Genomic DNA, 461,373 nt, shown 5'->3' with positions numbered 1-461,373 from the left:
TCTGTCCAAGAGATGCATAAAATGATCCAGCATTAACTATTACTGACTATTTGAAATGGCCTGTTTAACCGGGCCATTTTCTTATTCTGGGCGAATAAAATCCATAATATTTAACTGCTTTTTTTATGTTTCCAATATACGACAAGTGAGCCAATAAATCCGCTAATGAGTAGCAGTATCGGTAAAAATATTAAAATATTCATAACGATATTCTCATGGCGTTTTATAAAAGGAATTTGATTTATTGCGTAACCCAGAGAAACAATGATCCCAATCCATAATAGGCCGCTAAGCCAATTGAATAATTGAAAGCGCCGGTGGCTTAAAGTCGAAAGTCCTGCTAAAACTGGCAATAGTGTTCGCACAAAAGCTAAAAAACGACCGATCAAAAGCGCATACAAGCCTTGGTTGTTAAATAATCGGTTTGCACGATCGTGATACTCTTGTGGGATCTGTTTTAACCATTGTTTTACTAAATGGGTATCACTAAGCCAGCGTCCTTGTAAAAAACCTAACCAGCAACCTAAGCTAGCAGCAATAGTTAAAATAATAATTGTGGGAATAAAAGAAAGAACACCTTTTGCAATCAAAGCACCGGAAAGAATAAGCAACGTATCTCCTGGTAGAAATGCGGCAGGAAGAATACCGTTTTCTAATATAATAATGGTAAAAAGTACAGCATAAATAATCCATAAAATATTGGGATTATTTAGTTTAGCAAAATCATGATGCCAAATTGCCATCACGATCTCATTGAGAACTTGCATAGCTTACCCTGTTAGGAACAACCAAATGAAAAATCGATATAGTTGCCAGTTTACCTTAAAAAACTGAATTATGTTGGATTTATTCAAGCGTTAAGTATAAAAGCCAGTTAGATAAAAAATGTTTATTTGAGATAAGGAAGTATTAAAAATGGCAAATATCTGTTGCGATTATCAGTTATTAGAACAAGTCAAATTGCAGTAAAACTTATTGATAGCAGTTAAATAAATAAAAAATTCATCAAATAGTAATGATAATTACTATCAAATGATTTAATGTCTGGTATGATCACTCAGTTTTTCATAATGTAAGCGTGGTAAATCAAAATTTACTACCAATAGACTAGCTGGCATAAGTTATGATCAGCTAAAAGGATCACATTAAATAACCGAAGAGTGATAGCCAACTGATGCGTAAATTGATAGCTTCTATTTTATTGGCAATGAGTTTGATAAATATAACATTCGCCGAGACAAATCCGGCAGGTCTGTCTGAGCAGTTTCAGCCTGTTAATACACCTAACCAGCAAGATATATCCACTACAAATCAAATCCAAACGACTTCAGTTAATGAAGAGCAATCGAGCGAGAAACAGCTTGCTGCGGAAAAAAATTTAGTGAGTCTACAGCAGGAGCCTAATTTATTAACCGCACAAGGAGGATTTGATCAAGATCTTTCGATTTGGAGTATGTATCAGCATGCTGACATGGTTGTAAAGGTAGTAATGCTAGGATTAATTGTTGCTTCAATCATTACTTGGGCACTGTTTTTCTCAAAAAGCATCGAATTGATTGGAGCATACCGACAGCTACGAAAAGAACAGCAAAAACTATCTAAAGTAAAATCACTCGATGATGCGGTAGAAATTGCTGCAACATTTAAAAAAACTAGTGTTACTAGAAAATTATATGATGAAGTCGTGGCAGAAAAAACATTATCAGCTGGTAGTCATGATTTAAATGGAACCAAAGATCGCGCCAGTTTTCGCCTTGAAAGAGTGGTTGCTTCAATTAGTCGTTACATGGGACGAGGTAATGGTTATTTAGCAACTATAGGGGCAATTTCTCCCTTTATCGGTTTATTCGGTACGGTTTGGGGAATTATGAATAGCTTTATTGGTATAGCCCATTCTCAGACGACAAATTTAGCAGTTGTTGCGCCTGGTATAGCAGAAGCTTTGTTAGCCACAGCAATAGGGCTGGTAGCTGCGATACCGGCGGTGGTTATTTATAATTTATTCGCACGCATGATTAATACTTACCGTGGTCAACTGGGTGATGTAGCTGCTCAAGCGACGGTATTATTAGGTAGAGATTTGGATTTAGCTGATAGTAAAAAAGAAAGGTAAGTGCTTATGGCGATTCGTTTAAACGATGATTTAAATGATAGTGGTGAAATGCATGAAATTAATGTTACACCATTTATTGATGTAATGTTGGTTTTACTGATTATCTTCATGGTTGCTGCACCTTTAGCGACAGTAGATATTAAAGTTGATTTACCGGCTTCTGCAGCTAAACCCCAACCTAGACCGGAAAAACCGTTATTTTTGACAGTGAAAGCGAATGGTCAAATGTATGTTGGAGAGCAAAATGTCTCTCAAGAACAATTGGCATCAGCATTGGATCTAATAACCGGTACAAATAAAGAAACCACTATTTTTTTTCAAGCAGATAAAACAGTAGATTATGAAAGGATAATGGATGTAATGAACTTATTACGTAAATCTGGCTATCTTAAAGTGGGATTAGTTGGCATGGAAATGTCACAGAGTACGAAATAGAGTATTGCTAATAATGTCAAAACTGGGTAATTAAATACCCAGTATTTATTCAATTATGTTATTAATAAATCAATAGAGTTATATATTTTTATATTTAATATCCATTTTAGTTATATGGTTAATAAGTAATATAATTAATAATTCCAAATTTATTAATATAGCAAAATAATAAACTATTAATTGAAGTTAAAATATCACAACAAAAAATTTATATTCATATTTTATATTATTTAAGGTTATTAATTTCATTTTTCTTAAGCTAATAAATGAGAAGTAAATATTAGCAATTTTTTATTCATATACTAGTTAAATTCTATTTATAATATATATAATTCTAATGAATTAACTAAGCAAGATCAGTTTAATGTACAGTATAATTACCTATAAAAAATAAGGTAATTTAATTGCGTTATAAATTGACAAAATAATTTAACAAAAAACACTTGCATCAAAATAGATTTTAATTATAGAATAATTATTATAAATATTAGATAATATATTATTAATACTGCTGATAATCACTATTGATAGTAGAATCTTTGTATTTATAAATCATTTGTGTAAATAATATAGTTATGTTTACAATAGAACTTATATCTAATTGTATTTATTAGCTAATTAACATAAGCATTTACTAAGCTAGCTATGATTTACAGCTATTTTTTAGAAATTTTAATGGGCTGACTGTTTAATCACTACATACAGCAAAGTATATCAATAATGTTTAACTATATTAGTATTAACGTTATCTAGCCAAGATAACGTTTTTTTTAATCTATTTAATATTTTCAATATAAAAATTGATATATTCAATTCTCTGTTAAGTAAATAAGAAAAATTCTTATTTGCTTTTTAATATATTTATATTATTAATTTTAATAAAATTGCCGGTCTTATATAACTAAAACAGTTATTGCTATTATTTTTAGCGATAAAATCCTAATCTGAGAATCATAAATAATAATCTATATAGTTGGCAATTTTGTAATAAAAAATATATAAGTTATTACAAATAATTATATTTATTCATTTAAACAAGTAAAGGTATAGTGATATGAGTTTATTTATCATTCAGCCCAGAAGGGGGAATTTACCTAGTCGATAAAATTAAATTGGCGATTAAAAATCGCCATTCCCAGTGATTTTAGTGCATTAATAAGCCAATCACATTAAGTATTCATTTCTGCACCTAAAGCATCAATTAGGCATTTTATCAATGCACTTATTTCGTTTGTCATCAAGATATAATCAGCATCAAAACGTTGGGCAAAATCTGTTTTATCAATATCATCATTTTGTTCTTTTATTAGATCACTAAATTTTAGTCTTTTAACAGTTCCATCGTCCGAAAGAATGAATTGAATACGCTCTTCCCACTCTAATGCTAATTTTGTTACCCGTTTTTTAGCTTCAATATGGGCAATAATTTCATCGCTACATAAATCTTGTTTTTTACAACGGATCACGCCCTCTTCTTCAACAGGTGCTTTTAATTCAGCTTCATCCAATAAACTAAAACCATTGGCTGGTTGGCCCGAGCGTAGCCACTTAGTTAATGTCAGTTCGATCGGATTTTGATAACTTAAAGGAACAACTGGCAGCGAACCTAATGTTTTACGTAAAAAAGCTAGGTTATCTTCAGCACGCTTAGTACTGGCTGCATCTACGATAATCAGGTTATTGATTATATCTAACCAGATATAAGTATGACTGATTTTACTAAAAGCTCTGGGCAAAAGCGCATGAATTACTTCGTCTTTCAATGGATCTTTTTCGCTTTTTTTCAGTTTTCGCGCCTGAGCTGTTTCTAGTTTTTTAATTTTTGCTTGTAACTCTTGTTTGATAACTTGTGCTGGCAGCAGTTTTTCTTCTTTCTGTGCACAAAGTAGAATTTGATTATTAACCGAGTGTATTAGCGCTTCACTGTGAGGTCCCATCGGTGATGTCCAACCTATTTTCATCATATCTTGGCTTCCGCATGGGCTATAAGCCAGTGTGGCAAGTTGTTTTTCAAGCTTATCGACGGATAATGTAAATTCCCGATTTAAGCGGTAGATCATTAAATTTTTAAACCACATCTCAAGGCTTCCTCGTTATTCCATTTCAAAAAATCGTGGATATAATAACGGATCACACCCTTCTACCCTAGTTTTCAATTGCAATTTTTATTGCTTAAGTCAATTTTAATGGGTTTTAACCATCTGGATATGTCACTCTTATCTTAAATAATAATGTATTTATAGTGATAAATTGATTTTAAAATTAAACTTTTGCAATATAAGGTAATATTTTGTTATCCATTATGATTAAAATAAACTTCTAACAATAAAAGGATAATTTTAATAATAAGAAAAAGAATAAAAACAATATCTTGTTTTACTGATTAAATTTAATAAATAGATTGATTAATTATAATATAATATTTTATGCCAATAAATATAATGTTATTTTAAACATAAAAATAATTTTTTTATTGTATTATCACATTTGCTTTATTAGTAACTTGCTGATTTTATTTGTTAGTTTCTCATTTCACTAGTGGTGAGATTTTAATAAACCCTTATTCTTTGTTTATTTTTCAAAATATTTTCTATTTATTATTTCAGTGTAAATTTTTAAATTACCTTAAAGCAAATTGATTAACTTTATTATTTGAAGTGAGATTTTTAAATTATTTTATTAGCTTAAATTAATGGGTGTTCTTATGGTAAGAAAATTAAAACCCATCATAACATTTATTGTTACTTTATCTTTAGCACAGATTACACAGGCAACAAGTATTTATGATGATCAATATACACGTTTTGATATTTATGGGCAGATTAGATTAATAAATAGTTGGGATACTGAAAAGAATAAAACCATTATTGGTGATGATGGAAGCCGTATTGGTTTTTATGCCGAGCATAAATTGCCTCATGAGGTTAAAGTATTTGGCAATATTGAATTAGGTTTAGATACGCAAAAATCGAATAGTAATAATCCCAACAGTCGGTTTGAACTCTATAATCGCGTTGGATATATTGGTGTTTCCCATGCAGAATATGGTAAAGCACAATTTGGCCGTACTTATATGCCTATCGATTCCGTTGCAAAATCTAATTTAGGTTATAACAATACTGGAGTGCTTTATTTTGCTGATGTACTAGGTCGTAATACCGGTATATCTTCCGGTTTTGTAGCGCAACAAAATGGTAATACCATCTATCGTGGTACTGGACAGGATAATTTTACCCTACGTTTACCTAATACAATTTTTTTAGAAACACCTGCATTTAAAGGCGTTACGCTAGCAGGCAGTTATTCTAGACCCGCAGAAGGCAGTGTTGAACGTGATTTCGGTGATATTATTCATGCATATTCATTGGGATTTTTTTATCAGAACGCTTTAGGTTTCGAACTGGCGACTGGTTGGGCAGAAGCGGTAGGCGAAAAAAACCAGACAGGAAAAAAACCGCAAGACAATATGTTTGCATTGGGTGTCAAATATGTTTTTCCTGATAAAACCGCTTCAATCGGGGTTGATTATGGTCGATTACAATCAACTAATGTTGTGGTTGCAGGACAAAAACTATCGCCAACTGCAGTTACCGGGGATTGGGTAGCTCACCTTTATGGCATTACTGCAAAGTGGTACTGGCCTCAATCCGAGACAGGCTTATATGCTGGTTATGAACTAAGATCGGGCGATAAAAAAACCTTTGACTATACAAAGCAGACTTATACGTTAGGGGTAGATAAAGACTTTGCAGTAATAAAAAGTTCGCAATTACTTTTATATATAGAGATGGCCTATAACCATGTTCATAGTAAAAATCACGCTTACGAAAAAGATAATTGGCTTTTGGTTGAGACCGGTCTACGTTTCTTTTTCTAATCAAATCGGTAAATATTTACCTTATTGGTCAAAGTGATTTAGTTTATTACATAAAAGTAAAAATTAATAACAACAGCCATTTTGGCTGTTATTTTTTATTTTCGATTCAATGACCAGAGTTAATATATTTGGCAAACTTTATCTTATTAATTGATATCTTATTGCTATAAGAATGACACTAAAAAACATTTAGTTTTGTTACCCTAATGCCGTTTTGCTAATAGTTGTGACTATGGGCAAAATAAATTTTGCCGCAAATTGAGTTAATTTTTTCCAAAGACTTTGAAACGCACGTCATCGTCAATATATGTTTTTTCATTGGCTGGTTGTTTAATTGCACCAAAAACTAATTGAGCGCGTAATTTCCAAGAGTTTGGGATATGCCAACTGGCATGCACTTTTTCATCAATTAATGGATTGTAGTGTTGTAGTGATGCGCCCACTTTTTCTTGCGCCAGGCTAGTCCAAACCGCATATTGTGCCATACCACTACTCCGTTCTGACCAAACTGGAAAATTATCGGCATAAAGTGGAAATTTTTGCTGTAATTGTTCGATAACATTTTGTTCTTCAAAAAATAATACCGTACCTGCGCCGGCAGCAAAGCTATCGATTTTTTTCTCTGTCGTGGTAAATATCTCTTTAGCCACAATTTCTTTTAGTGTTTCTTTGGTAATGTTATGCCACAGTTTTTTATGTTCATCACCAAATAGAATAACTACACGCGATGTTTGCGAATTAAATGAAGAGGGCGTTTCTTTAACCGCTTCTTTAACCAATGTAATAAGTCTTTCTTCAGAGATAGGTAATAAATTATCTATATTATAAATGGTTCTTCGTTTTTTCATCATTTCAATAAATTTGTTTGGCATTATATTTTCCTTATATTAATAAGGTCATAAATTAATTATGGGTAGATAGGTTATTGATAACTATAATCTGGTCGATAAAAAATCATAGATAAAAATTTTAACCATATCGTTCAAAAATTCAGTTATTAATTAATTTTGTGAATTAGATATCAAATCTCATATCTCATATTCAGCCTGAAAATTTGCAACTTGACGAAATTCGCCACAATATTTCATAAAATGGTCATAAATATGAAATAATGGCGCCTACTAATTTGATAATGAAATAATGATAGGATCAATCATGGTAAGACGTATTCTGGTCGTCGAAGATGAAACCGCGATCCGTGAGATAGTTTGCTTTGTATTAGAACAGAATGGATTCCAAACCATTGAGGCTGATGATTATGATTCAGCTATTGTGCAGCTTATCCGGCACTCATCTTGCTAGATTGGATGATCCCGGGTGGTTCGGGTATCCAGCTTATTGCCCATATAAAGCGTGATCAACTGATCCGAAATATCCCGATTATGATGTTAACTGCAAGGGGAGAAGAAGAAGATCGGGTGCGAGGTTTAGAAATTGGGGCAGATGATTATCTGACAAAACCTTTTTCACCTAAAGAGCTGATTGCTAGAGTAAATGCAATTTTGCGTCGCGTTTCAGCTATGGTTAGCGACAATGTTATTGAAATGAAGGGGTTGAAGCTAGATCCTACCTCTCATCGGGTAACGAGTGATACAACGTCGATAGAAATGGGGCCGACAGAATACAAATTACTGCATTTTTTTATGACCCATCCAGAACGAGTTTATAATCGTGAGCAATTATTAAATTATGTTTGGGGTGTGAATATTTATGTTGAGGATCGGACAGTAGATGTGCATATTCGTCGTTTACGTAAAGCACTTGCTGTGGGTGGTCATGATAAAATGATCCAGACAGTTCGAGGTACAGGCTATCGTTTCTCTGTCCGTTATTGATTGTTGGTTATAAGGAAAAGTCGGCGTGCTTGAACGTTTGTCGTGGAAAAAATTAGTGGTTGTTCTGATTTTATTCTGTTTACCGGCATGTGGATTATCACTTTTTATTGGTCATCTATCTTGGTTGCTCGTGATTTCATTATTAGCCGCTTTGTGTTGGCATAGTTATCATTTACTGAAATTATCTGATTGGCTTTGGCTTGAACGTCGTTTATTGCCACCAACTGGACAAGGTGTTTGGGAGCCGATTTTTTATGGTATTTATCAATTACAGCAACGCAATCGTAAACGTCGGCGTGAATTGGTACAGATTATTAGGCGATTTCGGAGTGGTGCAGAATCTTTGCCTGATGCAGTTATTATCATGACAGCAGAAGGTAATATTGTTTGGTGTAATCGTTTAGCTGAATATTTATTAGGGTTTCGTTGGCCAGAGGATAGTGGGCAATCTATTTTCAATTTACTCCGCTATCCTGATTTCAACCGTTATTTTATGTTAGCCGACTATTCTGTGCCGTTTACGATAGCGTTAAATAACGGTGCGATGGTTGAATTTCAAATTATGTCTTATATTGACGACCAATTATTGATGGTTGCAAAAGACATAACGGAAAAGGTGAAATTGGAAAAATTACGCGGCGAATTTTTTGCTAATGCTAATCATGAATTACGTACACCATTAACTGTTTTACAAGGTTATTTGGAAATCATGGATGAGCAAATCGATAGTCATTCGGCTAACAAAAAAGCTTTACACTCAATGCGTGAACAATTGGCACGCATGGATAGTTTAATTAAACAATTACTTCAGCTTTCCCGCATTGAAATAGCACCACATATTAATTTGAATGAGCAGATAAATATTCCGGCAATGCTAAATACAATAAAACAAGATGTAATAAATTTAAGCTTGGGAAAGCATGAAATTATTTTTGATGTGGATAAAAAATTACAAGTTTATGGTAATGAAGAGCAACTGAGAAGTGCCATTTCAAATCTTATCTATAATGCGATTAACCATACACCGATTGGAACATCTATTCATATTGGTTGGCAACAAATTAAACAGGGAGCACTTTTTTCTATTCGCGATAATGGTCCGGGAATTGCTTCAGTGCATTTGACTCGGTTAACCGAACGTTTTTATCGAGCAGATAAATCGCGTTCACGTCAAATGGGGGGGGGTAGCGGATTGGGATTGGCAATTGTCAAACATGCATTAATACACCACCATTCCCAATTAGATATTGAAAGTCAATTAGGTAAGGGGTCGGTGTTTAGTTTTATTTTACCGTCTAGTTTAATTGTAACAACAAAAAATGGCCAAAATTAAATTTCATTTGCTGAATTTTAGTTAAACAGATTTAGCTAAATAATGCATTTGCATGAATAGATGTTAGTGTTGATTGAATTTTATACAAATCATATAACGTATATTGAGTAAACACTAAAACCAATCACTAAATAAAAAATTTATTTAAGATGTTTATTCTGCTTTTTCGATTTACTATTGCCTTTTATCATTATAAAAGTTTTACTTGTAGTCTGTTATTGGCGGATTTTTCTGTTTTTACTAAATTTATCAGGTTAATTAAATATTCTTATTGATTAAAAATCAGCAGAGATCAGCGTCAATAAATAATAAGTGGTTTAGGTTTTGGTTCTACTTAAGCTGAATTATAAATAACAACAAATTAACAAATAATTATGGCATATCGTTTAACATCTCGAGATATTTTAGCATTAGGGTTTATGACCTTTGCGTTATTTGTAGGGGCAGGAAATATTATTTTTCCTCCTATGGTTGGATTGCAAGCTGGTGAACAAGTATGGACAGCGGCAGCTGGATTTCTGCTAACAGGTGTCGGTTTGCCTGTTATTGCAGTTATTGCGCTAGCAAAAGTAGGTGGTGGCATCGAACAGCTTAGTGCTCCAATTGGTAAATGTGCGGGGTTATTGTTAGCCATTGTCGCCTATTTATCTGTTGGGCCATTATTTGCCACACCTCGTACGGCAACAGTTTCTTATGAAGTCGGAATTGCCCCACTAGTAGGCGGTGTTTCATCAATTTCATTGTTTATCTATAGCCTAGTTTATTTTGCTGTGGTGATAGTTATTTCACTCTATCCAGGACGACTACTCGATAGCGTAGGGCATATCTTAGCGCCAATAAAAATGCTTGCATTGGCTATTTTGGGCATTGCTGCGGTACTTTGGCCGGCAGGTGAACCCATTATATCAACGCCATCATATACTGAAATGGCATTTTCTAATGGTTTTATTAATGGTTATCTGACAATGGATACCTTGGGTGCGATGGTGTTTGGCATTGTTATTGTTAATGCTGCCCGTTCACGTGGTGTCGAAAATTCTGCTCTTTTAACCCGTTATACCATGTGGGCTGGATTAATTGCCGGCGTGTTATTAACATTGGTTTATGTTTCACTGTTTAAACTGGGTGAGAATAGTGGCACCTTATTACCTAATGCCAGCAATGGTGCTGATATTTTGCATGCCTATGTGCAACATACTTTTGGTAATTTTGGTAGCTTTTTCTTAGCGATACTCATTTTTGTTGCTTGTCTGGTAACTGCGGTTGGGCTCACTTGTGCTTGCGCGGAATTTTTTGCGCTTTATGTGCCGATTTCTTATCGTAAATTAGTCTGGATACTTGGCATCTTTTCTATGGTGATCTCGAATTTAGGATTGAGTAAACTGATTGAATTTTCTATTCCTGTATTAATCGCGATTTATCCACCATGTATTATATTGATTTTAATGAGTTTTACCTTGAAATGGTGGAAGTGCCCATCCAGGGTGGTTGCGCCAACTATGTTGACCAGCCTAATCTTTGGCTTATTAGGTGCGATGAAATCTTCTGAGCTTTTGCAAGCATTTATTCCTGATGTTGCGAAGAAATTACCATTTTATGTTCATGATTTAGCCTGGTTGGTACCTTCATTAATCGTTTTAGTGATTTTTGCACTCTATGATCGTATTAGCACTAAATAACACTGATATAAAGCGAGCTACCTAAAGAGTGTTATTTAATCGGTAATAAACCCTAGCCTCTAATCAGCTAGGGTTTATTTGTTTTCATTAATGGCGCTCTTTTTTCTGATAGAGTTTCGGCAAAAGCGATCATTGCTGGATAAAGTTGCCAAAAAAAAGCAGAAAAATCACGGTAATGCAGAATAAAATCATCAAAGGAGCCGATTAAATTAGCCAGTTTAGGACGCCTGCGCGCCATGCTGTTTAATACATTATTAATATATTCAGGTTTTGCATAATGGATCAGCCAGTTTTGTGACCATAAATACTCATTTAACTCTTGAAATTTTTCTGGGGTATAATATAGGTTTGGTTCAATTTGCTGGCGAGCATAATGAACAAATTGGGGTAGAGTCTGTTTTGCTTCGATTTGATCCCAATATAAAGCGAGAAAATGATCCCAAACTAAATCGAGAGTGATCGCTGCGACTCGGCGGTATGGCGGTCGAAAAAGTTGCTTGGCATTAATCACAATGGGGTGCTGGTCGGTGAATTTATCTACCTGACGATGCATTCTGATCCCGGCCACAACATCTGGTGAATATAAGCCTTCAGGATCACCGCGAACGAAATCCGCCATTAAATTTCCTAATAAGGAACTTTGTGCTCGTTGAGCTAAATGTAAGTGTGCAAGAAAATTCATAGTGTCATTATAAGTGAATTTTTAATTTTCGTGATGCTTATTTGTTGCACTGTTTTTATCGCCGCACTAGACTAGTGCGCTTGTTTTGATCAAATAGTGTAAAGAAATGCGTGTCTCTGATTTTGCTTTTAAATTACCTGATGAGTTAATAGCCCATTATCCCTTAGCCAAACGTAGTCGTTGCCGGCTACTTTCTTTGAACGGTTCAACAGGTGAACTGGCACATGGTATATTTACTGATATTGTTGATAAATTAGAATCAGGTGATTTGCTGGTTTTCAATAATACTCAGGTTATACCGGCTCGTCTTTATGGTCGTAAAATGTCTGGCGGCAAAATTGAAGTATTGATTGAACGCATATTGGGAAGTCATCGGGTGTTGGCGCATATTCGTGCTTCTAAAGCGCCCAAGGTAGGAACCGAATTATTATTAGGTGATGATGAAAGTGTCAAAGCCATTATGTTGGCAAGACACGATACGCTATTTGAAATTGATTTTCAGGATAAGCGAGATGTGTTAGCTATTTTAAATGATATTGGTCATATGCCATTACCACCTTACATTGACCGCCCTGATGAAGAGGTTGATAGAACACTTTATCAAACAGTTTATGGCCAAAGGCCTGGTGCCGTTGCTGCGCCGACAGCAGGATTACATTTTGATGAATCATTACTAGCGGCGCTGCAGCAAAAAGGGGTAGCAATGGCGTTTGTGACGCTACATGTTGGTGCCGGCACATTTCAACCTGTGCGGGTGGAGAATGTTGCTGAACATACCATGCATGCAGAATATGTTGAAGTATCGCAACAGGCTGTTGATGCAATATTGGCGTGTAAAGCGAGAGGTAAACGGGTTATTGCAGTTGGCACAACTTCGATTCGATCATTAGAAAGTGCGGCTTGTGCATGTAAAGAAGGTATTATTGGCCCCTTTTTTGATGATACTCGAATTTTTATTTACCCAGGCTTTCATTTTAAAATTGTTGATGCATTAATTACTAATTTCCATTTACCTGAGTCTACTTTGATTATGTTGGTATCTGCTTTTGCTGGCTATCAAAATACGATGAATGCCTATCAACAAGCAATCGCAGAAAAGTACCGTTTTTTTAGTTATGGTGATGCCATGTTTATCACGCACAATCCTAAAGCAGAAAGTGAAAAAGTGGCTAACTAGTTGTTAACTATTAAATTGATATCAGCAATTTATTTAACTGAATATGTAACTAACCCATCAGACTGTTTTTCTGATGCTAGAGAGGCAAAGTGAAATATGAATTACAAAGCCAAGACGGCCAAGCTCGTCGTGGTCGCTTGATTTTTGAGCGTGGAATTGTAGAAACGCCTGCTTTTATGCCGGTTGGCACTTATGGTACAGTCAAAGGGATGACGCCAGAAGAAGTTAAACAAACCGGAGCCCAAATCCTGTTAGGCAATACTTTTCATTTATGGTTACGTCCTGGCCAGGAAATAATGAAATTACATGGCGATCTGCATGATTTTATGCAATGGCAAGGACCAATTTTGACTGATTCTGGTGGATTTCAGGTTTTTAGCCTTGGTGCCATGCGTAAAATTAAAGAAGAGGGTGTTTATTTTCGCAATCCAATCAATGGCGAAAGGGTTTTCCTGAGCCCTGAAAAGTCGATGGAAATTCAGTACGATCTTGGTTCGGATATTGTCATGATTTTTGATGAATGCACACTCTATCCGGCAGAGTGGGATTATGCCAAAAAATCGATGGAAATGTCTCTTCGATGGGCAAAACGTAGTCGCCAACGATTTGATGAGTTAGCTAATAAAAATGCGTTGTTTGGCATTATTCAGGGCAGCGTTTATCCGGATTTACGTGATATATCCGTAAAAGGCCTGGTTGAGATTGGTTTTGATGGTTACGCTGTTGGTGGTTTAGCTGTCGGTGAACCTAAAGCGGATATGCACCGTATTTTAGAGCATATTTGCCCACAAATCCCGCACAATAAACCACGCTATTTAATGGGGGTCGGTAAACCGGAGGATCTGGTTGAAGGGGTTCGGCGCGGTATTGATATGTTTGATTGTGTAATGCCAACCAGGAATGCTCGAAATGGCCATCTATTTGTCACTGAAGGTGTAATTAAAATCCGTAACGCTAAATACAAATCGGATACTTCGCCGTTAGATGCCCATTGTGACTGCTATACTTGCTCTCACTATAGCCGTGCTTATTTACATCATCTTGATCGATGTAATGAAATTCTTGGTGCTAGGCTTAATACCTTACACAATTTGCGTTATTATCAACGGCTAATGGCTGAAATTCGACAAGCGATTGAAAAAGGTGAGTTTGAGGCTTTTGCAGTAGATTTTTATCGACGGATCAATAAATCGATTTCATCAAACTAGAGTATAATTTCAGTCGTGCTAATTGAATCAAATCAGTGTAGGATTTATAGGCTTGGATTAATTTTTTGAGCTAGAAATATTGTTTTAATCACAATGAGGAAATTTTGATGAGTTTGTTTATTTCTGAAGCAGTCGCTTCAGCTGGTGGTCAAGCGCAAGGAAACCCATATTCTTTGATCATCATGCTGGTTGTTTTCGGATTGATTTTTTATTTTATGATCTTACGCCCACAGCAGAAGCGAGCTAAAGAGCACAAAAAATTAATGGATTCTATTGCTAAAGGTGATGAGGTACTAACAACCGGTGGATTAATTGGCCGCGTCACTAAAGTATCTGAAACGGGTTACATTGTTGTTGCATTAAATGACACCAATGAAGTAACCATTAAACGTGATTTCGTTGCTGCTGTACTTCCAAAAGGTACAATGAAATCTATCTAATTTCTGATTTTCCCGAAGGGAATTGCCGTGCTAAATCGTTATCCTTTGTGGAAGTATTTGATGCTGATCGCTGCGTTGCTCATCGGTCTGCTGTATGCGCTTCCCAATCTTTATGGAGAGGATCCGGCTGTTCAGATTACTGGCGTGCGGGGAACCGCAGCCAATGAACAGACTTTGGATCAAGTTCGCAATATTTTAAAGAAAGAGAAAATCGAAAGTAAATCAATTGCACTGGAAAGTGGTGTAATTCTTGCTCGTTTTAATAATCCAGATGTCCAGCTACATGCACGCGAAACTTTAGTTGCCGGTTTAGGAGAGCAGTATATCGTAGCGTTAAATCTGGCACCTGCAACCCCTCATTGGTTAAGAGCATTGGGCGGTGAACCAATGAAATTAGGGTTAGATTTGCGTGGTGGCGTTCACTTCTTAATGGAAGTGGATATGGAAACAGCCTTAGGTAAATTGCAAGAACAGAATATGGATGGCCTGCGTAGTGATTTACGTGAAAAAGGGATCCCATATTCAACTATACGTAAAATAGATAATTACGGTGTTGAAATTCGTTTTCGTGATAATAGTGGGCGTTCGCAAGCGGAATCTTATTTGACACCACGTTATCGCGATTTGGTTTTTGCTGCTGGCAACAACAATCTATTAACGGCAGTAATGACAGATGAGCGGATTCGTGAAGCACGTAATTATGCAGTATCACAAAATATTAATATTATCCGTAATCGTGTTAACCAATTAGGCGTTGCTGAACCATTGGTACAGCGTCAGGGCGCTGATCGTATTGTCGTTGAATTACCGGGTATCCAAGATACGGCGCGGGCAAAAGAGATCCTTGGTGCTACTGCAACGCTGGAATTTCGCTTAGTTAATGTCGGCATAGACAGTTCGGCTGTTCAACGTGGCCATATTCCGGGTGATTCTGAGATAAAATATACTCGCGATGGTGAGCCTGTTGTTCTTTATAAACGCGTTATTTTGACAGGCGATCATATTACTGATTCGACATCGGATTTGGATGAAATGGGCAGCCCGCAGGTAAGCATTGGTCTGGATAGCGCTGGTGGCTCAATTATGTCTGATTTTACCCGTGATAATCAGGATAAATTGATGGCAACCCTATTTGTTGAATATAAAGATAGCGGGCGAAAGGATGCCAATGGTCGTGCTATTTTGGTAAAAGATGAGAAAGTCATTAATGTCGCCAGAATTTCTGCCCGCTTTGGTAGCAAATTTCGTATTACTGGTATCAGTAATCCAACTGAAGCTCGTCAATTATCTTTATTATTACGTGCTGGCGCATTAATTGCACCTATTCAAATTGTTGAAGAACGCACAATTGGGCCAACATTAGGATTGCAAAATATTGAGCAAGGAATGAAAGCATCATTAGCCGGTTTGCTAGCTTCAGTTCTATTTATGGTCATTTATTATCGCAAGTTTGGTCTGATTGCCAGTTCTGCATTATTAGCAAACTTGATCCTCATTATGGGGATTATGTCGCTATTACCGGGGGCTACTTTAACCATGCCGGGAATTGCTGGTATTGTTTTAACGCTTGCTGTTGCCGTTGATGCGAATGTGTTGATTAATGAACGTATTAAAGAAGAATTAAAGAATGGTCGTTCAATACAGCAAGCGATACATGAAGGTTACAAGGGGGCATTTTCCAGTATCTTAGATGCGAATTTGACAACTGTGATCACGGCAACCATTTTGTATGCGGTAGGCACCGGCTCAATTAAGGGTTTTGCCATTACTACGGCGATTGGTATTGCCACCTCCATGTTTACTGCAATTGTAGGAACACGTGCTATCGTGAACTTATTGTATGGTGGTAAACGTATTAAAAAGCTGTCTATTTAAGGAGCGTGGTTGTGGCGCAAGATTACACAGTAGAACAGTTAAATCATGGCCGTAAAGTTATCGATTTTATGCGTTGGGATTATTTAGCTTTTGGTATCTCAATTGCTTTATTTATTCTTTCGGTTACGGTTATTTCATTGAAAGGATTTAACTGGGGATTGGATTTCACCGGCGGGACTGTTATTGAAATTAATCTCAGTCAACCTGCGGATCTTGATAAAATTAGAGAGAGTTCAGCGAATAATGGCCATCAAGAGCCGTTGATTCAAAATTTTGGTAGTAGCCGAGATATTATGATCCGATTGCCTCCTACTGAAGGCGTGGCAGGTCAAGAAATCGGTAAGTCCATTATTTCAGTCATTAACAAAAATGTTGATGATCAAGCAACGGTTAAGCGCATCGAATTTGTCGGACCGAGTGTAGGCAGTGAATTAGCTCAAACCGGTGCAATGGCACTGTTAGCTGCTTTGATCTGTATTTTGATTTATGTAGGTTTCCGCTTTGAATGGCGTCTGGCTGCTGGTGCAGTAATATCATTAGCGCATGATGTGATTATTACATTAGGCATTGTATCGCTTTTTCAGATTGAAGTTGATATGACTATCGTTGCTTCATTAATGTCGGTCATCGGTTATTCATTAAATGATAGCATTGTTGTCTCTGATCGTATTCGTGAAAATTTCCGCAAGATCCGCCGCGGTACTTCTTACGAAATAGTTAACGTTTCATTGACCCAAACATTGAGCCGAACACTTATTACATCAGGAACTTCTTTATTAGTGGTATTGATGCTCTATCTTTTTGGTGGGTCAATACTGAAAGGATTTTCTCTAGTTATGTTAATTGGCGTGACGATTGGAACCGTTTCTTCTATTTATGTTGCTTCTGCTCTAGCATTAAAGATGGGAATGAAACGAGAGCATTTGCTTCCTCCTAAAGTAGAAAAAGAGGGAGCGGATCAACATTCTCTGCTGCCGTAAAGGCGAATTTTGTTAACTCACACCCTGTTAGATTGCGCTAGCAGGGTGTTTTTCATTGATAGCTGAGTTAAACTGAAAAACCGGACCCTAAAATCAGGAAATTTTATGCATTGCCCATTTTGCACCGCTGTAGATACCAAAGTGATTGATTCACGTCTGGTTGGCGATGGTTCGCAGGTTCGTCGTCGTCGACAATGTCTTGAATGTCATGAACGTTTTACTACTTTTGAAGTGGCTGAATTAGTCATGCCGCGTGTGGTAAAAAGTGATGATGTACGTGAGTCATTTGATGAACACAAACTTAGACGAGGTATGCAAAAAGCATTAGAAAAACGCCCGGTAAGTTCCGATGATGTGGAAACAGCTATTAATAATATAAAATCGCAACTTCGCGCAACCGGAGAGCGAGAAATTCCGGCGAAAATGATTGGAAAAATTGTCATGGATGAGTTGAAAAAGCTGGATAAAGTTGCTTATATACGTTTTGCTTCGGTATATCGTAGTTTTGAAGATATTCGTGAATTTGGCGAAGAAATTGCTAAGTTACAGGATTAATAGTAAAAATGACCACGTTTGATAAGCAGTTTATGAGCCGTGCGTTGTCATTGGCCAAGCAAGGACGATTTACTACCTCACCAAACCCGAATGTAGGCTGTGTCATTGTACGCAACGGTGAAATTGTGGGTGAAGGTTTTCATTGCAAAGCAGGCGAGGCGCATGCTGAGATTCATGCTTTACAAATGGCGAGTGAAAAAGCGAACGGAGCAACTGCTTATGTCACATTAGAACCCTGCAGTCATTATGGTAAAACGCCCCCTTGTGCAGATGCGTTAATTAGAGCAGGTATTCGGCGAGTTGTTGTGGCGATGCAAGATCCAAATCCACAGGTTGCAGGACGTGGTTTACTTAAATTACAGCAGGCTGGCATCGAAGTATTACATGGTTTACTGATGGATGAAGCTGAACAATTAAATCAAGGTTTTCTAAAAAGAATGCGAACAGGGTTCCCCTATGTTCAACTTAAGTTAGCCGCATCACTTGATGGGCGGACGGCTCTTGCATCAGGTGAAAGTAAATGGATCACTTCGCCAGTAGCTCGCCAAGATGTACAAAGCTTCAGGGCTCAGGCGAGCGCAATTTTGACTACCAGTGCTACTGTTTTATCTGATAATCCAGCTTTGAATGTTCGTTGGACAGATTTTGCGCCTGAGCTACAAAATATTTACCCTAAAGAGCGTCTTAGACAACCAATAAGAATTGTTTTGGATAGTGAGAATCAAGTAAAACCAGAACATATTATAACAAAATCAGATGGTGAATGTTGGCTTATTCGCCCTAATCCCATATCGCAAAATTGGTGTGGTGATGTAGAGCAAATCGCCATCCCAACCTACGAAAAAGGCATTGATTTAGTTTTGCTGATGATGCAGCTGGCTAAACGTAATATTAATTCAGTTTGGGTCGAAAGCGGTCCAACACTTGCCGGTGCTTTGTTAACACTAGGATTAGTTGATGAATTGATTGTTTATATTGCGCCTAAAATTTTAGGTGGAACCGCAAAAGAATTAATTAATATTCCAGCATTACAAAAATTGAAAGATGCACCTGCATTTGAATTTATTAATATTGAACTTATTGGACCTGATTTACGTTTAACACTTCGACCATTGTAATGTCATATTCATTAACTGGTTAGCTTAATATAGTAAAGTAGTATAGTTAAAGTAATGTAACATTTAATTGATTAAATTTAGCGTTCCTAATGACTGTTTTAAAGTTAGCTAAATTCAGCAGCGCAGTATAGAAAAGAATATGATAAAATTGTCGTTTCTGTAAAGAATAATTAGTATTTAAGGAAGGCTATGAAGGTAATAAAAGGTACGGTAGCAGCACCCAAAGCTCGTATAGCAATCGTTGTTGCACGTTTTAATCATTTCATCAACAATAGCTTGCTGGAAGGCGCTATTGATACCTTGGAACGTGTTGGCCAAGTTGCAAAGGAAAATATTACGGTAGTTTGGGTACCAGGTGCTTATGAACTGCCTTTGACGATTAAAACATTAGCAGAAACCAAAAAATATGATGCAGTTGTTGCACTTGCTAGCGTTATACGTGGTGCAACCTCGCATTTTGAATATGTAGCCGGTGAGTGTAGTGCTGGACTTTCTAATGTTGCAATGACAAGTAATATTCCGGTTGCCTTTGGTGTATTAACCACCGAGGATATTGAGCAGGCAATTGAGCGCGCAGGTACAAAAGCGGGAAATAAAGGTGCAGATGCTGCATTAGCTGCACTAGAAATGGTTAATGTAATTCAAGCCATTAAAGGCTAACTATTTTACTTAAGGGGAATTTTGTGAAACCTGCTGCTCGTCATCGCGCGCGTGAGTGTGCTGTTCAGGCGATTTATTCTTGGCAATTATCGGGTAATAGTATTGCTGATGTTGAAGTGGAATTTTTATCTGAACAGGATATGTCAGATGTTGATGTAACTTATTTCCGTGAACTACTTAATGGCGTCTCAACTCATGTGTTAGAACTGGATAAAAAAATGGCTCCTTATCTTTCTCGTCAGCTTGGGGAGCTTGGTCAGGTAGAGAAAGCGGTTTTACGTTTAGCGATGTTTGAACTCTGTTATCGTGATGATGTACCTTATAAAGTTGCTATTAATGAAGCGATTGAATTAGCAAAAGTTTTTGGTGCCGAGGAGAGTCACAAATTTATCAATGGTGCGCTCGATAAAGTTGTTCCTACTGTGCGTAAAAAATAATGGTGTTCAGGCTTTTCGAATAATCTGATGTTCATTTTGATTATAAGGTGCAGTAATATCCTTATAGCAATCGGAGCATGGTATAGTGGAATATTATTATGGTTTGTGGCGAATTTGATATCATCGCGCGTTATTTTAATCGTCAACAGCAAAATCGGCATGACGTTAATATCGGTATTGGTGATGATTGTGCATTGATAACAATACCGGAAAGACAGCAATTAGCGATTACTACCGATACACTAGTTGCAGGTATCCATTTTCTTGATAGTATTTCACCTGAAGATTTAGCCTATAAATCTTTGGCGGTTAATTTAAGTGATTTAGCCGCTATGGGAGCGGATCCTGCCTGGGTTTCTCTGGCGTTGACATTGCCACAAATCAATGAAGATTGGCTGGCAAGATTTAGCTCTAGCTTATTTGAACAGCTTAATTACTATGAAATGCAACTTATTGGTGGCGATACAACACGAGGGCCAATGAGTTTAACCTATACAGCCCATGGTTTGATTCCGACAGGAAAATCACTAACCCGGTCTGGAGCCTGTAATGGTGATTGTATTTATGTTACCGGAACATTGGGTGATAGTGCTGCAGGTCTTGCGATTTTACAATCACAGCTGGTTGTCGATGATGTAAAAGATCGTCATTGGTTGATCCAACGTCATTTAAGGCCACAGCCTCGTATTTTGCAAGGGCAGGCTTTACGTCATCTTGCTTCTTCTGCGATTGATATTTCTGATGGCTTGATTTCTGATCTTGGACATATTCTCAAAATCAGTGGCCGTGGCGCTAAAATTAAATTAGATTCTTTGCCACTATCAGAGGTATTGCGCAGACAAGTTACCTCAGAACAGGCGTTAACCTGGGCGTTAAGTGGTGGAGAAGATTATGAACTGTGCTTTACAGTGCCTGAGATAAATCGTGGTGCATTAGAGTCAGCACTAGCGCATACTGGGGCAAATTTTCATTGTATCGGCCAGATAACACCAGAATCAGAAGGGATCCGCTATTTTTATGGGAATAAAGAGGTTTCACCTAATTTAACTGGTTTTGATCATTTTATTGTGGAAGCTTGCTATGACTGATGCAAAATCTCGTTTAAAGCTATCAAATCCCTGGCATCTATTGGCAACTGGATTCGGTAGTGGTTTATCACCCATCATTCCTGGAACAATGGGATCGTTAGCTGCTATTCCATTCTGGCTACTGATGTATTGGTTATTACCCGTTTGGTTATGTTGGTTTATTATTTTATTTGGTTTTGTTGTTGGTATTGTTATTTGTCAACGGACATCCGATGATATGCAAGTTCACGACCACGGTAGTATTGTGTGGGATGAATTTATTGGCATGTGGATGACCCTGATGGTGATACCGTTAGTTAGTTGGCAATGGGTATTGATAGCGTTTGTGCTTTTCCGCTTTTTTGACATGCTAAAACCTTGGCCTATAGGTTGGTTTGATCGGCAAGTAGGTGGCGGGCTAGGTATTATGTTAGATGATATTATCGCGGCTATTTTTGCTATGGTTATCGTGGCTGCGCTTGCACACTGGTTACCCGTTTTATAATGTAAGTGAATTACTAAAAATCAAAAGCGTTTGGTAAACCGCTGCTTTTGATTTTCAACATATTTATTAATTTATTTGGTGTAATAGTTGTTAATTGATTTTACAATTCCTTCAGCATTAAGTCCTAATTCAGCCTGAATTTCTGTTTGATTTCCTTGTGCGATATAGTGATCAGGCAAGCCGAGGTTAATGATAGGCATAATGTGATGGGTTTTTAATAAAAATTCATTAACGCCGCTACCGGCTCCCCCCATAATTGCATTTTCTTCTAATGTTACTAATAGCTTATGGTTGTGAGCTATTTCCAATATCAATGTTTCGTCCAACGGTTTTACAAACCGCATATCGACCACGGTGGCATCGAGTAATTCTGCGGCTTTCATCGCTTCATTAAGTAATGTGCCAAAATTTAGGATGGCAACATTTTTTCCTTGGCGGCGAATTATTCCTTTACCGATTGGAATTTTTGCTAAAGGTTGTAGAGTGGCGCCAGAGCCTGTACCCCTTGGGTAACGAACCGCAACAGGGCCATCCTGATAGTGATAACCCGTATGTAGCATTTGCCGGCATTCGTTTTCATCACTCGGCGACATAATGATCATATCCGGTAGACAACGTAAAAACGATAGATCGAAAGCACCTTGATGGGTTTGTCCGTCGGCACCAACAATGCCTGCTCTATCTATAGCAAACAGGATAGGCAATTTTTGAATGGCGACATCATGGATTACTTGATCATAAGCGCGTTGTAAAAAAGTAGAATAAATAGCAACGACAGGTTTATAGCCTCCAATGGCAAGGCCAGCAGCAAAAGTCACAGCGTGTTGTTCTGCAATAGCAACATCAAAATATTGTTTGGGATAGGTTTTGGAAAATTCAACCATTCCCGATCCTTCTCGCATGGCTGGTGTGATAGCCATCAGTTTAGGATCATCGGCTGCTTCTTGGCATAACCAATCGCCAAAAACTTGTGAAAATGTTAATTGACTATTATTGTTTTTTGGAAGGCTAAAAGTTGCTGGATCAAATTTAGGCACCGCATGCCAGCTGATAGGATCTTTTTCGGCGGGCTCATACCCCTTGCCTTTTTTGGTCATGATATGTAAAAACTGTGGGCCTTTTAACTCACGCATATTTTTTAATGTTTGTACTAATGTGAGTACATCATGGCCGTCAATGGGACCAATGTAGTTAAAGCCTAGTTCTTCGAACATAGTACTAGGGATCACCATACCTTTAAGGTGCTCTTCGGTTTTCTTTAACAATTCTTTGATTGAGGGAATATTGGAAAATACCTTTTTGCCCCCTTCACGTAAACTAGTATATAGATTGCCCGATAACAGTTGTGCTAAATGATTATTTAACGCCCCGACGTTTTCTGAAATTGACATTTCATTATCATTGAGGATCACTAACATATCTTTATGAATGTCACCCGCATGGTTCATTGCTTCAAAAGCCATACCTGCGGTAATGGCGCCATCACCAATAACACAAACCGTTTTGCGATCTTTATTTTCATATTCAGCAGCTACCGCCATGCCAAGTCCAGCACTGATAGAAGTCGAGGAATGACCGACACTGAGAATGTCATATTCACTTTCTGCTCGCCAGGGGAAAGGATGTAAGCCATTTTTTTGTCGTATGGTATCAATCCGGTCGCGGCGGCCAGTTAATATCTTATGTGGATATGCCTGGTGACCGACATCCCAGATAAGATTATCAAATGGGGTTTTATAGACATAGTGTAAAGCGACAGTAAGTTCAATGGTTCCTAATCCAGAAGCAAAATGTCCACTGGAACGGCTAACACTATTTAATAAAAATTGTCGCAACTCTTCACATAATTTGACCAGACTTTCTTTTGGTAAAAGTCGCAATTCTTCCGGCGTATCTATTAATGCTAAAGTTGGATAGGAAGTGATATCAATGCTCATGTCTGCCCATTAAATAATTGTTTTTTGTTTATACCCATGACGCTGTAGTAAGCCGCCAAAAGAATATTTTGAATTTTTATTACTGGTAAAATATTCTGTTTTTTAATCAAGAAAATTAGCTTTTTCGTTCGATAATAAAGTGCGTTAAATTTTGTAGTGTTTCCGTATTTAATCCATACTGTTGTTCTAACCTATAAAGCGCATCCAGTGCTTGTTCAAATAAATTGTTGGCTTTTTTTTGTGCTTGTTCAACACCGATTAATGATGGATAGGTGCTTTTTTTATGTTTTTCATCAGATCCCTGATTTTTACCTAAAGTGTCTGTATCACCAGTAACATCAAGAATGTCATCGTGGACTTGGAATAGCAGTCCAATCGCATTGGCATAATTATCTAATAATGGTAATAATTTGTAGCTTTGGCTGCCAGCCGCAAGTGCACTCATTCTGATGGCGGCACGAATTAAAGCGCCGGTTTTATGATGGTGAATAGATTCTAAGGTTGCTATATCAATTTGTTGACCTTCTGATTCCATATCGAGTGCTTGACCGCCACACATGCCGGCTGCTCCACTAGCAGTAGCCAGCTCAGCTATCATTGCCAGCCGATTAGTATCACTAACATCAGGCATAGCAGAACGAGACAAGATGTCAAAGGCAAGTGTTTGCAGGGCATCACCAGCTAAAATGGCATGAGCTTCACCGAAGGAAATGTGGCAGGTAGGCTGGCCACGACGTAGATTATCGTTATCCATTGCGGGTAAATCATCGTGGATTAATGAATAAGCATGAATACATTCAACGGCCACAGCAGGTACATCCAGGTTTTCCACGGCAACATTTAACATATCACCTATAGCATAAACTAAAAAAGGCCTTAGTCGCTTTCCACCAAGTAATGTGCCATATTTCATCGCTGTGACCAGTTGACTTTGATTAAACGGTAGGCGCTGGAATTGCTTTAGTAGTGTTTTATTGACGCGATCTTGTACCCATTGGCGTTGATCCGCAAAAGAAAGTGTCACTATTTCAGACATGATTTATTTATCTTCCGGCGTAAAGTTGTCTAGTGGTGCATGGTCATCGGCTTGTAACAAAATTTGGACGCGTTGTTCTGCCTGTTGCAACGCTTTCTGGCCTTGTCTGGCTAATTGGATCCCTTGTTCAAATTCACTTAATGCTTTTTCCAGCGGAAGTTCGCCTGATTCTAAGCGTGTGACTATCTGCTCTAACTCTGTCAGAGAAGTTTCAAAAGATAGCGGATCTTGTCTATCAGATATTTTCTTTTTAGCCATAATCGTTTTACTTGCCTTAATATCAAGTGAATATGCGCGTCAGGCGATTTATTTTACTACATTTATGCAGACAATTTATTCTTTTTGTGATTTTTAGCGACGAACAGCAATATAGTGATATACTTCCCGTCTTAAAATCAAATGCTCTGCTAATAAATATGCATAATATGCGTTTATTCGCAAAAATAAAAACCGACTTTTATACAAAATTATGAAGTTTATTATTAAACTATTTCCTGAAATTACCATTAAAAGCCAATCAGTGCGCTTGCGCTTTATTAAGATCTTGGCTAGCAATATTCTTAATATATTGAAGGTGTTAGATGCGGAAATAACCGTTATTCGCCATTGGGATAATATCGAAGTTCGCACCAAAAAAAACACATATCATGATGAAATTTGCGATGCCTTAACCAGAATTCCTGGCATCCATCATATTCTGTTAGTTGAAGAATATCAATTCCGCGATCTCCATCATATTTTTGAGTTAGCTTATGCGACTTATGCTGAATGGCTAACCAATAAAACTTTTTGTATACGCGTTAAGCGTCGTGGTCAGCACGACTTTACTTCAATTGAAGTAGAACGTTATGTTGGTGGGGGATTAAATCAACATATTTCATCAGCTAAGGTAAAACTCAATCAGCCTGATATCACTATCAATCTTGAAATTGAAAAGGATAAAGTCATGCTTGTTAAATCCCGTATTCAAGGGATTGGTGGCTTTCCTATTGGTACTCAAGAAGATGTTTTGTCGTTGATATCGGGTGGCTTTGATTCAGGTGTGTCTAGCTACATGTTAATGCGGCGTGGTTGCCGAGTTCATTATTGCTTTTTTAATCTGGGTGGCGCCAGTCATGAAATTGGCGTCAAGCAGGTTGCTTACCATCTTTGGCATCGTTTTGGTCGTTCACATAAAGTGCGTTTTGTCGCGATAGATTTTGCTCCGATTGTAAGCGAAATTCTTGAAAAGATTGATGATGGCCAGATGGGCGTGGTATTGAAAAGGATGATGGTTCGCGCCGCATCTATTATAGCAGAACGTTATGGGGTTCAGGCTTTAGTAACCGGAGAAGCGTTAGGACAGGTTTCTAGCCAGACATTAACCAATCTACGTGTAATTGATAATGTTACCGATACATTAATTTTGCGGCCATTAATTTCACATGATAAAGAAAATATTATTAACCTTGCTCGCGAGATAGGAACGGCAGATTTTTCCCGTACTATGCCTGAGTTTTGTGGCGTGATTTCGAAGAAGCCAACTGTGAAAGCAGTAAAAGCTAAAATTGAAGTGCAGGAAACTAATTTTAATTTTTCTCTGCTTGATCATGTTGTTAGTACAGCACAAAATATTGATATTCGTCAGATAATGAATGATAGCGAAGATAAAACGCCAGAAGTGGAAATTGTCACTACATTTTCAGGCGATGATATTGTGCTGGATATTCGTTCCCCTGATGAACAGGAAGCGCGTCCACTCAAGCTTGAAGGTGTTAAAGTAAGGTTATTGCCATTTTATAAGCTAAATAACCAATTTGGTGAGTTACCACAAGAAAAACCCTATTTGCTTTATTGTGAGCGCGGTGTTATGAGCCGCTTACAGGCACTTTATTTACATGAACAAGGTTTTAAAAATGTAAAAGTGTATCGTCCTTAGTGGTAATCTATTGGCTTTTTCGTCTCAAGGATAGGCGAGTTTTAAGTGAATATACACAATTTGCCATATCACCGTTAGTTGGCATAGTTGTAAATACCAGGCGGCAGGACAAGCTGCGAAGCAACTTCCGCTGCCTTTTTTTGCCAACTAATAGCTCGATAAGTTTAAGTGAAAAGTCAATAGCTGTGGCAGGCCCTTGGCTAGTAAGTAGTTTTACCCGTTCATCATAATAGACACGACAATCAACGCGTTTGTGGCTGGCAATTTTACTTTGTAAAGCCGGATAACCGGTCATATTGCCGATTGGAAATAAATTATGGTGTTCTAGTACGATTGCCGGCACGGCACAAAGAGCGGCAATGATTTTACCCTGATGATGAGATTGGCGAATTTTTTCAATGATCAGCGGATTATCACGAAACGCCTCCGCGCCTTTCAATCCACCAGGTAATACAATAGCAGCAAAATCCTGTTCAATGATATTGACTAACTGAGTGTCAGCAACAATTTTTACTCCACGTGAGCAAGTTAACACCAATTCGCCATTATCTGCGGTACTTGCAGTTGTTACTGGGATCTCGGCTCTAGTTAACAGATCAATTACTGTAACGGCTTCTATTTCTTCGCTACCATGCGCCAGGCAGACGAGAACGGTTGGTGACATTAGAGTTTCTCTCGGTCTAATTAATGGATAAATGATCGGATTTAGCATGTTGTCAGCCATAACTTGCTAACAGCGCCAGCACTAAAGATCGCTATTGTTTTTTATCTGACTGAATCAATTATGCTTTTTGGGGAATTTATTTAACATTAAGTATAGAGCTTTTGCTGATAATAAAAAGTAGTATTATGCTATTTTATGAGTAATAAGGAGGTCATGAAATATGCCATCATTTGATATAGTTTCTGAAATTGACATGCATGAAGTGAGTAATGCCGTTGAAAATGCGCAACGTGAATTGGCTAGTCGTTGGGATTTTCGCAATGTTGAAGCCAGTTTTGAACTCAATGAAAAGAATGAGTCGATTAAAGTAACGAGCGTGTCCGACTTTCAAGTAAACCAATTGGTAGATATTTTACGCGAGAAATTAGCTAAGCGTGGAATAGATGGTGCTGTCTTGAATATACCTGACGATATTGTTCATAGTGGCAGAACTTATAGCCTTGATGCTTCATTACTGCAAGGCATTGATTCGGTAATGGCAAAAAAGATCATTAAACTAATTAAAGAAAGTAAATTGAAGGTTCAGGCGCAAATTCAGGGAGAACAAGTGCGAGTAACCGGTAAGTCACGCAATGATTTACAATCTGTGATAGCGCTAGTGCGAGAGGCTGAACTTGGGCAACCTTTTCAATTTACTAATTTTCGTGACTAAATTTATCATTCCTGCTGTGTCCTACAGCAGGTAGTATGTTATTGGTTATTAATAATAGTTTCCAACTGTTGCCGACTGATAATTTTTTTATCTATTTTAATGTAGGCACTAAGCGCTTTAAGATCGAACATTACTTCGCGCACACCGGGCTCATTCATTAATTGGCTTTGTAGTAAGTTAACATCTTTGATCTGTTGGGGTAAAAGTAAACGAATGCTACTGGTATAAGCAGGTTGATGCATATTTAAGCTAATAAAAAACCAACATGTACAAAGTATCAGTCCGGCTATAAAGACCAAGGAAGCACCATTTAATTGAAAAAGCCATCCCCCTAAGATCCCGCCTAAAGCAACGCCTAGAAACTGACTGGTTGAGTAGAGACCCATCGCGGTTCCTTTATATCCAGCAGGCGCTTCTTTACTGATAAGTGAAGGCAATAATGCCTCCATAACATTAAAGGCAATAAAAAATAACTGAAGACCTAATACGATTAACCAAAATTGTTGTTTGGAAAAACAAAATGTTAATTCAGAGATAAATAAGATGCCAATGCATAATAGAAAAACTTGTTTCATTCGACGCTGCTTTTCAGCATAGATAACAAAAGGTAGCACCGTAATGAAAGCAAGAAGTAAAGTTAGTAAATATATTTTCCAATGTTGATTAGCTGCCAGACCTGAATCGATCATCACTAACGGTAAAGCAACAAAATTTGCCATCAACAACGTATGTAAACAAAAAATGCCAAAATTAAGTTTAACTAGTTGGCGATTATTAATCACTGTTTGTACACTATTTTTTATAAAATGGGTTTCGCGATTAACGCTATGATATCGGCTATCTGGTACGGCAAAGCGAGTTATTAATATCCCGCCAAAGGCAAGTAAGCTTATTCCCCAAAAAAGGCCATGTAAACCGATAGCATGGGTGATAATTGGGCCGAGAACGAGTGCAATAGCAAAAGTAATGCCAAAGCTTATTCCCATAAAAGCCATCGCTTTAGTTCTATTTTGTTCGCTAGTCAGATCGGACAGCAACGCCATAATTGCAGCAGAAATAGCTCCTGCGCCTTGTAACGCGCGACCGATAATGATACCCCAGATAGAATCTGTCATCGCGGCAATCACACTACCGGCAATAAAAATGAGTAAGCCGGCGATAATTAATTGCTTACGACCAAATCGGTCGGACATTAAACCAAATGGGATTTGGCAGATAGCCTGACTGATACCATAAATGCCAATAGCCAGACCAAGTAGCAATTCATTGGCATCTTTCAGTTCGCGTCCATAGCTGGCTAAAATGGGTAATACCATGAACATGCCTAACATACGTAATGTGAATACCGCCCCTAACCCCCAAGTTGCCTTTAATTCAGTAGGCGTCATTTTACTATCATTCATGGTTTATCTCAGAAATTTTACAAGTGAACATTGTAAAATGGTTTAATCGATTAGTTAATCTATTTGTCGAGTAAGCATTAGCAAGATATAGATAAAAAAGTGGGGAATTCATTCGCATATTGGATGTTTTAACCGTGAAGGTAGTGGCAATTATCTGCCACTATTTAAGATAAATTATTATTTGAGATAGACAAAAATCTGTTCAGCGGTAACAGTTGGATCAATCGACATCATGACACTGAGAGAAGTAATTGCCACGATAGAGAATATAAACAGTTTCCGTGCCCAAAGGCGATCATCATTCTGATTTTTAAAGCCAGAAATTGCCATACCAAGCCACCATAAACTCACCGCGGCGGCAACAATAAGATATTTGTAGCCGGCATAGCCACTAATGGTGAGCATAATGGTTGCTACCATAAAAGCAAGGATATATAAAAAGATATGAGTTTTGGCGACCGAAATTCCTTTAATCACTGGTAATACGGGAATATTGGCGGTTTGATAATCTTTGAAGCGAAAAATAGCAATTGCATAAGAGTGTGGCATTTGCCATAAGCTAAAGATCAATAGCAGAATCAATGCTCCCATATCAAATTGATCAGCAACAGCGCAGTAACCAATAACTGGCGGCGCAGCGCCGGACAAGCTACCTACCAGGGTGCCATAAACCGATTTACGTTTCATATAGAGACTATAAATACCGACATATATGATAAAACCGATAACGGCCAGTAGTGCCGCTAAGGCATTGGTGGCAATATAAAGTAAAGCTATGCCAGCAATACCCAGTAGGGTGGCATAAATTAGGCAAAATTTCGGCGCAATAAGTCCTTTAACTAAAGGTCGATTTTTGGTTCTCTCCATCATTCGGTCGATATCTCGGTCAATATAGTTGTTAAAAACACAACCAGAAGCGATAACCAGAGATACGCCGAGTAATGTGGCAATAAATAGTGGGTAATCTATTATACCTTTAGCTGCGAGCAGAAAGCCGCCAATAACAGAAATTAGATTACCGAAAATAATGCCTGGTTTGGTCACTTGTAGATATTGCTTCATTAGAACCACAACTCTTTAGTCGAGCATCATATTGATGTTCAGGTTATACATTATCCACAGCGAGCCAATAACGACAATGCCTATAATTAGCATTGTGAACAGGAAGGCAACCAGATTCCAACGGTCATCTGAAGAGGTATTCATATGTAAGAAACAGACAAGATGTACCAAAATCTGGCTAATTGCCGTACCAACAACGATCCATAAGATAGTGTCATGGGATGCAGTACTATTCATTACCATCCAAAAGGGGATGACCGTTAAAATGACCGAGAGTATGAAGCCAATTAAATAAGTCTTCATACTGCCGTGGCTAGCACCAGAGTGCGGTGTATTTGTGTAACTCATGCAAGTGCCCCCAGCAGATAAACAACGGTGAATACACAGATCCAAACAACATCTAAGAAATGCCAAAAAAGACTTAAACAACTTAAACGGGTTTGATTGACGGCAGTGAGGCCATGACGTGAGATATGGATTATCATGATGATGATCCAGGCTAAACCAAAGCTTACATGAATACCGTGAGTACTAACTAGCGTAAAGAAAGCGGAAAGAAAAGCGCTGCGATCAGGCCCATAACCTTCAGAAATGAGCTCATGAAATTCGTAAATTTCCATGATAAAAAAGCCGAATCCGAATAAAAAAGTAATCAGTAGCCATAATTTCACCAGATTTATTTTCTGCTTATGCATCGCAAGCATGGCAAATCCATAAGTGATGCTACTAAACAATAACAGGAAGGTTTCGACCAAGACAAAATTGAGGTTGAAAATCTCTTTTCCTGTCGGGCCTCCGGCAGTACCATGAACTAGAACAACGTAGGTAGCAAAAAGGCAAGCAAACAGGATCAGATCGCTCATTAAATAGATCCAAAAACCAAATATTTTTGTTGCGCCTATGTCATGATGCCCATGATTTTCATGGGCAATATGTTGATTAGCTATTGAATTAGTTGACATGATGGATACCTGCTTTTTTCAGTTCATCGTAATGCTGTTTTTCAATACGTTTAATTTCTTCTACAGGGACATAATAATCAACATTGTCATCAAAACTTTTGCCAATCCAGGTGGCGATAATACCAGCAAAACCAATAATCGCTAGCCACCAAATATGCCAGACCATAGCAAAACCGAAGATTAAACAAAACGCTGAAATAATTATTCCGGCAGCAGTATTTTGTGGCATATGAATGGGTTCATATTTGGTTGGTTGTTGATATGCAATCCCTTTTTCTTTCATATCCCACCAAGCATCACGCGTATCAATTTGTGGTTCTTTCGCGAAGTTATAAAAAGGTGCAGGGGACGATGTTGACCATTCTAATGTACGACCATCCCATGGATCGCCGCTGAAATCACGATTTTTGTGGCGATCGCGAATACTGACAATTATTTGAATGACTTGGCAGAGAATTCCGATAGCGATAAGCGCAGCACCGAGTGAAGCGACCATCAGCATTGGATGATATTGTGGATCAATATTTTGACTTAAACGACGAGTCATTCCCATAAAGCCCAGTATATAAAGTGGCATAAAGGCAATAAAGAAACCACTGATCCAAAACCAAAAAGCACGAACGCCCCATTTTTCATTTAATGTAAAGCCAAATGCTTTCGGGAACCAGTAGGTCATACCAGCAAAGCAACCAAAAACCACTCCGCCGATAATGACATTATGGAAATGGGCAATCAGAAATAAACTATTGTGCAGCACAAAATTTGCACCGGGAACGGCCAATAGTACGCCAGTCATCCCACCAATCGAAAAGGTAACAATAAAACCAATCGTCCAGAGCATTGGTGTTTTAAATTCGATACGGCCATGGTACATGGTAAATAACCAATTGAATATTTTTACTCCAGTTGGAATAGCAATAATCATGGTAGCTATACCGAAGAAGGCATTGACATTTGCCCCACCTCCCATGGTAAAGAAGTGATGTAACCAGACGACAAACGACATTACAGTAATAACAATGGTCGCCCAGACCAGAGACGTATAACCAAATAAACGTTTTTTACAGAATGTCGCTGTGACTTCCGAAAATACGCCAAAAACAGGTAACACTAATATATAAACTTCAGGATGTCCCCAAGCCCAGACCAAATTGATATACATCATCATATTGCCGCCCATATCATTAGTGAAGAAATGGGTGCCTAAATATCGGTCAAGTGTGAGTAGTGCGATAGTAACGGTTAGGATAGGAAATGCTGCAATAATTAGTACATTAGTACAAAGCGCTGTCCAAGTAAAAACAGGCATTTTCATCATTGACATACCAGGCGCCCGCATCCGTAGAATGGTGGCAAAAAAGTTTATTCCGGTTAGGGTGGTGCCAATGCCTGATATTTGTAAACTCCATATCCAATAATCTACCCCGACACCAGGATTGTATTCCTTACCTGACAATGGGGGATAAGCTAACCAACCAGTCTGCGCAAATTCCCCGACACCTAATGATAGGTTAATCAAGATAACACCAACGACAAATAACCAAAGACTGAGAGAATTTAAAAACGGAAAGGCTACATCGCGAGCACCAATTTGCAATGGCACAACTAAATTCATTAAGCCAACCACGAAAGGTGTTGCCATGAAAAAAATCATGATCACACCGTGAGCGGTAAAGATTTGATCATAATGATGAGGAGGTAAAAAACCGGCCTCGCCGGCTGACGCTAATGCTTGTTGACCTCGCATCATTATGGCATCAGCAAAACCGCGTAGTAGCATTACCATGGCAACGATAATATACATAATGCCAATTTTTTTATGATCTACACTAGTTAGCCATTCGCTCCACAGCCACTTCCATTTACCAAAATAGGTGATAACGCCTAAAATAGCTATGCCAGCTAATAAAATACAGATCACAGTGATGACAATAATTGGCTCGTGAATAGGGATTGCATCGAGCGTTAATTTACCCAACATACTATTTATTCCTTAGCATCGACATGAGCAGAGTGGTTCATATGCATTATTTGATTGCCAGACATTTCATGTTCGGTTTTGTCAGCATGATTGATATGATGTTCATGGCCGAATTTTAATATCAGTTCTTCATAGAGATTTGGTTTCACGCTTGAAAAATAGGTAACAGGGACATTGTGGCTAGGTTTAGCTAATTGATTAAATGTAGCCATGCTATCTAGCGTTTTGGTAGATGTTTTTACTTTTTGCACCCATTTATCAAAGCTTGCCGTATCAGGTGTTGCAATTACATTAAATTTCATATCTGAAAATCCGTGACCGCTATAACTTGATGAGAAGCCTTTATAGGTACCAGGTTCATTAGCGATTAAGTGAAGCTTCGTTTGCATACTAGCCATCGCATAAATTTGACCACCAAGTGCAGGGATAAAGAAAGAATTCATCACTGACTCGGCTGTCACTTTAAAGTTAATTGGCACACCGACAGGAATGGCGATTTCATTAACGGTAGCGATATTTTCTTCTGGATAGACAAACACCCATTTCCAATCGGTAGAAATGACCTGAATGGTAATCGGTTTTTTATCGCTTTCTAATGGTTTATAAGGATCCAGTTGATGCGTTGTTTTCCAGGTTATTACGGCAAGAATGATGATGATGATGATAGGAACTGTCCAGCAAACTAACTCAATTTTATTTGAATGTGCCCAATCTGGCCGGTAGGTTGCTTGTTTATTGCTTGCTCGATATTTTCTGGCGAAGATAATTGCCATAAAAATGACTGGAATGACAACAATTAACATTAAACCAAGCGCAGTCAGTATCAGTCTTTTTTGTTCAACACCAATGGCGCCCTTGGGATCCATTAATACCATATCGCAACCAGTTAGCAGGAAAACAATAGCAAGCAGTGAGATGACTCCAATACTTCCTTTATATTTTATAAGTCTCATTTAGCGACCCCAAATGACAAAGATGGTTATTGTCGTTTTGTTCAGTGTGGGTATTTTACGGTAAGGTTATATTAGTGTAAACAATTGTAAGGCGCACAAATATAATTGTTATTACTTTCTGTTAAAGTGATCACAAGTAAAATTGAATTCATTATAGAACTGTTTAAATGATTATTTTTTGGTTCACAATTATTTACATTAAATAATTTTATTATTAATAAAAAGAAGCAGATAAAAGGAAATCAAAATGTGATTTTATAGATCGAAAATTAATTATTATGCTAAATAATAGTTAGTTTTAAATATTTATTATTTAGCATTAGTTAAAAAATGGTATTCATTTTCAAATAAGCTGGCTTTACGTTAGCTTACATGATTAAAAATTATATTTGATGGTATAAATGATTCCGTCGTGATAAAAATCATCACCAAGTTTGTTATCAGCATAGCGATATTGAATACCTGCAGATAAGGTTTCAAAAGGCGTCCACCATAAGGCTATCGCACCGTTAATACCTTCTTTTCCGCCATTGCCATAGCCTTTTGCGCGATTAAATTCCATCTCATGCCAATTAGTGATAGAAAAGTTTTGTGACCATAATTGAAAACTATAGCCCGCAACCCAACCAATGACATAGCCATTGTTGCCAGAATAGAAAGTTTGATCAACATAATGTAAGGCTAAGAAGGGTTTTAGCCAAAAATCTCCTAGTGAGAAGTTGTAGCCAAAACCATAAAGTGTATTAATTTCGTGGAAATTACCACCGTATTTATAACCGGGTAAAGACCAAATACCATAAAGATGCCCATAGAGATTAAAGCCACTGTCACCTAAGTAGAAACGACCGGTTGTTTTAACGGCGTAGCGTTGGTTTTTGCTGGGCTCTGTTTTACGTTGATGAAATGGATTTTCAACATCAAAGAAACCGTAGAGTTCACCCCAATTAAAGTTAGCGCCTCCTTCCAGCTCAAGGTAGGCAAAATCTTTTTTACCGGTAGTGTGAGCCGATTTATTTTCTGTTCGTTGTGACCAGTTAAAATAATTTAGACTGATATTAGCGAAACCATTTTGATAACCAACGGAATTTTCTGTTGTAGTACTAGCCATGGTAAATGGAGTTAGCGACGTCAATATTGCAATAGGTAAAAACTTTTTACTCATAAAATTTGTTAACTTAATTTTAAATAAATTTAAACGCATTTTAATATAATGAAATGCGAAAGTGAAAGCTGCGAGATGATAGAGTTTGTTTTTGTAAATAGAAATCTGATCTTTTGCATACAGTGATAAAGATCACTCTGTATCAATGATTATTTTATAGCAGTCAATAATAAATCATTAATATAAATATTTTTTAATATAACTATTTGTATTTTATATATATTCTAATGGCTATTGTGGCATTGTTTTGGTATGCCTGTTTTACGTATTGCCAGATAATCCAGGGTTCCGCCTAAAATAAAACCAACAGTCCCAATTATGATACTTAAATTAATCAATTGATCTTTATAAAATAACATTTTAAACCATAGTTCAATCGGTTGTGTAAATAAATTGATCTTGCCTGCCGAAAAATAACTTAAAATTGTTATTATTAACCAAAATATAAATATACTTGCTGAGACGGCAAGACACACAATAGCTAATTTATAGGATTGCTTAAAATAAGTCCGACGCATAAATTTGCCGGTTTGTTGGATATAAGATAACGATTGTTTGCATATCAATATTAAAAAAATACTCGGTAATGAAATAACGACAGAAATAAGATAAAAAGCGGGCCAATCATATTTGCTCACTAGCGCGCTTGCCATGGGCCCAACATAGACCCGCCCAATAGCCGATAAGGCCGATAGTAAAGCAAATTGAGTTGCAGAAAGCGAATGATTGCAAAGCGTCATTAGTAGTGCGACAAAAGCGGCAGTGCCCATGCCAGAAAAGATATTTTCAATAAAGATAACGCTGCTGGTGGTATAAATATTGGCGGGAGTTACTGCCAGAAACCAATAACCAAAATTAGAAATAGTCTGTAAAATACCGAAAATAAGTAAGGCTTTAAATAAAGACATTTTTTGCATAATATAGCCGCCATATAAAGCGCCAAGAATAGTTGCAAATAGTCCAAAAGTTTTATTAATGGTGCCAACTTCAGCCAACGAAAAGCCAAGTTTATTTAATAGGAAATTGGTACTCAGTGCCATAACAAATGCATCACCCATTTTATAAAAAATGATCAATAACAAGGTGATCCAGGCATTATTACGACTAAAAAATTCGACAAAGGGTTCATAGATAGCTTCATACAGTGTTTTGGGTGGTGGCGATTTTATTAGTGGTTCTTTAGCGGACAGTGTTGCATAGACACCAATTAGCATTAGGCTGGCCATCAGTAGATAGAGTTGCTGCCAAGTAACAAAATGGTCGACCAACCATAAAGCTAATCCGCCTGAAACCAACATACTAATACGATAACCCATAACGGATATTGCCGCGCCGGCGCCGCGCTCTTCTGTTGACAATAAATCGGTTTTATAAGCATCAAAAACAATATCTTGTGAGGCGGAACAGAAAGCGACCAGCACCGCAGCAGCTGCCAACCACCAAAGATGCTCTTTGGGATCGATAAATCCCATCGCCGCAATGCTGATAATCAGTAAAATCTGAGTGGTTAATAACCAACCACGCCGGCGACCTAGCCAGGGCAGGGTGTAGCGATCCATTAATGGTGACCAAAGAAACTTTAATACATAAGCCTGGCCGACTAATGAAAAAAAACCGATCGTTTTAATATCAATATTTTCGACGGTTAACCAGGCTTGCAAAGTACTTGCGGTAAGTGCCAGCGGTAATCCTGACACAAAACCTAGCAAAAGCAGCACTCGGGAACGATGTTGGGTAAAAACGGTCAGGTAGTTTTTTTTCATAGTCGTCCTGTTGCTCTGTTATTGTCAGACAGAGCTATTGCTGGCAGCACTCTCACTTAACACGCTGAAAAATTCATTGTGCGTTTTGTTTTATAAACTGGCTTGTTTCAGGATCATTAGCCATATCAGCAATAATGTCGGTTAACGCTTTATTGATAGCTGAAGCAATTTTTTCGTTACTAGCATCAAGAGGCCCTTGTTCATTATAACTACGCGTATAGGTACGTGTACTGGTTGACCCATTAGATGCCATAGCTATGACACTAATCGCAATATCGACAGTGATATTATGACGTAAGCTGCCTTCTTGTACATCGGCATACAGCTTATTTAGCGCAATTTGTAAATTAATATTAGCCGGTGCACTAACCGTATAACCTCTGGCGATCATCTGTTTTTCTAATGCTTCTTGTAAAAGATAGCGTAAATCGCGAGAGGGTTTTAGTACCGCTAGTGCTGCATTACGATTAACTTCGGCAAGTGCCGTTGAGCTTCTTTTATCAATGCTAGTAATATTTATTGAAACTGCTCTTATGGTTGGATCTTGAGTTGGCAGGCTAATATTTGGCTCGATAGACAGGGTATTACTTGGGGCAACACATCCTATTAAGCTCAATGAGATTAACAGAGCAATGATTAGATGAAAGGTATTTTTTAACATGTTTTCTCAACCTATTTTGGTATTACTTGATTTAATCGTTACCATACTTTGGTATTTTACTGTTAGTATGCCAGAAAGTTATCGGCATTTGGTGAAGAAACCTACTAAAAAATTGGTCTGGATTATGCTTTAATCGTAATTTAGTAATATCTAATCCTATTTCTAACCGATATTGGATAAATAGTAGTGAGTCATAATAAAAAACAGATTAATCATTTTTGCTGGCATATATATTTACTTAGTAAATTAAGTCGAAAGAGTCTATTAATATGGTAATTAAACCTATGCAAACCATGTGTAAGCAAATTGAAGAAAAACTGGAATACGCTTTTTCGCCGGTATATTTGATGGTATTAGATGAAAGCGATCAACATAATGTTCTGCCAGGTACGGAAAGTCACTTTAAAGTTATTTTAGTGACAGAAAAATTTGCAGCACAAAGGATGGTTGCTCGTCACCGAGCTGTTTATCAATTATTAGCAGATGAATTATCTAATAGTGTTCATGCATTGGCATTACATAATTATACCCCAACTGAGTGGCAACAGCGCCAACAGCAGGCTTTTTCTTCACCAGCTTGCCGTGGTGGAGAGTAGGTCAATCGAGGTTAAGAAATAGATAATTATGCTGACTTAACCAGATATTATTTAGCAGTAATTGCTGGTATAAAATATTTTTATCGTTATATCTTACCGTGTTAGTCATATCAATTTTGCTACAAAAGCCAGTATTTAGAACGTTTACTATTTATTATTCACCTTTGCTCGACTCACCCCATATGCATCTGTATAATGTCGCGTCTAATTTTCTATAAGGTTTCGGAACGCTTCTACTTAACAGGGAGCCTCAAAAATAAAGGGTAAACCCGGGTTTGGGGAACAGTATGTTATCAGGAAATGTCTGATAACATTCACTCTGGAGTTGTCCGAGTACTAAGATTCTTTTGAGGTAACAAGATGCAAGTTTCTGTTGAAACAACTCAAGGCCTGGGGCGTCGTGTAACAATTACCGTTCCTAATGCTGATATTGAAAAAGCGGTGAATAGTGAATTAATTAATGTGTCAAAAAAAGTGCGCATTGATGGTTTTCGTAAAGGCAAAGTGCCAATGAATATCGTTAAACAACGTTATGGTACTTCTGTATTGCAGGACGTGCTGGGCGATATAATGCAGCGTAATTTTGTCAGTGCAATCATAGAACAAAAAATTAATCCAGCTGGGGCACCAAAATATCAACCTGAACAATTTAAAGCGGGTGAAGATTTTATCTATACCGTTGAATTCGAAGTCTATCCAGAAATTGAGTTAAAGGGTTTAGAAAATATCAAGGTTGAAAAACCTATTGTTGCGGTAAAAGATGAAGATGTTGACACCATGCTGGAAACATTACGCAAGCAACAAGCTACTTGGCAAGAGATAAAAGAAAAAGTTGCTGCAGATTCGCGAGTGACTATCGATTTTAAAGGCACAATTGATGGTGAAGTGTTCGAAGGTGGTAATGCGAACGATTTTGTGCTGGTAATGGGTGAAGGTCGTATGATACCTGGTTTTGAAGATGGTATTATGGGTCATCAGGAAGGTGAAGAATTTACTATCGATGTCAATTTTCCAGCCGATTATCACGCAGAAAATTTAAAAGGTAAAGCGGCTAACTTTGCTATCACTTTGAAGAAAGTGGAACAACGTGTATTACCAGAACTGACTGAAGAATTTATCAAACAATTTGGTGTTCCTGACGGTTCGATGGAGAGTTTACGTGCAGAAGTACGTAAAAATATGGAGCGTGAACTAAAAACAGCTGTTCATAATCGAATTAAGACGCAAGTACTTGATGGTTTAGTTAAGGAAAACGAAATTGAGGTGCCTATTGCTGTTGTTGACAGTGAAATAAATGTACTACGTCGACAAGCTGCACAACGTTTTGGTGGCAACGAAAAACAAGCGTTAGAATTACCACGTGAAATATTTGAAGAGCAAGCTAAACATCGCGTTATTGTTGGTTTATTATTAGGTGAAGTTATCAATAAAAACTCGCTAACTGCAGATGATGTTCGTGTAAAGTCACTGATTGAAGAGATGGCTTCAGCTTATGAAGATCCCATTGAAGTGATCGAATACTATAGCAAAAATAAAGAGTTAATGGATAGTGTCCGTAATTTGGCGCTAGAAGAACAAGCCATTGAAATATTATTAGAAAAAGCGGAAGTAACAGATAAAGAAACTCAATTCCAAGAGTTAATGAATCAGGCTCAGATGAGGTAATTGCTGAGTAGTGAAATGCTATTATCTGGTTTTGTGAAAACCCGTGGTTTTATGCTACGGGTTTTTTATCGTTAAAAAACTTTTCTTTTTTCTTGAAAAAAGAAAAGAATAACCCCAAATAATTTTCTATATTGTTGTATGACTTTCTTCATAAGGGCGAATATCCCTTTATGAATAATGGTTAAGTTTGTAATTATAGTCATTCTTATTTATCTCGAGTAGAATTAGATAGATTGGGCACCATAAAGCGTTTAATTAGGAGATGGAAATGTCATATCATAACAATCAAGATCAACTTGTGCCGCATATGGCATTGGTGCCAATGGTAATCGAGCAGACTTCACGCGGTGAACGTTCTTATGATATTTATTCGCGCCTACTAAAAGAAAGAATTATTTTTTTAACAGGTCAGGTCGAAGATCACATGGCAAATTTAGTGGTTGCTCAAATGCTGTTTTTAGAAGCTGAAAACCCTGATAAAGACATTCATCTTTATATTAATTCACCGGGTGGCGTCATTACGGCAGGTATGTCAATTTATGACACGATGCAATTTATTAAACCTGACGTTAGTACAATTTGTATGGGGCAAGCGTGTTCGATGGGCGCTTTTTTGCTTACCGCTGGTACTAAAGGAAAACGTTATTGTTTGCCCAATTCTCGTGTCATGATCCACCAACCTTTAGGCGGATTTCAAGGACAAGCGTCGGATATCGAAATTCACGCCAAAGAAATTTTAAAAATTAAATCGCGTATGAATGAATTAATGGCTAAACATACGGGTAAAAAAATAAAAGAGATTGAGAACGATACCGAACGGGATCGTTTTTTATCTGCAGAGGAAGCAGTTAGTTATGGTTTGGTAGATAAAATTTATACTAATCGTAATTAATTTACATAAATGTATGGCATGCCTGATATAGTTATATACATGATTAATTAGTAACAGTTTTCTGTTACCCTCTTTGTTGAAATTAGGGTGATGGTTAAAAAAGTGAGGTTATCTGAATGACAGATAAACGCAAAGAGAGTTCAGGAAAGTTGCTGTACTGCTCCTTCTGCGGAAAAAGCCAGCATGAAGTTCGTAAGTTAATTGCTGGTCCGTCAGTTTATATCTGTGATGAGTGTGTTGAGCTCTGTAACGATATTATTCGAGAAGAAGTTAAAGAGATTGCACCACATCGTGAGCGCAGCGCATTACCGACACCCCATGAAATTCGTTATCATCTTGATGATTATGTTATTGGTCAGGAAAATGCCAAGAAAGTATTGGCGGTAGCCGTTTATAACCATTATAAACGCCTACGTAATATTTCTAACGAAGGGATGAATGGTGAAGGGGTAGAGCTAGGTAAAAGTAATATTTTGCTTATTGGGCCGACGGGCAGTGGTAAGACACTATTAGCTGAAACTTTGGCTCGTTACCTGGATGTACCATTTACCATGGCTGATGCGACAACATTAACGGAAGCGGGTTATGTTGGAGAAGATGTAGAAAATATTATTCAGAAACTTCTACAAAAATGCGACTATGATGTAGAGAAAGCACAGCGTGGTATCGTCTATATTGACGAAATTGATAAAATATCCCGTAAATCTGACAACCCGTCAATTACACGCGATGTTTCAGGTGAAGGCGTTCAGCAAGCTTTACTTAAACTTATTGAAGGTACAATTGCAGCAGTGCCCCCCCAAGGAGGCCGTAAACATCCACAACAGGAATTTTTGCAAGTCGATACTTCTAAAATTCTATTTATTTGTGGTGGTGCATTCGCAGGTCTTGATAAAGTGATTGGCCAACGGTTAAATACACGTTCAGGTATTGGTTTTTCTGCTGAGGTCAAAAGCGAATCCGAGCGAGCGACTGAAGGTGAGTTACTTTCTCAAGTGGAACCAGAAGATTTAATTAAGTTTGGTTTGATTCCTGAATTTATTGGTCGTTTACCTGTCGTAGCTACTTTAGGTGAATTAAGTGAAGAAGCATTAATTCAGATTCTGAAAGAGCCTAAAAATGCGTTGACTAAACAATATCAAGCACTTTTTGAACTTGAAGGCGTTAATCTTGAGTTTCGTGAAGAAGCATTGAAAGCAATTGCGAAAAAAGCCATGTCGAGGAAAACCGGAGCACGTGGTTTACGTTCTATTGTGGAAGGCGCTTTGCTAGAAACTATGTATGATTTGCCATCAATGGAGCATGTTGAGAAGGTTGTGATTGATGAAATGGTGGTTGCCGGTCAATCAGAACCTTTAGTGATTTATAGTCAACCTGATATACAAGTATCAGGTGAAAAATAAATCTTAATGCTTTTCTTAGTTGAATTGTGTAATGCAAAATGAGGGTTTTCCCCTCATTTTGTGTTTAATACCGAATCAGACTATTGAATATCAAAATTTTGTCCCCATGTAACTCTATATTTAAACTGAGGTTTCTCAAAACTTTTAAGGAAACCCTAAAATTGGCATAAGCTAAACGAAGAGAGAACCTTATGAATCTTGAGCGTTCCGAACGCATTGAAATTCCTGTACTGCCTCTGCGAGATGTCGTGGTTTATCCACATATGGTGATCCCATTGTTTGTTGGCCGCGAGAAATCGATTCACTGTCTTGAAGCTGCAATGGATCAGAATAAACAGGTCATGTTGGTGGCTCAAAAAGAAGCATCGACTGATGAGCCAGGAGTAAATGATCTTTTCTCTGTAGGGACAGTTGCTTCTGTTTTGCAGATGCTAAAACTACCAGATGGTACGGTTAAAGTCTTAGTTGAAGGTCTGCGTCGTGCAAAAATCACTATGCTAACAGATAATGGAGAATATTTCATTGCCCAGGCTGAGTATTTTAGTTCTCCGACTGTTGATGAAAAAGAGCAAGAAGTCTTAAATCGGACAACCATTAATCAGTTTGAAGGCTATATTAAACTGAATAAAAAGATCCCACCTGAAGTATTAACATCATTGCATTCTATTGAACAATCGGACAAATTGGCTGATACAATCGCTTCTCATATGCCGTTAAAACTAGCGGATAAACAGCGTGTATTAGAAATGGTTGATGTAGTTGAGCGCCTTGAATATTTGATGGCAATGATGGAGTCTGAAATTGATTTACTGCAGGTTGAAAAACGTATTCGTAATCGCGTTAAAAAGCAGATGGAGAAAAGTCAGCGCGAATACTATTTGAATGAGCAGATGAAAGCAATTCAGAAAGAATTAGGTGAGATGGAGGACGCGCCTGATGAATATGAAATGTTCAAGCGCAAAATCGAAGAAGTTAAAATGCCTAAGGAAGCTCGGCAAAAAGCGGAGGCAGAATTACAAAAATTGAAAATGATGTCACCTATGTCTGCTGAAGCGACAGTTTTACGGAGCTATATTGATTGGATGGTGCAGGTCCCGTGGAATGCTCGTAGTAAAGTTAAAAAAGATTTACTGAAAGCTCAGGAGACACTGGATAGAGATCATTATGGTTTAGAACGTGTTAAGGAACGTATTCTTGAATACTTAGCTGTGCAAAGTCGCGTGAGTAAAATTAAAGGGCCAATTTTATGTTTGGTGGGACCGCCAGGTGTTGGTAAAACATCATTGGGTCAATCAATTGCTAAAGCGACAGGGCGTAAATATATTCGTATGGCACTTGGTGGTGTCCGTGATGAAGCAGAAATTCGTGGACATAGACGAACATACATTGGCTCTATGCCCGGGAAACTTATTCAAAAAATGGCAAAAGTGGGTGTTAAGAACCCCTTATTTTTGTTAGATGAAATTGACAAAATGTCTTCGGATATGCGTGGTGATCCGGCATCTGCTTTACTTGAAGTACTTGATCCAGAACAGAATGTTGCGTTTAATGATCACTATTTAGAAGTTGATTATGACCTTTCTGATGTGATGTTCGTTGCGACTTCAAATTCGATGAACATTCCAGCACCGTTATTAGATCGTATGGAAGTGATTCGTCTTTCAGGTTACACCGAAGATGAAAAACTTAATATTGCCAAAAAACATTTGTTACCTAAACAGATTCAGCGAAATGCATTGAAAAAAGGCGAGCTTACGATCGACGATAGCGCAATTATTGGTATTATTCGTTATTATACCCGCGAGGCTGGTGTTCGTGGTTTAGAACGTGAAATTTCCAAATTATGCCGTAAAGCAGTAAAAGCACTACTGATGGATAAATCATTGAAACACCTTGTCATCAATGAAGATAATCTAAAAGACTATCTTGGTGTGCGTAAAGTTGATTACGGTCGTGCAGATACCGAAAATCGTATCGGTCAAGTGACGGGTTTAGCTTGGACAGAAGTTGGTGGCGATTTATTAACTATTGAAACCGCTTGTGTACCTGGCAAAGGTAAACTCACTTATACCGGATCGTTAGGTGAGGTTATGCAAGAATCTATTCAAACGGCGTTAACTGCAGTTCGGGCGCGAGCAGAAAAGCTAGGTATTAATGCTGATTTCTACGAAAAACGGGATATTCATGTGCATGTACCTGAGGGAGCAACACCAAAAGATGGTCCCAGTGCAGGAATTGCAATGTGCACAGCGTTAGTTTCTTGTTTGACCGGTAATCCTGTACGAGCAGACGTAGCGATGACTGGTGAGATAACATTACGAGGATTAGTGTTACCAATTGGTGGTTTAAAAGAAAAATTGTTAGCCGCTCACCGTGGTGGTATAAAAATCGTGTTAATTCCCGATGAAAATCGTCGAGATTTGGAAGAAATACCCCAAAATGTTATCGCAGATCTAAAAATTTACCCGGTAAAGACCATTGAAGAGGTTTTTTCTATTGCACTACAAAATCCCCCCTTTGGGATGGAGATAGTGACTAAAAAATGCTCTTAATGCATTGATTTAAATTAAAAATTTCACATAAATTTAAAACTGATAAATCTTAAATGATTTATCAGTTTTTTTTATCTACTAAATAAATTAAGTAAACAAATCTATAATTATTTGGCTGTAATATGTTTTCTTGCCATACTTTTGTAGTATTGATACGACGGTGTCATCTTTTTGTGAACCGTTAGCAATATGTTTGTTTAATCCATAATTAATAAAATGGGGATGATAAGCGTGAAAAAGAAAGAGCTAATAGAAAAAATTGCTAAAGAGTCAAAGGCTGCTAAATCAGTCTCTGAGAGCGTGTTAAATGCATTTCTCAAAATTGTATCTCAAACTCTCAAAAAAGGAGATAAAATTCAGTTAATAGGCTTTGGCGCTTTTGAAAGTAAAGAGCGCCCAGCACGTACTGGACGTAATCCTCAAACAGGTAAGGCTATTAAGATAGCTGCGGCAAAGGTACCGACATTTAAAGCCGGCCAAGGATTAAAAGATGCTGTTAACGGCCACAAGAAAAAATAAGGATTGCGGCATACTGTTAACGGATAAACTAAAACCGAATCAATTGTTTTAGTAAGTTAGGATAGAGCGCATCATAAAGGTGATGCGCTTTTTTCTTTTACGCTAAAATAGCGTATTATGCGTCTATTTACTTTGACTAAAACGGAGAGTAGCCTCTTTATGATGGACAACCTACGCACGGCGGCGAATAGTCCTGTGCTAAAAATAGTATTTGTGATTATTATCCTATCTTTTGTGCTTACCGGCGTTGGTGGTTACCTGATTGGCGGTTCAAGTAATCACGCGGCGAAAGTGAATGGCACAGCAATTAGTCAAGTTCAATTACAGCAAGCTTTTCAGCAAGAAAAGCAAGCATTACAAGAACGACTAGGTGATCAATTTGCTGAAATTGCCAGCAGCGAGCAAGGGATCCAGATGCTGCGTCGTCAAGCTTTAGAACGTTTGATTGGTGTGACATTGCTTAATCAATATTCAAATCAATTGGGTTTAACGGCGAGTGATGAGCAAATTAAGCAAGATATCTACAACATGCCGATATTTCATACTGACGGGCATTTTGATAGTGAAAAATATCGGGCTATTTTATCTCAACATAATGTTAATGCCGATGATCTTGCCCAAGAAATACGACAAAATTTGATTAACCGTCAACTCAGTAAAATGTATGTGACAGATGAATTTGTCTTACCTGAAGAAATTAAGTCCTATGCTGAGTTACTTTTACAGCAACGTGAAGTAAAAACAGCAACTATATCGCTTGCTAACTATCAATCTAAACAAACGGTGACAGATAAAGAATTACAAGATTACTATAATACACATCAGAACAGTTTTATTTCACCCGAACAGGTACAGGTTAGTTATATTAAGTTAGATGCCGCTTCTCAACGTGAAAATGTGGCAGTCAAAGATGAAGAGCTGAAAAGCTATTATGAGCAAAATATAGCTAATTTTACGCAGCCTGCGCAAAAACATTACAGCATGATCCAATTGGCAACAGAAAAAGAAGCCGATTCCGTTGCTAAAGAATTGGCTGATGGGGCTGATTTTAAGCAATTAGTTACCGAAAAATCGACAGATAAATTTAGTGCAGCAAATCATGGTGCTCTTGGTTGGATGGAGGTGACTTCAATGCCAAGTGAAATTATTGCTGCGAATCTAACTAAAAAAGGACAGGTTTCTGGCGTAATAAAATCGGCTAGCAATTATATTATATTTCGTCTTGATGATATTAAACCTGAAGTAATAAAATCTTTTCAGTCAGTAAAAACTGAGATTGCCGATAGCCTAAAAAATGAAAAAGCGATTAATGCATTTTATTCATTACAACAAACTGCAAGTCGCGTGGCGATGGATGATAACGAATCGTTAGCAGCAGCTGAAAAAGTTACTGGTATTAAAGCGGTAACAACAGATTGGTTTAGTCGTAATAATCTTCCTGAAGAAATAAGATTTGATAAAGTGGCTGATTCTATTTTTAACGGCAACTTATTAGATAAAAATGGGCCAACAGGTATTAACTCAGATGTCATTAATGTCGATGGTGATCGTGCATTTGTTATTCGAGTTGAAAAATATAAACCAGAGGTAACACAACCATTCGATGAGGTGAAAAAATCAGTAGCTGAATTAGTCAAGCTTAATAAAGCTACAAAAGAGATGGAAGCAGAGGGCAATAAATTGCTGAGCGCATTAAAACAAGGGACAGGTGCAGCGGCTTTGGCAAAACAGGGTATTACCTTTGGTGAGGCAAAGATTATCAAACGTTTTGATCAAAATGACTCATTGGCTGAGCAAATTTTTCAGATGCCAATTCCTAAAGAAAATACACCAACTTATCTCAGTAGCAAAGATAGCAAAAATAATTTAGTTATTATTCAATTGGTCAAAGTTACTCAGGGGCAACCGACGGAAGATGAATTAAAAGTCTTTTCGCAACGCTATAAAATGATACTTGGCGATGTGATGATGGAATCACTAATGTTGAATTTACGTGATAAGGCTAAAGTCGATTTAGGCCGAATTGAGTAATTTGCGATCGACTTCCACATAATTTTATACAATTACATAAATTAGAGGCTGCGCTTGTGCAGCCTCTTGCTGTTATATCATTTTATTGTCGTAATGTTTTTTTATTCTTGTATCTTATTCATTGCTTAGAAAGTCTGTTTTTTCATAGAAAATTATCACAGAATTGCTTAGCAAACTGCCATAAAGCGTATACATCAGGGAAATATAATATCAATTTTGGTAAATAAATATTGATTTTTACTAATTAACAAGGAGGTTATAAGATGTTTCTAATAATAAAAAAGAAACTAATATATACAACTAGGATCTTAATTTTTGCGATAGGATTTTTTCATACCGCATTTGCCCAATCTGATCAGCTAAAAGTAGTTAATGATCAAACGCAAACTGGAACGAAATCAGTTATAAATAAAACAGTCAAGCGACAGTTGATGGATGATAAAGTTAATATCAATACTGCATCTGAAGAGGAGTTGGCGGAGAAATTAAATGGGATCGGATTGAAAAAAGCACAGTTAATCGTGTTACATCGTAAGAAATTTGGAGAATTTAAGTCAATTGAACATCTTCAAGATGTGCCAGGTATTGGTTTGGGTTTTATTGAAAAGAATCGTGAGAAATTAACCTATTAACACATAATAGGAGCTGAGAGGGAATTATTAATCTCAGTTCCTTATTCATTACACCAGTATACGCTAGAAGTGTAAGATTATATTTAAGCCAAAAGTACTAAAAATAATTTATTGTATCTTGTATTAATTAATATAGTGGCATTGATTGTAAGTTAAATTGGCTTATTGTTTGAATATCGTTAAATAGTATCTATTTAAAATCATTTAAGGTGCATTTTTTGTTTTAAAGAGGACATGATTGCTTGTCGATGATTAAGATAATATTTTAATCCTTCTGCACGCAGATGGCAGGCAGCACATTGTTGACAACCATTGCCTATGATACCATTGTAACAAGTAAGGGTTTTATTTTGTACTAATTTTAATGAGTGGTAATAATCGGCTAGTGCCCAAGTCTCGGCTTTATTTAGCCACATAAGAGGGGTTTCAAAGCGAATTTGTTTAGCTATACCCAGACAAATAGCTTGATTAAGCGTTTTAACGAATTCATCCCTACAATCAGGGTAACCAGAAAAGTCTGTTTCACAGACACCGGTTATAACCACCTCAGCTTGAACTTGGTAAGCATAAATAGCAGCAAGTGTTAGAAATAAAATATTACGTCCTGGAACGAAAGTATTGGGTAATTCACTTTCAATACTTTTTTCATAGGAAGGTATTGGAATGTTGTCGCGAGTTAGGCTACTGATAGCAAGTTCATTTAATAATCCGACATCCAGTATTTTATGTGCTGCGATGTTAAAATGCTGGCATATTTTTTGAGCAGCAACAATTTCAGCACTATGACGTTGAGCATAATTGAAAGTGATACAATGAACTTCGTTATATTGTTTTATTGCTTGTATAAGACAAGTGGTCGAATCTTGTCCGCCACTAAATACAATAACTGCTCGTTTCGTCATGCTTAATGCTATCCATCGATAAAGTACAAGTAAAAAATTTTGCTAGTAAAGATGATACGTTATGTTACCGAGTTTAATCTAGTTTAGATAGCCTTAATTGGGAAGATATATTCATAGTATTATATTATTTGTTTAAATTATAAAATATGAATTATTTTATTCTGACTATTTATTATCGGTAGCATATTAATTTTATGTAATTATGCGATAAAAATGCCATGATTTGTTGAATACATCCTGATATTACATTGCTTATAAAGCTGATAAAATCAGGTTGTTAAAAATATTTTATATAACATTATGAAATTTGGTGGGTTACGATAGTTTTTATAAACATATAGTCAACAATATAGTTAATTGAATTGATCATTTTTATTTTTGATTGAGAAAATAAAATATATCACAATTTTGTTTGTATCTGATTAATTTATTGAGCTGTATTTTATTATATTTTTTGATGCAATTTTCAATATCAGGATAAAAAAATGTGAGATTATTTTCTCAATTACGTTGGTATTTTTTAACTGAGTGGCGCCGGTATTTTGGTGCTGTCATGTTATTAATTTTTATTGCAGGGTTACAACTTATTCCACCACGGCTTGTTGGCTTTATTATTGATGGTATTAGTAAGCAAACCATGAGTATTAAACAACTTTTGGGCTGGATAAGTGTGATGGTGCTTATTGCATTTATTATTTATGGATTGCGTTATATTTGGCGGTTATGGTTATTTGGCGCTTCTTATAAATTAGCTGTACAGTTAAGACAAAAATTTTATCAACAATTTAGTCGCCAAACTCGCGAGTTTTATTTACGACATCGAGTAGGCGATCTTATTGCACGTACAACAAATGATGTTGATCGAGTTGTCTTTGCGGCGGGAGAAGGTGTCCTGACACTAGTCGATTCTTTGGTGATGGGTTGTGCTGTGTTAATTGTCATGAGCATAGAGATTAGTTGGCAACTGACCCTGCTTTCATTGCTACCAATGCCAATCATGGCAGTCATTATTAAGCGATATGGTGAGCAACTGCATACACGCTTTAAATCTGCTCAAGCTACATTTTCTTCTCTCAATAATCATGCCCAGGAAAATTTAACTAGTATCCGTATGATTAAAGCGTTTGGTATCGAAGAACACCAATCCCATCAGTTTGAGATTGCCGCATTAGAGGCTGGACGTAAAAATATGCATGTTGCTAAAGTTGATGCGAAATTTGACCCTACAATCTATATTGCGATAGGTACTGCAAATTTTTTGGCGTTAGCTGGTGGTAGCTGGATGGTTTTGCATAATAAAATGACATTAGGTGATTTGACCAGTTTTGTTATGTATTTAGGACTTATGATATGGCCAATGTTAGCACTTGCTTGGATGTTTAATATTGTTGAGCGTGGAAGCGCTGCGTATAGTAGGATTTGTGTTTTATTTGAACAATGCCCATCAATTATTGATGGAAAACAGTGTTTACAGCAAAGAGCTGGTCAATTGAAGGTGAATATTCGGCAATTTAATTATCCAGGTGCGGCAATATCTTCCTTACATAATATTGTATTTCATATACAGCCAGGGCAATTAGTTGGAATTTGTGGTCCAACCGGAGCAGGAAAAACAACATTATTATCATTATTACAGCGCCATTTTGATGTTATTGATGGTGAAATTTTGTTCCAATCTATTTCTCTGACTGATATCCAGCAGGGAGAATGGCATGCCAGACTGGCAGTGGTGAACCAGATACCATTTCTATTTTCCGATACCATAGCGGGTAACATTGCTTTAGGTAAACCGACTGCTAGCCAAACAGAAATAGAGGAAGCGGCGAGACTAGCTGATGTACATGAAGATATTTTGCGTTTACCTAATGGGTATAACACACAAGTTGGTGAGCGTGGCATTATGTTGTCTGGTGGACAAAAACAGCGTATTTCTATTGCAAGAGCACTATTATTAAATACTGAAATTTTGATATTAGACGATGCTTTGTCTGCGGTAGATGGAAAGACTGAAAATAGAATTTTAAAAAATTTACGTCAGTGGCAAGGGTGTCATACTATCATCATTAGTGCCCACAGATTGTCTGCATTAGTGGATTCAGATCAGATACTTGTATTGCAGCAAGGTACTATCTTATCTCAAGGTACTCATCAGCAATTAATTGCAAAACCTGGTTGGTATCGAGATATGCATAGCTATCAGCAAATTGAAGCCTCATTGGAAAATGAGCATGAATAATCGTCGTCGCTTATGGCCATCTTTAAAACGCTTACTAATTTATGGAAATTCATTTCGTAAACCGATAATTATTGCCGTTTTGATATCCTGGATAGCAGCTGGGGCAGAAATTTGTGGGCCCCTTTTGGTGAGTTACTTTATTGATGATATGTTAGCAACAGGTTACATGCCGTTGAAAAGCACGGTCATATTAATAATAATTTTTTTTGCATCACAAATTATTGCTGCCATTTCACACTATTATCAAACAATCTTATTTAATCAAGCCGCTATCGGAGTTGTTCAAACATTACGTACAGATGTGATGAGTGCCGCTATCAGGCAGCCATTGAGTATTTTTGATAATCAACCAGTAGGGCAACTGATTTCTCGAGTGACAAATGATACTGAAGTGGTTAAGGATCTATTTGTAACCGTTATTCCGACTATATTTCGTAGTGTAGCGCTAATTATTGCCATGTTAGTAGCGATGTTTTTTTTAGAGAGGGGAATGGCAATAGTTGCTAGCTTAATTTTCCCCGCAGTATTTTTGGTCATGGTAATTTATCAGCGTTTAAGTACACCAATTGTTCGTCGAGTACGTACTTACCTAGCTGATATTAACGATGGTTTTAATGAGATAATTAACGGCATGACTATTATTCAACAGTTTAGGCAACGAGCCCGATTTGGTGAGAAAATGTTAGCAGTGAATCGCCAGCATTATATAGCCCGGATGCAAGCATTAAAGTTAGATAGTATTCTTTTACGCCCACTATTGAATTTATTTTCTGCACTAACTCTTTGTGGATTAATTCTATTATTTGGATTTAAGGGAATAGATGTTATTGGTGTTGGAGTATTGTATGCGTTTATTAATTATCTTGGGCGTTTAAATGAGCCATTAATTAAATTAACCTCACAACAATCTGTATTACAACAAGCGGTAGTTTCAGGAGAAAGAATTTTTGAATTGATAGATAGCCCTCGACAATGTTATGGCTGTGATCAATTACCTTTATTGTCAGGGCGCGTGGATATAAAAAAGCTTTCTTTTGCTTATCGTGATGATAAATATGTATTGTACGATATTGATCTGCAGATAGAGGATAACGAATTTGTCGCATTAGTTGGGCATACAGGTAGTGGAAAAAGCACGATTACTAACTTATTAATGGGATACTATCCATGGCAAAAAGGACAAATATTACTCGATGGACGCCCATTATCCTCACTTTCTCACCATGTGTTGCGTAATTCTATTACTATAGTGCAGCAAGATCCGGTTATTTTAGCAACGACTTTGTTTGACAATATCGCTCTGGGAAGAAAAATTTCAGAACAGAAGGTTTGGCATATTTTGGCAACTGTGCAGCTTGTTGATTGGGTATATAAATTGCCTGATGGCTTAAATACGCTGTTAGGTGAGCAAGGTAACATGCTATCTGCGGGGCAGAAGCAATTATTGGCATTAGCGCGTGCTTTAGTACGAACGACGAAAATTTTAATATTGGATGAAGCAACGGCCAATGTCGATTCGGGAACTGAGAGAGCGATCCAAAAAGCTTTACAGTTAATTCGTCGGCAGACAACATTAATCGTTATTGCTCATCGACTTTCTACCGTTATAGACGCGGATAAAATTTTTGTTTTACATCGTGGAAAAATCGTTGAGCAAGGCAAACATAATCAATTATTACGACACTCGGGGCTTTATGCTCAGATGTACCAATTGCAACAAATTGGTAATTTATTACATGCTGATAGCGTAGAACGTCTAGATGTGGTTAATTAATCTTTTTTCTATTTTATTCTTACTTATTTGTGGATTTTTTATTAATATATTTTTACATTTCATATTGAAAATTGTTTTTTCATCACTTCGAAGATTGGTAAATTAAGATTATACTAGATTAGATACTTATTTTGTTGTAAATAAGGTCAACTTTAATCTTTTTTGTTATTATTTATATACTGTTAAACTATTTGTATGTTTAATATTATCTATTTGAATAAGAAAACAACACTTGATTTCTGTTTTCTTGCTATTTGAATATGAATAGCGCATAATACGTGCCTCTATTGTTCTTATAGAGCCATTCAATGGGGTCCTGTTAGTTCTCCCGCAATGCTAACTTGTTAACTTGGTCAGGTCTGGAAAGAAGCAGCCATAGCAAGGGGTGTATGTGCCGGGATGTCGCTGACAGGACTCCGCCAGTTTAACACTTCTAAGATATTTATATTTTTTCAGATAAAATTAACCCAGTTAACAAAAATTGTTTTTATGTTGAAAATTGCTAAATTAATTCAATATGGTTGGTTTTTTACGTAGAAAAAAATTTCAATTAATTTGATGAATTTTGATTTTAATCTAAATGTCAGTTTTTGGTTTAGTTTTTATAGAAAAATAAGATTATGTGAAATTAAAAATTTTGATTACTGATGCAATTGAATTATTAATTAAAAAATAAATAGCATTGAATTGATTGTTTTCATAAATAGTTATTGTTTGGGTATGGTTTTTATTAATGAAAAAGAGTTATGGTTGAGTGAGGATAATTATAGGGTTATTTTTTGATTAAGTGAAAATATAAATATGATTCATTGTTTAATCTAATAACGTAAGCAACACCACGATATAATTATCCGTGCAATAAATGAATATTTTAAGTTATATAGTTATTAATAAAAGCCGATAACGGCTATCGGCTAAAATTATAACCATATCCTATCTGATAAAGGAAAGACTTACTTATTAACGAACATATTTCCAAACTGACGAAGGAATTTTGTCATAAAGTTTATTCATTGTGAGCTCTGCTAACCTATGGTCTGCGGCAGAATAAAATAATTCAAGTTCGTCTTCAGATAATTCATATTTGTTTTTTTCGATTACGCGCTCCAATGTTTCGATAGTCGTACATCTTCTTAAGCGCCTCAGATAGTCAATTTTAGTCATAATTTCCTTTCTTTAAATTATAGATGTATAAAATATGAATGTTATTGGCTGTTGCGTCAAGTGTTACTTAATGAATATTTTATATCATTTGTTAATATTTCAGCCAAATGCTCATTCATTTTTTGCCAATCAGAAATATCTGTTAGGCTCATTACAGGTTTACCAAATAGGTTATAAGTTTCATCCAAATATTCGTCAATAAAAATAAAAAGGTTTACGTTATTCGGATATTTTAATTTAAATTGACCAATAAAATCTGTGATATGGTCAATTAATACATTAAGTTTAACGCTTTGATCGGAACCAAGATCATTTTTCCAATGGGTTTTTGTCCTATGCAAAGTTAACATCGCTTCACGATATAGAGCATCACATAAATACTTTAGCACTAAGATATCATAACTCCTTGGTGAGTACTCATCCATAATCACCTCCATTTAAACCACAGATTACGGGTTATTACTCATTTTTATTGCATATTACTGCTAAAGATGAAGAAATTACCATTGAATTAATATATTGTTTTATTTTTTGTAAAATCAAAACACTATTAATTATGATTGTCACCAAAATTATAAATGGGTGTCGATAAACAATCAGAAGAATGTAGATAATTTATAAAATTTATACTTGTGAGAGTATAGCAAAAGTAAAGCAAACAACCTACTGGATATTAATATAGCACTATTATCGCATAAGTCACTATCTCTGTATAAAGTTTTTTGTTATATGATGTTAATCAAGGAACTAATCTAGAGCAAAATATCAAATATATACAAAAAGTTACAGTATTACTGTGTTATTTTATTATTATTTATTTTTTTATTAAAAAATAAGTTCTAGTCATATATTTAGAGTTATTTTTCATTTATTAAAAAACATGTTTACTTAAAAGGCCAGAATATCTGGCCTTTTAATGGAAATATTACTAATAATCTAACTAAGCTAATATTTATTTGTAAAACGTCTACGTATAACGACAAAAAATACTGGAACGAAATAGATTGCTAATGTGGTTGCTGCAATCATTCCTCCAAGTACACCGGTACCTACAGAGTTTTGCGCGCCTGAACCTGCACCGTTACTAATAACGAGCGGTAAAACGCCAAGCATGAATGCTAATGATGTCATTAAAATAGGCCGTAAACGCATTCTGACAGCATCTAGCGTCGCTTCAATCAATCCTTTTCCTTCTTTTTCCATTAAGTCTTTAGCAAACTCAACAATTAAAATGGCATTTTTGGCGGATAGACCAATAGTTGTTAATAAACCTACCTTAAAGTAAACGTCATTTTCTAATCCCCGAATTGAAGTGAAGAGTAATGCCCCAATAACTCCTAATGGTACAACTAGCATAACAGAAAAAGGAATTGACCAACTTTCATATAAAGCGGCTAAACAGAGAAAGACGACAATAAGAGAAATTACATATAAAGCAGGTGCTTGATTGCCAGAAAGACGTTCTTGGTAAGACATACCGGTCCATTCATAACCAATACCTTCAGGTAATTTTTCAGTAAGTTGCTCCATTAATAGCATGGCATCACCGGTACTTTTCCCTGGTGCCGCAGAACCTTGGATTTCCATTGCAGGTAAACCATTATGGCGTTCCAGACGTGGTGAACCATATAGCCATGGATCTTTGCTATGATCAATCAATGCAGAAAAAGGTACCATTTTTCCTTGATTATTGCGGACATAAAGTTTTTCAATATCAGCAGGCAACATCCGGAATGGGGCATAGGCTTGTACATAAACTTTTTTAACGCGTTCACGATCAATAAAGTCATTTACATAGATGCCGCCAAACATGGTACTTAACGTTGCGTTAATATTATTGATAGAAACACCTAATGCTTCCGCTTTCTGTTGATCAATATAAAAACGATATTGAGAAGTATCATCTTGCCCGTTAGGACGGACATTTTGCAATATATCAGGATGTTGAGCGATAAGCCCTAGTAGTTGATTACGAGCAGCCATTAATTTGTCATGGCCTAAATTACCCTGATCAACAAGTTCATAATCAAAACCACTGGCAGTACCTAGTTCAGGTATAGCAGGGATATTGAAAGAGAAGATGATAGCTTCTTGTATTTTTGAAAAGGCAAGATTGGCACGATTAATAATTTGAGAAACATGGCTTTCAGCACTATGACGTTCTTTCCAATCTTGTAGTACGACGAAAGCAAGCCCCATGTTTTGTCCCTGTCCCGCGAAGCCAAAGCCACTGACGGTAAAGACAGATTTAACATTCGCTTTTTCTTTGGTGCGATAATATTGGTCAATATCATGAAGCACTGCGACTGTTTGTTCCTGGGTTGAACCAGGTGGTAGCTGAACCATAGTCAAAAGTACCCCTTGATCTTCCTCGGGAAGAAATGAAGAGGGCAACTTTAGGAACAAAAATGCCATACCGGCAACTAATATAACATAAATAACCAGGTAACGGCCCGTGCCTCTAAGCATATGGCCAATACTATTGGTATAGTGATGCGCGCTTTTTTCAAATGTACGGTTAAACCAACCGAAAAAGCCAGTCTGTTTACCATGAGTACCTTTAGGGATAGGTTTTAATATTGTGGCGCACAGGGCGGGAGTTAGGATCAACGCGACCAGAACGGAGAGCACCATTGAGGCGACAATAGTAATCGAGAATTGACGATAGATTGCGCCCGTTGAGCCACCAAAAAAAGCCATAGGGATAAATACCGCCGATAATACTAAGGCTATACCGACAAGTGCCCCTTGAATTTGCCCCATCGACTTTTTGGTAGCTTCTTTAGGTGATAATCCTTCTTCTTGCATTACACGTTCGACGTTTTCTACTACCACAATCGCATCATCGACTAAGAGTCCGATAGCGAGCACCATTGCGAACATGGTAAGCGTGTTAATTGAATAACCCATCGCAGACAAAATAGCGAATGTACCAAGCAAAACAACAGGAACTGCGATCGTTGGGATCAAGGTTGCACGGAAGTTTTGCAGGAATAAGTACATAACAACGACGACTAGCATGATAGCTTCGATCAGCGTTTTCACTACTTCATTAATTGAAATTTTTACAAACGGCGTGGTGTCATAAGGGTAAACAATCTCTAATCCGTTAGGGAAAAACGGCTCCATTTCAGCGAGCGTAGCACGTACGGCTTTTGCGGTATCTAAGGCATTGGCACCGGTAGCCAATTTGATACCAATACCGGCTGACGGCGTGCCATTATATTTTGCTTTGATGCTATAGTTTTCCGCACCTAACTCAACGACGGCAACGTCTTTTAAACGAACCTGAGAACCATCCGGATTAACTCGTAACAGGATATTGGCAAATTGTTCGGCATTATTTAGCCGCGTTTGAGCAATAATCGAAACATCCAGTCGCTGGCCTGCGATCGGTGGTGTGCCACCTAGCTGACCGGCAGCAACTTGGTTATTTTGAATTTTTATGGCATTGATAACATCCTGAGTAGCCATATTGTATTTAACAAGTTTATCTGGATCTAACCAGATCCGCATAGCGTACTGAGTGCCAAACAGCTGGGTTTCAACGACCCCTTTTACTCGACTGATAGGATCTTTAATGTGAGAGTTAACATAATCCGCGATATCCTCTTGATTCATAGAGCCATCTTTAGAAATAAAAGCGACTACCATCAAGAAAGAACCGGTAGATTTATTAACATGGATGCCTTGCTGCTGTACTTCTTGGGGCAGTAATGGCATGGCCAATTGTAATTTATTTTGTACCTGTACTTGTGCAATATCGGGATCTGTTCCAGCTTCAAAGGTAAGTGTCAGAGACATGTTACCCATTGCATCACTGGTTGACGACATATAAACCAGATTATCAATCCCATTCATATTCTGTTCGATAACCTGAGTAACGGTATTTTGTACAGTGGTGGCGTCAGCTCCAGGATAGGTTGCTGAAACCGATATAGCAGGTGGTGCAATGGTTGGATATTGCGCCACTGGTAATTTGATAATTGCCAATAGACCAGCAAGCATGGTAATAATGGCTATTACCCACGCGAATATTGGCCGTTCTATAAAAAACTGAGGCATTAATTATCGACTCCCTTAATTTAAGACTTTTGCGGAGAAAATTTATTTTTCTGTTGTATTTGGAGTTAATGATGTCTCTTTAGCTACCACTTTCATGCCAGGCCTGACTTTTTGTAGCCCAATAACAATGACACGCTCTCCAGCTTTTAGTCCTTTAGCTATTAGCCATTGATTACCAATTGCTTGCGCAGTAATTACCGTACGGGTTTCGACTTCATCATTGGTATTAACAATCATCACTTGGGCTTCACCACGAGGTGTCCGACTTACACCTTGTTGTGGCACTAAGATCGCATTTTTTTTCACGCCTTCTTCTAAAACAGCACGAACAAACATACCAGGCAGTAATTGTTTTTCTGGATTTGGGAAAATAGCCCGCATTGTGATAGAACCCGTACTTTCATCAACAGTTACATCGGAAAATTGAAGAACACCTTTTTGTGCATAAACTTCACCATTATTCATTTTTAAACTAACAGGTGCTTGCTGTGATTCTTTAGATAAATTGCCGCTAGCAATCTCATTTTTTAAACGCAGATAATCGTCACTGGATTGGGTAACATCAACATAGATAGGGTCTAACTGTTGAATGGTTGTTAGCGCAGTAGCCTGCCCGGTTGTGACTAATGCACCCTCTGTGACGCTGGATTTACCGGAACGGCCTGAAATAGGCGCTGCTACTTTGGTATAATCAAGATTGATACGCGCGGTTTCAACTGCCGCCTCAGCAGCTTTAAGAGAAGCTAATGCCTGAGCATAATTAGCGTTTGCAGTATCATACTCTTGTTTACTGATGTAATTTGTTCCTAATAGAGGCTTATAACGGCTTACAGTTAAACGAGTAATTTCTGCATTGGCTTTTGCTTTTGCTAAATTAGCTTTTGCACTGTCATAATTTGCTTTATAGGTTGCAGGATCTATTTGATATAAAGAAGCTCCAGCTTCAACATCACTACCTTCTTTATAATTTCTTTTTAATATAATACCCTCTACTTGAGGTCTTACCTCGGCAATACGAAAAGCATTAGTACGGCCAGGCAGTTCAGTTGTAACTGTCAATGGCTTTACTTCCAATGTTACGACACCAACTTCAGGTGTTGGAGGTGCAATATTACCTTGCTGGGAATTATCGCCACATGCTGTCAAGATCAAACAGCTTGAGAGTAGTAATATTACCAGAGGTAAGACCCCTCTGTTTTTTTGCATAAATAAACCTCAATATTCAAATATCAATTTCAAATCTGAAACCTAGTGAATTATTATGTTATAAGTCTCCTATTCTATTGCACAAACATACATGAATGTATGTAAATTTACTTCAATAAGAAGAAAGTAAGTTAAAATGGCACGAAAAACTAAGCAACAAGCGAAAATAACTCGCCAAGAAATAATTGATGCAGCAATTAGAACATTTTCTAAGTATGGTGTTTCATCTACCTCATTGTCTAATATAGCAAAGGTTGCAGGTGTAACTCGTGGTGCTATTTATTGGCATTTTAAAAATAAAGTCGATCTTTTCTCCGAAGCTTGTAAATTTACTGATGAACAAATAGCTGAAACTCAGAAAAAGTATCAGTTAAAATACCCCAATGATCCACTTTTTGTATTGAGAAAATTATTACATTATATTTTATTTACTTTTTTTGACGATACTAAAAACAGGGAGCTAACTGAGATTTTTTTTCATAAATGTGAATTGATAGGTGAAATGGCACAGTTTGCTGAATTACGGCGTGAAATTTATATGATTAACCATCAACGACTAGTCACTCTGTTAAGTGCCTGTGTGGAAAAAAAACAGTTGCCTGTCAATATCGATGCCCAGTGCGCAGCAATTATGATACGTGCAGCGATTACTGGCCTATTTGAAAATTGGTTATGTGTACCAGATAGTTTTAGTATCAAAGAAAATGCGATTCGTTATGTGGATACAATGATTGATATGATGAAATACAGTCCATCAATAAGAAACAATTGAAATGTTTTATTACATAATTACGGAGAATTTGATGCCAGAAAAAAACCTATTTTTGATTATTGCTAATGGTGCCGCTTATGGTGATGAAAATCTTTTTAATGCGCTACGTTTGGCGATTGCAGTTAAGGAACAGGCAGCGACAACTGAAATGAAAATTTTTTTAATGTCTGATGCGGTTGTTGCAGGTCTTGATAATCAAAAGCCAATTGATGGTTATAATTTAAAACAGATGTTAGAAATTTTGCTTGCGCAGCAAGTGGAAATAAAATTATGTAAGACTTGTACTGATGCACGAGGTATTAGTGAATTACCGTTAATTAAAGGGGTCAGCATCGGCACTTTGGTAGAGTTAGCTCAGTGGACATTAGTAGCCAATAAAGTTTTAACTTTTTAGATATAATAATATTTGAGGCAAGGAAAGAAATCCTAAGGAGAGATTTTTAACTGTTTTTTTATTTTTAATCTAACTTAGTGGATACTACTATGTTTTCATTTAGTCGAAGGTTGCAAAGCAGAACATGTTGCCAGTGGTTAGTTTCTTTCTTGTCCTAATCTTGTGGTTTATTCTTTCTTTTTAATGCTACGTTAATTGAGAGTGCTACCTTAACCAATATAACCTCAAGGCAAACTATTCAAAACCAATTAAATGCCTTAAGTAATCGTAGCAATTTAACTGCGTATGAAACGCTAGCTTTATCTGACTACAAAAAAGCCATCCAATTTTATGATGAATTAGCTGGATTAGAAAAACAAGCTGAATTAATGCAAAAAAGAGTGATGCAAGCGCCAAGAGAAGCGCGATATGCACTTGATAATTTAGCTAGAATTAAACGTGAGCAACAACAAAGTGAGCAGACTAAAACTGAATATCAGCATTTATCGTTATCGCAACTAGAGAGCCAGTTAAAAAATAAATTAGAAATATTACAAAACCAGCAGGAAAATCTAGCCAATATTAATAACAACTTAGTTGCATTACAAACCCAGCCAGAGCGAGCAATGAATATAATGCTAGAAAATGCTCGGCGGCTACAAGATATTCGTTACCAACTAAATAATGATTTTTCTTCCAATGACGATATTCGGCCTTCTTTGCAAGTATTATTACAAGTGGAACAATTATATCTGCAGCAGCAAAATAAATTTCAACAACACGCATTACAAGCTAATACTCAATTACAGGATGTGCTACAGAAGCAACGTGATTATACAGCAATTTATCTTGAGTTAATTCAAAGTGATATACAATATATTCAGGCTACTATTAATAATAAACGCTTAAATTATTCTGAGGAAACTGCTAAAGAAGCGCAACGCTCAACGATAAATAGTCAGGAAGTGGAAGAATATCCGGTAATTAAACATGAAAAAGCGATTAATAAAGCACTGAGTGAACGTTTGATCTCAGTAACTCAAAATAGTAACCAATTAGTACAAAAAGGAATAAGGATTAAATCTTGGCTAGAAAGAGCCATACAAGTAGAGAGTAATCTAAAAGAGCAAATTACTGTTTTACGAGGAAGTCTATTACTTTCACGCATCCTTTTTCAAAAACAGATTAATTTGCCACCGAATATACTAACAAAAAATCTGCCCACCTTAATTGCTGATTTACGACTGGAACAGTTTGATATTAACCAAGAGCGTGATCAGTTATATCAGTCTTCTAATTATATTAATAAGTTGGCCGATACAATAAATGATTCAATGATAGATAAGACTAAGACCATGCCACTTTCGAAGGAAGTCTGGCGGGCTTTGGAGTCACTGATTGATATACGCCGTGACCTTTTAGATCAGTTAAATATTCAACTGGGTAATCAGATTTCTCAGGCGATTAATTTACAGTTAGATCAACAACAATTACTGGGTGTCATTGATTCTTTAGAACAGACATTAGCTCAGCAAATTTTTTGGGTGAATAGTAATAAACCGATTGATCTGACATGGCTAACTTCTTTTCCTGATGCGGCGAAAGCTGAAATTACTACTTTTAATTTTAAATTACCATTAGTTAGCATAGTCAAAGGCTTAATTAACTCTTCTGTTGTCACAATTCCTCTTTTGTTGGCTTGTCTGTTCTTTTTTTGGATGAATTGCAAGTTTAAACAGCGTTTAAAAGAAATCAATGAGGAAGTTAGAGTCTTCAAAAAAGATAGTCAATTACATACCCCTGTAGCGTTAATTTTAACCCTAATGATGACGTTTTCTGGTGCTTTTATTGTACTCGTTGTCGGTTACTGGTTTTTAAAAACAGGTAATCCTCATGGTGATTTTGTTTGGAGTTTTGCCCTACAATTGGCTTTATTTTGGGTTTTATTTAGCTGGTGTATTAATATTCTGAAGCCTGATGGTATTGCAGAAAATCATTTTTTAATTGCTAAAAAAGAGAATACCTGGTTACGCCAACATTTGATAAATTTGATGCTGCCGTTGATTGTGTTGATTTATTGGTCAAGTTATGGCGTCATGTATCCTTTGCGGTTGGCGGATGATGTCATTGGACAATTGATTGTTCTAATATTCCTGTTTTTAGTTTTTCTATTTACTTTGCCGTTTTGCCGTCGGAACTGGCAACTAAAAGGTGGGCATTTAACTCGCACGATTGTTATTACCATACTGGCTTTTTCTCCATTAGTGCTAATTGGTTTAATGATGGTTGGTTATTATTACACTACTCTTCGGCTTTCAAGTCGTTGGATTGATAGTCTCTATTTATTACTCCTTTGGTATATTATTTACCATAGTTGTATTCGTGGATTATCGATTGCAGCGCGCAAGCTTGCTTATAAAAGGGCGTTAGAGCGTCGTCATAATATGACGCGAGAAGAACAAGAAAATGAACCGATCACCGAACCACCAATGTCAATTGAATTGATTAGTCAACAATCTTTACGTTTAACCAGTATGGTACTGTTTTTGATCTTTATCGTCGCTTTTTATTGGATTTGGTCAGATTTCATTACTATTTTCTCATTTTTAGATGGTATTCAACTTTGGCATACGAATGTACAAAATGAGGCTGGTCATACTTTACAAGCAGTTACCCTCGCGCTGATTTAATTTTGGCGATTATTATTTTTATTGTCGCTTTAGTGATGACACGAAATCTACCAGGTTTGTTAGAGGTTTTAGTATTGTCCCGGCTTAAGCTGCGGCAGGGATCAAGCTATGCGATCACCACAATGCTGACCTATATTATCATCGGTATTGGTACAATTATTGTATTAGCAATGTTAGGTGTTACCTGGAATAAGTTACAGTGGCTAGCGGCAGCATTAACATTTGGTTTAGGTTTTGGTCTACAAGAAATTTTTGCCAACTTTGTTTCGGGTATTATTATTCTGTTTGAACGGCCGGTCAGAATTGGTGATACCGTTACGATTGGTAATTTTTCAGGCACAGTGAGTAAAATTCGTATTCGAGCAACCACCATAACTGATTTTGATCGCAAAGAAGTCATTATTCCCAACAAAGCATTTGTGACTGAACGTTTAATAAATTGGTCGTTAACAGATACTATTACCCGTATTATTATCAAGCTAGGCGTTGCTTATGGTTCCGATCTTGATAAAGTGAAGGCGATTTTATTACAGGCAGCGCAAAGTAATAATAAGATCATGTCAGATCCAGCGCCATTAGTATTTTTTACTGATTTTGGCGACAGTACTCTTAATCATGAATTACGTTTTTATGTTCGCCAGATAGCGGATAGAAGCACAACCTTGGACGAAGTTAATCGACTGATTGATCGCTTATGTCGAGAACAAAATATCAATATTGCTTTTAATCAGTTAGAAGTTCACCTTCATAATAGCAAAGGTGATTCTGTGCAAGAAGTTGAGCGTACGCTAGGTGGCGAAAAGCGATCGAAACAGCAGGATAAAAATAATCGAGATAATGTTGCGGAATAATCATTGAATTATTTTTATCAACGCTTTTTAGTTGCATTGGCAAGTAATAAAATGGCTTCTTTATTCTCATAATCTTTTTTTACAATATCAAGTGCTTTGAGTGCGGTAGTGGGTTCTATTTGATTAATTTCTAGAATATAAATTAAATCAATGGCAACTTGGATTTCTATTGAAGCATTCTCTAGATTCATTAAATATCACCTATATTATTTTTTATTCAATACTTTGATTTTCATAGCGTTCAATTGCCTTTTCTATGCGTGAAAGAGCCTGACGGCATCTCACTAATCTTCCAGTTAATGCAGCTATTTCTTGTTGCAGCTTCTGGCAAGCAACGTATGACTGCTGTTTATCTAATTTTTGCTCTCGATCATTTATCATTGCGATTAGGCGGCGTTCATAATCTTGATGTTGAACTAAACGTTCGTAAAGATCTATGGTTTTTTCTTTTTGGCTATGTTGACTTTCTTGTTCTCTTAAAGTTTGGGTTGCAGATTCTCGCGTTATAGCACCAATTTGGGCAATGATTTTTTCTGTCAAAAAAGTAACTTGTTCTGAACGTGACGTAATAACCGCATGTTTTAATTGATTAAAATGTTGCTTAATTTCAAATAAACATTCGCTTAATTGATGGCTTTTTCGATGAAATAATTTTTGATCAAAACGTAATGTTATAAAAGAAGAGTGTGCAATTGGTTGTATTTTTTCTGCCAATGCTTCAATTTGCTCTTCAAGCGCGTTTAGCAACTTTTGTGTTTTCATATATTAAGCCATAATAATAAAATATGTAATTGCGATTTGACTTCTTACAGTAAAAACGCGCATATTGGTAAGCTAGTTATTGCATTTTTATAATAGTTTTCATAGATTGTAGCGTTTGATTATTTTATCTATGATGATAATTATGATGGTTAATGAAAAAAAAATACAATTTATAAAAGATAGTATTGAAACAATTCCTGATTATCCAATACCAGGTGTATTGTTTCGTGATATTACAACCTTATTGGATAATCCGGACGCTTATCAGGCCACAATTGATCTACTCGTTGAGCATTATAAAAATAAAGGTATAACTAAAATTGTTGGCACTGAAGCGAGAGGATTTTTATTTGGGGCGCCGCTTGCTTTGCGTTTAGGTGTAGGATTTGTACCAGTACGTAAAGAAGGAAAATTACCGCGCGCCATATTACGACAAAATTATGAGCTAGAATATGGTACCGATGCACTAGAGATCCATAAAGATAGTATTTCAGTCAAAGACAATGTTTTAGTTGTTGATGATTTACTCGCTACAGGTGGAACGATTGAAGCGACAGTAAGCTTGATCCGGCAGCTTGGTGGTAAAGTTAATGAAGCGGCATTTATTATCTGTTTGCCTGATTTGGGTGGTATCGAACGTTTAAAAAAGCAAGGGGTCAATTGTTTTAATTTGGTTGAATTCCCAGGCAGTTAATGCGCAAAATTTTCTAGCAAAATGTGCTGACTAGCGAACAGCGATAGGTTGGCGAATCTATATACTTAATGTCTAATAGGAATCATGAGCTACCAGGTACTTGCCCGTAAATGGCGCCCACAAACATTTACCGATGTTGTTGGGCAACAACATGTTTTGACCGCGCTGGCAAATGGTTTGCATCAGCAGCGGCTCCATCATGCCTACTTATTTTCTGGTACACGTGGAGTTGGTAAAACGACCATTGCGCGGCTGTTTGCGAAAGGGCTTAACTGTGAGGTAGGGATAAGCCAAAACCCTTGTGGTAAATGTGCTAACTGCCTAGAGATAGCGGATGGGCGATTTGTTGATTTGATTGAAATTGATGCCGCTTCGCGCACGAAAGTTGAGGATACCCGCGAGCTACTAGATAATGTCCAGTATGCACCGGCACGCGGTCGATTTAAAGTGTACTTAATCGACGAAGTTCATATGCTATCTCGTCATAGCTTTAATGCTTTACTCAAGACACTGGAAGAACCACCAGAACATGTGAAATTTCTATTAGCAACGACAGATCCACAGAAATTACCGATAACAGTTTTATCACGTTGTCTGCAATTTCATTTAAGATCACTTGATATTGACCAAATAAGCAGTCAACTTGAACGTATTTTAGTGGCTGAGCAAATATCGAGTGATAAACGTGCCCGCCAATTAATCGCTAGAGCTGCCGAAGGTAGTTTACGTGATGCATTAAGTTTAACCGATCAAGCTATTGCTATGGGGCAAGGGCAAGTATCGGCAGATTCAGTTAGCCAAATGCTAGGCATATTAGATGATGAACAGCCGCTAGCGATCATTGAAGCGATTGTGCATGCTGATGGTCCAAAAATGATGGCTTTAGTAGAAGATATTGCTTTGCGAGGCGGTGACTGGGAAAGCGTATTGATTGAAATGTTATCATTAATTCATCGTATTGCGATGATCCAGCTTTTACCTGTGGAGATGCAAGATACTGCATCACCCATAGACGAGCGTCTACGTTTACTTGCGCGCTTGATTACGCCAACGGATTTACAGCTCTATTATCAAACCTTGTTAGTCGGACGTAAAGAGCTTCCCTATGCGCCAGAAAGGCGGATGGGAGTTGAGATGACATTGTTACGTGCATTAGCATTTCATCCTAAGTCTGTTAATGATATTGAAATTCCATTGGTGTCATCACCAAGTCTCTCTGAAACAACTACAATAGCCAATGATATTGATAATCATGTCGATATTTCTGTTAACTTAAAAGATAAAAAAAAAATCATCAATAAAGCCACAAGCTCATCGGATGAAAAATTAATTAGTACACCTACATTGCAATTATTGCAAGCAAAAGCATCGCTAAATAAAGCGCAAGAGAAAACGCCGTTAAAAAAGTCTGAAACAGCATCACCAAAGACAAAAACGCCACTAGCGATGTCGGCGTTAGAAAGGTTAGCTACCGTTTCGGCACAGCATCAGCTCTCTGTTTTAAATCAGCCTAAAACAGCTAATAAAAATGAAAAAAATCAAAAGGGTAAATCTTATCAATGGCGCCCGCAAAATGTTTCTGAACAAAAAGTAGAGCGAGTAACCACGACTGGCAATATTAAACAAGCTTTAGAATATGAAAGGACGCCGGAACTTGCCAATAAAATTGCGCTTGAAGCTCGAGAACGTGACCACTGGTCGGCAGAAATTTGTCAGTTAAAAATGCCAAAATTGATAGAACAACTTGCGTTAAATGCTTATAAGGAAGCGTTAAGTGAAACGGAAATGTGTTTACATTTACGCTCAACGCAACGGCATTTGAATACTGAACCGGCGCATAAAACATTAACAAAAGCCTTGAGTGAGTTATATGGTAAGCCGATAAAACTGGTTATCATTGAAGATGATAATTCAGCCGTCAAGACACCTTTGGAATGGCGGCAGGTAATTTATGAAGAGAAGCTAGCACAGGCCCGTCAATCTATTATAGTGGATAAAACGATTCAGACTTTGCGCACGTTATTTGATGCGCAGTTAGATGAAGAAAGTATTCGGCCGGTGTAGCCGAATGCATACCTTTAAGTATAATGTTGCAATGTTAAAATCTATTTTTGTAACAGATCAGAAAGAGAGAATATTATGTTTGGTAAAGGTGGGCTGGGTAACCTGATGAAACAGGCTCAGCAAATGCAAGAAAAGATGCAAAAAGTTCAAGAAGAGATTGCTAACATGGAGGTTACCGGCGAATCGGGTGCAGGTCTTGTTAAAGTAACCATTAATGGCGCGCATAATTGTCGTCGGATTGAAATTGATCCTAGTTTAATGGCAGATGACAAAGATATGTTAGAGGATCTTATTGCTGCTGCATTTAATGATGCTGCGCGTCGTATAGAAGAAGCCCAAAAAGAAAAAATGGCCAATGTATCTAATGGCATGCAATTACCTCCAGGTTTTAAGATGCCATTTTGATGCAAACGAGCCCTCTTCTTGAATCTTTAATGGAAGCGCTACGCTGTTTACCTGGTGTAGGACCAAAATCAGCGCAACGTATGGCTTTCCATCTTCTGCAACGCAATCGTAGTGGTGGCATGCAATTGGCTCAGGCATTAACACGTGCAATGTCGGAAATTGGCCATTGTCAGGGTTGTCGAACATTTACTGAAAAAGATCACTGTTCTATTTGTACTAATCCGAGGCGTCAACAAACTGGCCAAATATGTGTAGTTGAAAGTCCGGCTGATATTTATGCAATTGAACAAACAGGGCAGTTTGCCGGGCGTTATTTTGTTTTAATGGGGCATTTGTCGCCATTAGATGGTGTTGGACCTAAGGATATCGGCCTGGAAAGCTTAGCCGATAAACTCGCGACTGAGACGGTATCAGAAGTGATCCTGGCGACCAATCCAACAATTGAAGGGGAAGCAACCGCTAATTATATTGCTGGTATATGTGCTCAATATGGGGTGATGGCCAGTCGTATTGCTCATGGCATTCCTGTTGGCGGTGAGCTTGAAATGGTTGACGGAACCACGCTATCACATTCAATTATTGGCCGTCAGAAAATTAATTATTGATAGTATAAGCGTAATATAAAATAAACATATGCAGAGGTTAAATACTCTGCTTATTTTTTTGTGAAAAAGTTAATCATATCGGCTATCAAGCACGCTTTTCACGACCGTGAACTTGAAATTTTCAAGTTATATCCCCATCTGAGTTTCATAACCATTCAACCTAATAAAATTATTCTAAAATTGAGGCTATTTAATGAGTATGAAAGGACAAGAAACTCTTGGATTTCAATCAGAAGTAAAACAGTTATTGCAATTGATGATCCATTCTCTTTATTCCAATAAAGAAATCTTTCTACGCGAGCTGATTTCAAACGCATCTGATGCAGCGGATAAATTACGTTTTAAAGCACTATCACAATCTGATCTTTATGAAAATGACGGTGATTTAAGAGTTAGAATTGATATTGATAAAGACAAAAAAACTTTAACAATTAGTGATAACGGCATTGGCATGACGCGCGAAGAGGTTATTGATAATTTAGGGACGATTGCTAAATCTGGCACCAAGGCTTTTTTACAGTCTTTAGGTAACGAACAAGCGAAAGATAGCCCATTAATCGGTCAGTTTGGTGTTGGTTTCTATTCAGCTTTTATTGTTGCAGATAAAGTGACAGTGCGTACTCGGGCAGCGGGCGTAGCCGCCGATAAAGGGGTTTTCTGGCAATCTCAGGGTGAGGGTGAATATACTGTTGCTGATATTGAAAAAGCAGAGCGTGGGACTGAAATTACCTTACATTTACGTCAAGACCAAATGGAATTCTTAGATAACTGGCGTTTGCGTTCAGTGATCAGCAAATATTCAGATCATATTGCCCTGCCAGTGGAAATTGAAGCTAAGAACGAAGAAGATGATACTGTTATTTGGGAAAAAATTAATAAAGCCCAGGCGCTATGGACACGTAACAAAAACGATATTACGGCTGAAGAATATAAAGAGTTTTATAAGCATGTTTCCCATGATTATGCAGATCCTTTAATATGGAGTCATAATCGGGTAGAGGGTAAACAAGAATATACCAGTCTACTTTATATACCGACTAAAGCGCCTTTTGATTTATGGAATCGTGATAATAAACATGGTTTAAAGCTTTATGTTCATCGTGTTTTTATCATGGATGAAGCAGAGCAATTTATGCCAAATTACTTACGTTTTGTCCGTGGGTTAGTTGACTCCAATGACTTACCATTAAATGTTTCGCGCGAAATTTTACAAGATAGTGATATCACCCGCAGTTTGCGCAGTGCATTAACCAAACGCGCATTGCAAATGTTGGAAAAATTAGCCAAAAGTGAACCTGAACAGTATCAACAATTCTGGCAGGAATTTGGACTAGTGCTGAAAGAGGGGCCTGCGGAAGATACAACTAATAAAGAAGCGATTACTAAATTATTACGCTTTGCATCAACGCATAATGAGAGTAATTTACAGAATGTTTCTTTAGAAGATTATGTTAGTCGTATGATTGAAGGGCAGGAAAAGATCTATTACATTACTGCAGATAGTTATGCCGCTGCGAAAAATAGCCCGCATTTAGAATTATTCCGTAAAAAAGGAATTGAAGTTTTATTATTATCTGATCGGATTGATGAGTGGATGATGAACTATTTGCCAGAGTTTGAAGGCAAATCCTTTCAATCTGTTAGTAAGACAGATGAGTCACTAGAAAAACTCGCTGATGAAAATAAGAAAGAGCAAGAAGAGACAGATAAAAAACTGGAGCCTTTCGTTGAGCGGGTAAAAAAATTATTAGGCGAGCGGGTGAAGGAAGTGAAGTTAACACACCGTTTAACAGACACGCCGGCAATCGTGACGACCGATGCGAATGATATGAGTACTCAGATGGCAAAACTTTTTGCTGCGGTGGGTCAATCAGCGCCGGAAGTAAAATATAATTTTGAACTTAATCCTGAACATCCATTAGTTAAAAAAGCGACAGAGCTAACTGATGATGGCTTATTTTCTGAGTGGATAGAGGTATTATTAGATCAGGCGTTGTTTGTTGAACAAGGTAGCCTAGAAGATCCTAATCAATTTATTCGCCGTATGAATAAGTTACTTTTGGGCTAAAATTTATTTAATTAACCAAGTTGTTCATAAAACCACGTTTTAGTTATTTTAAGACGTGGTTTGTTTTTTTAACGAAAATAATTTGATTATTCAATGGTTATCTGTTTTCTTGAGTTATAGGTATGCCTAATGATAAGGTAACTTTTCTTTCAAATTATAAAAATGAAATAGCAAGGGGTTTACGCAATGCGTATTATTTTGCTCGGCGCGCCAGGCGCAGGTAAGGGGACTCAGGCACAATTCATCATGGAAAAGTATGGTATTCCACAAATTTCTACCGGTGATATGCTACGTGCTGCCGTAAAGGCGGGTTCAGAGTTGGGTCTACAAGCGAAAGAATTAATGGATAATGGTAAGCTTGTTACTGATGAATTAGTTATTGCTTTAGTTAAACAGCGTATAGCCCAGGATGATTGCCGAAACGGTTTCTTACTAGATGGATTTCCTCGCACTATCCCACAAGCAGACGCAATGAAAAATGCGGGTATTGCGGTGGATTATGTGTTGGAGTTTGATGTACCCGATGAAATTATTGTTGAACGCATTGTTGGTCGTCGAGTTCATACGCCTTCGGGGCGTGTTTATCATATTAAATTTAACCCACCGAAAATAGCAAACAGAGATGATATTACCGGTGAAGAGTTAAGCATTCGCAAAGATGATCAAGAAGAAACGGTCCGCAAGCGATTAGTGGAATATCATCAGTTAACTGAGCCTTTAATTGCTTATTATCGTCAAGAAGCTGCTGCTGGTCATACTAAGTACTTTAAATTGGATGGTACCCGTAAGGTTACTGAAGTCAGTGAAGAGCTGGCTAACATTTTAGGTTAGTTGTTAGTTGATAAAATAGGCATCCAATTTGGGTGCCTATTTTTTATTTATGGCTAATTAGTGGAAATAAAAATATTTAATAAGTTATGATAAAGTTATAAATAATTAGCGATAAATAAAATGGAGCCAAGTGGCATGAGCATTAAGAAGTATGGTGTTTTATTAGTTAATTTAGGGACGCCTGATGCACCAACGCCTACAGCAGTGAAACATTTTTTGGCAGAATTTCTTAGTGATGTAAGAGTTATTGATATTTCGAGGATAATTTGGAAGCCGCTATTACATTTGGTTATTTTACCAATCCGCTCGCCAAGAGTAGCTAAATTATATCGGTCAATTTGGACCGAAGCTGGTTCCCCATTGCTAAATTATAGTTTGCAACAGCGGGCTGCGCTGGCAAAAAAACTGCCCGATATTCCTGTGGAATTAGGTATGAGTTATGGTTCGCCTGCTATTGCCGAAGCAATTGATAAACTATTAATTCAGCAGGTTGAAAATATTATTGTGTTACCGCTTTATCCACAATATTCTTGTTCAACCACAGCGGCAGTTTTTGATGCGATTAGCCGAGCGTTAAAAAAATATCGAACGATACCCGGTCTTAACTTTATTCGTAGTTATGCTGCTCACCCTTCTTATATTAATGCATTAAAAAGGTCGGTGGAGTTAAGTTTTGAACGCTATGGTACACCAGAGAGATTATTGTTTTCTTATCATGGTATTCCTAAACGGTACGCAGAAACAGGTGATATTTATCCGCAGGAATGCGAACTGACAACCCGTTTACTCAGTGAATTAATTAATTTCCCTGCTGATAAAATCATCATGACTTATCAGTCACGCTTTGGCCGTGAGCCTTGGCTTACACCTTATACAGACATTACCTTAAAAAGGTTGGCAAAGCATGGAATAAAACATGTTCAGCTGTTGTGTCCAGGTTTCTCGGTGGACTGTTTGGAAACTCTAGAAGAGATTGCTGAGCAGAATAAGAAATTATTTTATGCTGCTGGTGGCGAAAAATATCATTATATACCTGCGCTTAATGCCTCTGAGAGTCATATTATATTAATGGCTGAATTAGTTACAGATTTAGCCATTATTTAAATGGAAGTCTAGCTAAAACTAAAAGTTATTTTAATGATTGTAATGCTATTACATATTTAAATTTATCGATATAACTAGTTGTTTTAAATGATTAATTTTAATTAATGCTTATAAAAACCCATATTGAATCCAGTAATATTAATTATTTATTGTATAAAATATTAAATAATTTTTATGACATTTAGTCGGTTTTAAGAAATTTTTTATTATTTACTTTTATATTTTAGAATAATTAGTATTTGGTTAAATTTTATTTGATTATTTTAGTATGCTAATTAGTTGAAATATAGTGATTGCAAAAATAAAAACATTATTGATAAATATGAGTTATGTGTTTTATTAATGTTGGCAATATAGAGTATTATAACTAAACTTTTCTAGATTGAAGATAATTATTTGATTATTTAGTTATTCAACTCTGTATAAGATAGAAATAGATGAAAATTTATAATTAATCATTAACAATATAACTGTTAGAAGCTATAAACTATGACAAATAGACCATTATTAGATGCAACTACAGAACTCGACCCCTCTTTTTATTCTGCCAATACGAAACAAGATGATGAAATTGATTTATTTGAACTTTTTTCTATTCTTTATCAATCTAAATTGTTGATTGCGATTTTTGTTGCCGCATTGTCCGCAGCCGCTTTTTGTTGGTCGTTATTTTTACCACAAAAATGGGCAAGCAAAGCCATGATTGTTCAACCTACCGCTCAAGAAACGTTTAAGCTGAATGAGTTCCTTAGTCAATTAAGAGTAATGGATGTTGAAACAAATATCAATGCTGAGCAAGTTTATGCAAAATTTCTTGATGCTTATCGTTCTCAGTTGTTACAGGAAAATTTTCTGAAAAGTAGTGACTATTTTCAGCAGTTAGTTAAATCAACAGAGTCACAATCCTTAGAGAGAGAACAACAGCTTTTACGTGATATGATAAATAATATTATTGTTGGCAACGTCATTTTTAGTAAAAATGCAAATAATAATGCAAATGATATTAAGCAGCCGATAGAAGCAAGCGTAGAATTTTCTGCAGCAACTGCTCAAGATGCCCAGAATTTATTGTCTGGTTATCTGCGTTATGTTGGCTCGAATGTACGGCAGGAAATTAGAGCCGAGTTAAATGAAAAAATAGCACAACAAATTGTTTATGCTAAAGGTAAATATGCTATTAAGTTGACGGCTTTAAAAAATGCTAATCGGGTTGCGGTTCAGCGGTTGAAGAATTCGTTAACAATAGCTCAATCTGTTGGAGTTAAAAAACCGGTTTCAACTACTCATAACTTTATTCAAGATGATTTAGATTACCCTATTGCATTAGGTTCAGAAGCTTTAGCTAAAAAGTTAGCTATTATTGAACAGGATAATGATCAGCTACCATTAGATCCTGAACTTTTAAATAGCCAACAATATATCCAGCAATTACAGGCGTTAGACACTAAAAATATTTGGTTTCAGCCAGTGAAATATATACAAAAGCCAACTTTACCGCTTGCTAAACAGGCACCCAAGCAAATGTATATAGTTGTATTAGCTGGACTAGCTGGTTTAATTTTGGGTTGTGTTTATGTTTTATTACGTCATATGATAAATAGTCGCAAGCAACAAGTCTGATGAAATAATTTTATATAAGCGGCAGGTAATTTTCCTGCTGCTCAATGATGTTAGTTATGTTAGACTCGCTCCTTTCGTTATTACTAATCTACCTATTATGAAATTCCCTGGTCAACGTAAGTCCAAGCACTATTTTCCTGTTAGTCTTCGAGATCCCTTATTATCCAATCAAGAGTTAATCAATAGTGACAGTGATCATGCATATATAGTTGGTATAGATCAAACTTTGGTTGATATTGAAGCAAAAGTTGATGATGATTTTATTCAGCGTTATCAACTTAGTCAGGGGCACTCACTCGTTATTGAAGAGACTACTGCTGAAGAGCTTTATCGTGAGTTAACGGAGCGAAATCTTATTAGTCATGAATTTGCTGGTGGCACGATAGGGAATACTTTACATAATTACTCGTTATTAGCTGATGATAGATCTGTGTTATTGGGTACGATGTGTAATAACATTCAAATTGGTAGCTATGCCTATCGTTATTTATGCCATACTTCGAGCCGGATGGATTTAAATTATTTACAGGGTGTTGATGGTCCGATTGGTCGCTGTTTTACCTTAATTACGGAAAATGGTGAACGAACATTTGCAATTAGCCCAGGGTTAATGAACCAATTGCGTCCTGATAGTATTCCAGAGCAAATTATTGCAGAAGCATCAGCACTGGTTATTACTGCTTATCTTGTCCGCAGCCAACCTGGTGAACCGATGCCTGCCGCAACAATGCAAGCAATAGAATATGCTAAAAAACATGATGTGCCGGTGGTACTGACATTGGGCACTAAATTTGTTATTGCCGATGATCCCTCCTTTTGGCAAGATTTTCTCGCTAAATATGTTTCTGTTGTGGCAATGAACGAAGATGAAGCGTTAGAGTTGACGGGGATCAAAGATCCCTTATTAGCTGCCGATAAAGTGCTTGATTGGGTTGATCTGGTGCTTTGTACCGCCGGTGCTGATGGACTCTACATGGCTGGTTATACCGAATCAACCTATAAAAGAGAAACTCAGCATCCTCTATTGTCTGGTGCGATTGAGCAATTTAATCGTTATGAATTTAGCCGGGCGATGAGGAAAAAAGAGTGTCAGCATCCTTTTAGGATCTATTCACATATTGAGCCTTATATGGGTGGGCCAGAAAAAATCATGAATACCAATGGAGCTGGTGATGGTGCACTGTCTGCTTTATTACACGATATTACCGCCAATCGTTTTCATCGTTTAAATATACCTAATTCAACAAAACATTTTTTGCCCTACCTGACATATTCTTCCTTAGCACAGGTGTGTAAATATGCTAATAGAGTAAGTTATCAGGTACTTATTCAACATTCACCACGTTTAACGCGAAGTTTGCCTGAAAAAGAAGATAGTTTAGAGGAATCTTACTGGGAAAGGTAATTAAATAAAATCAGGAGAAAGCCAATATTTCCCCTGATTTATTTTTATCGGCTAGTTAGAAGTATCAGGTTTTAAGTATTTATCTAAATCTTTAGTGCCTGATAATAAATTATCGTCATTATTATTAATGGTACAGCCTACTGTTTTCTTTTTAGACAGGAAATGTGCCATGGTTTTGGCTATTTCATGTTCACCAACAACGATGTGATTTGCGCCACGTTCACGAATATATCTAACTTCATCATCATAGTGGGCACGAACAATAATAGTGATATCAGGGTTTAATGACCTAGCCTTCTCAATAATTTGCCCAGCTTCATAACCATTTGGAACGGTGACTAAAAGTGTTTGGGCACAATCTATGCGAGCCAGCTTCATTAGTGCTTTATTTACGGCATTGCCAATTAGTGAACGGAAACCATTTTTAGCTAATTCTTCAAATCGGGCGCGTGTATTTTCGATAACGACAATCGGGATATCTTTTTGGCGTAATTTTTCAGCCAGAATAGTACCAACACGACCATAACCAACAATAATTGCATGACCGCAAATATCGACAGGAATTTGTGCAACTTCTTCCTGCGTTTCATCTAATAATTCTTCCTCTGTTGTTTCGGTTTTTTTCAGATAACGGTCAAGTAAGCTAAATAGTAATGGATTAATCATAATAGAGACGATAGCACCAGCTAAAACCAGGTTTGGCGCTTGACTATCAAATACATTGAGAGTTATTCCCATTCCGGCCAGGATGAAAGAGAATTCACCGATTTGTGCCAGACTTATTGCGATAGTTAAGGCGGTTCGGCGGCTATGACCAAATAGTCTCACTAACAGTAATGCGGCGAGTGATTTACCAATAGTAATAATTGCTAAAACCGCCAATACCGCGAGTGGATGTTCTATTAATATAATAGGGTCTAGAAGCATACCGACCGATACAAAAAATAGAACTGCAAATGCATCTCGCAAAGGTAGTGTATCTTGTGCAGCTCGATGACTTAATTCAGATTCATTTAGGATCATACCAGCGAAAAATGCGCCAAGGGCAAAAGAAGCATTAAATAGAGTTACCGCGGCATAGGCAATACCGAGTGCTAGTACTAAAACCGCTAGTGTGAATAATTCACGAGAACCGGTTGCCGCAGTACGGGCTAGCATCCATGGAATAAGTTGGCGACCGATGAAAAGGGTAATGATGATAAAAATAGCCACTTTACCAACGGTAATGGTTAATTTAATGGCGAGCTCACTAAAACTGGCATTATTACTATCGAGAATACCGGCAATTGCTGGCAGCAATACCAGGGTCAAGACCATGACTAAATCTTCGACAATCAGCCAGCCAATGGCAATTCGGCCTCGTTTACTATCGATCAGTTGACGTTCTTCTAATGCTCTTAATAGCACTACAGTACTGGCTGTTGAGAGACAAAGACCAAAAACGATACCAGCAAATATACCCCAACCAAATAGCATGGCTAAACCAAGACCTAATAAGGTGGCTGTAATTATTTGAGCGATAGCACCAGGAATAGCAATCGATTTTACGGCTAAAAGATCTTTTAAGGAAAAATGTAAGCCAACACCAAACATCAATAATATAACACCAATTTCGGCGAGTTCACTGGCTAAATTTGTATTTGCAACAAAACCTGGCGTAAATGGACCAATAAGAACACCGGCCAATAAATAGCCGACTAACGGTGATATCCTTAGCCGTTGTGCAATCATACCAAATAGATAGGCAAGAGCTAAACCACCAACAATTGTTGTGATGAGGGATGATGCTGAATGATCCATTAAATCTCCTCTTTTTGGGATGACAAAATACGTTATATAGAATTCAAACTTATTTTATCTGCTATAGACTAAAAAAGCGCTAAAAAATTACGTTATAAATAATAAAAAAGCAGTTAACGATAAAAAGAAAACAAATAGCTTGTTTTTTTTATAAAAATGCCAAGTAAATAACCATATTAACTATTATAACTATAATTTATTATTTTATAATATATTATAATATAAACTATTATTCTTTTTTTTATTCTTATTTGATAATGATGTGGTCAAAAAAAATGATAATGATAAAAAATCCAGGTTGAATTAATTAATTCAATACACTTTCTGTGTAATATAATTTTAACTGCTGAAACGATGTCAATTGTCTCCAAAGGTTAATGCAAAGGGTATTTATCAATCATCTCAACAATAGAATCATTAGGTTGATACTTTTACATTTTGGATATAATTAGCAAAATGATGTATCAAATAACAAGTATAGTAGTTATTTATGCTAATAAAATAAAAAAATTTGCAAAAATCAAAATGAATTGATTGATTATTTTTTGACTGAGCATTTTTATTGCCATTTAGGCTAACAATAACAACAATTATCTAATGTTTTCCATATGGTTTTATTAAGTTTTTCAGTGAATTAACTGAATTAAAATAATCATTGTCCACTATTCCTTTAGCAATAGCGATTCAGTCTCTATTTTGTTATTTAATTGAGATTATGACTAGCAATACTTTTATCTTGCGTAATGGCCAAAACGATTTATGTTGTAATAATCAAATAAAATATTTAGTAAATAACAAAATAGAGACTTATTTTTATAGGATATAAAATAAATTATTTGATGAAATACAGAGGTATAAATTTTTAATGGTGTGGAGACAGATATGCGATTGTCACTTAAGACTTCCCTGGGTGGGATAATGTTATTTTTATGGTTGTTATTAAGTCCAACCGCAATTGCATGGCAAAAAGATAAAATTTACTCTATCACAATATTACATACCAATGATCATCATGGTCATTTTTGGCATAACAAAAACGGAGAATATGGGTTAGCAGCGCAAAAAACATTAGTTGCAGAAATTCGCCATGAAGTTGCAAAAAAAGGGGGAATTGTTTTACTGCTTTCCGGTGGAGATATTAACACAGGTGTGCCTGAATCCGATTTGCAAGATGCTAAACCAGATATTAAAGGCATGAATATGATTGGTTATGACGCAATGGCAATTGGTAATCATGAGTTTGATAAACCTTTGGCGATCTTACGCAAACAACAACAATGGGCAACTTTTCCTTTTTTGTCAGCCAATATTTATCAAACCAGTACTGGCCAGAGATTATTCAAACCCTATCTTATTTTTAATAAACAGGGCATTAAAATTGCCGTTATTGGTTTAACTACCGACGATACTGTTAAGTTAGGTAACCCAGGGATATTTTCCGATATAGAATTCCGTTCACCTATCAATGAAGCAAAAACGGTGATCCAATCTTTACGTGTTAATGAAAAGCCCGATATCGTTATTGCAGCGACGCATATGGGACATTATAACAATGGTGAACATGGTTCTAATGCTCCTGGTGATGTTGAAATGGCGCGTAGTTTACCGACTGGATATTTGGATATGATAGTGGGCGGTCATTCTCAAGATCCCGTTTGCATGTCCGTCAGCAGGACAAATTACAAACAAGTTGATTATGTGCCTGGTACATTATGTATCCCAGATCGTCAAAATGGAACTTGGATTGTGCAGGCTCATGAATGGGGAAAATATGTTGGGCGGGCTGATTTTGAATTTAAAAATGGCAAATTTATTTTAACCCGTTATCGACTTATTCCTATTAATTTAAAAAAGAAACGGCTTAATGAAGATGGTTCGACAGAGCTAACTCTTTATACACGAGAAATTCCGCCCGATGTTGATATGGTAAAATTACTTTCTCCGTTTCAGACAAAAGGCCGTCAACAATTAGATATGAAATTAGGTTTCGTTGATGGTCGATTACAAGGTTCCCGCAACAAAATACGTTTTGAGCAAACTAATTTGGCACGGCTGATTTTAGCGTCGCAAGTGGAACGTGTAAATGCCGACTTTGCCATTATGAGCAGTGGCATGATCCGTAATTCTATTGAACGAGGTGAGATCAGTTATCGACAAGTATTTAAGGTTTTACCTTTTGCTAATCATGTAGCCTATGTTGATTTTAATGGTCAGGAAGTGAAAAATTATTTGGCAGCCGTTGCTAGTATGACGCCCGGTTCGGGGGCTTATGCCCAATTCTATAATATCAGTTTAATTCGTCATAAAGATGGCACGATTACAGATATTAAAATAGCCGGTCAGCCACTAGATATTAAAAAGCATTATCGGATGGCAACACTAGATTTTATTGCTTTTGGTGGTGATGGTTACCCGAAAATTAGCCATCATCCAAATTATGTCAATTCGGGATTGGTGGACACTGAGGTATTAAAGCATTTTATTGAAAAACATGCGCCGTTAAAAGTTAATGATTATGCGCCCGGTAAAGAAATTATTAATCATTGATTAATTCGGTATTATTTATCACTTTTTATATTGGCAAAAATTGCATTTAATAAATAAGCTAAATCGTTGGGATCAAGTTCAATCTCAAGTCCTCTTTTTCCACCTGAAATATAAATAGTGGCAAATTGCTTGGCTTGTTCATCAATAATAGTGGGCAGACATTTTTTTTGTCCTAATGGGCTAATTCCGCCTAATAAATAGCCTGTTATTTTTTGGGCGATTTGAGGATCAACCATTTCTGCTTTTTTGGCGTTAAATGTGCTGGCAACGCGTTTCAAATTAAGTTGTCCAGATACCGGTGTGATAGCAACGATGAGATGTTTGCTATTTCCATTTAACGCTACCAGTAGCGTTTTAAATACTTGCCTGGCATCAAGCGCCAATTTTTCCACCGCCTCTTGACCGAAATGATGTAGATGAGCATCATGTTTATAGCTATGTAGCACATATTTGATTCTGTTTTTTTGCAATAAGTTAATAGCGGGGGTCATATAAAAACCTTATTTTAGGTAATGTTATAGCGGGTGGTTAAATTGCCATTTTATTATTTTGATTGGCAATATCGCTTAAATAAAAACTGGAATTGAATTAATCGATTTGTCGTTTAAATAAGTTAGCAAGGTTGTTGTCGCCATATAAATGTAAAGCGCCAACGGCCACTACATAATGACCCGCTGACAATTTTTTTAACTTTTGACACCATAATAAATTACGTTCTTGCATTAATAACTGATAAACATCATCGCGAAAGGTTCTCGGTAATTTTAAATTCAGCTCAGGTTTGAAGTTTATCCACCAACTCAACATTATCTGTAGCGAACGAGCATTAGAGCGCCAATATGTCAAGGTATCTTCCAATAAAGATTGTCCATTATTGGGTAAATTCATGAGGAGCTCGATTTGGGAGGCGGCACCTTCTAGTTCAATGATCGGTTTCTGCTGTTGCTGTGCAACTTGCAGCAGTTGATAATCTATCCCGTATTGAGGAAATAATCCTAGGCTCTGCGCTTGATTGGCTTGTAAGAACAACGCAATTTGCCAGGCAGCAAGAGTATCTAATTGTTCGTAGTGCAGTTTGATTTCTTGGCAATAATGTTTAAATTTCAGATATAGTGAAGGTGAAAGCCGTTGTTTGACCGGTGGGCAAGGGATATCAGAATTGTTAGTTAAGGGAGGCACTGTATCAGTAATGTCGGCTTCAACAATCAAAGCATCGCATTGATTGAGTTTGTTTATTAGAGTTTGAGGTAGCGGGAACATATTTTTGCTGGCCATATGAATACTACCAACGAGATGCAGATGAATATTTCCGGCCAGGCTAACATCATAAGCAGGATAAGGATAATGTTTAGTCTTATTGGCAATCAAATATTTTTTTAGCCTAGATAATACAGGCTCTACCATTCTTCATTTCCCCTTAACACAAAAATTGCTCATTGCCAGTTTAATAGGTTAGCTGTTTTTAATCATTGAGTACAAGATTTTCTATGCTTTATAAAAAACGGTAACTGAACTTTAGTCACCGTTTTGTTAACTGGTGGATGATAATTTATTACTTAGGTTTAAATCGCAATAAACGATTTGCATTACTAACGACAGTAATTGATGACAATGCCATAGCGACACTAGCAATAACCGGATTAAGTAAGGTTCCAGTAAATGGATAAAATAGACCTGCTGCGATGGGGATGCCCAGTGTGTTGTAAATAAACGCACCAAACAGATTTTGTTTCATATTACGCAAAGTCCCTTGGGCAATTTGCACCACATCAGCAACACTATGTAAGTTATGATTAATTAATGTGATAGCGGCTGTTTCAATTGCAATATCACTACCGCTCCCCATGGCAATACCAACATCAGCACGAGCTAGAGCAGGGGCGTCATTAATGCCATCACCAATCATGGCAACTTTATGACCACTCTTTTGTAGTTGTGCGATGACGGCTGCTTTTTTATCGGGCAATACACCGGCAAACACTTGATCGATTCCCAATTCTTTAGCAATGGCATTGGCAGTGATTGGATTATCACCGGTTAACATGATCAATTGATATTTTTGCTTATGTAGCCGCTGTAAAGCACTAATGGCGGTTTCTCGTAGTGGATCTCGAATTGAAAATAATGCAGCTAATTGATTATCAATGGCCAGTAAGACCGGAGTGATCCCATTACTGGCTTGTTTAGCAATTAATTGATCAACTTGTTGGCTGCTAATCGAGTATTGTGACATCAGGGCCTGGGTGCCTAACAAAATTGTTTTATTGTCGATTTCACCTTTCACTCCGGCGCCAGCTAAAGTGCGAAACTGATTTACCTCTGGTAACGATAACCCAACGCTTTTCGCTAAAATCGCATTCGCTAATGGATGATTAGCACCTTGCTCAAGGGCGCCAGCAATGGCTAGTACTTGGGATTGTTCAAATTGATTAAAAGTATGAATTTCTGTGACTTCAGGTTTACCTAGCGTTAATGTTCCGGTTTTATCGAAAACTAAGGTGTCTAGGTTGCTAGCTTGTTGTAAGGCTTCGGCATCGCGTATTAGAGCGCCATATTCTGCTGCGCGAGCAACACCCGCAATAATTGACATTGGCGTTGCTAGACCAAGTGCACATGGGCAGGCGATGATGAGTACGCTGGTGGTAACTATTAATGCATAGCTGATTTGAGGTGATGGTCCAAAAAAATACCAGATAGTTCCGGCAATTAAGGCAATTATGATCACAGTAGGGACGAAAATAGCGGCGATTTTATCAGCCAGTAGTCCTATTGCTGGTTTACTGCTTTGTGCTTGGCGCACTAATTTAATAATGCGTGCTAAGGTGGTATATTGGCCGACTGCCGAAACCCGCAATAATGCAGTACCATCTTGTACCACCGTTCCTGCATGTACTTTTTCACCTACGGTCCTATATTGTGCAATAGCCTCCCCAGTTAACATGGATTCATCTAGCCAAATTTCACCGCTAGTCAGTTCACCGTCAACGGGAATGCGATCACCGGTAGTTAGACGTAATACCATACCTTGTTCAACTTGTGACAGTGGCACTCTATTTTCGCCCTTTTCACTAATAACCAGTGCAGTGGGTGGAGTGAGATCAAGTAATCGCTTTAGCGCATTTGATGAACGTTGACGGGCACCTTGTTCTAATGCATGGCCAAGATTAATTAAACCAATGATCATTAGACTGGCTTCATAATAAAGATGACGAGCCTGGAAAGGAAATTTATCTGGCCACAAATTAACGCTAATTGAATATAGCCAGGCGGCACCGGTTCCAAGTGCGACCAGGGTGTCCATTGTTGCACTGCCATTTTTTAGACTTCTCCAGGCGTTATAATAAAAATGGCCACCAGTTAAAACCATGATAATCAGAGTGAGCATACCAATAAGCAGCCAGCTAAATTGATTTTCTTCACTTAACATCATATGGTTGCCAATCATGCCCCAAATCATAACAGCGATACCAATTAGTAGTGCTAAAGCGGCTTGCCAACGAAATTTGCGTATAATGTCCTTGGTTAGCTGCTGTTGTTTTTCTCGATGTTCTATTTCATTATCAATGACTTCGGCGTCATAACCTGCTTTTTGCGCCGCTTGAATTAATGCGTGATGTTTAGCTTGTCCGGTGATTAGAGCACTGCGTTCGGCTAAATTAACCTGAGCGTTTTGTACGCCTGGAATACTAAGTAACGCTTTTTGTACTTTATTAACGCAGCTGGCACATGTCATACCATTGATGAGTAATTGTATTGTCTCACTATCAATATTTACTTTCTCAAGTTTATCTGATGCAGTTTGTTTGCTAACTGTTTGGGTTGTCTCGGGTGATAGTGTGGCTGATTGTTGGCGAATGGAAGGATTGCTTGCTGTTTCCAATGTCGCTTGGTAGCCGGCCGATTTAACCGCCGCAATTAGCTCTGTGGGCTTGGCAGTACCAAAAATTTGAGCTGTTTGAGTGGTTACTATGGCGGCGGCAACACCACTGATATTTTCCAATGTTTGTTGTGTTTTATTGACACAGTTGCGGCAATTGAGCCCTGTAAGCTGTAGTTTAATATCAGGTTGTGTTGCCACTTTCCCTTGGTAACCGGCTTGTTCTATGGTTTTAATTATATCTTGTACTGAAGCAGAACCGGTAACTTTGGCATAATTAAGTGTAACGGCAACTTGTTGTATGTCTGGCAGTGCTTCCAGCGCTTTAGTTAGCTTGCTAATACAATTGGAGCAAGTCAGTCCTTGTAGCGCTAGAATGGTGATATTAGGCATGATTGACACTCCTAATGCATACAATAAATTAATTGGTATAATGCTAATTACGTCCTAACATTATGGCTGAAATAACCTGGATTATCATAAAGGTTAAACCTTCTAGTAAGGGTAAGGTCAAGGAGAAATAATGAATATTACTCAAGTTGCAGAGAAAACGGGATTAAGTGCCAAGACAATTCGGTTTTATGAGGAAAAGTCATTAATTACTCCGCCAGCGAGAAGTGAAAATGGCTATCGCCATTATCAACCTGCTCACTTGGAAGAGTTAACATTATTAAAGCAAGCCAGAGAGGTTGGATTTACGTTAAAAGAGTGTCGGAAATTACTTGAACTTTTCCGTAATCCACGTCGCCACAGTGCGGATATAAAAGCGGCGACGTTAAATAAAATTAGTGAAATTGAAAAAACCATTACCGAACTTAATTTGATCCGCGATAGCTTGCTTTCATTGGTTGCATCGTGTCCAGGGGATGACAATGCAAAATGCCCGATTATTGATCATCTGGTTGGTCATCATGTTGATTAGACCAAACCGGTTTGACGGTTAGCGTAATACCATCGACATCAATCACTTCGACTTCAGTGTTAGCTAATAATTGCTGAGAACAATAAACCCGCCAGCTACCATCAGCCAGTCGTATTCTGCTATAGCCATTATTGGTATCTGAGATTAAACGTGCTTTTGTGCCAATTAATTGATGTTGCTTTTGATTAGGTTCATCGGGCATTGATTTATTACGTATGCTAAGCCATTTACGCCAACCCAATACAGAAAGAATGATCATAATGGCAAATAATAGACCTTGCCAATCCCAACTCATTTCAGGTATAAGCCAGGTAATAAGCGCCATGATAACGGCAGCAACACCAGACCAGAGTAGATAACCGCCGGCACCGAGTAGCTCAGCAATTAACAGTAATCCACCTAAACAGAGCCAAAACCAGGCTGGTTGCGCAATTATTTGCTCAAGCATCGTTTAATACCTCTAGTTATGTTTGATTGCTTTTTTGGCTATCGCGTTTTTTGTTGTCTTGAAATAGTTCGCTAATGCCACCAATAGCACCCATTAAATTACTTGCTTCAAGCGGCATCATAATCACTTTGCTGTTATCAGCTTTACCAATATTGGTTAGCGCCTCGGTATATTTTTGTGCAATAAAATAGTTTATCGCCTGCATATCACCATTGGCAATGGCATTAGAGACCATTTGGGTTGCTTTGGCTTCGGCTTCTGCCGCGCGCTCTCTCGCTTCAGCATGTAGAAATGCTGATTGACGTTCACCTTCAGCTTTTAAAATTTGTGACTGCTTTTCACCTTCAGCTTTTAGAATAGCTGCCTGGCGTATCCCTTCAGCCTCAAGAATGTCAGCGCGCTTAGTTCGCTCTGCTTTCATTTGCGCATTCATAGCATTAATTAATTCTTTCGGCGGCCGAACATCACGGATTTCAATTCGGGTGATTTTAAGCCCCCAGGTATTGGTAGCTTCATCGACAATATGCAGTAAACGACCATTGATTACATCTCGTTGAGACAAAATTTCATCTAGTTCCATCGCACCCAATACCGTACGAATATTGGTCATGGTGAGATTAATTACAGATAATTCAAGGTTATTCACTTCGTATGCGGCACGAACGGGATCAACAACTTGAATAAAGCAAACGGCATCAATAGTGACATTGGCATTATCTTTAGAAATAACTTCTTGCGATGGAATATCGAAAACTCGCTCCATCATGTTGATTTTTCTTCCAATTTTATCCATGAACGGAACAATGAAATGTAAACCTGGTAGTAGTGTACGGGTGTAGCGGCCAAAACGTTCAACCGTCCATTGAAAACCTTGTGGCACGGTTTTCACACAAGTTAAAACAATGACAATAGCAACAAAAATAATGATGGGTATGGCACCAAAAGAAAATAAGTCCATCGCGTTTTTCCTGTTTGATGTTAGTAAAGTAGTGAGTAAATTTGATGACGGTAGCGATTTGTTAAGGGATCACTAGAGCCTAAGGCAGATAAAATATCCATCATCGTTTTTTTCACAGAACCGTCTCCTGCCGACAAATCTTTCTTAAGAAATGTTAGCAAAATTTCTAATGCTTCTTCATTTCTATTTACTTCATGTAGTTTAAGTGCCAATTGTACCGCTAGTTCGGCATTTTCTGGCTGTTGAGCGAAGGTTTCTTGTAGTTGCTTAATTTCCGGTGTATCTGCGGCTTTCTTTTGTAGTTCAATTTTGGCTAATAAACCTTGATAACGGCTATCTTGATCTTGAATAGCAATGGTGTTCAAAATTTTTTGGCTTTCATCTAACTGATTGAGGGTAATTAATGCTTCTGCATAAGTTAGGCTAATGTCACTATTTTTAGGCGCTAGTTGATGGGCTTCTTTTAGCAAGGGCAAAGCTTCGGCGGTTTTTCCAGCGGCCATTAATTCAGTCGCTTGAGCAATTTTTAATTCTTCTGCTGTTGGTAGGACATGCGTTAACATTTCGCGGATAAATTCTTCAGATTGAGGTCCTTGAAAGCCATCAATCGGTTGACCTTGCTGTAATAAATAGACAGTTGGAATGGCTCGTAATCCAAACTGAGCGGCAACCATTTGCTCGGTGTCACAATTGACTTTTGCTAGCGTGAATTGGCCAGCATATTCAGCCGCTAATTTATCCAGCGTGGTACCTAAGGTTTGGCAATGAGAGCTTTGTGGTGACCAAAAATAGAAAACAACCGGTTGCGTCATTGATTGTTCGATGACTTGTTGCAGATTAGATTCGTTTACGTCGATGGCATAAGCAGCTGCTAGCATGATGTTTCTCTTAAATTATGTTCGGTGATCCCTATAAAATAAGCTCAAACTTGGTTATTTCAAGGGGAAAAAGATATTTGTTATGTTAAAAATTTATCCATTAACCGATCAGGTAATAGACGTTTCATAAAGGCAATAGCGTAAGTTAATAGTGTTACTGGGTAGCGAATTTTAGGCTTGGGACTCTCTAATGCATGGAGTAGTCGTTTGACAACGTGTTCTGGTGTTAATGCTAGCCTTGCAGCGATAGTTGGATTTTCAACCGGATTATCTTTGTTGGTTTGATCGACGTTGTCAGTAAAACGTGTCTTAATTGGGCCAGGTTCGATAATACAAACTTTTATACCCGAGCCTTTTAGTTCAAGACGAAGTGCATCTGACCAAGCCTCTAAAGCATGTTTACTGGCCGCGTAGGCCCCACGACCAGCAGAAGAGACAATTCCTAACACAGAGCTGGTCTGAATGATACGCCCTTCGTTATATGGTAGCATGGCCGGTAGCAATAGAGTGGTGAGCTGATGGATACTAAAAAAATTAGTGCAAAACTGCTGCTCTAGTTGTTGTCGACTAATGGTATTCAGTGAGCCATAAACACCATAGCCGGCATTGTTAAATAAGGCATATAATCGGCCATTAGTTAATTCGATAACTTGTTGGGCTGCTTGTTTTACACTTTCTGCATTATCCATATCGATTTTAATCGGTTCAAAGCCTAGTGTTTTCATGGTAATTAAATCGGCTTCTTTACGACAACCCGCTAATATTCGATAACCTTTGGTTAGCAAAATTTTGGCAGCGCATAATCCAATGCCACTTGAGGTTCCGGTAATAAAAATCACTCTTTTCATAGTTTTTGATCTCAATAAAATTATCATTCTACGTATTAGTATTGATTCTTAATGCCAACAGATAAAGCGCTAAATAAGTAAAATAAGTCTGTTTTTAATTACAATTTGTAATTTTGAGGTAATCGCTGTACTGGCGGTTTCATGAATAATGTTAGTGATAAAATGATGAAAACAGGAATGGTAATAATTAAAAATGCCGGAGTAAAACTCGCTGTATAATCCTTTATTATTCCGCCAAAGAATGGGGCAAAACAGGCGCAAGTAGAGAGTAAGTTCATGACAGAAAAAAGCTCCAGGTATGGATCTCGACCAAAATAATTAGCCAGTAAAACACTTGAGGCTAGAAAGGTCATGCCATAACCGACTCCAACACCAATAGTAAATAAGATTAGCCACAGCCAGATTGTGGCAAAACTGAGGGCAATAAGTCCACAAATAATAATTATTAGACTGATTATTAATAATTTTTTTGGCTCTAGCTGCTCGCCGACTGCACCGCCAGCCAGGCGAGAGAAGGCGTTGATAAACGCCATTGCACTTAAGGAACCTGCGGCAATTGTTTCGCTAAAACCTTGTTCTATAATGTGGGCAACGGCAAAGCTATTAACGGTAATACCGCACCAAAGAAAGGCGGTATAGCTAGCGGCAATGATATAAAATTGCCAGGTGCGTAGGGCACCACTGGCAGTCCATATTTCTTTCGTTTTGTAAATTGTTTCTGAAGAGTGTTGTGTCAATTTGTCAGCGATCGTTTTGGCATGTGAAATTTCACGTTGGCCTTCGCGTAAGGTTAATAGTGTAATAAAAACAACAATGGCCAAACAAAGCGCTGAAATGACCCAGTGTATGCGCCATGAACCCCAGACACGTGTTGCCAGGAAATAGATCCAAGGGCCTACCACACCGCCTAAGCCACCAATAGTGAAGTAGAAGCCAAAAGCGAGTGATTGTTTTTCAAACAATCGCGAAATAACATAAGTACCTGGTACCGTTGCTAAAAAAGTAAAGCCAATGCCTAACAAGGCAGTACCAGAAAAGTAATCAAATAAACTGGCGGTAGAATAGAGGCAATAAAAGCCAAGGATAAAAATAGTAAGGCCGAATAATAATGTTATTCGAAGACCCAGTTTACGGATCATTAAGGTTGGTAGATAGCTTGATAAACCACAGGTTAATCCTAATATCGTGAACCCCAGTCCTGCTTCTGCCCAGTTCCAATTGAATTCATTGATCATGCTAGGTAGTACGACACCTAGAGAAGTGAAAGTGGTGGCTGTTGATAAGAAGTAAATTAATCCCAATAAAACTAACATATACCATGGGTAAATAGGACCAAATATTTGTTGTTGTGCAGGCATTATGACTCCTAAGCAGACAACTATTGCATGAAAACAGTAAGCTTAACAATAAACTGGCTTATTCAACATGGTAGTTGTTTTTATTTTCACTCATCGTGTCGTGGGGAATGCATTAATTTTGTGTTTAGCCATCCAATACTATCGTTATATTCACTAGGAAGTAAGGTTTGTATTGTATTTAATGAGTTTTTTATCGCTTGCCGATTGTTACTACACAAATTTAGATGGCCTACTTTGCGCGCTGGACGAACGTCTTTTTCATACCAATGTAGGTGAACTAAAGGTAATGATAACCATGCAGGATTTAATGCTGTACCTATCAAATTAATCATGACTGCCGTAGAGTCTATATTAGGGGTAGGAATTGGTAGATTTGAAATGGCTCGCAGATGGAGTTCAAATTGACTAATAGATGCGCCATTTTGCGTCCAGTGACCGCTATTATGAACACGTGGCGCTAATTCGTTAATTAGCAGTTTATCATTTAAAATAAAACATTCCATTGCCATCACACCCACATAATTTAGTTTTGTCATAATGGTCGACAGCATCAATTCTGCCTGAGTTTGCAATTTTTTATCTGGCTGAGGAAAGGCGATACTTGCCCGTAGTATGCCCTCTTGATGCAGATTGTATGTTAGCGGGTAAAAAGCACATTGGCCATTTATATTACGTGCACCGACGAGTGAAACTTCTCCTAAAAAAGGAATGGCTTTTTCAACAATTGCTTGGCCATAAATCTCAGCTGGCAGTATTGATAGGTTATCCGGTGTGATACGCCATTGTCCACGGCCGTCATAACCACCAGTACGACATTTAACAATAACAAAATCGCCTAACTCGGTAAATAATTGTGGCCATTGTGTTTGATTGGTAAGAGGTTGCCAGGGAGCTGTCGTTAAGGCTAAAGAATCTAGCAATTGCTTTTGTGGCAACCGGTCGGCCAGTTGCGGAAAGATATCGCGATTAATAAAGCTAGCTTGGTGAGCTAATTCACAGGTAAGCGGCGTTTCGGGCCAGCGCTCAATTTCGGCTGTTATGATGCTGTGTTGATAGGGGATAGTTTCTAGTTTATCATCGATACCGATAGGATAGACACTAATACCTAACGGCTCTCCTGCTTGGCGTAACATGCGGCCTAACTGGCCATTACCAAGGACGCAAATCGATTTCATTCCACCTCCCGTGGATCGGGATTGCTTAAGACGTCATTAGTTTGTTTTAAACGCCAGATTGATAAACGCTCATAAAGTTCATTATCTGTACCAGCAAGAAATTGGGCTGCCAGTAATGCTGCATTGGCTGCCCCAGCTTTACCAATTGCGAAAGTAGCCACCGGAATGCCCTTTGGCATTTGAACAATCGAATAAAGGCTATCAATACCATTAAGTGTCGCTGTTACAACGGGAACGCCAAAAACAGGAACTAACGTTTTAGCTGCTAGCATACCGGGTAAATGTGCGGCTCCACCAGCACCGGCAATGATAATTTGCAATCCTTTTTCTTTTGCTTGTTCAGCAAAGGTGAAGAGTTTATCTGGCGTGCGATGAGCAGAAACAATTTCTACTTGATAGGGTAGTTCTAGTTCATTAAGTATATCGGCTGCATATTTCATCGTGCTCCAGTCGCTTTTGGAGCCCATTACTATGGCAATTTTGGCGTTAGAATGTGACGGTTTCTGTGCATCAAATTGAGCGATCATTAATTTGTTGCTCCTGGATTTAAGTCATTTATTGATGGCAAATTAAGAGAGATCATATCATGGCCGATAAAGAAGGAAAACGTTTGCCTAAATTTTTCATCACAGGATTAAGCTGAGATGGGAAACGTTAATAAAAAGGGAAATGAAGCAGCTCGATAGTTTTAGGCGTTATTTTGATCACTGAACCATTTTGATCCCAGGCACCTAACACCGCTCGGTGTAATATTTTACCATTAACATTAATTTCATGGATAGCAGGTCGATGCGTATGGCCGTGGATCATCCAATCGACTTGATATTTTCGAAATTTTTCAATTACTGTTTGTTCATTAACATCGGTAATATACTCTGGCTTAAGTCGGGTGGCAGATTGGCTATTCTTACGCATTCTTTCAGCGATGCGGTGGCGGGTAGATAATGGAAGCGCTAGAAACAGCCGTTGCAACCAGCGATTATATACTCGTTTTCGATAACGCTGATAGGAAATATCATCAGTACAAAGTGTATCACCGTGTAAAATGAGGATATTATGGCCATGTAGCGTTAATACTTTCTCTGCTGGTAATAAAATCATGCCACTTTCTTTAGCAAATTTCTTACCCAGTAAAAAATCACGATTACCATGAATAAAGTAGCAGGGAACACCTTTACTTTGCAGTTCCTTAAGTTCTTGCGCTATAGCTTCATGTAGCAGGCTGGGATCATCATCACCGATCCAATAATCAAAAAAATCACCTAAAATATACAAAGCCTTAGCTTGGCTCGCCTGTTCGCGTAAGAAATGCAGAAAACCGGCAGTGATAGCCGGCTCTTTTTCACTTAAATGTAAGTCAGCAATAAATAAGATTGCCATAGTTTGTAATTATTCGTTAACCGTTATGCGTTTGATGATAACATCTTCAACTGGTACATCTTGATGTAAGCCACTACGACCTGTTTCGACTCCTTTAATTTTATCAACAATATCCATTCCTTCAACTACTTCGCCAAAAACACAGTAACCCCAGCCATTTTGCTGTTCTGAACGGAAATTTAGAAAGTCGTTGTCGACAACATTAATAAAGAATTGTGCTGTGGCTGAATGTGGATCATTGGTTCTAGCCATCGCGAGCGTACCACGGTTATTTTTTAATCCGTTATTCGCTTCATTTTTGATTGGATCCTTGGTCGTTTTTTGCTGCATTCCGGGTTCAAAACCGCCACCTTGGATCATAAATCCATTAATAACGCGATGAAAAATTGTGTTATCGTAAAATCCATCACGACAATAGTTTAAAAAATTTTTTACCGTTATGGGCGATTTCTCATCAAAAGTTTTAATGACAATATCGCCTAAATTGGTGTGAAAGGTTACCATAATCACTATCCTGATAAATCGTTATAAGTAATGTAAAAATCAAAAAGCAAAGTAATCAATTTAAAGTAGATCAACTATTTTATACCATATTGGGCTAATTGCGTCAGTATTTGTGGAATATTGAATAATTTCCTTGCGCCTTGTAGTTGCATAACTCAGAATATAGGGCTCCAATAGTTGTGTTTATTGGTAGAAATGGCCTCTTGCATAATCTTGTAATTAAAATAAACCATTTACCGCATGTACCGGCTGATGATGGAAAAAGTCTCAATGTTAAAAATTTATAATACACTAAGTCGTCAAAAAGAAGAGTTTAGACCAATTACCCCAGGCAAAATTGGCATGTACGTGTGTGGTGTTACTATTTATGATTTATGTCATATTGGTCATGGCAGAACTTTTGTCGCTTTTGATGTGATTAGCCGTTATTTGCGTTATCTTGGTTATGGCCTGACTTATGTACGTAATATTACTGATGTGGATGATAAGATCATCAAACGGGCAGCTGAAAATAATGAAACATGCGACGCTTTGACATCACGCATGTTGGCTGAAATGTATAAGGATTTTGATGCGTTAAATATTTTGCGCCCCGATTTTGAACCAAGAGCAACTGACCATATTAAAGAAATTATTGATTTGACTGCGCGCCTAATTGAGCGTGGCCATGCTTATATTGCAGACAATGGTGATGTCATGTTCGCTATTAATAGCGATCCTGATTATGGACTATTATCCCGCCAAGATCTCGAGCAATTACAAGCTGGAGCGCGGGTTGAAGTCACGGATGCCAAGCGTAACCCATTAGATTTTGTGCTATGGAAAATGTCTAAACCGAATGAGCCCAGTTGGTCTTCTCCTTGGGGAGATGGGCGACCAGGTTGGCATATAGAGTGTTCAGCCATGAATGGTAAACAACTGGGTGAACATTTTGATATCCATGGTGGTGGGGCAGATTTGATGTTTCCTCATCATGAAAATGAAATAGCTCAATCATCCTGTGCCCATAATGGCCCCTATGTAAACTATTGGATGCATACTGGAATGGTTATGATAGATCGGGAGAAAATGTCAAAATCATTAAATAATTTCTTTACCATTCGTGATGTATTGACACATTATGATGCCGAAACAGTGCGTTATTTCTTATTATCAGGGCATTATCGTAGTCAATTAAATTATACCGAAGAAAATTTAAAGCAGGCTCGCACCGCGCTTGAGCGTCTTTATACCGCTTTACGAGATACTGATACTAATAATATTATATCTACTGATAATGAAATATTTAAGCGGCGTTTTATGCAAGCAATGAACGATGATTTTAATACGCCGGAGGCTTATTCAGTTCTATTTGATTTGGCAAGAGAAATTAATCGACTAAAAGTCGATGATATGGCAATGGCGAATAGATTAGCAGTACAATTACGTCAATTAGCCAATATCCTGGGGTTATTAACACAGGATCCTGAACAATTCTTACAAAGTCGAGCACAAGTTTCTCACAGTGCTGACATAGAAAAAATTGAGGCATTAATTAAGCAACGTAATGATGCACGCGAAAACAAATTATGGGCGCAGGCTGATTCAGCGCGTGATGAACTGACTAAAATGGGCATTATATTAGAGGATAGTTCGCAAGGAACCGTATGGCGTCGTAAGTAAAAAACAGGTTCAAATTTTAGTCTATATATGGTTGTTAGATTGATTGTTTTTAGCTAAGTTTTGGTTTGTTGTGTAAATAGCGTGGTTAAACGGAATGTTTCTTTATAGGATTTATTTCATCAGTAAACTATAAATCAATTCAGCCCCCATGAGATCGCCAGCGCCGGCTGTACCAATAATTTTACAAGCCGGCAGTTTTGCCAACTATATTCCGCTATTATTAATCCATATAGGCTCCTCTTTACCTAATGATATTATTAGGTGATTAATACCCTCTTTTGTGATTGTAAGGCTGTTTGTTGAATATCCAGTAAAGCAGCAAGTGAATGATCAAGCCCATATTCCAGTTGGTATCGATTCTAATTTATTTACACTGGTACTTAAGAGATTCTTTAAGTTTGGTAACTTATAAGCTTAATTTATTATTAATGTGTTAAAAACAAATATTGCTTTGATAATTCGTCATGTTTTCATTAATAAGTGAATTTGATTGAGCGTGAATTATTTCTAAATAGCCTCATGTTTTGCCAAAGCTTTTCCTGTTAATACGACATTACCTTTATTTTTCTATTTTCATTATGTTTAAAGCTTCGGAGGTTGAAACAAATCGGCAATCATTACATAAATAATCAATATATAATTTACCATTTAAATGATCTATTTCATGCTGAATAAGCCTAGCCAAAAATCCTTTTGCGTGAACACTTATTTTCTTACCTTCTAATGTATAAGCCTCATAATGTATTTCATTATAGCGATAAACTTCGCCGATCTTGTTTGGTACTGAAAAACAACCTTCCCAATCTTTAATTTGACCGGCATTTAATATAGGGGTATAAACCGGATTTATTAGTATCGTCGGTGATAAAGTATCATAAACATATTTACGTTTTTCTTTTGCCTCTGGAGGTATCTGAATAATTACGATTTTAAATGGATAACCAATTTGAGGTGCGGCTAAACCGGCTGGTTTTCCTAAAGGACTTTTTAAATTATGGAAAAATTTTTGCAAAGTAGAAATAAATTTTTTTTGCTTGCTATTTAGCGGCAATACTACAGATGTTGCTGACTTGAGTAATATATTATGATCGTCTTCTTCAATAGTAACTAATCGTACTGTATCTTTCATATTATTACCTTTATTACTATTTGTTAATGCATAACAGAAACCGATTTTATAAAGGAATAGTAGAATCACATACAAAAATATTTTCTTCATAATTGCTAATATTCTTTTAATTTATATAGGTGTCACTCAGAATAATGATTGATATCTGAATTGAATAATCAAGCGTATTTTTTACTCTTTATTATGTGTTTTAAGCGATATTTTATGATGAAATCGAAAATATCGCTCAATATCAAGATAATTTATTTATCTGACAACTATGTTTTTTAGCGGTGGAATAAAGCCGTAATCAAACTGTTTGATGACAAAAGTTCTATTACCAACAATTTTAATTTGCACAGTCGGTGCTTCGGTGCCACCGATACGAAACTTGTCACCACGACCAGGAACGTTATCGATGAATGAAGTGACAAGACCGTTAGGCATAACATAATGTGAGTAAGTCTGAAACGGTTGGGAAGATGGATTGCCTAACACTAAACCAGAACCGTTAAGTGGTGTATAAGGGCCGAATAATGAATCGCTGACAAAACCATAAACACCATCTGGACCTTTCAAACCATCGGCATAAGTGTATTGATGACTAATGGTAAAAAGATAATATTTACCATCTTTAAATACAAAATGTGGACGCTCTGTTTGATCATTTACACCTACGGCGGTGAGCAATGGAGGAAGTATTTCCCAATTATTTCCCGTGCTGTCTCTTGCCACTGCAAAACCAATACAACCAACTTGATACTTAGCGCCGCCCACATCCTCAAAACCTGGCGGCACATCGCCCATATCATCGCTGGAAATAATATGAGAGCCTCTATCACCGGCAACATTACCCTCAAAGACCATATAAAGATTGCCATCATTGGGATCAATGAAAGGGCAAGGATCGCAGAAATTCCAATACTCATTCTGTTCTTCTGTCTGATAATAAACGCCATCGGCAGAGAAAAGCGGGATAACCTTGTCAAAGCCACTTAGTTTTACACTATTATTGTCAGTTTGCACTTTACCACTAACTTTAGCGATAGTAGCGCCAGGTGTAACACAGGTATAATAAAGATCAATGTCACCGTTATCATTTAGTAAAATAGGAGTACCGGCCCACTCACGTTCTGTTGGTGATACGCCATCATTCATTACTCGGCCACCGTATTGCCAACTCTTACTATTTCTGGCGTACCAAAAGCACATGCGGGCTCGGCCATGTCGATCATTCCAGTCTTTAACAATATCGTAATTACCATTTTTGTCTTTAAATCGGTCGGGTTGTTTCACTGCCGTGAGAGTAAAAATAATCGACCAACCATCCACTGATACAATATTGCCTTCAAGATCTCGTAATGGCATGGTATCCCAGATAAATAACTTTTCACTCATAACGGGGAAGTCAATATTGACCTTGGGTTGCGTTGTTGTTGGATCATCGAAATGAACCTTAAGTGCATCAGCTCGCGTCCAACAACTAGTAATAACTCTGTCTCTTAGTATGTCCATGATTTAAGTTAATCTCCTTATCTTTATAGGAGTCTTTAATCTAACAATAAAAAAACAAATTTTTAACGTTAAAAAAATCTGTCGTCAACCACACAACAAAAAGGATAAAACGACGCGTTGCGGCTTAAAAAAGAAAAACGAGTGGTGATGTAGGTAGTGGTAAATATATTGAAATATCAAATAATCAACAAAAAATAACAAAAAATAGATGGTTGTTGCTATCTAACCTTGGTATAACGAGTTGATGTTCCATTTTCAATGGATATTGATTTAAATAGCGCTAGTACTGAAGTACAAGGTAGAGATTTATAACGAAAACAGATCATTTTACCTCTATATAAATTACTCAATCTTAAGTTTTAGGAGGTGTATATGATGCGTTGCCCTGTTTGTAAAAATACCGCTCATACTAGAACGAGCCGTTACTTAACTAACAAAACTAAGGAATCTTATTATCAATGTCAAAATATAAGATGTTCTTGTACCTTTAAAACATTAGAAAGTTTAGCCAGAATAATTTCTGCTCCAGAGACAGAAGAAAATTTTACTATTGTTACCTGATAAGAATAATATTATGAAATATTCACTCATTAGCTTTAAAAGCTGTAAATCATTACTTAAAAATGAGTAAAAATTAAGCAGAAGATTAGCCCCCGTTATAAGGGGCATTGTTAAATATTTTTTTATAATTGATGATTACTCTTTAACTATTACGCTGTTATTAATTAAAGTGACAATATTATTTTTGCTAATTTTACAGCGTTTACGGGTTTCAATTTCACCATCAACTTTTACATCACCTTGGGCGATAAGTGCTTTGGCTGCGGCGCCGCTATCCACCCAACCTTGCAATTTCAATAAATCACATAATTTAATATAAGGCTGCCCATTTAGATGAAAGGTTTCCATTTTATCGCCTACTGGTTAGTATTTTGAATATCATGATATTCTTCACAAGATTGTAAGGTATTTTGCATAAGTGTTGCCACTGTCATTGGGCCAACGCCACCAGGCACAGGAGTGATCCAGCTAGCGCGTTGTTGTGCTTCTTGATAGCAGACATCGCCAGTAACTGTGCCATTTTCAAGCCGATTAATTCCCACATCCATAATAATGGCACCCGATTTTATCCATTCACCGGGAATAAAATTTGGTTTACCAACAGCGACAACTAATAAATCAGCCTGCTCTATATGTTGACGTAAATTAGTAGTAAAGCGGTGGGTGACAGTAGTTGTACAACCAGCAAGTAACAATTCCAGGCTCATTGGGCGACCTACGATATTTGAAGCACCAACAATAACTGCATTTAAACCAAGTAGATTAATTTGGTAGCGCTCAAGTAAGGTAATAATGCCGCGAGGTGTACAAGGGCGTAGTCTTGGGGCTCGTTGGCAAAGACGGCCTATGTTATAAGGATGAAAACCGTCAACATCTTTGTCTGGATGTATATGTTCTAGTATCTTGATATAGTCAATAGTTTTGGGCAGTGGTAATTGAATCAGGATGCCATCAATTGCCTTGTCATTATTAAGTTGATCAATTAATTGTAAAAGTTCAGACTCAGTGGTTTTTTCCGCTAAATCATATGAGCGAGAAACAAAACCAACCGCTTCACAAGTACGACGTTTACTGTTTACGTAGATCTGTGAAGCCGGATCATTACCGACTAAAATGACTGCAAGTCCGGGAGCTCGCTTGCCTAGTGAAAGTCTCAATTTAACTTTTTCGGCAATTTCCTGTTTGATTGTTTCGGAAATCATTTTTCCGTCAATAATTTTTGCTGACATTTATTTCATTAATCCATAAAAACATTGTGATACTGCTATTTTGTCAGAAGAAAGCGATGCTGTCAGTTTTATTAGTAGTCAGAAAATGAGCAGATAGATAAGTTGTCATTGAAAAGACGTTGACTCAGTGCTCAGCAACCGTATAATCCAACGACATTATTTTATTATTGAATAAGCGTTTTTCTAAGCGCCCTTAGCTCAGCTGGATAGAGCAACGGCCTTCTAAGCCGTAGGTCACAGGTTCGAATCCTGTAGGGCGTACCAGTTATTTCAATGGGTTACGATTTAATTATCTTTTCATTGAATACTCCTTGTGTCGTATTTGTGTCGTTATCTCTAAAAATGGTATCTATTTTACGGGCATGCTCAGTTAAATGATTAGGGGCTAAATGTGCGTAGCGTCTTACCATCTCAATACTTTCCCAACCTCCCATCTCTTGTAATACTGAAAGCGGAACACCTGACTGAATTAACCAGCTAGCCCAAGTGTGTCTCAGATCGTGAAAACGAAAGTTTTCTATACCTGCTCGGTTTAGTGCGGCTCTCCAGGCAGTGTTAGAATCAACCCTCATCCAAAAGTAGTCGCTGTGCTCACTTGATTTTTAATCAATTGCAAAAATACTTTTCAGCTGGCTATTTGTGCAGAATGGAAAAAAGCTAATAAAAAATTTAATTAAATCTATTGGTAGAGGTCGCAAGAATGTAACGCCTAGTTTTAAAGGGATATTAATGGTTTGGATATTGTTAGGTTTTATTGTTGTTGGCAGTAATTTTACACTTTAATATGAAAGTTAATTGAATTGATATTATAGAACGCTGAGAGAGCCGTTTTACTATTGCTGATACTCAGAGAGATTGATAGTTGGTTATTTTAATTTTTGCCAAGTTAGCATGTAAGTTTAATAATATGTGTGATTAATAATATGTTTAAGCGCCCAATCATACATCATTTCTATTTTATCATCTAGTGAGTCTTTGGTGTCATTATCTCCAGAGTAGTACTCTGTATATTTGTTAGTAAAATCTATTGGATAAAATGGGTCGGTCTCTTTATCATATAGAATATTATTACAGCGTAAATCATCATGCATTATCTCTTTATCGCCTAAATCACAGATCATATGTTGAAAACGTTCCTGTGCACTCAGCGGAAATATTTTATCTTTAATGCTAGTGATTGTTACTCCAGATACTTTATACATTCTAATATAAAATGTATCACCACTTTCTATTAGCGCGGCAGCTCCTTCTCCGTAATATTTATTAAAACAGTTTACTTCTTCTCTGGCGCAGGATTCTGTTCTATGTCTATCAATTAAATTATATAGTTTTTTTAATATGAAATTTTTATTATTGGCATCAAAATATGTTTTCCCGTGAAGTCCTTCTCCGATTAGTTCTCCTAGTTTTATATTTTTATTTTCTATATCATTTTCTTTTTGTAATGCGGCAGATATGCTGAACTGATTATGATTAAAAACATTCAATATTTCTTTTGGCATATATTCACCATTTATATAATTATGTTATTTTAATGAAAATTAATCATAAAAAATGTTTTTTATGAAACAATTTTATTTTATTAACTAACATTATTGCAATTGACGTATAATAATGATTTATATGTAAATTTTCATAATTACACAATTAAATTTAATAGTGGCTGTTAATTATAGTATGTGATGCTACATATTTAAGCGATATCAATAATTAAAGTATTATAAGACTTTATTACTTATTACTTATTACTTATTACTTATTACTTATTACTTATTACTTATTACTTATTACTTATTATTTAGATGTTGATAATTTTTTATTATCAATAAAAATTTTTTGAGTATTTTATTTTCTCTATACTTAAATGGATTTATATGCTGTTAAAGCAAGTTTTAAATTAATTTATAACAATTAAGATAAATGTTTTAATATAAAAGATATCATAAAAAAGGTGTCTGTAATATATTTAACGGTTACTTATAGTTAAGTTGAAATTTTGGATTTTAGTTGTGTATTACTTTTTTGTTGTTAGTGCATATATAATTTACCAAAGTGAAATATACTAATTAGTTTATATTTTTGCAATAAAAAATGGGAAAATATTAAATTAATATTCTTCTATACTTTTGTATTTACCTAAAGAATGAAGACAATCTGTATAAAGCAGAGCTATTTAAATTCTTTGATAACTTGTTGTTGCTGCTTTTACCAAAAAACGCCGCAAATCCTTGTTATTTATCTTGGAGAGGATGTTAATAGTACAATAAAAACCAATTTTGGTTGTTCACTAAATAGAACATAGATACAGTAATACTGTACCTATGTATCAAATTTTTTAATTAAAATTAATTTATTTTAAATTATGAAGAATATAATTTTAACATCAGAGAATAAGTAGGAATTTAATCATGAGTTTATCTATTGGAAATGGTTTTTTTATAAGAGAAAAGATAACTATTGGCGATATTAGAGAAATACAAAAAAATAATTCGTCTATTCAATTAACATTATGGGAAAAAATAAAGGATTTCTTTTTTTCCACGGGAAAAGAAGAAGCTTATTCTTGTGTGGCAAAATTAAATAACTCTTTAGCAGAATTAAATTCTAAAGAAGCAACAAAAAATTTTTTAAAATTAAAATCTTTAGCATCTGAAGGACATAAAAATCACTTTCTAGAATACGGCTATCATGATAAATTTAGTGAAAAAATAAAAACTTTTGAGTTAAAAGACGATAGCTGGAATACTTTAATAAAATTTTCATATTCAAGTGATGGAGATTTTTTTTCATATCAATTTTTACATATAAAAATAACTAACTTATAAATTCAAAAAACTGTTTCTGGCTAAAAATAATATGACTTAATTATGTCGCTAAATCTAATTGATTATAGCGGCAATTTTTTATTAACTATCTAAGCAATAAAATTTGCTAAAGAAAGTTAAGTTCTCCTAAAAGAAGAAACAGTGAATATTTTAAGTAATAATTTGATAATTCATCCTCTCATCACTAAATAAAACATATTTAAACTTAATCAGGGAATACTTTTTTTACTGTTAAAGTTTAAAATCACTGCGTATTAGCTAAATTGTCGTTGATTGTGTTTGTAGGAATACAATTATCAGGGTCGTCAAAACGTATAAAACATTTAGTGCTTGATTTTCTATTTGTATCTTTAGTTATATTGCCATTTTCAGCTAATGATAAATAACTAAAGGATAAAAAAACGTAACGATAAGAATTTCTTACAATGATTGCATAATTTACGTTCCATAGATAAATGAAATTTATTAACCAATAATACGCAACTTATATGGTCACTCAATAGCAGTTAGTGTAAAGGCAATAAAATTCTATCAAGATGTAAGTATTGTATTTTTTATATAACTTTTTACACTACCAGTGTGAGAGACTATTTGGTAGTTAACCAATAAAAATTTTCTTAATACTAAATATAAAATAAAGGGTAAATCTCATATTATTTGGCATCCATTTTTCCTGTTGTAAAAGAGGTGGGCTAAGATAAAAGTGCTAGCGGAAATGGTTGGAAGTATAAGTTTCATTAGCCACAGCTGGTAGCTGTGGCTGTTCGGAAGATAAGAAAGAAGTTGTTAAAGTTGTTTAATCGTGGATGTTTCTTCTTTTCGGGGGAGTTTATAAGTAAAAAACGTAGCTAAAAGCAACCAGCATAACCCGCAAAATAAATTTAGCAAATTAAAGGCACCTTCATCTCTCCATAGATAAACTATTTTGGCAAGCTCTATGCCTAAAATAAATATTACCATGTTAATGATGCCCATAGCGGCAGAAACAGTGCCTTTGCTGACATCACTGGAAAATAAGGTTAATCGGATTAAACAGGCGTTCGTCATTCCAAGCCCGAATGCGTATACAGTTAGACCCGCAGTTATCCATAGGTAAGCGCCTGATGAGAAAAATATTGAACTGGCAGCTATTATCAGACCAATGATTATCGGTTTACCACCAAATTTAATTAACTGAACTAAAGTTTTTTTTCCAGTTAGACGGCTTAATGTTAGGTTCCCAATAATTAATCCACCGAAAACTGGTATTTGTAATAATCCATAGATCAGCATTGAGAGCTGTTCTCCACTTATGATAATAACAGGGGAGAGTGCTATCCAAGCTAGTAGCGGTACGGCGGCAAATCCTATTGCAAGTGCGCCGCTGATAAAATGCTGATTCTTCAGTACCTGTTTATAATCACGCCATAAATGGGGAAAAGATAATGTTTCCGCTTTTTGCGTTACGGTTTCTGGCATGAAGAAGAATAAGCCGACGAATGCGATCAAAGCTAAAATAGCAAAAATAATAAATATGCCTTGCCAGGGAAGGATATTGATTAAGGTAGCGCCTGCCAATGGCCCCAGTAATGGCGCTATCAAAGCCACATTGGCCATTAGTGCAATAATTTTGACGCAGACGGTTTCGTTGAAAGCCTCTTGAATAGTTGCATAGCCAACTGAACCGATAAAGCACAGCCCAATGCCTTGTAAGAATCGCATGGCAATGAATTGCTCAATATTCGAAACGAGCAAAATGGCTAAACAGCTAATAATAAAGAACAAGACGCCAATAAGCATAATTGGACGTCGACCACGTCTGTCTGATAATGGGCCAAACAACCATTGTAAGAAGACGCCCCCAGCCAGAAATGCTGTCATGGAGGTGGGGATCCATTTTATGCCAGCATTGAAATTTGCTACCACTTCTAACATGGCGGGTTGGATCATATCGTTAGCGATGTACACGCTAAATTCAAATAACGTTAAACTTAACGGAAAAAATATACGTTCTGACTTTGACAAAGAGGATGTGCGCATGAATTTATTCTTATTAAAATAGGTAACTGTATGGCCCGCTTTGAGTATTGATACAATAGTCAATAACGGATAGGTGTGATTTTATTTCAATTAGTATAACAAAATCCAGTCTCTTTTATCGCACAGTAGATTAAGGTAAGCATGGAATTTTAGTGTTGTTATTACCCTATATCAGATATTTTGTAGCCGAAATTTTTTAGCAATAGCGACCCATTTTAGGATTTGGCTGTTATTTTCTATTAGGGTATGCGCTTTGTCATACACTAAATCAATAATATAAAAGTGATGAGCACCAATTTTATCAATAAAGTAGGAATAAATAATGAACGAGTCACTTGTACTATTCCATTGAACTAGTTTGCCATCGTCATCTTCCCAGATAGAGTTCTCTTGCCACAAATGAGTATGATGTAGCTCTTCATATCTGGCAGAGTTTGGCCTTTTCATTGGTTTATCTCTGCCAATAGTTTCAACATGAGATGGGTGTTCTAGCTGGATATGGTATGGAGGTATAGGAATATCACCGAATCCAATACATTTTTGTTTATATTCTTCGAATTAGCTAATAAACGATTCTGCTATAGTTCCTAAATTAACAACAAGGTTTAATAGAATTTTCTGTACATGAAAGCTACGAGTTATTTCTATTGCCATCAATCCTTATCTCACTTTTTCCATTTCCTTTGCTGCTATTCTAAAGGCATCAGACATAGCCTTTTTATATTCAGCAGAACGCCTAATAGTTTTACAAACTTTTTTATCTTTTTCCTGTTCTTGTGACATAGTCCACCTCGATTCGTCATCTTACGCTATTCAAGTTTTGCTTGTTAACCTTTAGCCGATTCTATTGTTAACAAGTAGCTTTTTAAATAACTATTTATTACATTATGAACGTTATTTGCTCATTATTGCTTTAAATATAACTATTATTCCTTTAGCTATATATTAGACCATTTTTTATACAAAAAAATCTTTTTAGATACTAGGATTGTTTCCTCAGTTATAAAATATCAAACATCATGAAATTAAATCAATTAGTTGCAATTAGACCAACGAAAAAGCATTACTATCCCTCATCGGGTAACGAACATCGATATGCCCCTAATTTGCTTAAACGACAATTTTCCCCTCAACAGCATAATCACTATTATGTCGGTGATATCACGTATATTAGATATCACTATGGGTGGAGCTATTTAGCTTGCGTGTTAGATTTAGCCACCAAAGAAGTTATTGGTTATGCCTTATCAACAAAACCGGATACGAAATTAGTGAAAGAAGCCTTAGATAACGCCATTGAACGGCAATTACCGGATACGACAAGTTTGATGTTCCATTCAGATCAAGGTTGCCAATATTCATCGGAGGAGTTTAGGGCGCACCTCTTTGAACGGAAAATAACTCAAAGCATGAGTCGGCGAGGTAATTGCCTCGATAATGCCGTGATGGAAAGATTTTTTAGGAGTTTAAAGACAGAAAAGCTTAACCATTTATCGTTTATGAATCATCAATCTGTTGTCTATGAAGTTGAAAATTACATTCAGTTTTATAATTATTATCGACGCCATTCAACAATTGGTTATTTAACGCCACATCAAAAATATCATGAACTAAAGAATGCCGCTTAGATCTTCTACAGAATTTGTTGACCATTACAGCCCCTTCTTTGCTTGATTCTGCTTTCCTGTCATGGGCTTTTAATTCGGGCGCTAAGTCATACCAAGCAACAGGTAGTTCTTCATCTAGACGACCTTCAAAATCAAACCCTTTAGGGATATTACAAAAGTTCATGGCGGCTTGATTCATATAAACAAATCGAGATTCTGTGTCTTTAATTCCCCAAGGAAGCCCAGATCGCTCCATGATTGCTATCAATGGAATTTGATTTAATGAATCCAATGACAATATGTTTTTTTCGGTATCTTTGGTTGTTATCATTTCAAGCCTCTTTTATCGGGAATCGTGCATTTTTATGAATAACAAGCGTTATTGCTCCTATTACTCTTTAAACGTAGTCGCCAGAAAAAAAAGCGGGTACAGTATTTTCTACGGTATTTTTCTTAACTTTGTAACAAAATATTTCAGAAAAATCACACCTAACATTATCTTATCTGCTATATTTTTTAATTATGCTCTCTAAATCGTCGACCTTCTGTTGCAATATCCGGAAAGTTCTTTAAATGGTCAAAAAGTCGAATGGTCGCCTCTTGTGTTTTGCTCCGTCTGGAACGAGCAGCCGCTTGAGATAACAAGCGATTCATTTCAGGTGTTAACTCCACTACCGTCGCTACCGATGAAAACGTTTCATCCTTCTTCATAGGGTTTTTGTATCCTTAAAATCCAGTATGACTTTTGTGTAAAGTATAAAAGAATAAAGGAGCTTGAATAGCCCCCTCGTAGGGGGCTTTATTTTCATTATCTGAAATTTTAATTTGAAAGATTTTTTGTCATTTCTAACAAAGCACCTGGGCAAAATGAGAAGATAAAAAGTCTTTTATCTACAAGCGCCTCTAACTCTTTTTGGGAAAAAACATTCAGCTTTTTTTTTATTTTGGACAACTCCTTCTTCAAAGAGTCATGTCTTATGCTTTTCAATCTAGCAATATCTTTTGGAGAAAAATGCATTCTTATCCATAAGACGGTGTCAACTTGATTGTTTGATAACTCAGGAAATACTGGATAAAATAGAGAAAAATAACCCCTATCAACATTACGCATTATTAATTAGCTCCTTAACTATTCGATTAAAAACCAGAGCAATAAGCTCAATTAACCGTTTTGGAACTAATACGTTGTCTGCCAGAAGACAGTAGTTCAGAAGGAATATAGCGCTCAAAGCCTTTCGATTTACCAAATGCCCTTAATTGGCAACCTGAATGCACATCGGCTTTTTGATAGATAATATTTAAATGATTGCGTGCTGTTCTCGTTCCGATATCTAATCGTCTTGCAATTTCTTTGAGACTTAATCGCTGCATCATAAAAAATAGAATTTGCCACTCTTTAGCAGTAAACAGTTTGCTTGGTTTTTCAGTAGTAACCGCATAAGGCTGCATGCCATCGACATAATCCAGCGGCGACAAAAACAAGAACTCGTGGGCGTGGAAGAAAGTGCCAAGATAGCCATTTTCACTACAAAAAAGCGGTAAAAAATGGAATTGCCAAACTTTGGGCGCTTTGTTGTAATCAGATGGCAAATGGCATATTACGAAAAATGGGGATCTTTCAATCTGTACTTTTTCTATCAATGTTTTCATTTCAGGAGTACGGATTAACTTAAAAAGTAAATCTGTCATTTTGGCATCAGTCTGAATTTTTCCTCGCTATTGCTAAAACCACAGGGAACATTAGCGCTCAACGAAAGTTTAATCATCTCAGGTTTCATGCACCACCCCCAAGTCTCTTGATAAGGCCGAGTTCAGCACTGACTCTTATCGCTTGTTTCGCGTTGCATACGCCCAGTTTTTTCACTACGTTGCTCATATGAAATTTAACTGTGCCTGTTTTAATACCTAATATCATCGCGATTTCAAGATACGTTTTTCCCAAACTCACCCAGTAAAGGATTTCATTTTCCCTCGGGCTAAATATTACCGTCGCCTTTTTACCCTCATTGCTGCGTTCGGTATAAGCGTCAATCAGTTTGTTGTGCGTGACCATCAGCAACATTTGCAGTTTTTCTTTGATTTGTGTTTCCAATTCAGGGGAATTTTGCTCATCGACTATCACATTTAACCGCGCCAAATAGTGGTTGAGGTCATGAAAGATGAAAGTATGACCACCACAACAATCACAATTTTTGTGGCATTCACTATCTTTTTTAACGTCAATTTCAAATTGATGAGAATATTTTCATCCCAAAAAAACGGTAAAGTCCGGTTTAATGATTTTTTAATCAGTGGGTCAACATACTGGTAGCTTTCTGCTTTGTAAATTTCAACCCATTCTTCGGGATAATTTGACAAACAAAAATAACGGTTCGGATTATTTTTATCCATGACAGAATAGGAGTATTTCAACGTGCCAATTTTATTAATTTCGCGCTCCAAAGAAGAGTTGATGACATAATTAATCTCTTTGTCATTCAAAAATAAATTCGGTGGGTTGTTTGAAGTTAAATATTTCATACCTCACCTCCAATACTACGAAGGTACTGACGCTGACGGGTTGTAAGGTATTTCGATGTGAGAGCAAAGCTCAAAAGCTGCTCGATTGATATGCCGCACGCTTTCATTATGCGTGCAATATGCGTACTATTTCGCATAGTCCGACTCCTAGCGTTATTAGGGTTTGGGTTAGCTCTTTGTGCGTGCTAGTTACACGTATAAAGAGCGTTATTTTTATTTCAATGTTTCTTAAGTATTACCTTATCTGTGTTATCAATTTCATATAACCAACAAGTAACAGCAGATAATTCGTTCAAAGATTTTTGTAATATCTGCCTAAATTTATATAATTCTTTTATTTCGCTACTACACAATTCTTTCAGTGTCGCTACTTTTACGGGAAACGGCTTAGCATGACTGCTGTAAAAACCATATAACCACTGAGTCAAAGGTTTACCTTTAAGTTTGAGTCTTATTTCTTTAGTTATTCCTGTCCAACCTGCATCACCAAAACAGGCTGATATTTTAGGATTTAGCGCCAAGCAATTTTCCCCTGTTTTCTCATCTCGGTAGATTAAATCAATAATACTACCGATATAAGTATATTTACCGTCAGAAATTTCAACCGCATTGGCTTTTAAACGTAGGAGGCTATTCTTCAGCCATTCATGATCTGATTTACCTGTATTCCGCTGTATTGAAAGCAAAAAATTATGAGCTGCAAACCGAACCGTATACCCTAGAGGAGAATCCTGACAACGTTGTAAACATTCTAGCCATACATCCAAATCCGACTGATCTAATTGTTCACCTGTAAATTTTACGGTGTAGCCATTTAGTGTAGTTTTCAGAACATTTTTTTCATATTTCCTAGAACCTCTTTTTACAACACCAAACAAAGCACTGCGTAATACCACATTCGGTGCAGGTATCTGTGTTTTTTTACTAATGGGTAAGTATTTTTTTATTTTCTTCCTTAGAAATAGTATTAAGAGATTGAGAATTCATTGTTGTATTTGGTATTGGTGATGCTGATAACTCATCTTCACGGTTAAGGATCGCATTAATTTTATCAGCAACCCTATCAGGAGACTTATTTTTTCTCTCCATAATGCGTTTACCAATGTCATCCCAACGAGATTTCACGTTTTTGCTCACATAACCTCCGCTCGTAATGTCGTCAGTATGTACAACAATAATGCAAACGCATCCCCACGCATTGTAAAAAAACGCAGAGTAACTTCTTTACATAACCTTTTATAAACACTTATCATGTTCTTTGCAGACATATCAATATTCCTCTATTGATGTAGATGCCTAGTGTTGCCCTGCGTTCTTGTCTGGATAAGGGCAACACTTATTTACTTGATTTTTCTTTTATCTCCAATTTCAGCAAAAAATTTCTGACACCATTAACAGAGGCCATTTCTTTTTTGTTTTCTGCAAGCCAAAGAGCAATGTTTGCATAGCTAACTCCTTCATTTCTCAACCTAACTATATCGTTTTCATAATCTGCATATTTTATTCTTTTCAATTTTCCCCCATAATGCAAAACTTACACTTACACTTACACTTATATAGTGACCAATAATTCCTGTCAACATTTTTTCAGATATATATTTCCCAATAAAGCACGGGATAGCAGGTAGGGTGGCACGGGATAGCAGGTAGGGTGGCACGGGATAGCAGGTAGGGTGGAACAATTACTAAAAAAAATTGACATGTAAATAGCTTTAACTAAAAGCAGTTATAAAAATAAAAAATAAATAAATACAATAACTTATATTCGTTCAATGAAATAAATTGGAAGGTAATCTTTTAACCGAGTAATTTTATAAATTATTGATTTTAAAGATAAAAAGCCCCAATAGGGAATTATATAACTTATTGAAAATAAAGGAAAAAATAAAATAATAAATCCACAAAAAAAGCTAGCTAATCTTTTTTAATCAAAAAAATATAATCTTTTTTAATCGGCGAACCCCCTGTGGATAACTTTTCTTCTAACAAAAAAACCAAACCAAAAAATATGCTGCTACTGAGTGCCATATTCCTTTTTAACAAATGTGATATTCCGCTTCCTCGTCTGCTCACTCGCTACGCTCGGTCACAGACTTGCGTCGAGCGGTGGGATTTTAATTAAAAATATTTTTTGAGTTAAATTAGCCTGAAACATTGCACTATCCTGTTGCTCCGGCTAGCATCACTAGAATTAACGTATTTATTAATTCAGGCACAACATGAACAAAACAGAACTCATCAATCAAATCGCTGAAAAAGCTGACTTAACCAAAAAAGATTCAGAAAAGGCGCTTAATGCATTCCTCGGAACGGTGACAGAAGAACTAAAGGCAGGAAATGACGTACAGCTAGTTGGCTTTGGTAGCTTTCAGGTTAAGCGCCGCGCAGCCAGAGATGGACGAAACCCCAAAACAGGCGATGCTCTTAAAATTGCTGCTGCAAACGTACCGAGTTTTAAAGCGGGTAAAACTTTGAAAGAAGCGGTCAAATAACCTGACCGAAAAAGATGTACGAATTAAAACAACTGTACGAAACGTAATTTAACCTATTTTTGTACAGGTGTTTTGTGGAGTGTCCGAAACCGAACGATTTTGTACATCAAGAATCACCTATCAGAAACTGAAAATCGTTAAATCCAATCATTTTTGAAAATTAAAACAGAAATACCCGTCATAACCATCACTAAAACGCTCTGTAATCCATTCTAAGCAACTTTCTCGATAAAAACGTAAATTCGTACAACTAAAATTTTATCGGTTCTCAAAATGCGTTATCGGGCGTTTTAACTTTAATGCTAACGTCAAACGCAGTATCAAAACTGCACAAATTTCCCTAAAACACCTATTCAATCAATTTCTGGTAAACTTATAGGGGTCCCCTCAGAAAACGGAAAAAATTGTACGCTAAGACCCGTTGAATCGACGTAATGCCCTGAATTTACTCGCTCCTACTTTAGAACTATTTTTCCAGACGTAATCCCCTGTCAAATTAATATGCTCCCATCCAAGAGGAGATAAATATTTTAGGTGTTCCTCCTCTACAAATTGTCCATGAGCACGTAATGAGTTGATCGCTCTCTCCAAGTAAACCGTATTCCACAATACGATGGCGGCAGTCACTAGAAATGTATAAGAATTTTAAACAAAATGTATAAGAATTTCAAAAATAATTTATAAACAAAATGTATAAGAATTTCAAAAATAATTTAACGAAAAATTAACATTAATTATTAAGCAGCATAACGGGTATCAAACGTGATTTTTTTCTTTTTGAGGCGAGAGAAAGATTTGTCAATAAGCGGTAATGATGTTTTTATGAACAATATGAGTTAACTTTGTACAATTGAGTGGATTTTAAGTAGATCTCCCCTTACCCCAAAAAGGGGACGTAACGCATTCGAGCAATCTCTAAAGCATGATCGACTAATTGAGCTATCCTCAATCCTTCGATAAAACGAGAAAATTTCATCCTGCCACCACAAAGAATGCAACTAAACGGATCGACTCCTAAAAACCGCTGGCTTAGCAGGGTAAAAGTCATCGAACGTTTTCTTTTGAATGCCGATTGTCCCACTGCTTTTCTAACAATATCGAGTAATTTTCCCACCACTCGATTTGCCAAAAAACCAAAATAACGGATCATCCGAAAATGTTTCTCGGGGATCTGTTTGATAAGCCGTAAAATTAATTCTTTCTGGGTTAAATCTAAATTTTTATAATGACCGGTATTATGGTCGAAAAACCGCAACGTAATGCGACTTCCTCCATCATAATGCGCTAGCCTTGCGCCAGAGACTGGCGGTTTCTTCAGGTAACGCCCAATATACTTTGCTGTTTTTTGGGCATTGGATGTCGGGTCGGCAAAATAAACATGCCAATAATCTTTACCTTCAGCATTTTTCCCTGCATTCAGAATAAACCGCTTCCACTCATCATAATCTCTTATGTGCTGTAAACTTTCAGGTAGGTAAATTTTCCCCCAGACAGAAAGAAGATATTGTCGAATATTCCACATCCAACGTTTTCTGACTTTAGCGAGGTCAAATTGCATCGACTTCCATTTTTCATTTTGATTGATGCCGCCCATTGTCCATGAGAGATGAATATGCGTGTTCCAGTTTAGTTTTCTCCCATAGGTATGTAGCGCACCAAAAATACCCATTGTTAATCCCCGTTTTTTTGCTGCATAAAGTAAATTGTCCGCAGCAAACGGGAACAGTTTCCCTAGTAACCATCGATTCAATTCAAAGAGAAGCCAAAGACTATCCGGCATCGTAAACGTACCATGTTGCCATTCGACATCCGGTAAACGCATTATATTTGTGTCTATCCAAGTATCCGTGGCTTTTGTTCCACAGGATGGACAACCTCGTCCCTTGCAGGTAAAACAAACTAACTTCTGATGAGCACAATCTTCATTTTCACAACAGTATTGACGGAACCCCATCATCGTTGTGCCACAGGCTAACATTTTTGTTACCACCTCGATTTCAATATCTCTCAGTTGGGTAGTTTCCATGATCGCCGCCCATGCATTATTCCGCTCAAAAAGCAATTTTAACGGTTTGGGTTGAAAATCAGCTCTCATCGGGAAGTTAACTCACGGAAAAAAGAAACGAAATTAGCCATTTAACGATTAATAACTGTCATGTTTTAGGGTGAAAAAATAATCAATTTTAACGTTGCAGGATTATTTAACCAAATCTTATTTAACTAACCGACAAAACACGCTATAAAACGTCCTGTATCACTTTTTATGAAGAGATATACGATGGGTAATAGGGAATGATAGGTTTTTTTATTTGATAGCCTTAAAATCAATTACAGGCGGTTTTTTTTATGTCTGTACTTACTGGTTATCGATTTGCAGCCGTAGGCTGATTCGTTCTTTATCTATATCAGATATAATGATTTTTTCATTTTTGTTTATTCGTTTTACTAGTTTTAATAAAGTTATGGCAGATAAAACCCTAGAACCATGAACTATTAAATTCTTTTTCTTGCCAGTATTATTTTTTCATTTTCTTTTAAGTTATTTTCCAACAATCTAAAAGATGAGACGGCATTAATTATCATTAATCCTGAAATAGATGAATTAAAAATACTTTTATATAAGTTACTATTTAGGTTTTCAAAAAACTTTCCTCTATATAATTTTAATGCTGATAAAATAACATGATTACAAGTTAAACATGCGAGGGCATTTAGAGCTTCATCCATATCTATGTTTTTTTCTGATATACTATAATCGGTTTCTGAACGAAGAAGAATGTAAGTATATCCTTTAATTGCCATTTCATTGGCTAATCTCTTTTGTTCTGAATGTTGTGCAGCAAAATCTCTCCCTGTGACTCGGTTTTGGTGATTATTAGCTCTAGTAATTTTATTTGACATTTCATCAGAATCATAATTTTCTAACTTTATAAATCTAGCAATAATTTTTATTCTGGAAAGATGCTCCAATGATAAATGAGATAATGTTCCTATTGTGCTTACTGTTTGAGCACGATTAATTACACTAATATTTTTGAAGTTAAATGTCTTTAGATGGATAGTTCTGATCGTATTTCTTTTGTGTGGTATTATTTCATTTACAAGTAAAGTAATTCCATTATTAAAATACCAAAAATTTTCTGGTTCTAAAATAGCTGTTTGCTTTATAGCATCATTAACTTCTGTTTTACCAAGCAGATTTCTTATATTTCTTTTAAATAGTTTTGAACCGTATTGTTTATACCATTCATATATTTGATCACCCGTTAGCGTGCCATATATCGCTTGTTGATTTTCATCTATTTTCCCACATTGAATTAATTCAACACCTTTTAAGTCTATTTGTTGTGATGTTCCATCTCGCAACCATTGTTGAATATCTTCTGCTGAAATTAAATGAATTTGAAATGGCCAATCTTCTTCCGGAGTATTTTCTTCCATTAAAGATTCTTTATTTAAAGAATTTTGCCAAGATTGCATATCTTCTAGAATAATAGAAGCGGCACCTTTCTTTCCTGTATGGATCATGGCAAATTTAAATTTATATTCTGAATCTTCTAAAGCGATTATTATATCTTTTTGTTTTTGTACTAAGAATGTATCAAATCTACTGAAATTTTCTGATAAGAGATGATCTGCCGCATCTTTAAATGATAAAAAATCGCTTTTATTCCATGTGTTTTTGCCAGATTGGTTAAATTTACTTTGAACAACTACAACTAATTTTTCAATATGATTGACACAAATAGCATCTATACCACCGTCTGTTGAACTATCACACACAGACTCACCAGCAATTTCATCGTCAACATTGGCTAATTGAGAAATACAAAAAGCAGCAATTGCTCTTGATGTCATTTTTACTTCGTAATCAGATTGTTCTTTTATACATTCTCTATTATGAATGTATGGTTCAAAACGATTTTTCAAGGTATGGCCTATTCTTTTTGCCAAAACTGATGAAGTGGATGATGCATTAATAATATTATCTTCATGCTTTAGATTGTGAACTAACATTAATTTTTGCCTGCTCATTAATTTTTCCTTCAATGATATATTATATTTAATGTCAGTTCGAAATTAACTTCAAAATTTTGCCGTCATATCTCCAGACATCAAAATAGTACAGTAACGTTTCGATTTGACTGAATACAAAGCCACTTTTGGCAAACAACAATTATCAAATGAGTCATAAACTTTAGTCGGACGAATTGATATTGCTATTTCAACACGACTCATCACTTTTCTTTTTAGTGAAAGAGCAGGGCGTTTAGTGTTGGGTGGTGTTTGTTGCTGAGAGGGTTTACTTGGATTTAAGGCTGCTTTCAGTGCCATATTAAGTGCTTTGTTATAGTCGTAAGCTACTTGTTTGGCTTTTCTGCGCTCATGTCTACGACGGCGAGCATTATCATAACCATGAAAGTTACACATATTACCTCCTACAATGGGTTTTGGTGGTGTGTGCCGGAGGTGTCCGGATTATATTTACAGTCATATTGGTAGTTCCCTGGTGTTGGTTTGAACTTAATGGCTGTATTTTGGTTATTTCACACACCCCAAAACCAAATGTTTGGGTGTTTTATGGTTACGCTTTTTCAGCGAAAGAGTGTTAAAGAGCGGTACTGCATAACTGTCGTCACTTGCCTTCATGTTCATACGCCTCAGGCTGGCTACTTAGCAACGTCTGGCAAATTTTTAGATAACTCATGGTATTGTCTGGCGTTTGCCTGTTGCAGTGAGTTGATGGAATGTAGTTTAGATAACAAAACTTACTGTGTCAATATATGTTTTATTAATTAAACTTTAGGCAGGCAGTTTATGTTAAAAGAATTTTAGATTTGATTTTTTAATTCAGTGAGTTATTGAAAAGAATTGATTACACAAGATCAAACTCAATACGAGTTCCAACACCAATGATATAATCTAAAGTGTCAATTTGAATAGGTTTGTAATTGGGATTTATAGAAACAAGATAAATATTTGGTCCGTCTATAATTAATTTTTTTATTATAATGGCATCAGAACTAGGTAAATGGGCAGCCACTATAAGACCACTGCTAACTTTATATTTCGGATCAATAATTAAGAACGCTCCTTCAGGAAGGGAAATCCCTGAACCAGTTGTACTTACCATAGAATCCCCTTTAATTTGAACCGCAAAACAAGAGTTATTGGTATTAGACGAAGTTTCTATCCAATGATCATTATTCATAATACTATCACTCCATGTTACTGCCTGCTCAAGTGATAGTAGTGGTATTTTTTTCATTTTATTATGATAGGGTATTACTTCATCATTTAACTCACCTTCTAATAACCATTTTTCACTCACTTTAAGCACGTGGGCTAAAGCAGCCACATAATCTGCTGACGGTTTATTCCCGCCATTGACCCATTGACTCACCGCTCCTTTAGAGGCTTTAGTAGCTTTGACAATGTCTTTGTGTTTTAGCTTTAATTGTCGCATGCGTAAGATGATGCGTTCATTAATAGTTGTTTTTTTCATGTTTATATTATTAAACATTTTTAGTTTTGAATATTGATCATATTTGTTTTGTTGTGTAAACTTTCTGGCATAGCTAAATCTCCTGTGGATGGAAATCCGTTTTTATGCTTAAGAAAAATGTGATTGATTATTTTGGAGGTACGGTTGCTACAGCAAAAGTTCTTAACATTTCCAAATCTACAGTTAGTCTTTGGGGGGAAGTTATCCCTTGGAAATATGCCCTTTTAATTGAAAAGTTGACTAAAAAGAACCTAATGCTTGAGGCTGACCTCTATCAAAATAAAACAATAAGAACTCTGAAAAATAATTCGCTTTGATTTTATTAATGGATTGTTTTAAACAATAACCGCTCTTTAACAACCTGGCCTCCCTGAAATTGGGAGATTTCAAATTCCCAGCCCATCGGGAGGGAAAGCTATTATCTCAAACTTATGGACTAAGTGTAGGATAAGATTGCTGCAAAGACTATCAAATTGTTATGCAATTCTTAATTTGCGGGTTTTTGAGTATTTTCTTGCAGAATAGAGATAAGTATTCGGTAAGCAACAGTTATCAAACGAAGGCTGAGGTTTCTTGTCTTTTAGATTGAGAGTGAGTGATGCAAGGGTATTAACGGTATCATCTTGCTTGTTGAATATGGAATCAAGGATTTTCTTTGTAGAACGTGGCTTGGGCTTAGCTTCATATTCAGCGCGTTTTCTATCCCAAAATGCCATTTGTTTTGCCAGGCGACGAGATTTAACATTGTCTTTTTTAGGTTTAAAGATAATGGTTGCCATTTTGTTACCTCCTAAATAAGTTTTAGTGGTGTGTGCCGAATACTTTCGGTTTGTACTCACAGTCTGTTTATTCCCTGGTATAAAACCGAGATTTGAGTGTTTTTTATATTCACACACCCCAAAACTCACTTGGTGGTGTTGCTCTAACGCTTATTCAGAGCTTGATTCCAATATGTTAAAGAGCGAGATGACTTAGTTACTGATGGCTGCACTTGCCTTCATGTTCATATGCCTCAGGCTGGCTACTTGGCAACGTCTGGCAAGGTTTCAGATAACTCGGAGTATTGTCTGGCGTCTGCCTGTTGCAGTGAGTTGATGGGATATAGATTGCAAGAAAATATTGTAAATTGCAAGTGTATTTTCAATTAAAAATTGAAAATTAAGTTGAGCAAAACTCAAAAGAGAGTTTATTTATTTGATAATTAGATTATTTTTTTCCGCGAGCTTTAGCAAGTTCTTCAAATAATTTATCATAATGACGCTGTTTTTCATGAAGAGAGTCAATTAGTAAATTCTTTTCACTTTCAGGGAGCTTTTCAAACAATTCAATAAGAATTTTATGTTGTTCTGATAATTTTGCGGATTTTGTTACATTCGAATGAGATGCTTTTTCTTCAGCTTCATCCATGAAAAACCAATGAGGCGGGAATCCTGTAATTTCTGATAATTTTTTTAAATTAGTTCCTCTAGGTGAACTAATGCCTTTCACCCACTGTTGAATAGCTTGTGGGCTAATACTTAGCCTCCTTGCTAAGTCTGACTGGCTCCAGCCATTCTTTTTTAACACCTGAATAATTCTCAGGGATGAATTTATGTTTTTTTGATCTTTCATAAAATTATTTTACAACATTTCCTTGTAATCTTCCCTGAAAGAATTTCTTGATTTTTTAATTTTTTCTTGTAAATTAATAAATCTCTATATTGAGGGCTGCTTTATGGATAAAAACATTAAGAAACGTATAGCTGGAATAGCTAGTCAAACTGAAATTGCAAATTTTATAGGCCATGAACCTCAAGCTATAAGTTCATGGTTTAAAAATGGCGTACCTCCTAAAAAAATTCTTCGCTTATGTGAAGTTTTAGAGTGGCAGATCACTCCCCATGAGTTACGCCCTGACATTTACCCAAACCCAACAGATGGTATACCCGCCGAAAAGCAAAATACCATCTAAGTAAGACCGTTCTTTAACATTTTGACTCGCTCTGAATATGCGTTAGAGCCGCCACAACCTCATAGGAATATCGAGGTAGGGAATTTTATTACTTAAGGATTATAACCATGGAATATTCAAATACTATTAAAATCACCTGCAAACCTGAGCATTTAGAATCTTACTTCTACCAGAAGATGGCATCAGAAGGGGGTAATAACGGGTTTGCTAAATCACTAGGAATTCATCCATCAACAGCGAGTCGGGATAAAACCAGAATCTTTAAATTAGCCTGTCAGGTCGTTTCAGAATACGGCTTGCCAAGGCATGTGGTGAGTGTGCCTGATTCATCGACACAGGAGCTTGTTATTACGAATATATCAGGTGAAGAAATACGCAAGCTGATAGACATGCTGGAGCATTTGAGACTGCCAAAAAAAGAAGCTTCAAGGTTAAAAAACGATGAAGCTTCAGAATGTCAGATCGAGTGTTGTATTTAACTAGTATTTCAAGGAGAAGGGAAACGCCAAATTTCCCTTTTTTCTTTCAATTTCAGCGAGGTCATTATGCCAAAAAAGCTACGATTTTACCAGTCAAATATCCATAAAAACATTATTCGAGAGAGGGTCAATCGCTCTTTCACGGAGTTAGCCGCCAAGAAGCTAAAAGCCGCATTTGAAGATGCAAAATTAAGGCTTAAACATCGTCAAGAATCAATTAGAGGTAATCAATGAAACATCTTACTCCAACCGAGACCGTTAACCAAATTGGGCGTATAAATCTGTCTGGTAATGTTATCCCTGCTAACTGGTGGCATCACATCAAAATGCCAAGTGGAAAACCTGATAGCACCGCTATTGTTTTACTGTCTGAAATTATTTACTGGTATCGTCCAACTGAAATTAGGGATGAGTCTACGGGTGAACTGACAGGATGGCGCAAGCGTTTTCAGGGTGACAAATTACAGCGTAGCTATCAATCTTTTGCTGATCAGTTCGGATTTACAAAACGAGAAGTGACTGATGCCTTAAAACGATTGAAATCGCAAGGTATTATTACACTAGAACTCCGTACAATTAATACTTCAACCGGGGCTTGTTGTAATGTTTTGTTTATTGAACCTGTTCCTGCACGCATTGATGAGATAACTAACGCTACACAATTGGTTAATAATCAACCTGAACTAAAACCAGTTTCTGTAATAGCTCCTACGAAAAAACGTAATAGGGGTTACGTTGAAACGGAATACCCCCTACGAAAAAACGTAACACCCCCTACGGCTAAACGTGATACGTATACAGAGACTACTACAGAGATTACTACAAAGAATAAAAACATATTGATCGAACCCGTTCGATCTGAGGTTGAAAAAACAGAATCTGAAATCACAACAGCAAATCAAAATACAATTGATTTAGCGTTTGAAGGCATATTCTGGCCACAGGTTCAACGAAAGGTGGGTAAGCAATCAGCTAAGTCAGCATTTAAAACTCAATTCAAGTTGTGGCGGAAAGAGATAGGTGAGACAGCGGAACAGTTTGCCGAATTTCTTGTGGCTGATATTCGTGCGAGGTTACAGGCTAATCAGTTTGGCTTTGAAAAGTTACATCCTGCCACTTACCTCAATGGCAAACGCTGGCTGGATGATAAACCGGTAATACAATCACATTCACCAAAACCTCAAACAACCACCACATCAACGTTTACTGTTAGCAACGGCTTGGTATTTTTCTGATGATGGAAATATATCTGCCACGGAAACGCCAAATTTTATAAAAATCTAAAATTCAATCTCAATTTGCTATTCAGATACCCTTTAAAACGCTCTGTAATCCATTCTAAGTTGTTTTCTCGATTTAAACGTAATTCGACCACTAAAATTTTATCGCTGCTCAGAATGCGGTATGGAGAGCTTTAGAGAAATTAAGTTTGAGTGGCCTAAAAATTAATTTTTTGAGTTATTCATCATGAAATCAATTATCAAATCAATACTCATCCGTGGGCACAACCACGGCTGGCTAAGTGCTGGCATTGTGCAATACGGGTTCAATAGATTCAATCTGAGGGAAGCATGATTACCATTACAGAATTATCTGAGCGCTTATGGCTTGATGTTGTCAGAGTGGCTAACTATCTCTTACCTCAAGGCAAAAAAGAGGGGTATGAGTGGGTGGCTGGCTCTGTGCAGGGGGAACAGGGGAAAAGTTTAAAAGTTAATCTGTCTGGCAAAAAGGTTTGGTCAGATTTTGCTGAGGGAACAGGGGGAGATTTACTCGATTTGTGGGTGCAGGTCAGGGACTGTAGTTTGCATCAGGCGATGGCCGAAGCAAAACAGTTTCTTGGGATAGCGGATGAATCCGGTGCATTTGAAGCAAAACGGAAAAAACAGTTTAAACGCCCACAACCCGCATCATTGAAGAAAACCGTCCGTAAACCACAAGACTGTTACGAATATCTTCAATCACGAGGCATAGACCGCAAAACGGCAGAAGAATTTCAGGTCAGCGATGGGATTGTCTGGTCACCTGAAGATAACAGGGAATTACCCGCTATAGCGTTCCCTTACAAGCGAGAAGGCCAACTGATACAGGTAAAACGCATTAGCACAGTCAGACCTCATGGGAAAAAGGTCATTTCAGTTGAAGCGGATTGTGAACCTTGTTTGTTTGGCTGGCAGGCGTTGCCTAAAGCGATTCGTGCAGTCATATTGTGCGAGGGTGAAATTGATTGCATGAGCTATCATCAGTACGGGTTAAGCGCATTGTCGGTTCCTTTTGGTGGAGGCAGTGGGGCAAAACAACAATGGATTGAGTATGAATTTCATAACCTTGACCGCTTTACTGAAATCTGGTTGTCGATGGACAATGACGAAGTGGGGCAACAAGCAGCCCTGGAAATTGCTCGTCGATTAGGGGAATATCGGTGTCGTTTAGTTAAATTGCCCCACAAGGACATTAACGAATGTTTACAGGCTGGCTTGACACAGCAGGAAATTGTACACTGCCTTGAAACAGCCGCTTATTTTGACCCAGAAGAACTCTGCACAGCGAGAGATTTTTATCAGAGCACGCTTGATGCATTCTACGGCAGAGAGGAATATTTGTTCAAGACACCTTGGGAGTCATTAAATCGACATTTCAGTTATCGTGAATCTGAGTTAACGCTACTCAATGGGGTTAATGGGCACGGTAAGAGTGAAATATTAGGGCATATTCTGTGTGAAGCGATGCGTCAGGAAATCAGGGCTTGTGTTGCTTCATTTGAGTTAAAACCCGCAACGTTTTTAAAGCGTCTAACCCGTCAAGCAACCTGCACTAAATTACCCTCACAATTAGAAATTGAGTCCGCTTTTAAGTTTTATGATGATAGGCTCTGGTTATTTGGTTTAACAGGGACAGCGAAATCATCACGATTACTGGAAATCTTCAGATATGCAAACCGCCGATATGGTATCAATCTGTTTATCATAGATAGCCTGATGAAATGCGGGCTTGCCGATGATGATTACAATGGGCAAAAAGCCTTCATGGATGCATTGTGTGATTTTAAAAACAAAACCTCAAGCCACGTTATTTTAGTGACACACAGCCGTAAATCGGAAAGTGAAGAAAAACCCACAGGGAAAATGGACGTAAAAGGCTCGGGTTCTATCACTGACCTTGCCGATAATCTTTTCATCATCTGGCGAAATAAGCGCAGAGAGCGAGCGTTACAGAAGCTAGAGGCCAGTCAACTATTAACTGAAAAAGAGCGGGAGTATTTAAAAGAGCCGGCTTCCATATTGTGTTTAGAAAAACAGAGAAACGGGGAAGGATGGGAAGGAAAAATTTCGTTGTATCTGGACAAGCAAGCCCATCAATTTTTGGCAGAAGAAAATACAAGTCCATACAATTATATCGCCAACATGCCAAACAGTGATTATGACCAAGTTTGGATGAACAACAATGTCTCTAGAGATTAAACCCAGCTTCAATATCTTCGAATAATCAGGAAACCCAATGAAATACCAAATCGAAGCAACCATTGTTAAGGATGGTGGCCAGCCTGTGCATTGGTATCGCTTTAGCGACAAAGCACTATCAGAACAGGATTGCCTGAAAATGTTATCCCAGCCTTCCATGTTTAAAATGCAATTTAGAAAACTGGATTACTACTGGACTGTTGGTAGTGACAAGGCTGGAAATCGTGGCAAATTGCCAAAAGTGTCAATAGAAAATTTCACCTGTACTCCGCTAAATCCCACCAAATAAAAATCAAACAGGCAAAAATATGAACATTCAAGGCATGGCAAATCGCTGTGAGGGACATCTTTGTGCCCAAAGTGAGGACTTCGATATATTTAACCCCGAAAAGCGGTTATTTCAGGCAACTGGTCAGTCATTAACGATGGTCTCTGCACATTAACGGATTTGGGACTAAGACACGATGGTAATGGGTTAGTCTGGCTAAACTCTGGGATTTCCGTTCATGAGGCAGATAGCGATATCGGACTGACAGGTCAGGATAAGCAATCTTATGATTATCATTCAGAGGTGCGCACAACTAATCAATTGAAAAATAATGATTATTATGAATTTGTGCAGCCCAAAGATATTGATAGTTATGCACTGAATATTATCTGCAAAGTCAGTAAGAATTTTACTGAACGTAAAGACGGTTCACCTTTGGCTACCTTTGCGTTGTTGATTGACCAACAAGCACGGAAACAAGCGGTCGATAATTGGACGCTGTACCGTCATCCGAAGCAAGGCGATAAATACACGATTCTAAATAAATATCATCATCGCGGATTGATAAAAATCTATAAGGCTAAAGACTGGCAAGCTGAACCGCTACGATATACCGGGAATTTAATTCGTAATGACGCGGAATTTAGCAAACTAATGAAGCGACTTGGTTATATCAAAGTACGTACCAGAAAGATAACCGGCAAGCTCAATGATTTTTGGATTTACCGATGTAAAGAAAAAACACTCAAACAGGTGCGCACAAAAGAAACATTTAAAAACAATAAGTTAATACGATTTGTGCAGTATGTAAATCAACCAATGAAAGCTTTTAAACATATTCTCGTCGATGGCAAATACTACTATGTCTATGAAGACCATATCCATTTTTTGACAAAAAAGCGTCAACGGATAGCGGGGAAACAGTTAACCGGTTATACCGCTAAAGGCGTGGAGATGAGAGAGATTAGGTGATGGAAGACAAGCTACTCTTCCACGAATCAACGAAAAAATCCGTCTGGCAAACCTTAAAAGCTATTCTCGCAACAAACCAACCGCATCAACTCATCATCAAGCCCTACAAGCAAACCAGAAGCCTGTCTCAAAACTCACTTTTTCATTTATGGGCATCTGAGATAAGCAAATATCTGTGTGCTAACAACGCTAACTTTACCGCTGAGCAGGTGAAGGAAATGCTGAAACATACATTTCTCGGTTATGAAGTGGTAGAGCGTATTGATGTGACCACACAGCAGTCAGAGCGCGTCAGGACGCTTAAGAGGACATCAAAGTTAGATACGGGTGAGATGCATGTTTTTATGCAAAAAGTGGAATGCTGGGCGATTGGCGTACGTTGTTTCGTGACAATACCGGAAAGCTCGGAGTATATGAAATTAAAACAGGCGCAGGAAAATTAAATGGCACTAAAAAGAGATAAATACGACGCCGTGTTCTCTGAATTAGTCCGCGAAAGAACAAACTGGATATGCGATTATTGCGGACGATATTTTCAGCATGAACGCGCTAAGCTGCACTGCTCACACTTCAAATCAAGGCGACACAAAGCCACCCGTTATCACCCCTTAAATAGTTTTTCGCACTGTATAGGCTGTCATCGTAAGTTAGGTGAAGACCCATACGAGTTTACCGCGCATGCAGAAATAACTTATGGCGAGATGACCATTGCCAAAATAGCTATGCTAGCAAATACAACTGTCAGACTAAAATCAGGTGAGATGGACGAAATTTACCGTCAAATGAAAAGTGAGCTAAAACGAATGAAAACGATGCGACTGCAAGGTTTTTCAGGGCGTATTGAGTTTTTCTTACCGGATTGGTATCAGGCAGGTATTACCTTTCGAATGGCGAAGAAATAACCCATACACATTAAACCACCATTAGACATTCAAAGCAGGGCATTGAAACCATGCCCCTATTCATATTTTATTGCCGGAGGAGAGATGAGTAGGCACGTAAAAGATTTACTCGAAGGATGGGGAAACTGGAGCATGAGCCGCATTGGAACCGAGTACAAAGGTATGTCTTCCATTGCTCCTGTTAAATTCGATGATGACAGACCTTGGTTAAGCGATGAAGAAGGCGAAATTGTTGATAAGGCCGTAGCAGGATTAAAGAAATATGACATCGACGGATACAATATTATTTGCTTACACTATCAGCATCATATTTCATGCCGGATGATAGCTAAAAACTGGAAGAAAAGACCCGATTATATCACGGCTTACATGGGTAGGGCTGAATCCTACATAGCGGGCACTGTTCACACACTCCTTAAAGCAACAAATTGACAATACCGTATAGACTATCGTATGCTGACCGTACTGAATACATAAGCGGTCATCCGCACCCGATAGCCATGCGGCTTTTTTATGTCCGTAATACGGCGTAATCACATCCGAAGGCCGGGTGGAGAGGCGTAATAAAATACTCGAAAGGGGAATATGCCCGGAGCGTCTTATGTAGCTCAGTTGACACCTGGCTACCAGTTACTAACTGGTAGTTGTAGACTAAATACATAAGGAGGCCGAACATGGCTGCTTTATCAATCTCATTTTCTTTCAAAGAAACTCATAATGTACGCATAAAAATAATTGATGCTGAACCGTGGTTCTGTCTTAAAGATGTTTGTGAAGTTCTAACGATCACAAATTCACGACGTGTAGCTTCTGAAGTAATAGATCAAGATGGGGTACGCAAAACGTACATCACTGATTCTATCGGAAGAGAACAAGAAGCAGCATTTGTGAATGAACCTAATTTGTACCGTGTGATTTTTCGCAGCAATAAACCTGAAGCAAAACAATTTCAAGATTGGCTTCTTCAACGAAGTTCTTCCATCTATCTGCAAAACGGGTAAATATGAACATCCTAAACATCAGCCAGAAGCGAGAGAATTACTAACCGCAGATGATACTTCACATCTTTCTCGTTTAATCTGGACAATGGCTAACGGCTTCCGATTTAAGCGTTCGTGGACGCAAGGTATCTGGTATGCGCTCCGTCATGCAACAGGTGTGGAGTCACCTCAAAACTTTGAAGTTAACCAAATACCGATAATCGCAAAAGAATGCGAAAAGATTTATAACTTCACTAATGGCGTTAAAGAAGCTACTTATGAGGCAGAGAAACAGGCCGTAAGGCGAGTGCTGCGCAAACGTGAAGATGCAGACAAGGTGTTAACTGAGATGAAACAATTACTTGAAGAGAGTTATCAGCAACAGACTCTCGTTCTGGCAGATACACTAACACGTTGGCAACAAGCGGAAATCCAGCAATTTCTACAGCGACGTTAAATACTGATCTAATACTCAGTAAAATGCTTGACTGTCCGTACATCCGTACAGTATTATATGCTATAGTAGCGCAAAGCTATCGAGTTAGCGCTTAAATTATATTAGAGCCTCGCTTTTTGCGGGGCTTTTTGTTATTGAATTATTAAAATCCTTGAAAATATCTCTCATATGTTTTTTTAATCATATTGTTACACTAATGCTTTAAGTGGTAATTTTCATGAGGAATTTTAATTATGAATATAAGCCCAATTTGCCCCAGTTCATTTAAATCCATATCATCAGTGGAATCATTGTCAAAAAATGACAAAGATGAAGCATCTTTAGCAAGGAATATTGATAAGGTTATTAGTAATAAGCATATAAGATTTGATAATATTCCAGTTACTTATCTTTTTAATGCAAAAAAAGAAGATAATAGCGGAAGTGAATTATCTCTTTATCAAAAAGAATACAGACGCGCTGTAGATAAGCAAGCAAAAATATATGGGCTGAGGGTTGCATTTGGACATGGTGACCCAGCTAAAGATCCCTACCCTTATAACCATGAGGTTGGTTTGAGAAATATGGTTAAATGCTCTATTACTTAATTGTTTTTTTAGTTAATTTTACTTTTAATGCCACAATAAATAAAAAATTAATAATGCCTCGCTTTTTGCGGGGTTTTTCATTTGTCCCCCTGCAATACTCACAAAGCCAGAAACATAAACAAGTAAAGCCGCTGTCTCCCTTTTTAATCCAAAGCAATGGAACCCTCAACGGTAGGGTATATGCGTATGTTTGAAAAACACTCAACCCCGACGGCTTATCTCTGGGGCATTATGACGACCGTTCTAGGTTTTTTCACCCTTGAGCAATGGGTAGCGGTGATGGGTATCGGCTGCACGATAGGGACATTTTTAATCAACGTCTACTACCGCAAAAAGGAGTACAAACTCAAGGAGCGTCAGTATGAAAATACCGAAAAAAATATTGATGGCGATAGGCGGTAGTGCGTTATTTCTGGCCTCAAGCATGATAACCCATTTCGAAGGATTGAGACTTAAGCCCTATTTTGACGGTGGCGGTATTCTTTCTGTCTGTTATGGGCACACAGGCAACGATATTGCGCGTAATCGGACGTACACCAAAGCGGAATGTGATAAGTGGCTTGATGATGACCTCAAAGCCGTCAAGCGCTATGTTGACCCACTAATTAAGGTTAATATCAATACGCTCACACAGGCCGCCCTTTACTCGTTTGTCTATAACGTTGGCATTGGTAATTTCAGGCAGTCAACGTTGCTCAAAAAACTCAACGCAGGCGACAGACAAGGGGCGTGTGATGAGATGAAACGCTGGGTATACGATGAGGGTATAAAACAGAAAGGGCTAATGACCCGTCGAGAAATAGAGAGCGTAATATGTTATGGCGACCTTACGCATTTATCGTAGTGATTATTGCTGGATTGATTTTATCACTCGTTTTCACCAACAGCCGTTACCAAACCGTCAAACAAAACTACCAAACGGTAAAGCAGCAATATCAGGCTCAACTCGAAGCCGTGAAATTACAGCAGGATAAGATCGATGCTTTGCACCAACTCGATATTAAACACACCGAGGAACTCGATAATGCCAAAGCTCAAATTACCAAGCTCAATGATGCTGTTCGCGCTGGCGCTAAGTGGTTGCGCATTAACGCCGTGTGTCCAATACCCAAAACCGCTACCCCCAAGAGCCGATATGATGAAGCCAGCCCACAACTTAGCGCATCAGCTCGAGAAGATTATTTCCGTCTCAGAGCGATGATTGTTGAGAACGAAAAGCAGACGGAGTATTTACAGCAGTACATCAAAACACAGTGTCAATAAAACCATTTAACTCATTGTTTTTATTACAAGAGGTCAAACTGACCACCTGGGTCATTTCAGGACTAAGCTCACTTTTATTTCTGTTGTATAGCTTGTTAACTGACTTAACGAATAGCAACAAGTTCTAGCCCCCATACACCATGGGAACATCCAGCATTATTGACAACCACCGCAGGACAATTTTGTCCCGCGATTAATACTTGAACAAATTTTTTAAATTATTAGGGACTCCTTAGCGACAAGGCGTCCTCTTATTTCAACGCGCACTCACCGCGCATCTAAATAAACCCGAGACAATTCACAAAATAGACCTCAGAGAACGTCAGTCAATCATGATGCGTTCGGGGTCTGTGCGTTCTGTGTGAGCTGAGGTCTCTTTTTTGAAAGGTTAGCATCATATGAAATACTCGGTTATTGATATCGAAAATATTCATATTCGCAGCAATGAGCATGGGACTTATAACCTTAATGATTTGCACAAAGCAGCTATTGCAGGTGGTTTAGCCAAAAAATGGCAAGTACCGAGTCAATTCTTACAATCTGATGGAATTAAGGAATTTGTTGAAGAAGTGACCAGAGTGCTAAAAAACACTCTGTAACAAAATCAAATACTTACTGTATTTAATGGTGGAAATGAGAAGGGAACATGGGCTCATGAATTGATTGCATTAAGATATGCTGCCTGGTTGTCTCCTGCATTTGAAGTTAAAGTTTATCAAACATTTCGTGCGGCGATTCTCGGTCATTTAGATAAGTTTGCTCAGGCAAATCGATTAGAACTTCACTATCAAAATAAAAAAAGTAATGTAAGTAGTGCTGCAAAGATTATGAATCAATGGGGTCTTGGTGGAGAAAAGCATAAGCTTGAATCAGAAAGAGAAAGGTTGATCAAAGAAATGCAAATGACCATACCTGGACTGATAGAGGCTTAATTAAATGACTACACATGAATTCTTTTGCTGGCGAGTAGCCGAGGCTTATATGTATTACCTGATGGCAACGAATCGTCGCCCCGTATACCGCTATGATACTGGTGATATCGAAGTCAGTCGTCATTTTTTGATGCCTTTGCTTGATGGTTATCTCGGGGGCAGAAAACCGACAGAATGGAGAGCGGGGTTTTATATGAAATTGATGACACCATTCAGCGAAAAAGCAGATCCACGAGCAATAATTTGCGCTTGCAAAGTTCCACAGTTAAACCGCCGTGGTATAAAGTATATGAACGCACTGCTTCATGAATTTGGCGATATGATCTCGGATATTGGTGTTAAAGATGATAGAGGAATGCTTATTTTGCCACCAGAAAGTGAATGGGCAAACCTGAAATTCAGCAATATCTCATTTGAATAACGTAGAGCGTTATCATGACCCCTGAGCAATTCATCGAAGCCAATGTCAAGGCCGAGTTAATCAAGCTCGGCTTTTCTCTATCTGTCGCCAGCTTAGCCACCAGTGAAGCGATCCGGTATTACCGCAAACAACCCGCAAGCAGACGAGGCAAGATGATAGAAGATTGCCTCAATCAGGCTAAACGGTGGGCGAAGAGTGCAACTAAACATAAACATTAATTAAGGTAGCTATTATGACTCTCACAGACAAGCAGGAAGCCTTTTGTCGAGAGTACCTGATTGATTTAAATGCGACGCAGGCAGCAATTAGAGCCGGGTACAGTGAAAAAACGGCAAAAGATATCGCATGTCAAAACTTAGCAAAACTCAACATTCAAAAGCGCATCCAAACCCTCATGGAAGAACGCAAGAATCGCATTGAGGTTAATGCTGACTACGTGCTTAAGCGACTGGTTGCTATCGACCAGATGGATGTGTTGGATATTATTACCGAATCAGGCGATATAAGACCGATTAAAGACTGGCCAAAAGTGTGGCGAACAACATTGAGCGGTTTTGACATTGCATCCATACGAGTTGATGGCGCAGAAGCATTGCTCAAAAAAATAAAGTGGCCTGACAAAATCAAAAACCTTGAGCTTTTAGGTAAGCATGTCTCAGTACAGGCTTTTAGAGAACAAATAAAAAATGAGCATGATGTAGTTGGTACGCTATCTGACCTCATGGATGATTTGTCTAAAGGATAGTTATGAAACCAGCACATTTAGCATTATTACGCAATAAGTTTTGGCGGTTAAACCATCTCTATTGGATAACGGATAAAAGCGGCAAACCAATTCGCTTTAACATGACCCCTGAGCAGTTAACCTATTTTGAAGGCATGCATACCCGCAATATCATTCTTAAAGCGCGTCAACTGGGTTTCACTACGGAAGTGTGTATCATTCAATTCGATGCGGCGTTATTTGAGTCGGCTAAATGTGCGTTGATTGCGCATACGTTAATTGATGCGAGGCGCCTTTTCAGGGAAAAAGTCAAATACGCTTACGACAAACTGCCAGCCGAAATCAAGGCAGCCAATCCTGCCAGTAATGATTCTGCGGGAGAGTTGGTTTTTAAAAAGGGTGGTTCACTTTACATTAGTACGTCCTTTCGTGGTGGCACATTGCGTTATTTACATATCTCTGAATTTGGCAAAATATGTGCAAAATATCCTGATAAGGCACGAGAAATTGTTACCGGTGCGTTTGAAGCCGTCTCCAGTGAGTGTTTTACGACAATAGAAAGCACAGCGGAGGGACGAGCAGGGTATTTCTATAATTACTGTCAATCTGCTGAGAAAGCGCAAATTCAGGCAAAACCGCTTTCGCCATTAGACTGGAAGTTCTTTTTTTTCCCCTGGTGGAAAAATCCTGACTATTCAATGACGCCTGTTTCGTTATTACCTCAACGGTTAATCGATTATTTCGATGAATTGGCAGAAAAGCACGGGATTGAGTTAACCAACAGACAGAAAGCGTGGTATTACGCCAAAGAAAAAACGCTTGGCGATGATATCAAACGGGAATATCCCTCAGTGCCATCTGAAGCCTTCCAACAATCAGTGGAGGGCGCTTATTATGCTAAACAATTTCGCTATCTCTATCAAAACAAGCGTATTGGACAACTGCCTGATAACCGCCATTTGCCCGTTCATACTTTCTGGGATATCGGCGTGGGGGATTCAACCTCAATCTGGTTTGTGCGTGAGGTGGGCAAGGAATTTCATGTTATCGATCACTACGCAAATAGTGGTGAGGGCTTACGGCACTATATGGCGGTGCTAAAAAATAAAGGTTACCGTTACGCCAGTCATCATGCTCCCCATGATATCGATAATCGTGAATTTGGCTCGGATGCGAAATCACGGCGTGAAATCGCCAGAGAAGGCTATGAGATTGGTGGACAGAAATACACAATACGATTTGATGTCGTGCCAAGATTATCGATCGATGAAGGGATTGAGGCGGTACGTGAAATATTACCCCATTGTGTTTTTGATGAACATCAATGTGCTGAGGGTATCGCAAATCTAGAAGCTTATCGCAAAGAATGGAATGACAGGCTCGGCTGCTGGAAAGACAAGCCACTGCATGATTTCACCTCTCATGATGCTGATGCCTTCAGGTATTTTGCGGTTAGCCGAAAAAATAAACAGCGTCCCGCCTTTGAGATTAATTTAGGAACCACATTCTAATGAGTATGACTAATGTTGATTTTATCCGTCCTGAATATAATTTATTTACGTTGCAATGGGGATTGGTTCGGACAGTCTGTAAAGGGGATGATTCAGTAAAAAACTCTCTCCCGATATTAGAAGAGTCGGATAAAGAACGGAAAAGGAAGCGTAATAGCGATTATCAAGATCGCGCGGTGTTTTATCCGATAACCGGCAATACCCGTAACGGGATGATAGGAATGGCGTTTAAAAAAGATCCGCTCGTGGAGATTAATGAAAAGCTGGCTTATCTTAAAGAAGATGCAGATGGAGCGGGCTCCAGTCTTTATCAATTAGCGCAATCATCATTGGAATCGATATTGGAAGTGGGGCGGCATGGCTTGTATGTCGATTATAATGATGAGGCAAACCAAGTTTATTTTTTTCAATACAAAGCTGAAGACATTATTAACTGGCAAACCCAACGCATTAATGGCCGTAATCGCTTAACGTTGGTGGTATTACGTGAAACAGTAGAAGAAAAAGCGGGTTTTGGGTTTAAGGATGTCATTCAATACCGGGTTCTTGCTATTGAAGATGGGAAATTTATCTGTCGAGTGTATCGTAAACCCGCAGGCAGTAGCGTTTACCAAATGGATGTTGAATATATTCCAAAGCGTAAAATTGGCGGTGCGTGGGATGAAATTCCGTTCACCTTTATCGGTGCTCAAAATAATGATCACACGATTGATGAAGCGCCGTTATTAGGACTCGCCAAAATCAATTTGGGTCATTATCGAAATTCCGCCGATTATGAAGATTCGGTTTTTTTCTGTGGCCAAGTGCAACCCTATATTAGTGGCTTGAAAGATGAATGGCGTGACTGGTTAGAGAAAAAGGGCATATTAGTCGGCTCCCGCTCACCCATTTTGTTACCTGAGCAAGGTGCCTGTGGCTACATTCAAGCACAGCCTAACATGCTAGCGAAAGAAGCGATGGACAGCAAGCGTGATTATATGGTGGGGTTGGGGGCGCAGTTAGTCTCTGCAGACAGTAAAGTCAAAACGGTTATCCAGTCGGTGGGTGAATTAAGCGCCCAAACGTCTGTTTTAAGTACTTGTTGCTCAAATGTGTCAGAAGCATTGACCAAGGGATTGAAATGGTGCGCAGAATACGTGAATGCTGCACCGGATAAATGTTCATTTGAAATTAACCGAGACTTGGTCAATCACATTGCTGATAGTACCATGATACGAGAAATCGTTACCGCTTGGCAATCCAATGCCATCCGTCAGTCTGACATGGTTCGTAACTTGCAAAAATTTGACATTATCAATCCGGCGGATGAGGTTGATGATGTCATTGACGAACTTAACAATCAGCAACCCACGATGATAGGTGAGCAATGAGAACGGTGAATGAGCGACTGATGGATGAGTTACTTGCGCATTCGCTGTTTACCAGCCGTTACGGTAGTGGGGTTGCTAAAAAGATGGTTAACACCCTGAATGCCTTTGATGCCCAGCTCAGTGCATCCTTAATTGTGGTGCTGGATGACGCTAATATCGATGCGGAGAGTTTTACTGTTAGGCGATTAGCATCTTTGCTAGCCAGTGTTAAGGCGATTAATAAGAATGCGGTAGCCAGCGCGTTTTCACTGTTAAGCGACGAAATGAAAGCGCATGCAGCGTATGAAGTAGAGTATTATCCGGCTTTATTTGATTTTCTAATGCCAGAGGGTGTTCTTCGTCAATATCCATTAATGAGTCTCACCACAGATATGCTCTATGCAGCGGTGATAGCACATCCATTTCAGGGAAAACTGTTATCTGAGTGGGCCGAAGGTTTGGAAAAAGACCGCATGATGCGCATTAATAATACCGTTCGCAATGGCTATTTAAATGGGGAGAGTGCATTGCAAATTGGCCGTAACATCCGTGGTGACGCCAAGCAAGGTTATAAAGACGGTGCGTTACAAATTAGTCGGGCTAATGCCACAACCATTGCCAAAACGGCAATTAATCATCTGCAGGCAACCGCCAGAAATCATTTTGCCGAAGCGAATAGCGATATTATGGCGGGTAAACAGTGGTTATCTACCCTGGATAATAAAACGTCGCCCGCTTGTATTATTCGCGATCGATTGAAATATACCCTTGAAGGCAAGCCAATCGGCCATAGAGTGCCCTATTTGCAAGGCCCAGGAAAAATTCACTGGAATTGCCGTTCGACTGAAACATTGATCACTAAATCATGGCGTCAATTGGGAATGGATGTTGATGAAATGGACGAAAGCACTCGGGCCTCTATGGATGGACAAATACCAGCCGACACAACCTTTCTTCAATGGATACAACGACAACCCGCTTGGCGACAAAAGCAGGTATTTGGTGAAGTACGCTACCGGCTAATGAAAGAGGGTGGCATGCATCCATCAGAATTTTATACCGACAAAGGTGAGTTTATTTCTTTGGCACAATTACGAAAGATAGATGAACAGGCATTTAAAGCAGCTGGGATGGTAATTTAACCCGTATGCATGGCAATCAAGGTCACTTCGGTGGCCTTTTTTGTTCGCTAAACTCGGCTGAGGGCTGAGTTAATTTAACGCGCAAGGCGCATAGACAACATCCCAAGGGGACATAATGAGCATTTTAAACATCGGTAGTAACTATCCTTCATCAGCAGAAGACCCAAATGGCGGCGGCGGAGCGAGTGGTACAGCGATAACACCCGAAGTTCAAGCCATTATTGATAAGCAGATTAATGAGCAGGTTACCGGTCTAAAGGCAAAAAATAGTGAATTACTTGGTAAGCTCAAAGAGCAAACTGATAATTTAAAGCGTTTTGAAGGCATTGATCCTGAGCAGGTGAAAGGCATTTTGCAACGTTTTGAAAATGATGAGGAAGCGAAACTCATCGCCGCAGGCAAGATCGACGAGGTAATCAATAAGCGCACGGAACGATTGCGCCATGATGTAGAAAAAAAGCTTCAATCTGAAAAGCGACGGGCGGAAAAGGCAGAAGAATTTGCCAATAAATTCCGTAATCGTGTTTTAGGCGATGAAATTCGTGCCGCTGCAAGTCAATCCGGCGCGTTAGCCAGTGCTCAGGAAGATTTAATATTACGTGCCAAGGGCCTATTTAACATCAATGATGAAGGTCAGGCCGTCGCGGTTGATGAAGAAAGCAATCCGATCATGGGTAAAGATGGTTGTACACCTTTAACCCCCGTTGAGTGGATTGATTCGCTAAAAGAAAGTGCCCCGCATTTATTTCCTTCTGCATCCGGTACCGGTGCGGGGAATAGTAAATCAGGGGGCACACATTTTAAACGTTCTCAGATGTCTTCAGCGGATAAGGCCGCCTATATCCGGCGTTTCGGTCGAGAAGCTTATCTGGGATTACCTAAGTAAGGAACTAATATAATGGTAACCACGGTGAATAGTGATTTAATTATTTATAACGATTTGGCGCAAACTGCATTTTTAGAGCGCAGACAAGATAATCTTGAGGTGTTTAATCAGGCATCTAATGGCGCAATTGTACTCGATAATGTTTTTATTGAAGGCGATTTGCGTAAACGGGCATTTTATCAGATTAGTGGTTCGATTGAACATCGTGACGTGAATTCTACGGATAAAGTTACCGGTAAAAAAATTGGCGCGGGCGAATCCGTTGACGTTAAAGCTCCTTGGAAATATGGCCCCTATGAAATCACCGAAGAGTCTTTTAAACGACGTGGACGGGATGTATCCGAGTTTTCTGAGCTTGTGGGCACGGATGCTGCGGATGCTTCGCTTGAAGGCTATATCAAGTATTCCCTGGCAGCATTGAGGGCAGCGATTGGGGCGAACACGGATATGGTGGTGACGGCGAACATTGCTACCGATGGCAAGAAGACCCTCACGAAGGGGTTGCGCAAATATGGGGATAAATTTAACCGTGTCAATCTGTTTGTCATGCACTCAACAACCTATTTTGACATTGTTGACCAGGCGATTGATAACAAGGTTTACGAAGAAGCCGGTGTGGTGATCTACGGAGGCCAGCCGGGAACATTAGGTAAACCCGTATTAGTCACCGATACGGCGTCTGTTGATGCAATATTTGGTTTAGTCCCAGGGGCTATCACTATCACGGAATCACAGGAACCCCATTTTCGCTCTTATGAAATCAACGATCAGGAAAATTTAGGCGTTGGTTATCGGGGTGAAGGCGTAGTGAATGTGGGCGTGCTCGGTTATAGCTGGGATGAATCAAAAGGGACGAATCCTGATCTGACAAAATTGGGCACAGCTGGCAACTGGAAGAAACATTTCACCAGTAACAAATTAACGGCAGGTGTAATGATAAAATTGCAGCATGAAGCGAGTTTGGGGTTATCAGTGGATAAAACCACCGCGACAGCCAATAACAGCGATGCGGTGACCATTTCACTTGAGTACACAAAAGATAATCAACCTGTTTGGGGTAGCCATGTTGAGTGGTCAAGTACCGGTGGAAAACTGAGTAAAGCGGCGACTAAAACTGATGCAAAAGGTAAGTCCAGCGTTAAATTAACCGCCAGTACAGCGGGACAGTTTACCGTTACCGCGAAAGTGGATGGTGAGACGCAAACCACAGAAAGTCTCACTTTTTCCTAAAGAAAAATGGGCTTAAGGGGACGTTTGTCCCTTGTATCTTGAAATTTGGTTATAATAATAGCGATTAGATTTGGCAAGGTGTATGTAATCCGATTGTCCCTGGGGTTTATAGCCCGTAGCAAAGCGAATGATGCATACACTTAGCCACTCATCTGAAACCCGAACAGTTGTCCGTAATTCATAACGTATTTGCAAGGATGGGTAATATGAGTCAGCTAAATCCAATTTGTGTAGGAATTGATGTTTCTAAAGCTTCATTGGATATTGCAGGCACCAATAACATTGAGCAGTTCAGAGTCAGCAATAACCCTGACGGGTTCGATACCATCATTTATCAACTGAAAAAGAACAACATAGCCTTGATTCTGATGGAAGCTACAGGTGGTCTCGAGGCAGCGATTGCATGCGCTCTTCAGGCTGAAGGTTTTGATGTTGCCGTTATCAATCCCAGGCAAGCCAGAGACTTTGCTCGATCCATGGGCTATCTGGCAAAGACTGATAGAATAGATGCCAGAGTTTTAGCTCAGATGGCTGATGTCATTAACCGCCATCCTGAGCGGTCACGTTTTATCCAGGCTATTCCTGATGCAGAGCGTCAGATTCTTGCTGCTATGGTGGTGCGCAGACGCCAGCTGATTGCAATGCTTGTAGCTGAAAGAAACCGGATGCATCCATCTCACCCGCAAAACAGAAAAAGCATCAGTAACATCATCAATGCACTAGAAAATGAACTTAAACGGATTGACGAGGATATGCATAAGCATATTACTGATCATTTCAACGAGCTTGCAGAGCGGCTAAGTACTATCAAAGGCATTGGTATGATGACTGCTGCTACATTGCTGGCAGAAGTCCCTGAGTTAGGGAAACTCTCGCGCAGGGAGATCAGTGCGCTGGTTGGGGTAGCTCCTGTTAATAGAGACTCGGGAACCATGCGTGGCCGACGAACCATTTTTGGCGGTCGGGCCGGAGTTCGAACCTCTTTGTACATGGCTGCACTGGTTGCAACTCGTTTCAATCCGGTGATAAAAGCATTTTACACACGGCTGGTTGCAGCAGGAAAAGCCAAAAAAGTGGCGCTGGTTGCCTGTATGCGCAAACTGCTGACTATCCTGAATGCGATTCTCAGAAAGAACCAAGAATGGGATGAGTCGTATCATAACGTTGCTCCATAAATATACTGTTCAAGACAGTTGCTTTTCTTTTGAGGTGAGCATGATTAATACGGATAAAGATTCACTAACATTTAATAGTTATGCAGGTGTTGAGGACTTAAAGCGTTATGCCCGTGAAAGAGGAATTGATATACCCACTGATGACTCACATATTGAGTCGATGCTGGTGACGGCGATGGACTATTTAACGTCACAGCCATGGTTAGGAAAACGGACTCGCTTAACCCAACCGCTATCTTTTCCACGCACAGGGTTATTTTATGACGGCGTGCCTGTTGCTAATGATGTCATCCCTAAGCCACTCATTATGGCGCAGTGTCGACTGGCGATTGAGTCAGAGAACGAGGATTTACAGCCAACGTTAGGGGGCGAAGTGACCACAGAACGTATTGAGGGGGCTATCACGGTACAATATACCTCGGGGACAAATTCGGGTTCACCCAAATTTCCCTGGTTAAATGGTTTACTCAATGGCTTGTTAGATACCCGCTCTGGATTTGCCATCAATACCTTTTCGGTGAGGTGATAATGCATCTTTATACCAGAATGGGTAAAACTAGTGAGCGATTGATAAAGCAGTACGGCATGGACTATGTCTTAAAAAGAAAAGGCAAATTTTATGTTGATAAAAAGGGTCAGGAGATTATCGAACCCGATGTGGTATTAGCGGTGGTCGGGGTAAAGACACAGTTTGCTATCAATGAAGTGGACAATTCCCTCATTTTAACCAGTGATATTAAATTTATTGCAGATGCAAAGAGTCATATTCAAAAAGGAGATATTATTATCATCGATAACAGAAATCATCGAGTGATCGCTGTAAAAGAGATAAAGCCCCAACGTCAAACGATTTGTTTCATTGCACAACTGAGAGCTTGATATGGCAAATAATTTTACAGCCGCCATTAATGCGTTTATCAGCAAATCAGAAGAGAAAATGGAAGCGGTTACCAAGGTGACATTCATAAAGATACTTGCAAGGTTGGTCATGATGTCGCCAGTCGGTAATCCCTCTATCTGGCAAGTGAATGCTAAAATAGCCGAAAAAGGGAAAGGAAAAGAAAGGAAGCCAGCAGGGTATACGGGGGGGAGATTTCGTGGCAACTGGCAAGTGACGTTTGATGAAGTACCAATGAAAGAAACGGGACGAATAGATAAAAGTGGCGAAGTAACACAAACTGAGGGTAATCTTGTTATCGGTCAGTTTAAAGTGGGTATGAAGTCGGTCTATTTTTCCAATGTGGTGCCTTATGCCTATCGGCTTGAGATGGGGCATTCAAAACAAGCACCGAAGGGTATGATACGGATTACGGCACAGGAATTTCAGCCGTTTTTTCATCAGGCAATCGCTGAGCGTAAAGGATGAACCCGTTAACCATTAATGCCGCCATACGGGCGCATATTGCTCAATTTGCTGAGTCTGAGAATATCAAGGTGGCCTGGCCAAATTGTGAATTCGATGATATCAATAAACCCTATCTACAATTGCACATCATGCCAGCGACAACGAAAAATTTAAGTTTATCGCTCGATATGCCAGTATTCAGCGGTGTCATTCAAATAAATGTGGTGGGTAAAGCAGGAACGGGCGATACGGCTGTCATGAATATTGCTAACCGTTTAACAAACTTTCTAACAAATGGTTTTTCGATGACCAATAGCCTTTTTCTAAGCGGTGAGCCAAGTTTATTTCCCGCCATCAGTGATCAGGTTAATTATATCCTCCCCGTCAGCATTCCTTATCGTTGTCACTCTACAATATAACATTGCCGCCATATGGCGGTTTTTTATTAAGCCAATAACGAGGTTTTATCATGGCATACAATATTCCTAATGGTTCGCGTGTTTATGTTGCCAATAAATATGCGGATGAGATAACAATGACGGCGGCGACCAATGCGACAGAGGCGGTATTAACTGTCAACGCGATTGGCAGTATTAAAGCGGGCGATATTGTCCAAATTGATTGTGGTTGGAAGAAAATGTCAGGCGCTTTTAAAGTGAAAGAAGCAGCTGATACTCGTATTACACTGGTATCAATCGATACCACCGATAAAACCGTTTTTCCTGAGGGTGGGGCTAAAGGGAGTTTAAAGAAAGTGGAAGCATGGGAAGCAATGCCGCAAGTCATGATTTTATCAACGGAAGGGGGTGAGCAACAAACGCAGGAAATTCAATTTTTGGAAGATGAGCAGGCAGAAACGGTTGATACCTTTAAAAATGGCATCACGCAGGTTTATACGTTTGCCCATGATGCGAAATCACCCATCCGTAAGTTATTGATGAAACTCGATGACAACAAGCAAATAACCACGATGCGTTTTTTCAATAAACGTGCCAGCGAGGATCGTTATTTTACTGCTTCGGTCTCTTTTCAGCGCGTGCCCAATACGGCCATCAATGAAGTTGAAAACGTGGTAGCCCGTTTCTCACTTAAATCTGATATGCAAATTTACTCGGTATAGTTTAAGGATGCAGCATGGCAAAATTTACCCTGATACCCAAGCCAACGTTTAAAGCCAATGTGCTCATTCCGGTGGCGGGCAAAAAAGAGCCAGAGGTAGTGACCTTCACCTTTAATCATAAAGCCATGAGTGAACTGGAAACCATGCGCGAGATGCCGATTGATGAGTTCTACCAGCAGATTATTGCTGACTGGGCAATTGAAGCGCCTTATCACGCTGATAATTTAAAGCTGTTATTTGACAACTATCCCTCAGCTGCCAGCGCCATTAGTACAACGTATTATAGCGAACTATTAGGCCAACGCGAAAAAAACTCCTAGCGGTCGTTGCGGCCATGTATGGCGGCATGACCGAGACCGATATCCGCAACTTTGAGGCTGCCTTTGGTTTTACGCCGGAAGACAGCGAGGTCGAAGTCTGGGCAGATGTCTGGGCGGCGTATCTCACCTTTAATGCGCTGCGTACTCAGTGGCGAATGGGCGTGAATGGGCCAACAGGGCTGGATTATAGTGTATTGCCACAGGTTATTGATTTATTAAACCTGAACAGTGATAAGACGACTTTGTTTAATGATATCCGGGTGATGGAAGCGAAAGCCTTAGCGATAATGCACCAATAAGGCGGATATTTTTATCACAGGCTTTAAATTTTTTGTTGTTTGAAGGAAAATATAATGACTGATATCGCCACGATTTCATTAAAAGTCAACACGGCGGATTTGGAAAGAGGTCAACAGAAATTAAAGTCCTTTCAGGAAACAGCAGAAAAAGTTGAAAAGGCTTCATCAAATCTGGAGGGCGGATTAAAAAAAGTCAGCTTAGCCTCACTAAGAAATGCTGAAACCCTTAAGACGCAAAAAAATGAACTTAATGACCTGTTAAATCGCATTAATCCCACCAATAAAGCGTTTGATGAACTGGATAAAATTAGCCGTAAGCTTGCCGCTTCACATCAAAAAGGTTTACTCCCCCTTGACCAGTTTATTGATTACAACACGATACTGGAAGAGTCGAGAGATAAGCTAAGCAAGATGAATCTGGCGCTGACCGCAGAAGGGAGAGCACTCCTTGTCCAGGAAGAAGCTTCAAAACGCGCGAAGTTAGCCGCGGATAATTTTCTAAACACATTAAAACAGCAATCAGACACGATAGGCAAGACGCGAACTGAAATTCTTGAACTGAAAGCGGCCCAGATGGGTATTTTTCAACAAGCAGCGCCGATGATTGCCAGGTTAAAAGCACAAGAAAAAGCGTTTATGAATGGCGCAGTAACGATGGGGCAATATCGTCATGCAATGCGTATGTTACCGATGCAGATGACCGATGTGGTGACCTCATTGGCTTCCGGTATGCCGGCCTGGATGGTATTGGTGCAGCAAGGTGGACAGATTAAAGATTCGTTTGGCGGTGTGGGTAATGCCTTTAAAGCAATAGGCTCAATATTGACCCCTACCCGATTGTTGATGGGGGGATTGGCAGGTGTTACGGCAGCGGTTGCCATCGCCGCTTATAAAGGCTCACAAGAGTTTAGTGAATTTAACAAACATCTTATTTTAACGGGTGGGTATGCAGGGAAAACGGCGGGGCAACTTGATAGGTTGGCCAAACAGTTGTCAGCAGATGGCATCACACAAGGGGGAATGGCGGATGTAATCACTAAAGTTGTGGGGTCGGGTTCATTTTCTGGCAATGAAATTGATAATATTGCCAATGTCGCTGCCAGAATGGAAAAATGGGTGGGTCAATCTGTTGATGAAACAATAAAACAGTTCCAGCGCATCAAAGATGACCCAGTTAAAGCGATTAACGAACTTGACAAAAGCCTGCATTTTCTGACTGAAACACAATTAGAACAGATATCGACATTAGAGGAACAGGGAAGAAAGCACGAAGCGGCTAAAGTTGCCATGGAAGCCTATGCGACTGCAACGAAGAATAGCACCCAGCAGATAAAAGCGAATTTAGGTTACCTTGAGTCAGCCTGGGCAGCGGTTAACGATAAAGCAAGACTCGCCTGGGATAGCATGTTAGATATTGGTCGTGAACACACATTAGACCAGAAGATACGTGAATATGAAGAAAGATTAGTCGCATTCCAGGTAAATCCGGTTGCAAGATTAAATTATTATCATGCCTCAGGGAAAACAGAGACAGATTTAAGGCGTGAACTTGATTTACTGAAAGAGAAAAAATATCAACAAGATATTGAAAATCAGAGAAAGCAAGCGGTTGTAAGGGCTCAAGAGGCAGAGAAAGCACGGTTCAGGGTTGACGAGGCGCTTAACCGCAAATATGAAAATGCGGAAGAAAAGCATCAAAGTGAGCTTGAAAGAATAAGAAATTCAGGCGGTTCAAAATCCGTAGTCGATGAAGCGATAAGGCGTGAAAATGCCCGTTATGCGAAAGAAAAATCAAGTCCAGATTCAAAAACTGATGCATACCGCCCGTCTTTAGGCACACGTTGGGAAGAGGAAGCGCAAGCCAGAAACAGAGCACTGCAGGCAGAACTACGAACGTTACAGGATGAAAGTCAATATGTTGGGATTATCAGCCAGCAACGCCGAGCTCTTTTTAAAACAGAAAACCAGTTAGTCATTCTTGAAGAGGCCAGAAGTGGCACAAACCAACGACGATTGAGTGAAGATGAGCAGTCATTATTATTAAAAAAAGAAGCCATTCTCTCTGAGAAGCGTGAAGCTGCAGAGATAGGCGATAAAATTGAGAAACAAAAACAACTCAATGCCTTGCGGTTATCGAATGATGGATTGAAAGAAGAAATAAGACTTAGGCTGGAGAGTATTGGCAAAACTGAGATTCAAATAGCTAAAGAGCAAGCGCTAAAGAAATATCGTGAAGAAATGGCGCGTAAAGGGATTGATCAAGAAAATCCTGAATATGGGCGAGGACTTTCACTCATTGATGAGAAGTACAAAAATGAGGCGTCATTGCGGAAAAACTGGGAAGCAGGGATTAAGCGAGGATTTACAAATTTCGAACAACAAGCGACTGATGCTTATGCCAATGTCGCCAATGTTACCCAATTTGCCTTTGAGGGAATGAGTCAGTCACTGACTGATTTTTTGGTAACAGGCAAGGCTAATTTTGCTGATTTCACAAAATCATTACTTGAAATGATGGTGAAGTTAATGACGCAGATGGCCATTTTAAAAGCGATGAAATCGGCTTTCGGTGGGCAGACAGGCGGAGTTGGAGGCGCGATTGCCGGTATTTTAGGTTTCTCCTCAGGCGGATATGTGGGCGGTGGGGGTAAATATGACCCGAAAGGTATCGTTCATGGTGGGGAATTTGTATTTACCAAAGAAGCCACCCAACGACTAGGAATTGTTAACCTGTATCGCCTGATGGATGCAAGTCAGCGGGGCTATGCTTCAGGGGGGTATGTGGGCGCATCTTCAGCGCCCATGTACGGTATGCAGCCCATAGCAAGCGGTATCAATGTCAATTTAGGCGGTATCCATGTTGATGGTCAACCGCAGCAATCCAGCCCTTCCAATGTCGATATGCGCGCTGCCGAACAATCCTTAACCCAGAAAATTAAATCTGTTTTAGTGGCGGAGAGTCGAGATGGCGGTGATTTGCATAAAATTATCAAGGCAGTTAATGGGCGGGGTTATTAATCCGATAAGCGTATTTTTTATGCAGCAATTAGCTTCTTTTGATATAGTTACCTATGAATAAAATTAATGGTTAGCTAGATGATGGTTAAATTAAAGGAAAAACAATGAAAAAAACGTTATTGTTTTTAATCCCCCTATTATTTTCTGGCGCAGTAATGGCAAAAGCCGGTGAAAGTACGCTTTCTTTTGGTTATTTGAATGTAAAGTCTAATGAGGTTAAAGACCAAGTTAATCTGTTAAGAGAAAAGGCAAGGAAAGCGGGTGATGAAATGAATAATCACTTTGGCAAATCGGCAACCCTTTCCTTAGATAGTTATCATGATTTAGGTGGCGCTTTTATGCGTTACCGGTATGAAATCGATGACGAATGGGGTGTAATCGGTTCAATTGCCTATTCTACCAAAGATTATAATGCCACTGCAAAAGCGAATAAAAATGATAACAAAGATAGAATACGTGCTACAGGTAAAGTATCCGGTGATTATGTTTCTTTGATGGTGGGTCCCACTTATCGCGTTAATGACTCTGTCAGCCTTTATGGACTAATCGGTGGCGCCTATAAGAAAGCTTCTTATGAATCGAATTCACAAGAGTTCAGAGATAATAAATTAGTTAATAGCGCTAAGTATTCAAATTCAGATAACAAAACACAGTTAGCCTATGGGGTGGGTATGCAAGTCAACTTCTGGCAAGGGGCAACTTTAGACGTGGGTTATGAACGTTCAGGCAGTGGCGAGTGGAAAACAGACGCATTTACGGTTGGCGTAGGATATAAGTTTTAAGGCACCTTGAGATGCATTCAACGGTAAAATTGATAAATTAATTTTACTAAAAAACGAGAAAAGTCACTTAATCGTGACTTTTTTGTTTATGGAGTCAACTGAATGGACGAATTTAGATGGCGAACCCAGATTCAAGACAGCCCAACGGGCGAGTACAGGCATCGAGTTAAAGAAGTGGAATTTGGGGATGGCTACAAGCAGGTATCCGCCGAGGGTATTAATCCCGAATCGCAATCCTGGCCTTTCTCTTATTTAGGTAAAAAAGCCGACGTGATGCCTATCTTTGATTTTATTCGCCAACACACTATAAAGTCTTTTATCTGGATGACCCCGTTTGGTGTCAAGGGAGTGTATCGGGTAAAAGCCGATTCAATCAAGATGACGCCGGTTGCGCGTGATGTCATGAAAATATCGGCCAGGTTTGAGGAGGCTTTCTCAGCATGACAATGCATTCAGATGTACAAAAATTAGAACCCGGTGAAAAAATCCAGTTGGTGGAAGTCGATGGCAGTGCTTTTGGTGGTCCGGTTTTGCGTTTTCATGCTTATAATCTTCGTTACACCCCCGAAGAAATTGAAAAGGCAGAAGATAAATTAAAGCCGAAGCCTATCTGGTGGCAAGGTAACGAATATGGCGCCTGGCCTTATGAAATTTCGGGTTTATCAAAAAGCAGTGAGGGAAGTCAAGCCAGACCGATACTGAAAGTGGAGAATATTGATAGTCTGATATCATCACTGTGCCTGCAATTTGATGACATGGTTCAGGCAAAAGTAACCATTTATGAGACCTTTTCACATTATCTGGATAGCAGAAATTTCCCTGATGATAATCCCACCGCGAATCCGGATGAATGCTTTAAACAGGTATTTTATGTTGACCGCAAAAGTCATGAGGAAGCGGGGGGAATTATTCAATTTGAACTGGCTTGCCCGTTTGATTTACAAGGCGTTATGTTGCCAGTGCGTCAAATTCATCATCTCTGTTACTGGTGCATGCGGGGCTGGTATCGTTCAGGTAATGGATGTGCCTATAATGGTAAACGCTATTTTGACGAGAAAGGCAATTCGGTTAATGACCCCGCCTTAGATGTTTGTGGTGGGCTGATGAGCGATTGTAAAAAGCGATTTGGTGAAAATGCGGCCTTGGATTTTGGCGGATTTCCAGCAGCAGGATTAATCCGATGATAACAAAAAGTCTTACCGAAGCAATATTTAATCACGTTAAAACGGCATTTCCGCAAGAAGCCTGTGGCGTTATTTGTCAAAAAAGCCGTGTAAAACGTTATTTTCCTTGCCGTAATCTTGCTGCAAATCCGACTGAAAGTTTTGAATTGTCACCGGAAGACTACACTAATGCGGAAGACTGGGGAGCGCCTGTTGCTATTGTGCATTCTCATTGTGGCAACGGTGTGACGACGCAACCGAGTGAAATTGATAATTTGCAATGCAATGCGAGTGAATTACCGTGGATAATTGTGTCATGGCCTGAGGGGGATTTGCGCATTATTCAACCAAGAGGGGAGCGTGAATTAACCGGTCGGGCATTTGTTTTGGGTTACGCCGATTGCTGGACGCTGATTGTTGATTATTTTCGTCAAGAACACGGTATTACATTGCATAATTATAGTGTCCCTTATCCATGGTGGGAGCAAGGTGAAAACCGTTATATGGAGAATTTCACCAAAGAAGGTTTCGTTGAAATTAATGACACACCAAAAGTAAGTGATGTGGTCATTATGCAGGTTCAGGCTGATGTCGCCAATCATGCCGGTATTTTGCTGGATAACGGCATGCTGCTGCATCATCTGTACGGGCAATTAAGCCGTGTCACGCCCTACAGTGATTACTGGCGCCACCGCACCGTCAAGATTGTCAGAAGGAAAGAATCGGCATGAGTGAACTAAAAACGGTTAGGCTGTATGGAAAACTGGGCGCAAAATATGGCCGCGTCCATCAACTGGCCATTAGCTCCCCAAGAGAAGCCATTAAAGCATTATGTGTGCTTTACTCAGGCTTTGAGCGTTATCTGGCGGATGCGCATTTGAGAGGCGTAGCGTTTGCGGTCTTCAAGGGAAAGCGGAATATAGGCGAAGATGAGTTTCACCTTGATACAACACAAGATATTCGTATTGCCCCGATAATTAAAGGAAGCAAGAGCGGAGGGTTGTTCCAAACCGTATTAGGGGTAGCAATGATAGGAGCAGCAATGATGCTGGAACCTGCTGGGTGGGCAGCGTTTGGGGCAGCTGGCTTCATGGGCGGCGCATTAGCTATGGGTGCGGCATCAATGGCATTAGGCGGTATAGCGCAAATGTTGTCACCGCAACCGCCCGGGGCTTCCGTTCGTCAGGACGCCGATAATAAACCGTCTTATGCGTTTGGCGGTGCGGTGAATACGACAGCGCAAGGCAATCCAGTGCCGTTATTGTATACCTTGGATAGAAAAGAGATAGGCGGGGCAATCATATCCGCTGGGATTTACACCGAAGACCAAAGATAACATTCATTATGGACATTGAGTCGCTGAGGCGATTTTTTTTTATGGGTGAAATATGACAAATCTTATTTTTGGGGCAAAAGGCGGTGATGGCGGTGGACATAAACCGGTAGAGTCTCCTGATAGTTTGCTATCGGAATCAACCGCAAAATTACTCTTTGCTATTTCTGAGGGAGAAATTGCCGGAGGGTTAGATGCTACCCGTATTTTTCTTGATGGTACGCCTATTGGTAATGCTGACGGCAGTAAAAACGTTGAGGGCGTGACGTGGGCGTTTCGTCCGGGCAGTGAGCAACAGGCCTACATCAAAGGTATTCCGTCAGTTGACAATGAAATTAGCATCAGCAGGGAGTTAAAAGATGAACAGCCGTATATCAGGTCGATAAATAATATCCAGCTATCCGCTATTCGGTTACGTTTTTCGGTACCACAACTTCTTGAACAACATGATAATGGTGATACCTCCGGTTACCGCATTGATTATGCCATTGACCTGTCAGCGGATGGGCGTGGCTACAAGGAAGTGTTGCATGCTGCCTTTGATGGGAAAACAACCAGTGAATATCAGCGCACACACCGTATCGATTTGCCTGTAGCGAAAACCGGCTGGCAATTGCGTGTTCGTCGTCTCACTCCTAACAAAAATACGGCGCGAATTGCCGATAAAGTGGTTGTCGCCGCCATTACTGAGGTGATTGACGCAAAATTAAGATATCCTAATACCGCTTTATTGTTTATCACCTTTGATGCAAGACAATTTAATAATCGCCTCCCTAAAGTCAGTTTGCGCCCCAAAGGGGGTTTGCTGGTAAAAGTACCCGCAAACTATGACCCTTTAAACCGAACTTATTCGGGCGTTTGGAATGGCACCTTTAAGCTGGCTGCGACGAACAATCCCGCCTGGATTTTTTATGACCTGGTCTTGAATAACCGTTACGGCTGTGGAGAGCGGATTAATAGCACGCAAATAGATAAATGGGATTTATACCAGATAGCCCAGTATTGCGATGAAAACGTTCCTGACGGTCAAGGTGGTTCAGGTAAAGAACCTCGCTTTTTATGTGATATTTATATTCAGTCTCAGGAATCGGCTTATCAGGTATTGCGTGATATTGCGGGCATTTTTAGAGGTATGACGTTTTGGGCGGATAATTCTGTCAACGCGGTGGCTGATATGCCCTCGGATGTCTTTCGGATTTTCACGCAAGCGAATATCGTCGATGGAAAGGTGATATATTCAGGCGGTAGTCAGCAAAACCGTTATACGCAGGTGCTGGTTTCCTATTCGGATGCCGATAATCACAGTCATGATGGGATTGAGGCGGTCTCTGATAGCAAACTGCAGCGCCGTTATGGTGTGCGTAAAACGGATATTTCGGCGATTGGGTGCACTCGGCAATCAGAAGCAAACCGACGTGGACGCTGGATATTATTAACCAATGCTTATGACAGGATGATTACCTTTTCAACAGGACTTGAAGGGGCTATTCCAACGCCTGGACAGATTATAGGGGTAGCGGATGCAAATCTTGCAGGCCGCATTATTGGTGGTAGGATTTCTTCTGTTGATGAGCGAAAAATTACGCTCGACAGGCAGGCAGATGTTAAATCGGGTGACAGACTTATCATTAACTTACCCGATGGAAAATCAGAAGCAAGGACAGTCCAGACGGTTAACGACAATATTATCACTGTAACAACCCGTTATTCTCAACCGATTGAAAAAAATGCGGTTTGGACAGTAGATGCTAATGACTTGGCAATTCAGCTTTATCGCGTAATTAGCCTTCAGGACAACGCCGATAATACCTATACCATCACGGGGACTTTCCATAATCCAGATAAATATGCGCATATTGATTCGGGCGCCAGGATTGATAAAAGACCCATTACTGTCATCCCGCCGGGTGTTCAATCGCCCCCTAAAAACGTACATATCTCTGCTTATACCCAAATCAGTCAAGGGATTGCTGTTACAACGTTAAGCGCTGACTGGGATGCCACAGAAAATGCGATTGCCTATGAGGCGCAATGGCGAAGAGGAAATAATAACTGGGTAAGTATACCTCGAACATCTACAGCCAGTTTTGAAGTTCAAGGGATATATGCCGGACGTTATCAGGTAAGAGTTAGAGCTATAAACTCATCGGATATCTCGTCAATCTGGGCGAATGCGCCTGAGACAACACTAAAAGGTAAGGAAGGCGAACCCCCTACACCTGTTAACTTCAGAGCTTCCACGTTGGTGTTTGGAATAAAGCTAGACTGGGGATTTAATGAAAAGACGGAAGACACGTTAAAAACAGAGATTCAGTACAGCGAAACGAATGACGGTGAAGGATTGATGTTACTGGCTGATATCCCTTATCCGTCAAAAAGCCATGAAATGTCAGGGTTGGCCGCAGGGACAGTCTTTTATTTTCGCGCAAGACTCGTTGATAAATCCGGTAACCAGTCACCGTGGACAGAATTTGTGCGGGGTGAGTCAGAATTCGATGCCAGCAGTATCATTGATGAAATTGATAAAAAAATTAACGATACGGAAGCGATTAAGCAGCTAAAGAAAGGGATAGACAGTAGCACAGAAGCGATACTGGAAAACGCGAAGGGACTTAACGGCAATACGCAGTATTTCATGCGTCAAAACGGCAAGATGAAGGCGGAAATTGTCAGGGTTGACAATTATGTGGTAACCGAGACTAAAGCCTTGGCTGAATCTATCCATCAGGTCAGAGCGACAGCAGATAAGTCCTGGGCAGCAGCGCAAAACTCGCTACAAGCCAAATATGACATGAAAAAGGGTGAGGCTTCTGCAACCTGGACATCGTTAGTCAAGATTGTTTATGACGGCGTCTCTTATGATGCAGGCATGGTGATTGGTGCTGAGCTTAAAAACGGTAAAGTCAGCACACAAATTGGCTTTAGTGCGCAAACCTTTATCGTTTACAACCCAAGCAATGGTAAAATGGAGCCGGTTTTTGCCATCAAAAACGGTCAGGTTTTTTTACGCACAATATTTATTGATAAAGGAACGATTGAAGAATTATTAATCGGCTCTGTTATTCAGTCAAAAAATTATCAGGCGGAAAACACGGGTTTCAAGATAGATAGTGAAACAGGTATCGCAGAGTTTAATCGCTTACTCATTAATAAAGACTTTAAAATCATGGGAGATGCCTCAAAAATTGTGTTAGATAATAGCGGGTTGGCCGTTTATCCCGCTTCGGGTGGGGTAATAAAGCTCGGCAGGAGGCCATAATGCCAGATTACGGTTTGTTTGTTGATTTGAAAGACGGTTTTAAAACCTTTGAAATAACCAGTAAAAGTCGAATACTGACAAAACTTTTAAGTACAAATAACCACGATCTAAAAAAAAGAGATCATAGCTTCACCATTCCTGAGGCAGATAAATATAATCTAATCATCGTCCCTAAAGTCATATCTAGACTTTATCAAGTATCCAGGAGTGATGCTGTACGTCAACTGAGACTTGAAAATATACGAGTTGAAGGAAATCAATTAAAGTGCAATTGGGATCGTTGGGGTATTCACTGGTTTTGGGGTGGCAGAGGCGGAGGGGTTTCAGAGCGAGGAACATTTTTGTACGGTGAACAGTACGAAAATGTGTATAAAATAGATGTTTATGGCTATCCAAAACAAGCAACGAGGGGTGACGATGGATTATTTATTGGTGGTTTAGGCAATGCAGTAGCAATAACTCAGCAATCAAAGTTAGGGTATTGTGTTTTTAGAAAGAAAATATCGATAAGTGCTAATGGCACTTATAAAATCCCTAACACTGTTCCAAGTATTGGTAAAAGTCTCGTTTTTATTAGACCAACAAATCAAAATGCAGTTGTTTCTATCGCTAGAGACAATAAAAATATTTATAGCAATGCGAAAACAGAGGTTTACGTACTGGTATTCACGACGGATTTTACGCTAGTACCCGCGGATTACGGCCTACATATTTATAATACCAAAGGCACACTAAGTTATTCATCGCATTATTTGCCGTTTTTAGTCGGCGCTAATATCACATTAACCCAATGGGGAGTAACGGCGCCATTTGCACGCCCAATGTTACAAGCAAATGAATGTGCAGAAATGATAGATCGCGTCTATCAGGGCTGGACATATTGCAAAGCAGGCGGTTATCGTTTTCAAGGAAATAAAATAACTATTGAGCAGGGAAGAAATCTTGAATGGGTATTTGTGGATACATCAGCCATTGATGATATTACTTATAGCACTCCCTCATACGTTATTGACTTCGATCTTTACTTCTAGAGAAAAATTATGATTTATTCAGATGGCACAATTACAACCGTGTCAGGCTCTTCTATTGTCAAAGGCACGGGCACGAAATGGAACAGTAATAACCCCCTGGTATCACCCGGCATGTTAATGTTGATTAAAAATGGTGACGTGAATTATCCTTACATGATATTGGCAGTCAACAGTGATACTGAATTAACGTTAGCAGATAAGCCGACTTTTAGCGCAACAGAGACCACTTACAGCATTAATCTCACTGAACCCAATAATAATTCTGACGCTGCACGCGCACTGGTTGCCGCTAACACTTACATCCTCTATTTTTTGCAAAACATGGATTTGTGGATGGGGGATAATGGTGTCGTTGAAATCACGTTGCCGAGCGGTAAAACAGTCAAGTTAGCGTCAATTAAAGCGCTACAAGCGCTAGTGGAAGGAAAAGCTGATGCAAGCAGTGTTGAAGAGATAAAAACAGCACTAGAAAGTCCCGCGGACAAAAAAAGCGTAGAAGACATAAACAAAACCGTCGCAGATAAATTTGATAAAAATAGCGTTTTGCAAGCAGTAGGTAATGCTACTGATAAAGTCATGAGTCAAAAAGCATCCACTGATATTCTTGCGAAAAAAGATTCAAATGAACAACTTAGAGCTGGAAAAATAAGTGCCTCACATTCTACCGGTGACTCAGTTATATGGTTAGGAGATCCTAAAGAGGGTTATGATTTAGTCTATGTCCGTTCATCTAAACGTGGTTTTATACGTAATAATAGGCTTAGCGTAGCCACTTATTTTCCAGATAAAGATGGAACATTTGCTTTATTGTCAGACATTCCAAAAATGATAGCGGATGCTAACGGTTTTTTTAAAAGAGCCTCGCCGATAGTAAAAATCCATCCCGATGGTAGTTTTGAAACCAGCGAAGAATCAGAAGGGGCAAGAGTCCAACGAACTGGAATGGGCAGCTATTTTATTTCCGGCGTCATGGGTTACAACGCTGATGGGGCGTGGGGAGTGAATGGAGGTGTTTCAGTACCCAAAGACATTAATGGGTTAGAACTTATCTACGTCAGAGACAAAATCTTATCCAATGGTGATACTGAGATTCAAACATTTCACCGACAACACACCCATTTACCTAAAGATTTTCAAAATTGGCGAATTAAAGAAATTATTGACGGCAAACCATTTTATTACGCTGACGGTGAGCAGGTTGATATTCCACCCTCGACATGGTTAGACGTGCGGGTGCAAATGCCCGTTGATTCAATTTGGGAGCAGCAGCAAAGATTGAAAGCGAAATAGCCCTTCACAAAAATTTTTATCTGAAAATCGGATACATTGAACATCAAAAAGACTTTCCTTCTTACTCGAAAATTTCGTTAGTTGATTAAACCCTATCATGGGATAGCGGGTGTGGTAAACAACTTTTCACATTAAAAAATCGATCGAATCGATCAAAATAATTCATTTTATTTTTGTTTTGGATTCATGGAAAACTAAATACCCATGCGGCATTTAATTCTAAATGTCAGTTTTATTTAGTTAGATTAATCAAAAAATGGAGATAAAGTGAATAAAAAAACTATACTAGCCTGTGCGATTATGGGAATTCTGGAAAATGTTAACGCTGAAGAAGTTAAAACCGAGGGTGAGTTTTCAACAGTATTGGGTACAAAAGCCCAAGCTTCCGGATACGCAAGCACTGCTATTGGTGCGGAAAGTAAAGCCACCGGTGAGTTTTCATCAGCATTAGGTACAAGAGCCGAAGCTTCCGGATACCTAAGCACTGCTATTGGTGAAGAAAGTAAAGCCACCGGTGAGTTTTCATCAGCATTAGGTTTAAAAGCCGAAGCTTCCAGATACGCAAGCACTGCTATTGGTGAAGAAAGTAAAGCCACCGGTGAGTTTTCATCAGCATTAGGTTTAAAAGCCGAAGCTTCCGGATACGCAAGCACTGCTATTGGTAAGGAAAGTAAAGCCACCTGTAAGTTTTCATCAGCATTAGGTACAAAAGCCGAAGCTTCCAGATACGCAAGCACTGCTATTGGTGGAGGAAGTAAAGCCACCGGTAAGTTTTCATCAGCATTAGGTACAAAAGCCGAAGCTTCCAGATACGGAAGCACTGCTATTGGTGCGAGTAGTAAAGCGAAAAGAGAATATACAGAGAATCTAATTGATATGGTTAGAAATCAACTGAATGATCCCGATAAAAATGCATTAATTACAGAGCTCTCTGTTGGTTATATTGTTCAAGAGGATAAGAAAAGTGGCACTGCTGGTGTAAAAAAATTTAGTCAAATCACCCACGTTGCCCCGGGTACTGAAGACACCGATGTGGTTAATCTTTATCAAATGAATAGTGCAATAGAGAAGAAATTAAGCGATACACGGATAAATCATCTTGAGGATAAGTTATCGGAAACTAACACGAAAATTGAACGAGGACTCGCGACCTCTGCGGCGCTGACCGGACTTTTCCAGCCTTATGGGGTCGGTAAAGTGAATTTCACGGCAAGTATTGGGGGGTATGGAGCTTCTCAGGCCCTGGCTGTTGGTACAGGCTACCGTATCACTGAAAATGCCGCCGTAAAAGCCGGGGTTGCTTATTCTGGCGGTAATCATGTGATGTATAACGCGTCATTTAATTTTGAGTGGTAATCCTGTTAAGTCTTACAAGAGTCCCCAGAAAAAACGCTGGGTACTTTTACTGTTCTCAGTTGCCCATCACAGGGGCATCCTATTAGCAGCGTTGGAGGAAATGGGTCAATTCCGCTTTATGCCAGTTTGATAGTGCACCATTTAGCATGAGCTGGTTATCCTGTGTAGTCTGAGATAACAAAGTTTCTATCTCAGCAATAACTCTATCTGCATTTTCGCGTTTGCGGATAATCTGTTTAATTGCTAATTTCTCTGCATCGGCTATTTTATCTTGAAGCTCTTCCGTGACATGCCAGATACGCTCACATTCCGTAGCGATAGAAGGGACTAGCCTGACTTCCATCGGATAAGGTGAGGGAATACCTGTGACTTCTCTTAATGCATACCAGATAGCATGATTCCATGCATCTCTAAAACGAAAGTTTTGTGTTATCAGTGCAATGATACGAGCAAGATTTTGAGTATCTTTATTGCTGAATTTTTCGTTAGCTTCGGGTTGGTATTTTGGATGCTCGTACTTGCCTGTTTTACGGATAGAAGGCAGAACCTCATTTGTTACCCATTTACGAAAACGATGAGGGAGTGTTCCTTGTTTGACTGCATCACGGCAACGGAGTACTAAAGTGTACATGCCTGATTCAGAGATTATGTTAGTGTCACGATTTTGAACAACACCATTTGAGCTGGTGTAAGTTAAACTTACGTCAGTTTTTTCATCTTCATCTAAAGGTTTTAATGCCATACGAGAATTCGCAAGTTTTAACGCGTCACAAACATCCTGAGCAACAAACCATGGATCATTGTTTATAATAACAGTACAGATTATGTGATTCTCGAAAGTAAATGGTGTGGTAGATAATGTTGTCATAATGACCTCATACGGTATTTAAGAATATTGCTACCATTTAAGAGGCTAATCTTGGGTGGTAGCCCAGACAGGGTTAGCCTTACCGGATACCGTACCGGCGAACCTTACGGTTCCCCTACCTGAGCCACCATAGAAGTGGACTAAGGCGCATAAAAAAACACGCTAATGCGTGTCAATTTACGACACGGTATTCCAGCGAGAGGCTAATCCCGACATCTGATTTATTAGATGCAAGTAAACTATAGCGCATGATTTCTTCTTTCGTCAATAGTGATTTAAAATGTCAATGTTTTTATTATGAAGCTGCAATTCCGTTCATCATCACGCTTAGCAATCTTGGAAATTGGCTATCATAGAAATGAGGCTGAGTCTGCCGGGGATGGTTTGGGTCAGTCAAATTTTTACCAAACTGTAATCCCTTTTCTGTCAGTGACCAGAATAATTTTTCCTTGTCAGGATGTTTACTGCTTGGGCGCGATTTACGTTCAACAATACCTAATAATTGCAGACGCTTAAAGCCGGATGGTGGGCTGTAAGGCTTACCATGCAGTAGTAAAAGCTCCGTAAAAGAATGTGTCACTTCGCTTGATACTGTCAAGCTGCCTTCTGGAGCATCGATGGCATAAGTGGGCAATATATCCGGCATCCCAAGTGAAGATTGCAATTTTTTCATTGCGCCAAGTAGACCAGAAGGGGCGATAGGCAGCTCCTGCTTGTAAAAAGCGATCATTGCTAAGCCAGCTTGTACTTTTTCGACAAGTACGCCGTTATTGCTTTTTACCGAATCTCGAAACCGTTCGTAGACCTGAACCTCAAAATAGGGGTCTATCCATGCTGCATATCGAATGGCGATAATTTCAACTGCCCAGCTGCCAGATTCAAGGCCACCTTTGATAATATTGACCGAAGCACTCTGCGATGCTTCGCTTACTTTTTGTGCAAAAGCGCTGATACCCTCACTTCTGAGAAACACAGAAGGCCGTTGCGATTCTGTCGCTTTACCTTGTGCAACGGCAGCACGATGTAAATCATTCAGACAATACCGCCTGAAAGCATCTTGACGAACAACGGTATTTTCGATAACAACTAATTTAGACATAACTATTTCTCCGTAATGAAACGAATGGTTAAATTTTATTCCCCAAAACTAAGGGTATTATTAGGTAAATGAAATACTTATAAAGGTAAATTAAAGGCAGTAAAGCTTTAGAAAATTTTTATTTTTATATTACTAATCAATAAGTTAAATTATTTTTTGAAAACTGATGTTACGCCATATGGGTTGGACAGAAGCCGCTGACTTAATTATTAAAGGCATGCAAGGGGCGATTGCTGCCAAAACCGTCACCTATGATTTTGAGCGTTTAATGCCAGGTGTTAAACTATTGAAATGCAGTGAGTTTGGTGATGCAGTGATCAATCATATGTAATTTTATGCTTTGCTGAATTAATCACGGGAACTTAACGGTTCCCATTTAATTTGTGAGCTATTATTGTGTTCCCTAAAACTGAACAATTAGACGGTAATGATTTGCCACTCTTTTCCACGAAATTCTTGTTTATTCCTTCGGTAAAAAATAATAGCTAATCTACCATTATCAGATTTTTGCAACGGCGCGCAAAAAATAAGCGGTTTTTTTGTGCAGCACACACTATTATTGTTGAATTTTTAATCATTGGTTATTAACAATTTTTCCAACATGCCAAATTTTAATTTTGACTTAATATTACTTATGTAATTTAAATTTTATTGATAAATAGGAAGAATATTCGATGACATCTAATTCAGACAATAAACATAATGTTAGCGATGTGACCTTGTTAGGTAGAACAATAACAAACGACATATTAGATAGTTGTTTAGAAGATCACATGAGAATTGTTATTAATAATAGAGAAGCTGGCGCCCTTTGTACTTTAAGACATGATGCGATATTAGGTGGCCAAGAAGATGATGTCATTTCTGGTACTGAAAAAGGAGAAACCATTTATGGTGGAAATGGAAATGATAACATATCTGGTGATAAAGGAGACGATATCATATATGGTAATGATGGTAATGATGTCATTAATGGTAATGAAGGAGATGATTACATATCAGGTGGTAAAGGAGACGATAACATATATGGTAATGATGGAAATGATGTCATTAGTGGTCATGAAGGAAACGATTGCATATCAGGTGGTGAAAGAGGCGATACCATATATGGTGATGATGGAAATGATGTCATTAATGGTCATGAAGGAAACGATTGCATATCAGGTGGTGAAAGAGGCGATACCATATATGGTGATGATGGAAATGATGTCATTAATGGTAATGAAGGAAGCGATAACCTGTCAGGTGGCAGCGGAAAGGATGTTTTTCTTTATTATCAAATAGATGATTCGATGTTCGGTTCGCCAGATAAAATAATCGATTTTGAGACTGGTAGCGATACAATTGATATTTCTGCCCTTAGTAAAATTAAAGGTAATACTATCGAAATTAAGCAAGTAAATCACTTTTCTAACCAAAAAAATGAAATGATAGTTGATTATAATCAATCAGAAAATTTAACCAGCCTAATGCTTGATTATAATGGAGATGGAAAAGCGGACTTTCTAATCGAAATTATCGGAGAAATTAATCCGATAGCGGATATCGTGACTTAAGGAACTTCTAAAATATAACAACCAGAATTTTACCTGAAGTTATAAAATTTACAGTTTATATGAGAAATTAAAATAGGATAACAAGATTATCCCAATCATTACGGGTGGCAATAAGCCGCTCTTTTTTATGGGGCGCACATGACGGCTGTTTTTGCTGCTGGCTATTTGATTGTAGTTTGTGACTTTGAACTGTGTTCGGCAATTTGTGGTTGCTATAACAAGTAAAGCAGTAGCTTCGCGACTATTTTTAAACAACGGTTATTATATTTAAAATAATAAATATTGTGCGAACCTTAATGGCATTTTACGGAATATTAATTTTATTGAGTAAATATTGTGCGAACCTTAATGGCATTTTACGGAATATTAATTTTATTGAGTTAGCATGAAATTAAACAATAAACAAAAGCAAATAAAAAAATCAATCTGTCGCTAAACGATTCGCTTGTCTTCGACCCTCAAACTGCTGAGTCGCTTTATTTATCGTAAAAAGATGGCTTGGCAGGAACGCTAACGCGGGGGTTCCTTGCTACCCGATAAGTCCCCCCCTGGCTTCGGCGGTTTTGCAGTCGGTTATCTTTGCGATTTCAATCTGCCGCCTTACATGTCCTGACGGACATTTTAAAACATAAAAAAAGCCCGCCATAAAAGTAGCGGGTTTCCCTGATATGGTGTGATGCGACTCAAAATCAGAAGTGGCGGTATTTACGATTAATTTTAGAAGTTATGACCTAATACCAAATCGATATTATCTCATCGAATAAAATACCCTAGGTGCATTTAACGCACCTAGACTAATCCGCTTTTTTATGTCTTACGAATGCGTTGTTGGCTATCATACAAAGCAAATAACACTAAACGAACATGAAATACCGTTAATAATCCCGTCAATGACGCTGGCTCAAATTTCATTCTGGCTTCTGTTATCGTCTGTCTCACCACTTTATACGCCACTGAACGCAACACTGAGATTTCTTTTTGTGGAATACCAAAAGCAAATAACAGTGCCGTTTCAAACTGCACTGGCGTTAATTCAGGAAAAAGATTGCGTAACTCTGGATATTGAGTAGGATCGAACACAGTCATATAGACCTCCTTATAAGGTTTATGTGATAGCTGTGTAGTCAGATATGGAGTCTGGCTATACAGCGCCAAAAAAAATAACTTAACGCTTAACAAACAACATGTAATACAACAAAACCGGCGTTCTATTTTCTTACCGGCTACGTCGGTTTGCCTCTTCATGCAAGGCAGCGTTCCTCGCTAACGCTGTGGTACGCTGCCTGCCTTCATCGTTGAACCTTCTTCACCTGTAAAATCACTAAAATATCGGTTTTATTATTTTCTGTCGAAGCACTGGTAAACCAGCCCTTCGGCAAAAACGAAAATCCGGTATCCGCTTCGGTTACTTTATTTTCAGCCAAACCGCCTAACAAAATAATATCACCATCGGCAACGCTCACTTGCGTATTGACCTGGCGTTTAATCAACGTTGGACTGTTATTGACACCCGTTTCAGTTTTAGCAAAATTTGATAATTGCTGGTCAATGGTTAAATCAACACCCTGTTGCCGGATTTGCGGACGTACATTTAAAATTACCCCACTAGAGCGATATTCTATCGACTGGACAGGCTTATTATCAGCATAACTTACCTTACCTAATACAGGCACATCTGAGCCGACAGAAAATGATGCCTGCGCCCCATTCTTCACTCTTAATCTAGGTGAACTCACCACATGAAAACGGCTATCAGTACGGAACAATTCATATAACGCATCTAATGAACCTAAATTAAAGCGAACAAAATTATCAAATCCTGCCTCTTTACCGATACCAACATTAAATTTACCGGAAACCAATTTGGCAGCCAATGCCAAGCCTGACCCATTACGCTCAGCGGTTTGTACCTCAAAGACATAGGCAGAAACCACCACTTCATCCGTTACAGTATCGATTTTAGGTAACAATATTTTTAATCGGGCAATATCGGCTTTAGTACCATAATAAACCAGTACATCCCCTGTCCGGTTCAGAAAATCCGAAGCCGTCCCCGCCACGGCTTTTTCTGGTGCGATTTGCCCCACTGAAATACCACTACGAGACGAATTAAAATTACCATCAAACTGGCTGCGTAATAAATCCGATAAATACGATACTGAGCGATAACGGGGCTGATAAACATAGGTTTCCCTGATTACTGTGGGTGTTTTTGGCGTAAAAAACTAAATAATCAATCCCATTACGTTCATGAATGGCAATCTGTAAATTATTCAAATAACGCTTAATAAAAGCCCGTTCATCAATTTCTGGCGTAATACGAAAAGTCACTTTACGAGGGTCATTGATTAATTCTGGCGATAACATAAACGGACGTTCAAAAACCTGTCGATAAAGCACATTCAACGCTTGCGGTAAAGGCACGTTATCCAGTTCCATCATCACGCCTTTAGCCATTAACAAGGGACTTACCGTTAACAACACCCCTATCCATGCCCTTTTCATTTCATGCCTCCCGAATAGGTTGTGACAACCTCACCGTCAATGTTGCCCGTCATCCGCAAACCATAAAAACGAAACTGCGATAATGGCTCAAGTCGAATCTGCCCCTGCTGATTAAGTAACACCACCCACGCCTGACCACGCTGACTAATTTTGCCCGCAATACGCCATTAAGTGGATAAATTTTGTGGCGACGGATTTTGATGTGATTTTTGGGTAGTCACTGATTTATCAACTGATTCAGAGACAGGCCGATTTTTGGGCGTTATCCCGTTACCACCAAAAAATTGATAAAGAAAATAAACGGAGGCTATGACCAGCAACAACAGTCCTAATGTTAATAACCAGAATTTAGATTGATTAAAAATACTCTGGCGCTTATCCACCACCTGCTCTTGTCCTTGCCCCCCTTCATAAGAATGATAAAGTGGAAAAATCACCTTGTCATAACTGCACTGATAAGATGAAGTGCGATTATTTTTAAACAGTTTAATCCCTGAATAAACATCGACCCGATAGCGATGACGTAACCCTAACGCCACCAATTTGGTCATTTTATACGTCGTCTCAATCCGGTCTTTGATAAAACGCGGTAAATTAGCCACCGACTGATTTAATACCACTAAATCACAGGTAACACCTTCTATATTAACAAAATGACCATGTTCGGCAATAAATGAGCGATGTTGTTGCGGTATCTTGTCGTTTTCCCAAATTCGCCACGCTTCATCAATGCAAATTAAATCACCTGCCTGACAAAAGGTGTCTTCTGCGATACCCGTTTCTGTTTTAAATGGAAAAAAATCAGCCTTTTTAACCTGTTCATTATCAACGCAGATAATCTCACCTAATTGATATTCATCGGCTTTCTTTTTATCAAGACAATAAACCCTGATTTTTTCTGCTGAAATGCCGTAGATATTCGTCACAATCCGGCGACCTTTCATAAAAGCCGGAATAATAACGTTACAAACTACTTCGTAAGATTTACCGCTTCTTGGAATACCGACATAAGCTGAAATCGCCATACATCACCCTATCACCGGAATACGGCGCACAATAAAACGGGTCAGATAAGCCGAAATCACAATCTTCATCCCCGTTATCACGGCAAACAGATTCATAAAATACCAGACACTATCAGGCAGTTGACCAATCAACTCCGGCAAATTCGTTGACGTGGGTAGTAAAGCTAATAAAACGGGGACAAATTCAGTAACCACTAAAAACAGCGCCGAAAACACAATAAATTTAATGGCCAGCGTTCTAAAAACGAACCCTAATAAAAAATTAAATGCGGATACAATCAAGGCATACATCACTTAATCCCTTAAGAAGACAATACAATCCGTAATCCCAGAAATGACCAGATAATCATTGAAAACAGGGTTAACAAACCACGAATGCTTTCAAACAAGGTACAATGAGCATCAATGACAAAATGCTGCTCAAACACCTCAAAAGTCGCTACTGGGCATGACGCTGCTCGTTCTGGTAAATTAAAATTTTTCAAAAAAGGAAAGAGATTCTGTAATGGCGATAATACCGATTCTGCGGTGGGTGAATCTAAATCCGGTTCATTATTATCGGGATGCGATAAATCGGTTCCCTGACCATTACCTTTTGAACCAGAAGATTGCCCAAAATTTGAAGAAGCACCCGAAGATGAACTGACACCCGATTGACTGGTTCCGGATGAAGACAATGAATGCGTGGCACTCTCGGTATTCACTAAACTTCCTGCAATACTCGAACCTGCATCAACGGAATGGGCTGTACTCCCTAAATTTATTGAACCACTCCCTGACGGTGAAGAAAGCGGTAAATCAGAATAAACAGGTAACGGATATCTAGCTAAATCCAAATCAGGATGAAGCGCTAAATAATTAAGATTATATTCCACCTTATCTTTAGCAGAAGCCGAATCTGAAATGGCATAATCGGGATTAGGTACAACACTAAATATTCCCGTATCAGGAAAATCAGGCGGATTATTCATATCAGAATAAGCACCACTACCCACCCAACCTAAAAATTTATCCTCTTTAAAAACGGGTTTACATCTGTCCGTCACAACAAACTCATCTGAAGAGCCAATCGAGCCATAAGTACCATACTGAGACGCACAAAAGGAATGGGCTAACGTCGTCTCATCGTTATTATTCGTTTTACCATAACCTTTACCTTCTGCTACTTCCCCTGTCGGTTTCCAAGATGTTGCATTACAAATATCGCTTTTATCAAAACAAATAAGCACATCACCCGTGGCTATATACTCACAACCGTCAACATAAATATAACGTTCACCTGAAATACTCCTAACGCCACTTTGAGAGCCGGATAAAGGCGGTTTCTTCTTACAAATTTCTTCCGGAGTGGATTTTTCAATTGCATCATCCGATTTAGATTTATCAAAATTATCATTCTCGCGAACTGAAACGGTATAAAATCCTGCGCCTTCTAATGTATCACCTAAACCACCAATAATTGTACCCACATAATCCACCCGAACATTATTAAAAATACCCACATCAGAAATCGAAGTGATTTTTTTAAATTTGCAAGAACGCGAAGGCATACAATAAACCACGCCGGCTTTTTTTACTTTCTCATCCTCAAACGCGCGTAATGCTATCGAACGTCTATCATGACCCTCATAATATTGACTATTTTCGTAAGCATAAAATGGATATTTATTAGACAGTGAATGATTAACAGCAATAGAACTTGCGCTTACTAAAACAGGATAAAAAACAGATAAAACGGCAAAATAGAAAAAATATATCAATCCAACCCTTGTATGACTGCCCAGGCACATAACAGCCCCCACAAAAAACACAGAAAATAAAATCCGATTGTCAGCATCGATATAAAGGGGCATTAATTTGCCCCTCTCCTTGTTACGCACCACGTACCATACGTAAAACCCACTTAACGCCTGCCATGCCTGCATAAACGGCAATCAGACCGCCTGCAACGGCTAAAATACCCGTCATGACAGAATTAAAATTAAGGGAGTTCGTTAATTGCGTGTAATCAATAGCCGTACCTGTCCCTGTTGCGGCTTCTGCAAATGACATTGCAGAACTAAAAGCACCGAATAAACCAATACCTACACTTAAATATAAAGTGCGTAGATTAAGTTTGTTAAAAAACTTATTTAAACCTAATTTAGTCAACATAATTAAACACCTTTAAACATATTAATTACTGCACCAAGACCTTTGGAAAATAACCAAAGTCCGATTACCGAGGTAAAAGGAATCCCCAAAATTGTGCCGCGACTGAATAATCAATATTAAGGAGTTCCTGATATGGCAACTCTTTTATCGTCAATTCAATAGTTTGGCAGTCATTCGTGACTTTCGAACAAATCTCACCGACAATATTATTTTCCGGAGTAGCCATAGCGATCACCTATTCCACTAAATCGAGAAACATTTCAACGTTATGCCCCGTTAAGGGTTGCCCTGTCTGTTTATCGTGATATCTAAACGAACGTTCAAAACCGGAAATTCGGCAAACCAATTCATTCACTTCTGAATCAATCGCCCCCACACGCCGTTTAGAACGAATTTTTACAACCGGCGGTTTAGAATAAGGATCAGGTGCGGGTAAAATAACGGTGGTATAAACATGTCCATCATTAGACGTACTGATACGGGTCACTTTTCCACTAATCACTGTTTGATATAAGGGCAATGCAGCCATAATGGTTCACCTTTCTTGATTTAAGCGTTTGCAACTTGTTTAAATGGATAAATAGTATTCTGACGTTCAAAAACACTCACTGGCTCGACATACCAGTCAGGCCGTTGTTGAGAAAAATCGATATGGATAACTTTATAAAAGGGAATGACGTTAGATTTATCGCCGGTGAGATTTTGTAATTGTGATTTGCTGAGGCCAATATTCGTTAATAAAGTTAAATTATCATAAAATGTTCTTCTTGCCAGAGAATTAAAAACATTTAAATAACCTTCATTAACTAAACGACGATAAAAACCAAATATCCGTTGAGCTTTAGCATAGGAAATGTTGCCTTTTGGCGTGGTAGAATAATAATGAGATTTTAATCGTTCAAAAATATGTTCGTCATCATAAATATTCATTTCCATTCCCCTCAGTGCCGTCAACAAATCATCAAAACTTTTCATCCACAGATCGTAAATTAAATTAGCCCCACTACGTTCATATTGTTGTTGATAAAGGCAAAGCGCAGAAAAATTAATCGGAATCTGATTATCTTTTAAAAACGTTTTTTTAATCGCCCTTCTAATCTCAACAGGTTATTGGCAAAATCCGTCAAACGTTTATTATTTAAAATCGCAAACTGATTAAGCAACACCTCATCATTGGGATTAACCCGTAATTTTCTTTGTATTTCACCAAAACGTTTTGCCAGTTCAAGCGCTTTGTAATAAATACACAATTCCCTGTGTTTAGAACCACGATTAAAATAAACGGTGGATTCATGATCGTTTGATTTCGTGGCTTTGGTTTGTCCATGACTGATATTCTTAAAATAAGCAATCACCTGCTTACAAATACTTTCCGTTGGTAATCTTACTGATAACGTTGTATGAAGCTCAGAAACTTCGCTATTCTCGACATCTAACAAATTAAAAAGATGTGGCATGGAAACCGCTAAATTAGTCATTAACTCCAAGCCACATAATGCAATATTGGTTGAACCAAATACATTATGCCCCTGTAAGAGCTTGGCGGGTGAAGCCTTAAGATTGACACGCGGGAAAATCAAATGAGTTCCCTGATAAATTTTCATGCCCAAACTGGCAAAATGCGTTGGTAACGATTCAAAAGGATGCGCTAATCCCTGAACAGATAAATCCCCTTTTATTTCAAATTCCACATCACGAGCAGACAACCGAACCCCACTTAATTTAGCAATCTGCATAAAATCGATAGAGCCTCCTCCATGCTCCCTATCACGAGATGTTCTCATCACATACTCATCTTTAAATGGAATCTGAAGCTCAAGAAGATCAATCATAATAACCACTCTATGAATACTAATAGTGATTATATATAGTCAACTATCTTTAAATAGTCAACTTACTATTCATAAATAAGTTATTATTTCTATAAATGACTCACAAGAGAGAATTTTTATGGCTATAGGTGATAATATACGAACAAGGAGAGAAGCTTTAGGAATGACTAGAGAAGAGTTAGCCGAAAAAACACAAATATCATTCTCTCAATTATCAAAGATAGAAAGAAATGAACAAAAAAATCCAACTATTCAATCAATTATCGCAATCAGCACCGCTTTAAATTGTTCAGTTGATGAGCTTATCTATAATAAAAAATCAACTGACACTAATTATTTAATAAAAGTAATAAATAACTTGCCATTAGAAGATCAAGAAGTAATCAAAAAAATAAGTAAAGGTATGAGTCTGATAAATCAAGCTGAAGAAATGTTAAATAAAAATCAATAAACATAATAAAATATGTAAAATAATGCGGATTCCGCACAAGAGTACATAATTAAAGAGTCATGTACTCTTGATTATGTAACATTTAATTAACAAATGGCTAATGTAAATGGAAAAGAAAAAAATAATAAAACAACTAAAAGAACTAGAAATTGAATTTAGAAAAAATAACCCTGACGTTATCGGTTATACCCTGTTTAATACAGTTAATCGCCGCTTTGTGACAATGAGAGAAAATGAGTTTGGAATGCTTATTTATACGGATAATCTTGAAGTAGCCTATTTTGAAGATACAAAACTTCCCGCATTGACACGAGTTTCGCACGGACATATAAAATTCTAGAAATGGCGTCAAAACAATGATTAACCTGTAACTTACTAAGAGGTATAAATTTACTTAAATTACAATAAGTTGTTTTTAATTTATGAGATTTTTTCTATTTATATATTATGCTGAATTAGACGTAAAAATAGAGCGTTTTTTTATTGGTGCGAAACTCGTGATTGATAAGTAGAGAATTGTTACCAGAACCTGATAAATTCGATATTGCGGTTGTTCCACTAATCAAAAACCCCCTATTTGGACTTAGCGTCAAGTCAGGCTACCTAGATCGACATAACCGCAGGTTCGCACAATAGCGTTATGTATAAATGGCCGCCGTCTGCGAGGAGATATTTTCGCAGACGGCTATTCAACATAACGGCATTGTACATTGTGCGAACCTTAATGGCATTTTACGGAATATTAATTTTATTGAGTAAATATTGTGCGAACCTTAATGGCATTTTACGGAATATTAATTTTATTGAGTTAGCATGAAATTAAACAATAAACAAAAGCAAATAAAAAAATCAATCTGTCGCTAAACGATTCGCTTGTCTTCGACCCTCAAACTGCTGAGTCGCTTTATTTATCGTAAAAAGATGGCTTGGCAGGAACGCTAACGCGGGGGTTCCTTGCTACCCGATAAGTCCCCCCCTGGCTTCGGCGGTTTTGCAGTCGGTTATCTTTGCGATTTCAATCTGCCGCCTTACATGTCCTGACGGACATTTTAAAACATAAAAAAAGCCCGCCATAAAAGTAGCGGGTTTCCTGATATGGTGTGATGCGACTCAAAATCAGAAGTGGCGGTATTTACGATTAATTTTAGAAGTTATGACCTAATACCAAATCGATATTATCTCATCGAATAAAATACCCTAGGTGCATTTAACGCACCTAGACTAATCCGCTTTTTTATGTCTTACGAATGCGTTGTTGGCTATCATACAAAGCAAATAACACTAAACGAACATGAAATACCGTTAATAATCCCGTCAATGACGCTGGCTCAAATTTCATTCTGGCTTCTGTTATCGTCTGTCTCACCACTTTATACGCCACTGAACGCAACACTGAGATTTCTTTTTGTGGAATACCAAAAGCAAATAACAGTGCCGTTTCAAACTGCACTGGCGTTAATTCAGGAAAAAGATTGCGTAACTCTGGATATTGAGTAGGATCGAACACAGTCATATAGACCTCCTTATAAGGTTTATGTGATAGCTGTGTAGTCAGATATGGAGTCTGGCTATACAGCGCCAAAAAAATAACTTAACGCTTAACAAACAACATGTAATACAACAAAACCGGCGTTCTATTTTCTTACCGGCTACGTCGGTTTGCCTCTTCATGCAAGGCAGCGTTCCTCGCTAACGCTGTGGTACGCTGCCTGCCTTCATCGTTGAACCTTCTTCACCTGTAAAATCACTAAAATATCGGTTTTATTATTTTCTGTCGAAGCACTGGTAAACCAGCCCTTCGGCAAAAACGAAAATCCGGTATCCGCTTCGGTTACTTTATTTTCAGCCAAACCGCCTAACAAAATAATATCACCATCGGCAACGCTCACTTGCGTATTGACCTGGCGTTTAATCAACGTTGGACTGTTATTGACACCCGTTTCAGTTTTAGCAAAATTTGATAATTGCTGGTCAATGGTTAAATCAACACCCTGTTGCCGGATTTGCGGACGTACATTTAAAATTACCCCACTAGAGCGATATTCTATCGACTGGACAGGCTTATTATCAGCATAACTTACCTTACCTAATACAGGCACATCTGAGCCGACAGAAAATGATGCCTGCGCCCCATTCTTCACTCTTAATCTAGGTGAACTCACCACATGAAAACGGCTATCAGTACGGAACAATTCATATAACGCATCTAATGAACCTAAATTAAAGCGAACAAAATTATCAAATCCTGCCTCTTTACCGATACCAACATTAAATTTACCGGAAACCAATTTGGCAGCCAATGCCAAGCCTGACCCATTACGCTCAGCGGTTTGTACCTCAAAGACATAGGCAGAAACCACCACTTCATCCGTTACAGTATCGATTTTAGGTAACAATATTTTTAATCGGGCAATATCGGCTTTAGTACCATAATAAACCAGTACATCCCCTGTCCGGTTCAGAAAATCCGAAGCCGTCCCCGCCACGGCTTTTTCTGGTGCGATTTGCCCCACTGAAATACCACTACGAGACGAATTAAAATTACCATCAAACTGGCTGCGTAATAAATCCGATAAATACGATACTGAGCGATAACGGGGCTGATAAACATAGGTTTCCCTGATTACTGTGGGTGTTTTTGGCGTAAAAAACTAAATAATCAATCCCATTACGTTCATGAATGGCAATCTGTAAATTATTCAAATAACGCTTAATAAAAGCCCGTTCATCAATTTCTGGCGTAATACGAAAAGTCACTTTACGAGGGTCATTGATTAATTCTGGCGATAACATAAACGGACGTTCAAAAACCTGTCGATAAAGCACATTCAACGCTTGCGGTAAAGGCACGTTATCCAGTTCCATCATCACGCCTTTAGCCATTAACAAGGGACTTACCGTTAACAACACCCCTATCCATGCCCTTTTCATTTCATGCCTCCCGAATAGGTTGTGACAACCTCACCGTCAATGTTGCCCGTCATCCGCAAACCATAAAAACGAAACTGCGATAATGGCTCAAGTCGAATCTGCCCCTGCTGATTAAGTAACACCACCCACGCCTGACCACGCTGACTAATTTTGCCCGCAATACGCCATTAAGTGGATAAATTTTGTGGCGACGGATTTTGATGTGATTTTTGGGTAGTCACTGATTTATCAACTGATTCAGAGACAGGCCGATTTTTGGGCGTTATCCCGTTACCACCAAAAAATTGATAAAGAAAATAAACGGAGGCTATGACCAGCAACAACAGTCCTAATGTTAATAACCAGAATTTAGATTGATTAAAAATACTCTGGCGCTTATCCACCACCTGCTCTTGTCCTTGCCCCCCTTCATAAGAATGATAAAGTGGAAAAATCACCTTGTCATAACTGCACTGATAAGATGAAGTGCGATTATTTTTAAACAGTTTAATCCCTGAATAAACATCGACCCGATAGCGATGACGTAACCCTAACGCCACCAATTTGGTCATTTTATACGTCGTCTCAATCCGGTCTTTGATAAAACGCGGTAAATTAGCCACCGACTGATTTAATACCACTAAATCACAGGTAACACCTTCTATATTAACAAAATGACCATGTTCGGCAATAAATGAGCGATGTTGTTGCGGTATCTTGTCGTTTTCCCAAATTCGCCACGCTTCATCAATGCAAATTAAATCACCTGCCTGACAAAAGGTGTCTTCTGCGATACCCGTTTCTGTTTTAAATGGAAAAAAATCAGCCTTTTTAACCTGTTCATTATCAACGCAGATAATCTCACCTAATTGATATTCATCGGCTTTCTTTTTATCAAGACAATAAACCCTGATTTTTTCTGCTGAAATGCCGTAGATATTCGTCACAATCCGGCGACCTTTCATAAAAGCCGGAATAATAACGTTACAAACTACTTCGTAAGATTTACCGCTTCTTGGAATACCGACATAAGCTGAAATCGCCATACATCACCCTATCACCGGAATACGGCGCACAATAAAACGGGTCAGATAAGCCGAAATCACAATCTTCATCCCCGTTATCACGGCAAACAGATTCATAAAATACCAGACACTATCAGGCAGTTGACCAATCAACTCCGGCAAATTCGTTGACGTGGGTAGTAAAGCTAATAAAACGGGGACAAATTCAGTAACCACTAAAAACAGCGCCGAAAACACAATAAATTTAATGGCCAGCGTTCTAAAAACGAACCCTAATAAAAAATTAAATGCGGATACAATCAAGGCATACATCACTTAATCCCCTTAAGAAGACAATACAATCCGTAATCCCAGAAATGACCAGATAATCATTGAAAACAGGGTTAACAAACCACGAATGCTTTCAAACAAGGTACAATGAGCATCAATGACAAAATGCTGCTCAAACACCTCAAAAGTCGCTACTGGGCATGACGCTGCTCGTTCTGGTAAATTAAAATTTTTCAAAAAAGGAAAGAGATTCTGTAATGGCGATAATACCGATTCTGCGGTGGGTGAATCTAAATCCGGTTCATTATTATCGGGATGCGATAAATCGGTTCCCTGACCATTACCTTTTGAACCAGAAGATTGCCCAAAATTTGAAGAAGCACCCGAAGATGAACTGACACCCGATTGACTGGTTCCGGATGAAGACAATGAATGCGTGGCACTCTCGGTATTCACTAAACTTCCTGCAATACTCGAACCTGCATCAACGGAATGGGCTGTACTCCCTAAATTTATTGAACCACTCCCTGACGGTGAAGAAAGCGGTAAATCAGAATAAACAGGTAACGGATATCTAGCTAAATCCAAATCAGGATGAAGCGCTAAATAATTAAGATTATATTCCACCTTATCTTTAGCAGAAGCCGAATCTGAAATGGCATAATCGGGATTAGGTACAACACTAAATATTCCCGTATCAGGAAAATCAGGCGGATTATTCATATCAGAATAAGCACCACTACCCACCCAACCTAAAAATTTATCCTCTTTAAAAACGGGTTTACATCTGTCCGTCACAACAAACTCATCTGAAGAGCCAATCGAGCCATAAGTACCATACTGAGACGCACAAAAGGAATGGGCTAACGTCGTCTCATCGTTATTATTCGTTTTACCATAACCTTTACCTTCTGCTACTTCCCCTGTCGGTTTCCAAGATGTTGCATTACAAATATCGCTTTTATCAAAACAAATAAGCACATCACCCGTGGCTATATACTCACAACCGTCAACATAAATATAACGTTCACCTGAAATACTCCTAACGCCACTTTGAGAGCCGGATAAAGGCGGTTTCTTCTTACAAATTTCTTCCGGAGTGGATTTTTCAATTGCATCATCCGATTTAGATTTATCAAAATTATCATTCTCGCGAACTGAAACGGTATAAAATCCTGCGCCTTCTAATGTATCACCTAAACCACCAATAATTGTACCCACATAATCCACCCGAACATTATTAAAAATACCCACATCAGAAATCGAAGTGATTTTTTTAAATTTGCAAGAACGCGAAGGCATACAATAAACCACGCCGGCTTTTTTTACTTTCTCATCCTCAAACGCGCGTAATGCTATCGAACGTCTATCATGACCCTCATAATATTGACTATTTTCGTAAGCATAAAATGGATATTTATTAGACAGTGAATGATTAACAGCAATAGAACTTGCGCTTACTAAAACAGGATAAAAAACAGATAAAACGGCAAAATAGAAAAAATATATCAATCCAACCCTTGTATGACTGCCCAGGCACATAACAGCCCCCACAAAAAACACAGAAAATAAAATCCGATTGTCAGCATCGATATAAAGGGGCATTAATTTGCCCCTCTCCTTGTTACGCACCACGTACCATACGTAAAACCCACTTAACGCCTGCCATGCCTGCATAAACGGCAATCAGACCGCCTGCAACGGCTAAAATACCCGTCATGACAGAATTAAAATTAAGGGAGTTCGTTAATTGCGTGTAATCAATAGCCGTACCTGTCCCTGTTGCGGCTTCTGCAAATGACATTGCAGAACTAAAAGCACCGAATAAACCAATACCTACACTTAAATATAAAGTGCGTAGATTAAGTTTGTTAAAAAACTTATTTAAACCTAATTTAGTCAACATAATTAAACACCTTTAAACATATTAATTACTGCACCAAGACCTTTGGAAAATAACCAAAGTCCGATTACCGAGGTAAAAGGAATCCCCCAAAATTGTGCCGCGACTGAATAATCAATATTAAGGAGTTCCTGATATGGCAACTCTTTTATCGTCAATTCAATAGTTTGGCAGTCATTCGTGACTTTCGAACAAATCTCACCGACAATATTATTTTCCGGAGTAGCCATAGCGATCACCTATTCCACTAAATCGAGAAACATTTCAACGTTATGCCCCGTTAAGGGTTGCCCTGTCTGTTTATCGTGATATCTAAACGAACGTTCAAAACCGGAAATTCGGCAAACCAATTCATTCACTTCTGAATCAATCGCCCCCACACGCCGTTTAGAACGAATTTTTACAACCGGCGGTTTAGAATAAGGATCAGGTGCGGGTAAAATAACGGTGGTATAAACATGTCCATCATTAGACGTACTGATACGGGTCACTTTTCCACTAATCACTGTTTGATATAAGGGCAATGCAGCCATAATGGTTCACCTTTCTTGATTTAAGCGTTTGCAACTTGTTTAAATGGATAAATAGTATTCTGACGTTCAAAAACACTCACTGGCTCGACATACCAGTCAGGCCGTTGTTGAGAAAAATCGATATGGATAACTTTATAAAAGGGAATGACGTTAGATTTATCGCCGGTGAGATTTTGTAATTGTGATTTGCTGAGGCCAATATTCGTTAATAAAGTTAAATTATCATAAAATGTTCTTCTTGCCAGAGAATTAAAAACATTTAAATAACCTTCATTAACTAAACGACGATAAAAACCAAATATCCGTTGAGCTTTAGCATAGGAAATGTTGCCTTTTGGCGTGGTAGAATAATAATGAGATTTTAATCGTTCAAAAATATGTTCGTCATCATAAATATTCATTTCCATTCCCCTCAGTGCCGTCAACAAATCATCAAAACTTTTCATCCACAGATCGTAAATTAAATTAGCCCCACTACGTTCATATTGTTGTTGATAAAGGCAAAGCGCAGAAAAATTAATCGGAATCTGATTATCTTTTAAAAAACGTTTTTTTAATCGCCCTTCTAATCTCAACAGGTTATTGGCAAAATCCGTCAAACGTTTATTATTTAAAATCGCAAACTGATTAAGCAACACCTCATCATTGGGATTAACCCGTAATTTTCTTTGTATTTCACCAAAACGTTTTGCCAGTTCAAGCGCTTTGTAATAAATACACAATTCCCTGTGTTTAGAACCACGATTAAAATAAACGGTGGATTCATGATCGTTTGATTTCGTGGCTTTGGTTTGTCCATGACTGATATTCTTAAAATAAGCAATCACCTGCTTACAAATACTTTCCGTTGGTAATCTTACTGATAACGTTGTATGAAGCTCAGAAACTTCGCTATTCTCGACATCTAACAAATTAAAAAGATGTGGCATGGAAACCGCTAAATTAGTCATTAACTCCAAGCCACATAATGCAATATTGGTTGAACCAAATACATTATGCCCCTGTAAGAGCTTGGCGGGTGAAGCCTTAAGATTGACACGCGGGAAAATCAAATGAGTTCCCTGATAAATTTTCATGCCCAAACTGGCAAAATGCGTTGGTAACGATTCAAAAGGATGCGCTAATCCCTGAACAGATAAATCCCCTTTTATTTCAAATTCCACATCACGAGCAGACAACCGAACCCCACTTAATTTAGCAATCTGCATAAAATCGATAGAGCCTCCTCCATGCTCCCTATCACGAGATGTTCTCATCACATACTCATCTTTAAATGGAATCTGAAGCTCAAGAAGATCAATCATAATAACCACTCTATGAATACTAATAGTGATTATATATAGTCAACTATCTTTAAATAGTCAACTTACTATTCATAAATAAGTTATTATTTCTATAAATGACTCACAAGAGAGAATTTTTATGGCTATAGGTGATAATATACGAACAAGGAGAGAAGCTTTAGGAATGACTAGAGAAGAGTTAGCCGAAAAAACACAAATATCATTCTCTCAATTATCAAAGATAGAAAGAAATGAACAAAAAAATCCAACTATTCAATCAATTATCGCAATCAGCACCGCTTTAAATTGTTCAGTTGATGAGCTTATCTATAATAAAAAATCAACTGACACTAATTATTTAATAAAAGTAATAAATAACTTGCCATTAGAAGATCAAGAAGTAATCAAAAAAATAAGTAAAGGTATGAGTCTGATAAATCAAGCTGAAGAAATGTTAAATAAAAATCAATAAACATAATAAAATATGTAAAATAATGCGGATTCCGCACAAGAGTACATAATTAAAGAGTCATGTACTCTTGATTATGTAACATTTAATTAACAAATGGCTAATGTAAATGGAAAAGAAAAAAATAATAAAACAACTAAAAGAACTAGAAATTGAATTTAGAAAAAATAACCCTGACGTTATCGGTTATACCCTGTTTAATACAGTTAATCGCCGCTTTGTGACAATGAGAGAAAATGAGTTTGGAATGCTTATTTATACGGATAATCTTGAAGTAGCCTATTTTGAAGATACAAAACTTCCCGCATTGACACGAGTTTCGCACGGACATATAAAATTCTAGAAATGGCGTCAAAACAATGATTAACCTGTAACTTACTAAGAGGTATAAATTTACTTAAATTACAATAAGTTGTTTTTAATTTATGAGATTTTTTCTATTTATATATTATGCTGAATTAGACGTAAAAATAGAGCGTTTTTTTATTGGTGCGAAACTCGTGATTGATAAGTAGAGAATTGTTACCAGAACCTGATAAATTCGATATTGCGGTTGTTCCACTAATCAAAAACCCCCTATTTGGACTTAGCGTCAAGTCAGGCTACCTAGATCGACATAACCGCAGGTTCGCACAATAGCGTTATGTATAAATGGCCGCCGTCTGCGAGGAGATATTTTCGCAGACGGCTATTCAACATAACGGCATTGTACATTATAAGAAATAAATTAAATATTTTTTTTAATTTTAATTAAATTTAATTTTCTAAAAAGAAAAATAATCATTTGTTATCTTTTTTATTTTGATTTTTTATTACAAATTAGCGACAGTTAGGTTGTTTTAAAACTTAATCTAAATTTGTATTTTCATTGATAGTTAATGGTTTATTGATTAATAAGTCAAATAATAAAAACCGCTTTTATTGGTAAAGAACACGGCAGTTAACATACGAGGAAACGTTTGAAAAAACGTCTTTTATTATGAAATTAAATTCTATCATAATAATTATAGCAACTTTAATATCCGCGATATTTGCGGTGGTTTATAACAATTACACTCATCTAAAGTATCAATACAAAAAACTTAAAGATGAATTACAACAACAAATAGAACTTAAAAATAATTATTTATACGAAATAGAATCGTTGCAACAAATTGATGTTAAACGTACTCAGGAACTTAATAATGCGAAAATGGAAATACATAAGCTTAGTGATGATTTGCGTAATAACCATAAGCGCTTGTTCGTCAAAGCAGTGTGTCCCCCAGATCAAAATGTTGCCACCACCACCCCCGGCTTGGATGCTATCAGATCCACCGAATTGGCGCCAGACGCTGGACGAAATTATCTTCGTCTCAGACGTCAACTTGAAACATTAGAAGCCCAATTTTTGGGATTACGAGCAAGAGTGCAGGAAATTTATAAACAGTAATAAATTTGTTATTTATGTGCTGAATCATGATTGCATCGTTTGTGATTAATATTGTTTTGAAATTAATTGTTACATTTTAAATAAGGAGTTGAAAAACCGTTTCATTTATTGTTGAAAATAGTTAAACGAACAGAGGAAAAAAACATGTACTTCATCGATTATAACTCATATCGTTCAGTCAAAAGTTTTAACCGTAGGATTCGTTTTCTTGTTATGCATTATACGGCTTTAAATTTTCAAGCTTCAGTTACTGCATTAACGGGTAATAGTGTTAGTGCGCATTATTTAGTACCAGATCCAACTGATAAAACTTATCAGGCTGCTGGTTTTAATGATGTCAGAATTTTTAATTTGGTAGATGAAAATGAGCGAGCATGGCATGCGGGTGTTAGCTTATGGGCTGGACGATCAAATTTAAATGATACGGCGATAGGAATCGAAATCGTCAATGAAGCGGGTTATGCTAATGGAAAAATGATTTTTCCGCCGTTTAATGATAAACAAATTGATGCAGTAAAAGAATTAGCATTAAATATTATTCAACGTTATCCAGATATGTCACCAACGAATATTGTTGGCCATTCAGACATAGCCATTGGTCGTAAAAGTGATCCAGGCGCTGCCTTTCCATGGAAAAAACTTTATGACGCCGGAATTGGTGCCTGGTATGAAGAAGACATAAAACAGAAGTATATGGAGCAATTCAAAAATAAAATACCGGCAAAGGCGGAGATTGTTAAAAAACTAAAGTCCTATGGCTATGATGTATCTCAGGCAGCCAATAATAATGACTATATAAAATTGATCAGAGCTTTTCAGCTACATTTTCGGCAATCAAATTATGAAGGCATAATAGACGTTGAAACTGTGGCTATTCTTTATGCTTTAGTAGAAAAGTATTTTCCTTAATCGTTTATTAAGATTTAGCTTATAAAAAACTATCATTTAATTCTGATGGTTTTTTATATTTAAACATAACAACCCATTGAAAGTAAGTGAAAATTTTTATTAAAATAAATGCTATGTTAATTTTGAGAGTTTTAAAATATGGCTAAACCGATATAGGTCAGTTAAGTTCTGATTGGATTTTAATATAAATATTCTTTTACTATAATAATTATTTTTTAGAACTAACTATTAATATTTTATCTGTAAAATACCGTTTATTAAACTATATTTACCGATAAATTCATTAAACTTTCATTCTTGTACTCAATAAAATGTATGCTAATTAGCCACCGTAATAATATGCTCTTATATTTTATGATTTAAGTTGTTACTTTATTTTTATAACCAGCCCTAGGGGCTGGTTTTTTTGTATTATGATTATGCTTTTGGTTACCAAGTCGGCTCAATTATTACTTTATATTATGGATAATCGCCATTTAAATCGTTCAGATTTTCATCATCAATTTCTAAGTTGGTATCATTATTGCTATAAACTGGACTGCCTGAATTATAGGTTTTGGGGGTAATGTCAGTGTTAGGTATAGCTGTAGGATCAGTGAGGTTGGTACTATTATGGACATTTGTTGCGGCATAAATATCTAAACTTTTTTTGATTGCCATATTTGTTGTTTTGTAAGCCTCGTTGTTAGCACTTTGTGTAGTAGTCAAAATTTTATCAATGTTAGTAACCCCGGTTTCTAAGGTTTTATTGGTTATATTATTAGCAAAATTCAGGGTGGGTGTTAGCAATTGCTCATTATGTGTTATTGTACTGCTATTAAGAGCGCTATGCGCAAGTTTAAAACTTTCTTGGACAGTATTTTTCATTAAATCCATACTTTCGTTAAAAGCGTATTTAGCGAAGTCAATATTTTGTTGTGCCATAACATAACCTTGAAAATAATTTTTGTCCACAATCGAGTTTATCCCCTCGTAATTATGGAATTGATCGTTATTGTGACTATAAATACCAGTAATTTCACTCGAGGGATTGAACTGTCTATTGTTGGCTATTGCCGTCATCAAATGACAAGCAAATAAGATAATAATGGATGCTTTATACAATAATTTCATAAACTAGCTCCTCACGATAGAAATTATTATTAAGTATAGTTTAATTTAACATTAATTTAACATTTTGACCTATTATTCAAAAAACAGTCGGGCTACTTGATTTTTACCCTGAATAGAATAATGTAACCAATTAATAGACAAAAAATTTTGTAACAAATTTTGGCTATTGGATGTTATGGTTAATAAAACACTTTATTTAAATAGAGTTAGCTAACTAAAGATAACCATATTCATAATAATATCTCTCTTTCATAACCAGCAATATGAAAGAGAGATATGATGCACATTTGTTATAAATCGATAAATAGTGCTTAATAATAATGGCTATCCTTGGTATCCATTTGCAATTTCATCTTCTGTAACACTATCAATATCACGATTATTATTGGTGGAAGTTGTACCAGCACTATTGTTAATAATAGCTCCAGCATTATTGGCTGGATCAGCAATCGTAAGAGCACGATTAGTAGCAGAATTTGCCAAATTTAGACCTTGATTAGTAGTAGAATTCACAAGCTCTGAACTGGCATTGGCGGTATTACCAGCTATATTTATGCCATTATTAACAGAGTATCTTTAACTGCATTTATCGTTGCTTGGGAAATAGTCCTGTTTGAATCAAAAGTCTCGTTAAGTACTGTGTCCGCTGCCTGAAATGCTGTGTCGAGAATACGATTAGCCGTATTTAGGCTACCGTCAGCAGTGTTCTTCACCACGCCTAAGGTTTTATCCATCATTTTATTGGCAGAATTTAACCCAGCGTCAAGAGCATTGGTAGCCACGATTAACCCTTGAGGACGAGTGTTAGTTCCATATTGTACTTTTGAAACTTTAGTAGAGAATTCGGTTGTTTTATCAAGAACATCACTAGCAAATTTTAAACCGCCATTAGCAGCAGATTCAACCATATTAAGTGTTTTATAGGTGATATCTGCCGCCATTTCTAGCCCATTTTGCGTAGTTTTTTGGACCAAATTCAAACCGCTTTCGGTTGTTGTTTGATTAGCACTTAAACCTGATTTAGCGATATTGTCTATAAGTTTGGTGCCATTATTGACGACCGACTGACTGAACTGATTGGCAGCGGTGTTTGCTTTTTGAACTGTGTTATAACTTGCTTTTACCGCATTATTGGCAACATTTGAACCAGTTTGAAGAACTGGGTTTATAAGATGCTCATTGTTGTTAGGCACTGGGTTTGTTTGTGAGGTAACGTCAGCTATAGTAGCGGTAGAATTAAGTCCGATTAGTATTGTGATAATAGTATATGTTTTTAATAATGATTTCATAGTTTATATCCTCGAGAATGAAAATCATTATCAAGTATAGTTTATTTTTAACAATTAATTAACATTAGGCTGATTTTATAAATTTAATCTGCATCTCACCATTAAAATAGAGTGATTATTTTTTACTAATATGGTTAATAATAATTAACAAAATGAGACTGGCAATAAATGGAACAATTAATGGTCAAGTCAATCATTTAATATAATATTATGTGTATTACCTTCAACATCATGTGTTAAGCAATGGCGTTTGCCATCTTCAACTCCCACGACAATTTTCTCGCAAGCATATATGGCAGTAGGACTGGTCATCGCATGGCAAATATTAACTAGATTAAATTTTAAAACGGATATAATAGTCAAAATTTTAAATAAATATTTCATGGTTATTTTTAGTAGATATAAAACCGCAATTTTAAATTAACCAAATGATATTACAATATATTTTATGAAATAATGACCAATTTATTTATTGAGTTGTCTTATTAGAATTTTATATCATTTTTTACTATATATGATTGTCAAAATACTTAAAGTTTATCTAATTTAAATCGCATAGTGAGTATTCTGTAATGCTAAATATGATAATGTCTTTGGCTGATAAAAAACATGGCTAATTTTGAAGTAGCTAACGTGTACAAGGTTGAAGTTTAAGCTGTAAAACTGTTTGCGATAGCTGTAGTTGATTTATTGCAGCAAATAATATCGCTACAATCAAGCTTAATAATAAATTCTCCCATGACAAAAAATACACCTACAAGTTCAGGTAATTTATTGGTTATGCATAGTAAAAATATAAGATAAAATAATTTTTAATATAAATTTAGTAAATAGAGATATAATAAGATTTTTAACATAAAAATTTTGATTATTAGCTAATTATGACGAGAATAAATGTAATCCCGCCTAGTGAATTATGTGATCAGCACTTGTTAGCTGAACATAGAGAATTAACTCGTATACCAAATTATATTGTTAAAAAAGAAGGCAATGTTACATTGTCTACGTTAACTTCATATACCTTAGGAAAGGGACATGTCATATTTTTTAGGGATAAATTGCTATTTTTGCATTGGCGATATACATCACTACATCAGGAATGTCTTAAGCGGGGATTTTCTGTTATCAATAAATGGCCTGAAGAGGTGAAAAACTATTCTCATTTATGGAAAAATTATCAAATTACTGAGCTAGACATTATAATTAATAAGGCTCGGATAGATGAAAGAATGCCATTAAAACCACGATTCACGCCTTATAAAAAATGATATTATTAAGAAAAAATTGAATTAGGCTTGATATTAATTTTTTTCTATAAATATTGAAATAATAGACGTTTGGTTTGAATAAAATTAGATTTTTTGGATTGAGGATTTTATAGAATATTTTAAATTTGATTTTTAGATATAAGATAACGCCCCTTTTTCAGATCATAATCTAATAAAGGGGCGTATTACTCGGTGGATACTCTTCAGTATTCATTTAATCATCCCATTTTGGGCTCATCATTGCGGCGAAAATGCCAGATGCGCAAATCAGGCCGAGAATTAGTAAAAACATGATATTCTCCTTATTTTTAGTTAATGCATTTCGATAGAAATACCTCGCTAGAATGAAAGTTAAATGCCATTATTTGGCCGAGTAATTCTAGTCAAATAGTGACAAGATAAAAAGTAGTATTGTACTTAAAACATAAGTTATTTGATTTTGTTGAGGTTTCATTTAATTTTTTTCGTTTTAACAAAGAATTTGGTGGTACAAAATTTCAGAGCCGCCCTCTTTATGTGATTAATTAGGTGCTTTTAGTGATAAATACTGTTTATTCTTGTTATCGAAGTAATATCATGTTGTGTGGTGGGTAACTAAATTAAATTGCGCTAGAAATAATAGTTACAATAGATAAAACTAGTTCATAAAAGATTACCAAAAGGATTATATCTTTTCCTAATATTCTAGAAATTTATTACTAATACTAAAATAATATTAAATAAATAATGTATTGATAATATAAATTAAAAACTTATTAATAATATAATAAATATTTAACGGTTTTTCTATGAAAAAATAAATTAATAATTTAATAAATTAGTTATAATAAATTTAAATATATAATTAATGGTTTTATACAGCTAAATATAAAAATACATTTAGAAAATAAAAGTATAAAAATAAACTTGAAGCAGAAGTTGCGGAAAATGAAATTTATATTACAGTTAAGCATTATATTTATTTTAGCTAACATATCAAGTTATATTAGTAATTATAATTAATTAGTTGATTATTCTATATGATTTTTCTTGAGCTGAAACTTAGGTTAAATGATTTCTACAGTTATAAAGTTAATATTAAATATAACGACTATCATCTATCAAAATATAAAGATAATTTGATTATTAGTAGTTATTATCGTTAAGATTTACTGGATACTGACATAATTGATCATGTACATTAAAACTCAGTGAATTGACAAATATCTTTTTATCTCTTTGCTATATTGCAGTTTGTAGCTAATCATAATTCTCACTTTTAAAATAAAAAGGTTACCTAAACAGGATGTTTATGTTACATTTTAAGGAGTTTTGCTGCTTAGTAATGTTATTATTTTTTAGTAAAAGAGTGAAATTTATACCAATAAAAGGGTTGTTTTTAAAAAAGGTTTAGTATTATTTATTAGTGTATTTGATTTATTGGACAGTTTTTATTAATACAGATAAGGGGAAATGTTTTGACGGAACTGATAGACAATTTTAATAATATTCTCTTGAGTGGTGTATTAATCTATTTATTGCTTGGAGTAGGTATCTATTTTACGTTAGGCACTGGTCTTATTCAATTCCGCCATTTTGGGCATATGTTTACTATACTGAAGAATAGTAATAAATCAGATAGTTCAGGTATATCTTCCTTTCAAGCTTTATGTACAAGTCTAGCAGCCAGAGTTGGAACTGGAAATCTAACGGGTGTTGCTATTGCATTAACTGCTGGAGGACCAGGTGCTATTTTTTGGATGTGGCTTGTTGCTTTAATTGGTATGGCGACCTCTTTTGCTGAGAGCACCTTGGCACAATTATATAAGACAAAAGATGATCAAGGGAATTATCGTGGCGGCCCCGCTTACTATATGGAAAAGGGCCTTAAAATGCGTTGGATGGGGGTACTTTTTTCTATCTTTCTCATTATCGCTTTTGGCCTAGTATTCAATTCTGTTCAAGCTAATTCAATTGCACAGGCAACAGCAGTAGCTTTTGGTTTTAACCCTCTTTACGTAGGAATTGTGCTTGCAATAATTTGTGGCATTATTATTTTTGGTGGTCTACGTTCAATTGCTCGAGTGGCAGAATTCGTTGTTCCTATAATGGCAATCGCTTATTTGATATTAGCATTTTGGGTAATGAGCAATAATATTGAACGTTTACCAGATGTTTTTTTACTAATTATTAAACATGCTTTTGGTTTACAGGAAGCAGTTGGCGGCGTAGTTGGTTATGGGGTTGCGCAAGCGATGACACAAGGGATACAGCGCGGCTTATTTTCAAATGAGGCAGGTATGGGCTCAGCGCCGAATGCTGCAGCTGCTGCTTCACCTTATCCACCTCATCCGGCATCGCAAGGATATGTACAAATGCTAGGTGTTTTTATGGACACTTTAGTGATCTGTAGTGCAACAGCAATTATTATTATCTCTTCTGGTGCATTAGATAGCGCTGATGCCACTATTAGTGGAATTGAATTAACACAGCGAGCTCTTTCTTCAGCTGTTGGCGATTGGGGTGCAATTTTCATTGCAATAGCTATTTTCTTCTTTGCTTTTACTTCAATTATTGCAAATTATGCATATGCAGAAAGTAATATGGTATTTTTAGAAAAGAACCATACTGCTGGATTGTATATTCTCAGACTTGCTACTTTGGGAATGGTTATTTTTGGCTCAATGGCAGAAATGCCCTTAGTTTGGAAATTAGCTGATCTCTCTATGGGTTTGATGGCGTTAACAAATCTAATTGCAATATTGATGCTTTCAGGTATCGCGTTTAAACTTACTAAAGATTACAATCAACAACGCAAAGCTGGCAAATTACCCACATTTGATATAGATGCTTATCCTGAGATTAAAAAACAGGTAGAAGATGGTATTTGGGAAAAGGACAATTTAAAGCAATGGAATGAACGAGAAATTAACAGCTAGTTAATATAATAAAAACCTTCGTATAAGAAGGTTTTTATCGCTATATTCATCTAAATCTTTATTTACTTTTTTATTAACAAATCTATTTGAGTGAAAATTAAAATGGAATGCATCTAATGCAGTAGTTTGATAAAATAAAATAGTATATTTTTTATAAATCATTATCTGTCAAACGCTGGTTTATTCCGTATTGTATTATAGTTAATTTTATAATATTAGTGTCGATTTATTATTGTCCAAGAATTGGTATATTTTTATTCGAATTTTATATATTTTTTATATTTATAGTTTATTATATATTTATTATTATAAATAGTATGGTAATTATTTGTACTTAAGAGAGAGCTCATATTGAGCATTAATAAAAGATGCTAAATTAAAATAAAGTAGCTGTAGATTTATGTCATTTTACCTTAGCATCTAAAATTACCCTCCTTTTTAATGGATTATTGATTACAGTTTTGGTTAGTTAACACCAGTTTGATTAACATATTATTTCCACTGGTTAACTATTTGATGACTTTTGGTAAATCAAATGTAGTGGTTCCTTGATTTCTAATTTAATATTAGGGTTTTGCCGAAAATCGTAAGGTGTGATACCAAATTCTTTACGAAACATATAGGTGAAATGAGATTGCGAGCCAAAGCCAAAATCCAACGCAATATCAAAAATGGCTTTGGAACTATTTCTCAGAAGATTAACGGCCTTGGCAAGTCGACGTTGTCGAATGTATTTACCAAGTGAAATTCCGGTGATCTCTTTAAAAATTTTTTGCATATGCCAAAGAGAATAACCTGAGTAGGCGGCAAGCTCTTCCAGGTAGATTATTCTTCCTATGTGTTCTTCGATCCATTTACTTAATTCGTAAACAAGTGCTAAGTGGGTATCTTGTAGCATTGTGATATCATACTAGTTATTGGTTAAAGAAGTATACACAACTTTTTTTAGGGATGACAAAGTCCTAAAGCTTAATGTTTAAATAATTTATATAAAAATTTATGTTAATCTTTAAAAAAGATCAGTTTATCTCTTTATAAGTGGGTGTTTAAGCCATTTTTTATCTATAATAATTTTTTTTAACTTTTACAGCTAACTGACAAACAGCATGTAGCATAAATTAATAAAAAGATTTTATTGATTTCAGCAATGACGCTATGGTTACTTTAGTAAGTGACTTGATTTTTATACAGTGACATATTAATTGTTTTTTATCATGTGGTATTAAAAATATGAAAAGGGTTAGATATTGAAAATAAAAAAAAATAGTAATTGCGACACTGATCGTTTTACTCTGCTTATTTTTATATTTAGTCGCATTAGACAGTTTTTGTGACCAGGATCAAAATGGTGGGAATTTCACCATCGGCATTTGTAAAATAACTGGTTATTTGCCATTTTAACTAAAATTAATAGGGTTTTAATTTTATTTAATGATTTAATATAGGCTTAAAGAAAAATTAATGTTTTAATTAACAGTTTTGACATGCGCTTTAATTAAGGCTTGCATCGATAAAAATATTAGGAAATTAGAATAAAATGAAGGTTTAATTATGGCGGAAGAAGTTGGGCAAACGCTTAAGCGCGGGTTAAAAAACAGACATATTCAATTGATTGCACTTGGTGGGGCTGTTGGAACAGGCCTTTTTTTAGGAATTGCACAAACTATAAACATGGCAGGGCCATCTGTTTTATTAGGTTATGCAATTGGTGTATTTATTGCTTTCCTGATTATGCGTCAATTAGGAGAGATGATTGTCGAAGAACCTGTAGCTGGTTCTTTTAGTCACTTTGCTTATAAATATTGGGGCCATTTTGCTGGTTTTTTATCTGGCTGGAACTATTGGGCAATGTTTATCTTGGTTGGTATGGCTGAGCTGACTGCAGCAGGTATTTATGTGCAATATTGGTGGGATATCCCAACCTGGATTTCAGCTGCAATCTTTTTTATCGCTATCAATCTTATCAATTTGACCAATGTACGTTTATATGGTGAAACAGAATTTTGGTTTGCAATAATCAAGGTGTTCGCAATTATTGCGATGATTATTTTTGGCTGCTATCTGTTAATCAGTGGAAAAGGTGGCCCACAAGCATCGGTATCAAATCTTTGGCAATATGGAGGATTCTTTCCTAATGGGATTGCTGGATTGGTAATGGCGATGGCAGTTATTATGTTTTCTTTTGGTGGATTAGAGCTCGTTGGCATAACAGCGGCGGAAGCGGAAAATCCAACACAAAGTATTCCTAAAGCGACTAATCAAGTTGTTTATCGTATTTTAATTTTTTATATTGGTTCTTTATTTGTATTGCTCTCACTGTATCCTTGGATAAATGTAGTTAGTGGCGAAAGCCCGTTTGTGCTTATTTTTCATGACATAGGCGATAAATTTGTTTCTAATTCTTTGAATATTGTCGTTTTAATTGCAGCATTATCAGTTTATAACAGTGGAGTATATAGTAATAGTCGCATGCTTTATGGTTTAGCAAAACAAGGTAACGCCCCACATTTTTTGAATATCGTGACTAAGCGTGGTGTGCCTATTGTCTCAATTGCTATTTCAGCTTTAGCAACATCAGGTGGTATTTTAATTAATTATTTATTAGATGGTAAAGCGCTAGAATTACTAATGTCATTGGTTGTGACAACCTTAGTAATTAATTGGATTATGATTTGTATATCTAATTTAAAATTTAGAGCGGTAAAAATAAAAGAAGGTATTGAACCTAAATTCAAAGCATTATGGTATCCATTTGGTAATTATCTCTGTTTAATTTTTTTGCTTCTTATTTTGGTTATCATTTTACTGACTGATGGAATTCGTATTTCAGTTATTCTTATGCCATTTTGGGTTCTGTTTTTATGGATAGGATTTTTACTCACAAAATTTAGAAAACAAAATAGAGCAAATTGATAAAATAGTAACTAATTACCCTGGTTTAAACCAGGGTATAAGTATAACACTTAAAAATTTATTGCCATTGCCAGCGTATCCAAGCAAAAAATACATTACCGTTATTATATGTTCCAGGAACATATGTTGCTTGGATTGAGAATTGTTTATATTCAATAGAAGCAATCGGAAGTGGTAATGGGATCGGTATATACCAGTATTCATTTCTGGCCGTAACGCTTAGTGTAAAACCTGCTCCTATACGAAATTCATCAAGCTCACTTGGTCGCCAAATTTTTTGAAATCCATATCCGACTATGGGTTGTACTTTATTATGGGAATCAGTAAAAGCCATAGCATAGATAGAATGCCAATTTCTATTTTGATCAAAGCGGTATTTTCCAATACCTAATCCCCAAGGAGTTTCATTATATCCAGAAATTTTTTTATTATCATAAGTTAATCGATTATGCCAAATTAAAAAAGGTAGATAAATTTCGTACTGATTAGAATTCCAAGTTTTATTAATATTATAAGTGAATCTTTCGCTAAGAGAGAAAGGTTTATTACTTTTTGTATCAATGGGGTTAGAATATTTAGATATTGCTATTGTATAAGCTGTAAATATGCAGCTGGAAACTAATATACTAACTTTGATAATATTAATAAATAGTTTTTGATTCATTCTGAATTTCAAAATTCAGCTATTGTGTGATAATATCCATATTCCTCTAATATGGTTAAAAGTGTAGAATTGATTAGATATAATTAAATTTTTTATTTTAGTATTGTAACTAATAATAAAGTAAAAATGAAAATAGTAAAGTAATTTACTCAATATTAAAAATAGAATTAATTATTACCGATTGATATAGGAAGTTTATAAATATAATTTTATATCAAGCTATTTTAGGATGGATAATGTATAACTTATTAAAATTATTGAATTAGTAATTGATATAGTTAAGGGGACCTATATATTTTTTATTGTAATTTTTTTATTTTCTTGATAGAAAATAGAGAAAAAGGTTTTTCGCTGTTAACTTTTTTAAAGTGACTAATAGCACTAAAATATAAAATAGTTTGTTATTGTAAATAAAGTATGTAATAGCATAAATATAAGCGGTAATAATATATTGCTTAATATCCATTTGTGTTATTAAAAAATCAATTTATGGTCTCAAAGGAAAAAAATGGCAAAGATCACAGGTGCGGTAAAATGGTTTAGTGAAAAAAAAGGTTTTGGTTTTATTACACCTGAATGTGGTGGCAACGATGTTTTTGTTCATTATACTGCTATTTTTGGTAATGGTCATAAAACATTGATAGCAGGTCAGAAGGTAGCATTTGATATTCAAGAAAGTTGTAAGGGTTTCGCTGCTAATAATGTAATGATTATTTGATTATTACTAAGATGATAAGTTATGAATTACTCAATTGTAAAATAATTTATTTGATTGGCTATATTGATATTTTATTGATCTTGAATATAACAGCATGAGGGTTATAGCTAATAATAAATTGAATTTTGCTATATTGTATATTATGTGTATTATTTTATTATTGTTAATAAATTTTTTGTATTGCATTATTATTGTTATCGAAATGTAAGGTTCAATATAAATACTAGTCATGTTAAATAAAACAATTTAATCGTCTTTCATTATTTAATACTCATTGATTTGAATTCATAATTTTCTATTTTTTCGTCATGTTGTTTTTTTGAGGACATGTTAAAAAAAGGAAATACAAAGCTATAATTAGTAGCAAATGAGATAAAAAATTGTTATTATACAAAAAGTAAAGTTAACTTAATATCAAATATTTACTATAACGTATATGATTAAAATGCACTTAAGTAAAAAAGAACTAATATTTGTTAGTTAATTATAAAAATAGCACTAGCGTTAAAAAGAAATTGGAGTTTTAACTATGTTATGAAAAAATTTTTATGGGTTTTAATTATGATGCAAGTTTTATTCTCCTCAGGATGTTCTGATGAGAAGTCTAAGATTGAAGCATACAAAAATAATTTTGTTAAGCATTGCATAAATTCTGCAAGTGGTACTGAAGATAAAATAAATACTATTACTGATGTGTGTAATTGTGCCTTTGATAAAATAGTTAAAAAATATGGTATGAATAAGTTTATACAATTAGATAAACAATTAAAGGATAATGGTTATAGTCCCCCAGACATTGAGCAAGATATGGTAAGTATTGTTAAGTTTTGCTTGTCAGAGTTAAAGGAAAGCACACATTAATTTTATATCTTGGCGCTGTTAATATCATTTTGATTAATCAGCGCTTTTATAAAAATTAAGTTAAATATAAAATTTAATGACATTAAATTTATTCTAGCTATTTTTAAAATCCCATATTATTTTCCATTGTTAATTTTAAAATTATTGCAAATATGAATTAGAAAAATTTTTTCTGCTAGATTTAGATAAATATTTCATATTATATAGATTGTTTTTATTTTGTTAATGTTAATTTAAAAAAAAGTACATCTATTTTTTTTGAAATAAAATTTTTAAAATTGAAATTTATAGCTTATGCTTATAATTAATAAATTAACTAAAGTGGATAATCATTGATAATGAAGCATAATCAAAATCTAGAATATACATTAGAGTCAATGGCTTATGATCTTGCTATTCAAATAGTTTCTAAAACATCTCATTCGTGGAATTCTAATGACTTATTGGCAGAATTGGCTGGAATATTACCAATGTGTATAGAAATAATTAAATTTCAGCAAGAAAGCGTAAAGCAGAAAAGTGGTAAAATTTTACAATAACAATAAATTTATTTTTTCATAAAATGGTATGATTATTTTTAAAATATAAATAAATTTAATGCTCTCTGCTTTGTAATAAAAATTTTTAACGCTAATAATTAATTCATATTTTTCGTGCTGGCATTACCTTATTTTATTATTAATGAATATAATTTTTGTTACTAAAGTTTAAACTAATAATTTTACTTTAGATGGTATGTTTTTATCTAATTTAGCACTTATTTGAAATTCTATTTTTTATAAAATATCCAATCATTAAAATTAACTCTAATATTTTGATTGATTCATAACTCTTCAATACTTAGTCAGTAACACCTTTTTATAATTAATTTTCATATAATATTAAAAAATTACATAATCGGATTTTGGCCTAGAATTGAGTAGTTGGGTAAAATAAGGTTTAGCAATTAAGTTTTGTTTTGAGCATAAGATATCCAATTTATACTGATTTATTTTTTTGAATCCGATATTTTCCATTCATTTTTATATTATCAAATGTTTATTATGAATTTTTAGTAATTGCATTATTGGCTTATAACTTGCTGGAAATAATTATGTTGATTTTTTGTGGTATTACATTCCAATTGATCAATGTGTTGTTTTAGATTAAATAACATTTTTACAAAATATGAAGTTATTATTACATAATATAGATTTTTTAACATTAAATTTTAATTTCAAATGGAAACTAAAATATTAGTTGATAGTCATATATCTTCTAAATTTTGGCTGTTGTTATACTTTACTACTAATTAATTCTTTATTTTTTATGCATAAATGGCGTATATTGCTATATATGCTTCATTTACTTATGTAAAAGTTAGATGTTGAAAACAGAATATGGAATGTATTCAAAAATCTTAACTTATTGAATATATTTGCTATATTGGTTCTCTTCCCGCGTTGTTATAAGCATGAAAACAACGTGTTATAAATGATGGTGATCGCATGATTATGTCGTAATTGACAAACTAACCGTGATCACTAGTTGGGATTATTTAGCTTTTATTTGATATTTTAACTTATAACTATAAAGTAAACGGCAATGTTGCGTGCATGTGCATATAAACGTATTAGCTGTATAGAGGTAACTTGTGTCCACAATGAATAATACCAAGAATATCAGTTTGAATGCTTTCAAACAACCACGTTCTTTTTATCTCATTTTTTCAATTGAACTATGGGAAAGATTTGGCTTCAGTGGTTTGCAGGGGATTTTGACAATCTATTTAACTCAAATGTTAGGAATGTCTGAAGCTCAATCTTTTATATTATTTTCTGCTTTTACTGCACTGGTCTATGGTTTTGTTGCAATTGGTGGATGGTTAGGTGATAAGGTATTAGGTACAAAAAGGGTTATTATACTAGGTGCCATCGTACTTATTTTTGGTTATGCTTTTATTGCTTATTCTAGTCACGATGTTTTATTAGTGTATCTTGGATTAGCAACCATTGCTGTTGGTAATGGTTTATTTAAGGCAAATCCTTCTTCATTACTTTCCACTTGTTATGATAAAAATGATCAGCGTCTCGATGGTGCATTTACAATGTACTACATGGCTGTCAATATCGGTTCATTCTTTTCCATGTTGGCAACCCCCTGGCTGGCAAAGCACTATGGCTGGGATATTGCATTTTCATTGAGTGTAATTGGTCTGATTATTACTTTAGTTAATTTCTTAGTATGCAGAAATTGGGTTAAAGACTATGGCTCTAAACCTGATTTTCGATCAATCGAGTTGTCTAAATATTTATTTACTATTATCGGTATAGTAGCACTTATTATACTGTCTAATTGGTTATTACATAATATGGCTGTGGCAAGAGCCGCCCTGGCAATCATTTCATGTTTTATTGTAATTATTTTTGTTAAGGAAACTATCGCATTAAAGGGTACCGCTCGCAGAAAAATGATTGTGGCTTTTATTTTAATGATAGAGGCAGTTGTATTTTTTGTACTATATAGTCAGATGCCAACATCATTAAATTTCTTTGCTATACACAATGTGGAGCATAATATTTTGGGTATTAGTATTGAGCCCGCCCAATACCAAGCTTTGAACCCACTTTGGATCATGCTTGCTAGTCCGATACTTGCATCGATATATAATAAAATGGGTGATAATTTACCTATGCCTTATAAATTTGCGATCGGAATGGTACTTTGTTCGACTGCATTTCTTATATTACCATTAGGCGCAAAGTTTGCGAATGAAGCAGGTATTGTTTCTGTTAAATGGTTAGTACTCTCTTATGGATTGCAAAGTATTGGTGAGTTGATGATTTCTGGCTTGGGACTAGCAATGGTTGCGCAGCTAGTACCTCAACGCTTGATGGGATTTATTATGGGTTCATGGTTTTTAACCAGCTCAGCTGCTGCTTTTATTGCAGGTTTCATTGCTTCTATGACGGCAACTCCTCAAGGTGAATCATTAAGTCCTTTAGTATCATTGGGCATATATAGTGATGTTTTCATGAAGATAGGTATAGTAACAGCAGTTATTGCATTAATTATGTTACTTACGGCGCCATTACTTAATCGTATGACTCAAGTATAAATTAGATATCTTATACATAAGAAGCTATTGAAGATATTTTCAATAGCTTTTTTATTATTATAATTTCAAATAATTGAGTGCTTTTACCTTTCCGTATCAATTTAAACAGAAATTTTTGGAAAGTCAGCATTGATTTGATTAAGCAATTTTTTGTTAAAAAATTATCATTTTTGAGATAGTCAAATAGCATAATAACGAGCCGGATCACATATATATTACTCAAACCTTTTGGTTAAAAAATAGTTATTGATTTTAAAAAATTGCTATGTTTTTATTTGTTTTTTAATAATAAAGGGGCATGTTTATGCAGTATGAGGATCAATCTTTATATCAGCCAGTTATATTAAAAACAGAACAACCTTGTTATGAAATCTCTGTCTGTAATTGTATGATATGTCAAAAATGGAATGGTGATCTGTTAATGACCTTTATTGTTGAAAATGGTTTGTCCATCGAAGGTAAGTACTATGTTAGTTATTGTCGCTATTCTATATGGCTAATGCGAATATTTTACCATAAATATGGCACGCATCTTTTTTCTAAGATGTTTAAACCTGAAAGTTATTATGCCAATGCTGTTTTATTTTAAAAGAGTAAAATGGGTTTTCTAGTTACTCAATTTTATGTTAGTTGTAATCCTTTGCATTATAACCTTATTGAAAAAACGGCATTGTTTACAGAGCAACATATTCTTAATACTTAAAAATAAATTAAACCAGTTTTTGTTAGATTTATAATTCTATAATCATCAGTATCTTGGTAAAATTTTAGTTGATGGTATTGAGGAGATTCAATGAAAATAACTGAATATAATATCAATATATCAAGGTTGTTACAGCTCACTTTGAATTTTAGCTCGCAGATCTTAGTAATATTACTGGTATTTTTTTTAGCTAGTAAAACTTATCCGTTAGCATTATTATTATTTAGTATTAATTTAGCACAATCATCTTACTGTTTACTTACAGCTATCTTCAGTTATTTTCTTTATTTTGTATTCATTTCGTTATTCATTAAATATTTCCAATCAGATTATCATTTTTATTTACATTATTTTATTTATATTGGCACTATATTTGTTGTCAGTTTGATTATTATTGTTCATAAATCTGCTGTCGATACTATTATTTATGATGGAGTGCTGTTGTTATTGTTTTTGGCTTTATGTTTTGCAAATACTGAAAAAAATAAAGTGCGAACAATAGTATAAATTTATATTTCAAATTATTTTATATTGATTATAAATAGTATCTTGAATAATTAATATTATTTTTATTTTATTAACTTTCTATTTTTAGTTATAAAATATAGTGATTGTCTAGCATAAATAAATTTATATATTAATGATAATGACATTTTCATTACTTATAAGAAGAGGGAGATTTCTTTGATCAGTGTGTTATTAGTGGAAGATAATGAGTTTATTAGATTGGGAATGCAGTCTATTTTTGATAAAACAAAAGGTATGAAAATAGCTGGGCATGTTGTCTCTTTGAATCAAGCCATACAATGGTGCCGAAAACATACGGCGGAAATTATTTTATTAAATGGCAGAACAAGCGACTATGAATTAATTAAAAAATTACAAAGTTTAATTAGGATGATCCCTGATATAGGCATAATTATGTATTCTACTGAAAAGAAAAATATCTATTTAATGAAGGCGCTAGAAGCTGGAGCACGAGGTTTACTGAGTGTGAAGGCGAAAGAAAGCGATTTACTGCATGCCATTCGTGTCGTCAAATTAAAGCAAAAATATTTGTCGCCGGATATTGCACAATGGCTGGTATTGCATCAATTAGATACAGAAATGAGCAATCCTTTAAACCTATTATCTGATCGTGAATTACAAATTATGCTTATGGTGACGCGTGGTATACCGGTTGGCGAAATAGCAAAACAGCTCAACTTAAACACAAAAACAATAAATAGCTATAGATATAGAATGTTTAGTAAACTAAAAGTGCGTAGTGATGTAGAATTAACTCATATAGCTATAACGAATGGATTGATTCAAACAGAGAGTTTTTATTATAGTGCCTGAACTATTTGAACCGAAAGTATTTTTGCAGACAGTAACCAATCAACCAGGTGTATATCGTATGTACGATACATCTGGGGTGGTTATTTATGTCGGCAAAGCTAAGGATTTAAAAAAACGGTTAGCGAGTTATTTTAGAGGACAAGTAACGAGCCGTAAAACCGAACAACTTGTTAAAAATATTGCTCAGATTGACATTACTGTAACACATACAGAAACCGAGGCTTTATTACTTGAACATAACTATATTAAACTTTATCAGCCTCGTTATAATGTTCTGTTAAGGGATGATAAATCCTATCCTTATATTTTTTTAAGTGCGGATAAACATCCACGTTTGGCTATGCATCGTGGTGCTATGGAGGCAAAGGGGGACTATTTTGGCCCATTTCCAAGTGTTCATGCTGTCAGAGAAACGCTGGCTTTATTACAAAAGTTATTTCCATTGCGTCAGTGTGAAGACAGTGTCTATCGCAACCGATCCAGACCATGCCTCCAATATCAAATTAATCGCTGTCTTGGGCCCTGTGTTAAGGGGCTGGTTGCTGATGAAGAATATCATCAACAAGTAGAATATGTTCGTTTATTCTTATCGGGTAAGGATCAGCAAGTTCTTAATCAATTAATCCAAAATATGGAGCAGGCCAGTCAAGCTCTTAAATTTGAAAGTGCAGCGCGTTATCGCGATCAAATACAAGCCGTTAGAGCGGTTACAGAGCAACAATTTGTCACTGGTAATACGCAAGATCTAGATGTAATTAGCGTTGCTTATCACTTAGGTATTGCTTGTGTTCAGGTGCTCTTTATTCGCCAAGGGAAAGTACTTGGTAGCCGTAGTTATTATCCAAAGATCCCTGCAAATACGCAATTAAGTGAAGTTGTGCAAACATTTTTAGGTCAATTTTATTTACAGGGTAGTGAAATTCGCTCTTTACCGGCAGAAATATTATTGGATTTTTTATTACCGGAAAAAGCGCTATTTGCTAATTTATTGACTAAAATAGCGGGACGTAAAATTAACATTCAAGTGAAACCGCGAGGTATAAAAGCTAAATATTTAAAACTGGCTCGTACTAATGCAGCGACAGCATTGACCACCAAAGTTGCACAACAATCAACTATTCACCAAAGAATAGAGGCATTAGCTGACTTGCTAGGACTAGAAAAAATTTATCGCATGGAATGTTTTGACATTAGTCATACATCGGGGCAGCAAACTGTAGCATCTTGTGTTGTTTTTGATAGTAATGGGTCCTTACGTTCTGAATATCGTCGTTATAATATAATTGATATTACGCCTGGTGATGACTATGCTGCTATGTATCAGGTTTTAACGAGACGTTATTGTAAACATGTAGATGAAAATAAAGTACCGGATGTTATTTTTATTGATGGTGGCAAGGGACAACTGGCTCAAGCAATCGGTGTATTCCAGGCATTAAATGTTGATTGGGACATAACGCGACCCAAATTGATAGGGATAGCTAAAGGACATGATCGCAAAGCCGGCTTAGAAACATTGTTTTTTAAACCTGATGGAGAAGGTCTTTCATTACCGCCTGATTCACCAGCGCTACACTTAATACAAAATATTCGTGATGAATCACATAATCACGCGATTACAGGACATCGTCAGCGTAGGGCGAAAGTTAGAAATACCAGCACCTTAGAGTCTATTGAAGGGGTAGGTCCTAAACGTCGGCAGATGCTACTTAAATATATGGGGGGCTTACAAGCTTTACGTAATGCGAGTCTTGATGAAATCGCAAAAGTGCCAACGATTTCATATGCACTAGCAGAAAAAATTTATAATGCGTTAAAGCAATAAGCGTAGTGGAATTGTATATATATTTTATTTTGGCCAGACAATTATAGAGCATGATGCAATTAAATATTCCAACTTGGTTAACACTTTTTCGTATCATATTGATTCCGTTTTTTGTGTTATTTTTTTATCTTCCTTTTCACTGGGCGCCTTTTGTTTGTGCGTTTCTTTTTGTCATTGCTGCGTTAACTGATTGGTTTGATGGTTTTCTTGCCAGATTGTGGCAGCAAACAACCAGATTTGGTGCATTTTTAGATCCGGTCGCTGATAAAATTATGGTAGTAACGGCATTAGTATTGGTGACCGAATATTATCATACTTGGTGGGTTACATTACCGACAGTGACTATGATAGCGCGTGAAATCATTATTTCCTCATTACGGGAATGGATGGCGGAGGTAGGAAAACGTAGTTGTGTAGCTGTTTCTTGGATTGGAAAATTTAAAACAGCCGCCCAGATGCTCTCATTAGTTGGATTACTGTGGCATCCTAATATTCAAATTGAGGTAATTGCACTTATATTACTTTATTTTGCGGCTATTTTAACGTTTTGGTCTATGTTTCAATATTTATCTGGCGCCTGGAAGAATTTGAATGAAGCTTGATCGAAATGATTGAAAAATCAGCGAACGAACCGAATTAATTAATAATAGTATTGACTCAATACAGGAAACAAGTAGAATGCAGCGCATCAAACGATGCTGGGTTTAACTAACTAAGTATTGTGAGAATGCGGGAATAGCTCAGTTGGTAGAGCACGACCTTGCCAAGGTCGGGGTCGCGAGTTCGAGTCTCGTTTCCCGCTCCAATATTAGCCCTACATATAAGCTAGATTGAGTAGGGCGCGTTGGCAGAGTGGCCATGCAGCGGATTGCAAATCCGTCTACCTCGGTTCGACTCCGGGACGCGCCTCCAGAATTTAGCCCAGGTGGTGAAATCGGTAGACACAAGGGATTTAAAATCCCTCGGCCTTAAGGCTGTGCGGGTTCAAGTCCCGCCCTGGGCACCATATTAAACACTTGTTGGTTATCAGCAAGTTAGCAACAAAAAGAGCAACCTCTAGGGTTGCCTTTTTTGTGAGTTAAATCACGTTTCGCTATTAACTTTCGCTACTAACTTATCAATTTATTATTGCTTTTGTCCTCCTACAGTTGGGACAATATTTATTTTTCTGTCATAGCGAGCAGTTTGTGTCATGTTTTTATGACTCGATATCTGTTATTTTCTGATAGGAGGCAATGCCGCAGGTGATGACATTGTCAACCGAAGGCGGTGAGCAGCAAACACAGGAAATACAATTTTTAGAAGATGAGCAGGTAGAAACCGTTGATACCTTTAAAAACGGGATTACCCAGGTTTATAACACTGGCACAGTCACACTAGTGTCAGAATCAGCTATTGTTAGCGGAACTGGCACCAAGTGGAGTAGTAATAATCCTGTTGTTTCGATTGGCATGTTAATACTTATAAAACATAACAATATTAATTACCCTTACCTGATCAAAGCGGTTAACAGTGACAATGAATTAGTTCTAGCCGAAGCAGCGACATTTAGTGCAACAAATATCACCTATACATTAATCTTACTGAACCCAACAACAATAGTGACGCCGCACGTGCCTTGGTTGCCGCGAATGCCTATATTATTTATTTTTTGCAAAATATGGACACATGGCTGACAGAAACTGGCGTAGTTGAGATCACCTTGCCAAGTGGGAAAACGGTTAAGTTAGAGTCAATTAAAGCACTGCAAGAACTTATCGAAAAAACAAGCAAAACTGTGGGTGATAAATTTGATAAAAACAGTGTTGTGCAAGCAATTGGTAGAGCTACTGATAAAGTTATGAGTCAAAAGGAAATTATTGATGGTAAACCTAATTATTATACTGACGGTGAGCAAGTTGATATTCTGATGTCGACCTGGTTGGATGTTAGGGTAGAGATGCCACCGAATTCTGTATGGCATCAAAAACAACATTCAATTAAACAAGATTAAATTATTTATCGGTAAATTTAATATTAATGAAATAATAGAATTATTTTTGTGAAAATTAATTTAAATAAGACACGGGGTAGTTAAATATAATATTCATTTATTTTAATAAAAATTAAAAGATCTAACTATCTAAAATTTGCTATGCTTTTTGTTGTTTATCGGTTGCAAAATATATTTTTAATAAAGAGCAGGGAAACATAATATGAGCGTATGGGACAGCTTTTATCGATTAGATTACCTTGATATCGGATTTTATAGTAATTCCTCAGCGAAAAAAGCAACGATTTATGGTAATGGAAAAAACCAAGTTGAACTTTATTTTAAAGTTAAAATTTTAGATAAAAATAATAATCCGATTGATATTCCTGATGAGGAGCTAATTAATAATATCTATTTAGTCAATTATATTGATGGTAATAAAAATATCAATCCTTGGAGTCAAACCAGCAGAAAAGATGATTATGTTAAAGTTATTTCTTGGGATGTTCAATCGAGTGATAAACCAGTAGAAGACTATGCTGGTGAAAAAGTATTAAAGTATTACCTTTCTGTACCGACAGGAAATAATGGTATTGATATTAGTGCCGAGATTCATATTCCTGGCGTGGGTGATTTTAATACCAGTTCAACTGGCACTGCAACCAAAAACGGACCATGAGGTGAAGTCGGTTCGACATTTATTTCTCCAAAATTTGTACATGTTAATTCAATTCCGGCAGTTGATTATACTCGGAGTGAGAACTTCCGTATAGAACTTGGATATGAGGAATATAGAAATAGTTTTAAATGGGAAACTCGTATTGATAAAGATAATAATTTTACATATCAGGATAATGGTAAAGTATGGCGCCAAGTTGTAAAACTTTTTCCGGTTAAAGACGTGGGTAATCAAACGTTTAAACATTGTAGCATAAATTCAGACGAAAGCACTGAATTAAAAGATGGTCAGATAAGTTTAGGGCGAGTAAATTGGAAAGAGTGGAGCTATGATGGTTTCAAAAATGGTATAAGTGGTCCAGGTAATGCTGATTGGATGAAAATTTATCCTTTTGCTGTTATTCAAAGTATAAAAAGGGGAGCAAAAAAGAATAACACTCAGGTCAATGTTTGGTTTACACCGAGAAAAAGTAATAATTATGACTTTAGATTAGATGGTAACTTTGTATTGAAGGATGAAAAACATACATATTTAGCTTTCCACAAGACGACAATATTGAACGATAATTTCTCTAATGAAACTCCTATCATTTATATTTATAAATTTATACTACCAGATTTACCTGAATCTAAAGAACATGAGTGGGTTTCTATAGCTAAGTCGCCAGAGATTACTGTAACAGATTACTTTGGTAACACTGCAAAATTTAAATTACTAATCGATGCTGGAGAATATTTTGATAAACCTGGTATTCAGCCTGCCAATTAAATTAGTGCATTAATAAAGACTTTGTGTTTAATAAAGGCATAACTATTGTTTTAAACTAAAAGCCCTCTGCAAAACAGGGGGCAAGATTATACCTTCTATAATGTTAATGATACCTACAACTACTTGCGATATATCATTTATTGTCAATCAAGCATCTTCTATTTCACCATAATTAATAAAATCTATATTTTTTAAACCTTATTTTGACAATTATCCATACTTTTTTATTCCACAACAGAGTGATCATTTTGTATTATTTAAATATACAAAATGTATTAAGTTTGCAAAAAAGTAATTAAAATAATTGGAGTAAGAAACAAGCAAAATAAAAATAAATATTTTTTATTTATTTGATCAAAAAATAACTGAAAATATATTTATGAATCAATATGAAAATATTTTTAATTAATTTTTCTTTCTGTGGCAAAGTATTTTATAAAAAATAAGACAAATTAACCATATTACAATTAAATCTATTTTTTTATGAAAAATTAAAAAAAACATTAAGTTACTTTAATTATCAATTAGCCATTTTTATGTGTTAGATATATTTGTGCAACTTTAATTTATTAGTATTTACCATATAGGGCATAAAAATGGAAAAACATAATATTGTTATTAAGTTTAATAGAGAGGTTATTCGATCAAGAAATAATCAAGAGTTGATCCTAAAATCTGTCGCGACTCAAGATAACTTTTTAACGCAGTTTAATTTTAAGTCTATTGTAACTGATGAAATGCTATTACCACAAAACCGCATCAATACAGTCAACTTTGAAAATTTAGCGGGGATTTGTTATGTGCAAAATACTGACAATATGTCATTAGAAGAAAAAGAAAGTCTTGCACAAAAAATATCTACTTATGATTTTGTTGAGTATGCCTATGTAGAAAAACTAGCACCCATGGAATTACCATACAATCCTCAGGTTAATAATAAAGAACGTCTTATTGATAAGACAGTTCACAATACACCAAATTTTACTCATCTTCAGGAATATAAAAGTGGTGTTACCTCTACTCATATTGGTATTGATATGGAATATGCCTGGTCTCTAGGTATAGCTGGTCAAGGGATAAGTATTGCAGATATAGAATGGGGATTTAATTTTGATCATATTAATCTAAAAAGACATAACTTCGTTGACTATGTTCCTACAACAAATCCCCTGAATAATGAGCATGGTACCGCTGTTGCCGGAGTGATGTACGCTAAGGATATTAACTTTGGTGTAAAAGGAATGGTTCATGACGCTGAGTCATTTTATGGTATTTCTGAGATAAGTTATGGCCGCGCCGCAGGTATATCTCTAGGGTTGAGAGCATTAAGGGCGGGTGATATTTTTGTTTACGAGATGCAAACAGGCGGTATAACCGGTAAATATGTACCTGCTGACTTTGATTACGCTGTTTGGGATGTCACGCAAGAGGCTCTTAATGCTGGTATTATTGTTATTGGAGCTGCTGGGAATGGTAGTGAAAATTTAGACCAGAATATCTATTATGAATATCGAAATCGCCCTGATCGTGGTGTAATTCGTGTTGGTGCAGGCGATGAATTACTAAAAAAAGCAAACTTTAGTACCTATGGTAGTATGGTGCATGTTCAGGGATGGGGTGGTAATGTTGTCACAACAGGATACGATGGCTTATATAATGGAGGGCCAAACAATAATTATACAAATGGATTTAATGGAACTTCTAGTGCAACACCTATTGTCGCTTCAGCAGCGGTAGCCATTCAATCTTGGTATAAACAACAGACTGGCCAGGTTCTCACACCACGTGAAATGCGTGCGCTCTTAATTGAAACAGGAACACCGCAAAATATTAACGTCTCTGAAGGAAATGAACATATTGGCCCATTACCTAATGTTCGTAGTGCTATTACTGAAATGCGTCGCCGTCTGCTAGAAGTTGTCGCAATCATTGAAGGGCCATTATCGGCTAAAGGTGGTGCCCAAGTTATGTTATCTGCTGAAAAGTCAACATCAAAAGTAGCAAATATTGTTGCTTACGCCTGGCAACTTCCTGACGGCATTACCGCAGAGATTCAAAATCAATCGACACTGCATTTTATTACACCGGAAGTCTTTAAAGAGAAAATATATCCTATCACTCTAACTGTTACCGATGCATTTGGTAATAGTGACAGTATCAATCATAATTTTATGGTGTTCAATGAATTTCCACTCTGGGAGAGGAATGGACACTATAGGAAAGGTGCCAAAGTTAGCTGGAAAAATAAAAAATGGGTCGCAATAAGTAACAACCGTGGCTGGGAGCCTGGCGATGATTCAGGATACTGGAGAGAAGTCACGGACTACCCACTCTGGGAACCGACTAAACTTTACATGGTGGGTGATAAGGTCAGTTGGAAAAATAAAAAATGGTTCGCAATAAATAACAATTGTGGCTGGGAGCCTAGCGATAATTCAGAATTCTGGAGAGAGATTCTGTAGTTTAAGTTAGGGATAATCCTATATATTGGTTAATCAGCTACTTTTATTTATAGTGGCTGATTTGCTTTTGTCTTAACTTAATTCAACTATTCTGACTAAGTATCAGTTTAATCGTTTTTTATATCAATTATCACTACCAAAAAAGGTAGCAGTATCTGTTTATGGTGATGCTCAAGGATATTGCAATAGAGTAGAACAGATAATAAAAGATAACTTTGGTGCGAATACTGAAATTGTTTTTTATAAAAGTAGTAGCCCTGACTGCTGGAATAATTAAGCCATAGTACTTAAAAGAGCCATAAAGATAGGGCTCTTTTATTATGAGTATCATGATATTGCTTACAAATTAGCTACCCATTAGGTATTAGTACATTAATTAATTGCGGTTTAATAATATACCTCGCCACTGTTTCATGACTAACAAATGTGGTGCTGCAATTGACATTTTGGCATTGATTATAGTTTTCTTTGGTTTCGTTGGTGATGATGTATCGGTGAGATTATAATTTTCCCAATATAACCGCTTTTAAGATATTTATACTTTTGGGAAAGTGATTACGTACGCATGGGTTTTTAGTGTTTAAGATTTTGTTTTGTAAAAACACAAGTCATAGAGGTTAGTTGGGATGGAACAATTAGAGTTACCTCTTATCTCGCGAGAGGAAAATAATGAACTTGATGCTATTTTAATAAAAATTTTATCCTCATAAGATTTAGTTCACATTTTAAATGCTTTGTTTGCAAATTTTATTTAACTAAAGAGAAACATTTAATAATATTCTGAATAATAAAAAAATAACAATATTTATGGTGAATATATGTTCAATAAAGTATTAAGTGTTTTTCATCACAATAAGTTCAGTGTATCTGCTGCATTATCGGAAAAAAACGATATAGAAAATAAAAATATTAAACTAGGAAAGCTAATTGGAGAGGGAATTGAGGGGAAAATATATCGAGATGCTAATAATAAAAATTTTATATTAAAGAAATTATATGCTGATGATATCCATTACATAGAATCTTTCGCTAGAGAAGAAGTGAACTGTTTTAATAAATATTATGGAGAAGGCTCTGCGGCCTTATTAGAAAGTAAGGGTACATTTTACATTAGAATGTATAAAATACCAGGGGTACCACTTAGTAGCATTAATGACAACATATTTCCACCCACTGCGCAGGAGCGCTTTCGACATATGATCTGCGATTTAGGTGATAAGGGAATAATGCATGATGATTTAAATTTTAAAAATATTCTATATGATATAGAAAGCAACACATTTTATCCAATAGACTTTTCTAACCGATATGAAGAGTATCACAGTGGAAATAATGCGATCAAAGATTCAATAAATAATAGTTCACAAATGAGATATAGTTGGGCACTTGAGCATATTATTGAAAATACCTACAAACCATAAAGATTGTAGCAATTTAGTGCTGATAGATATGGTATAAAAACTGTTGAATCGAATTTGAGTTATTACATCTTCCATAGCTCAAAAAATCTGATAAGTAACAGAAGCAGCAAGTCTGGAAAGGCTTACGGTCATCGATTGGAAGAAAATTAAATATTATCATACTAAAATTATCGTTTTGCCTTTGAGGGAATGAGTCAAACTCTGTCTGATTTTCTGCTGACCGGCAAAGCCAACTTCGCTAATTTTACCAAATCGGTACTTGAAATGATTGTCAAAATGATGACCCAAATGGCAATTTTAAAAGCGATGGAATCAGCCTTTGGTGGAACTGGTTTTGGCAGTTTTTTAGGTCTTAAGGGGCATGCATCTGGTGGCTATACTGGTGATGGTAATAAATACGATATTGGTGGTTATGTTCACAAGGGTGAATTTGTATTTACCAAGGAAGCTACTAGCCGCCTTGGCGTAGCTAATCTCTATCACTTAATGAATAACACAAAAAAAGGTTATGCGACCGGTGGTTATGTTGGCCCTGCAGCAACCCCGATGTATGGCATGCAGCCGGTCGCAGGGGGTGCTACGGTAGTATTATCCGGTGACATCAATATCAATGGCGGTCAACAGCAACAGCTTCCATCAACTAATTCAGCCGCTATCAAGAAAGAGCTCTTTCAGGTTGTTGAGGAAGGTGTAACCAGATTGCTGCGAAACCCGGCTTCTTATCTCAGTAGAGAAATCAAAGGAAAATAATATTATTAAAGCAGCTAATAGATATGGCTATTAAAAATAGATGATTACAAAAATTGAATGGGTATTTTTGTTAGTTCTATTTTGAGCCTCTCATTATGTTAATATAAGTAAAATTTACATGTGAGGATGACAAAATGAATAAAGTAATCACTGCATTACTAGCCGTATCAGTAATTATTATATCTACTAGTACGTTGGCGACAGAAAGAAATCTTACCAAGAAAGAAAAAGCAAAATTAACTAACTTAGTAAAAGATAAGTTAAACGATCCTGATAGTGTGAAGATCAAATTTGGAAAGATGGTTGTAAATAAAAATAATATCTATTGTGGAATGGTGAATGCAAAAAATGTATTTGGCGGTTATGTCGGATTTATGCCATTTATAGCATCAATATCTGAGCCTATTGGTGGATATGATTTAAGCACGGTTATTTCTATAGCGGATGATAAATATGGATACGAAGCTATAGTTACTCAATGTACACAATATGGTTATTCGTTATAATTAGATTATCTGATGTTGTTAAAAAGCTCTTTTAGAGGCTTATATCCTATCTATCTTCTTCTATCACTTGACGGACATTTTTTAAAAATCATTGCGCCACAGATATAATAATGTACAATTGTAATACAAATGTCATTACATTATGGTGATATTATGAGCACAATTCAAATAAGAGTGGATGAAGAACTGAAAAAAAATGCCTACCGTGCATTTGATAAAATGAATCTTTCCCCTTCTGATGCGATGAGGCTTTTTTTACGCTATGTGGTAGAAAATGAAAAACTGCCGTTCACAGAAGTATCGGTATTGATCGCAGAGCAAGATGAAGATAAGGACATTTTGGATGTAGTACGTGAACGTCTAAAGCACCCAGCTAAACGAGTCCGGGTAAACCTTGATGAAATTTAGTATAGCATTCGATGAGCGTGCGCTAAAAGAATGGCAAAAGCTGGATATAAATATTCGCGAGCAGTTTAAAAAGAAGTTAAGGAAGTTACAAGATAATCCCCATATCGAATCAGCCCAATTACATGGTGAATTAGCGGGATGCTTTAAAATAAAACTCCGCTCATCGGGCTACCGTCTGGTCTACCAGGTGATAGACGAAGAAATTGTGATATGGGTGATAGCAATTGCTAAACGCGAAAAATCAACAGCTTATAAATCAGCTACTGGTCGTATAACGCGATGAGCTGTGGTGTTGTCATTTAATCGTTTCTATCTGGATAGTTTTTTTATTGGCTTTTTATATTTTAAAGTAATGCTTTTAGAGACTAACTATTTTTCAGTCGAACAAAAATTGGCATGGCTCGCGATAAAAATCACCGATGGAAGGTCTAGGAGTCATTCAAAAAAAATAAACCGTTGTTTAAAATTAAATAATTTTCCTAAAACCCGCCTCGTGCGGGTTTTTCTTTTACAGGTACTGATATGGCGATGGTTACAGTCAGGTTGCTGCTGACGGCATTAATTCCGAGACACAATCATGGCCATTCTTATATCATCATTAAAGCAACATTGATCTCCTCATTGCTTTGGATGCATATTAACCACAAGGTTCTGTCGGTATTGATTTTTGTGCGAAAGCATAAGGAGAAATAATTTCCAAAAAAGACACAATAGTCATTATTTTTAATAATGACTTCATAATTGATCCTCCGGCAGTAAATAATAATTATTATTAGTATTCATACTTATCATTAACAATTCAACAGCATTAATGTAAATGCAACAAAATGCCACAAATAGAATTTTTTTAATTTTTTATATAATTTTTCACATAGTTGCTGTTAAAAAACATTTAATAGATATCAAACATTAGTTTTCTTAAAAATAGATATAGAGAAAAGGAATAGGCACTGATAGATGATTATAAAAATAATTGCAACTATTATCAAAAAGATATTTAAGTTAATAAGTGGTAATTGGGAAGATGTTCAATAAAACGGTAGTAGATTGGTAATTAACCTCTTTTTAAGTTTGAAGAGGTTATTGATTTATTTTTTAGTGCATTAATTATTATATGAGTCCAGTGGCATTTGTAGAATTTTTTCAGATCTTTGATGAGGCGTTGTTGGCATACATAGTATTTTATCTGTATCTACTTGAAGACATTTTTTGCCGCTTTCTTCCCACCAATTGGGATTCCCTGCAGCTAATTGCTCTTTATAAAACTGTTCATAGCGTTCTGCGGTGGTTTCATTAGCAATAGATATTGAACAAAACCCTATAAAGAAAGTTGCAATAAGAATTGTAAATAATGATTTCATAATTCACCCTTTCAATAAATAAAAACAGTAACAATATCAATTATTATTATTAACAAGTAAATGATATTTTTGTAAATGAAATAAAACGTTATAAATGGACTTTTTTTAATTTTTTATATAAGCCTTCACACCAATTGAATTTAATTGTCATCAGTAGATATCAATATGGATGACGGAACACTCGCTCAATTGGCGCCTGACGCTAGGCGAAATTATCTCCGTCTCAGACGCCAACTCGAAACCTTAGAAGCGCAGTATTTGGGGTTAAGAGAAAGGGTGAGGGAGGTTTATAAGCAACAGAGTAAGTAATTGTCTAAATGAATCAAAGGCTGAAGTCACTTTGAGATTAACCTTTTCATATTAAGAAGAGGTATGCTTTGTTTTGATTATTTATTTTCTATAATATCCATACAGTATGGAATCTCTTTTCCATTTGTGTCATAAGAGGGACAACAGTAACGACCGGGTTTGAAAGTACAACCAGGATATAATTTTTCACGTTCCTCTTCTACTGTACCTGCAATAGAAAAATAACTAAACCCTAAAAGCGACACAATAGCTATTGTTTTGAATAATGATTTCATGCTTTATCCTCCAAAGATAACTAAAAATTGTTATTAATGATACCTCTTTTAATTAACATTTAAATTACATTTATGTAAATACAACAAAATATCACAAATAGAATTTTTTTAATTTTTTATATAATTTTTCACACAGTTGGTGTGAAAAATTATCCTCTACAAATTAAACAAAAACTTTCCATTTACGCCAGATTAAAAACACCACCTACGGGTGGTTTTTGTTTTATGAGGAAATAAAAATGGCACTCACAGACAAACAGGCAGCATTTTGTCGCGAGTACCTGATTGATTTAAATGCGACACAAGCTGCTATCAGAGCCGGTTACAGTGAAAAAACAGCTAAAGATATTGCCGCTGAGAACCTATCAAAACCCAACATTCAAAATCGAATTCAGCAATTGATAAATAGCCGCAATGAACGTCTGGATGTTGATGCGGACTATGTTCTAAAACGCCTTGTTAGTATTGACCAAATGGACATTCTTGATATTTTGACGGATAAAGGTGATTTAAAACCTGTCAAAGAATGGCCAAAAGTCTGGCGCACTACCTTAAATGGTTTAGATATTATGGCCATTTCATCGGCGGAAGATACAACTGAGGCGCTACTAAAGAAAATTAAGTGGCCAGACAAAATTAAAAACCTGGAGTTACTTGGTAAGCATATCTCAGTTATGGCATTTAAAGAGCAGATTGCGCAAAAAATAGAAGCGACCTGTAACATTATGCCAGTCCCGGCATGTGACAGTGTCGATGATTGGGAAAAAGTCGCTCAGCAACAACAAAGTGAGGCATTAGGTGGATGAATTACAACCTAGTGTGGAAACCTTTGCCGAGTTCTCAATCGTTATCGCTAAGTTGTCCTTGCAACGAGATACTGTATGAAGGCACGCGAGGCCCCGGTAAGACTGCTGCCCAGTTAGCGCGATTCAGGCGTAATGTCGGTATCGGTTACGGTACATTCTGGCGAGGTATTATATTCGATACTGAATATAAAAATCTGGCTGATATTATTACTCAGTCAAAGCGTATATACCGCCTGTTTAAAGATGGAGCGCGGTTTCTGGCCTCTGCTTCAGAATTAAGATGGGTATGGCCAACGGGTGAAGAGTTACTTTTTCGGTTTGGCAAAGAAGTCGATGATTATTGGGATTACCATGGGCAAGAATTCCCCTTTATTGGCTTTAACGAATGATAGCCACAGTAAATAATCTATTACGGATAATTATATGTTATTAAATATGTTATTGGTTCGTGTGATAGTAATTTTTTAGTGGGTAGTAGATAGGTTTGTGTTTAGTTATTTATCGGAGTAAAGGAATAATTCAATAAAAATATTGTTGTACAAAATCAAAAATATTAAGTTGTGTGTGTTTCGCTAAATTATATACAAAATAATAAATAGATGATTTTTGTTTTATTAAAAGTCATTAGATCAAAAAAATTAGAGAGTTATATCACTATTTATGAACAATCAAAATAAAAATTCGTTAGAAATGAAATAGTAAAAAGCCGTACAGCTTTTGTATGACTTTTATGAAACGTTGCTATTTTCAACCTGTTTATATATTTTCGCATCAAACCATGAAACTTGTGTTATTTCTTTTAATGGCAGGATAATACTGGTATCTGCATTATTCAGGTCAACATATTCATTTTTTAAAACTATATTGAGATCATCTTTATGTCTGTATCCTGAGAGAATAGGTAAAATAGAAATATATTGATTAGGACCTTCTTTTTCGTTAGGTTCTCCTAATGCATTGATAATCCCTATGTATATTTTTTTGTTCTGTAATGTAATCATGATCTGGCGTCTATCAACTAGAGAGTCGAAGAACATTTCTTCCATAGGATTATCTTTGGTTAGTTCTTGGCGCATTCTTAACATTACTATGTTTTCGTAGTCGATATCAGATTCATCTATTTTTATATGCAGAAAATAATTATAAATTTTTGCCCTGTATATAACTATTTTTTTTGCAGCTTTAGCCCAAACATAGGCCACAATTATTGATCCTATTCATAAGAGAATAATCCAAGCAATGATTCTTTCACTTCCAGCTTCTTTAATATTTAAATTCAATTGTTCTTTTATAAACATTACAGGATGAAACGATGGATATATCCATTTAATTAAATAAGCAAAGAATATTGTCCAAATAAAGCACCATAAGCCTAGTGTAGCTGCTTTCATGTAAAGTAACTGACCATCATGACGATGAAGCCTATAGTAATGGGTAGGGTGTTGAGTTAAAACAATATACCCACTTACTAATAAAGGAATAATTAGTAAGGCAAGCACCTATGTTCCTATTTTATTTTTTTGTTTTCATTAGAGATAATTTCATGGGCGTCTGCACGCATCGATTTTACTTTGTCAGAGGAGGCTAAATCTTGTTTTGAAACAATAATAGCCCCACGACCAATGACCTCAACACTTTTGGTTTGAGAGGTTCTTAGTCTTTCAGATAACTTCCTTTCTTTTTCGATAGCATCTTTGCCTAACAATTTTACAAATATATTAGTCATAGTCTTCCCTCCTTCATTGCAAATAATCTTGCATACTCCTTTAATATCAGCATATTTGATGATTGAGTATCTTTCAAGCACTAATAATGCGTTTACGTTACCAGCTAATCCAGTAATTTTTCTTAAAAATAAATTATAAATTATGAAAAGTAATATATGGTATCAAATTTTTATTCAATTTAGAGGATATTGTGAATATTTGCTATAATGGCATTAATTAAGTTTATCATTTTACTTCAATATTTTGATAAAATTGATTTTTTTGCTAATTATGTTGTGTTTTTGTTATGCATTATCTTGTTACAATTGACTATCTTATCATTACTAATGGTATTTTTTTATAAGGCTATATTTTATATTTACCCTAGCTCCCCCATCTAACCCCCCATTTCTACAATTATTGCCAGAACTTTGAGGCGCGCCGATGGCGCTTTTTAAAAGCTCCTGGTCCTCGCTATCAGGGACTTTCTTTACCAGTCAGTTTTTTCGGCAACGGGTTTTGATTATATCGGCGGAGGGGTAAGTTGGGCATAAATGCCGACCACTTTTTGCACTTCTTCATTGTAAGTGTTGAGTTGGTCGTGGGTTTGGTAGGCAACGCGAAGAGTTTGTTGATTGCGTGGGGTACAGGGGCCGCCATGAGCCTTGATATAAGCAGCAAAATCGCCTTCATCGGCCGCTTTTCTGACCTGTTCCGTGATTTCGCCTAATTTGTCGGCAACGGGTACGCTTCTTAAACGACGACATTCGCGGTAAACGCCTTTTGACGGCAGTTTGTAAAAGTGAAATTGTGGAATACGTCAGGTAGTTGCCCAAGTGGTCACGGTGGCGGCCATCTCAGTCAGCGGTTTGCCGGTTTCAAAGTCAACATCACCGTCCAACGCGCAACCAGCGATATTTTTAGCGATATATTTGGCAATATAACCGACTGCACCGCCTTACATCGTCAGCACAACTATTTGCCAGAAGATTTTCAACACTGGCGAGTTAAAGAGATTATTAACCGAAAACTAATTTATTATACTGGTGGTGAGCCGGGTGACATTCCGATGTTGATTTGGCTAGATGTTAGGCTGGCGATGCCACCGGTTACGGTGTGGCATCAGAGGCAGAATTGAGGTTAGAAATAATTGGATAATAAATTTTAAGATTCTGGCAATATTAATTTCTAAGGTTACTTTAATTAAATATTATTGATATAAATAAATTATTATATGATTACAACTATATTATTTTTCATAAATAATAAGTATATATGAAAAATGTGTTTTTGTTTATGTTTGCATGTAATCAACTTTTTTAATTTAAATTACATGAATATAATAAAAAATATATTTATTTGAGTAGTTATAGTATGTCATTATTAATACGTTGTTATAGCACTTAAAATAAAAATAGGATAACTATTATGCAAATATCATATATTCAACCAAAAATAAAAACTTATTTTGAATTCAACCATTATAATGTTGGTATGGTTATTTATGACTATGCTCTAAATATTTGGCAAGGTTTTAAGATATTCATAGAACAAGAATCTACTCCATATTATGATGATAGGTTAGTTCAACCAGCAAAAGATAACAACCCGCACGGTGTTTTATTTACGGTTTTGGATCCAAGTAAACCACAAAAATTCAATTTTTCTATTAGCACAGAATATAACTCAAATGGTAAGGATTTAATTAAGGGTAGTTTTTCATCTATTAAAAATAAAGATACAGGTGAAGTCGAAATTATTGATTTAAAATATGATACAGAAAGTGGACTAAAATTTGACATCTCACTTTATTGGCCAGGTGACGAAAATGATACTGTCTGGATTTTTCTACTAAAAATAACTGCGTGTGAAAATAAATAATATAACTCTTATAAAGAAAAATTTTTAAATATCTTTTATAAATAGAATAAACTTGATAGTAATTATTTTATTTAAAATTAAATAGTAATTAAATATTACTATTTACAGTAAGTTATTTATATTGTTTACTCTCAAATAAAAAATTATTTTTATATAGCCCCGGCTTAGCCGGGGTATCAATTTAATTGAATTAGCTTTCCAATAATTTCATTCGGATGAATATATAGCCTGCTTTATTTTGCTGAATTTTATTAAGTCTATGGTTATTACTAATTCATTATCATTTAATTCTTTAACGTTTGCAACATTGTTATTTTCAACGAAAACTATTGCTTTCAAGTTAAGTTAAGTTAAGTTGAGTTGAGTTGAGTTGAGTTGAGTTGAGTTGAGTTGAGTTGAGTTGAGTTGAGTTAAGTTGAGTTAAGTTGAGTTAAGTTGAGTTAAGGTTGGTTTGTTGCTGAGTTATGTTTCCATTTTATTGAACGCATTGATGTAACTCTTCCGTTGCAGAGCTTTTTTCCAGTAGACCCCATAGCAATTAACACAAAGCCATCTCGGGTAAGTACAAACATAGGCATTTTTCTAACAGCTCCACCCCCTAGACTCTCTGACCCGCTCGTTAGTGATAATTATTAAACGGCGGACAGTGGTTTTATTTTTTATGGTAGCAAGCAGCAGAGAGAATTAGTTCGGTTGGATGTTAGGACTAGCGGTGCCACCGGCTTCGATGTGGCATCAAAAACAATATTCATTGAAATAAGATTAAATTTTTATTGGTAAATTTAATTAAAATAATAGAATTACTTTTGTGAAAATCAGTTTAAATAAAACAAGATTAAGTGAAAAATAATATTTATTAGATTGTAATCAATATTAAAAACTTTCTCATAATAAATTTGATATATTTTAATGCGAATTATACTAATAAAAGGAGATATATTATGAATGTATGGGACAACTTTTATCGTTTAGATTATCTTGATTTAGCTTTTGTAAATAATACATCAGCCCAAAGGGCGACGATTTATGGCAATAGTCAGAATCGGATTGCAATTTCAATAAAAGTGAAAATTGTTGATAAAAATAATAATCCCTTAGTCATTCCGGCAGATGAATTACTAAGAAGTGCCCACTTAGTTCAATTTCGCAATGGTAAACGATTGAATTGGGAAGGCTCTGGTCCTGACTCTAAGCCTTGGGTTTATACCAGATCTAGTAATGACTATACTGAGGTACCTGCATTTGACGCAGTTTTGACTGATAGTTATGTTGAGCCGTTAACAGGAGCGCAAGAAGTCATTTTTTATCTTTATGCGACTGATGCTAGTAGTGGTATCGATATTGCAGCTGGATTTAATGTTCCTGGTGTGGGTGATTTTAATACCAGCGAAAATGGTACCCAAAATAGAAATGGTCCCAAAGGTGAATCGGGATCAATGTTTAAAAATCCGAAAAGTAAACACATTATTGCGGTTGAGAAAATAAATTATAGCGATAAAACTAATATTGAAATGGATAAAAGCATTTTAGAACATACTAATAATTTCTCTTGGGTATCTCGTTTCTGGAATAGTGGTCCATTTGCTGAACATGGAAATGGAAGAGCAATGGCCGGGTACGTAACATTTAAACCAAAGAATGCATCGGTAAAGAATTTTAAACAATGGTCGATTGTCTATGAAACAGTAAAGAATGCTGATGTAAATAGATATACCGTTCATTGGCCAGTAAATGTTCTTGAGGAAGGTTTTTTTGCACTTCCTGGTGATGATTATCCTGCTGCGGTTATTTATAGTTCAAGCCGTGGTAGCAGTTCAGATGACGGTCATGTTAATTTTTGGCATTCTGGTGAAGGTAAGTTCATTATTTCTGGTCATTTTTTCTTGAGGGATAGTAATTATACTTATAGATGTGCTCCATATGCATCAGGCCAACATGTTAAACCAATTAACCCAACAATATATATTTATAAAATGATTATTCCTACTGTAAGTAGTGCTGGACAACTAGGGTGGGAAGATTGTATTAGGAAACCTGTAGTTAAGGTAGTTGATGTATATGGTAACTCAGGGGAATTCCGGCTTAACTTTGATGATAAAGATAATTTTGATAGTCCTGGTATTATTTAATTTTATTCTTATACAAGATAGAGTTTTTGGCTTTCTTAATCAAATATGCAACTCTGTCATATTAAAATAAAATTTTTCCTTTTTCTTCATGCCAGTGCCTATGCTTAGCATAGGCACGAATTCATTTATTTAACTTTTCTATAATTTCATCCGAATGAATATACAGCCTGCTTTATTTCGCTAAATTTTATCAAGTCTATGGTTATTACTAATTCATTATTATTAGATTCTTTAACACTTGCACCATTGCCGTTCTCAATGGAAAATATTGTTTTAAAGTTAAGGTTGCTTGGTAGTTTGCTTTGCTACAATGGTTTCATTTGTTATGGTACTAGCAGAAGAGGGAATTTAGTTTGGTTGGATGTTATGATAGAGATGCAACCGGTTTCGATGTGGCATCAAAAACAATGTTCATTGAACAAAATTAAATTATTTATCGGTAAGTTTAATAATTAATGCAATCATAGCATCACTTTTGTGAAAATTAGTTTAAATAAGACACGATTAAATGAAAAATAATATTCATTAGATTTTAATAAATATTAAAAACTTTCCCATAATAAATTTGATATATTTTAATACGAATTATTCTAATAAGAAGGAAATATATTATGAGCGTATGGGACAGCTTTTATCGTTTAGATTATCTTGATTTAGCTTTTGTAAGTAATACATCAGCCCAAAGGGCAACCATTTATGGGAATAGCCAAAATCGGATTGCAATTTCAATAAAAGTGAAAATTGTTGATAAAAATAATAATCCCTTAGTTATTCCGGCAGATGAATTACTAAGAAGCGCCCACTTAGTTCAATTTCGCAATGGTAAACGTTTGAATTGGGAAGGCTCAGGTCCTGACTCTAAGCCCTGGGTTTATACGAGGTATAGTAATGGCTATACTGAAGTTCCCTCATTTGACACAGTTTTGACTGATACCTATTTTGAGCCGTTAACAGGGGAGCAGGAGGTCATTTTTTATCTTTATGCGACTGACATTAGTAGTGGTATCGATATTGCGGCGGGATTCCATGTTCCTGGTGTGGGTGATTTTAATAACAGCGAAAGTGGTACTAATACTAGAAATGGCCCTAAAGGAGCATCGGGATCAACATTTAAAAATCCAAAAAGTATCCATCTTAGAGTTATGCCAGCTATTAGCTACAATCATGGAGAAAATGTGGTAATAGTGAAACGTGAAGTGATTCAGGTTAACACATTTAACTGGCAATCTAGATATAGCGTGGGTGGTCCATATGCAGCCCATAGTAATGGCCAAGTATGGCGGGGTGAAGTCATATTTAGACCAAGTAAAGAAATTGGTGTAAATCCAACTTTTAAAGAATGGGAAGTTAATTATACCGCAGTTACTAATAATACATTGAATAAAGATAGTATTAATTGGGGACCTGACATGCATTGTTTTGATGCCATTCCCCATAAACCATTCCCATGCGCAGTTATGCATCGGGGACAGGAAGAGCAGAATCTCATGTCATTTGTTGGTATCCATCTATCGGTGGTGAAATTGTTATAAATGGTCATTATATTTTGCAAGATACCAATTATTATTATAAATGCAGTCCTTATTTTAAGAACACCTTTAGTAAATCTAAGCATCCAGCAGTACAACTAGCTAAATTCATTGTTCCTGAAAGTAATCTTACCCAATATGGTTGGCGAGATGATATTAGTATTCCGTCATTTAAAGTAACAGATAACTTTGGTAATACGGGTCAATTCTCTTTAAAATTTAATGACTCTGATCATTTTGATGTACCAGCCATGGTATAGATTGTTTAGAAGTTAGCCATTTACATTGTTATATAAAACCCCTGTTAAACTGGGGTATTAAATCTCCAACTAACTTTTCTATAATTTCATCCGAATGAATATACAGCCTGCTTTATTTCGCTAAATTTCATCAAGTCTATGGTTATTACTAATTCATTATCATTAGATCCTTTAACGCTTACACCATTACCGTTCTCAACGGAAACTATTGTTTTAAAGTTAAGGTTGCTTGGTAGTTTGCTTTGTTACAATGGTTTCATTTGTTATGGTACTAGCAGAAGAGGGAATTTAGTTTGGTTGGATGTTATGATAGAGATGCAACCGGTTTCGATGTGGCATCAAAAACAACGTTCATTGAACAATATTAAATTATTTATCGGTAAGTTTAATAATTAATGCAATCATAGCATTATTTTTGTGAAAATTAGTTTAAATAAGACACAGGATGGTTAAATATAATATTCATTTATTTTAACAAAAACTAACAAGTCTCCCTATCTAAAATTTGATATGTTTTATTGCGTAGACAGCAAAGTATATTATTAATAGCGTATAAGGAAACATATTATGAGCGTGTGGGATGATTTTGGTAAATTGGAATTACTTTGGATAAATATTCTTAATTATGACAACGATGGATATAATAACCATAAGTATGCGACTATTTTTGGTAATGGTAAAAATCAGGCCACTATTTATATTAGAATTAGAATATCTGATAAGAATAAAAAAATATTGATTATTCCAGATGATGAATTACTTAAAGCCGTACATCTCGTACATTATACAGAAGGTAAACGATTAAATAGACAGGGAGATAATTCTAATTACAAGCCATGGGTTTATACCAATGAAGATTTAGGTTACGCCAAAGTAATATCGACTTCAAATACAGTGAAATCTGAAGTCAGTACCTATGGAGAATATGGGCAAGTAATCAAGCTTTACTTACATGCGACAGAACCTAATGAAGGCTTCAAGATCAGTGCGGGCATAGATATTCCGGGTGTAGGTAATTTTAATACCAGTGAGATGGGGACGATCACTCGAAATGGCCCAGAAGGAAAGACGGGTTCAGCATTTAAATATCCACATTTTGTTCATATTAAAGCCATTACGCCAATTGATTATGGTTCAAAATATAATGTCTTAGTAAATAAAGGTAGCAGTGAAATTTCCAATAAAATAAAGATATCTAAAGTGGGAAATGAAAGGCAGTATTTAAAGGATATTTTTTATTTTAACGGCATTAGTAAACGAGAAGATATATCTATTAGGCCCAAAGAAATAAAATCAAACGATAAAAATACTTTTAAGGTAATTAATGTTATCAGAGATAAAAAGGCTAATTTGGATACTGTTAAATTTCTAAATAATAATCTTCCTGACATCATTGTAGGAATGGGGGGAGGATCATTTTCATCATATTTTGTTTTTGTTGCTCCTCAAGACCTGGTTGGTTTGATGCCTGGTAGTTGTATTTATGGGGTCGAAGAATTTACTAATATTGTTTATAAGTATGAGTTGTCACAAAAAGTTACCAACTACGGGGGCTCTGATAGTCCAAATTTAAGCTCTAGTAGACCAAGTGCGGCAGTCTTCATCTTACAATGTAATATTCCATTAAGGAATGTTGGAAAATTCAATTGGTGTAATCAAAACGAAAATGCGGTTGTTAAAATGGAAGTCATAGATAGTTATGGTAATAGTGGGATTATTACAATCAAATCGCATTATGGAGATTCTTCAATTATTGATATAACTATCAATGAGGAATAAGTTTTAAGAAAGATATTGAAAGGTAAATAATGTTATAATTAATGCTTATTTTAGTTATATCTCATCCAGAATATAAAACCCCTGCTAGACAGGGGCATAATTATAATCAATTTTTTATTTGCTTTTGCGTATTATTTGCTTTTGCGTATTATTTGCTTTTTATTTAAATTAGGTTGGGTATATATTTGCCTTAACTAATTTTTCTATAATTTCATGATATAATTTAATTAGCATTAACTTTCGCAATATTTTTTCTCGTACAAAAAACAACTGCAAAGATTTAAAAGATAAACTTTCTTGGTGAAAGTTGGCAATCCTTTATATCCATATTTTATTAATAAATTACCGCCATTGGACTCCAGGTTATTTTACCTCTTTAAGCCTTATTTTTGATAATTATTCATACTTTTTTATTTCATTATAGAATGATAACTTGTGTATCGTTTAAACAGAAAAAAGTTATTAAGTTTGCAAAATTAACTTTATTAAAATAAAAAACAGTAAAATAAAAGCAAAAATTTTATATTTGTTTGTAATAATTTAAAGTATATAAGTGAATTTTTTTAATTATTTTTTTGTAACAATAGGTTTTATAAAAAATAATAAATTAAAAAAATGTCATTAAAGCCATTTTTTGATAAAAAATATTAATTCATTTTAATTAGAGGTCTGATTTTTTTTGTGTTAGATATATATTTAAGTAAATTAGGAAAATTATTAACATATGACAATATAAATAATAAGGAGCAAAACATAAAATTATTATTAATAATAGAGAATACTTAAATACATCATTACCATACTCATTTTTTAATATAAAAAATGAGTCAAATTTCTTTTATAAAGAATAAGGAAAATAAGTGAAGGGTTACTGTATTTTGCTATGTTTATTAGTGTTTTCACATTGTTCACTAGCCGATAATTCAGAAAAGGTTTATCGTGCAGCAATGGAATCACCAGAAGATGTAAAACGAGCTGGAGGATTTTATCCAAGAGGAATGGATGGAACTAGGCCAAATCAGCCACCACCAAATATAAATTTATGGGATCATGTCCATGGTGCCGATACAGGTATGGCTCGACATGATTCTGGCTATGTATCGAGCACGACTGCACGAGGATTTGCAATAAACTGGGTTAACGACCATTTGAATCATAACGGTTACGTCTATCATATTAGGGCAACCCCAAACTTTATTGATGTTAACGGAACATTAAGAAATTATTCTCCCCATGCAGAGGAACTTGAAACTGCTGCCTTAGGTATTATCTATTGGAGCCAAATTATTGGTTGGGAACGAGTCAGAGGTGGTGTCGTTGGCGCTTTCATCGCTAATCCAGACTACAGAGAACGCTTATACAGCAATTTAGCATCATCAGGCCCTCAACCGCAGCTGGCAGGTTTTCCTGATGGTCATCCTGCATGGGGGATCCAACCGTGGTTTCCTTTTGCTAACTGTGAGTTAAAAACTGCTCCTATGTCTTCATGTTACCCTAAGAAAACTGCTCAGGGGTATGGAGAAGCTATGTTCTGGGACTCTTTTAGACAAAAAATTGCCAAATGGTTTGCGGTGATTTAGCAGTAATGGATGATACATATCATAAGGTAGTAGTAATTTATAGAAGAAACATATTCAGATGAATATATTCTTATATAGAATAAAACGTTAACTTATAGATAGCAACGTTTAAGTAAATACAAGCTATAAATATAACAAAATATATAAACAGTAGATTTTTATTTATTAACCTGTAATAAAAAAAGAGTTTATTAGATAGGCGTAAAATAACTGAATTACAATTCTATAAGTTTAACTTATTACTACAATAGATAAAACTTTATTGCAATAAATATTCATTATTTACTAACAATAATTGAAAACTAAATCTAGGGGGCGAAAGCAATATTCTTTATAAAAATTAAAAAACCATCAAGTTTTTTGTGAAAATTATTATTTAATAAAGGAGTTTTTAATGACAAATTTTAAATGTTTTCTGTTTTTTCTTTTTATATTATCTAGTATATCATTTACCACTTATGCTGAAGTAAGTACACAGACAGAATATAAGCTTCAGGGAACGGTTGTCGGTTATGCTGCGGCACAAACTACTAATAATGTTTTATGTTATATTGCAGTAAAAACAGATAATCCTTATTATAGCGGCTATTATCATGCATCTTTTAGTAAAGATGTTTGCGATGCTGCCAGAGCCGCTTTTTACCTCAAACAGGATGTTGTGTTATGGGCTTTTACGGATCCAGGAGCAAATGTTGCAAAAATGCTAGAGGTTAATAATGGCACTGTTAAATGGTGGCAATAATTACAAAATAACAATTATTACAACTTTGTAGAAATAAATATTAAATATTTTTGATCTTAACTATTTGTTTAACAATACAGAGTTTATATGACTCTGTATTATCGTCTTTTATGTCACTCAAAGTTTGATAGTAGCGAAAATTGGTCAAATTAATTAATCTAATATTAAATACTTGCTGTTCACTGTCAGTATAATAAATTAGTTTTTGACAGATAAAATTTAGTAACCAGCTTTGGGTGTCAGCATAGTTCGTATTGATTGCCTGATATGTTGATGGTTCTGTGCTAGTAGATTGTAAAATACTTACTCCCCTGACAGTGATGTTTTTCTGCTTTATTTGCGTTAAGGTCGGTTAGAGCACATAGAAATTAGCGATTAGAAATCAATAACAAGATTAATTTGACTACATACTAAAATTTGATCGAAAAACAGATTATTAACTTAAAAAAATTATTAATAGTAGTAACCAGAAGGGCAATTTAATTACAGTTTTTTTTATAGATTAAAATCAATCAGTAAAGCAGTGCTGAAATTAAATTGCCACCTATTAGGCATTGAGTTAGAAATTAGCTATTTTAATAAGATAAGATCGTTAACTGTACACAATTAATTAACCTTGTTTAATTACATATAAATCTATTACTTTTTGTAATAAAAAATTTATTAAATAATAAATTTCGTATGCGCAGTATTTGATCTATTATTGAAAATATCCTCAATTTGTATCGTTGCGTAGTATTTTCCTGGCGAAAGTGCTCCGGTTTTTAGTACTATTTTTCTCTCTTCTGGCGAAATACCATGCTGTTGTGCAATTAATTTGCCATTAATGCTATCTCTATAGATTTTTATATTGTAACTGAGTTGTGGTGGAGTTTTATCTGAATTTTGCCACTCAACAATAACAGAATAATTATTTATCTGATTGTAAGATGCAGATATATTCTCAATTACAGCAGGAATAACAGGTTTAGGTTTAGTATCAAATTGGTTCGGATAAAATTTTATACTGTTTTGATTATTATCATATATTCCACCGGCAATTAATTTAATATTAGTATTCTGATAAAGTTCTGCTTTCCAATAGTTAGGATTACCGCCTGCGTTTGCTTCATAAAAAATTGGTTTTTGCCAAGAGCCATCTTTATTCATGCGAAAATGTTGACCATAAATGCCATAGTATCCTAATTCTTTACCAGCAAATCGTTCCAGAAAACCTGTACAGGAATTGCCTGTTAATGGAATATCGATGCCCGGTACTGCTGCTGACATGTAGTGTGTCCATTTTTGTTCGTAATAAGAGTACATAAACATTGCCATGCGGGTAACTTTTTCTCCTGGGATATACCAGCGTCTGATCACAGTGGCATACCATTGATCTGTATACCAAGGCATAGGATGTGAAGTATGTAAACCGGTACCTTCACCGCCGAAATGGCTCCAATGTAATCCTTCATGACCGTAGGTTAATTTTACTTCAGTAGGAAGTTCAGGATCTAACTCTTTTAAGTCCCAGATAGAGCAAATATTGTTATAAATAAAAGGAACACCCTCAATGACCTTATCTGCCTGGTGTTGAATACCAGCATAGGCACCACGTTCACCAAAGAAAAAATTACATCCTGACCAGTAAATATGCTCTCTATCGCCTTCAGTAGGTACTTTTTGCTCTATATATAGTAATTCAGCACTATTACTAGAAAAATAAGAAGTAACGGAGGGCCCACTTGAGGGCACGTTATCTTTATCGGCATCAAGCATCGCGATTATTTTTTCGCGTAGGTCATTTATATTTTCCCACCTACTTTGATCATAAATTTTATCAACATCGTAGTGAGCTTGTCCCCAGGTAGTCGAATCTCCGTCAGGGATGTCATTTTCATATTTATGAGCCATTATTTTTTCTGCCTGTACTATTAATTCTTGTTTTTTGCTATCTAGGGCGCTTTTTTTGAGTTCGGCGGTTAGTACAGCTAATGAAGGTAACAAAAGATCATGACTGTATTCGTCATATATTTTAGAATTAACAAAATTCCAGGCTTCAAAAATGATTTTATCATGACAAATTTTTATCAACCATCCAGTTCCTTTATCTCCCAAGCCATTTTGCGTTTTAGTCAATGAAGGGGCTTCAATTAGTGTAGCAAATTGGCGCTGAATAAATTCAATAACACCAAAACCGTTATGTATATGTCCGTTAATTAAAATGGCTTGTGGGTAATAAGAAAGAATTTCTTTTACTTTTTGATCTTGTGCTCCAAATCCACCATATAATCCAGCCCGCCAATGTGTATTGTTCAGAGGTTGATGACTAATAATAAAAATAGGTTTATTAATATCTGCATCAACTGCTAACGTTTCTTCAAGCCATTGTAGAGTCTTATCGGATAACTCACACATATCCTTCAAACCCTTATCTGAGTTTAAGCTAATAAAGTGATATCCATTAATCCAATGATCAAAACAATGAGTTTCAGGGTAAACGATAGGAGAAAATTTACTATTACGTTTTTTATAGTTTATTAGGACGTTAGGATCTATTTCGTTCGTTTCGTTATACCAACGGATATCATGATTCCCTAATATAATGGCTACATTGGAAAAATATTTTTTAGGAAACTCCTGTTCAATAATATCAAAACATTGATTGCGTTTATCAATATAATCAGCGAGGTCTCCTGGAATAAGTAAAGCATTTACTTGATCTATTTTTGCTATGTTTTGTAGACTTAGCTGTAAAGTATTAAGACTATCTTCATCCTCAGCATGCAAGTCACTAATTAATGCAACCGTTAAGATAGCATTATTGTTATTTATCATAGACATTAGTATTTCCTTTTGTATACATATAATACTTACTAGTTAAATTGCATACTGAAAATACTCAATGTTTTTATATTTTAAAATTTAAATTACATTATTTTTTCTTAAAACGGGTGTCGTTGTTTTTATTATTTTTTAAAATAACAATATTCTTAATGAATGTTTTTTAATCTTTTTCAGCTAATTTGCTCTCATTTAATCATATTAACCTATTTTGCTATCGTTTTTTGATGGTTGTAATTGCCGTTAAAAACACCGGGGATCCCAGTTATAGCTTAACTTCGCTAGCTTATCAAATGCTAATTATTTAAGTAAATTATATGGTGTATTAAGTTATTAACTATCATTTGAAATGATAAAAATAAGTAAAATCTCCCTATATACTCTTCATTATATAAAGAAAGATTTTTAATGATACAGTTGATTATTATTTAAATGTGAAATTTAACTGATATGTATTAATTTATTTTTGTCGGCAAGTTTATTAAAGAGAATGCAGATTAAGAATGGGATATCGATAGCGGTATATTGCTAGCCAAAAATAGTAGTGGCTTGGTGTTATTTATATAAAAAAACCAATTCTAGCTAAGTGAAAATTAAAATTTAAACCTTTTATGAATACACTAGCGCTTATTGGAAGATTTCAGCATTGCTTAGTTACAGAAATTTGTACTATTCGTTATTATCACTACTTTACAATTCATTATTTTTATTTTGTCATTTCTGGATTAATAAAATTCATTAAACTTAATAATCTTTCTCTCCGTCACTTAACCAAATCAGCACTATTATTGGTAAAGTAAGTATTATTTGGATTAAAGTGCTGACATTAACTTGTATTGTAAAATAAATGTTAAATATATTTTGCAATGATAGGGTTTTGTTTGTTCATTACACTAATCCTTTAACAAGTAAGAAGAGAAAATATGAATAACACATTTACTACGCAGGCTGGCAATTTTGTCAGTGCCGTGCAAACAGGGGTTGACCCGCGCACCGGGCAGTTTCAGGTCAATTTTCCCCTCGCCCAACTTACCGCTAATCGACTTCTTGGCCCCGAGTTATCCTTGTCGTTAAATTATTCAACTTTAACTCATGATAATTGGGGATTTGGTGAGGGATTCTCTTTAGGCTTAACCCAGTATGATAGTACCAGTAATCTGTTGTCACTTAGCAGCGGAGAAAAATATCGGCTGGCTCGGGGCAGTGATGTCATTCGTCATCAGAAATTAAAACACCTTCGTTTTACTTTTACCAATGGTCGTGATGATAGCCAGGGCTACCAGCTGGCCTGGAAGGATGGAAAGGTCGAGTATTTAACGTTAGTCGGTTACGGTTTTTTTACCGTCAGCCGAATTGTTTCCCCTTTGGGCCATGCGGTGAATTTAAACTGGGATTTTAGCGGTCAGATCCCGATATTAAGGACTATCAGTGATGCATATGGTGAATTATGCAGCATCGATTATCGCGATAACGGCGCGACAGTGACCGTTTGGCCGCAGACGACGGCGCGCTATCAGCTGGATTTTGTGCTCACCAATAGTCGCTGGTTAGATAATGTGATGCGTCGCAGTCAGGATGCATCCCCTTTAAACTGGCAGATGCATTACAGTCAGGCCGGTAGGGGGCAAGACACGCGGTTATTGTCTGCGGTAGATTACCCAACCGGCATGCGTGATGAGGTGATTTATCAGGATGAGGGGCTGCGTTTTCCGGCTGCCTCGGGTCAAAACAATTATTTACCGGTAGTGTTAAAGCATCGCCACCTGCCAGGCGGTGGGCAAGCAGAAAGTGAAACCGAATATCGTTATAGCAGCCAAAACTTCCTGGGTTTTAATGGTAACTTTGGTGACTGGGCGGCAGACAGTGACTATATGTATACCACCTTAACGGATTATCGTTACGACTCAACCGCGACCACCTACAGTGAACAGGGTAAGGTGGTGGTCAAGCGAACGTACAATAACTACCATTTGCAAATTGAAGAGGAAGTCCAACGCGATGGCGTCACCCAACGCAGCGAGACTGAATATTATGCCACACCCGGGGTGTTTATTGAGGGTCAGCCAGCACAGTTTTTATTACCGCGAAAAACCACGCAATATTACATTGATAACGCCGGTGCGTCACGGCAAGAGGTCACCATCACCGAATTTGATGAATATGGTAATCCAAGCCGGCAGGTGGCGCCAGACGGTACGGTGACCGAGACGGTTTATTATCCGGCTGGCGGGGAAGGTAGCGCGTGCCCGGCCGAGCCAAATGGTTTTGTGCGCTTTATTAAACAAAAAGTGGTCACCCCCAGACGCAGTGATTATCCCGATACCCCGATGATGAAAACGCAGTATAGCTATAAAGTATTGGGTGATACTCGCGGTGTTGTGCAGGCCACTGTTATGCAATATAGCGACCAGCAGTTACTGCTGATGAAGGAAACGGATTATCAACCCAGCGGCAACGAACGGGGGCGCATCACGGCGATAACGGAAACGCGCTATCAGGACGGCCAAGCTTATCGCAGTCGGCAACAATTTAGTAACCAGTTGTCTGGTGACCAGTTGGTGCAGACAATCTCCTTTACTGGCCATGATAGATTAACCAGCAGCGCGCAGCGGGTGCAACAGGTGGATAACGGTCAACTGTTGCAGGAAACGGATGTGCAGGGCATTATCACGGCATACCGTTATGATGATTTGGGCCGCATCGTCAGTAAAACCCATGCGGTAGGCAGCGGCTATGAAAGTACCACCCGTTGGTCGTATAGTATGGAGAGTACGGGCCCGGTCACTATCGAAACGGATGTCAAAGGTGTGCAGGTGAAAATCTGCTTTGATGGCACTGGCCGCCAGATAGGTCAATATCGTTATGAGTCGGGACAGTGGTATGAGATAACCACTCAACGTTATAACGCCTTAGGGGAAGAGCAGCAAGGTAGTGGTCGGGATTGGTTATTGGCTAATAATGGTCAATCGCTACAGGCTGCGAGTTTACAAATAGTGTGTGAGATGGATTATGATGGCTGGGGCTTACAACGGGCGTCGCGTTTTTCCGATGGTTATGAGCAACATCAGGAAAATAATCCGGTTGAATTAAATCAAACGACGTATAGCACCGGAGGAGGGTTACGCAGTGGTAAATACTGGTCACAGCAGGAGCGGCAAAGCCAGTTACTGCAACAGGAGATTTGGTATGATAATCATGGCACGGTGCAGGTCAGTAAACAGTATCGTTGGGATGGATTAGGCCGGTTACGCCACGAGACAGATGCGCTTAATCAGGTTACGCAGCGCAGTTACGATGTCTATGGGCGGGTGTCAACGCAAACGCTGGCCGATGGTACGATTTTAAGCCGGACGTATGTGCCACATTTAGCGGGTGAGCAAATTGCCAGCATCAGTGTGAGCGGTTTAGATGGTCAAGGTCAATGGCGCCAGTGGCAATTAGGTGAGCAGCAGTTTGACAGTCTGGGTCGGATAACGTGGCGGAAAAGTGGTGGGCGAGTGACGCAATATCAATATGATGGTGTGTCGCCGTTGCCCAGTCGGATTATCAGACCGTCAGGTCAGTCAGTCAGTTATGATTACCTGCCGGCGTTAGGCAATGCGGTCAGAAAAATCACCGCCCCAGGTATAGAGCAAACCTTTCGTTATGACAACCAGACCGGCGCGATGCTATCGGCACAGGTGAATGGTCAGACCATCAATTACCAACGGCGGGCGGATGGTGAAGTGATAGCGGAGGCGTTCCAACAGTCGGGTCAGGCGCGCACGGCCAACTATCAACGCAGTTTATTAAGTTTATTGACTGGGGTGACGGATGTTAGCGGTCAACAAACGCGTTATCAATATGATGAACACGGTCGTCTGATAAAGATAGCGGATAGTACACTGCAAACCGTGTTGGATTACGATGGTTTAAATCGGCTGGTACAACAAACCACCCGTAGTGCCGGTGGTAATAATCAAGTGACGACCCGGTTAAGTTATGATGATTTGGGGCGAGAGATAAGCCGGCAGATAGAGACGGCATCAGGCGAAGTGCTGACGATAAGCCAAAGCTGGCTGGCCAATGGCTTACTGGCGTCACGGCAGATGAGGCAAAACCAGCAATTATTACAGCAAGCGCAGTATCGTTATGATAACCGTAACCGGTTGATAGATTACCAGCTAAGCGGCAGTGAATTGCCCCAAGATGGCTATGGTCAGTCGATGAAGGGACAAGGTTACCAGTATGATGCGCTGAATAACCTGCTAACAGTCACCACGACCTTAGCGGATGGTAGTCGCAATGAAAGCCACTATTTTTATACTAACCGTGAAGACCCGACCCAGTTAACCGGTCTGACACATAGCCATCCGGCCTATCCGCCGCAGATAACACTGGATTATGACAGCGAAGGTCGGTTGATAAAAGATGAAGCAGGCCGGCAGTTGCGTTATAACGCCTTGGGGCAACTGGTGCAAATCAGTGGTCAGCAAGGTCACAGCCAATATGATTATGATGCTCTTAATCGGTTAATCAGCCAACAGCTTAATGATGAGCCAACGCGTGCTTTATATTATCAGGGGCAAGAGCTGGTTAATGAAGTGACGAGTCAGCAGGAGCGGCGCTTTATCAAGAGTGGGCATCAATGTTTAGGGGTTAGTGATGGTCGTGGTGTGACACTAACGGCAACCGATAGTCACGCCAGTGTGTTGTGGTCTCAAGGTGGCGAGTATCCGGCGGGAAAACGGCACCATTGGTCGGCGTATGGCAGTGGTGAGTCAACTGAAGGGTTATTGGGCTTTAATGGTGAACGACGTGACCCCTACAGTGGCGTTTATCATTTAGGTAATGGTTATCGCGCTTACAGCCCGGTTCTGATGCGCTTTACCTGCCCGGATGATTTAAGCCCATTTGGTGCTGGCGGTATCAACGCTTATGCTTACTGTGCTGGCGACCCGATAAATCACACTGACCCGTCAGGCCATATCAGCTGGCAGGGAATTTTTGGCATCATCATGGGTATCGTCGGGGTGGCGGTAACGGTAATGACGGCGGGTGCAGCGCTGCCAGGTGTGATTGCCGGTGAGACCGCGATAACGGCCAGTACGGCAACCAGTATAGCGATAGGCGGCATTGGGTTAGTAGCTGATGCGACCGCGATTGCCAGTGGGGCACTGGAGGACAGTCATCCCGAAGCCTCGTCCACCTTGGGTTGGGTCTCTTTTGCCACCGGTTTGATAGGTGCGGGTATTGGTATCGGGCAGGGGATCTGGCGCGCAATGAAGAATAGGGGAAGTTATAATGTAAGTTCTGTTGCGATGAGAAACAAGAAAGGCGGTGTAATAGGTCGTATGGCAAGTTCTTCCCGAAATGCTCATGGGGTTCCTGAAGGAGCTATAGAGCTTGGTAATAATTACCATCTGTTTATAGATCCTAAAAAATATCATGAACGATTATTGGTAACTGCACATGGAGAACAAAGTTTAGTGCCTAAATATTTCGATTTACCAAAAGGAACGTCTCTTAGCTATTATGTAGAAGACGGTTTTAAGCTGGTTGATCCAGGACTAAGTCGAGTGGCAGCGGAAACAGTGATCCCAAACGAAATCCATTTCGGTGGCGGTATGGGGAGAAATTACAACATAGCAAGATATGTAGCAGATTCAGATGAACTCGCTCGATCTATAGTGAAAGCATATAATGTTGATGTGTTAACTATACGTAGCAATATAAAATCAGAACTATATCCTATATCCCGCTGATTTAAGAAATTTATTTCAAGTTTTAAAGAAGAACAATATTACTTACAAAAGGGTTGATGCAATTATATGTCGTGCTCCATGGCTGCCATTTAAGAATATAGAAGGAAAGCATGCACTATCAAAATTATAAAAAAGTAAATTAAAGGATACCATTGTAAAAATAAGGTTGCTAATAATTTCCATAATGATTTAATCAATGGTGTCAAACATAAATATTTTTGCAGTCCATTACAATACCAGTGACATCAGCCTTTTGGCGGTACGCTGGTATTGTATATAGTGGATCAGTTAGCGCAAACTTTGAGAGATACTATCCAAACGTGGTGTAAATGTTGATCACTCTACCCTTATTTAATATTAACTAAATAATAAATAAATTATTACTGTTTCGCTAACAAAAATAAAATGTTACTTTTTTTATTAATTTATAAAATTAATCTGATTTTATATAGACGAATTATTTTATTGATGCAAACCTCGGGCTTCAGTAGCAATGAAAGTAAATAATTAAAAGAAAGGTAATTATAACTAACGTTTATTAAATTAATTTTAGTTTAGTGAAATTAAATTTATCAATTTAATAAAAAACCAGGGAAACATGAATATCGATATTAACAACAATATTTGATTACTACAGCATTTGTAAAAAATATCTCAATTCTAATTAATAAAATTAAGAGAGGTAAATAATGCCTTCCGTATCGACAATATGATGTTATGGGGCGGCTCAAAACCGTTAGCAAAAATCAAAATACCACATTTTATGGTTATGATGGCCTGGATAGGCTATTAATGAAACAATTTAATGATGATTTTAGAAAGTTTTATTATCTGTCAGATAGATTAACCAATGAGTTTTATACTGGTGGACAGATAAGATACAACATATTAGATAATGACAGTTTGGGATTTCGCCAGGAATTTCATGATAACAATAAACCAGTGAAATATACTGCAACGGCTACCGATAATATGGGAAGTGTATTCGCCTTATTTGAGAATGGACAAGAAACAACTATTAAATCTTATAGTCCTTGGGGGGATGGAGCCGGCCAAGGAACTGTTGGACGGTGAACACTGGGATGAAGCTAGCGGCAGTTATTTGTTGGGAAATGGTTATCGTGCTTATAGTAGCCGGCTAATGCACTTTACTGCACCCGATAGCTGGAGCCCATTTGGTGCTGGCGGTATTAACGCTTATGCATATTGCGATGGTGATCCGATAAATTTCAGCGATCCAAGTTGCCATATCAGTGGCTGGGAATGGACGAGTATTATTGTGGGAGGGATCGGTCTTCTGCTGGCATCACTTACATTTGGCTTATCACTGAAACTTGGTGTCGGTGTGGCTTTAGCATTAACGGCTTTGGAAGCAGTCAGTGGGGCAACTGCGATTATTTCTGGTGCTTTGGAAGAAAAAAATCCACCAGCATCAGAGCAGTATGGCTGGGCTTCATTAGGGTTAGGTGCACCTTCTGCAGTAATGGGAATATTTTCATTAGGCAAAGGCGCTGCAAAAGGCATCAGTGCGTTAAAAAGTGCGCCAATCAAATTGGGTGGCAAAATGAGGGAACTGGATCTGCTAATCGATGGTTTATATACCTTTGAAGACACCTATAAAAAAGGTATCCGTTTTAATATTGTCGCACATGGGGAACCGGTTGTAATGGTTCACAACTGGTTATCAAAACGGCAGGCGGCTTCCGCAATATGGATGTTGATGAATTAGTTAGTATTCTAAAGTCTTAACGTTATAATTTTGATAATTATAGTAATATTAGAACATTAGCCTGCTATTCAGCGGTAGACGAAGAAAATTCTTTTGGTTACAGGCTTGGTCAACAGATGAAAAAGGATGTAAAAAGTTATATTGGACCGATGAACGGTAATTTTACTCCAGAAGGGTGTCTGATATTTTTTAAGATGCGGAAAGAATAAAATCTTATGATGCAATACAGAAAATATATAAAGAAAAGTTTTCCTTTACGGTTCATAAAGAAAATCCATATAGCATCTTTCTTAATCCAATAGATTATCTTTCATGGAAATATGAACCGATCAAATTTAAATATTAAATATAATCAAAAATATTATTAAGCAGTTATAACAAAATGTTATTTCAAAATAATATTACTGGTTAACGGCAACCCATTTGGTTCTGTTAAATTATCACAGAACCAAAATGGAATCAGGGGGGTAATAATTTATTATTAGCTATACTATATTTATTATTGTATAAAAAGGGTAAAATATTGCTAAAACTTATTTGACTAGATGAAATGATCTGTTCTATTTATCAGCTTGATTTAAGTAGCATTACTATTAGGCAGTATCAATTTAATTGATATAAGAAATTGTACATTCATATAATTAATAAAAAATTGAAATATGAAAATAAATTTTACTATTTTAGCTAGTTGATTTACTTTGTTGTTGCATTAAAGTAAATAAGAATAATTCTGCTCATGAATATTATTACTAATATCACGATATTGAATTCCGCTATTAATAATAAGCCATTATCTATGTGTAATCACAAATTTCCTTCATTAACTAAATGTATTAACTTGTTTTTTGTAGCAATTCTTTGATTGTCATTTCAATAGCATGTTTGATTGCAGGATTGCCTTGTATTAGTATGGTACCGTTCTTATATAAATAGATGCTTACTCCCTGCGGTAGTAGATAACAAAAGCAATATCCTTTTGAAATTAATTCTATTTCAACTAAACCACATTTCGTTAAAAAATTAGTAAAAGTATCAAAGCTATATGGGTATTTTAACATTATTTTTACCTCCCAATAGAATAATCTAATTTACAAAATAAATTATCATCTTTAAGCAATATTATGATAATAAAATGTTAATTTTATGTATTAACTAAATAATATTTGTTTTGGGCTAGCTAGATCTAATTGATAAACTGTTAATTAGCTGAGCTAGATTATTGTTTATCTAATTCTAACATTATTGTTATTAATTTTATAAGGATCTACTGTAATTAGCTTTTTTTGTTGCATATCGATATTAACTGATAGCGAGAATTTCAATATATGGGATAGGTGATTTTGTATTATTTAATAAGATAAAAATTATAAACGGTGATAAAAATAGATGTTTATCACCGTCAACGTTATATTATTAATTGCGTTATTATATTTTTGTAAATAATAAAATTAAGCAATGGTTATTTTTTTATTTAAATAAACATCTTGCACTGCATTAATAAGAGCTATACCTTCTTTCATCGATTTTTTAAACGCTTTTCTACCGAGAATTAATCCCATACCACCAGCACGTTTATTGATCACTGCAGTACGAACTGACTCTTTTAAGTCATTTGAACCAGCAGCACCGCCTGAATTAATTAATCCAGCACGACCCATATAGCAATTTGCTAATTGATATCTAACTAAATCAATCGGATGATCGGTTGTTAATTGGCTATATACCCGCTCATCGGTATAACCAAAACCAACAGCCTTGTAGCCACCATTATTTTCAGCCATTTTTTGTTTAATAATGTCAGCACCAATCGTTGCCGCCAAATGGTTTGCTTGGCCAGTAAGATCGGCACTAGTATGATAATCAGTTTTTCCTTTCTGAAAAGCTGAATTGCGTAAATATGCCCATAGTACTGTCACCATACCCAGTTCATGGGCACGTTCAAAGGCAGCGGCAATTTCTTCAATCTGACGGCGGGACTCCAATGAACCATAATAAATGGTAGCTCCAACTGCTACCGCTCCCATTTCAAAAGCTTGCTCAACACTGGCATAAAGGGTTTGATCATATTGAGTTGGATAGCTAAGTGTTTCATTGTGATTCAGTTTTACTAAAAAGGGTATTTTGTGTGCATAACGACGTGAAACTGCGGCTAAAACGCCGTAGGTGGAGGCGACACAGTTACAGCCGGCTTCAATAGCCAATTCGACAATATTTTTAGGATCGAAATAAAGTGGATTAGCCGCGAATGAAGCAGCCGCCGAATGTTCTACGCCTTGATCTACTGGAAGAATTGAAAGGTAGCCACTACCTGCGAGTCTGCCGTGATCAAATAGGGTTTGCATTGAGCGTAAAACTGGGTTTGGACGGTTATTATCTATCATAACGCGATCAATAAAATCGGTGCCGGGTAGGTATAATTTTTCTTGGGCGATGGTTTGGCAGCGATGCTGTAATAGATTGTCAGCTTCCGCGCCTAGCAATGTCTCGATATCGGTCATAATTTACTCCCGTTTATTGACGTTGTGATTGATTGTTATCCATTATAGTGTGAAAAACAAGCTCGATTGCTTTAGTTAAGTGAGTTGGATCGCTTCAGTTTAATGTTAGTTTTAGCGTTGGTCATTAAAGTAATGGATACTATTTTATTAACTATTTATGGTTATTTATTAACAATAGTTGCTGATAAGAAGAGTGGAATTTTATCGGCCACAAAAAGAAAAAGCTAACTCAAGGGAGATTGAGTTAGCAAAGAAGGTGGTTCCTAGTCTTACTATTAATTTTTAGTTCTACATTTTTCACTAACTATCTTATGATAATGAATATCATATTGCTGTGATCTAATACATAAAAATGGAATTTTTCCTTAAATTATGTATTGTTATTATCACTATTTTTAAGGTTATTAAAATTACTTATAACTAAAGCAAACATATTACTGTTTACTTTAGTTTTTGAACTTACTTTATTGTTTGAATCTGTTGTTTGTTATGAGGGTTTCTGGTCGTTGTGCCAGCCAAATTGCGAATTAATAGTGCAAACTGCAGATCAACATCCTCAGGGATCGGGAGATAAACTTTATAGCCATTACCTGGTGCAACTTGAATAGGTAGGTTTTTTTTATCAAATAAGTCAGTTAAGGTAAATTGAATATTCCCTGCTGGTGTCATTAACTCTAAATTATCACCCAGACAGAATTTATTTTTCACGTCCACTTCTGCCAGCCCATCTTTGCGTTGGCCGGTGAATTCACCAACAAATTGCTGGCTATCCGAAACAGAATAACCATATTCATAGGTTTGGTACGCATCATGGTTATGCCGACGTAAAAAACCTTCGGTATAACCTCGGTGAGCTAAGCCTTCTAGTGTGGTTAGTAATGAGGGATCGAAAGGTTTACCCGCAACGGCATCGTCAATCGCCCGACGATAAACCTGAGCAGTTCGAGCACAATAGTAGAAGGATTTGGTACGACCTTCAATTTTTAAAGAATGGACACCAATTTGAGTTAAGCGTTCAACATGTTCGATTGCCCGTAGATCTTTTGAATTCATAATATAGGTACCATGCTCATCTTCAAAAGCGGTCATATATTCACCAGGACGTTTGCTTTCTTCAATTAAAAAAACTTTGTCGGTAGTCTGTCCATTACCTAATGTCGGCTGAATATTTTTTATCTTAATCGGTTGATGATGATGAACAATATTACCGATTGCGTCTTCTTTTCCTTCTTGTACTTTATATTCCCAACGGCAAGCGTTGGTACAGGTGCCTTGATTGGGATCGCGCTTATTAATATAACCAGATAGTAAGCAACGACCAGAATAGGCCATGCAAAGTGCACCGTGAACAAAAATTTCCAATTCAATATCAGGTACCTGTTGACGAATTTCGGCAATTTCCTCAATAGAGAGCTCACGAGACAAAATAATTCTGCTTAATCCCATTTGTTGCCAAAATTTTACTGTTGCCCAGTTAACAGCGTTTGCCTGGACAGAAAGATGGATCTCCATTGCTGGAAATGTTTCTCTCACTAGCATAATTAGGCCAGGATCGGACATAATTAAGGCATCTGGTTGCATTTCGATGACCGGAGTAAGATCACGAATGAAGGTTTTTAATTTAGCATTATGTGGTGCAATATTAACCACTACGTAGAAACGTTTTCCCATTTCATGGGCTTCTTTAATGCCTTTAGCTAAATTTTCATGATTAAATTCGTTATTACGAACACGTAGGCTATAGCGCGGTTGTCCTGCATAAACAGCGTCCGCGCCATAGGCAAAAGCATAACGCATGTTCTTCAGGGAACCTGCGGGAGAAAGTAATTCTGGCGTAAACATATAATTTCTCAATCTGATAACAAGTCAGTACTTATTCTTAATCGGATAAGTTTTAAGTAGCTAATTCTAACGCCTTATGTGATGAAATCCAAATCAACCGGCGAGCGGATTAGCAAAATTTAATTAAACTAATTCCCAACGATAACCTAAGCCGTATACTGAGCGGATAAATTGCCGCTCTTTATCTAATTGTTGTAGCTTGCGGCGCAAGTTTTTTATATGGCTATCAATGGTGCGATCAGTAACAATTCGATAATCATCATAGAGGTTATTCAACAGTTTATCACGGGAAAAAACTTTACCCGGATGTTGGGATAAATATTTTAATAATCGAAATTCCGCCGGTGTTAATTCAATGGTTTGATTTTGATAATGTATCTGATAGGCGCTTTCATCAATAATTAGCTTAAAGTCACTATTTTCTGCTGTAGTTTGTCGATAGCAACGGCGTAAAATGGTTTTAATTCTAGCGATTACTTCACGTGGGCTAAAGGGTTTACAGATATAGTCATCAGCGCCAATTTCTAAGCCAACTAAGCGATCAAATTCTTCCGTTTTCGCTGTCACAATGATAATAGGGATGTCTGAAAATTGACGTAATTGACGGCAGATTGATAAGCCATCTATACCTGGAAACATAAGATCAAGTAAAATCAGATCCGGTGGAAAATGTTTTACTTGGTTAACGACACTATTACCCTCGAGTAGCCAATCGCTTTGAAAACCAGCGGCCTGTAGATAATCAACTAATAATTGGCCTAACTTTGGTTCATCTTCAACAACTAAAATACGGTAGCAGTGATTATCGCAACTCATACATTTTGGCTTTTATGGTTATCATCTAATGGAAATTCTATGCTAATTTTTACGCCTCCTAAAGAGGAGGCTTGCGCGATAATTTTGCCACCATGGGCTTCAACAATATTATAACAAATGGCCAAACCGAGTCCTGAACCTCCATTGGCGCGATTACGCGAACTTTCAACCCGATAAAAACGCTCAAAAATAAAGGGATATTGATCTACTAATAAGCCTGGGGCGCTATCTTGCCAAATAAGATAAAATCGCTGTTGTGAAACATAACCTTGGATCCTCAGTGAGCCAGCTGAATGAGTATAAAGTAAACTGTTTTCCAGTAAATTATGCCATAGTTGGGCTAAACGATCAGGATCAGCATGTAAAGTTACCACACTAGGTAAAGTGATATTTAACGTTATTTTTTTATCAGCAAATCTGCCGCGATAGCTATTGATAGCTAACTCAATTTGTTGTACCAAATTGATATTTTTTTTTCGATAAACCAGTGAACCGCGATCAGACAGGGATAACTGATGTAAATCATTGACAAGTTTAGTTAATCTATTCGTTTCAGCTAATAAAGAATGTAATGTTGTGACCGAAAGCGGCCGGACACCATCTTGAATTGCTTCGAGCTCACCACGTAATATGGCTAATGGTGTGCGTAATTCGTGAGAGATATCTGCCATATAATCACGCCGCATATGTTCATTTTTTTCTAGAGTTGAGGCTAGCTGGTTAAAATCTTTAGCCAATTGACCTAATTCATCGCGACTCGAGATCCGCACGCGAACCGCAAAATTACCGGCAGTAAGTTGGTGGGTACCCTCAAGGATATGTTTGATCGGTTTGAGAAAATTTCTGGCTAGTAGCAATGAGGTGATTAGCGCTACCAGCAATGAGAACATGGTCACCAGAGAACTGGTGATATGTTGTTGGCGATCAAAATTAATATCCGCTTCACGACTGATTTTATCGGCTGCATTACTAATAACCCAACCTACGATCTGGTTATGATATTTGACCGGTTTTTGAATAATATCTTGGCTGGCAGTGGGTAATATTCCACGACCTGAAAGTCTGGTCATATTATGATCCACAATCCAAACTTGAGTACGCCAGCTTTTGGTTGAAGATTGAACCGGCAGATCATTTTCTTGTTCCAGGGTATTAATGATCTGGGTTACGGCGCGGCTATTATGATGCAAAAACGTCCAATTGCCGGTTTGCTGGTACTGTTCAGTCAGTGCTTGAGCAATTAGGCTGGTACGTAATTCATTGCTTTGTCTTATATAGCCAATAAAACCTTGCTCAAAACTTAATCTAATTCCCCAGTGCATAGTAAAAACGATCAACAGACAAAGGGCAAAGATAGCAAAAAAAAATTTATGGGTAACCCCCCTAAACTGTACTTTCATTCAAGCCTCGCAAACAAGCGCTTTTGTTGTAGATATGTCTGCAGCTTATCGAAAGCGAGATAAACCACTGGGGTGGTATAAAGTGTTAATATTTGACTAACAATTAAACCGCCAACAATGGTTATTCCTAAGGGTTGGCGTAATTCAGCACCATCACCATTACCTATAGCCAGAGGTAGCATGCCAAAAATTGCTGCAATGGTGGTCATTAATATGGGGCGAAAACGTAATAAGCTAGCTTTAAATATGGCATCATGTGCGCTGAGTAGACCTTCTCTTTGTGCCTGGATGGCAAAATCCACCATAATAATGGCATTTTTCTTAACTATACCAATTAATAACATAATACCTATTAATGCAATTAAACTAAAAGGGGTATTGAACAATTCTAATGCTAATAAGGCCCCTAAACCGGCAGACGGTAAAGTGGAAATAATGGTTAATGGATGGATATAGCTTTCATAAAGAATACCAAGTACAAGGTAGACCGCGACTATGGCGGCAATGATCAGAAATAATTGCGTTTTTAAGGTTTGTTGAAATATTTTAGCGGTACCTGCGAAGGTACCACGTACAGTCGACGGCACACTTAATTGGATCATGGTCATTTCTATTGCGTTAATGGCATCATTAAGGGTGTAGCCTTCATTAAGATTAAAAGAAATAGTTGATGAGGCAGATAATCCTTGATGATTAACACTTAATGGCGCATTAGTGGGTTGCCATTTGGCGAAAAAGGAGAGCGGAATCGGTTTACCCTGTTTATTAATCACAAACATTTTATCTAATATACTGGTATCTTGGGTATATTCAGGTGCCACCTCCATAACAACTTTATATTGATTCATTGGCTGATAAATGGTTGATATTTGTCGCTGGCCGAATGCATCGTTAAGTAAATTGTTTGCTTCTTTAACATTAATCCCTAATTGTGCCATTTTGTCACGATCATAAGCTATAGCCATTTCAGTGCCTTTATCCTCTTTATCAGAATTAACGTCCGCGAGTTGGGGCAGTGCTGCCAGTGCTTTACGAACTTGTGGTTCCCAGTCACGTAACTCATCTAGATCATCGGCAAGAAGAGTAAATTGATAACTGGCAGTAGCCTGACGCCCACCAGCCCGAATATCTTGCACGGGTATAAGGAATAAGTTAGCACCCGGTTCATTTGCCAGTTGAGTTCGCAATCGCACAATTACTTGATTTGCCGTTTCTTTCCGCTTATTTAGGGGCTTTAAAGCAATAAACATGAAACCGCTATTCATTCTGCTGCCACCAATAAAACCGGTCACATTGTCAATGCTAGGATCCATATCCAACTGCGTCATAAAACGGGTCATTTTAGTTTTCATGGCTTGAAAAGAGATACTCTGATCGGCCCGTACATAACCTAGTAACCGGCCAGTATCCTGTTCGGGGAAGAATGTTTTTGGGATACTGATATAAAGATAAATATTTAAACCGATAGTGGCGAGTAAAACTAACAATACATTTCGTTGATGAGCTAAAACCCAATTTAATGTGACACTGTAACTTTGTTGTATTTTTAATAATAACCGGCCAAAGCCCCTTATCTTATGGGTACTAAATTTTTTACTTTTTTTTAATAGATAAGCACACATCATGGGAGTCAGGGTAAGTGAAACAAATAATGAGATCAAAATTGCTGTAGCTAAGGTAATGGCAAATTCATGGAAAAACCGGCCAACTAGTCCTCCCATAAAGAATAGCGGGATAAAAACGGCAATTAAAGAAATACTCATCGACAATACGGTAAAACCAACCTCACTAACACCGATAATGGCAGCTTTATGCGGTGTTAAACCGTTTTCGATGTGGCGCATAATGTTTTCAATTACCACAATGGCATCGTCGACAACAAAACCGGTCGCGACCGTTAATGCCATTAGCGATAGATTATTAAGGCTGAAACCACATAAATACATCGCTGAAAAACTACCAATTAATGAAACGGGTACCACAATAGCGGGAATAATTGTTGCCCGGCCAGAACGTAAGAATAGGAAAACCACTAAGATCACTAAACCGATCGCAATCGTTAATGCTCGCTCAACTTCTGTCAGCGAGGCTCGAATGGTCGGGGTTCTATCTTGGGCAATGGCTAAATCAATACTTGCTGGTAGCATTTTTCTAAGTTCGGGTAGCTCAGCACGAATACGATCGACGGTAGCGATAATATTGGCTCCAGCCTCGCGGCGAATGACTAAAATAATAGCCGGTTTGCCAGCAGTCATGCCGGCGGTGCGAATGTCTTGTACCGAGTCTTTGATATTAGCAACATCCTGTAGTCTAACTACTGCGTTATTATGAGAATGAATAATAATGGGTTGATAATCGGCAGCGGTTTTTAATTCATCATTGGTTTTTATTTGCCAACGTGATTGTTCATCATTTAAATAGCCGAGTGGGCGACGAACATTGGCATTATTAATCGCTTCTCTTACTGTATCTAGGGCAATCCCTTGATTAAATAGTACCGTGGGATTGAGTTCAATACGTACCGCTGGCAGTGAACCGCCACTAACAGAAACTTCACTGACACCGGCTATTTGGGCAAGACGTTGTGCCAGCCGGGTCGAAGCAATGTCATATATTTCACCGATTCGATAGCTACTGGAAGTTAAGGTTAGGATCATGATTGGGGCATCGGCTGGATTAGTTTTGTAGTAACGTGGGCGTGAAGGCATACCGGTAGGTAGCATACTTTGTGCTGCATTTAATGCCGCTTGGACTTCTCTGGCAGCACTATTGATGTCTTTATCAAGCTCAAATTCCAGCGTGATGTTAGTATTACCTAGCGAACTGTTGGACGTCATTTCGTTAATACCAGCAATTTGACCTAAAGCCCGCTCTAATGGTGTCGCGACTGAAGAAGCCATGGTTTCCGGTGATGCACCTGGTAGTGAGGCGGTTACTTTAATGACGGGGAAATCTACTTGTGGTAAAGGTGCGATAGGCAGTAACATAAAAGTTAAAACACCACATAGGGTAATTGCTACGCTAAGTAGGGTTGTTGCTACCGGACGTTCGATAAATAATGCGAACAATTTCACAGCAACGGCTCCTCTCCCTTTGATGCCTGATTATGGTGATGGCCAGATTTCCAATGGTTAGCTAGCCGGTCAAAAAGTAAATAGATCACAGGCGTAGTAAAAAGCGTTAATATTTGACTCAAAATTAAGCCACCAACCATGCAGGTTCCTAGCGGTCGGCGTAACTCAGCGCCGACGCCGGTACTTAACATTAAAGGCAGAGCGCCAAGCAGAGCAGCCATTGTGGTCATCAAGATAGGTCTGAAGCGTAATAAACAAGCTTGATAGATAGCTTCCTCGGGTGATAAACCTTGCTCTCTCTCTGCGGCTAATGCAAAGTCAATCATCATAATGGCGTTTTTCTTGACGATGCCTATCAGTAATATGATGCCGATCACGGCAATAATATCCAGTTCATAACCGGCTATCATTAAAGCTAATAGCGCGCCAACGCCAGCAGTAGGTAGGGTAGAAAGAATAGTAATTGGGTGGATAAAACTTTCATATAAGATACCGAGAACGATATACATGGCAATAATTGCCGCTAAAATAAGCCACAAAGTATTAGCCAGTGCTTTTTCAAAGGCTAATGTTGCTCCTTGAAATTGGGTAATAATGTCATGGGGTAATTCAAGCTGATTTTCTATCTGTTTGATTGTATTGACTGCGTCTTCCAACGAGCTACCTTTAGCGACATTAAAGGAAAATGTCGCCGAAGGAAATTGGGCTAAGTGATTAATTGATAAAGGGCCATAACTCTGTTCAACTTTAGCTAATATGGTTAGCGGCACCATAGTGTTTTGGTTGCTTCGTAAACGAATATTATTTAGTGCTGCCAGACCAACACCTCCTTCAACGCCATGCTCAAGAATAACTCGGTACTGATTAGCCTGGGTATAGATTGTCGAGATCATTCGTTGGCCAAACGCATTATATAATGCGTTATCAATGGCCGACATACTAATGCCTAAACGGCTAGCTGTGTCGCGATCAACAGTTACTTTGGCGATTAAACCTTTATCTTGCCAATCACTACTTACGTCAGTAAGTTGCTGATTGGCTTTTAAAGCGTTGAGAAGCTTGGGTAGCCAAAATGAGAGTTGTTCTATAGAAGTCGCTTGTAAAGTAAATTGATATTGGGTGCGGGAAATCTGGCTATTAATAGTCAGATCTTGCATCGGCTGTAAAAATAACTTGATACCTGGAATCTTATTAACTGCTTGTTGTAACCGAGGGATAATGACATCTATCCGCTCATGGCGTTGATTTAATGGTTTAAGGGTAACTTGTAATCGCGCATTATTAAGGGCTGAATTGCTACCATCAACACCGACGAAAGTGATGACATTTTCTACCGCTTGATCGGCTAATATTTGTTCCGCAATTTGTTGCTGTTTTTCTGCCATTGCGGCAAAAGAACTCGATTGTGGTGCTTCGATTACACCTTGCAATAACCCATTGTCTTGTAAAGGAAAAAAACCTTTTGGGATCATAATATAAAGCAATGCTGTTAGTATCAATGTGCTAATGGCGACAGATAGTACTAGCCATTCGTGATTGAGAATGCGTTTAAGCCAGACACCATAAATAGCAATCAATTTATCAAAAAACAGCTCACAGCCTTTTTCAAAACGATTGTATTTAGTTTTTGCTTCAGATTTGAGTAAACGGGCACACATCATTGGTGTTAGAGTTAGGGAGACAACAGCAGAAATTAAGATAGCCACAGCCAGCGTAATGGCAAATTCCCGAAATAAGCGGCCCACGATATCACTCATAAAGAACAGTGGGATCAGCACCGCAATTAATGAAAATGTTAATGAAATAATGGTAAAACCAATTTCTCCAGCGCCTTTTAGCGCTGCTGTTAACGGTTTATCCCCTTTTTCCAGATAGCGGGAAATGTTTTCAATCACCACAATTGCATCATCGACGACAAATCCTGTTGCTACTGTTAAAGCCATCAGAGTGAGGTTATTAATTGAAAAACCGCAAAAATACATGACGGCAAAAGTACCCACCAGTGATAGGGGAACGGCGATGCTCGGAATTAAGGTTGCGATACCATTGCGCAAAAACAGATAAATCACCATAACAACTAATGTGATCGCCAGTACTAATTCAAATTGGACATCTTTAACTGAAGCACGAATTGTGGTTGTTCGATCGGTCAGAATATTAACATTGACTGCTTTCGGTAAATTTTTAACTAATTCAGGTAAGATTTTGCGAATATTATCAGTGGTTTTAATGACATTCGCCCCAGGTTGGCGTTGGACATTAATCACAATTGCTGGTTTTTTATTGGCCCAAGCGCCTAATTGGGTATTTTCCGCTGCTTGTGAAATGGTAGCAATATCACCTAGCCGAATTGCGCCACCTTGCTTATAAGCAATAATTAGTGAGCGATAATCTGCCAATGATTTCATTTGATCATTAGCTGAAAGCGTAATTGCCCGAGTAGGGCCATCAAGGCTGCCTTTAGCTGAATTGACATTGGCATTATTAATAGCTAACCGAATAGTTTCATTATCCAGTTGCGAAGAGGCGACAGCTTGTGGATTTAGTTTAATACGAACAGCCGGACGTTGCCCGCCGGCGAGGGTGACTAAGCCTACGCCATCAACCTGAGAAATTTTTTGCGCTACCCGTGTTTCAACCATATCTTGCAATTCAGTGATTGGCAGGGCGTTAGTGGTTACGGCTAGGGTTAAAATGGGCGGATCAGCTGGATTGACTTTATTATAAATGGGCGGATAGGGGAGATCTTTCGGTAATAGATTACTGGCCGCATTAATGGCTGCTTGCACTTCTTGTTCAGCGATATCCAGTGCTAGCGATAATTGAAAAGTTAGCGTAATTACTGAAGAGCCGCCTGCGCTTTGGGAAAACATCTGCTTTAAACCAGACATTTGACCTAGTTGGCGTTCTAATGGTGCGGTAATAGCTGATGTCATCACATCAGGACTGGCACCAGGGTAAAGGGTAACCACTTGAATCGTCGGATAATCAACTTGTGGTAAGGCAGAGACTGGCAAAAAACGGTAACCGATAATACCAGCTAATAAAATGGCAACCATAAATAGCGTGGTCGCAACCGGGCGTAGAATAAATAACCTTGATGGACCACCACTTTTTAACGGAGTCTCAAACTGCATTAAGATTTCTCCGTCGTGTTAGCATAAGATGTTAATTGATCTTTTGGGGTAACCAACTGAACTTTTACTCCATCAACTAGTCGGTCAACACCATCGGTAACAACCAAAACACCAGCATCTAACCCAGCGTTAATAATGGTTTTTTGACCATCCTGCAAACCCACCGTGACTTTATATTTTTTGACTAAATTATTTTTATCTAATGTCCAGACAAAGTGACCAATACTACCCATTTGTAAAGCAGCGGTTGGGATCACTACCACATTTTTTAGCGTATTAACTTGAATTTGGATATTGATAAATTGGTTAGGAAAAAGCCTATTATCCTGATTAGCGAAACGTGCTTTCATTTTTAATGTGCCAGTTGTGCTATCTATTTGATTATCAGTACTTAATAGGTAACCGGCGGCAATTTTGGCGCTATTATTACGATCCCAGGCGATCACTGGAATTTTGGTTTTTTGCTGTTGAGCAATTTTGATCAACGGAATATCTACCTCAGGCAGGGCAAATACGGCGTCAATAGGGGTTGTTTGGGTGATGATAACGATAGGTGAAGTTGAACCGCTGGTAATATAATTACCAATATCGATCTGTTTTAAACCAACCCGACCGGCAATAGGAGCCGTGATCCTGCTATAGGTTAGTTGCAGTTTAGCGTTACTAATTGCCGCCTGATCAATTTTAACACTGCCTTCTGTTTGCTGAACCAATGTTCGTTGCTTATCTAACTCTTGTTGAGAAATAACCTTACTGGTAGCTAATTTTTGATAACGGGCTAAATCTTGGCGGGCATTATGCAATTGCGCCTGATCTTTGAGCAATTGTCCTTCTGCCTGCGCCAGCGAGATCTGAAATGGCCGTGGATCGATTTCGGCTAATAAATCGCCTGCTTTAACTGTTTGTCCTTCAGTAAAATGTAGCGCCATTAGTTGCCCCTGCACCCGACTGGTTACCATTACGGTATTGGCGGCTTGCACTGTACCTAAGGCGGTCAAAATGTGTGGAATACTTTGTCGCACGGATAATGCCGCTTGCACCGGGGGTAGCGGCGTTTTACGCGATTTTGTTGAGCTTTGCTTTGATACTTGCGTGCTTGATAAGGCAGCTGTCGTGGGGGTTTGCGAATGAAAATAACGCCAGGCAAACACCCCGCTAAGGGATAAAAAAATAATGGCAATAGCAGATATAACAATTTTTCGGCGGTGATTATTATTGTTCATCATGTCCTTAGCATTTTTTTGTACAGGTATCAGCAGATATTTTTAATTTCATAAATAAATTATTTATACACTATAGTTTAGCGACTATTTAATATAAAAAAATGGAGGAAATGTGGAAATTGTAATAATCAGTATGAGATAAGCATAAATTTGCTAAATGTTATATATATTTAAGATAGTTATCATTAGCAAACCTGTATATTAATGTCGCCTTAACAAATGTCTAATAACCTAAAAGAATCGTTAATTGCAATTAAATAGCGGTTTTTTACAATAATTTTTTTTCAATCGCTCATATATTACTTGTTTTTAATTATAAATTAATCAAGGAATGATTATGCCTATACCCTCTATTAATACTACTAATTCTGTATCTCCGCTAATTCATGCTTCAATTGAGCAACCTTCAGATTTGGATATTCTAAGAGAAGTAGTGCCATTGGGCCGTAATCCTAGTACTGAAAATTTGTACCGACAAAAAAGCGATATTTTTGATAAATTGACTCGGGAACGTCCTATTAACACTACCCTTGACTTAAGTAAGATTGAAATGATGCATGCTAATTTGTCTGCTAGAGACTTATGTGAAATTAATTTTAGTGCTGCTAATTTAAGTTACACTAATTTATCTGAAGCTAATTTGGTTGATTGAGATTTTAGCAAAACTAAATTGGATGAGGCTAATTTGCATAGTGCTAGAATGGATAGAAGTGTATTAAAAAAGGCTCAGTTAAGCAAAACTGAAATGAATGGTGTAGTTTTAGTTGATGCTGATTTAAGCCAGGCTTACTTATCTCGAGCCAATCTAACTCAGGCTAATTTGGCCAATGTAAATCTAGATTCCGCTATTTTGGCTGGAGCTAATTTTACTAATGCTAAGCTAAACAATGCTAAGTTGATTGGTGTTAATTTGGTGGGTGCTAATTTTACTGGGGCGGTACTAGATGGCGCAGAATTACGTAATATTGCTTTTCCTGCATGGAATGATGAATATGTATTGCACTATTTTAACCCTCCTCGTGATTATTTTAACCCTTCTCGTGATTACTTTAGTCTTCAAAAGACTATCGACAGTATTGATCCTAAATATAATGACCAGAAAATAGTGTTGATGCACGAATTACTCGACTTTTTAGACACGCGTGATTCAAATATCTCACTATTATCGATGAAACAACCCTTGTTAGATATTTTGCTTAAAACGCCCTATAACCAGGATGAAAAAACCACTGGTTGGATTAAAAATAACTTTGGCTTAAATGTTGTCAGATTATGGGTCAATAGTTGATGCCAACATGATATGCCGGCATCAATTGCTGCCGTTTTGACAACCTGCTGAACTTTTTTACTCACCAGCCGGATATGATGTTTAGTCATAATGGAGCCTTTATTTAATTGATTTTACAGGGAATAGTAGATGATAGTCGCTATAAGGAATAGGCTAAAACGTTATTAAGCCTGGCCGCCGTTTTTAGCAAATATTCTTCCAGTGCAATATTTGGTACGGAAACTGAGTCACCAAATACATTAAGGTATTTTGCTTTTGCGCTAATGGAGCAGGCTCATCAATTATCACCGCAAACCTTCGAAGATGAGGCTCAGTATAATGATTGGACCGATAGATTGCTTGGCCAAAATAATACGTTTAGCTGCACGGCGGTGTTATCAACTATCATGGTTGAGCATATAAAACACCATTTCCCAGTGATCTTAGCCGGCATCATGCCGCCAGCCTGGCGCTGATGGATGTTGGTGAAATTAAGATTTTTTATGGTTGTATAAAGTGCATTAGTCTAATAAATGATGCACTTTTTTATTATTAAGTCAGAAGTTATTAACCACTTAGCAGCGAGTAAAAGCGGATATTATTGCCCGTTAGATTTATTTTGCCCGCTGATGTTGCCACCCTTGATATGCTAGCGGTAAAAAACCAACCAAGATAGCTAGCACTGCAACGGCACTGACATAATAAACCGGCGCCAGATGAGATTGTTGTAGCCAGAAGCCTGTGATGATCGGCGTTAAACCGCCAAAAATCGCATAGGCGATATTGTAGGCAAAAGACAGACCAGAAAAACGAATTGCAGGTGGGAATGCCCGAGTGCCAATAATTGGGGTTAAAACGACGGCACCGACGAATAATCCCATAATGCCGTAATAACTACTTAATGTTAAAAATGAAATAGCCGGTGATAGTATGGAATAGAAATAGCTGGCGCTGATGATCAGGCCGCTATAGGCTACTAACATGGTGAGACGGGAGCCAATTTTATCGCTTAAGTAACCCCAAAAAATACAGCCAACGGTTAACATCAATACTGCAAAGCAATTGGCTTGTAAGGCGCTATTTCGCTCGATATGGTAGATGCCGCGTAAAATAACATCAGGCGTCATTAAAATGATCACGATAATTGAGGTCGATAGAGACCAGGTTAGTAGCGCGGTGATCAAACAAGCCTGCTTATGTGATGTTAAAACGGTCTTAACTGGCAACTCATTACAAAGCGCTCTTTGTGCCGCTAATTCTTTAAATATTGGGGTTTCCTGTAAAAAGCGTCGCAAATAGACAGCAATAAAGCCAAATAACCCACCGACAATAAACGGAATGCGCCAGGCAAAATCGACAATTTGTTGTTCGGTAAAGTGATATTAAATGGTAATGGCAATAATCGAGCCGAGCAAAATACCGCCAGTAATGCCGGAAGTCAGGGTTCCAATAGCTAAACCATAACGCTGTTTTGGCATGTGTTCAGCGATAAACACCCAGGCACCTGGCATTTCTCCACCAATTGCCGCTCCCTGCATAATACGCATCAATAGTAATAATAGTGGCGCAGCAATGCCAATCGTGGAATAAGTGGGCAGCGCCCCTATAACCAAAGTGGGCAGGGCCATCATAAAGATACTCAAACTGAACATGCGCTTACGGCCTATTTTATCGCCGTAGTGTGCCATAATAATGCCACCTAATGGACGAGCCAGATAGCCGGCAGCAAATAACCCAAGGGTTGCTATCAGAGCGAGAAATTGATTACCAGCCGGAAAAAAAAGTAGCGAGATGGTTTTGGCATAAAAGACAAAAATAACAAAATCGTAAAACTCAAGTGTACCACCTAACGAAGATAGACCCAGCGTTTTATAATCTTGCTGATTTAGTGGCCTGGCAACAGGCTGACTTTGCGTATTGGTTAGCGATGGCATGTTTTTTTAATCCTTTTTATTAATAGGCAAAATAGTGTATTAATTCGCTGAATAAATCATTCAAACAATAGGTGCAATTTGTTAATTGATTTTATTTTTTAATAATAAAAAATAATGAAATAACAATGATATCTGGATTTTGGCGATAATAATTATCTGTTTATCATCCGGCAGTTATAACCAATAATTTATTTTTTTCGTCATTGTCTATATAAACATAAAAAGCGGATATTATTTTATCCTACTCTGGATAACCTTTAAACCGGAGAAATATTGGGTTATTTGTTTTTAATTAAATCAATGGATAGCAAAATCAAGGCTGGAATTTAGATAGTAATGCATTCTATTTTAACCATATAAATATATTAATCTGCTATTTTTCAATTGATAGATAGAGAAAAATTTGGCTATTAATTTAAATAGATTGAGATAGCAAAGAGGTTTAATAAGTTTCGTTTTAAGGCGCTATTCTAAGGTTGCAATGATAGATTAGCGCTGACGATTTAAATTAGAAAAAGAGTGGCTAAACCTAAGAAAATAAAGAAGCCGCCGGTATCAGTAATCGCGGTTATCATCACACTTGAGCCAATGGCCGGATCTCGACCCAGTTTGACCATAATTAATGGGATAATAACGCCCATTAATGCGGCCATCATTAAGTTCAATATCATAGCTAAAGTCATCACCGCACCCATCTCAAGGTTACCATAGAGTAAATAGGTGACGATGCCCATGATCCCGCCCCAGACAATACCATTGATCAGCGCGACGCCTAATTCTCTCAGTAACAGAAATGAGAAATTACCAGTTTGGATTTGATGCAAGGCAATTGCTCGAACAATCATAGTGATAGTTTGGTTGCCGGTATTGCCACCAATGCCGGCGACAATAGGCATTAGTGTTGCCAGTGCGACCAGTTGTGAAATGGTATTTTCGAACACGCCAATCACCCGTGAGGCAATGAAAGCGGTACAGAGGTTAACGGCAAGCCAGGTCCAGCGAGTTTTTACTGCTTGCCCAACGGGGGCAAAAACATCTTCTTCAGGGCTTAATCCTCCCATGCGCCGGATGTTGCTATCACTCTCTTCATTAAGATTATCAACTATATCTTCAACGGTTAAGCGTCCCATTAATAAACCATTGTTATCAACCACAGCAGCTGAAATCAAATCGTATCGTTCAAAAGCACTCGCAGCGTCTTCTGCTTTTTCGTCAGGCAAGAAACTCATCGTGGCAGTTTTCATCACATCAGCCACTGTTTTTGTTGGTGATGAGGTTAAAATCGTTGTTAATGGCAATTCTCCTTGCAAGCGATTTTGTATATCGACAATAAAAATTTTATCGGTTGCTTCAGGAATATTACCGCGCTGGCGTAGATAGCGTTGAACAGTTTTCAGGCTAATGTTAGGCCTAACGGTAATAAATTCAAAATCCATCATTTGGCCAACGCTATCCTTAGGGTATTGCAGTACTTCACGGATCTGATTACGTAAACTGGGATCTAGGTAAGTCAGTAAACGACGCATCGTGTCGCGCGGTAAGTGTTCGGCAATATAGGCTTGGTCATCAACATGTAGATTAGCAACAGCGCGTAGCAACTCTCTATCTGACATGTTCTTGAGTAAACTTTCCCAGACCGAGGTTGAGGCTTCGACTAAAACCTGACCGCGTTTATTATTATCAATTAAATACCATAGTGATGAGCGTTCATCATAAGGCAACATTTCTAAAAGATCCGCAATATCGGCTGCATGTAAGGCATGTAATAGTGATTTAATTTGGATGATATTTTTATCGTGTTTTACGATCGATAAGGCTTGTTGTTTGTCATGTTGGGTGGCTAATATTTTAATCGTCTCTTCATTTTCCATGAAAAGCGTCAAAATATCTTGCCTAATTTGTGCCAGCTTTTGTGAATGTGGATTAATAAGTGAGGTAATATTCGATGAAAAGGCTGGTTGAGACATGGTTATCCTTAAATACTAATAGTCGTAACCTATTATCAGGTATTATCATTTTTAATGACTTTCGATTAAATGCATACATTATTTAAACAACTACTATCAGCAGCAGGATAGATAAGTTATTGAATAGAAAACAAGCAATTAAGTTAGATTTATGGTTGCTAGATTTTATTTTTAATCATACCAAAATATCAAGCAGATTCCTCTTTAATTTTTAGTTTCCAGCTAGGAACATCTTGCCAATATTTTTGTTCTTTTTCTAAATCTAGCAGCATTAACGCATTTTGCTGTAAATAGTGGGGAGGAAAATAGAGTGTCCAATGATTTTGATCGGTTTTCAAACGTAGTGAGTTTGGCGTGGTTGTCGATTGACGTTGATTATTAAGTAGCGTAGCTAACCGTAATAGTTGGATCATGGGTAAATATTGTTTTTTCTTAAATAGATTTAACTTAGGGAACTCATCAGCTTTGATACTTTTTTTATGATACCTGACCAATGTCGCTAGTAATAACTGTTGCTCTTGGTTAAATCCTGGCAGATTAGTATTGTATAAAATATAAGCAGAATGACGATGTAAGCCATTATGATTAATATTTAATCCAACCTCATGCAGCATAGCGGCCCAGATAAGTAGCACTTTCAATTGTGGGTTAACCAACTTGGGATTTTGTTTTGCCCATTGTTGATAAAGGATCTCGATGGTTTTTGATACTCGCTGCGTTTGTTCTCGGTCAATATTATAGTGTTCAGCTAAACTTAATGCGGTGCGTTGGCGAATGTCTTGATGACGAAAACGTCCTTCCATTTCATAGAGAACCCCTTCACGTAAAGCGCCGTCAGAGAGCGTTAACTGCTTGATTTGCAGAGAATCAAATATGCCACATAAAATGGCTAATCCCGGAACAAAAACGTGAGCACGCTCTGCTGATAAGCCGGGTAGATCGAGTGACTTAAAATTTTTATACTTTAGTACTAATTTTTTTAGTTTAACTAAGCGCTCATGGGTGATGATGCCATCTGAATCACCCAACTGGCAAAGTACTTCATGAATTGCTTTTATGGTTCCTGAAGCACCAAAGGCATAGTCCCAACCTTGCATTTGATATTGGCAAGCAAGATTTTCCAGTTTTTGTCGGCTAGCAAAATAAGCGCGCGCAAAATTAGTTTCATTAATTAGATTATTAGCAAAAAATTGGCGGGCATAGCTGATGCAGCCCATTTTACGGCTTTCCATTAATAGAGGCTTAAAATCTTCACCAATAATAAGTTCTGTAGAGCCACCGCCAACATCGATCACCAGCTTCCGACCTTTTTCTGACTGGGTATGCTCAACTCCCATAAAAATCAGCCGCGCTTCTTCTTGGCCTGAAATAATTTCAATTGGGTAGGGTATAATGGCTTTAGCTCGTTGCAAAAACTCTTTGACGTTAACCGCTTCTCGTAAAGCATGAGTTCCAACTATGCAAACATTATCAGCGGTAAATCCTTGTAAACGTTCAGCAAAAAGCGCTAAGCAGGTCAAGGCACGCTGAATTGATTTTTCGCTTAATTTGTTATGTTCATCTAAACCGTCAGCCAGATGAACACGTTTTTTAATGCGGGTTAAAATCTGTAAGGCACCATTAACTATTCGTGCAACAATCATATGAAAGCTATTAGAGCCAAGATCTATGGCAGCAATTTCCATCGGCCTCGATGCTGAAGGTTTTATTAATGGCATAGTGTTAAGCTCTTGTTTCTGGATGTTCTAGTGATTTTAGATAATCGTAGACAGCAAGCTGTGCCTGGATCTTGCGTTTATTACCGCGTGGTACATAGCGATTGGTTAACTCTTTATCGATATAACGCGCTTTAACGGTATCATTAAATTGTAATTCAAGAATGTCGAGCACGCGTTGTTTCAGTTGTTGATCAACCAATTTAACAGCCACTTCAATACGAAAATCGATATTGCGGGTCATCCAGTCAGCTGATGAGATGAAGACTTCTTCGTTGCCATTATTACTAAATACATAAACTCTGTCATGCTCAAGAAAACGGTCGACAATGCTAGTTACTTGAATATTTTCACTAAAATTAGCTTGGCCGGGAACCAGCGAACACATGCCGCGGATCAGCAGACGAATTTTTACGCCAGCATTGGAGGCATCATAAAGACGATTAATTAATTCTTTGTCGTCTAAGTTATTAATCTTTAGCAAGATAGCGGCGGCTTTTCCCGCTTGAACGTTGCTAATTTCCCGATCGATCAGTTGCGTCAGCCGAGTGCGTGAATTTTGCGGCGAAACCATTAGATTTTCAAAATTGACAGGTCGGTAAGGGTTTTCAATAAAGTTAAATACCCGCCTTACTTCATTGGTAATTTGTTGATTTGCCGTTAATAAGGAATAATCGGTATAAAGGCGAGCGGTTTTTTCGTTAAAATTTCCGGTGCCAATATGAGCATAACGAATAATTTCACCTTGTTCGAGACGAGAAATAATAAAAAGTTTAGCGTGGATCTTAAGGCCAGGTGCAGAGAAAATGACATGTACTCCGGCTTCGGTAAGATGCTTAGCCCAATGAATATTGGCTTCTTCATCAAATCTCGCTTGTAATTCAACCACCACGGTGACTTTTTTACCGTTGTGCGCGGCATGGATCATCGATTCAATAATGCGCGAATCCTTGGCTACACGATAAATATTGATTTTGATTGTCAATACGTTGGGATCAAAAGAGGCTTGGCGTAATAATTCTATCGTATGCTCAAAAGTGTAATAGGGATAATAGAGGAGAACATCTTTTTCTCTGATCGCATCAAAGCCATTACGGAAGTTATCAAAACGACGATGACGTAAACGTGGCAGTGGTTTATTCAGTAAATTTTTATTACCTTCGTTTGGAAATTTAATGAAATCTTTAAAGTTATGATAACGGCCACCAGCAATGACTGAATCATCACTTGATAGTCCGAGTTTTTTTCTCAGTAGTTCTACCATTTCATCAGGCATATTACGTTGATAAACAAAACGAACCGGTTCGGCATTAAGACGTTGTTTTAAACTGGATGACATCAACTCCAGCATGCTGGATTCCATCTCAGTAGTTAAATCATATTCCGCATCGCGCGTCATTTTCATCGCGTAGGCGTTTAATTGGTCATAGTCAAAAAAGCCTTTAAATATTTCGTCTAGACAATAACGCAAAATATTATCTAGCAGGATCATTGATTTCCTGCGCTTTGGCATTTCAGGCGGTAAATGAACAAATCTAGGTTGTTTGCCCGCTGGAATTTCTAGTAAGGCATATTGAATATTTTGTCCCTTGATAATTTCAACGGCTAAATAGGTATAATCATCTTTTAAAAATTCAACTAAATCAGTTTCCGGCGTGATCAGGATAGGCGTAATATGCTGACGAAGTTGTTGGCGAAAAAATTGTCGTAACCAAATTTGTTGATTTGGCGAAATTTGCCGTTCATTAATTAGGAAAATTTGGTTACGCGCCATTTCAAGTAATAACTCGTTATATAATGAGTCAAATTCTTGATCGAGTTTGGCAACTTTGCTTTCAATTCGCTTTAATAGCTGGCGTGAACTGGATGCGGTTCCTCGTTCTTCATTAATTAATATACGTCGCTTAACATCAGCAAATCTAATTTTATAAAATTCTTCAAGGTTATTAGAATAAATGCCTAAAAATCGCATGCGTTCAATCAGCGGATTACGTTTATCTGCTGCTTCTTGCAAAACTCGCTCATTGAATGATAACCAACTGATCTCTTTTTCAGTATAGAGCCGATCTTGAGACATCTTTACTCCATAACCAATATTGTTATTTAGTAATACAGGATATTGATACTTAACAGCTTATCTGATTACTGATGATTTTTCAGGTGTTTTATTGGCCTCTGGTGAGAATTTTTTTCTCATTTCACTGTATTGATGTTGAAAAATACTCATCCGAATGACGGTACGATATTTACCATTAATAAAAAATTCATCAACCAAATCGCCTTCAATATGAAAGCCCAATTTTTTATAAATATGCAGCGCTTTGGTATTTTCTTTATCCACAATCAAGTAGACTTTATAGAGATTTAACACTGAAAAAGCATAATCCATCGCTAGGTTGGTGGCTTTGGCGGCATATCCTTTACCTTGAAAGGCCGGATCGATAATAATGCCAATTTCAGCTCGACGATGAATATAATTTATTTCTACTAATTCAATTAATCCAATTTTAGTGCCTTCATTTTCAATAATAAACCGACGCTCTAACTGATCATGAATGTGTTTGTCATACAGATCACTTAATTCAACAAAAGCTTCATAAGGCTCTTCGAACCAATAACGCATAACACTGGCGTTATTATCTAATTGGTGGACAAATGGGAGATCTTCACGTTCTAAAGGTCGTAGCGTAATTGACTCATTTTTTTTGCCAGTAGGCATTGGATACCTCGATTGGGAGTAAAACTTAGCATATTAAAATAATTACTATGGATGTTCTGTATTTTTAGTCGGTTTGGTTAGTAAAGAATAGCAGAATCAGGCTGAGTGATAAATGAGAGCAACTATATTTTAGCAATAAACTCAGTTTTCGATAACTAATTAGTCAAGTATTGGTTGATTATTACTACAAAGTTATCAATTAGAATTTGTACCAATATGGGTTAGCATCAGTATACAAAATTGTGATGCCATTGGCATCACATAGGGACAGATACTGCTAATCTTCATTAGCATAACCGTATTCAGGTAGTTTACAGCCATCCAGGAAGGCTGAATTATTAACCATAGCTAAGCGGCCTTTAACAAACCAATTAATAACTAATGGATAAATACGATGCTCTTGTGTTTGAACGCGCGGAATAATATCTTGCGGTTGATCTCCAGCAAAGATAGGCACTTTAGCTTGTAAAATAATTGGACCTGCATCCAATTTCTCAGTGACAAAGTGAATTGAAGTACCGTGCTCTTTATCTCCATTTGCCAGCGCTTTACGGTGGGTATCTAACCCCGGATACTTAGGCAATAAGGAAGGGTGAATATTAATTATTTTGCCTAAATAATGGCTGACAAAGTGTGGCGTAAGAATGCGCATATAACCTGCCAACACAATCAGATCTGGCTGATATCGTGCTATTTCGGTCATCAGTGAAGCATCATAAGCATGGTTATCCGCGTAATCCGTTTTTTGCATCACGACAGTTGGGATCCCGGCTTGCTTAGCCCGTTCTAAACCATAAGCAGTTGGATTGTCACTGAAAACTGCACTAATTTTTGCGGCAATACTTTGTTTTTGGCAAGCATCAATAATGGCTTGTAAATTACTGCCATTGCCAGAAATTAATACTACAAAATTTTTCATTAGCTGATTGTTACCTGCGGTTCATCCGCGTTGATCTCGACAATTTTACCAATTTGCCAGGCTTTTTCACCCAGTTGATTGAGTAGTTGTAATGTATCAGAGACTTCTTCTGCGGGTAAAACAATTAACATGCCAACACCACAATTGAAGGTGCGGTACATTTCATGGGTCGATACATTACCGGTTTGTTGTAACCAACTAAATATCGCCGGCCATTGCCAGCTAGTGCTATCGATCTGCGCTTGGGTATTGGCGGGTAAAACCCGTGGAATATTTTCCCAAAAGCCACCACCGGTTATATGGGCAATGGCATGAATATTCTGCTTTTCAATCAAAGCTAGAATATTTTTAACATAGATGCGTGTTGGGGCTAATAAATGATCAGCCAGTGACTTATTTTCTAGTTGTACTGTGGCTGGATCTATTTGGTTTAACTGTAAAATTTTTCTAATTAATGAATAACCATTGGAATGGGGGCCACTAGCGCCTAACGCAATTAGGGCATCGCCAGCTTTAACTTTGCTACCATCAATAACTTTTGTTTTTTCGACCACGCCAACACAAAAGCCTGCTATATCATAATCTTCACCATGATACATACCAGGCATCTCTGCTGTTTCACCACCGACTAGGGCACAGCCTGATTGTTTACAGCCTGCTGCAATGCTTTTGATCACGCTGGTCGCTGTATCGACAGCTAGTTTACCGGTGGCGTAATAATCGAGAAAAAAGAGTGGCTCGGCACCTTGAACAATCAAATCATTAACGCACATAGCAACTAAATCAATGCCAATTGTATCATGGCGTTTTAAGTCCATTGCTAATCGCAGTTTTGTTCCGACACCATCTGTGCCTGAAACTAAGATTGGCTCACGATATTTTTGTGGTAAGGCACACAATGCGCCAAAGCCGCCTAATCCTCCCATTACTTCTGGGCGGCGGGTTTCTTTAACAGCACCTTTAATACGTTCGACCAGTGTATTACCTGCATCGATATTGACACCAGCATCTTTATAGCTGAGAGAAATTTTATCTGTCACAGCAAGCTCCCAAGGCGATTGCATTTAGTAAAATAGATGGAAACAGAAATAATTCTACCAGCCTAAGCAAACGTTTGCGAGATACTTATTTTGGTTTTCATAATAAAACTTAAGAGCTAGCAAAAATGAATTCCCTGCAAGAAAAACCTTAATCTATCAGTGGAACAGGTCTGAAAAAGCGCTATAATCTGATAATTTTTTATTTGTAGATGGTTTGTACTGAAGGAGAGTAGCGTGAAAATCGTTGAGGTAAAACACCCGTTAGTTAAACATAAATTGGGCTTATTGCGGGATAAAGATATTAGCACTAAACGTTTTTGTGAATTGGCCTCAGAAGTGGGCAGTCTGTTAACTTATGAAGCAACAGCAAATTTAGAAACAGAAACAATTGCAATAGAAGGATGGTGTGGGCAGGTAAACATCGAGCAAATTAAGGGAAAAAAAATTACTGTCGTGCCAATTTTACGTGCTGGATTGGGAATGATGGATGGGGTGCTGGAAAATATTCCCAGTGCCCGTATAAGTGTTGTGGGTGTTTATCGTGATGAAAAGACGCTGGAGCCTATTCCATATTTTCAAAAGCTGGCTTCAAATATTAATGAACGGATGGCATTGGTTGTTGATCCGATGTTGGCCACAGGCGGCTCAATGATTGCCACGATAGATTTACTTAAAAAAGAGGGCTGTCATGCTATTAAAATATTGGTACTAGTTGCCGCGCCGGAAGGTATTAAGGCACTGGAAGCTGCTCATCCTGATGTTGAACTTTATACTGCATCTATTGATGATCATTTGGATGAACATGGTTATATTGTTCCTGGTTTGGGTGATGCGGGCGATAAGATATTTGGTACCAAGTGACATTTATTGTTTATGTTATTTTTTATTAATTATAGTTATTGAGAGCTAATAAGATTGGATAGAGATACCAATCTTATTAAGTTTGAATATTATTTTAAATTTAGTGCGTTAACTTTTCGGCGTTTTTTTCACTCTATTTCTATCTAACCAATGTTTTAGTCCTGCATAGGTTTTATTTAATTCAACTTTGGCATTTTCTACCGTTAGTTTGTTGTGATCAAAAACAAACTCTTGAGCGACATAATTAAAACTATAGCCGGAAGCGGGATTAGAATAGAGACTGTAATAGAACAATTTGGCTTGATTATCTGCTTTTATGATAGGGGTAATAAATTGAATAAAATCATGATCCTCTTCATTAAATTTTACAAAATCTGTTAGATGAGTTGTTAATTCATGGATTAAACTAGCGCGTTCATTATTGTCAATAAATTTATGCGTGGCAATAATGTGTTCAGCTAATTGCTGTGGGTTGGTAGTTTTAAAACTACTTGAACGATTATTAAAATTTGAAATATAGTTACAGTTTCTAATTTGATAAAGATACTCTAGGTAGTTCCGTAAATAAAGCGATGCATTATCTAATGAATTAGTTGGCGCCCATTTTGATTCATTACGGATATTGGTTATAATTGTAGTAACAAAATTTGTCGGTGAAACTACCAGTTTCTTGGCATTTGTGTCTAAATCGTTATTTTCATTCCATTGATTATCATCTTGAATGGCTTTTTCTTTGTCTTGACCAAATATTTCAGCACAGCCTAATAAATGGCTAATATTTTCACCATTATATTTTGACGTATCAATAAAATTATCAATATCATTAAATTTATTTGTATTTATCATAAAGATGCCTTGAGTTAAAATAATTTATTTTATAATTTATTCAATTTAATTTTTATTAAAAAGTTTTGCATTCACTAATTTAAAATATATCGTTATAATTTAATTGAATAAAATCGTGACGAATATATTTTTAAATATTAACTAGATCACTGTGTTGTTATTTAATTTTAATGCATCTTATATAATTGCTTAGGATGTAAATAAAATTATTAGTATTTTTTTATTTTATAATTTGAGTAGTAAAGTGTATTAATTAAAGCACAGAAAATAGTTATTATTTTCTACTTTAGTATTGTTTTGTTTTAACCAATCAGAAAGTAGTGTAAATTCAACTTGAATAAGACTTTTTATATCATCAGATGATAAGTTAAAATCCATAAAATGAAGTGTTAATCTTGATAAATCAATTTCAAAATTATATTTTTCATCAGGTTTACTTTTTCCTGTTTCTTTATCGAAGCTAAAAGTTACTTTTGACGAGTAAAGTTGTAGTTTAACTATATTTTTCCTTGAGCTTAAAATAGTATGAGTAAATAAAATTGTAGTATTATCTTTATTAACTTTAGTTAAAGAATTTTCGATTAATTTTTTAGTGATGAGTAAATTTTTTGATATTCTTCTTGTGAGGTATATGAATAAAAATCTGTTATTTTTTCAAGTAATTGTTGATAATTATTAGCTTTGTAATTGACTTTGCTGTTAGCGTATTCATCAGTGACAAACATGTTTGTTTCTTGTAGAGCGGCAATATATTCATAATATTTTTTTTCATTGCCTTCATTATCAGGTTCATCGGGTGCCCAACCGCTATAGTCTTTGGCTATAGCTAATAAACAAGTTACCACATGTTGTGGGTAGTCAAGTAATTTTGTCGCAAGATTAACATTATTATATCGATACATATCTTTTAATAGGGACTCTGCCGCTAATGCTTTTTCGATATCGTCCCCCAAGGTTAAAGCGCCGCTGGTTACTAACTTTGCTTGCTGGCTAGTATCTTGATTTTTAATATTATTAATAAGCTGAGATTTTTTATTATAGGCTTTATTTAGTAGCAAATGTAGCATTTCATTTTGTTTTTTTGACATAATTTAATTCCTTTGATTATAAATATTATTAATATAATTTGTCTTATTAAGTCCTAATGATGAATAATTATTATTTTTCTAAACAGGTTGCACAATCATCTTTATTTCCTTTATTTCCTTTATTTCCTTTATTTCCTTTATTTCCTTTATTTCCTTTATTTCCTTTATTTCCTTTATTTGGTGTCTTTACCCGACATAACCAGCATTTTAGGTCGTTTCTTGTTTCACCAACGATCATTTTTGCCATTTCTATATCCAACATATAAGTATGAAAAGTCATAACTAGGTTATTTAGTTGTACACGTGATTTATATTTATCTGCTGGTGCATTTTTACCGTTTCCACCACTGTTTCTTGCTAATTCGATATTAGAGGTATTAATATAAAAATTTAAGTCATTTTTACTTTTGGAATTAATGACACCCTGGGTAAATGTAGTATTGGTATTTTTCAGTTTTGCGTGGGATAGTGCTGCCTTGGCTAGATCAGTTACTCATTTTTTAATTTTATTTTTATCAAATCCGAAAATTCCCTCAAATACATTAACGACCTTATCAATCAAATCATTATAATTCTCGCATTGATAATTAACGTCGATAGATCTATCTGATGAAATCATCAAAAAAGGATTCTCTCTCAACAGGTTAGTATAATTAGCATAAGCATTACCTATTAGGTTGGGTTTTGTCGCATTGTATCCAGCACTCGTCATTGCCATGGTACTCATCATTGCTAGTACAATAGCGGGTGATTTTACTAATTCTTCTGCGGTTTTATCAGGTGAAGCACCGCTACTGTTCATTTCGTAAAGAAGAGCAGAAACGGCTAAGTCAGCATCTTGCTGTGCGCCAATAATTTCTCCGCTAGAAGCGATAATCTTTGAATCATTATAACCTGTGAATGTTGGTGCTGGTATTGCTTTAAGCATTTTGAACCAATTAGCAAGTTTTTCATATTCTGTATTTATGTCTATCGTTTTCAGAATATTGCTTATTTAAAGTTTAAATATCACTCGAATTAACTTAATTATAAATTTACTTAATTTGGTTAATAAGATGCCTTGTTTATAATAAAAATAAAGTTAAAAGTAAATGATTTTTCATTATAATAAAATTATTTATTAATTTAAGAAGGTCATTAATTAATATAAACTTGTTATTTTACATTACAAAAGTAACTTTCACTTTAAATACTTTTAAAATAACTTAAAATTTATATTTATTATAAGCATGAGTGTTTTTAATATAATAAAACAATAAATGTAATTATAGGTTTATTTTTCACAAGCTAAATAATTTAATTAATTAAGAATGTGGGTTTGTTAATATATTTTAATTATATATTATATTTGGATATATAAATGTCCATTTTTTGTAACTTAATGCTTAGAATGAAAGTCACTAGAGGCAATTATAGGCAACATGTGATTGATTTATTTTTTTGTTCTTATTTATATAGCTATATTTAATATAGCCTAAAAGATAACTTTATTAATTGATATTTTATATTGAATTTTAATACTTGGTATAAGTTATTTTTTATCAATAGATAAAAAATAAAGTTCAGTGCACTGTGAGGACAAAAAAATTTTTTATGAATAACTATTTTTGTTTTTTATAGATAAGTTAGTTTAAGGATTTTATTACCGTTATGTTAATATGGTTATAACGAATATTTTATACAATTTTCTGTTATGAAATTAAAATATCAAAAGATGGGCTTTATTGATGAGTTTTGATGAGTAATAATATATTAATTATGAGTTATCAAGAGGACATTGATCATGACCCGCCGTGTAATTGGCGTAGCAGAAAGGCCGCCGTTAAGAGAAACCATTCCATTAAGTTTTCAGCATCTGTTTGCTATGTTTGGGGCGACAATACTAGTCCCCATTTTATTTCACATCAATCCTGCAAACGTTCTATTGTTTAATGGTATTGGTACACTACTCTATTTGATCATTTGTCGAGGACGTATTCCTGCTTATCTGGGCTCAAGTTTTGCTTTTATTTCACCAGTTTTATTGTTATTACCGCTAGGTTATGAGTTAGCATTGGGCGGATTTATTATTTGTGGGCTACTTTTTTGTTTAGTCGCACTGATTGTAAAAATAGCAGGTAGAAATTGGATCAATATTATTTTCCCCCCTGCGGCAATGGGCGCGATTGTTGCGGTTATTGGTCTGGAATTAGCGCAAACGGCGGCTGGCATGGCAGGGCTTTTACCTAAAGCGGATATTCCGGTTGATTCAAGCAGTTTGATTATTTCAGTGGTGACGTTGATCGTGACCATTCTATGTTCGGTAGTTTTTCGTGGCTTTTTAGCGATTATTCCTATTTTGCTTGGTGTGATTGTCGGCTATTTACTTGCATTTTTAATGGGAAAAGTGGATTTAACTCCAGTTATTACCGCTCCATGGTTTTCATTACCAACATTTTATTCTCCACGATTTGAGTGGTTTGCTATTTTGACTATTTTGCCTGCAGCGCTAGTTGTTATTGCGGAACATGTAGGTCATTTGGTTGTGACCGCGAATATTGTTGGGCGGGATTTATTAAAAGATCCTGGTTTACACCGTTCAATGTTTGCTAATGGTTTATCAACTACTATTTCAGGATTTTTTGGTTCAACACCGAATACTACCTATGGTGAAAACATCGGTGTAATGGCGATAACTAAAGTATATAGCACCTGGGTAATTGGTGGTGCGGCAATTTTAGCTATCTTGCTTTCCTGTGTTGGTAAATTAGCGGCGGCAATTCAGCTTATTCCTGTTCCTGTGATGGGGGGCGTTTCGCTATTACTTTATGGTGTTATAGCGGCATCAGGTATCCGAGTGTTAATTGATTCTCGGGTAGATTATAATAAACCACAAAATCTAATATTGACTTCCGTTATTCTGATTATTGGGGTAAGTGGTGCGACTATCCATATTGGTGCTGCTGAGTTGAAGGGGATGGCGCTTGCTACCATTATCGGTATTATTATGTCGTTAGTTTTTCGCCTGATTAATATTATTCGTCCGGAAAAAACTTATATAACTACTAAGCTTGAGTCGGTAGAGGCGATTAAAAAATAGTCAATTTTTACTGGAATAATAGGTAAATTATTAGTTCCATCGGATGATATTGTTTAAGTTCATCTAATTACAACTTTTGTGTTAAGCTGTATGTGTTTTCTTATCTATACAGAAAGAGGTGCTTCTGAATACGCTGTCGCAGCTTTCATTACCTTTATCCACGCCTGATGATGAAACCTTTGCCAGTTTTATTACTGGCGAAAATGGTATTTTATTAGCGGCTATCAAATCTGCTATCAATCAATCCCATAGCAGCTATATTTATTTTTGGTCTCAGCAAGAAGGTAGTGGAAAAAGTCATTTATTACACGCTGCATGTAGTGAATTGTCACAAAAAGGCGAGGCAGTTGGTTATGTTCCTCTAGATAAACGTAGCTATTTTGTCCCTGATGTTTTAGATGGTATGGAACATTTAGCTCTGGTTTGCATTGATAATGCTCATTGTATTGCCGATGATGAAGAGTGGGAAATAGCACTTTTTAATTTATATAATCGTATCTTGGAAAACGGCAAAAGCTGTTTATTGATAACCGGTGATAGGCCGCCTAGGTTGATTGATTTAGCATTACCTGATTTAGCATCCAGACTTGATTGGGGACAGATCTATAAACTTCATCCACTGAGTGATGAAGATAAGATCCAGGCACTGCAATTACGCGCTAAATTACGCGGTTTCGAGTTATCTGAAGAGGTTAGTCGTTTTGTTTTAAAGCGTTTGGATAGGAAAACCCGCACATTATTTACTATGTTAGATGAGTTAGATCATGCTTCGATTGTTGCTCAACGTAAACTGACTATTCCCTTTGTTAAGGATATTCTTAAACTTTAATTTAAGAGGTAAACTTATTTTACCTCTTAAAGATACAGGGTTATTTAAATAGCTTTTTTACTTGTTCTGGTGGACGTCCTAGCTGAGCATGGTTATCAACGACAACGATAGGTCGCTCAATCAATATTGGGTTATTATGCATTGCTTGCAGTAAGATATCATCTGATAACGAGCTGTCAGATAAATTAAGTGTTTGATAAATTGTTTCGTTGCTTCTCATTAATTGACGCGGTTCAGTGAAACCCAGTTGTGAAAGTAAAGTTTTCAAGTTATTAATACTTGGTGGTGTTTTAAGATATTCAATAATGCGTGGTTTAACCCCCATATCTTCTAAAAGCTGTAGGGTTTGTCGACTTTTTGAACACCTAGGGTTATGGTAAATCGTCACTTGTTGAGACATAAGGTAATATCCTTAGCGTTTTTGTAATTGTTTATCACGTGTTTGTAACTGGCGTAGTGTATCAATACGGGCATCATATCTTGCTTGATCATAACTACCGGTTTTTGTTAGCCGACTGGCATCGGTAAGATATTGAATGGCAGTACCATAATTACCACGCAAAGCCATACCTTCTGCATAAGCAGCTAACTGTTCACTACGCTTACCTTGCTTAGCTGAAACTTCTGCCAACAAAGTCCAACCATTTAAGTCATTGGGGTTATCGAAGGTGTATTTACGCAATAATTGACTGCCTTGATCATACTGATTATTAGCAATATAGGCATTTGCCAGATTAATTTGTAGAATTGGGTCATTTGGTATTTTGGTTAGTGCATTTTGTAAACGAGAAATAGCCTTTAGTGGCTGATTTAACCCTATATCTATATCGGTCATTAGATCAATAAACCAGGGATTAGCAGGTTGCTTAGCCAAAAGTAAGCGCACAATGTTGCCAGCAGCCTGATATTTTTTATCTTCATTAAGTTGTAGCGCATGACCATAATCAGCCGCCATTCTTTCTTTAGTATCACCTTGGCTATACTGAGATAAAATTTGTTCAAGGATCGATTTTTGCCCGTCTGTATACATGGCAAGAATGCGTACCCGAGCTAGCATAAAATCCAATGATGGTGGGAGATCCACTTTCGGATATTGATTTGAACGATTTAGTGCATCCGCTAAACGACTATCTGGTAATGGATGGGTTAATAGCATCTCAGGTGGTTTTGACATATAACGGCTCTGATCGGCTAAAATTTGCATAAAATCAGACATGGCGCGCGGATCGAATCCGGCGCGACGTAAAGTCTGTATACCAATTCGGTCAGCTTCTTGTTCGTTAGATTGAGTAAAGCTTATTATACCTTGTTGCACACCAGCTAATGTTCCTGTCAGTGCCGCAATACCTGCTTGTGGATTAGCCATCACTAACAGTGCTGAACCAATGGCGCCTATCCAGGCCAATGGCGCATTCCGTTCACGATCTTCTAGCATACGGGCAAGATGTCTTTGTGTTACATGAGAAATTTCATGGGCGATCACTGAGGCCAGCTGACTTTCATTTTGGCTATAACGAAACAGGGCAGAATGGAGAACGACGTTGCCACCAAAATAAGCGTAAGCATTAATATTAGGATTATTTATCAGGTAAAAATGGAACGGAGTTTTTACTGAGTGGGCATTTTTTACTAAGCGCATGCCAAGATGATTAATATATTGGTTTAACAAGGGATCGTAAATAAGTGGTGTGCTAGCACGTAATTGGCGAGTTAGTGCGTCACCAATGACGATCTCTTGATCAATAGTTAGTGTACCACCTGCTGTGGTACCAATATCGGGCAAATTATCTTCAATAGCGGTATAAACAGGCTTCATAGGAACTGCTAACATTATTGTTATTACAAGAGTAATGAGTGGTTTAGTAAATTTTGTATTCATAAACCGGAAGTATCCCTTACGATTGATTATATTGTTAAATGATATTTTTTATGATAGCAAAGCTTACTGGATAATTTGTCAATTGGTATAATTTCGTGGATTAAAAGACTAATTTACCACATTCAGGAGTGAATATATGCTGGAGATGTTTTTGCAATGGTATCGTCGAAGATTTTCAGATCCTCAGGTCGTTGCATTGTTTATCAGCCTGATTATCGGTTTTTGTATCATATTCTTTTTTCATGATATTTTAGCTCCTTTATTAGTTGCTATCGTGTTGGCTTATTTACTTGAATGGCCAACCCAACAACTGGGTAAGTTAGGCTTATCAAGGCTGATGGCGGCGTCCATTGTACTGACAATATTTATGGGTATTAGTGCCATGGTTTTTTTAATTATTGTGCCCATTGTCTGGCAGCAAGGTATGAATTTATTATTTGATTTACCTTCAATGGTAAATAGCTTTAATGAATATGCCAAAGCATTGCCTGAACGCTATCCCGCTTTAGTTGATGCCGGTATCATTGATATGATAGCGGATAATTTACGCGGTCGCTTATCGACTTTAGGTGAATCTGTGGTTAAGTATTCTGTTGCTTCGCTTATTGGTATTATTACCATAGCAATATATTTGGTTTTAGTACCACTAATGGTATTTTTTCTACTGAAAGATAAGACTAAAATAATACGTGGTTTACAACGTATTTTACCCCGTGATCGGTTATTGGTCGGGCAAGTTTGGCAGGAAATGAACCAACAGATCACTAACTATATCCGTGGTAAAGTTATTGAAATGGTTATTGTTGGTATCTGTACTTATATCGCCTTTGTTTTTTTAGGTTTGCGCTACTCGCTATTTTTGTCAGTACTAGTCGGTATTTCTGTCTTGATCCCCTATATTGGTGCGGTGGTGGTTACCATCCCAGTAGTTTTAGTTGCTCTGTTTCAATGGGGTATTGGACCTGACTTTTGGACTTTACTAATCGCTTATTTAATTGTTCAAGGGCTTGATGGCAATTTATTGGTGCCCATTTTATTCTCTGAAGCGGTTAATTTGCATCCGTTAGTTATTATTTTATCTGTCGTAGTATTTGGTGGGCTTTGGGGTTTTTGGGGGGTATTTTTTGCCATTCCATTGGCAACTTTAATTAAAGCCGTTATGCATGTGTGGCCGGAGGATAATCTCGTAACTGAAAAATAATTTTTTAATTGTTAATTGCCACCAAAACAGGCAGGGGCAATTAACAATCGATTTTAATCACGGATGAGTATTAAGATAATTCAGTACAATTTGGTGATGATCACTAGTTTTAAATTTGTCAAACACATGTTCAATCTCACCTTTTGCATTAATCAGAAAACTGATGCGATGAATGCCATCAAACGTTTTCCCCATAAATTGCTTTGCTCCCCATACACCGAATTTTTCCGCTACCTCATGCTTATGATCCGATAGTAATGTAAAATTTAGCATCTCTTTTTCAGTGAAACGTAATAACTTTTCTGCTTTATCAGTACTTATACCAAAAACTTCAACACCCATTTGTTTTAATTTATCCATTTCGTCACGTAATCCACAAGCTTGTATTGTACAGCCAGGAGTCATTGCTTTAGGATAAAAATAAATCAAAATTCGTTGACCAAGATAATCAGATAAATTGATTATTTCGCCATCTTGGTCAGGAAGGCTAAATTGGGGGGCCTTATCACCGGCTTTCAATGGGCTCATTAGATTCTCTCCGTTTAATTCTATATGTTATTGCGATTTGCTGATAATGCTAATTGTACATTGGACATTTAATTTTGTGCACAATTGTTTAAATCTATTTTTGTTAATTCACTCATTATCACCAATAAAACTTTGGGCATTCATATCAATTTCAAGTTGTTGATCATATTTGTTTGTCGCTGGTTGTATTTTTGCAACCAGTTTGGCTAGGTTGAAGTTATGAGTGATAAATAAACAAGTAAATTGTTCAACTATAGCGGGAGCGACATTAACAATAACATTGGCAATTATTATTGAAAAATATTCTTTATAAACGCCAGAAGTGGTTTTTTGCATAATAGATAATAATTTTAATTCAGTATCATGCTTAAGCAACATTGCTTTTATCAAAGAAATTGATTGCCTGCTATCTGATAACATCATAATAAAGAAGAATTGTTTGCCAAATATAGCGATAAAGCTATCTTCAATATTACATTGACATTTGTTGACCAGTTGGATAACAGTATTAATCTTACCGGGATGATCTGCAACAAGTACAATAATAATGATTGATTGTTGTTCACTATGTGGCAAGTCGTTTTCCTTATGAATTTATGATTTCTGAATATCTTATGGTAACCATAAAAAAAAGCTTCTGCCAAGATAAAAAAACAAATATATCAATATAATAAGTTTACATACTGAGTAGTGATCAAATGATATTTGATGGAATGAAATGTTCACATCTTTGCTGATTTTATAATTTTAAAAGATTTATTTGCTGATAAAATAATAAATTGAACGAGAAAAATAAACTGGAAATAGGATGATAATCATTATGTATTTTTCTTAAAACAGAGTGGTTATTAATAAATTTCATTAAATTTTGGGTATAAGAAGGTTTTTTTCTTTAGACTGAAAAAGTACCATAATTTTAATGTCTCATTTAGGAAAAAGGTTATGGTTAATAATTCTATTAAATATCGGAATTTTTTGCGTGGCAGTCTTGCTGCGATTGTTACCCCAATGGATATAAAAGGGCAAATAGATAAACCCAGTCTGAAAAAACTGATTGATTATCATGTTAATAATGGCACAACTGCGATTGTATCTGTTGGTACAACTGGAGAATCAGCAACACTTGATCATAGTGAGCACTTGGATGTGGTATTGACGACATTAGAGTATGCTGATGGCAGAATTCCGATTATTGCAGGCAGTGGCGCAAATGCTACCAAACAAGCTATTGCATTAACTAAATCTTTGGAAAAAACCGGGGTTGTTGCCTGTTTGGCGGTAACACCATACTATAACAAACCTTCACAAGAAGGACTTTATCAGCATTTTAAAGCGATTGCCGAACAGACAGATTTACCACAAATCTTATACAATGTTCCTTCGCGCACCGGTTGTGATTTATTGCCCGAGACAGTTGCCAGATTAGCAAAGTTAGGTAATATTGTTGCCCTTAAGGAAGCTAGTGGTGATTTAAGTCGTGTGAATCGCATTCGCAGATTAATTAATGATGAAAATTTTATTTTACTTAGCGGTGATGATGCAACTGCGTTAGAATTTATGCAATTAGGTGGGCAGGGGGTAATTTCAGTAACAGCCAATATTGCCGCCAAATTAATGGCTGAAATATGCAAATTAGCATTATCAGAAAAGTATGCCGAAGCGCATAAGTTAAATTATCGACTAAGTGAATTGCATCATCAATTATTTATTGAGCCTAATCCGATTCCAGTTAAATGGGCTTGCTATCAGTTAGGACTTATTAATTCTGATACATTGCGCTTACCGATGACACCATTAACACTGACCGGTCAGATAGCGGTACAAAAGGCGCTAAAGATCGCTGATTTACAAAAAATTTAGGGAAATTTAATGGCAACAATATTGCACAAATCAAAGGCTATTAAGCTTGCAGGGCTGTCACTCGCTATATTTTTGGTAGCCTGCACGAGCAATCAACGTTATAAGCGTCAAGTCAGTGGTGACGAATCATATTTAAATACACCTCCGTTAAAAAATTTGACGATCCCTCAAGGTATATCGTTACCGTTACAAAACGGTGAATATGATATTCCGCCAGCTAATCAAAATGGTGCTGTAGGTAAAGCTTTAGATATTCGTCCTCCTATTCAAGCACTTTCGTTACTTACTGATACCCATACCGAAAATAGCCTAACCGCGAGTCGCTTATTTTTAGCTAATACAGCTGAAAACAGCGCTCTTTGGTCGCAAATTAACGCTATTTTGCAACAAAAAATGATTAAAGTTAGGCAAAAAAATGATCCTGACCACTCTTTGATTACCGATTGGATTACCTGGCCGCGAGGAGATGAAGATATTGCGATACAAACCCGACAGAAAATTCAGCTGAACTCACAAAATAATCAAATAGTCATCACGGTAACTAATGAAGGTATAAAGCAGGGTGAAGATAGCATCACCGATCAGGCAGAAATACAGCGCTATAATATTTTAATGTTAAATGAGTTGATTGATTCAATAAATAAGCTGCGTAGTACCGCAACCAGTTCTGGTGCCCAAGGTCGTTATGCCATTATTGATGTGCAAACGGGTAGTGATAGCAGTGGTTTACCTCAAATAATTGTACGTGCGCCTTATGATGTTGTTTGGGATAGATTACCCTCTGTGCTTGAAAGCATTGGTATGCAAGTTGGTGACCGTAGTCGTTCGACCGGATCAATTACCCTCACTTTTAATGGTATGAGTGATAGTGATTGGCAAGCGATTGGCGTCGATAACCCAACCATGACAAAAGGGGATTATAAATTACAAGTTGGCGATATGAATAATCGTAGTAGTCTGCAATTTATGGCGGTAAAAGGGACAACCTTAACACAAAAACAAAATGATGAAATGGTCTCGGCATTAAAAGCGGCGTTTAGTAAAGTGAGTAGTAATTAGTTAATAAAACTGGGTTTATTACAATTAACTATAACATTGCTTATATAAATGATGGATGGTTGGTAGTGATTTATTCACTATGGATCATCTGTTTTTTTGTTTTGCTCGGTCAGTTTTTAGGCTAATTAAAATGTTTCCAGTAAAGTAATTTAATTAACATAAATAACCGCTAATCTGTTATTCTCCTTTTCCTAACAAAGTAAACGTTTGCGTCTTGCGTTAAAGCCATATTTAAGCGTTTTTTTATTAAAATGATCAAATTTCGGAGTAAATAAAATGCAGAAAAAAGCTGAGTTGTATCGTGGAAAAGCGAAAACCGTATATTTTACGGATGATCCTAATTTATTAGTATTAGAATTCCGCAATGATACATCGGCACTAGATGGTGAGCGTATAGAGCAGTTTGAACGTAAAGGAATGATAAATAATAAATTTAATCATTTCATTATGCAAAAACTGGAGCAAGCCGGCATTCCAACCCAAATGGAACGATTACTGTCAGATACTGAATCATTAGTAAAAAAATTAACCATGATCCCGGTTGAATGCGTTATTCGTAATCGAGCAGCTGGTTCTTTAGTTAAACGGCTTGGTATCGAAGAGGGTACGTTGCTTGAGCCACCTATCTTTGATTTGTTTTTGAAAAATGATGCGCAGCATGATCCCATGATTAATGAATCTTACTGTGAAACTTTTGGTTGGGTTAGTAGAGCGCATCTAAGCGAAATGAAACGATTAAGTTATAAAGCGAACGAAGTATTGAATGCGCTTTTTGATAAAGCGGAGTTAATTTTGGTCGATTTTAAACTGGAGTTTGGTTTATTTAATGGTCAAGTCGTTTTGGGTGATGAATTTTCGCCAGATGGCAGTCGCTTATGGGATAAAAAAACCAAGGATAAATTAGATAAAGATCGTTTTCGCCAGAGTCTAGGAGGATTAATTGAAGCTTATGAATAGGTTGCTAAGCGCATAGGTGTTTGCTTAGATTAAAAAATTTTTTTGTTAGCAAAAGATGTTGAGTAAAGATTGGCTTAGAAAAACTTTATTTTATTGTCATTAGTTATTAATTTACTTTTATTAAAGCATATTTAAGAGCAGCTTAAATATTAATTAGCTGCTCACACGGTTTTATTAAATTAAGTCGCTGAATAGGCTATATTGTGAATTACTATAGTGAGATTTTAATCTTATTTCATAAACATGAAATGAAAATATTCGATTAAGTTAAGTAGATGGTTGATTGTTAAACATATAGAGTAATTTTGATATTAAATTATTAACTAAAATACTGGCAGAATTAAACGGCTATTTAGATAACTAGATAGTTAATTATGTATACAATAGTTATGAAAAAATCACTTTAACCTATTTGGCTATGATATAGATTGGTTACAATATGATGGCCGTTACAAGAGTGATTATACAGATAATCAATAGAGTCGAAGGTATTAATATTTACTGCTTCGCTGTGACCTGCTACCGATTTTTGCTAGTTTTTTCTTATAACTATTTTTTTATTTAATCAGTAGCATTGAAATGAATTTATTAAATTTTATCACCGCTGTGAGTTAATAATTACACAAGAATGACGATGATTCGCTATAATCCCATCAAGGGCTCATTATTCATGTCATATTGGGAGATTATTATGCGCTGGCGGGATCATCGCAAGAGCGATAATATTGAAGACAGACGGAATCAATCGGGTAGAATGGGATCACCTTTTGGTGGCGGTGGTATGCGATTGCCGTTACGTGGGAAAAGTGGTTTATTCATTTTAGTGGTTGTTCTCATTGCTGGCTATTATGGTATCGATTTAACCAGCTTTATCACCGGCGGATCCAGCATTAACTCCTCTCACCAAGCAAATTACCAACCGATTAGTGCTAAAGATCAACAATTAGCTGATTTTACCTCAGTTATATTAGCGTCAACTGAAGACGTTTGGCAAAAAGAGTTTAGTCGCTCGGGGCGTAGTTATACTTATCCTAAATTAGTGCTTTATCGAGGTTATACTACCACGGCTTGTGGTACTGGTCAGGCAATTATGGGGCCATTTTATTGTCCTGCTGATCAAAAAGTTTATATTGATCTGTCATTTTATGAAGAGATGAAAAATAAGCTTGGGGCAGGTGGTGATTTTGCCCAAGGCTATGTTGTGGCACATGAAGTAGGTCATCATGTTCAACATTTATTAGGCATTGATCAGAAAGTTAGAGAGGCTCAACAAAGTATGAGTCGTACTGACGCGAATAAACTTTCGGTTAAGCTTGAATTGCAAGCTGACTGTTTTGCTGGTGTATGGGGCAATAAAATGGATGAGCAAGGTCTGCTAGAAGAAGGCGATTTACAACAAGCATTAGCAGCGGCCCAGGCAATCGGTGATGATCGTTTACAGCAACAAAGCCAAGGACGTATTGTACCCGATAGTTTTACCCATGGTACCTCTGAGCAGCGTTATACTTGGTTTAAAAAAGGCTATGATAGAGGGGATTTTAAAAGTTGTAATACTTTTGGCGCACTATAGCGCGATAAAAGTTGCCTCGAGTTTGCATAATTTTAACGGCTAATAGGCTCTATTATTTATTTTGATCAGTCATGATTTATTGATAGGATAAATTAATTATATATTTTTATTGGTAAATAATTTTATGGGTAATTTTGATCCAACATTACTTATTTTATTAGTGTTGGCTGGCTTAGGAATAATTAGTCATAACATGACGGTGGCATTGGCAATGCTATTTTTGTTAATTGTTCGCATTACGCCGCTTAATAATTTTTTCCCTTGGGTTGAAAAATATGGCTTAACCATCGGTATTTTGATTTTAACTATTGGTGTAATGGCCCCTATCGCCAGTGGCAAGATCTCGCCGCAAGATGTTATTAACTCTTTTTTTAACTGGAAATCGTTGCTGGCGATTGTGATTGGCATTTTGGTCTCTTGGCTTGGCAGTAGAGGCGTCTCTTTGATGTCTAATCAACCGTCAACAGTTGCCGGATTATTGGTTGGTACAGTGATCGGCGTTGCTGTTTTCCGTGGTGTTCCAGTTGGTCCATTAATAGCAGCAGGTCTTCTCTCGTTACTAATTGGCAAGTTTTAGTGACTATTGCAAGCCTGATTAATTTACAATCTCAGTTACGCATTCATGGGCAACGCCGCTTACTCGTGCTAAGCGGTAATAGCAACTGGATCATTGAACAGCTAATTGCACTTAGGCAGGGGATAATTGGCGATTGGCCAACCATTTCACCACATTGGCCTGATGCTATACCTCCACAAAATGCGGTGTCACTATTAGGACAAGAGTTCTTACATGGTGTTTTTGATGCCACTAAGGGTTTTCATACTGAAGCATTACTGATGTTGGCAGGGACATTAAAAGCGGGTAGCTATCTCATTCTTTGCCTGCCTAAGTGGGGGACTTGGTCTCAACAGCCAGATCAAGATAGTCAACGCTGGAATGAAGTGGCATCGACAATAGGAGTGCCAAATTTTGTCTGTTGGTTAAAGTATCATCTACAACATGATGCTAATGTTTTGCTGTGGTGTGAAGGTAAACCTTTTACCGCTGATAAGCTACCACAATTAACTGCCTGGTATCAGCCGAATGGACAACCAACGATTGAACAACAAAGAATTTTGCAGCGCCTGCTGGCTGGTAAGGTGGGAGTTTGGGCATTAGTTGCCCCGCGTGGCCGTGGAAAATCTGCGTTAGCAGGTATGTTAATTGAATGTTGGCAGGGGGAATGTTGGGTTTGTGCGCCGGCAAAATCAGCGTCAATGGTATTAACACACTATACCGACAAAAAAATTCGCTATTGGTCAATTGACCATTTATTGGCTGATTGTCGATTACAAAAACCACGCAAGGTTGATTGGTTAATTATTGATGAAGCGGCGATGATCCCGATTGCGCAACTAAATCAATTAACGCACTATTTCCCACGTTTACTCTTTACTACCACTGTTGATGGCTATGAAGGTACAGGGCGCGGATTTTTGCTAAAACTTTGTGCGCAATTAGCTCAATGTCACATTTTAACTTTAACCACTCCGATCCGCTGGGCATCAAATGATCCGTTGGAGAATTGGTTAAATAATAGCTTGTTATTAAAAGAATATTTACCAAAATCAACGACGCTAGCTAAATTAAATAACCAACACATGGTGTTGTTACCTATATCGCAGTCTTTATTAATTGAAAAACCAAAATTATTATCAGCAATATATGGTTTACTGACTAATGCGCATTATCGTACCTCACCACTTGATTTAAGACGATTATTAGATGCGCAAGGGATGCATTTATTGGTTGCACAGCAAAAGGCAAATTTGTTAGCTGTGTTATGGTTAGTGGATGAAGGTGGATTATCTGCGTCGCTTGCCCATGAGGTATGGGCTGGACGGCGTCGACCTAGAGGTAATTTAGTTGCTCAATCTTTAGCAGCACATAGTTATTTTCCGCAAGCGGGACAAATGAATTCTCAGCGAATTAGCCGTATAACCGTTGCTGCAGCTTTTCGTCGTCAGGGTGTGGCAACAAAATTACTCAGTTTTTATAAGCAGCAGGCGATGGAAGAGGGGAAAGATTTTCTTTCTGTCAGCTTTGGCTATTGTGAGCAGTTGCAGTCATTATGGCAGCAAAATGGTTTTCATTTGGTCAGAGTTGGCAGCCGTAAAGAAGCGACCAGTGGATATTATACCGCTATGGCGGTATTGCCTTTATCAACAGCGGCTAAACAATTGGTGTCACGGGCGCAATATTTGTTAAAGCGAGACGCTTTTTATATCAATCAGCTAACCGGTTTAGCACTAACAGCAATTAGCGATGATCAATTAAATGATGAAGATTGGCAGGTTTTGGCAGGTTTTGCTTATGGTAATAGAAGTTTTTCAGCTAGCTATCCAGCAATCCGACGGTTATTAATGCAGTCGTCACTGGTTTTAACAGCGACTAGAATTCACTGTGAACATAATTTATCTATTGAGATATGCTGTCAGCAGTTAAAATTGACGGGTCAAAAAATGTGGTTAAAACAGGTACGCAACGATATTGCTGCGGCATTATCAGAATTGGACTGGCAGCGAGCAGAAAAACTTAAATCATGGGTTAATGCTTCTTTTGCTTAGGCCAGTCATCTTCATCATCCCATTTGTCGTTAAAATCACGGTGAGGAGGAAGTTTGGGTTTGTTATCTAAAAAACGTTTAGGATCGATTTTTTGCATCTGTTTGACGGCACTCCAAATGATACCAATCAGAAGCAAAATAATAATAATCCACCAGTAATCAGTTATCCAATGCATAGCTGTTTTTCCATTAGCAAATGTAGTAAATAAAGTATACTCTTTTTTCCTTTATCGTATAACTATTATAGATTTAAGTATGCGTTTACAACGAATTTTACTCATTATTGTCGGCTGGTTTAGTATTATCTTAGCGATATTGGGTATACTTTTGCCATTATTACCCACTACCCCTTTTTTGTTATTAGCCGCCTGGTGTTTTTCTCGCTCATCACCACGTTTTCATTACTGGTTACTTCATAACTCATGGTTTGGTAAATATATTCGTCATTGGCAACAACATAAAGCGCTGCCTAAAGGGGTTAAAATTAAGATAATTGTTATTATTTTATTTAGTTTTATTTTTTCGCTTTGGTTTGTAGAAAGTTGGTGGATCAGGGGGACACTCCTCATTATCTTAGCGATATTGCTCGCTTATCTATTAAGGTTGCCACAAATCGATGGGGAAAAAAATTAACCCAATTTATTATTTAGCTAATGATATAGCTAGTGAATTTAAATTTTGGGTTCATAATAATATTTTTTGCATAATTTCCTGATAAACGAGACTTAATTTCTGAAGATCAGCAACACTAACACATTCATCAACTTTATGAATGGTTGCATTTAAAGGGCCTAATTCAACAATTTGTGCCCCCATTTTAGCAATAAAGCGGCCATCTGATGTTCCTCCATCAGTTGATAACTGAGGTTGATAGCCGCAATATTGTTCTATCACCTGGCTGACAATATTAATTAATTTACCTTTTTCTGTTAAAAATGGATAGCCGGATAATGACCACTCAATTTTATAATCGAGTTGATATTTTTCTAGTATTGCTTCAACTTGGTGGCGAATTTGTTGCTCGGTGAGTTCGTTGCTAAAGCGAAAATTGAATTGTATGACTAACTGGCCAGGAATAATATTGTTACTACCAGTACCAGCATGTATATTGGAAATCTGCATGCTGGTGGAAGGAAAATAAGTATTGCCTGCATCCCATTTTTTATTAACTAGTTCATGTAAAAAAGCTAATGAACTATGTATTGGATTATTGGCTAAATGGGGGTAAGCAATGTGCCCTTGCGTTCCTTCGATGGTGAGTTTGGCGGTGAGTGATCCTCGACGACCATTTTTGATAATATCACCAATTTTAAGCTGGCTAGATGGTTCACCAACTATGCAATAATCAATTCGTTCATTGCGTATCATTAATTCATCAACCACTTTTACCGTTCCGTTAGTGGCTTTAGCCTCTTCGTCAGAGGTAATTAAGAAGGCCAATCGGCCAGAATGGTTGGGAAAATCGCTAATAAATCTTTCGGCGGCAATAACCATTGCCGCAAGGGAACCTTTCATATCGGCTGCTCCTCGGCCATAGAGCAGTCCGTTATTTAATGTTGGTGTGAAGGGAGGATAACGCCAATTGTCAGTTGCACCTGGCGGAACAACATCGGTATGTCCAGCAAAAGCTAGCGTTTCACCTTGTTCGCCATGATATGCCCATAGATTGGTGGTATCGTCAAAGGGCATGACTTCAATTGAAAAACCAAGTTTTTTCAATCGATTAATTAAAATTGTTTGACAGCCATTATCATCGGGGCTAACAGAGGGTTGTTGAATGAGTTGTTGCGCAAGCTTAAGAACAGGACAAATCATAGTTAGCCTCTGTGATGAATAAATTGTTGGTATTGGTCTATAGAAAAACCGAGTAGATAATGGTTACCAGTAGTTGTTAATAATGGGCGTTTAATAATTGCTGGATATTTTAACATTAACTCTTTAGCACTAGCGACATCAATAATATTCGCTTTTTGCTCATCGGACAATTTTTTCCAGGTTGTACCACGTTTATTGATCAAGGCTTCCCAGCCTAAGTATTGAATAAAAATTTCGAGTAATTCAATTGATATCCCATCCGTGCGATAATCATGGAATTGATAGATTATATGATGATTATCCAGCCACTGACGTGCCTTTTTAATAGTATCACAATTTTTTATACCATAAAGTATGTAACTTGCTGAAGTTGACATCATAATTTCCTTTTTTGATATGTAGCAAAGATCTCTATAATGCTGCAAAATGCGATAATAATCTATATAAGGCTACTATTAAGTAGAATACTTATTAAATTTATTAGAAATCGATTATAAAAAATTCAATAAAATATATTCTACATCACACAAAATGATGTGTTAATTAAGCAATGCATATAAATATACTATGTGTTAGATGATGATGTTTTAATAAATCATTTCTTCATCCTTTAATGATATTTTATCTATGTTAAGTTTATTTAGCGCGCATATAAACTAGGCTGGCTTCCAAGCGAGAACGCACATTAAGTTTTTTTAGCAAATTACGAATATGTACTTTGACTGTTTCTTCAGAAATAAAAAGAGATTTAGATATTTCTCTATTTTTTAATCCATTAGCAATTTCACGTAATACTTCAAATTCACGTTTTGTTAATGAAGAAAGTGGATCTTGATATTGATGACGATTATTTAAATACTGATGAATTTGATTGCTAAAAACGGGTAAACCATTTGCGGCGCTTTTCAGGCTATTAAGTAACATATCTAATTCGCAATTTTTTAATAAATAACCATTAGCACCAGCATCGATAGCATTATAAAAATCAATTCTATTAGCAGAAAAAGAAAGAATTAATATATAAGATTTAATCCCCTCTTTTCTAATTTGACGAATAACTTCAGGACCATACATGTTAGATATATTAATATCCATCATAATAATATCTGGCTTTAATTGATTGGCTATATTAATAACATCAACGCCATTACTTACTTCACCGGCGACACTAAATTCATCTGCAGCTTTAATGAGTTGTTTTAAACTATGACGTATTAGGGGATGTTCATCAACCAACATTATTGAATGATTAGACATAGTATATTCCTTTTTAAATGCCTGTAGAAATAAATGGGTTTTTACAACTGATTTTAATTATTAGTCTTTAAAGTTTTTTGAAAAAATAAAACATTGCAAGAATATAAGAAAAACAATATTAATGAAATAACCAAAAGGTAATTATCTTAAATAAAAAACACATTGAATTTTATAATTTTAAATTCAATAGTCTTAAATTTTATGATTATAAAAAAATTAATAATATAAAGGTCACCAGTTTTATATTTTAATTTCAATATTATTTAGTTATATTGATTTTGTTGATAGAATGTTCAAGTTTAGCTAGTTTCTACCGAAATTGTTGTATATGTCATGATTTCATTGATAGAGATTACTATAATGGGGATGCTTTTCTAATAAAAATTCTCTAAGGACACACAATGGATGAAAAATTAAAACAAAGTGCGCTAGATTTTCATGAGTTTCCCCAACCAGGTAAAATTGAAGTTACACCGACTAAGCCATTAACGGCACAACGAGATCTGGCCCTCGCATATTCTCCCGGTGTTGCTTATCCTTGTCTTGAAATCGCAGCTGATCCTTTGACCGCTTACAAATATACAGCTAAGGCTAATTTAGTGGCCGTAGTTTCTAATGGTACCGCAGTGTTAGGACTGGGAAATATTGGCGCTTTGGCTGGTAAACCGGTTATGGAAGGAAAAGGTGTTTTATTTAAAAAGTTTTCCGGCATTGATGTATTTGATATTGAAATAGACGAATCTAACCCGGATAAACTGATCGATGTTATTGCCGCATTGGAGCCAACTTTTGGCGGAATCAATTTGGAAGATATTAAAGCACCAGAATGTTTCTATATTGAGAAAAAACTGCGTGAAAAAATGCAAATCCCTGTTTTCCATGATGATCAGCATGGTACTGCCATTATTTCAACCGCCGCAATATTGAATGGTTTACGAATTGTTAATAAAAAAATTGACCAGGTTCGCTTAGTTGTTTCAGGTGCAGGTGCTGCTTCTATCGCCTGCATGAATTTATTGGTTGCATTAGGTCTTAATCGTAGCAATATTATTGTCTGTGACTCAAAAGGCGTTATTTATCGTGGCCGCGATGAAGTGATGGATGAAACTAAAGCCGCTTATGCAATTGAAGATAATGGTTTACGTACTCTAGCGGATGTTATCCCAGGCGCGGACATTTTCTTAGGCTGCTCAGCGCCGGGTGTGTTGACTGCGGAAATGGTAAAATCGATGGCTAATGCACCACTTATCTTAGCGTTAGCCAATCCGGAGCCAGAAATTCTTCCTTCAATAGCAAAAGCAGCACGGCCTGATGCGATTATCTGCACTGGGCGTTCTGACTATCCTAATCAGGTAAACAATGTACTCTGTTTTCCTTTTATCTTTCGCGGCGCGCTGGATGTTGGGGCAACCACGATTAATGAAGAGATGAAACTAGCCTGTGTTCAGGCAATTGCTGATTTGGCATTAGCCGAGCAGAATGACGTTGTTGTCTCCGCTTACGGTGATCAGGAGTTAAAATTTGGTGCAGATTATATTATCCCAAAACCTTTTGATCCGCGCTTAATTGTTAAAATTGCGCCAGCAGTCGCTAAAGCGGCAATGGAATCTGGTGTAGCAACACGACCAATTACAGATTTTGATTCTTATATAGAAAAACTTAATGAGTTTGTCTATAGCACCCACCTATTTATGAAGCCGATTTTTTCTCTGGCCCGCAAAGAAAAAAAACGGATTGTATTAGCAGAAGGTGAGGAAGAACGAATATTGCATGCAACCCAAGAATTAGTATCCTTAGGTTTGGCTTATCCGATTTTAATTGGTCGACCCAGTGTGATTGAAAAGCGAATTGAAAAGCTTGGGTTACAAATTAAAATTGGTGAAGATTTTGAGTTGATTAACAATGAAAATGATCCGCGTTTTAAAACCTATTGGCAACAATATTATCAATTAATGAAACGCCATGGTGTTTCGCAGGAAATGGCGCGTAGAGAAGTGATCAATAACCCAACCTTAATTGGTGCGCTGATGATCCGCCAAGGTGAAGCCGATGGCATGATTTGTGGTACTGTTGGTAGTTATAATCAACATTTTACCATTATAAAAAATGTGCTTGGCTTCCGGCAGAATAGTTCAGTAGCGGGTGCAATGAATGCCCTGATGTTACCAACTGGCAATACTTTTATTGCAGATACCTATGTGAATGATAATCCAACCCCTGAAGAGCTGGCGGAACTTACCTTAATGGCGGCACAGGCGGTAAGGCGTTTTGGTATTGAGCCTAAAGTGGCACTATTATCTCGTTCAAGTTTTGGTTCTTCAGACTGTCCATCAGCACAAAAAATGCGTAAAACATTGGCATTAGTCAAACGTGCCGATCCTGAGTTGGAAATTGATGGGGAAATGCATGGCGATGCAGCATTAGTTGAAAACATTAGGCGAGATATTATGCCGGATAGTACATTAAAAGGATCAGCTAATTTGCTGATTATGCCTAATATGGAAGCTGCGCGTATTAGTTATAACTTACTTCGTGTTACCAGTTCTAATGGCGTCACTGTGGGGCCGGTATTAATGGGAGTAGCAAAACCAGTACATATATTAACACCGATTGTATCGGTACGACGTATCGTTAATATGGTTGCGCTAGCTGCAGCGGAAGCACAAACTCAACCATTGTAGAATAAAACTAACCACAAATTTGGGCCTCTGTTACTCACGACAACAGAGGTTTTTTATATTATGGCAAGATAAAATATAGCCGTTAATTTTGTTGATTAATTGTTTGAATATTTATTTAAAATAGTTGTTTTATCTATTAGTATCATAGGCCTTCATTTATTAATTTTGGGTTATTAAGTAACTAAAAATTTGCCAACAGGATGTTCTAATAAATATGCAATTAACTCAGCGCTTTTTCTATCGATATTTGAACATTATACTATTGATATCATTATTAAATATGATTGCGTTTACCAGTTTGGCAGGAGAAAAAATGATAATTCCAATGGCAGAAAAGCAACCACACAAAATGGTTTTATATGGTGATAGCCGCATTGATAATTATTATTGGCTACGTGATGATACGAGAAAAAATAAAAAAGTTATCAAATACTTGACTGATGAGAATCAATATACCAATGCGGTATTAAAGTCTGGCACCGTATTAAGAGAGCAATTATTTAGCGAGATGGTCGCTCGTATGGAGCAGCAAGATCAATCGGTGCCTTATACCTATAATGGTTATATTTATCGTACCCTTTATCAAGAAGGTAAAGATTATCCTGTTTATCAACGTAAACCTGTCAACCAAAATAGTGATTGGCAAATATTAGTTGATGGTAATGAACGTGCTAAGGGACATCAATTTTATACCTTGGGTGGTATTGCTGTTTCTGAAGATAATAATCATTTGGCAATTGTCGAAGATTTTCAAGGTCGTCGTCAGTTTGAGGTTTCATTTAGACAGTTAGCTAGTAAAAAATGGCAGAATGCAGTAATTAAAAATACCTCTGGTAATATTGTATGGTCTAATGATAATCAAACTCTCTATTATATTCGTAACCACCCACAAACATTATTACCTTATCAAGTATATTGTCATCAATATGGATTAGAGGGGGTTGAAGATAAAAAAGTTTATCAGGAGAATGATGACCGATTTTACTTGAGCATGACAAAAAGTAGCTCAAAAGCGTATATTCTGCTAGCAATTAGTAGTACAGAAACATCTGAATATCGATTAATCGATGCTAATAACCCCGCTGAATCACTTAAAATATTTTCCCCTCGCCAAACGGGACGTGAGTACGATTTAGATCATTTTCGTGATAATTTTTATATTCGCTCTAACCATCAATTGGAGCAATTTGGGTTATATGCTACTCAATCAATTGACCAGCCCTGGCAAACAATTATTGCACCGAATAAAGAGACTGATTTAGAAAATTTTGCGCTTTTTAACCGTTGGTTGGTTGTTGTAGAGCGTCATAATGGCTTAGTTAATATTCGACAGATAGATTGGCAGACCAAACAGCAAAAAATAGTTCAATTTGATGAAGCGGTATATAGTGCCTGGATGGATTATAATCCAGAGCCTGATAGCGAGACTTTACGTTATGGTTATTCTTCACTAACTACCCCAATATCTGTTATGCAGATAAATATGCTAACTGGACAGCGTGAATTGCTAAAACAACAACAAGTCAATGGATTTGATAAATCACTTTATACCAGTGAACGTATCTGGGTTCAGGTAAAAGATGGTACTAAAGTGCCAGTTTCGTTGGTATATCGTAAAGATCGATGGCAAAAAAGCAAAAATCCGATTTTGATTTATGGCTATGGTGCTTATGGTATCAATGTGGATCCGGTTTTTAGTTCACCGCGTTTGAGTTTATTGGATAGGGGATTTGTCTATGCAATAGTGCATGTTCGTGGTGGCGGCGATTTAGGCAAAGCCTGGTATCAACAAGGGAAGGTTGAAAATAAAGCCAATAGTTTTAGTGATTTTATTGATGCAACCAAAATATTGATTGCGAAGGGGTATTGTGATCCCAAACGGGTATATGCAATGGGTGGAAGTGCTGGTGGTTTATTGATGGCGGCGGTAATTAACCAGGCACCGGAACTCTATCGAGGCGTTGTCGCTCAAGTTCCTTTTGTCGATGTTGTGACAACCATGCTTGATCCTTCTATTCCATTAACAACTGGTGAATATGATGAATGGGGTGATCCCGCTGCGCAGGACGCTTATTTTCGACTAAAATCTTACAGTCCCTATGACAATATTAAATCTCAACGTTACCCTAATTTATTGGTTACGACGGGGTTATATGATTCACAAGTCCAATATTGGGAGCCGGCCAAATGGGTGGCTAAACTAAGAGAGTATAAAGTGGGTAATACTGTCTTATTGCTGGAAACAAATATGAAAGCCGGCCATGGTGGTAAATCGGGTCGATTTAATCGTCTAAAAGATACAGCATTGGAATATGCTTTTATCTTGATGCTAGATGATAATAAAAAATATTTTCCTGATTTTGATGTTCAATAAATTTTTGTCGCCTTATATGATAATTAATATAAGGCTAATAAATCATATTGATAGATTATAATTTGTTTGGATTAAGCAATTTTATTGATCGATAAGATTTTACTTTCAAGCCAACCGTCTTGTAAGCGAGTTTTTAATATTTCTCCAATATGTATTTGTTGTGTTTTGGTTAAAACCTGTCCATTAGGTGATTCGCTAATACTATAACCACGGGCTAATGTTGCTAATGGACTTACTGCTTCAAGGCGGGAGCAACTGACACTAAATTTTTCACGATATTGGCTTAGTATTTGAGTAATTAATTGTTTTAATTGAAATTGCTGCTGAATATAACGTTGGCGACAATTTTGTAGTTGTGGCCGCGGATCACATAATATTAAACGTTGTTCAAGGTTATATTGCTGACGATTTATTTGCTGCAAATATTGTTGTGTGGCGTTAACAAGTTTTTGTTGTAATTGGATCAGATAATTGTGTTGGCGCGTTATCCGTAGTTCAGGATGTTGCTGCTGTAATTTATGTTGTAATTGACCAAAGATACGTAGTTTACGCGCCATGAAATAGTCCATCGCCATTTCTAATCGCTGTTTTTGTTCAAGTAACTGACGGAGTAATTCTTGTTGATTGCGACTCACTAATTCTGCCGCAGCTGAGGGTGTTGGGGCTCGTAAATCGGCAACAAAATCAGCAATAGTTATATCGGTTTCATGACCAACCGCTGCAATAATTGGTAACTGACTAGCAAAAATTGCTCTGGCAACCCTTTCATCGTTAAAAGCCCATAAATCTTCCAATGAACCACCACCTCGGCCGACAATCAGGACATCACACTCTCGGCGATGATTGGCCAACTCAATAGCACGAATAACTTGTCGTGGTGCATCTTCTCCTTGCACGGCAGTGGGATAAATAATTACAGGTAATGAAGGATCGCGGCGTTTTAAGATATTTAAAATATCATGTAATGCAGCGCCTGTTGCTGAGGTAATAACACCCAAGCGTTTGGCCGGCATTGGTAGCGCTTGTTTGTAATGTTGTGCGAATAGTCCTTCATCTGAAAGTTTCTGTTTCAATATCTCAAATTGTTGTTGTAATAATCCGTCACCCGCAGGTTGCATATTTTCGATAATTAATTGGTATTCTCCTCTTGGCTCGTACATGGTAACAGTCGCTCGAACTAACACTTGTTGACCATTTTGTGGTCGAAAATTAACGCGAATATTTTGGCCGCGAAACATCGCAGCACGTAGCTGCGCTTTTTCATCTTTTAAGGTGAGATACCAGTGGCCGGAAGCTGGCTGAGAAAAATTAGAGATTTCTGCATTAAGCCAAATTCTGCCAATTTGAAGTTCAAGTAATTGCCGAACCGATTGATTAAGTTGGCTAACCGAATAAATCCCACTATTTTCTGAAGTTAACATGTTAAGTTAGCAACACCTTATAAATAAAATTAATGGCTAAATATTAGCAGCGATTATTTCTATTATACATAGAATCAAAATAGAGCATATAAGTGATTATCCCATTCATGTTGTTCAATATTGGCGGTGTTCATTCGAACAGTTAAACTTTTATTACGGTCAATATATTCAATATAGGTGATAATAAATTCTGTTTTTGGCCAGAATAAGAATTCTTGCTGATCATCTTTTACTAAATCGGAAATATTGGCGCCTACTAGTGGTTCGGTATGTTGGATTTCATATAATACGTTAACTTCGTCATCAGCTAATGATTGGATTTCTTTAAGGAAAGGTATTACACCATCGGGCTCTTTAGTGGTGCTGAAAAACGAAGAGGATGAGTAAGGTCCATTTACTTTTAAGTAGATCATATCTGACAATTTTCTGACCTAACCGCGATAAAGCACAGTGGAGGTAAATTTATTATTGTAATTATCAAGTAGGGATAAATGCATTAGCGCTTGAGTTAGTTGTTTGACTAAAGGATGATGATGATTGAAATTAGTGCCTAGCTTTAGCATATTATTTAAATAAGCATGACTGCAATATTGATAATCTCGAATAGTATACCAATCGATAAAGCTACATTTTTTATAGGCAGCCGATTGATTGTATTCATTCATTGTTGATACAAAATTAATTTTAGATTTATTTTCAATATAATCTTTATCATAGAGTGGTATTAAAAGTGCTAAAGCTTCATCATAAGAGTGTAACGGGTGACTAATATTTTCATTAGTATAGAGTGAATTCAGAAAATAAATATGTTGTTTTTCAGTAGTCGAAAGCGGGGAAGAAGCTCTTTGGGTATCGGATTGATAATTAGGTAATGGATTAAAGTTTATTTTATTGATGGAGAACATAACTTTCCTACGTTTAAGCCGTTAACTTTAACCATATTGTATGGAAGTAATCAATTTTAAAAAGAGGCGGGTTAGTCAGAATAAATTAAGCAATGTACCTAATTCATGTAATATTTATTTGCTTTAAAATTAATTAAATAACTAGATTAATAAATAAATTATTTACCAGCAAAAATCTAAATTTGATCATAGTATTATGCGCTTTTGTCAGCTAAAAATGAATTTTAGTGAGAAAGTACTGGAGTCAATAAATTTCGTCATGTATAATATCACCGCAATATTTTATCTTTTTCCAAATCTTGCCTGGTGAGATATTGCTTATGCTACGTATTAAGAAAGAAGCACTAACATTCGATGATGTATTGTTAGTTCCTGCACACTCAGATGTATTGCCTAATACTGCTGATTTATCAACTCAATTAACTGCCTCGATCCGTTTAAATATTCCTATGCTTTCTGCCGCCATGGATACTGTGACTGAATCAGATTTAGCTATCGCATTAGCCCAAGAGGGTGGAATTGGTTTTATTCATAAAAATATGCCAATTGAGCGTCAAGCAGAAGAAGTTCGCCGCGTTAAAAAGTATGAAAGTGGCATCGTTATCGATCCGGTTACCGTCACACCCGAAACCACAATTCGTGAAGTTTATGAAATGGCTGAGCGTAATGGTTTTGCTGGTTATCCTGTGGTTAATAATAATAAAGAATTGGTTGGTATCATTACTGGCCGTGATATCCGTTTTGTGACGGATTTGGATCAGCCGGTTACGGCGGTTATGACAGCTAAACCCCATTTGGTCACGGTCAAAGAGGGTGAATCCCGTGATGTGGTTTTGCAGAAATTGCATGAAAGACGTATTGAAAAAGCATTGGTGGTTGATGATAACTTTCACCTATTTGGTATGATCACAGTAAAAGATTTTCAGAAAGCTGAACGCAAGCCCAATGCGTGTAAAGATGAGCAAGGTCGCTTGAGAGTGGGCGCAGCAGTTGGCGCTGGTGCGAATAATGAACAACGTATTGAGGCATTAGTGGCAGCCGGTATTGATGTGTTGTTAATTGACTCTTCCCATGGACATTCACAAGGAGTTTTACAACGTATTTGTGAAACGAGAGCAAAATATCCTAATTTGCCGATTATTGGTGGTAATGTTGCCACCGGCGAAGGGGCTAAAGCTTTGGTTGAAGCAGGTGCCAGCGTGGTGAAAGTCGGTATTGGCCCGGGTTCTATTTGTACAACGCGAATTGTCACTGGTGTTGGTGTACCTCAGATCACTGCTATTGCCGATGCCGTTGAGGCGCTGAGAGGCATGAATATACCGATAATTGCCGATGGCGGTATTCGCTTCTCGGGTGATATTGCTAAAGCACTGGCTGCCGGCGCCTCTTGCGTTATGGTTGGCTCAATGCTTGCCGGTACTGAGGAGTCACCAGGTGAAACTATCTTGTTTCAAGGACGCTCTTATAAAGCCTACCGAGGAATGGGATCATTAGGTGCAATGTCGAAAGGCTCTTCCGATCGTTACTTCCAAACCGATAATGCTGCAGATAAATTGGTACCTGAAGGCATTGAAGGACGGGTTGCTTATAAAGGATTTTTGAAGAATATTGTTCATCAGCAAATGGGCGGCCTTCGTTCTTGTATGGGACTGACCGGTTGTGCCACTATTGATGAATTAAGAAGCAAAGCAGAATTTGTGCGTATTAGTGGTGCCGGTATCCAAGAGAGTCATGTACATGATGTTACCATCACCAAAGAATCACCTAATTATCGTTTAGGTTAATTATTTTATTAGCGGTTTTTGCTATAAACCGTCAAATTATTATTTGTTTTGGAATTATCTTTAGATGACAACTGACATTCATCAATACCGAATTTTGATCCTCGATTTTGGTTCACAATACACGCAATTAATTGCTCGTCGTATTCGTGAAATTGGCGTTTATTGTGAACTTTGGGCTTGGGATGTTTCCGAGGCACAAATCCGTGAATTTAATCCTAATGGAATTATTCTTTCTGGCGGGCCGGAGAGTACCACCGAACTAAATAGCCCACGTGCACCGGAGTATGTTTTTCAGGCTGGCGTTCCGGTATTAGGTATTTGTTATGGCATGCAAACGATGTCCATCCAATTAGGTGGGCAAGTTGAGGTGTCTGGCGAACGAGAGTTTGGTTATGCCCAGGTGTCCATTCAACAATCCTGTGAACTATTTCGCGATATTTATGACAGCGTAGGTGCAGATGGTAAACCACTGCTAGATGTCTGGATGAGTCATGGCGATAAAGTGACGGCAATTCCAGCTGATTTTAAAGTTATCGCCAGTACCGATAGCTGCCCATTTGCCATTATGGCTAATGAAGAAAAGCGTTTCTATGGTGTTCAGTTTCATCCTGAAGTGACTCACACTCATCAAGGAGCAGCTATTCTACAGCGTTTTGTATTAGATATTTGCCGCTGTGAAGCTCGTTGGACGGCGGCGGCGATTGTTGAAGATACGGTACAGCGCTTGAAGGCTCAGATTGGTGATGATCAGGTTATTCTGGCATTATCAGGCGGTGTTGATTCATCGGTTACTGCGTTATTACTCAATCGTGCTATTGGTAAGCAGCTCACTTGTGTGTTTGTTGATAATGGTTTGTTACGCTTAAATGAAGCGCAGCAAGTTATGGCCATGTTTGCCGGTAAATTTGATCTTAATATTATTCATGTGGCCGCAGAAGAGCGCTTTCTTAGCGCATTGGCCGGGATTGATGAGCCAGAATTAAAACGTAAAGCGATCGGCCGCGTTTTTATTGAAGTATTTGATGAGCAAGCGGCGAAACAAACGCAAGTAAAATGGTTGGCTCAGGGTACTATTTATCCGGACGTAATCGAATCTGCCGCTTCAGCAACCGGCAAAGCGCATGTCATTAAATCTCACCATAACGTGGGTGGCTTACCAGCAGAAATGAAACTGGGATTAGTTGAGCCATTAAAAGAGTTATTTAAAGATGAGGTGCGTAAAGTAGGCCTGGAGTTAGGACTTCCTTATGACATGTTATACCGTCACCCATTTCCTGGCCCAGGCTTAGGTGTGCGGGTACTTGGTGAGGTGAAGAAAGCCTATTGTGATCTGTTACGTCAGGCAGATGCCATTTTTATTGAAGAATTACATAAAGCTGATCTTTATCATAAAGTCAGCCAAGCTTTCACTGTTTTCCTGCCGGTACGCTCTGTTGGCGTAATGGGAGATGGCCGAAAATATGACTGGGTTGTGTCATTGCGCGCGGTTGAAACTATTGATTTCATGACTGCCCATTGGGCCCATTTGCCCTATGATTTTCTTGGCCGGGTGTCAAATAGAATTATCAATGAAGTGGCCGGCATCTCTCGAGTAGTTTACGATATTAGCGGCAAACCACCAGCGACGATTGAGTGGGAATAAAAACGCTGATTGCCAAAATAACTTTATATTAACAACCCAGTAAAAATTTTTACTGGGTTTTTTGTTACTGAGAATTATATTGTTATTTTAATAAGAATATAATTAAATATTTTATTTAAAAATTAATGCAAAATACCAATTCTAATTAATTTGATTAATACTTTTTCCATGTTATATAACATGGCTGTTTGAAAATTTATTTTATTTTTTAACTAAACATTAAATATGAAAATCATGTTTTATAAAACTTTAATTAAGTTTTTATTTTTATTAAAAAGGGTTAAAAGTAATTATTATTTATTTATATTTATTAGTTATTTGTCAAAAATATTGTAAGTGTTTTTTTAAGCGTTAAATAATTAATTTAAATTGATATCGAGCTTGTTCTGGGATGATAATTTTTTACTCTATTATTGTGTTTATTACTAATTATTTCTTTGCAGAAATCAAATTTATTGCTTAAGGAGTAAGAAAAATGAAAACCAAATTATTGTTGGCAACGTTAACGTTAATCAGTGCTTCAAGTTTTGCTAGTACCGGCACTGAAATCAAACCTATGCATGGATATATTGATTCGCCGGCTAGTCGGGCTTACTTATGTTCAACACTGCAAAACAAGAGTTGTGGCCCAATTCAGTATGAACCGCAATCAGTTGAAGGTCGAAAAGGTTTCCCACAAAGAGGACCTGCTGATGGCAGAATAGCCAGTGCTGGTGTGGGGGCGTTTAAGCAATTGGATGAGCAAACGGCAACTCGTTGGACTAAGGTTAATGTGGTATCAGGTGAAAATATCTTCCATTGGACATTAACGGCCCCACATAGAACCACCGGCTGGGAATATTTTATTACCAAACAAGATTGGGATCCTAATGCTCCATTAAGTCGTGCTGCATTTGAATTAAAACCCTTTTGTTCACGATTTGATGGTGGATCGGTACCTGCTCGAGAAGTTACCATGAAATGCCAAGTACCTAAACGTACCGGTTATCAGGTCATTTTAGGTGTATGGACCATAGATGATACATCTAATGCATTTTATCAAGTTATTGATGCCAATATGAAAACTCGCTAGTTTTAATCATCTTACAACGATTTTTCTTAAGTAACTAATGGTATTAAAAAAATCTTGATTTAGCTGAAAGTACTACAGTGACTTCGATTGGCTGCTAAATAGTATTAACAAGTAATTTTTTCTATTTTATGATGTAAATAAAACTACTTGTTACTTATTACATTAGGATATTTGATTAACAAACCTGGTATAAGCTACAGCCAGGTTTGTTATTGGCTATTTTTAACGTTTTCTACCGCCTAAAATGCCACGAATAATTTGATTACTGATTTGACGTACTGCAGATTTCGTTGCCGTTTGCACTAAACCCTCTTTTTTACCTCCTTTAGGGCCGGTTGAACCAAAAAGAAAATCTTTTAAGCCGCCGACAAATCCATTATCTTCGGTATTTTTTGTTGTTTGATTTACTGGGTTGGTTGCCGATATATCATTGGTTGTTTGATTTGTCAGTTTTTCATAGGCTGACTCGCGATCCAGCATCTTCTCATATTTGCCATAAATATCTGAATGATTAAGTAGCTGATTGCGCTCTTCGGCAGTTAATACTCCCATGCGTGAGTCTGGCGCAATAACAAAAGCTCTTTGAACTATATTAGGACGTCCTTTTTCGTCTAAGAACGAGATTAATGCTTCACCAACCCCAAGTTCAGTTATTGCCTGTTCAGCTTTAAAATCTGGATTTGCTCGCATAGTTTCGGCTGCAGCTTTAACTGCCTTTTGATCACGTGGCGTAAATGCTCGTAATGCGTGCTGAACCCGATTGCCTAACTGTCCTAGAATATTATCAGGAATATCAAGTGGATTTTGGGTAACAAAATAAACGCCAATCCCTTTTGAACGGATCAGACGAACAACTTGTTCGATTTTTTCCAGTAATGCTGTTGGTGCATTAGTAAAAAGTAGATGGGCTTCATCAAAGAAAAACACCAGTTTTGGTTTTTCAACATCACCCATTTCAGGCAAACGTTCAAAAAGTTCCGATAATAACCATAATAGAAACACCGCGTAGAGCTTAGGCTGATTATAGAGCTTTTCTGCGGCAAGAATATTGACCATTCCTTGGCCATTAGGATCAGTTTTGATCAGATCAACGATATCAAGCATAGGTTCGCCGAAAAAGTAATCAGCGCCTTGTTGTTCAAGGGTTAATAAGCCACGTTGTATGGCGCCGATTGAGGTGCTGGCAATGTTACCGTATTCAGTTTGAAATTGTTTCGCATTTTCACCAACATATTGAACGGTCGAGCGCAGATCTTTCATGTCCAGCAATAGTAAGCCGTTGTCATCGGCAATTTTAAAAATAAGTTGTAATACACCACTTTGCACATCATTTAAATTCATTAACCGTGATAATAGCAATGGTCCCATATCTGAGATGGTTGCCCGCACCGGGTGTCCAAGTTCTGCAAAAACATCCCAGAAAGTGACAGGGCAAGCAGCAGGGTGCCAGTCTGTTACGCCAAGTGCTTCAAGGCGTGATTGCAATTTAGGCGTTAATACACCTTTTGCACCAATACCCGAGAGATCACCTTTTACATCTGCCATAAAAACCGGTACCCCAATTTGAGAAAAACTTTCCGCCATTTTTTGTAGCGTTACAGTTTTACCTGTTCCTGTTGCACCAGTAATTAATCCATGTCGATTTGCCAGTGCAGGCAATATGGCTAATTCAGTTTCACTATTTTTAGCGATGACGAGAGATTTTTGCATCTAAAAATATCCTCTGTAGTCGGCATAATGGGTATAATTTTGTTGCCAGGCTTGATAGTAAATTTTAGTTAAATTTTTAATTACCAGACAAAATAGTAAATGCGATTGTTAAAATAGGCTCAATAAAAAATTATACAAATGTATAGGGTAAAGATAGCTGATGGTGGGGCATTTGGTATTTTAATAATAAAAAATTCAGTAAATCCGGCCAGATAAAATAGCTTATTGGTAAGGAAGAATTTTGTTTGACAATTAATTTAATTGTGACTTAAAAATTCTCCTTTATGATAACTAAAATCGATGTTTTACCGCTTCAGCAAGTATAGTTAGTAATTGCTCAGTGTCTTGCCAGCCTAGGCAAGGGTCGGTAATAGACTGACCATAGGTAAGTGGCTTGCCGGCAGTGACTTGCTGGGTACCTTCTATTAGAAAACTTTCTGCCATAATGCCGGCGATAGCCCTCGAGCCTTTTTGCAATTGTTGAGCAATGTTTTTTGCGACATCGATTTGGCGTTGATGAATTTTTTGGCAATTACCATGGCTAAAGTCGATAACCAATCGTTCCGGTAATCCCAATTTTCGTAACTGACTACAGGCTATGGCAATATCTTCAGCGCTATAATTAGGCCGTTTTCCTCCCCGCATAATAATATGGCCATAAGGGTTACCTTTCGTTTGATAAATAGTCATTTGGCCATTTTTATCAGGCGATAAAAATACATGGCTGGCACGTGCGGCACGAATAGCATCGATAGCAATATTAATATTGCCGTCGGTACCGTTTTTGAAACCAACCGGACATGACAGAGCTGATGCCATTTGTCGATGAATTTGGCTTTCTGTTGTTCTGGCGCCGACAGCTCCCCAGCTAATAAGATCGGCTACATACTGACCGGTTATCATATCTAAAAATTCAGTTGCTGTTGGTAGTCCAAGTTGATTAATATTAGTTAGTAGCTCACGGGCTAAACGCAAGCCTTTGTTAACTTGGCAGGAATTGTTTAGATCAGGATCGGAAATTAAACCTTTCCAGCCAATCACTGTACGTGGTTTTTCAAAATAGGTACGCATCACGATTTCAAGATAATCTTTATATTCGCCGCGCAATTTAGCCAACATTTTGGCATATTCAAGTGCCGCTTGAGTATCATGTACAGAGCAGGGGCCAATGACCACCAATAGGCGTTGATCTTGGCCAATTAAAATTGACTCAATCGATTTACGTGACGTTGTAACATTTTTGATAATTTCTTTGGATAGCGGAAATTCATCCACCAGCGCTTGAGGCGTAATAAGTCTATCAATAGGTTGAGTTCTTAACTCATCGGTTTTATACATATTTATCTCATATATAATTCAATATAGTCGATTTTCTGGCAAATAAACTAGCATTACCATAACCGAAAATAAACTGGATCTAATGGTTGTTTAAGATATCGTTAAAGTAATGAGCGTTTCTCAGCTAATTTTAAATTGTTAAAATATACGACGACTTAGCCCAAATATTTCAATAATTTTGGCTGAAATCTCTTCGACAGAGTAATTAGTTGTATTTAAATAGTTAATATTATGTCTTCTAAATAAAGCCTCAACCTCAGTTAATTCTATCCGACATTGATGTAAAGAAGCATAACGACTTTTTTCATAGCGCTCTTCACGAATAGCGGCTAGACGCTCAGGGCTAATTGTTAGACCAAAAAGTTTATTTATATAAGGTTTTAATGCAAGTGGTAATTGTAAATTATCCATATCATCTGCGGTGAAAGGATAATTGGCAGCCTGGATGGCAAATTGCATCGCTAAATAGAGGCTGGTTGGTGTTTTACCGCAGCGCGAAACCCCAAGTAAAATAACCTGAGCCTGATCGAGGTTTTTTAGTGATATACCATCATCGTGCGCTAATGTATATTCAATCGCTGCAATTCTAGCATCATATTGATTTAGATTAGATAGTCCATGCGTACGGTTGAGCTTTGGTTCGGGTTTTAAGCCGATCTCTTGCTGGATCGGATCAATTAAAGATTGGACAATATCATGACAACAGCCGGCACTATTGGTAATAATTTTTTTTACTGTTGGAGAGATAATCGAGTAGAAAACCAACGGCCGGAGATGGGTTTTTGAATAGATTTGATCAATTTTTTGTTTTATTTCTTCGGCGCGTTTTTCGCTGGTGACAAACGGTAGTGTGTAAGAAGAAAAATTTAGCGGAAATTGTGATAAAACTGCATGCCCGAGTGTCTCTGCAGTAATAGCGGTTCCGTCAGAGATAAAAAATACACAGCGTTCTAAATTTTTGGCGTGATGATTGTCCATTGGTTAATTTTCCTTTTCTTTAATTCTATTTTTAGAAAGTAAAATAATAAAGATCAAATGTGAAAATTTGTTAGCCGAATGATAGATTATCTGGTGTTAAAAAATATTATTATGAGCTTGATCGATTCACCATTCCATTTTTGGTTCAACACTATGTTAGTCTTAATGATGAGATAATTTTTGCCAACTAGCTAAAATATTTACACTTCCTATGAATTTTAATAAGGGATCTTTTTCAATGTCCGATAATGTCCGTACATCATGCAATATACTTTGGTATAACCAGCTTACTATGAATGATGTTGATTTAGTTGGTGGAAAGAACGCTTCTTTAGGTGAAATGATCACACATTTAGCTGATCTGAATGTTATGGTGCCGAATGGTTTTGCCACTACCGCCCGAGCTTTCAATGATTTTTTAGAACAAGGTGGGGTTAATCAGCGTATATACCAATTATTGGATGAAATTGATATTGACGATGTAACTCAATTAGCCAAAGCAGGTAGCCAAATCCGGCAATGGATCATCGATACCCCTTTTGGCGATAAATTAGAACAAGATATTCGGCAGGCTTTTTTGCAATTATCCGCCGATGAGTCTGATATTTCGTTTGCCGTACGTTCTTCTGCTACTGCCGAAGATATGCCAGATGCTTCTTTTGCAGGTCAGCAAGAAACTTTTTTGAATGTACAAGGTATTGACGCGGTAATGGTTGCTATTAAACATGTTTTTGCTTCACTATTTAACGACCGGGCTATCTCATATCGAGTTCATCAAGGTTATGATCACCGTGGTATCGCGCTTTCTGCTGGTATTCAACGCATGGTACGTTCTGATTTAGCTTCTTCGGGCGTAATGTTTACTTTAGATACCGAATCAGGTTTTGATCAGGTAGTTTTTATTACCTCAGCGTGTGGGCTTGGCGAGATGGTTGTTCAAGGAGCAGTTAATCCTGATGAATTTTATGTACATAAACCGACATTAAAAGCGGGCCGTCCAGCTATTGTGCGCAGAACATTAGGCTCGAAAAAAATGCGTATGGTCTATGCTGATAATCATCAACATGGTAAGCAGGTGAGAATTGAAGAGGTAGCCGAAAAACAGCGTAATAGTTTTTCGTTAGCGGATCATGAAGTTGAAACCCTTGCTCATCAGGCATTATTAATTGAGCAGCATTATGGCCGGCCAATGGACATTGAATGGGCTAAAGATGGCCATAATGGTAAATTATATATTGTCCAGGCGCGTCCTGAAACTGTCCGTTCAAATCAGCAGGTAATGGAGCGCTATCAAATAAAAAAAACCGGTAAGGTATTAGTAGAAGGGCGTGCTATTGGCCAACGTATTGGTGCAGGAACAGTTAAAATTATCCACGATATTAGTGAAATGAGTCGTGTGCAGGCAGGTGATGTTTTGGTTACCGATATGGCCGATCCTGATTGGGAACCTGTCATGAAACGAGCCGCTGCTATTGTCACTAATCGTGGTGGACGTACTTGCCACGCGGCGATTATTGCTCGTGAATTGGGTATTCCGGCTGTGGTTGGCTGTGGTGACGCGACTGAGCGGCTACAAGAGGGCCAATTAGTGACAGCCTCTTGCGCTGAAGGTGATACCGGCTTTGTTTATGCTGATAAATTGCCATTTGAAATCAAAAGTTGTCAGGTTGATAAAATGCCACCATTAAAGGTGAAAATCATGATGAATGTTGGTAATCCTGATCGAGCATTTGATTTTGCTTGTTTACCTAATGATGGCGTTGGTTTGGCACGTTTGGAATTTATTATTAATCGCATGATTGGGGTCCATCCACGCGCTTTATTAGAGTTTGAGCAACAAACAGCTGAGTTACAGGCTGAAATTCGAGCGCTAATGTTAGGTTATCAGGATCCGGTTGAGTTTTACATTTGTCGCTTAACAGAAGGAATTGCAACACTAGCGGCAGCATTTTGGCCGAAACGGGTGATTGTCCGTTTATCTGATTTTAAATCAAATGAATATGCTAACTTAATTGGTGGTGAGCTTTATGAACCTCATGAAGAAAACCCTATGTTAGGTTTTCGTGGTGCCGGACGCTATGTGTCCGATAGTTTTCGCCAATGTTTTGCTCTGGAGTGTGAATCGGTCAAGCGGGTGCGAAATATCATGGGGTTAACCAATGTTGAGATTATGATCCCATTTGTCAGAACCGTAGCTCAAGCAGAAGCTGTTATTGAGGAGTTAGCACATCATGGTTTAAAACGCGGTGAAAATGGTTTGAAAATTATAATGATGTGTGAAATTCCATCAAATGCCCTATTAGCAGAACAATTTCTTGCCTATTTTGATGGATTTTCTATTGGTTCGAATGATATGACACAATTAACTCTCGGGCTTGATCGTGATTCGGGTATTATTTCTTCATTATTTGATGAACGTAATGAAGCGGTAAAAGCATTAATTTCAATGGCGATCACAGCCGCGAAACAGCAAGGCAAGTATGTAGGTATTTGTGGTCAAGGTCCTTCTGATCATCAGGATTTTGCCCAATGGTTAATGAAAGAAGGGATTGATAGTCTTTCGCTTAATCCCGATACGGTGATGAAAACATGGTTGTCACTGGCCGAAAATGATTAGTACTAGTTAATTTTATTAATTAAATTTATTTTGCAAACTGAGTCTGAACATAAAAAACAGACTCAGTTAGTGGCGAACAATATTTAATATTTATGCTTTTAACTGGCGATTATCAATCAAAATTAATTAGTCAATGATGTAAAAATATTTGTGGAACATTTTTGTCTGGATGAGTTTTCACATAAAGATTGGCTCTGTACCAGCGGCGTAAATTGTCTTCGGTCATGACTTGTTGCGGCGTGCCGACACTAACCAGTCGTCCCCGATAAAGTAAATAGATGCGATCCGCATATAATGCTGCTAGGTTTAAATCATGTAATACACAACAGATGCCAATAGATTGTTCTCGATTTAATCGATGTAATAAACGTAAACTTTGCTGCTGATGATAGAGATCAAGTGCCGAGGTTGGTTCATCCAAAAATAAGTAGCTATTATTGGGCTCAGGCTGCCAAAGCTGAACGATAACTCGTGCTAGCTGAACACGTTGTTGTTCTCCGCCAGAAAGTTGTTGGTAATTTCGATAACGCAATGCCAGGCAGTCTGTTTGTATTAATGCACTTTCGATAGCTTGATTGAAATAATAACTACCATAGGGAGTTCGTCCCATTGCCACAATTTCTTCAACGGTAAACGGAAAGTTGAGTTGGTTATGTTGACGCATTACCGCACGTTTACGCGATAATTTATTAATATCCTAGGTTGCCAGCGATTTTCCTTCTAATAAACAGTCTCCAGTATGTGGTTTGAGAAAGCCGGTCAATAAACGTAGTAAAGTCGATTTTCCGGCACCGTTAGGCCCGATAATAATACTTATTTGGTTGTGATAGAGTGACAGTGATAAATTATCAATAATATTTTGGCTGTTTACGCTATAACAGAGTCGTTTTGCTGCAATAAAAGGTGGGGAAGAGCGGCACATAATTTTATTACTAACCTTGTGACTTTTTTAGAATAAGATAGAGAAAATAAGGGGCACCAATTAACCCGGTAATTAAGCCTACTGGAATTTCTGCCGGTGTGGCTATGGTACGAGCGATGGTATCAGCAGTAAGTAGTAAAGCGGCCCCGGCTAAAGCACAAGCGGGTAATAACCATTTATGGTTGGCGCCAAAGCTTATTCTAATAAGATGCGGGACAACTAAACCAATAAAACCAATTATTCCACTTAGCGCAACAGCACAACCAATTAAAAGTGAGCTAAGTAGTAACAGGATAAATTTTGTTTTTTTACTTTTAAACCGAGATAATGGGCCTCTTCATCACCTAATTGTAATAAATTAAGTTTCTTACTTTGTTGTAAGGTAATAAGTATGGTCAGTGAGATGATGGTGGCGGCAATGGCTAATATGGCACCATTATTTTGACTTAAAGAGCCCATCATCCATAATGTAAAACTGCGTAACTGTTGGTCATCGCTAATATAGCTAAGTACACCAATGAAAGATACGCATAATGTATTAATCGCTATGCCTGACAAAAGTAATTTTGTTAAATGGCCATTTGAATAATGGGTTAATGAAAAAATAACTATTGCAATAATAAAGCCACCAGCAAACGCGGCTATCAGATAACCATAGTCACTTAACAGTGAAGAACTGGGGAAGGGGAGAACAATAAAAAGCGCAACACCAAGGGCTGCTCCGCTACTAATACCAAGTAAGCCGGGATCGGCTAATGGGTTACGAAATAGCCCTTGCATAATAGCACCCGCAACGGCTAATGCACAGCCGACTAATAATGCCAGCAAAATACGGGGTAAGCGAATAGTTAACCAAATTTGCCAATGATTATCGGTTAATGGTAGTTGCCAAAGTGTGTTAAACGACAAAACCATTGCACCCACATTTGCCGCCAGTAAGGTAATTAAAATAACAATACAAAATAAAATGAATAAGCCCAATTTTGGATAAGCGAATTGTTTCATCATTTATTGGTTTTTTCCAAAGTATCACGTATTTGTTTCATAACGCTAGGCGTCGACAAACCGAATCCGAGCAGCCCTAAATCATTAACGACGAGTAATGCTTTGTTTTTTCCGGCAGGTGTCATATTAATACCCGGTAATCGCCAGACTTTTTCTATTCCACCTTGTATCTTGTTATTTGTGATGATTAGCTACCATCACATGAAACAGAGTGAGCTTGTGACTTCGCCAATGGGACAACCTTGTTTTTTAGTTAAAGCCCTCTGTTTCTCCTTTCATGCCAGCATTTAGATTGAACGGTTACCGAGAGCATTGACTCTGTATGTACAAGGGGAATAGGCATGATGGTTTATTATGTGAAAGGAGTATTCTCATGTATCAAATCGGAATAGATGTCAGTAAAAAAAAGCTAGATATCTGCCTGTTAGCTAAGGGTATTGAGGGAAAACAAAAAAACAAAGTCATTAAAAATGATCAACATTCAGCTAACACATTGATAGAGTGGCTGAAAACACAAAAATGCTTACTCGAAGATGTAAGAATTACTCTTGAATCTACAGGAACTTATCACGAACAACTCTGCACCGAACTTTATGATATGGGTATTCATGTTTCCATCGTAAATCCTTATCGTATAAGAGAGTTTGCAAAAGGCATGGGTATTTTAACTAAAACAGATAGAGTGGATGCCTTCGTTTTAGCTTGTTATGGGGAGCTAAAAAAGCCTTCAGCATGGATAGCTCCATCACTAGAAATTCGAGCATTGAAATCATTAATCAAACGTCGAGAAGCGCTTTTAGCTGATTTATTACGTGAACAAAACCGTCAGGAAAAGACCTTAACAACGCCTACGCCAAAAGTTGTTAGGCAATCACTTGTTAAGTGCATAAAAGTATTAGAAAAAGAGTTATTGGCTATTGAATCTGAGATTTCCAAGCATATCAATAACCATCCTGAGTTGAAAAAAGACATGGAGTTACTGACATCAATCAAATCAATTGGGACTCAAGTAGGAAGTCATATGCTGATGGTATTACGCGGTCATGATTTTAATAGTGCTGAGCAGGCGGCTGCTTATTTAGGATTAGTGCCTGTAGAACGCCGATCAGGTACCTCTGTTAACGGGCGTGCCCATCTATCTAAAATAGGACCATCTGAAATTCGCGCTAAATTATATTTATCAGCTCTAACAGCAATACGCCATAACCGACATATTAAGTCATTGTATGATCGTCTATTAACAAGAGGTAAGTCAAAAATGTCAGCTCTAGGTGCAGCAATGAGGAAATTAGTTCACCTGTGCTATGGAGTATTGAAAACGGGTCTAGCTTATGACCAAAACTACTCAAGCCCAACTTTGAATTCATAAAATCGAGTTTGAGCCATCTTAGATTTTAGGTGGCACTTTGGATGTCTTAGATAGAGAAAATGGTGCTACGGGCTTCCTAGGTGGCTTAAAATCAATTTACGGATGATAACGCAAACCCAGTTTTGGCTTTAAGCGACAAAACCTCCTCTAAGCTAACTCTATCCGCTCACCGGAGTCCGAGAGCAAGCGAACGGGCGAGGAAGCGGAATTAACCTAAAATTATAGAATTAAATTCATGGGTTATTTTTAGTTTTTAAGGTTGACTTTCAAGACGGTAACTAAAGAGCGGAGCCCTTCAAGGGTAATTAAAATCCAATTAGGTTGGCTGGCAATGATGGCCTCTTGAGAAAGTGGCAGATAACCATTAAAACCTTGCAATGCATTTTTGGCCCCGACCGTTGAAATAATGCTATCTGCCGCGGTGCGTTGACCGGCGACTAGCGGTACAGTTCCATTATGGCTAAATATGAAAATGATTTTTTGTTGCAAAGGAGCAGTATTAATTAATGACAATTGCTCATTAAATTTATCGATGAGTTGTTCACCTTTTTGTGGCTGCTGGATAGCGTTAGCAATGGTGCGAATTTTTTCTGGTATGGCTGCCAGAGAAGGTGTTCCTGTTACTTTTATTATTTTTACTCCTGTTTGTTGAATTTGTTTTAGGACTAAATCGGGTTTAGCTTGTTCACTTGCTAAGATTAGTGTCGGGTATAGCGATAAAATGCTTTTAGCATTTAACATACGCATATAGCCTACGTCAGGAAGCTTTAATACCGATTCTGGTTGACGACTGGTACTATCTCGAGCAATAACCTGCTTTCCTTCATTAAGGGCAAAGATAATTTCAGTAATATCCCCTCCAAGGGTAATAATGCGTTCATTTGCCTGGGAATAAGGAATGAGTAAAAATATGATGATGGAGAGAAGCCCTAATTTCATATTAAGTTTAACTCCTGTCATTATATTTTAGTTAAGGTTGAAATTTGCTTTTGCCAATCTAATTGTTCAGGTTCTCCTTCGGTACGTTGACCAAATAGTTGAATGACTTGATTGCCATAGTGATCAAAAATTTCCAGGCTGGTGACTATACCATCCTTGGTTGGTTTACGTGTTACCCAACTGTTAGCGATGCCAGTTTCAATCACATTGAGGGAGAATTTTGTATTTAAAACATTAATTTTTTGTAGCGCGCTTTGTTTGTCATGATAAGCCGCCAGTTTTTGAATACATCTGGTAAATATTTGCATGCATCCAAGGTTACCAACGAAGATCATAATTTCATTTTGTTGATTAAAGGCGGAGTGCAGGATGTGATAGAGAGAATGATTATTAACCTGATAAGCAAGTTCGTCGCTAACTGCGGCGAAGATTTGTTGCCGTTTGACATTATGTTTTTGCAATAATTGAAAAAATTGATGAACATTGGTCATATTGCGCCAATCTGTTTCTAGTTGTTTTTTTACCGCTTCGTTAATATGTGGTGGTTGTTGATAGGCAGTAATAGGACGCAAATTTAATGGTGGATTGGCGGTCATTTGATATTGATTGATTAACTTATACCAAACAGCCATATTGGTTTTTTCAGTGGCATAGATCTTATGTACAGTATACCATAATGATCAAAAACCTGAATACTGTGCTGTATATTATCTGAAAATGTCTCAGTTAAGGCAAAGCTGATTGCCCAGTGATCAAGAAAAATACGCAAATCCAGTTCTCTGGGATTAAGAACAATACCAGTCAGGTTGTTTAAACGAATATTTTTGAATTCACCGATATGGATATGAGTGGCATATTTATTATTGGTAATTGCTTTTATTTCACCTAGATTTGCTAATTCAGGTAATAATAGTGTTGGGTTTATATTTAACCGTTTAGCATCATCAGCATTTGCACATGCATAAATCAATTCTGCTTCTGTGACATTTAAATAGTTTGCCGATTCTGCCATTGATTGCAGATTATTCTGCTGTTTTGCCTGCTGGTAGCGGTTATAAAGTGAATCGTTCATACTTTCATTTCCTTATTAGGTATATTGTGTTGATCCATAATTTATTTATTACTATCACTAACCTGCTATGCCTAATGTTGGACATAGGTGTAAATTGTAGGGTCTCTCTGATTTATTAAATTTAAAATCCTGTTTGTCATTACTAATAGCTTAAATAGAAATCTTTAGCTCTATAAACCACTTGTTGCTGTAGATTGTCTGATTTTTATTATTTTGTTTGTTTTTTGCGCTAAAAAACGTATTTATGACAAAATTTTGATCTGATAGAGAGAGATTTAGCAATAAAATTAATTGCCATGAGTAAAATAAATAAGTAATTACTCATGACTTGCTATTACGTTAATAAAAATAATTACCAGCGATAATTAATTTTAAAATGTATATTCCTACCTTCCTGTGGAATACCTAATGATGAGGTGTAGGATTTATTAAATGCATTGGTTAATGATAGGGTGGAATTTATGCCTGATAACCGCCCATTTCCTTGATAATATAGATAGAAGTCATTGGTACCATAACCCGTTTGTTGAGTGATAGGATTCCAATATTTATCTTTACCTCTATGGTCGCCAGAGCGATTAGTTCTGGCGGCAAACTGTCCAACCCAGCCCAATGAAAAGCCGCTATTAGCCAGTGGTACATCAAGTGAAGCCGTCAAACTTTCTGGTCGAATCGATGAAATGCTCATACCAGATGTGGTGTCTTTCGCATGAGTTCGATTGTAAGCGAGAACAGCATTGAACCAAGGAGTGGTATAATTAATTCTACTATCTATACCATGAATAACAACAGATGGTGTATTGATGCTTAATGTTTTGCCAATGGGAGGAAAGCCATGAACTTCGGTCTTAATGTAATTAGTCGCTTTAGTATCAAAAATAGCGGTTCGCCATTGTAAGCTATTATTAGCCAGTAACATATTATCAAACTGTAAATTTACACCGTATTCAATTGTTTGATTGCGTTCAGGTTGTAGATTAGGGTTTGACGTAAAATAATTCATAGCGAAATGTTTTGAATCATTATAAATTTCATTTAAAGTAGGCGTTCTGTAGCCCTCGGCATAAGAACTAAAAATCTCCAACCAGTGTGTGGGAGTAAAGTTAACTGCGCCACGAGATGTCCATTGAGAATCCTGATTGCTAGCGTATCTATCACTATCATTTCTATAGTTAGAATAACGAGTACCGATAGAAAATGTAATTGGTAATTTATTTAATCGAATTTCATCTTCTAACCAAACCGCTATATTGCGCAAGGTTGCCGCTGGAAAGCGATCCGCCAGTTTATTAGACTGTTGCTGTTGTTGATAAAATTCGCTCCCAATGTTGAATTGGTGAGCAGCAAACTGGTTATGATCCCAGATAAAATGGTTAACTATCTTGCTTCCTTGGCTAATAAGGGAACGGTTTTCATCATTGTTTTTATTAATAGGTTTTTGTTTGATTATTAGCTTACTGTAGTAAAGATCCCAATCTATAAGCCAATTTTCCGTATGAAGTGGATAAATTTTTTGTGTCAATTGAATATCATATTGGCTGGTAATGCGATCGTAGCGGCTATTTTCGTAACGGCTAGGTTTGACAACTTCTGGGTTTCTAAGTTGTATTCCATCATTTTGATAATAGCGTAATTGAGCTGAAATCATATATGATGGAGTGATTGCCCAGTTGCCCTTGGCGAATAGACTGTGAATATCTTCCTTATTAAAAGGAATTGAGCCATCACTGAGATGAGGCGATCCCTTTGATCTTGTACTAAAGGCAATCAATCCATCAGTGTCGTCAGTTCTACCAAATAATAAGCTACCATATTGATATCCCTGATCATTATGGCTATAGCCTAAGGTTAGAATAGCACCATGAGATTGCTCTGGAGCCAGCAGATCCCGTGCATTAACTGTTTTTAAGGCGATAGTACCACCAAGGGCTCCACTCCCATCTTGAAGGCTATTACTACCTTGTATAGCAATGATTTTTTTATAAACATTGGCTCTAGAAATGTGCCGGTGATTGCTCCTGCATCAATATCCTGCCGAATACCGTCAATGGTTATAAGAACCCCGGAACTTTCATAACCTCGCATGTTTAAATTTTGGCCATTGGTACTACCAAAGCCAGAGAGGCTAACACCAGGAATGCTTTTTAATAAATCTAATGCGTTAGATGCGTATTGATATTTTGGCTTGCTAGTATCAATTACCGTATATGTTTTAGCGGTAGTGGATATATTTGGCATTGCTTGATCAGCGTATACAATAATGGTTTTATCGTCTGCTTTTGCCCAGGATGGCTGCGGAATCAGCATTCCGATGATATAAGGTACGCCATATAGTGAATATTTAATATTATTAATTGATTTTAAGGCAGTTTTTTTCTTGAGACCCATAGGTATCCTTCCCTATTGTTATAATAGATCTAAAAATTAGCTGCCTGATAGTAGCTAGGTGGCTTGGTTTTGATTATTTTATTTGGTTAATATTAATTTTCCTGCTCTGGTCTGGCGTAATTGATAAATTTCACCTCGATGGTAGATATTAGCAACTCCTTTTTGATCCAATAAATGTTGGCTATTGATGGTATTAATCATCTGGGTTGTTATTTGTTTTACATCTGAATTTAGTAAATTACTTTGTCTGAGTTTATTCATATCGAAGAGGTATAACTAAATAATAGTAATGATAATTATTATCATTATTGTTTTATTGTTAATCAAGGTTTTTCATCTGCAGATAAACAGTGATAAAGTGAAATAATGATAAATAATTAAGAAATTTATTTTAAAAACAATAAAATAGAATTATTCTCATAAAGGATGGTTGAAAGAATATAAATAATTTTTATAAAGCAGGATTATTATTTTAGATGGTACTAGAATAATCAGTAATATTTATCTGTTTTTTATAGTTTTTTATTCATTCTTTGAGCAATAAAATAGATAATAAATATGTTTTTTAATCTAAATGCAATTATATAATAAAATGTTATTATTTTAAATAATGGATTTTATTTGTTTATATTATAGTCAGAATATATCGTTCAAAACTTTTATTTGATTTTCATGGTATTCCATTCACTTATTTATTGTTAACTTTAGGTTATTTTTACTATTTTATTTATATTCAGTGACGTTAAAAAAAATAACATCGTTGAAATTTGTAAATTATATGTTTAATTATATCTGGACGGATGACAGACCAGATTATGATATAGAATAAGGTTTATTTACTGTTATATAATAGAAATCAAATAATAATATATGGTATTAGATAATCAATTGAATGGTAAATGAATAACAGGTAAAGTTTATGCATGTTTTATTATTAATCAATATTTGGCAGGCTTAATTAAAAATATGAATATTTATTGGTAAGTATCTTACTTTATAGCAGATGCGCTTTAGATTTTATAAATAAAAGTCAATAATGTCATTATAAATCAATTAGTTATCATTAATATTACTATTTGCAATAGAAAAAAAAAGCCTATCATGGGCTGACAGGCAAAGACTACACACAGCAATATTCTGTAGGTTTCATAATTTTTTATTGCATAATAATGCTAGGAATATTGAAACCAATAATTTATAAAGAGGTTAATCTATAAGCATTATATTAAGATAACTCTAAGATTTTATCACTAAGAATTATCTCAATAAAAATTTCACTTTATAGTATAATTATATAAGATTATTATTTAATCATACTAATGTTAAAATTAATGAAATTTAATTGTACGGCATTAATCGGTATTTTGGAAAATTTTTAGCGCAACAAATTTCAAATAATTTAAGTATAATGATTAACAAGAATATTAATTAAGTCAATCATTTTAATTTAAGGATCTTTCTTATATAAATTAGATTTGGTTAAATTATTTGATAACTTAGCTGGTTTCGAAACCTCATTCATCCAGGCGGTTAGTAAATTATGTGAGACAGCTAAAACGACTGGACCAATAAAAAGACCAATTACGCCAAATGATAAAATTCCACCAATAACGCCAATCAAAATAAGTATCATTGATAAATTCGCTCCCATCCTTATTAAAATAGGACGTAGTACGCCATCCATTGTTGCGACAATTATGCTCCATACAATCATAATAATGGCCCAGCTGGTATTGCCTGACCAGAATAACCATACTATGGAGGGTACCATAATCAATAATGGTCCAAGTTGGGCAACACAACATACAAAGATAAGAATTGTTAATATTGCAGCATAAGGAATATCTGCCAAAGCTAAACCAATGCCACTGGTAATCGCTTGTATTAATGCGGTAACTACTACACCTAATGCAACAGCGCGAATTGATTGGCCTGCAAGTAGGATCGCGGTATCGCCTCGCGTACCTGCCAGGCGAATGGCAAAATGCCGAATACTTAATATAACACTTTCTCCCTGCAAATAGAGTAATGCACTAAATAGTAACATTACGACAAGATGAAACACGAAACGCCCGGCATTAATGGCTTGCGCTAAGAACCAGCTGGTTGCTTCTCCAACATACGGTTGTAGTTTAGCAATTAATGTATTACCGCCATTCGCGACCAATGTATGCCAACCATAAAAGAGTTTATTACCTATAAATGGTAGGTTTTTTAACCACAATAGCTCGGGTAATCTAATTTCAGTTGGTGATTTTGCCCATTCAATCAGTGGGCCACTGTTTTGAATAATGCTACCAATTAGTATTGCAAAAGGAATAACAAATAATAATATTACTAATAGAGTCATCGCTATACTTGCTAGCCATTTTTTATGCCATAGTTTACTTTCAATTTTTTTAAATAATGGCCAGGTTGCAATAACCACCATGCCTGCCCAGAGAAAACCAAGTATGAATGGTTTCAATACCCAAAAACATGCAGTTATCATCAATAAAATAGCAATTATGCTAAAAATGAATTTGGGTAAATCATTAGGAGATTGCGCTTTTTCCATATATTAGCCTGATTATAAAGAATGATGGGTGCATATTATCAATTGTCTATTACATGATTAATCATGTTTTTTGTATCTAATAAAAGTAGGGTGATGATGGAAATTGTATTGTTTACAAAATGTTAATTGCCAAATTTTGTCTGGTATGTACTCTCAGTCAAAGATAGTACATAAATTGCAAAGTGAACACTAATTAAAAAGAGTTACTAGTATAATGATCCCACGTATAGGACGCGCTCATCAAATCAGTCAGCAGATAACAACCTATTTAACGACATTAAAAGACCGAGGTTTTAGCGGAGATTTAACCACCAGTTATGCTGAACGTTTATCAATGGCAACAGATAATAGTATTTATCAACTTACACCTCAAGCTGTTGTCTATCCACGTTCGACTAGCGATGTTCAATTGTTGGTGAAACTTGCCATTGATAAACAATTTCAGTCATTAACCTTTACACCCAGAGGTGGTGGCACAGGAACCAATGGCCAGGCTTTGACTGAAGGCATTATGGTTGATATGTCGCGCTATATGCAAAAAATTTTGCAAATTAATGTGGCAGAAAAATGGGTTAGAGTCGAAGCTGGTGTGATAAAAGATCAACTTAACCAATTTTTGGCACCTTATGGTTATTTTTTTTCACCTGAATTATCAACCAGTAACCGAGCCACCTTGGGTGGCATGATCAATACTGATGCTTCAGGTCAAGGCTCATTAGTTTATGGTAAAACATCGGATCATGTACTGAGTGTTAAAGCTATTTTACTTGGTGGAGAGGTATTAGAAACCTATCCGATGACAGTTGAGTTAGCGGAGCGTTTTTCACAGCAGCAATCAACTATTGGTCGCATATATAGCACCGTTTATCACCATTGTCGTCAGCAGCGACAGCTAATTTTGGCTAAATTTCCGCGATTAAATAGATTTTTAACCGGTTATGATTTGCGCCACGTGTTTGACGATACTATGACGCAATTTGATTTAACCCGAATTTTAACCGGCTCTGAAGGGACGCTGGCTTTCATTACCGAAGCTAAGCTAAATATTACTCCATTACCTAAAATAAGACGATTAGTTAATATAAAGTATGACTCATTTGATTCAGCGTTACGTAATGCACCAGTTATGGTGGCAGCCAAAGCATTATCAGTGGAAACGGTTGATACTAAAATCCTCTCTTTAGCGCGTGATGATATTATCTGGCATTCAGTGAGTAAATTAATTAACGATGTTGATGACAAAAAATTATCAGCATTAAATATTGTTGAATTTAGTGGGGATAGTGAAGAAAAAATTAATCAACAATTAACCCGTTTATGTTCACAATTGGATAAGTTAATCCAAGCCGGTAATTCGGGGATCCTTGATTATCATATATGTCATCGATTAGCAGATATTGAAAATATCTATACGATGAGAAAAAAAGCAGTTGGCCTATTGGCTAATACCAAAGGATTAGCAAAACCGATACCGTTCGTAGAGGATACTTGCGTGCCACCGGAGCATTTAGCCGATTACATTGCTGAATTTCGTGCGTTGCTCGACCGCAATAATTTAGCTTATGGCATGTTTGGACATGTTGATGCAGGGGTATTACATGTTCGCCCGGTGATGGATATGTGTGATCCTCAACAAGAAGTATTAATGAAACAAATTTCAGATCAAATTGCTCAACTTACTGCTAAATATGGCGGCTTATTATGGGGGGAACACGGTAAAGGTTTTCGCTCAGCCTATGGCCCACAATTTTTTGGTGAAAAGCTTTATCAAATACTCTGTCAAATTAAAACCGCATTTGATCCCTTTAATCAATTAAACCCAGGAAAAATATGCTCATCTATTAATGTAGCGCTCCCGTTAATGCCTATCGATGCTGTAAAAAGAGGAACCTATGATCGCACTATCCCGATCAAAGTGAGGGAAACATTTCAGCAGGTTATGGCCTGTAATGGTAATGGTTTGTGCTTTAATTTTGACGTTAATAGTCCAATGTGTCCTTCAATGAAAATTTCCCAGCAACGAATTCATTCGCCAAAAGGCCGAGCAACATTAATGCGAGAATGGTTAAGATTACAGGTTAAGCAAGGCGTAAACTTAGCGTTATTTGCTGAAGATATTAATAGTTATAAACTCTCTTGGCCGCAAAAAATAACACGCCTATACCATACCTTGCGAGCTAAGAGTGGACAGTATGATTTTTCCCATGAAGTAAAAGAAGCGATGGCGGGTTGTTTAGCCTGCAAAGCGTGTTCAACCCAATGCCCAGTTAAAATTGATGTTCCATCGTTTAGGGCAAAATTTTTAGCCCTCTATTATAGTCGTTATTTGCGACCAATTAGTGACTACCTGGTTGCCAATATTGAATTAACTTTGCCGCTGATGGCAAAACAACCACGCTGGTTTAATTTTATATTACGGCAAGGGTGGATACAAACCCTAGGTCACAAGGTGATTGGGCTAACGGATTTTCCTCAACTGTCTACACCCAGTTTACAACAACAATTGGCTGGTCATGCAGCATTGTCTCTGTCATTGCCACAATTAGAAAGCTTACCTGAAGAGACTCGCAGCCAATTTGTTTTTGTCGTCCAAGATCCATTTACTAGTTATTATGATGCAAGGGTAGTTGCAGATTTTATCCATTTAATTGAAATATTAGGTTATCGGCCTATATTGTTGCCATTTTCTGCTAATGGAAAAGCGTTGCATATTAAAGGATATTTAACCCGTTTTGCCAAAACAGCGCAAAAAACAGCGGATTTTCTTAACCGCTTAGCGCAATTATCAATTCCGATGGTCGGTATTGATCCAGCCTTAGTGCTCTGTTATCGCGATGAATATAGCCAGATCCTTGGTAATAAACGGGGTAAATTCGAAGTTAAATTAGTTAATGAGTGGCTGATGACAGTATTAGCGCCAAAGCCAGCAGCGAAGTTAACGGCTGAAAAATGGTATCTATTAGGGCATTGTACCGAGATGTCATTGTTAGCTGATAGTGCCCAACAATGGATTAAAATTTTTGCTCAGTTTGGTCGTCAACTTATTAATGTTAATGTTGGTTGTTGCGGCATGGCAGGAACTTATGGTCATGAGGTTAAACATCTGGCTAATTCAAAGGGAATTTATGCCTTATCTTGGGGAAATCGATTACAAAAATTACCCAAAACACGTTGTCTAGCAACAGGTTACTCTTGTCGCAGTCAAGTAAAACGAATTGAAAATGAAACAATAAAACATCCTTTACAAGCGTTATTGGAGATATTTAAATGATTTGGCAACGTTCTTATACCCTCGAAGAAATTAATAGTTGGAGTGATAACAGCATGTTATCCCATTTAGGGATTGTTATGTTAAGTATTAGTGACGATACTATTGAAGCAACAATGCCAGTTGATCAACGTACCATGCAGCCGTTTGGATTACTACATGGTGGTGCTTCGGTGGTATTAGCCGAATCGTTAGGCTCGATAGCTGGTTATCTCTGTACTCAAGATAACCAAAAAGTAGTTGGCACCGAAATTAATGCTAGCCATATTAGGCCGGTATCTTCAGGAAAAGTACGTGGCGTATGTAGTGCAATTCATCTAGGTCGCCGGCAACAAGTCTGGTCGATAAAAATCTTTGATGAACAATTAAGACTGAGTTGTATTTGTCGTTTGACAACAGTAATCATTTAATGATTAGCACTTAAAGATAACTAAACGACAAAAACTGGATGATTTAGCGATACTTTGCTCGTCACGTTAAATATTGCTGAATTTGCGAGTTTATTTTGTTTTTTTAATGTTTATCAATATGTTAATGTGATTGATAAATTAAGAATCGTAAAAAAACAGTAAAATAAACGCCACTTTTTGCTGAAAAAACACTCTAATAAAAATATCCGCTTAAAATAAATGGTTGAAGTGAGAAATGTTATCATTACCATATATAATATTAAACAAAAAAAGTCTAGCTACATTGATAGTGTAATCTAGTCAAAATATTAGTTTCGTGAGGTCAATAATGGCAGAGCATGTTGATACTTTTTCTTTGAATGAAACAACTTGGCAGGGCCTTACCATAACCGATAAAGCAGCTGCTCAAATTCTTAAATTAATGAAAAAAAATCCTGCTAGTCAGGGATTGTCTCTTAATATCAAGCAATCAGGTTGTGCAGGATTTGGTTATGTCATTGCATTGATAGATAATCCAACTAAAGAATATTTGCTGTTTGAAAATAATGGCGCCAAACTTTTTGTTCCTCTAAAAGCAATGCCATTTATTGATGGTACTGAGGTTGATTATGTTCGTGAGGGACTTAATCAAGTATTCAAATTTAATAATCCTAAGGCTCAACACGCTTGTGGTTGTGGTGAAAGCTTTGGTATTTAAGTGAATTAAATTATGTCACAGCGTAATATAGAAATTGGTGATGATGTTCAACAATGGCTAGCGGAGCATCGTTATAAAGAGGGGTTTTTCACTCAGGTTGCAACGGATGAATTAGCTAAAGGTCTCAATGAAGAGGTCATCAAAGCGATTTCAGCCAAACGTAATGAACCTGATTGGATGTTGCAGTTTCGTTTAGAGGCTTATCAACATTGGTTGGGTATGGAAGAGCCCCACTGGCTTAAAGGCTATTATCCTGATTTAAACTACCAGGAGTATAGTTATTATGCAGCGCCATCCTGCAATAGTTGCGATGATACTTGTCAAACTGAAACTGATTCATCGGCAGCGGGTGGGGATGAGCATAGCAATAATTATCTGACCGCCGAAGTTGAAGAAGCATTCAATAAACTTGGTGTACCAGTCCGTGAGGGTAAATCGGTTGCGGTAGATGCTATTTTTGACTCTGTTTCTGTTTCAACAACTTATCGTAGCGAATTAGCGAAACTGGGTATTATTTTTTGCTCTTTTGGTGAAGCTATCCAACAGTATCCTGAGTTAGTAAAAAAATATATTGGTACGGTCGTTTCTAATCGAGACAATTTTTTTGCGGCATTAAATTCTGCTGTTGCTTCTGATGGGACATTTGTTTATGTGCCAAAAGGAGTTCGTTGCCCGATGGAATTATCAACCTATTTCCGTATTAATTCAGCTAAGACCGGTCAGTTTGAGCGCACTATCTTGATTGCTGATGAAGGTAGTTACGTTAGTTATATTGAAGGATGCTCTGCTCCGGTACGAGATAGCTATCAATTACATGCTGCGGTAGTTGAAGTTATTATTCATAAAGATGCTGAAGTAAAATATTCTACCGTACAAAACTGGTTTTCAGGTGGTGAAAGTGAAACCGGTGGCATTTTAAACTTTGTCACCAAACGCGCCTTATGTGAGGGTGAGAATGCCAAAATGTCCTGGACACAGTCTGAAACAGGTTCGGCTATTACTTGGAAATATCCCAGTGTTATTTTGCAAGGGGATAATTCGGTAGGGGAATTCTTTTCAGTGGCATTAACCAATGGTAATCAACAGGCTGATACCGGTACAAAAATGATCCATATTGGTAAGAATACGCATTCTACCATCATCTCTAAAGGGATCTCTGCTGGTCGTAGTCAAAATAGTTACCGCGGTTTAGTAAAGATTTTACCGACGGCAGAAAATGCCAGAAATTATACCCAATGTGATTCTATGTTAATTGGCACTCAATGTGGCGCGCATACTTTTCCTTATATTGAAGTAAAAAATAGTAGCGCACAGTTAGAACATGAAGCTACAACATCTCGTATTGGTGAAGATGAACTCTTTTATTGTTTGCAACGAGGTATTAGTGAGGATGACGCCATTTCGATGATCGTAAATGGTTTCTGTAAAGATGTCTTTTCTGAATTACCATTAGAGTTTGCCGTTGAAGCACAAAAATTGTTAGCAATTAGTTTGGAACATAGTGTGGGTTGATGGTTCCTATTAAAAGAATACTCAGTTATTCAAAGGCCAATGAAATGTTAAGTGTTAAAAATTTAAATGTCAGTATTGAAGGTAATCAAATCCTCAACGGATTAAATCTAGAAGTAAAAGCGGGTGAAGTACATGCAATCATGGGGCCTAATGGATCAGGCAAGAGTACATTATCAGCGACACTGGCAGGACGTGAAGAATATCAAGTAGAACAGGGTGAAATTCTATTCAAAAATAAAAATTTGCTTGAGTTATCGCCGGAAGAACGTGCAGGAGAAGGTATATTTTTAGCCTTTCAATATCCAGTGGAAATTCCTGGCGTAAGTAATCAATTTTTCTTACAAACCTCGGTTAATGCAGTAAGAGAGTATCGTAAGCAGCCACCACTAGATAGATTTGATTTTCAGGATTTTATTGAAGATAAAATTGAACTACTTGATATGCCGAAAGATTTACTTACTCGATCAGTAAATGTCGGTTTCTCTGGTGGAGAAAAAAAGCGTAATGATATTTTACAGATGGCAGCGTTAGAGCCTGAGTTATGTATTTTAGATGAAACCGACTCGGGTCTTGATATTGATGCCTTAAAAGTTGTGGCTAATGGCGTGAACTCACTTCGTAGCACTGAAAGAGCTTTTATCATCGTTACTCACTATCAGCGTATTTTGGATTATGTACAGCCTGATTTTGTTCATGTTCTCCATCAAGGTAAAATTATTCAATCAGGTGATTTTACCTTGGCCAAAAAACTGGAGGTACAAGGCTATGGCTGGCTTATTGACCAACAGTGAAAGAGCAGAAAAACAGCAGCAAGTCACAAAGTTAAATCAACAGGCGCTAAAAAGCTTTGCGACACTTTTTTATGCCAGTAAAAGAGCAAATGAAAAACAAGCTCAGGCCTATTGGCAGCAGGTAGAGAAAATTGGTTTTCCGCCATTTCGCCATGAAGAGTGGCATTATACGCCGTTGGCAAAAGTACTTAACGCTCAATACCAGTTAAATAGTGATAAAGTTAACACAATTACTGCTGAGCAATTAAAACAGCTGGCTATCTCCCTTGACGGCTGGCGAATTGTTTTGTTTGATGGATGTCTTATCCCTGGCTTAAGTAGTGATAACTTTGGCCCTTATCAAATTCAAATGATGGATGCGCAAGCACAGCTTCCAGCGCCTATCGTGACCGATGAAATATTCCTGTATTTAACTGAGAGTCTGGCCGCTCAACCCTTAATGATTAAATTGGCCGCTAATCAACAGGTAAAAAAACCGCTCTATATATTGAATATTACCTCTGGTTCAAATCACCATAATTATGTTAATACTAGTCACTATCGTTATCATTTAGAGATTGGTGCCAATTGCAAATCGCAAGTTATTGAACATTTTGTTTCTGTTGATGATAAGCCGCATCTGAGGGGCAGTCGATTGACCGCTAATATAGGTGATAATAGTCATTTTAGTCATATTAAACTTAGCGTTGAAAACAATCAAAGTCACCATTTTGCCCATAATGACATCTTGTCAGGTCGAGATAGTCAAATAAACAGTAGTGGTATTTTTATCGGCTCAGCATTACTTCGCCATCATACCAGTGTGAAATTAAATGGAGCGGGTAGCAGATTAACACTCAATAGCTTATTGTTGCCACAAAATAGAGAAATTGTTGATACCAGAACTTATCTTGAACATAATCAGCCATTTTGTGAAAGTCGCCAGTTGCATAAAACGATCGTGCAGGATGAAAGTAAAGCTGTTTTTAATGGTATGATTAAAGTTGCGCCACAGGCACTTAAAACCGATGGCCAAATGACAAATAATAATTTGTTATTAGGTAAACAAGCCGAAATTGACACCAAACCGCAGTTAGAAATTTATGCTGATGATGTTAAGTGTAGTCATGGCGCTACAGTAGGCCGGATTGATGATGAACAGCTGTTTTATTTACGTTCCCGGGGTATTCATCTCAATGATGCAAAACATATGATTATGGTGGCCTTTGCAGCTGAAGTCATCGAAGCTATTGATAGTGAAGCTGTAAGTAACAAGGTAATGGATATTATTCAGCAGCGCTTGGCAGGGATTTAATATGACATTTTCAGTGGCATCCATTCGCAAAGATTTTCCTATGCTGGCAAAAAAAATCAACGATCAACCGTTGGTTTATTTGGATAGTGCTGCCAGTGCGCAAAAACCGCTCCAAGTGATAGAAAAGGAAAGGCAATTTCTTTGTCATCACTATGCGGCGGTACACCGAGGGATCCATCGCTTGAGTAGTGAAGCCACGGCGATGGTGGAAAATGTTCGTCAGCAAGTCGCTGATTTTATTCATGCAGCTGATTCTGAAGAAATTGTTTTTGTTAAAGGAACAACGGAAGGCATAAATTTAATTGCTAATAGTTATGGACATGGTTTTATCAAACCAGGCGATAATATTATCATTAGCCAAATGGAACATCATGCTAATATAGTTCCTTGGCATCTGCTTGCAGGCCAGATTGGTTTTGATATTCGTATATTACCTATTGATAATGATGGGAAATTAATTTTTGAACAATTAGATAGGCTAATCGATAGCCGGACTCGGTTACTCTCTTTTACCCACATGTCGAATGTTTTGGGAACCGTTAATCCAGCAAAACAGATTATTGCCTATGCGCGCCAATGTGCAGAGCAAAAAGCAGCACAATTGCATATTTTGCTTGATGGTGCGCAAAGTATTATGCACCAAATGATTGATGTCCAAGATTTAGATTGTGATTTTTATGTTTTTTCCGGTCACAAACTGTATGGACCTACTGGTATTGGTGTTTTATATGGCAAAAAGGCATTATTAAATGCTTTACCACCTTGGCAAGGTGGAGGAGCCATGATTGATAAAGTGAGTATGACGTTATCTGAGCCAGCAATAATAAATATCACTTATGAAAAGGCGCCATGGCGATTTGAAGCAGGCACACCCAATATTGTTGGCATTATTGGTTTAGGTGAGGCTTTACATTATGTTAATAATATTGGTTATCAACAAATATCTGCTCATGAAACCGCATTAATGCAGTATGCCAATCAGCGTTTAAGTACGGTAAACTCTTTGCGTCTTTACGGCTCAGATGAGCGCCAGGGAGTTATTGCCTTCAATTTAGGTGAGCATCATGCTTATGATGTCGGTAGTTTTTTAGATAATTATGCGATTGCAATACGGACAGGCCACCATTGTGCGTTGCCATTGATGGATTTTTATCAAGTACCAGCTATGTGTCGAGCTTCGTTAGCGGTTTATACTACTAAAGAAGAGATTGATATTTTGGTTGAAAAACTACAACATATTGAAAAATTACTAGCTTAATCTGTTTTAAAGTACATATAAGGGTAGAATGATGTCAGCCTTGCCTGATGAGAATAAATTGTTGCATAATTTTTCACGTTGTCAAAACTGGGAAGAGCGATATCTTTATTTAATTGAATTAGGGGAAAAATTATTACCTCTTAGCGATAGACAAAAACAAATGAAAAATCAGGTCTCAGGTTGTCAAAGCCAGGTTTGGATTGTTATGGAGACAGATAGTGACGGTAAGATCCAATTTGCTGGTGACAGCGATGCTGCTATAGTTAAGGGCTTGATTGCATTAGTAATAATTATTTTTCAAAATAAAACCGGACAACAAATTTTGACCACAGATAGCAAAACATTTTTTCAAAAGTTGTCATTGGAGCAGCATTTAACACCATCAAGAAGCCAGGGATTGCATGCTATGATCAGAACAATCCGTCAGCGAGCCGAAAAAATTATCCAATCAAGCACTTAAACATTTAGTTAACTACTGATATTATTAAAGTGACGCTTATTCATCCGATAAACTTTGTACGTTCCTTAGGAGGAAAAAGTATGAAGAGAATTCTATTTTTTATCGGCTTGTTGTTTTTAAGCGGGCTGACTTTCAATGTCAGTGCTGCTGAATACTCCTTGCCATCCACTACAGCACGCTTAATTGGTGAAAATAGTCATTATGTGGTGCCTAATGATGGGCGTCCACTGGAAGCTATTGCAAGTGAATTTCAGATAGGTTTGCTGGGTATGTTGGAAGCTAATCCAGGAACCGATCCATATTTACCTAAAGCGGGTAAAACATTGATTATTCCATCGCAAATGTTATTACCTGCGACTAAGCGTGATGGTATCATCGTTAATTTAGCCGAATTGCGACTGTATTATTTTCCTAAAGGAAGCAATAAAGTCATGGTTTACCCTATTGGTATCGGCCAATTGGGCGCCAATACGCCTAAAATGGTGACGACTGTTAGTCAATTAATTAAAAATCCAACCTGGACACCAACGCCGAATATCCGTAAACGTTATGCTGCCGATGGCGTTATTTTGCCGGCGGTATTTCCTGCTGGGCCTGATAATCCTATGGGGCTTTATGCCTTGCGATTATCTTATGGTAAGGGACAATATTTGATCCATGGTACTAATGCCAATTTTGGTATTGGATTACGTGTTAGTTCCGGTTGTATTCGTTTAAGACCTGAGGATATACAAGCATTATTCTACTCTATACCGGTAGGAACTCGTGTACAGGTAATTAATGAACCGATTAAGTATTCTAAAGAGCCAGATGGAAGCTATTACATCGAAGTTCACCAACCATTATCTAAACGTGAATCTGATGATCCGCAAACGATGCCATTAGTGTATAGCAATGAGTTTAAGGCATTTTTACAACAACCTGGTATTGATCAGAGATTAGTTGCTCAAGCCGTAGCACGTCGCTCAGGAATGCCGGTTAGGGTAAATAAGAGCTAAGTTAATATTAGACGGTGATGAATTATGAGTAGATTTACTTTATTTTATAAGAAATAGTGAATTTATTAATAATCAGATAATGGTATTATTAAAAATTAGTTGTATGTAATAAATAATAAGGCACCCATCGGGTGCCTTATATTAGTATATCGAGTGATCCGTTAAATGCAACTGGATTACTTTTTATATCTACGAACTTGATTATCCAAACGTTGATTAGCACGAGCAGCTTCATCTTTAGCAGTCTGAACATCAGTACGTAATGACTGAACGTCATTGGATAGTTGATCGACTTTACCGTTTAACGTTTGTACATCTGAGGACAGTTTGTTAATTTGGCTACTGTTTGAACAGCCTGCTAGTAAAGCAGAAGCCAGAACGATAGAGCCCAGTAAAACTTTAGTACGCTTCATTATATTACCCTCTAGATTTAGTTAATCTCCAAGTAGCAAGGTAAGTATTGCACATTCCTGGTAAAACAGAGAATAAATTTCTGTCTCTAACTTTGAATTATTAGATCTTTTTCAAATTCAGGCAGAATACTTACTTATTCTTATGCTAGTACTTAATTAGAATATTTTCTACTTAAAATCTGACAAGTTGCTTAATAAAATTAAGAAAAGAGAATAAATTTGTTTGTTTTTTGTTCGTTTTGCTTCAGTAGGCGGCAATTTTTAATTATCTCATAGCGTTATTTTATCAATTATTTTTTCCTATAGAAATAAAATAAAATTAACGTGATAACAGTTATTTTTTAAATAACATGTCGATTATGATCTTTTGAGCTGAAAATATTAATTTTTGGCTAATAGAATGTGTCTTAAATAAATGCTCAATGGCTAAAATGATTAATAGGTTTTTGATTATAAATTACCAATATTAGATATTAGCGCTCTAATTTTCTTTATTAAAAAAAGAAAAAATAAATTCCCCGCTATTTTATTTGGAGGAATTTATTCTGGCTAATAGAATTATAAAATATGGACAGATGAGGTATTTGTTGTACCACTTGGTACTAATGCACCTGAAACCATAACAACAACTTCACCTTTTTCGGCCATATTATTAGCTAAGGCAACTTGTTTACCAATACGATAGAAATCGTCTGTAGAGGCAATTTCTTTGACTAATTGCGGAATAACGCCCTTAACTAATAATAATTGACGGGCAGTTTCTTCATTAGTTGTTAAAGCAAGGATCGGTGCTGTTGGAAAATATTTACGTACTGATTTTGCTGATTTACCGCCATAGGTTGCCACAATAATCAATTGAGAGTTTAACTTTTCCGCCATTTCAACCGCACCGCGACAAACTGCTTCAGTAATGCGTAATTTTTGGTTTATTTTACTATCATCAATGCGGCTTGGCATAACACGATCGGTACGATCGCAAATAGTCGCCATAATTTTTACCGCTTCGATAGGATATTTTCCTTTCGCGCTTTCACCAGATAGCATAACGGCATCTGTACCGTCCAAAATAGCATTAGCAACATCACCGGCTTCAGCACGAGTAGGGCGGGGATTTTTGATCATCGAATCTAACATTTGGGTGGCCGTAATGACAATTTTACGGGCAGCTACGCATTTTTCGATCATCATTTTTTGCGCAAAGATAACTTCTTCGACTGGGATCTCGACGCCAAGATCACCGCGTGCTACCATGATCCCATCAGAGGCTTCTAAAATTTCATCGAAGTTATTTAATCCTTCTTGATTCTCAATTTTAGAGATTATTTGGATATTTTTACCACCATGCTGGGCTAGATGGGCGCGGATTTCTTCTACATCAGCGCGTTTACGGATAAAGGAAGCAGCAACAAAATCAACGCCTTGCTGGCAACCAAAAATCAGATCTTGTTTATCTTTTTCCGCCAGTGCCGGCAAGCCAATTGAAACGCCAGGTAAATTAACGCCTTTATTTTCACCTAAATCGCCATTATTAAGTACTCGACAGATGACATCACTAGCGGTAACGGATAAAACTTTCATACCAATTAAGCCATCATCAACCAGAATAGTATTACCTGGTTTAAGATCATCAGGTAAACCGGTGTAGGTCACAGCAACCCGATCTTGATTACCAATCACTGAGGTGTCGGTGGTAAAGGTAAAATTTTGTCCAGCGATTAGCGATACATCGTTGCCATCTTTAAGCCGCATTGTGCGGATCTCTGGCCCTTTTGTATCTAATAATATCGCAGCCTGTTGGTTTTTTTGGCTACAGACAGCACGTAGATTTTTAATGCGTTGACCATGTTCTTCATGATCACCATGTGAGAAATTTAGCCGCATGACATTCATGCCAGCATTAAGTAATTGCGAGAGTTTTTCTTCAGATTCAGTTTTAGGGCCGATAGTACAAACAATTTTGGTTTTTTTCATGACAATTAATCTACAGGTTTTATAGCAGTATTTTATTAATTAATTGCGGTGTTTATATCAGGTTTTTGTTTTGATATAGGTTATACGCCGTAACGAATAGCTAAAAATCCACTGGTATTTAATAAAAGATAAAGTAAGTGGCACAAGTATAAATATCATGCCTTATTATTGCAACTGGCCACTATATTGTCAGTTGCATCATTTGAATGATATATAACTTATTATGATATTGTGGTTATTACTATTCATGCTATCAACGAGAAACCAATATAAACATATGCTAATCACCACAATATTTACTAGCAGATAACAGTGCCGTTGGATTTTATCTGAAATGATAAAATTTGACTGATAAACTAACTGTTTATTTGTATACTGGAAAGGGAATAACATTATTACATCTTAAATAAAAGAAAATATTTGATATTTAATTTTTTAAAATTGGATTTAGCTAAATATTTATAAGTAAATCAAGGAGGATATTGATGTTTAATCAGATTAATCATACTCAATCGCATAACCGCGTAACAGCTATTCAGATTGGTGAGGTGGGTGATATTACTATTTCTTCATCGCAACCAATTGGCGCCCAACTAGGACAGCAAATCCGAACAGTTAGTAATAATCATATCCAGTGGCAGTCGGCCGCAATCAATAACGGAACAGGTTTGGGTACGGCGCAATCGACAAGTACAAACCACCGAACGTTATCAATGCAATGTACTAATATTAGATCTGATGATGATCAACGAGTACCGAATATGACGTTGAGCAGGGCTATCGATGTCGATCCTGAAATTTCGATTTATTCGCTATCAGAGACTTTTCTAAGTGCTAGTGGGAATGCTGTTCATCATAGCCTTTCACCGCTCAGTGAGCGCAATTTTGAGTTACCTGAATTAGAAAGAGCCTCTACAGAACAATTTCAGGATCTTAGCCAATATATAACTCAATTAGAGCAAGGGCAAGCCTCTCAGTCAGCAGCAAGAAATGTATTTTCATTGTTAAATATGCACGAAAATAGTACAAATTCTACTCTCAATGTTGATGACTTTGATAGGTTGCTAGCACAAAGAGAGCAAGAAGACTTTGAAGAAGCCAATCTTCCTGCCATAAGAGCAGCCGAATATCGGGCAACTTTAAGGGAAAATTCAGCGCTTACTGTTAATGATGAAGCTGAAATATCAAATGAAAGCATTTCTTTAGTTAGAGCGCCAACTGAAGATGATGATCCATCAATTAACTGAGCAATAGACAACTAATTAAGAGAAAAACTCACAGTGATGTAGCGGCTAGATCAATGATAAAATTCGTTTATTTATTAACCCAGTATTATAAATAATGTAATTTACGATGTTATTTAATATTAATTATGTAATTACTGTTCGTGACAATATTTAATAACAGCCATAGCCTGGAGTCTGTTATGGCTGCTTAACCGTTAGCACTTTTTTACATAAAATCCAATAAATTATGACAACAAATTTTGTTCGACAAATTGCCAGTTAACCAGCGACCAAAAGTTTATCAAATATTCTGCCCGTGCATTACGATAATCAATGTAGTAAGCATGCTCCCATATATCAACAGTCAGTAATGGTTTATCATCACCGCTGACTGGTGTTGCGGCATTAGAAGTATTGACGATGGAAAGCTTTCCATTTGTCTGTTTGACTAACCATGTCCAGCCTGAACCAAAATTTTTGATCGCCGCATCGGTAAACTGCTGCTTAAATTTTTCAAAATCGGCAAAATGTTGATTAATGACCTCAGCTATTTTACCTGTTGGTTCGCCACCGGCATTAGGCGCTAAGCAGTGCCAATAAAAGGTATGGTTCCAGACTTGGGCAGCATTATTAAAAATGCCTCCTTGTGCAGTTGTTATAATTTCTTCTAATGATTTACCCTCAAAGTTAGTCCCTTTAATTAAATTATTTAGATTATTGACATAAGTGCTATGGTGTTTGCCATAATGGTATTCTAACGTTTCTTGAGAAATATGGGGCTCTAAAGCATTTTTAGCATAAGGTAATGGTGGTAATTGGAAAGACATTGCAGACTCCTTTTTTATTCGTATCGCGCAACCAGTTGATAAATACAAAATATAAACATATTGAAATTATCATTTTTATATAGATAACTTAATAATTATGTTAATCAATTTTTATTAAATACGATTGGAACATAATAAAGATAGCAGCAAAGGGTTATCAAGTATTGATAGAAAATGGTATTCTATATCAATGTTATGTTCGCTTAGTGCAAAATAATAGATTTAGTTTTTAAGGAAGTAACAATGACGACAATAGAAAAAATTGAACGCCAGGTAAAAGAAAATCCAATTCTTTTATACATGAAAGGCTCACCTAAATTTCCAAGCTGTGGTTTCTCTGCCCAGGCGGTTCAAGCTCTTTCTGCTTGTGGTGAACGTTTTGCTTATGTAGATATTTTGCAAAACCCTGATATTCGTAGTGAGTTACCTAAGTATGCAAACTGGCCAACATTTCCTCAGTTATGGGTTGATGGTGAGCTAATTGGCGGTTGCGATATCATTATTGAAATGTATCAGCAGGGTAAATTACAGGAATTGATCACCGCCACTGCCGATAAATATCGCACTTCAGAACAGCCTGGCATTGAGTAGCTAAATAACCCTTACAAAATAAATAGTTAATTAGAAGGCAGTAAAATTATGCGTTACCACTGCCTTTGATCATTAATCGGTTATTAATGGCCAGCCACCTAATTTTTTCCATTTATTGACGATTTCACAAAACAGTAATGCCGTTCTATCGGTGTCGTAAAGAGCACCATGTGCCTGTTTACCATCAAAAGGGATCCCTGCGGTATAACAAGCTTTAGCTAAAATTGTTTGACCAAAAACCAGCCCGCTGAGGGTTGCGGTATCGAAAGTCGCAAAAGGGTGGAACGGATTACGTTTCAGATTTGCTCGTTGAGCGGCAGCCATGATAAAACTATGATCAAAATTGGCATTGTGGGCAACAATAATTGCCCGATTGCAATCATTATTTTTAATGCCTTTTCTAACCATCTTAAAAATTGCATGTAAAGCGGTATACTCATCGACAGCGTTACGTAAAGGATTAGTTGGGTCGATGCCAGTGAAAGCTAGTGCAGTTGCTTCTATATTTGCTCCTGCAAAAGGTTCAACATGGAAATGGAGTTTTTCATCAATCTCTAACCAACCCCCTTGATCCATTTTTAGCGTCATAGCCGCAACTTCTAATAGCGCATCTTGTTGTGCATTAAACCCACCAGTTTCTACATCGATAACGACAGGATAATAACCTCGAAAACGCTTTGCCAGCGTGTTAACACCATTTTTTTTATTAGACATTTGCTTAAGACTTTATACTTGAGAATAAAGATATTATGCCAAATTTTGGCTAAAATGCATAAAATTGGCTTAAGTATAGAAAATGTATGGATAGATGCTCGATCAATGACAAAAAGCGTCAGTTACCTAAAGCATTACTGGCATTTTTATTTTCAATCAATTCAATTTGATAGCCATCAGGATCTTCCACAAATGCAATAATCGTTGAGCCACCTTTTACGGGGCCTGCTTCGCGCGTCACCTTGCCGCCTGCTCGCCTTATGCTACTACAGGTATCTGCAACGTTATCAACACCTAATGCAATGTGACCAAAGGCGGTACCCATCTGGTAATGCTCAACACCCCAATTATAGGTTAATTCGATTACGGCACCTTTACTTTCATCATCAAAGCCGACAAAGGCGAGGGAGTATTTGTATGTAGGATTTTCACTTGTGCGTAATAGACGCATACCTAATATTTCAGTATAAAAATGAATTGAGCGTTGCAGATCGCCAACCCGTAACATGGTATGAAGTAAGCGCATATAAGCCTCTTTTTAAGTTTAAAAACCATTCATTACTGATATTAATATAACGTGAACATGACTATTATTTCAATTTATATAGTTGGTTTATTAATTAAAATTTACAATATAATTGATTGCGTTACTTTAGTGTCAACTGTTGACGGCTTGAAAATATCGTTCAGTTAACTTTATAGTAGCTATTCAATTATAACTAATCGCTGATGTTGTTATAAGCTATTTGTTATCATAATATTGTAAACGGAACGGATATTTTTCATTTACAAGTTATGCATTAGTAATGCATAACAATTGTTTTTTTATTATTGCTAATAGTCGATGTATTAATTTATTACCTTGCTATAATTTTTATTTTTAAATTATTTGTTGACTTATTAGCTTATTTTATTTGGTATTATTTATTTAAGATATAATGTTGTTTTATTAGTTTTTTTCAACTTTCAGGTAATTTATTAAAAATCAATATAGACTTAGTATCTAAGTATAGCTGAATAAATGCTTTTAAGAATATTTATAATAACTTGTTTTATAATGATTTTTATTTTTTATTGTCTATTTTTTGCAAATTAAAAATAATATTAATATAAAAACATATAGAATAGAATTTAGATGAAGGCTATTCTTATAAGGATATTTAACTAATAGCCTTTTGTTTTATATAGTAAATAAGTGGGTAATGATTAGAACACTAATTAAGTCAACTTAATATACTAATAATGAAATATAAGTTTATATATTATTATGCTAAATATAAATTTAAATCTTTACCCATTTCTATATTAATATCTTAGTGAATAGAAATGGATATATGTTTCTGGGATATTAATTGGCAATTTAATAATTATAGATGTAGATGGTATTCTATTTTTAAGGAGGAACAATTGGAATCAAAAATAGGAACTGATCTTGCGCGTTTAGTTCGAGTCTGGCGGGCATTGATTGATCATCGTCTGAAACCATTAAAGCTCACCCAAACTCATTGGGTAACCTTATATAACATTAGCCAGTTACCACCTGATCAATCACAAATTCAATTGGCTAAAGCAATAGGTATTGAACAACCATCGCTAGTTAGAACTCTCGATCAATTAGAAGAAAAGAAATTGATCACGCGTCACACCTGTGTCAACGATAGACGAGCAAAAAGAATTAAATTAACAGAAGAATCGATGCCATTTATTAAACAGGTTGATGATGTAATTGAAAAAACCCGAAAGGAGATATTAGGAGGTATTACACATGATGAATTAAATACACTTTATTCATTGATATTAAAACTCGAGCAAAATATTATTCGGTTACATAATCATTCGTAATAAATGATAGCGTAATAAAAAAAGAACAAATGGCGTTATAATATAATGCATACGCGGCTAATTATCTAAATCTAGTCGCGTATGCTATTTAAGTTGAATTAACGAGGTGAAACAGTAATGTTATTTCCACTACCTATAATAGATACACGCTGGCCATTACGGAAGCTGTTTGGATCACCTTTTTGCACCACAGAGATAATTCGGCCATTATCCAACCTGATTTCCAGTTGAACGCCTTTTGTTTTGTTAAGTGCTCCTTGAACATTCTGACCGGCAACACCACCGGCGATCGCACCGGCTGCCGTTGCAAGGGTTTTTCCTGTGCCCCCACCAACCGTATTACCCAATAACCCACCCAGAACAGCACCACCCAGTGCTCCTATGATGTTTTCGTCACCACCAGCTTGAATATTAACCGGGGTTACGCGAGTAACGGTACCATAATTCACAGTTTGTACTTGTTTAGCTTGAGATGCGGTATAAGTGTCCCCAGAAAGACTACCTGTATTTATACAGCCCGATAAAGCTGTTACTGTAAAAATACCGACGAGAACTTGCTTTAACATGATTACTCCTTTTGGAAATCTGATTTACCGTGTAATAATAATCATGAATACACAAATATCATAATTTATTGTATATAAACGAACTGGATAATCAGACAAATAGTAAAATTAATTTACTTTCTACAATCTAAATATAGTCTAAACATTAATAATTTTTTCTTAAAGTAATAAATTCAGCTTAATTAATTTATTTTTAATTTAAATATTTTTAAACTGTCGTTTTTTTATTTTATTTCAATGAGTTAAATGTTTTAAGTGAAAAACTATGCCAATAAGTATATTGAATGACTAAAACGAAGTATAAATAAAATAATCAGAGGTCAAACATGAAAGTAGGTCGCTATATAGGAGTAATGTCAGGTACCAGTCTCGATGGGGTTGATGTTGTTTTGGCAGAGATTGATGATAAAAATGTGATTCAGCTAGGTGCGATTTCCTTTCCTTTTCCCACTGAATTAAAAAATCAAGTCTTATCTATATGTCAAGGTCAAGCGGTCACCTTAGCAACAATAGGTGAAATTGATTATCAGCTCGGCTCGTTATATGGTGAAGCGATCAATAACCTATTAAAACAGCAATTATTATCGGCCACAGATATTACCGCGATAGGGTGTCATGGGCAAACAGTTTGGCACCAACCTACTGGCCAACGGCCTTTTACTCTGCAATTAGGCGATAATAATAGAATTGTTGCGTTAACTAACATCACCGTAGTAGGCGATTTTCGTCGTAGAGATATGGCGTATGGTGGGCAAGGTGCACCTTTAGTACCTGCTTTTCATCACAAGGTGCTTAGTCATCCTGATCAAAATCGTATTATTTTAAATATTGGTGGCATCGCTAATCTCACTACTTTATTTGGGAATTCAATAATTAAAGGCTATGATACCGGACCTGGAAATATTCTGTTGGATATCTGGGCCAATCAACATTTAAATAAACCTTATGATAATAACGGCGATTGGGCGCGCTCAGGGCGGGTTAATAAGTCGCTGCTGACTGAAATGCTAGCGGATCCCTATTTCAAGCGGCCAGCGCCCAAAAGTACAGGTAGAGAATATTTCAATTCTGCTTGGTTACAAAAATATTTGACATCGTACTTAAATTTATCAGCCCAGGATGTACAGGCCACTTTGGCAGAATTAACCATCTGTTCAATCGTTGATCAGGTTTTGCTTTATGACAAAGCGGATTGTTTGTTGGTTTGTGGTGGAGGAGCTAAAAATAGCTATCTTATGGCAAGGTTAAGCGAATTGTTAACCAATATTGTGGTGGCATCAACAGATAAATATGGTTTGAGTGGAGATAATGTTGAAGCTTTGGCTTTTGCTTGGCTGGCGGCTCGTACCTTATCGGGTTTGCCAGGCAATTTACCCTCTGTTACTGGCGCTAACCAGGAAACAGTATTAGGCGCAATTTATCCGGCCAATAGTGAATAACATGATATCTATCGTAACAAGACAGAGGCAAAAAAATGGTAGAAAAAATTCAGTTGGATATTGCTAGTTTAAGACGGGAATATACCCAAGGTGGTTTAAGACGTAAGGATTTAACCGACCAGCCATTAGTATTGTTTGAGCGTTGGTTAAAGCAGGCTTATGAAGCAAAATTAGCCGATCCAACAGCCATGTCTGTTGCAACCGTAGACAGCGATGGACAACCATACCAACGCATTGTATTACTTAAACATTATGATAAAAATGGACTAATATTTTATACTAATTTATCTATTCGTAAGGCACAACATATCGCTCATAACAATAAAGTCAGTTTACTATTTCCCTGGTATCAGTTAGAGCGTCAGGTTTGCTTCTTGGGTGAGGCAGAAAAACTCACTCCACTTGAGGTAATAAAATATTTTCATAGTCGACCAAAAGATAGTCAAATAGCGGCCTGGGCTTCACAACAATCGGCAAAAATTTCGGCTAGAAGTCTATTAGAAAATAAATTTTTTGAATTAAAACAAAAATTTAAAAATGGTGAAATTCCCTTACCTAGTTTTTGGGGCGGCTATCGCGTCAGATTTAACAGTGTTGAATTTTGGCAAGGTGGCACTAAACGGTTACATGATCGATTTTTGTATCAATGGCAACATGACCATTGGCAAATTGATCGCTTGGCGCCATAAACGGAAAAAATGATTTTTAACTGGCACTTATTTGACTCGCGTTTTATTCTATTGCGCTTATTTATATTATATTTATCCACAAAATCGACGAAATAAAAAAATTGATGGAGTTATTGATGGTTAGCAAGAACCTAATTGAACAATTGCAAGAGCGGGGTTTAATAGCTCAGCTGACGGATGAAAAGGCATTAATAGAGAAACTGTCCCAGGGATCAGTAGCGCTCTATTGTGGATTTGATCCAACCGCTGATAGCTTGCACTTAGGGCATTTGGTTCCTTTGCTATGTTTAAAGCGTTTCCAGCAAATGGGACATCAACCAGTAGCTTTAGTGGGTGGGGCGACAGGTTTAATTGGTGATCCAAGTTTTAAAGCCACTGAGCGTAAATTAAATACCAATGAAACAGTGCAGCAATGGGTAGAAAAAATTCGTCAACAGGTTTCGCCATTTCTTGATTTTGATTGTGGTAAAAATAGTGCCAAGGTAGTTAATAATTATGATTGGTTTGGTCAAATGGATGTCTTGACCTTCTTGCGCGATATCGGTAAACATTTTTCTGTTAATCAAATGATCAATAAAGAAGCTGTTAAACAACGACTTGAGCGCGATGATGCAGGCATCTCTTTTACTGAGTTCTCCTATAATTTGCTTCAGTCTTATGATTTTGCCAACCTTTGTCACCAACATAATGTTGAATTACAGATAGGCGGCTCTGATCAATGGGGCAATATTACTTCAGGCATTGATCTCACACGACGTTTACATCAAAAACAGGTTTTTGGTTTGACGGTGCCGTTAATTACTAAATCTGATGGAACTAAATTTGGCAAGACCGAAGCGGGGGCGGTTTGGTTAGATCCGCAAAAAACCAGCCCATATAAGTTTTATCAATTTTGGGTTAATACTGCTGATGCGGATGTGTACCGTTTTCTTAAGTTTTTTACCTTTATGCCAATTGAAGAAATTGACGCCTTGCAAAGTGAGGATCAAAACAGTGGTAAAGCCCCACGAGCACAGTATGTATTAGCGGAGCAAGTTACCCAGTTAGTACATGGCGATGAGGGCTTACAGGCTGCCAAACGGATCACCGAAAGCTTATTTTCCGATACGATTACTGCATTAACTGCAGCTGATTTTGCTCAGTTGGCACAAGATGGCATGCCTATGATCAAATTAAATTCAGGGGCAGATTTACAGCAGGCATTAGTCGAGGCGAAATTGGTCCCGTCACGTGGTCAGGCAAGAACGATGATAATCTCAAATGCGGTCGCAATTAATGGTAAGAAATGTATTGATGCTGAATATGTTTTTACTGCGCAAGATCGTCTATTTGGCCGTTATTCTTTGATCAGGCGTGGTAAAAAACATTACTGCTTAGTTAATTGGCAATAATGGGGCATAGTAGGGTAAATTTAATCACTATAAGTTTTGTCTAACATAGCGATTAACTTATTGGTATTTATTAGATTAATTACTAATGTGTTAATTGCTTGTTTATAAAGTAACGACTTTGTTTTGTAACAGCGAGTATTATCAAAAATAAAATGAGTGATATATGAAAAGTGTTCTATCAATTCAGTCGCATGTTGTTTTTGGCCATGCGGGTAATAGTGCCGCGGTTTTTCCCATGCAACGGATGGGAATTGATGTCTGGCCCCTGAATACGGTGCAATTTTCTAATCATACACAATATCCACAATGGACAGGTAGTGTTATGCCCCCTGAACATTTAACAGATATTGTTAACGGAATTGCTAAGATCCACCAATTAAAACATTGTGATGCGGCTCTGACGGGTTATATTGGTTCTGCCGAACAAGGTAAAGCGATTGTTGATATTGTTAAACAGATAAAAATAAGTAACCCTGCTGCTTGCTATTTCTGTGATCCGGTAATGGGACATGCTGAAAAAGGCTGTATTGTTGCCCCGGGTGTGGCTGAGTTTTTATGTCATGAAGCTTTACCTATCTGCGACATAGTAGCGCCTAACCTATTAGAGCTGGAAACATTAGTTGGAAAATCAATTACTAATGTTGAACAAGCGCTATTAGCAGCGAGAGAATTGTGTCAACAAGGCCCGCAAACGGTTTTAGTAAAACATCTCAGTCGTGCCGGTTATCATGCCGACTGTTTTGAAATGCTATTAGTGACCAAAGCGCATTGCTGGCATATCAGTCGGCCACTTATTGATTTTGGTAAACAGCAGCCGGTTGGGGTTGGCGATCTCACCAGCGGCTTAATGTTGGTCAATTTATTAAACGGCAAATCGTTATCTAGTGCATTAGAGCATGTAGCGGCAGCAGTTTATGAAGTGGTGTTAAAGACGAAAGCAATGCATAAATATGAATTACAACTGGTTGCTGCGCAAGATAAAATGGTAAATCCAGCTTATCACTTTAAAGCGGTACAGCTTGATTAACCATTTTATCGTAGGACATTGCTCTTCAAGCTAAATCAAAGCTGAAGAGCAACAAACAAAGCTAAAATCAGATTAAACCTTCAGTAGTTAATGCTTCTTGTACACTTTTACGTTGGCTAATTTTTTCTTCAACATACTGTGTTAGATGTTGATATTGGCTGAGGTCAATATTAACTACCGCAGCCCAACGATAAATAGTAAATAAATAAGCATCAGCAATAGTAAAATGTTCACCGCTGATAAATTTACGCTTAACCAACAAATTTTCCATATAGCTAAATTTAGTGATCAAGGATTTTATCACAATCTCACGGTAATTATCCGGTGTTAAAGGTGAAAATATCGGACTAAAACCTTTATGTAATTCTGTTGCAATGTAATTAACCAATTCGAGCTGATGATAACGTTGCAAGCTGCCCATTGGCGCGATTAATTTATCATTTGAGTCAGCGGCTTGATCGGCAATATATTGCAAAATAACTGCATTTTCAGTCAAAATATCATGGTTATCTAACTGTAATACCGGTACCTGGCCTTTAGGGTTAATTGTATAGAAATCAATGCCTTTTTCGGTACATTTTTTCTTTAGATCAACCCGTTCAATACTAAAATCTAAGCCGGTTTCTCTTAATACAATATGTGGGGCAAGTGAACAAGCGCCGGCAGAATAGTAGAGTTTCATGGTGACCTTCCTTTGGATTTGATCGGGTTTATTGCGGTTAAAGTAACAGCATAGCAGTTGCCAAAGATTTTATGGATTTATTTTTAGTCAGGCTAAAGATAGCAAGAGAGAGCAGGTAAAAGAAAAAGCTGCCAATAGCTGCAGCTTTTAGAAGAATAATGAATAGCTTAGCTTTCGCTGGTAAGATCCTTCACTTGTTTGGTTGGACCATTTTTTTGCACTGAGGCAATCCCTTTTTGTACTGCGGCTTTGGTTTTATACATCTCACTAGTGGCAATAACTTCATGATTAGCGGCTTTTAACACAAAGTAGTATGGTTGCTCAGTACTTTTACTACTTTTTTTGATTTCATAGTAACCCATGCGTGCTCCTATTGAAAAGAATGCTAATAACTTATTGAATATGGATGACATTTTAATAACCTTAACACCCTAGAGTATATTAATTTAACCATCTATAAATATGGAAGTAATTTGAAAATTTGTCAAATTTATAGGCAGTTAGATTAAATTAATGTCATATATTATTTAAATAAAACTATATTTATTTTTTTATATAACATAGAAGTATTTATTATGTTATTTAATAGTTAATCAAATATAACTGGTTCTTATATAAACATGGTTTGGATTATTAGTATTTGAACGTAATATGATATTTATTTTTACTGGTTAATTTTATAATGGTTATTGGGAATTGTCTAAAATAATAGGGAAATAAAATGACTTTTTATAAAAATAATATTGCACAAGTTCAGTTAATTAAATTTGCAGCGCTAAATTCCGATGTAGATGTGATGGCGATTAAGCCATATGATGTTTTCAAAAGTATTTTGGGTATTAAAAACAGCCATCAAAATATTGCAAATAATGTAAAATCTGATAATTGTAAATTAACTAGCGAAAAAGATGCAGCTTTAACTAAGCCTGAATTTTCTGCCTTTATAACAGAGCATTTACAGAATGTGTTTATTGCTGCAAAAAATGCAAACAATCCATTAGAGAAAAATAATTTAGCTAATTTAACAGCTGCTAATAACCAACTTCATTATGCTGGTAATGACATAGTAAAGTTTACCAATCAAAATGATGGTGTAAAAGTGGAGCCTACTTATGCAGCTCCTTATGATAGTGTTGAAAAACAACAATATGCTAGTAATGACGTTTACTATGATGCAGAAGGATATTCTATTGTAGGACAAGAGAAACATATCTATGAACAAATCTCCGATTATGCTTTAGAAGAAGGAGAACAAATGGAGAACGAAATTTATTATAATCCGTTTGGAGAAAATGAAGAGCATATTTATGAAACAATTTCTGATAATACTAGTGATAAAATAACGAGCTATTTAAATAGCAACAAAGAAACAAATTTAACAAATAATCTGACTTCCTTGGAAAAATCTGTTGCGACTACCGTGGCACGAAATGAAATAACACGATTGGCAGAACAAACTTTTGCGCCGCCAAAATCTTTTATTTCGCGCCTGGCTAGCTCTATATGGAATGCTATTTCTGGTTCAAAAAATCAATCAAAGATAGTACCACCAGCTGAGTTAGTCGCTTGTGCTATGCGGGTTAATATAGATGGAATTTGTGATAGATTAAATGAATGTCTAGCAAAGAAAACAATCTCAGGTGCATTCAGGCAACAACCAGGCTCAGAGTATAGCCTGACTGATAATGAAAAATTAGTACATACATTTAATAAAGATAGCCGTCAGCACGATCACATTGAATCATCATTTTTGATAAAGGCCTATATTGGGAGTAATTTTCCTAAAATTGGATTAGAAGAATTAAATAATACAGGCTTTTCAACTAATAAATTTAATCAGTTGTTAGATAAAAAATTGACAGACTGCATGTTGAAAGATCCTGCAAAACAACATTTGCCAACTGTCTTGACGACAATAGCAAACACATTGCGTTTAGCTACTGGTGAAAATAAGATTGATGGATTAACAAAAGAAAGTATTGTTACTTCAATGCTACCCTCGTTTGTTGATATTATGTATATCGCAACACATAAAGAGGAAGCTAATCAGATCAAGGATTTAATTGCAAATTATCTTATTGAAAATTATTAATAAGTAAATTAAAAAATCCCGTTTTATAAATAATGTTTTAATAACAGAGCAATTAGTTTTAAAAAGTTTATTTATTGACGGGTTTATAATATTTAGCCAGTAATAATTTCGATATTTTTAATATTAATAATGAAATTTTATTAAAATACAATATTCCATATTTAATTTAACTTAATGTTAACAATGATATATATTTTGCCTTTATTATATAACATACAATATCATTATAATTATTAATGTTATTTATTGTCGTATTGGTTATTGGTATAATTAAATAAATTATATTTTATAAATAGCTATTTATCTACAGATAATATATTTACTGTTTATAAAAAGTTAGATATTTATTTTGTAAATAATAGAAAAGCTAAATTTGGTATTGGTGTTATTTAATTATATTTACACTTGTTGGGGCAAATATATAAAATAAATAATGGAGTTAACATGCGTTTAGATAGTTTTTCCAACACCAATAATACTGAAGCATCGACCACTTCGCTGTTATCAAGCATTCAAAACAGCTTTAATAATTTTAAAGATTTAACAATTAGTTTGGTGAATAGTTTGATTGGCGTAAAAAATAGTTCCAGCGAATTTGACTGGAAATCAAATGATTCATTCAGTTATACATCTCAACCGCAAAAATTTCCCGTTGAATTGCGTAGAGTGAGTTCAATATCATCAGAAGGAATGACGTTAACTGGCAAAAAATCGCCTGAGTCAGCGCAATCAACTACAGTAAAATCAGAAAGTGCTATTTTAAATGAAAAACCGCAGAAAACTGGCTTTAATATGTTGTACGATGGTTTACTCAAATTGAGTAATCCCAGTTTTTGGCAGAGAAAAATGTCCTCAGCTAGCGATAATGTCGAGCAGAACAAAATAGAAGCAGGTCAAGTTGCTAAAGAGCGTATAGCAGTAGAACAAGCAATGCATGCTAATATCGCAGGAATTTGTGACAAGTTAAATCAATTTATAGCGGACAAAAATGTTGAGGGTATTTTTAGAGGAGAGCCGAATAAAGCAATATACAATAAAGATGATAACAGCAAATTGATTAAGGCATTTAGCAACGAAGCACTTCAATCTGAACCCATTTCTTTATCATGGATGGTAAAAACCTTTTTAGGTGAATTTTTCCCCAACGTCGATATGCATGAATTAAAAAATATTTTGTTAATCGATAACAGTAATCCAGAAGCATTGCAACAATTAGTTCAATGGCAGAAGCGTTGCGTTTGGTTGACAGTAATCAGGGTATTCAAGGCTTAACAAAATCGAGTATTGTGACATCAATGTTACCTAGGATCATCGATATAACGCCTGAAAATTTTATTAGTTATAACGATCAAAGAGGGATAATAACCGATTTGATGGCAAATTATCTTATTCAGTATCATTAATTTGTCTTGCTTATAACAGTAAGCCCGCCGTTAAATTGTATCATTATCAATCAATAGATTTGGCGGGCTGCTTATTGTACTAGGCTTTTAACTCTAGTTCGTTCATAGCAGCAATACTGAAACCACCGTCAACGTGTAAAATTTCACCTGTCACACCCGCTGATAAATTAGAACAAAGGAAAGCAGCACAATTGCCAACATCTTCCGTTGTTACCGTACGGCGAATGGGGGTTACTGATTCACAATGTGATAGCATTTTACGAAAATCTTTTATGCCCGATGCTGCTAATGTGCGGATTGGACCGGCTGAAATGCCATTAACGCGAATAGCTTCAGGCCCCATTGCGTTAGCCATATAACGAACATTTGCTTCAAGGGAAGCTTTTGCTAATCCCATAATATTATAGTTAGGGATCGCACGCTCAGCGCCCAAATAACTTAGGGTAACCAGGGCAGAATGAGGATTTAACATACTTCGACAAGCTTTTGCTAACGCAACAAAGCTATAGGAACTAATATCGTGGGCAATCCGGAAGCCCTCGCGTGTCACTGCATCGACATAATCACCATCAAGTTGATCGGCTGGTGCATAGGCAATTGAATGGACAAAACCATCAAATTTGGGCCATACTTTCGCCAGCTCGGCAAATAAGGTAGTGATACTTTCATCCGAAGCAACATCACATGGCAAAACAATACTAGAGCCAAAGCTGTTTGCCATCTCTTCTACGCGAGATTTCAGTTTATCACCTTGATAACTGAAGGCCAGTTCAGCCCCTTGTTGGTGCATTGCTTGTGCAATACCGTGAGCAATAGATAGTTTACTAGCTAAACCAGTGATTAGAATGCGCTTGCCGCTCATAAAGCCCATAAGCCGTATCCTTGTAAATTTTTAAATAATAACAATAACATACACAGCATAAATTATCTATTGTAGATGGTATTTATGCATTATTTTTTTGATAAACGGCAGAGAGTTTATCATGACAGAAGAAAATATGTTGTATTACCTCGCTGATCCGAGCAGTTTTTGCTGCCTTTATATTAGCTAACATCTTGCCGCCAGGCATCGGCAGATAAAAGTTCACCAAAATGGCTGGCAATTAAGCGTCGGGTCACTTCATGTAAAGGTGAAGCAAGTACTTCGGCGGTATTACCTCTTTCGACGACAACACCATTATCCATTACCAACACTTTATCGCTGATATGTTTCATCATACCTAGATGCTGAGTAACATAAATATAGGAAATACCTTGTTTTTCTTGTAATTCAAGCATTAAATTGATGATTTGAGAACGCATAGTCATATCTAATGACGCCAGTGCTTCATCGGCAATAATAATCTCTGGTTGCAGGATCAACGCTCTTGCCAGCGCTACTCGCTGTTTTTGACCCGCTGCTAACATATGCGGATAATAGCCTGCGTGATCCGGTAATAGCCCAACTTGGCGAAGAGTCTGTTCTATACGTTCTTCCCGTTCATGAACGGAAAGTGAAGTATTTAGAATTAAAGGGATCTCAAGAATTTGCCCAATACGCTGCCTGGGGGTTAACGAAGTACTTGGATCCTGAAATATCATGCGGATGCGTTGACTGCGATAACTATAATCGCCAAAGTTAAGTTGATGACCATTAATAAAGATTTCACCACCACTAGGTTCAATAACACCCGATAACATGCGGGCCAGGGTTGATTTACCTGAACCGTTAGCACCAATAATAGCCAAGGTTTCACCAGCTCTTAAGGTAAAACTTAACGGTTTTACTGCTTCTAATAATTGAGTTTGAAATAACCCGGTGCGATAACGAAAGGTTTTAGTCAGATTTTTGATTGCCAGTAACGGTGTTGTCATGATGTTTCCTCCATATTAAGAGGAAAATGACAGGCAAAAGCCCGATTTTTTATGCTGCGTAGCGGCGGCGTGATAATGCACGTTTTTTGTGCATAGGGACAACGAGGGCCAAGACGGCAACCGATTGGCAGGTGCTCTAAAGAAGGGATCGCCCCAGGTAGGGTATTTAGTCGACTTTTATGCGGAAGTGGGCTGCCAAAATCCGGTACAGCACGGATTAATGCTTGTGTATAAGGATGATGGGGACGGATCAATAACTCTTCAGGGGTTGCACTTTCAACGGTTTGGCCACAATAGAGTACGCTAATCCGATCAACGAGTTTGCTCATCATTTGCATATCATGACTAATTAGTAAAATTGTCATGTTATTGTTTTGGTTTAATCTATCAAGCAGGCGAAATATTTGTGCTTGAGTTGTCGATTCCATTGCATTGGTGGGTTCATCGGCAATCAGTAATCGTGGTTGATTTGCTAGCGCAATGGCTATCATCACTTTCTGACATTCACCTTCAGTAAGTTCATAAGGATAGCTGTACATAATATCATCGTGATCTTTAATTCCTACTCGATGGAGTAATTCAATTGCGCGTCGCCTACGCCAACTAAATCGATGCCACCAACGACCTTTAAAAGTCCATTGTGGTATTGATTGGATAAGTTGTTTACCAATATTTTCAGCTGGATCTAAGCAAGACTGGGGTTCTTGAAAAATCATCGAAATATTATGCCCTATCACTCTACGTCGTTGGCGTGCGGTGAGCTTTAACAGATCAATATCAAGAAAATAAAAACGATCGGCAGTCACTTTTAAGTTATCTTTAGTAACGCCACAAATAGCCTTAGCAATCAAACTTTTACCTGAGCCGGACTCGCCAGCTAAGCCACGAATTTCGCCTTCATTTAGCTGTAAAGAAACATTATCGACGGCTTTCACTGGCCCTTTGGCGGTCATAAATTCAATAGTGAGGTTACGGATATCTAATAATGGCATTATTCCACCCCAGCATTAATGGCGCGATGTAAGCCATCACCAAGTAAGTTAACAAATAAAACGCTGCTCATAATGACTGCACCAGGAAGAAAAACTGTCCATGGTGCTACATAAATCAACTCTAAACTATCACCGAGCATAGTGCCCCATTCAGCAGTCGGTAATCTGGCGCCTAAGTCAAGAAAGCCTAACGCAGCCATATCCAGAATGGCCATAGAGAGGGTGCGAGTAATTTCTGTTACCAAGATAGGTGTGATATTGGGTAATACGGTATACCAAAGGATATAAAAGTTTGAAGCACCGTCAAGTCGAGCGGCAAGAACATATTCGGTATCTAATTCATCGCGAACAGCGCTGTAAATTGTTCTAACAATTCTTGGTAATAAGGCTAACCAAATTGCTATCATTGCATTTTCAAGGCTTGAGCCGGCAAAAGCGACAATAATAATCGCCAGGAGTAGCGAGGGAATTGATAACAGCGTATCTAACACATGATTTAAAATAGCTGATTTTAACCCATGGGTAATGCCGGCTAAACAACCTAATATTAATCCGACCAACGTTGTGCTAATGGTAATCACAAGTGCAGAGCCAAAGGTAGATGCTGTACCGATAAGTAATCGACTTAAAATATCACGCCCAAGATCATCAGTACCCAAAAAAAATGCCACATTACCATAATGCGACCAGGATGGAGGTAGTAGCTGGTAGCCCAAAAATTGTTGGTTAATGGTATAGGGGGCTAAGTAGCTGCCAAATAAAGTCAAAACCAGGAGAAAAGCAATACCATAACATCCAGTCATTGCTAGAATATCATTAGAGAAAAATCGCCAGACAACCCGGATAGGGGATGGCATCTTTTGTTCACGATAAAAATTATCTGAAGACATACCCATCCTTATATTTAGAAGGGTTCATCATAGCGCCTAAAATATCCGATATGACATTAACGAAAATAACTAAAGTACCAATAATCATTACGCCGGCAGAAATTGCTGAGTAATCATTTTGTCGAATGGCTGTGACTAACCAACGCCCTAAGCCTGGCCAATTAAATACAAGTTCAGTGATCATCGCTAGTGTTATCATAGTAGAAAACTGCAGACCAAGTTTTGGAATAATAGGAGGCAGCGCATTGTGTAAGACATGACGTTTGATAATGGTAATGCGAGAGAGTCCTCTGGTTGCTGCTGCTTTAATATAATTTTCACCCATAACAGCTTCAGTACTATTTTTCATTAACCGTATCATTTCAGAAATTGGCGCAATAGCTAATGTAATAACGGGTAAAATCAAATGCTCTAATAGATTAATAAACATTTGGCTACGATAGATTGAATCCGATAACCACACATCGATCAGGGCAAATCCGGTCACAGGTTCAAGATCATACAGTAAATTAATTCGGCCAGAGACCGGTAACCAGCCTAATTTCAATGAAAAAAGCAGGATAAATAATAAAGCCAACACAAAAATTGGCATAGAAAAACCGATTAGGGTAAAAATTTTAATAATGTAATCAATTGGTTTATTGCGCCAGACACCCGCAATAATGCCGGTAGGGATGCCGATTATTAAAGCTAAAATAAACGCTAAAAAGCACAACTCCATAGTGGCAGGAAAAGTGGCATTCAGCTGACTGCTAATCGGTTGACCATTAATACTAGAAAAACCAAAATTCCAATGTAATAAGCCGGTTAAATAAAAAATATAGGCATCCCATAATGATAGTCCACTTAATGGAGCATCAGCAGTGAAATAGTTCAAACTAAAACTAACCAGTGTTAGTAAAAATAAAGTAATAATTAAAAGTAATAACCGCCTTAATACGTAAATAATCACCACGCTGCTCCTTCTTCGTCATTAAAATAGGAGTCAGCCGGTAGTGGGGTTTTAATCGACCCATCACGATAAACCCCGGCAAAAGAGGAGTTACCAAAGGCGCTAATAACTAGCCCTTTGATATCATAGCGATAAGCCTGTAAATGTAATGAATAAGCTAGCGGTAATACAGGTAATTCTTTTGCTAGTAATGATTGCGCTTGGTGGTAATAATTAATGCGAGATGAAATACTTTGGCTTACTAGCGCCTCACGTAAAAGTTCATCAAAGTAAGGATTACACCATTTACTCAAATTAGTATGTGATTCCTTAGCAGCGCAACTAAGTAGAGGGCGGAAAAAACTATCAGGATCATTACTATCCGTCGACCAACCGTCAAGGATCATGTCATAGTTACGATCACTCAGCTTATTTTCTAATAAATTGCCTTCTACCGGATGAATATTCATCTTAATGCCTACTTTTGCTAAGTCTGCCTGGATAAGTTCGGCAGTTTTTAACGGGCTCGGATTATAGGATTGAGAAATAACGGGAACCCAAATATCTAATTTCATACCGGACAAACCGAGCTCTTCTAGCATTTCTTTGGCTTTTTCAGGATTATAATCTGTCACTTTAATTTGATTATCATAAGCCCATGAAGCTCTAGGTAGAACAGAAGTTGCTGTTTCAGCGGTGCCATAATAGATAGATTGCATTAATCTTTCATTATTAATTGAATACGCTATGGCTTGTCTAACCTTTAATTGATCAAGCGGTGGTTTGCTAGTGTTAAAAATCAGATAGGCGATATTCATGCCGGCTCGCATCGATAGCCGCAAACGGGCATCTTCACGTAGCACCTTTAATTGACTAGCAGCTGGATAGGCTAAGACATCGCATTCACCGGTTAATAATTTAGATATGCGTCCTGTGCCGCCGGCACCCAGATCAATCACCACTTGCTGCATTAAAGGTTTGCCTTTCCAGTAGTTATTATGCCGATTTAGCTTGATAAATTGACCGGTTTGATAGCCGACCAACATGAAAGGACCAGTGCCAACAGGTTGCCAATCAATAAATTCTTTATGATTAATTTTGTTGAGATATTGTGCATATTCTTGTGAGAGTATTGGTGCATAGCGAGTTGCAAGATGCCAGAGAAATGATGCATCGGGGGTATATAATTTAAATTCAACAGTATAATTATCAATTTTACGAATACTACGGATATTGTTAGCTAATTGCAGGCTATCGAAATAAGGATAATTGCCTCCCCCAACATAGTGATAAGGATGATTTTTATCAAACATACGGGAAAAACTAAACACAACGTCATCGGCATTGAGCGTTCGTGTCGGTGTGAACCAATCTGTTGTTTGAAATGGAATATTACGTTTTAAATAAAATCGATAAGTTGCTCCTTTATCAAATGATTTCCAGTGCGAGGCAAGTTCGGAATTTAATTTGTAAGTAAATGGATTAACTTCTAATAATCGATCATAAAGTTGAGCGGCTAGTGGATCAATAATTAACCCGGTGCTGGCAATTTGCGGATTAAATGTAGTGACAATGCCATTAACACAATAGATAAAGCTGTTTTGACGAATTTGTGGTGGAAGGGTATCTGCTAATGCATTTATTGTCCCTACATTTATTAAAATAATCCATAAAATTAGGTAACGCATATAAAAACCTATTATAAGTGCGAATGGCTTTATTGTAGCTTAACTCCTGTTATGCAACAAAATAGAGTTGATAAAATTATCAGTAATTTGTTGATAAAAATTGTCAACCACTGCTTTGCTAACGTTATTGATAATTATAGTAACTTTAATTTATTGCTGACACGATATTGCTTAGATTGTTGCCAGTGGTTTAATTTTCTTGCCAGCATCGGATGGCCACTTTCTCGACTACTAATTCTTATTTGTTATTTTGATTCTCTGGCAAATTATGTTTTTTCAGTAGTCCCCTTAATTGGTGATAAGTTAATTTTAATTGTGAAGCGGCCAAGCGCTGATTAAACTGGCTTATTTGTAATGCCTGTTCGAGCAAATTTTTTTCTGCCACCTGCTGCCATTGTTTCAAATCGATGGGAAGTTGAGGTAGCTCATCATTTTCTTTTGTTACCACCGACATCATTGACTCATTAGCAAAGGGATTGAAGACAATCAAATCTAATGGTTCAGCTCTATCGCCATGACGATAGACGGAACGCTCAATAACATTCTTTAATTCACGTACATTACCCGGCCAGGGATAAGCTGACAGGTTTTTTTGTGCTTTAACAGTAAATCCAGGGAAAAAAGAGAGATTGAGCTCGCGGCACATATTAATTGCGAAATGTTCAGCCAGTAACATAATATCGGCTAATCGCTCACGTAAGGGCGGAATGTGGATGACATCAAAGGCTAGACGATCAAGTAGATCGGCATGAAACAAGCCTTTGTTAGCTAATTGGGGTAGATTAGCGTTGGTTGCGCAAATAAGCCTAACATCGACTTTAAGGCTTTGACTACCACCAACACGCTCTAGTTGGCCATATTCGATCACCCGTAATAATTTTTCTTGTACAATCATGGGGGCGGTTGCCAACTCGTCAAGGAAAAGTGTGCCTCGATCTGCCCGTTCAAATCGGCCTAAATGTCTTTTTTGTGCTCCAGTAAATGCGCCTGCTTCATGACCAAATAATTCGGAATCTAATAAATTTTCATTCAGTGCACTGCAATTAAGGGAAACAAATGGTTCTTGCCAACGTGGTGAAAGGTAATGAAGACGGCTAGCAATCAGCTCCTTGCCTGTTCCTCGCTCACCTGTAACTAAAACCGGTTTACTGAGTTTGGCAAGTGCAGAAGTTTGCTCCAGTATTTCTAAGAAATTATCTGCAGTACCAAGAATATTATCTGTAGAGAGTTGCATGGTCATTTTAGCCATTTATTGGTCATTTTAATTATCTGTAAATTATAACGAAAATTGGAATAAAAGATAACAAAATAAAAATTTAATTATTTCATATGGTTATATTTTTTTGTAAAATTGGCATGAATATTGTTTATCAATGATTAAGGTTAAAAAATTTAATAACAAATCAATCATTCAATATTAATTAAGGAATTTATCGATGGGCATTTTCACACGTTTCGCAGATATCATTAATGCAAATGTTGCTTCTTTACTTGATAAGGCAGAAGATCCACAAAAAATGATCCGTTTAATGATCCAAGAAATGGAAGATATGCTAGTTGAGTCTCGTTCAATCTCGGCACGTACTTTAGCTGAGCAGAAAGGATTAGAGCGCCGTATTGCTAGCGGTGAAAAACAAGTTATACAATGGCAAGAAAAAGCAGAACTGGCGCTAGTTAAAGATAAAGAGGATTTAGCTCGCGCGGCATTAATTGAAAAGCAAAAAGTGGCTACCATTATTGATACACTAAAAAGTGAGTTAATTATGGTAAATGAAACATTAGTACGTATGAAAGACGAGATTGCTGAATTAGAGCAAAAACTGACTGAAACACGGGCAAAGCAGCAAACTATGGTATTAAGGCATCAAGCCGCGCAATCCAGTCGTGATGTGCGTCGTCAATTAGATAGTGGTAAATTGGACGAAGCATTAGCCCGGTTTGAACAGTTTGAGCAGCGGATCGATCATATGGAAAGTGAAGCGCAAAGTTATCATTTAGGTAAACAAAAATCCTTAGACCAACAGTTTACTGAATTAAAAGCTGATGATGAAATCAGTGAGCAATTGGCTGCGTTGAAAGCTAAACTGAACAAACAAGAGTAATCTATTGGTAGCCAAAATTAATGATTAATAAGGAAATGTGATGGGCTCTATATTTATTGGGTTAGTTTTATTGATCTTTGTTATCTTTATTCTGCCTATTTGGTTATGGTGCCACTATGGTAAAAAAGGAAATAGCCATAGTCAATTAACGCAGAATGAGATCCAGCGACTAACGCAGTTAGCCGAGCGAGCACAACGCATGCAGCAACGTATTAAAGCGCTGGAAGATATTCTGGATGCAGAGCATCCAAATTGGAGGCAAATATAATGGCAAAAATGGGCGCGCGAAAACTTTATCGACGTACTGATCAACGTATGATTGGGGGCGTTTGTGCCGGGTTGGCGCATTACTTTGATTTACCGGTTAATTTAGTACGGGCACTGGCGGTTGTTGCATTATTCTTAGGATTTTTTGCCATTACCATCGTTATTTATCTGTTGATGTGGTTTTTTATCGAACCGGCACCGGCAGGTTATCAGGATGAAACTGATATTAGTGTTAAAGTGACTAAGTTAATGAATGAAATCGATCAGCAATTGAAAGCGGGTGAAAAAAAACTGCGCCAAATGGAACGCTATATCACTTCTGATAGTTTCAGTATTGATAGTCGCATCAATAAATTGTAACTAACTATCAAATTAAGGTAGAGTGAATAATGCTCTACCGTAAAATCATTTTTCTTATCAATTAAATAATTATCCTATGTATTAACAGAATAATATGCTGATTAGCCGACTGAAAATTAAGATTTTAAGCGAAAAAATGGCAAAAATAGCAATAATTATGGTTATTCATTACGCGCCAACAGGAATAATTGGACTAATGTTAAAATATACTAGCCGCAAACCTTTGCGATGGTTTATGTTAATAGTTATACAGCTATTGCAACGTCCAGGCATTGCTAAACTTGTGCGTAAGTTGTTATGGGAGAAATATGAAAAGATTGCGAAGTGAGCTTAGTGAACTGGTCAATCGAAGCGTAGATCGTCATGTCCGTTTAGCGGTTACCGGGCTTAGCCGTAGTGGTAAAACGGCATTTATTACCTCGCTGGTTAATCAATTACTACATGTGCACAGTGGGGCGCGTTTGCCACTGTTTTCCGCCGCAAGAGATGGCCGTCTATTAGGTGCAAAACGGATCCCGCAGAAACATTTTAATATTCCTCGTTTTGCTTATGACGAAAATATAGCAGCACTGTACCATTCTCCTCCTCAATGGCCGACTCCTACCCGTGGGATCAGTGAAATATGTTTGCAACTACGTTATCGATCGCAACAGAGTTTGCTACGCCACGTCAAAGAGACTTCTAATTTATATATTGAAATTATTGACTATCCAGGCGAATGGTTGCTGGATCTGCCTATGTTGACTCAGGACTATTTTAGTTGGTCGCGGCAAATGCAACAGCTATTAAAAGGCCGTGATAAGGAGGGGGCACAGCAATGGTTGCAACTTTGTCAACAGTGCGACCCCTTTGCAGCAGCTGATGAAAAATTATTAGCTAATATTGCTCAGGCTTACACCGATTACTTGGTTTTTTGTAAACAACAGGGGCAATATTTTATTCAGCCAGGGCGATTTGTATTACCTGGTGATCTTGCAGGGGCACCGGTATTGCAGTTTTTTCCTTGGCCCAATATTGATACAACAGATGAACTGAAATTAAAGCAAGCGGACAAACAGTCTAATATTGGTATGTTGCAACAGCGTTATCACTATTATTGTCAAAAAATTATTAAGCGTTTTTATAAAGATTACTTTCAACATTTTGATCGGCAAATTGTTTTAGTTGACTGTTTAGCTGCATTGAATAACGGTCCGGCAGCATTTAATGATATGCAGGCCGCATTAACCCAAATTATGCGTAGCTTTCATTATGGTAAACGGACACTATTGCGCCGCATGTTCTCACCACATATTGATAAATTACTTTTCGCGGCAAGTAAGGTTGATCATATAACCCATGATCAACATGCCAATTTAGTTTCATTGCTCCAGCAATTAGTTCGTGCGGCCTGGCAAAATGCCGCTTTTGAAGGGATCAGCATGGATTGTCTGGCACTAGCTGCAATTCAGGCGACAGAAAATGGCATGATTGAATATCAAGGAGAACGGGTACCTGCCTTAAAGGGACATAGATTAACAGATGGTCGATTAATGACTTTTTTTCCAGGTGAGGTACCACGGCATTTGCCTAATGCTGATTTTTGGTTAAAGCAGGGATTTGATTTTGAATCTTTTCGGCCTCGCGAAACAGCGACTGATCAACCTGTTGCTCATATTCGATTGGATAGTGCTTTAGAATTTTTACTCGGAGATAAATTGAAATGAGTAAACCGCTAAAATCCCGCATCGATTTTGATGAGTCTTTGCCGGCAAACAAAAAAACAAAGTTAAAAAAAACCAAAGTGTTTGATCAATTAGCGCCTGAACAATTTTCGGTTAGCAGCCACGAAGCAGAAAATGACGAACGAGAAGGTGAAATTGAGGCATTGGTCAATGCTGCACTCAAACCGCGCTATAGTTTTTGGCGTAAACTGGTGGTTATTGCTTTAAGTTTAATCGTAGTGAGTATTTTTGCTCAAACCGGCCAATGGATCTACCAAGCGTGGATAAAGCAAAATTGGGTTTCTTTAGCTATTGTCGCGGCTGGTGGCTTAATTATTATTGCTGCTATTGGCGCCATAATAACTGAATGGCGGCGGCTTTATTATTTAAAAGAACGTAGTCAAGAACGGATCCAGGCTAGAGAATTTTTGCAAAGTCATGGTATGCATGGCGGGCGTGAATTTTGCCAAAAGCTAGGCAAACAATCGGCGATAGGCTTAGATCATCCGGCGATGAAACGTTGGCAGGCAACAATCCATGATAGTCATAATGATAAAGAAATCGTGACACTTTATAGCCAAATAGTGCAACCTATTTTGGATGAGCAGGCTAGCAAAGAGATTAATCGTTCATCAGCTGAATCGGCGTTAATGATTGCCGTTAGTCCTTTAGCTATTGTCGACATGGCATTTATTGCCTGGCGCAATATTCGATTGATTAATCGGATTGCAGCTATTTATGGCATTGAGCTAGGGTATTATAGCCGTATCCGATTATTTAAAATGGTATTACTTAATATTGCTTTTGCTGGAGCAAGTGAGTTGGTGCGTGAAATTGGCATGGATTGGTTATCGCAAGATATTATGGCCCGGCTCTCTACACGAGCGGCTCAAGGGATCGGCGCCGGTTTACTCACAGCTAGATTAGGTATTAAAACGATGGAGTTATGCCGTCCTTTACCGTGGATGGATGATAAACCTAAATTGGCTGATTTTCGTCGTCAATTATTCAGCCAGTTAAAAAATATTATGCCAAAAAGCGTTGAGCATAAAAAGATTTAACTAATTCACCATCAAGCTTAATTGGGTAATTTTTTAATTAAGATCTCTGTTGACTAAATGGTAAGCAGCAATATTAGATTAATGCTTATCCGTTTATCATTTCTGGTGCTAGTGTTTATGTTATAAAACGTTTTCTATGGTAGCTTAATAAATAAAAATACATACTTAATTAATTAAATAGTAAATTATATAGACATAAGGTTCTCAGTGATGCGATTAGAAGTGATTTGCCAAGATCGAATGGGACTAACACGTGAATTACTTGATTTACTTGTTTTACAAAACATTGACCTTGAAGGGATTGAAATTTCACCAAATCGTAATATTTATCTCAGATTTGCTCAAATTGACACTACGATGTTTCAACTGTTAATGACTGAAATTCGGCGTATTCGTGGTGTTAAAGATGTTAAGACGGTCTCTTTTATGCCTTCTGAGCATGAAAAAAAATTATTATTAACTCTATTAAATACATTTCTTGATCCTATTTTTTCGGTTAATGCTAAAGCTTACATCGAATTAGCCAATTCAGCGATGTTAAAATTGTTCGCTATTGATAATAATCAGTTAAAAGAAAAAAAATTTAATCAGCTAATAAATCACCCGCGTTTGGCAAAATTACTAGAGCAAAATAATTTACAATCTTATTCTGAACAAGTGGTGATTAAAGGTAATAAATATTTGCTGCAGGTTACGCCAATTAACAATCATAAAGCAACGGGTTCGATTGAAAATGCAGGCGCCATTATTCTACTAAAAGTATTACCCGCAGAGCAGCTGTATCAAGCAGATAAAATAGCAGCAGCAGATAGTTTTGCTCACATCATTGCAGTCAGTCCCAAAATGAGCCAGCTGGTTGAGGATCTAAAAAAAATAGCTTTACTTGATGAACCGCTTCTATTGATTGGGGAAACCGGAACGGGTAAAGATATTTTAGCTAAAGCTTGTCACTTGCAGAGCATCAGAGGCGATAAACCTTTCTTAGGGCTTAATTGTGCATCGATGCCAGAGGATGTAGTTGAAAACGAGCTGTTTGGTTATGCTGCAGGGGCTTATCCAAATGCCATTGAGGCTAAAAAAGGATTTTTTGAGCAAGCGAATGGAGGTACTGTTTTACTTGATGAAATTGGTGAAATGTCACCACAAATGCAGATCAAACTATTACGTTTCTTAAATGATGGTACCTTTCGTCGGGTAGGTGAAGAGCAAGAAGTTAAAGTTGATGTCAGAGTGATCTGCGCGACACAAAAAAACTTGCTGGAATTAGTTGAAAAAGGGCAATTCAGGCAAGATTTATACTACCGCCTGCATGTATTAACGGTGAACTTACCCCCGCTGCGTGAACGACAAGCTGATATAATACCGCTTACGGTAGAATTTGTTAGGCAATTTTCACAAGAACAAGGTATTGAAAAACCGAAACTTTCGTCTAAGTTAGGGCATTACCTTGCCGGTTATCACTGGCCTGGTAACGTGCGGCAGCTACGTAATGTTCTCTATCAGGCCTTAATTCAATTGGCAGGACGAGAATTAACCCCACAAGATATTCATTTGCCAGATCTAAAAGATATTTCATTGTTTAGCGCCGATCAATTAAATGGTACCTTAGATGAATTAACAAAACATTTTGAAGCTTCAATATTGGCGCGACTTTATCAAGATTATCCAAGTACACGTAAATTAGCTAAACGGCTTAACGTATCGCATACAGCAATTGCAAATAAGTTGCGGGAGTATGGATTAAGTCATAAAAAAGAGAGTGAGGGTGAGTGATAGTGTAATTTGGATAAGATAGCGATAAGTTTTATCGCTATCGAATTAAAACTAGACAAATAGTTTAATTAAAAAACAGATATTTTTAGTAAGTATTAATATCACTATTTTAAGGCATTAAGAGCGGCATCATAGTCGGGTTCATGGGTGATTTCATCAACTAATTGACTATAAATGACTTTATCGTTTTCATCGATGATAACCACAGCACGCGCCGCTAGTCCTTTTAATGGCCCAGAGGTCATTTCTACGCCGTAGTCTTTACTGAAGGTAGGTGCGCGAAAAAACGATAATGTAACTACATTCTCAAGGGCCTCGGCGCCACAAAACCGGCTCTGTGCAAAAGGAAGATCGGCAGAAATACACAATACAACACTGTTTTCTAGTTGGCTGGCTATTTGGTTAAACTTGCGAACAGAGCTAGCGCAAACACCGGTATCAATACTGGGAAATATATTAAGAATTTTTCGTTTGCCTTGATAATCTGACAAGGATTTTTCTGCAAGATCGCTCGCTACAAGGGTAAATTGTTTAGCTTTATCACCAGGTTGCAAGAAAGTACCATTGATAGCAACACCTTCCCCTTTGAAATTTGTACTAGTTGACATCTTATCCTTTCCTTCTTAATAACATTTAGTTCAACAATTCTAAATGAAAATAATTAAGTTTCCTATCTAAATTGTTACAACAACTTGTGTTATATCTAATTGTTTTAACCAAATTATTTTCTATAATTATAATAACATCGGGATATAATATGGAAATCTATATGCTTCGCTATAGAACAGCATTAGCAATATTCTTTTTAAATTGTATCGTCAACACTAAACCAGCCGTGGCTGCGTTGGTGGTTAGAGGGGACTTATTAGCTGAAAAACAAGAGATAGTTAGACAGATTAATGCGGATCCAACTTCTCTTGATCCTATCAGCAATGTTGGTTTAGCAGAATCGCATGTAATACGTGATTTATTTGAAGGATTAACTAATCAAAATGAAGCCGGTAGTCCGATTCCTGGTGTGGCAAATCGTTGGACAACCGCCGGTAATCGGATTTGGTTTTTTTATTTAAGACCGAATGCCAAGTGGTCAAATGGTGACCCTGTCACGGCTAAAGATTTTGTTTATAGCTGGCGTCGCTTGGTTGATCCAGTAAATAATTCACCATTTGCTTACTTTGCCACCCTGGCAGGTATCAAGAATGCGCAAAAAATTATTAATAATGAACTACCAATTGAAAAGTTAGGTGTTGAAGCTATTGATAATCATACTTTAAAGGTCACTTTGGAGCAGCCGGCACCCTATTTTCTAAATTTGACTAACCATTTTAGTTTCTTTCCGGTTAATCAGAAAATAATCGCCAGATATGGCCAAAATTGGGTCGCACCAACAAACTTAGTTGGCAATGGTGCTTTTATGTTATCTGAGCGTATTGCTGGCGAAAAAATTGTTTTGCAACCTAACCGACATTATTGGGATCATAAAAATACAATTTTAACTAAAGTAACTTTTGTACCGATTAAACAGGCAGCTCGCGCATGGCAAAGTTATTTTGCAGGTGATGTTGTCGAAACAGAATTTTTGCCTGAGCATTTAGATAGCAAATTATTGCAGCAAATACCTGATGAGTTTTATTTGGCCGAGCAATTGGCAACTTATTACTATGTTTTTAATACGCAAAAGCCACCAACTAATGATAGCCGAGTTAGAAGAGCATTATCAGTATCAATTAATAGAGAAGTTATCACGAATAAAATATTAGCTGATGGCGAGAAAGCCGCTTATCGTTTTATACCCGATATCATTGCTGATTTTACCTCGGAAAGAGGTTTTTATGATGGCTATGGCCAAAAAGAGTTAGATGAGCAAGCTAGAGTTCTATTGCATTTAGCGGGATTTAGTAGCCATAATCCGTTAAAGCTTTCTCTGGTGTACAATAATTCAGAAAATAATAAAAAGGTGGCTACTGCTATCGCCTCTATGTGGAAAAGAAAATTAGGTGCTGAGATAACTTTGATTAATCAGCAATGGAAAACTTACACTGAAAGTCGTAATGCAGGTCATTTTAATGTGCTGGGTGCTGCTAGAGTTGCTGAATATAATGAGCCATCGAGTTTTTTAAATGTCATGACATCTTCCAACGCTGGTAATTGGGCCAAATTCAAAAATAATGACTATGACGAAATGGTTGCATCAGCCATGATGGAAAAAAATAGTAAAAATCGTAATCGATTTTATAATCGAGCAGAAAAAATGTTGTTAACTCAATCGCCTATTGCACCAATTTACTATTACAGTCGCGGCTATTTAATTAAATCTTGGTTAAAGGGCTATCCAGTCAACAATCCAGAAAGTGTAAGTTATAGTCATACCCTTTATGTTATTAAACATTAATTCAATGATAAATTAGCCTCCATAATGCAGGGCAGTGATGAAATTATGCCCTGAATATCATCTAGTGTGCAAAATTGTAGATTAAACAACTAGAATCGATAACCTAAACCAATATTAAATCCATTCACTGTGGGATTTGACAGATAGTCATCCTTATTTGCTCCTTCATAGCCTAAATAGAGGCTTAGCATGTTGACTGGGTTGATTTTTATGCCGACTCCCCAACTAAGGCCTGTGTTATGCTTCATTGAATTCAGCGTTATATTATCGAATTTTTCTCGATGTTTTAGGGTAAAACGAGCAAATCCGATAGTGCTATATAAAGTTAAGTAATCATTGAAACGATAACTGGGGCCGGTTTGTAAGCTGAGGTAATCGATATTCACTTTATGTTTAACTGGTTGATAGGAATAATTGTAACTACGCCAATATTGATTGCCTTTATTCCAGCTTATCGACATTAATACTCCCCAATGGTTATCTATTTGGTAGTCATAATTAATATTTAGACCAGTAAGCGAACTACCATGATAATAGAGATTAGAGTAGCCTAGACTGAATGTTTGCGATTGAGGTGAAGCTGAAAATCCTTTTGCTGAAAAAAATAAATTAGTTATTAATGTAAAAATAACGGTTTTTTTCATAACTGTCCCTAGTTTATGTTTTGTATGATAAATTATTTTAATCATTTTTCACTTGTGATCAACTTTTTATTAATTTGTTTTTTAATTTTAATTCATTGAATTAAAATGCATTATTAATTATTTTAAATTTATTTTATTTTTAATTTTATTATTTTTTATAATGAATAATGGTATATAAAACCGCTTAGTAACATGAAAAATAAAATATCAAACGCAATTAATCCTATAACAATCGAGTAAGAAAGCTTTAATTAAGCAGAAATACGACTATTTTTAAAAGGAAAAGAACAAAAATTGACCGTAATAGGGGGATATTTGTTGTGGCTATTTATGGCTCAATAATTCAGGGCTCTGAACCTGTGCATGCTTACCAATTAGATGGTGAAGGTGGATTTACTGCTATCGATGTTAATGCGGAAGCGACACCACAAATGCCATTTTGGCTTCACTATGATTATAGAAATAAAGCCAGTTATCAATGGATAAAGCATTCTGTATTATTCAATTCAACCATCAAAGATGGACTAACAGGAAATATTAATCGGTTGCGTATAATAAGAACTGGTGAAGGTACATTGGTTAATTTACAAACGATTAATAAAAATATTGGTGACCGGCCTGAACAGCTAGTTGCCTTTCGTATTTATATTAATAATCAGATAATTATTTCTAGTCGACATCGCAAAGTTAAATCTCTTGAGCCTGTTATTGACGATCTTAATCATCATGTTGGCGCAAAAACGAGCGGAGAATGGTTAGTCGAAGTTGCTGATTCGATTAACGATGAAGTGAGTGATTTTACCGATATTTTGCATGATCGTTTAATTAAAATGGAAGAAAAGATCTTAACTGAAGAGATCCCTGAACGAGGAAAATTAGCGTTATTAAGAAGACAGATTATTATTGTGCGCCGCTATATGTCTACTCAACGGGATGTTTTTGCTCGTTTAGCGACAGAAAAATTTTTATGGATGAGCGATGATGATCGCCACCGCATGCAGGAAAATGCCGAAAGGCTTGGACGCTGTATTGATGAATTAGATGGTTTTGTTGCTCGTACCGCTGTAATTACCGATGAAATTAATGCGTTGATATCAGAGGCAACAAATAAACGGATTTATACTATGTCAATGTTAGCGATTGTCTTTCTTCCATCAACCTTTTTAACCGGATTATTTGGGGTTAACCTCAATGGTATACCTGGTAGTGAATTTAAATTTGCATTTAGTGTTTTTTGTTTATTATTAAGCTGCTTAATTAGTTTTGTTATCTGGTGGCTAAAAAGAGGGAAGTGGCTATAAAATAAAACATTTTCCAATATGAAATTTCCAGTTATTTAGTTTAGTAAAAAATAAATTGAGCTATATCAAGAAGTTTTAACCTTAACTAGGGCAGAATTGATTTTGCAGGTGAATGCAACGTTAAGCGATGAACGTTGTGCTCCATAATTGTAGTTTTTCTCATATTGAGTTCTTATACAGAATAATTGACCACTATCAGCCGATGTTTAATACATCGGCTTTTTTTTATTTTATTTCAACTATATTAACCCGATCTGAGGGAGAATTATTTTGGTGGGCGTTGATGATGGGAAACGTTTCTTTATCAAATGCTAAATCGCCACCATTAATAATGTTGCTGGTATGATTAATTTGTTTGAAATTGAATAGGTTGCTATCGCATAAATGCGAAGGAACAATATTTTGCATCGCTTGAAACATAGTCTCAATTCGTCCTGGGTACTGTTTATCCCATTCTCTTAGCATATTGCCGATAACTTGCCGTTGTAAATTGGGTTGAGAACCACAAAGATTGCAAGGAATAATTGGAAATGCTTTAATTTTTGCGTAGTTGGTAATATCTTTTTCCCGGCAATAAGCTAAGGGACGGATAACGATATGTTTACCATCGTCACTCATTAGCTTAGTGGGCATCCCTTTGAGTTTGCCACCATAAAACATATTGAGAAATACAGTTTGTAAAATATCATCGCGGTGGTGGCCTAACGCAATTTTAGTGGCTCCCAGTTCACTGGCAGTCCGGTATAAAATACCGCGACGCAGACGAGAGCATAGTGAGCAGGTAGTTTTTCCTACCGGAATTTTCTCCTTCACAATACCATAGGTATTTTCTTCAACTATTTGGTATTCAATACCGAGTTTGTTGAGATAGGATGGCAAAATGTCGGCAGGAAAACCTGGTTGTTTTTGGTCAAGGTTGACGGCAAATAAAGTAAAATTTACTGGTGCACTTTTTTGTAAATTTTGTAATATTGATAATAGGGTGTAACTATCTTTGCCGCCAGAAAGGCAAACCATAATGCGATCATTTTCTTCAATCATATTGAAATCAGCGATCGCCTGGCCAACGTTACGGCGTAACTTTTTTTGTAGTTTATTAAAGTTATATTGTTCTTTTTGTTGATTCATATTTATTACTAATGTATTAAAGGTAATCGATTTTATTATCAAAAGAATGATTTTTAAATCCACAGCGATAAGAAAATGCGACCAGTTTAGGCTAGTTTAAAGCAAAAGAAAACTTTTGCTGGTTATTTTAGTTTTACCCCACATACTGGCAATCAACGCTTCGATTATCTTACCATTGTGATGATTAGTTTATATTTAGGAGTATAAATGAACGGATTGGCATATCTATTAATATCGATTGTGGCTGAAGTGATTGCAACCACATCATTAAAGGCTTCCGATGGTTTTACCCGTTTGTTGCCATCGATTATTGTTGTTATTGGTTATAGCATTTCATTTTTTGGTTTATCACAAGTAGTCAAAATGATGCCATTAGGCATTGCTTATGCTATTTGGTCTGGTTTAGGGATCGTGCTGGTGTCTGTGGCAGCGTTGTTTCTTTATCAGCAAAAATTAGATTGGCCCGCCATTTTGGGTATTTTGTTGATTATTTCTGGAGTTTTAGTTATTAATCTGGTTTCTAAAAGTAGTATTCATTAATAGTCATTAAAGGAGCATTAGTTAATGATCTTTTAACCCTAATACTTATTTAGCTATTTGACTATTTTCAGCTGAAAACCTGCACTATTTTCATCAAATTGCCATAGCGAAAGCTGGACTAATAACTATTAGTCCAGCTCAAGTTGTCTTAATGACTATTTTTTTTAAACCATAAAAATTGGCTTAACAAGACAATTATTGCCACCAAGAAATAAGCAATAAAAATAATTAATAACCATACGGGCATTTCAATATTCAAAAATGACCATTGTTTTTGGCTACAGTCACCGTAGGCTTCAAAAACAGTCGGTAACCAGCGGTTAAGTGGCAGCCATGAAGGAAAGTTAACGACAAAATCACATGAATCAAAAGGAGAGGGATAGAGTTGTAGTCGGGTATGTTCGAAGGTTAATTTCAATCCTTCCCAGCTACTATATAACCATAAAATTAGTGCTACTAAGCGAAAAGCACTTTTTGGTGCCATGGCAGCAATTAAACCTGCCGCTAAGATAGCAAATATCGCTATCCGTTCGTAAATGCATAATACGCAGGGTCTAAGTCCCATACCGTGTTGAAAATAAAGGGCAATAATTTCTAACATACAGGCGCTAGTAGCTAGTAGCTAGTAGCTAGTAGCTAGTAGCAACCAAGCTTTTCTGGTTTGAGAGTATGAGTAAAAAAATTTAAACATGTTCATTCTATTCCATTATCTCGATAAGTTAGTTAGGCAAGCATATGATCTTATTTTGTTTACGACAAAAAAAACAGCTAATTTAAATTAGCTAATAAGATAGGATAATGAATTAAATTGTTAAAATGAATTTTCTATTTAGCCGATACTTTTTGCTTGAAATGACAGGGGAATGCTATTATTTTCAAATAAATAATAGCATTATTAATAAAAAGTTATTTGGCTATATTTATCAAGCCTAATGAAGCGAACCACGCTGTTACCGGGATCAACCATAATTCTACGGCTAGTAAACCTACTAGCGTCATAACAATAGTATAAGGTAAAGCCATGATAACCATTCGACCATATGAAAGGCGGATAAGTGGTGAAAGCGCTGAAGTTAATAAAAACAGAAAAGCGGCTTGACCGTTTGGCGTTGCGACTGAAGGTAAATTAGTCCCCGTATTAATGGCAACTGCCAGATATTCATATTGTTGACGTGATATTAATCCCGCTTTTAACGCACTCATCGCTTCATTTATATAGACTGTGCCAACAAAAACATTATCTGAAATGGCAGAAAGTAACCCATTGAATAAATAAAATAAAACAAGTTGCGATGATTCTGAAGACTGTAATACAAATTGAATAAATGGCGTAAAAAGGTGTTGATCGATAATGACTGCCACAATTGAGAAAAATACTGTTAATAAGGCGGTAAAGGGTAAAGCTTCTTCAAATGCTTTGCCAATGGTGTGCTCATCAGTTATGCCGCAAAATGAGGTTATTAAGATTATTACAGATAAACCAATTAAGCCGACTTCTGCAAGATGGAAAGCTAAAGCAATAATTAACCAAACGCCTACTAATGCTTGCGTTATTAGTTGCAATTTTTCTCGTCGATCTCGTTTTCTGCTGGCTTTTTTATCGTGGATTTGCAGAATATGGCGGACACTTTCAGGTAATTCAGCGCCGTAACCAAATAATTTAAAACGTTCGACGCAATAGCAAATAATTAAGCCACAAATAAATACCGGCAACGTCACCGGGATCATATGTAAGAAAAAATTACTAAAGTTCCAGCCAACATATTTAGCAATAATTAAATTTTGTGGCTCACCAACCATTGTCATTACGCCACCTAATGCAGTGCCAATGCCGGCGTGCATCATTAGACTACGTAAAAAAGCCCGAAATTGTTCAAGGATCTGGCCCTTTTCGGTCATGTCAGCGTTATTCTCCGGCGCAAGAAGCTCTTTCTGGCTGGATACATAGCTATGATAAATAGAATAAAAACCAACGGCTACACTTATCACAACGGCAATAACTGTTAGTGCGTCTAAAAAGGCCGAAAGGAAAGCGCTTGCTAAACAGAAAGCCAGTGAGAGTACACGTTTAGAATGAATTGACAGTAATAATTTTGTGAAAGCAAATAATAGCAATTGTTTCATGAAGTAAATACCTGCAACCATAAAAATCAATAGCAGTATTACTTCAATGTTATTGGCAATTTCATGACTTACTTGTTGTGGTGAAGTCATCCCAATTATTACCGCTTCAATAGCAAGTAATCCGCCAGGCTGTAGTGGATAGCATTTTAGCGCCATGGCAAGGGTAAAAATAAATTCAGCAATCAATAACCAACCGGCAATAAAAGGGTTAACCAAAAAAAAGCACAGCGGGTTGATTATCAAGAAGAAAATAATGGTCAATTTGTACCATTCAGGGGAATTACCAAGGAAATTTTTTAACATAATTTGTCTGATATTTATATTCATTATTACTTGCTTTCCTTCACTAGTATATAAGTAAAATTGGCTAACGTAGCATACTACGTTTTTTATACCAGAAATTAAAAGAACGATTTCCTAATTAACGACAAATTGCATTAAGTCTTTATGGTCAGATTAGTATTTCTTAATAACTCGGCTACCTCAAACTTTTTCATTCTGATATTATCTCGTTTTATTAATGGCAAAAATTTGTTTTAGGTAGATAAAAATATGATTATTAGAGCGCAAAGTCCGGCTAATTTTGCAGAAGAGTATATTGTTGAAAGTATTTGGAATAACCATTTTCCGCCGGGTTCAATTTTACCCGCTGAACGTGAGCTATCGGAGTTAATTGGGGTAACGAGAACAACATTACGAGAAGTTTTACAGCGGCTTGCCAGAGACGGTTGGCTAACTATTCAGCATGGAAAACCAACTAAAGTAAACAATTTTTGGGAAACCTCAGGACTAAATATTTTAGAAACCCTGGCGCGGTTAGATCACAGTGGAGCACCTAAACTGATTGAAGATTTGTTATCGGTTAGAACCAATATTTCAGCTATTTTTATTCGAACTGCCTTTCGTAAAAGTAAATCAAAATCACTAGAGATATTATCAATAAGAGAGAATATAAAAGATTGTTCTGAAGCATTTAGTACCGTTGATTATAATATTTTTCGGGGACTCGCATTTGTCTCTGGTAATCCTATCTATGGCTTGATCCTAAATGGTTTGAAAGGATTATATACCCGTGTTGGCCGTTACTATTTTTCTGATCCTAAGGCGCGTCAGCTTGCTTGCCGTTTCTACCATGATTTAGCCAAAATATGTGAACAAGAAAACAATGATCTGGTGCTAGATCGGGTTCGTAGTTATGGCAAAGATAGTGGCAATATTTGGCGTGAGATGAAAGATAAAGACAATATGATAAATAATTTGTCTGAATTACGTTAAACTCGTTGCTAGTTAATGCGCTATCAGCCTATTTTTATTCCCTCATCAAAAGTGAGGGCGTTAATTGAGATAGCGGCTATTAGTGTAAAATACTAATAAATTTTAACAATCTTGCTTATTATTTCTGCATAAAATCGCAAAGCTATAACATTACGTCTTGCATCTTGATGCTACGCACACCTAAGGTTAATGACATGCGGGCAGGTTTTTCACCTGCTGGTTGCATTGGTTGGCTAATATGGGCTGTTTCTAAACATAGCATTTTTTTGTAACCATCGCTGGTCATATCTTTTATGGTACTGGATAGTTCAGCGCCCGGATTCCAACATACTATGTCGCTATGATGGTAATGGTGTATTTCTAAAATACGTTGCCAATTTTTATCATACACCAAATTACAATCATCGGATTCAGTATAAATACGATCAGTTCGTGTGGTTATATAAGTTTTTGTCTCTTCTGTGTAAACATCCCGATCAGCTACTTTATCAATATAATGTTTGCCTAGACCTTCAATATATATCTTATTTATGTCACTTACTTGTAAATAGGTATGTAATGCACCGGTGGCAGGCTCAGTACCATAATATTCAAATTCAATTTCACAGGTCGCTGCTAGTTTTAAGCGCATTATTAAGGTAAATTCATGTGGCCATATCTTTTTTGTCATTTCATTATCCGAAAGTGTTAGAGTAAGGATCACACTATCTGTAAGCTCACTATGCGCTGTCAATTGCCATTCCTGTAAACGAGCAAAACCATGACTGGGTTGAGCGACCAGGCCAAACCATGGCCAGCAGATAGGAATTCCGCCGCGAATAGCGGTATTTTTTCGAAATAGACTATTTTTACTCAGCCATAAACAGGCTTTTTCTCCCTCGGGCTGCCAGCTAAGTAGCTGTGCTCCCAGCAGACTGACTGCGGCACTCACTTTAGGATGAGAAACAATAATGACTGGAATTTAATCAAGCTGTCGAAGTGTAATATAGGATGAAATTGTTTCTTTTACAGGTAAGCTAAACAGTGTCGTATCATTCATCATTTCGTCCTTTTTATATTTTTATGATTAGAAATTAGCTAGTTTAAAAATATCGTTGGATTATATGCCAGAATGAAAAAAGCCGCCATTAATGGCGGCTTGAAGCGAATAATTACGCTATTTATTTAGCAATATGAGCAATTAAATCTAAAACTTTATTTGAATAACCGGTTTCATTATCGTACCAGGCTACTAATTTTACAAAACTGTCGTTTAAGGCAATACCCGCTTTAGCATCAAAAATTGATGTTAGTTTGTCGCCATTAAAGTCTGTGGAAACAACATCATCTTCGGTGTAACCAAGAATGCCTTTTAATTCACCATTTGCTGCCTGTTGGATCGCCTGGCAAATTTCTTTATAAGTGGCAGGTTTATTCAAACGAACGGTTAAGTCAACAACTGAGACATTTGGGGTTGGAACACGGAAAGCCATACCGGTTAATTTGCCGTTCAATTCAGGAATAACTTTACCAACAGCTTTAGCGGCGCCGGTTGATGAAGGAATGATGTTTTGTGAAGCACCACGTCCACCACGCCAATCTTTAGCTGAAGGTCCGTCAACGGTTTTTTGCGTGGCAGTCGTTGCATGGACGGTGGTCATCAGACCTTCAATGATACCAAACTTATCATTGATAACTTTCGCTAATGGGGCTAGGCAGTTTGTGGTACAAGAGGCATTAGAAACAATATCTTGACCACTATAGGTGCTATGATTAACGCCCATCACAAACATCGGGGTATCATCTTTAGAAGGGCCAGTTAAAACGACTTTTTTAGCGCCCGCCGCAATATGTTTGCGTGCTGTTTCATCAGTTAAGAAAATACCTGTTGCTTCCGCAACCACATCGACACCAACTTCATTCCATTTCAAGTTAGCAGGATCTTTCTCTGCCGTGCAGCGAATAGTTTTACCATTAACCACCAGATGGCCATCTTTAACTTCGACAGTACCGTTGAAGCGGCCGTGAGTTGAGTCATATTTCAGCATATAGGCCATATAATTGGCATCTAATAAATCATTGATTGCTACGATTTCGATATCTTTACGCTCTTGGGCAGCACGAAAAACAATACGGCCAATACGACCGAAACCATTAATACCTACTTTGATAGTCATAGTATTTCCACCAGCTATATTTTATTTAATTTAAAAGAATTCAATATTGTTTCTATCGTTACCAAAACCTTGCCATCCGTCAAGCGGAATCGTGTCAATTACCAGAAAAATTGACATATAAAGCACCTTTTGTATGTTTGCCAACAAGCTTAAGGTCAATGCTTTGATTCACTATTATCGTTCTGGATAAAGAGATTTAAAGTGAATATTGCTAATATATGTGAATTATATCACAAATCAGACTAGAAAGACCCAGTTTACCGGGTTAAAAATAATTGAGATGGTTTAGTGTTAACTTTTGCTCATCATATGAATATAATTACTTTTACTAGAAAATAAGGAAAGCTTTCTTATGACTGAAAAAGAACATAAATGCATTAAGTCAAATAAACTTAATAAAATACAACATCATGTTACGCAAGAAGCCGGAACCGAGCCACCTTTTTCAGGTAAATTACTACATAATCAACGAGAAGGTATTTATTACTGTCTCTGTTGCCATGAGCCGCTTTTTCTATCACAAACAAAATTTGATACTGGCTGCGGCTGGCCAAGTTTTTATCAACCAATTAATGATCAAGCCGTCAGTTATATTGATGATTTTTCCCACGGTATGCAGCGGATAGAAGTGCGTTGCCGTCACTGTAACGCACATTTAGGCCATGTTTTTGCCGATGGCCCACAACCGACTGGGCAACGTTATTGTATTAATTCTGTTGCATTAAGTTTTACTGATCAACAATCTGGCGAAGTAACTGAGGGTTAAGTAAAGTTTACACGACGATAAAAAAGAGAAGGGAAGAAATATGGAGCTTAATGATCTGGTTAATTTAATGACAGTCGACATTTATCAACGATTGCTGACTGCCGTTGAGTTGGGCAAGTGGCCTGATGGTGTTGTGTTAACGCCCGAGCAAAAAGAAAATAGTCTGCAAGCTATTATGCTTTGGCAGGCTAGACATAACCATGATGCTCAGCATATGACGGTGGGCACCGATGGGAATATCATTTTGAAAACAAAAGATGAGCTAAAGCGATTGTTTGATAGTGAACAGCAGCAATAAGCAAAATTTATTCAATGTTAATAATAGATTGCAGCTCCTTAGCTAAGTGCATTAGTTACAATCATAGATTGCGTCAGCAAATCAGAAGATGTTATTAATTTAGCACCAGCTAATACCATTTCTTGTAATGCGTTATGACTATCTTCTGGATGAAGATTAACGCCCCTACAACCATCTTGAATAACCGTTACTTGATAACCTAGTTGCACTGCATCAAGGACGGTGAATTTTACACAGTAATCTGTTGCTAACCCCATAATGTATAGATGTTTGATTTTATTTTCTGTTAGCCAACGATCTAACTGAGTTGCATGTTGATGATCATTATCAAAAAAAGCACTATAACTATCGATTGTGGCATTGATCCCTTTTTGAAAAGTTGCTTGAATGGCTGACTGATTAAGTGCTGGATGGAATTGTGCTCCTTTCTGATGTTGCACACAGTGAACTGGCCACCAAATTTGGCGTAGGCCATTAAGATTTCCCTCGGTGCCTACCTGAGTTCCTGAGTTGACAGCAAAACTTAAGTGATCAGCAGGATGCCAGTCCTGGCTGGCAATAACAACGATATTTTGTTGCTGGCAGTAGGTGATAACATTATTAGCTGTACCAATAACACTTTCACTATCTAATACTTCTAGGGCGCCCGCTCTACAAAAGTCATTTTGCAGATCGACCAGCAATAATGCAATATTAGTCATTATGTCGTCCTTAATAATTGTCACTATAGCTAAGTTCACCGCGCAAATTTTTTTGCATCAGCGTACGAATATCATTTGAAGATAAAGATTGACTAAGTAAATAATGAAGCTTGGTAAGGGTTGCCTCAAAAGTCATGTCATAACCACTAATAACACCAACTTTGGCTAATGCGTGCCCGGTTGCATACCCATTCATGTTAACTCGTCCAGAGAGGCATTGTGTCAAATTAATGACGATAATATCGTGTTGACAGGCCTTTTCAAGGCATTTTAACAACTCAGTTTGTGAAGGCGCATTACCAACACCGTAAGAACGGAGAATGAGTGCTTTGGTGGGTTGCAATAAGATGTTTTCGATACTTTGTACTGAAATCCCAGGATAAATAGTAACAACCCCAATGGGTTGAGGGGTGATTTTATGGCTGCTGAAATTGCCGTCATTTTTTGGCAATGGACAGCTTTGTAAACAACGGATATGAATACCCGCATCAATCAATGGTGGACAATTAGGAGAAGTAAAGGCATCAAAACCATCAGCATGTGATTTGACGGTCCGGTTACCCCTAAATAATTTGTTATTAAAAAACAGCGTCACTTCATTGATAGGGTAATTTGCCGCCAAGTACAAGGCATTAAGAAGATTAGTTTGGCCATCTGATCTTAACGCTTCCAGTGGTATTTGTGACCCTGTCACGATAATCGGTTTATCTAGGTTATCAAACATAAATGAGAGTGCAGAGGCGGTAAATGCCATCGTATCAGTACCATGTAGAATAACAAAACCATCATAGTTTTCATAATTATCACTAATATCATCCGCAATGCACTGCCAATCTTGTGGTGTCATATTAGCGGAATCAATTAAAGGATTATGTTCACGAATAGTGAAATTTGGCATTTCAGCGCGATGAAATTCTGGCATGCTGCTCAGTTGTTTTTGTAGATGGCCGGAGGCTGGCACGTATCCATGGGTTGAATATTGCATGCCAATAGTGCCGCCTGTGTAAACTACATAGATGGATTTTTTTTCCATTCTCTTTACCTAACGATATGAATAAGTGAAAATTGATAAATTTAAAGAATTATAAAGTAGTTAGCTAATAAAATCTGTGGGATATTAAATATTAATATAAAATAAAGCGCCCATATGCAGGGCGCTAGAGTTGAACAATGATGGCTATTTATTAATAAACTTCACCACAATTTAAACAAAATGCGTAGCGATTTTGTGGATCATTCATATGCTGGTAAAATTTGATTTGCTGCTGCAGGTCGTTAGCCATTTTTTGCGGAAGTAACAATTGCAGCGTATTGGGCATCATTGCCTCAGCGCTTGAAGTTAATTCAAGTATTAATTGATCTATAAAAGAACGTTCAGGCTGCATCCAGTCAAGTGATGGCGTAGTGACTTTAGCTAACTCAGCCGCTTTATTTACAGCATCGTCAAAATCACCCAGTTTATCAACCAAACCGTTTTGTAGCGCGTCTGAACCTACCCATACCCGACCTTGAGCGATTTTATCTATCTCTGCTGGTGTTTTATGGCGCGCCTGAGCAACATATTTTAGAAAGGTGTTATAGCCATTTTCTATGGTGATTTGCATCATGTCAGAAAATTGCTTATTAATCCCTTTTGTAGCTGAGATATTCGCTAATGGCGTGGTAGAGACCCCGTCAGTATAAACGCCAATTGTATCTAAGCTTTTCTCAAAGGTATTTATCACACCAAAAATACCAATTGAACCGGTCAGGGTTGTTGGACTGGCAAAAATATAATTGGCCGGTGTTGAAATCCAATAACCTCCTGATGCTGCCATTCCTCCCATCGAAACTACAATAGGTTTATTGGCATCGCGGACAGCCACAAGCTCATTCCTTATCGCTTCTGAAGCGGTAACACTGCCACCAGGACTATTAACACGTAATACAATCGCTTTAATATCAGGGTTAAGTCTTGCTTTACGTATTTGCGCTACCGTTGTTTCGCTGCCAACCATGCCAGGCTCTTGTGGTCCATCTATAATGGCGCCTTGGGCAATTATCACAGCGATATTTCCAGCTTGCTCATCGGATTCTTTTTGTCGCATTAGCTGATTTTGCTGGGGTTGTTCATTGGCATAATCATAGATACTGATGTAATTAAAATGTTGCTCTTTATCATTCCAGCCAAATTTTTTGCTTAACTCTTTCTCCATAACTGCGCCGGTAAATATATGATCAATGAGTTTTTGTTTAACCGCATATTGCGCACTATCACCATTGACGCTTTTCATTTCTTCAATCAATTTATCGGCACCAGGGAAGATATTTTCTGGCGTCATTTGCCGGTTTTGCGCCACGGTTGATAAATAATGTTGCCATAGTGAACCAATCCAGACTTTATCGGCTTCACGTGCTTCAGGTGACATATTGTCACGAATAAATGGCTCTACCGCTGATTTATAGGTGCCAACACGGAAAATATGGCTGTTGACTTTTAGCTTATCCAGTAGCGTCTTATAAAAGAGTTTATTGGTTGAAAAACCGTAAATTCCGACATGACCCTGTTGTGACATATAGATATGATTGGCAAAACTGGCTAAATAATATTGCGATTGATTATAACCATTACCTACAGCGTAAATAGGTTTTCCCGCTTGCTTAAACTCTATCAACGCCTTACCAATATATTGTAAAGATGGCTGGTCGGAACCAATCAAATTATCCAGTTGTAAAACGATACCGGTAATTTTGTCGTCATAGGTTGCCCGGCGGATAATATTTACAATGTCAAATAAGGAGTTTTCTTGCATGCGTTTGCTTGATGAGCCTAACAATTCGCGGCTCATTTTACCAAGAGGATTAGGGATAGAGACTTGATCAACAATTACACCTTGTAGATCAATAAGTAGCGCACCATGATATTGGCTCGTCGATTTTTTTTCACTTTTATAGGCAAAGTAACTGCTTGCTGCGATAAAGATCAAAAAAAGACAGATAAAACTGGTGACAAATCGTCTGATAAAATTAAGTAATCGCCAACTAAATTTAAAGCAGGTTGCGATTAAATTCCATGGGTTTCGCATGTGATCTCCAATTATATGATTAACATATTTATCTTAAAAGGACATAAGATAATTGTCAGCCATAACTCATAGAATAATTAAAAATATTATTTTATTGCTATTCAAGCTGATTGAAAATGTTACCTTACTATACTAATGCTGATGATAATATTCTATTTTTTAGAAACATACTTATAAAATGGTCATTTCTACGCTATTTGTAGCTATGCAAATAGTTGCAATATAAGTGAATTTCAACAAGGAGGAATCTATGGATGCTTTAACACTATTATTAACCCGTCGTTCCATGAGTCATTTGACAACACCGGCACCTGAAGGTCAATCACTGGATAATATTTTGGCAGCCGGAATGCGAGCTCCTGATCATGGTACGTTACGCCCCTGGCATTTTGTGGTGATCCAAAATCAAGGGCTCGATAAATTTGGACAGTTACTGGAAAAAGCCGCAATTAACGCTAACTTAGGCAAAGAAGCTGAAGAGAAAGCCAAAAAAGCACCGCTACGAGCTCCGTTAATTATTGCTGTTATTGCTAAAATTGTCATCGATACAAAAATTCCTGCCTGGGAGCAAGTTATTACTGCTGGTTGTTGTGTTCATGCTATGCAGATGGCTGCTGTTGCTCAAGGATTTGGTGGCATCTGGCGTACTGGCTCTTGGACCTCTGATCCGGTGGTGAGATCAGGTTTAGCTTGCCAACAAGATGATAAAATTGTTGGCTTCCTCTATTTAGGAACGCCAAAATTTAATCCTACAATGAAAAGTTCTTCAGCGGATATAAAGGATTTTGTGACTTATTTTTAAAGGAAAAAATATGCCATCGGAAATCAAATTAACCCAATTTAGTCATGGAGCGGGTTGTGGTTGTAAAATTGCGCCAAATATATTGGAGACTATTTTATATAGTGAACGTAAAAAATTTAATGATCCTCATTTGCTGGTTGGTAACGAGACCAACGATGACGCTGCTGTTTATGATCTTGGCAATGGTGTAGGGATTATTAGTACCACGGATTTTTTTATGCCAATAGTGGATTCTCCGATTGATTTTGGCCGTATTGCTGCCACTAATGCAATTAGTGATATTTATGCGATGGGTGGTAAACCCATTATGGCGATTGCGATATTAGGTTGGCCCATTAATAAAATCCCAGCTGAGATAGCCCAGCAAGTGATTGAAGGGGGGCGGATGGTTTGTCAGGATGCCGGTATATCACTTGCCGGTGGTCATTCGATCGATGCGCCAGAACCGATATTTGGTCTTGCCGTGACAGGTGTTATTAATACCGCTAAAGTAAAAAAGAATAGTACTGCAGTTGCGGGTAGCCAATTATTTTTAACTAAACCATTAGGAATTGGTATTCACACAACGGCAGAAAAGAAAAAATTATTGTTACCTGAACATCAAGGGTTAGCGACTCAGATTATGTGTCAATTAAATAAATCAGGCTCAGAATTGGCAAATATTGAAGGAGTTACTGCGATGACCGATGTAACCGGTTTTGGTTTGTTAGGCCATTTAACTGAAATCTGTCGGGCGGCTGATTTACAGGCGACGGTGGCTTTTTCGCAGATAGCTAAATTACCTCATATTGAAAGTTATATTGAGCAAGGGTGTGTACCAGGTGGAACCCAACGTAATTTTGCCAGTTACGGCCATTTTTTAGGCCAAATGACACCGTTACAACGCAATGTATTATGTGATCCGCAGACCTCAGGAGGCCTACTAATGGCGGTGTTACCAACAGCAATTGCTGAAGTTAAACAAATTGCCTGGCAAAATAATTTATCTCTTAGCGCAATCGGTCAATTAGAGCAATCCAAATCTGGCAGAGCGATGATTGAGGTAGTTGAGTAACCTATGCGCCGTCTATTTATTGCAGAAAAGCCCAGTTTAGCGCGTGCTATAGCTGATGTTTTACCTAAGCCACACAAACGACAAGATGGTTTTATTGTCTGTGGTGATTCGCAATATGTGACTTGGTGTATTGGTCATTTATTGGAGCAAGCTGAACCAGAAACTTACGATCCTCGTTTAGCACGTTGGTCATTAACTGATTTACCGATTATTCCTGAAAAATGGCAATTAAAGCCTCGGGCGGCAGTTATTAAGCAACTTAATACTATTAAAGCGCTATTAGTTCAGGCCGATGAGATTGTGCATGCGGGAGATCCCGATCGCGAAGGGCAATTGCTGGTGGATGAAGTGTTAGATTTTTTAGCCTTACCCGATGATAAAAAGCAGTCTGTTCAGCGCTGTTTAATTAGCGATCTTAATCCTCAAGCGGTAGTTAAGGCCATTGAACGGTTAAGAAGTAATCGAGATTTTATTCCACTTTGTGTTTCGGCATTGGCTCGAGCCAGAGCGGATTGGTTGTATGGCATAAATATGACGCGGGCTTATACTTTGCTTGGCCAGCGAGGGGGGTATCAAGGGGTATTATCTGTTGGCCGAGTTCAAACGCCAGTATTGGGATTGGTGGTTAGAAGGGATGAAGAGATTGAACATTTTGTTGCTAAAGATTTTTTTGAGGTAAAAGCACATATAATCACGCCGAATAAAGAACGTTTTACCGCTATCTGGCAGCCAAGTGAAGCCTGCATTGATTATCAGGATGAAGAAGGGCGTCTGATTCATCGCCCGTTAGCCGAGCATGTTGCTGCACGAATTACGCAGCAGCCGGCCTTGGTTGTTACCTATCAAAATAAACAAGAATCAGAAATTGCGCCCTTACCTTATTCTTTGTCGGCTTTGCAAATTGAAGCCGCTAAAAAACATGGCTTAAGTGCCAAGGAAGTTCTTGATATATGCCAACAACTATATGAAAAACATAAAGTTATTACTTATCCTCGTTCAGATAGTCGTTACTTACCGCAAGAGCATTTTGCCAATCGCCATGGGGTATTAAAAGCTATTGCTGTACATCAGCCAGAACTTACACAATTTGAATTGGCTGAATTAGATAAGCAAAATCGCTGCTGGGATGATAAAAAAGTTGATGCACATCATGCAATTATTCCTACCGCTAAAGCAATAGCGGTGCAGCTTGATCAAAACGAAAGCAAAATTTATGCATTGATTGCTGCTCAATATATTATCCAATTTATGGCTAGTGCAAAATTTCATAAACGGGTTATTGAACTGGAGATCGCAGGTGGAAAATTTATCGCCAGAGCTCGCTTTTTGGTCGAACCTGGTTGGCGAGCAATTTTAACTACTAAGGAACGGGATGCGGATAATGATGGTATGCCACTCCCTGAGGTAAAGGTAAAAGATGAGTTATTTTGCGAGCAGGGTGAAGTAATAGAAAAGCAGACTCAGCCACCAAAACCCTTTACTGATGCCACTTTGTTGTCGGCTATGACCGGTATTGCTCGTTTTGTGCAAGATAAGGCGTTGAAAAAGGTATTGCGAGCAACGGATGGTTTAGGAACAGAAGCGACCCGAGCGGGTATTATAGAACTGTTATTTAAACGTAAGTTTTTGGTTAAAAAAGGTCGTTATATCCATGCTGCGCCAGCAGGCATCGCCTTATATAAAGTTTTACCGCTGGTGGCAGTATTGCCTGATATGACTGCTCACTGGGAGTCTAAATTAACCCAAATCAGTGAAAAACAGTTTCGTTATCAGGATTTTATGTCACCATTGGCAGATACATTGAAAATGTTAATCCAACAAGCGAAACAACAAACTGATTTAACCATATTCCGTACGATATCGGTCATCGAAGAGAAAACGGAGAAAAAGTTATCAGTAAAGAAGAAGAGAGCTAGTCAAAAAAAGCAATCAAATGATAGCTAAGTGTAAAATAGTACTATCATTTGATTTTAACTTAATTTAACTCAAATTTCGCCCAAATAGGGGCATGATCTGAAGGTTTTTCCATACTTCTAATGTCATAATCAATGCCTGTTTCACCACAGCAGGCAAACAACGAACTAGAGGCTAGAATCAAATCGATTCGCAGACCTCGGTTATCGACAAAACCCTTGGAACGGTAATCAAACCACGAAAATTGATCAGTAATTGCTGGATTTTGTTGACGATAAGTATCGATTAATCCCCAGGATTTCAATTTATCCATCCATTCGCGTTCTTCAGGTAAAAATGAGCATTTGCCAGCACTTAACCAACGTTTTCTGTTAATTTCACCGATGCCGATATCATGATCCGTTGGACTAATATTCATATCTCCCATAAGAATGATATGCGATTGAGGAGAAAGATTATTTTGCAGATAAAGTTGCAAGTCTTGATAAAATTTTGCTTTTGCAGCAAATTTTGTTGGGTGATCACGGCATTCACCTTGTGGGAAATAACCGTTTATTATGGTAATTGTGCCTTTTTCTGTTTCAATATCTGCCATAATAATACGGCGCTGGGCATCAATATCGTCGCCAGGAAATCCCTTTTGAATAGTGATTGGTTTTTGTTTGCAAAATAGCGCGACACCATAATGTGCTTTTTGTCCATGGTAGCAGATATGATAGCCTAACTGATTAACCTGCTCTAAAGGGAATGCACTATCATCAACTTTGGTCTCTTGTAAGCCTATGACATCAGGTTGATGTTTTTCGATGATAGCTTCAAGTTGGTGGATGCGTGCTCTTAGGCTATTAATGTTAAATGAGACAAATTTCATTCGAATTGGTTACCTAATTGAAATATATTTATAAAAATATTTTATCAGATTGAATATATAAATGTAACCCATTATATAAAACATTTTCTTTTATTTATTAATAAGTTATTTTTATATTTAAATTGTTTAGTGTGATTAGCAGTGATTAAATTTTAAAAAAAACATATAACTTTAAAAAAATAATTAATTTAATTCAAATTAATAAACTATAATTAAAAATGCACTATATGAAAATTTGTTTTTTGTCAGAAAATAATAGTTAGATGTAATGATGTTGTTTGCTAAAAATCAATTTATGAAATTAATTAGCCAGGTTTAATTATTTTTCTTTAAATTATTAGCCTAAGTGCTTTTATCTTAAAGAGCTGTAAAAAGGTATTCTTTTTGAATTTCTGTGTCAGCTATAAATTATTAAATAGATATTTAAATTTTTCTATTTGATATTTAAGATTGAAGTGGAGTAATCATTATGTTTTTCTCAAGAAAGTTAGAAGCTTTTATGGCAGTTGTTGAACAAGGTTCATTATGTAAAGCGGCGAGAATATTGCACCGCACGGCGCCCCCTGTCGCAAAATCAATTAAAGATTTTGAGGCCGTATTAGGTAAGACGCTGTTTAAAAGGAAAAAATCCGGCATGACTTTAACAAAGGAAGGGCAAGAACTTTATAATGATTTAAAAAATTTATATTTGCAGGAAAAAGAAATTACCAAAAGATATGTTGGTAACGAATTTCGTAATGTGGTTAATATTTATTATGACTGGGGTAAAAACCATCATTTAATAAAACTTTATCAAACAGCAGGTATTAATAAAATACCAATAAACGTTTTAAAATTTGATTATGATAAAGTAAATGAAATATCAGATTATGATGGCAATATTTTAATTTTAAGTTCAGAAAAAATTGTAAGTGAACGTTTTATTTTGTTAAAAAAATTACAAAAAGAGGCTATTGGTATATGTTGCCGCAAACAACTTTACGAACATGCTGAAAAGAATCTATTAAAATTATTGAATCAATTTCCTTGGCTATGTGATCCAGTTTTATATAAGAGTCAATTTATTCGAGATATAGAATCAAAAGCGACGATAGGGGCAAATAGAATCAATATCAGGTGGATGGAAAACAGTGGTTTTTGCGATGGATTAATACAAAATGGTGATTACATCGGTTTAACCGATAAATTACCCGAAACCTGTCAATCAACACCTGACATTATTTTTTTACCGCTAGATGAGCTTAGCATGACAAATAGCTGTTATTTTTATAAATCTAAAGCACATGGTAGTATTTTAAATCGATTTATTGATGCAATTGAAAAAATATATTAATCAATAGGTAAAATATAAATTGGGCAAAATTATGGTTGATCTGATGCTAGTAACCACAGGGTTGGTAACTTGCGAGTTTACGCTAGTGAATAGACAGAGCAAGCGTTAACTGCTCTAAGTGTCTATCTATTTGATATTTAATAGATTAGTCAGAAGTGTTATCCTTGCTCATTAGTTCATTAGGTAAAATTTAAATGTAATAACGATGTCAGTTTTTTTTAAATATAGTTAATAATAAATAATCATTTATCATGATAAATAATTAAATAAAATATTTTATAAAAATTAAATTTAATAAAATAATTATAATTGTTTAAAGGTAATATTATGTACTCTGTATAATAATTACCTTTAAAATAAGCCAGGCTATTTTATTAAATAGAGGATAGGTTAAAGAATAATCGTGCGGTTGCCATGAACAAAAACGCGTTGTGCTAATACCCAGTATAAAGCGTGGCTTAAGACATTTTTTTCAACGTCTTTACCTGCTCGCATCATATCCTCAGCAGTATAACTATGATCAACGTTAATCACATTCTGAGTAATAATAGGGCCTTCATCGAGATCATTATTGACAAAGTGCGCCGTTGCTCCAATGATTTTGACACCACGTTGATAAGCTTGATGATAAGGTTTTGCACCAATAAAAGCTGGCAAAAAAGAGTGATGGATATTAATAATTTTATTGGGATAATGTTGAACGAAATCAGGCGTAAGTACGCGCATATATTTTGCTAAAACCACATAATCAGGATTATAATTGTCAATTTGTTCTTTTAATAGATGATCATGTTGCTCTCGGGTTAGATTTTCATGGCTAATATAGTGAAATGGGATATTAAATTGTTCAACGAGTGATCTTAATGTCTCGTGATTACCAATTACAGCAGCAATTTCCACATCAAGACCATCATAGGCGCTTTTCATTAATAGATCACCTAAGCAGTGTGCTTCTTTGGTTACCATAATAACAATGCGTCGTTGATTTGCTGTACTTAATTCACGTTTAGACCCTGATGGTAAAGCATCGTCGAGATCAGCCAATAATGTATTATCGCTGAAAATACCTTCAAGTTCAGTACGCATGAAAAAGCAGTTTGTCTGATGGTCAACAAATTCATTATTTTGAATAATATTTAATTGATGTTTATAACAAATATTTGTGATTTTAGCGATTAACCCTTTTGCATCAGGGCAGATGGTGCGAAGAATTTTTTTTTGTGTGTCTTGTTGCATGAATGGTCTTTTCCTTCAAACTTTTATGTTACAAATATCGCAAAATAGGAAATTTTGATCTTGTTACGATGAAATGTGGCAATTCTGACGCTTTTAGGACTGTTATGGCAATGTTTTTTTCAAAATTTCATTAAAATTATTTAAAAAAAACATCTTTTTATTATTGTAAATCACATTTTTATCATTTGGAATATTGATTAATTAAAAGCAAACAAGCGCTATAGTAGATAAATATGAGTTATTTATGATTAATTTATCTGAAAACTTTAACAAAGGTTCATTTTTATCTTTATATTCACTTTTAATTGGGTAAATAATGTTACTCAATAGTGACTGAATCATCCTCAGTGCTATTGATCATTTATCTACTTTGGTTTACTGATTTGAATTTTAGATATTGATAATAAAGTAATAAATAGTTTTTTAGTTGTTAGATTCAGGATGAAAAAACATAAGATAATTTTGATTTACAATAGGAATTATTTTGATTAAAGAAAAAAAGAACAAAATTAAGAAAGTAATTTCTAATTACAATAACTGTATAAAAGTAACCAATTGATTCCAATAAATGAAAAATAATTATATATTTCAATACAAAAAAATATATAACTTTAAGTGTAAATCCGTAAAATATTTGTTCTATCATAAGTACTATTTTCTAAAAAGATAATATCGTCAATGGCATTTTATGTAATGTAAGGCTGGCATATGAAAGGGAAGAAAATATTAATTGTAGAAGATGAGGTGGTTTTTCGCTCTGTATTGAGAAATTACCTTAAATCATTTGATGTGATTACTTATACATCCAGCAATGGGCAGGAGGCGTTAGATATTATTAATGCTGTTGAGCATCTTGATTTGATTTTATGTGATTTAAGCATGCCTGTGATGAGTGGTGAGACTTTAATGCAGAAACTGGTGGAAATGAAGTGTGAAATTCCAGTTATTGTTATTTCAGGAACAAATAGAATTAGTGATTTGGATAGAATGCTGCGACTTGGGGTAAAAGATGCATTATTAAAACCGATTGTTGATTTTGATGATGTTAGAGAGACGATTATCCGTAATTTGTATCCAGATATTGTAGAAACAACCACTCGTTTATCTGCTGAGCTTTCTCATATTCAGCAAATGATCCAGCACGAAAAGCATGATATTTTGCCAGTTTTACTTGAGCTACAACCCAAAGTAAATCAAACACTAGCAAATTATAAAATTAATTATCGGCAGCTAAAAGATATTAATAAAATTGGATTATTATTTGATTTGGCAGAACTTTCTGATAAACAAATAGGTTTTTATTGCCTTGATATTGAGTATTCTTCGGGTGATGGCGTTATGGCTGCATTATTACTTAGAGTTGCATTCAATGAATTATTGCAAACCTATCTTAATAGCCAATCAAACAAATTATTTAATATTAGTGAAATGCTTGAGCAAATAAACACTTTATTAATGGATTTAGGTATTAAAGGACAATTTCCAATTTTATTAGGTTATTTTCATACTGAAAGTAAAACAATTGTATTAGCTTCAGCAGGACTTAATGTAAAATTAAAAACCGAGAATAAAGAAGTCGAATTGTCATCAAGTGCACCATTGGGTAGCTTACAATCAATTGCTTATCGGCAAATAATGGAAAAAGGAATAGATTGGCAATGTAAAATATGGAATCATAAACATCGAATGACTTTAATGTTTAATTCATTGGTAGAAATATTATAATTATTTACTTTTTACAGGATTGTTAACCTAGGCTAATTTTCTCTAGTTTGCTATTTATTTGGTACATTTTACTGCTATACTCGCCACAAAAGTTGTTGAAAATCTATCTATCACATTTCATTAGTATATTGTATTTAGGTAACTTGGTAGAAAAAATGAAATTAAAAAAAGCAGAAAAAAAAGTTAGCAAAGCTGTTATTCCTGTCGCTGGATTAGGAACTCGCATGTTGCCGGCAACCAAAGCGATCCCTAAAGAAATGTTACCTTTAGCGGATAAACCACTTATTCAGTATGTAGTAAATGAATGTATATCTGCTGGTATTCATGAAATTATATTAGTCACTCATTCTTCAAAGAACTCAATAGAAAACCATTTTGATACCAGTTTTGAATTAGAAGCAATTTTGGAAAAGCGCGTTAAACGGCAATTATTAAATGATGTACAATCCATATGCCCAAGTCATGTCACAATTATGCAAACGAGACAAGGTATCGCAAAAGGGCTTGGACATGCCATTTTATGTGCAAAACCCTTGGTAGGAGAGGAGCCTTTTGCTGTAGTTTTACCGGATGTAGTTATTGATCAATATTCTTCGGATTTGAAACAGTATAATTTAACCGCGATGCTGAAGCGTTATCATGAAACATCAGCCAGCCAAATTCTTGTTGAGCCGGTACCAAAGGAGTCTGTATCCAATTATGGTGTTGTAGATTGTGACAGTTATGAATTAAAAGCCGGTGAAAGCAAAATTATTAAAGGCGTTGTTGAAAAACCTAAAATTGAACTGGCACCATCTAATTTATCTATCGTGGGGCGTTATGTATTGTCAGAGAAAATTTGGCCTTTATTAGAGAAAACACCAATGGGGGCAGGTGATGAAATCCAGTTAACTGATGCGATTGAAATGTTAATAGAAGGAGAACCTGTTGAAGCCTATCATTTACAAGGTAAAAGCCATGATTGCGGTAATAAATTGGGTTACATGAAAGCATTTGTTGAATATGGTATGCAGCATGAATTTTTAGGTGATGAGTTTTCCGCGTGGGTAAAAAAAATATCTTAGATTGCTAATTGTCGATAAATTTGATTCAAATCAATAAAAAAATCAGCATGGTATTTTTATACAAAATTGCCTATTTGTTATTACAAATTTATTTTAACAAGTTTTATTTATGCGTAAAATTAAAATGAGATTTATTAATTATATAAGTAGGCAAGGATGTTGTTTAAATGGAGATATTACAAACTATTTCAAATAATAATAATTTGATTTTGCTGATCATATATCACTTTAGTTGCTAGCTAAAATTTCTTGTGTTGGCGTGTGAGTTTCTATCAATAATATTTACGTTAACACTGATCATGATTATGATAAAAAAGTATAGTAATTATATTTAATTGATTTAGCTTGTATCAGATTAGCCGTTTATTTTTTTGTTTATAAAGTAATCTGTTTATTATTTCTATAGTAAATTTTTTCATAATGAATAGAATGAAATTTAACAACCTCTCTAACAAAATAAAATAGAGAGAAGTCTAATAATGAACATTGAATGCATGACTTTATGGCAATAAAAAACAACGATACTATTTCTTGAAGGAATAATTTGAAATGTTTAGACAACAAAAATTTACATTACATGGTGTATTGCTGATAACAAAATATTTATATTAATAGAAGTTGTACATTTTTATGTCGGCTTCTTTATTATAGGAAAAGGTATGGTTAGTTATTAGTGAAAAGTGGCAGGCATGTAAATGTATTTAGTATTTATCTTAGCGAGCAGAGTTTTACGCTTTGATATATATTAGACCTTATTAAGGTTGGTTATTTATTGTGTAATAAATGTTAATGACATGTGTAATAAAAATACCCTTTATATAAAGGGTATTTTTAAAGTAGGGAAAGGACATTTAGATTAAAAAATCATCCATATCTTTACCTTCCCCTAGTGCTTTTTTGATCACAGCTGGTGTACGACCTTGACCGGTCCAGGTTTTGATTTCACCATTTTCATCTTTATATTGAAATTTAGCCGGTCTTGCTGCGCGCTTAGTACGGTTAGATGTTTTTGAAGGAGTTTTTGCAGTAACTATATCATCTAGACTTAGTCCTTCTCCTTCCAGCAATTTAATATATTTTGCAATTTTTTGACTATGAGCTTCTAATTGTGCTCTCGCTTGATTTTCATCTTCACGACGTTCATCTACAACGGTATTAAATTTATCATGTATTTCTTGCAATGATTCTAACGGCATTTCTCTTGCTATCGCACGTAAGGTACGAATGTTATTTAATGATTTAAAATATTTCAATGAATCGCTCATTTTCCTGGTCTCGAATTAAAATGAATGTTGGCTGATGTCTACTAATAATAGAATGCTATTTTATTTTCTGCAATAGTGAAGTTACAAAATAAGGTTAAATTTATTGTTTTTTTAAACTTAAACTTCTTTGCAAAAGCAATATAAGCTTTCACTGTAAAAATATTATATATCTTATATTAGATACCCTGGATACTTAAAAATCTATACCAAAATGATAGAACTGCTTTTATATTTGAATTTCATTCAGATGTAAAGATGATGTTTTTTATTTTTATTCAACTTTATGGTATGTAACATAAACTAAATTTTAACTTAATATGTGTAAAAGAGTTTGCTTATTAAGCTTTTGTTGAGTTATCACTACTGGGTATCTAAGTTTTTTGATGAATGTTAGCTATTAATAATCTTTTCTTATCACATACTTTGTTAAAATAAAGATGTTGTTTGTAGAGCGTGACATTTAAACATACGAATTTTTTCATGACTATAAACATTACTAAAAAATCTGTTATGTTAGTTATCAATATTTATAATCAAATGAAATGAAAAATAATGTTTGATAATGTATGTGGTAAACTTTCAAAATATTTGTCTAAATAGGTAAGAGGAAAGGGCTAATGGCTCAGCTTTATTTCTATTATTCAGCAATGAATGCTGGTAAATCAACTTCACTACTTCAGTCTTCATATAATTATAATGAACGAGGAATGAATACGCTTATTTTCACCGCTGAGATTGATACCCGATTTGTTCAAGGTAAAGTAACCTCCAGAATTGGTTTAGCAGCAGATGCAATATTATTTTCGCAACAGACAGATATGGGGAGATTAATAAAAGAAAAAAATAGCTGTCAAAAAATTCATTGTGTGCTTGTTGATGAGTGTCAGTTTTTAACTAAAGAGCAAGTTAATCAGCTTTGTGAAATTGTTGATTATGCCAATATACCGGTTTTGTGTTATGGATTAAGAACAGATTTTCGTGGTGAGTTATTTATTGGCAGTCACTATCTGTTAGCTTGGGCAGATAAACTTATTGAACTAAAAACCATTTGTTATTGTGGTCGTAAAGCAAGTAGGGTTTTGCGATTAGATGATAATGGGCTTGCTGTCTATCAGGGAGAACAGATTGAAATTGGTGGTAATGAAAAATATATCTCAGTCTGTCGTAGACATTATATGGATGCAATCAATCACACGAAATGTATTGAGGCGGGTGAAAAACCTTTTTCCGTTGTTCCATTTAAATAATTTTTAACTCCCCATATTAGATTATTATTCTTAAATGAAAATTAATTACGTAAAATAACTATTTTGGTTTTAAATTATTTTCAAATAAGGATTAGTAAAATATTTTTCGATTAAAAAAGCACCGAATATATATTCAGTGCTAATTATTAAATAAATGGTTACAAATAAAATGTTTATTAAGTAGATTCTTTTACTAGATGACTTTTTTCCTCTGTTTGCAGGAATATATTTTTCTCTTCAGTAAAATTATTACCATAGTATGAATCTAACATAATTTGTTTTAGTTCAGCGATCAACGGAAAGCGAGGATTCGCACCTGTACATTGATCATCAAACGCATCTTCAGATAACTTATCCACTTTAGCTAAGAAATCCTTTTCTGCGACCCCAGCTTCACGAATAGATTTGGGGATACCGAGCATAGTTTTAAGTGTTGCTAACCAATTAAGCAGTTTTTCAATTTTGTTAGCTGTGCGATCAGCTGGTGAGGTTAGTCCTAAGTGATCGGCAATCTCACCATAGCGACGACGAGCTTGAGGGCGATCATATTGGCTGAATGCGGTTTGCTTTGTTGGATTGTCATTAGCGTTATAGCGAATGACATTTTCAATTAGCAGCGCATTGGCTAAACCATGGGGTATATGAAATTCGGAACCTAATTTATGGGCCATTGAGTGGCAAACACCTAAAAAAGCATTAGCGAAAGCAATACCAGCGATGGTTGCTGCATTATGCACCCGTTCGCGGGCAATCGGATCTTTCGCTCCATTCAGATAACTGGTTGGCAAATACTCTTTTAACAACGTTAAAGCCTGTAAAGCTTGTCCATCAGAGTATTCACTTGCCAGGACTGAAACATAAGCTTCTAATGCATGGACGATAGCATCTAGTCCACCGAATGCTGTAAGTGATTTCGGCATATGCATAACAAGATTGGCATCAACAATTGCCATATTTGGCGTAATTGCATAATCGGCTAAAGGATATTTTTGGCCGGTAGCATCATCAGTAACAACAGCAAATGGCGTGACTTCTGAGCCTGTACCTGATGTTGTGGTGATGGCAACCATCTTGGCTTTAAAACCCATTTTAGGGAATTTATGAATACGTTTACGAATATCCATAAAACGTAGAGCAAGCTCTTCAAAATGGGTTTCAGGATGTTCATACATTACCCACATGATTTTAGCTGCATCCATAGGAGAGCCACCGCCTAAAGCGATAATCACATCTGGTTTAAAGGTATGCATTAAAGCGGCACCTTTACGAACAATACTCAGTGTAGGATCGGCTTCAACTTCAAAAAATACTTCAGTTTCAACGTTAAAAGTCTTCAATACATTAACGACTTCATCAACATAACCATTATTGAATAAGTAACTGTCAGTAACAATAAAAGCCCGTTTAGCACCGTCAGTAGCAATTTCCTCCAACGCTAATGGTAGGCAACCACGACGAAAATAAATAGAACTAGGAAGTTTATGCCACAACATATTTTCTGCTCTTTTCGCTACTGTTTTAGTATTAATTAGGTGCTTAGGGCCCACGTTTTCAGAGATAGAATTTCCACCCCACGAGCCGCATCCTAATGTTAATGAAGGAGCTAATTTGAAATTATAAAGATCACCAATCCCACCCTGTGATGCCGGAGTATTAATTAAGATATGTGCGGTTTTCATTTTCTCGCCGAAATAATTAACTCGCTCAGTTTGATTGTCTTGATCAGTATAAAGACATGAAGTATGGCCAATACCACCCATCTCAACCAATTTTTCTGCTTTTCCAACGGCATCAGCAAAATCTTTACTATGGTACATGGCAAGTAATGGTGAGAGTTTTTCATGGGCAAAAGGTTCGCTCTCATCTGTGGCTTTTACTTCTCCGATTAAAATTTTAGTGTTTAACGGCACTTGTATGCCGGCTAGTTCAGCAATTTTTACTGCTGGTTGACCAACAATAGCCGCATTTAAATTACCATTTTTTAAAATAATGTTTTGTACTGCTTTAAGCTCTTTACCTTTTAATAAGTAACCGCCATGAGTGACAAAACGTTCGCGCACTTGATTGTAAATTTCGTCCACAATGATAACTGATTGTTCTGACGCGCAAATAACACCATTATCAAAAGTTTTTGACATTAAAATTGAAGCAACTGCACGTTTAATGTCGGCAGAACTGTCAATTACGACAGGTGTATTACCTGCACCTACACCGATGGCAGGTTTTCCTGAGCTATAAGCTGCTTTCACCATACCAGGTCCACCGGTTGCTAAGATAAGGTTAACATCAGGGTGGTGCATTAATGCATTTGAAAGTTCGACCGAGGGTTCATCTATCCAGCCAATGATATCTTTTGGTGCACCAGCAGCAACAGCGGCTTGTAATACGATTTTGGCGGCGTTGTTAGTGGCATTTTTAGCGCGAGGGTGAGGGGAAAAAATAATCCCGTTACGCGTTTTTAGACTGATTAAAGATTTAAAAATGGCTGTCGATGTAGGATTAGTTGTTGGAACAATACCACAAATTAAGCCAATAGGTTCGGCAATGGTGATAGTACCAAAAGTAAGATCTTCGGACAGAATGCCACAAGTTTTCTCATCTTTATAAGCATTATAAATATATTCCGAAGCAAAATGATTTTTAATCACTTTATCTTCTATAATTCCCATGCCAGATTCTTCAACTGCTAATTTTGCTAAAGGAATGCGAGAGTCAGCAGCAGCAAGAGCAGCAGCACGAAAAATTTTATCAACTTGATCCTGGGTAAAATTTGCAAATTGTTGTTGTGCTTTTTTTACACGCACGACAAGTTCATTGAGTTCAGTAACATTAGTTACAGACATAAAGATTACTCCTAATAAATGTTAAATTTTTTTAGTCAATTAGTCTAGATTAGGAGCAATATAATTAAATATGAGGTGTCATATTATATAAGTGCTAATTTGTTTTTAGTAAGCTAATTGACTTAAAAAATTCACATTATAAAAATAAGCAAAAACGCTCATTATATTTATGAAAACTCAATAGATATATAGCTTACCATTTATAAATAGCGCTAAAGTGATCTTTATCAAAAAAAGTGCATACTGAATCAATTCAGTAATAAGTTATATAAGAATAATTTCAATTAGCAATATAAGTAAATATTGAAGAATTAAGTTAGCAAAATTTTGTATGGTATTTAATTTAGAAACTTATTTTGTTATTGAATTAGTTTTTGAATTTTAGCTAGATAAGTATGCTACGCTAAGATAAAGTGTTTTTCCTGTTAGGCTAAACATTATTTGTTTTGAATAATTAATTTTTAGCTAAGCGATAATATTTGATTGAGGGACTCAATTGTGGTTGGTACTTTACTGGATCTTCCTAATTATATTAAGTTTTTTTTAGGTCTTTTTGCGTTAGTTAATCCGATAGGAATTTTGCCTGTATTTATTAGTATGACTAATTATCAATCTGTGGCAGAAAGAAACCGCACTAATTTAGTGGCTAATTTTTCTGTGGCAATTATTTTATGTATTTCGTTATTGGTGGGAGAGGTTTTTTTAAAATTATTTGGTATCTCTATTGATTCTTTCCATATTGCTGGCGGAATAGTTATTGCAGCCATTGCTATGTCTATGATTAGTGGTCGAATAGGTGAAGATAAGCAGAATAAACAGGAAAAATCAGAAACTGCCATTCGTGATAGTATTGGAGTTGTTCCTTTAGCATTACCATTAATGGCAGGGCCTGGAGCAATTAGTTCATGTATTGTCTGGTCTTCTCGTTGGTTAGGATGGCAAAATTTAGTTGGTCTATCGCTAACGTGTATCTTTTTTGCTTTGTGTTGTTGGTTACTTTTTCGCTCAGCAACAATTCTCGTTAAATATTTAGGTCAAACGGGAATTAATGTTATTACTCGTATTATGGGATTATTATTAATGTCACTTGGAATTGAGTTTATCATTACAGGCACTAAATCTGTTTTCCCCGGATTACTTTAAACGAGCAATAACATCATAACTCATTGATATTTATAACGTATTTATAAAATTTTGGGATATTGACATTGTCATAAAACCTATATTAATAAATTTATTTATCTAATAATTGTAAGTTTTATGAATTATTAATCCATCATAAAATCAATTTCTATAGGCTAAAAAACACTTTTTTACTAAGGACCGCAATAGCAATATCCATTTTAATTTATGGTCTAATAGGGTGATTAATAATTTAAAATTGAAATTTTTCCTGTTAGCTAATCCGCTTGATTATAATAAATAAAGGCAAGTTATGGTGCTGGAAATCTGCCCAATGAATTAATTTTGTTATTAACTATGTGCAGCATAATTTATAAAAATTAGCCTTATTTTTATAAATAAGGTGTATATATGAATATCATTATCTGACAATTATGGGAAATAAATGTTATTGGTTGATTTATTAGTATTGGCTTAATTTAACAAAAATAATTTTTGGCGCTGATAATTTTATAAAAATATTACAATAATGGACTAAAAAAATAGCAAATACGTTCGATAACACAGTTCCATAATGGGCGCTTATTCCAATTCTTCTGCATCAAAGGTGTAGAGCGAGCAATGTAATCATATTGAACTAATATTAGATCGCTACCAAAGCTTTTATCATCAATTACAACAGTAATTTCAAAATTAAGCCAAAGGCTTCTCATGTCTAGATTAACAGACCCAATTAAGCTTAACTCACCATCAACAGATAGGCTTTTAGTATGCAAAAGCCCATCATTGAACTGATAGATCTTAACGCCTGCTTCTAACAATTCAGAGTAAAACGCCCGACTTGCCCAACGAACTAAAAAAGAATTATTCCGATTAGGAATGACCATTAACACTTCGACACCCCGCATCGCTGCAGTGCAAATAGCATGGATGAGATCATCACTGGGAACAAAGTAGGGTGTGGTAAGGATCAGCTGTTTGCGGGCAGAAAAAATTGCGGTCATTAAAGATTGCTGGATTAATTCTTCCGGAAAGCCAGGCCCTGAAGCAATGACTTGAGTTGTATGTCCAGTAGCTTGTTCAAACGGCATAATATTGGTGTCTGGAGGAGGAGGAAGAATGCGTTGACCGGTTTCCATTTCCCAATCAAATGCATAAACAATGCCAAGGGTTGTTGAGACTGGTCCTTCCATCCGAACAACAATATCTACCCATTGTCCCACACCGGCATTTTGCTTAAAAAAGCGAGGGTCAACCATATTCATACTACCAACATAGGAAATATAATTATCAATAATAATTATTTTTCTATGTTGGCGTAGATCCATTCGTCGTAGAAAAAAGCGGAACAAATTTACTTTTAGTGATTCTATTAGTTCTATTCCGGCTTTACGCATTTTTTTTGGTTGATGGCTGTGAAAAAAAGACCAGCTACCGGCAGAGTCAATCATAATTCGGCATTTTACACCACGTTTTGCTGCATTGATCAGAGCTTCGGTAACCTCATCAACTAACCCTCCGTCTTGCCAAATATAAAATACCATTTCGATATTGTAATAGGCTGAATTAATATCGCGTATAATGGTATTTAAAGCGTCTTGATAATTGGTTAAAAGTTGAATTTTATTTCCTTTAACGCCGCCAATTCCTTGTCTTTTTTCGCAGAGTTCAAATAAAGGTTCTGCCACTCGGCTATTGTTTTTGCAAAAAATATGTTTAGATTGTTTGAGTTTTTCAAGCCAGGTTTCGACTGAAGGCCACATATTCTTTGCTTTAATTACTCGTCGCTTGCCAAGGTGTAACTCACCAAAAGCCAGATAAGCAATAACGCCAACTAGTGGGATGATGTAAATAATCAATAGCCAGGCTAGGGCAGAAGTCACCGGACGGCGTTTTAATAAAATGCGTATAGTAACCGTGGCAATCATTAACCAGTACAGAAAAAGCACAGCCCAGTTTAATAGTATATAGAGGGTTGCCATAGGCAAAGATGTTCCTATCTTAGAGTTGGTTCGATATTATTGATTATCTGGTTATTCACTATAGCAAAATAAAATTTGTTATGAATATGAAAAGTACGATTTTTAGCTTAAGTAAAAGTAATTTAATGTATTTTATGAATATTTTAATTATTTTTATATTTTTTTTGCTATATCCATGAATGTTAATTTGTCAGATTAAATAGTCACTTATTATTATACACTTCAAATTCTAAGCTTGGTTACTTTAAATAAATTAAATATGTTAATAATTGGTTTGCTTTTATGGATTACTATGTTGATATCATTAATGGGCACCTCGAAAAACCTAACCAGAGTTTGATTTCGCAGATAAAATTATCGAAAACTGACCTATTGCCCTGACCACCATGCAGAAAAGAAACGCCATTAAGTATGACCTCCTTGCAGACCAGTATCACCTACAGACGATTGACCAGTTGGTCGACCCTCTGGTCAAGATCGAAACCTGTATAGACTTTGCGCATCTGGCAGCGGAAATCGACCATGTGGTACCACGCCCTGTCAGCAAAAAAGGAGGACGTCCACCATTTCCAACCGAGACCATGGTTCGCATTTTAGTTCTAAAGCGTATCTACAACCTGTCTGACGAGCAGATGGAGTACCAGCTTTTGGACAGAATGAGCTTCAAGCGTTTCTGTGGGTTGCTCCATGCCATCAATATACCTGACCGTACCACTGTGTGGACGTTCGAGAACAGGATCGGTGAAGCTGGTGCTAAAGCCATTTTCGATGGTGTAACCTCACAGCTTTTGAAGAAAGGCTTTATAGCTCGGGGAGGCCAAATCATCGATGCCACCTTGGTACCTGCTCCGAAGCAGTCGTTCACGAAGGACGAAAAGGAGCAACTCAAGCAGGAAGCGATACCTGCTCATTGGAAACCAACCAAGCGGCGGCAAAAAGATTTAGACGCCACGTGGACTAAAAACACGGTAAGAGCCATTATGGCTATAAGCTTTCTGTGAACATGGACAAGAAGTACAAGTTCATCAGAAAAATCGTCACCGATACGGCCAGCACTCACGACAGTCAGCATTTCGAGAGGGTCATCGACAAGGCCAACACCAACCGTAATATCTACGCCGACCGAGGCTATCCCTCTGCGGAACGGGAAGCTTGGCTCAAGGCAAACGGCTATAGGAGCCAGATTCAGCGTAAAGGCCATCGAAATAAACCGTTGTCCAAGACTCAGCAAGGGCGCAACCACCGGATTGCAAAGATTAGGGCACGGGTTGAACATGCATTCGCGGCGATGGAACAAATGGGTAGAAAACTGATCCGTACCATTGGGCAAGTGCGCGCTAATTTTGCCATGACGATGATGGCAGCATGTTACAACCTAAAGCGGTTGGCGTACTTCCAGCGTACCGGCATCTTAGCTTTTTAACGCCCAGAATGGACAAAATGACACTGTCCATGGCAATGGACGGTAGGATTAGTAGCGGGGGGATCAAAAAACATCTAATTATTTAGAGACAAGCCGGAGAGCCATTGAAGATTTCGAGTTTTTCGAGGTGCCCTAATAAAAAACTAGATCATTAGCTAATTTTATCGTCAACAAGATACTTTTTTAAACTTAGCAGGCTATCCTTATTGAATATGATTGCTATTTGCATTTAGAATAGAGCTTATTTAATTTGCTTATTTTAAGAAAGAATTTTCTCATGCGTTGGATCCGTTCGGCATCATTTATTGTTTTATCATTATTCCTTCATGCTTCGTTAGCGGTATCTTGGTTTTTATTTCAGCCTACATTATCAGCTTCCTCAGCTGAATCTATGTCAGTAACCATGGTCGCTTTAGCTGCACCTAGTGGTATTAGCCAGTCGGTAAATGTTAAACAGCCAGTAACGGAAATCGCGCCTAAAATAGAGCCTGATGTTGAAGCCAAACTGGCGTTACCTATGAAAAAAAAGGTCACGCCAAAAAAATCGATCGTTAAACAAAATTCTAAATCTAAGCCGTTAGTAGAAAATCATATTAAAAAAACTATTACCGAACAGTCAAATCAATCACAAGCTAATGTCGTGAGCAAATTAGCAAGCGATGATCATGTTGGTGTTAATAACAATCAGCAGACTAATCAAATAGCTTCCTCATCAATTGCTATAGATGGCCCCAGAGCATTAAGAATTCAACATCCAGATTACCCTGATCGCGCTCGTAAACTCGGTAAAGAAGGTTATGTTAATGTTCTATATGATATTGATGAAAATGGTAGAGTTGTTAACTTAGAAGTAGTTGATTCATCACCTAGAGGTTTGTTCGAACGTGAAGTTAAGCGGGCAATGAATCGTTGGTATTATGAAAAAATTCCGGCTAAGGGATTGAAAAAGACATTCCTGTTTAAAATCGATGGTTCAATTAATCTTTCTTAAATTGCTTTAGTCATAAAGCTTGCTTAAAGGCCATGGTAAATTGGCCTTTAAAAATAGATTAATTGGGAGATACGTTATCAGAGTTAGATAATTGGTAATGACGTTTTTCTTCAGGTAAACAACGGGGAGAATTATCCTCATTAACAGCAACATAAGTGAAAATGGCTTCGGTGGCTCGATAACGTTGGCCTACTGGCTCACTGGAAACTTTCTTGACCCAAACTTCAATATTGATGGTAATAGAGGTGTTACCTGTTTTAATGCAGCGAGCATAACAACAAATTACATCGCCGACTGAGACTGGTTTTTGGAACGTGATCCCATTGACGGCGACAGTAACAACACGACCAAGTGCAATTTCTTTTGCTAAAATTGCACCGCCAATATCCATTTGTGACATTAGCCATCCGCCGAATATATCACCATTAGCATTTGTATCGGCCGGCATTGCTAATGTACGGAGAACTAATTCTCCTTGTGGTAATTGTTGTTGTGTCATGAAAAATTTACTTCTGTTATTTGCCACAATATACCTGCTGGAAGTAGGTATCCGTTGTTATCATATTAATTACTTTTGTTCTTTCGGTAGATGTTTATAGATATACACCATGCTAAGTATTGTAAATATTAGTGTGACCGCGGTCAAACCAAAAACTTTAAAGTTAACCCAGACATCCTGAGGTAGCCAAAAGGCAACATAAATATTTACTAGTGCACAGATAGCAAAAAAGATTGCCCATGATAAATTTAATTTATGCCAAATCTCATCAGCTAAATGGATCTCTTTACCCAGCATTCTCTGGATTAATGGTTTTTGGGTAAAATATTGGCTGACTAACAGTGCTAATGAAAAAATAGCGTAAATAACTGTCACTTTCCATTTAATAAAAAGATCACTGTGGAAAATCAACGTCAGTCCACCAAAAATGATCACGATGACTAAAGTAATTAACGAACTTTTTTCAATTTTTTTGTAGATAAGATAAATGGCCAGCATCGATAAAGCGGTGGCAATCATTAATGCGCCAGATGCGTAAAAAATATCTACTTTTTTATATACAATAAAGAAAACAATGAGAGGAATAAAATCTAATAGTTGTCTCATGAGGGCGCTTATCCTGATCCTTTTCGAGTAAATATGAATTTTTATAATTATTTGATTAATAAATTATAAAATATCCTATTGCCAATTTGTTTTATATTATATTACCTTATTTGATAATAATGTTACACAGTGAGTAGGTGTATATTTTTGTCAATAAAATTATCTACTGAGCAATAAAATTCACTATTAATATATTGAAGTAATTAACTTGTTATTACCAATACAGTGCAATTTTGAGTCAGCACGTTGGTTCTGTAATTAATGTTTAATTGTTTAAGTTAATAGTAAATTTTTACCACGCCATCTAATGGTAAATAATAGCCGTGGTATTTTTATTTGGTTAATTTGTTGTTTTTCCAACTAACATGTAAAGGCGGAAAAAATAGATCAATGTAAAAGAGGTAAGTAAATTATTCAATGTAAAAGAGATAATATTATTCACCATACTCGGTAAAAAACGAAATTGTCCAAGTAGCATAGTGAGTAACATTTGCAATGCTAGCCAAAGTAATAAAATTGCTAGAATTAACCACCAATGACGAAATGCTATTTTCCAACTTTGACTCATGGCTCGTAGCGGCATAACGTTTTTGACGGTTATTAAGATGATGGGTGATAAGGAAAAACCGATAGCTAAAATGATACCGGGTAAGATGAATAGCATAAAGCCAAAATAAATTATAATTGTGCATACAACTAACAAAATTAACATGTTAGGTAAGATACGTAATGAAAGCATAAAAGCTTGCCCTGCACTGATGCTATTGCCGGTACTGAGTTCTGACAAATAAGTAACTACTGAAGAAACTAATAATATTAATCCGATAAAAACCGCAGCCAATGAGAGTAGTGAGACTCTCATCATTATCGATTTTTCTTCATCAGATAATTGACTTACCCAGGATAAAAGTGAAGTTGAGTCATTTTGACCACCAAGGGTTTTGACAATGGTTGCCATTTCATCGATGGGAACCAGAAAATAATAAAGTATTGGACTGATGGTAGCTGAAATGAATGACAGGATAAAAAGGCCGCTCAGCTGATTTTTAAAAAAATTAAAGCTATCGCTGATAAGTGAGTTGGCCGTAATGGACATGAAAACTGCTCCTATAACTGGTTTTTATCATCACATTTTAATTGTATATTGTAACTGACAGTGAAGAGAGCGTATAGCTTTTCTATGGTAAAGCTATTGCTATATCAGTAAATTTTGTAGTTATTTTATAAGTAAGGATAAAATACTAAAAATAGAGTGATATTTATATTATAGTAATTTTGAATATAACAATGTAATGATTGGTTTTAATAATTGATATAGTAATGACTTTATGGTGATAAAAGCGATTATTTTATTATCTGATTTGAGGAGCCAATAGCGATAAATTCTATTTATTTCAGCCCCTATATTGGGGGCTGAAAAGTAAAACAATCATCGTATTTTCATCGAATCAATAACTGATTGTACACCTGCTACACCTTGTGTTACTTGAATTGCACGCTGAGCGTCGGCACGCGAACTGACAAAACCGCTCAATTGCACACGACCTTTAAAGGTTTCAACATTGATTTGCGTTGATTTCAAGTTTTTTTCTGCCAATAATGCTGTCTTCACTTTAGTTGTAATAACCGTATCATCAATATATCCACCAGTTCCTTCTGTTTTTGCTGTTGGAGCACAAGCAGAAAGGAATAATGCCATAAATAGCACGGTACAGAGCGCTGTCATTGATTTAAGATATTTCATTATTCAATTCTCCATTAATACGAGGGTTATTTTTATTTATCGTATATGAGTGCTAAATGAAAATTTCATCGCAGTCAATATACTGATTATTGATGAAATATAAATAAATTACAAATGAATAGCTGATATCGATAGCGACTTGTTAATTACAATAGTTTATTAGAATCGATAATTAGTAATTACAAAATAGCAAGACAAACTACCATTTTTCGCTAGCTTTAAATTGACTATTTTTGCGTAGCCATTTTCATCTGTGAAACAAACTGTTGTAATTTGGCCAGTAATATATCAGATTGCTGATGATGAATTTCAATTAATTTTACAACCGCAGAGCCAGATATTGCGCCAACTACCCCATTTTTGATTGCTTCAGTGACTTGTTTTGGTTTAGCAATACCAAAACCTAACAGTGGTGGGGCGGCATGGTAGGCTTGTAGCTTGGTTAATAACTGGCTAGCAGGAATATTGGCTTTTTTTTCTGTGCCTGTTACACCTGAACGCGAGAGTAGATAAGTATAGCCACGACCATATAAAGCAATTTGGCGTAGAAGATCGTCATCAGCATTAGGAGGACAAATAAATATTGGTGCAATATTATGTTGCAACGCTGAAGTGCGAAATGGCAGGGACTCATTCATCGGTACATCGGCGATTAAAACGGAATCGATGCCGGCATTCTGACATTGAGCGTAAAAGTTATCAATACCATAGTTAAAAATCAGATTTGCATAAACTAATAAGCCAATAGGAATCAAAGGGTGCTTTTTGCGGATCTGTGCTAATAACTCAAAACAGGATGTTGGTGTGATGTTGGCATTAAGTGCGCGTAAATTGGCCTTTTGAATCGTTGGACCATCAGCCAATGGATCAGAAAAAGGGATACCAATCTCTAATGCATCGGCTTTTGCTTCAATTAATGTATCAATAATTTTTAATGACATTTCTGCATTGGGATCGCCTAAGGTGATGAATGGGACGAATGCTGCCTGATTTTTAGCATTTAAGGTGTTAAACAGTTGCTGATAACGCTCCATTAGATCTCTCCTTTGGCTTGCAAAATAGCCTGTACAGTAAAAATATCTTTATCTCCACGGCCGGAGATATTAACAATCAGTAGTTGTTCTTTTTCCGGTTCTGCTTCAATCATTTTTAAGGCGTAAGCCAGGGCGTGTGACGACTCTAAAGCTGGGATAATACCTTCATGATTAGCCAGTTTTTTAAATGCCGACAACGCTTCATCATCGGTAATTGAGACATAATCAGCACGGCCAATACTATTTAAATAAGCATGCTCTGGTCCTACTGAAGGAAAATCTAACCCGGCAGAAATAGAATAAGACTCTTTAATTTGGCCTTCATCGGTTTGCATTAGATGAGATTTCATACCAAAGTAAATACCAAGCCGACCATGTTTTAATGGTGCACCATGGGCACCAGAGTCGATACCTAGACCGGCTGGCTCAACCCCAATTAGACGTACATTTTGCTCTGATTTAAACGCTGTGAATAATCCGATAGCGTTAGAGCCTCCGCCAACGCAAGCAATTACGGCATCGGGTAGTCGTCCTTCTCTAGCTAAAATTTGTGCTTTGGCTTCATGGCCAATCATACGTTGAAACTCGCGTACTAGCGTTGGATAGGGATGGGGCCCGGCTGCGGTGCCAAGTAAATAGTGGGTGTTGCTATAACTGGCTGACCAATCTCTCAAGGCTTCATTGCAGGCGTCTTTTAAGGTTGCTGAGCCATTATTTACCGTAATAACTTCAGCGCCCAATAATTGCATCCGAAATACATTGGGCAATTGGCGTTGGACATCTTTCTCTCCCATATAGATGCGACATTTTAGCCCAAGTAATGCACAAGCCAGTGCTGTAGCAACGCCATGTTGTCCAGCGCCAGTTTCTGCAATAATTTCAGTTTTGCCCATCCGTTTGGCTAATAAAGCCTGGCCTAACACTTGATTTGTTTTATGGGCGCCGCCATGTAATAGATCTTCTCGTTTTAGATAAAGTTTAGTTTTAGTACCGATGGTTAAATTGCGACATAGCGTTAAGGCGGTGGGACGGCCAGCGTAATTTTGTAATAGATCGTGAAATTGTTGTTGAAACGTATCATCTTGCTGGGCTTCGATGAAAGCCTGTTCCAGTTCGTTAAGTGCGGGAATAAGAATTTCAGGCACATATTGACCACCAAATTGGCCAAAATAGGGATTTAATTTACTCATTACTTTATTCCGTTGTTCTGATCGTTAAATTGTTAATTTGATTGTTACACTTATAAATAATCAAACAATTTTTCAAAGGTAATCTGTAATTTATGGCAACTTTTTATGCCAGGCCGCTGTTCAACACCAGAATTGAAATCAAGGCCTAAGCAGCCTAATGCAGCTGCTTGTTGGCAGTTGTCCGCATTTAATCCACCGGCTAACATAATTTTATCAAGATGTTTCTCAGGTAATTTGGACCAATCAAAAGTTTTGCCTGTGCCACCTTCACCATGATCAAGTAAATAGCGATCGATATTTTTTGCGTTGAAACGAGGTGGTGATTGAGCCATATTAACTGCTTGCCATATTTCGCAATTTGCGGGTAATAAAGAACGAAGTTGCTGAATGTCAGCAGCTGTTTTATAACCATGCAACTGGACGGCAAATAAATTTAACTGATGACTAATTTCAGCGATTAATGAATTTACCTGGTGTTGAAAAACGCCAACATAGTTAAGAGGGGCTGCGGTTATAACGGCTCTTGCTTGCTCAAGTGTAACTTTGCGTGGCGATTTTTCTGCAAAAATTAAACCGCCATAAATCGCCCCAACTTGATAAGCGCTTTGGGCATCTTGTGGGCGAGTGAGACCACAAACTTTATTGTCACCAATAATTAGCCGACGAATAGCTAACATTAAATTTTCTTCCCCCATTAATGCGCTGCCGATCAAAAAACCATTAACTTGTTTACTGAGTTGACGAATTTGTTGGTGGCTATCAATACCGGATTCACTGATGACTAATGTTTTTCCGACTAATTGTGGGGCAAATTGTTTAGTGCGATTTAGATCAATTGACAGATCGCGAAGATCACTATTATTGATACCGACAATATTGGCTTTTAACCTAACCGCTCGTTTTAGCTCTTCTTCGTTACTCACTTCAGTAAGAATGCCCATCTTTAATTTATTCGCCAGTGCCGCTAAAGATTGATAGGTCTGGTCATCTAATATTGATAGCATCAATAAGATAGCGTCAGCCTGGTAAAAGCGAGCTAAATAGATTTGGTAGGGATCAATAATAAAGTCTTTGCACAAAATTGGTTGTGGCACAGTGTTACTCACCAGGCGTAAGTAATCAAAACTGCCGTGAAAATATTTTTCATCAGTTAACACTGATATCGCTGTTGCATAATGTTGGTAATCTTTAGCAATTTGTACAGGATCAAAGTGATGACGAATAATGCCTTTCGATGGTGAAGCCTTTTTACATTCCAGAATAAATGCCGGATAGCTTTGCGAAAGAGCAGTATAAAAATGGCGTTCACTTGGCGTAATTTGCCCAATAAAGCTAATTAATGGTTGCTTTAATTTCCTTGCCGCTAAATATGTCACCTTATCTGCAATAATTTTTTGTAAAATAGTCGCTTGCATTAGTGAAACTTCCTCCTGTTGGCTAATGTGGTTAACCGTTGATAGGCTTTTCCACTAGCAATAACCCGCAAAGCAAAATCGGTATTGGTTTTTAGATCTTCATGGTTATTAAGCTTCATCAGTAATGCGACATTGGCAGCAACGGTGCTAGCATGGGCTGGCTTCCCGTGACCCTGTAACAATGTGGTAATAAGTTGATAATTTTTATCAACAGAACCGCCAGTTAATTCTGATAGAGAGTAGGTTGGTAAGCCAAAATCTTGAGCCGTTAGCTGATAAGTTAAAATTTCATCTTGTTTTAATTCAGCCACTTGAATAGGGGCATGTAAGGCAACTTCATCCATACCGCCACTATGAACAACAGCAGCACGTTTATATCCTATTAATTGCAATGTCTTAGCAATAGGTAAAATTAGCTTAGGATCATAAACACCAATAAGTGAAATTGGCGGTTTAGCTGGATTGATTAGCGGGCCAAGGATATTAAATAGAGTGCGCGTTTTTAATTGACGACGAATCGGTGCAGCATAGCGAAATCCTTGGTGATATTGTGGTGCGAATAAAAAACATATTCCGATCTCATCTAAAGCACGCCGAGCTGAGTTTGGCGGCATATCGAGAGGAATGCCGAAAGATGCCAATAAATCAGATGATCCGGAGCGACTTGAAATACTACGATTGCCGTGTTTAGCAATTTTTAATCCACACTCGGCGGCAACAAAGGCACTGGCGGTGGAAATATTAATACTATTGCTGTGATCGCCACCAGTACCTACGATATCGCAGAAATCGTAATTAGGTCGAGGAAACGGTTGCGCATTTTCTAAACAAGCTAGCGCGGCACCAACAATTTCATTTGGTGCTTCCCCGCGCATTTTCATGCTGATCAATGCACCGGCTACTTGAGGCTCCGTTAATTCACCTCGCATCATGGCGCTGAAAAGTAAATGACTTTCTTGTTGTGTCAGTATTTGTGCATTAAATAATTTGTCCAAAATAAATTGCATTTTGCTGCTCCTTAATTTAATGCCCATAATAGGGTTTGTGTTAATAAAGAGGTTCCCTCAGTTGTTAAAATTGACTCGGGATGGAATTGAAATCCGCAGACTTTATGTTGGTTATGCCGTACTGCCATTACTGCACCTTGGCAGTGAGCATTAATGATCAAATTAGCAGGAATTTTTTCACCAATCAGAGAATGGTAACGTGCAATTGGTAGTGGATTTGTCAGATCACGGAACATAAGTTGATCATCATGTATCGCTAATGATGATTTGCCGTGCATGATCTCTTTAGCGCATGAAATTTTTCCGCCATAAGCTTCAATAATTGCTTGATGACCAAGGCAAATACCAATCACGGGTATTTGACCTAGTACTGATGGCAAAAGTGCAGGCATACAGCCAGCATCGGCAGGTCTACCGGGGCCAGGAGAGAGCATTAGTACAGGCTGAGTCATCATTTTAAGCTGGTGCTCGATGATAGCTTTAGGCAGCGTATTGCGATATATAGTGACTGTATGACCTAATACTCTTAATTGATCGACCAAGTTATAAGTAAAAGAATCAATATTATCAAGTAGCAAAATATTAGCCATTAGCTGATCTCCTGGGTTTGCTGAGATTGCATAATGGCGTTGATAACTGCCTGGGCTTTATTGCGCGTCTCGTCCGCTTCAGATTGCGGATCCGAATCTAATACCACGCCAGCACCGACTTGGATAGTGGCAATATTGTCTTCAATATAAGCAGCACGAATAACAATGCAGGAGTCAAAATCTCCACTGCCCTTAAAGTAGCCAATTGCACCACCATAGCTGCCTCGATTTTCATTTTCATAGCCAGCAATAAGTGTCATTGCTTTGATTTTAGGCGCGCCAGTTAAAGTACCCATATTCATACAAGCTTGATAAGCATGTAATATATCCAGATCAGCCCTTAATTTACCAACTACCCGCGAAACGAGGTGCATAACATGGGAATAACGATCAACAGAGGTTAAGTCGGCAACATATCGACTACCCGGCTGACAAATCCGCGCCAAGTCATTGCGGGCCAAATCAACTAACATAATATGTTCAGCCAGTTCTTTCGGATCGGTTCGCAGCGCCAGTTCAATTTTACTATCTAAATCAGCATCTATTTCGCCTAGTTCATTACGTCCTCTTGGCCGAGTTCCGGCGATTGGATATATTTCAATTTGTCGACTTTTGGCGTCATATTTGAGTGCGCTTTCAGGCGATGCACCAAATAGGGTAAATTCTTGATCCTGCATATAAAACATGTAAGGGCTGGGATTTTGTATTGTAAGGCGTTGATAGGCGCTTAAAGGTGCGGTACATGGCAACATAAATTTACGTGAAGGTACTACTTGAAAAATATCACCTTGATAGATGTATTTTTTTAGTTTTTCAATAATCTGGCAATATTCATTATCATTTTTATTGACTACTAAAGGTATTGCTAGCTCAGCTGCGATTGGTAAGGGGAGTAGTGGTTGCTGACAGGCTGTAATAATTGCTTGATGACGGTTTAATATCGTATTAGTAATAGATTGTTTTGTTAAAAATTGACAGCTTATCAGTTTTGCAGACTGTTTTTGGTGCTCGATCACAATATAATGTTCAGCTAAATAGAGACAGTAATCAGGACAGCGATTTGATTTTGCTACTGGCGGTAAATTTTCAAAATAAGCAACTAAATCGTAAGCGAATAACCCCGCTAACAGAATTTTATCTGCATCAATAGTGTTACGTTTAGCTAAATTATAAATCAAACGTAGCGCATCAAAGGATGAGGTTGCTTTTAGCCGGCTATCTTCGTCAAGGTGTGGCTCTATTGGGGGATAATTAACTACTAATTGACCATCCGATTTGCTCTTTTCTAATTCACTGGGTAGAGCGGTGTAAATATGGCTTAATAGTGCATTTCCATTAGGGCTAAGAGCGGCAAAAGTAACTTGCTGTTGGTTGGCGGTAATTCGTAATGCACTATCAACGATCAGGATACTTTGTAGATTTTGCTTATTATTAACGGTAGCGGACTCTAACAATAGTGTACCTGGGCGATTGCTACATAAATGATGAAATAACAGACAAACTTCAGGCTGATAATTAATTTTATTTTCTAATATGCGAAAAGTTGTTTGATTGACTGCTATGTTTTCCATATTGGTTGCCTTTCATATTATATTAATTGGCTATAAAAAAACCCGCTTCATGGCGGGTCTTGATCTGGTGTTGCGTTATTAATTCACGCGCAGGAAGAAACCGCCGATTTAAGGGAGTTTTGCCACCAACGGATTTTATTGATGATAAAAAATACCAATCTCATTTTTGTTCTTCCTCGCAATATGTCATGATAGGTTAGCGCTATCGCCAACCACCGTACTAGTAAACTAGATCATTCGGATTGTGTCAAGTAATTTATGCCACACTATGAATTTTTTCTATAATCGTCAGCTGTAAATGAGGATAAAGCTTTGGCACACGACAATGAGAAGCTGTCTGTTATTTATGATCTACATAGTCACACAAAAGCTTCTGATGGTGATCTCACCCCCTTAGAATTAGTAGACAGAGCGGTATTAATGGGGGTCGATGTATTAGCTATCACTGATCACGATACAGTTAATGGAATTTTGCCAGCATGGCAGTATATTAATGAAAAAAGTAAGCCGCTAACATTAATTGCCGGTATTGAAATTTCCACAATTTGGGAAAAAATTGAAATTCATATCGTCGGTCTTAACATTAATCTGGATGCAAACTGTCTTAAACATTTATTGGAAATGCAAACCGCACGGCGCAACCTGCGTGCGGAAAAAATAGGCTATAAATTAGAAAAATTCGGTATTCCTGATGCCTGGCAAAATGCTAAAGCTTATGCTGCCGGTGGACAGGTAACACGTAGCCATTTTGCGCGTTATATTATGGATTATGCGAAACAAAAAAGTATCGGCCATGTTTTTAAAAAATATTTAACCCGAGGTAAACCAGGTTACGTCCCGGCTGATTGGTGTAAGCTTGGTGAGGCAATAGACGTTATTCATCAAGCGGGAGGCGTTGCCGTCTTGGCACATCCTGGGCGCTACTCGCTATCAGCAAAATGGCAAAAAAAGTTAGTTTTATATTTTAAACAGCAACAGGGTGATGCGATTGAAATTGCTCAATGCCAACAATCGCCTGATGAACGAAAAAATTTAACTGAATTAGCTAGACTACATGATTTATATGCTTCGGTCGGTTCTGATTTTCATCGCCCCTGTGCCTGGACTGAGCTAGGTAGAAATCTTTGGTTACCCGCGGGTGTTACACCGATTTGGCAAACCTGGCAATAAAAATTTGGGATTATCGTTTAGGCTTAAATATTATATAGTAAGCAGCTTAGGTATATTGATAACTTAATTTTCAAGTTTAATTAAATAATATAGTGATTAAATAAATATATAGAGAACATTCATGGGACAATCTCTCCATATTCACCCACAAAATCCGCAACCTAGATTAATTAACCAATGTATAGAAATATTAAACAAAGGTGGCATTATTGTTTATCCGACTGATTCCGGCTATGCAATTGGCTGTAAGTTAGATAATAAAAACGCACTTATGCAAATTTGTCGCCTACGTCAATTGGATTCCCGCCACAATTTTACCCTAATGTGTCGTGATTTATCTGAAATAGCTGAATATGCCTATCTAGATAATCAGGTGTTTAGAATGATTAAAAATAGTACACCGGGTCATTACACTTTTATTTTACGTGCAACAAAAGAAGTCCCACGTCGAATAATGAATAAAAAACGTAAAACAATAGGCATACGTTTACCCAATAATCCGATTGCCAGAGATCTGCTTGCCGGAATTGGCGAACCTTTGCTATCGACTAGTTTAATATTGCCAGATGAAGATTTTGCTCAGTCTTCAGCAGATGAGATAGAAAGTTTAATTGGTCAACGAGTTGACTTGATTATAAATGGTGGTTATTTAAGTGAAAAACCAACCACTGTAGTTGATTTAACAGAGAGTACGCCAAATATCATCCGAGTTGGAATGGGTTCCACGATACCATTTGAATAAAAAAGCTTCAGGTGAGGTTAATAGAAAAACGGTGTATAATAACCACAGTTTATTTTTTAGTTATTTTTATAATTATGACGCCTGTGAAGGTGACACAAGAGGTTTACGCTATGAGCGTTAAAAAGCAGCAAAGTGAAAAGTTACAAAAAGTACTTGCTCGTTGTGGTTATGGATCGCGCAGGGAAATAGAAAGTTTTATTCAATCCGGTAGGATCAGTGTTGATGGTCAATTAGCGACCTTGGGTGACCGAATAGAAGTTAAATCTAACACTAAAATTCGCTTAGATGGTCACCTTTTAAAAATCAAAGAAGCGGAGAAAACAGTTTGTCGGATCTTGGCTTATTATAAGCCGGAAGGCGAATTATGTACTCATCATGATCCAGAAGGACGTCCAACCGTATTTGATCGCTTACCTAAATTAACCGGCTCTCGCTGGATTGCGATAGGTCGCTTAGATGTAAATACCTGTGGTTTATTATTATTTACCACAGATGGGGAACTGGCTAATCGTTTGATGCATCCTCGTCATGAGGTTGAACGTGAATATGCAGTTCGTGTTTTTGGTGAAATTAATGATGCTAAAATTCGGCAATTAACCAAAGGTGTTCAACTTGAAGATGGTGAAGCTAATTTTAAGACACTGAAGTTTCGTGGCGGAGAAGGCATGAATCAATGGTTTAATGTTACTTTAACGGAAGGCCGTAATCGTGAAGTAAGGCGTTTATGGGAAGCGGTAGGCATACAAGTCAGCCGCCTGATCCGCGTTCGTTATGGTGATATTTATTTACCAAAGGGATTACCCAGAGGAGGATGGACGGAATTAGGTTTAGCCCAGATTAATTATTTGCGTCAACTGGTTGGTCTTACAGATGAAACAGCCAGTAAAATATCGGTTGAGCAAGATAGACGGCGTATTAAAGCAAATCAGATCCGTCGTGCTGTAAAACGGCATACACAAGTTTCTTCGATGCGAGTAACAAATAAACGAGCAACTGGGGCTGCCAGGGGGCGTAATATATCTTCGCGTAAAGGATAATATAAAATTAAAGGCAATATTGTCGACAAATTCAGCTGCCTAATGCTTTTTTAATAGATAAAAATAGCGCTATATAAATAAATACTTTTAATTTAATTGAGATGATCCTTAGAATAGGCTACTTTCATTAGGCTAAGTTTGATTAGAAGGTTGAAATTTTATATGCCACAATTTGGGCAAATTATCGCTAGCAGCATATTTATATTGCTGTTAGCAAGCTGTGATGAGCCGCAATTAACCCATTCTGCTGATGGGAAATTTTACGTTAGTCATAATAATAAAGATGCCCTTTATTTTAAGATTGATAATCAACCTGTTAAACTTGTTCAGGGTGAAATTAAACAACTTGATTTACGAGCTGGCAAGCATACGATTGAATACCCCATTGGCCAAAAAACTGAATTTATCATTTACCCTGGTAACCAGGGGGGAATTATTAATCCTACCCGGCAATATTATTATTCTTATAGTTCGGTTTTTAAAGAAATTATTTCTAACCAATTATTCTCTTTGAAATATAATCAAATTGTTGTTGATGGAATAAAAGTACAGGGTCCAATACTAAGTAGTAATGCCTTATTTATTGATAATAATGTTTTTAAATGTGATTACCCTATAGGCGCATCTTTTCTCAATGTTTTCGCTTTGAATAAAAGTAAACAATTAGAAGGTCAAGTGAAAGCAAAATGTTTTACCAAAGAAGAGTTTATTGATTTTTTGTCAGTAGTAGGATCAAAAGTTAATAATATTCATATTGTTGATAAAGGAATAAAGGAACAAAACACGATAACGCATTCGTTTGAATATGCACTTCCAATTGCAAATTTTAATAATTATTCTTTACAATCTTATGCTAATAGAATTGTTGAAATTGTTGATGACTTTAAAAACATCAGTAATATAGAGTCAAAAGCGCAAATCTATGATGAATATTACCACTACATTTACAATATGGCGAAAATTTATAGCACTTTCCATTTAGGGCAGAATAAACATGATCGTGATGAGTATTCTGCTTTTATCAATCAAACAAATATGATTTTTAATGCAGGGATATTAAAGCAGCACCCAGTAAATAACTATAAAGCTCATTAATTGACCAGTCACTTTGTTTGATAATTGGTTATATCATTTATTATTAATTTTTATTGCGATTAGTTTTTATAGCTAAATATTAAATTGCCACACCGGGCCTACGATTAGGCTGTGCATCAAAACTTACTCCTGATTCCTTAATACTATCTTCTCCCATTAGATAAAGATATATCGGCATAATTTCTTGTGGAGTTTTTAGTTGCATAGGATCCTCTGAAGGAAAAGCATTGGCTCTCATTTGCGTTCTTGTGCCACCGGGATTAATGCAATTAACACGTAAATTAGTATCTTTATATTCATCAAATAATACCTGCATTAGACCTTCGGTTGCGAATTTGGAAACTGAATAGGCCCCCCAATTAGCTCGACCTCGTCTGCCGACGCTTGAAGTGGTAAATATTAAGGAACTATTTGGTGCTTGTAGCTGCAGTGGTAGTAGGGCTTGTGTTAGCATAAAAGTTGCGTTAACGTTTATTTGTATAACTTCATGCCAAAGTTTTATAGGTTGATCAATAATCGGCGCAATTTTTCCTAATATGCTTGCGTTATGTAATACACCATCAAGATAGGGATAATGTTGGCTAATGTCAGTTGCTAATTCATGGCATTGTGATTCGGTTATTGTTAATAAATCAAGGGTGTAAATAGAGACTAAAGGGGTAAATTTGCTATTAGAAATAATTTCTTGTTTGACTTGTTCTAGTTTTGCGGTTGTTCTACCGACTAAAATAAGATTGGCGCCATAACGTGAATAAGTTAATGCCGCATCACGTCCAATGCCATCGCCCGCGCCTGTAATTAAAATGGTTTTTTGCTTAAGTAAATCAGCTTTAGCTTGGTAAGGTAGCATGATATTTTCCTACTTTTGATTATTCAAATTTATTAATAAGAGCTATAAGCACTTTATCAAGTTTTTAGTTACAATACCCCTATTGTTTATATTCTGTAAAGAAGGATAGAATTGTGGAATTTCTTTCATCGTATGGATTATTTGTTGCTAAAATAGCAACAGTAGTTGTTGCTATTATATTGATTTCATTGGTTATTTTTAGTTTTGGACAGCGTAAACAGAGCAAAAAAGGTGATTTAAAACTTATTGATTTAAGTGAAGCTTATCGTCAACGTCAGCGTGAGATGCAACAGGTTAAGATGAGTGACGCTGAATATAAAATTTGGTTAAAAACCTATAAAAAACAACGTAAAATTGAAGAAAAAAAACAGAAATCGGATGCTAAAGTTGGTCAAACAACGTTAAAAAAACCTTGTCTTTTTGTAATTAATTTCAAAGGCAGCATGAATGCTCATGAAGTCAATGCATTACGTGAAGAAATTACTGCAATTTTAGCAATTGCTGATAACAAAGATGAAGTATTGCTTAGGCTTGAAAGTCCAGGTGGCGTTGTGCATGGCTATGGCTTAGCTGCCTCTCAACTAAATCGTTTACGGGAAAAAGGCCTTAAATTAATTGCTTCGGTGGATAAAGTGGCAGCCAGTGGCGGTTATATGATGGCTTGTGTCGCCGATCGTATTGTGGCGGCTCCTTTTGCGATTATTGGCTCTATTGGTGTAGTTGCGCAAGTACCCAATTTTCATCGATTACTGAAGAAAAAGGATATTGATGTAGAATTACATACAGCCGGAGAGTATAAACGTACACTAACTTTATTAGGTGAAAATACCGAGCAAGGACGTAAGAAGTTTGTACAAGATTTAAATGAAACACATCAGCTATTTAAAGATTTTGTGCATCAAAAACGGCCGGCCCTTGATATTAATGCTGTGGCAACAGGTGAGCATTGGTATGGTATCCAGGCAAAGGAAAAAGGATTAATTGATGAAATAGGCGTTAGTGATGACATTATTATCAATCAAATTGATGCTCGTGAAATTATTGAGGTAACTTATACTCCGGCCAGACGTTTTATTGATCGTTTAATGGGCAGCATGGTAGAAAATGCAGACAAGTTGTTAATACGCTGGTGGCAAAGAGGACAGAGGCCACTGCTTTAAATTATGAATAAGAAATACATACCGGCGTTTTTAGCCGGTATTTTTATAATGTAATAGTTAAAACTTAATTATTTAATTGCAAATAAAATATTAATTAATCACTTAAAAACATGACAAACAATTTTATACAACACTACTAAGCTATTTTATTTGGAAATTAATTTCTTTCTGAAAATTTTATTTATATATCTGTTTGAACTAGATTTCTGCTACTTTTTATATAATTTTATTGATTTTTTTTATAATCTATTCATAACTTATTGAGGTGGTTTTTGTTGTCATAACAATACCTATGAATAAAATAAGTGGTTGCGCATCATTTTTTATCAGGTAGAGTGTAGGCTTTTTATTACTTATGATGCTTTACTTTTGTCATTGTTTTGCTGACAAAATTGTACTATTGAATCTGATTACAGTATGAATTAACAAAGGTTTTTATCTTTATGGCAAAGTATTTAAGCAAAAAAAAGTTGATATATTGTGAATCTGACGCAATATAAAAAGAGATTTCATTCCATCTGGCTGGAAAGTCAGTACGCTTAGACAATATTTTAGGTAAAGATAACTATGGGTAAAGCTCTTGTTATTGTGGAGTCCCCGGCAAAAGCCAAGACTATCAACAAATACCTTGGTAATAACTACGTTGTTAAAAGTAGCGTAGGGCATATACGTGATTTGCCAAAAAGTGGTGGTTCCAGCTCACAAAAGAATACAAACTCAGCCAACAAGGTTAAAAAAGTAAAAAAAGATGAGCATGAGGCGCTTGTAAATAGAATGGGAGTTGACCCATATCATGGGTGGAAAGCCAATTATCAAATTTTACCTGGCAAAGAAAAAGTCGTTGCTGAATTAAGATCGCTTGCTTCCGACGCAGAGCATATCTATCTGGCAACGGATCTCGATCGTGAGGGGGAAGCAATTGCCTGGCATTTGCGAGAAGTGATTGGCGGTGATAATCAGCGCTTTAGTCGAGTAGTTTTTAATGAAATTACTAAAAATGCAATTAAGCAAGCTTTTGATAATCCTGGTGAATTAAATATTGATCGTGTTAATGCTCAACAAGCTCGGCGTTTTTTAGATCGGGTTGTTGGTTATATGGTTTCACCGTTATTATGGAAAAAAATTGCTCGCGGCCTTTCTGCCGGTCGTGTTCAGTCAGTCGCTGTACGTCTGATTGTAGAACGGGAACGGGAAATTAAAGCATTTGTCCCACAAGAGTATTGGCAGCTGCATACTGAGTTACTGACCGTAGATACGGCATTAATTCGAATGGAAGTGACACATGAAAAGGGTAAGCCTTTTAAACCCGTCACCAAAGCACAAATTGATGCTGCTATTGGATTATTAAAAAATGCCTATTATCAGGTGTCAGATCGTGAAGATCGGCCCACAATTAGTAAACCCAGCGCCCCTTTTATTACCTCAACCCTGCAACAAGCGGCAAGTACACGTCTTGGCTTTGGCGTTAAAAAAACCATGATGATGGCACAGCGTCTTTATGAAGCAGGTTATATTACCTATATGCGTACTGACTCAACTAACTTAAGTCAGGATGCTTTAAGTATGGCTCGCAATTATATTGACCACAAATTTGGCAGCAAATACCTGCCTAAACAGGCGAATGTTTACACCAATCAAAAAAGTTCGCAGGAAGCACATGAAGCTATTCGTCCTTCTAATATTGATGTTGGTGTTGATGCTCTAAAAGAGATGGAAGCGGATGCCAAAAGATTATATCAACTGATTTGGAACCAATTTGTTGCTTGTCAAATGACACCAGCTGAATTTGATTCAACGACAATAACCGTCAAAGCTGGAGATTTTGAGTTAAAGGCTAAAGGGCGTATTTTGCGTTTTGATGGTTGGACTAAAGTTATGCCAGCATTGCGCAAAGGTGATGAAGATAAAATATTACCTATGGTCAAAGTTGGTAGTCAGCTTGAATTGGATAAATTGTGTCCTAGCCAACACTTTACTAAACCTCCAGCACGTTTTGGTGAAGCTTCCCTGGTTAGAGAACTTGAAAAACGTGGCATTGGCCGGCCATCAACCTATCCGGTTATTATTTCAACTATCCAAGATCGGGGCTATGTAAAAATTGAAAATCGCCGTTTTTATGCTGAAAAAATAGGTGAAATAGTTACTGACCGGTTAGATGAAAATTTTAGTGAATTAATGGACTATGATTTTACTGCGCGAATGGAAGATCAGCTTGACTTGATAGCAGAAGATCGTATCGAGTGGAAGAGTGTATTAGATGAGTTTTTTGCTGCTTTTACCGAACAGCTAGAAAGCGCAAATAAAGCACCCGAGGAAGGTGGCATGCGCCCCAATCCGATGGTATTAACATCGATTGAATGTCCTGACTGTCACCGCCAAATGGGAATTAGAACTGCTTCTACGGGGGTTTTTCTGGGATGCTCTGGTTACAGCTTACCAGCAAAAGAGTGCTGCAAAAAAACCATTAATTTAATTCCTGAAGATGAATTATCAAATATCCTGGTAGCAGAAGAAGAGGATGTGGAAACGCATGCTTTGCGAGCCCGCCGGCGATGCCCTAAATGTGGTACCGCGATGGATAGCTACCTTATTGATAATAAACGTAAATTACATGTATGTGGGAATAATCCAGTATGTAATGGTTATCAGGTTGAAGAAGGTGAATTTCGCATTAAAGGCTATGATGGGCCAATTATTGAATGTGATAAATGTGGCTCAGAAATGCATCTGAAGATGGGTCGATTTGGAAAATATATGGGCTGTACCAATGAGGCTTGTAAAAATACTCGCAAGATCTTGAAGAGTGGTGAAGTGGCTCCGCCTAAAGAAGATCCTATTCCATTGCCGGAACTAGTTTGTGAAAAATCTGATGCTTACTTTGTATTAAGAGATGGGGCAGCGGGAATATTTTTAGCCGCTAACACTTTTCCAAAATCAAGAGAGACCCGCGCACCATTGGTTGAAGAATTGATACGTTTTAAAGATCGTCTGCCAGCTAAATTTAGCTATTTAACCCTGGCGCCATCGGTCGATCCTGAAGGTAATAAAACGATTGTTAGATTTAGTCGTAAGACTAAGCAACAATATGTTTCCTCAGAAAAAAATGGTAAAGCCACTGGCTGGAGTGCATTTTATATCGATGGCAAATGGATAGAAAAAAACAAATAAAAATTTATCTATTTTCTATAATTAAACAAGGCTACTGAAATCAGTAGCCTAATTTTTAGTTTATATATCGTCGCTATTTCAAATCATAACCTGGATTAATATATGAAATTGAAAATGTTACTAATTATGGGCACTTTTTTTGCTGCAACATCGCTAGCCAATACAATGATAGTTCCAATGAACATAGTTACTAAAAAAGATAACGGCCAATCGGTAGGTGAAATTAAGATTACGGAAACAAAATTTGGTTTATTATTTACCCCCAAATTACAAGGATTAGCGCCTGGAATACATGGTTTCCATGTTCACGAATATCCTAGTTGTGATGCTTTGCAAAAAGATGGAAAGTTAATCGCAGCAGGAAAAGCCGGTGGCCATTTTGATCCTAATAAAACAGCCCAACATAAAGGTCCATATAGTAGTAGCGGCCATTTAGGTGATTTACCGGGTTTAGTTGTTAATGCTAATGGTAGTGCTGACTATGCCATTTTAGCACCGCGGTTAAAATCAATAAGTCAAATTAAGCATAGAGCATTAATAATCCATGAAGGTGGAGATAATTATTCAGATCATCCAGAAACATTAGGCGGTGGTGGTTTAAGGGTAGTTTGCGGTATTATTAAATAAATTAATTTATTTATTTTAGGCCATTCAAAGTTAGTTTAGGAAATCTTTAGTAATAGTAAACGGCGTTGTTTGGCTTTTTATTTTAGCATTCAGTTAATTAATAATCTTGCCAAAATTTATATTCATTATAACTAATAAACATATAATTAATTGTTAGTAAAATAAGCTCATTATATAAATAATATTTAATTTGTAATTTATTTGTTGTTATATTTTCAATCGTATATATTATTGATTATAATAAATAATGCTTATATTTCTTTTTGTTATAATAAAATTACTATAAGTTATTAAATAATTAATCCTTTATTCAATTTATAAGGACGCTGAATAAGATGAAATTACAGCAATTACGTTACATTGTAGAGATTGAAAATCATAATTTAAATGTTTCATCAACAGCAGAAGGGTTATACACATCACAACCAGGTATAAGCAAACAGGTTCGTATGCTTGAAGATGAATTGGGAGTGCAAATTTTTGGACGCAGTGGTAAACACTTAACTCATGTTACTCCAGCCGGAAAGGAAGTAATTAAAATTGCTCGAGAAGTGATGACGAAAATGCACGCTATCCGAGCAGTCGTTGGTGAACATACTTATCCTGATCGTGGCATATTAGCCATTGCTACCACACATACTCAAGCAAGGTATGCTCTTCCTCCGGTTATTAAACAATTTATCGAACATTATCCACAAGTTTCATTACATATGAGTCAGGGTTCGCCAATACAAATTGCGGAAGATGTCAGTAAAGGAAATAGCGACTTTGCTATTGCGACTGAAGCGTTACATCTTTACAAAGATTTAGTGATGTTACCTTGTTATCATTGGAATCGTTCGGTTGTTGTTAAAGCTGATCATCCTTTAGCTAACAAGAAAAATATTACCATTAGTGAACTCGCTCAATACCCGATTGTGACTTATACCCATGGTTTTACAGGCCGCTCTGAATTGGATGAGGCTTTTTATAAGGCAGGTTTACAGGCTAAGATTATTTTTACCGCCACTGATGCTGATGTTATTAAGACTTATGTAAGATTGGGATTAGGTATAGGAATTATTGCTAGCATGGCAGTTGACCCTAATCAAGATCAGGACTTAGTTATTATTGATATGCGGGATAAGTTTAGCTATAGCACTACAAAAATAGGTTTTCATCGTAATAGTTTTTTACGTAGCTATATGTATGATTTTATTTGGCGTTTTGCACCACATTTAACGCCTGATGTTGTTGATAAAGCGATTGCTTTACGTTCAAATGAAGAAATTGAAGAAATGTTTAAAGAGATTCAATTACCAACAATATAATTTTAATAAAAATTAGAGTTTATTTTCTATTCATGATTTTTTATTTTATATTTTTTCTTATGCACTAATTCCACATCAAGCCAGGGCTATTTAGCGTTAATACTTTTAATTTATTTTGAACAAAATCATATTTAATGATCATTATGTGTTACATAACCGAAAAATATTTCTAATATATTATCTTTATAAGATGCGTCATCTTAGTTATCTAGATAAAAAATAATAAAAGGAGGAGTTATGTCGTTAAGTCTAAGAACGGACTGTGCATCCACACTCTCCGCTGGAAGTAAACACTATGAATATTTTAGCTTACCTATTGCAGCCAAACAGTTAGGTGATATTTCGAATTTGCCAAAATCACTTAAAGTACTATTTGAAAATTTGCTGCGCCATCTGGATGGAAAATCTGTTGTATTAAAAGATTTGCAGGCTATGGTTGATTGGCAGCATACGGGGCATGCTGAGCGTGAAATTGCCTATCAACCAGCCCGAGTTTTGATGCAGGATTTTACTGGTGTGCCAGCAGTGGTTGATCTCGCTGCAATGCGCGAAGCTGTGCAGCGATTAGGTGGTGATGTTAATAAGGTAAATCCATTATCGCCGGTCGATTTAATTATTGACCATTCGGTTATGGTCGATGAGTTTGCCACTCCTCAAGCCTTTAGTGATAACGTAAAATTTGAAATGCAACGCAACTATGAACGTTACCTATTTTTACGTTGGGGACAAAAGGCATTTAATCGTTTTAGAGTTGTGCCGCCCGGAACAGGTATTTGTCACCAGGTAAATTTGGAGTATTTAGGTAAGGCGGTGTGGTATGAAGAACGAGAAGGAAAATTGTTCGCTTATCCAGACACATTGGTTGGTACTGATTCTCATACCACGATGATCAATGGTTTGGGAGTTTTGGGTTGGGGAGTGGGCGGTATTGAAGCAGAAGCCGCAATGTTGGGACAACCGATTTCGATGCTCATTCCAGATGTAGTTGGTTTTAAATTAATTGGCAAACTAAACGAAGGGATCACCGCTACTGATTTAGTTTTGACTGTCACCCAAATGCTGCGTAAACATGGGGTAGTGGGTAAATTTGTTGAATTTTACGGTGATGGTTTAGCTGATTTATCGCTCGCGGATCGGGCTACCATTGCCAACATGTCTCCTGAATATGGCGCTACATGTGGTTTCTTCCCAGTTGACGAAATCACTTTAAGCTATATGCGGTTAACAGGGCGTTCGGAAGATGAAATTGCTTTAGTTGAAAATTATACTAAAACACAAGGATTATGGCGCCATCCAGGTGAAGAGCCTATTTTTACCAGTACCTTAGTATTAGATTTAGCATCGGTGGAAGTTAGTCTGGCTGGGCCTAAACGCCCTCAAGATCGGGTTGAATTAAGCCAGGTTCCGCATGCGTTTAAAGATTCAGTCGAGCTTGAATTAAATAAATCAACCAAAGAGCCTGCGCCATCCGTCAGTTATGATGGTAAAAATTTTCAGTTACAAGAGGGAGCGGTTGTTATTGCGGCGATAACTTCCTGTACTAATACTTCAAACCCAAGTGTTTTAATGACGGCAGGATTACTTGCTAAAAAGGCGGTTGAAAAAGGTTTAGTGCGTAAACCTTGGGTAAAATCTTCGTTAGCACCAGGTTCGAAAGTGGTTACTGATTATTTAGCTAAAGCGGGATTGACTGATTATTTAAATCAATTAGGTTTTAATCTAGTTGGCTATGGCTGCACCACTTGCATTGGTAACTCAGGGCCACTACCGGCGCCAATAGAAGAAGCAATCAAAAAACATGATCTAACTGTAGGTGCGGTGCTATCAGGCAATAGAAATTTTGAAGGTAGGATCCATCCATTAGTAAAAACCAATTGGTTGGCATCACCACCTTTAGTGGTAGCTTATGCGTTAGCGGGTAATATGCAAGTAAATCTTGCTGATGAGCCGTTGGGACAAGATAAAAATGGTAAAGATGTTTTACTAAAAGATATATGGCCTACCAGTCAGGAAATTGCTGATGCAATACAGTTAGTAAAATCTGACATGTTCCATAAAGAATATAATGCAGTTTTTGATGGTGATGAAGCATGGCAGGCACTTGATGTAAAAAGTTCAGCCACTTATTCATGGCAACCTGATTCAACTTATATTCGTAATCCTCCGTTTTTTGATGGCATGCAGCCTGCACCGGCGCCGATCACTGATATTCATGCTGCTCATATTCTTGCAATCTTGGGTGATTCTGTTACGACCGATCATATTTCACCAGCTGGAAATATTAAAGCGGATAGTCCAGCCGGCCATTATTTACAGTCCCATGGCGTACAAGTAACAGATTTCAATTCGTATGGTTCGAGGCGAGGTAATCATGAAGTTATGATGAGAGGCGCATTTGCCAATATTCGTATTCGTAATGAGATGCTTCCTGGGGTTGAAGGGGGATTTACTCGCTATATACCAACACAGACTCAGCTAGCAATCTATGATGCCGCCATGCAATATCAGCAAAAAAAGATACCTTTAGCAATTATTGCTGGCAAAGAGTATGGTTCCGGTTCTAGTCGTGACTGGGCGGCTAAAGGAACCCTATTACTCGGGGTAAGAGTGGTTATTGCTGAATCTTATGAACGAATTCATCGCTCTAATTTGATTGGTATGGGGGTCTTACCGTTAGAATTTCCGGCTAATGTAAACCGTAAAACGTTAAAATTGACCGGTGATGAGACAATTGACATTGCAGGCTTGCAATCGATTACCCCAGGCGAGATGATTACAGTAACCATTACTGATAAAAATGATCAGAAAACGACAATAGCGATGCGTTGCCGCATTGATACGATGACTGAATTAGAATATTTTCGTCATGGCGGTATTCTGCAGTATGTTATTCGTCAAATGTTAAAATAAACGGATTTAAACCATCAAAAACTGCTCTGTTAAAAGCAGACAGTTTTTGATAATAATTGATTGATTATTTTTTCGTATTATCAGATAGAATATGACCTAATTTGCTGGCTTTTGCATTGAGATAGTCACTATTTTTGGGATTACGACCAACAATGAGAGGAACTCGTTCAACGACATTGATTCCAGCTTCTTTCATAATTTCAAGTTTTTTAGGATTATTGGTTAATAATCTCACTTCATTTATCGCCAATAATTTATACATATCAGCACAGATAGTAAAATCACGTTCATCGGGTTTGAACCCGAGTTTTAAATTGGCCTCAACAGTATCCAGCCCCTGATCTTGCAGAGCATAGGCGCGGATTTTATTTAATAATCCGATGTTACGCCCCTCTTGACGATGGTATAGTAGTACTCCGCTACCTTCTTCGGCAATTTGTTTGAGTGCTGCTTCTAGTTGAAAACCACAATCACAACGTAAACTAAATAAGGCATCTCCAGTCAAACATTCCGAGTGAATACGGGAAAGAACGGGTTTTCCATCAGTGATATCACCATAAATAAGTGCGATATGATTATTACCATTAACAATTTCTTCAAAACCAACAAGTAGAAACTCACCAAAAGCAGTAGGTAATTTGGCTTCAGCTATACGTTTTAATTGCATAGTGTTATACATAATGAACGAAACTCTGGATTTAAAATTAAGGAAAAGCGCGTTAAAAAATAGTTAAATATAGTTATCAAATTATTTTTACCTATATATTTTACTAGGCTAGTGGATATCATCAGTAGATAAGTTTATGTTCATATTACTACAATATGATTATTAAAAAATTAACTATTTTAACTATAAGCACATTTTGTTTATTAATTTAGATTGAGGTTTGCTGATTGAGACCGGTGCTTAATATAAATAAATGTTCTGAGATTTTTTCATTTATTGAAAAAAATAGTCAGCAACACTAGTATTTCGTTAAATGGGATAAATTCAATAAGGAATTTTTTGATTAAAAATATTTTTGCTCCATTAACATGTTATAGGAAAATTTTTATGGTAACTCATTATGTTATCTACCATTGAAATGTTTATTTAAATAAAAAGGTGAGTGTTGATATAATTCACTTTCTTTATTGGGTTTAGATGCTAAGTTAGGCAACGAAAAGTGTTTCCAGCGCTTTTCTATCATTAAGCAACAATAGGAAAAAATGTGAAATATTTTTTAATTTTATTACTTGCTGTAGCCATTTTTATTGTTTCCGTGACACTTGGCTCAAGCAATAATCAGATAGTAACATTTAATTATTTGATTGCTAAAGGTGACTATCCAATATCGACATTACTAGCCGTCCTTTTTGCGGTTGGATTCTTGCTGGGTTGGCTTATTTGTGGGATGTTTTACGCTAAAACATTAATTTCATTATCAAATGCAAGACGTAAGATTAAACGTTTAGAAAGTCAATTAACCGAATCAACTCAAAGTGAACACGATACTAAAGTGGCAGTTGTTACAAATGAAAAAAGGTAATTTTTTATGTTAGAGCTGCTATTTCTGCTACTGCCTATTGCCGCTGCCTATGGTTGGTATATGGGACGCAGAAGTGCTCAACAAGATAAACAACAAAATGCTGATCGTTTATCCCGTGAATATGTAGCTGGTGTCAATTTCCTGCTATCTAATCAACAAGATAAAGCCGTTGATCTGTTTTTAGATATGCTTAAGGAAGATAGCCCGGCGTTTGAGGCTCATCTGACATTAGGCAATCTTTTCCGTTCAAGGGGGGAGATTGAACGGGCTATCCGTATTCATCAATCCTTATTTGAAAGTAACTCATTATCCTTTGAGCAGAAACTATTAGCCACACAGCAGCTTGGGCGAGATTATTTAGCAGCAGGAGTTTATGATCGGGCGCGAAATATTTTTTTGCAGCTAGTTGATGAGCAAGATTTTCGCTTTAGTGCGTTACAATCTTTACTTACTATTTATCAAGCAACTAGCGATTGGTATAAAGCAATCGAGGTTGCCGAAAAATTAGTCAAAATGGGCAATCCTCAATTTAAACAAGAAATAGCTCATTTTTATTGCGAACTGGCATTATTGGAGCTGAGTAGTGACGATCTTGATGGCGCATTTCTTTTACTAAATAAAGCCGCTCAATCAAATAAAAACGCTACTCGAGTTTCTATTATGAAAGGGCGCATTCATATCGCCCGAGCTGAATATGAAAAAGCCATTTCAGTACTTAAACAAGTTTTTGATCAAGATAGAGATTTAGTCAGTGAAACTTTAACCATGCTTTATGAATGTTATCATCATTTAGCGAATTGGCATGATTGGGAAGCTTATATCCAGCAATGTGTTGCTGGCGATTGCGGCGCAACTGCTCAGCTTTATCTGGCGGAAATAATTGAAAAAAGAAAAGGGCTAGAAAAAGCGCAAATATTTATTAAGCAGCAACTTGAACGTCATCCAACGATGCGATTGTTTTATAAACTGATCGATTATCATTTGGCAGACGCAGAAGAAGGCCGAGCAAAAGAGAGTCTGGAATTACTGCGCAATATGGTTGGCGAGCAAATCCGCTCTAAACCTGATTACCGTTGCCGCAAATGTGGTTTTACTACCCATTCTTTATATTGGTATTGTCCTTCATGCCGCTCTTGGGATACGATCAAACCAATAAAAGGCCTTGATGGTCAGTGACAACGTAACATATATTGCATTCATTAAATTTAAAAAGGTTAAAAATGATAGCCAGCACGCAAAATAAACTTCCTGTCTCTACTAATTCCCCGGTTATTGTTGCATTAGATTATCATGATCTGGCTAAGGTATTATCTTTTGTTGATAACCTCAGCCCGCAGGATTGCCGCCTGAAAGTGGGTATGCAGATGTTTACTTTATATGGCCCACAATTTATTCAAACTTTACATAACCGAGGGTTTCAGGTTTTTTTGGATTTGAAATTTCATGATATTCCTAATACGGTGGCGCAAGCTGTTAAAGCAGCGGCGGAAATCGGGGTTTGGATGGTTAATGTACATGCCAGTGGTGGGGTCAGAATGATGATGGCGGCTAAAGAGGCACTAGTTGAATATGGTAAAGATGCTCCACTATTGATTGCGGTTACCATATTAACCAGTATGGAACAAGCGGATCTGCACCAGATTGGTATTACACAACTGCCGGCTGATCGCGCCTTGCAGCTAGCAAAATTAGCCAAGGAGTGTGAGTTGAATGGTGTAGTCTGTTCAGCACACGAAGTAGCAACACTGAAATCAGCTTGTGGTAGCGATTTCTTATCAATTACGCCAGGCATTCGCCCCATTGGTGCAGAAGCCTATGATCAGCGGAGAATTATGACGCCAGAGCAGGCTATTAATGTTGGAGTTGATTATATGGTTATTGGTCGTCCTATTACCCATAGTGCCGATCCAGTGTTAACGCTGGCGCAAATTAATCGTTCAATTGGATGGATAACATGAGTGACTCGCGTTTAGTTTATTCGACGGAAACTGGCAGAATAGTTGAAGTAGAAAAAAAATCAGTACCAACCAAAGGCGACGGTATAGTTCGTATCAGACGTGAAAGCTCAGGCCGAAAAGGCAAGGGCGTTTGTGTTATTACTGGCTTGGATTTGAATAAAGATCAATTAATGATGCTTGCTGCTGAATTAAAGAAAAAATGTGGTTCAGGCGGAGCAATCAAACAAGGCAATATTGAGATCCAGGGTGATAAACGCGAGCTTATTAAGCAATTATTAGAAGCTAAGGGAATGAAAGTTAAACTGGCCGGCGGTTAATCATATTTATAAATAAAGCCAGATAATTAACTGGCTCTATTATGGTTTGTTGGGCGCGATTATTTCTTACCGACTTGGTGACCAATTAGGCCACCAATAGCAGCACCACCTACCGTACCTAATCCACTACCTTCAGTCAGAATAGCACCACCTACTGCCCCTATGCCAGCACCGATAGCGGTATTTTTGTCGCGTTTTGACATATTAGAGCAGGCTGTAATAGACATGAGGGAAATGACAGATATTAACATCAGTAATGTGTGTTTTTTTGAACTCTTCATTCTTCTATCCTATTGATATAATCAATTAAATTCAAATTAACCTAGATAGCAACTTTTTTTAATCAGATTTTTCGGCAAGCTAAATGAAATTGCAAAAATAATAAAGCCGCTATTCTGTACAGATAGCTTATTATCAGTAAGCTATCTGTGAAATGTCCTTAGGATACCAGTCGTGCAATAATATTGCGGGTTTCCATTCGAACTTCTTCAAGTTGAACATTAATCACATCGTTAAGTTTATGAACAGCAACACCTTTAATAATTATAGCGCCAGCTTCTTGACTACACTGTATTTCTTCTCGCACAGAATGGATAAAAGGTGCCGGAATAAAGGCATTGGCGCCATTGTCGGTTAAACGGATCCGGAGCCCACCTCGCGTAATGTCGGTTATTTCAGCAGCAAAAATAGTGTTAGTTTTGGCGAAAGGTTTTAGATAACGCGCATATAACCAGTCACCGACATCGCGTTCAGCTAAACGATTAGCGCGCTTGCGATCAGTAATTTTTGCCATCAAAGTTTCAGAAGGTTTTGTGATATTATGCTGCTCATTATTGATTATGGCTTTTAAAAAGCGGTGATTGATGATATCTGTATACTTGCGGATAGGGGATGTCCAGGTTGCATAGGCATCAAATCCCAAACCATAATGGGCAGCTGGCGTAGCTTTAATTTCAGCAAAAGCTTGAAAACGGCGTATTCGACTATCTAGAAATTTAGTGGGTTGGTCATCTAATAAACGCCGTAAACGACAAAATCCTTCAAGTGTTAACAGTGTTTGGGCATTTTGTTCGATATCATGTTCTTGCAAAATGGCAACAACGTTATCAATTTGACTGGGTTCAAAGCCATTATGAACATTAAAAATACCGGTTGCTAATTTATCTTTTAATACTTTTGTTGCACAAAGATTGGCTGCAATCATCGCTTCTTCGACGATACGATTAGCAATCCGCCGTTTCTCTGCCAATATATTCGTGACATTACCATTCTCATCAAGTACAAAGCGATAATCAGGACGCTCTTTAAATACTAATGCATGAGTTAGGCGCCAGGCGGCCCGTTTTTCGCACATTTCATTGAGCAATAAAATTTGCTGTTTGATAATTTCATTTTCGGGTTGCCATTTATCTTGCTGCTGTTCTAGCCAGTCAGAGACATCATCGTATACCAATTTATTTTTTGATTCGACCCATGCCAGGCAAAATTGAATATTATCAGCCAATTGTCCATCTTGTTTAATATCAAATTGACAGACTAGTGCAGGGCGGCGCTCATTAGGACGCAGAGAACACAAATTATCTGATAATTCACGTGGCAACATCGGAATATTGAAGCCAGGTAGGTAATTGGTATAGCAACGTTGTTGGGCAATGGTATCTAACTCACTGTTTACCGGGATATAACTGGTAGGATCGGCAATAGCAACAAATATACGCAATTGATCATCGCCAATACGCTCTATATAAAGCGCATCATCCATATCTTCGGTACTGGCACTGTCAATGGTAATAAAGTTGAGGTGAGTGAGATCAAGGCGTTCTGCTGTCTGCTCCTCAATGGTACAATTTTGCATTTCCGGCGCTTCGCGCTCTAATTGATGCCGACTCAATGTTACCCACCAAGGAGCAAAATGGTCATCGCCATGGGTAATATATTGGATTATTTCTGCTTGAAATCCGCCTTGATTTTTTAATGGATGACGACGGATTTCTGCTATTACCCAATCATCTTGCATCAAATCATTAGCTAGATGTTGCGCCGGACGACAAAAAATATTTTCTTTTAATACTGGGTGATCGGGTTTTACATAAAGCCGATTATCATTATTTCTTTTTTGAATACGTCCTACAAATCGGGTAAGAAAGGGCTCAATTAATTGTTCTGGTTCAACAATTTCACGATCTTTATTTGTGTGAATGGTGGCGATAATTCGATCACCATGCATTACTTTTTTCATTTGTGGCGGTGGAATGAAATAAGTTTTCGTTCCATCGACCTCAAGAAAACCAAAACCTTTTTCGGTACTTTTGACAATCCCTTCAACACGAGGCGTTTGGGCATGTAATTGCTGTTTTAGCTGCGCTAGCAGCGGGTTATCTTGAAACATACTATCCGTATTTGCGTCGTTAAATTAAAATTTACCCACATTTTGCTCAAGTTGAGTGCTATGGGCAAGCAGAATAATAATATTTGTCACTTCAATAAATGGCATATATAAAGTTGTCTTGAAAATCCGTTAGTTAATCGTTAGGTTGTGGGGTATTGTTTGTCGTTAAATTCACATAAATCTTCAATAATACAAGAGCCACAGCGCGGCTTTCTGGCAATACACGTGTAACGGCCATGTAGTATAAACCAATGGTGGCAATCCACTTTAAATTCAATCGGTACTACTTTGATTAACTTTTGTTCAACCTCGATAACACTCTTACCTGGGGCAAAATTCGTGCGATTACAAACGCGAAAAATATGGGTATCAACAGCAATTGTTGGCCAGCCGAAGGCGGTGTTCAATACCACATTTGCCGTTTTGCGGCCGACACCGGGTAAGGATTCCAAGGCTTCGCGATTTTCTGGCACCTGGCTATTATATTTATCAATTAATATCTGACAGGTTTTAATAATATTTTCAGCTTTGGTATTAAATAAGCCAATTGTTTTTATGTAATGCTTTATTTCATTGATGCCTAGGGCTAGCATTTTTTCAGCGGTATTTGCAATCGGGTAGAGTTTTGCCGTTGCTTTATTGACACTAATATCGGTAGCTTGAGCGGAAAGTAATACAGAAATAAGTAATTCAAAAGGCGAATTAAAAACAAGCTCCGTTGTTGGTGTTGGATTATTGTCACGTAAGCGAGTCAGAATGTCTATCCGCTTTTGTTTATTCATATTTTATTTGCTCTCGATCCTTGGCTAAATGATTTTTATTGGGGAAAGCCGCCGATTTTACCGCAGATTGCTGTTGTTTGTGACTAATATATTTTTTTACTTTTTCATCGATTAAATATTTACCTGCTAGCATCAAACCTAATCCAATGAAAGCCCCTGGGGGTAATATAGCTAATAAAAAGGGAGAATTAAGATGAATAACTTCAATACGTAATATTTTCGCCCATTCTCCTAACAGCAAATCTGCACCATCAAACAGCGTACCATTACCTAAAATTTCTCGCATGGCACCTAAAAAAAACAGTGCTATCGTGGCACCCGCTCCCATCGCTAAGCCATCAATTGCTGAGTTATAGACATTATTTTTGGCGGCGTAAGCTTCAGCTCGCCCAATAACAATACAGTTAGTAACAATCAGCGGAATAAAAATACCCAAAGATTGATATAAATCAAAAGCATAGGCGTTAATTAACATCTGCACAGAGGAGACGACCGATGCGATAATCATTACATAGATTGGAATACGTATTTCGCTTGGGATCCAATGACGAAAAGTTGAGACGGTAATATTAGTGAAAAACAGCACTAATGTTGTTGCCAGTCCCAATCCTAACGCATTGGTGGCTGTCGAAGAAACCGCTAGCAACGGGCACATACCTAATAATTGAACCAGTGCTGAATTGTTTTTCCATAATCCTTGGATAAAAAGTTTCTTAGTTTCATTCATGGTAATTAATTTGCGCATGCTGGATAAGTTGATAATTTTTGCGGCACCGACTGTATAAACCAGGCAGCACGCTTAGTGGCATTAATAACTGCTCTTGGTGTAATGGTGGCACCAGTAAATTGGTCAAAATCGCCGCCATCTTTTTTTACCGCCCAATGGGGACTATGTTCTGAGTCAATTTTTTTACCTGAGAAATAGTTGATCCAATTTGAAATACGAATATCAATTTTATCACCTAATCCAGGTGTTTCATGATGTTCAGTTACACGAACACCAAGCACTTTACCATGAAAATCGGCTGCGACTAGCAATTTTATTGCTCCTGAGTAACCATCTGGTGCGATACTTTCTATGATGGCAGCAATCGGTTTTCCCTCTTTTCTGGCAATATAGAGATGATGGGGCAGTTCGCTACCTAATGCTTCATTTTTACTTACTAAGTAACACTCTTTGGTTAAATTATTATCATAAAATTCAGGAGCAATAATTTGATCAAACAGTTTTTGTTGTTGGATAAGTAGCTGGTTATTAATGGTACTTTTGGTGATGGTATAAACCACTGCTGTCAGTCCAGTGGTAGCGGCAGCAAAAACAGCCAATATCAAGCCATGATGTCTAATGGATTTTAGCATAACCACTCCTTATTTATGGCCATAAACACGCGGCTGGCTATAGTGATCAATCAGCGGTACAGCGATATTGGCCAGTAATACCGCAAAAGCAACAGCATCAGGATAACCACCATAAACACGAATAATCCAAATTAATAATCCAATCATTGCACCATAAATAAGACGACCACGCGGTGTAGTTGCCGCCGTAACTGGATCAGTGGCGATAAAAAAGGCACCAAGCATGGTTGCTCCTGAAAACAGATGTATCATAGGAGAAGCGTATTGTGATGGCATAATAAGCCAGCTCAATAATGAGCAGGATATTAGCGTGGCTAAAAATGCCAGCGGAATTTGCCAGCTGATTATTCGGCGATAAAGCATAATAATGCCACCAAACAGATAAGCAATATTAACCCATTGCCAACCGATGCCAGCTAAAGAACCTTGTAAAATAGGTTGTTGCAGTATTTGGCTAATTGAGTGTGTTAGTAAACCCGTTTTAAAGCTATCGAGTGGTGTCGCTTGAGTTACACCATCAAAACCTAACGTTAATTGATTTAAAGTTGCTCCTGTATCGGTATGGCCGAAAAAAATGACTTGTAGGCTAGCTAAAGTATCGGCATGGATCGATTGAAGCTCTGTCGGCGGTAACCAACTTGTCATTTGAACAGGAAATGAAATCAATAATACCACATAACCTACCATGGCTGGATTAAATGGATTTTGGCCTAATCCGCCATAGATGTGTTTAGCTATTAATATGGCAAAGGCCGTACCTAAAACTACCAGCCACCAGGGTGATAATGGTGGAATACTAATAGCCAATAATAAGGCGGTTACTAAGGCGGAATTATCTTTTAAATGGGTTATAACCGGTAATTTTCGTAGCTGTAAAGCTGCGGCCTCACAAATAAATGCGGTTATGATAGCGAGTAAAATTTGGTAAATCGTTCCACTACCAAAAAAGTAAATTTGGCAGGCAATACCGGGAATGGCAGCAATAACAACCCACAGCATGAGTTTACTGGTACTTTGGTTTTCATGCGTAAAGGGTGAAGTCGTCATTTTTAATCGGTTGACCCGACTATTAGTCGGTATTGGTCTGAATTTCATTTTTCAGCTCATATATTGTTCAATTATTAGGGAGTTTTACTCTGCGCATCACGTTTGGCTTTAGCCCGAGCAATAGCGGCGGCAACGGCCGCTTTACGTGGATCAACTGGCTGCGGCTCGCTTGTTGTTTCTGTTGTTACAGCTGATTGGCTTTCGGCTGCTTGTCTGGCAGTTTGAATAGCGCGCAGTTGGGTTTTTCTGGCTTGACGCGCTTCAATCGCTGCTTGGTTATTCAATGGTTCAGTTCTACTATTGTCAGCCTGATTTTTTTGTGCATTAATTCGCATTAATGCAGCATTAATAGCGTCTTTGTCGGTTGCTTCGGGCTTAACCGCCGCTTGATTATGCCGTTGCTGACGCAGAATTTTTTCTCGTTCAAGCCGGCTTTTTTTAGCCTCAAACCGTTGCTTAGCATCCGATGTACGTTGTTTTTCTTGAGTAATAGCTTTAATTTCAGCCTTTTCTTGTCGATAGTATTGGACCAGTGGAATATTACTTGGGCAAACATAAGCACAAGCACCACATTCTATGCAATCGGATAAATTATATTGTTCCGCTTTTTCATGCTCCTGTCCTCGACTAAACCAATAAAGCTGTTGCGGTAATAAATTAGCTGGACAAGCTTGGGTACAAAGACCACAGCGAATGCAAGCTTCTTCAATATTAGGTTCACCGATTTCTGTTATGGTAGGAGCAAGGATACAGTTGCTAATTTTAACAATAGGTGTGGTTAAATCAGACAAAGTAAAGCCCATTAGTGGCCCTCCCATAATAACCATTTGCTCTGATTGTGGCACCAGACCGACCTGTTGTAATAGAAAATTGATCGGGGTACCCAAACGAACCCAATAATTACCAGGCTTTTGTATAGCATCGCCGGTTAATGTAACCACCCGTTCAATTAATGGTTCTCCATCGATAATGGCTCGTTTAATCGCAAACACAGTACCAACATTTTGCATCAATATACCAATGAACGAAGAGTGAACGCCGCTGGGTATCTCCTTGCCGGTTAATATCTTAGTTAATTGTTTAGCGCCGCCTGAAGGATACTTTGTTGGGATCACTCGTAATTTAATCATAGCTTGTTGGCCTAAAAGTGCTTCTTTTAAGGCGGCTATTGCTGCGGGCTTATTATCTTCAATACCAATCAGGACTTCTTTCGGTTTTAAAATATGTATCAGTATCAGTATACCTTCGATAATTTCATCAGCATGCTCCTGCATTAATCGATCATCGGCGGTTATATAAGGTTCACACTCTGCGGCATTGATAATTAACGTATTAATTAACTTATTGCCATTTTTCAACTTTATTGCCGTCGGAAAGCCTGCGCCGCCTAATCCTGCTATACCGGCTTGCTCAATATGTGACAATAAGACTTTGGCAGAATATTGTAAGTAGTTGGGTAGAGGTTTGCGCTCACACCATTGATCTTTACTATCTGGCTGTAACCGAATACAAAGCTCTTTTAGGCCGGAGGGGTGTGCGGTTATATGGGGGGCTATGTCAGTAATAGTACCTGAAGTCGTAGCATGGACAGGGATCTGACGATCACAACCTTTAGTTAATGCTTGTCCTTTTAAAACATAGTCATTGGTTTTAACAATGATATCACCCGCTGAGCCTACATGTTGCTGAATAGGAATAATCAATTCATTAGCTAAAGGGAGCGTAACTAACGGAACTTGGCTTGATTGTATTTTCATTTCAGGCGGATGTATGCCACCTGAAAAAGACCAAATTTTTTCTTTATTTGACGTAAGTTTTTTGAAAAAGTTAAACATTTGCTTGCTCCTTGCTAGCAAATGTAACGGTCGGAGTTGAGTTCGATGATGTAGTAATATTTTTTACTGGAATAGTGGTGAGATCCCATTTCCAGTTTTTGATGGTGGTTTTTATTGGTAGCATCGTAATACAGTCTGTTGGGCAAGGGGCAACACAAAGATCACAACCGGTACAGAGATCTTCTACCACTGTATGCATAGCGCGCGTTGCTCCAATAATTGCATCAACGGGGCAAGCCTGAATACATTTAGTGCAGCCAATACAGTTGGCTTCATCAATAAAAGCAACTTTTCGTTCCGGGGTTAATTTATCTTCATCAAGCGCTTGTGGCTCTACATTAAGTAATTCGGCAATTTTTAACATAGCTTGTTCGCCGCCGGGCGCGCACTTATTTATGGTTTCACCATTATTGGCAATTGCTTCGGCATATGGGCGACAACCTGGATAGCCACATTGGCCACACTGGCTTTGTGGTAAAATATGATCAATTTTTTCTACTATTGGATCGTCTTCTACTTTAAAGCGAAGCGCGGCAAATCCTAAAATAAGACCAAAAATAAGGCCAAATCCGGCAATAACACCGATTGCAATTAATAAAGTACTCATTAGAATTTTACCAAACCACTAAATCCCATAAATGCTAAAGACATTAGGCCGGCTGTAATGAGACCAATCGATGAACCGCGAAAGGGAGCCGGAACATTTGCCACTGCGATACGTTCACGGATAGCAGAAAATAGCACCATTACTAAAGAAAATCCTACTGCAGCAGCAAAACCGTAAACGGCAGATTGTAAAAAATTATGTGATTGATTGATATTCAATAAAGCGACACCAAGAACTGCACAGTTTGTGGTAATTAACGGTAAAAAAATACCTAAAAGACGGTATAGTGTCGGGCTGGTTTTGCGTACCACCATTTCAGTAAATTGAACAACAACAGCAATAACTAATATAAAGCTTAAAGTACGTAAATAGATTAAATCTAACGGTATTAGAACCAATGTATCCATTAGCCATGAACAGATGGATGCTAAAGTCATCACAAATGTTGTAGCAAATCCCATACCAATAGCGGTTTCTAGTTTTTTAGAAACCCCCATAAAAGGGCATAAGCCAAGAAATTTTACCAGCACGAAATTATTTACCAAAACGGTAGCGATAAATAATAAAAAATAATCTGTCATCTAAACGCCTAAATTTTTTATTTAGTCAGTCGAAGTTGTAAACCTAAATGGTCGGCTATGATAGCAACTGATAGTTATATAGGTTATCGATCTTGTGTGAAAGTCAATTTTAGTCAGTTAATGATTTTTAAGAAAATGAAAAATAGTGATTGCAGCTAAAAAATAAAAAGGTACGCTAAATAATATGCATCGGCTGGTCTGGTTGTAATATATGGTTTTAAGTTTGACATGTCATTTTTTTAAGGGGTAGTTATGAATAAACCGATTAAGGTTGGTTTGATTGGTTACGGTTTTGCCGGTAAAACCTTTCATGTTCCTTTTATTACCACAATAGAAGGATTTCAATTATCAGCTATTGTAAGTAGTGATGAACAAAAAGTAAAAAAAGATTGGCCTAATGTCCCTGTTTTTGCTTCACTTGAACAACTTTTGGCTGAGCAGCCAGAAGTCTCTTTGATTGTTATTCCAACACCAAATAAAACTCATTTCCCATTGGCTAAACAAGCACTCGAAGCCGGTAAACATGTAATCGTCGATAAACCGTTTACCTTGACTGTGCAAGAAGCTGTAACGTTAAATCAATTAGCGCAAACAAAAGGTAAGTTATTATCTGTTTATCACAATCGCCGCTGGGACTCAGGTTTTTTAACGGTGAAATCGTTGCTAGAAAATCAAATATTGGGTGAGCTAAAATATTATGAATCGCATTTTGATCGTTATCGGCCTGATGTGCGTCAACGGTGGCGAGAGTCAAAAGAGGTGGGCAGTGGTCTATGGTATGATTTGGCGCCTCACATGCTTGATCAAGTATTGCAACTTTTTGGCCAACCTAAATCGATTTTTGCCGATATAGCAATGATCCGGCCACAAGCTGAAGCGGTTGATTATTTTCATGTTTGCTTAAATTATCCAACCTTAAAGGTTGTTTTACATGCCACCACCATCGCAGCAGCTGAGTCGCCGATATATCTACTACATGGTATGGAAGGTAGTTATGTAAAATATGGTCTCGATCCACAAGAAGAGTGTTTAAAAGCAGGGCAATTACCAACAGCAAAAGATTGGGGTAAGGATAGTCACGATGGAAATGTGACGTTGTCACAAAATGGTGAGCTAATCGTTAAGCCATTAGAAACTAAACCGGGTAATTATGGTCACTATTATCGTGCTATTCGTCAGGCAATTACTAATGATGCACCTAATCCAGTTAGCGCCGAAGAAGCTATTTTGGTGATGAAATTGATTGAAGCGGGAATCGAGTCGGCAAAAATGCAACACACAGTAGAGCTGGCGCTTTAATTTTATTCATTTTGTCTATTCATATTTTTAAATATTAAAGGAAGCGTTATGTGTTGGTGGCGTCGTTTACAAATTGATTATTTTTTGCTGTTTATGTTAATGACTATCATGCTTGCTTCCTTTTTTCCTTGTCAAGGTAAGGTGAAAATCGTCTTTCAACATTTAACGACTATAGCCATTGCGTTACTTTTTTTTCTCCATGGCGCAAAACTTTCACGCCAGGCTATTTTTGCCGGTATCGGTCATTGGCGATTACATCTGCTAATTTTTTGCAGTACCTTTATTTTGTTTCCGATTATTGGCTTAGCGTTAAAGCCGTTAGTACCTGAGTGGATGTCACCGACTGTTTATATCGGATTTCTTTACCTTTGCGCCTTACCTGCGACAGTGCAGCCTGCGATTGCGTTTACTTCTGTTGCCGGCGGCAATATTGCCGCTGCCATTTGTAGTGCATCAGCTTCCAGTTTGTTAGGGGTATTTTTGTCGCCAATATTAGTCAGTTTCTTAATAGATATTGATAATCATCAACAGATTGAGCTGTTGTCAAATATTGGTGCTATTTTATTGCAAATTATGCTGCCATTTATATTAGGTCATTTACTCAGGCCGTTACTGGTACAATGGATTAATCGCTATCGAAAATTAATTACTATTTCTGATCGTTCATCTATTTTATTAGTGGTTTATGTCGCTTTTAGTGAGGCGGTTATTGAAGGGATATGGTATAAAGTTGATGGCTGGTCGCTATTAATGATTGCGATTGTTAGCGGTTTTTTACTTGCTATAGTGATTTTATTTAATATTTACACCGCTCGTTATTTTGGTTTTAGTAAAGCCGATGAGATCACAATAGTATTTTGTGGCTCTAAGAAAAGTTTAGTTAATGGTGTCCCTATGGCTAATATACTTTTTCCTGCTCATCTAGTTGGTATTATTTTACTGCCGGTGATGATTTTTCATCAAATTCAATTAATGGTATGTGCGCTATTGGCACAACGCTACGCTAAAAAAAGTCGTTAACATGAAAATTATTCAGCTTATTTAATTGATGATACATAGCCATTTAATTTAACTCTCTCATTTTGTGTCTTTTCTTCACATTGCATTTGCTTAACTTGTAGTAGTTTTTGGCTCAATAGAAAGGGGCAAACAGGTAAAGACAAGCTTTCAGTTGAATGTAAGTTTTTTGGCGATCCTTGTAGGGCGACACTTTCTATCGTGGAATTATATTCCTGATTAAGTCGTGAAGTGAGATGATAATTCTTTATTTGAATTGAACTGTCAAGATTTAAACGTAACATGAGTTGGTGATAAAATTTAGCCTTACTTGAATCAATTTTAGTTGAAATATGAATATTATTTTTTACAAAACAGTTTTTTATTTTTTTTATTTTACTAATTAATGAGTTTGTTTTTAGCTGATTATGTTGTTGGCTAGGTTTTATTAAAGGTCGATCTTTTATGATATTAATTTTATTCAACATAGAAACCCTCAGTATTAAAAATTGATACAAAAGAGCCAGTATCTTAACTGGCTTTTGTCATTTTACTAAGGTTTAATTTGATTGCGGGGTAGTTTTCGGCGCTGTTACAGGCTGAGACGATGGATTGTCCATCAAGCCAATATTAATTAAAAACTCAACTAATTTAAATGATTGATTATTCATCTTTAGTTCGTCACCGGAGTAATGAATATTCATCGTCATATTATCTTTGGTTACCAGCATCCATGGCAAAATTGGTCTATCTTCATTCAATTGTGCTTTTTTCTCATCACTGAGGAAGTATTCTGTTGGTGAAGTAAAGACATTTTGCTTAGCTGAACTTTCAAATTCACTAATTTGTGCAGTTGCTTTCTGACTAAATAATGTTTTTTGTTCCGGGGTGGTTACTTTATCATCTGAGCCTAGTATTTCTGTTTGGGTAAGCATTTCTATCAACATCGGTTTTGATAAATTAACATTGATATTAAAATGATTGAATAGTGCTTTAATGACCTGATCGTATTGGTTATTTTGGCTATAAACAGAGAGTTGATTCAATGTCCAAGGCTTCATATCGATATCTATTTTGATATCGCTTTGACCGGCACTATTTTTCCAATAAAAAGGTTCGATGACAATTCTCGGACTATTCTTCAACAAGCTAGGTAAGTTCTCAACTAATAACTGGGCGAAAATAGTATCTGCATTATAAAGAGGGTTGCCATTTGCTAAGTTGTGAGCAATTTCATCATTATAACTTTTTAGGAAATTACCAAACGCTTTAGCATCCATTCTTTCGATTAATAAAGTAAGTTCTCCAGAACCTAAGTTTTGTTCTTTAGCGATAAGATCATTAATGCTATAAGAAATTTTACCGTCAATGCTATCGTCTTTTAGTACAGAATCTAAGTTAATAGCAAAATTTTTAAATGAAAATTTAATGTCATCGCTATTAAAATTAATATCGGAAATATTAAGCGTCTGTTTGCCGGAGTAGAAATTAAACGGAGTCAGTGATAAATCACTTTGGATATTGAGCCCTTTAAGGATCATGCTTTCCGTTTTCTCTTTATTGCCGATAACAAAATTATCACTAACAACGGAAATTTTTATATCTTTAAGATCGGTATTGCCCACATAATTAATTGCACCACCGCTAAACGTTATATTTTTTCCATAAGGATTACCGTCTAGTGGACTTAAATTTAAATTTGCATCTAGGCCTTTATTAAAACCGACGTCAACATCACCAGTTATGAATGCTTGCTCCTGAGTATATTTGAATAGTTCTTCAGTGGTTTCATTTTTAACCAGTTCAATAGTGGTTGAGGCTAATCTTGGTAACAGATTAAATTTAACTATTTTGTTAATAGGAAAGGGGCCATGAAAGATTTTTGTGGCAAACTTAACAATGGTATTTTTTCTTTCGCTGTTCTCTTTTATATCAATAACGATGTCTGCGTTAGAAGTGAAAATTCCTCGCTGATAATTTTCTGTTTTAACATTAATACCAGCTTCTGGTGCATTATTTTTTAGTGTGGTATTAGTACGTTCAATGAAAGTATCAAACTCTCCCTCAATTTTTTTTCCGGTATACCAAGAGCCAATTGTCCAAATTACGGCAACAATTACAATGACACCTACAGCTACTAACGATTTCTTCATATATCCATCCCTTAAGGATTTTAGCGGGTAAAAGTGATCAAATTTAATAAAATATATTATATACAGCTTTGCATGTATTTTAATTTTTGCTAATAATTAAAAACTCTGGCCAGTTTACCTTTTCCATTAAGCATAATTTGTCTTTCGGATGCAGATATAAATATGGATTCCCCAGATAGGATCTCGGCAGTTTGATTTTCTGAGGTGATAGATATCTTACCTTCAATACAAAATAAAATCGTGGCAGAATTGTTTGCTATCGTAGTCAATTGATTATCAATTAGATATAAGGAAAAAGCAAAATCATCTACCGGAATAGGATAACAAAATTCATTATTATGTATATTCGGTTGTAGCAATAATGTGTCGCAGGGTTTGGCAATGAAATCTAAATTAGCCAGTAATTCAGCAATATCGATATGTTTGTTAGTTAATCCCGCGCGCAGTACATTGTCAGAATTGGCCATTACTTCTAAACCAACACCTTCAATATAAGCATGCGGCGTTCTGGCATAGAGAAACATCGCTTTACCTGGTTGTAATTCAATAATATTCAGTAACAATGGTGCAAATAATCCATTATCTTCAGGGTATAATGGCAACATTTTTTCTATCGTGTTCCAAGGTTCCCCTTTTTCTTGCTGTAGAACAGATTTTAAGGCTACAAGTAGCGGCTGCTTTTCTTTTGTTGTCAGGCTTAACAAATGTTTAAAAAGTTGTGCCAGTTGAGTTTCTGTTGGGGTCTTTAAAAATAGTTGAATAACTGGTGAAGCTTCGGCAATCGGCAGTAATAAATTAGTGATCTCCTTTAAAGGGCGAAATGAATTAAGCGCTTTGAAAGGTGTTAAAGCATAAATCAATTCAGGCTTATGATTATCGTCTTTATAATTACGATTAGGGCAATCGAGCGCAATTCCTGCTGCGTTTTCACGCTTAAACCCAACTTCGGCAGCGATTTTATCTGGGTGTACCTGGATTGAAAGTGGTTGAGCCGCGCAGAGCACTTTGAATAAAAAAGGTAATCGATGAAATTTTTGAGCAATTTTTTCACCGAGATAATAGCTTGGATCGGTTGCGATTAGTTTATCTAACGATATTTTTTGCTGGCTATTTAAATCTTCAACCATAGAGCTGGCTTTAGGATGTGCTCCCATCCATAATTCAGCCATCGGTAAATGCTGAGGATTTTTGATATGGTAAAGCTTTGTTAGGGCATCTTTACTACCCCAATCATAGTGTTGAATTTTATTGATCATTTTAAACATATAATACTGCTCTTAGTTGATAAAAATTTATTTTTAACTGTAATGCAATAAACTCGCTTATCTCTCACATTTTAAATTAAAAATAGTGCATGATTTCAAGTACAATCAGTTTATCTGCAAAGATGGATTATGCATATCCAATTATTTTATGCTAAGGAGATAATAATAATGTCAGAATATCGCATTGAAAAAGACTCAATGGGTGAAATTAAAGTCCCAGCAGATAGGCTATGGGGCGCTCAAACGCAACGTTCGCTGCAACATTTCCATATCTCAGTGGAAAAAATGCCTGTTGCCTTGATCCATGCATTGGCATTAACTAAAAAAGCAGCAGCTGAAGTAAATAGCGATTTAGGTTTGATAGCAAAGGATAAGGCTAATGCTATTATCGCCGCAGCTGATGAAGTCTTAGCGGATAAGCATATGGCTGAATTTCCATTAGCAGTCTGGCAGACCGGCTCTGGTACGCAAACTAACATGAATATAAATGAAGTATTGGCAAACAGAGCGAGTGAAATTTTAGGTGGGAAAAGAGGCCAGCAGCGCTTAATTCACCCGAATGATGATGTAAATAAAAGCCAGAGTTCTAATGATGTATTTCCTACTGCAATGCATGTAGCTGCTGTTATTGCTTTACATCAACATCTGTTACCTAGATTAAAAGAACTACAAACTACTTTTAAGCAAAAATCTGATGCCTTTAATGATATTGTCAAAATTGGCCGTACGCATCTTCAAGATGCAACACCATTAACGTTAGGCCAAGAAATATCAGGGTGGGGAGCAATGCTAGCTCATAATGTCCGCCATATCGAAGAGAGTATTCCGCATCTATCTGAACTGGCATTAGGCGGAACGGCGGTAGGTACCGGTTTAAATACCCATCCTGAATATGCCATTAAAGTTGCCAGTAAAATTGCAAAATTATCCGGCCTACCATTTGTCACTGCGCCTAATAAATTTGAATCTTTAGCTACTTGTGATGCTTTAGTTCATGCCCATGGTGCTTTAAAAGGTTTAGCAGCTTCATTAATGAAAATTGCTAATGATGTAAGGTGGTTAGCATCAGGTCCGCGTTGTGGCATTGGTGAAATTATGATCCCAGAAAATGAACCTGGTAGTTCGATAATGCCAGGAAAAGTTAATCCGACGCAGTGTGAAGCTTTAACTATGCTTTGTGCTCAAGTTATGGGGAATGATGTTGCTATTAATATTGGTGGAGCATCAGGTAATTTTGAACTCAATGTTTTCCGCCCTATGATTATTGATAATTTTTTACAATCAATTCGTTTATTGGCAGATGGTATGCTTAGTTTTAATGATCATTGCGCTAAAGGTATTGAGCCTAATCGTCAACGGATAGATAAATTATTACATGAATCATTAATGCTAGTTACTGCACTAAATACGCATATTGGTTATGATAAAGCCGCTGAAATTGCTAAAAAAGCACATAAAGAAGGGTTGACGCTGAAGCAAGCAGCATTAAAACTGGCTTATTTAACAGCCGAAGAGTTTGATAGTTGGGTGCGACCTGAAAATATGGTTGGTAGTATGAAAAAGTAGTTTTATATTTATAAGTAAAGAAAACCGAGTTAATAACCTCGGTTTTCTTTACTTAGATTTCTTGATAAAGATGTAATCGAGCAATAATTAATTTTAGTTTTTTATTTTTTGGCTTATGTTTTATTTTTATATTATTAATATCATAGTCAGTAAGCGTACCTAATTTTGTCAAATGGTTTGTATCACTACTAAATGATAACAGTGGAAGAGGGCAAGCGTATTGTACTTGTTGTTTTTCATTCGCGTACCAAACTCTGGCAATCGGCTGAACTTTTACGGGGCGTTGTATTTTTAATATGGCAGCATTAGAGATGCTATTTAAGTCCTGGATCTCTTTTTCAATTAAAGTACGCCATTGTTGTTTAGTATATGCCGACATTGCTTTTTCAGATTGATAGTTTTTATGTAATCGCTCAAGTATTTGCTCTTTTGTTACTTTATTGACGATATTTTTATTGGCCCAGCCAAAATTAATGCTACTAGGTGACTCAACATAATTGATTTTACGATAGGCATTGAGAGTAATTAAGCCATGTAATTGTTGGTGAATAAATTCAAATCGTTGTTCTTTTTTTATCCCCGATTGATGAGTGACAATATTTTTTAATTCTGTTTTTAACTTATTAATTGTTTCCATTTGCTGTTTTATGCCTAAATAATTTTCTACTGAAAGATTAAAACATAGGGCACCAGGTAGCCTTATTGCAGTTTTATTACTAATGTGTTGCGGGCTATCATGAATAAATAATCGATTGTAGTTTGTTAATGCTAAGTTTAAGGCAGCTTTTCCTGTCAAAGTACTAATTGCTATTTGGTTAATATCATTATTTTCTTCTCCTTTCTTGGTTTCAGGTAATTTAAATACAATAGCTGAGGTTAGAGATAAGGTATTAAGTTCAGTTAAAAAACAAGCTAGTTCAGCTTTCAATAAATCAAAACATTTTGATAATTTATATCTTGCATCATATTTCATATAAAAGTCTCAATTTAGTTACAACATGCTTTTTATTCTAATCATAATAGCACCTAACCTACTAAGAAAAAATAAAATTTCTACAGGATAGATAAAATCAAAAGGTAGGATTTGCCTTAACTCACATATTTGATTTAATGCTGACCTTAAATTAACAAAGTAGTACATCTTGTTCTCAAAAGGTAATTAATGAAACTTATAAAACTATTTTTTACTCTTTTCATTTGTTTTTGTACTAAAAGAGTTGCCTCAAATATGCAACATTCGATATCACCAGCAAATTTTTTTCAGTTTTCAAATATTATTATCTATTATCAACAATTATTAGCTTCCAATCCGTTAAAATATTCTATATATGGGCAGGAGAAAATAGGCGACATAGAACTTATAAAATACAAAATGGTGTCTCAAGAGTGGTCACCTGAAAAACTAGTTTCCCCACAAACATGGCGTCATAATCTTGATATATACATTCCTACAATACCGAAACCTAAATATGCTCTTATTATAATAAATAGTGGAGCTAGTTATAATAATAAGAATTTTTCACCAGATTTTAATAAAAAAATGCTGATTGATATTGCTGAAAAAACTAATGTTATTGTTATTTCAATTAATAATATCGTAAATAACTATGTCATATCGAATGATGACAATAAATTTCTTAATGAAAATGATCAGCAATATGATTTTATTGCCCGGAACTGGTCGTTATTTATGAATAATCCTGAAAGAAGGGTATTACCATTAGATATACCTATGACTGCCGTTGTTTCACAAACTATTCGGTTTACTAAACAAGAATTAAAAAAATGGAACATCAAAAAATTTATTGTTTCTGGTGTGTCAGCTCAAGGATGTACTGCATGGTTAGCATCTATTGCCAATCCTGACATAGCTGCCATCGTTCCTTTTGCCAATGATGGCCTTAATACAGACAAAATGCTAAAACATGTATATCGGAGTTATGGTAAAAATTGGCCGTTCTCATTTCTTCCTTTTTATAATCAAAAAATTGATCAGATGATCGGCTCATATCGTTTTTCAAAGCTAATGCAAATAGTTGATCCTCTACAATATCTTAATTCAGATCATCAAAATCGACTTAGCATACCAAAATATATTATTAATGCTAGCAGTGATGACTTTTATACCCCAGATAACTCTCGTTTTTATTACGATAAATTACCTGGTACTAAATCGTTAAGGATTATACCAAATACCAACCATATTAATATATTAGCTTTTACTGTACCTTCTTTAATATCATTTGTTAATCGCTTAAATAGAAATGTACCTTTACCAAAATTAAGTACCTGCATTTTTAAAAATAAACTTACTGTTCACTTTTCAGAAAAACCAGTCAAAATTACTCGTTGGATAGCCAAAAATCCCGTTGCCAGAGATTTTCGCTACTCATGTGGTATCAGGTATTTACCATCATCAATTAAAATTGGCACCGGTGAAAATATAACGGTAGCCATCAATACAAAAATAATGGGTTGGCAAGCTACTTATATTGAAGCTATTTTTAGTGACGGTTATGTTGCTACAACACAGGTATATATTACGCCTGATGATAAATTTCCAGTAACTGCACCTCCGGCAAAAAACTCAAGCTGCCAAACTTTACCTGGGCGAATATAGTATGGATATTAAATTTAATTAGTACTGATCTAAATAAAAGTCTTAATTAAAGCACAAGATTTTGTGTTTAATTAAGACCAGCAGTTTATATTTTCCTTAATTTGATACTAATAATTAATCCTAGAGATGTTAAAAATATAATAAAACCAATAATTCCATTCCATTTCCAATTACTCCAAAATATACCACCTAATGTACCGGCGATGCTGGATCCGCCATAATAGCTGAACAAATACCATGAAGATGCCTGAGCTTTTGCTCGCTTTGCACGTTTCCCAATCCAGCTACTGACAATAGCATGAGCCGCAAAAAAACCTACCGTCATAATCACCATGCCCAATAAAATAAGTAAAATTGGAGAGAAAAAAGTAATCGCGATACCAATAAACATTAAACAAATTGCAATAAATAAAATATCTGAATAGTTATACTTTAATGCTAAAAATCCCGCTTTAGAAGCACTATAGGTACCGGCTAAAAAGATAAAAGCTAATAGACCAATCATAGTCTGGCTAAAATTATAAGGAGCTTCCAATAATCGATAACCTATATAATTATAAAGGGTTATAAAACTTCCCATAATGATAAAACCAATCATAAATAAAAAAGGCAATCCCTTATCTCTAAGATGCACTCTAAAATTAATCCATAGGAAAAGTGGACGGACTGAAGAAGCTCTAAAATGTTGTGAAGGCGGTAATAAGCGCCAAAAGATAATCGCGGCAATAAACGCAAACAAACTGAATACAATGGTTGCTATCCGCCAAGAAAAATGATCAGTTAAAATACCGGTAATTAAGCGTCCACTCATACCACCTATAGAGTTACCACTAATATATAATCCCATAGAAAGTGCTAAATAATTGGGATGAATTTCCTCACTGAGGTAAGTCATGGCAACTGCTGCAACACCACTTAAAGCAAATCCAACTAATGCTCTGGTTAATAAAATACCATCCCAACTTTGCATAAAAGCACTGATAAAGGTAAAAATAGCTGCGCTTAGTAAAGAGATCACCATAATATTCTTGCGGCCTAGTGCATCGGAAAGAGGGCCAGTTACTAGTAATCCTAATGCGAGGAGGCCAGTGCAAAGTGAAAGTGACATGCTAGATTGAGCAGGTGATATTTTAAATTCACTTGATAAAATGGGTAGTATTGGTTGCACAAAATAGAGTAAAGCAAAAGTCGATAATCCCACCATAAAGAATGACAAAGTCACCCGTATATAAAGTGCATCACGATATTTTATATGATGCTGAAAATTATCCTTTTGGCAACCAACGTTCTCTTTGTTATCTTGTTGAGATATTTTCATCTAATACCTGATAATTATTCACTAATAATTGATACCAGAATAAATAAAACGGCATATTTTGTCCAATATATAAATTGAATAAGCTTATTAAAAATAACAACATAAAAAACCCGATGTTATTTAACTTAATAAAACTCAATTAAAATAACTGGTAAAGTTTTTATTGAATACTATTTTTCTTCTGTTTTCTTATATATTTACTAATTAATTTTAAAATAAGCCATTGAGTTAATGACTTTGAATGAAATTTAATTAATCGTCATCATAAAATACCTAGATATTTGTCATTTTTTAATCATCAAAAACAATTTATTAGCCATTTAATTAAAATGTGCTAAAAATATTTAACTAAGCATAAGTAAAATTCTCTATATTCAGATACTTTAATTTTTATTATTATTTTTTCTATAAATTTCTTATTTATTTTTATATTAAAAGATATACATTAAAATCTTAACATTCTAAAACTTTTACTGCGCTATTATACTATTGATGAAAATAGAACTGAGCAGAAGGAAGGAGCAGTTATGGCGAGTAAAATAACCAGTCAAGTAAAATGGTTACTATTTTTGTAGCAACTATTGCTTCGATTGTTGCTAAAGTATTACCCATTGGCGCAATTGGCCTAATTGGAATTACCATTTTTGCTCTTAGTCACGCCGCTGGAGATGAAAGTGCAAGTGATGCCATTATGACTGCACTAAGTGAACTTAATAGTAGTTTAATTTGGCTTATCGTAATTGCTTTTATGATTGCTAGAGGTTTTATTAAAACCGGCTTAGGCAAACGAATTGCATTACAGATGATCCGACTATTAGGCAAAAGAACGCTAGGATTGGCATATGGTCTGGCGGTGGCTGATTTAATTTTATCTCCTGCGATGCCAAGTAACACTGCACGCTGTGGGGGTGTTATTTATCCGATCGCTGATTCATTGGCACGTAGTTTTGACTCCCATCCAGAAAATGAATCACGCCGTAAAATAGGAACTTTTCTGATCACTTGTATCGGCAATATTAATGATATTACCGCGGCAATGTTTATGACTGCTTATACTGGTAACTTACTCGCTGTCAAACTCGCCGCCAACGCAGGTGTTACCTTAACCTGGGGTAGCTGGTTATTAGCAGCTATTGTTCCTTGCCTGATCTCATTCATTATTATTCCATTATTAATCTATTGGTTAGTTCGGCCAACTATTCGTCATACTCCAGATGCACCTAAAATTGCACATGATGAATTAAAAAAAATGGGGCCAGTAACACGTAATGAATGGTTAATGTTAGCTACGGTATTGCTGCTACTTATACTATGGATATTTGGTGATATATTAGGAATTGATCCCACAACCGCTTCTTTTACTGGTTTATCTGTATTACTACTTACCGGGGTATTAACTTGGGAAGATGTAAAAAAAGAAAAAGATGCTTGGGATACACTTATCTGGTTTGCTGCGCTATTAATGATGGCCAATGAACTAAAAATTCTGGGATTTACAACTTGGTTTGGCAATCTTATTGGTGACAGTCTTAGTCATAGCATGCAAGATACTAATTGGGTTATTATTTTATTAATGCTTAATGCCGCCTATCTTTATATTCACTATTTCTTTGCCAGCGGTAATGCTCAAATAGCTGCACTATATGCCGTCTTCTTAGGAGTCGGTATCAATTTAGGTATTCCGACTGTTCCAACGGCATTGATGCTTGCCTTTTCTAGCAGCCTTTATTGCTCTTTAACTCAATATTCTCATGCTCGTGGACCTATTCTTTTTGGCGCAGGTTATGTACCAACAGGTGTATGGTGGAAGGTTGGCTTTATTATTAGTTTAGTCAATCAGGCTATTTTCCTTACAATTGGTCTATTATGGTGGAAAGCTGTAGGTTTTTATTAGAATAATATTTATTTATGGCATAAAAACTTATACTTTATGCCATAAATTGCAGCCCAAAATAGCACTACACACGATTAAGATAATTGCTATCAATAGTCGTTTCTATAAGATGTTTTTTTTATAACTGCACTCCAGATCACAAAATATAAGCCCAAATTCACATATAAAAAAAATGCTCTTCATAATTGCAGTTGGTTTTAATAAATTGAGTGAAGTTTATATGAATGAGCAAGTAGGGCATACTGTTCAAATAAAACAGATCAACTTAAAGCTTGTCTATCGACTTATCGATCAACTTGGATCTATTTCTAGAATTTCCTTGGCAAAAAAAGCTCAACTAGCGCCAGCGAGTATCACAAAAATTACCAGAGAACTTATCAATGCACACTTAATAAAGGAGGTTGAATTTCCTGATTTAGGTTTTAGAGGAAGACCAATAACTGGCTTAGAAATTGTTAGCCAAGGTTGGCAATTTTTATGTGTTAGAATTGATAAGGGTTCATTAATTTTATCGCTATATGAACTCAATAATAAGCTTTTACATGAAGATATTACCGAGCTAATTGCTAACGATAATCATTCATTTAACGAGCAGTTATTAACAAAAATCGAATATTTTTTTACCTGTTATCAAGGCTGTTTAGAGCGGTTGGTAGCAATTAGTGTAATTACTAATGCTATTATTAATTCAATCGACGGCATTATAGTTAGCTCACCGTATTACAATATTAAAAATTTTCCACTAAAAGAACGATTAGAAGCTCGCATTGGTTTACCTATTTATTTACAAAGCTGTACTACTGCCTGGACTATGAGTGAATTTTTTTCCGGTGCATCTAAGTATAGAAAAAACATTATTCAAATTGTGATTGATGATCATATTAACGCTTGTATCATTACCAAAGGGAGTATTCTAGCTTTAGGTAATAGTCATGCGATTGAAATTGGTCATATTAATATCAATTTTGCGGGTTTAGATTGCTATTGTGGTAATCAAGGCTGTTTGGAAACCCATATTGCGATCCCACAAATATTAAAAAAAGCGCAATCCATCGCTAAACAATATCCCGATTCTAGCCTTAATAAAGAAAAAATCTCTATTAATGATTTTTGTCAGGCTATTAATCTAGAAGATCCAATTGCTGTTAATACTCTTGAAAAAGTAGGGCGACAAATCGGTAATACCCTTGCTGTAATGGTTAATATTTTCAATCCCCAATTAATTTTAATTGGCTCACCGTTAAACGAGGTAAAAAATCAGCTATTTCCTGTCATTAGCAAACAAATTCGACAAAAATCCTTACCCTGTTACCAAAATAATGTATCCCTAGTAGCAACTAAATTTAATAATGAAGGAACAATATTGGCGACCGCTATTATTAAAGATGCCTTATATAATGGTTCTCTGCTGGCTAAATTAATGGCGGGATAAAATTTAACAAATGCTAATTAAGTAAAAAATTGAGCTAACGCAATCTTCTAAAAATTACAATATCTTAAACTCCATCAAAATTTCTTAATCTATTATAGATAGGATTTAAGATATGTTGACAAGTTTATTTATAACTGGAACAAATACCAATGTAGGTAAAACAATTGCTACCCGTGCCTTATTACAATCACTTAATGATAACTCGAGTAGTGCAATAGGTTATAAACCTATTATAAAAACAAAATTTCAAGAGACGTCAGTCCTGGATGAAATTAACAAATTTACTAGTACTATTTCACAATCATCACCAATTTCGCTAACTGCTAATGAAATAAATCCGGTGATCATTCAAAATAGCCATGAAAAAGAACTTGTTATTGATTTTAATCAAATTAATAAAAAAATAACTATTCTAAAGCAAAAAGCCAATTATATTCTTATTGAAGGTTGTGGAGGCTGGCGCCACTTAGTGAATTCGCAAACGTTTTATTCCGACTGGGTTATCCAACAGGAAATGCCAGTTATTTTAGTTGTTGGCATTCAACCCGGTTGTATTAACCATGCTGTTTTAACAGCGCATGCTATTATTCAAGACGGCGTTAGTTTAGTTGGATGGATAGCCAATCGTATTAATCCTGGATTAACATGTTATGCGCAAATCATTAATAGGTTACAGTGTCACATACCGGCGCCTAAACTAGGGGAAATCCCTTATTTATTACGGCCGGAAGAACGGGATTTATCAGAGTATATGGATAAAAAGCTTATAAAAAACATAATAAGAGGCTGCTAGTACTAAAGAAAAGGGTGCATCCAATGTCACCCTTAATCATTTAAGTACTACTGATGCAGTAAACGGGTATAAACAATTTTAAATTTATCATTCTGACAATGACCAACAACCTCATCTTTTGTGACGTCTATTTGTTCAGTTGGTACAATTTCTAGTTTAAATGCATCCAAGGAAACGCCATTTTTAACTATTTTTTCTGAAATATTTTTCTTAACATCGTCACAAGATGACGCTAATGCCATCCTTGGTACCGCAAAACATAGCAATAAGCTTAATAAAAATATCTTTTTCATGTCCATTCCCTTAATGTTTAACGCGTATTTAAGGACGTATAGGTTGCCCTGTATTACTGTCCAAACAACGCTTAGTCTTAGATTCCCAATAAGCATTTAATTTACCGCTTTTATAGCAAGCTTCACTTTCATTATCTGCTTTATCAGATTTATCAAACTGCCTTTCTGCCCGCTGATTGACTTTTTTGCGTAACGATTTTGTTGCATTCCATTGTTCACTCTGTTCACGCGCTTGTTCTTTTGTTAAGGCACTATTACCATCGTGAAGAAATAATTCTACCGCAGAAACAGCTCCACTACACAAATAACAAGCCAATAAGGCTAATATCGATATACTTTTAGACATAATTTACCACCTTCTTGTTAGTACAAAAATATTTACCCAGGTTAAAGAGAGCTATATTATAACAAAATATATTTAAAAATTATCAATTATCATTATAAAATTCTTTATCTACGCTTAAACCAGCAAAAGATTGGCAAACAGGCATCATTTCTAAAATATTAACATTGACATGAACAGGTAAAGTTGAAACCCATAAAACTGCCTCAGCGATATCCTCTGCTGTTAAGGCCTCGGCGCCTTTATAAGTCTCAGATACTTTTTCTACATTACCTTTAAACCGTATATAAGAGAATTCTGTTCCAGATACCAAACCTGGCTCAATATCCGTTACCCTTATTTTTTTACCTTGCAAATCAGCTCGCAAATTTAAAGAAAATTGTTTCACAAATGCTTTAGTGGCACCATAAACATTTCCTCCCTTATATGGCCAGTTAGCCGCAATAGAACCAATGTTGATGATATGACCATGGTTGGCCGCCACCATTCCTGGTAATATTGCGCGGGTCATATGAACTAATCCTTTTACATTGGTATCAATCATAATATCCCAGTCATCTGTATCAGCCATTTCAGCCGTATCTAAGCCTAAAGCCAGCCCGGCATTATTTACCAGTACATCAATTTTTTTGAAATTTAAGTTGTTCACTACATCATTAATAGCTTGCTTATCCCTTATATCTAGCAGGATAGGGTGAAAATTTTTTCCTAGCTGTTGATGCAATTTTTTTAACCTTTCTTCCCGTCGACCTGTACCAATTACAATGTGGCCATTAGCAATGAATTTTTTCGTTATTGCTTCGCCGAAACCCGCAGTAACGCCAGTGATAAAAATTATCATTATTAACCTTCTTTTGTTATCTTGATTCTAATTAGACGTAAGTAAAAAACCTCACATAAAAAGAGTCAAGAGATATCTTTTAAACATGCGAACTACTCAATAAAGTTATATTCCGTCAAAAAAGAAAAACATTTAGAACATTAAATTAACAAATAGATAGAATAAACTTATACATACCTTATACTAGCTGAGTAAAAAATGCAGATAGCCACTAAATCAATCATTCTAAAATGCTTTCAAGGAAAATTTTTATAATAGGATTTTTTATGAAAAAAACTATCAAATTACTGCTCAAGATATTTTTTGCTTTACTCTTATCAATATTAATTTATTTTGCCTATTTAAAAATAAACAGTGATAAGTTATGGCAAACTATTAATCAACAATGTATTCCTGAGTTTAAAAATGGCAGCTTACAATCGCCATGTATCAAAGTTGATCAACAACACCGATATGTTATTTATAAGGATATAAAGGGGCCATTACATGATTTATTATTACCATTAGACAAAATCTCTGGCATTGAAAGTCCTATTTTGCAACAAAAAAACACAGAAAATTATTTCATGTTAGCATGGCAAAATCGGCAGCTATTTATTAAATCAGCAAATAAACCCATTAACGAGCAATATCTTTCTCTCGCTATAAACTCAAAATATGGTCGATCACAAGAACAATTGCATATTCATTTAGCCTGTTTAAAAGCTGAAGTGTATCAAATAATAAAAGAAAATGAAGATACTATAACCAAAAGCTGGCGGCCATTAAAACAAAGAATCAATAGTCATCAATACATAGCTATTAAAATTCCCGCGGCGGACATAAATAAAATATCACCATTTAATTATCTAGAAAAATATGCCGAAGAGCAGGGTGATAATATTGCCTATTATGGCTTAGCGATGATACCAAGCTCGCAAAAAAATGAATTTATTTTGTTGGCGAGCCGATTAAAACTGCTCGATTTTAATCTTGGATCAGCGGGTACAATTCAAGATTATCAATGTAAATTAAGCAATAATTAAAGCTATTCTATTCTTAAACATTAACAAAAAAGTGGCTAAAGTAATATATAATTAGTCGCTTTTAATATGCTATTAATATAAATTATCATTTAAAATAGTTATCGAATTCATTATATCACTACAACAAAATAACGCTTATATTGTTATCAAAATAGTAACGGTTCATGTTTTATAGTTTTAAAAAATTAACTTGAACAATAAAATAATAATTTATAAATTTGCATCTCAGAATAAAAGTATAAAAATTATAACATAAGTCAATATTTTTGACCGAAGATGCATTGCAATATACTGAAACTAACTAATATAATGAATAATGATTAATTTTGTTGCAATTTAGCTATTTTATAATAGACAAAAAAATGTTATTTATTTTCTCACAATAACAATCCGAGAGCATAAAAAGTGATTTAATTTAAAAATCAATCTACGTGACATTTTAATCAACCATCAATTAACAAAAAAACAAATATTTTAACACCAACATCCACTTTAAATTAAGTGAAACGATTAATAACATAAAATTATTATGGAGATGACAAAAAAATTTTTACTTTACGCATCATAAACTCTGCATTTAATGCTGTGCTAATTAATTAAAATCCGGTGGAGGACTATGTGCGATTAATCAACGTAGCAATTATTGCATGGTGCGTTTCTATCATCATGTATTCCACTGGATTCTTTTGGGTTTGCTTTAGCAGTGGATTAGTCTCTAGCCTGCTAATTATCTATTATTTTAGGAGAAATATTTTGTTTAAGAAACGGGAAATTGAAAGTACAGAAAATAAGCAAAGCACAGAAAACAATCTTGAAAGCAAAAGTGACAAGAAAACTATTATATGCTCTGAAACTTGTTTCACCGGCGATATTGTCTCAGACGCAGATATACTTATTGATGGTAAATATATCGGCAATATTTTATGTAAAGAAAACACGGTTATTGTGACAAGAACTGGTATAGTAACAGGCAGTATATTAGCCAAAAAATCGATTATCGATGGAAAAATTGATGGTCGTGTTGAGTCAAATTTAATTGAAATTCAAAAAAATGGCATGATCGAAGGTGAGATTTATAGTGAAAATCTGTCTATTGAGGATGGTGGGTTCTTTATAGGCATATCGAAAAAAATCACAGTAGATCTAAACAAAAAAATACCAGAACGAAATAACGTGCAAGAGCATAAAAAACATCAAAAAATTGATGCTACCAATGCGATTGCCCTAAAAGAAAAGAAAGAAAAAGTTTCTTAATCACTTATCGAACAGGGATCACTGGAAGCATTAAATATGTTTCCAGTTGTAATATTTACATTAGGACGATATATAATGGATAGAGTAAATAACGCTAATTATCAATCAACAGCAAAAATAGATGGCCGTATTTATAACGATTCAAAAGCAAGACCGGTTGGTCTTGCTGGAAAATTTAATCGTGTTACCAACAAAGTAGAAGTTTCATCAAATAAACCATTGATGACACCTGAAGATAAAATATATCTTAACCGTATGTTTGATCGCTGTTTTTCTTATGCCGAAAAATATACTCACTTAAAAAAATAAAATAACAAACAGTCCAACAAAATGGATAAGCCGTTATTTTAACAACTGTTATTTATTGGTTGGACTGTTGTTAGTTGGCTATTTCCAAAAAAACTTAAGTATACTTGAGTATACAACTAACGCCTGATTGGCATTTGGCTTTCTAGAGCTGTAGCTGTCCGTTTGAATTGCTAGATTGATTGCATAATAAAAATTCGCATAATGTACAATGCCGTTATGTTGAATAGCCGTCTGCGAAAATATCTCCTCGCAGACGGCGGCCATTTATACATAACGCTATTGTGCGAACCTGCGGTTATGTCGATCTAGGTAGCCTGACTTGACGCTAAGTCCAAATAGGGGGTTTTTGATTAGTGGAACAACCGCAATATCGAATTTATCAGGTTCTGGTAACAATTCTCTACTTATCAATCACGAGTTTCGCACCAATAAAAAAACGCTCTATTTTTACGTCTAATTCAGCATAATATATAAATAGAAAAAATCTCATAAATTAAAAACAACTTATTGTAATTTAAGTAAATTTATACCTCTTAGTAAGTTACAGGTTAATCATTGTTTTGACGCCATTTCTAGAATTTTATATGTCCGTGCGAAACTCGTGTCAATGCGGGAAGTTTTGTATCTTCAAAATAGGCTACTTCAAGATTATCCGTATAAATAAGCATTCCAAACTCATTTTCTCTCATTGTCACAAAGCGGCGATTAACTGTATTAAACAGGGTATAACCGATAACGTCAGGGTTATTTTTTCTAAATTCAATTTCTAGTTCTTTTAGTTGTTTTATTATTTTTTTCTTTTCCATTTACATTAGCCATTTGTTAATTAAATGTTACATAATCAAGAGTACATGACTCTTTAATTATGTACTCTTGTGCGGAATCCGCATTATTTTACATATTTTATTATGTTTATTGATTTTTATTTAACATTTCTTCAGCTTGATTTATCAGACTCATACCTTTACTTATTTTTTTGATTACTTCTTGATCTTCTAATGGCAAGTTATTTATTACTTTTATTAAATAATTAGTGTCAGTTGATTTTTTATTATAGATAAGCTCATCAACTGAACAATTTAAAGCGGTGCTGATTGCGATAATTGATTGAATAGTTGGATTTTTTTGTTCATTTCTTTCTATCTTTGATAATTGAGAGAATGATATTTGTGTTTTTTCGGCTAACTCTTCTCTAGTCATTCCTAAAGCTTCTCTCCTTGTTCGTATATTATCACCTATAGCCATAAAAATTCTCTCTTGTGAGTCATTTATAGAAATAATAACTTATTTATGAATAGTAAGTTGACTATTTAAAGATAGTTGACTATATATAATCACTATTAGTATTCATAGAGTGGTTATTATGATTGATCTTCTTGAGCTTCAGATTCCATTTAAAGATGAGTATGTGATGAGAACATCTCGTGATAGGGAGCATGGAGGAGGCTCTATCGATTTTATGCAGATTGCTAAATTAAGTGGGGTTCGGTTGTCTGCTCGTGATGTGGAATTTGAAATAAAGGGGATTTATCTGTTCAGGGATTAGCGCATCCTTTTGAATCGTTACCAACGCATTTTGCCAGTTTGGGCATGAAAATTTATCAGGGAACTCATTTGATTTTCCCGCGTGTCAATCTTAAGGCTTCACCCGCCAAGCTCTTACAGGGGCATAATGTATTTGGTTCAACCAATATTGCATTATGTGGCTTGGAGTTAATGACTAATTTAGCGGTTTCCATGCCACATCTTTTTAATTTGTTAGATGTCGAGAATAGCGAAGTTTCTGAGCTTCATACAACGTTATCAGTAAGATTACCAACGGAAAGTATTTGTAAGCAGGTGATTGCTTATTTTAAGAATATCAGTCATGGACAAACCAAAGCCACGAAATCAAACGATCATGAATCCACCGTTTATTTTAATCGTGGTTCTAAACACAGGGAATTGTGTATTTATTACAAAGCGCTTGAACTGGCAAAACGTTTTGGTGAAATACAAAGAAAATTACGGGTTAATCCCAATGATGAGGTGTTGCTTAATCAGTTTGCGATTTTAAATAATAAACGTTTGACGGATTTTGCCAATAACCTGTTGAGATTAGAAGGGCGATTAAAAAAACGTTTTTAAAAGATAATCAGATTCCGATTAATTTTTCTGCGCTTTGCCTTTATCAACAACAATATGAACGTAGTGGGGCTAATTTAATTTACGATCTGTGGATGAAAAGTTTTGATGATTTGTTGACGGCACTGAGGGGAATGGAAATGAATATTTATGATGACGAACATATTTTTGAACGATTAAAATCTCATTATTATTCTACCACGCCAAAAGGCAACATTTCCTATGCTAAAGCTCAACGGATATTTGGTTTTTATCGTCGTTTAGTTAATGAAGGTTATTTAAATGTTTTTAATTCTCTGGCAAGAAGAACATTTTATGATAATTTAACTTTATTAACGAATATTGGCCTCAGCAAATCACAATTACAAAATCTCACCGGCGATAAATCTAACGTCATTCCCTTTTATAAAGTTATCCATATCGATTTTTCTCAACAACGGCCTGACTGGTATGTCGAGCCAGTGAGTGTTTTTGAACGTCAGAATACTATTTATCCATTTAAACAAGTTGCAAACGCTTAAATCAAGAAAGGTGAACCATTATGGCTGCATTGCCCTTATATCAAACAGTGATTAGTGGAAAAGTGACCCGTATCAGTACGTCTAATGATGGACATGTTTATACCACCGTTATTTTACCCGCACCTGATCCTTATTCTAAACCGCCGGTTGTAAAAATTCGTTCTAAACGGCGTGTGGGGGCGATTGATTCAGAAGTGAATGAATTGGTTTGCCGAATTTCCGGTTTTGAACGTTCGTTTAGATATCACGATAAACAGACAGGGCAACCCTTAACGGGGCATAACGTTGAAATGTTTCTCGATTTAGTGGAATAGGTGATCGCTATGGCTACTCCGGAAAATAATATTGTCGGTGAGATTTGTTCGAAAGTCACGAATGACTGCCAAACTATTGAATTGACGATAAAAGAGTTGCCATATCAGGAACTCCTTAATATTGATTATTCAGTCGCGGCACAATTTTGGGGGATTCCTTTTACCTCGGTAATCGGACTTTGGTTATTTTCCAAAGGTCTTGGTGCAGTAATTAATATGTTTAAAGGTGTTTAATTATGTTGACTAAATTAGGTTTAAATAAGTTTTTTAACAAACTTAATCTACGCACTTTATATTTAAGTGTAGGTATTGGTTTATTCGGTGCTTTTAGTTCTGCAATGTCATTTGCAGAAGCCGCAACAGGGACAGGTACGGCTATTGATTACACGCAATTAACGAACTCCCTTAATTTTAATTCTGTCATGACGGGTATTTTAGCCGTTGCAGGCGGTCTGATTGCCGTTTATGCAGGCATGGCAGGCGTTAAGTGGGTTTTACGTATGGTACGTGGTGCGTAACAAGGAGAGGGGCAAATTAATGCCCCTTTATATCGATGCTGACAATCGGATTTTATTTTCTGTGTTTTTTGTGGGGGCTGTTATGTGCCTGGGCAGTCATACAAGGGTTGGATTGATATATTTTTTCTATTTTGCCGTTTTATCTGTTTTTTATCCTGTTTTAGTAAGCGCAAGTTCTATTGCTGTTAATCATTCACTGTCTAATAAATATCCATTTTATGCTTACGAAAATAGTCAATATTATGAGGGTCATGATAGACGTTCGATAGCATTACGCGCGTTTGAGGATGAGAAAGTAAAAAAAGCCGGCGTGGTTTATTGTATGCCTTCGCGTTCTTGCAAATTTAAAAAAATCACTTCGATTTCTGATGTGGGTATTTTTAATAATGTTCGGGTGGATTATGTGGGTACAATTATTGGTGGTTTAGGTGATACATTAGAAGGCGCAGGATTTTATACCGTTTCAGTTCGCGAGAATGATAATTTTGATAAATCTAAATCGGATGATGCAATTGAAAAATCCACTCCGGAAGAAATTTGTAAGAAGAAACCGCCTTTATCCGGCTCTCAAAGTGGCGTTAGGAGTATTTCAGGTGAACGTTATATTTATGTTGACGGTTGTGAGTATATAGCCACGGGTGATGTGCTTATTTGTTTTGATAAAAGCGATATTTGTAATGCAACATCTTGGAAACCGACAGGGGAAGTAGCAGAAGGTAAAGGTTATGGTAAAACGAATAATAACGATGAGACGACGTTAGCCCATTCCTTTTGTGCGTCTCAGTATGGTACTTATGGCTCGATTGGCTCTTCAGATGAGTTTGTTGTGACGGACAGATGTAAACCCGTTTTTAAAGAGGATAAATTTTTAGGTTGGGTGGGTAGTGGTGCTTATTCTGATATGAATAATCCGCCTGATTTTCCTGATACGGGAATATTTAGTGTTGTACCTAATCCCGATTATGCCATTTCAGATTCGGCTTCTGCTAAAGATAAGGTGGAATATAATCTTAATTATTTAGCGCTTCATCCTGATTTGGATTTAGCTAGATATCCGTTACCTGTTTATTCTGATTTACCGCTTTCTTCACCGTCAGGGAGTGGTTCAATAAATTTAGGGAGTACAGCCCATTCCGTTGATGCAGGTTCGAGTATTGCAGGAAGTTTAGTGAATACCGAGAGTGCCACGCATTCATTGTCTTCATCCGGAACCAGTCAATCGGGTGTCAGTTCATCTTCGGGTGCTTCTTCAAATTTTGGGCAATCTTCTGGTTCAAAAGGTAATGGTCAGGGAACCGATTTATCGCATCCCGATAATAATGAACCGGATTTAGATTCACCCACCGCAGAATCGGTATTATCGCCATTACAGAATCTCTTTCCTTTTTTGAAAAATTTTAATTTACCAGAACGAGCAGCGTCATGCCCAGTAGCGACTTTTGAGGTGTTTGAGCAGCATTTTGTCATTGATGCTCATTGTACCTTGTTTGAAAGCATTCGTGGTTTGTTAACCCTGTTTTCAATGATTATCTGGTCATTTCTGGGATTACGGATTGTATTGTCTTCTTAAGGGGATTAAGTGATGTATGCCTTGATTGTATCCGCATTTAATTTTTTATTAGGGTTCGTTTTTAGAACGCTGGCCATTAAATTTATTGTGTTTTCGGCGCTGTTTTTAGTGGTTACTGAATTTGTCCCCGTTTTATTAGCTTTACTACCCACGTCAACGAATTTGCCGGAGTTGATTGGTCAACTGCCTGATAGTGTCTGGTATTTTATGAATCTGTTTGCCGTGATAACGGGGATGAAGATTGTGATTTCGGCTTATCTGACCCGTTTTATTGTGCGCCGTATTCCGGTGATAGGGTGATGTATGGCGATTTCAGCTTATGTCGGTATTCCAAGAAGCGGTAAATCTTACGAAGTAGTTTGTAACGTTATTATTCCGGCTTTTATGAAAGGTCGCCGGATTGTGACGAATATCTACGGCATTTCAGCAGAAAAAATCAGGGTTTATTGTCTTGATAAAAAGAAAGCCGATGAATATCAATTAGGTGAGATTATCTGCGTTGATAATGAACAGGTTAAAAAGGCTGATTTTTTTCCATTTAAAACAGAAACGGGTATCGCAGAAGACACCTTTTGTCAGGCAGGTGATTTAATTTGCATTGATGAAGCGTGGCGAATTTGGGAAAACGACAAGATACCGCAACAACATCGCTCATTTATTGCCGAACATGGTCATTTTGTTAATATAGAAGGTGTTACCTGTGATTTAGTGGTATTAAATCAGTCGGTGGCTAATTTACCGCGTTTTATCAAAGACCGGATTGAGACGACGTATAAAATGACCAAATTGGTGGCGTTAGGGTTACGTCATCGCTATCGGGTCGATGTTTATTCAGGGATTAAACTGTTTAAAAATAATCGCACTTCATCTTATCAGTGCAGTTATGACAAGGTGATTTTTCCACTTTATCATTCTTATGAAGGGGGGCAAGGACAAGAGCAGGTGGTGGATAAGCGCCAGAGTATTTTTAATCAATCTAAATTCTGGTTATTAACATTAGGACTGTTGTTGCTGGTCATAGCCTCCGTTTATTTTCTTTATCAATTTTTTGGTGGTAACGGGATAACGCCCAAAAATCGGCCTGTCTCTGAATCAGTTGATAAATCAGTGACTACCCAAAAATCACATCAAAATCCGTCGCCACAAAATTTATCCACTTAATGGCGTATTGCGGGCAAAATTAGTCAGCGTGGTCAGGCGTGGGTGGTGTTACTTAATCAGCAGGGGCAGATTCGACTTGAGCCATTATCGCAGTTTCGTTTTTATGGTTTGCGGATGACGGGCAACATTGACGGTGAGGTTGTCACAACCTATTCGGGAGGCATGAAATGAAAAGGGCATGGATAGGGGTGTTGTTAACGGTAAGTCCCTTGTTAATGGCTAAAGGCGTGATGATGGAACTGGATAACGTGCCTTTACCGCAAGCGTTGAATGTGCTTTATCGACAGGTTTTTGAACGTCCGTTTATGTTATCGCCAGAATTAATCAATGACCCTCGTAAAGTGACTTTTCGTATTACGCCAGAAATTGATGAACGGGCTTTTATTAAGCGTTATTTGAATAATTTACAGATTGCCATTCATGAACGTAATGGGATTGATTATTTAGTTTTTTACGCCAAAAACACCCACAGTAATCAGGAAACCTATGTTTATCAGCCCCGTTATCGCTCAGTATCGTATTTATCGGATTTATTACGCAGCCAGTTTGATGGTAATTTTAATTCGTCTCGTAGTGGTATTTCAGTGGGGCAAATCGCACCAGAAAAAGCCGTGGCGGGGACGGCTTCGGATTTTCTGAACCGGACAGGGGATGTACTGGTTTATTATGGTACTAAAGCCGATATTGCCCGATTAAAAATATTGTTACCTAAAATCGATACTGTAACGGATGAAGTGGTGGTTTCTGCCTATGTCTTTGAGGTACAAACCGCTGAGCGTAATGGGTCAGGCTTGGCATTGGCTGCCAAATTGGTTTCCGGTAAATTTAATGTTGGTATCGGTAAAGAGGCAGGATTTGATAATTTTGTTCGCTTTAATTTAGGTTCATTAGATGCGTTATATGAATTGTTCCGTACTGATAGCCGTTTTCATGTGGTGAGTTCACCTAGATTAAGAGTGAAGAATGGGGCGCAGGCATCATTTTCTGTCGGCTCAGATGTGCCTGTATTAGGTAAGGTAAGTTATGCTGATAATAAGCCTGTCCAGTCGATAGAATATCGCTCTAGTGGGGTAATTTTAAATGTACGTCCGCAAATCCGGCAACAGGGTGTTGATTTAACCATTGACCAGCAATTATCAAATTTTGCTAAAACTGAAACGGGTGTCAATAACAGTCCAACGTTGATTAAACGCCAGGTCAATACGCAAGTGAGCGTTGCCGATGGTGATATTATTTTGTTAGGCGGTTTGGCTGAAAATAAAGTAACCGAAGCGGATACCGGATTTTCGTTTTTGCCGAAGGGCTGGTTTACCAGTGCTTCGACAGAAAATAATAAAACCGATATTTTAGTGATTTTACAGGTGAAGAAGGTTCAACGATGAAGGCAGGCAGCGTACCACAGCGTTAGCGAGGAACGCTGCCTTGCATGAAGAGGCAAACCGACGTAGCCGGTAAGAAAATAGAACGCCGGTTTTGTTGTATTACATGTTGTTTGTTAAGCGTTAAGTTATTTTTTTGGCGCTGTATAGCCAGACTCCATATCTGACTACACAGCTATCACATAAACCTTATAAGGAGGTCTATATGACTGTGTTCGATCCTACTCAATATCCAGAGTTACGCAATCTTTTTCCTGAATTAACGCCAGTGCAGTTTGAAACGGCACTGTTATTTGCTTTTGGTATTCCACAAAAAGAAATCTCAGTGTTGCGTTCAGTGGCGTATAAAGTGGTGAGACAGACGATAACAGAAGCCAGAATGAAATTTGAGCCAGCGTCATTGACGGGATTATTAACGGTATTTCATGTTCGTTTAGTGTTATTTGCTTTGTATGATAGCCAACAACGCATTCGTAAGACATAAAAAAGCGGATTAGTCTAGGTGCGTTAAATGCACCTAGGGTATTTTATTCGATGAGATAATATCGATTTGGTATTAGGTCATAACTTCTAAAATTAATCGTAAATACCGCCACTTCTGATTTTGAGTCGCATCACACCATATCAGGGAAACCCGCTACTTTTATGGCGGGCTTTTTTTATGTTTTAAAATGTCCGTCAGGACATGTAAGGCGGCAGATTGAAATCGCAAAGATAACCGACTGCAAAACCGCCGAAGCCAGGGGGGGACTTATCGGGTAGCAAGGAACCCCCGCGTTAGCGTTCCTGCCAAGCCATCTTTTTACGATAAATAAAGCGACTCAGCAGTTTGAGGGTCGAAGACAAGCGAATCGTTTAGCGACAGATTGATTTTTTTATTTGCTTTTGTTTATTGTTTAATTTCATGCTAACTCAATAAAATTAATATTCCGTAAAATGCCATTAAGGTTCGCACAATATTTACTCAATAAAATTAATATTCCGTAAAATGCCATTAAGGTTCGCACAATGTACAATGCCGTTATGTTGAATAGCCGTCTGCGAAAATATCTCCTCGCAGACGGCGGCCATTTATACATAACGCTATTGTGCGAACCTGCGGTTATGTCGATCTAGGTAGCCTGACTTGACGCTAAGTCCAAATAGGGGGTTTTTGATTAGTGGAACAACCGCAATATCGAATTTATCAGGTTCTGGTAACAATTCTCTACTTATCAATCACGAGTTTCGCACCAATAAAAAAACGCTCTATTTTTACGTCTAATTCAGCATAATATATAAATAGAAAAAATCTCATAAATTAAAAACAACTTATTGTAATTTAAGTAAATTTATACCTCTTAGTAAGTTACAGGTTAATCATTGTTTTGACGCCATTTCTAGAATTTTATATGTCCGTGCGAAACTCGTGTCAATGCGGGAAGTTTTGTATCTTCAAAATAGGCTACTTCAAGATTATCCGTATAAATAAGCATTCCAAACTCATTTTCTCTCATTGTCACAAAGCGGCGATTAACTGTATTAAACAGGGTATAACCGATAACGTCAGGGTTATTTTTTCTAAATTCAATTTCTAGTTCTTTTAGTTGTTTTATTATTTTTTTCTTTTCCATTTACATTAGCCATTTGTTAATTAAATGTTACATAATCAAGAGTACATGACTCTTTAATTATGTACTCTTGTGCGGAATCCGCATTATTTTACATATTTTATTATGTTTATTGATTTTTATTTAACATTTCTTCAGCTTGATTTATCAGACTCATACCTTTACTTATTTTTTTGATTACTTCTTGATCTTCTAATGGCAAGTTATTTATTACTTTTATTAAATAATTAGTGTCAGTTGATTTTTTATTATAGATAAGCTCATCAACTGAACAATTTAAAGCGGTGCTGATTGCGATAATTGATTGAATAGTTGGATTTTTTTGTTCATTTCTTTCTATCTTTGATAATTGAGAGAATGATATTTGTGTTTTTTCGGCTAACTCTTCTCTAGTCATTCCTAAAGCTTCTCTCCTTGTTCGTATATTATCACCTATAGCCATAAAAATTCTCTCTTGTGAGTCATTTATAGAAATAATAACTTATTTATGAATAGTAAGTTGACTATTTAAAGATAGTTGACTATATATAATCACTATTAGTATTCATAGAGTGGTTATTATGATTGATCTTCTTGAGCTTCAGATTCCATTTAAAGATGAGTATGTGATGAGAACATCTCGTGATAGGGAGCATGGAGGAGGCTCTATCGATTTTATGCAGATTGCTAAATTAAGTGGGGTTCGGTTGTCTGCTCGTGATGTGGAATTTGAAATAAAAGGGGATTTATCTGTTCAGGGATTAGCGCATCCTTTTGAATCGTTACCAACGCATTTTGCCAGTTTGGGCATGAAAATTTATCAGGGAACTCATTTGATTTTCCCGCGTGTCAATCTTAAGGCTTCACCCGCCAAGCTCTTACAGGGGCATAATGTATTTGGTTCAACCAATATTGCATTATGTGGCTTGGAGTTAATGACTAATTTAGCGGTTTCCATGCCACATCTTTTTAATTTGTTAGATGTCGAGAATAGCGAAGTTTCTGAGCTTCATACAACGTTATCAGTAAGATTACCAACGGAAAGTATTTGTAAGCAGGTGATTGCTTATTTTAAGAATATCAGTCATGGACAAACCAAAGCCACGAAATCAAACGATCATGAATCCACCGTTTATTTTAATCGTGGTTCTAAACACAGGGAATTGTGTATTTATTACAAAGCGCTTGAACTGGCAAAACGTTTTGGTGAAATACAAAGAAAATTACGGGTTAATCCCAATGATGAGGTGTTGCTTAATCAGTTTGCGATTTTAAATAATAAACGTTTGACGGATTTTGCCAATAACCTGTTGAGATTAGAAGGGCGATTAAAAAAACGTTTTTTAAAAGATAATCAGATTCCGATTAATTTTTCTGCGCTTTGCCTTTATCAACAACAATATGAACGTAGTGGGGCTAATTTAATTTACGATCTGTGGATGAAAAGTTTTGATGATTTGTTGACGGCACTGAGGGGAATGGAAATGAATATTTATGATGACGAACATATTTTTGAACGATTAAAATCTCATTATTATTCTACCACGCCAAAAGGCAACATTTCCTATGCTAAAGCTCAACGGATATTTGGTTTTTATCGTCGTTTAGTTAATGAAGGTTATTTAAATGTTTTTAATTCTCTGGCAAGAAGAACATTTTATGATAATTTAACTTTATTAACGAATATTGGCCTCAGCAAATCACAATTACAAAATCTCACCGGCGATAAATCTAACGTCATTCCCTTTTATAAAGTTATCCATATCGATTTTTCTCAACAACGGCCTGACTGGTATGTCGAGCCAGTGAGTGTTTTTGAACGTCAGAATACTATTTATCCATTTAAACAAGTTGCAAACGCTTAAATCAAGAAAGGTGAACCATTATGGCTGCATTGCCCTTATATCAAACAGTGATTAGTGGAAAAGTGACCCGTATCAGTACGTCTAATGATGGACATGTTTATACCACCGTTATTTTACCCGCACCTGATCCTTATTCTAAACCGCCGGTTGTAAAAATTCGTTCTAAACGGCGTGTGGGGGCGATTGATTCAGAAGTGAATGAATTGGTTTGCCGAATTTCCGGTTTTGAACGTTCGTTTAGATATCACGATAAACAGACAGGGCAACCCTTAACGGGGCATAACGTTGAAATGTTTCTCGATTTAGTGGAATAGGTGATCGCTATGGCTACTCCGGAAAATAATATTGTCGGTGAGATTTGTTCGAAAGTCACGAATGACTGCCAAACTATTGAATTGACGATAAAAGAGTTGCCATATCAGGAACTCCTTAATATTGATTATTCAGTCGCGGCACAATTTTGGGGGATTCCTTTTACCTCGGTAATCGGACTTTGGTTATTTTCCAAAGGTCTTGGTGCAGTAATTAATATGTTTAAAGGTGTTTAATTATGTTGACTAAATTAGGTTTAAATAAGTTTTTTAACAAACTTAATCTACGCACTTTATATTTAAGTGTAGGTATTGGTTTATTCGGTGCTTTTAGTTCTGCAATGTCATTTGCAGAAGCCGCAACAGGGACAGGTACGGCTATTGATTACACGCAATTAACGAACTCCCTTAATTTTAATTCTGTCATGACGGGTATTTTAGCCGTTGCAGGCGGTCTGATTGCCGTTTATGCAGGCATGGCAGGCGTTAAGTGGGTTTTACGTATGGTACGTGGTGCGTAACAAGGAGAGGGGCAAATTAATGCCCCTTTATATCGATGCTGACAATCGGATTTTATTTTCTGTGTTTTTTGTGGGGGCTGTTATGTGCCTGGGCAGTCATACAAGGGTTGGATTGATATATTTTTTCTATTTTGCCGTTTTATCTGTTTTTTATCCTGTTTTAGTAAGCGCAAGTTCTATTGCTGTTAATCATTCACTGTCTAATAAATATCCATTTTATGCTTACGAAAATAGTCAATATTATGAGGGTCATGATAGACGTTCGATAGCATTACGCGCGTTTGAGGATGAGAAAGTAAAAAAAGCCGGCGTGGTTTATTGTATGCCTTCGCGTTCTTGCAAATTTAAAAAAATCACTTCGATTTCTGATGTGGGTATTTTTAATAATGTTCGGGTGGATTATGTGGGTACAATTATTGGTGGTTTAGGTGATACATTAGAAGGCGCAGGATTTTATACCGTTTCAGTTCGCGAGAATGATAATTTTGATAAATCTAAATCGGATGATGCAATTGAAAAATCCACTCCGGAAGAAATTTGTAAGAAGAAACCGCCTTTATCCGGCTCTCAAAGTGGCGTTAGGAGTATTTCAGGTGAACGTTATATTTATGTTGACGGTTGTGAGTATATAGCCACGGGTGATGTGCTTATTTGTTTTGATAAAAGCGATATTTGTAATGCAACATCTTGGAAACCGACAGGGGAAGTAGCAGAAGGTAAAGGTTATGGTAAAACGAATAATAACGATGAGACGACGTTAGCCCATTCCTTTTGTGCGTCTCAGTATGGTACTTATGGCTCGATTGGCTCTTCAGATGAGTTTGTTGTGACGGACAGATGTAAACCCGTTTTTAAAGAGGATAAATTTTTAGGTTGGGTGGGTAGTGGTGCTTATTCTGATATGAATAATCCGCCTGATTTTCCTGATACGGGAATATTTAGTGTTGTACCTAATCCCGATTATGCCATTTCAGATTCGGCTTCTGCTAAAGATAAGGTGGAATATAATCTTAATTATTTAGCGCTTCATCCTGATTTGGATTTAGCTAGATATCCGTTACCTGTTTATTCTGATTTACCGCTTTCTTCACCGTCAGGGAGTGGTTCAATAAATTTAGGGAGTACAGCCCATTCCGTTGATGCAGGTTCGAGTATTGCAGGAAGTTTAGTGAATACCGAGAGTGCCACGCATTCATTGTCTTCATCCGGAACCAGTCAATCGGGTGTCAGTTCATCTTCGGGTGCTTCTTCAAATTTTGGGCAATCTTCTGGTTCAAAAGGTAATGGTCAGGGAACCGATTTATCGCATCCCGATAATAATGAACCGGATTTAGATTCACCCACCGCAGAATCGGTATTATCGCCATTACAGAATCTCTTTCCTTTTTTGAAAAATTTTAATTTACCAGAACGAGCAGCGTCATGCCCAGTAGCGACTTTTGAGGTGTTTGAGCAGCATTTTGTCATTGATGCTCATTGTACCTTGTTTGAAAGCATTCGTGGTTTGTTAACCCTGTTTTCAATGATTATCTGGTCATTTCTGGGATTACGGATTGTATTGTCTTCTTAAGGGGATTAAGTGATGTATGCCTTGATTGTATCCGCATTTAATTTTTTATTAGGGTTCGTTTTTAGAACGCTGGCCATTAAATTTATTGTGTTTTCGGCGCTGTTTTTAGTGGTTACTGAATTTGTCCCCGTTTTATTAGCTTTACTACCCACGTCAACGAATTTGCCGGAGTTGATTGGTCAACTGCCTGATAGTGTCTGGTATTTTATGAATCTGTTTGCCGTGATAACGGGGATGAAGATTGTGATTTCGGCTTATCTGACCCGTTTTATTGTGCGCCGTATTCCGGTGATAGGGTGATGTATGGCGATTTCAGCTTATGTCGGTATTCCAAGAAGCGGTAAATCTTACGAAGTAGTTTGTAACGTTATTATTCCGGCTTTTATGAAAGGTCGCCGGATTGTGACGAATATCTACGGCATTTCAGCAGAAAAAATCAGGGTTTATTGTCTTGATAAAAAGAAAGCCGATGAATATCAATTAGGTGAGATTATCTGCGTTGATAATGAACAGGTTAAAAAGGCTGATTTTTTTCCATTTAAAACAGAAACGGGTATCGCAGAAGACACCTTTTGTCAGGCAGGTGATTTAATTTGCATTGATGAAGCGTGGCGAATTTGGGAAAACGACAAGATACCGCAACAACATCGCTCATTTATTGCCGAACATGGTCATTTTGTTAATATAGAAGGTGTTACCTGTGATTTAGTGGTATTAAATCAGTCGGTGGCTAATTTACCGCGTTTTATCAAAGACCGGATTGAGACGACGTATAAAATGACCAAATTGGTGGCGTTAGGGTTACGTCATCGCTATCGGGTCGATGTTTATTCAGGGATTAAACTGTTTAAAAATAATCGCACTTCATCTTATCAGTGCAGTTATGACAAGGTGATTTTTCCACTTTATCATTCTTATGAAGGGGGGCAAGGACAAGAGCAGGTGGTGGATAAGCGCCAGAGTATTTTTAATCAATCTAAATTCTGGTTATTAACATTAGGACTGTTGTTGCTGGTCATAGCCTCCGTTTATTTTCTTTATCAATTTTTTGGTGGTAACGGGATAACGCCCAAAAATCGGCCTGTCTCTGAATCAGTTGATAAATCAGTGACTACCCAAAAATCACATCAAAATCCGTCGCCACAAAATTTATCCACTTAATGGCGTATTGCGGGCAAAATTAGTCAGCGTGGTCAGGCGTGGGTGGTGTTACTTAATCAGCAGGGGCAGATTCGACTTGAGCCATTATCGCAGTTTCGTTTTTATGGTTTGCGGATGACGGGCAACATTGACGGTGAGGTTGTCACAACCTATTCGGGAGGCATGAAATGAAAAGGGCATGGATAGGGGTGTTGTTAACGGTAAGTCCCTTGTTAATGGCTAAAGGCGTGATGATGGAACTGGATAACGTGCCTTTACCGCAAGCGTTGAATGTGCTTTATCGACAGGTTTTTGAACGTCCGTTTATGTTATCGCCAGAATTAATCAATGACCCTCGTAAAGTGACTTTTCGTATTACGCCAGAAATTGATGAACGGGCTTTTATTAAGCGTTATTTGAATAATTTACAGATTGCCATTCATGAACGTAATGGGATTGATTATTTAGTTTTTTTTACGCCAAAAACACCCACAGTAATCAGGAAACCTATGTTTATCAGCCCCGTTATCGCTCAGTATCGTATTTATCGGATTTATTACGCAGCCAGTTTGATGGTAATTTTAATTCGTCTCGTAGTGGTATTTCAGTGGGGCAAATCGCACCAGAAAAAGCCGTGGCGGGGACGGCTTCGGATTTTCTGAACCGGACAGGGGATGTACTGGTTTATTATGGTACTAAAGCCGATATTGCCCGATTAAAAATATTGTTACCTAAAATCGATACTGTAACGGATGAAGTGGTGGTTTCTGCCTATGTCTTTGAGGTACAAACCGCTGAGCGTAATGGGTCAGGCTTGGCATTGGCTGCCAAATTGGTTTCCGGTAAATTTAATGTTGGTATCGGTAAAGAGGCAGGATTTGATAATTTTGTTCGCTTTAATTTAGGTTCATTAGATGCGTTATATGAATTGTTCCGTACTGATAGCCGTTTTCATGTGGTGAGTTCACCTAGATTAAGAGTGAAGAATGGGGCGCAGGCATCATTTTCTGTCGGCTCAGATGTGCCTGTATTAGGTAAGGTAAGTTATGCTGATAATAAGCCTGTCCAGTCGATAGAATATCGCTCTAGTGGGGTAATTTTAAATGTACGTCCGCAAATCCGGCAACAGGGTGTTGATTTAACCATTGACCAGCAATTATCAAATTTTGCTAAAACTGAAACGGGTGTCAATAACAGTCCAACGTTGATTAAACGCCAGGTCAATACGCAAGTGAGCGTTGCCGATGGTGATATTATTTTGTTAGGCGGTTTGGCTGAAAATAAAGTAACCGAAGCGGATACCGGATTTTCGTTTTTGCCGAAGGGCTGGTTTACCAGTGCTTCGACAGAAAATAATAAAACCGATATTTTAGTGATTTTACAGGTGAAGAAGGTTCAACGATGAAGGCAGGCAGCGTACCACAGCGTTAGCGAGGAACGCTGCCTTGCATGAAGAGGCAAACCGACGTAGCCGGTAAGAAAATAGAACGCCGGTTTTGTTGTATTACATGTTGTTTGTTAAGCGTTAAGTTATTTTTTTTGGCGCTGTATAGCCAGACTCCATATCTGACTACACAGCTATCACATAAACCTTATAAGGAGGTCTATATGACTGTGTTCGATCCTACTCAATATCCAGAGTTACGCAATCTTTTTCCTGAATTAACGCCAGTGCAGTTTGAAACGGCACTGTTATTTGCTTTTGGTATTCCACAAAAAGAAATCTCAGTGTTGCGTTCAGTGGCGTATAAAGTGGTGAGACAGACGATAACAGAAGCCAGAATGAAATTTGAGCCAGCGTCATTGACGGGATTATTAACGGTATTTCATGTTCGTTTAGTGTTATTTGCTTTGTATGATAGCCAACAACGCATTCGTAAGACATAAAAAAGCGGATTAGTCTAGGTGCGTTAAATGCACCTAGGGTATTTTATTCGATGAGATAATATCGATTTGGTATTAGGTCATAACTTCTAAAATTAATCGTAAATACCGCCACTTCTGATTTTGAGTCGCATCACACCATATCAGGGAAACCCGCTACTTTTATGGCGGGCTTTTTTTATGTTTTAAAATGTCCGTCAGGACATGTAAGGCGGCAGATTGAAATCGCAAAGATAACCGACTGCAAAACCGCCGAAGCCAGGGGGGGACTTATCGGGTAGCAAGGAACCCCCGCGTTAGCGTTCCTGCCAAGCCATCTTTTTACGATAAATAAAGCGACTCAGCAGTTTGAGGGTCGAAGACAAGCGAATCGTTTAGCGACAGATTGATTTTTTTATTTGCTTTTGTTTATTGTTTAATTTCATGCTAACTCAATAAAATTAATATTCCGTAAAATGCCATTAAGGTTCGCACAATATTTACTCAATAAAATTAATATTCCGTAAAATGCCATTAAGGTTCGCACAATATTTATTATGTTAAATAGAAGTCTATTTTAAGTAATTATATTTCCATGCCCTTTAAAGGGTCACTTCACCACCTATCGGCTACTTCCTATTAAATTTTTTTTGCAAAGTATCCTGATTTTGTTGCACATGACAAACAGTTAACGGTTTGTTTAAAAAAATATTTTTAATGATTATTAAAACATTTTAATTTTAAACTTAAACTAATAAGGGATAAGTTTATTTGTAAACTTAAACTAATAAAAAGAGATATCACCATGGCAATAATAGATAAACCAAAAAATAAAACCTATTTAATCGGCAACTGGATGCCATCAGATCAGGCTACATTAGTAAATTGGATGCGGAAAATTATCAATAAAGCAGAAATTAGTAATGCTCCACTGCTACCTTCTATTCAGAATTTAAAAAATTTTATTGAGTCAAACCCCAAAGCATACATGTTTTTTAATCAAATGTTTGATATTGCAGATAAAAAAGATCGACCTAATGAATTACCTCAAGTTCGTGATTATCAACATATGTTAGAATTATTCAACGTAATAATGACGCATGCACCAGATTTTGATGAAACAGGACTAGTCGGTTTCCCTTTTAATGCTATTTTAGATTGGTCAATGGCCACAAACACAGGATGGAGTGCATTTTTAGATGATGAAATTAATGTTCATTTAAAAACTATGCTTAATGAATGGGCTGTGTTTTTAAGATCACCTGAAAGCACATATGTGTTAAATGACGATCCTAGACATGGTTGGTTTGGTGAAGATGCTAAAAAAGCAATGCCGACTTTTGTCAGTGATTTTAAATGTGATCCCTCAGTTGATCATTATGGTTTTAAATCATGGGATGATTTTTTTACAAGAGAGTTTCGTCAAGGTGTTCGCCCAATTGCTGAGCCTGATAATAACCGTGTGATAATCAATGCTTGTGAATCATCCCCTTACAGATTAGCAACCAATGTAAAATTAAGAGATAATTTTTGGATCAAAGCCCAAAATTATGCACTTCAATATATGTTGGATAACGATCCATTAGTAGATAAATTTGTTGGTGGAACCATTTATCAAGCATTTCTTAGCGCTCTTAGTTATCATAGATGGCATGCGCCCGTCTCAGGCAAAATTGTAAAAACTAAGTTAATTAATGGTAGTTATTATTCTCAAGCCCTTAGCATGGGATTCGATCCTGAGGCTCCTAATAAATCGCAAGGATATATTAATGAAGTTGCTACCAGAGCGCTGATATTTATTGAAGCTGATGAACCAACAATTGGTCTTATGTGTTTTATGGCGGTAGGTATGGCTGAAGTATCAACCTGCGAAATTACAGTTTATGAAGGACAACATATAACAAAAGGCCAAGAAATTGGCATGTTCCATTTTGGTGGTTCTACTCATTGCTTAATCTTTCGTCCAGAAGTTTCACTAGAATTTGATTTGCATGGTCAAACACCTGGTTTAGATAGCAATAATATTCCTATTAATTCCCGCATAGCAACTGTTAAATAAAAACTTAACTTAATAAGTCAATTTATATATTGACTTATTAAGCCCAAGAAAACGAAAAAACTTATCGATTCACTCTAAAGGCTCAGAGAAAGTGAGTCTTATAAAAATCACTTTCCCTGAAGTTTATTTAATTACACCCAGGCACAAAGTGGGTATTAAAAAAACAAAAAACCGCTTCATTAATTACCTGAACGCAAAACTGTTCATTTAAGTGGCTGTGATCCCCCCACTTCATGTGGCTGCAAAAAGTTTAAAATTGCAAGATATTAAATTTTTTAGATAGCTCTTTTTGCCATAGATTCTGACAACCCGATTAGGGGTATCACCTGATACCTCCGTCTGTCATCTTCTTGTTATGGTATAACATTCCTCGGCTACAACTGCCCCAATCGTCGTAGTTACCATTTCTATATTGCTGTTGCGTTTTAGCGTGCTGCCTATGGCGATATAAAAACCACAGCAGACTTGGCCGAGGACAATGAGCGTTAATGCTAGCCATAAGAGAACATTAACCGGCCACATTATACATTAACTCAACCAATTAGAGATATTACTAAAAATGACTACATCACTTAATACTTATGCCAGAGCCTTTCAGGCACCAGATAACCTGGCTCATGCCGCGGGAAACTATGATAATTCGATTATGACAAAATTTGCCAAATGTGCTATTGGCGTCCTTACACTAGGTTTGGGATATGGCATCCTTTATCTTGTCGAACGGTTGTCGAATGTAAATCCCAAAATTAATGAGTTTTGTTACAACGCCAATGCTATTGCGCATGAATTATCAACAGCAATTGAGGATGGTAAAGACCATATAACTGTCACTTTAGATAATGGCCAACAAATAACAATCCAACAAGACGGTTGCAATCTACTGTTACGATCTCAGGACGGACAGACACAAACGTTGAATGAGATGGATTTGACCAAACTTTATCACAAAATCGTTCATGACATTCAGACCAATCCTGGAATTTATGGCGTCGAGCTACCTAAAGAAGTAGAAATTAAAAATTTAGCAGAGCCGCTAGCTATATCAGAATTGGTAGAATTATTAACTAACAAAACATCTTATGATGATTACTTATTGTTACGAAAGTCACCAGATGGAAATTATTTTTACCTGGCTAAAAAGGAAGAGCTGAATAAGTCTGCCAGACTACAATTTCGGGCAAATCAAGCAGCTGAATTAATTGGCGAGATGTTAGGCAAAAAGGTTGAAAAAAACCTTAGTGTGGCTGACTTATGCCGAATAATAAAATCACAACATATTCCTGTATCCTCAGCAACCAATCAAACATCCCCTTTTGATAAACCTGTATGTAGTACCCCATCGGAAGTCACAATGCGTTGGATAACGACATTAGCTTCAATCTTACCTAATGTTGATAATCCCGAGCAGCAAAAACTCATAATGGATTTGTTGCAAGCACAAAAAAGCCGCTGGTTGGCACATGATATGAACTTAGAAAAAACCGTAAAATCGCTTTCCGATGACAGTAATGTTCTGCGTAGTCATGGATTAGATCATTTGGCAAATTTGGCATATTGCGAAAATTCTTCTGTAACAGACTTGGTATCTCTTTTACCAGCGACTGAAAGAGATCTTCCTTTGACACGACTACACGATAATATTTACGGCAGATACTTTGAATCAGTCTGGATCGCTGAGCTTGTCAATAATCCTCCTCAAGAGGTCTTGAACGTAATGCATGCTATTGGCAATGGAATAGCTGATTTACTAACAAGCCAAACGGTGCCAACACAAAAAAATTTGGTAAAGTATTTGCAAAAACGTGTCAAGGGGGATATGCGTTTTTGGTTTAATCAAGTGGATGGAGTTAACCAATTTACTGAATCTGTTTGGCCTAAATCAAAGGATATACTGCTAAAATTATTGCGCAATGAAATAACCAATGGGTTTCATAGTATTGCAATACCCTATTTATCCGTTAAGTTATTTAATGGATTTTCTCGCATAGATGACATGAAAAATGCTACCTGGTTCAAACAAATCAACTCAAATTATGGTTCCGTACTTACTCCACTTCGAGGGCGTACCAATGATACCCCAACGAATGCGATTTCCCCTGCCGCAGGTATAACGCTAAAGCATCAATTAGAAGCAGTGTCAGAGAGTTGGATGACTATAACCAATAGGCCTGCACTGTATTACAAACCTACACTACAAAACCCAACAGTTCCTATTATTAAGGCGCTACGAAATGGCATCCCTTTTAGTGCCGGGATATCTGGCTCAACCAATATTATGCTTGGTATTGTGTCTTACCTGCGTGAGCAAAAACTGAACATCGATCCTAATTTTGCGCTGCTTGGTACCATGATGTTTATGACTTACGATGGTGGACACTCACCGCATGAAGTTTTATGGACTGCTAATCAATTTGGACCAAAAGTTGGACTTAACTTCAGCGCACAACTAAATACCAAGGCGACAGCAGTGGAACCATTAGATTTTGTTTCTGATTATCAAATGTTCGCCAATATGTATAACAATACCGGTTGTGAAACAGCTATGAAGGATGCAATTTCCCTAGCTTTTGAAAAAACGATATCGCATTGTGAAAGATTAGTCAGACAATAATGCTGCTAATTGACGCTTGCCAAAGCGCTCGATGAGCTGAGTGTGGGCTGCTAAGCAGCCCATGTCCGGCTGCCCGGTTTTATTATATCATTGAATATACTCAATATTGTAACTAACCAAACACCTTGTTCAAATGTAAATGATACTCTTCAATATAACTCTCAATATCGGGTGATTTAATCACATTGTTAACAATAAATGTTGATAAAGGCTCCATACCCAGAAATTGATTAGCCTTGTGAAAAGATAAATAAACACCATCTACACCGGCCGCATTAAAAAATTGCATTTCATCGGTAAAAGCTTCTAAAGGTGCATTCCAGGTTACTGATAACATATATTTCTTACCCTGAATTAATCCACCCGAGCCATATTTCTTACTGGCATCTGAACGCGTACGTCCATCACTGGCATACAATAAGCCATGCCCTTCGGTAAAAACTTCATCCATATACTTTTTTACCGTCCACGGGGCACCCATCCACCACCCTGGCATTTGCCAAATAATAACATCAGCCTGTAAAATTTTTTGTACTTCATCGTTAACATTATATTGACTATCAGCCCGTACGATTTCGACATCATGTCCTATCCTGGATAAATAATCTTCTGCTACTTTAGTTAGCGTATCATTTAATTGACCTTCAGAATGGCCAAATTTTTTTCCACCATTAATAATTAAGATACTGCTCATCATAACCTCTAATTAACCTCGTTATTATTATCATATGCGGTAAGACACCACGCTTAAATGACGAGAATGTATAAAATTATTTGCCTATATAACAATAATCAGACTAATGACTAAAATCACGAATAAACAAATGGTATTATTTTTATTTGTAGTCAAAAATTAATTTTCGCGTTAACTAATTTAGCTTGCCTAAGCATTAGTGACTGGCTATAGGAATAATATTAATGAAAGCAAATTCTGAAGAGTTGATGATTTTTGTGTCAGTAGTTGAGAATGGCAGTTTTAGCCAAGCAGCGGAACAACTACAATTAGCAAATTCTTCTGTCAGTCGGGCAATAAAAAAACTGGAAAAAAAGCTTGGTGTTAGCTTACTTAATCGCACTACTCGACAACTCAGTTTAACTGATGAAGGTAAGCACTATTTCAACCGTATTCAACATGCACTGCAAGAAATGACAGCGGCTGAAAATGAGTTGATGGAATCTAAACTTAGGCCAAGTGGTTTATTACGTATCGATGCAGCAACACCGGTGGTACTACACCTACTGATGCCAATGATCAAAACCTTTCGTATGCGTTATCCTGAAATAACAATATCGCTGATCTCCTCCGAGAGTTATATCAATCTTATAGAACGCAAAGTCGATATTGCTATTCGTGCAGGTAAGCTAGCTGACTCTAGTTTACGAGCTAGATTACTTTTTTCCAGCAGACGAAAAATAGTTGCCGCACCAGAATATCTGCAACAATTTGGTGTTCCCCAAACAATTGACGAGTTGCAAAACCATCTTTGTTTAGGTTTTACTGAACCCAGTTCTCTTAATAGCTGGCCAATACCCGAGCGCTCAGGCCAACAACATACGATCACCGTTGGTCTTTCTTCCAATAGTGGCGAAACGCTGAAACAACTTTGCCTAACTGGTAATGGTATCACCTGCTTGTCCGATTTTATGATCGATAAGGAGATTGCCAACGGTCAACTTATTGAGTTGTTTGTTGAGCAACGATTGCCGCTCACAATGCCCTTTCACGCAGTATATTACAGTGATCAGCCAGTCAGTGTAAGAATACGGATCTTTATCGATTATCTAATTGAATTTTTAAATAGCTCCCGTAGGAGTTCAACTAATGCTTAAAAAACTGCCACAATTTAATTATCCCATTTCGGTGCCAATCCTTCTGGGTTAACTAGACGTTCATTACGTTCAAGCGTTGCTATTGCGGCCATATCTTCTGTATCAAGTTTCAATTCAACTGCTTTTAAATTACTGGCTAAATTTTCCCGCTTAGTTGAAGATGGGATCACGCTATAACCTAGCGCCATCGCCCACGACAATATTACCTGTGCAGCAGTAGCCTGATGTTTTTTAGCTATCTGCTTTATAACTTCATCTTGCAGCGCTTTACCATAAGCTAATGTCATATAAGAAGTAATATGTATTCCCTGCTCTTTTGCCCAGGCGGCCACCTGGCGATTTTGCAAATAAGGCGATAGTTCAATTTGATTGGTCGCAATATGCTCTATGCCAACAGCGGCCACGGCTTGTTGCATCAAATCAATGGTAAAATTCGACACACCAATTTCACGAGTTAGCCCCATATTTTTGGCTGTTAATAAAGCCTGCATACTTTCCCTAACACTTACTGCATTATGTGGTGACGGCCAATGAATTAAAGTTAAGTCGACATAATCAGTGCCTAACTTGGTTAAGCTTTCTTTGAGGCTATGAATTAATTTTTCTTTACTCAGATTTTCTGGCCATATTTTTGTCGTAATATAGATATCTTCACGCGGCACCCCACTTGCAGCAATGGCTTGCCCTACTTCAGCTTCATTATCATAGATCTGAGCTGTATCAATAGCACGATATCCCAATGCAAGCGCATCTTTTACCGATGAGATCACAACATCGCCTTTAAGACGAAAAGTACCGATTCCAAAAGTAGGAACTGACATAAAACCTCTTAGCATTAAATGTATGAATGACTATTGTTAGAAAATTAAGCTTAATAATAAAGAGTCCGATTGGCACAAATTTTTTGCCGATTAAGCAATAATTGTTCATTAAACGATATTTAATAGACTTTATAATATCCCATATTGGATACATTATGTGATATTACTGGCAATAATATCCATATTTTAGAACATTAAACCATAATATGATTAAACTACCATAATATGCTAATATATACTCATAAACATAGATTTAGTAACTTAATGTTCTTAAAAGAGGACACTATGGGTATATCTGAAAAATCAGCTTCAGCTATTGCGGCGGAATTGGGCGAACGTTTGAAACAGGCTCGATTAAATCATGACTTAACTCAAGCTGAAGTGGCAGAACTGGCCGGTATCAGCCGAAAAACAGTCCTTAATGCGGAAAAAGGTAATGTCCAATTAACGATCTTAATCGCTATTATGGCAGCATTAAATTTACTGGAACAATTAGATCTATT

Annotated in this window: 428 protein-coding genes, 4 tRNA genes, 2 other RNA genes, 25 pseudogenes and 1 other annotated feature (2 of these 460 only partly in view); of the genes and pseudogenes, 255 read left to right on the top strand and 204 right to left on the bottom strand. The window is 36.8% G+C overall.

Annotation, left to right across the window (positions count from 1 at the left end; translation table 11 throughout):
* A protein-coding gene (gene carB / locus WH390_RS08405) for a carbamoyl-phosphate synthase large subunit (protein WP_032115092.1) crosses the window boundary here: on the top strand, nt 1–36 show its 3' portion. 3,189 nt of this gene lie to the left of the window's left edge; only the last 36 of its 3,225 coding nucleotides appear in the window; the start codon falls outside the window, past its left edge; the stop codon is at nt 34–36.
* Between the two features lie 74 nt (nt 37–110).
* Here carB and WH390_RS08400 read toward each other — a convergent pair whose 3' ends face one another.
* On the bottom strand, nt 111–767 hold the full coding sequence (locus WH390_RS08400; protein ID WP_032115093.1) for a DedA family protein: 657 nt from the start codon (nt 765–767) through the stop codon (nt 111–113).
* A 407-nt stretch (nt 768–1,174) separates the two neighbouring features.
* Between WH390_RS08400 and exbB the strand changes: the two genes are divergently transcribed.
* Both exbB and exbD read left to right on the top strand, forming a co-directional pair.
* Nucleotides 1,175–2,113, top strand: a complete 939-nt coding sequence (gene exbB, locus WH390_RS08395) for a tonB-system energizer ExbB (protein WP_032115094.1) — start codon at nt 1,175–1,177, stop codon at nt 2,111–2,113.
* Between the two features lie 6 nt (nt 2,114–2,119).
* Nucleotides 2,120–2,548, top strand: coding sequence for a TonB system transport protein ExbD (gene exbD / locus WH390_RS08390; RefSeq protein WP_032115095.1), 429 nt, complete (start codon nt 2,120–2,122; stop codon nt 2,546–2,548).
* A 1,169-nt stretch (nt 2,549–3,717) separates the two neighbouring features.
* Here exbD and rdgC read toward each other — a convergent pair.
* A complete protein-coding gene (gene rdgC / locus WH390_RS08385; protein WP_406850558.1) occupies nt 3,718–4,626 on the bottom strand; it encodes a recombination-associated protein RdgC in 909 nt (302 codons plus the stop codon).
* Between the two features lie 626 nt (nt 4,627–5,252).
* On the opposite strand from rdgC, the gene WH390_RS08380 reads away from it, so the two are divergent.
* Nucleotides 5,253–6,425 carry a porin gene (locus WH390_RS08380; protein ID WP_187290942.1) on the top strand — a complete coding sequence of 391 codons (1,173 nt, stop codon included), beginning with the start codon at nt 5,253–5,255 and terminating at the stop codon, nt 6,423–6,425.
* Nucleotides 6,426–6,688: 263 nt separating this feature from the next.
* Here the strand turns inward: WH390_RS08380 and WH390_RS08375 are convergent, their stop codons facing one another.
* Nucleotides 6,689–7,297 (bottom strand): nitroreductase family protein, encoded by a 609-nt coding sequence (locus WH390_RS08375; RefSeq protein ID WP_032115098.1) that lies wholly within the window; start codon nt 7,295–7,297, stop codon nt 6,689–6,691.
* 283 nt (nt 7,298–7,580) lie between these two features.
* Between WH390_RS08375 and phoB the strand changes: the two are divergent.
* The 3 genes and pseudogenes from phoB to brnQ all read left to right on the top strand — a co-directional run bounded on the left by phoB (nt 7,581) and on the right by brnQ (nt 11,272).
* Nucleotides 7,581–8,260, top strand: a pseudogene (phoB, locus tag WH390_RS08370) (phosphate regulon transcriptional regulator PhoB).
* Nucleotides 8,261–8,285: 25 nt separating this feature from the next.
* The gene (gene phoR / locus WH390_RS08365; RefSeq protein ID WP_032115099.1) at nt 8,286–9,593 is read left to right on the top strand and encodes a phosphate regulon sensor histidine kinase PhoR; all 1,308 of its coding nucleotides are present in this window, start codon (nt 8,286–8,288) and stop codon (nt 9,591–9,593) included.
* A gap of 374 nt (nt 9,594–9,967) precedes the next feature.
* Nucleotides 9,968–11,272, top strand: a complete 1,305-nt coding sequence (gene brnQ, locus WH390_RS08360; RefSeq protein WP_032115100.1) for a branched-chain amino acid transport system II carrier protein — start codon at nt 9,968–9,970, stop codon at nt 11,270–11,272.
* A 67-nt stretch (nt 11,273–11,339) separates the two neighbouring features.
* On the opposite strand, the gene WH390_RS08355 is transcribed toward brnQ, so the two are convergent.
* A complete protein-coding gene (locus tag WH390_RS08355; protein WP_052044841.1) occupies nt 11,340–11,954 on the bottom strand; it encodes an ACP phosphodiesterase in 615 nt (204 codons plus the stop codon).
* A gap of 106 nt (nt 11,955–12,060) precedes the next feature.
* On the opposite strand from WH390_RS08355, the gene queA reads away from it, so the two are divergent.
* From queA to pgpA, 11 genes are all read left to right on the top strand, one after another.
* Entirely contained in the window at nt 12,061–13,131 is a 1,071-nt protein-coding gene (gene queA / locus WH390_RS08350; protein ID WP_032115101.1) for a tRNA preQ1(34) S-adenosylmethionine ribosyltransferase-isomerase QueA, read from the top strand.
* An 89-nt stretch (nt 13,132–13,220) separates the two neighbouring features.
* Nucleotides 13,221–14,339 (top strand): tRNA guanosine(34) transglycosylase Tgt, encoded by a 1,119-nt coding sequence (gene tgt, locus WH390_RS08345; protein WP_032115102.1) that lies wholly within the window; start codon nt 13,221–13,223, stop codon nt 14,337–14,339.
* Between the two features lie 107 nt (nt 14,340–14,446).
* Complete coding sequence (gene yajC, locus WH390_RS08340) at nt 14,447–14,779, top strand: preprotein translocase subunit YajC (protein ID WP_032115103.1); 333 nt, start codon at nt 14,447–14,449, stop codon at nt 14,777–14,779.
* Nucleotides 14,780–14,806: 27 nt separating this feature from the next.
* Nucleotides 14,807–16,654 carry a protein translocase subunit SecD gene (secD, locus tag WH390_RS08335; protein ID WP_072012852.1) on the top strand — a complete coding sequence of 616 codons (1,848 nt, stop codon included), beginning with the start codon at nt 14,807–14,809 and terminating at the stop codon, nt 16,652–16,654.
* A gap of 11 nt (nt 16,655–16,665) precedes the next feature.
* The gene (gene secF, locus WH390_RS08330) at nt 16,666–17,634 is read left to right on the top strand and encodes a protein translocase subunit SecF (RefSeq protein ID WP_032115105.1); all 969 of its coding nucleotides are present in this window, start codon (nt 16,666–16,668) and stop codon (nt 17,632–17,634) included.
* 105 nt (nt 17,635–17,739) lie between these two features.
* A complete protein-coding gene (gene nrdR / locus WH390_RS08325; protein ID WP_026821453.1) occupies nt 17,740–18,189 on the top strand; it encodes a transcriptional regulator NrdR in 450 nt (149 codons plus the stop codon).
* Nucleotides 18,190–18,197: 8 nt separating this feature from the next.
* A complete protein-coding gene (gene ribD, locus WH390_RS08320) occupies nt 18,198–19,307 on the top strand; it encodes a bifunctional diaminohydroxyphosphoribosylaminopyrimidine deaminase/5-amino-6-(5-phosphoribosylamino)uracil reductase RibD (RefSeq protein WP_032115106.1) in 1,110 nt (369 codons plus the stop codon).
* Nucleotides 19,308–19,496: 189 nt separating this feature from the next.
* The gene (gene ribE / locus WH390_RS08315; RefSeq protein ID WP_032115107.1) at nt 19,497–19,967 is read left to right on the top strand and encodes a 6,7-dimethyl-8-ribityllumazine synthase; all 471 of its coding nucleotides are present in this window, start codon (nt 19,497–19,499) and stop codon (nt 19,965–19,967) included.
* A 23-nt stretch (nt 19,968–19,990) separates the two neighbouring features.
* Nucleotides 19,991–20,404: a transcription antitermination factor NusB gene (gene nusB / locus WH390_RS08310; protein WP_032115108.1), complete on the top strand. Its 414-nt coding sequence runs from the start codon at nt 19,991–19,993 to the stop codon at nt 20,402–20,404.
* Between the two features lie 98 nt (nt 20,405–20,502).
* The gene (gene thiL, locus WH390_RS08305) at nt 20,503–21,492 is read left to right on the top strand and encodes a thiamine-phosphate kinase (RefSeq protein WP_032115109.1); all 990 of its coding nucleotides are present in this window, start codon (nt 20,503–20,505) and stop codon (nt 21,490–21,492) included.
* Nucleotides 21,485–21,976 carry a phosphatidylglycerophosphatase A gene (gene pgpA / locus WH390_RS08300; RefSeq protein WP_032115110.1) on the top strand — a complete coding sequence of 164 codons (492 nt, stop codon included), beginning with the start codon at nt 21,485–21,487 and terminating at the stop codon, nt 21,974–21,976. The genes thiL and pgpA overlap by 8 nt, the downstream gene beginning before the upstream one ends.
* A gap of 71 nt (nt 21,977–22,047) precedes the next feature.
* Here pgpA and dxs read toward each other — a convergent pair whose 3' ends face one another.
* From dxs to xseB, 3 genes are all read right to left on the bottom strand, one after another.
* On the bottom strand, nt 22,048–23,913 hold the full coding sequence (gene dxs / locus WH390_RS08295) for a 1-deoxy-D-xylulose-5-phosphate synthase (RefSeq protein WP_032115111.1): 1,866 nt from the start codon (nt 23,911–23,913) through the stop codon (nt 22,048–22,050).
* 115 nt (nt 23,914–24,028) lie between these two features.
* Nucleotides 24,029–24,949 (bottom strand): (2E,6E)-farnesyl diphosphate synthase, encoded by a 921-nt coding sequence (ispA, locus tag WH390_RS08290; protein ID WP_032115112.1) that lies wholly within the window; start codon nt 24,947–24,949, stop codon nt 24,029–24,031.
* A gap of 3 nt (nt 24,950–24,952) precedes the next feature.
* Nucleotides 24,953–25,207 carry an exodeoxyribonuclease VII small subunit gene (gene xseB / locus WH390_RS08285; protein WP_032115113.1) on the bottom strand — a complete coding sequence of 85 codons (255 nt, stop codon included), beginning with the start codon at nt 25,205–25,207 and terminating at the stop codon, nt 24,953–24,955.
* Between the two features lie 211 nt (nt 25,208–25,418).
* On the opposite strand from xseB, the gene thiI reads away from it, so the two are divergent.
* Nucleotides 25,419–26,867: a tRNA uracil 4-sulfurtransferase ThiI gene (gene thiI / locus WH390_RS08280; RefSeq protein ID WP_032115114.1), complete on the top strand. Its 1,449-nt coding sequence runs from the start codon at nt 25,419–25,421 to the stop codon at nt 26,865–26,867.
* A gap of 74 nt (nt 26,868–26,941) precedes the next feature.
* Here the strand turns inward: thiI and yajL are convergent.
* Nucleotides 26,942–27,531 (bottom strand): annotated as a pseudogene (gene yajL / locus WH390_RS08275) (protein deglycase YajL).
* Nucleotides 27,532–27,751: 220 nt separating this feature from the next.
* Between yajL and WH390_RS08270 the strand changes: the two are divergent.
* Nucleotides 27,752–28,243 (top strand): YajQ family cyclic di-GMP-binding protein, encoded by a 492-nt coding sequence (locus WH390_RS08270; protein WP_032115115.1) that lies wholly within the window; start codon nt 27,752–27,754, stop codon nt 28,241–28,243.
* 38 nt (nt 28,244–28,281) lie between these two features.
* Here the strand turns inward: WH390_RS08270 and WH390_RS08265 are convergent, their stop codons facing one another.
* From WH390_RS08265 to WH390_RS08225, 9 genes are all read right to left on the bottom strand, one after another.
* Nucleotides 28,282–29,646, bottom strand: a complete 1,365-nt coding sequence (locus WH390_RS08265) for an MFS transporter (protein WP_032115116.1) — start codon at nt 29,644–29,646, stop codon at nt 28,282–28,284.
* A 177-nt stretch (nt 29,647–29,823) separates the two neighbouring features.
* A complete protein-coding gene (cyoE, locus tag WH390_RS08260; protein WP_032115117.1) occupies nt 29,824–30,708 on the bottom strand; it encodes a heme o synthase in 885 nt (294 codons plus the stop codon).
* A 15-nt stretch (nt 30,709–30,723) separates the two neighbouring features.
* Complete coding sequence (locus WH390_RS08255) at nt 30,724–31,056, bottom strand: cytochrome o ubiquinol oxidase subunit IV (RefSeq protein ID WP_032115118.1); 333 nt, start codon at nt 31,054–31,056, stop codon at nt 30,724–30,726.
* Nucleotides 31,053–31,670, bottom strand: coding sequence for a cytochrome o ubiquinol oxidase subunit III (locus WH390_RS08250; protein WP_032115119.1), 618 nt, complete (start codon nt 31,668–31,670; stop codon nt 31,053–31,055). The genes WH390_RS08255 and WH390_RS08250 overlap by 4 nt, the downstream gene beginning before the upstream one ends.
* Nucleotides 31,660–33,651, bottom strand: a complete 1,992-nt coding sequence (cyoB, locus tag WH390_RS08245; RefSeq protein WP_032115120.1) for a cytochrome o ubiquinol oxidase subunit I — start codon at nt 33,649–33,651, stop codon at nt 31,660–31,662. The genes WH390_RS08250 and cyoB overlap by 11 nt, the downstream gene beginning before the upstream one ends.
* 5 nt (nt 33,652–33,656) lie before the next feature.
* Nucleotides 33,657–34,604, bottom strand: a complete 948-nt coding sequence (gene cyoA / locus WH390_RS08240; protein ID WP_032115121.1) for a cytochrome o ubiquinol oxidase subunit II — start codon at nt 34,602–34,604, stop codon at nt 33,657–33,659.
* A gap of 376 nt (nt 34,605–34,980) precedes the next feature.
* A complete protein-coding gene (locus tag WH390_RS08235; RefSeq protein ID WP_032115213.1) occupies nt 34,981–35,766 on the bottom strand; it encodes an outer membrane protein OmpK in 786 nt (261 codons plus the stop codon).
* 224 nt (nt 35,767–35,990) lie between these two features.
* Nucleotides 35,991–37,529, bottom strand: a complete 1,539-nt coding sequence (gene ampG, locus WH390_RS08230; RefSeq protein ID WP_032115122.1) for a muropeptide MFS transporter AmpG — start codon at nt 37,527–37,529, stop codon at nt 35,991–35,993.
* A gap of 73 nt (nt 37,530–37,602) precedes the next feature.
* Nucleotides 37,603–38,190, bottom strand: coding sequence for a YajG family lipoprotein (locus WH390_RS08225; protein WP_032115123.1), 588 nt, complete (start codon nt 38,188–38,190; stop codon nt 37,603–37,605).
* On the opposite strand from WH390_RS08225, the gene WH390_RS08220 reads away from it, so the two are divergent.
* From WH390_RS08220 to WH390_RS08180, 9 genes are all read left to right on the top strand, one after another.
* The gene (locus WH390_RS08220) at nt 38,189–38,323 is read left to right on the top strand and encodes a hypothetical protein (protein WP_256379506.1); all 135 of its coding nucleotides are present in this window, start codon (nt 38,189–38,191) and stop codon (nt 38,321–38,323) included. The two genes, WH390_RS08225 and WH390_RS08220, sit on opposite strands and share 2 nt — an antisense overlap.
* A gap of 160 nt (nt 38,324–38,483) precedes the next feature.
* Complete coding sequence (gene bolA / locus WH390_RS08215; RefSeq protein ID WP_187290944.1) at nt 38,484–38,786, top strand: transcriptional regulator BolA; 303 nt, start codon at nt 38,484–38,486, stop codon at nt 38,784–38,786.
* A gap of 360 nt (nt 38,787–39,146) precedes the next feature.
* Nucleotides 39,147–40,451, top strand: coding sequence for a trigger factor (gene tig / locus WH390_RS08210; protein ID WP_032115125.1), 1,305 nt, complete (start codon nt 39,147–39,149; stop codon nt 40,449–40,451).
* 268 nt (nt 40,452–40,719) lie between these two features.
* Nucleotides 40,720–41,343, top strand: a complete 624-nt coding sequence (gene clpP / locus WH390_RS08205; protein WP_032115126.1) for an ATP-dependent Clp endopeptidase proteolytic subunit ClpP — start codon at nt 40,720–40,722, stop codon at nt 41,341–41,343.
* A 116-nt stretch (nt 41,344–41,459) separates the two neighbouring features.
* Complete coding sequence (gene clpX / locus WH390_RS08200; protein ID WP_032115127.1) at nt 41,460–42,746, top strand: ATP-dependent protease ATP-binding subunit ClpX; 1,287 nt, start codon at nt 41,460–41,462, stop codon at nt 42,744–42,746.
* Nucleotides 42,747–42,937: 191 nt separating this feature from the next.
* On the top strand, nt 42,938–45,298 hold the full coding sequence (lon, locus tag WH390_RS08195) for an endopeptidase La (RefSeq protein WP_032115128.1): 2,361 nt from the start codon (nt 42,938–42,940) through the stop codon (nt 45,296–45,298).
* 231 nt (nt 45,299–45,529) lie between these two features.
* The gene (locus WH390_RS08190) at nt 45,530–45,817 is read left to right on the top strand and encodes an HU family DNA-binding protein (protein WP_032115129.1); all 288 of its coding nucleotides are present in this window, start codon (nt 45,530–45,532) and stop codon (nt 45,815–45,817) included.
* 159 nt (nt 45,818–45,976) lie between these two features.
* The gene (ppiD, locus tag WH390_RS08185; RefSeq protein ID WP_032115130.1) at nt 45,977–47,848 is read left to right on the top strand and encodes a peptidylprolyl isomerase; all 1,872 of its coding nucleotides are present in this window, start codon (nt 45,977–45,979) and stop codon (nt 47,846–47,848) included.
* A gap of 263 nt (nt 47,849–48,111) precedes the next feature.
* Nucleotides 48,112–48,480 (top strand): ComEA family DNA-binding protein, encoded by a 369-nt coding sequence (locus WH390_RS08180; protein ID WP_052044842.1) that lies wholly within the window; start codon nt 48,112–48,114, stop codon nt 48,478–48,480.
* 200 nt (nt 48,481–48,680) lie between these two features.
* Here the strand turns inward: WH390_RS08180 and queC are convergent, their stop codons facing one another.
* A complete protein-coding gene (queC, locus tag WH390_RS08175; RefSeq protein ID WP_032115131.1) occupies nt 48,681–49,382 on the bottom strand; it encodes a 7-cyano-7-deazaguanine synthase QueC in 702 nt (233 codons plus the stop codon).
* Between the two features lie 487 nt (nt 49,383–49,869).
* Between queC and WH390_RS08170 the strand changes: the two genes are divergently transcribed.
* The 3 genes from WH390_RS08170 (at nt 49,870) to ffs (ending at nt 53,806) form a co-directional block, all read left to right on the top strand.
* Nucleotides 49,870–51,618 carry a SmdA family multidrug ABC transporter permease/ATP-binding protein gene (locus WH390_RS08170; protein ID WP_032115132.1) on the top strand — a complete coding sequence of 583 codons (1,749 nt, stop codon included), beginning with the start codon at nt 49,870–49,872 and terminating at the stop codon, nt 51,616–51,618.
* A complete protein-coding gene (locus WH390_RS08165) occupies nt 51,611–53,392 on the top strand; it encodes a SmdB family multidrug efflux ABC transporter permease/ATP-binding protein (protein WP_032115133.1) in 1,782 nt (593 codons plus the stop codon). The genes WH390_RS08170 and WH390_RS08165 overlap by 8 nt, the downstream gene beginning before the upstream one ends.
* Nucleotides 53,393–53,709: 317 nt before the next feature.
* Nucleotides 53,710–53,806: signal recognition particle sRNA small type (gene ffs, locus WH390_RS08160), an RNA gene on the top strand.
* Nucleotides 53,807–54,352: 546 nt separating this feature from the next.
* On the opposite strand, the gene WH390_RS08155 is transcribed toward ffs, so the two are convergent.
* The 4 genes from WH390_RS08155 to WH390_RS08140 form a co-directional block, all read right to left on the bottom strand.
* A complete protein-coding gene (locus WH390_RS08155) occupies nt 54,353–54,556 on the bottom strand; it encodes an HHA domain-containing protein (protein WP_032115134.1) in 204 nt (67 codons plus the stop codon).
* Between the two features lie 56 nt (nt 54,557–54,612).
* Nucleotides 54,613–54,981, bottom strand: a complete 369-nt coding sequence (gene tomB / locus WH390_RS08150; RefSeq protein WP_032115135.1) for an Hha toxicity modulator TomB — start codon at nt 54,979–54,981, stop codon at nt 54,613–54,615.
* Nucleotides 54,982–55,501: 520 nt separating this feature from the next.
* Nucleotides 55,502–58,621, bottom strand: coding sequence for an efflux RND transporter permease subunit (locus WH390_RS08145; RefSeq protein WP_032115136.1), 3,120 nt, complete (start codon nt 58,619–58,621; stop codon nt 55,502–55,504).
* 42 nt (nt 58,622–58,663) lie between these two features.
* Nucleotides 58,664–59,827: an efflux RND transporter periplasmic adaptor subunit gene (locus WH390_RS08140; protein WP_032115137.1), complete on the bottom strand. Its 1,164-nt coding sequence runs from the start codon at nt 59,825–59,827 to the stop codon at nt 58,664–58,666.
* A gap of 136 nt (nt 59,828–59,963) precedes the next feature.
* Between WH390_RS08140 and acrR the strand changes: the two genes are divergently transcribed.
* From acrR to mscK, 3 genes and pseudogenes are all read left to right on the top strand, one after another.
* Entirely contained in the window at nt 59,964–60,599 is a 636-nt protein-coding gene (gene acrR / locus WH390_RS08135; protein ID WP_032115138.1) for a multidrug efflux transporter transcriptional repressor AcrR, read from the top strand.
* Between the two features lie 31 nt (nt 60,600–60,630).
* Complete coding sequence (locus WH390_RS08130; RefSeq protein ID WP_032115139.1) at nt 60,631–60,993, top strand: DsrE/DsrF/TusD sulfur relay family protein; 363 nt, start codon at nt 60,631–60,633, stop codon at nt 60,991–60,993.
* A gap of 194 nt (nt 60,994–61,187) precedes the next feature.
* A pseudogene (mscK, locus tag WH390_RS08125) lies at nt 61,188–64,513 on the top strand (mechanosensitive channel MscK).
* Between the two features lie 17 nt (nt 64,514–64,530).
* Here mscK and WH390_RS08120 read toward each other — a convergent pair.
* Both WH390_RS08120 and priC read right to left on the bottom strand, forming a co-directional pair.
* Nucleotides 64,531–64,704 carry a DUF2496 domain-containing protein gene (locus WH390_RS08120; protein WP_069187508.1) on the bottom strand — a complete coding sequence of 58 codons (174 nt, stop codon included), beginning with the start codon at nt 64,702–64,704 and terminating at the stop codon, nt 64,531–64,533.
* A gap of 22 nt (nt 64,705–64,726) precedes the next feature.
* Nucleotides 64,727–65,275, bottom strand: a complete 549-nt coding sequence (gene priC, locus WH390_RS08115) for a primosomal replication protein PriC (RefSeq protein ID WP_032115140.1) — start codon at nt 65,273–65,275, stop codon at nt 64,727–64,729.
* 142 nt (nt 65,276–65,417) lie between these two features.
* On the opposite strand from priC, the gene apt reads away from it, so the two are divergent.
* From apt to WH390_RS08070, 9 genes are all read left to right on the top strand, one after another.
* Nucleotides 65,418–65,969, top strand: coding sequence for an adenine phosphoribosyltransferase (gene apt, locus WH390_RS08110; protein WP_032115141.1), 552 nt, complete (start codon nt 65,418–65,420; stop codon nt 65,967–65,969).
* A gap of 84 nt (nt 65,970–66,053) precedes the next feature.
* Entirely contained in the window at nt 66,054–68,033 is a 1,980-nt protein-coding gene (gene dnaX / locus WH390_RS08105; RefSeq protein ID WP_406850557.1) for a DNA polymerase III subunit gamma/tau, read from the top strand.
* Between the two features lie 75 nt (nt 68,034–68,108).
* On the top strand, nt 68,109–68,438 hold the full coding sequence (locus WH390_RS08100; protein WP_032115143.1) for a YbaB/EbfC family nucleoid-associated protein: 330 nt from the start codon (nt 68,109–68,111) through the stop codon (nt 68,436–68,438).
* A complete protein-coding gene (gene recR / locus WH390_RS08095; RefSeq protein WP_032115144.1) occupies nt 68,438–69,043 on the top strand; it encodes a recombination mediator RecR in 606 nt (201 codons plus the stop codon). The genes WH390_RS08100 and recR overlap by 1 nt, the downstream gene beginning before the upstream one ends.
* Nucleotides 69,044–69,236: 193 nt before the next feature.
* Nucleotides 69,237–71,111: a molecular chaperone HtpG gene (gene htpG / locus WH390_RS08090; RefSeq protein ID WP_032115145.1), complete on the top strand. Its 1,875-nt coding sequence runs from the start codon at nt 69,237–69,239 to the stop codon at nt 71,109–71,111.
* A gap of 186 nt (nt 71,112–71,297) precedes the next feature.
* Complete coding sequence (adk, locus tag WH390_RS08085; protein ID WP_032115146.1) at nt 71,298–71,942, top strand: adenylate kinase; 645 nt, start codon at nt 71,298–71,300, stop codon at nt 71,940–71,942.
* Nucleotides 71,943–72,077: 135 nt separating this feature from the next.
* The gene (gene hemH, locus WH390_RS08080; RefSeq protein ID WP_032115147.1) at nt 72,078–73,046 is read left to right on the top strand and encodes a ferrochelatase; all 969 of its coding nucleotides are present in this window, start codon (nt 72,078–72,080) and stop codon (nt 73,044–73,046) included.
* A gap of 489 nt (nt 73,047–73,535) precedes the next feature.
* On the top strand, nt 73,536–74,666 hold the full coding sequence (wzz(fepE), locus tag WH390_RS08075; RefSeq protein ID WP_032115148.1) for an LPS O-antigen length regulator Wzz(fepE): 1,131 nt from the start codon (nt 73,536–73,538) through the stop codon (nt 74,664–74,666).
* Between the two features lie 97 nt (nt 74,667–74,763).
* The gene (locus tag WH390_RS08070; RefSeq protein WP_032115149.1) at nt 74,764–76,071 is read left to right on the top strand and encodes an inosine/guanosine kinase; all 1,308 of its coding nucleotides are present in this window, start codon (nt 74,764–74,766) and stop codon (nt 76,069–76,071) included.
* Nucleotides 76,072–76,122: 51 nt separating this feature from the next.
* On the opposite strand, the gene ybaL is transcribed toward WH390_RS08070, so the two are convergent.
* Nucleotides 76,123–77,871 (bottom strand): YbaL family putative K(+) efflux transporter, encoded by a 1,749-nt coding sequence (gene ybaL / locus WH390_RS08065; protein ID WP_032115150.1) that lies wholly within the window; start codon nt 77,869–77,871, stop codon nt 76,123–76,125.
* A gap of 882 nt (nt 77,872–78,753) precedes the next feature.
* On the opposite strand from ybaL, the gene ushA reads away from it, so the two are divergent.
* Nucleotides 78,754–80,418 (top strand): bifunctional UDP-sugar hydrolase/5'-nucleotidase UshA, encoded by a 1,665-nt coding sequence (gene ushA, locus WH390_RS08060; protein WP_032115151.1) that lies wholly within the window; start codon nt 78,754–78,756, stop codon nt 80,416–80,418.
* Between the two features lie 11 nt (nt 80,419–80,429).
* Here ushA and ybaK read toward each other — a convergent pair whose 3' ends face one another.
* The 3 genes from ybaK to copA form a co-directional block, all read right to left on the bottom strand.
* Complete coding sequence (gene ybaK, locus WH390_RS08055; RefSeq protein WP_032115152.1) at nt 80,430–80,909, bottom strand: Cys-tRNA(Pro)/Cys-tRNA(Cys) deacylase YbaK; 480 nt, start codon at nt 80,907–80,909, stop codon at nt 80,430–80,432.
* A 97-nt stretch (nt 80,910–81,006) separates the two neighbouring features.
* The gene (locus tag WH390_RS08050; protein WP_052044843.1) at nt 81,007–81,822 is read right to left on the bottom strand and encodes a TraB/GumN family protein; all 816 of its coding nucleotides are present in this window, start codon (nt 81,820–81,822) and stop codon (nt 81,007–81,009) included.
* Nucleotides 81,823–81,970: 148 nt separating this feature from the next.
* Nucleotides 81,971–84,688, bottom strand: a complete 2,718-nt coding sequence (copA, locus tag WH390_RS08045; RefSeq protein WP_032115153.1) for a copper-exporting P-type ATPase CopA — start codon at nt 84,686–84,688, stop codon at nt 81,971–81,973.
* Nucleotides 84,689–84,818: 130 nt separating this feature from the next.
* On the opposite strand from copA, the gene cueR reads away from it, so the two are divergent.
* Nucleotides 84,819–85,217: a Cu(I)-responsive transcriptional regulator gene (cueR, locus tag WH390_RS08040; RefSeq protein WP_032115154.1), complete on the top strand. Its 399-nt coding sequence runs from the start codon at nt 84,819–84,821 to the stop codon at nt 85,215–85,217.
* On the opposite strand, the gene WH390_RS08035 is transcribed toward cueR, so the two are convergent.
* The 9 genes from WH390_RS08035 to ppiB form a co-directional block, all read right to left on the bottom strand.
* Nucleotides 85,183–85,665 carry an NfeD family protein gene (locus WH390_RS08035; RefSeq protein ID WP_310510324.1) on the bottom strand — a complete coding sequence of 161 codons (483 nt, stop codon included), beginning with the start codon at nt 85,663–85,665 and terminating at the stop codon, nt 85,183–85,185. The genes cueR and WH390_RS08035 overlap by 35 nt on opposite strands.
* 16 nt (nt 85,666–85,681) lie before the next feature.
* Complete coding sequence (locus tag WH390_RS08030) at nt 85,682–86,623, bottom strand: SPFH domain-containing protein (protein ID WP_032115155.1); 942 nt, start codon at nt 86,621–86,623, stop codon at nt 85,682–85,684.
* 20 nt (nt 86,624–86,643) lie between these two features.
* A complete protein-coding gene (locus WH390_RS08025; RefSeq protein ID WP_032115156.1) occupies nt 86,644–87,501 on the bottom strand; it encodes a co-chaperone YbbN in 858 nt (285 codons plus the stop codon).
* A gap of 80 nt (nt 87,502–87,581) precedes the next feature.
* Entirely contained in the window at nt 87,582–88,349 is a 768-nt protein-coding gene (locus tag WH390_RS08020; RefSeq protein WP_032115157.1) for an SDR family oxidoreductase, read from the bottom strand.
* Between the two features lie 98 nt (nt 88,350–88,447).
* Entirely contained in the window at nt 88,448–89,707 is a 1,260-nt protein-coding gene (locus WH390_RS08015) for a CynX/NimT family MFS transporter (protein ID WP_032115158.1), read from the bottom strand.
* A gap of 86 nt (nt 89,708–89,793) precedes the next feature.
* Nucleotides 89,794–90,882: a 5-(carboxyamino)imidazole ribonucleotide synthase gene (gene purK, locus WH390_RS08010; protein WP_406850556.1), complete on the bottom strand. Its 1,089-nt coding sequence runs from the start codon at nt 90,880–90,882 to the stop codon at nt 89,794–89,796.
* A complete protein-coding gene (gene purE / locus WH390_RS08005) occupies nt 90,879–91,409 on the bottom strand; it encodes a 5-(carboxyamino)imidazole ribonucleotide mutase (protein WP_032115159.1) in 531 nt (176 codons plus the stop codon). The genes purK and purE overlap by 4 nt, the downstream gene beginning before the upstream one ends.
* Nucleotides 91,410–91,536: 127 nt before the next feature.
* Nucleotides 91,537–92,262 carry a UDP-2,3-diacylglucosamine diphosphatase gene (gene lpxH, locus WH390_RS08000; protein ID WP_032115160.1) on the bottom strand — a complete coding sequence of 242 codons (726 nt, stop codon included), beginning with the start codon at nt 92,260–92,262 and terminating at the stop codon, nt 91,537–91,539.
* Nucleotides 92,263–92,271: 9 nt separating this feature from the next.
* Nucleotides 92,272–92,766, bottom strand: coding sequence for a peptidylprolyl isomerase B (gene ppiB / locus WH390_RS07995; protein WP_032115161.1), 495 nt, complete (start codon nt 92,764–92,766; stop codon nt 92,272–92,274).
* 270 nt (nt 92,767–93,036) lie between these two features.
* On the opposite strand from ppiB, the gene cysS reads away from it, so the two are divergent.
* Nucleotides 93,037–94,428 carry a cysteine--tRNA ligase gene (gene cysS, locus WH390_RS07990; RefSeq protein ID WP_032115162.1) on the top strand — a complete coding sequence of 464 codons (1,392 nt, stop codon included), beginning with the start codon at nt 93,037–93,039 and terminating at the stop codon, nt 94,426–94,428.
* Nucleotides 94,429–94,987: 559 nt separating this feature from the next.
* Here the strand turns inward: cysS and WH390_RS07985 are convergent.
* Complete coding sequence (locus tag WH390_RS07985; protein WP_052044844.1) at nt 94,988–95,557, bottom strand: peptide deformylase; 570 nt, start codon at nt 95,555–95,557, stop codon at nt 94,988–94,990.
* Between the two features lie 246 nt (nt 95,558–95,803).
* Complete coding sequence (locus tag WH390_RS07980) at nt 95,804–97,051, bottom strand: glycoside hydrolase family 68 protein (RefSeq protein ID WP_032115163.1); 1,248 nt, start codon at nt 97,049–97,051, stop codon at nt 95,804–95,806.
* Nucleotides 97,052–97,423: 372 nt separating this feature from the next.
* Here WH390_RS07980 and WH390_RS07975 point away from each other — a divergent pair, with 372 nt between their 5' ends.
* Nucleotides 97,424–97,612, top strand: a complete 189-nt coding sequence (locus tag WH390_RS07975) for an ogr/Delta-like zinc finger family protein (RefSeq protein WP_072012855.1) — start codon at nt 97,424–97,426, stop codon at nt 97,610–97,612.
* A 135-nt stretch (nt 97,613–97,747) separates the two neighbouring features.
* On the opposite strand, the gene ybcJ is transcribed toward WH390_RS07975, so the two are convergent.
* Both ybcJ and folD read right to left on the bottom strand, forming a co-directional pair.
* Nucleotides 97,748–97,960, bottom strand: a complete 213-nt coding sequence (gene ybcJ, locus WH390_RS07970; protein WP_032115164.1) for a ribosome-associated protein YbcJ — start codon at nt 97,958–97,960, stop codon at nt 97,748–97,750.
* Nucleotides 97,961–97,968: 8 nt separating this feature from the next.
* A complete protein-coding gene (folD, locus tag WH390_RS07965) occupies nt 97,969–98,841 on the bottom strand; it encodes a bifunctional methylenetetrahydrofolate dehydrogenase/methenyltetrahydrofolate cyclohydrolase FolD (protein ID WP_032115165.1) in 873 nt (290 codons plus the stop codon).
* A gap of 187 nt (nt 98,842–99,028) precedes the next feature.
* On the opposite strand from folD, the gene WH390_RS07960 reads away from it, so the two are divergent.
* Nucleotides 99,029–99,105: transfer RNA gene (locus WH390_RS07960), tRNA-Arg, on the top strand.
* A 14-nt stretch (nt 99,106–99,119) separates the two neighbouring features.
* Here WH390_RS07960 and WH390_RS07955 read toward each other — a convergent pair.
* Both WH390_RS07955 and WH390_RS07950 read right to left on the bottom strand, forming a co-directional pair.
* Nucleotides 99,120–99,413, bottom strand: a pseudogene (locus WH390_RS07955) (site-specific integrase); the annotation flags it as partial.
* 327 nt (nt 99,414–99,740) lie between these two features.
* On the bottom strand, nt 99,741–100,343 hold the full coding sequence (locus WH390_RS07950; RefSeq protein ID WP_032115167.1) for a hypothetical protein: 603 nt from the start codon (nt 100,341–100,343) through the stop codon (nt 99,741–99,743).
* Nucleotides 100,344–101,249: 906 nt separating this feature from the next.
* On the opposite strand from WH390_RS07950, the gene WH390_RS07945 reads away from it, so the two are divergent.
* A complete protein-coding gene (locus tag WH390_RS07945) occupies nt 101,250–101,666 on the top strand; it encodes a hypothetical protein (RefSeq protein ID WP_032115168.1) in 417 nt (138 codons plus the stop codon).
* 786 nt (nt 101,667–102,452) lie between these two features.
* Here the strand turns inward: WH390_RS07945 and WH390_RS07940 are convergent.
* From WH390_RS07940 to WH390_RS07930, 3 genes are all read right to left on the bottom strand, one after another.
* The gene (locus WH390_RS07940; RefSeq protein WP_032115169.1) at nt 102,453–103,685 is read right to left on the bottom strand and encodes an MFS transporter; all 1,233 of its coding nucleotides are present in this window, start codon (nt 103,683–103,685) and stop codon (nt 102,453–102,455) included.
* Nucleotides 103,686–103,856: 171 nt separating this feature from the next.
* Complete coding sequence (locus WH390_RS07935; protein ID WP_256379510.1) at nt 103,857–104,150, bottom strand: type II toxin-antitoxin system YafO family toxin; 294 nt, start codon at nt 104,148–104,150, stop codon at nt 103,857–103,859.
* A 195-nt stretch (nt 104,151–104,345) separates the two neighbouring features.
* Nucleotides 104,346–104,468: a hypothetical protein gene (locus tag WH390_RS07930; protein ID WP_256379507.1), complete on the bottom strand. Its 123-nt coding sequence runs from the start codon at nt 104,466–104,468 to the stop codon at nt 104,346–104,348.
* 203 nt (nt 104,469–104,671) lie between these two features.
* On the opposite strand from WH390_RS07930, the pseudogene WH390_RS07925 reads away from it, so the two are divergent.
* A pseudogene (locus tag WH390_RS07925) lies at nt 104,672–105,313 on the top strand (IS3 family transposase); the annotation flags it as partial.
* A 495-nt stretch (nt 105,314–105,808) separates the two neighbouring features.
* Here WH390_RS07925 and WH390_RS07920 read toward each other — a convergent pair.
* The 8 genes from WH390_RS07920 to WH390_RS07885 form a co-directional block, all read right to left on the bottom strand.
* Nucleotides 105,809–106,003: a TraY domain-containing protein gene (locus tag WH390_RS07920; protein ID WP_032115170.1), complete on the bottom strand. Its 195-nt coding sequence runs from the start codon at nt 106,001–106,003 to the stop codon at nt 105,809–105,811.
* Between the two features lie 109 nt (nt 106,004–106,112).
* Nucleotides 106,113–106,403 (bottom strand): hypothetical protein, encoded by a 291-nt coding sequence (locus WH390_RS07915; protein ID WP_032115171.1) that lies wholly within the window; start codon nt 106,401–106,403, stop codon nt 106,113–106,115.
* A 47-nt stretch (nt 106,404–106,450) separates the two neighbouring features.
* A complete protein-coding gene (locus WH390_RS07910; protein WP_406850555.1) occupies nt 106,451–106,981 on the bottom strand; it encodes a helix-turn-helix transcriptional regulator in 531 nt (176 codons plus the stop codon).
* A gap of 85 nt (nt 106,982–107,066) precedes the next feature.
* Entirely contained in the window at nt 107,067–107,414 is a 348-nt protein-coding gene (locus WH390_RS07905; RefSeq protein ID WP_052044847.1) for a helix-turn-helix transcriptional regulator, read from the bottom strand.
* Nucleotides 107,415–107,416: 2 nt separating this feature from the next.
* Nucleotides 107,417–107,812, bottom strand: coding sequence for an autoinducer binding domain-containing protein (locus WH390_RS07900; RefSeq protein ID WP_052044848.1), 396 nt, complete (start codon nt 107,810–107,812; stop codon nt 107,417–107,419).
* Between the two features lie 218 nt (nt 107,813–108,030).
* Complete coding sequence (gene trfA / locus WH390_RS07895; protein WP_032115219.1) at nt 108,031–108,723, bottom strand: plasmid replication initiator TrfA; 693 nt, start codon at nt 108,721–108,723, stop codon at nt 108,031–108,033.
* A 13-nt stretch (nt 108,724–108,736) separates the two neighbouring features.
* Nucleotides 108,737–108,949, bottom strand: a complete 213-nt coding sequence (locus tag WH390_RS07890; RefSeq protein ID WP_406850554.1) for a hypothetical protein — start codon at nt 108,947–108,949, stop codon at nt 108,737–108,739.
* 199 nt (nt 108,950–109,148) lie between these two features.
* Nucleotides 109,149–109,325, bottom strand: coding sequence for a hypothetical protein (locus WH390_RS07885; protein ID WP_187290943.1), 177 nt, complete (start codon nt 109,323–109,325; stop codon nt 109,149–109,151).
* Between the two features lie 706 nt (nt 109,326–110,031).
* Between WH390_RS07885 and WH390_RS07880 the strand changes: the two genes are divergently transcribed.
* Entirely contained in the window at nt 110,032–110,304 is a 273-nt protein-coding gene (locus WH390_RS07880) for an HU family DNA-binding protein (RefSeq protein ID WP_032115172.1), read from the top strand.
* Between the two features lie 411 nt (nt 110,305–110,715).
* Here the strand turns inward: WH390_RS07880 and WH390_RS07875 are convergent.
* The 5 genes and pseudogenes from WH390_RS07875 to WH390_RS07855 all read right to left on the bottom strand — a co-directional run.
* Nucleotides 110,716–110,934, bottom strand: a pseudogene (locus tag WH390_RS07875) (Tn3 family transposase); the annotation flags it as partial.
* A gap of 247 nt (nt 110,935–111,181) precedes the next feature.
* Nucleotides 111,182–112,399, bottom strand: coding sequence for an IS91 family transposase (locus WH390_RS07870; protein WP_032114512.1), 1,218 nt, complete (start codon nt 112,397–112,399; stop codon nt 111,182–111,184).
* A 398-nt stretch (nt 112,400–112,797) separates the two neighbouring features.
* On the bottom strand, nt 112,798–114,339 hold the full coding sequence (locus WH390_RS07865) for an AIPR family protein (RefSeq protein WP_052044850.1): 1,542 nt from the start codon (nt 114,337–114,339) through the stop codon (nt 112,798–112,800).
* Between the two features lie 51 nt (nt 114,340–114,390).
* Nucleotides 114,391–114,735, bottom strand: coding sequence for a hypothetical protein (locus WH390_RS07860; protein WP_032115173.1), 345 nt, complete (start codon nt 114,733–114,735; stop codon nt 114,391–114,393).
* A 445-nt stretch (nt 114,736–115,180) separates the two neighbouring features.
* Entirely contained in the window at nt 115,181–115,810 is a 630-nt protein-coding gene (locus tag WH390_RS07855; protein WP_026824110.1) for a LexA family transcriptional regulator, read from the bottom strand.
* 104 nt (nt 115,811–115,914) lie between these two features.
* Between WH390_RS07855 and WH390_RS07850 the strand changes: the two genes are divergently transcribed.
* Complete coding sequence (locus WH390_RS07850) at nt 115,915–116,127, top strand: Cro/CI family transcriptional regulator (RefSeq protein WP_026824109.1); 213 nt, start codon at nt 115,915–115,917, stop codon at nt 116,125–116,127.
* 159 nt (nt 116,128–116,286) lie between these two features.
* On the opposite strand, the gene WH390_RS07845 is transcribed toward WH390_RS07850, so the two are convergent.
* On the bottom strand, nt 116,287–116,589 hold the full coding sequence (locus WH390_RS07845; RefSeq protein WP_052044852.1) for a hypothetical protein: 303 nt from the start codon (nt 116,587–116,589) through the stop codon (nt 116,287–116,289).
* A 427-nt stretch (nt 116,590–117,016) separates the two neighbouring features.
* The gene (locus WH390_RS07840) at nt 117,017–117,421 is read right to left on the bottom strand and encodes a helix-turn-helix domain-containing protein (RefSeq protein ID WP_032115174.1); all 405 of its coding nucleotides are present in this window, start codon (nt 117,419–117,421) and stop codon (nt 117,017–117,019) included.
* A gap of 103 nt (nt 117,422–117,524) precedes the next feature.
* Between WH390_RS07840 and WH390_RS07835 the strand changes: the two genes are divergently transcribed.
* From WH390_RS07835 to WH390_RS07620, 44 genes and pseudogenes are all read left to right on the top strand, one after another.
* Nucleotides 117,525–117,761: a YdaS family helix-turn-helix protein gene (locus WH390_RS07835; protein ID WP_032115175.1), complete on the top strand. Its 237-nt coding sequence runs from the start codon at nt 117,525–117,527 to the stop codon at nt 117,759–117,761.
* Between the two features lie 107 nt (nt 117,762–117,868).
* Nucleotides 117,869–118,240 (top strand): hypothetical protein, encoded by a 372-nt coding sequence (locus WH390_RS07830; protein WP_032115176.1) that lies wholly within the window; start codon nt 117,869–117,871, stop codon nt 118,238–118,240.
* Nucleotides 118,241–118,306: 66 nt separating this feature from the next.
* On the top strand, nt 118,307–118,474 hold the full coding sequence (locus tag WH390_RS07825; protein WP_148305543.1) for a DUF2740 family protein: 168 nt from the start codon (nt 118,307–118,309) through the stop codon (nt 118,472–118,474).
* On the top strand, nt 118,471–119,475 hold the full coding sequence (locus WH390_RS07820) for a hypothetical protein (protein ID WP_052044853.1): 1,005 nt from the start codon (nt 118,471–118,473) through the stop codon (nt 119,473–119,475). Before WH390_RS07825 ends, WH390_RS07820 begins: the two co-directional genes overlap by 4 nt.
* Nucleotides 119,476–119,814: 339 nt before the next feature.
* A complete protein-coding gene (locus WH390_RS07815; RefSeq protein ID WP_032115222.1) occupies nt 119,815–121,701 on the top strand; it encodes a toprim domain-containing protein in 1,887 nt (628 codons plus the stop codon).
* Nucleotides 121,702–121,738: 37 nt separating this feature from the next.
* A complete protein-coding gene (locus WH390_RS07810) occupies nt 121,739–121,990 on the top strand; it encodes a DUF1187 family protein (RefSeq protein WP_032115177.1) in 252 nt (83 codons plus the stop codon).
* 19 nt (nt 121,991–122,009) lie between these two features.
* Nucleotides 122,010–122,144: a hypothetical protein gene (locus WH390_RS07805; RefSeq protein ID WP_256379508.1), complete on the top strand. Its 135-nt coding sequence runs from the start codon at nt 122,010–122,012 to the stop codon at nt 122,142–122,144.
* A gap of 5 nt (nt 122,145–122,149) precedes the next feature.
* Nucleotides 122,150–122,941, top strand: a complete 792-nt coding sequence (locus WH390_RS07800; protein ID WP_052044854.1) for a hypothetical protein — start codon at nt 122,150–122,152, stop codon at nt 122,939–122,941.
* Entirely contained in the window at nt 122,941–123,384 is a 444-nt protein-coding gene (locus WH390_RS07795) for a recombination protein NinB (protein WP_032115178.1), read from the top strand. Before WH390_RS07800 ends, WH390_RS07795 begins: the two co-directional genes overlap by 1 nt.
* Nucleotides 123,385–123,843, top strand: a complete 459-nt coding sequence (locus tag WH390_RS07790; protein WP_032115179.1) for a hypothetical protein — start codon at nt 123,385–123,387, stop codon at nt 123,841–123,843. It begins immediately after the preceding gene.
* 84 nt (nt 123,844–123,927) lie between these two features.
* Entirely contained in the window at nt 123,928–124,275 is a 348-nt protein-coding gene (locus WH390_RS07785; RefSeq protein ID WP_052044855.1) for an antiterminator Q family protein, read from the top strand.
* A gap of 242 nt (nt 124,276–124,517) precedes the next feature.
* The gene (locus tag WH390_RS07780; protein ID WP_052044856.1) at nt 124,518–124,844 is read left to right on the top strand and encodes a BRO family protein; all 327 of its coding nucleotides are present in this window, start codon (nt 124,518–124,520) and stop codon (nt 124,842–124,844) included.
* An 85-nt stretch (nt 124,845–124,929) separates the two neighbouring features.
* A complete protein-coding gene (locus WH390_RS07775; protein WP_052044857.1) occupies nt 124,930–125,280 on the top strand; it encodes a hypothetical protein in 351 nt (116 codons plus the stop codon).
* 233 nt (nt 125,281–125,513) lie between these two features.
* Nucleotides 125,514–125,867, top strand: coding sequence for a hypothetical protein (locus WH390_RS07770; protein WP_032115180.1), 354 nt, complete (start codon nt 125,514–125,516; stop codon nt 125,865–125,867).
* Nucleotides 125,868–126,047: 180 nt separating this feature from the next.
* Nucleotides 126,048–126,269 (top strand): phage holin family protein, encoded by a 222-nt coding sequence (locus WH390_RS07765; protein ID WP_032115181.1) that lies wholly within the window; start codon nt 126,048–126,050, stop codon nt 126,267–126,269.
* Nucleotides 126,229–126,711, top strand: coding sequence for a lysozyme (locus tag WH390_RS07760; RefSeq protein ID WP_032115182.1), 483 nt, complete (start codon nt 126,229–126,231; stop codon nt 126,709–126,711). Before WH390_RS07765 ends, WH390_RS07760 begins: the two co-directional genes overlap by 41 nt.
* The gene (locus tag WH390_RS07755) at nt 126,681–127,130 is read left to right on the top strand and encodes a lysis protein (protein ID WP_032115183.1); all 450 of its coding nucleotides are present in this window, start codon (nt 126,681–126,683) and stop codon (nt 127,128–127,130) included. The genes WH390_RS07760 and WH390_RS07755 overlap by 31 nt, the downstream gene beginning before the upstream one ends.
* A gap of 398 nt (nt 127,131–127,528) precedes the next feature.
* Nucleotides 127,529–128,062, top strand: a pseudogene (locus WH390_RS07750) (KilA-N domain-containing protein).
* A 4-nt stretch (nt 128,063–128,066) separates the two neighbouring features.
* A complete protein-coding gene (locus WH390_RS07745; protein WP_032115184.1) occupies nt 128,067–128,483 on the top strand; it encodes a hypothetical protein in 417 nt (138 codons plus the stop codon).
* Between the two features lie 14 nt (nt 128,484–128,497).
* Nucleotides 128,498–128,701 (top strand): hypothetical protein, encoded by a 204-nt coding sequence (locus WH390_RS07740; RefSeq protein ID WP_032115185.1) that lies wholly within the window; start codon nt 128,498–128,500, stop codon nt 128,699–128,701.
* Nucleotides 128,702–128,715: 14 nt separating this feature from the next.
* A complete protein-coding gene (locus tag WH390_RS07735; RefSeq protein ID WP_032115186.1) occupies nt 128,716–129,228 on the top strand; it encodes a terminase small subunit in 513 nt (170 codons plus the stop codon).
* A gap of 2 nt (nt 129,229–129,230) precedes the next feature.
* Nucleotides 129,231–130,718: a hypothetical protein gene (locus WH390_RS07730; protein ID WP_032115187.1), complete on the top strand. Its 1,488-nt coding sequence runs from the start codon at nt 129,231–129,233 to the stop codon at nt 130,716–130,718.
* Nucleotides 130,718–132,088, top strand: coding sequence for a DUF4055 domain-containing protein (locus WH390_RS07725; RefSeq protein ID WP_032115188.1), 1,371 nt, complete (start codon nt 130,718–130,720; stop codon nt 132,086–132,088). Before WH390_RS07730 ends, WH390_RS07725 begins: the two co-directional genes overlap by 1 nt.
* Complete coding sequence (locus tag WH390_RS07720) at nt 132,085–133,209, top strand: phage minor head protein (protein ID WP_032115189.1); 1,125 nt, start codon at nt 132,085–132,087, stop codon at nt 133,207–133,209. Before WH390_RS07725 ends, WH390_RS07720 begins: the two co-directional genes overlap by 4 nt.
* Before the next feature lie 115 nt (nt 133,210–133,324).
* Nucleotides 133,325–134,095, top strand: coding sequence for a phage protein (locus tag WH390_RS07715; protein WP_032115190.1), 771 nt, complete (start codon nt 133,325–133,327; stop codon nt 134,093–134,095).
* 12 nt (nt 134,096–134,107) lie between these two features.
* Entirely contained in the window at nt 134,108–135,325 is a 1,218-nt protein-coding gene (locus tag WH390_RS07710; RefSeq protein ID WP_406850553.1) for a major capsid protein, read from the top strand.
* Nucleotides 135,326–135,531: 206 nt separating this feature from the next.
* Nucleotides 135,532–136,500, top strand: coding sequence for an IS110 family transposase (locus WH390_RS07705; RefSeq protein WP_032115191.1), 969 nt, complete (start codon nt 135,532–135,534; stop codon nt 136,498–136,500).
* Between the two features lie 40 nt (nt 136,501–136,540).
* Nucleotides 136,541–137,026 carry a DnaT-like ssDNA-binding protein gene (locus WH390_RS07700; protein WP_032115192.1) on the top strand — a complete coding sequence of 162 codons (486 nt, stop codon included), beginning with the start codon at nt 136,541–136,543 and terminating at the stop codon, nt 137,024–137,026.
* A 2-nt stretch (nt 137,027–137,028) separates the two neighbouring features.
* Nucleotides 137,029–137,379: a hypothetical protein gene (locus tag WH390_RS07695; RefSeq protein WP_032115193.1), complete on the top strand. Its 351-nt coding sequence runs from the start codon at nt 137,029–137,031 to the stop codon at nt 137,377–137,379.
* 1 nt (nt 137,380) lies between these two features.
* Entirely contained in the window at nt 137,381–137,866 is a 486-nt protein-coding gene (locus tag WH390_RS07690; protein WP_406850552.1) for a hypothetical protein, read from the top strand.
* Nucleotides 137,863–138,264 (top strand): phage tail terminator-like protein, encoded by a 402-nt coding sequence (locus WH390_RS07685; RefSeq protein ID WP_032115195.1) that lies wholly within the window; start codon nt 137,863–137,865, stop codon nt 138,262–138,264. The genes WH390_RS07690 and WH390_RS07685 overlap by 4 nt, the downstream gene beginning before the upstream one ends.
* A 50-nt stretch (nt 138,265–138,314) precedes the next feature.
* Nucleotides 138,315–138,965, top strand: coding sequence for a phage tail tube protein (locus tag WH390_RS07680; protein WP_032115196.1), 651 nt, complete (start codon nt 138,315–138,317; stop codon nt 138,963–138,965).
* A gap of 14 nt (nt 138,966–138,979) precedes the next feature.
* Nucleotides 138,980–139,285, top strand: coding sequence for a phage tail assembly chaperone (locus tag WH390_RS07675; protein WP_032115197.1), 306 nt, complete (start codon nt 138,980–138,982; stop codon nt 139,283–139,285).
* 26 nt (nt 139,286–139,311) lie between these two features.
* Nucleotides 139,312–139,584, top strand: coding sequence for a DUF1799 domain-containing protein (locus WH390_RS07670; RefSeq protein ID WP_406850551.1), 273 nt, complete (start codon nt 139,312–139,314; stop codon nt 139,582–139,584).
* A 54-nt stretch (nt 139,585–139,638) separates the two neighbouring features.
* Entirely contained in the window at nt 139,639–142,602 is a 2,964-nt protein-coding gene (locus WH390_RS07665; RefSeq protein WP_406850550.1) for a phage tail tape measure protein, read from the top strand.
* A 104-nt stretch (nt 142,603–142,706) separates the two neighbouring features.
* Nucleotides 142,707–143,384 (top strand): Ail/Lom family outer membrane beta-barrel protein, encoded by a 678-nt coding sequence (locus WH390_RS07660; protein ID WP_052044858.1) that lies wholly within the window; start codon nt 142,707–142,709, stop codon nt 143,382–143,384.
* Nucleotides 143,385–143,486: 102 nt separating this feature from the next.
* Complete coding sequence (locus tag WH390_RS07655; protein WP_406850549.1) at nt 143,487–143,828, top strand: phage tail protein; 342 nt, start codon at nt 143,487–143,489, stop codon at nt 143,826–143,828.
* Nucleotides 143,825–144,568: a phage minor tail protein L gene (locus WH390_RS07650; RefSeq protein WP_032115201.1), complete on the top strand. Its 744-nt coding sequence runs from the start codon at nt 143,825–143,827 to the stop codon at nt 144,566–144,568. The genes WH390_RS07655 and WH390_RS07650 overlap by 4 nt, the downstream gene beginning before the upstream one ends.
* A complete protein-coding gene (locus WH390_RS07645) occupies nt 144,565–145,278 on the top strand; it encodes a C40 family peptidase (RefSeq protein ID WP_032115202.1) in 714 nt (237 codons plus the stop codon). The genes WH390_RS07650 and WH390_RS07645 overlap by 4 nt, the downstream gene beginning before the upstream one ends.
* On the top strand, nt 145,275–145,883 hold the full coding sequence (locus WH390_RS07640; protein ID WP_032115203.1) for a tail assembly protein: 609 nt from the start codon (nt 145,275–145,277) through the stop codon (nt 145,881–145,883). The genes WH390_RS07645 and WH390_RS07640 overlap by 4 nt, the downstream gene beginning before the upstream one ends.
* A gap of 52 nt (nt 145,884–145,935) precedes the next feature.
* Nucleotides 145,936–149,139 carry a host specificity protein J gene (locus WH390_RS07635; RefSeq protein WP_032115204.1) on the top strand — a complete coding sequence of 1,068 codons (3,204 nt, stop codon included), beginning with the start codon at nt 145,936–145,938 and terminating at the stop codon, nt 149,137–149,139.
* Nucleotides 149,139–150,170: a DUF6453 family protein gene (locus WH390_RS07630; protein ID WP_032115205.1), complete on the top strand. Its 1,032-nt coding sequence runs from the start codon at nt 149,139–149,141 to the stop codon at nt 150,168–150,170. The genes WH390_RS07635 and WH390_RS07630 overlap by 1 nt, the downstream gene beginning before the upstream one ends.
* A 9-nt stretch (nt 150,171–150,179) precedes the next feature.
* Nucleotides 150,180–151,460, top strand: coding sequence for a hypothetical protein (locus tag WH390_RS07625; protein ID WP_052044859.1), 1,281 nt, complete (start codon nt 150,180–150,182; stop codon nt 151,458–151,460).
* Nucleotides 151,461–151,727: 267 nt separating this feature from the next.
* Entirely contained in the window at nt 151,728–152,816 is a 1,089-nt protein-coding gene (locus tag WH390_RS07620) for a YadA-like family protein (RefSeq protein ID WP_406850548.1), read from the top strand.
* Nucleotides 152,817–152,898: 82 nt separating this feature from the next.
* Here WH390_RS07620 and WH390_RS07615 read toward each other — a convergent pair whose 3' ends face one another.
* A complete protein-coding gene (locus WH390_RS07615; RefSeq protein WP_032115207.1) occupies nt 152,899–153,684 on the bottom strand; it encodes a BRO family protein in 786 nt (261 codons plus the stop codon).
* Between the two features lie 295 nt (nt 153,685–153,979).
* Nucleotides 153,980–154,783 (bottom strand): KilA-N domain-containing protein, encoded by an 804-nt coding sequence (locus WH390_RS07610; RefSeq protein WP_032115208.1) that lies wholly within the window; start codon nt 154,781–154,783, stop codon nt 153,980–153,982.
* 160 nt (nt 154,784–154,943) lie between these two features.
* On the opposite strand from WH390_RS07610, the pseudogene WH390_RS07605 reads away from it, so the two are divergent.
* Both WH390_RS07605 and WH390_RS07600 read left to right on the top strand, forming a co-directional pair.
* Nucleotides 154,944–155,114, top strand: a pseudogene (locus WH390_RS07605) (isocitrate/isopropylmalate family dehydrogenase); the annotation flags it as partial.
* A 343-nt stretch (nt 155,115–155,457) separates the two neighbouring features.
* Entirely contained in the window at nt 155,458–156,339 is an 882-nt protein-coding gene (locus WH390_RS07600; protein WP_406850547.1) for a M10 family metallopeptidase C-terminal domain-containing protein, read from the top strand.
* An 807-nt stretch (nt 156,340–157,146) separates the two neighbouring features.
* Here the strand turns inward: WH390_RS07600 and WH390_RS07595 are convergent.
* From WH390_RS07595 to WH390_RS07550, 10 genes and pseudogenes are all read right to left on the bottom strand, one after another.
* Nucleotides 157,147–157,425 (bottom strand): hypothetical protein, encoded by a 279-nt coding sequence (locus WH390_RS07595; RefSeq protein WP_032116493.1) that lies wholly within the window; start codon nt 157,423–157,425, stop codon nt 157,147–157,149.
* 203 nt (nt 157,426–157,628) lie between these two features.
* Complete coding sequence (locus tag WH390_RS07590) at nt 157,629–158,426, bottom strand: type II secretion system protein GspD (protein WP_406850545.1); 798 nt, start codon at nt 158,424–158,426, stop codon at nt 157,629–157,631.
* A 34-nt stretch (nt 158,427–158,460) separates the two neighbouring features.
* Nucleotides 158,461–158,844 carry a hypothetical protein gene (locus WH390_RS07585; RefSeq protein ID WP_406850544.1) on the bottom strand — a complete coding sequence of 128 codons (384 nt, stop codon included), beginning with the start codon at nt 158,842–158,844 and terminating at the stop codon, nt 158,461–158,463.
* Nucleotides 158,841–159,869, bottom strand: a pseudogene (locus WH390_RS07580) (zonular occludens toxin family protein). The gene WH390_RS07585 and the pseudogene WH390_RS07580 overlap by 4 nt, the downstream one beginning before the upstream one ends.
* A 3-nt stretch (nt 159,870–159,872) precedes the next feature.
* Nucleotides 159,873–160,160 (bottom strand): DUF2523 family protein, encoded by a 288-nt coding sequence (locus WH390_RS07575; RefSeq protein WP_032116491.1) that lies wholly within the window; start codon nt 160,158–160,160, stop codon nt 159,873–159,875.
* A gap of 11 nt (nt 160,161–160,171) precedes the next feature.
* Nucleotides 160,172–161,794: a hypothetical protein gene (locus WH390_RS07570; protein ID WP_406850543.1), complete on the bottom strand. Its 1,623-nt coding sequence runs from the start codon at nt 161,792–161,794 to the stop codon at nt 160,172–160,174.
* Entirely contained in the window at nt 161,742–162,023 is a 282-nt protein-coding gene (locus tag WH390_RS07565) for a major capsid protein (protein ID WP_238565709.1), read from the bottom strand. The genes WH390_RS07570 and WH390_RS07565 overlap by 53 nt, the downstream gene beginning before the upstream one ends.
* A 64-nt stretch (nt 162,024–162,087) precedes the next feature.
* Nucleotides 162,088–162,249 (bottom strand): hypothetical protein, encoded by a 162-nt coding sequence (locus WH390_RS07560; protein ID WP_406850546.1) that lies wholly within the window; start codon nt 162,247–162,249, stop codon nt 162,088–162,090.
* Between the two features lie 9 nt (nt 162,250–162,258).
* Nucleotides 162,259–162,552, bottom strand: a complete 294-nt coding sequence (locus WH390_RS07555; protein ID WP_032116488.1) for a hypothetical protein — start codon at nt 162,550–162,552, stop codon at nt 162,259–162,261.
* Nucleotides 162,553–162,572: 20 nt separating this feature from the next.
* Nucleotides 162,573–163,807: pseudogene (locus WH390_RS07550) on the bottom strand (phage/plasmid replication protein, II/X family).
* 166 nt (nt 163,808–163,973) lie between these two features.
* Here WH390_RS07550 and WH390_RS07545 point away from each other — a divergent pair.
* The gene (locus WH390_RS07545; RefSeq protein ID WP_032116486.1) at nt 163,974–164,306 is read left to right on the top strand and encodes a helix-turn-helix domain-containing protein; all 333 of its coding nucleotides are present in this window, start codon (nt 163,974–163,976) and stop codon (nt 164,304–164,306) included.
* A gap of 106 nt (nt 164,307–164,412) precedes the next feature.
* The gene (locus WH390_RS07540; RefSeq protein WP_032114835.1) at nt 164,413–164,646 is read left to right on the top strand and encodes a hypothetical protein; all 234 of its coding nucleotides are present in this window, start codon (nt 164,413–164,415) and stop codon (nt 164,644–164,646) included.
* Between the two features lie 894 nt (nt 164,647–165,540).
* Here WH390_RS07540 and WH390_RS07535 read toward each other — a convergent pair.
* The 10 genes and pseudogenes from WH390_RS07535 to WH390_RS07490 all read right to left on the bottom strand — a co-directional run bounded on the left by WH390_RS07535 (nt 165,541) and on the right by WH390_RS07490 (nt 172,251).
* Nucleotides 165,541–165,819 carry a hypothetical protein gene (locus WH390_RS07535; RefSeq protein WP_032116493.1) on the bottom strand — a complete coding sequence of 93 codons (279 nt, stop codon included), beginning with the start codon at nt 165,817–165,819 and terminating at the stop codon, nt 165,541–165,543.
* A gap of 202 nt (nt 165,820–166,021) precedes the next feature.
* Nucleotides 166,022–166,819: a type II secretion system protein GspD gene (locus tag WH390_RS07530; protein ID WP_406850545.1), complete on the bottom strand. Its 798-nt coding sequence runs from the start codon at nt 166,817–166,819 to the stop codon at nt 166,022–166,024.
* 34 nt (nt 166,820–166,853) lie between these two features.
* On the bottom strand, nt 166,854–167,237 hold the full coding sequence (locus WH390_RS07525; protein WP_406850544.1) for a hypothetical protein: 384 nt from the start codon (nt 167,235–167,237) through the stop codon (nt 166,854–166,856).
* Nucleotides 167,234–168,262: pseudogene (locus tag WH390_RS07520) on the bottom strand (zonular occludens toxin family protein). Before WH390_RS07520 ends, WH390_RS07525 begins: the two are co-directional and overlap by 4 nt.
* Before the next feature lie 3 nt (nt 168,263–168,265).
* A complete protein-coding gene (locus WH390_RS07515; RefSeq protein WP_032116491.1) occupies nt 168,266–168,553 on the bottom strand; it encodes a DUF2523 family protein in 288 nt (95 codons plus the stop codon).
* A gap of 12 nt (nt 168,554–168,565) precedes the next feature.
* Nucleotides 168,566–170,188 carry a hypothetical protein gene (locus WH390_RS07510; RefSeq protein ID WP_406850543.1) on the bottom strand — a complete coding sequence of 541 codons (1,623 nt, stop codon included), beginning with the start codon at nt 170,186–170,188 and terminating at the stop codon, nt 168,566–168,568.
* Nucleotides 170,136–170,417 (bottom strand): major capsid protein, encoded by a 282-nt coding sequence (locus tag WH390_RS07505; protein ID WP_238565709.1) that lies wholly within the window; start codon nt 170,415–170,417, stop codon nt 170,136–170,138. The genes WH390_RS07510 and WH390_RS07505 overlap by 53 nt, the downstream gene beginning before the upstream one ends.
* A 2-nt stretch (nt 170,418–170,419) precedes the next feature.
* Complete coding sequence (locus tag WH390_RS07500) at nt 170,420–170,644, bottom strand: hypothetical protein (RefSeq protein ID WP_032116489.1); 225 nt, start codon at nt 170,642–170,644, stop codon at nt 170,420–170,422.
* A 9-nt stretch (nt 170,645–170,653) separates the two neighbouring features.
* Complete coding sequence (locus WH390_RS07495) at nt 170,654–170,947, bottom strand: hypothetical protein (protein ID WP_032116488.1); 294 nt, start codon at nt 170,945–170,947, stop codon at nt 170,654–170,656.
* Nucleotides 170,948–170,967: 20 nt separating this feature from the next.
* The gene (locus WH390_RS07490; RefSeq protein ID WP_032116487.1) at nt 170,968–172,251 is read right to left on the bottom strand and encodes a phage/plasmid replication protein, II/X family; all 1,284 of its coding nucleotides are present in this window, start codon (nt 172,249–172,251) and stop codon (nt 170,968–170,970) included.
* A gap of 118 nt (nt 172,252–172,369) precedes the next feature.
* On the opposite strand from WH390_RS07490, the gene WH390_RS07485 reads away from it, so the two are divergent.
* The 4 genes from WH390_RS07485 to WH390_RS07470 all read left to right on the top strand — a co-directional run bounded on the left by WH390_RS07485 (nt 172,370) and on the right by WH390_RS07470 (nt 175,040).
* Nucleotides 172,370–172,702, top strand: a complete 333-nt coding sequence (locus tag WH390_RS07485) for a helix-turn-helix domain-containing protein (RefSeq protein ID WP_032116486.1) — start codon at nt 172,370–172,372, stop codon at nt 172,700–172,702.
* A 106-nt stretch (nt 172,703–172,808) separates the two neighbouring features.
* Entirely contained in the window at nt 172,809–173,042 is a 234-nt protein-coding gene (locus WH390_RS07480; protein ID WP_032114835.1) for a hypothetical protein, read from the top strand.
* A 693-nt stretch (nt 173,043–173,735) separates the two neighbouring features.
* A complete protein-coding gene (locus WH390_RS07475) occupies nt 173,736–174,131 on the top strand; it encodes a lysis system i-spanin subunit Rz (protein ID WP_187290932.1) in 396 nt (131 codons plus the stop codon).
* A 144-nt stretch (nt 174,132–174,275) separates the two neighbouring features.
* Nucleotides 174,276–175,040, top strand: coding sequence for an N-acetylmuramoyl-L-alanine amidase (locus WH390_RS07470; protein WP_032114836.1), 765 nt, complete (start codon nt 174,276–174,278; stop codon nt 175,038–175,040).
* A gap of 459 nt (nt 175,041–175,499) precedes the next feature.
* Here WH390_RS07470 and WH390_RS07465 read toward each other — a convergent pair whose 3' ends face one another.
* From WH390_RS07465 to WH390_RS07455, 3 genes are all read right to left on the bottom strand, one after another.
* Entirely contained in the window at nt 175,500–176,153 is a 654-nt protein-coding gene (locus WH390_RS07465; protein ID WP_032114837.1) for a hypothetical protein, read from the bottom strand.
* A 324-nt stretch (nt 176,154–176,477) separates the two neighbouring features.
* Nucleotides 176,478–176,636, bottom strand: coding sequence for a hypothetical protein (locus tag WH390_RS07460; RefSeq protein WP_187290933.1), 159 nt, complete (start codon nt 176,634–176,636; stop codon nt 176,478–176,480).
* A 68-nt stretch (nt 176,637–176,704) separates the two neighbouring features.
* Nucleotides 176,705–177,442, bottom strand: a complete 738-nt coding sequence (locus WH390_RS07455; RefSeq protein WP_032114839.1) for a hypothetical protein — start codon at nt 177,440–177,442, stop codon at nt 176,705–176,707.
* An 881-nt stretch (nt 177,443–178,323) separates the two neighbouring features.
* On the opposite strand from WH390_RS07455, the gene WH390_RS07450 reads away from it, so the two are divergent.
* Nucleotides 178,324–178,710, top strand: coding sequence for a pyrimidine dimer DNA glycosylase/endonuclease V (locus tag WH390_RS07450; RefSeq protein ID WP_032114841.1), 387 nt, complete (start codon nt 178,324–178,326; stop codon nt 178,708–178,710).
* 214 nt (nt 178,711–178,924) lie between these two features.
* Here the strand turns inward: WH390_RS07450 and mgtS are convergent, their stop codons facing one another.
* A complete protein-coding gene (gene mgtS, locus WH390_RS07445) occupies nt 178,925–179,002 on the bottom strand; it encodes a protein MgtS (protein WP_148305538.1) in 78 nt (25 codons plus the stop codon).
* Between the two features lie 1,165 nt (nt 179,003–180,167).
* On the opposite strand from mgtS, the gene WH390_RS07440 reads away from it, so the two are divergent.
* Nucleotides 180,168–181,628, top strand: a complete 1,461-nt coding sequence (locus WH390_RS07440) for a sodium:alanine symporter family protein (protein WP_032114842.1) — start codon at nt 180,168–180,170, stop codon at nt 181,626–181,628.
* 505 nt (nt 181,629–182,133) lie between these two features.
* Here WH390_RS07440 and WH390_RS07435 read toward each other — a convergent pair.
* The gene (locus tag WH390_RS07435; RefSeq protein WP_032114843.1) at nt 182,134–182,526 is read right to left on the bottom strand and encodes a helix-turn-helix domain-containing protein; all 393 of its coding nucleotides are present in this window, start codon (nt 182,524–182,526) and stop codon (nt 182,134–182,136) included.
* A gap of 365 nt (nt 182,527–182,891) precedes the next feature.
* Between WH390_RS07435 and mgrB the strand changes: the two genes are divergently transcribed.
* Nucleotides 182,892–183,029, top strand: coding sequence for a PhoP/PhoQ regulator MgrB (gene mgrB / locus WH390_RS07430; protein ID WP_072012850.1), 138 nt, complete (start codon nt 182,892–182,894; stop codon nt 183,027–183,029).
* A 150-nt stretch (nt 183,030–183,179) separates the two neighbouring features.
* Complete coding sequence (locus WH390_RS07425; protein WP_032114844.1) at nt 183,180–184,541, top strand: amino acid permease; 1,362 nt, start codon at nt 183,180–183,182, stop codon at nt 184,539–184,541.
* Between the two features lie 58 nt (nt 184,542–184,599).
* Here the strand turns inward: WH390_RS07425 and pagP are convergent, their stop codons facing one another.
* Nucleotides 184,600–185,205 carry a lipid IV(A) palmitoyltransferase PagP gene (gene pagP, locus WH390_RS07420; protein ID WP_032114845.1) on the bottom strand — a complete coding sequence of 202 codons (606 nt, stop codon included), beginning with the start codon at nt 185,203–185,205 and terminating at the stop codon, nt 184,600–184,602.
* A 508-nt stretch (nt 185,206–185,713) separates the two neighbouring features.
* Here pagP and WH390_RS07415 point away from each other — a divergent pair.
* The 18 genes from WH390_RS07415 (at nt 185,714) to WH390_RS07330 (ending at nt 199,908) form a co-directional block, all read left to right on the top strand.
* Entirely contained in the window at nt 185,714–185,923 is a 210-nt protein-coding gene (locus tag WH390_RS07415; protein WP_032114846.1) for a cold shock domain-containing protein, read from the top strand.
* Nucleotides 185,924–186,457: 534 nt separating this feature from the next.
* Nucleotides 186,458–186,784, top strand: coding sequence for a hypothetical protein (locus tag WH390_RS07410; protein ID WP_032114847.1), 327 nt, complete (start codon nt 186,458–186,460; stop codon nt 186,782–186,784).
* A 338-nt stretch (nt 186,785–187,122) separates the two neighbouring features.
* On the top strand, nt 187,123–187,323 hold the full coding sequence (locus WH390_RS07405; RefSeq protein ID WP_032114848.1) for a hypothetical protein: 201 nt from the start codon (nt 187,123–187,125) through the stop codon (nt 187,321–187,323).
* A gap of 1,094 nt (nt 187,324–188,417) precedes the next feature.
* Nucleotides 188,418–189,881 carry a dipeptide/tripeptide permease DtpA gene (gene dtpA, locus WH390_RS07400; RefSeq protein ID WP_032114849.1) on the top strand — a complete coding sequence of 488 codons (1,464 nt, stop codon included), beginning with the start codon at nt 188,418–188,420 and terminating at the stop codon, nt 189,879–189,881.
* 304 nt (nt 189,882–190,185) lie between these two features.
* Nucleotides 190,186–190,470 (top strand): hypothetical protein, encoded by a 285-nt coding sequence (locus WH390_RS07395; RefSeq protein ID WP_052044819.1) that lies wholly within the window; start codon nt 190,186–190,188, stop codon nt 190,468–190,470.
* 204 nt (nt 190,471–190,674) lie between these two features.
* Entirely contained in the window at nt 190,675–191,091 is a 417-nt protein-coding gene (locus tag WH390_RS07390; protein WP_032114850.1) for a phosphate-starvation-inducible PsiE family protein, read from the top strand.
* 186 nt (nt 191,092–191,277) lie between these two features.
* Nucleotides 191,278–191,925, top strand: coding sequence for a LuxR C-terminal-related transcriptional regulator (locus WH390_RS07385; protein ID WP_238565673.1), 648 nt, complete (start codon nt 191,278–191,280; stop codon nt 191,923–191,925).
* Complete coding sequence (uvrC, locus tag WH390_RS07380; protein WP_032114852.1) at nt 191,918–193,750, top strand: excinuclease ABC subunit UvrC; 1,833 nt, start codon at nt 191,918–191,920, stop codon at nt 193,748–193,750. Before WH390_RS07385 ends, uvrC begins: the two co-directional genes overlap by 8 nt.
* 53 nt (nt 193,751–193,803) lie before the next feature.
* Entirely contained in the window at nt 193,804–194,352 is a 549-nt protein-coding gene (gene pgsA / locus WH390_RS07375) for a CDP-diacylglycerol--glycerol-3-phosphate 3-phosphatidyltransferase (protein ID WP_032114853.1), read from the top strand.
* Between the two features lie 127 nt (nt 194,353–194,479).
* Nucleotides 194,480–194,555: transfer RNA gene (locus WH390_RS07370), tRNA-Gly, on the top strand.
* Between the two features lie 33 nt (nt 194,556–194,588).
* Nucleotides 194,589–194,662, top strand: a tRNA-Cys gene (locus tag WH390_RS07365).
* A gap of 7 nt (nt 194,663–194,669) precedes the next feature.
* Nucleotides 194,670–194,756 (top strand) — tRNA-Leu (locus tag WH390_RS07360).
* Between the two features lie 241 nt (nt 194,757–194,997).
* A complete protein-coding gene (locus WH390_RS07355) occupies nt 194,998–195,426 on the top strand; it encodes a hypothetical protein (protein ID WP_238565667.1) in 429 nt (142 codons plus the stop codon).
* Nucleotides 195,411–195,743 carry a hypothetical protein gene (locus WH390_RS07350; RefSeq protein WP_069187506.1) on the top strand — a complete coding sequence of 111 codons (333 nt, stop codon included), beginning with the start codon at nt 195,411–195,413 and terminating at the stop codon, nt 195,741–195,743. The genes WH390_RS07355 and WH390_RS07350 overlap by 16 nt, the downstream gene beginning before the upstream one ends.
* 202 nt (nt 195,744–195,945) lie before the next feature.
* Nucleotides 195,946–196,401, top strand: coding sequence for a hypothetical protein (locus WH390_RS07345; protein WP_032114854.1), 456 nt, complete (start codon nt 195,946–195,948; stop codon nt 196,399–196,401).
* A gap of 222 nt (nt 196,402–196,623) precedes the next feature.
* Nucleotides 196,624–197,169, top strand: coding sequence for a hypothetical protein (locus WH390_RS07340; RefSeq protein ID WP_406850712.1), 546 nt, complete (start codon nt 196,624–196,626; stop codon nt 197,167–197,169).
* A 596-nt stretch (nt 197,170–197,765) separates the two neighbouring features.
* The gene (locus WH390_RS07335; protein WP_052044820.1) at nt 197,766–199,631 is read left to right on the top strand and encodes a S8 family serine peptidase; all 1,866 of its coding nucleotides are present in this window, start codon (nt 197,766–197,768) and stop codon (nt 199,629–199,631) included.
* Between the two features lie 88 nt (nt 199,632–199,719).
* Nucleotides 199,720–199,908 carry a DUF4917 family protein gene (locus tag WH390_RS07330; RefSeq protein WP_148305539.1) on the top strand — a complete coding sequence of 63 codons (189 nt, stop codon included), beginning with the start codon at nt 199,720–199,722 and terminating at the stop codon, nt 199,906–199,908.
* 73 nt (nt 199,909–199,981) lie between these two features.
* Here WH390_RS07330 and WH390_RS07325 read toward each other — a convergent pair whose 3' ends face one another.
* Complete coding sequence (locus tag WH390_RS07325; RefSeq protein ID WP_072012851.1) at nt 199,982–200,119, bottom strand: ogr/Delta-like zinc finger family protein; 138 nt, start codon at nt 200,117–200,119, stop codon at nt 199,982–199,984.
* 330 nt (nt 200,120–200,449) lie between these two features.
* Here WH390_RS07325 and WH390_RS07320 point away from each other — a divergent pair, with 330 nt between their 5' ends.
* From WH390_RS07320 to WH390_RS07300, 5 genes are all read left to right on the top strand, one after another.
* On the top strand, nt 200,450–201,052 hold the full coding sequence (locus WH390_RS07320; RefSeq protein ID WP_052044821.1) for a serine/threonine-protein kinase: 603 nt from the start codon (nt 200,450–200,452) through the stop codon (nt 201,050–201,052).
* A gap of 189 nt (nt 201,053–201,241) precedes the next feature.
* Nucleotides 201,242–201,802, top strand: coding sequence for a phage tail tape measure C-terminal domain-containing protein (locus WH390_RS07315; protein ID WP_032114856.1), 561 nt, complete (start codon nt 201,242–201,244; stop codon nt 201,800–201,802).
* Nucleotides 201,803–201,936: 134 nt separating this feature from the next.
* Nucleotides 201,937–202,308: a hypothetical protein gene (locus WH390_RS07310; RefSeq protein ID WP_052044822.1), complete on the top strand. Its 372-nt coding sequence runs from the start codon at nt 201,937–201,939 to the stop codon at nt 202,306–202,308.
* 153 nt (nt 202,309–202,461) lie between these two features.
* Nucleotides 202,462–202,716, top strand: a complete 255-nt coding sequence (locus WH390_RS07305) for a type II toxin-antitoxin system RelB/DinJ family antitoxin (protein ID WP_032114857.1) — start codon at nt 202,462–202,464, stop codon at nt 202,714–202,716.
* Nucleotides 202,706–202,999, top strand: coding sequence for a type II toxin-antitoxin system RelE/ParE family toxin (locus tag WH390_RS07300; RefSeq protein ID WP_032114858.1), 294 nt, complete (start codon nt 202,706–202,708; stop codon nt 202,997–202,999). Before WH390_RS07305 ends, WH390_RS07300 begins: the two co-directional genes overlap by 11 nt.
* Nucleotides 203,000–203,819: 820 nt before the next feature.
* On the opposite strand, the gene WH390_RS07295 is transcribed toward WH390_RS07300, so the two are convergent.
* Both WH390_RS07295 and WH390_RS07290 read right to left on the bottom strand, forming a co-directional pair.
* Complete coding sequence (locus tag WH390_RS07295; protein ID WP_032114859.1) at nt 203,820–204,077, bottom strand: hypothetical protein; 258 nt, start codon at nt 204,075–204,077, stop codon at nt 203,820–203,822.
* A 386-nt stretch (nt 204,078–204,463) separates the two neighbouring features.
* A complete protein-coding gene (locus tag WH390_RS07290) occupies nt 204,464–204,661 on the bottom strand; it encodes a hypothetical protein (protein ID WP_032114860.1) in 198 nt (65 codons plus the stop codon).
* 239 nt (nt 204,662–204,900) lie between these two features.
* Between WH390_RS07290 and WH390_RS07285 the strand changes: the two genes are divergently transcribed.
* Together WH390_RS07285 and WH390_RS07280 are read left to right on the top strand one after the other, a co-directional pair.
* Nucleotides 204,901–205,467, top strand: coding sequence for a terminase small subunit (locus WH390_RS07285; RefSeq protein ID WP_032114861.1), 567 nt, complete (start codon nt 204,901–204,903; stop codon nt 205,465–205,467).
* Nucleotides 205,464–205,853, top strand: a pseudogene (locus tag WH390_RS07280) (terminase); the annotation flags it as partial. The gene WH390_RS07285 and the pseudogene WH390_RS07280, both read left to right, overlap by 4 nt.
* Nucleotides 205,854–206,195: 342 nt before the next feature.
* On the opposite strand, the gene WH390_RS07275 reads toward WH390_RS07280, so the two are convergent.
* From WH390_RS07275 to WH390_RS07265, 3 genes are read right to left on the bottom strand one after another with little or no spacing between them, the layout of a single operon-like run.
* Nucleotides 206,196–206,669 carry a hypothetical protein gene (locus WH390_RS07275; RefSeq protein WP_238565668.1) on the bottom strand — a complete coding sequence of 158 codons (474 nt, stop codon included), beginning with the start codon at nt 206,667–206,669 and terminating at the stop codon, nt 206,196–206,198.
* Between the two features lie 15 nt (nt 206,670–206,684).
* Nucleotides 206,685–206,966, bottom strand: coding sequence for a hypothetical protein (locus tag WH390_RS07270; protein WP_238565669.1), 282 nt, complete (start codon nt 206,964–206,966; stop codon nt 206,685–206,687).
* An 8-nt stretch (nt 206,967–206,974) separates the two neighbouring features.
* The gene (locus WH390_RS07265; RefSeq protein ID WP_032114863.1) at nt 206,975–207,193 is read right to left on the bottom strand and encodes a hypothetical protein; all 219 of its coding nucleotides are present in this window, start codon (nt 207,191–207,193) and stop codon (nt 206,975–206,977) included.
* 524 nt (nt 207,194–207,717) lie between these two features.
* Here WH390_RS07265 and WH390_RS07260 point away from each other — a divergent pair.
* The 9 genes from WH390_RS07260 to WH390_RS07220 all read left to right on the top strand — a co-directional run bounded on the left by WH390_RS07260 (nt 207,718) and on the right by WH390_RS07220 (nt 217,073).
* On the top strand, nt 207,718–207,903 hold the full coding sequence (locus tag WH390_RS07260) for a hypothetical protein (RefSeq protein ID WP_187290934.1): 186 nt from the start codon (nt 207,718–207,720) through the stop codon (nt 207,901–207,903).
* Between the two features lie 72 nt (nt 207,904–207,975).
* The gene (locus tag WH390_RS07255) at nt 207,976–208,311 is read left to right on the top strand and encodes a hypothetical protein (protein ID WP_032114864.1); all 336 of its coding nucleotides are present in this window, start codon (nt 207,976–207,978) and stop codon (nt 208,309–208,311) included.
* A 290-nt stretch (nt 208,312–208,601) separates the two neighbouring features.
* Nucleotides 208,602–209,054 (top strand): hypothetical protein, encoded by a 453-nt coding sequence (locus WH390_RS07250; protein ID WP_032114865.1) that lies wholly within the window; start codon nt 208,602–208,604, stop codon nt 209,052–209,054.
* 941 nt (nt 209,055–209,995) lie between these two features.
* Entirely contained in the window at nt 209,996–211,183 is a 1,188-nt protein-coding gene (locus tag WH390_RS07245) for a hypothetical protein (RefSeq protein ID WP_032114866.1), read from the top strand.
* Nucleotides 211,184–211,794: 611 nt separating this feature from the next.
* Entirely contained in the window at nt 211,795–212,715 is a 921-nt protein-coding gene (locus WH390_RS07240; protein WP_032114868.1) for a hypothetical protein, read from the top strand.
* A gap of 14 nt (nt 212,716–212,729) precedes the next feature.
* Nucleotides 212,730–212,972: a hypothetical protein gene (locus tag WH390_RS07235; RefSeq protein WP_032114869.1), complete on the top strand. Its 243-nt coding sequence runs from the start codon at nt 212,730–212,732 to the stop codon at nt 212,970–212,972.
* A gap of 567 nt (nt 212,973–213,539) precedes the next feature.
* A complete protein-coding gene (locus WH390_RS07230) occupies nt 213,540–214,751 on the top strand; it encodes a hypothetical protein (RefSeq protein WP_032114871.1) in 1,212 nt (403 codons plus the stop codon).
* Between the two features lie 860 nt (nt 214,752–215,611).
* Entirely contained in the window at nt 215,612–216,331 is a 720-nt protein-coding gene (locus tag WH390_RS07225) for an enterotoxin A family protein (protein ID WP_052044823.1), read from the top strand.
* A gap of 394 nt (nt 216,332–216,725) precedes the next feature.
* Entirely contained in the window at nt 216,726–217,073 is a 348-nt protein-coding gene (locus WH390_RS07220) for a hypothetical protein (protein ID WP_032114872.1), read from the top strand.
* A gap of 663 nt (nt 217,074–217,736) precedes the next feature.
* Here the strand turns inward: WH390_RS07220 and WH390_RS07215 are convergent.
* Nucleotides 217,737–219,890: a metallophosphoesterase family protein gene (locus WH390_RS07215; protein ID WP_406850711.1), complete on the bottom strand. Its 2,154-nt coding sequence runs from the start codon at nt 219,888–219,890 to the stop codon at nt 217,737–217,739.
* Nucleotides 219,891–220,819: 929 nt separating this feature from the next.
* Between WH390_RS07215 and WH390_RS07210 the strand changes: the two genes are divergently transcribed.
* The 3 genes from WH390_RS07210 to WH390_RS07200 all read left to right on the top strand — a co-directional run bounded on the left by WH390_RS07210 (nt 220,820) and on the right by WH390_RS07200 (nt 227,369).
* The gene (locus WH390_RS07210) at nt 220,820–225,640 is read left to right on the top strand and encodes an RHS repeat domain-containing protein (RefSeq protein WP_052044825.1); all 4,821 of its coding nucleotides are present in this window, start codon (nt 220,820–220,822) and stop codon (nt 225,638–225,640) included.
* Between the two features lie 717 nt (nt 225,641–226,357).
* Nucleotides 226,358–226,714, top strand: a complete 357-nt coding sequence (locus WH390_RS07205) for a hypothetical protein (RefSeq protein ID WP_032114873.1) — start codon at nt 226,358–226,360, stop codon at nt 226,712–226,714.
* Nucleotides 226,683–227,369, top strand: coding sequence for an RHS repeat-associated core domain-containing protein (locus tag WH390_RS07200; protein WP_187290935.1), 687 nt, complete (start codon nt 226,683–226,685; stop codon nt 227,367–227,369). Before WH390_RS07205 ends, WH390_RS07200 begins: the two co-directional genes overlap by 32 nt.
* 1,448 nt (nt 227,370–228,817) lie before the next feature.
* Here the strand turns inward: WH390_RS07200 and fbaB are convergent.
* From fbaB to WH390_RS07165, 7 genes are all read right to left on the bottom strand, one after another.
* Nucleotides 228,818–229,867, bottom strand: a complete 1,050-nt coding sequence (gene fbaB, locus WH390_RS07195) for a class I fructose-bisphosphate aldolase (protein ID WP_032114876.1) — start codon at nt 229,865–229,867, stop codon at nt 228,818–228,820.
* Between the two features lie 459 nt (nt 229,868–230,326).
* Nucleotides 230,327–231,709, bottom strand: a complete 1,383-nt coding sequence (yegQ, locus tag WH390_RS07190) for a tRNA 5-hydroxyuridine modification protein YegQ (RefSeq protein ID WP_032114877.1) — start codon at nt 231,707–231,709, stop codon at nt 230,327–230,329.
* A 123-nt stretch (nt 231,710–231,832) separates the two neighbouring features.
* Nucleotides 231,833–232,525, bottom strand: coding sequence for a two-component system response regulator BaeR (gene baeR / locus WH390_RS07185; protein WP_032114878.1), 693 nt, complete (start codon nt 232,523–232,525; stop codon nt 231,833–231,835).
* A complete protein-coding gene (baeS, locus tag WH390_RS07180) occupies nt 232,522–233,925 on the bottom strand; it encodes a two-component system sensor histidine kinase BaeS (RefSeq protein WP_032114879.1) in 1,404 nt (467 codons plus the stop codon). The genes baeR and baeS overlap by 4 nt, the downstream gene beginning before the upstream one ends.
* Nucleotides 233,922–236,999: a multidrug efflux RND transporter permease subunit MdtC gene (gene mdtC, locus WH390_RS07175; protein WP_032114880.1), complete on the bottom strand. Its 3,078-nt coding sequence runs from the start codon at nt 236,997–236,999 to the stop codon at nt 233,922–233,924. The genes baeS and mdtC overlap by 4 nt, the downstream gene beginning before the upstream one ends.
* Nucleotides 236,996–240,136 carry an MdtB/MuxB family multidrug efflux RND transporter permease subunit gene (locus WH390_RS07170; RefSeq protein ID WP_032114881.1) on the bottom strand — a complete coding sequence of 1,047 codons (3,141 nt, stop codon included), beginning with the start codon at nt 240,134–240,136 and terminating at the stop codon, nt 236,996–236,998. Before WH390_RS07170 ends, mdtC begins: the two co-directional genes overlap by 4 nt.
* On the bottom strand, nt 240,136–241,359 hold the full coding sequence (locus WH390_RS07165; protein WP_032114882.1) for an MdtA/MuxA family multidrug efflux RND transporter periplasmic adaptor subunit: 1,224 nt from the start codon (nt 241,357–241,359) through the stop codon (nt 240,136–240,138). Before WH390_RS07165 ends, WH390_RS07170 begins: the two co-directional genes overlap by 1 nt.
* 337 nt (nt 241,360–241,696) lie before the next feature.
* Here WH390_RS07165 and WH390_RS07160 point away from each other — a divergent pair, with 337 nt between their 5' ends.
* The 4 genes and pseudogenes from WH390_RS07160 to WH390_RS07145 form a co-directional block, all read left to right on the top strand.
* Complete coding sequence (locus WH390_RS07160; RefSeq protein WP_052044826.1) at nt 241,697–242,011, top strand: pentapeptide repeat-containing protein; 315 nt, start codon at nt 241,697–241,699, stop codon at nt 242,009–242,011.
* Between the two features lie 12 nt (nt 242,012–242,023).
* Nucleotides 242,024–242,221 (top strand): annotated as a pseudogene (locus WH390_RS07155) (pentapeptide repeat-containing protein); the annotation flags it as partial.
* Complete coding sequence (locus tag WH390_RS07150) at nt 242,210–242,647, top strand: pentapeptide repeat-containing protein (RefSeq protein ID WP_256379503.1); 438 nt, start codon at nt 242,210–242,212, stop codon at nt 242,645–242,647. The pseudogene WH390_RS07155 and the gene WH390_RS07150, both read left to right, overlap by 12 nt.
* 164 nt (nt 242,648–242,811) lie before the next feature.
* Nucleotides 242,812–243,102 (top strand): annotated as a pseudogene (locus WH390_RS07145) (E3 ubiquitin--protein ligase); the annotation flags it as partial.
* Between the two features lie 138 nt (nt 243,103–243,240).
* Here WH390_RS07145 and WH390_RS07140 read toward each other — a convergent pair.
* The 7 genes and pseudogenes from WH390_RS07140 to purM form a co-directional block, all read right to left on the bottom strand.
* Nucleotides 243,241–244,560, bottom strand: a pseudogene (locus WH390_RS07140) (MFS transporter).
* Nucleotides 244,561–245,063: 503 nt separating this feature from the next.
* A complete protein-coding gene (gene mgtE / locus WH390_RS07135) occupies nt 245,064–246,431 on the bottom strand; it encodes a magnesium transporter (protein WP_406850725.1) in 1,368 nt (455 codons plus the stop codon).
* A 284-nt stretch (nt 246,432–246,715) separates the two neighbouring features.
* A complete protein-coding gene (gene ppx, locus WH390_RS07130; RefSeq protein ID WP_032114885.1) occupies nt 246,716–248,245 on the bottom strand; it encodes an exopolyphosphatase in 1,530 nt (509 codons plus the stop codon).
* Between the two features lie 4 nt (nt 248,246–248,249).
* Nucleotides 248,250–250,319 (bottom strand): polyphosphate kinase 1, encoded by a 2,070-nt coding sequence (gene ppk1 / locus WH390_RS07125; protein WP_032114886.1) that lies wholly within the window; start codon nt 250,317–250,319, stop codon nt 248,250–248,252.
* 57 nt (nt 250,320–250,376) lie between these two features.
* Nucleotides 250,377–250,961, bottom strand: coding sequence for a spermidine N1-acetyltransferase (speG, locus tag WH390_RS07120; protein ID WP_032114887.1), 585 nt, complete (start codon nt 250,959–250,961; stop codon nt 250,377–250,379).
* 277 nt (nt 250,962–251,238) lie between these two features.
* Complete coding sequence (gene purN / locus WH390_RS07115; protein WP_032114888.1) at nt 251,239–251,880, bottom strand: phosphoribosylglycinamide formyltransferase; 642 nt, start codon at nt 251,878–251,880, stop codon at nt 251,239–251,241.
* Nucleotides 251,880–252,920, bottom strand: coding sequence for a phosphoribosylformylglycinamidine cyclo-ligase (gene purM / locus WH390_RS07110; RefSeq protein WP_032115040.1), 1,041 nt, complete (start codon nt 252,918–252,920; stop codon nt 251,880–251,882). Before purM ends, purN begins: the two co-directional genes overlap by 1 nt.
* 234 nt (nt 252,921–253,154) lie before the next feature.
* On the opposite strand from purM, the gene upp reads away from it, so the two are divergent.
* Entirely contained in the window at nt 253,155–253,781 is a 627-nt protein-coding gene (gene upp / locus WH390_RS07105) for a uracil phosphoribosyltransferase (protein ID WP_032114889.1), read from the top strand.
* 108 nt (nt 253,782–253,889) lie between these two features.
* On the opposite strand, the gene WH390_RS07100 is transcribed toward upp, so the two are convergent.
* The 4 genes from WH390_RS07100 to WH390_RS07085 all read right to left on the bottom strand — a co-directional run bounded on the left by WH390_RS07100 (nt 253,890) and on the right by WH390_RS07085 (nt 256,643).
* Nucleotides 253,890–254,627: a hypothetical protein gene (locus WH390_RS07100; protein ID WP_032114890.1), complete on the bottom strand. Its 738-nt coding sequence runs from the start codon at nt 254,625–254,627 to the stop codon at nt 253,890–253,892.
* Nucleotides 254,628–255,208: 581 nt separating this feature from the next.
* Nucleotides 255,209–255,715 carry a hypothetical protein gene (locus tag WH390_RS07095; protein ID WP_032114891.1) on the bottom strand — a complete coding sequence of 169 codons (507 nt, stop codon included), beginning with the start codon at nt 255,713–255,715 and terminating at the stop codon, nt 255,209–255,211.
* A 70-nt stretch (nt 255,716–255,785) separates the two neighbouring features.
* Nucleotides 255,786–255,962, bottom strand: coding sequence for a hypothetical protein (locus WH390_RS07090; RefSeq protein ID WP_406850710.1), 177 nt, complete (start codon nt 255,960–255,962; stop codon nt 255,786–255,788).
* 246 nt (nt 255,963–256,208) lie between these two features.
* Entirely contained in the window at nt 256,209–256,643 is a 435-nt protein-coding gene (locus tag WH390_RS07085) for a hypothetical protein (RefSeq protein WP_032114892.1), read from the bottom strand.
* A gap of 855 nt (nt 256,644–257,498) precedes the next feature.
* On the opposite strand from WH390_RS07085, the gene uraA reads away from it, so the two are divergent.
* Both uraA and hda read left to right on the top strand, forming a co-directional pair.
* Complete coding sequence (gene uraA / locus WH390_RS07080; protein ID WP_032114893.1) at nt 257,499–258,794, top strand: uracil permease; 1,296 nt, start codon at nt 257,499–257,501, stop codon at nt 258,792–258,794.
* Nucleotides 258,795–258,912: 118 nt separating this feature from the next.
* Nucleotides 258,913–259,623 carry a DnaA inactivator Hda gene (hda, locus tag WH390_RS07075; protein WP_032114894.1) on the top strand — a complete coding sequence of 237 codons (711 nt, stop codon included), beginning with the start codon at nt 258,913–258,915 and terminating at the stop codon, nt 259,621–259,623.
* Between the two features lie 40 nt (nt 259,624–259,663).
* Here hda and arsC read toward each other — a convergent pair whose 3' ends face one another.
* Together arsC and WH390_RS07065 are read right to left on the bottom strand one after the other, a co-directional pair.
* Nucleotides 259,664–260,023, bottom strand: coding sequence for an arsenate reductase (glutaredoxin) (arsC, locus tag WH390_RS07070; protein ID WP_032114895.1), 360 nt, complete (start codon nt 260,021–260,023; stop codon nt 259,664–259,666).
* Between the two features lie 12 nt (nt 260,024–260,035).
* Nucleotides 260,036–261,502 (bottom strand): M48 family metallopeptidase, encoded by a 1,467-nt coding sequence (locus WH390_RS07065; RefSeq protein WP_032114896.1) that lies wholly within the window; start codon nt 261,500–261,502, stop codon nt 260,036–260,038.
* 136 nt (nt 261,503–261,638) lie between these two features.
* Between WH390_RS07065 and WH390_RS07060 the strand changes: the two genes are divergently transcribed.
* Entirely contained in the window at nt 261,639–262,703 is a 1,065-nt protein-coding gene (locus WH390_RS07060; RefSeq protein WP_032114897.1) for an AI-2E family transporter, read from the top strand.
* 57 nt (nt 262,704–262,760) lie between these two features.
* Here WH390_RS07060 and bcp read toward each other — a convergent pair whose 3' ends face one another.
* Both bcp and WH390_RS07050 read right to left on the bottom strand, forming a co-directional pair.
* On the bottom strand, nt 262,761–263,231 hold the full coding sequence (gene bcp / locus WH390_RS07055; protein ID WP_032114898.1) for a thioredoxin-dependent thiol peroxidase: 471 nt from the start codon (nt 263,229–263,231) through the stop codon (nt 262,761–262,763).
* A 108-nt stretch (nt 263,232–263,339) separates the two neighbouring features.
* Complete coding sequence (locus tag WH390_RS07050) at nt 263,340–263,807, bottom strand: ACT domain-containing protein (protein ID WP_187290937.1); 468 nt, start codon at nt 263,805–263,807, stop codon at nt 263,340–263,342.
* 366 nt (nt 263,808–264,173) lie between these two features.
* Between WH390_RS07050 and dapA the strand changes: the two genes are divergently transcribed.
* From dapA to WH390_RS07020, 6 genes are all read left to right on the top strand, one after another.
* Complete coding sequence (gene dapA, locus WH390_RS07045) at nt 264,174–265,091, top strand: 4-hydroxy-tetrahydrodipicolinate synthase (RefSeq protein WP_032114899.1); 918 nt, start codon at nt 264,174–264,176, stop codon at nt 265,089–265,091.
* Nucleotides 265,092–265,100: 9 nt separating this feature from the next.
* Entirely contained in the window at nt 265,101–266,150 is a 1,050-nt protein-coding gene (bamC, locus tag WH390_RS07040; RefSeq protein ID WP_032114900.1) for an outer membrane protein assembly factor BamC, read from the top strand.
* Nucleotides 266,151–266,426: 276 nt separating this feature from the next.
* On the top strand, nt 266,427–267,107 hold the full coding sequence (purC, locus tag WH390_RS07035; RefSeq protein WP_032114901.1) for a phosphoribosylaminoimidazolesuccinocarboxamide synthase: 681 nt from the start codon (nt 266,427–266,429) through the stop codon (nt 267,105–267,107).
* Nucleotides 267,108–267,798: 691 nt separating this feature from the next.
* Nucleotides 267,799–268,677 (top strand): neutral zinc metallopeptidase, encoded by an 879-nt coding sequence (locus tag WH390_RS07030; RefSeq protein ID WP_032115041.1) that lies wholly within the window; start codon nt 267,799–267,801, stop codon nt 268,675–268,677.
* Between the two features lie 124 nt (nt 268,678–268,801).
* A complete protein-coding gene (locus WH390_RS07025) occupies nt 268,802–269,254 on the top strand; it encodes a DUF441 domain-containing protein (protein WP_032114902.1) in 453 nt (150 codons plus the stop codon).
* Nucleotides 269,254–271,284 (top strand): tRNA(Met) cytidine acetyltransferase TmcA, encoded by a 2,031-nt coding sequence (locus tag WH390_RS07020; protein ID WP_052044828.1) that lies wholly within the window; start codon nt 269,254–269,256, stop codon nt 271,282–271,284. The genes WH390_RS07025 and WH390_RS07020 overlap by 1 nt, the downstream gene beginning before the upstream one ends.
* On the opposite strand, the gene WH390_RS07015 is transcribed toward WH390_RS07020, so the two are convergent.
* Nucleotides 271,265–271,459 carry a YpfN family protein gene (locus tag WH390_RS07015; protein WP_032114903.1) on the bottom strand — a complete coding sequence of 65 codons (195 nt, stop codon included), beginning with the start codon at nt 271,457–271,459 and terminating at the stop codon, nt 271,265–271,267. The two genes, WH390_RS07020 and WH390_RS07015, sit on opposite strands and share 20 nt — an antisense overlap.
* A 79-nt stretch (nt 271,460–271,538) precedes the next feature.
* Here WH390_RS07015 and WH390_RS07010 point away from each other — a divergent pair, with 79 nt between their 5' ends.
* Entirely contained in the window at nt 271,539–271,916 is a 378-nt protein-coding gene (locus tag WH390_RS07010; protein ID WP_032114904.1) for a DUF454 family protein, read from the top strand.
* A 51-nt stretch (nt 271,917–271,967) separates the two neighbouring features.
* On the opposite strand, the gene dapE is transcribed toward WH390_RS07010, so the two are convergent.
* The 3 genes from dapE to WH390_RS06995 form a co-directional block, all read right to left on the bottom strand.
* A complete protein-coding gene (dapE, locus tag WH390_RS07005) occupies nt 271,968–273,098 on the bottom strand; it encodes a succinyl-diaminopimelate desuccinylase (RefSeq protein ID WP_032114905.1) in 1,131 nt (376 codons plus the stop codon).
* Nucleotides 273,099–273,100: 2 nt separating this feature from the next.
* Nucleotides 273,101–273,475 carry an ArsC family reductase gene (locus WH390_RS07000; protein WP_032114906.1) on the bottom strand — a complete coding sequence of 125 codons (375 nt, stop codon included), beginning with the start codon at nt 273,473–273,475 and terminating at the stop codon, nt 273,101–273,103.
* 259 nt (nt 273,476–273,734) lie between these two features.
* Complete coding sequence (locus WH390_RS06995) at nt 273,735–274,355, bottom strand: response regulator (RefSeq protein WP_032114907.1); 621 nt, start codon at nt 274,353–274,355, stop codon at nt 273,735–273,737.
* 401 nt (nt 274,356–274,756) lie between these two features.
* On the opposite strand from WH390_RS06995, the gene WH390_RS06990 reads away from it, so the two are divergent.
* Nucleotides 274,757–277,036 carry an NADP-dependent malic enzyme gene (locus tag WH390_RS06990; protein WP_406850709.1) on the top strand — a complete coding sequence of 760 codons (2,280 nt, stop codon included), beginning with the start codon at nt 274,757–274,759 and terminating at the stop codon, nt 277,034–277,036.
* Between the two features lie 313 nt (nt 277,037–277,349).
* A complete protein-coding gene (locus WH390_RS06985; RefSeq protein WP_406850708.1) occupies nt 277,350–279,410 on the top strand; it encodes a S9 family peptidase in 2,061 nt (686 codons plus the stop codon).
* A gap of 71 nt (nt 279,411–279,481) precedes the next feature.
* Here WH390_RS06985 and xseA read toward each other — a convergent pair whose 3' ends face one another.
* The 3 genes from xseA to WH390_RS06970 all read right to left on the bottom strand — a co-directional run bounded on the left by xseA (nt 279,482) and on the right by WH390_RS06970 (nt 281,736).
* Nucleotides 279,482–280,831: an exodeoxyribonuclease VII large subunit gene (gene xseA, locus WH390_RS06980; RefSeq protein WP_032114909.1), complete on the bottom strand. Its 1,350-nt coding sequence runs from the start codon at nt 280,829–280,831 to the stop codon at nt 279,482–279,484.
* A gap of 74 nt (nt 280,832–280,905) precedes the next feature.
* A complete protein-coding gene (locus WH390_RS06975) occupies nt 280,906–281,253 on the bottom strand; it encodes a hypothetical protein (protein WP_148305535.1) in 348 nt (115 codons plus the stop codon).
* A gap of 9 nt (nt 281,254–281,262) precedes the next feature.
* Nucleotides 281,263–281,736, bottom strand: coding sequence for a hypothetical protein (locus WH390_RS06970; RefSeq protein ID WP_032114911.1), 474 nt, complete (start codon nt 281,734–281,736; stop codon nt 281,263–281,265).
* A 320-nt stretch (nt 281,737–282,056) separates the two neighbouring features.
* Here WH390_RS06970 and guaB point away from each other — a divergent pair, with 320 nt between their 5' ends.
* The 3 genes from guaB (at nt 282,057) to WH390_RS06955 (ending at nt 286,234) form a co-directional block, all read left to right on the top strand.
* Nucleotides 282,057–283,520, top strand: a complete 1,464-nt coding sequence (gene guaB / locus WH390_RS06965) for an IMP dehydrogenase (protein ID WP_032114912.1) — start codon at nt 282,057–282,059, stop codon at nt 283,518–283,520.
* Nucleotides 283,521–283,584: 64 nt separating this feature from the next.
* A complete protein-coding gene (gene guaA / locus WH390_RS06960) occupies nt 283,585–285,162 on the top strand; it encodes a glutamine-hydrolyzing GMP synthase (protein ID WP_032114913.1) in 1,578 nt (525 codons plus the stop codon).
* A gap of 475 nt (nt 285,163–285,637) precedes the next feature.
* Nucleotides 285,638–286,234 (top strand): lytic polysaccharide monooxygenase, encoded by a 597-nt coding sequence (locus WH390_RS06955; protein WP_032114914.1) that lies wholly within the window; start codon nt 285,638–285,640, stop codon nt 286,232–286,234.
* 222 nt (nt 286,235–286,456) lie between these two features.
* On the opposite strand, the gene WH390_RS06950 is transcribed toward WH390_RS06955, so the two are convergent.
* From WH390_RS06950 to WH390_RS06940, 3 genes are all read right to left on the bottom strand, one after another.
* Nucleotides 286,457–287,944, bottom strand: coding sequence for a helicase HerA-like C-terminal domain-containing protein (locus WH390_RS06950; RefSeq protein ID WP_032114915.1), 1,488 nt, complete (start codon nt 287,942–287,944; stop codon nt 286,457–286,459).
* 291 nt (nt 287,945–288,235) lie between these two features.
* The gene (locus tag WH390_RS06945) at nt 288,236–289,282 is read right to left on the bottom strand and encodes a 3-deoxy-7-phosphoheptulonate synthase (RefSeq protein WP_032114916.1); all 1,047 of its coding nucleotides are present in this window, start codon (nt 289,280–289,282) and stop codon (nt 288,236–288,238) included.
* Nucleotides 289,283–289,420: 138 nt separating this feature from the next.
* Entirely contained in the window at nt 289,421–290,260 is an 840-nt protein-coding gene (locus WH390_RS06940; protein WP_032114917.1) for a pyruvate, water dikinase regulatory protein, read from the bottom strand.
* Between the two features lie 238 nt (nt 290,261–290,498).
* Between WH390_RS06940 and ppsA the strand changes: the two genes are divergently transcribed.
* On the top strand, nt 290,499–292,877 hold the full coding sequence (gene ppsA, locus WH390_RS06935) for a phosphoenolpyruvate synthase (protein ID WP_032114918.1): 2,379 nt from the start codon (nt 290,499–290,501) through the stop codon (nt 292,875–292,877).
* 130 nt (nt 292,878–293,007) lie between these two features.
* Here ppsA and WH390_RS06930 read toward each other — a convergent pair.
* The 3 pseudogenes from WH390_RS06930 to WH390_RS06920 form a co-directional block, all read right to left on the bottom strand.
* Nucleotides 293,008–293,799 (bottom strand): annotated as a pseudogene (locus WH390_RS06930) (heme ABC transporter ATP-binding protein).
* Nucleotides 293,800–293,809: 10 nt separating this feature from the next.
* Nucleotides 293,810–294,804 (bottom strand): annotated as a pseudogene (locus WH390_RS06925) (FecCD family ABC transporter permease).
* A pseudogene (locus WH390_RS06920) lies at nt 294,804–294,968 on the bottom strand (hemin ABC transporter substrate-binding protein); the annotation flags it as partial. The pseudogenes WH390_RS06920 and WH390_RS06925, both read right to left, overlap by 1 nt.
* Nucleotides 294,969–295,177: 209 nt before the next feature.
* On the opposite strand from WH390_RS06920, the gene WH390_RS06915 reads away from it, so the two are divergent.
* The gene (locus WH390_RS06915; RefSeq protein ID WP_032114711.1) at nt 295,178–296,173 is read left to right on the top strand and encodes an IS110 family transposase; all 996 of its coding nucleotides are present in this window, start codon (nt 295,178–295,180) and stop codon (nt 296,171–296,173) included.
* Nucleotides 296,174–296,419: 246 nt separating this feature from the next.
* On the opposite strand, the gene WH390_RS06910 is transcribed toward WH390_RS06915, so the two are convergent.
* The 7 genes and pseudogenes from WH390_RS06910 to ydiK all read right to left on the bottom strand — a co-directional run bounded on the left by WH390_RS06910 (nt 296,420) and on the right by ydiK (nt 303,129).
* Complete coding sequence (locus tag WH390_RS06910) at nt 296,420–297,112, bottom strand: hemin ABC transporter substrate-binding protein (protein WP_052044829.1); 693 nt, start codon at nt 297,110–297,112, stop codon at nt 296,420–296,422.
* A 20-nt stretch (nt 297,113–297,132) separates the two neighbouring features.
* Nucleotides 297,133–298,184, bottom strand: a pseudogene (locus tag WH390_RS06905) (hemin-degrading factor).
* Nucleotides 298,185–298,536: 352 nt separating this feature from the next.
* Complete coding sequence (locus WH390_RS06900; RefSeq protein ID WP_148305537.1) at nt 298,537–299,955, bottom strand: TonB-dependent receptor domain-containing protein; 1,419 nt, start codon at nt 299,953–299,955, stop codon at nt 298,537–298,539.
* 134 nt (nt 299,956–300,089) lie between these two features.
* Nucleotides 300,090–300,572 carry a TonB-dependent receptor plug domain-containing protein gene (locus WH390_RS06895; RefSeq protein WP_052044831.1) on the bottom strand — a complete coding sequence of 161 codons (483 nt, stop codon included), beginning with the start codon at nt 300,570–300,572 and terminating at the stop codon, nt 300,090–300,092.
* A 78-nt stretch (nt 300,573–300,650) separates the two neighbouring features.
* The gene (hemP, locus tag WH390_RS06890; protein WP_406850724.1) at nt 300,651–300,773 is read right to left on the bottom strand and encodes a hemin uptake protein HemP; all 123 of its coding nucleotides are present in this window, start codon (nt 300,771–300,773) and stop codon (nt 300,651–300,653) included.
* Between the two features lie 883 nt (nt 300,774–301,656).
* Nucleotides 301,657–301,765: antisense sRNA RprA (rprA, locus tag WH390_RS06885), an RNA gene on the bottom strand.
* A 254-nt stretch (nt 301,766–302,019) separates the two neighbouring features.
* The gene (gene ydiK / locus WH390_RS06880; protein ID WP_032114920.1) at nt 302,020–303,129 is read right to left on the bottom strand and encodes an AI-2E family transporter YdiK; all 1,110 of its coding nucleotides are present in this window, start codon (nt 303,127–303,129) and stop codon (nt 302,020–302,022) included.
* A gap of 214 nt (nt 303,130–303,343) precedes the next feature.
* Here ydiK and WH390_RS06875 point away from each other — a divergent pair, with 214 nt between their 5' ends.
* The 9 genes from WH390_RS06875 (at nt 303,344) to WH390_RS06835 (ending at nt 313,817) form a co-directional block, all read left to right on the top strand.
* Nucleotides 303,344–306,400: an FAD-binding and (Fe-S)-binding domain-containing protein gene (locus tag WH390_RS06875; protein WP_032114921.1), complete on the top strand. Its 3,057-nt coding sequence runs from the start codon at nt 303,344–303,346 to the stop codon at nt 306,398–306,400.
* Complete coding sequence (locus WH390_RS06870) at nt 306,397–306,807, top strand: hotdog fold thioesterase (protein WP_032114922.1); 411 nt, start codon at nt 306,397–306,399, stop codon at nt 306,805–306,807. The genes WH390_RS06875 and WH390_RS06870 overlap by 4 nt, the downstream gene beginning before the upstream one ends.
* A gap of 325 nt (nt 306,808–307,132) precedes the next feature.
* Nucleotides 307,133–307,504, top strand: a complete 372-nt coding sequence (gene sufA / locus WH390_RS06865) for a Fe-S cluster assembly scaffold SufA (protein ID WP_180817619.1) — start codon at nt 307,133–307,135, stop codon at nt 307,502–307,504.
* A 12-nt stretch (nt 307,505–307,516) separates the two neighbouring features.
* A complete protein-coding gene (gene sufB / locus WH390_RS06860) occupies nt 307,517–309,016 on the top strand; it encodes a Fe-S cluster assembly protein SufB (protein WP_032114924.1) in 1,500 nt (499 codons plus the stop codon).
* A gap of 44 nt (nt 309,017–309,060) precedes the next feature.
* Nucleotides 309,061–309,807 carry a Fe-S cluster assembly ATPase SufC gene (gene sufC / locus WH390_RS06855; RefSeq protein ID WP_032115044.1) on the top strand — a complete coding sequence of 249 codons (747 nt, stop codon included), beginning with the start codon at nt 309,061–309,063 and terminating at the stop codon, nt 309,805–309,807.
* The gene (gene sufD, locus WH390_RS06850; RefSeq protein WP_032114925.1) at nt 309,782–311,101 is read left to right on the top strand and encodes a Fe-S cluster assembly protein SufD; all 1,320 of its coding nucleotides are present in this window, start codon (nt 309,782–309,784) and stop codon (nt 311,099–311,101) included. The genes sufC and sufD overlap by 26 nt, the downstream gene beginning before the upstream one ends.
* A 1-nt stretch (nt 311,102) precedes the next feature.
* Nucleotides 311,103–312,359: a cysteine desulfurase SufS gene (sufS, locus tag WH390_RS06845; RefSeq protein WP_032114926.1), complete on the top strand. Its 1,257-nt coding sequence runs from the start codon at nt 311,103–311,105 to the stop codon at nt 312,357–312,359.
* A gap of 31 nt (nt 312,360–312,390) precedes the next feature.
* Complete coding sequence (gene sufE, locus WH390_RS06840; protein WP_032114927.1) at nt 312,391–312,819, top strand: cysteine desulfuration protein SufE; 429 nt, start codon at nt 312,391–312,393, stop codon at nt 312,817–312,819.
* An 80-nt stretch (nt 312,820–312,899) separates the two neighbouring features.
* Complete coding sequence (locus WH390_RS06835; protein ID WP_032114928.1) at nt 312,900–313,817, top strand: L,D-transpeptidase family protein; 918 nt, start codon at nt 312,900–312,902, stop codon at nt 313,815–313,817.
* A gap of 176 nt (nt 313,818–313,993) precedes the next feature.
* On the opposite strand, the gene WH390_RS06830 is transcribed toward WH390_RS06835, so the two are convergent.
* Both WH390_RS06830 and pykF read right to left on the bottom strand, forming a co-directional pair.
* Nucleotides 313,994–314,230 carry a major outer membrane lipoprotein gene (locus WH390_RS06830; RefSeq protein WP_032114929.1) on the bottom strand — a complete coding sequence of 79 codons (237 nt, stop codon included), beginning with the start codon at nt 314,228–314,230 and terminating at the stop codon, nt 313,994–313,996.
* A 558-nt stretch (nt 314,231–314,788) separates the two neighbouring features.
* A complete protein-coding gene (pykF, locus tag WH390_RS06825; RefSeq protein WP_032114930.1) occupies nt 314,789–316,201 on the bottom strand; it encodes a pyruvate kinase PykF in 1,413 nt (470 codons plus the stop codon).
* A gap of 485 nt (nt 316,202–316,686) precedes the next feature.
* On the opposite strand from pykF, the gene WH390_RS06820 reads away from it, so the two are divergent.
* Nucleotides 316,687–317,448, top strand: a complete 762-nt coding sequence (locus WH390_RS06820; protein WP_032114931.1) for a hypothetical protein — start codon at nt 316,687–316,689, stop codon at nt 317,446–317,448.
* A 224-nt stretch (nt 317,449–317,672) separates the two neighbouring features.
* On the opposite strand, the gene sodB is transcribed toward WH390_RS06820, so the two are convergent.
* The gene (gene sodB / locus WH390_RS06815; protein ID WP_032114932.1) at nt 317,673–318,254 is read right to left on the bottom strand and encodes a superoxide dismutase [Fe]; all 582 of its coding nucleotides are present in this window, start codon (nt 318,252–318,254) and stop codon (nt 317,673–317,675) included.
* A 243-nt stretch (nt 318,255–318,497) separates the two neighbouring features.
* Between sodB and WH390_RS06810 the strand changes: the two genes are divergently transcribed.
* A complete protein-coding gene (locus WH390_RS06810; protein ID WP_032114933.1) occupies nt 318,498–318,845 on the top strand; it encodes a Grx4 family monothiol glutaredoxin in 348 nt (115 codons plus the stop codon).
* Nucleotides 318,846–318,917: 72 nt separating this feature from the next.
* Here WH390_RS06810 and rnt read toward each other — a convergent pair whose 3' ends face one another.
* Both rnt and gloA read right to left on the bottom strand, forming a co-directional pair.
* Nucleotides 318,918–319,559, bottom strand: a complete 642-nt coding sequence (rnt, locus tag WH390_RS06805) for a ribonuclease T (protein WP_032114934.1) — start codon at nt 319,557–319,559, stop codon at nt 318,918–318,920.
* Between the two features lie 118 nt (nt 319,560–319,677).
* Nucleotides 319,678–320,085 (bottom strand): lactoylglutathione lyase, encoded by a 408-nt coding sequence (gene gloA, locus WH390_RS06800; protein ID WP_032114935.1) that lies wholly within the window; start codon nt 320,083–320,085, stop codon nt 319,678–319,680.
* 881 nt (nt 320,086–320,966) lie between these two features.
* Here gloA and slyA point away from each other — a divergent pair.
* On the top strand, nt 320,967–321,401 hold the full coding sequence (gene slyA / locus WH390_RS06795) for a transcriptional regulator SlyA (protein WP_026823660.1): 435 nt from the start codon (nt 320,967–320,969) through the stop codon (nt 321,399–321,401).
* 98 nt (nt 321,402–321,499) lie between these two features.
* Here the strand turns inward: slyA and WH390_RS06790 are convergent, their stop codons facing one another.
* Nucleotides 321,500–321,967: a glycine zipper 2TM domain-containing protein gene (locus tag WH390_RS06790; RefSeq protein ID WP_032114936.1), complete on the bottom strand. Its 468-nt coding sequence runs from the start codon at nt 321,965–321,967 to the stop codon at nt 321,500–321,502.
* A 326-nt stretch (nt 321,968–322,293) separates the two neighbouring features.
* On the opposite strand from WH390_RS06790, the gene anmK reads away from it, so the two are divergent.
* The 4 genes from anmK to pdxY all read left to right on the top strand — a co-directional run bounded on the left by anmK (nt 322,294) and on the right by pdxY (nt 326,513).
* Nucleotides 322,294–323,406 carry an anhydro-N-acetylmuramic acid kinase gene (gene anmK / locus WH390_RS06785; protein WP_032114937.1) on the top strand — a complete coding sequence of 371 codons (1,113 nt, stop codon included), beginning with the start codon at nt 322,294–322,296 and terminating at the stop codon, nt 323,404–323,406.
* Between the two features lie 35 nt (nt 323,407–323,441).
* Entirely contained in the window at nt 323,442–324,095 is a 654-nt protein-coding gene (gene pdxH, locus WH390_RS06780; protein ID WP_032114938.1) for a pyridoxamine 5'-phosphate oxidase, read from the top strand.
* A 116-nt stretch (nt 324,096–324,211) separates the two neighbouring features.
* Entirely contained in the window at nt 324,212–325,486 is a 1,275-nt protein-coding gene (gene tyrS / locus WH390_RS06775) for a tyrosine--tRNA ligase (protein ID WP_032114939.1), read from the top strand.
* A 163-nt stretch (nt 325,487–325,649) separates the two neighbouring features.
* Complete coding sequence (gene pdxY, locus WH390_RS06770) at nt 325,650–326,513, top strand: pyridoxal kinase PdxY (protein ID WP_032114940.1); 864 nt, start codon at nt 325,650–325,652, stop codon at nt 326,511–326,513.
* Nucleotides 326,514–326,580: 67 nt separating this feature from the next.
* Here pdxY and gstA read toward each other — a convergent pair whose 3' ends face one another.
* Together gstA and WH390_RS06760 are read right to left on the bottom strand one after the other, a co-directional pair.
* The gene (gene gstA, locus WH390_RS06765) at nt 326,581–327,195 is read right to left on the bottom strand and encodes a glutathione transferase GstA (RefSeq protein WP_032114941.1); all 615 of its coding nucleotides are present in this window, start codon (nt 327,193–327,195) and stop codon (nt 326,581–326,583) included.
* 167 nt (nt 327,196–327,362) lie between these two features.
* Nucleotides 327,363–327,557 carry a YegP family protein gene (locus WH390_RS06760; RefSeq protein WP_032114942.1) on the bottom strand — a complete coding sequence of 65 codons (195 nt, stop codon included), beginning with the start codon at nt 327,555–327,557 and terminating at the stop codon, nt 327,363–327,365.
* 359 nt (nt 327,558–327,916) lie between these two features.
* Between WH390_RS06760 and WH390_RS06755 the strand changes: the two genes are divergently transcribed.
* Together WH390_RS06755 and WH390_RS06750 are read left to right on the top strand one after the other, a co-directional pair.
* Entirely contained in the window at nt 327,917–329,287 is a 1,371-nt protein-coding gene (locus tag WH390_RS06755; protein WP_032114943.1) for a hypothetical protein, read from the top strand.
* A gap of 444 nt (nt 329,288–329,731) precedes the next feature.
* Entirely contained in the window at nt 329,732–330,559 is an 828-nt protein-coding gene (locus WH390_RS06750; protein ID WP_032114944.1) for a hypothetical protein, read from the top strand.
* Nucleotides 330,560–330,769: 210 nt separating this feature from the next.
* Here WH390_RS06750 and fabI read toward each other — a convergent pair whose 3' ends face one another.
* The 7 genes from fabI to pspF all read right to left on the bottom strand — a co-directional run bounded on the left by fabI (nt 330,770) and on the right by pspF (nt 338,279).
* Complete coding sequence (fabI, locus tag WH390_RS06745) at nt 330,770–331,561, bottom strand: enoyl-ACP reductase FabI (RefSeq protein ID WP_032114945.1); 792 nt, start codon at nt 331,559–331,561, stop codon at nt 330,770–330,772.
* A 173-nt stretch (nt 331,562–331,734) separates the two neighbouring features.
* Nucleotides 331,735–332,544, bottom strand: coding sequence for a putrescine export ABC transporter ATP-binding protein SapF (sapF, locus tag WH390_RS06740; protein ID WP_032114946.1), 810 nt, complete (start codon nt 332,542–332,544; stop codon nt 331,735–331,737).
* Entirely contained in the window at nt 332,541–333,536 is a 996-nt protein-coding gene (sapD, locus tag WH390_RS06735; RefSeq protein ID WP_032114947.1) for a putrescine export ABC transporter ATP-binding protein SapD, read from the bottom strand. Before sapD ends, sapF begins: the two co-directional genes overlap by 4 nt.
* Complete coding sequence (sapC, locus tag WH390_RS06730) at nt 333,536–334,426, bottom strand: putrescine export ABC transporter permease SapC (RefSeq protein ID WP_032114948.1); 891 nt, start codon at nt 334,424–334,426, stop codon at nt 333,536–333,538. Before sapC ends, sapD begins: the two co-directional genes overlap by 1 nt.
* On the bottom strand, nt 334,413–335,378 hold the full coding sequence (sapB, locus tag WH390_RS06725; protein ID WP_032114949.1) for a putrescine export ABC transporter permease SapB: 966 nt from the start codon (nt 335,376–335,378) through the stop codon (nt 334,413–334,415). Before sapB ends, sapC begins: the two co-directional genes overlap by 14 nt.
* Complete coding sequence (gene sapA, locus WH390_RS06720; protein ID WP_052044832.1) at nt 335,375–337,045, bottom strand: ABC transporter substrate-binding protein SapA; 1,671 nt, start codon at nt 337,043–337,045, stop codon at nt 335,375–335,377. Before sapA ends, sapB begins: the two co-directional genes overlap by 4 nt.
* A 238-nt stretch (nt 337,046–337,283) precedes the next feature.
* Nucleotides 337,284–338,279 (bottom strand): phage shock protein operon transcriptional activator, encoded by a 996-nt coding sequence (gene pspF, locus WH390_RS06715; RefSeq protein ID WP_032114950.1) that lies wholly within the window; start codon nt 338,277–338,279, stop codon nt 337,284–337,286.
* A 202-nt stretch (nt 338,280–338,481) separates the two neighbouring features.
* Here pspF and pspA point away from each other — a divergent pair, with 202 nt between their 5' ends.
* The 6 genes from pspA to tyrR all read left to right on the top strand — a co-directional run bounded on the left by pspA (nt 338,482) and on the right by tyrR (nt 344,311).
* On the top strand, nt 338,482–339,147 hold the full coding sequence (pspA, locus tag WH390_RS06710; protein ID WP_032114951.1) for a phage shock protein PspA: 666 nt from the start codon (nt 338,482–338,484) through the stop codon (nt 339,145–339,147).
* Between the two features lie 40 nt (nt 339,148–339,187).
* The gene (gene pspB, locus WH390_RS06705) at nt 339,188–339,415 is read left to right on the top strand and encodes an envelope stress response membrane protein PspB (protein WP_032114952.1); all 228 of its coding nucleotides are present in this window, start codon (nt 339,188–339,190) and stop codon (nt 339,413–339,415) included.
* Nucleotides 339,415–339,774, top strand: coding sequence for an envelope stress response membrane protein PspC (pspC, locus tag WH390_RS06700; RefSeq protein WP_032114953.1), 360 nt, complete (start codon nt 339,415–339,417; stop codon nt 339,772–339,774). Before pspB ends, pspC begins: the two co-directional genes overlap by 1 nt.
* 308 nt (nt 339,775–340,082) lie before the next feature.
* Nucleotides 340,083–341,480: a YcjX family protein gene (locus WH390_RS06695; RefSeq protein ID WP_032114955.1), complete on the top strand. Its 1,398-nt coding sequence runs from the start codon at nt 340,083–340,085 to the stop codon at nt 341,478–341,480.
* Nucleotides 341,477–342,538 (top strand): YcjF family protein, encoded by a 1,062-nt coding sequence (locus tag WH390_RS06690; RefSeq protein WP_032114956.1) that lies wholly within the window; start codon nt 341,477–341,479, stop codon nt 342,536–342,538. The genes WH390_RS06695 and WH390_RS06690 overlap by 4 nt, the downstream gene beginning before the upstream one ends.
* 210 nt (nt 342,539–342,748) lie before the next feature.
* Nucleotides 342,749–344,311, top strand: coding sequence for a transcriptional regulator TyrR (gene tyrR / locus WH390_RS06685; RefSeq protein ID WP_032114957.1), 1,563 nt, complete (start codon nt 342,749–342,751; stop codon nt 344,309–344,311).
* A gap of 104 nt (nt 344,312–344,415) precedes the next feature.
* Here tyrR and tpx read toward each other — a convergent pair whose 3' ends face one another.
* On the bottom strand, nt 344,416–344,919 hold the full coding sequence (gene tpx, locus WH390_RS06680; RefSeq protein WP_032114958.1) for a thiol peroxidase: 504 nt from the start codon (nt 344,917–344,919) through the stop codon (nt 344,416–344,418).
* 161 nt (nt 344,920–345,080) lie between these two features.
* Between tpx and WH390_RS06675 the strand changes: the two genes are divergently transcribed.
* Nucleotides 345,081–346,703 carry a peptide ABC transporter substrate-binding protein gene (locus WH390_RS06675; protein ID WP_032114959.1) on the top strand — a complete coding sequence of 541 codons (1,623 nt, stop codon included), beginning with the start codon at nt 345,081–345,083 and terminating at the stop codon, nt 346,701–346,703.
* 89 nt (nt 346,704–346,792) lie between these two features.
* On the opposite strand, the gene WH390_RS06670 is transcribed toward WH390_RS06675, so the two are convergent.
* On the bottom strand, nt 346,793–347,347 hold the full coding sequence (locus tag WH390_RS06670; RefSeq protein WP_187290939.1) for an Ail/Lom family outer membrane beta-barrel protein: 555 nt from the start codon (nt 347,345–347,347) through the stop codon (nt 346,793–346,795).
* Between the two features lie 320 nt (nt 347,348–347,667).
* On the opposite strand from WH390_RS06670, the gene zntB reads away from it, so the two are divergent.
* Complete coding sequence (zntB, locus tag WH390_RS06665) at nt 347,668–348,648, top strand: zinc transporter ZntB (RefSeq protein WP_032114961.1); 981 nt, start codon at nt 347,668–347,670, stop codon at nt 348,646–348,648.
* A gap of 225 nt (nt 348,649–348,873) precedes the next feature.
* Here zntB and ttcA read toward each other — a convergent pair whose 3' ends face one another.
* The gene (gene ttcA, locus WH390_RS06660) at nt 348,874–349,782 is read right to left on the bottom strand and encodes a tRNA 2-thiocytidine(32) synthetase TtcA (RefSeq protein WP_148305540.1); all 909 of its coding nucleotides are present in this window, start codon (nt 349,780–349,782) and stop codon (nt 348,874–348,876) included.
* A gap of 201 nt (nt 349,783–349,983) precedes the next feature.
* Between ttcA and WH390_RS06655 the strand changes: the two genes are divergently transcribed.
* Nucleotides 349,984–350,316, top strand: a complete 333-nt coding sequence (locus tag WH390_RS06655; RefSeq protein ID WP_032114963.1) for a multidrug efflux SMR transporter — start codon at nt 349,984–349,986, stop codon at nt 350,314–350,316.
* Nucleotides 350,317–350,464: 148 nt separating this feature from the next.
* Here the strand turns inward: WH390_RS06655 and dsbB are convergent.
* Nucleotides 350,465–351,007 (bottom strand): annotated as a pseudogene (gene dsbB, locus WH390_RS06650) (disulfide bond formation protein DsbB).
* Nucleotides 351,008–351,222: 215 nt separating this feature from the next.
* Nucleotides 351,223–352,767, bottom strand: a complete 1,545-nt coding sequence (nhaB, locus tag WH390_RS06645; protein WP_032114964.1) for a sodium/proton antiporter NhaB — start codon at nt 352,765–352,767, stop codon at nt 351,223–351,225.
* A gap of 225 nt (nt 352,768–352,992) precedes the next feature.
* Between nhaB and fadR the strand changes: the two genes are divergently transcribed.
* The gene (gene fadR, locus WH390_RS06640) at nt 352,993–353,715 is read left to right on the top strand and encodes a fatty acid metabolism transcriptional regulator FadR (protein WP_032114965.1); all 723 of its coding nucleotides are present in this window, start codon (nt 352,993–352,995) and stop codon (nt 353,713–353,715) included.
* 142 nt (nt 353,716–353,857) lie between these two features.
* Here fadR and WH390_RS06635 read toward each other — a convergent pair.
* Together WH390_RS06635 and gapA are read right to left on the bottom strand one after the other, a co-directional pair.
* Nucleotides 353,858–354,754 (bottom strand): annotated as a pseudogene (locus WH390_RS06635) (D-hexose-6-phosphate mutarotase).
* A 121-nt stretch (nt 354,755–354,875) separates the two neighbouring features.
* On the bottom strand, nt 354,876–355,871 hold the full coding sequence (gene gapA / locus WH390_RS06630; RefSeq protein WP_032114966.1) for a glyceraldehyde-3-phosphate dehydrogenase: 996 nt from the start codon (nt 355,869–355,871) through the stop codon (nt 354,876–354,878).
* A gap of 352 nt (nt 355,872–356,223) precedes the next feature.
* Between gapA and msrB the strand changes: the two genes are divergently transcribed.
* Together msrB and WH390_RS06620 are read left to right on the top strand one after the other, a co-directional pair.
* A complete protein-coding gene (msrB, locus tag WH390_RS06625) occupies nt 356,224–356,637 on the top strand; it encodes a peptide-methionine (R)-S-oxide reductase MsrB (protein WP_032114967.1) in 414 nt (137 codons plus the stop codon).
* Nucleotides 356,638–356,677: 40 nt separating this feature from the next.
* On the top strand, nt 356,678–356,935 hold the full coding sequence (locus WH390_RS06620) for a YeaC family protein (protein WP_032114968.1): 258 nt from the start codon (nt 356,678–356,680) through the stop codon (nt 356,933–356,935).
* Between the two features lie 38 nt (nt 356,936–356,973).
* Here WH390_RS06620 and pncA read toward each other — a convergent pair whose 3' ends face one another.
* The 3 genes from pncA to sppA form a co-directional block, all read right to left on the bottom strand.
* Nucleotides 356,974–357,636, bottom strand: coding sequence for a bifunctional nicotinamidase/pyrazinamidase (gene pncA / locus WH390_RS06615; protein ID WP_032114969.1), 663 nt, complete (start codon nt 357,634–357,636; stop codon nt 356,974–356,976).
* A gap of 10 nt (nt 357,637–357,646) precedes the next feature.
* Nucleotides 357,647–358,669 carry an asparaginase gene (gene ansA, locus WH390_RS06610; protein ID WP_032114970.1) on the bottom strand — a complete coding sequence of 341 codons (1,023 nt, stop codon included), beginning with the start codon at nt 358,667–358,669 and terminating at the stop codon, nt 357,647–357,649.
* 151 nt (nt 358,670–358,820) lie between these two features.
* A complete protein-coding gene (gene sppA / locus WH390_RS06605; RefSeq protein WP_032114971.1) occupies nt 358,821–360,701 on the bottom strand; it encodes a signal peptide peptidase SppA in 1,881 nt (626 codons plus the stop codon).
* A 250-nt stretch (nt 360,702–360,951) separates the two neighbouring features.
* Here sppA and WH390_RS06600 point away from each other — a divergent pair, with 250 nt between their 5' ends.
* The 3 genes from WH390_RS06600 to WH390_RS06590 are packed head-to-tail and all read left to right on the top strand — an operon-like array spanning nt 360,952 to nt 364,501.
* On the top strand, nt 360,952–361,503 hold the full coding sequence (locus WH390_RS06600) for an NAD(P)H nitroreductase (protein WP_032114972.1): 552 nt from the start codon (nt 360,952–360,954) through the stop codon (nt 361,501–361,503).
* A 10-nt stretch (nt 361,504–361,513) separates the two neighbouring features.
* Nucleotides 361,514–362,557, top strand: a complete 1,044-nt coding sequence (gene selD / locus WH390_RS06595; protein WP_032114973.1) for a selenide, water dikinase SelD — start codon at nt 361,514–361,516, stop codon at nt 362,555–362,557.
* 3 nt (nt 362,558–362,560) lie between these two features.
* On the top strand, nt 362,561–364,501 hold the full coding sequence (locus WH390_RS06590; RefSeq protein WP_032114974.1) for a DNA topoisomerase III: 1,941 nt from the start codon (nt 362,561–362,563) through the stop codon (nt 364,499–364,501).
* A 31-nt stretch (nt 364,502–364,532) separates the two neighbouring features.
* On the opposite strand, the gene xthA is transcribed toward WH390_RS06590, so the two are convergent.
* A complete protein-coding gene (gene xthA / locus WH390_RS06585) occupies nt 364,533–365,342 on the bottom strand; it encodes an exodeoxyribonuclease III (protein ID WP_032114975.1) in 810 nt (269 codons plus the stop codon).
* 469 nt (nt 365,343–365,811) lie between these two features.
* On the opposite strand from xthA, the gene WH390_RS06580 reads away from it, so the two are divergent.
* Nucleotides 365,812–366,675 (top strand): LysR family transcriptional regulator, encoded by an 864-nt coding sequence (locus WH390_RS06580; protein ID WP_032114976.1) that lies wholly within the window; start codon nt 365,812–365,814, stop codon nt 366,673–366,675.
* A gap of 390 nt (nt 366,676–367,065) precedes the next feature.
* Here WH390_RS06580 and purU read toward each other — a convergent pair whose 3' ends face one another.
* Nucleotides 367,066–367,911, bottom strand: coding sequence for a formyltetrahydrofolate deformylase (gene purU, locus WH390_RS06575; protein ID WP_032114977.1), 846 nt, complete (start codon nt 367,909–367,911; stop codon nt 367,066–367,068).
* Nucleotides 367,912–368,619: 708 nt separating this feature from the next.
* On the opposite strand from purU, the gene rssB reads away from it, so the two are divergent.
* Together rssB and galU are read left to right on the top strand one after the other, a co-directional pair.
* The gene (rssB, locus tag WH390_RS06570; protein ID WP_032114978.1) at nt 368,620–369,636 is read left to right on the top strand and encodes a two-component system response regulator RssB; all 1,017 of its coding nucleotides are present in this window, start codon (nt 368,620–368,622) and stop codon (nt 369,634–369,636) included.
* 155 nt (nt 369,637–369,791) lie between these two features.
* On the top strand, nt 369,792–370,700 hold the full coding sequence (gene galU, locus WH390_RS06565; RefSeq protein WP_032114979.1) for a UTP--glucose-1-phosphate uridylyltransferase GalU: 909 nt from the start codon (nt 369,792–369,794) through the stop codon (nt 370,698–370,700).
* An 851-nt stretch (nt 370,701–371,551) separates the two neighbouring features.
* On the opposite strand, the gene WH390_RS06560 is transcribed toward galU, so the two are convergent.
* Complete coding sequence (locus WH390_RS06560; protein ID WP_032114980.1) at nt 371,552–371,965, bottom strand: H-NS family nucleoid-associated regulatory protein; 414 nt, start codon at nt 371,963–371,965, stop codon at nt 371,552–371,554.
* Nucleotides 371,966–372,582: 617 nt separating this feature from the next.
* On the opposite strand from WH390_RS06560, the gene WH390_RS06555 reads away from it, so the two are divergent.
* On the top strand, nt 372,583–373,212 hold the full coding sequence (locus WH390_RS06555; protein ID WP_032114981.1) for a thymidine kinase: 630 nt from the start codon (nt 372,583–372,585) through the stop codon (nt 373,210–373,212).
* Between the two features lie 176 nt (nt 373,213–373,388).
* Here WH390_RS06555 and adhE read toward each other — a convergent pair whose 3' ends face one another.
* Nucleotides 373,389–376,055 (bottom strand): bifunctional acetaldehyde-CoA/alcohol dehydrogenase, encoded by a 2,667-nt coding sequence (gene adhE / locus WH390_RS06550; protein ID WP_032114982.1) that lies wholly within the window; start codon nt 376,053–376,055, stop codon nt 373,389–373,391.
* 498 nt (nt 376,056–376,553) lie between these two features.
* Between adhE and WH390_RS06545 the strand changes: the two genes are divergently transcribed.
* The gene (locus WH390_RS06545; protein ID WP_032114983.1) at nt 376,554–377,198 is read left to right on the top strand and encodes a YchE family NAAT transporter; all 645 of its coding nucleotides are present in this window, start codon (nt 376,554–376,556) and stop codon (nt 377,196–377,198) included.
* A 500-nt stretch (nt 377,199–377,698) separates the two neighbouring features.
* On the opposite strand, the gene cls is transcribed toward WH390_RS06545, so the two are convergent.
* Nucleotides 377,699–379,159 (bottom strand): cardiolipin synthase, encoded by a 1,461-nt coding sequence (gene cls, locus WH390_RS06540; protein WP_032114984.1) that lies wholly within the window; start codon nt 379,157–379,159, stop codon nt 377,699–377,701.
* A gap of 386 nt (nt 379,160–379,545) precedes the next feature.
* Here cls and WH390_RS06535 point away from each other — a divergent pair.
* Nucleotides 379,546–380,582 (top strand): annotated as a pseudogene (locus WH390_RS06535) (IS5 family transposase).
* A gap of 277 nt (nt 380,583–380,859) precedes the next feature.
* Nucleotides 380,860–381,573, top strand: coding sequence for a TonB family protein (locus WH390_RS06530; protein WP_032114986.1), 714 nt, complete (start codon nt 380,860–380,862; stop codon nt 381,571–381,573).
* Between the two features lie 58 nt (nt 381,574–381,631).
* Here the strand turns inward: WH390_RS06530 and yciA are convergent, their stop codons facing one another.
* From yciA to WH390_RS06480, 10 genes are all read right to left on the bottom strand, one after another.
* Nucleotides 381,632–382,072: an acyl-CoA thioester hydrolase YciA gene (yciA, locus tag WH390_RS06525; RefSeq protein ID WP_032114987.1), complete on the bottom strand. Its 441-nt coding sequence runs from the start codon at nt 382,070–382,072 to the stop codon at nt 381,632–381,634.
* A 69-nt stretch (nt 382,073–382,141) separates the two neighbouring features.
* On the bottom strand, nt 382,142–382,678 hold the full coding sequence (locus WH390_RS06520) for a septation protein A (RefSeq protein ID WP_032114988.1): 537 nt from the start codon (nt 382,676–382,678) through the stop codon (nt 382,142–382,144).
* Between the two features lie 340 nt (nt 382,679–383,018).
* Nucleotides 383,019–383,774, bottom strand: a complete 756-nt coding sequence (locus WH390_RS06515) for a YciC family protein (RefSeq protein ID WP_406850707.1) — start codon at nt 383,772–383,774, stop codon at nt 383,019–383,021.
* 333 nt (nt 383,775–384,107) lie between these two features.
* Nucleotides 384,108–384,422, bottom strand: coding sequence for a BON domain-containing protein (locus WH390_RS06510; RefSeq protein ID WP_032114990.1), 315 nt, complete (start codon nt 384,420–384,422; stop codon nt 384,108–384,110).
* Nucleotides 384,423–384,649: 227 nt separating this feature from the next.
* Complete coding sequence (gene trpA, locus WH390_RS06505) at nt 384,650–385,456, bottom strand: tryptophan synthase subunit alpha (RefSeq protein WP_032114991.1); 807 nt, start codon at nt 385,454–385,456, stop codon at nt 384,650–384,652.
* Entirely contained in the window at nt 385,456–386,646 is a 1,191-nt protein-coding gene (gene trpB, locus WH390_RS06500) for a tryptophan synthase subunit beta (RefSeq protein WP_032114992.1), read from the bottom strand. Before trpB ends, trpA begins: the two co-directional genes overlap by 1 nt.
* A 50-nt stretch (nt 386,647–386,696) precedes the next feature.
* Complete coding sequence (gene trpCF / locus WH390_RS06495) at nt 386,697–388,061, bottom strand: bifunctional indole-3-glycerol-phosphate synthase TrpC/phosphoribosylanthranilate isomerase TrpF (protein WP_032114993.1); 1,365 nt, start codon at nt 388,059–388,061, stop codon at nt 386,697–386,699.
* Nucleotides 388,061–389,068 carry an anthranilate phosphoribosyltransferase gene (gene trpD, locus WH390_RS06490; RefSeq protein WP_032114994.1) on the bottom strand — a complete coding sequence of 336 codons (1,008 nt, stop codon included), beginning with the start codon at nt 389,066–389,068 and terminating at the stop codon, nt 388,061–388,063. The genes trpCF and trpD overlap by 1 nt, the downstream gene beginning before the upstream one ends.
* A gap of 11 nt (nt 389,069–389,079) precedes the next feature.
* A complete protein-coding gene (locus tag WH390_RS06485) occupies nt 389,080–389,658 on the bottom strand; it encodes a glutamine amidotransferase-related protein (protein WP_032114995.1) in 579 nt (192 codons plus the stop codon).
* Nucleotides 389,658–391,229: an anthranilate synthase component 1 gene (locus tag WH390_RS06480; protein WP_032114996.1), complete on the bottom strand. Its 1,572-nt coding sequence runs from the start codon at nt 391,227–391,229 to the stop codon at nt 389,658–389,660. Before WH390_RS06480 ends, WH390_RS06485 begins: the two co-directional genes overlap by 1 nt.
* 32 nt (nt 391,230–391,261) lie before the next feature.
* Nucleotides 391,262–391,363, bottom strand: a sequence feature (Trp leader region).
* Between the two features lie 178 nt (nt 391,364–391,541).
* Here WH390_RS06480 and rnm point away from each other — a divergent pair.
* The 4 genes from rnm (at nt 391,542) to WH390_RS06460 (ending at nt 395,273) form a co-directional block, all read left to right on the top strand.
* Nucleotides 391,542–392,399 (top strand): RNase RNM, encoded by an 858-nt coding sequence (gene rnm / locus WH390_RS06475; protein ID WP_032114997.1) that lies wholly within the window; start codon nt 391,542–391,544, stop codon nt 392,397–392,399.
* Nucleotides 392,400–392,520: 121 nt separating this feature from the next.
* Nucleotides 392,521–393,141, top strand: a complete 621-nt coding sequence (locus WH390_RS06470; RefSeq protein WP_032114998.1) for an L-threonylcarbamoyladenylate synthase — start codon at nt 392,521–392,523, stop codon at nt 393,139–393,141.
* A 110-nt stretch (nt 393,142–393,251) separates the two neighbouring features.
* A complete protein-coding gene (gene rluB, locus WH390_RS06465) occupies nt 393,252–394,178 on the top strand; it encodes a 23S rRNA pseudouridine(2605) synthase RluB (RefSeq protein WP_032114999.1) in 927 nt (308 codons plus the stop codon).
* A 162-nt stretch (nt 394,179–394,340) separates the two neighbouring features.
* Nucleotides 394,341–395,273 carry a hypothetical protein gene (locus WH390_RS06460; protein ID WP_032115000.1) on the top strand — a complete coding sequence of 311 codons (933 nt, stop codon included), beginning with the start codon at nt 394,341–394,343 and terminating at the stop codon, nt 395,271–395,273.
* A gap of 79 nt (nt 395,274–395,352) precedes the next feature.
* Here the strand turns inward: WH390_RS06460 and WH390_RS06455 are convergent, their stop codons facing one another.
* Nucleotides 395,353–396,123, bottom strand: coding sequence for a YciK family oxidoreductase (locus WH390_RS06455; RefSeq protein ID WP_032115001.1), 771 nt, complete (start codon nt 396,121–396,123; stop codon nt 395,353–395,355).
* 113 nt (nt 396,124–396,236) lie between these two features.
* On the opposite strand from WH390_RS06455, the gene sohB reads away from it, so the two are divergent.
* The 5 genes from sohB (at nt 396,237) to acnA (ending at nt 405,298) form a co-directional block, all read left to right on the top strand.
* Nucleotides 396,237–397,283: a protease SohB gene (gene sohB, locus WH390_RS06450; protein WP_032115002.1), complete on the top strand. Its 1,047-nt coding sequence runs from the start codon at nt 396,237–396,239 to the stop codon at nt 397,281–397,283.
* Nucleotides 397,284–397,850: 567 nt separating this feature from the next.
* Nucleotides 397,851–400,451 (top strand): type I DNA topoisomerase, encoded by a 2,601-nt coding sequence (gene topA / locus WH390_RS06445; protein WP_032115003.1) that lies wholly within the window; start codon nt 397,851–397,853, stop codon nt 400,449–400,451.
* 102 nt (nt 400,452–400,553) lie between these two features.
* The gene (sodC, locus tag WH390_RS06440; protein WP_032115004.1) at nt 400,554–401,078 is read left to right on the top strand and encodes a superoxide dismutase family protein; all 525 of its coding nucleotides are present in this window, start codon (nt 400,554–400,556) and stop codon (nt 401,076–401,078) included.
* 335 nt (nt 401,079–401,413) lie between these two features.
* A complete protein-coding gene (cysB, locus tag WH390_RS06435; RefSeq protein ID WP_032115005.1) occupies nt 401,414–402,388 on the top strand; it encodes an HTH-type transcriptional regulator CysB in 975 nt (324 codons plus the stop codon).
* Between the two features lie 237 nt (nt 402,389–402,625).
* A complete protein-coding gene (gene acnA / locus WH390_RS06430; protein WP_032115006.1) occupies nt 402,626–405,298 on the top strand; it encodes an aconitate hydratase AcnA in 2,673 nt (890 codons plus the stop codon).
* A gap of 64 nt (nt 405,299–405,362) precedes the next feature.
* On the opposite strand, the gene ribA is transcribed toward acnA, so the two are convergent.
* Complete coding sequence (ribA, locus tag WH390_RS06425; RefSeq protein ID WP_032115007.1) at nt 405,363–405,965, bottom strand: GTP cyclohydrolase II; 603 nt, start codon at nt 405,963–405,965, stop codon at nt 405,363–405,365.
* Nucleotides 405,966–406,509: 544 nt separating this feature from the next.
* Here ribA and WH390_RS06420 point away from each other — a divergent pair.
* From WH390_RS06420 to yciH, 4 genes are read left to right on the top strand one after another with little or no spacing between them, the layout of a single operon-like run.
* On the top strand, nt 406,510–406,827 hold the full coding sequence (locus tag WH390_RS06420; protein ID WP_032115008.1) for a LapA family protein: 318 nt from the start codon (nt 406,510–406,512) through the stop codon (nt 406,825–406,827).
* Between the two features lie 6 nt (nt 406,828–406,833).
* On the top strand, nt 406,834–408,003 hold the full coding sequence (gene lapB, locus WH390_RS06415) for a lipopolysaccharide assembly protein LapB (RefSeq protein WP_032115009.1): 1,170 nt from the start codon (nt 406,834–406,836) through the stop codon (nt 408,001–408,003).
* Nucleotides 408,004–408,047: 44 nt separating this feature from the next.
* On the top strand, nt 408,048–408,785 hold the full coding sequence (gene pyrF / locus WH390_RS06410) for an orotidine-5'-phosphate decarboxylase (protein ID WP_032115010.1): 738 nt from the start codon (nt 408,048–408,050) through the stop codon (nt 408,783–408,785).
* Entirely contained in the window at nt 408,773–409,102 is a 330-nt protein-coding gene (yciH, locus tag WH390_RS06405) for a stress response translation initiation inhibitor YciH (RefSeq protein WP_406850706.1), read from the top strand. The genes pyrF and yciH overlap by 13 nt, the downstream gene beginning before the upstream one ends.
* Nucleotides 409,103–409,161: 59 nt before the next feature.
* Here yciH and osmB read toward each other — a convergent pair whose 3' ends face one another.
* The 9 genes from osmB to rsxA form a co-directional block, all read right to left on the bottom strand.
* Nucleotides 409,162–409,383, bottom strand: a complete 222-nt coding sequence (gene osmB, locus WH390_RS06400) for an osmotically-inducible lipoprotein OsmB (RefSeq protein ID WP_032115012.1) — start codon at nt 409,381–409,383, stop codon at nt 409,162–409,164.
* A 158-nt stretch (nt 409,384–409,541) separates the two neighbouring features.
* On the bottom strand, nt 409,542–411,491 hold the full coding sequence (locus WH390_RS06395; RefSeq protein WP_032115013.1) for an exoribonuclease II: 1,950 nt from the start codon (nt 411,489–411,491) through the stop codon (nt 409,542–409,544).
* Nucleotides 411,492–411,631: 140 nt separating this feature from the next.
* A complete protein-coding gene (gene nth, locus WH390_RS06390) occupies nt 411,632–412,273 on the bottom strand; it encodes an endonuclease III (protein WP_032115014.1) in 642 nt (213 codons plus the stop codon).
* Nucleotides 412,266–413,000 carry an electron transport complex subunit E gene (locus WH390_RS06385; protein WP_052044837.1) on the bottom strand — a complete coding sequence of 245 codons (735 nt, stop codon included), beginning with the start codon at nt 412,998–413,000 and terminating at the stop codon, nt 412,266–412,268. The genes nth and WH390_RS06385 overlap by 8 nt, the downstream gene beginning before the upstream one ends.
* A gap of 5 nt (nt 413,001–413,005) precedes the next feature.
* Nucleotides 413,006–413,632 (bottom strand): electron transport complex subunit RsxG, encoded by a 627-nt coding sequence (rsxG, locus tag WH390_RS06380; RefSeq protein ID WP_032115015.1) that lies wholly within the window; start codon nt 413,630–413,632, stop codon nt 413,006–413,008.
* A 9-nt stretch (nt 413,633–413,641) separates the two neighbouring features.
* Complete coding sequence (gene rsxD / locus WH390_RS06375) at nt 413,642–414,727, bottom strand: electron transport complex subunit RsxD (RefSeq protein ID WP_032115016.1); 1,086 nt, start codon at nt 414,725–414,727, stop codon at nt 413,642–413,644.
* 26 nt (nt 414,728–414,753) lie between these two features.
* Nucleotides 414,754–416,514, bottom strand: a complete 1,761-nt coding sequence (gene rsxC, locus WH390_RS06370; RefSeq protein ID WP_032115017.1) for an electron transport complex subunit RsxC — start codon at nt 416,512–416,514, stop codon at nt 414,754–414,756.
* Nucleotides 416,507–417,121, bottom strand: a complete 615-nt coding sequence (rsxB, locus tag WH390_RS06365) for an electron transport complex subunit RsxB (protein ID WP_032115018.1) — start codon at nt 417,119–417,121, stop codon at nt 416,507–416,509. The genes rsxC and rsxB overlap by 8 nt, the downstream gene beginning before the upstream one ends.
* A complete protein-coding gene (rsxA, locus tag WH390_RS06360) occupies nt 417,121–417,702 on the bottom strand; it encodes an electron transport complex subunit RsxA (protein ID WP_032115019.1) in 582 nt (193 codons plus the stop codon). Before rsxA ends, rsxB begins: the two co-directional genes overlap by 1 nt.
* A 252-nt stretch (nt 417,703–417,954) precedes the next feature.
* Here rsxA and WH390_RS06355 point away from each other — a divergent pair, with 252 nt between their 5' ends.
* Entirely contained in the window at nt 417,955–419,001 is a 1,047-nt protein-coding gene (locus WH390_RS06355; RefSeq protein ID WP_032115020.1) for an oxidoreductase, read from the top strand.
* 48 nt (nt 419,002–419,049) lie between these two features.
* Nucleotides 419,050–420,021 (top strand): bile acid:sodium symporter family protein, encoded by a 972-nt coding sequence (locus tag WH390_RS06350; RefSeq protein ID WP_032115021.1) that lies wholly within the window; start codon nt 419,050–419,052, stop codon nt 420,019–420,021.
* A 17-nt stretch (nt 420,022–420,038) separates the two neighbouring features.
* Here the strand turns inward: WH390_RS06350 and WH390_RS06345 are convergent, their stop codons facing one another.
* The 3 genes from WH390_RS06345 to manA form a co-directional block, all read right to left on the bottom strand.
* Complete coding sequence (locus WH390_RS06345) at nt 420,039–420,485, bottom strand: hypothetical protein (RefSeq protein WP_032115022.1); 447 nt, start codon at nt 420,483–420,485, stop codon at nt 420,039–420,041.
* Nucleotides 420,486–420,557: 72 nt separating this feature from the next.
* Nucleotides 420,558–422,150, bottom strand: coding sequence for a YdgA family protein (locus WH390_RS06340; protein ID WP_052044834.1), 1,593 nt, complete (start codon nt 422,148–422,150; stop codon nt 420,558–420,560).
* 89 nt (nt 422,151–422,239) lie between these two features.
* Nucleotides 422,240–423,415, bottom strand: a complete 1,176-nt coding sequence (gene manA, locus WH390_RS06335) for a mannose-6-phosphate isomerase (RefSeq protein ID WP_032115023.1) — start codon at nt 423,413–423,415, stop codon at nt 422,240–422,242.
* A 168-nt stretch (nt 423,416–423,583) separates the two neighbouring features.
* On the opposite strand from manA, the gene fumC reads away from it, so the two are divergent.
* On the top strand, nt 423,584–424,981 hold the full coding sequence (gene fumC / locus WH390_RS06330) for a class II fumarate hydratase (RefSeq protein ID WP_334472107.1): 1,398 nt from the start codon (nt 423,584–423,586) through the stop codon (nt 424,979–424,981).
* A gap of 52 nt (nt 424,982–425,033) precedes the next feature.
* Here the strand turns inward: fumC and tus are convergent, their stop codons facing one another.
* Nucleotides 425,034–425,954 carry a DNA replication terminus site-binding protein gene (tus, locus tag WH390_RS06325; protein ID WP_032115024.1) on the bottom strand — a complete coding sequence of 307 codons (921 nt, stop codon included), beginning with the start codon at nt 425,952–425,954 and terminating at the stop codon, nt 425,034–425,036.
* Nucleotides 425,955–426,143: 189 nt separating this feature from the next.
* On the opposite strand from tus, the gene WH390_RS06320 reads away from it, so the two are divergent.
* Nucleotides 426,144–427,601, top strand: coding sequence for a PhoPQ-activated protein PqaA family protein (locus tag WH390_RS06320; RefSeq protein WP_032115025.1), 1,458 nt, complete (start codon nt 426,144–426,146; stop codon nt 427,599–427,601).
* Between the two features lie 85 nt (nt 427,602–427,686).
* Here the strand turns inward: WH390_RS06320 and WH390_RS06315 are convergent, their stop codons facing one another.
* Nucleotides 427,687–428,919 (bottom strand): MFS transporter, encoded by a 1,233-nt coding sequence (locus WH390_RS06315; protein WP_032115026.1) that lies wholly within the window; start codon nt 428,917–428,919, stop codon nt 427,687–427,689.
* Between the two features lie 556 nt (nt 428,920–429,475).
* On the opposite strand from WH390_RS06315, the gene WH390_RS06310 reads away from it, so the two are divergent.
* The 3 genes from WH390_RS06310 to bioD all read left to right on the top strand — a co-directional run bounded on the left by WH390_RS06310 (nt 429,476) and on the right by bioD (nt 433,038).
* Nucleotides 429,476–430,813, top strand: a complete 1,338-nt coding sequence (locus WH390_RS06310; protein WP_052044835.1) for a DASS family sodium-coupled anion symporter — start codon at nt 429,476–429,478, stop codon at nt 430,811–430,813.
* 220 nt (nt 430,814–431,033) lie between these two features.
* Complete coding sequence (locus tag WH390_RS06305; protein WP_032115049.1) at nt 431,034–432,245, top strand: ROK family protein; 1,212 nt, start codon at nt 431,034–431,036, stop codon at nt 432,243–432,245.
* Nucleotides 432,246–432,357: 112 nt separating this feature from the next.
* Nucleotides 432,358–433,038 carry a dethiobiotin synthase gene (gene bioD / locus WH390_RS06300; RefSeq protein WP_032115027.1) on the top strand — a complete coding sequence of 227 codons (681 nt, stop codon included), beginning with the start codon at nt 432,358–432,360 and terminating at the stop codon, nt 433,036–433,038.
* A 47-nt stretch (nt 433,039–433,085) separates the two neighbouring features.
* Here the strand turns inward: bioD and WH390_RS06295 are convergent, their stop codons facing one another.
* From WH390_RS06295 to ydfG, 3 genes are all read right to left on the bottom strand, one after another.
* A complete protein-coding gene (locus WH390_RS06295; RefSeq protein WP_032115028.1) occupies nt 433,086–433,331 on the bottom strand; it encodes a DUF1161 domain-containing protein in 246 nt (81 codons plus the stop codon).
* A gap of 28 nt (nt 433,332–433,359) precedes the next feature.
* Nucleotides 433,360–433,677, bottom strand: a complete 318-nt coding sequence (locus tag WH390_RS06290; RefSeq protein ID WP_032115029.1) for a DUF1283 domain-containing protein — start codon at nt 433,675–433,677, stop codon at nt 433,360–433,362.
* Nucleotides 433,678–433,759: 82 nt separating this feature from the next.
* Nucleotides 433,760–434,515, bottom strand: coding sequence for a bifunctional NADP-dependent 3-hydroxy acid dehydrogenase/3-hydroxypropionate dehydrogenase YdfG (gene ydfG / locus WH390_RS06285; protein WP_032115030.1), 756 nt, complete (start codon nt 434,513–434,515; stop codon nt 433,760–433,762).
* A gap of 266 nt (nt 434,516–434,781) precedes the next feature.
* Between ydfG and WH390_RS06280 the strand changes: the two genes are divergently transcribed.
* The 3 genes from WH390_RS06280 (at nt 434,782) to WH390_RS06270 (ending at nt 437,103) form a co-directional block, all read left to right on the top strand.
* Nucleotides 434,782–435,540 carry a CDP-diacylglycerol diphosphatase gene (locus WH390_RS06280; RefSeq protein WP_032115031.1) on the top strand — a complete coding sequence of 253 codons (759 nt, stop codon included), beginning with the start codon at nt 434,782–434,784 and terminating at the stop codon, nt 435,538–435,540.
* Nucleotides 435,541–436,293: 753 nt separating this feature from the next.
* Complete coding sequence (locus WH390_RS06275; RefSeq protein ID WP_052044836.1) at nt 436,294–436,794, top strand: polymer-forming cytoskeletal protein; 501 nt, start codon at nt 436,294–436,296, stop codon at nt 436,792–436,794.
* A 75-nt stretch (nt 436,795–436,869) separates the two neighbouring features.
* Nucleotides 436,870–437,103 carry a hypothetical protein gene (locus WH390_RS06270; protein WP_032115032.1) on the top strand — a complete coding sequence of 78 codons (234 nt, stop codon included), beginning with the start codon at nt 436,870–436,872 and terminating at the stop codon, nt 437,101–437,103.
* Between the two features lie 572 nt (nt 437,104–437,675).
* Here the strand turns inward: WH390_RS06270 and WH390_RS06265 are convergent.
* Together WH390_RS06265 and WH390_RS06260 are read right to left on the bottom strand one after the other, a co-directional pair.
* Nucleotides 437,676–437,909 (bottom strand): hypothetical protein, encoded by a 234-nt coding sequence (locus tag WH390_RS06265; protein WP_032114835.1) that lies wholly within the window; start codon nt 437,907–437,909, stop codon nt 437,676–437,678.
* Between the two features lie 106 nt (nt 437,910–438,015).
* A complete protein-coding gene (locus tag WH390_RS06260) occupies nt 438,016–438,348 on the bottom strand; it encodes a helix-turn-helix domain-containing protein (RefSeq protein WP_032116486.1) in 333 nt (110 codons plus the stop codon).
* Nucleotides 438,349–438,514: 166 nt separating this feature from the next.
* Here WH390_RS06260 and WH390_RS06255 point away from each other — a divergent pair, with 166 nt between their 5' ends.
* The 10 genes and pseudogenes from WH390_RS06255 (at nt 438,515) to WH390_RS06210 (ending at nt 445,174) form a co-directional block, all read left to right on the top strand.
* Nucleotides 438,515–438,649, top strand: a complete 135-nt coding sequence (locus tag WH390_RS06255; RefSeq protein ID WP_406850705.1) for a hypothetical protein — start codon at nt 438,515–438,517, stop codon at nt 438,647–438,649.
* A gap of 32 nt (nt 438,650–438,681) precedes the next feature.
* Nucleotides 438,682–439,748: pseudogene (locus tag WH390_RS06250) on the top strand (phage/plasmid replication protein, II/X family); the annotation flags it as partial.
* 20 nt (nt 439,749–439,768) lie between these two features.
* Nucleotides 439,769–440,062 carry a hypothetical protein gene (locus WH390_RS06245; protein WP_032116488.1) on the top strand — a complete coding sequence of 98 codons (294 nt, stop codon included), beginning with the start codon at nt 439,769–439,771 and terminating at the stop codon, nt 440,060–440,062.
* Between the two features lie 9 nt (nt 440,063–440,071).
* On the top strand, nt 440,072–440,296 hold the full coding sequence (locus WH390_RS06240) for a hypothetical protein (protein ID WP_032116489.1): 225 nt from the start codon (nt 440,072–440,074) through the stop codon (nt 440,294–440,296).
* 2 nt (nt 440,297–440,298) lie between these two features.
* On the top strand, nt 440,299–440,580 hold the full coding sequence (locus WH390_RS06235) for a major capsid protein (protein ID WP_238565709.1): 282 nt from the start codon (nt 440,299–440,301) through the stop codon (nt 440,578–440,580).
* Nucleotides 440,528–442,150, top strand: a complete 1,623-nt coding sequence (locus WH390_RS06230; protein WP_406850543.1) for a hypothetical protein — start codon at nt 440,528–440,530, stop codon at nt 442,148–442,150. Before WH390_RS06235 ends, WH390_RS06230 begins: the two co-directional genes overlap by 53 nt.
* Nucleotides 442,151–442,162: 12 nt before the next feature.
* Complete coding sequence (locus WH390_RS06225; protein WP_032116491.1) at nt 442,163–442,450, top strand: DUF2523 family protein; 288 nt, start codon at nt 442,163–442,165, stop codon at nt 442,448–442,450.
* Nucleotides 442,451–442,453: 3 nt separating this feature from the next.
* A pseudogene (locus WH390_RS06220) lies at nt 442,454–443,482 on the top strand (zonular occludens toxin family protein).
* Entirely contained in the window at nt 443,479–444,693 is a 1,215-nt protein-coding gene (locus WH390_RS06215; RefSeq protein WP_406850704.1) for a type II secretion system protein GspD, read from the top strand. Before WH390_RS06220 ends, WH390_RS06215 begins: the two are co-directional and overlap by 4 nt.
* A 202-nt stretch (nt 444,694–444,895) precedes the next feature.
* Nucleotides 444,896–445,174, top strand: coding sequence for a hypothetical protein (locus WH390_RS06210; RefSeq protein WP_032116493.1), 279 nt, complete (start codon nt 444,896–444,898; stop codon nt 445,172–445,174).
* Between the two features lie 895 nt (nt 445,175–446,069).
* On the opposite strand, the gene WH390_RS06205 is transcribed toward WH390_RS06210, so the two are convergent.
* Nucleotides 446,070–446,303, bottom strand: coding sequence for a hypothetical protein (locus WH390_RS06205; protein ID WP_032114835.1), 234 nt, complete (start codon nt 446,301–446,303; stop codon nt 446,070–446,072).
* 106 nt (nt 446,304–446,409) lie between these two features.
* Nucleotides 446,410–446,742, bottom strand: coding sequence for a helix-turn-helix domain-containing protein (locus WH390_RS06200; RefSeq protein ID WP_032116486.1), 333 nt, complete (start codon nt 446,740–446,742; stop codon nt 446,410–446,412).
* A 118-nt stretch (nt 446,743–446,860) separates the two neighbouring features.
* Here WH390_RS06200 and WH390_RS06195 point away from each other — a divergent pair, with 118 nt between their 5' ends.
* The 11 genes and pseudogenes from WH390_RS06195 to WH390_RS06145 all read left to right on the top strand — a co-directional run bounded on the left by WH390_RS06195 (nt 446,861) and on the right by WH390_RS06145 (nt 455,608).
* On the top strand, nt 446,861–448,144 hold the full coding sequence (locus tag WH390_RS06195) for a phage/plasmid replication protein, II/X family (protein ID WP_032116487.1): 1,284 nt from the start codon (nt 446,861–446,863) through the stop codon (nt 448,142–448,144).
* Between the two features lie 20 nt (nt 448,145–448,164).
* On the top strand, nt 448,165–448,458 hold the full coding sequence (locus tag WH390_RS06190) for a hypothetical protein (RefSeq protein ID WP_032116488.1): 294 nt from the start codon (nt 448,165–448,167) through the stop codon (nt 448,456–448,458).
* Between the two features lie 9 nt (nt 448,459–448,467).
* On the top strand, nt 448,468–448,692 hold the full coding sequence (locus WH390_RS06185) for a hypothetical protein (protein WP_032116489.1): 225 nt from the start codon (nt 448,468–448,470) through the stop codon (nt 448,690–448,692).
* Nucleotides 448,693–448,694: 2 nt separating this feature from the next.
* A complete protein-coding gene (locus WH390_RS06180; RefSeq protein ID WP_238565709.1) occupies nt 448,695–448,976 on the top strand; it encodes a major capsid protein in 282 nt (93 codons plus the stop codon).
* Complete coding sequence (locus WH390_RS06175; RefSeq protein WP_406850543.1) at nt 448,924–450,546, top strand: hypothetical protein; 1,623 nt, start codon at nt 448,924–448,926, stop codon at nt 450,544–450,546. Before WH390_RS06180 ends, WH390_RS06175 begins: the two co-directional genes overlap by 53 nt.
* A gap of 12 nt (nt 450,547–450,558) precedes the next feature.
* Entirely contained in the window at nt 450,559–450,846 is a 288-nt protein-coding gene (locus WH390_RS06170) for a DUF2523 family protein (protein WP_032116491.1), read from the top strand.
* A 3-nt stretch (nt 450,847–450,849) separates the two neighbouring features.
* A pseudogene (locus WH390_RS06165) lies at nt 450,850–451,878 on the top strand (zonular occludens toxin family protein).
* On the top strand, nt 451,875–452,348 hold the full coding sequence (locus tag WH390_RS06160) for a hypothetical protein (protein ID WP_406850703.1): 474 nt from the start codon (nt 451,875–451,877) through the stop codon (nt 452,346–452,348). Before WH390_RS06165 ends, WH390_RS06160 begins: the two are co-directional and overlap by 4 nt.
* Nucleotides 452,294–453,091 carry a type II secretion system protein GspD gene (locus WH390_RS06155; RefSeq protein ID WP_406850545.1) on the top strand — a complete coding sequence of 266 codons (798 nt, stop codon included), beginning with the start codon at nt 452,294–452,296 and terminating at the stop codon, nt 453,089–453,091. The genes WH390_RS06160 and WH390_RS06155 overlap by 55 nt, the downstream gene beginning before the upstream one ends.
* Before the next feature lie 203 nt (nt 453,092–453,294).
* Nucleotides 453,295–453,573 carry a hypothetical protein gene (locus WH390_RS06150; protein ID WP_032116493.1) on the top strand — a complete coding sequence of 93 codons (279 nt, stop codon included), beginning with the start codon at nt 453,295–453,297 and terminating at the stop codon, nt 453,571–453,573.
* Between the two features lie 781 nt (nt 453,574–454,354).
* Nucleotides 454,355–455,608 carry a phosphatidylserine decarboxylase family protein gene (locus tag WH390_RS06145; RefSeq protein WP_032115855.1) on the top strand — a complete coding sequence of 418 codons (1,254 nt, stop codon included), beginning with the start codon at nt 454,355–454,357 and terminating at the stop codon, nt 455,606–455,608.
* Between the two features lie 342 nt (nt 455,609–455,950).
* Here the strand turns inward: WH390_RS06145 and WH390_RS06140 are convergent, their stop codons facing one another.
* Complete coding sequence (locus WH390_RS06140) at nt 455,951–456,130, bottom strand: hypothetical protein (protein WP_406850702.1); 180 nt, start codon at nt 456,128–456,130, stop codon at nt 455,951–455,953.
* Between the two features lie 37 nt (nt 456,131–456,167).
* Here WH390_RS06140 and WH390_RS06135 point away from each other — a divergent pair, with 37 nt between their 5' ends.
* Complete coding sequence (locus WH390_RS06135) at nt 456,168–458,219, top strand: hypothetical protein (protein ID WP_052044909.1); 2,052 nt, start codon at nt 456,168–456,170, stop codon at nt 458,217–458,219.
* A 112-nt stretch (nt 458,220–458,331) separates the two neighbouring features.
* On the opposite strand, the gene WH390_RS06130 is transcribed toward WH390_RS06135, so the two are convergent.
* Entirely contained in the window at nt 458,332–458,913 is a 582-nt protein-coding gene (locus WH390_RS06130; protein WP_032115856.1) for an NAD(P)H-dependent oxidoreductase, read from the bottom strand.
* Nucleotides 458,914–459,137: 224 nt separating this feature from the next.
* Between WH390_RS06130 and yafC the strand changes: the two genes are divergently transcribed.
* Complete coding sequence (yafC, locus tag WH390_RS06125; protein ID WP_032115857.1) at nt 459,138–460,049, top strand: DNA-binding transcriptional regulator YafC; 912 nt, start codon at nt 459,138–459,140, stop codon at nt 460,047–460,049.
* A gap of 14 nt (nt 460,050–460,063) precedes the next feature.
* On the opposite strand, the gene dkgB is transcribed toward yafC, so the two are convergent.
* Complete coding sequence (gene dkgB, locus WH390_RS06120; protein WP_032115858.1) at nt 460,064–460,870, bottom strand: 2,5-didehydrogluconate reductase DkgB; 807 nt, start codon at nt 460,868–460,870, stop codon at nt 460,064–460,066.
* Between the two features lie 285 nt (nt 460,871–461,155).
* Here dkgB and WH390_RS06115 point away from each other — a divergent pair, with 285 nt between their 5' ends.
* A protein-coding gene (locus tag WH390_RS06115) for a helix-turn-helix transcriptional regulator (protein WP_202962593.1) crosses the window boundary here: on the top strand, nt 461,156–461,373 show its 5' portion. Its footprint extends 112 nt past the window's final position; only the first 218 of its 330 coding nucleotides appear in the window; it begins with the start codon at nt 461,156–461,158; its stop codon lies off the right edge, out of view.

Origin of the sequence: Candidatus Arsenophonus nilaparvatae (assembly GCF_045346035.1) — a bacterium.
Taxonomy (GTDB): domain Bacteria; phylum Pseudomonadota; class Gammaproteobacteria; order Enterobacterales; family Enterobacteriaceae; genus Arsenophonus; species Arsenophonus nilaparvatae.
This window is presented reverse-complemented; position numbering and strand designations above follow the sequence as displayed.

Bases quoted from the DNA above. Each gene is read 5' to 3' on its own strand.
- WH390_RS08400 (WP_032115093.1), bottom strand. From the start codon at position 767: ATGCAAGTTCTCAATGAGATCGTGATGGCAATTTGGCATCATGATTTT.
- exbB (WP_032115094.1), top strand. From the start codon at position 1,175: ATGCGTAAATTGATAGCTTCTATTTTATTGGCAATGAGTTTGATAAAT.
- exbD (WP_032115095.1), top strand. From the start codon at position 2,120: ATGGCGATTCGTTTAAACGATGATTTAAATGATAGTGGTGAAATGCAT.
- rdgC (WP_406850558.1), bottom strand. From the start codon at position 4,626: ATGTGGTTTAAAAATTTAATGATCTACCGCTTAAATCGGGAATTTACA.
- WH390_RS08380 (WP_187290942.1), top strand. From the start codon at position 5,253: ATGGTAAGAAAATTAAAACCCATCATAACATTTATTGTTACTTTATCT.
- WH390_RS08375 (WP_032115098.1), bottom strand. From the start codon at position 7,297: ATGCCAAACAAATTTATTGAAATGATGAAAAAACGAAGAACCATTTAT.
- brnQ (WP_032115100.1), top strand. From the start codon at position 9,968: ATGGCATATCGTTTAACATCTCGAGATATTTTAGCATTAGGGTTTATG.
- WH390_RS08355 (WP_052044841.1), bottom strand. From the start codon at position 11,954: ATGAATTTTCTTGCACACTTACATTTAGCTCAACGAGCACAAAGTTCC.
- queA (WP_032115101.1), top strand. From the start codon at position 12,061: ATGCGTGTCTCTGATTTTGCTTTTAAATTACCTGATGAGTTAATAGCC.
- yajC (WP_032115103.1), top strand. From the start codon at position 14,447: ATGAGTTTGTTTATTTCTGAAGCAGTCGCTTCAGCTGGTGGTCAAGCG.
- nrdR (WP_026821453.1), top strand. From the start codon at position 17,740: ATGCATTGCCCATTTTGCACCGCTGTAGATACCAAAGTGATTGATTCA.
- ribD (WP_032115106.1), top strand. From the start codon at position 18,198: ATGACCACGTTTGATAAGCAGTTTATGAGCCGTGCGTTGTCATTGGCC.
- ribE (WP_032115107.1), top strand. From the start codon at position 19,497: ATGAAGGTAATAAAAGGTACGGTAGCAGCACCCAAAGCTCGTATAGCA.
- thiL (WP_032115109.1), top strand. From the start codon at position 20,503: ATGGTTTGTGGCGAATTTGATATCATCGCGCGTTATTTTAATCGTCAA.
- pgpA (WP_032115110.1), top strand. From the start codon at position 21,485: ATGACTGATGCAAAATCTCGTTTAAAGCTATCAAATCCCTGGCATCTA.
- dxs (WP_032115111.1), bottom strand. From the start codon at position 23,913: ATGAGCATTGATATCACTTCCTATCCAACTTTAGCATTAATAGATACG.
- ispA (WP_032115112.1), bottom strand. From the start codon at position 24,949: ATGTCTGAAATAGTGACACTTTCTTTTGCGGATCAACGCCAATGGGTA.
- xseB (WP_032115113.1), bottom strand. From the start codon at position 25,207: ATGGCTAAAAAGAAAATATCTGATAGACAAGATCCGCTATCTTTTGAA.
- thiI (WP_032115114.1), top strand. From the start codon at position 25,419: ATGAAGTTTATTATTAAACTATTTCCTGAAATTACCATTAAAAGCCAA.
- WH390_RS08270 (WP_032115115.1), top strand. From the start codon at position 27,752: ATGCCATCATTTGATATAGTTTCTGAAATTGACATGCATGAAGTGAGT.
- WH390_RS08265 (WP_032115116.1), bottom strand. From the start codon at position 29,646: ATGAATGATAGTAAAATGACGCCTACTGAATTAAAGGCAACTTGGGGG.
- cyoE (WP_032115117.1), bottom strand. From the start codon at position 30,708: ATGAAGCAATATCTACAAGTGACCAAACCAGGCATTATTTTCGGTAAT.
- WH390_RS08255 (WP_032115118.1), bottom strand. From the start codon at position 31,056: ATGAGTTACACAAATACACCGCACTCTGGTGCTAGCCACGGCAGTATG.
- WH390_RS08250 (WP_032115119.1), bottom strand. From the start codon at position 31,670: ATGTCAACTAATTCAATAGCTAATCAACATATTGCCCATGAAAATCAT.
- cyoB (WP_032115120.1), bottom strand. From the start codon at position 33,651: ATGTTGGGTAAATTAACGCTCGATGCAATCCCTATTCACGAGCCAATT.
- cyoA (WP_032115121.1), bottom strand. From the start codon at position 34,604: ATGAGACTTATAAAATATAAAGGAAGTATTGGAGTCATCTCACTGCTT.
- WH390_RS08235 (WP_032115213.1), bottom strand. From the start codon at position 35,766: ATGAGTAAAAAGTTTTTACCTATTGCAATATTGACGTCGCTAACTCCA.
- ampG (WP_032115122.1), bottom strand. From the start codon at position 37,529: ATGAAAAAAAACTACCTGACCGTTTTTACCCAACATCGTTCCCGAGTG.
- WH390_RS08220 (WP_256379506.1), top strand. From the start codon at position 38,189: ATGTTTTCTCAACCTATTTTGGTATTACTTGATTTAATCGTTACCATA.
- WH390_RS08225 (WP_032115123.1), bottom strand. From the start codon at position 38,190: ATGTTAAAAAATACCTTTCATCTAATCATTGCTCTGTTAATCTCATTG.
- bolA (WP_187290944.1), top strand. From the start codon at position 38,484: ATGTGTAAGCAAATTGAAGAAAAACTGGAATACGCTTTTTCGCCGGTA.
- tig (WP_032115125.1), top strand. From the start codon at position 39,147: ATGCAAGTTTCTGTTGAAACAACTCAAGGCCTGGGGCGTCGTGTAACA.
- clpP (WP_032115126.1), top strand. From the start codon at position 40,720: ATGTCATATCATAACAATCAAGATCAACTTGTGCCGCATATGGCATTG.
- clpX (WP_032115127.1), top strand. From the start codon at position 41,460: ATGACAGATAAACGCAAAGAGAGTTCAGGAAAGTTGCTGTACTGCTCC.
- lon (WP_032115128.1), top strand. From the start codon at position 42,938: ATGAATCTTGAGCGTTCCGAACGCATTGAAATTCCTGTACTGCCTCTG.
- ppiD (WP_032115130.1), top strand. From the start codon at position 45,977: ATGATGGACAACCTACGCACGGCGGCGAATAGTCCTGTGCTAAAAATA.
- WH390_RS08180 (WP_052044842.1), top strand. From the start codon at position 48,112: ATGTTTCTAATAATAAAAAAGAAACTAATATATACAACTAGGATCTTA.
- queC (WP_032115131.1), bottom strand. From the start codon at position 49,382: ATGACGAAACGAGCAGTTATTGTATTTAGTGGCGGACAAGATTCGACC.
- WH390_RS08165 (WP_032115133.1), top strand. From the start codon at position 51,611: ATGAATAATCGTCGTCGCTTATGGCCATCTTTAAAACGCTTACTAATT.
- WH390_RS08155 (WP_032115134.1), bottom strand. From the start codon at position 54,556: ATGACTAAAATTGACTATCTGAGGCGCTTAAGAAGATGTACGACTATC.
- tomB (WP_032115135.1), bottom strand. From the start codon at position 54,981: ATGGATGAGTACTCACCAAGGAGTTATGATATCTTAGTGCTAAAGTAT.
- WH390_RS08145 (WP_032115136.1), bottom strand. From the start codon at position 58,621: ATGCCTCAGTTTTTTATAGAACGGCCAATATTCGCGTGGGTAATAGCC.
- WH390_RS08140 (WP_032115137.1), bottom strand. From the start codon at position 59,827: ATGCAAAAAAACAGAGGGGTCTTACCTCTGGTAATATTACTACTCTCA.
- acrR (WP_032115138.1), top strand. From the start codon at position 59,964: ATGGCACGAAAAACTAAGCAACAAGCGAAAATAACTCGCCAAGAAATA.
- WH390_RS08130 (WP_032115139.1), top strand. From the start codon at position 60,631: ATGCCAGAAAAAAACCTATTTTTGATTATTGCTAATGGTGCCGCTTAT.
- WH390_RS08120 (WP_069187508.1), bottom strand. From the start codon at position 64,704: ATGAATCTAGAGAATGCTTCAATAGAAATCCAAGTTGCCATTGATTTA.
- priC (WP_032115140.1), bottom strand. From the start codon at position 65,275: ATGAAAACACAAAAGTTGCTAAACGCGCTTGAAGAGCAAATTGAAGCA.
- apt (WP_032115141.1), top strand. From the start codon at position 65,418: ATGATGGTTAATGAAAAAAAAATACAATTTATAAAAGATAGTATTGAA.
- dnaX (WP_406850557.1), top strand. From the start codon at position 66,054: ATGAGCTACCAGGTACTTGCCCGTAAATGGCGCCCACAAACATTTACC.
- WH390_RS08100 (WP_032115143.1), top strand. From the start codon at position 68,109: ATGTTTGGTAAAGGTGGGCTGGGTAACCTGATGAAACAGGCTCAGCAA.
- recR (WP_032115144.1), top strand. From the start codon at position 68,438: ATGCAAACGAGCCCTCTTCTTGAATCTTTAATGGAAGCGCTACGCTGT.
- htpG (WP_032115145.1), top strand. From the start codon at position 69,237: ATGAGTATGAAAGGACAAGAAACTCTTGGATTTCAATCAGAAGTAAAA.
- adk (WP_032115146.1), top strand. From the start codon at position 71,298: ATGCGTATTATTTTGCTCGGCGCGCCAGGCGCAGGTAAGGGGACTCAG.
- hemH (WP_032115147.1), top strand. From the start codon at position 72,078: ATGAGCATTAAGAAGTATGGTGTTTTATTAGTTAATTTAGGGACGCCT.
- WH390_RS08070 (WP_032115149.1), top strand. From the start codon at position 74,764: ATGAAATTCCCTGGTCAACGTAAGTCCAAGCACTATTTTCCTGTTAGT.
- ybaL (WP_032115150.1), bottom strand. From the start codon at position 77,871: ATGGATCATTCAGCATCATCCCTCATCACAACAATTGTTGGTGGTTTA.
- ushA (WP_032115151.1), top strand. From the start codon at position 78,754: ATGCGATTGTCACTTAAGACTTCCCTGGGTGGGATAATGTTATTTTTA.
- ybaK (WP_032115152.1), bottom strand. From the start codon at position 80,909: ATGACCCCCGCTATTAACTTATTGCAAAAAAACAGAATCAAATATGTG.
- WH390_RS08050 (WP_052044843.1), bottom strand. From the start codon at position 81,822: ATGGTAGAGCCTGTATTATCTAGGCTAAAAAAATATTTGATTGCCAAT.
- copA (WP_032115153.1), bottom strand. From the start codon at position 84,688: ATGCCTAATATCACCATTCTAGCGCTACAAGGACTGACTTGCTCCAAT.
- cueR (WP_032115154.1), top strand. From the start codon at position 84,819: ATGAATATTACTCAAGTTGCAGAGAAAACGGGATTAAGTGCCAAGACA.
- WH390_RS08035 (WP_310510324.1), bottom strand. From the start codon at position 85,665: ATGCTTGAGCAAATAATTGCGCAACCAGCCTGGTTTTGGCTCTGTTTA.
- WH390_RS08030 (WP_032115155.1), bottom strand. From the start codon at position 86,623: ATGGACTTATTTTCTTTTGGTGCCATACCCATCATTATTTTTGTTGCT.
- WH390_RS08025 (WP_032115156.1), bottom strand. From the start codon at position 87,501: ATGCTAGCAGCTGCTTATGCCATCGACGTAAACGAATCTAATCTGCAA.
- WH390_RS08020 (WP_032115157.1), bottom strand. From the start codon at position 88,349: ATGAAAAGAGTGATTTTTATTACCGGAACCTCAAGTGGCATTGGATTA.
- WH390_RS08015 (WP_032115158.1), bottom strand. From the start codon at position 89,707: ATGCCTGCACAACAACAAATATTTGGTCCTATTTACCCATGGTATATG.
- purK (WP_406850556.1), bottom strand. From the start codon at position 90,882: ATGAAATCGATTTGCGTCCTTGGTAATGGCCAGTTAGGCCGCATGTTA.
- purE (WP_032115159.1), bottom strand. From the start codon at position 91,409: ATGATCGCTCAATTTGATGCACAGAAACCGTCACATTCTAACGCCAAA.
- lpxH (WP_032115160.1), bottom strand. From the start codon at position 92,262: ATGGCAATCTTATTTATTGCTGACTTACATTTAAGTGAAAAAGAGCCG.
- ppiB (WP_032115161.1), bottom strand. From the start codon at position 92,766: ATGGTAACCTTTCACACCAATTTAGGCGATATTGTCATTAAAACTTTT.
- cysS (WP_032115162.1), top strand. From the start codon at position 93,037: ATGTTAAAAATTTATAATACACTAAGTCGTCAAAAAGAAGAGTTTAGA.
- WH390_RS07985 (WP_052044844.1), bottom strand. From the start codon at position 95,557: ATGAAAGATACAGTACGATTAGTTACTATTGAAGAAGACGATCATAAT.
- WH390_RS07980 (WP_032115163.1), bottom strand. From the start codon at position 97,051: ATGGACATACTAAGAGACAGAGTTATTACTAGTTGTTGGACGCGAGCT.
- WH390_RS07975 (WP_072012855.1), top strand. From the start codon at position 97,424: ATGATGCGTTGCCCTGTTTGTAAAAATACCGCTCATACTAGAACGAGC.
- ybcJ (WP_032115164.1), bottom strand. From the start codon at position 97,960: ATGGAAACCTTTCATCTAAATGGGCAGCCTTATATTAAATTATGTGAT.
- folD (WP_032115165.1), bottom strand. From the start codon at position 98,841: ATGTCAGCAAAAATTATTGACGGAAAAATGATTTCCGAAACAATCAAA.
- WH390_RS07950 (WP_032115167.1), bottom strand. From the start codon at position 100,343: ATGCCAAAAGAAATATTGAATGTTTTTAATCATAATCAGTTCAGCATA.
- WH390_RS07945 (WP_032115168.1), top strand. From the start codon at position 101,250: ATGAGTTTATCTATTGGAAATGGTTTTTTTATAAGAGAAAAGATAACT.
- WH390_RS07940 (WP_032115169.1), bottom strand. From the start codon at position 103,685: ATGCGCACATCCTCTTTGTCAAAGTCAGAACGTATATTTTTTCCGTTA.
- WH390_RS07930 (WP_256379507.1), bottom strand. From the start codon at position 104,468: ATGTCACAAGAACAGGAAAAAGATAAAAAAGTTTGTAAAACTATTAGG.
- WH390_RS07920 (WP_032115170.1), bottom strand. From the start codon at position 106,003: ATGAAGAAGGATGAAACGTTTTCATCGGTAGCGACGGTAGTGGAGTTA.
- WH390_RS07915 (WP_032115171.1), bottom strand. From the start codon at position 106,403: ATGCGTAATGTTGATAGGGGTTATTTTTCTCTATTTTATCCAGTATTT.
- WH390_RS07910 (WP_406850555.1), bottom strand. From the start codon at position 106,981: ATGACAGATTTACTTTTTAAGTTAATCCGTACTCCTGAAATGAAAACA.
- WH390_RS07900 (WP_052044848.1), bottom strand. From the start codon at position 107,812: ATGAAATATTTAACTTCAAACAACCCACCGAATTTATTTTTGAATGAC.
- WH390_RS07880 (WP_032115172.1), top strand. From the start codon at position 110,032: ATGAACAAAACAGAACTCATCAATCAAATCGCTGAAAAAGCTGACTTA.
- WH390_RS07870 (WP_032114512.1), bottom strand. From the start codon at position 112,399: ATGAGAGCTGATTTTCAACCCAAACCGTTAAAATTGCTTTTTGAGCGG.
- WH390_RS07865 (WP_052044850.1), bottom strand. From the start codon at position 114,339: ATGAGCAGGCAAAAATTAATGTTAGTTCACAATCTAAAGCATGAAGAT.
- WH390_RS07860 (WP_032115173.1), bottom strand. From the start codon at position 114,735: ATGTGTAACTTTCATGGTTATGATAATGCTCGCCGTCGTAGACATGAG.
- WH390_RS07855 (WP_026824110.1), bottom strand. From the start codon at position 115,810: ATGAAAAAAACAACTATTAATGAACGCATCATCTTACGCATGCGACAA.
- WH390_RS07850 (WP_026824109.1), top strand. From the start codon at position 115,915: ATGCTTAAGAAAAATGTGATTGATTATTTTGGAGGTACGGTTGCTACA.
- WH390_RS07845 (WP_052044852.1), bottom strand. From the start codon at position 116,589: ATGGCAACCATTATCTTTAAACCTAAAAAAGACAATGTTAAATCTCGT.
- WH390_RS07840 (WP_032115174.1), bottom strand. From the start codon at position 117,421: ATGAAAGATCAAAAAAACATAAATTCATCCCTGAGAATTATTCAGGTG.
- WH390_RS07835 (WP_032115175.1), top strand. From the start codon at position 117,525: ATGGATAAAAACATTAAGAAACGTATAGCTGGAATAGCTAGTCAAACT.
- WH390_RS07830 (WP_032115176.1), top strand. From the start codon at position 117,869: ATGGAATATTCAAATACTATTAAAATCACCTGCAAACCTGAGCATTTA.
- WH390_RS07825 (WP_148305543.1), top strand. From the start codon at position 118,307: ATGCCAAAAAAGCTACGATTTTACCAGTCAAATATCCATAAAAACATT.
- WH390_RS07820 (WP_052044853.1), top strand. From the start codon at position 118,471: ATGAAACATCTTACTCCAACCGAGACCGTTAACCAAATTGGGCGTATA.
- WH390_RS07810 (WP_032115177.1), top strand. From the start codon at position 121,739: ATGAAATACCAAATCGAAGCAACCATTGTTAAGGATGGTGGCCAGCCT.
- WH390_RS07805 (WP_256379508.1), top strand. From the start codon at position 122,010: ATGAACATTCAAGGCATGGCAAATCGCTGTGAGGGACATCTTTGTGCC.
- WH390_RS07795 (WP_032115178.1), top strand. From the start codon at position 122,941: ATGGAAGACAAGCTACTCTTCCACGAATCAACGAAAAAATCCGTCTGG.
- WH390_RS07790 (WP_032115179.1), top strand. From the start codon at position 123,385: ATGGCACTAAAAAGAGATAAATACGACGCCGTGTTCTCTGAATTAGTC.
- WH390_RS07785 (WP_052044855.1), top strand. From the start codon at position 123,928: ATGAGTAGGCACGTAAAAGATTTACTCGAAGGATGGGGAAACTGGAGC.
- WH390_RS07780 (WP_052044856.1), top strand. From the start codon at position 124,518: ATGGCTGCTTTATCAATCTCATTTTCTTTCAAAGAAACTCATAATGTA.
- WH390_RS07775 (WP_052044857.1), top strand. From the start codon at position 124,930: ATGGCTAACGGCTTCCGATTTAAGCGTTCGTGGACGCAAGGTATCTGG.
- WH390_RS07770 (WP_032115180.1), top strand. From the start codon at position 125,514: ATGAATATAAGCCCAATTTGCCCCAGTTCATTTAAATCCATATCATCA.
- WH390_RS07765 (WP_032115181.1), top strand. From the start codon at position 126,048: ATGCGTATGTTTGAAAAACACTCAACCCCGACGGCTTATCTCTGGGGC.
- WH390_RS07760 (WP_032115182.1), top strand. From the start codon at position 126,229: ATGAAAATACCGAAAAAAATATTGATGGCGATAGGCGGTAGTGCGTTA.
- WH390_RS07755 (WP_032115183.1), top strand. From the start codon at position 126,681: ATGTTATGGCGACCTTACGCATTTATCGTAGTGATTATTGCTGGATTG.
- WH390_RS07745 (WP_032115184.1), top strand. From the start codon at position 128,067: ATGACTACACATGAATTCTTTTGCTGGCGAGTAGCCGAGGCTTATATG.
- WH390_RS07740 (WP_032115185.1), top strand. From the start codon at position 128,498: ATGACCCCTGAGCAATTCATCGAAGCCAATGTCAAGGCCGAGTTAATC.
- WH390_RS07735 (WP_032115186.1), top strand. From the start codon at position 128,716: ATGACTCTCACAGACAAGCAGGAAGCCTTTTGTCGAGAGTACCTGATT.
- WH390_RS07730 (WP_032115187.1), top strand. From the start codon at position 129,231: ATGAAACCAGCACATTTAGCATTATTACGCAATAAGTTTTGGCGGTTA.
- WH390_RS07725 (WP_032115188.1), top strand. From the start codon at position 130,718: ATGAGTATGACTAATGTTGATTTTATCCGTCCTGAATATAATTTATTT.
- WH390_RS07720 (WP_032115189.1), top strand. From the start codon at position 132,085: ATGAGAACGGTGAATGAGCGACTGATGGATGAGTTACTTGCGCATTCG.
- WH390_RS07715 (WP_032115190.1), top strand. From the start codon at position 133,325: ATGAGCATTTTAAACATCGGTAGTAACTATCCTTCATCAGCAGAAGAC.
- WH390_RS07710 (WP_406850553.1), top strand. From the start codon at position 134,108: ATGGTAACCACGGTGAATAGTGATTTAATTATTTATAACGATTTGGCG.
- WH390_RS07705 (WP_032115191.1), top strand. From the start codon at position 135,532: ATGAGTCAGCTAAATCCAATTTGTGTAGGAATTGATGTTTCTAAAGCT.
- WH390_RS07700 (WP_032115192.1), top strand. From the start codon at position 136,541: ATGATTAATACGGATAAAGATTCACTAACATTTAATAGTTATGCAGGT.
- WH390_RS07695 (WP_032115193.1), top strand. From the start codon at position 137,029: ATGCATCTTTATACCAGAATGGGTAAAACTAGTGAGCGATTGATAAAG.
- WH390_RS07690 (WP_406850552.1), top strand. From the start codon at position 137,381: ATGGCAAATAATTTTACAGCCGCCATTAATGCGTTTATCAGCAAATCA.
- WH390_RS07685 (WP_032115195.1), top strand. From the start codon at position 137,863: ATGAACCCGTTAACCATTAATGCCGCCATACGGGCGCATATTGCTCAA.
- WH390_RS07680 (WP_032115196.1), top strand. From the start codon at position 138,315: ATGGCATACAATATTCCTAATGGTTCGCGTGTTTATGTTGCCAATAAA.
- WH390_RS07675 (WP_032115197.1), top strand. From the start codon at position 138,980: ATGGCAAAATTTACCCTGATACCCAAGCCAACGTTTAAAGCCAATGTG.
- WH390_RS07670 (WP_406850551.1), top strand. From the start codon at position 139,312: ATGACCGAGACCGATATCCGCAACTTTGAGGCTGCCTTTGGTTTTACG.
- WH390_RS07665 (WP_406850550.1), top strand. From the start codon at position 139,639: ATGACTGATATCGCCACGATTTCATTAAAAGTCAACACGGCGGATTTG.
- WH390_RS07660 (WP_052044858.1), top strand. From the start codon at position 142,707: ATGAAAAAAACGTTATTGTTTTTAATCCCCCTATTATTTTCTGGCGCA.
- WH390_RS07655 (WP_406850549.1), top strand. From the start codon at position 143,487: ATGGACGAATTTAGATGGCGAACCCAGATTCAAGACAGCCCAACGGGC.
- WH390_RS07650 (WP_032115201.1), top strand. From the start codon at position 143,825: ATGACAATGCATTCAGATGTACAAAAATTAGAACCCGGTGAAAAAATC.
- WH390_RS07645 (WP_032115202.1), top strand. From the start codon at position 144,565: ATGATAACAAAAAGTCTTACCGAAGCAATATTTAATCACGTTAAAACG.
- WH390_RS07640 (WP_032115203.1), top strand. From the start codon at position 145,275: ATGAGTGAACTAAAAACGGTTAGGCTGTATGGAAAACTGGGCGCAAAA.
- WH390_RS07635 (WP_032115204.1), top strand. From the start codon at position 145,936: ATGACAAATCTTATTTTTGGGGCAAAAGGCGGTGATGGCGGTGGACAT.
- WH390_RS07630 (WP_032115205.1), top strand. From the start codon at position 149,139: ATGCCAGATTACGGTTTGTTTGTTGATTTGAAAGACGGTTTTAAAACC.
- WH390_RS07625 (WP_052044859.1), top strand. From the start codon at position 150,180: ATGATTTATTCAGATGGCACAATTACAACCGTGTCAGGCTCTTCTATT.
- WH390_RS07615 (WP_032115207.1), bottom strand. From the start codon at position 153,684: ATGACAACATTATCTACCACACCATTTACTTTCGAGAATCACATAATC.
- WH390_RS07610 (WP_032115208.1), bottom strand. From the start codon at position 154,783: ATGTCTAAATTAGTTGTTATCGAAAATACCGTTGTTCGTCAAGATGCT.
- WH390_RS07600 (WP_406850547.1), top strand. From the start codon at position 155,458: ATGACATCTAATTCAGACAATAAACATAATGTTAGCGATGTGACCTTG.
- WH390_RS07595 (WP_032116493.1), bottom strand. From the start codon at position 157,425: ATGACTGTGTTCGATCCTACTCAATATCCAGAGTTACGCAATCTTTTT.
- WH390_RS07585 (WP_406850544.1), bottom strand. From the start codon at position 158,844: ATGAAAAGGGCATGGATAGGGGTGTTGTTAACGGTAAGTCCCTTGTTA.
- WH390_RS07575 (WP_032116491.1), bottom strand. From the start codon at position 160,160: ATGTATGCCTTGATTGTATCCGCATTTAATTTTTTATTAGGGTTCGTT.
- WH390_RS07570 (WP_406850543.1), bottom strand. From the start codon at position 161,794: ATGCAGGCATGGCAGGCGTTAAGTGGGTTTTACGTATGGTACGTGGTG.
- WH390_RS07565 (WP_238565709.1), bottom strand. From the start codon at position 162,023: ATGTTGACTAAATTAGGTTTAAATAAGTTTTTTAACAAACTTAATCTA.
- WH390_RS07560 (WP_406850546.1), bottom strand. From the start codon at position 162,249: ATGGCTACTCCGGAAAATAATATTGTCGGTGAGATTTGTTCGAAAGTC.
- WH390_RS07555 (WP_032116488.1), bottom strand. From the start codon at position 162,552: ATGGCTGCATTGCCCTTATATCAAACAGTGATTAGTGGAAAAGTGACC.
- WH390_RS07545 (WP_032116486.1), top strand. From the start codon at position 163,974: ATGGCTATAGGTGATAATATACGAACAAGGAGAGAAGCTTTAGGAATG.
- WH390_RS07540 (WP_032114835.1), top strand. From the start codon at position 164,413: ATGGAAAAGAAAAAAATAATAAAACAACTAAAAGAACTAGAAATTGAA.
- WH390_RS07535 (WP_032116493.1), bottom strand. From the start codon at position 165,819: ATGACTGTGTTCGATCCTACTCAATATCCAGAGTTACGCAATCTTTTT.
- WH390_RS07525 (WP_406850544.1), bottom strand. From the start codon at position 167,237: ATGAAAAGGGCATGGATAGGGGTGTTGTTAACGGTAAGTCCCTTGTTA.
- WH390_RS07515 (WP_032116491.1), bottom strand. From the start codon at position 168,553: ATGTATGCCTTGATTGTATCCGCATTTAATTTTTTATTAGGGTTCGTT.
- WH390_RS07510 (WP_406850543.1), bottom strand. From the start codon at position 170,188: ATGCAGGCATGGCAGGCGTTAAGTGGGTTTTACGTATGGTACGTGGTG.
- WH390_RS07505 (WP_238565709.1), bottom strand. From the start codon at position 170,417: ATGTTGACTAAATTAGGTTTAAATAAGTTTTTTAACAAACTTAATCTA.
- WH390_RS07500 (WP_032116489.1), bottom strand. From the start codon at position 170,644: ATGGCTACTCCGGAAAATAATATTGTCGGTGAGATTTGTTCGAAAGTC.
- WH390_RS07495 (WP_032116488.1), bottom strand. From the start codon at position 170,947: ATGGCTGCATTGCCCTTATATCAAACAGTGATTAGTGGAAAAGTGACC.
- WH390_RS07490 (WP_032116487.1), bottom strand. From the start codon at position 172,251: ATGATTGATCTTCTTGAGCTTCAGATTCCATTTAAAGATGAGTATGTG.
- WH390_RS07485 (WP_032116486.1), top strand. From the start codon at position 172,370: ATGGCTATAGGTGATAATATACGAACAAGGAGAGAAGCTTTAGGAATG.
- WH390_RS07480 (WP_032114835.1), top strand. From the start codon at position 172,809: ATGGAAAAGAAAAAAATAATAAAACAACTAAAAGAACTAGAAATTGAA.
- WH390_RS07470 (WP_032114836.1), top strand. From the start codon at position 174,276: ATGTACTTCATCGATTATAACTCATATCGTTCAGTCAAAAGTTTTAAC.
- WH390_RS07465 (WP_032114837.1), bottom strand. From the start codon at position 176,153: ATGAAATTATTGTATAAAGCATCCATTATTATCTTATTTGCTTGTCAT.
- WH390_RS07455 (WP_032114839.1), bottom strand. From the start codon at position 177,442: ATGAAATCATTATTAAAAACATATACTATTATCACAATACTAATCGGA.
- WH390_RS07450 (WP_032114841.1), top strand. From the start codon at position 178,324: ATGACGAGAATAAATGTAATCCCGCCTAGTGAATTATGTGATCAGCAC.
- mgtS (WP_148305538.1), bottom strand. From the start codon at position 179,002: ATGTTTTTACTAATTCTCGGCCTGATTTGCGCATCTGGCATTTTCGCC.
- WH390_RS07435 (WP_032114843.1), bottom strand. From the start codon at position 182,526: ATGCTACAAGATACCCACTTAGCACTTGTTTACGAATTAAGTAAATGG.
- WH390_RS07425 (WP_032114844.1), top strand. From the start codon at position 183,180: ATGGCGGAAGAAGTTGGGCAAACGCTTAAGCGCGGGTTAAAAAACAGA.
- pagP (WP_032114845.1), bottom strand. From the start codon at position 185,205: ATGAATCAAAAACTATTTATTAATATTATCAAAGTTAGTATATTAGTT.
- WH390_RS07415 (WP_032114846.1), top strand. From the start codon at position 185,714: ATGGCAAAGATCACAGGTGCGGTAAAATGGTTTAGTGAAAAAAAAGGT.
- WH390_RS07410 (WP_032114847.1), top strand. From the start codon at position 186,458: ATGAAAAAATTTTTATGGGTTTTAATTATGATGCAAGTTTTATTCTCC.
- WH390_RS07405 (WP_032114848.1), top strand. From the start codon at position 187,123: ATGAAGCATAATCAAAATCTAGAATATACATTAGAGTCAATGGCTTAT.
- WH390_RS07395 (WP_052044819.1), top strand. From the start codon at position 190,186: ATGCAGTATGAGGATCAATCTTTATATCAGCCAGTTATATTAAAAACA.
- WH390_RS07390 (WP_032114850.1), top strand. From the start codon at position 190,675: ATGAAAATAACTGAATATAATATCAATATATCAAGGTTGTTACAGCTC.
- pgsA (WP_032114853.1), top strand. From the start codon at position 193,804: ATGCAATTAAATATTCCAACTTGGTTAACACTTTTTCGTATCATATTG.
- WH390_RS07355 (WP_238565667.1), top strand. From the start codon at position 194,998: ATGACATTGTCAACCGAAGGCGGTGAGCAGCAAACACAGGAAATACAA.
- WH390_RS07350 (WP_069187506.1), top strand. From the start codon at position 195,411: ATGGACACATGGCTGACAGAAACTGGCGTAGTTGAGATCACCTTGCCA.
- WH390_RS07345 (WP_032114854.1), top strand. From the start codon at position 195,946: ATGAGCGTATGGGACAGCTTTTATCGATTAGATTACCTTGATATCGGA.
- WH390_RS07335 (WP_052044820.1), top strand. From the start codon at position 197,766: ATGGAAAAACATAATATTGTTATTAAGTTTAATAGAGAGGTTATTCGA.
- WH390_RS07320 (WP_052044821.1), top strand. From the start codon at position 200,450: ATGTTCAATAAAGTATTAAGTGTTTTTCATCACAATAAGTTCAGTGTA.
- WH390_RS07315 (WP_032114856.1), top strand. From the start codon at position 201,242: ATGAGTCAAACTCTGTCTGATTTTCTGCTGACCGGCAAAGCCAACTTC.
- WH390_RS07310 (WP_052044822.1), top strand. From the start codon at position 201,937: ATGAATAAAGTAATCACTGCATTACTAGCCGTATCAGTAATTATTATA.
- WH390_RS07305 (WP_032114857.1), top strand. From the start codon at position 202,462: ATGAGCACAATTCAAATAAGAGTGGATGAAGAACTGAAAAAAAATGCC.
- WH390_RS07300 (WP_032114858.1), top strand. From the start codon at position 202,706: ATGAAATTTAGTATAGCATTCGATGAGCGTGCGCTAAAAGAATGGCAA.
- WH390_RS07295 (WP_032114859.1), bottom strand. From the start codon at position 204,077: ATGAAATCATTATTTACAATTCTTATTGCAACTTTCTTTATAGGGTTT.
- WH390_RS07290 (WP_032114860.1), bottom strand. From the start codon at position 204,661: ATGAAATCATTATTCAAAACAATAGCTATTGTGTCGCTTTTAGGGTTT.
- WH390_RS07285 (WP_032114861.1), top strand. From the start codon at position 204,901: ATGGCACTCACAGACAAACAGGCAGCATTTTGTCGCGAGTACCTGATT.
- WH390_RS07265 (WP_032114863.1), bottom strand. From the start codon at position 207,193: ATGACTAATATATTTGTAAAATTGTTAGGCAAAGATGCTATCGAAAAA.
- WH390_RS07250 (WP_032114865.1), top strand. From the start codon at position 208,602: ATGCAAATATCATATATTCAACCAAAAATAAAAACTTATTTTGAATTC.
- WH390_RS07245 (WP_032114866.1), top strand. From the start codon at position 209,996: ATGAATGTATGGGACAACTTTTATCGTTTAGATTATCTTGATTTAGCT.
- WH390_RS07240 (WP_032114868.1), top strand. From the start codon at position 211,795: ATGAGCGTATGGGACAGCTTTTATCGTTTAGATTATCTTGATTTAGCT.
- WH390_RS07230 (WP_032114871.1), top strand. From the start codon at position 213,540: ATGAGCGTGTGGGATGATTTTGGTAAATTGGAATTACTTTGGATAAAT.
- WH390_RS07220 (WP_032114872.1), top strand. From the start codon at position 216,726: ATGACAAATTTTAAATGTTTTCTGTTTTTTCTTTTTATATTATCTAGT.
- WH390_RS07215 (WP_406850711.1), bottom strand. From the start codon at position 219,890: ATGATAAATAACAATAATGCTATCTTAACGGTTGCATTAATTAGTGAC.
- WH390_RS07210 (WP_052044825.1), top strand. From the start codon at position 220,820: ATGAATAACACATTTACTACGCAGGCTGGCAATTTTGTCAGTGCCGTG.
- WH390_RS07205 (WP_032114873.1), top strand. From the start codon at position 226,358: ATGGGGCGGCTCAAAACCGTTAGCAAAAATCAAAATACCACATTTTAT.
- WH390_RS07200 (WP_187290935.1), top strand. From the start codon at position 226,683: ATGGAGCCGGCCAAGGAACTGTTGGACGGTGAACACTGGGATGAAGCT.
- fbaB (WP_032114876.1), bottom strand. From the start codon at position 229,867: ATGACCGATATCGAGACATTGCTAGGCGCGGAAGCTGACAATCTATTA.
- yegQ (WP_032114877.1), bottom strand. From the start codon at position 231,709: ATGTTTACGCCAGAATTACTTTCTCCCGCAGGTTCCCTGAAGAACATG.
- baeR (WP_032114878.1), bottom strand. From the start codon at position 232,525: ATGAGTTGCGATAATCACTGCTACCGTATTTTAGTTGTTGAAGATGAA.
- baeS (WP_032114879.1), bottom strand. From the start codon at position 233,925: ATGAAAGTACAGTTTAGGGGGGTTACCCATAAATTTTTTTTTGCTATC.
- WH390_RS07170 (WP_032114881.1), bottom strand. From the start codon at position 240,136: ATGCAGTTTGAGACTCCGTTAAAAAGTGGTGGTCCATCAAGGTTATTT.
- WH390_RS07165 (WP_032114882.1), bottom strand. From the start codon at position 241,359: ATGAACAATAATAATCACCGCCGAAAAATTGTTATATCTGCTATTGCC.
- WH390_RS07160 (WP_052044826.1), top strand. From the start codon at position 241,697: ATGCCTATACCCTCTATTAATACTACTAATTCTGTATCTCCGCTAATT.
- mgtE (WP_406850725.1), bottom strand. From the start codon at position 246,431: ATGGAAAATGAAGAGACGATTAAAATATTAGCCACCCAACATGACAAA.
- ppx (WP_032114885.1), bottom strand. From the start codon at position 248,245: ATGCCATTAATAAAACCTTCAGCATCGAGGCCGATGGAAATTGCTGCC.
- ppk1 (WP_032114886.1), bottom strand. From the start codon at position 250,319: ATGTCTCAAGATCGGCTCTATACTGAAAAAGAGATCAGTTGGTTATCA.
- speG (WP_032114887.1), bottom strand. From the start codon at position 250,961: ATGCCTACTGGCAAAAAAAATGAGTCAATTACGCTACGACCTTTAGAA.
- purN (WP_032114888.1), bottom strand. From the start codon at position 251,880: ATGAAAAATTTTGTAGTATTAATTTCTGGCAATGGCAGTAATTTACAA.
- WH390_RS07100 (WP_032114890.1), bottom strand. From the start codon at position 254,627: ATGATAAATACAAATAAATTTAATGATATTGATAATTTTATTGATACG.
- WH390_RS07095 (WP_032114891.1), bottom strand. From the start codon at position 255,715: ATGTCAAAAAAACAAAATGAAATGCTACATTTGCTACTAAATAAAGCC.
- WH390_RS07090 (WP_406850710.1), bottom strand. From the start codon at position 255,962: ATGGCAAAAATGATCGTTGGTGAAACAAGAAACGACCTAAAATGCTGG.
- WH390_RS07085 (WP_032114892.1), bottom strand. From the start codon at position 256,643: ATGCTTAAAGCAATACCAGCACCAACATTCACAGGTTATAATGATTCA.
- uraA (WP_032114893.1), top strand. From the start codon at position 257,499: ATGACCCGCCGTGTAATTGGCGTAGCAGAAAGGCCGCCGTTAAGAGAA.
- arsC (WP_032114895.1), bottom strand. From the start codon at position 260,023: ATGTCTCAACAAGTGACGATTTACCATAACCCTAGGTGTTCAAAAAGT.
- WH390_RS07065 (WP_032114896.1), bottom strand. From the start codon at position 261,502: ATGAATACAAAATTTACTAAACCACTCATTACTCTTGTAATAACAATA.
- WH390_RS07060 (WP_032114897.1), top strand. From the start codon at position 261,639: ATGCTGGAGATGTTTTTGCAATGGTATCGTCGAAGATTTTCAGATCCT.
- bcp (WP_032114898.1), bottom strand. From the start codon at position 263,231: ATGAGCCCATTGAAAGCCGGTGATAAGGCCCCCCAATTTAGCCTTCCT.
- dapA (WP_032114899.1), top strand. From the start codon at position 264,174: ATGGTTAATAATTCTATTAAATATCGGAATTTTTTGCGTGGCAGTCTT.
- bamC (WP_032114900.1), top strand. From the start codon at position 265,101: ATGGCAACAATATTGCACAAATCAAAGGCTATTAAGCTTGCAGGGCTG.
- purC (WP_032114901.1), top strand. From the start codon at position 266,427: ATGCAGAAAAAAGCTGAGTTGTATCGTGGAAAAGCGAAAACCGTATAT.
- WH390_RS07030 (WP_032115041.1), top strand. From the start codon at position 267,799: ATGCGCTGGCGGGATCATCGCAAGAGCGATAATATTGAAGACAGACGG.
- WH390_RS07025 (WP_032114902.1), top strand. From the start codon at position 268,802: ATGGGTAATTTTGATCCAACATTACTTATTTTATTAGTGTTGGCTGGC.
- WH390_RS07015 (WP_032114903.1), bottom strand. From the start codon at position 271,459: ATGCATTGGATAACTGATTACTGGTGGATTATTATTATTTTGCTTCTG.
- WH390_RS07010 (WP_032114904.1), top strand. From the start codon at position 271,539: ATGCGTTTACAACGAATTTTACTCATTATTGTCGGCTGGTTTAGTATT.
- dapE (WP_032114905.1), bottom strand. From the start codon at position 273,098: ATGATTTGTCCTGTTCTTAAGCTTGCGCAACAACTCATTCAACAACCC.
- WH390_RS07000 (WP_032114906.1), bottom strand. From the start codon at position 273,475: ATGTCAACTTCAGCAAGTTACATACTTTATGGTATAAAAAATTGTGAT.
- WH390_RS06995 (WP_032114907.1), bottom strand. From the start codon at position 274,355: ATGTCTAATCATTCAATAATGTTGGTTGATGAACATCCCCTAATACGT.
- WH390_RS06990 (WP_406850709.1), top strand. From the start codon at position 274,757: ATGGATGAAAAATTAAAACAAAGTGCGCTAGATTTTCATGAGTTTCCC.
- WH390_RS06985 (WP_406850708.1), top strand. From the start codon at position 277,350: ATGATAATTCCAATGGCAGAAAAGCAACCACACAAAATGGTTTTATAT.
- xseA (WP_032114909.1), bottom strand. From the start codon at position 280,831: ATGTTAACTTCAGAAAATAGTGGGATTTATTCGGTTAGCCAACTTAAT.
- WH390_RS06970 (WP_032114911.1), bottom strand. From the start codon at position 281,736: ATGTTCTCCATCAATAAAATAAACTTTAATCCATTACCTAATTATCAA.
- guaB (WP_032114912.1), top strand. From the start codon at position 282,057: ATGCTACGTATTAAGAAAGAAGCACTAACATTCGATGATGTATTGTTA.
- guaA (WP_032114913.1), top strand. From the start codon at position 283,585: ATGACAACTGACATTCATCAATACCGAATTTTGATCCTCGATTTTGGT.
- WH390_RS06955 (WP_032114914.1), top strand. From the start codon at position 285,638: ATGAAAACCAAATTATTGTTGGCAACGTTAACGTTAATCAGTGCTTCA.
- WH390_RS06950 (WP_032114915.1), bottom strand. From the start codon at position 287,944: ATGCAAAAATCTCTCGTCATCGCTAAAAATAGTGAAACTGAATTAGCC.
- WH390_RS06945 (WP_032114916.1), bottom strand. From the start codon at position 289,282: ATGTATAAAACCGATGAGTTAAGAACTCAACCTATTGATAGACTTATT.
- WH390_RS06940 (WP_032114917.1), bottom strand. From the start codon at position 290,260: ATGGACAATCATCACGCCAAAAATTTAGAACGCTGTGTATTTTTTATC.
- ppsA (WP_032114918.1), top strand. From the start codon at position 290,499: ATGTCCGATAATGTCCGTACATCATGCAATATACTTTGGTATAACCAG.
- WH390_RS06915 (WP_032114711.1), top strand. From the start codon at position 295,178: ATGTATCAAATCGGAATAGATGTCAGTAAAAAAAAGCTAGATATCTGC.
- WH390_RS06910 (WP_052044829.1), bottom strand. From the start codon at position 297,112: ATGAAATTAGGGCTTCTCTCCATCATCATATTTTTACTCATTCCTTAT.
- WH390_RS06895 (WP_052044831.1), bottom strand. From the start codon at position 300,572: ATGGGTCTCAAGAAAAAAACTGCCTTAAAATCAATTAATAATATTAAA.
- hemP (WP_406850724.1), bottom strand. From the start codon at position 300,773: ATGATTAATACCATCAATAGCCAACATTTATTGGATCAAAAAGGAGTT.
- ydiK (WP_032114920.1), bottom strand. From the start codon at position 303,129: ATGGAAAAAGCGCAATCTCCTAATGATTTACCCAAATTCATTTTTAGC.
- WH390_RS06875 (WP_032114921.1), top strand. From the start codon at position 303,344: ATGATCCCACGTATAGGACGCGCTCATCAAATCAGTCAGCAGATAACA.
- WH390_RS06870 (WP_032114922.1), top strand. From the start codon at position 306,397: ATGATTTGGCAACGTTCTTATACCCTCGAAGAAATTAATAGTTGGAGT.
- sufB (WP_032114924.1), top strand. From the start codon at position 307,517: ATGTCACAGCGTAATATAGAAATTGGTGATGATGTTCAACAATGGCTA.
- sufC (WP_032115044.1), top strand. From the start codon at position 309,061: ATGTTAAGTGTTAAAAATTTAAATGTCAGTATTGAAGGTAATCAAATC.
- sufD (WP_032114925.1), top strand. From the start codon at position 309,782: ATGGCTGGCTTATTGACCAACAGTGAAAGAGCAGAAAAACAGCAGCAA.
- sufS (WP_032114926.1), top strand. From the start codon at position 311,103: ATGACATTTTCAGTGGCATCCATTCGCAAAGATTTTCCTATGCTGGCA.
- sufE (WP_032114927.1), top strand. From the start codon at position 312,391: ATGTCAGCCTTGCCTGATGAGAATAAATTGTTGCATAATTTTTCACGT.
- WH390_RS06835 (WP_032114928.1), top strand. From the start codon at position 312,900: ATGAAGAGAATTCTATTTTTTATCGGCTTGTTGTTTTTAAGCGGGCTG.
- WH390_RS06830 (WP_032114929.1), bottom strand. From the start codon at position 314,230: ATGAAGCGTACTAAAGTTTTACTGGGCTCTATCGTTCTGGCTTCTGCT.
- pykF (WP_032114930.1), bottom strand. From the start codon at position 316,201: ATGAAAAAAACCAAAATTGTTTGTACTATCGGCCCTAAAACTGAATCT.
- WH390_RS06820 (WP_032114931.1), top strand. From the start codon at position 316,687: ATGTTTAATCAGATTAATCATACTCAATCGCATAACCGCGTAACAGCT.
- sodB (WP_032114932.1), bottom strand. From the start codon at position 318,254: ATGTCTTTCCAATTACCACCATTACCTTATGCTAAAAATGCTTTAGAG.
- WH390_RS06810 (WP_032114933.1), top strand. From the start codon at position 318,498: ATGACGACAATAGAAAAAATTGAACGCCAGGTAAAAGAAAATCCAATT.
- rnt (WP_032114934.1), bottom strand. From the start codon at position 319,559: ATGTCTAATAAAAAAAATGGTGTTAACACGCTGGCAAAGCGTTTTCGA.
- gloA (WP_032114935.1), bottom strand. From the start codon at position 320,085: ATGCGCTTACTTCATACCATGTTACGGGTTGGCGATCTGCAACGCTCA.
- WH390_RS06790 (WP_032114936.1), bottom strand. From the start codon at position 321,967: ATGTTAAAGCAAGTTCTCGTCGGTATTTTTACAGTAACAGCTTTATCG.
- anmK (WP_032114937.1), top strand. From the start codon at position 322,294: ATGAAAGTAGGTCGCTATATAGGAGTAATGTCAGGTACCAGTCTCGAT.
- pdxH (WP_032114938.1), top strand. From the start codon at position 323,442: ATGGTAGAAAAAATTCAGTTGGATATTGCTAGTTTAAGACGGGAATAT.
- tyrS (WP_032114939.1), top strand. From the start codon at position 324,212: ATGGTTAGCAAGAACCTAATTGAACAATTGCAAGAGCGGGGTTTAATA.
- pdxY (WP_032114940.1), top strand. From the start codon at position 325,650: ATGAAAAGTGTTCTATCAATTCAGTCGCATGTTGTTTTTGGCCATGCG.
- gstA (WP_032114941.1), bottom strand. From the start codon at position 327,195: ATGAAACTCTACTATTCTGCCGGCGCTTGTTCACTTGCCCCACATATT.
- WH390_RS06760 (WP_032114942.1), bottom strand. From the start codon at position 327,557: ATGGGTTACTATGAAATCAAAAAAAGTAGTAAAAGTACTGAGCAACCA.
- WH390_RS06755 (WP_032114943.1), top strand. From the start codon at position 327,917: ATGACTTTTTATAAAAATAATATTGCACAAGTTCAGTTAATTAAATTT.
- WH390_RS06750 (WP_032114944.1), top strand. From the start codon at position 329,732: ATGCGTTTAGATAGTTTTTCCAACACCAATAATACTGAAGCATCGACC.
- fabI (WP_032114945.1), bottom strand. From the start codon at position 331,561: ATGGGCTTTATGAGCGGCAAGCGCATTCTAATCACTGGTTTAGCTAGT.
- sapF (WP_032114946.1), bottom strand. From the start codon at position 332,544: ATGACAACACCGTTACTGGCAATCAAAAATCTGACTAAAACCTTTCGT.
- sapD (WP_032114947.1), bottom strand. From the start codon at position 333,536: ATGCCATTATTAGATATCCGTAACCTCACTATTGAATTTATGACCGCC.
- sapC (WP_032114948.1), bottom strand. From the start codon at position 334,426: ATGTCTTCAGATAATTTTTATCGTGAACAAAAGATGCCATCCCCTATC.
- sapA (WP_052044832.1), bottom strand. From the start codon at position 337,045: ATGCGTTACCTAATTTTATGGATTATTTTAATAAATGTAGGGACAATA.
- pspF (WP_032114950.1), bottom strand. From the start codon at position 338,279: ATGCAACTCTCTACAGATAATATTCTTGGTACTGCAGATAATTTCTTA.
- pspA (WP_032114951.1), top strand. From the start codon at position 338,482: ATGGGCATTTTCACACGTTTCGCAGATATCATTAATGCAAATGTTGCT.
- pspB (WP_032114952.1), top strand. From the start codon at position 339,188: ATGGGCTCTATATTTATTGGGTTAGTTTTATTGATCTTTGTTATCTTT.
- pspC (WP_032114953.1), top strand. From the start codon at position 339,415: ATGGCAAAAATGGGCGCGCGAAAACTTTATCGACGTACTGATCAACGT.
- WH390_RS06695 (WP_032114955.1), top strand. From the start codon at position 340,083: ATGAAAAGATTGCGAAGTGAGCTTAGTGAACTGGTCAATCGAAGCGTA.
- WH390_RS06690 (WP_032114956.1), top strand. From the start codon at position 341,477: ATGAGTAAACCGCTAAAATCCCGCATCGATTTTGATGAGTCTTTGCCG.
- tyrR (WP_032114957.1), top strand. From the start codon at position 342,749: ATGCGATTAGAAGTGATTTGCCAAGATCGAATGGGACTAACACGTGAA.
- tpx (WP_032114958.1), bottom strand. From the start codon at position 344,919: ATGTCAACTAGTACAAATTTCAAAGGGGAAGGTGTTGCTATCAATGGT.
- WH390_RS06675 (WP_032114959.1), top strand. From the start codon at position 345,081: ATGCTTCGCTATAGAACAGCATTAGCAATATTCTTTTTAAATTGTATC.
- WH390_RS06670 (WP_187290939.1), bottom strand. From the start codon at position 347,347: ATGAAAAAAACCGTTATTTTTACATTAATAACTAATTTATTTTTTTCA.
- WH390_RS06655 (WP_032114963.1), top strand. From the start codon at position 349,984: ATGAACGGATTGGCATATCTATTAATATCGATTGTGGCTGAAGTGATT.
- nhaB (WP_032114964.1), bottom strand. From the start codon at position 352,767: ATGAATATAAATATCAGACAAATTATGTTAAAAAATTTCCTTGGTAAT.
- fadR (WP_032114965.1), top strand. From the start codon at position 352,993: ATGATTATTAGAGCGCAAAGTCCGGCTAATTTTGCAGAAGAGTATATT.
- gapA (WP_032114966.1), bottom strand. From the start codon at position 355,871: ATGACTATCAAAGTAGGTATTAATGGTTTCGGTCGTATTGGCCGTATT.
- msrB (WP_032114967.1), top strand. From the start codon at position 356,224: ATGACTGAAAAAGAACATAAATGCATTAAGTCAAATAAACTTAATAAA.
- WH390_RS06620 (WP_032114968.1), top strand. From the start codon at position 356,678: ATGGAGCTTAATGATCTGGTTAATTTAATGACAGTCGACATTTATCAA.
- pncA (WP_032114969.1), bottom strand. From the start codon at position 357,636: ATGACTAATATTGCATTATTGCTGGTCGATCTGCAAAATGACTTTTGT.
- ansA (WP_032114970.1), bottom strand. From the start codon at position 358,669: ATGGAAAAAAAATCCATCTATGTAGTTTACACAGGCGGCACTATTGGC.
- sppA (WP_032114971.1), bottom strand. From the start codon at position 360,701: ATGCGAAACCCATGGAATTTAATCGCAACCTGCTTTAAATTTAGTTGG.
- WH390_RS06600 (WP_032114972.1), top strand. From the start codon at position 360,952: ATGGATGCTTTAACACTATTATTAACCCGTCGTTCCATGAGTCATTTG.
- selD (WP_032114973.1), top strand. From the start codon at position 361,514: ATGCCATCGGAAATCAAATTAACCCAATTTAGTCATGGAGCGGGTTGT.
- WH390_RS06590 (WP_032114974.1), top strand. From the start codon at position 362,561: ATGCGCCGTCTATTTATTGCAGAAAAGCCCAGTTTAGCGCGTGCTATA.
- xthA (WP_032114975.1), bottom strand. From the start codon at position 365,342: ATGAAATTTGTCTCATTTAACATTAATAGCCTAAGAGCACGCATCCAC.
- WH390_RS06580 (WP_032114976.1), top strand. From the start codon at position 365,812: ATGTTTTTCTCAAGAAAGTTAGAAGCTTTTATGGCAGTTGTTGAACAA.
- purU (WP_032114977.1), bottom strand. From the start codon at position 367,911: ATGCAACAAGACACACAAAAAAAAATTCTTCGCACCATCTGCCCTGAT.
- rssB (WP_032114978.1), top strand. From the start codon at position 368,620: ATGAAAGGGAAGAAAATATTAATTGTAGAAGATGAGGTGGTTTTTCGC.
- galU (WP_032114979.1), top strand. From the start codon at position 369,792: ATGAAATTAAAAAAAGCAGAAAAAAAAGTTAGCAAAGCTGTTATTCCT.
- WH390_RS06560 (WP_032114980.1), bottom strand. From the start codon at position 371,965: ATGAGCGATTCATTGAAATATTTTAAATCATTAAATAACATTCGTACC.
- WH390_RS06555 (WP_032114981.1), top strand. From the start codon at position 372,583: ATGGCTCAGCTTTATTTCTATTATTCAGCAATGAATGCTGGTAAATCA.
- adhE (WP_032114982.1), bottom strand. From the start codon at position 376,055: ATGTCTGTAACTAATGTTACTGAACTCAATGAACTTGTCGTGCGTGTA.
- cls (WP_032114984.1), bottom strand. From the start codon at position 379,159: ATGGCAACCCTCTATATACTATTAAACTGGGCTGTGCTTTTTCTGTAC.
- WH390_RS06530 (WP_032114986.1), top strand. From the start codon at position 380,860: ATGCGTTGGATCCGTTCGGCATCATTTATTGTTTTATCATTATTCCTT.
- yciA (WP_032114987.1), bottom strand. From the start codon at position 382,072: ATGACACAACAACAATTACCACAAGGAGAATTAGTTCTCCGTACATTA.
- WH390_RS06520 (WP_032114988.1), bottom strand. From the start codon at position 382,678: ATGAGACAACTATTAGATTTTATTCCTCTCATTGTTTTCTTTATTGTA.
- WH390_RS06515 (WP_406850707.1), bottom strand. From the start codon at position 383,774: ATGTCCATTACGGCCAACTCACTTATCAGCGATAGCTTTAATTTTTTT.
- WH390_RS06510 (WP_032114990.1), bottom strand. From the start codon at position 384,422: ATGAAATATCTTAAATCAATGACAGCGCTCTGTACCGTGCTATTTATG.
- trpA (WP_032114991.1), bottom strand. From the start codon at position 385,456: ATGGAGCGTTATCAGCAACTGTTTAACACCTTAAATGCTAAAAATCAG.
- trpB (WP_032114992.1), bottom strand. From the start codon at position 386,646: ATGAGTAAATTAAATCCCTATTTTGGCCAATTTGGTGGTCAATATGTG.
- trpCF (WP_032114993.1), bottom strand. From the start codon at position 388,061: ATGCAAGCGACTATTTTACAAAAAATTATTGCAGATAAGGTGACATAT.
- trpD (WP_032114994.1), bottom strand. From the start codon at position 389,068: ATGCAATTTATTTTGGACAAATTATTTAATGCACAAATACTGACACAA.
- WH390_RS06485 (WP_032114995.1), bottom strand. From the start codon at position 389,658: ATGGCTAATATTTTGCTACTTGATAATATTGATTCTTTTACTTATAAC.
- WH390_RS06480 (WP_032114996.1), bottom strand. From the start codon at position 391,229: ATGGAAAACATAGCAGTCAATCAAACAACTTTTCGCATATTAGAAAAT.
- WH390_RS06470 (WP_032114998.1), top strand. From the start codon at position 392,521: ATGGGACAATCTCTCCATATTCACCCACAAAATCCGCAACCTAGATTA.
- rluB (WP_032114999.1), top strand. From the start codon at position 393,252: ATGAGCGTTAAAAAGCAGCAAAGTGAAAAGTTACAAAAAGTACTTGCT.
- WH390_RS06460 (WP_032115000.1), top strand. From the start codon at position 394,341: ATGCCACAATTTGGGCAAATTATCGCTAGCAGCATATTTATATTGCTG.
- WH390_RS06455 (WP_032115001.1), bottom strand. From the start codon at position 396,123: ATGCTACCTTACCAAGCTAAAGCTGATTTACTTAAGCAAAAAACCATT.
- topA (WP_032115003.1), top strand. From the start codon at position 397,851: ATGGGTAAAGCTCTTGTTATTGTGGAGTCCCCGGCAAAAGCCAAGACT.
- sodC (WP_032115004.1), top strand. From the start codon at position 400,554: ATGAAATTGAAAATGTTACTAATTATGGGCACTTTTTTTGCTGCAACA.
- cysB (WP_032115005.1), top strand. From the start codon at position 401,414: ATGAAATTACAGCAATTACGTTACATTGTAGAGATTGAAAATCATAAT.
- acnA (WP_032115006.1), top strand. From the start codon at position 402,626: ATGTCGTTAAGTCTAAGAACGGACTGTGCATCCACACTCTCCGCTGGA.
- ribA (WP_032115007.1), bottom strand. From the start codon at position 405,965: ATGCAATTAAAACGTATAGCTGAAGCCAAATTACCTACTGCTTTTGGT.
- lapB (WP_032115009.1), top strand. From the start codon at position 406,834: ATGTTAGAGCTGCTATTTCTGCTACTGCCTATTGCCGCTGCCTATGGT.
- pyrF (WP_032115010.1), top strand. From the start codon at position 408,048: ATGATAGCCAGCACGCAAAATAAACTTCCTGTCTCTACTAATTCCCCG.
- yciH (WP_406850706.1), top strand. From the start codon at position 408,773: ATGGATAACATGAGTGACTCGCGTTTAGTTTATTCGACGGAAACTGGC.
- osmB (WP_032115012.1), bottom strand. From the start codon at position 409,383: ATGAAGAGTTCAAAAAAACACACATTACTGATGTTAATATCTGTCATT.
- WH390_RS06395 (WP_032115013.1), bottom strand. From the start codon at position 411,491: ATGTTTCAAGATAACCCGCTGCTAGCGCAGCTAAAACAGCAATTACAT.
- nth (WP_032115014.1), bottom strand. From the start codon at position 412,273: ATGAATAAACAAAAGCGGATAGACATTCTGACTCGCTTACGTGACAAT.
- WH390_RS06385 (WP_052044837.1), bottom strand. From the start codon at position 413,000: ATGAATGAAACTAAGAAACTTTTTATCCAAGGATTATGGAAAAACAAT.
- rsxG (WP_032115015.1), bottom strand. From the start codon at position 413,632: ATGCTAAAATCCATTAGACATCATGGCTTGATATTGGCTGTTTTTGCT.
- rsxD (WP_032115016.1), bottom strand. From the start codon at position 414,727: ATGAAATTCAGACCAATACCGACTAATAGTCGGGTCAACCGATTAAAA.
- rsxC (WP_032115017.1), bottom strand. From the start codon at position 416,514: ATGTTTAACTTTTTCAAAAAACTTACGTCAAATAAAGAAAAAATTTGG.
- rsxB (WP_032115018.1), bottom strand. From the start codon at position 417,121: ATGAGTACTTTATTAATTGCAATCGGTGTTATTGCCGGATTTGGCCTT.
- rsxA (WP_032115019.1), bottom strand. From the start codon at position 417,702: ATGACAGATTATTTTTTATTATTTATCGCTACCGTTTTGGTAAATAAT.
- WH390_RS06355 (WP_032115020.1), top strand. From the start codon at position 417,955: ATGAATAAACCGATTAAGGTTGGTTTGATTGGTTACGGTTTTGCCGGT.
- WH390_RS06350 (WP_032115021.1), top strand. From the start codon at position 419,050: ATGTGTTGGTGGCGTCGTTTACAAATTGATTATTTTTTGCTGTTTATG.
- WH390_RS06345 (WP_032115022.1), bottom strand. From the start codon at position 420,485: ATGTTGAATAAAATTAATATCATAAAAGATCGACCTTTAATAAAACCT.
- WH390_RS06340 (WP_052044834.1), bottom strand. From the start codon at position 422,150: ATGAAGAAATCGTTAGTAGCTGTAGGTGTCATTGTAATTGTTGCCGTA.
- manA (WP_032115023.1), bottom strand. From the start codon at position 423,415: ATGTTTAAAATGATCAATAAAATTCAACACTATGATTGGGGTAGTAAA.
- fumC (WP_334472107.1), top strand. From the start codon at position 423,584: ATGTCAGAATATCGCATTGAAAAAGACTCAATGGGTGAAATTAAAGTC.
- tus (WP_032115024.1), bottom strand. From the start codon at position 425,954: ATGAAATATGATGCAAGATATAAATTATCAAAATGTTTTGATTTATTG.
- WH390_RS06320 (WP_032115025.1), top strand. From the start codon at position 426,144: ATGAAACTTATAAAACTATTTTTTACTCTTTTCATTTGTTTTTGTACT.
- WH390_RS06315 (WP_032115026.1), bottom strand. From the start codon at position 428,919: ATGAAAATATCTCAACAAGATAACAAAGAGAACGTTGGTTGCCAAAAG.
- WH390_RS06310 (WP_052044835.1), top strand. From the start codon at position 429,476: ATGGTTACTATTTTTGTAGCAACTATTGCTTCGATTGTTGCTAAAGTA.
- WH390_RS06305 (WP_032115049.1), top strand. From the start codon at position 431,034: ATGAATGAGCAAGTAGGGCATACTGTTCAAATAAAACAGATCAACTTA.
- bioD (WP_032115027.1), top strand. From the start codon at position 432,358: ATGTTGACAAGTTTATTTATAACTGGAACAAATACCAATGTAGGTAAA.
- WH390_RS06295 (WP_032115028.1), bottom strand. From the start codon at position 433,331: ATGAAAAAGATATTTTTATTAAGCTTATTGCTATGTTTTGCGGTACCA.
- WH390_RS06290 (WP_032115029.1), bottom strand. From the start codon at position 433,677: ATGTCTAAAAGTATATCGATATTAGCCTTATTGGCTTGTTATTTGTGT.
- ydfG (WP_032115030.1), bottom strand. From the start codon at position 434,515: ATGATAATTTTTATCACTGGCGTTACTGCGGGTTTCGGCGAAGCAATA.
- WH390_RS06280 (WP_032115031.1), top strand. From the start codon at position 434,782: ATGAAAAAAACTATCAAATTACTGCTCAAGATATTTTTTGCTTTACTC.
- WH390_RS06270 (WP_032115032.1), top strand. From the start codon at position 436,870: ATGGATAGAGTAAATAACGCTAATTATCAATCAACAGCAAAAATAGAT.
- WH390_RS06265 (WP_032114835.1), bottom strand. From the start codon at position 437,909: ATGGAAAAGAAAAAAATAATAAAACAACTAAAAGAACTAGAAATTGAA.
- WH390_RS06260 (WP_032116486.1), bottom strand. From the start codon at position 438,348: ATGGCTATAGGTGATAATATACGAACAAGGAGAGAAGCTTTAGGAATG.
- WH390_RS06255 (WP_406850705.1), top strand. From the start codon at position 438,515: ATGAGAACATCTCGTGATAGGGAGCATGGAGGAGGCTCTATCGATTTT.
- WH390_RS06245 (WP_032116488.1), top strand. From the start codon at position 439,769: ATGGCTGCATTGCCCTTATATCAAACAGTGATTAGTGGAAAAGTGACC.
- WH390_RS06240 (WP_032116489.1), top strand. From the start codon at position 440,072: ATGGCTACTCCGGAAAATAATATTGTCGGTGAGATTTGTTCGAAAGTC.
- WH390_RS06235 (WP_238565709.1), top strand. From the start codon at position 440,299: ATGTTGACTAAATTAGGTTTAAATAAGTTTTTTAACAAACTTAATCTA.
- WH390_RS06230 (WP_406850543.1), top strand. From the start codon at position 440,528: ATGCAGGCATGGCAGGCGTTAAGTGGGTTTTACGTATGGTACGTGGTG.
- WH390_RS06225 (WP_032116491.1), top strand. From the start codon at position 442,163: ATGTATGCCTTGATTGTATCCGCATTTAATTTTTTATTAGGGTTCGTT.
- WH390_RS06215 (WP_406850704.1), top strand. From the start codon at position 443,479: ATGAAAAGGGCATGGATAGGGGTGTTGTTAACGGTAAGTCCCTTGTTA.
- WH390_RS06210 (WP_032116493.1), top strand. From the start codon at position 444,896: ATGACTGTGTTCGATCCTACTCAATATCCAGAGTTACGCAATCTTTTT.
- WH390_RS06205 (WP_032114835.1), bottom strand. From the start codon at position 446,303: ATGGAAAAGAAAAAAATAATAAAACAACTAAAAGAACTAGAAATTGAA.
- WH390_RS06200 (WP_032116486.1), bottom strand. From the start codon at position 446,742: ATGGCTATAGGTGATAATATACGAACAAGGAGAGAAGCTTTAGGAATG.
- WH390_RS06195 (WP_032116487.1), top strand. From the start codon at position 446,861: ATGATTGATCTTCTTGAGCTTCAGATTCCATTTAAAGATGAGTATGTG.
- WH390_RS06190 (WP_032116488.1), top strand. From the start codon at position 448,165: ATGGCTGCATTGCCCTTATATCAAACAGTGATTAGTGGAAAAGTGACC.
- WH390_RS06185 (WP_032116489.1), top strand. From the start codon at position 448,468: ATGGCTACTCCGGAAAATAATATTGTCGGTGAGATTTGTTCGAAAGTC.
- WH390_RS06180 (WP_238565709.1), top strand. From the start codon at position 448,695: ATGTTGACTAAATTAGGTTTAAATAAGTTTTTTAACAAACTTAATCTA.
- WH390_RS06175 (WP_406850543.1), top strand. From the start codon at position 448,924: ATGCAGGCATGGCAGGCGTTAAGTGGGTTTTACGTATGGTACGTGGTG.
- WH390_RS06170 (WP_032116491.1), top strand. From the start codon at position 450,559: ATGTATGCCTTGATTGTATCCGCATTTAATTTTTTATTAGGGTTCGTT.
- WH390_RS06160 (WP_406850703.1), top strand. From the start codon at position 451,875: ATGAAAAGGGCATGGATAGGGGTGTTGTTAACGGTAAGTCCCTTGTTA.
- WH390_RS06150 (WP_032116493.1), top strand. From the start codon at position 453,295: ATGACTGTGTTCGATCCTACTCAATATCCAGAGTTACGCAATCTTTTT.
- WH390_RS06145 (WP_032115855.1), top strand. From the start codon at position 454,355: ATGGCAATAATAGATAAACCAAAAAATAAAACCTATTTAATCGGCAAC.
- WH390_RS06140 (WP_406850702.1), bottom strand. From the start codon at position 456,130: ATGTGGCCGGTTAATGTTCTCTTATGGCTAGCATTAACGCTCATTGTC.
- WH390_RS06135 (WP_052044909.1), top strand. From the start codon at position 456,168: ATGACTACATCACTTAATACTTATGCCAGAGCCTTTCAGGCACCAGAT.
- WH390_RS06130 (WP_032115856.1), bottom strand. From the start codon at position 458,913: ATGAGCAGTATCTTAATTATTAATGGTGGAAAAAAATTTGGCCATTCT.
- yafC (WP_032115857.1), top strand. From the start codon at position 459,138: ATGAAAGCAAATTCTGAAGAGTTGATGATTTTTGTGTCAGTAGTTGAG.
- dkgB (WP_032115858.1), bottom strand. From the start codon at position 460,870: ATGTCAGTTCCTACTTTTGGAATCGGTACTTTTCGTCTTAAAGGCGAT.